This window comes from Leptospira inadai serovar Lyme str. 10 (assembly GCF_000243675.2).
Lineage (GTDB): Bacteria > Spirochaetota > Leptospiria > Leptospirales > Leptospiraceae > Leptospira_B > Leptospira_B inadai.
Map to the genome: position 1 here is coordinate 1 of NZ_AHMM02000006.1, position 457,512 is coordinate 457,512.

Here is a 457,512-nt window from a genome sequence, read left to right on the forward strand (position 1 = left end):
AGACCTCAGTTTATAAAGTTCGCTTACGAAAGAAAATCCAACCGATTCACCTGTCCATCAGGTAGAGAACTTAAATTTAAAGCTGAAAGATTTCTTCGTGGAGACAATCGTTATTTAGATTACAGATCAACGAATTGCAATGGTTGTAAGTTAAAGCACTTCTGCACAAAAGATCGCTCTAAAGCCATTTTGGTGAATTCTAATAATTTAAAAAACAACTATGTTCATTTGAGTCCAAGTAAGAATTACCAACCAAACGAGATGGACAATTTCTACACGATGGAAATGCGTAAAAAGTTAAGACATCCGCAATCGCGGAAAATTTACTCTAAGAGATTCCCCTCGATCGAAGGTGTCTTTGGTGCAATAAAAGGATCTCGTCGCGGATATAGATTTATGACGAAGGGAATAGAAAAAGTATCTTTGGAATGGTCCGAGAGATGCTCCGCTCATAATATAGCAAAACTTTGCGGATTTCGGTATGTTTAAACGATCCGCCAAAAGTTAACTGAAAGCCTTTATAACAATTAAACATAATGATCCCAATTACGAGAAAAATACCGACTAACCTCGCTAACTTTTTCAACAGACTCCCCACCCAAAGCATAACCTTACCCACAAGTCTATTTCTGTGTGAATAATTTATACATGAAGGCCAGATCCAAAAGTCGGGTTAGACCTTTGAATATGGTTAATGGTCCGGGAGGTGTGTCCGACTTCCGGGCTAAGTGACCTCCTAATTTTGCAATCCAATCCAGAACCGTACTTAATTCGGGTTCTTCCTTCGGAGGCTTGGATGTTTCGTAGAGTCTACAATATGCACCTTTCCATTCAAAAGGTTCGAACATAATCGAAGCTTTTAGACCGGGAATATTTCTGCCTAAGAATGTCAGCATCATCACCCTCCAAGCTACGACTGCACTGACTGCAATACAAGCTTTGAATCGATTGCCAAATTTAAACTGAGTAGATTCTATCATGCATCCGGACTTTAGAATTTTGAAATAGACTTCGATGCCCCAACGACTTTTGTAATAGGCGATAATTTTCTTTGCGTCTTCCGAAGTTTGAATCGGAATTGTCGTTAAAAATTTCCATTGAATCGATTCATCGGAAGACCCATTAATCTCCGTTGCGGATACGGCATACATATCTATACTTTCAAATTCCTTAAATTTAGGAGGCTTTATTGATAACTTTTCGAATCGAATTTCGATTTGGGCCTCTCTGCTGGCTTTTCCTTTTTTTCTTGGAACTGAAATCGTGTATGTATCTACAGGCTTCAAAGTTTCAAGATAGGACCAAGAATGTTCGCCACCTTCGATCCTTCTGTCGTAAACCGCACGTATAAGCAGATCCGGTGCATTTTCACCGGCCTTTACATATTCATGAAATAGTTCGAAAACATCCGCTTCTCTATCGCAAATAAATATATATTTCGCATCCGAATCTTCGGCGAATTCGCATGTCGCTCTATATCCTTGAAGCCATTTTATGCTTTCCTTATTTTCTATAGGCGTTTTCTTTCTTACGTCCCGAGATAAGTGCTTTGAACCTAAACTTAAACGAGTCCACATCTTAAAATCCAAGATTCCTAAAGGTATCCCTTCGGTCGTAAATGCTATCGAAGGATGTAAAAGAAGTCCCTGGTCGAATTCGGAATTCATCGGTCCTAAACCTTCGACTCGAACTCTATTTCGATAATAAATTTCTGTTGTGTCGCTTAATACCAAAACCGTTTCTTGATTTTGAAGTCGCTTCTTTGTTGCGATTGAATGCGGAGTAACAATCTTTTCCGCCGATACATTCGGATTGGAAAAAAAACGATAGGCTGCTTTAGTCCCGGCCCAATTCCCGAATATGTCAGGTAAGCTCGAATCAGTTCGTTTAGACATCGCACTTATGATTTTTTTTAAACGCTTATTTAATCGCTTATCTCCAAGATTCAGCGACAAAAACTCCTCTTCGATCCAATCTAAATCGGTTTCAAAAGTACTACTCCAATGTTTAGTCTTCATCTTAGGTCCCATCTAGATCTAAAGACTAAAATTATGAAAAATCTAGTCTTTTTATCCGTCTTGTGGGTAAGGTTATGACCCAAAGGGCGGGGTTTTTTAAGTAAATTCTACTCTCCGGGGTCACAGAGGATAGACGCGTTCACTGATCAGAAGACAGAAGCTGCTAGATGTTGCAAAGGTTACAGAAGTAGAGGAAAAATCCCTTGTAACACAGGAAATCTTTCTATAGAACGTGGAAACCCGGCTCGCCAATGTTCTGTCCTCAGTTTTATTCGTTAAGGATTTCTTTTGCCCGATGCCAATAGGCGCGATTTCCGACTGCGAGCGTCCGCAAGACCTCGTCGGTATTTTTCGGAATCGCTTTAGAGGTATATAAATCCGCCTCTTGAACGACGGCTTCGCCAACCTTTGCAGAAGAGTTATACAAATATAGAACCGTACCTTTCGCGATTCCGTCCACTATTCCGGCGTTGATAATAATCGAATTATCTTTAACTCTATGCACTCTGCCCATGGCGGGTATTAATGATAGAAGTTTGTCTCGACTTCGTAGGGTCGCTTCGGAGAGAGCGTCCCTACCTTTCGCATAGACTCGAAACGTTCCTAGATTTTTTTCTTCTTTATGGTCTCTTAAATTCCATTCCATTCGTAAAACGCCGTTTTTAAACGAAAGTTTTCCGCTCGCTACGAATCTAAGCGAGTCTCCCTTTGCGTTTTTGATTTGAGAAAAGTTCTTCTCGGTTTTTATGATTGCACCGGAATACGGTTCTTGATCCAATCCTTCCTTTTTCCGAAACGAATCCAGGTCCACGGCTCTGATTCGAGGATCCTTGGAAAGGAAAGTTCGAATCGCTTTTCCGGCAATTACGGGTGCGTCCGGATGTTTGGACAAAAAATCCTCCGTCTCAAGATCGAAGATTAAAAGCTCCGGAGGGGTCCGGCCATAGTCCTCTTCGATACCGAATTCTCCGATGGTGATTAAGCCCTCTCGATAACTTAATGATTTTTTAAAATTGTCCAGATTATTTTCGATCGCATAACCGTATTTCTTATTATCAGGGAACTTTTCCCTTAACGTTAAGAGAAGGTTAAAATACTGAGGAAATAAACCTCTTCTCTTGAATTCTTCCAAAACGAGAACGAGAATTTCCGGTCGGTTCGGGAGCAATTCTCGCGCTCGCATCAGATGAACCCAGGCTAGATCGTATAAGAAGCTATTTCGATTCGCGCGAAAACGCTGCAATCTATATTCACCTAAAATTCTACGGGTATTGTTTCCTTCCGGTAGAGTTTCCAAGCACAATGTTTCGGCCCGCTCTCGTATAAAAGGATCCAAATCGTCAAGAGTAAGCAGGCGTTCGAGGTCGGTACGACCTTCTTTCGAGCTAGGGTCTTTTTTGAGACGGGCGAACGATCTCAAATATAAATACTCGGTCGAAGTAGGAAAGAGAGTCAGCAATCGATTCAGAAATTCTTCCGCATCCGCATACCGTCCTGCATAGATTCTCGTTTTAGCGAGTAATCTAAGCGCTTCCTCTTCATCCGGGTAGAGTGCGATCGCCCGTTCCAGCTTTTCCGCCGATTCCTGAATTTTAGAATCCCTTCGATTTCCGGAAAGTTTCTCCGACCAAAGAAGTAAAAACTTTCCGGAATCTAAAAATACGCTCGGATCGTCGGAAGTTTCCGATTCCAACTGATTGCGCAATGCCTGGGCTTTCGAAAAATTACCTCCGAGTGCCGCAACTCTAGCCTCCAGCATCCTGATTTCCCGATTTTTCGGCATTCTAGATAGTGCGGAATTCAATTCGAAGGTCGCTTTTTCAGTGTTACCTTGCGCTAATTGAACTTCCACCATTACCGGAAATAAATCCATATCGTATCGGTCCTCGTCCAGAAACGGGCGAATCACCGATAAAGCTTCCTCATACTGCCCGAGCTTTGATAGTGTTACCGCCTTAGTTTTGACAGCCGTTTTGTTTTTCGGTTCCAATTCTAGGACTTTATTTAGGGAACGTAAGGCTTCCTTTTCTTTATGAAGTCTTAATGCAGCTTCGGAAAGGCCCAGGTGAGATCTGACGGATTGAGGATTTTTCAGGACTGCTTCCCTAAACGCGTCGTAAGCGTCCGTATAGCTTCGGTTTTTTAAGGACGATTCTCCCTGCTTTATCCACTCTATCGTTTCTTTGGCAAAGGTAGGCGAAGTCGACGATGACAGCAGTATCGATAGGATAACAAATATATTAGGAAAAAGAAATTTATATTTTATTAAAATTCTCATGGGCTGAAGAATCCGGTTTCCGCTTTACCGTTCGAGTTTCTGAATACCGCTTCGACGACGACGGGGATATACACGTCGCCGCCGGAGGAGTCGATCCGGCTTTTGAATGAAAGCAAATACCTTCGATCTTTTTTGGATTCCACCCAGCTTCGCAAACTCTTTTCCACTCCTCCTCCGGGGATCATCAAGAATTTTCCGCCGGATTTTTCCGCAACTTCCTTGTATATTTGAACCGATTCTCCTTCTTCTCCTAAACAAAGAAAGAATATAGGAATATCATGAGCTACGGCAAAACGGATAATTTTCGTGGGGGAAAATTGGGTAAATCCCGCTTTCAAATCCTTCCCGGAAACGATCGCTAAGACTGCGCGAGGACCTACGCTGTCCAGCAGATCCGTAATGCCTCTCTGTAACGACTTCCCGATTTGTGATTCTTCCTCAGGAGTAAAGGCTCGGATTGCACGAAAAATATCATACATACTTTTTCCGAAAGAATAAGCGACCTGAGTATCTTTTCCGGATCTCAGGAGCTGAATCTTATCTTCGGATCGGATTTCGGAGAGAAACGGTTTTAACGCTTTTTCGATGAGAGGATACGACTCGGCGATTTGTTTGGAATTTTCCGCGACTATCGAGACCGTTACTCTATTATTATATTTTTGCATATTCGTAAGGCCGATGAGCGGCGAAAGGTTATCCATCTCATAAACCCGGAACGAATTGCGTGGTATGGCTTTTACTGCCGCTCCGTGGCGATCCCGGGCCTGCACGACTAAAGAAATATCCGGGTAGTCGGAGCTGATTACCCTTTCGACTAACAGATCTAAGTTGGAAGCAAGTTGGCCTTTCGGAGAAAAAATATCCAATCTATGTCTATTGAAATCCGTCACAAACATCGTTCCGGTATAATCGAAACCGATTCCGAAGGCTTGGTCGAAATTTCTGACGTTATTTTTCGAATCCCGGAAACTTTCGAAATTGGACCAATTTTTGGAAATCGAATCGTAGATAAATAGACCCGCAGCTTCGTCCGCTACGTAAATTTTATCGTCGCGGATCGTTAGATTGCGGGGTCTTTTTAGAGTAGGATGAGTTATCTCCTTTAGATAATTTCCCTCCTTATCAAAAACGACGATCCTACGGTTACCTTTATCGGCTACAAAGATCTCGCCTTTTGAATTGATCTTGAGCCCGGCAGGTTGTCTTAAGATACCCTTTCCGATTTCCTGAAGAAAGCTTCCATCCTTCGCGACCTTTTGAATTCGATCGTTTCCCATATCCGAAACGAATAGATATCCCTCTCTCGTAAGAAAAATTCCCGAGGGTCCATGAAAATGACCGGGTTGTTTTCCGGTATTGCCGAAACGACTAACGTAGCCGCCTCGGGTATCGAATTCGTAGATCATATCGCCGGCGTAATCGGCAACGAATATCGACTTTCCTCGTACCGCGATTGCCGTCGGCCCTTGAAGATTACGACCTAAGGAACCTTTGAAATTATCGACCGGGTTCCCGTTTGCGTCGAATTTTACTATATTCGCGGTTTCGAAACTCGTAACGTACAAATACCCTTCATCGTCTACCGCCACATCCGTCGGGTTGCGGAATCGAAATCTTCGGAGATCGTCACCATTAATAGATTTATAATATTCTAAAGTGTCTTTTCGACTGCCTCCTCCTAATTGAAATCTGAGAGCATCCAATCTGCTTTTACGAATCAGATTCAATTTGCCCGAAGACTCTAATTGCTCCAATTCGGCCAAACTCTCCTGCCAGTCTCCGCTTAGGTAATATGTTTCCGACAGAAAGAATTTCGCATGCGGGAAATCGGGCTTTAAGGAAAGGGATTTTAGGAAGTTTTCGCGGGCAGCAGAGAACTCTCCTTTATTGTAGTATGCCAGTCCGCGCTTAAAAAAGGTTCGCGCTTCCTTTTCCTTTAAGCTAAAGAAGGGTAAAGACTCGGGTTGAAGCGGGCCTATTGATACGGCAGCCAGCAGGAATAGCAGAAAGATTCTTGGTGATAGTTTTCTCCCCATTCTATTCCTCAGTATTTCCGAGTGAATCAGTTTAGAGACATAATTTCAACCCCTTTTTCAGGCAGAAGATAGACAGGGGAGGTCTCCCCCGCGTTCAGAGGACAGAGGACAGAGGACAGAGGACAGAGGACAGAGGACAGAGGACAGAGGACAGAGGACAGAGGACAGAGGACAGAGGACAGAGGACAGAGGACAGAGGACAGAGGACAGAGGACAGAGGACAGATAATTATTCCTATTACCCTGACAACAATTTTTTTAAAAACGAATTATGTTGGAGCTCCTACGTTTAGAGAGAGATTCTTGCGTTATCTCAGTGGATTTTTCCTCTACTTCCGCTGCCTTTACAATGTCGAGCAGCTTCTGTCAAGTGTGAGCGAAGCGAACGCGTCTGTCTTTCAGAAGACAGAGGACAGAACATTGATGAGCCGAGTTTCCAAGCTCTATGGAAAGATTCCTGCATTACAGTAGATATCTCCTCTACTTCTATAACCTTCACAACATCGAGCAGCTACTGTCATCTGTCTTCCGTCCTCTGTCCTCTGAAAGCGGCAACGATGTGTAGGGTGCGAAGCAGTCGCAGCGCTCGTGGATAACGGTTTATTGATTGAGAAAAGAGTTGCTGAGACCGGAGCGAAAGCGGAGCCCGGAGCAGCGTGACCCGAACGAAGTGAAGGGGGCCGCCCGTGCAGAAGACAGAACAGTGATGAGCGAAGATTCCATGTTCCGGAGAAAGATTCCTGTGTTACAGGGGATCTTTCCCTACTTCCGCAACTTTTCCAACGTCTAGCAGCTTCTGTCTAGCGTGAGCGAAGCGAACGCGTCCGTCCTCTGACCTCTGTCCTCTGAAAGCGAACGCATCTGTCTTCAGTCCTCAGTCTTCTGTTTACGGACACTCTTTCCCTGAGCTGAGAAGATTCTTCCGTTTGATTCAGCCAGACTTTTTTCCAATTACTATGCCATTCGGACCATTCATGGCGGATTGCGCGGTTTTCTTCCAACTCATCCTCCACTTCTCTCAGGATCCGATCTAGTAAAATTACATAGTTTCGAAAACGGATGGCAAGGTCGGATTGCGGGGAGAACTCCTGCATACTCTGAGTATCGGCGAAGTTTGACATAGCTGTGGTACTTTTTTATGCCTTTTAACCGGCTAATACGGCGACATGAGCTTCGACGCTTTCCGCTAATGCCTGGAGATCGTAGCCGCCTTCCAGAAAGGAAATTATCTTCGAACCGGATTGAAATGCCGCTTCCTTAACCGATCGAGTAAATTCGGAAAATGCATTCGTAGATAGGGACATGCCTCCGAGAGGATCTTGTTTATGAGCGTCAAAGCCTGCCGAAATCAGTAGGAATTCCGGCTCGAATTCAAGAATCGAGGGGATTATCTTTTCCTGAAATTCCTTCAGATAATCCGAATTCGAAGAGTGACTCGGCAGAGGAACGTTAAGCGTAAAACCTAGTCCCTGTCCGGAACCGATTTCTCTGGCGGATCCGGAGCCGGGATAGAAGGGATATTGGTGGAGAGAGGCAAAAAAGACCTTATCCGAATCATAAAAAATTTCCTGGGTTCCATTTCCGTGGTGTACGTCCCAATCTAAGATATACACTTTTCGGATGTTCCGATTCAAGAGATAATGCGCGGTGATGGCGATATTATTCAGCAGACAAAAACCCATTGCTCGACCCGTTTCCGCATGATGGCCAGGGGGGCGAACTAAAGCGATTCCGGCATCCAAGTCTTCGGACAGAATTTTTTTAGCTAGTGATACTCCGCTACCTGCGGCTATGAGGGCGGCTTCAAAACTTTTCGGGGAGAAGGGGGTATCACCGTCAAACCCTCCCGTCTTTCCTTGGATGGCCATGAATCGTTCTTGATGCGCCCTATCATGAGCCGGTAGGATCGATTCTTCCGCTAGTTTTTCGGGAGAAATACGCGTTAGGTTTCTAAAGTAAGAAGTTTTAATTAATCGATTCATTATGGCTTCTAATCTTTCCGGTCGTTCGGGGTGATAGTCTCCGGTATCGTGTTGGAGGAAAATATCGTCGTATGCGTATCCGAAATTCATTTGTTTCCTCCTGTTTTTTCCGGATATTCGAATGTTCCGGGAAAGATTGAATCGATTCGGTTCGATATTAAATATAAGACTGGAGTTCCACAGTGCGCAAACCGTTTTCTGTTCTGCTTTTATTCATTTTGATATCCTGTCCGTTATGTGCGGAGTTCACTCTACCGTTTCCCGAAAATCCAAAGACCAAGGAAGGTCCGGTCCGAGTTCTTCGGGAAAAAAGCGCCGAACCTATCCGGTCCCAATATCGGACTATCGAAAAGGAAAAGCCGATCACTCCCAAGGTAGCGAGTAAGGAAACTAAGATCGATTCGACTCTCGCTTCCTCGGAACCTAAGGTTCTGCGAAAACCGAGAGTTCTGAGGCGAAACGGCGAGAACGGCATTCATCCGCCTAAGTTTTATCGAGGAATTTATATTCATAACTCGCTTATCTCGAATAAATCCAATCGAAAGAAATGGGAAACTGTCTTAGCGGAAGCCGCCGAAGCCGGCGTGAATGTACTTGTCATCGACCTTCAATCCGCGACTCCTCCTGCGGAAGAAATTCGACGAATTAAAGAACTCGGATTCTACCCGATCGGTCGCTTAGTAAACTTCGACGGCGGATTAAAAACGGAGTTTCCGACTCAGGCCAGATTAAATTCGATCTTATCTTATGTCGGCAAAGCCTGCGCGGCGGGATTTCCGGAAATTCAACTGGATTATATTCGGTACGCGGACGATCCGGAGATCAAGGTTCCGATCAAAAAGAAATATCAAAATATCGGATCGATTATCGGAAAGATTCGCGGCGAGGCGAATAAATGCGAGGATTTGCCGTATCTTGGCGCGGATATATTCGGTCGAATTCCATTCAATAAAGATGATTTAATCGGCCAGAAGGTGGAAGTCTTTTCCCAGTTAGTGGACGTCTTGTATCCTATGCTGTATCCTTCCCATTTTTACGGACAACCCGAGCGGATTTCCAATCCTTACAAAACCATCTACGACGGATTGACGAATGCAAAAAAAAGAGCCCTGCCCGAAACGAGGGTCGTCGGTTACATACAAGGATTTACGATGAAAATCGCTCATTCTAAAAAAACGTTAAAGGATTACGTTAAAGCTCAAATCGAAGCTAGCGTGGATAGTAAGAGCGACGGATTCGTCGTTTGGAACGCGTGGAGCGATTACAAAGAGACTTTCAAAGCGATTCGAGAATCCGTAAAAGAAGGAAAATTGGACCTCTCCGAATAATATAAGGAAAATATAATTTTTTGCTTTTATGAAATGTCGCAGCGTCGAGGAGGTGACGACATTTCTATCTCCTAAGGAAATTCAAAATCCCCTAAAAATCGGTTTTCTTTTTTCTTCCAGAGATCTGATCGTTTCTCTAAAATCCTTGGAGAGAAAATTACTAGCCTGAGATTCCGCTTCCAAATGCAGGGCAGCGTTTAAGGCTTCCCGATTATACGTGTTTTTTTTCAACTCAGACAAGGCTAAAGGTGCGCTTTCGCTTAATGAAATTGCGATCTCGGTGGCCCGTTTCAGTACTTCGTCTTTAGGAACGGCGTCGTAGGAAATTCCCAATTTTAAACATTCTTCGCCGTTTAAGGTTTCTGCCAGAAAGAGGAGCCGATTGGACAATGAGGTCCCGAATAATTCCCTTACGAGATAGCTAGAGCCCATTCCAGGATGAATTCCCAATTTCACGAAATTGAATTGGTATTTCCCTTCGATAGCAAAGATCCGGATATCGCAGGCAAACGTGATGGAAAGGCCGGCTCCAACCGCATGTCCGTTAGCGGCACAGATTATCGGAACTTGTAGGTCGCGGACGGATAGAAAAAGATTATAAAATTCGAACATTTCTTTCTTGTTCGTTTCAAAATCCTTTTCCGCGAACGACTTCAGTAATTCGAAGTTTCCTCCGGCCGAAAAAATTCCGTTTTTCCCGGTTATCACGACGGATCGGGGCGGACTTTTTTTCAATCTTTCGATATGAGCCTTAAATTCGAGACCCATTTCGCGGGTCATGGAATTCTTCGTTTCCGGATTATTTAGATAAAGGATTTCTATTCTAGAATCGGCGGATAATTCCACCGTTTCCGCTTCGACCAACGCCATTAAACGGCTTCCTGCTTCAATTCGAAACTTTCATACCAGATTCTATCCGATACTGCAAGAGGTTTATCGCCTAATCCCATTTGCTCGAAATAATCCAACAGAATTTCCAAATGGACGTTCTCCTCGTCTTCCAGCGTCCAGAAACTGGAATCAATGGAACGGGATATGATCGCTTGTCCTCGGACCGAATCGGTAAAATAGTCCGGCTTTCCGGAAAAGATTAAATGTGCCGAGATCATATCGAAGCGAATCGTATCGACGATTTTGGAGAAATCCGCGTCGGATTTATCAAAGAATCGGGACGCGACTTCCGTTTGGAAATAATCTCCCCAAGTAAGAATATCCGGTTCCACACCGATTCTATTTTTAATTTCCGCAAGTTTATCTTGCTCGAGGAACGGTGTATAGGCGAATCTATCCACCAATTCTTTTAGGGAAATCAATGCGAGAATTTTCACGGCTGAAAGTTTGCCTTGGCGCATCATATCAAAGAGTTCTGGGTTGAGTTCGGACTTATTCTGTTCCATGCTATTTTTTTCGGCAGGACCTTGAAAAACCCATCGTATAATTTCCTTCCTTTCTTCCTCACACTATGTCCCTTCAGATAGCTCGAAAAAGCGGATTCGGGAAGAGAAAGAGACGTTATCGGCTGGATTCGACTTCCTCAAAAGTCGAAAATGTTAGGAGAGCTTCATTAATTTCGGCGTATTATGGCTGTAGGTAGATCGGATAGTCTTCAAGAATTGATAACAATCCTAGAAACGATGTTTGGTGAAACGATCATCGGTTCGGATATCAATTTGGTTAAGCATCTATTTTATAGTTTGAAGGCCGATCAGCGCGAATTCCCTTTCGATTACGAAGGAGATAAGCTTAGCGCAGTCGTCGAGGAAATCGGAGAGGACACTTTAATTTTTTTAGTCCCGTATGTACAGTCTAAGGGTATTTTACGGGCGAAAATCAGTTTCGAAATTTTGAATATTCTTTATCAATTCGAAGTGGTAATCCTGCAATTTTGGGAAGATCATGTTCGAATTAAAATCCCGTCCGAATTGCAGGCGGCGGCGTTTAGGCAGAATCTTAGGGTCGCCGTCGACGACTTGTTTATGAACTACGTAATCCTCTATCGTTCGTTAACGGGAGGAGAGCGAGAGCTCGGTAAAAATCTTTACGTGGAGCAAAGGTTCTTTCATCTAATGAAAGAAATTAAAAAAGATCATCCGAGCTTGAAACTGATTAATGTGATGGCTACCGATTATATCTTAGGAGTTTCTCGCGACTATGAGATCGAGTTTTACGGCCCCGGTAACGACGGCGGTTTCTTAGGTAGGTTCATCAAGGAATTCAATACGACGGTCTATATACCGGATTGCTCCTTGATTATGAATTATATCGGAGAAGGGAAGGAAGAGGGCCTGGAAAATTTCCGATCAGGATATCTTCAAATGATTCAAGCCGAAGGGCAGGCAAAAGCGGACGCTTTCTTTCGGGACATGCAAAAGGAAGAAGTTCGTAACTTTATGATTTCGTACGTAGTGACGCCAGTGAGACTCTTTAACGACGTCATCGGTCATATTCGAGTCTTTTCGACCGCAATGGATAAGTTCTCCATCGTGCTTCAACAGGCTTTGTACATTCAGGAACTAGGCGAGATTTTGACCTATGCGCTGACAAAGGTGTATATTCGCCAGGAGAATTATAAGACGGCCAGGGCAGCCACGAAGATTCTTGACATCAGCATGAACGGTCTTCTTTTCGAAATCGAAGAGCTTCGAACCTTTAACTATTTAAAAAAACATAATATTATTAAAATGTTCGTTCCTATCGCGGAAAGGGATCTGGTTCTTCGAGGAGAGGTCGTTCGATTTTTGGAAATCTCGGAACATAGATATCAACTTGGTGTGAATTTTTTCGACTCCAACCCTGACGATATGGTCTATCTTCAGGACTATATCTTTAGCAAGAAATTAAAAATCCTTTCAGAATAGTCATCCTTTCCCTCCAATCGCCACCGTTCCAGATGACCCCCGACTCTCGGAGGGAAAGGGATAACTATTCCAACAAGAATTATCACCTTCTCTCGACTCAAGCAACACATCTAAGCCGAATACGCCAGCATTCTTGATGCTTCTTTAATCAGCATAGGTTTGGAAAGTTAGACGAAATATAGATAAAAATAACACAAAAATGTGAATTAATTATGATTGACGTTAGTCTACATTATTAAGTTCATTTGTTTTTTAATTGTCCAAAATAGACACTTGGAATTTCCGGCCTTTCGTATAACTGTTCGTAATATTATGTTCTTATTTATTAACAAAGAGGCGATATTTTTTCCCAATTCGAGCGGAAGCAATAAGATGAAAGGGCGGAGACTAAATGAAAGCTACATTAGGGAAAAATTCGGACTTGACTCGCCTAGATTTCGCCAAAGAGGTTATGGATTTTTTCATGAGGAGTATTGTGTTTCGGTCGATTTTTATGATAAGAACGGGGGGGGGGGGATCCTGATCCGCAAAAAGATCAATGCAACGCTGAAGATATTTTTTGTTTAAAGAATCGAGTAAAAAGTATTTATCTGCCGACCGGGGAAAATTCCTTAGTCGATATAGATTGAATCCTATTATATTTAATAAAGTAAAGCAAAATATGAAATTATAATGTGTTTCGACAGGAATTTGTTAAATTTCTTTAATTGTATAGTCGTATCGTTTATGGAAAAATGCTTACTTACCCGGTTTGAAAAAAATCAATTCTCAAGTTTTTTCATCGTTGCGACTTTCAATGAAAAAACGTTGAGCGGTCCTGTGTCTTCTATTTCAAGTCATAAAATTTCCGTCGTAATAAGCAAGGATATTGTATTACGGCCGGGTTCGAACGAATATATTTACGGAATTTTAAAGGGACCGAATACTCGTAATTCCGCTTTCGCCGGTTCGATTATTAGAGCAAATGCGGTGGATTTTTCCTGTTGCAAAGCTCTTTTATTAGAAATCAGCTTGCGATATCCAAGTTTTTTCGTCGACGAAGAATGGTCCGTGTAATTTTACTTTTCGGACGTCTCGAACCAATCCGGTGATAAAAATCAAATGATACATAACATCAAATTACCGTAATTTTATTATACTCTAATTTATGGGCGCCTTGATCGTATCAGAATTTTTGATTCCAAACTTTTTCTCTTCTTCCTCGAAGTTGGTCTTTAAACGGGAAATCTCCCCTCGGTAGCTCTTCCGGCTTTGAGCGGCTTTCGTCTAGTGTAAGTAATGCGAACGCGTCCGTCCTCCTTCTTCAGTTGCCTGAAGTAAAAAGCATATAACGTTATTCTGGAAAAAGTGCCCTGATTTATCCGAATTGTCTTTCTGAGGCATTTCGTACTCCGGAAACGAGTCATCCGACCATTTTGGAGTTGAATGATACATAACTTCACAATCATATACATTAATTTTATATTAATAATACGTTATCTGTTCTTTAAGTAATATGAAAATTCCTGAAAGTATTCAAAAAGAGCAAAACGACAATATTTTAAAAAAATGGTTGTAAATAATGTTTTTTATTCGTTTGTATCACGATAAGGACATACGTTAGGAGTCGCTTTATGAGAAAAACGGATATTTTCTCGCTTCTTTTATTTCTTCTATTTACCCAGAACGTTAGCTGCCTTGGGCAAGATGCGGCTGCTTTATTGTGCGGAGCAGGTAAAGTGCCCCCCTGCATAAAGAATTCAAGTCCGGACAATCTATGGCCTCTTCTTTTAGGCATGAACTTGGCAGGAAGCGGCGGCGGTGTAGGCATTAGCGGCAGTGGCGGTAGCTCCGCACCAATTACATTCGGCTCAATCACTCCTCTGCTATCCGGAAATCCCTTTAGCGCAACCCCCACGATCAGCGGAATTACCGTCGCGAACTGTACAGTCAGTCCGACTCTGCCTCCAGGGTTGTCCTTAAATCCTATTACCTGTTCGATCTCCGGAACGCCAACGGCGGGCTCACCAAGTACCACATACACTCTTAACGCGTCGGACGGGAATGGCGGAACGGCTACCGGGACTGTTACGTTTCGGGTCGCTTCTACTTCTGCCATACAAGTATTCGGACAAGCCGGGAGCTTTACTACAGGTACCGTGAATAATGGCGGAATTTCACCAGATAGTCTGAATTATCCTTATGGTGGTATAGCTTTCGATTCCTCCGGCGGAATGTATTTAAGCGATCAGAGTAATCATCGAGTGTTATATTATCCGACAAATAGCACCACCGCAACCCGGGTGTACGGCCAAGGCGGGAGTTTTACTACAGGCACCGCAAACAAAGGAGGAATTTCCGCAAACAGTCTAAACGTACCGTATGCATTGGTATTAGATTCCTCTAATGGATTGTATGTAGCTGATACGAATAATAATCGTGTTCTATACTTTCCGTCCGGCACAACGACCGCGACGAGAGTATACGGGCAAGGCGGGAGTTTTACCGCAGGCGCCGCAAATAACGGCGGAACTTCTGCAAGTAGTTTTTGGTCGCCACAGGGTTTGGCATTAGATTCTTCTAATGGACTGTATGTAGCCGACTCTCGAAATAATCGTGTTCTATACTTTCCATCCGGCACAACGACTGCAACGAGAGTATACGGGCAAGGCGGGAGTTTTACCATAAACAACTACTATTTAGGCGGGACTTCTGCAAATACCTTAAGCAACGCATCGGATCTAGACTTGGATTCTTCCAGCGGTTTGTATGTTGTTGATTCTAACGCAAACAGGGTTCTTTACTATCCTCCTGGAAGCACGACTGCAACGAGAGTCTATGGACAAGGGGGAAGTTTCACGACTGCAGTATATAATAACGGCGGAACTTCAGCGAATAGTTTAGCGAGTCCAGAATTCCTTAGGGCCGATCCGTACTCCGGAGGGTTGTATATTTGCGATGGCAATAACCATAGGGTTCTTTACTTTCCGTCGGCAAGCACGACTGCAACGAGAGTCTATGGACAAGCAGGAAGTTTCGCGACTACAGTAAGCAATAACGGCGGAATTTCAGCTAATAGCTTGAGCTGCACCTCCGGGGCAGGCGTAAGCCCTTCCGGAGGCTTGTTCATCCTAGACGGTTGTAATAGCAGGGTTTTGGGGTACTGAAAGTTTTCATGGGCTTGTCCCAAAATCCATATATCTCGTTATTTTATGGATAATAGCGCTACGATCGATAGTTTTAGGAGAGGTCTTAATAAATGATTCTATTACCTTCAGCAAAGTGTTTAAAACGATTCGGATGGACGAAATCTTTAGATACGATTACGAATAAGGAAGATTTAGTTCCTTACCAGTTTTGGGCAATTCGAAACGTAATGATTGGTCGTACGGAGTATCTTCTTCTTTTCGAGTCCACTACACTATACACCATCGTCCTTTCGGGAATTGAGAAAAAAGGAATCGAAGGAAAAATTCTAGAATCGATTCGCGAAGAACTAAAATTATTAAATGTTTCTCCCGACATTATTATTTCCGTATGCGATTCGGTCGAAATCGGAAAATTCAATAGTAAATTTCTCATAGCCTCAATCAACAAAATCGAAGAAAGTATTTATTTTCAGTTTAAAGATACGAAAAGTATAATCGATCTAAAAACTTTGCAATATGCGTGTAATACGTTTTGGGGAAAAAAAGGCGAAAAAGAATATTCAAAACCATTTCTTAGAATGGAGAGTCTATTAGGGCGAAAAATTCCCGAATACCGCGAACATGAAATACTTAGTTACGAGAGATTTAAGTCCGCCACTACGATCGAATCTTCCTACAAGGAGTTTAAGAGTTTATTGCGTGATTATTCCGTTTCCCACAATTCGCTTCGTATTTTTTTTAGAATTTTTCAAGGAATATGGGACGCTCAAACGAACTTTTCCTTAATTTTTCCGGAAATTCTTCGGACACTAAATCCCTCGCTTGAAAAGGGTCGAAAACTTTTACGTATATTGAACGGCATGTATAACAATCTAATCATTACATTAGGTAAAATGGATTCCTATGGGGTCAGAAATGATTGGCAAGGTCTCTACGAATTATTACGGAACTTGGGTGACGGTATATTACGATTAGAGAAAGATTATAAAGTTACGACAGCGATATTAATGGAAGCCGGGAAAAATATTTTAGAATCCGGAGATTATTATCATTCTTTCAAATTTTCGAAAGGCGAAGCGAAAGTCATGACGGAATCGGATTTTGCTTCTTTACCCGAGGAGGCCGTTCCGTTTTACGTTTTAAACCTTATATTAAAGGATCAACATCTAAACAAAAATACGGAAGAAGGAAATTTGACTCGTAAAGATCTATTTTATCAATGTTTTATATGTGCACATTATTTAAACTATAGGAGGATGGTTCGTGAAGAGATCGAGGGTTAAACTTGTTCTTGTTACTATATTTTGCACATTGTCGATTGGGGCCCAACCTGCGCCCTATAAATTAGTGAATCCGGTTCTTATACGTCCCTTCGGGGATTCGATCACCTATGGCATCGGCTTTACCGATGATTGGAAATGTCCGGTCTATCCGATCGGACAATATCTTTGCATGCCTCCGGGGCAAAAGGGCGGCGGATATCGCGGATGGATGACTCTTCTTTCTATTTCAGGAGATGGTATCGTATTTACTACGGAAGGCTATCAAAGCGGCGGGTCTTATGTGCAACAGTGGTTGTCTAATACCCAGACTCATGACGGATATCCCGGCTGGACGATCGAACAACTGACACCGATCGCCAATTATTCCAGCTTTGCCGATATCACTCTAGTACACGCCGGAACGAATGATATGTGGCAAATATTAACGATTAAGAATCCGACGGATGCCCAGATTGACCAGATCGCTTCAACGGCCGGGGCCAATCTTTTTACTTTGATAGATATCTTACTCAAGAAAAATCAAAAGACCCATGTGTTCGCTGCCCAGATCATTAAGGTTGCTCCTCCGAAGGAAGGTTATGATACCGTTAATAAGGTAATCCTTAAGTATAATAATTACATCTCGAATAACTGGTACAACCGACCTCCGGAGAACAGAGCGAGGATGACTCTCATGGACATGCATCATACCTTACAACCGGGTCCCGATTATTCTCCGGACGGCGTACACCCGAGTACGTTAGGTTATATGAAAATGGCATGCTCCTGGATTCGAGCGATCAAAAATATGCAACCCAACCAAGAAGATCCTTGTTCCGGAATAACCACTTCGGATGTGGAAAAAAACTGACTCCTTCTCCGGAGGAAAGCAAGCAGATGATTCCTCCGAAAGACAAATTGGAACTATTATTGAAAGGAAAAACAGGAACGAAATAGGATAACAAAAGTATTTTCTATTAGAATTGGATGGAGAGTAATCGGCCGACGAGTTTGCTGAACGGAATATCATATTACTTTTCGATTAGGACTACTTCTCTAAGTCCGCTATTACATCGGATACGAGTTGGCCTACACTTTCGATTTCTCCACCTCTCCCGTGAGATACTCCTAAGCGAACGATCACTAGCTTCTTTGATGGAATTATGACGATATATTGACCCAGGTGTCCCCGACCGAAAAAAGTATCTTTAGGCGCATGAGGCATACCCCATCGAATGCCAAACTGGGGGATCTTACTGTCTGTGACGTTGAGCCAGAATCCGGCGCCGTAACCAGTATCGAGTGTTTGCATCGTTGAGTATTTCACCCAGCCGTCCGGCAGAATTCGTTTACGGCCTACGAAACCGTCATTTAAGTATAGCATTCCGAGAAGAGCCCAGTCTCGCGCACTAGCAAACATTCCGTTGGAGCCTACGGGAATGTCGGAAGAATCAAAAGTCAAGGTGGCGTTTTTTATTCCAAGGGGGGCGAATAATTCCCGATGAACGAATTCCATAAAAGTCTGAGCATCGCGGCCGGTAGAATCTCGGACTATTCGAGAGAGAATTTGATAACCGGCATTGCTGTAATTCCATTTCGTGCCGGGATCTTGCTCGAGGGAAAAGCTTTGAGCATACGAATCCATATCGGATTCCGTAAACCATAATCGAAAAGACGGTTCGTCGAGGGGCAGTCCGCTCGACATTCTCAGAAGTTGATCCGTCGTAATTTTAGACCGCGGATCTTCGGATTTTTGCCAAGCGGAAATTCTAACCGGACTTTCAACAGAAAGCTTTCCCTGTTTAACTAGAATACCTGCGATTGCATTTATTGTCGATTTTGTTAAGGAATTGCCGGGGAATACGCTACGTATCGAGTAACCCGGAGCATAGCGCTCCGCGATTAACTTTCCGTTATGAATTATTACTACTGCACGAGTCCATCTATGCGGTGTGTCCGAAGATTCTTCGAATGCGCGATCCAAAGCTAGTCCGAGTCCTGCCGTAGCCGGTTCCACTAATTCCGGCCATGCGGTTTCCGATAACGTTGCCGGGGAGTTCGGAAGAGTGATCTTTTTTGCGGAAATATTTTCCGGAATATCGTTTGCGAGAAGACAACCCATTCCTTCACGATATCTAGACCTGCTTTCGGAACCGCCGGCAAAATTTGCCGTAACTTCTTTCCGTATTTGATCGACGCGATATCGAAGAGCCCAATCCACAAGTCCCATTCCGGTCGCCGCCCTTAATGTTTCTTCATATACCCGATCGGGATCTAAGTTAGAAATAAAAACACCGGAACAAACGTATTTACTTGCTGCTCCCGTTGCGATGCGAATCGGATTGTAGGCGGAACAGGATAGATAGATGGAGGTTATAATGAGAAGAGATAGATTCTTTTTAGTGTTTTTCATAAAGTTTCAATAATTTAAATTCCAAGAAAATCATTCAAAAGCAGGGAGTGGTGAATTCCGATAATCTTATTTATTAAACCGCTTTTTATTTACGCACTTTTTAATCTCGTCCTATGCCGAAATGAATATCCGTCTTAGCCATGTAACTTCATTGCAATAAATCAATAGGATAAAATTCGTTCTACGCCGGAATAGAAAGGAATTTTCAATTCAGCGAGGTCTTTGAAATAATTCCTCTCTCGAATTATAAAAATCGCAATTTTTGCGACTTAAGTTTAGACGCTCCTTGTATAAAAATAGAGGTAAATTTTCCAGAGGTTTTTCTTAGGGACCTATATTGCATATCCTCGATTACGCACGAATTCGGTAACTTATTTAAATGCGATGACCAAGGCATATCTTTTCGGAACTCTCGCTAGCTCGCTTTTTACGACAGGAGTAAATTCTGAAAACGTCGTTTTCAATGCAGTCTTGGGCGCTATTTTTGTCGCGGATTCCGGAGCAAATACAGTCATCGTATTGAATGCGATTCGTAACTCATTTTTTTACGGAACTTTAGCCGAGTCGAGCTTAAATACCGATACGAATCCATTTTAAAGTAATATTAAAGAAGCGTAATTCGGAAATTCCGATTTTAAAAATTTACGGCTATGTAATAGTCGATTTTTACTATTCTTTAAAATCGTCCAACAGTTCTATCCTTTTCTCCGCCGGTGTTGCTTCTCCTTGCTCTTACTTAAAACAAACTATGAAACTTTGCTCAGGGCCTAATTCCGGAAACGGAAATCTTCCGTCTCCGAAAAAAGGCGGTGTGTCCTAGTGAATACCGAAAGAATTTTAGGGAAGAAGTTTATTCAACATTTATTTAAAGTCACTTCTGTTCGTCAGTCGGCGCAAAATAGCCGATTTCGGGCGTAAGCCGAATTTTGCTTTTAGCGAAACTTCCGATTCCTCTACCGATTTCCTTACCTCGAGTATCGAATAGATTACTCTCCGCGACGATCAAATTTTGAGAGTTCTGAACTACTTTCCCTTTTGCAATCATCGTCCCTGATCGAATCGGCCTTAAAAAGAAAAGAGTGATGCTTGAAGTCAGGACGAAGTAATCCGGTTCTAAAGAATTTGCCGCAAAAAAGGCCGCATCATCGACGGCCTTAAAATACACGGCTCCATGAGCCGCACCGGCCGCGTGATGAAAGTCATCGCGAATTTCAATCGTTAATTCCGCGAATCCTTTTGAAACTGAAATCCGAGGTTGGAAAAAGCGGTTGATCGGGGCCTGACTGTACATTTGCTCTAAGCTTCGAAAGTGCTTCTCCCAGTCGACCATGTTAGATGCTCTCCACCGTAGAATTCTTTCGAGACTGAAGAAGGATCTTAAAGATTACGAGATGTGATACCACCAATAGCGGCGCATATCCTGTAAAAATATAGAACATAAAACCCATTAGGGGTGAAATATGAAGCGTTAATGCTTGATAACTTGCATAAAGGAGATCTACGAATCCCCAAATATTAAAAAACCAAACGAGCGGAATCGCAACTTTTAATTTCCTTCCTAAAAGCAGATAAGACGAAATTGCCAGAATTGCGGCGATATAATCTCCCCAAGCGGCGGGTATCGAAAAGTCGGTAGGCATACTTGGGGAGGTGATTCCAGGTATGAACATGCTTAAACCGACAAATCTATAGCCGTGAATCAGCAAAAGGGATTGAAGAAGCTTAGTCCTACTTCCACCGGATTTGGTTAGAATTATGTCCCGAATAACTAAAGTGGCCATGATGGCGCCGATAGTGGTTGCGAAAATGAGAAGAAATTTTGGTTCCATTGGAGTAGAATAAAAGCGTACGAACGTTCGTAAAGTAGAATAAAGGTGGCCACGGAATTTTTTATTTCGCCTTTGGATAAAGATTTCAGAGATGTAATTTAGAACTTCTTTCGAAATTTCAGCGAATTATGGAAAAGAATGAAACTCAGCGTGAAATCCTTCAGTTGGCTGCCGATTATGCATCATTGCACGGACTGAATGACCTTACGATCGGGAAGTTGGCGGCAGCCGCTCGGATGAGCAAAGCAGGTCTTCACGGTTCTGTCGGATCAAAATTGGATCTCCAAATGAGTACGATTCAATTTGCTGCCGAGATTTTCACTCGGGAAGTCATCCAGCCTATCGCGAATATCGATTCGGGTTATAAGAGGGTGATCGCCTTTTGCGAAAATTGGTTGAGTTACGTTGATCGAAAGGTTTTTCCGGGAGGATGTTTTTTCGGCCGGGTATCCTTTGAGGGGGCTTCGCTACCCGAGAAAATCGACGCGGAAATCAAACGTTCGATTCGGACGTTCCAACAATTTCTGAAACGTGAATTAAAGAAATCGAAACTTTCGCCGGTCAAGTCGTCCGAGTTATCCGATCAGCTTTTGGCTTTGGTTATAAGTTATAATTGGGCAGTTCATGCACTCGGCCAGCCGTCGGCAGCAAATCATGTAAGGACCTTACTATTTCAAAAACTAGAAGACTTAAAGGATCTAGACAGGATGCCGGGTCGTAAATAGGAAGATCACTCGGTTCTTACCTTTTAAAATGATTCTCCGGGAAGAATATGGCAATTTAGTTCCTTCCGCAAAAATCCTAGTTTAACGACTCTTTCCTCATCTCTAAAGGTAACGCGCAACGCCGTTAGATCGAATCACCGTAAGGCGAATACATCCGTAGCGATAGGGCAAAAACCCTCTAACCGATCCGCCGTATTCCCTACTAAGTTGATGCTTTCTTTTTATACGATTCTTCGATCGCATTCGGGAGTTGGGAAAATCGTTTATGATCCTCTTTGTCTCATCGATGAAGGAAAGAAATCTAGGTTTACCTCTAGGCCAAATCCGTATCTAATTTGAGAAGCATTTTAGTCTAATCATCGTTAGGTTATCCCTGAGGAGAGTTGTTCGGTTTTGCCTGAGCGGCTCGTAAGGCCTTTGTTTCGAGGAGTTTCGTATATTTCTCCCAACGCGCGCCGGCTTGGGCGCTGTTTTTTTCCACATGAAAATAGCAAGTTTCCGCTCCTGCCGGAATCGTGCTCTTGAACATTACGTCCCAATTACCGGTCCTTCCTTGGGTCTTCATGAATTCTATAGCCGCATCTAACATACCTTGCACGAAATATCGCTGCACTCTACAATCCATCGCTCCATAATGATCTTGGTGCGGACACCAATCGATGTGAAAGTTCGCCCGACTTTCATCCTCGATGGCAGGCGATTCCAAGGAAGCATACGCGATACGATTGATAACCGTTGCATAAAAACTGATCCATTCTGAATCGGTCATATCCTTGGGAATCGTCGTGCCTTGCGTAATTTGCCTACCGATATCATAGCCGATTTGATGGAGACTATCGTAGATGACGGACTGGCCTTCCATACCGAATTTCTTTTCCACGTTTTTTAGAATTCCGATGACGGCCATAGCCTGCATCGTTCCCCATTGCCATAACGTTGCCGGATCGAAATTTGTTTTTCCGAGGATTTCTCCTCGGAGCCGTTTCAGTCCCTTTTCATACGGCTGATTGAATTGAAATCGGTCCCAAGCAGGTTCCGATCTCCGCTTCCAGTGCGCTTGCGTCTTATCAAGATGGTCTGTCTTACTAGTCATATCAGAATATTCTCATTAAACAACGGGATTGCAAGCACTTCTGCTTAAATCCGCTGGGGGGTTCGAATTTGTCGATATAACGCGGTTTAAGCCGGAATAGATAACGGCCTAGAAACATTTGCTCTATTAGCATTTGTGAATTTGCCCTTGGTGCTGGGGATCGCGTTTCGAAATGAATCCGGCGATTCGCTCTTCTGAAAGGGATATGCTATCCGAGATAACTAAGACATTCCGCTTATTTCGATGGAATTATGACGCGAAAGTCGGGAATTATTTGCATTCGAATAGAAAGAAAATCCAAGTTATTTTTTAGACAATACTATTGCATGCGATGGAAGCGGTTCTATTTCGTTTCCGAATTCATCGGAAAATTAAACGGGTTCTTTTTTTGTCTTTGACTTCGATAAAAAAGAAATTAGGATAGTTTTCCCTGATTCGATATGAAATTTCTTTTTTATTCCCTTTTACTTTCTTTTACGGCTTCTTGCATGAAGTTCCAAGAAAACTCGCTCGATCCCAGTTCTCCGAGCGGATTCCTGTTTTCCCTTTTAACATCTTCGAAGAGTTTGTACGTTGCGGTCGGGAACAATTGTACTTTATGGACTTCCAAGGACGGAATAAAGTGGACCAGTCAATCAAATACGCTCTTCCCGAATTGTGCGGGTAGTAGCGGTGCTACAATCAATGCCGTCGCCTATGGGAACGGTAAATTTGTAGCAGTAGGAAGTCTTAGCTCTAGCACTGCGGGTTGCGGAATCTGGACCAGTTCGGACGGCTTCAAATGGATTCAAAGTACCTGCGGTGGGGGGATGACTACTCCGTTGTATTCGGTCGCCTTTAACGGTACGAATTTTGTTGCAGGAGCAGCGGATAATTATCCTACATTCGCGACTCATTTCATGCAGCAATCGGATGTAACCGCTTCCACTTGGACCCAGGTTTCCTTCGGTGCAACGGCTATCAACGGTTTTGTTTCCTCGATCATCTCGGTAGGCAGTACATACTATGCTACCGTCTCGACAGTCGATTCATTCGTTTCTACTAATAATGGAGCAAGTTGGTCGCAGTTTTCTTCTCCCCTAATTGCATCGAACGCATTCACTTCGAGTACTAGCTCGCCTGTAAGAATTGCCGCAGGTCCAGGATCCCGGTTGATCGCGTACGGAACCTCGACGGGTCTTGTGCCTGACTGGAGTTATACGGATGATTTAGGAGTCACGTGGACTACGAGAACGTCCACAGCGGGCACGAGTATGGGATTTAATGCGGGAGTTTATAATGCAGTCTCCGGTTTCTTTGTCGCGTTAGGCACAACCTGTCTTTTAGGGATTTCTTCTACAGGTGGTACGAATATGGATTCACCTACGAATATTCAAAGCGGATGTTCGGGTACGACTTGGAATGCTCTTGTAGTTAATCCTATATCGGGGTTATTGGTGGCTGCGGGCACGAACGAGAATTTCGCTTATTCGCCGCTTATCGGAAGTCCTGGAAGCTGGATAATTTCTACGACAGGAAATACGAATTCGGTAAACTCGATCGCGTTCAAGCCCTGAAAGATAGCGAACGCTTCGATTCCCCCGATACTTGTTATGATAATGGTAAGTTATCGCAATCCTGTAAGTTCCGCTTTAAAGTCGGTCATTCATTCGGCTAAAGTTTTCGGCGGAGTGATCTTCGGTTAGACGCGCGATTTTAAGACTCGCTTACCCGTTTTTACTCGGACCCCATGCAATGTCTTTTTATGCAACCGAGGCCGAGCGAGTCACGATCAAACGTGTGAATCCTATTTTGGAAAAAACCGGCGGCCGATCTTACTCTTACTGAGGATAAAGGGAAGTTTGAACTTCATAATTTCTTAATGCAATACGTTTAATGAGGCGGTTTTATCGAGAAAATGCAAAGCTATACCGATTGAATAAAACTCGGCCAGGATCGGAGAAGGGAGGAGTTATTTGGAATGGAAACGAAAGTACCTTAATCGACCATGAATCCCACGGGCAATGCAAGCACGGTCAAATAATCCGGTAAAGCGATTTTGACCGAAAATTTTACACCTACGAGAAGTCTTTCGACCTCGCCCTGTAAAATGAATTCTTTCCTGACGATCGATCCTTCGAAGTGAAATTTTTTTCTTTCGTCCGGGCTTAGTACGAATCCGGAAATAGCGGAACCGGTTAATATTTTATTCACATCCTGTATTTGGGCAGCTATGCCGACTCCTAATTCGGAAATATCGTACACAAACCCATTAACTCCGATCTCGTCGATTTTAGCGCGAATTTTGAATTTGCTGATTTCGTCAGAAAAATATCGATCTGCTTTCCTACGCTCCATTACCCCATCCTCACCGAAAAGTCCCAAAAAATTTCCAAAGCTCTATTCGCAATCTAGCAACAGGATGCACAAGCCTAATTTCGTACTTGTTAGTGTAGACTTAAAAAAAGGGAAAAAAACGATAAATTTAGAATCGTCGGTCGCTCGCAAAGTTCGAAAATTAATCGAATTTCTTGACTTAATAATAACGGAATATGGAGTTTAAGGTCATTTTGAAACTTAAGTTTGTACAAGTTTCATAAAAATAACTCTTTTCGGCCTTGAAGAAACGCGAGATTCGGTAGGCATCGTCGGACTGTCCCGCATTCATCGAAAACGATTCTAAATAAATACGAGTCATTTTCGAGGTTGTCCAAACGAACCATTTTTTAAACGACGGGCTTGACGACCGAAAGCCGGTCTAGGATGGGAATTTAGCCCGGCGGCTGAACCCAAAATCGGTTTGAATAGCAAAAAGCTTTGAGTGGGAAGAAAGTCAAAGCTTTTGCTTTCCTCGAATCAGGCTTTCAGCTCTTCCTTAACATTCAAGGGTTTGCTTTCCGTAATTTTTTTGAATGTCTTCTCATAGTCCGGATGAACCGTTCCAAAAATCGAATCCCAAATCGTAGTATAAAGCCCAAAGTTATATCTAAAATATTGATGATGCATATCATGATTGGTATTTGTGTTGATATGTTTCAAAATTCCGTTCGATATTATCCAGCTTGGAAACATTTCATAACCGCTATGTCCTAAAACATTTCTGATTATTTGAATCGTCATAAAGATTACGAGCGCTAATGTATGGACCGGAAATAAGGACGCTACGATCGGCATAATCATCGCGTGCACTAACGCTTCCCAAGGACTAAACGAATAAGCGGTCCAGGGTGATGGCGTGATGGAATCGTGATGAACTTTATGAAACGTTTTGAAGAACAAACGAGTGTGCATCAGGCGATGAGTCCAATAAAAATAGAAGTCCTGAATCGCTAGGATAAGAACCACGCTAAGAATCAAGTAGCCCCAACCGTAATCTTCCACCCTGTCATAGAATTTAAAATAACCGTATTGTTTAAGAGTGAGGACGATAAAGGTAACCAGCGTATATACTACGACCGAAGAAACGGAATATAGAAATTCTTTTTTAAACTGGGACGATTTGGCGACTCTATCTTGGATTTTTCTATGTTGGAAAGGGTGCTTCCAAACGTACAATACCGCAAAGACGATACTTGCAGATAAGAGGTATCTGAAAAAATCGATCATAAAGATTTCCGGAACGTGCGGGATTATCCCCGATACGACTTGAAAAAAAGGAACGTGCTCGTTCATAGTTCATCCTCTAAAAAACCGGGTTGAATCCCGGGATCTTTACGGACGATTAGAGCCTTTTTTAGGGTCATTTTCTTATTGAATTCTGCAAAAAGTCTATCAAATCCGGATTCGATCGGCTTTTTCCGATTCTTATCCGGTTCTTGAAATTACACGGGTGATTTTATGGTTTCTTTAAAAATTTGATGGAAGGGGCGAATGGCTTGTAGCGGGGACCGTTCCGATTCTTGCAATTTGGATGTTTTGCTTAAGTACCCTTTAAAATTTGGGAGCTCCTTTCATTTTATATAAATTTGAGAGTTCGGGGAGTTCCTATAATCCGGGGGTTGATCGACACGACATCCCCTTGCATATTTTGAATTCTTATTTATCTAATATTCGTTTTTCGGCGCTAAAATCAGTATATTGCCGTCGATATCTTTGAGTATTGCAGATCGACTTCCCCTTCGGCTCATAAGAGTTCCACCCTCGCCGATTATCTTCTTTATTGCGGTGTCCACATTTCGGACTCGAAAGCCGGTCGCAACGATCCCGACTTCGTTTATCGTACGCGGTCCCTTTGAGGACGATTTATTATAAGTGAAAATTTCGAAAGTCGGACCTCCCTCGCTATAACCGGGCAATTCGACATGTCGACCTTGCACCACGGCCCCGTTTACGCCGGTTAGATTTTCAATGAATTCCCCTTTGTAATTCCTTTCGAATCCTGTACTGGAAGTCGCCAATACCTTAGTGTAAAAATCCATCGTCTTAATCCAGTTCGTTGAATTAATATTTACATGAAGAAATCGCACCGCGTCGACTTTCGCAGGCGGTAACTTGAAGTAAATCCGCACTAACGATTTCAGCGAGCGATATATTGTACGCGGAGTTACCGGTGTAGGAAACGGCAAATGAATTTCGAAAACGTTCCCGTCCGGATCAGTCGCGTATGCTACGGGAACTTTCTCCAAATCTTTGAACGAACTGAGTATTTTACCGCCGTTCTTTAGGATTTGTCTGATCAAGCCGGGGACGTCATCGCTCTCAAAGCAAATATGAGCATAACCTAAATCATTCGGCGAAGGCGATGGCGTATTCGATTTATCACTTTTTAAGATGGTTAATAACGGCCCTTGTTTATCATAGCCGGCTGTTCTAAGATATATAACCGAATTGCTTGATCCATTTAAGCTCCATACGGACTCTTCTTCGGATATTTGAACTCCTAAGACGTTCCGATAAAATTCCGAGAGTCGTTCCGGATTTGGGCTGTTTAAAATCAAGGCGGCATAGGAAAAATCAACGTCGTCAATCTTATGATAGTCGCTCTGAGACGCGGTTATAACCCACCAAGCCGAAATAACAGTCATTAAAATACAGATTGCGAGAAATATTTTTTTCATTTTGTTTTCATCTCTGGCTTCGCTTTTTAGACGTTCCTAACAATGCAATTCCTTTGCAACGATCAAGCCTGCAATTTGTATCGTATGATTTTCCCATGCATTTGCTTCAAGAGATCGGACCAAAAATCGACACCGCCTACCTGCGCGATTGAATCGGGAACGGTTTTGAACCGCATTCATGATACCCGAATCGTAGGGAATCCGCTTGAATGATTCCGGCACGAATAAGAAATTTTATGTAGGCGGAGTCGTATCGTTCGAGCCAAACGGATTCGACTATTTTAAAATGTATCATTGAAGAGATGCATACGACTTTAAACACAATGGTAATTTATCTCGTGGAATTCGGTTATTTTAATTAACGAATACTTTATTTGCGGGTTTCAAGAAGATGACCACGGACTTTTTTAAGATCTACCTTGCCTTCGTTACTTCAGCTAATTCTGCTTTGAGGTGATCCACTTCCTCCCGTGGTGCGTCTTTGAAAGGTCCGTCATCTGCGGGACACTACTTCTTCCAATTCCGTAGCGTATTCATCATATACCTAATTCTTGTGATAGCTGAGCTGATGATTTATTTGTCTTCGAACCAAGCTCGACTGCGTTCTTTTGAAATTCTTCATCGTATTGCGGATTTACGGGAAATGTCGACTTTATCCTATTTTTATGCATTTCCGTGTCCTCTAAATCGGGGGAACTCCAACAAATTATTTTACCGTATTCGCTTTCTTGCCGGAAGCAACCGAACGCGATTTCGATGCCGTGGAAATCCATAATAAACTAATGAAACTGTTGCCGGCCTATCCATTCCCTCGCGCAAGAAAAGCCGCTATACTTTACAAACCGCGAAAAAGGACGGAGGGAGATCGTGAAATAAGGACGGCGAGGGCGCTCGGTTACAAAGATGCCGCTCTTACTTTAAATTTTAAAAAGTCTTTGATTCTGAAAACTAACTTTGTAAAAGTTGAATAGATTCAAATTCCCGCCGGACTCACCTAAATGCGTTACCTTGCTTTTTTATTCTCTACATTCTTACTATCTTGTACAAGCATGAATTTAGTCGGTCCGGAACGGATGCCGGTCCGAAAGATGGATACCCGAAAGAAAGTCGCCTTAGTAGGTTTTCATCCGTATTCCACCGCTACCGTCGGGAACAAGTTGGACGGCTGGATTAATACGCCTTGTAAAATTGCGATTTCGGAGAAATACGGAACGAATTTAAAATCCAAATTCTTTAAAGGTCGCAGAAACGTTACTTCCGATGAACGAGCTGCCTATCCTTTGCGGGATCAACTCATTTCCCCTTTGTCCTGGGGGGAACCGATCAATAAGTTTCCTTCCAGCGGGATTCAATCCGATATCGAAGAGGAAAACATACGCCGGTTCCTGGAGTTTTCGTATTCTTTACTCGGGGCCGGTGCGCTTCCGGATCTTTGCGAAATATTGGAATTGGATTCCGGGGCCAAGACGTTTCAGCTAAAGAAGCGGGATGTTGATTATTATGTTGTCGGTATTTTTACTCCCGTTTTTTCGGAGCCTACGATTTTGGGTGCGGTTACGTTTGCGATCTCATTCCCTTTGAGTTTTTTGAGTATCGGAATCATCCCGATGGCGATGGAAAAAAGAACGGAGTCTTTTTTTAGGATCTACGATCCGAAGTTGAATCTTATCAAAGAAATCAAGACTTCGAATTCTTTTTGGACACTGGATGCTATTTGGGCGATGCCCAGCGATCGGAGTAAGGTAGTCGAGAAGTACTCCTATGATTCGCCTGCCTGGGAAAAAGACGTGGAGGAATTGGACAAGGTTTGGAAGCCGGAGTAATTCAGAGGACAGAGGACAGAGGACAGAGGACAGAGGACAGAGGACAGAGGACAGAGGACAGAGGACAGATAATTATTCCTATTACCCTGACAACAATTTTTTTAAAAACGAATTATGCTGGAACTCCTACCCGATAATATCCTAAATTTGGGGATAGCTATGCAGTGGGCAAGTCGTCGATGTCCGGTAACCGGATTTTCCTGGGGGATCGACGACAGGATCAAAGAAAATCTCGTAAAATTAATTTTCCGGAATCCGTTTTCGAACTTCAAGTTGAAAATCTTTTAAATCAAAGTACATTAAAATGTTATTTGAGTCGGGGGGCTGCTCAGGGTAGTCTTCGAATCCTGAGTTTTTATAAAAATTGACGGCTTCTTTTCTAGCATCGACGATCAGAAATCGACACCCGGTTTTATTATTAGTTATGAACCAAGATTTCAATAAGCCTAATACGATTTTTCCGAATCCATTTCCTTGGTATTTTGAATGCGTTGCAAATCGGCCAATCAGGACTGCGGGATACGCTTTGTATTGAGTATTATGCGGTATAATTTGCCGAAATTCCAATACCGTGTTGATCGCGCTGTTACTGAGACAAAATCCGACTAGAGGTTCTTCTATCCCATTACAGTGGAGAAAATAGTTTTTAGAAATTAATTCCGATTCTGAATCCTGAGCGTCGAGTTTAAAGTAAGATTCCAGTTCTGAGTCACACTGGAAAAGTTCCAGGTTCGTTTCAGAAATAGGCTTTAGAAAATAATCCTTATAGGAGGGGAGCTCCATTCGGGCTTGGGATTATTTAAGCGAATTCTTTTGAATTAAAAAGAGGTAGATCTCTTTTTCTAGATCAGAAATTTTAATTTCCTTTCTTCGGCTTGAATCCGCTTTTTCCACGAATTCCGCGGCTTTTATTCCTTTCAGTGTCGGGATAGGCTCTAAGGGAGTTACGGCCATTTACAAAGGATCTCCTGAGTTTCTTTATTTAGGATCGTTTCAAATAGACTATGGAAAGCGAATATTTTTTCCTAATTGCGGCCGAATTGTCCCCTGATTTTTAAGCTAAGTCCAAATTCAAGAAAACAGAAAGCTATATCTCTGCCATATTGTCACATACGGAGGACTGAAGACAGATAAAATTTCCTTGTAAAGTTGAACCGATGCCTGCTCTCCTTTTCTCTTCCGGTCCAATTTGCGTATCCGCTTTTTGTCCGGTGAACTTTTTCCCTGTAGTTTTTGGATTCTGGCTTTGGCTTCCTCGATTGCAGGTTGCAAGCTTGCGGGGGCGATCTTTATGAATTTAGAATAGGATTGAATCGCTTCTTCTTTCTGTTCCGAGTTTTCGTACGATAGGGCGAGATTGTACAGGATTTCCGGTGTGTCATCGGTGGTCAGCTTGAGTGCGGCTTTGTAGTTTTGGATGGCTTCTTTGTGTCGTCCTAGACTTTCTAATATTACACCGCTATTGTAGTACGCCTGCAGGTACTTGGGATCGATTTGGATGGTTTCTCCAAATTTGCGCAATGCATCTTCTTTTTGATCCATCGTCATGTAGGCGATTCCGGCATTGGCTCGGTACTCCGCAAGCTTGGGATTTAGTTGGGATGCTTTTATGAATTTGGACAAGGCTTGCTTCGGGTTGGTCGGGAGTAGATCCGCTCCTTGTTTGTTCAACTCGATGGCTGATTTTACGGGATCTTTGGGAGTGCAAAGAATTAGTGCCATCCCGAGGAAAGTAGCGACGGTAATTTTTCGTATCGTTTCCAAGTGATATCCTATTTGAAGAGCAGAGTTGCGAGTAAGAGAATGATGGCGGGTGAAAGCACGATGGCTGCGGCGCGACCCGTAGGTTGGTCGAACTGTTTCCGAAATCCTTGGATGGAGTACAGAAGGCTTCCGAGATAGGCTCCGAACGTGAGGATCACCCATAGGATCGCGAAAATCATGTAGGCGATTCCGCCCGGTCGGAATACTAGTTTAGCGAAACTGAATACTTCTTGGGCGGCGATCGCTAAAAGGGGCAGCAGGAGTGCGTTGACTGACAAGAGGGAAACGGTCGGCGCTTGCGCATTTTTTTCCTTTCCGTTTAGAATGACGAAGAATAGATACCAACAGCCCGCGAGAAAGAAAGGTAGCAATCCCCAAAGCAGAAACCATCCGAGGATGTTTTGCGGAAAATGAGAAAAGAAATAGACCAGGCTCCCGATTTCTTTTTGCGCGTAGAGGTTTTCGATCATGGAATTCGGGTTAAAGTCCCGGAGGTAGACACCGATCAGTATGTTTGCGGCGTTTAGTAAGCCGGTAACCGCAAAGGTTACTACGTAACGCAGGATTCCGGATCGGAGCAAATCTGGAGACCAGGATTCCAGGGAAATTTTTTCCCGGAGGATGGCTCCGACTTCGGTTATCTGATTTGCGAGTTTTTCTTGGATGGCAACACCGATCTCGATCCGCATAAACGCCCTTGCATGAAGTTTTTCTAAATAAAACCGGAAAAGCGGGTTCCCTGTCGAGTGAAATAACTGTTGGGATCGGAAAGAAGAGCTTGAAAGAAGAACATCGGCGAGCGAAAATCAATGTAATTGACTAAAAATTAAGCCTGCTCCTTTCCTGCTTTTGTGAAGATTTTTACAAACGTAATTCTTTCAATTTTACTATTCGGGAACGGGTTCGATAGGAGAAGACTAGGAACGATGCGATTTCAATACTGCGATTCTTTAGGATCGCCGGCCAATCTCGATTTTATAGGGAACGTTTTAGAATCGCTTTCGTTTTTTATCAGAGCCAGGTTCCTTTTCTTTTGCTTTTTGTCGCTGGCCATCGGATGCGGAGGAGTTTCCAAGGAAACGGTGAATCATTACGCGTCAGGCACGGCGTATTTCCAGGAAAAGAATTTGAGTGCTGCGATTGGGGAATTCCAAAAAGTTTATAGAGAAACGCCCGACTATCTTTCGACTCGTTTGATGCTGGGAAAATGTTATTTCTATTCCAAGGAACTCAAGAAGGCAAAGGAAATTTTCGAAGAGGATTTTGATAGCAATCCGAGTCGTCTGAATTCCGGGATTTGGTGGTATCGGGTTCGGTTCATTTTGGGTGAGGACCCGAAAGAAATTTTACCCGGAGTGATTTCCATTTTGGAAATCGACCCGGAGAAGCTGGAAGGCTGGATTTTGCGGGGGCTATTAGAGGAGAAACTCGGACAGAATTCGGACGCGGTGCGGAGCTATCTTAGGGCTTCCGAAGATTCGGAGCGAATCGCTTTTGTGAATTATCGTTTGTCGAAACTGTTTCGAGCCATCCGGTTTCCGGAAAGAGCGGAAAAGCATGCCGAAAGAGCCAGGGCATTAGGCTTTGAGATCCAAACGAATTCGGAAACCGTAAAATGAACCGAGAGAGATTCAGAACTTTTTTTTCCTCGATTCCCTTTGGCCGCGCTTACGCGTCCGCAAAATCGATTCTTCTTTCCAAGAAAGGAAGGTGGATTGTAGCTTCCGCGTTGGCGGCTTGGATCTCGCTCGTAGTACTCCCTTTCTTTTTATCTTCCGCAAACGGGACGTGCAAGATCGGGAGCTGTTGGATCGGTACCGGCGTCATGATTTATCCGGATGGAAACGAGTACAGGGGCGAATTCCTGTTGCGAAAGGGTCATGGTAACGGGGAATTCCGGAGCCCGAAGGGTGAACGATACTTAGGCGAATGGTCCTGGGGGAAGAAGAACGGATTCGGAGTTTATAGATACGCGAACGGGGACGTGTATGAGGGGCATTTTTCGAATAATACCAAGGAAGGAATGGGAGCCTTTACTTGGAAAGGAGGAGGCGTAAAGTACGTAGGGAACTGGGAGGATGGAGAGCCGTCCGGTCCGGGGAAACTGATCTTAAATCAGGGACAACTGGTCTTGGAGGGAGAGTACAGGAAGGGAATTATTTATAACGGAAAAGGAATGTTCGTTTACGAGAATCGGACTCGTTACATCGGGGAATGGAAGGACGGAAAACGGCATGGATACGGAATCCTTTTGGATTCGGAAGGATCGCCGATTTACTCGGGTCTTTGGGAAAATGACAGGGAATCGAAACCGACTCGGACTCGGGAAAAGCGAGCCTCCTAGTACTTGCGACTCATTTGCCCGAAAACGGGATTGACGAAAAAAGATCCGGCGCACTAACTCACGCTTGTACGGGGAAACCCGGTACTTTAGGAGATTCCAGTTTCATGAACGCGTTTTCCAAATTCCTTTTTATCTCGATTCTTTTAATCACTCTTGTTAACGGATGTAAGAAATCCTCCAGCGACGATCAGTCCTCCCTTTTGGCCCTGGCATTGGCCCAAAACAAGGCGTCTTGCGTGGGCGCTACTGCCATCACCAAAGGTGGGGCAGCCGTCACCGGTGGTGCAACAGCCGGATATTTTTATTATCTTTACACAAGCGCTGCGGGAACGACTGACACAGTGACCTTTAGCTCTACTCCGTCCGGCGGCGCAGGAAATATATTATATATCGGAAAATCAAATATTATAATCAATGCAAGTAATGTCGGCACGTCATCCAATTTCGATGCCTTTTTTACGCTCGCACCTTACACCAATAATTCTGTAACAACTTCCGCTGGAAATTTCAGATGTTTTGTTGTGCAGGTTCAAACGGCGGGTACTTCTTATTCACTAACCATCAATTAAGCTTTCTACCAAGCGCCCCAGTTTCCGAATCAGGCGGGAAAGAATTTCTTTCCCGCTTTCTTATGTTCCTTCCTAATCCTTCCTTTTTGTCCCTTCGGGGATAGTAGACCTCGTCTTCTTTTTGATCTTTAGGGGACATTTCGGTTATCAAATTGTCTTTTTTTGTGGACGATTTGTGTCGAATCCGCACGTTTAGACCTAACCTTTTCTTCCGTTATGGGTGGATCCAATGATCAACAAAGATACGAATCAAGTACGGCAATTTCAAACGAAGGAGAGATTTTCTTCCTTTACTCTTCTGCTTAGTTATCTTTGGGTCCTCCTTGCTCCGGTTTCCGTTCTCTATTCCCAGCCCGCGAATGTCCCGGACTTTATCGCCCCTCAACTTTCGAATCAAACGTTTAATCAGTATGTAAACCAGGCGAACCAAGCTCATTCCTTAGAAGTTTGGAATACGATTGTGAGCCAGGGCTTCGGGGTCTTTAAGGCGTCTTGGGAGAATCTGGCGAGCCAGGAAATCGCGGCCTTAGAGGCGACCGTCCATTCGCAGTATGCGAATGATCCGGCCACTGCGGCGTATATCGATAAAATGATCGAGTCCCAGGCGAGTACTTCGGAACAGGCCTGGCTCACTCAGATCGAGACTCAGGTCGCGGAGGATCAGAATGCATTTCTCCTAAGTTTACAATCTTCTCAAATTCCTGCGCAGACGGATTCCAATTACCAAGCGGTTTTGACGAATGGCCTGCAAAACTTTTCGGATTCCTTAACTTCCCTGCAACAGAATTACCAGAACCAACTTTCTGCGATCAATCAGACCGACAAACAGTACCAGGCCAACCTCCAGCAATTACAAACGTATGAGACTGCGGTTCGAAACAGTATTTCCACCTCCGTTTCCCAATTAGAGTCTTCGCTCCAAAATACGGCGCTTTATTATAATCGGAATGTAGACGGGTCCGTGAATTGGTCCTCTCTCAATCAGTCCGGGACGGAATTGCAGACTCTGATTTCGAATCTGTACCAAGGGCTGCAAAACGGAAGCTCGCTCTCCACTCTCGCGACCGAGATGACGAGTTATCTCCAGACCCAAGAAACCCAGGCTGTGCAGAATGCGAATTACTGGACCCAGCAATCCCAGCCCTATTCGCTTACCAATTCGAATACAGCTTTCGGGTCCGATTATCAATTGAGCGGCTTTCAAGCCTTAGTGGATTATGCGAATTCGGTTCGATCTTCTAATTCCGCCATCAATGCGATCATGACGTACATCGATGGGGGAAGCAATTCTCAGGATTCAACGCTATTGAATTACTTGTACTCTACCTACGGATACGATCCTACGAAAACTCAAATCGTAGGAATTACTAGTGCTGATTTTATGGGAGAAAGTAGCGGTACAAATAATTATAATCCATTTCCCGTTACGTTAGGGCATTCCGGAAATAATTTAAATTATTCTACTTCCGGATTAGGTGCCTTTGATTTTAGCGCCACGGGTCTTTGGGCGTTTGGGATTCTTTTACCTGTTACGGCTGCATTTACAGAAGATACATTCTCTTACACGATCAATTTCCAAGTAAAGGACTTAACTGCCGGGGCGAATGCTCAGACCTGGAATGGGTTTGCCTCTAGCTTAAACTCCGAGTTGGGAACCTGGAATACGCTCGCGCCTTCGATTACGAATTGGGAAGGTCAGGTTGCCGCGTACCAGGCTCAGTATGCGGCCTGGCATGCGCAAGCGGTGGCTTACGAAAACAATTTACAGATTTCTTATTCGAATGGGGTCCAGACTTTAAATACGGAAAAACAGACCTGGCTTGCGGGGATTCAATCCCAAGCTTCCCTAAGCTCTTCCTCCGCTCAGACTTCAAAATTCGAGGATGATTCCAAGTCTCTCGTGAAGCTGGAGGATAGTTCGCCTAAAATTTCCTCCGTTTTCCTGCCGAGTTCCAGCGATGTGCTCGCTCCGGCCTTAGCGCCTAACGTCGATTCCTCGGGACTCAATAACGTACTCTCGATCTTCCAACAATCGTTGATGGGAGCAAGTAACCTAGCGTTAGAAAACCAGCTAAACCAACAGGCAATCTCAGAAAAACAGAATGCAATCAATAAGATCGCGAGTTCCTTGGGAAGCAACGCGGTCGTGGACTCGCACGGAAATATAACATACACGACAGCAATCGAAGACGGACACGCCAAACTAAAAGACGGCGGGGATGCGACGAATGTAAACGATTATATCGCGAGTAAAACCAATGAGACCGTGTATGTGGGAGCTCCCGCAACAATTTCCATAGCAGGGGCAAGCCCTAGCGATCTATTCCAAAGTTGGGACACGAATAGTGTGCTATCCCAATTTCAGACAAACGAGAGTTCGTTTAACCAATCGTATAGTTCCGCGATCAGTACGCTGAATGCACAAATTAACGCCCTAAATACACTGAACGCGAAGAACGATGCGTCTTTCCAAGAAGAGGCGCAGGCGGCAGCGAGCTATGCGACAAACGTACAAAGCCTCGCAAAGACAATGCTGCAAGGCGGGACCTTCCAATCCTGGGTGCAGGGACAGATCCAGGATAAGGTAAACTCTGCGATGGCTCAAGCACTCGCAAACGCGACCGGAATGTCTCCGGACATGGCGGCTCAGTTAGTCAGTTGGTTTGAGAAGAACCAGGCGGAGAAAAAAGCAAAGGCCAAGGCGAGAACGGAAGAGATCACGTCGGGACTCGTGACGGTGGCAAGTATCGCGTTATCATTCGTGGCGGGACCCGAGATGATGGCCGTGGGACAAGCGGTTCTGCAAGCAGCACAAGGATACCAAAACGGAGGAATGGAAGGCGCCCTCGTGGGAGCAGCGAGTGGAGCAGCAACTGCGTATGCAAGAGAGTTCGGAGTAAATGTAGGAGTATCGTATAGCTACTCCGGAGGGTTTGGAGGAACAGTAGGACTTGGATCTTCTAAACTCAATGCGGGAGTTACGTTTTCCCAACACGGAAGCACTTCGTTTAACATGGGAGGGAGCTACGGAAATGTAAGTTATAACCCAACGAGCGGGTTTAGCGGGAGTGTGAACCTTACCCCGGGACAGAATACCGGGGTCATGGTGAATGTTGCTCAGCATAGCGGACCTAGTTTGACAGTCCAGGAATCCAACGAGGCTTCGGGAATTGGAGGTTCCGTAACGATAGATGGTAAGGGAAATACTACAGTAGCGGCAACGTATAGAAATGCTACAGTCGTCTCAGCGACGGGGAATGTACACGATCCGAGTAGTTTTGGAAACCTAACTGCCAATGAGAATTTTAATAGTGATCTAAACCAGAACCTTGCCATGGGTAAGGCAGACGAGAATCTAAAGGCCGGAACTGCAGAGTTAGAAGCCGGTCGTAGTAAGATCGCAGAGACGGGAAATGAAGTTCAGAGAGAAATCTTAAACAATGAGAATGCGAGTGCACAAGACCAGCATGGTGTCTTGGCGACCCTTGCTAATGCCGGTGAATTTTTAACCGATCCTAGTTCCGCATCTACTTGGTTGGGAAGGACCGCGCAGGATGTTGTGGGGAGCTTCCTAGGTAGTACGGGACTGGGTGCGAGTGATAGCAATGGGTTTATTGATAAGGATGGAAATTATCGCCAAAGGACCTGTTTTACCGCTGAGACTCTGATCAGAACAACGGATGGCTTAAAACGAATCGATCAGATCCAGGTCGGAGACTTTGTATTATCGATTAATGAAAATACCGGTAAAGTATCGTACAAGAGAGTCACTCAATTATTCGTTCATGATGTGGGTTTAATCCACAGGGTAACATCGCCAAAGGACCTGTTTACCGCTGAGACTCTGATCAGAACAACGGATGGCTTAAAACGAATCGATCAGATCCAGGTCGGAGACTTTGTATTATCGATTAATGAAAATACCGGTAAAGTATCGTACAAGAGAGTCACTCAATTATTCGTTCATGATGTGGGTTTAATCCACAGGGTAACATACGAGAACGGATCTACCCTGAATACGACCTGGAATCACCCATTTTACTTGAGAAGTACAGGTTGGACGGAAGTGAAGGATATTCGGTTAAACGAAAGATCCGTTACGATTGCAAGTATCCGTAATTCAGAGAAAGCTAAGATTACTTCCAACTCAGGAGTATTACTCGGAGCCTCTCTTGCTTCATTAAATAAGCAAACATCAAATCAAGAGTATTCGAATTCTTGGAAGAATGAATACAAAGGCACTCTTGGAATCACGAAAGTAGAAGAAGTTTATACCAACACTAAGGTTTATAACTTCGAGGTAGAAGATAACCACACGTATTTTGTAGGTAAAGACGGGGTGTTGGTTCATAACTATTTACCAGAGTTTGCTGATCAGATTAATCAACGAGTGACCGAAATTAAAGGTGCGATTAACGATCCAGTTGGAACTGCAAAGGCCGTCGCCGAGAATCAGTTTAGCAAGGAAGGTCTTCAAAGAACTGCTATCGACGCATTGACACTGGGGCAAGGTAGAAATATAGAAAACCTTGTAAATGCTACAGGGGTCAACGGAGAAGAAGCCGCTGCGAGAGCACATGCCAACTTCGTATTTGATGGCGTGTTAGGCATAGCAACCGAAGGAGTTGGAAAAGTTCTTTCCAGCCTGCGTGGTTTAAGTGGAGCCGCCAAGGAAGTGTCTGCGGGTACTAAAGCGGCGGGAGCTGCTGCAGCGGAAGAAGGTGCGATAGCACGGAAAGTAAATGCTACAGGGGTCAACGGAGAAGAAGCCGCTGCGAGAGCACATGCCAACTTCGTATTTGATGGCGTGTTAGGCATAGCAACCGAAGGAGTTGGAAAAGTTCTTTCCAGCCTGCGTGGTTTAAGTGGAGCCGCCAAGGAAGTGTCTGCGGGTACTAAGGCGGCGGGAGCTGCTGCAGCGGAAGAAGGTGCGATAGCACGGAAAGCAGGTTCGGCGGGGGGCTCAACGGAAGGGTTACTTTCCGGTGCAGAAAGGGAAGCAGCGCTAAATAGATCATTTGCTCATGATCCTACAGGCGAAGTAGTATCCGGAATTGAAAATTTAACGAAGAAATTACCATGGGATAAGCCTGTCGTCGTGATTGGTGAAAATATGGAAAGAGTTAATCCGGTTAGGGATGCTTTGATAAACAAGGGATATGATGTAAGAACCTACGATCCTAAAAATTTCAGAAGCGTAAATGGGATAGCAAATCCTAAGGATATTGCAGCAAACCGATCATGGATGAATTATTGGTCGAAAGGGAAAGGTGCGAACATTGTCGATATCGGAACTGATCCAACAAGACCTCGAACAAAAGCAAGCCCGTTTTATGGCATTGAGGTTAAAACTTTGTATGGAAAAAACAAATATCCGAATGTAATGAAGTATGTCTCTGAATAATAATCACAATCGAATGCATTATAAAGGATATGCAAAATTTCTTAACGCTGCGAAAAAGAAATTTTCGTTCTTAACGACTGACTATAATTTTAAATTGAATGAAGAAGGATTGGTTCATCCGGAATACTTTCCTGATGCTGCAGCCAACCTAAGATTTGACTCATCAATTATAGGCATAGAAATTTCATGGTATTTTGCAGGGGCTATGATTGGCATTGCTTTCTATGAGCTCAAAGATGGGAAGGTTCCGAAAGATCAAGGGGTATATACAAGAATATTTGATATATATAATCTAGTCGAGTTTTCGATAAAAGGACCTCCTAATTCACATTTTTTATTGAAAGATGCAGGAGATGTTAACTTTAGCAAAATAAAAAAAAGATCTGAAATCATAAAAAAGGATATGGATAAGGTGCTGGATAATCTCGCGGATCTTTTAAAAAAGTTTGGATCTAGAATTTTCGAAAACGATTTATCTATTTTTTCGGAAATAATGAATTATCAAAAAGAGCAGTCGCAGATGAAACGAGATTCTAAACAAAGCAAATTATGATAGGAAACTTTGTTTTTTGTTCGAAGAATTGTATATTAACTTTACCGGACCCCGCGAGGGATGCGTAGGGCTTTAGTCCAACACGGATAGAACAAATGAAATCGAAGCTAAAAAGACAGAGCGTGTTGGATGAGGGCTGCTGCCCGAACCCGAAGCAGCCCGGCCCGCAGGGCGCGGCCATACTCCTCCTTTTATCTTTCCTTACGTCATCCATCTTCTCGCCTTTACTCTCACTTAACTCACAAAACGGAGGAATGGAAGGCGCTTTAGTCGGAGCAGCGTCGGGGGCAGCAACGGCGTATGCAAGACAGTTTGGAGTGAACGTAGGGGTATCGTATAGCTACTCGGGAGGATTCGGAGGAACAGTAGGATTAGGATCTTCTAAACTCAATGCAGGAGTTACATTTTCCCAACACGGAAGCACTTCGTTTAACGTGGGAGGGAGCTACGGAAACGTAAGCTATAACCCGCAATCAGGCTTTAGCGGGAGTGTAAACCTTACCCCGGGACAGAATACAGGGGTCATGGTGAATGTTGCTCAGCATAGCGGACCTAGTTTGACAGTCCAGGAATCTAATGAGGCTTCGGGAATTGGTGGTTCCGTAACGATAGATGGTAAGGGAAATACTACAGTAGCAGCAACGTATAGAAACGCCACAGTCGTATCGGCCACCGGGAATGTGCACGATCCGAGTAGTTTCGGGAACCTGAAGGGCAATGAGAATTTTAATAGTGATCTGAACCAGAACCTTGCCATGGGTAAGGCGGACGAGAATCTAAAGGCCGGAACTGCAGAGTTAGCAGCCGGTCGTAGTAAGATCGCAGAGACCGGAAATGAAGCTCAGAGAGAAATCTTAAACAATGAGAATGCAAGTGCACAAGACCAGCATGGTGTATTGGCGACCCTTGCTAGTGCAGGTGACTTTTTAACGGATCCTAGTTCTGCGTCCACTTGGTTGGGACGGACCGCGCAGGATGTTGTGGGGAGTTTCCTTGGTAGTACGGGACTAGGTGCGAGTGATAGCAATGGGTTTATAGATAAAGACGGAAATTATCGTCAAAGGACCTGTTTTACCGCTGAGACTTTGATCAGGACCAAGAATGGTTTAAAACGAATCGATCAGATACAGGTCGGAGATTTTGTATTATCGATCAATGAAAACACCGGTAAGGTATCGTATAAGAGAGTCACTCAATTATTCGTTCATGATGTGGGTTTAATCCACAGGGTAACATACGAGAACGGATCTACCCTGAATACAACCTGGAATCACCCATTTTACTTGAGAAGTACAGGTTGGACGGAAGTGAAGGATATTCGGTTAAACGAAAGATCCGTTACGATTGCAAGTATCCGTACTTCAGAGAAAGCTAAAGTTGCTTCCAAGTATGCGACCCTTGCTAGTGCAGGTGACTTTTTAACGGATCCTAGTTCTGCGTCCACTTGGTTGGGACGGACCGCGCAGGATGTTGTGGGGAGTTTCCTTGGTAGTACGGGACTAGGTGCGAGTGATAGCAATGGGTTTATAGATAAAGACGGAAATTATCGTCAAAGGACCTGTTTTACCGCTGAGACTTTGATCAGGACCAAGAATGGTTTAAAACGAATCGATCAGATACAGGTCGGAGATTTTGTATTATCGATCAATGAAAACACCGGTAAGGTATCGTATAAGAGAGTCACTCAATTATTCGTTCATGATGTGGGTTTAATCCACAGGGTAACATACGAGAACGGATCTACCCTGAATACAACCTGGAATCACCCATTTTACTTGAGAAGTACAGGTTGGACGGAAGTGAAGGATATTCGGTTAAACGAAAGATCCGTTACGATTGCAAGTATCCGTACTTCAGAGAAAGCTAAAGTTGCTTCCAACTCAGGAATATTACTCGGAGCCTCTCTTGCTTCATTAAATAGGCAAACATCAAATCAAGAGTATTCCAATTCTTGGAAGAATGAATACAGAGGAACTCTCGGAATCACGAAAGTAGAAGAAGTTTATACCAACACTAAGGTTTATAACTTCGAGGTAGAAGACAATCACACGTATTTTGTAGGTAAAGACGGAGTCTTAGTTCATAACTATTTACCAGAGTTTGCTGATCAGATTAATCAACGAGTGACCGAAATTAAAGGTGCGATTAACGATCCAGTTGGAACTGCAAAGGCCGTCGCCGAGAATCAGTTTAGCAAAGAAGGTCTTCAAAGAACGGCGATCGACGCATTGACACTGGGGCAAGGTAGAAATATAGAAAACCTTGTAAATGCTACAGGGGTCAACGGAGAAGAAGCCGCTGCAAGAGCACATGCCAACTTCGTATTTGATGGTGTGTTAGGCGTAGCAACCGAAGGAGTTGGTAAAGTTCTTTCAAGTATTCGAGGACTTAGAGGTGGGACGCAGGAGGTGTCTGCGGGCAGTAAGGCGGCGGTTGCCGGAGAGAATTCGACTAAATTAGAAAACTCGATTGCGAAAGTTACATCTAAAGAAGGAACGTTTCAATACGATTTGAGCAAAGGGATAGACACCGGACAACCTGTCAAGTTTGGGCAAAAAGGGGTTTCTCCGGATTTTAGTAAAGCTGGTAAGCATGAGGGCGCGAGTATTGATGAAGTCGCAGCTAGATTAAAGTCAGGAGATATTAATCCACGTAATTTTAAAGTGGAATATATTTGGGTAAATGGAGAAAAAGTCGCCGTCAATAATAGATCATTAACTGCGGCAACCAAGGCAGAAGTTTTGGATAAAATAAATATGGTTTAGCAAAGAAGGTCTTCAAAGAACGGCGATCGACGCATTGACACTGGGGCAAGGTAGAAATATAGAAAACCTTGTAAATGCTACAGGGGTCAACGGAGAAGAAGCCGCTGCAAGAGCACATGCCAACTTCGTATTTGATGGTGTGTTAGGCGTAGCAACCGAAGGAGTTGGTAAAGTTCTTTCAAGTATTCGAGGACTTAGAGGTGGGACGCAGGAGGTGTCTGCGGGCAGTAAGGCGGCGGTTGCCGGAGAGAATTCGACTAAATTAGAAAACTCGATTGCGAAAGTTACATCTAAAGAAGGAACGTTTCAATACGATTTGAGCAAAGGGATAGACACCGGACAACCTGTCAAGTTTGGGCAAAAAGGGGTTTCTCCGGATTTTAGTAAAGCTGGTAAGCATGAGGGCGCGAGTATTGATGAAGTCGCAGCTAGATTAAAGTCAGGAGATATTAATCCACGTAATTTTAAAGTGGAATATATTTGGGTAAATGGAGAAAAAGTCGCCGTCAATAATAGATCATTAACTGCGGCAACCAAGGCAGAAGTTTTGGATAAAATAAAATATGAAGATGTAACTGGAATACTGCCTGAGACCGGTCCGGACTCACTTTCAAGTGTTCTAAAGAGATTAAATGAAATGAATGGAAAACCTTCAAGGACTATTCCGATCCGTCAAACTGGTGATTGGAATTCTCCTGCGAAGGAAATTGTTGGGAAGTAATGGAAATTAGAATGGCGTATCTTCCTTATTTCATGAAGCACCTTGATGAATATTATCAGGATAAATTGACGGTAAAGACATTGGAGGATTGGCGATCCTTTAAAAAGAAATGGTATTTTGATGAAGGAGAATGGCCCAGTAAAACGCAGGAAGAAAAAAGCAAAGAGCATAATACGAGAGAAGCTAAGGAGATTAATGGGCGGATTTGGGGAGCCGTTGTATATCCAGATAAAATAGATAAAGTAGCCCAGTACGAATTTATGAAAACTGAAACAGAATTAGGTGAGCCCATAGTCTTTCCAAAAGGAAAACACTCTCCACAAGAATCTGAATATCCAGAACGCTGGTCCCAGGAATGCCCACATTGTGAGATTTCCGCCTATTATAAGGCGGGTGAAGAATACTGTCCAATTTGTGGAAGGAAATTATTGTATAGCTGGGGCGGGGATTGAGCTGAGCGTGAGCCTCGCAAAAACTACAGTAGCAGATGAAAGTGTCAATATAGCGAACTTTGAAAACGTACGGCAAGGATATCTTAAGATGAGAATAGTTTTAACTCCCCGCGAGGGATGCGCAGGGCTTTAGTCCAACACGAGGAGCACAAATGAAATCAAAGCTAAAAAAACGGATCGTGTTGGATGAGGGCCGCTGCCCGAACCCGAAGCAGCCCGGCCCGAAGGGCGCGGCCATACTCCTTCTTTTATCTTTCCTTACGTCATCCATCTTCTCGCCTTTACTCTCACTTAACGCCCTAAATACACTGAACGCGAAAAACGATGCGTCTTTCCAAGCGGAAGCGCAGGCGGCAGCAAGCTATGCGACAAACGTACAAAGCCTCGCAAAGACAATGCTACAAGGCGGGAGCTTCCAATCCTGGGTGCAAGGACAGATCCAGGATAAGGTTAATAGCGCGATGGCTCAAGCGCTCGCAAACGCAACGGGGATGTCTCCGGACATGGCGGCTCAACTCGTAAGCTGGTTTGAAAAAAATCAGGCGGAGAAAAAAGCGAAAGCCAAGGCAAGAACGGAAGAGATCACATCGGGACTCGTGACAGTGGCGAGTATCGCGTTATCCTTCGTGGCGGGACCTGAGATGATGGCCGTGGGACAGGCGGTACTGCAAGCGGCGCAAGGGTATCAAAACGGAGGAATGGAAGGAGCCCTCGTAGGGGCAGCGAGTGGAGCCGCAACGGCTTATGCGAGAGAGTTTGGAGTGAACGTGGGAGTATCGTATAGCTACTCGGGAGGGTTTGGAGGAACACTCGGATTAGGATCTTCTAAACTCAACGCGGGAGTTACATTTTCCCAACACGGAAGCACTTCGTTTAACGTGGGAGGGAGCTACGGAAACGTAAGCTATAACCCTACGAGCGGGTTTAGCGGGTCCGTGAACCTTACGCCTGGAGAGAATGCTGGGGTCATGGTGAATGTTGCTCAGCATAGCGGACCTAGTTTAACAGTCCAGGGATCCGATGAAGCTTCTGGAATTGGAGGTTCCGTAACGATAGATGGTAAGGGAAATACCACAGTAGCGGCGACGTATAGAAATGCCACAGTCGTATCGGCTACCGGGAATGTACACGATCCGAGTAGTTTCGGGAATCTGAAGGGCAATGAGAATTTTAATAGTGATCTGAATCAGAACCTTGCCATGGGTAAGGCGGACGAGAATCTAAAGGCCGGAACTGCAGAGTTAGCAGCCGGTAGAAATAAGATCGCAGAGACCGGAAATGAAGCTCAGAGAGAAATCTTAAACAATGAGAATGCGAGTGCACAGGACCAGCACGGTGTCTTGGCGACCCTTGCTAGTGCCGGCGAATTTTTAACGGATCCTAGTTCTGCGTCTACGTGGTTGGGACGGACTGCACAGGATGTTGTGGGGAGTTTCCTTGGTAGCACGGGACTGGGGGCCAGTGATAGTAATGGGTTTATAGATAAGAATGGAGAGTATGTCCAGAGAAGTTGCTTCACAGCCGGGACACTCATTCGAACCAAAGAGGGCTTAAAGCCGATCGAGAAAATCGAGATTGGGGATTTAGTCTTATCGTTAGATCCGAAGACGGGAGAAGTGTCTTATAAGAAAGTATCTCGACTCTTCTCTAAAGAGACACCACTCATTCATAGAGTCACGTATACTAACGGAAACGTAATCAATACGACTTGGAACCACCCTTTCTTTATTCGAGGAAAAGGATTTACCGAAGCTCGTCACATTCAACCAGAAGAGAGATCAGTCACGGTTACGAGTATACGGAACTCTTATCGTATTGAGAGAAGTTCCGGAATACAAATCGGGGCTTCTTTTGCATCCTTAGGAAGCCAGTCTTCCAATTCTAATTCAGCGACTTGGAAAGACGAAATTCGAGGAACGGTTGGAATTGCTAAGATCGAAGAAATCTATGAGAAGACGAAGGTCTATAACATTGAAGTCGAAGACAATCACACGTATTTTGTGGGGAAAGACGGGGTTCTTGTACATAACGATGCAAGCTGCGGACCTGGATACGTCGCAGGCTTAAAAGAAGCCATAGCCTCTAATGGAGGAGAACTGCTCGGTGGTCAGACCTTAGAAGAGAGGAAAGCTGAGACTGCTTTATTAAGAGAGCAAGCTCCGAACAAAAAAGAATTCGATGCGTTTTATGAGACAGGTAAGACACACGTTGAAGTCGGTAAGGAAGCTGCACTCTGGTATAGCGGTGAGAAGGTACTTCAATATGTAGGGAAGGGTCTTATTAAAGGAACAGAAATGTTCCTTGGGACTGAAGCCGGGATTAATGTCGCAAGCAAAGTCAAAGGTTGGTTTGGTGTTGGAGAGGAAGCGGCTGTCAACAGTGGGCGGAGAGCAGCCGGATCGGCTGAAGTCGGAGTTGGCGAACAAGTTGCCATTGGGCAAAAACCAAAGTACGATCCAGCGACGTTTAGAGATGAAGTGGCGGCTTGGGATAGCACAAAAGCTAATCGATTTAAGAGAGCTGAAAACTTTTATACAAAGGGCGGAGTTGCTCAGGGGCCAGGTCTTGACTCAGAATTAAGAGGTATTAATTTTGACAAACCGATAGCAAATACTACTTTAAAAGAAGGAGAATACGTTTATCAATATGTAAGAGCGGAAAAAGGGAAACCCTTACTTGACAGACAAGGAAATTATTTCGTAAAAGATCCTAGTACGCCAATGGATACAATAGGGATTAATCCAAGTGATGAACGAATGCTTGTTAAATATAAGGTTACCAGTGAAACTAACAGTTTGAAATCATCAGCAGCGGATACAATTTGGGGGGATGGCGGAGAAGTTTTTAAAGGTGGGTCAACTCAATATTATATTCCAAATTCGAGATCCAAAGGGTTAAAATTTGCTGGGATAGTTCAATGAGAATGAGTTCTGTTGAAAAAATCGGGCGTTCTATTGCGGCAGAACCACCATTCAATTTTTTTAAAGGTGTAGTTGAGATCGCAAAGCTTGGTCCTTGGTCATTAGAAAATTTGGAAAAAATCTTTTTTCATACTGAAAAAAAAGTAAATGGAAAATGGACTCATTTATTGAATGAAGGTTCCGGGAACAGCCTAACTGTTTATCAAAACGAATTTCAGCATCAATTGTTGATTACACTTTATGCAAAAAAGTCTGAAAGCCTATCGCTTTATAAAATTAAATCATTCTTAAAGTGTAATTACAATCTTATTCATATTTATAAACCAGAATATCGTGTTCGTTTTAATTTTGAATATCGCAAAGGTGCTATTAAAAGCATTTGCCTCGATTACTATTATGAAAATTCAAATGACTGCATCAACTTTGAAGATGGTCGATTAAAAAAGGGTGATAGGTTAATTGATGAGGATGAAATTACAATTGATAATATAATTATTTTTGTAGGAATGAGAGAGTAAAAATTTATCGCTCACACCCCGCGAGGGATGCGCAGGGCTTTAGTCCAACACGGATAGAACAAATGAAATCAAAGCTAAAAAAACAGAGCGTGTTGGATGAGCGTGACGACGCGAACCCGAAGCAGCCCGGCCCGCAGGGCGCGGCCATACTCCTCCTTTTATCTTTCCTTACGTCATCCATCTTCTCGCCTTTACTCTCACTTAACGCCCTAAATACACTGAACGCGAAGAACGATGCGTCTTTCCAAGAAGAGGCGCAGGTGGCAGCGAGCTACGCAACGAATGTACAAAGCCTCGCAAAGACAATGCTACAAGGCGGGACCTTCCAATCCTGGGTGCAGGGGCAGATCCAGGATAAGGTCAACTCTGCGATGGCTCAAGCACTCGCAAACGCAACGGGAATGTCTCCGGACATGGCGGCTCAGTTAGTCAGTTGGTTTGAAAAAAACCAAGCGGAGAAAAAAGCAAAAGCCAAGGCGAGAACGGAGGAGATCACATCGGGACTCGTGACAGTGGCGAGTATCGCGTTATCATTCGTGGCGGGACCTGAAATGATGGCCGTGGGACAGGCGGTTCTGCAAGCGGCGCAAGGGTATCAAAACGGAGGAATGGAAGGAGCCCTCGTAGGGGCAGCGAGCCCGCGAGGGATGCGCAGGGCTTTAGTCCAACACGGGAGCACAAATGAAATCAAAGCTAAAAAAACAGATCGTGTTGGATGAGGGCGGCGGCGCGAACCCGAAGCAGCCCGGCCCGCAGGGCGCGGCCATACTCCTCCTTTTATCTTTCCTTACGTCATCCATCTTCTCGCCTTTACTCTCACTTAACGCCCTAAATACACTGAACGCGAAGAACGATGCGTCTTTCCAAGAAGAGGCGCAGGTGGCAGCGAGCTATGCAACGAATGTACAAAGCCTCGCAAAGACAATGCTACAAGGCGGGACCTTCCAATCCTGGGTGCAGGGGCAGATCCAGGATAAGGTCAACTGTGCGATGGCTCAAGCACTCGCAAACGCAACGGGAATGTCTCCGGACATGGCGGCTCAGTTAGTCAGTTGGTTTGAAAAAAATCAAGCGGAGAAAAAAGCAAAAGCCAAGGCGAGAACGGAGGAGATCACATCGGGACTCGTGACAGTGGCGAGTATCGCGTTATCATTCGTGGCGGGACCTGAAATGATGGCCGTGGGACAGGCGGTTCTGCAAGCGGCGCAAGGGTATCAAAACGGAGGAATGGAAGGAGCCCTCGTAGGGGCAGCGAGTGGAGCCGCAACGGCTTATGCGAGAGAGTTTGGAGTGAACGTGGGAGTATCGTATAGCTACTCGGGAGGGTTTGGAGGAACACTCGGATTAGGATCTTCTAAACTCAACGCGGGAGTTACATTTTCCCAACACGGAAGCACTTCGTTTAACGTGGGAGGGAGCTACGGAAATGTAAGCTATAACCCGCAATCAGGCTTTAGCGGAAGTGTGAACCTTACGCCTGGAGAGAATACCGGGGTCATGGTGAATGTTGCTCAGCATAGCGGACCTAGTTTAACAGTCCAGGAATCCAATGAGGCTTCGGGAATTGGAGGTTCCGTAACAATAGATGGTAAGGGAAATACCACAGTCGCGGCAACGTATAGAAATGCCACGGTCGTCTCAGCGACGGGGAATGTACACGATCCGAGTAGTTTCGGGAATCTGAAGGGGAATGAGAATTTTAATAGTGATCTGAATCAGAACCTGCTTTCCCAACACGGAAGCACTTCGTTTAACGTGGGAGGGAGCTACGGAAATGTAAGCTATAACCCGCAATCAGGCTTTAGCGGAAGTGTGAACCTTACGCCTGGAGAGAATACCGGGGTCATGGTGAATGTTGCTCAGCATAGCGGACCTAGTTTAACAGTCCAGGAATCCAATGAGGCTTCGGGAATTGGAGGTTCCGTAACAATAGATGGTAAGGGAAATACCACAGTCGCGGCAACGTATAGAAATGCCACGGTCGTCTCAGCGACGGGGAATGTACACGATCCGAGTAGTTTCGGGAATCTGAAGGGGAATGAGAATTTTAATAGTGATCTGAATCAGAACCTTGCCATGGGTAAGGCGGACGAGAATCTAAGGGCTGGGAATGCAGAGTTAGCAGCCGGTCGTAGTAAGATCGCAGAGACCGGCAATGAAGCTCAGAGAGAAATCTTAAACAATGAGAATGCGAGTGCACAGGATCAGCATGGTGTATTGGCTACTCTTGCTAGTGCCGGTGAATTTTTAACGGATCCTAGTTCTGCGTCTACTTGGTTAGGAAGGACCGCGCAGGATGTTGTGGGGAGTTTCCTGGGTAGCACGGGACTGGGAGCGAGTGATAGCAATGGGTTTATTGATAAAGACGGAAATTATCGTCAGAGGACTTGTTTTACCGCTGAGACTCTGATCAGAACAACGGATGGTTTAAAACGAATCGATCAGATACAGGTCGGAGACTTTGTATTATCGATCAATGAAAATACCGGGAAGGTATCGTATAAGAGAGTCACTCAATTATTCGTTCATGATGTGGGTTTAATCCACAAAGTAACATACGAGAACGGATCTACCCTGAATACGACCTGGAATCACCCATTTTACTTGAGAAGTACAGGTTGGACGGAAGTGAAGGATATTCGGTTAAACGAAAGATCCGTTACGATTGCAAGTATCCGTAATTCAGAGAAAGCTAAAGTTAATTCCAACTCAGGAGTATTACTCGGAGCCTCTCTTGCTTCATTAAATAAGCAAACATCAAATCAAGAGTATTCTACTTCTTGGAAGAATGAATACAGGGGCACTCTTGGAATCACGAAAGTAGAAGAAGTTTATACCAACACTAAGGTTTATAACTTCGAGGTAGAAGACAATCACACGTATTTTGTAGGTAAAGACGGAGTCTTAGTTCATAACTATTTACCAGAGTTTGCTGATCAGATTAATCAACGAGTGACCGAAATTAAAGGTGCGATTAACGATCCAGTTGGAACTGCAAAGGCCGTCGCCGAGAATCAATTTAGCAAAGAAGGTCTTCAAAGAACGGCCGTAGACGCATTGACACTGGGACAAGGTAGAAATATAGAAAATCTTGTAAATGCTACAGGTGTCAACGGAGAAGAAGCCGCAGCGAGAGCACATGCCAACTTCGTATTTGATGGTGTGTTAGGCGTAGCAACCGAAGGAGTAGGAAAAGTTCTTTCCAGCCTGCGTGGTTTAAGTGGCGCCGCCAAGGAAGTCTCTGCGGGTAGTAAGGCAACGGGACCTGCTGCAGCGGAAGAAGGTGGAGCGCTGAGGACCATTAAGGCTACTGAAGCGAGTCGGTTTACTGGCGCTGGAGATGCAACAACTAGTCCGTGGTTGAAGGACACTAGACCTGGAGTCGCAGAACACATTGGAAGTTTTCGAGATGGCGGATCGTTCTTAGTCCCGGAAAGTGCATATAAAGGATTTATCGAAGGAAAATCGCAAATAGGTCGATCTTCAGGCCAATTTATAACTACTAAAGCCGAAATGGATAGACTGCTTTTAAATACTGGGGGCGATACAGGGAAAATTAATAAAGCATTAGGTGTTAATTGGAATGAACCTTTATACAGAATAGATGTCCATAATCCATTATTACATAATGCCAGGTTACCAATTGGAATCGAAGGCGGTGCCAATAGTAAGTTTCGTTGGGGAGGTTATACTAGCGGTGGTAAACCTGAAGTCGTAATCGATCCCGTGAAAAAAGGACAATTTACAGCGAATAAAATACAATGAAAAGTGATTTGAAAACTATCTTTCAAGATGATGAACATTGGTATTTCATCAAAGTGGACGCTAATGGCGATTATTATTTGGTAACCTATTCAGGAGGCTTTGCAATGGAAACGGTAGTAATTAAGCTTTCTAACGAACAAGTGAATGATTTTATGAAAGAAAATAGTAGTTTATTGGGATTGGCTCAGGATCTGGCGAGAAACCCAGAAAACTATAATTTAATCAAAATTCCGTGATATTAACCGCGAGGGATGCGCAGGGCTTTAGTCCAACACGGATAGAACAAATGAAATCGAAGCTAAAAAAACGGATCGTGTTGGATGAGGGCGGCTGCCCGAACCCGAAGCAGCCCGGCCCGCAGGGCGCGGCCAAAATCCTTCGGTTATCAAATTGTCTTTTTTTGTGGACGATTTGTGTCGAATCCGCACGTTTAGACCTAACCTTTTCTTCCGTTATGGGTGGATCCAATGATCAACAAAGATACGAATCAAGTACGGCAATTTCAAACGAAGGAGAGATTTTCTTCCTTTACTCTTCTGCTTAGTTATCTTTGGGTCCTCTTTGCTCCGGTTTCCGTTCTCTATTCCCAGCCCGCGAATGTCCCGGATTTTATTGCTCCTCAACTTTCGAATCAAACTTTTAATCAGTACGTAAACCAGGCGAACCAAGCCCATTCCTTAGAAGTTTGGAATACGATCGTGAGCCAGGGCTTCGGGGTCTTTAAGGCGTCTTGGGAGAATCTGGCGAGCCAGGAAATCGCGGCCTTAGAAGCTAGCGTCCATTCGCAGTATGCGAATGATCCGGCGACTGCGGCGTATATCGATAAAATGATCGTGAGCCTCGCAAAAACTACAGTAGCAGATGAAAGTGTCAATATAGCGAACAACTACGGCAAGGATATCTTAAGATGAGAATAGTTTTAACTCCCCCGCGAGGGATGCGTAGGGCTTTAGTCCAACACGAGGAGAACAAATGAAATCAAAGCTAAAAAAACAGATCGTGTTGGATGAGGGCTGCTGCCCGAACCCGAAGCAGCCCGGCCCGCAGGGCGCGGCCATACTCCTCCTTTTATCTTTCCTTACGTCATCATTCTTCTCGCCTTTACTCTCACTTAACTCACAAAACGGAGGAATGGAAGGAGCCCTCGTAGGGGCAGCGAGTGGAGCCGCAACGGCTAACGCAGGATAGTTCGGGGTTCGGCTTTTCTGTTAGACGTTAATTCGAAGATTATTATGCCCAAAACGTGCGAAGAAGATTTGGAATCATAAATGGGCTTTCCTCGCAAAGACATCCTATATCTGTGGAACAGCCGCGTGATATTCGCAACGAATGCGATGCAGACCGATTTTCATGAACATTATGCAGCAACTTTGGCGATTTCGTTGAAATCGAATATCTGTATTGAGACCGACAAAGGAAAGGAAGAATATAGGGCTGCCTTGGTCGCACCGAATACTTATCATCGAACGGTTTCTCCCGGAGTGGAAATGGTATCTTTGCTCATCGATCCTGAAACGTACGAGTACGGAGCCATCTCCGAATTCGTAGGAGCAGGAAAGGTTAAGCGATTGGAAGTTTCCGCGTTTCTTCCTGTCATGGAGAGGTTGTGGGAATTATATTATGGAAATTTAAATGATTCTCAAGCTTGGGAACTCCATCTTGACTTATTGCAATGCGTGTGTCCTTTTCGAAAATTGGAAAAGAACATGGACGAAAGAGTCAAAAAGATCGCGAATAAAATTCGAACGGAATTGCCGGACAGCATCCGGATGAAAGAGATAGGCAAGGACTTTTCGATTTCCGAAGATCGATTGATTCGTCTCTTCAAGGAAAATTTGGGAATTCCTCTCAGAAGATATTTACTATGGGTCCGGGTCATGAGTACGGTGAAACTTTTAAAGGAAGGAAAAAATCTCACCGAAGCCGCGCACTTTGCCGGATTTTCGGACTCTGCACATTTTACCCGCACGTTTAAGGAGAATTTCGGATTCGTGCCCTCTTTTTTTTTCGGTAATTTAAAATCGATCGAAGTCCGATTCTGCGAATCGCCAGGCTTTGGCTCCTAAAAATTTTCTAAAATACCGGAATCGTTCAATTCAAACAACGTAGGTTCTGCTAATCTCTTTTCCAGTCGAACTTAGAGAAGAACATATGCCAGTACGAATAGAAAAAGGATTCTTGTCCAGATTATCCTCCAGGATTTCGCGATACCGCTCCGAATCGATCAAGACTCCGAGTGAAGAAGAGAAGGAAGGTTTTCGAAAAGCCCAAAGGCTTGCCTATCGATGCGTTACCGAGATCGAAAAGGAAATGCAGGAAGGATGGACGGAGATCCAAACCGTAAAACGTATGGATACTTTTTTAAGAGATCATGGAGTAAGGATATTTTTGCACCGGCCTTTTGCCTGGTTCGGAGAGCATGCAAGATTTGACGGTTTTAAACGGTACACTCAGTTCCATCCGAGTAAAAAAAGATTAACCGCAAGCGAGTCCTTTATCTTGGATGTTTCTCCCGTAGCGGACGGATACATCGGAGATATAGGTTATTCGTCCTCTTTGGGCGAACATACGGAATTGAATTCCGGAATGGAATATCTTCTGAAACTTCGAAAAGAAATTCCCGGATACTTCACCTCTTCTCTGAGCGCGTCGGAGATTTGGTGGAAAATCGATCGCGAAGCCAAGCAGAAGGGTTTTGATAACGTGCACTCGTTATATCCGTTCGCGGTTTTAGGACATCGAATCTATAAAGTAAATTTTCCTAATATATCCTTTCCTTTATTGCCGATCAGCTTTGCCAGTTGGTTTAGTCTTCAGGGGTCCTACGAATTTTTGAGCCATAAGGTCTTACCGGAACTTCTAACTCCCGATCATGAAGGGGATAAAACAGGCTTATGGGCAATCGAACCTCACCTCGGGAAAGGCAAGACCGGCTTTAAGTTCGAAGAAATCCTAGTGGTGGAAAAAGAGAGAGCCTACTGGCTGGATGAAGATGTTCCTCATGTAAAGAAAATCAGGAAATTGTAAGAAGTAGAATGAATATAAATCATAATATTATTATATGTATCCTTATTTCGTGCGTAATCGGCTGTAATCCCGAAAAAATCAAAATAGGAGGAGCGTATCGGTTGGGAGATATTCCCGCGAATATCCTAGAAGTAGAGACAAAGCAGGATCCGTTTTTGAACGGCTTGAAAGTGGAAATGACCGATCTTCCCGGTCACGACGATTTGATTTTTGACTCGCAAAAGAAACTAGGGTATGCATCGGGTATGGACGGTTGGATCTGGAAATTGGACTGGGTTGAGAGGAAGTCTTCCCGATGGTTGCGTCTCCCCGTAAATCCCGCCGGCATGCAATATTCCGACAATAGCAAGAACAAGATTTTGGCCTGCGCCTCTAGATTAGGGGGAGAGTCCTACGAAGAAACCGACCGGGTCGGTCTCTATGAGGTTGAGATCGCTACCAAGAAATTAAATCCTTTGGTATTGGATCTCCCGATAACGGAAAAAGAAGAATTCGAAAAAGTTTATGCATCCTCCGAAAGACGGCCTATTTTGTTAAGAGACCTAACTTCCGCCAACTCCAGACCGTTTTCTCTTTGCAATGATCTTGCCGTATCCGCGGATGGAAATCGCATCTATATCACCGAACCGTTCGAAAGAACGGAAGCCTCCATGGGGAGCGGCGCGGTACCGGAAGCGATCGGCCTGTATCCTCACGGGAAACTTTGGATGTACGATCGAAAAGCGGGATCTATCTCACTGGTCTTAAACGGATTCACTTTCGTAGACGGAATCCTTTTGGAGGAAAATCCGTCGGGGATAGAGGAGTCGGTTATTTTTACGGAGACTTCCAAATTTAGAATTCTAAGGGCTTTTATCTCAGGTAAGAACGAAGGAAAATCGGAAGTTCTCTTTGAAAACTTGCCCGGTTTAGCGGATGGACTCGAACGGGATGCGGAAGGACGGATCTGGACAGGAATCATTAAGCGAAGATCCGGTCTTATCAACTTTGTTCATGGTAATCCCTGGATGAAGTCCGTCCTCCTCTCTCTTCCGCAATGGCTTTTGCCGATCTCTAAAAAAACGGGCTTTCTCGTTCTGGACTCGAAAGCAAAGAAGGCTTTATATTACTCTTTGCATGACGGCTCCAAGATTCGGGATATTTCCGTCGCTGTTCCCATCGAAGGAAGAGTCTATTTTCCTTCTTTCGATCGATCCTCAAGAGGATTGTATTCTCTTGCGATCTCCGAGTTGAGACTGAGGGAATGAAACGCCCTTTAAACGAAATTATTTTTCAGAATGATTGATTAGGAAGAATATTAAATTTATTTAATATTATTAAAGTTCTTGCCTGGCATAAGGCCGAGAAATTCCGGCTTTAATGCGAGGAAAGTCGGAAAAATAAGGCGTATTCGAATATTCGGTGTGATTTGCGGGAGAAAGTATTAACCTATGTTAATGACAATCCTAAGAAAGTTCAGGAAGATTATTGAAACCGTTGAAACCACTTTCACATGTGAGAATTAAATGGAGAAAAATATGGAATTAATTGTGCTGTTAGCGCGAATTCTTTTCGGTGCTATTTTTATTGTTGCGGGGCCGGGACATTTCTCTTCGGAAAGGATAGCCCATGCCGCGCAACTAGGAGTCCCGCTCGCTTCTATCATGGTTCCTCTTTCGGGTATGATCGCCTTTCTTGGGGGTTTGAGCATTGTTTCGGGGTTTAAGGCAACCTGGGGTGCCTGGTTAATCGTGTTATTTCTCGTACCAGTCACGGTTATGATGCATCAGTTTTGGAACGCCACGGATCCCACGGTTATCCGTGTTCAACAAGCAATGTTTATGAAGAATCTTGCGATGCTAGGCGGAGCTTTGCTAATTACTCATTTCGGATCGGGACCGTTCAGTTTGAAAGAGTGAGTTTCTGCCCATTCAATAAAGGCGGAATTCGACAGGTTTGAATATTAGAGAGAGTAAAAATAATCTTTCCTAATATTCAAACTTATAATTCTAAAATACGGCGCTGATGCGATGGCTAAATATTAGGGGGTTGTAAATAGTCGCTCGAACTTTAAGGGCACTATCTGCAATTCCAGCTTTAAATATTTTTCTATTCAAAAAGTATAAAACTTAGAAATAGATATGATGAGAGTCCGTACTTATTTTTTTTAAAGATTTAGCGAATTCTTAATCGAAAGCCACAATTCTCGCTTTTAACACTTTGCTAGGGCAGCGGACGGCATCGCCATAATCCTTGATATTTTTTGGTCACAATCTTAATCGGTTAGGAGAGCTTTTCTTTTTATCTTTAAATGTGCGAAATATTCAGAACGTTATCCCTATGCTTTTGCTATTTAATTAGAACTTTTATCTAAAAATGAGACTTGACGATTGAATTATATTGCTATAATCTGAATAAAAATGCAGGTTTTATCGTATGTCTAAAACGATTACTTTGCGTATTGAAGATTCAATTTATGATATATTCAAAAAAGCGGCGGAAGGGGAGAGGCGCACTATTTCAAATTTCGTTGAAAATGCCGCAATCCAATACTTGGCGAATGAGTTTTATGCTTCTGATGAAGAGATGGATGAAATTCTTTCGGATAAACAGCTTATTACATCTTTGAAAAAGGGGCTTAAAGAAGCAACTCAAGGAAAATATAAAGTTGTCCGCTGAATATAGAATTGCGGAAACCGAATTATTTCAAAGTAAGCTTAAAGATCGCCAATTCTCTCATCTTCAAAAAAAATTGACGGATTACGCATACCCCATTCTAAAAAAGAATCCATTTTTTGGGCCGAATATCAAAAAGCTGAAAGGCGAGTTTGACGGTCTCTATAGATACCGTATTGGTAAGTATCGTTTATTCTATTTGATTAAAGATAGCGAACTATTAGTCATCTTCGTCGATATTGATAAGCGAAAAGACGGCTACAGGTAAAAGCGATCGCCTCGCACAACTACGTAGCTTCCGTTCCACTAAGGCTCGTTCGCTCCAAGTTTCGTCACATTCTGCTTTGTAACTCGCCTCGCGTGCGTCGAATTCCGAAGCTACTCTTAATAATGTCCTGAAAGTTTCGCATAATTCTCTTTTTTGACTTGATTTCAACACGTATATTGATTTTATTCTCGTGGCTTAAAGTCGATCTCCGATTTCCATTATCGGTGAGACTTGAGTCATGGAAGAGGCTTCGCGGACATGGAGTCTTTCGTTTATTATTGGTTAGGATAAAATGAGCCGTACGTTAAATGTAATTTTTTCTCCCACAGATTCTCAAGGAAACTCTATCATCTATGTCCCCAACCAATCGGGAGATCTGGTATCCTCTGGCGAAACATTCCAGATTCAGCTCGTGAATACTAGCGGGCAAGCTATCCTGTTAAAAAAGGGAGATCCCGTTGGTGATCAGGCGATCCCCCCTAATTCTTTTTTACTCGGCATATTCCTTCCGGAAGTTTTTACTACCTCCGATTTGGACGCGATTGCGGTTAGCCCTCAGGAGAATTGGAAGATAAAATGCTTTTCGGATGACGGAATCTACTTAATGCTCGCCCCGGTTTCGGATACAAGTATTCCGGCAAATGGAAGTCTTACGCTAAAACTTTCAGGATTCAAAACTTCCTCTCCTCGTCAGATTCCTCAACCCTTGAATCTTAACTTGTATAATTTGGATGCGTCTTTTGTCGGCGATGGAATCTATTCAACGCAAGCCGAAATACTCCAGGTGCCAAAGCAGGGGAACAAGGATTTGATTTTAATCGCAAATGCCGAAAATTCCCCGATCGTCTATTTGACTCCCTCCGATGCGCCGGTAAATAATACAAACTCCGTCAGTTTCTATTTGACCAATCGGGATCCTAATGCGGCTCAAATACCGGCCACGGCGAACGTCTCCTATATTAGGATTTCCTTTGATACCGGACAGGATTTGGGAGATTTGACCGGCGCTGCCGATGCGGAACTCGCAAATATTTCGCTGATACGGGAATACCAGAATTTATTTTCCCTTTCCGTGGAAAGAATTCGGAACATTCCCACCTGGAAATTTACCGCAAGTACGGACGTTTTTCTCAACGGAGGGAGCAATGATCGTTTAGAATTCCAGCTGGATAATCTAGTCAGTCATATCCAACCCGGGATCGCGAATGTTTATTTAGAGTTTTTTAATGTACCAGGATTTAACGACGGTTATGCGACTTTCTCCCTACAAAAAGAACTCCCTGCCGCGGTGATTAGCGCCTTTTTTATCTCGCCGTCGCAGCTTGCTTACGGGGATTCCATCACGCTGCAATGGCAGACACAAGGAGCCGGATATTGTACCTTAAGTACGAATATCGGCAGTCTTTCGGATCAGAACGGCCAAACGATCCAAGCCTATCAGACTTTTCCTGCAATGGAATCGGGCCTGAAAGTCACCCCTGTTTTGCCTCAATTACAAAAATATAATTCACCTATTTTGTTCTCGGTCGAAATTTCCGCGTTTACGCAAGACGGGCGTAGTAATAATAAGCAGGAGGGTGTTTTGATCGAACCTGTGGCCTGCTCGTTGGCGTCTTCCGTGACCGGTCCGATTAAAGTAGGAGATTCGGTTCAGTTAAGTTGGAGTTCTCAATTCGCCCATTCTCTTTCGATCGATCAGGGGATCGGAAATGTAGCCGCGAGCGGTTCAGTTAACGTTTCTCCTTCGCATGACACGACATATACGCTCACTGCTCAGGGATTATACGGTCCGATCACTTCTGCGGTTACCGTGAAGGTGCAATCCGTTAAGATTAACCTTTTTCAGGCGAATGTGTCCAGCGCCAAAATCGGCGATCCGATCGGCTTCTTATGGGATACGGAATTCGCGACCACCCTCGATATTAACGGAATCCAATTGCCGTCCGGTAAAGGAAGCATCGACCTTTTCTTAAGTCGTTCGACCGAAGTCTTCACTTTAACCTGTAACGGGGGAAATGGTCCTGTCTCTCAATCCATTTCCATAACGGCAACGGATGGAGTCGAGATCACTAGCGTCGGAGGTTTATGGGAATCGAATAAATTTTATTTTGAAGAAGCGAAAGCGGTTTTCAATTGGACAACACTTCGCGCCGTTTCTTGCCAAGTCACCGTTAACGGGGGAGTGGTCTCCACTGCGCTTTCGGGAAGCGCTTCCGTAGGCGCAGGGAATGGCGACTCCCCGCAAAGCACTACATTCGTTGTGACAGCGCAAGGGCCGGGAGGTCCCGTTTCCCAAGCTTACACCGTGGTCCCGCCGTACGGCGTTTGAATCGATTTCTCTCTCTCGCTACTTACATTGCGCCCGTGGCCTCAACATCGAAGGACTGCGTTAGCGATGTCCCGTCTTTTCCTTGGCAGACTAAGGTGAAGGTTTGGTAACTGTTTATGGGAAAATCGGCAGATCCCGAATTGGCTACTTTAGATCCGTTCAGAGTTACCGAGATTGCGAAGGCTACGTCCCAACTAATCGTAACGGGTTCCCCGATTCCAACAACGTATGCGCTGGGCCTAAAATAGTTGATCACTAAGACGTCTACGGTTACGACTACGGAAGAAGTTACCGTGCGCAATCCGGTGGCCGTTAAGGTGTATTGAGTCGTATTTTTGGGGGAGACGACAATATCTCCCGAGTCTTTGACGGTACCGATTCCCGGATCGATCGTCAACGTCCTTGCATTTTGGGATGTCCAGCTTAGCGTGACGGAGGTCCCGGGCGGAACCGGATTCAGGTTGGAAGCCGAGAGATTGCAGCCGGGCGGAAGAATTTGGATGCCTAATTCTTTACTGCTACTTCTTCCATCTAAGCTAAACGCATGCAATGAAATGGAAAAGACGATCCCTCCGGAAGCCGGAATCACTGCAGGCGGAACAGGGATGATTTTTATCCCCGACTCGAGAGTCGGAAAGGATTGAAAGGCCGGGATTATCTGGTTATTTTCGTCAAGCAGACTTCCGGTGGCCGCTTCCAAGGTGCAATAAGAAGCTCCTTCCGTTTCCCATTGCAACACGATTTCAGTACCCCCGACAATCGCGTACGACGAAGCGAAAAAGCCGGTAATAATCGCCTCGGGATATTCCTTTGTCAATGTAAAATCGGAATAACCGTCGTTGTATCCAGGAATATTATAATATTCTATATAACATTTCGCGATTCCGGGCGATAGATGAGTGACCAGCTTCTGGATATCGAATTCGATCCTATCGTTACTTCCACCGTTTAGAAAAACATCGGTTGCCGCGGTAAACTTCCAGGTAGGAATTTGACCGATGCGTTCGAAATTTAACGTAAAGCCGTTTTCGTACGCTCGTTGGATATTTACGGTTATTCCTTCCAAATCCGCGGCTTCGGCTATATCCCCCATCCCATTGCCGGTATCGAAGGAAATTCTAATATACGTTTGGTTCGCTTTAGCCGGAATCGCGTTGAGCGAGCGACCCGAATTCAGAATATAAAAATTGATACTATTCTCGCTGTTTGCGGTATTCCCGCCCGGAGTGATAAAGACTATGTTCCCGTCGATCGTTCTCGATTCGATGCTAAGATCCTTATTTCCTTTTTTCGGGACCTGTTGGATGAATATGTCGAAGTCGTATTCTCCGGTACCTACGGCCGAAGCGTCCACGTTCAATACGTTGATCGCAAGTTTTTGCGGAATTTGCCTCGGAGCGGCGACAAAACCGATTAAAGTGAGCGAGATGACTCCTCCGGCCGGGAGCGTCGAATCACTGGCAGGGCAAATTACTAGGTAATTCCCGTCGTCCGTAAACGACTTTAGCTTCCAGTTCGCCGGGGAATTCAATCGGATGGAAGGAAGGGAATCCGCTCCGATGCTCTCCGGTAGATAGACGACGAGCAGGGAAGCCGCTCCCGAAGTTTGTCCGTCGGGTACGGGCTCGCCGCCTTTCAGCGAAATCGGTGCACTTCCGTTATTCGTAATTGTTAAGGTAAAATAATTTTCGGCAGAAACGGACTCACCGTCCGCATTCGGAACGTATAATATTCCGTTCTGATTCGAGTCCACGGGCGATAAGGAAAGCGCTAGGCGGTTAGTTGCAGTGATAGTCATAAAGTTTATTCTCCATTAGAATTTTGTTTCGGGTCGGCAGCTTTTATTTTTAGCCATCCTTCTCTAAATAGCAGGGTACCGGAAAAATTCGTTTCAGTGTGGACTTTCTCGATCGGCGAAAAATTTTGCCAGGAGCCGGATTCCTTTTCCACCCAGGCCCAGTCCGTTCCGGCTATAAGCGGTATAGGGACTTGAAGATGGTCCGATGGAGTCAAAACGGGCGCCGTTTGAAACGTTACGCTCATCTTTTCCAACGCCGGTGCATAATGATATCTCGGGATATCGATTCTTTTTTGAGGAACGATTCCTGTTGTTGCGTGAATCGGTGCCCTCGGGTCGACGAGAAGTAAAACCGTTATAGGATCCTCCGCCGGATCCGGTTTAAGGGTGATCGTCGTTTCCGAAGGGATGGTGATCGTCGAATCGGAGCCGTCGGTATGCGAGGAGTAGAAAACGGAGAAATCCGTTTTGCCGTCTTTTTCAGGATAAAAGCCGAGTAATCCGTCTTGGTATTGTAAGGCGCTTCCTAATCTAAGAGGAAAGGTAACTTGGGTAAAGCTCGCAACGTCGCTTTGGTTCTGATCGCTAATATTATAATGTAGCGAGGCCCAGCTTTGATTTTGAATCGGATTTCCTTTTAATTCCATCTTTAATTTCGCCCGCACGACGGCGATCGGCCGACCGATGAATTGAATTAAGCTCGTAGTCTCGCTATAGTTCTGCGGCTCTATGAATTGCAGGGATTTGTCCAGTGTGCTTATGAACGATTCCAGAAAGGATTCGTCTCTATTTAGAATACTAGATACGAATTCCAGAATATGCGAATTTTTGAATACTTGATTCATCTTTTGCGAAAAATCCGCATCCTGAACTCGTATCGTTGTTATGGGATCCCTGCCCGGGGCGCTTTCGAAAAAAATGCCGCTGCCATCGTAAGCTGCGATCGACCCTAACGGGTTTCCGTCTTGGTCGTATATAACCAGACTTCCATCCAGATAGTTCGGCAGGATCCAGCCATGGATCGGTGAGTTGATACTGTTCATTTCTTCCGAGTCGTCGTACGTCGATAACCAACGAAACAATAATCTCGCGGGCTGAACGAAACGCGGAGGAAGGAAAGCGGGATAAATATCGTTTTGAACGGAAAGGCTGCGGGAGGCTACCGTAGGCGGGGTGTCATAATCCCGGTATTGACCGAAAGCGTCGATCACCCTAAGCTTCTGGATGCGTCCAAGCCCGCATCGGATCGGGTTAAAGTTGATTTCCGGCAGAGGATTGGCATCGTTCGTCCCACCGACAAAGTCCCGTATTTTTTGGTTGAATGTCCTTTCGAGTCCGCGCGCCAGAGGATCATTTATCTGAAATTGCATTTCTTGGGATTGCATACCCAACGCTTCGTTGAATCCGGAAAGCGCCTGCGACAAAACCGGAATATTCACGGCCTGTTCGAGGATCTTCTGAACGATCGGGTTGGAGGAATACTTTTGATAGTCACTAACCCGATCTTTCAAATTCTTAATCGCTTGGGGAGTCAGTATCGTAGCGCCGGTATAGTTTTGTTCCTGCCCCAATCCTTCTCCGCCGTACTTTAAATCCGTTTCTCCGTCGGGAAGTTTACAATTCTTTTGAATGAAATCGGGGATATAGTTGGGCAGCGCGACTCCTTGAGCGACCGTTTCAATCGTCTGATACGGCCGGAATGCAAAATTCCATTGGAGTAGAATCGGATGCCAAGGACGATCCCATGTATTAAATTGTAATGGGGAAGGTACCACGCCTGACGTACTATGATTCTTGTAAAATGAATCCGATCCACTCGAGTCGAATTCGCTTCGTAATTGTTTTAAGATGTCCGAGATGGAAGATGCTTCGCTCGCTTTCAGAACGACTCCCCATTGACTTTTATCCAAATAATACGATTCGGAGAGAACTAGGTTGGGTAAATTTCCTAAAGGAAGATTGGAAATGTCGGAGTACTTGGGCAATTGGCCGGATGCAACCGCATATGATTTTGCCGAAAAGCCGAACTGGAATGTCGTGATCGTTTGCGAGTCGAGTCGGCAGAGCAATTTACCGGTTTCGGAAAACGCACCGTCGAATCCGTACCGACCCGAGGGTTGAAGATCTTTACCGGAAATTAATACTATCGGATCATTGGGTTTGTAAAATCGCGGGGCTTCGATCGCCTTTAGGGAATACTGCTTTCCGATCTCATCCGTAATTTTTTGCGAAAGGGACCGGATTTCGGAAGTAAGCGCGGAGAGATTCCCGTTCAGAACTTGAAACTGCGACTGGTCGCCGGTATTCGCTTCGATGAATTGTCTTATATCATTCGAACTTACCGGAGGCGGGTTCCCGGTTGCAGGATACAAAGACGCAATGAACTTATACCAATCCGCAAATACCTGTTTTTTTATGGAAAGGATCTGTGCGGAATTTTGGTCCGCTTGTATTTGATATCGATTTAATTGATTGAGATCTTTAGAGACTTGCTCCGATAATCCGGTTGCGTCTTCGGTTTTAGGGTCGGCAGGAACGACGGTCCATACTGTTTCCGTCTGTTTAGTTCCGAAAAAGCTTTTATGCAATACTCGTTCCAGTTCCGCCATTGCTCCAACGTCGGTTAATTTATCCAAATATCCGATTTGTAAAGCCTCGATGAAACGTTCCAACTGGCTCCGACTCAACTCCGGTATTTGGATCAGGCCGGAAAGAAGGCTGGCTAATCCTTCCGAGTTCGTATTGGCAAGAGCGACCTGAGTCGCGCTCAAATCCGTTTTGGAACTTATGTAATTCGTCGACGGATTCCATTTTACGTCTCCTAACATTCCGACGCATACCATCCGGGAAATGGAATCGATCTGGGTTTTTTCGGGGAGTTCCCAATGGAAGGCGTCTAACGTTTTAGCAAGATCGCCGGAAGAATGAATAGGATCATTATTTTGATCGCTGTACCATCCAATGACCGCATAACTGATCGAATAACTCTCCGGGTTAAAATTGACCTGATCGGCGAATGTATCCTGAAATCCGAATACGGTTTTACAATTCGGATAGTACGAGGCGAACCTAGGCTCCCCGTATCCGATCGCTGTAAGAGGAGTTAATCTTTCTATATTCGGGTCCGGACTTTCGGACCATTTTTCCAATTCGATCGCTCTTCCCATATATCGAAACGGCGGGTTCGTTTGAGAGAAGGTGAAATTGCCGTCTTTATTGAAAGGAATATTCGTATGATCGTAGTACGTATTTGCGTCCGTCGATAGGAAATCGGATTCTACGATCCAGGATTTTTGCGTCGTTTGCGACCCGTCTCCATCCAGGCTCGTTAGTATTCTCGTGACCATCCATCGATTCGGTACATTCGGAAACTGAATCGATTCGGCGCCCGTGTCCTTATTTTTTATCTGCATTCCCTGCGTGAGTGCATCCGGTAGAGCCCAATGAAGATGAACGCCTATTTTTAACGGCAGGCTTTCGGTTTGAAACGGTTTGTTTACGAACAGATCACTAAGGTTCGGTCCTTGCGGTCCACCCATATACGGTAATGTTACGAAGTTCGCAGTCGCCGGTGCGGTAAGCGAAGCCCGCTGTTCCGAATCTTCCTTCCCTACGCACATCGCATCCAAATCGACCGGGACGAGTAAAAAAGAGGAGGTATTATTTGTCTGGGCCATCGATCGTATCACTCCTGTGTTTTGAGAAAGCTGATCTTATCTACGCCTTCCACCATCTGCATCGCGAATTGAGCGGAAGTAAGCTGATCGGCGGTGACGTTCAATTTTTGCGCTATTTCGTTCGCAAGAAGGTCTATATTTAGAACGCCGTCATGATCCCGGAAAGGAATATTATTTAAAATTAAAGTAGTTTCCAAATCTCCGTTCGGATCCCTGAGTTCCTTGCTGAAGGTCTGATCGAAATCCAATCCGAAATGAACTCCCTCCGAAGGAAGTTGGATATCCACTTGAAGTAATTCTCCCGCAAAAAGGCAAAGTATCACGTCCTTAGAAAGATGATCCATGCGCAGGCAGGTGAGCTGGTCGGTCGCTAGATTGTTTGCATCTTTCTGCGGAGTGGCGTAACCTCTGATTTCGAGATTGGGCCAGCCTGCAACTGCGGACGATCTCAGGAGTACTCCTGCGATTTTTTGAGGAACTAGAGGAGAAGGATTCGTACCGGGGGATGATTTCCTGACGGTCAACGAGGTTTGCGCGGCGGATTGACGAATCGAACTCGCAGTTTTTTGGTCGCTTGCAAGATCTCCCGCAGTAGAGCGGCCGATACTAAATGCTCCGTCGATTAAGGAATCCACCCAATTGGTATCCAGTTCGAAAAAACGAATCGATTCCATCGGAAGCATTCGCTCGTCCGGTACGAGATAGGAAAAGGGGACTCCGATTAATAGGGAGAGTTTTCCCAACCAATCGTTTATGATATCCTGCCAATCGGATCCGCTTGCCGCATCGGAGGCTGCGAAGGATGGATCTCCGAAAAGTCGGCTGATCAAAGCTTTTTCCGCCGCTAAAATATCCTGTCGTTTTTGGGAAAGTTTCCAACGGTAGAGCGCCATAGAAAAGGAACGGCTTTGCAATCCTAAGAGTCGACCTAACTCCCATGCGGCCGAATAGGACAGGGTAAAGACTCCATTATTAGAATCGTATAAAGTCAGTTCGTCGGAAGTGGATGCAGGAAAAGTCATCGTTATAGGAACCGAATAGGGAACAAGCGGCCCTCGATACCAGGACACGGTCTTATCCCCTTGTCGTAAGCGGTGGGGCAGAGGTAGATGGCCCGACTTTACCATGTTTTGAGCGATCATAGAAAGCCCAGGGAGGTCCGGCAAGCGCGGCGTTGAAGGATTTCGATTCAGATTGGATACTAAATGCTTGAACGTAAATTGTTCCGACTCGGCAGAAAAACTCCACTTGCTCAAAAGAACAAGAGTAACATTTCCCGTCGAATCCGGAGCGTAGCGGGAGTTTATTACAGGATCATAATATCCTTCCAAAGAAACGAGATATGCAGTGCTAACCGAACCGGGTTTTCCGATGCGGTTTCCTACTACTACGGCAAATTCTCCGGGCCCGTCCTCCGTCGCAGTGGCCTTATCCGAAGTTTCGACGAGTCGGACGTGCGTGAGTCGGTTTATTTCGCTTTCCAGAGGAATAATCGAATCCAAGATTTTTCTCGAGATGCTGAGAGTTTGACACGAATCCGAAGCGCTGTCTCCCGATTCCAGCGGCCATCCCAGGTTTCCGATCGTCACCGTATCCGTTTTCACTTGTGAGAATTCGGAGGAATCGATTAAGAGTACGGCGAGCCAGGGAGTACCGCTGGTTTCCGTCCCTGCAGTTCTTTCCCAAGGTAAGGTGGACTTGGAAATCACGATATGTGGTAAACAATTGGAAAAGTCTCCGAAACTTCCGTCCGGAGGAAAGCAAGCGACAATCTCTTCGGACGCGATCTTGAATCGTTCTCCTCTAACCGATAGAGTCTTGGTTTCGGAAAACGAGTCCGTGTCTCCGAAGCCCAGATCGACTTGGTGTTGTATTTGGATCGTGTAATCACCAGATTTTAAATCCGGGCGATGATACTGTATAAATTCCGCTGTTCTGTTATCTGACATGAGTTCTCTCGTTAAGAATATATTTTCGGAGGGATCAAGAATGCGTTATCGGAACCCTTCGAAAGGTTCGATAAATCGAAATCTCCCGGTGCAAAGCCGAAGGCGGAAAATAAGGCCGATCTCGCATCTGCGGTTTGAGAGATCGTCGTAATAATCTTTTCTCTTCTTTGTTCCGGATTTAGATTTCCTAGATTCGGTTCCGTCACGGTTTCCCAATCATAGGCGTTTAGGATCGGGTCGTCCGCGAACTCCAATCGGAATACGGGGATACTAGCGGTGACTGCCGGGTTCGGAATCGGTTTAGGAGCGATTTCATAACCCATTAGAATTCCTGAAAGTATCGCTTTTGAATTCAGGTCGGCACTTATCGACTGACCCCAAAGGGAATCCGGCACGTTCTTATAGAGCGGTATTAAAACGAAATCTCCTTCCGCGCTTTCCCCGTCCCTAGTGATGGTAATCGATGCCGCCGAATTTAGAATGTCGGAACTTTTTCGATTCATCGGGGCGATTCCGAACGTAGGATTCTCGCTAGTAAGAGTATCTTTTCCGAAAGAGGTCTTTCTCAATGGAATCGAAGTCGCAAAGGAAAGATGTAATGTGTGCGGGTTGATCACCCACTGCACTTTCGACGAAGTATCCTTGCTTAGATCTTTGACGATTCCCGATGTCGCGGTTATTTCGAAACCACGGGTTTGTCCGTCCTGTTGCGGCAAGAAGGACGTTTTAAATTCCGACCATTTGATCGGATCGGGATGTTGTCCGCTGTCGCCGAAGCTGATCGAGAATGAAACGATCCATAGATGAATTTCCGCGACTCCGCTAAAATCCGGCCCCCAGAAATGTATGTCCGCACCGATATGGACGGTGATCGTGATATGTATCGTATAGAACAGTAGGTCTATCGAGAATCGATAAGAAACTCCGATATCGACTCCGCAATCCGCGTCGTAATGAAAGGGTTTCCAACGAAGTAGAAAATCGACGTAAGCCGAAAACCAAGCGCTTAAATCCCCGCAGCTCCAGACGGCTTCCAGTCCGCCACCCGCCATTAGATATCCGGGAGTGAGAGCAAAATAAGAATATCCTTGAATGCTAATATTCGATCCGATTTGCCAATAAATGCCTAGACGCGGTACGTTCGGATAATGGGACGGAACTTGGAAACTCGGATGGTATCCTCCGAAAGTCACCACGAAATCTCCGGCGTGATCCCCCCCGAGCCAGACGAAGTACGCGAATCCTCCCGTTAAGTGACAATCTTTCGACAATACGTAGGAACTCGGCGTCAATTGCGCGCTGATTCCGAAGAATCCGTTTTGAGGATCGAAAGATGCCTTGAGCGCCATTTGAGCTTCGGCTATGGGATTCGAAACACCTTGCGGAATCGTCAAGGTGGATAATCCGACGAGATCCAATTCGAAATGATCGCCTAACTGGGCAGTGGCGAGTGCGAACGAATCGATCATCTGGAATGTCAGAAATCGTATACCTGCCGCAAACCAATATTCGCCCGACTTCGGAACGGTGATCCGATTTTCATCCAAATACTGAAGCATCGCAACCGGATCGGAATTCGCGGAAGATTCCGAGCCCTCCGCAATCTGCACGAAGGGAAAATTCCGTATTTGATCCACGTCGGGAACATTCAGAGTAAAGTTATAACCGAATCCGCCGGCTAAGCCCATTACATAGAAGTAAGGAGGTCCACCGAGCGGCTGGGAATAATCCAGATACACGAAGAAGGAAACCGTTCCGTTCCGGTTCGAATACGCGCCTAACGCGGAAAGTTCAAATTGCGTGAGGCCTAGGATCGCCTGCCCTTCGTACAATCCTTCTGCAGCTTTCAGGAATCCTCCTCCGATCGTAACGGGCGGATTGGAATAAGTTATGCTTAATCCTTCGAGCATGAAGCTAGGTTGAAAATGATCGAATGGACTCGTAACACCTAATCCGGCTAAGCCGATTTCTATACCGCCCATACTTAGGTACGCATCTAAGAGAAACGTGACTTTCGAGTTTTCAAATCGGACTCCGATTCTTTGCAAGGTGACGGAACCGAGATGAATATTCAGCGCGAACCATTTGGTTTTATCGACCGTACTCCGCTGCGCAGGGGTGATGGGATAATTCGGCGGAAGCGGAGTGGCCGGATCGACCGGAAAATTATTTCCAGCACCTCCTACGGGTGGCCCGTCCAAAGGCAGAGCGAGCGACATTACGGAGCTTCCGAGTTGTACGTGCGTGGAAAAGTTTTTTCCTTTATCGATATCCTTAACAGGAGGGATTAAGGCACCTTGCGGCAATCGATTGACGAGAGTGCCGATCTCATTCTGGGTGAATTTTCTAGAGGCGATCGCGCAAGCGATGGATTGCAATTTCATCGCTTGTATGGAGTTGATTTCCGAGCCGACCAAAGGAAAACTAGCCGCATCAATATTGATCTCCACTTCGAAATCGAGTATATAATCCCAATACGTATTCGGAGGAGATTGATACGTTCCTGAGTTGATGGAAGTTAGATAATCCTGCATACTTCCTAAATACGTATCCGCAGGATCGTTTTTTTCCGCAAAGAAGCTGAACCTTCCTAACAACGTGGTCCCGTCGTAAACGGCTCCGGATGTGATGAAATATTTGTTCGCGTTGCCTACGTTGAATTCGAGATAGAACTGCTGTAAATTCAGATCTCCTACCCACATCGGGAGGTCGACACCGATCCAGCTTCCGAATTTTTCGATAAGCTTCCCGAACGGAATCGGCGTATTCTGTTGTTGTAATTTAAAGTTCCATTCTGTAGACGGTTTTCCGGTTTGCAAAGAGAGGCTCGAATCGTACGTTCCCGAAAGCACAAGACCGACTCCACCCACGTCCAGAGTAATGCTAATACTTGCCGTACTGGAATAAATGCCTTTCGTCGGATCGGTAAGTTTGCGCTGGGCTTGAAACGAATCTATCTTTAAATCCAATCCTGAAAAGAATTCGATCGTATCCGAAGATCCGCCCTGGATGTTAAATTCTTTCGTTTTAGGCGTGATTTTTACGTCCAGATTTTGGATCGTAAAGTCCGGAAGTTCGAGCGGTATATGAATTTCATGTAATAGTTGATCGATCAGCCAAGATACGTTGATCTGCGGAATCTGTACTTCGATGCTGAGGGAAGTCCCCCAGTCGATCTCCACATCCAGATTCCAATTGCCGATTAAAAGAATCCCAACGATCGAGCCGGTACTGCTAGGATCGCCGGATGGATCCCCGTCGGGAGGACCATATTCCCCTTGGATTCCGAGTTGGCTGAGTACGACAGGAAGGTTCCCGCCGAAATCGATTTCCCAATCGGTAGTGCAGTCTATTTCGAATGAAAATGAGGAATCCTTAAAATTCCCATCCAGTTCAAAATCGACTATATCGATGTCGGGAAGTTCTTTCGTGGAAAAGAAACGGTTGATCAGCTCTCCGGCATTAAGGCTTTGGTCCGCCTTCATGGATACGAAAAAACCGCCGGAGGAAGGATCTAGAGATGTGTAAAATTCCGTTCCGCCTAAAATCCAATCTCCCGCGATTGAGAGCGTAGAGGTCGCGGAATCCGAACCTTGCGGATAATATCGGTTCCAAATAAGCGTTGGAGTGATCTGTACTTTATCATGAAATAAGGAAATCGGTTTTTCAGTCGTTATGTGAAACTCAAGAGTATCCAATCGCATCGGAGAAATGGAAATTCCTAGCTCCAGATAGTTCAGAGTAAGCTGACCTAACTCATGCCCCGCCGGCAGCATTGTAGCCAAATCGGAAAGACCTAATAAATTTTCGATTTCGGAAAGAGTAATTCCTTTATCAAAAATTCCTAAAATACGAGCGCTCGTAGAACCGATTCCGGTTTGCACGATCAGATCGAGACCGCTTCCTTCCGAACCCAGATAAACCTCGAAAAAGAATCCAGGAGGAGCTCCACTGATGTTCTCCAATCCGGAGTAAATACAAAGTCTTCTCAGTTCTATCTTTAGTCCGCCGATACTTACGGAAGGATACAGCTTCGTAGTAACGTCTTGAAGGCTATGACCGATGAGTGCGCTCCCGGATCCTTGGTCGTCTACTCCGATGACACCGAAAATGGAAAGCGTGTTCAGATCCGGCCGAATGAGTTTGACCTCGTCCCAAAAATCCCCTTCGGCCTTGATCGTCGAAGAAAAATTGAATCCGGCTCGTAGGAGTTCCAGGCCTAATGTGGGATCCGAGGAGAGAGTCGTAAGAAGTTGCAGTCCGGGCGTTTCTGCCTCTTCGTTTTGCACCCGCCAAAAATCGTAGGAACTAAATCGGGTTTGAATATCTTGGAACGATATTTTTCTAAGGAATGATTCCTGGGCTCCTTCCGCGAGCATATCCGTTTGGTAATTCACATACGGGGGAAGATAAGGATATAAGGAAAGGATGTCCCATTCGGTGGGCAAACCTTGAAAATCGATGACGCATTCTATAACGGTTTCGGTGGGTTTGGTGGAATCCCTAGATGCATAAAATTGAATTTGCGCTCCCAAATTCTGGAGCTGTATTCCCTTGTTTTGGAAGGGGATCAGATCGATTTTACCACTTACCGTAAAATTGCCGGTCGATGTGTCCTGCGCACCTACTTGAATGGAGCCGAGTTTTAAATGGTCCACATTGAACACAGTATTCCAAATCTTCGGAAGGTGGTCCTGTCCGAGGAAGTTTTGGTCGATGAGAAGATCTCCCGCCGTATTTTTTGTACGGTTAAAAAGATCCGTCAGAAGTTTCAGAGCAAAGGTTTGGGTTTCTACAGTAGGCATGGTTAAGACTGAAGTACTTTAATTAATTTGGCAAAGGTCGTTTTGATCGGTTCCGGGATTTGGTTTTGGATCTGATCCCCGAGTATGATTCCGCTTTCGTCGTCGAACTTAAATTTATCGTACACCGGTTTACCCGTACCTGCGGTTACGAAGGTTCGCACCGCGCCCGGATCTTTTTTTTTCTTTTGCTTTGCGTCTTTATAACCGGGCGGAAACGCTTTGAATGGTGCAAAATCCGCCGCGGTGCAATCGATGGGTGGCACGGTCTTCGCACAATCCCGAAATAATCTGTCCAAGAACCTGGATATCAGAGAGGCATTGTATTCGTATTTTGCCAAGGGATCCAAGAGAGAGACCTTCCAATCCACAAACTCTTCTAAAATTAGAAATTCATTATAATCGAAGCTTTGGCTTTGCGCGTCGTACCAATGATCGAACACTTTCTTCCCGCCGTGATAGACCTTATAGCGCATCATGTGTGCGGTCGGTAGCGGAAATTCCTTGAAATTGGCAAGGGGCTTTTTAACGTCCCCTCGATCCGCGGGCGCATCGTCGGAGTCGGCTCCGGTATACCAGACTGTCTGTGCGGGAAGCATGTATGCCGTGATTTTGGCCGTGAGTCCTTCGATTTTCCTTTTTCTCTGACCCGTTTCGATCGCAAGCTGCTCGGTATTACAATGTTTGCTTCCCGATACGAAATTTTGCGGGATATCCGGGCCTCCATCTCCATGACCGTAGAGATGGCACCATTCTTGATCGGTTATGACTCTCAGGGCTTGAGATCCGCCTTTGGGGACGGGCAGATTTTTGAAATAGGGAGTCGCTTCCTGATACTTATCTAAAATTTCAGTCTTTAATACCGTGTCTTTTTGAGCGAGGTAATTGGTTAAATCGGTGGCAGGGAGACTGCTTCCGGAATCGCCGGGATTATTCTGAGTAAAGTATGCATCATAACCCGTCTTGAATGTGTCTCCGGATTGGTCTTTCTTAAATTTTTTATTAAAAAGAAATTTGCCCATGACGGTTCCGGCGTTTTCTCTCTCCATCGATTGTCTGTGGCTTAACTTGACTCCGGACGCGTGCTTAGCGTCTTCGCTCCCTTTCATTTTTTTCCTGGTCAAAAGTTGCTTCCCGATATATTTAAAATTCTTAATAGGTGTTTCGAATACCCTTGGAGGGTCATAGCCGGCTAGAGGTTTGTTCTTTCTTTTTACATCCGCTCCCTTGAATCTCTTGAAATAAAAAATAGGAGGAAATTGATTGGAAGATTTTTTGATAGGCGGAACGGTTTTATTCTTTATAATTCCGTAAAGCATCGCTTCCGCATCCTTGGATAGCCATGCAGCCGGTTCGTATGTCGAAGAAGGTGTATTGGTTTTGAAGACTCGATCGGCTTTGGTGGACACGATCGCAGATTTATCTTTTGCTTCGATCGGCAATCCGATCGCATAAGCAATGAATGAATTTCCGCTCCAAAGAATCACATTTTCATTTACGTTATCCGCTCTTCCCCTTCCTCCGACGCCTCCTCCACCCAGACTCGGGATAAAACGTCCCAGTATCGCGGCGAGTACGCCCGCTTGGTCGACCCAGTAATACGGGGTTTTGTTGGCCAGACTCGCCGGTACGGATTTGGTAAGGGCTCCCACAGTTGTTGCTTTCAACGATAGGGCATCGATCTTTACCGGATCTAAGCCGGAAGACTTTTTGATGGTAAGTGCGGTCGCGAGTAAAGCGTCGTATTCTTTTATCGTCCCGTCCAGCCATCGCAGCAAAAAGAGTCCTTGGGCGACCTCTCCTTGGTTCTTAGGAGTTACCAAATTCTTAATATTATATTTAGCGATTCCCTCATTTCCTGCAATGGGATACCAAGTGCCTTGGTCTATCCCGGAACTGAATAAATTCGTGTATATTTGGTTACCGAAGACTAGATCTTTCGGATTCGTAAAATTGACGTACCCCGCTAATCGTTCCTTAAAATTCACTATTTCCCGATTCGGTAATTGAACCAAAGCATAAGCACTTTCTAAATTCAAGATGGTTAGGTTCCCGAGGATTTGATTGTCCGCAGCACCGTACATGATCGGTTCGTCGTCGGAAGAAAATTCAAAAAGAAAGAAGTTCATTAACCGGTCGGTAAACGAGAATATATACTCCAACTGAGCGGCTTCGAGTTCGCTCAGGTTGGGTCCGACGGAAGCGATCGTAAGTTTGCAAGGGTTTGCCTCCGGGTTAAAGGCGGGTAGATTCAGTTTTGTGGCGTCGTCCGTTGCCGGTAGGTCGTCGATATTTTGGGTATTTTTATAATAGTTTAATGCAATTTGGATAAAGTAGGAAGGAACGAATTTAGCGGCGATTTTTTGGATTAAATTCGTTTTGATGTAGGCGGCACTCATTCCGCCCACTCCGTCCAATTCCGGGAAGGCATTCATGAAATCTCCCGTTATTCTGTCGGCGTCGTCATAAAGATATACGGTGGAATAGTTCGAATCAACGTAATAAGGGTAAACGGAAAAGGGCATATCGTTTTATCCTAGCCGGTCGGTTCTTATTTTCCGATTCGAATCGATAGGAAGACGCCTACGGTTCGGAATCGGAATAAAGTACTTTATAAATATTTTAACTATCATGAATCTTCTTTTTCTTTACGGTTACTGCGACTTTGCTATGATTTGCAAGAAAAGATTTTGCACTATCCGAGGCAGGCTCTTCGTGGCCAATAGAGAGAGTTTCTCGTCGAAAATGAATTGCTCTAGGACCGTTTTCCCCTCTCCTTGTAGAAATAGGACGACGGTATTTTGCCGATCCGTTTTTTTGGATTTTGCGGTTTTATACCCGGAAGGAAAGTCGCAAAACGGCTTCAATGCGGCATCATCGTACGCTATGTCGTTGGTCTTACAGTCTTTGAATAGCCGATCCAAGAACCTGGCGATAAGTGACCCCCTGTATTCTAAAGAGGCTATATCGTCTCCAACCGAAGTCTTTCGGTCTACGAACTCCTCTAATATTAAAAATTCATTATAATCGAAGCTTTGCGCCTGTGCGTCGTACCAATGATCGAATGCTTTGCTTTTTTTGGCGTCATATACCTTATATCGCATTACGTGCGCTAAGGGAAGAATGTCTCTTCCGTACTTAACGTCCGCTTCCGTCCCGGCGTTGAACCAGATATCGCTGGTAGGAAGCAGATAGGCGGTGATTTTGGCGGTAATCCCTTCGATTTTTCTTTTTCGTTGCCCGGTTTCGATGGCGAGTTGTTCGGTATTACAATGCTTGCTCCCCGAAACGAAGTTTTTGGGGATATCGGGACCTCCGTCCCCGTGTCCGAATAAGTGACACCACTCCTGGTCCGTTACGACTTCGTAATACGGATCTTTCTTTAATAAATAAGGGACGTCGGTTGGGAATGTCCGAATGGCGTCGGTCGTTTCCCCGTCTTCACTAGCCGTGTAATTGGTGAAATCGGTTGCAGACAGGCTACTCCCCGGGAAAGGCGCGTGATACTTTTTGGTATAATAGGTGATGTACTTGTCCGAAAACGTATCGTCTCCGTCTACATGCATCCCCTCGGAGAATTTCGTGGAAAATAAATACTTCTTCATTACCGATCCGGCGTTCTCCCGTTCCTGGGATTCGCTATGCTGCAGCGGTAATCCTTTTGTTTCTTTCGTGTCGGAATCAATTTCACCTTTCATTATCTTTTTATGAAGTATCTTTCGGTTTGCGCCCTCTCCTATGGATTTGAAATTTTTTCGAGGAGGCAGATTCATGAAAACCCTGGGCTTTTCATAAACCTTGGGTAAATTTTTTCTCGGGACCACCGTCATTCCCACCATCTTTTGTTTCTTGTAATAGCCAAGTTCTTCCAATATTGGGTAAGCGGCTAGAGCAATGGAAGACGTCGATTTCGATTTTCCCGTCGTAAAAAACTTTTCCATCGGCGTATTCGTAATGAAAAATCCGGATGGATTAATACCGGAGAATCCTAGATAATTCTTTAACGGCAATCCGATCGCGTAGCCGGTAGCAATATTACCGGTCCAGAGGAATTCGTTTTCATCCGGGGAATCCGCTCTTCCCCTTCCTCCGACGCCTCCGAACGTTTCCGGAATATATTCCCCGAGATAAGCGAGTAGGTTTCCCCCAGTATTGTAATAATAAACTCTTCGGTTCGTTAGAAGGCTAGCGTCAACCGAGGTCCTGCTGATCAGAGACGGTATTCTATCCACGTTAAAGTCTTTGGAATTAATGAAATCAATCGTACTTAAAGCGCTTGAATAATCGCCTCCTTGCGAGAAAAAGATCGTAGTCTTTAATTTTGTCTGTCCTTGTTGATTCAGGGCGCCCGATCCTATCCCGATTAAGTTGATTCGATCCAGCACTGTATTGTCGTCTCCGAGGCGTACAGGGTACCAGTCGCTCGGTTTTGCCCGATCTACAAACAGCACGTTCGCGATAGTTTTGGTGATGGTAAACCGGGAGTATTTTGCCTTCTCACCGATGAAGTCGGAGAAATCGATGCACTGCTTCAAACCCTTGGTGAATAGTGTATTCTGCCTCGGAATTTTCCGAGATAGCTCTTGATTGGTCGAAAGGGCATAGGCGCTCAGTAAATTGAAAATGACCAAGTAGTCCAATACCGCATCTTCCGAAGTTCCATAAACCAGATTCTGCCCCTTCGAATCGACGACTTCGAAAGAAAAGAAATTCATGATTTGATCGCTGAGGGTCAATACGTATTGTAGTTGTGCGAGACTTAAAGTTGGATCCGGTAAGCTTGCAGTTATCGTAATAATACACGGATCGCCTGCGGAGAAATCTAATCTCAGTTTGGTTGTCGCGTCTCCGTCGGGAAGATTTTCGTCCCCTTGGATCGATGCATATGCAGTGACCGCTAATTGTAAGAAGGGGAGTGGGGAACTATTTCCCTGCGCTAGCGGGCTTACAAGATTCGCTCGAATTGATTCTTGCCCGATGGTAGCAATTTGCGGAAATTGAGCGATCAGAGCTGCGGTGGCCGCCTGCAGTACGGATGCATCGTTTGTTAAAATCACTTTTTGATCGTTTGCATCAATATAATAGGGACGAAAAAAAGTAGGCATCGGTTTTTCCTTATTGAAAAACGTTTTCCTGTTCGTTTCCGTTTCGTAACGGAGTCAAAGCAGGAATCGGAAGATCGGGGTGTTTTGCGCGAAGCTCGTTCAAAAGGATGATTCCTTCATCGGGCTGTCCAGAATCGATCAGGCATAAGGCTAGATTGAATTTCGTATGTAGGTTCTCTCCGTATCTTTCTAGGGATTCGCGGTAGGCGGATGCCGCTTCCGAGGATTCCCCGATTTTTCCGTACACGGTTCCCAAGGCAAAGGACACGTCCTCTTCGGTATCGAAAAAGTTCTTTTGGCGAATGAAAAAAAGCCCTCGCTTCAACGCTTCGATTTGCGAAACATCCGACGGACCACTATCCAACTGATTTATAATTTTATCATAAAACATTAGGAAAACTTTCGGATCCCAGCTACTGATTTTTAAGCAAGAGATTATTTCTCGTAATGGAACTATCTCGGTCAGTTTTTCCCAGCTTCTTCGAAGATAAACGTAATCGTCCAAAGAAAGTGTGCGATTGATTCTACTATATTCTCGATCGACGTTCGCGAATTTCGATTCGAGTGGGGTATAAATGTTCAATCTCAAATAGTCCCGCTCTTCCGTATCTTCCCAGACCTGCCAATCTTTATTGCGAGCCCATTGTCCTATCGCGTGAAAGTTTACGGGTGTCGAGATACTTCCGTGCTCTACCGGCCCTTGGGCGCGAAAGGGAACTAGATCCTCGATCGTGGAGGTTCCTTTATCACAAATAATAAATATACTCTTCCGGAATCGTTCCGACAAAGTCTCCATGCATCGGAATGCCGTCGTGGGAAAGGAAAGAAAAAGCTCTGCGTCTCCCGTTCGATACGTCCTTAAGATTCGGTTCCAGCTCGCATCCTGATACGGGCCATCGTTCCAAACTCTTTCTTCCAGTCGGATTTGGATTTTGCCGAGGTTGTAGGGATCGGTCTCGATCCAAGACGATTCGGAATGCGAGGTGCAAACCCTGACTTCGTAAAGGCAATCGTTTCTGACTTCGAAGAGATCTTGGGGAACTCCATCGAACACGTAGTTGGCGATGAAAACGTAAAGGCAGTTCGGCTCCTCCAAAAGAGAGGACCCGTTCGATTGCAAACGGATATCCTCGGGCCTTTCCAGGTCATATAATGCGGAATCTATAATTTCTTTTTTGAACCATGACCGGAGAGCCGGATGCTTTGGGTATTCCCGAATATTAGAGAGGGTAAAATCGGTTAAGATGTATAGAAAATCATTCTTCCGGATTCGTTCGGGTCGGATCCTCTCTAAGGCGCAGAGGAATAGATGGGCAAATTTACCGGTGCCCGCCCCTAATTCGATGATTCTTATTTTGGGCTTCGGGTCGGGAAGATCTTCTAGTAGTGAAAGCAGCAATTCCGCCTGAGTACACGCGGCAAAAGAATTCGATGTTCCGTAAAAGGGAACCTCGCCGTCGAACCAGGCTTTTTGGCCTCTTTGTTCGAAGTAGTTTCGCTGGTATTTCCATACTTTCGATTCCGAGAGACGGACGTTTGTTTCGAGAATTGTATATGTCTCTTTCTTCATTCCGGTCGGCATCGTCCAAACAATAGATCGTAGCGGAGTCACCAATGTGCTAAATAAGAATAAATGTAAATATTTTTATTTATTTTATCTAAAATTCCTTCTTTTGTGGCGCTTTCAGAGGACAGAGGTCAGAGGACAGAAGACAGAAGCTGCTCGAGGTTGGAAAAGTTACAGAAGTAGAGGAAAGATCCCCTGTACGCAGGAATCTTTCTCCGGAAGATGGAAATCCTGCTCATCAATATTCTGTCCTCAGCACGGGCGGCCCCCTTCACTTCCGTTCGGGTCACGCTGCTCCGGGCTTCGCATTCGCTACGGTCTCAGCGACTATTTTCTCTTAACATAAACCGTTATCCGCAAGCGCTGCGACTGCTTCGCACCCTACACATCGTTGCCGCTTTCAGAAGACAGAGGTCAGAGGACAGAAGACAGTAGCTGCTAGATGTTGGGAAGGCAGCGGGGTTAGACGAAAAATCTGCTGATAACGGAGGAATCTTCCTGTAGAACATGGAAACTCTGCTCATCAATGAACTGTCGTATTCAGAAGACAGAGGACTGAAGACGGACGCGCTCGCTTTGCTCACGCTAGACAGTAGCTGCTAGATGTTGGAAAAGCTACAGAAGTAGAGGAAAGATCCCCTGTACACAGAAATTTTTCTCCGGAACATGGAAACTCTGCTCATCAATGTTCTGTCGTCAGCCGTCTGTGCGGGAGTTCACATAGAGAGCTTCGAATTTTGGTCATGCGCGATTTAAGGCCCTGCACATCTCCGGTGCGGTACTAGGACGTACTAGTCGATTATTCAGCGGGCCCCCACCCTGATTTTGGGTGGTGGAGGAGGGCTCGTGGGAGAGGGTGCTTGGCTCTATATCATAAATCTCCGAATTTGCCAAGCATTTTTTATAAAAACTTTTTTGTTGGAGCTCCCACGCAGAGGACTGAAGACTGAGGACAGACGCGTTCGCTTTTTCAGAAGACAGAGGTTAGAGGACGGAAGACAGTAGCTGCTAGATGTTGGAAAAGTTACAGAAGTGGAGGAAAGATCCCGTGTACACAGGAATTTTTCTCCGGAAGATGGAAACCCGGCTCATCAATGTTCAGTCCTCTGCCCTTCGCATTAGTTTATCATTCAGAAAGTCTAATATATCTACCGGAAGTTGCTTATGAAACTGTTCCCGATCAAAACCTTCCGGATCTATCGACGGCCGAAAGTTGGGATTTTTCATAGCGGTCGGAAAAGGACTTAGGAAAGAAAAATGTCCCGCATTCTTGATCGTCCGAAGCGTAACATGCGATCTATCGGGGACGCTATTGAGCACGACTTCGGCATTCCATGACGGAGTAATCGGATCGTGTTCCGCCATAAATATAAGGATAGGGACAGTGACAGTACCCAAGGAATTCATAAACCAGCCCGCACCCGGCGCCATTAAAACGATAGCCTTCACTCTTGGGTCGGAAGGGGCTTCGATTTTTTTTCCTTCTTTCGTCCAGGGGACACCGCCCGCTAATGCCAAGGCCGTGTAACCGCCCATTGAATGTCCTAATACGGCGATGCGATTCGAAAGTAAACTCGCGCCGAATCTTTTGCTGGAAAGTATCGCATCAATCGTTAGGCTTACGTGCCTCGGTCGGTAAACGAGATTTTTGGTCGTATTTTCTAATTCATTATTATTACGATTATTTCCGTAATGTTCTAACATTCCCACCACATACCCGTTTTTAGCCAAATGGGTACTGATTGTTCGATAGAGAAGATGAGAGCCGCCGTTACCGTGCGAAATGATGACCAGAGGAAATCGTCCTTCGGTAATACGGGCTTCGCGACTTATATCCATTTTGTATGGCCCGAAGGCCGTTACGGTAGAAGGCTCTAGGGTAGGATACTGAATTAAAACAGGAAAAGAAATGTCTTCGATTTCGTCCTTAACTTGTATCTCTATACTGCCTACAAAATTTTTCGGATGGCTCTCGTTCATTTTTCGCTGAATTTCATTTCTAATTTCGATTTTAAAACTAGGATCGGACTTTTTTCCGTCGTTATGTCGATGTTCGGCTTGGATTTTAATTCTTTGAATCTTTTTTTTTTCGTCAACTTATTTCATTCTCAGGAAATTCCGTATCCACAGTACGGTACGGGATCTTATAGGAATCCTCACCTAGATCAAATCGAGATTCCGCAGACCGTTTGCAATTTACTTTTGATTTGGAAGGAAATGGCCTCGGTGTAATGAACCGTGTCCAGCATCAAAGAGGTGGGGGCCGATTCTCCGGGACCGACTCCGAATAAGGGGAGCGGATCATAATAGCAGGAATTACTTAGAGTTTGCATATACGCGCCGACTTGCGAGTTCGTATAATCTTTATTATTATTGATAGCCGCATTGCGAGTCGGATGAATACCGACAACCGCAATCCGGATCGTTGGCCAACGACCTCGAATTTTAGAAATCAGTCGTTTAACGGTAAAGACTACGTAATCGTTATTTATCCCGTGTAGGAGCCCGTTTGCGTCCGCGGTTGAAATGATAAAATTCCGAGGATTTTGCGTTTTGATCGCATCCAATTGAGTAATCTCATCGCAAGCGGTATTTCCTATAACGGCGACGGACAAGGATTGGCTAGTGTTTAAGAACCCGCCGTACTGCCTGGATATATCCATCGTAGAATCGATTCCGATAATGTTCGCATAATCTCGAGTGTCGGACGAAATTCTTCCGTAGTAATCGGGAAGCGGCCAACTTAGGTTCATCGCTCCGTAAGTACTCATGCATTCGTCCGGAGTCAATTCCATTTGATCGAGGATCAAATCCGCGAGCAAAAGACTATGTACGGGATCCATTGTCGAAATCGCCGACTTGGAATTGGAGTTAATTAGATTATTTTGAAAGCCGATGTTTTGACACGCGAACGAACCGATAAAAATCAAAAGGAAAAGAAAGGGGCTTCGGATAGACTGTCGAGGTTCCATCATTGCACCTCCTCGATCCTGTTTGGGTCGACGAAACTCGCAAAGCTGTAATAATTAGACTGTTTCTTTAATTTATTAATTTGTAAATTTGCGGATTTCATCCGGATTGGATTACTTACTTCGAAAAGAAAAAAATAAGTATTCTTTTGCATCCGATTCTCCACAGTTTTCCGCTTCTTTTTCTTAGACGTTCCTTCGACGGGAAGGTACTATTTTTCGGATAAAACGTCAATGGTAGCCGGGGGGACCTGCAAGACGAGAGGAGAAACTGCGGATTGGCAGGGAATCAATTATCTTCGCAAATGTATTATTAAAAATTTAAATAGAAATTGCGATCAATCGGGCTTTCGACCGGAGTTTATTACGCTATCGAAGTTTGAGTTTAGACTTGAGTCCGCATTTTGAGACGGTTCTTGAAATTGAGCATGTCGGAATTCCTCCGAAAATGATTCCGTAATATTACGAAAGGCCTTGATTTTGAACGAGAGTCTATATGCCTCTCGTTTTTTTTGAAGAATAGATTCGAAAGAATTAGCTTCCGCCTAAATCCTTTTCTAGAGTAAGAATTTCCGTATCACCGACTACGGTCTTGGGTTTGTGTTGCTTATAGGCTTGGATCGCTTCCAGCGCCTTGGTTCGAAGGAAACCCGCTTCGGGGCTGATGGTCGTGGCTTGCAATCCGCCTGAAATTTCAAAAAAACGTTTTGCGTATAACAATCCTGTTAAGCGATGAATTCGATAATCGGTAATATTATCACGACCGGCTTCTTTTAACAGCTTCTCCGAGATTTCCCATGCCTTGTCTTGGCGTTTTCTGAGTTTTGCTGACTCCTCGGTATTTTGCATATTGGGAGGAAGCTTCTTCGGAGAATAAGCTAGATAGAATCGATAGTAAGTTTCGGCGCTCCTGACCAAAAGTTCGTAATCGGATTTGGAGATTTCAAAACCGACCCTCGCAACGTCCTGCGCTCTGTCCAATTCTTCCGGAGTCGTGCTACCTTTTACGAACGTGGGAGATTGTTCGGATTTACAGTTTAAAAAGGAAATATATTCGCGGGCGAATCGGACGGCGTCTTGGTCGGAATCGAATCGTCCTCTCTTCTTCCAGGCCGATGCGAATTCCGCTCCGGCGCTCATCGGTAAAATTCCCGAACAGGATGAGTCTTTAGAGTCGTTAATAGCCTCGCTTAAATAAAGTAACCCGAGACGAAAATGAGCCGTTGGAGAAGAAGGGTCTAATCGGATCGCCTTCCGATATGCCTGAATCGCTTCGGGGATCTCGTTTCTCGTATAATAATAATCTCCCTTTTTGCGTTCCACCAAAGCGGGGCCCGCTTGTTCCGATGATAGAGGGTAGGCTACGGATAATACTTTCTCTTTCGCGATTCCTAGATATCCGATTCCGCGTAATTGTTTCCCGATAAACGCGGTTTGAAAAACGGACTTCACTTCGATCTGTCCGACGATATTCCCGTCCTTAAAGGTCTCATGGTCGAAGTCTTTTTCGATCAAATAGAGAATTTGACCGGGACGGATACCCGGATCATAATGAACCTTCACGGTTACGATATCAGGACGAATATCGTAACCCAATTCTAAATTCTTATACTGACCTTCGTATTCGATCGGCTTTACCTTATCGAACATCATGGTTTCTCCGATCAGTATCATTTTCTCTTTTCTCGGTTTATCGTCTTTTTTAGTACTCTTAGGCATTCCGGGGTCGCGGAAGGCGTATATCACTTCTTTGGCATGAACATTCCGGGGAAAAAAATTATAGGAAATAGTGAGAAGAAGCAGAACGCGTAGGACGGCCATACTACGAATTTCGGCCGAAACCGAGGATCTCCCTAGTCTCGAATTCAGCTAAATTCGGCCAATATGCCGTCAAAGGAAGATAAAATGGGAAAAGAATGTTCTCCCTGAGGATAGTTTCCCGGACGATCTAAAATATAAGGATGCAATCCGGCAGTCTGAGCGGCTTCCGCTTCCTCCTTAATATCGGTGAAAAATACTATGGTAGAAGGTTCGACTTCTAATGTTTCGGCTATGCGGCGATAACTCTCCGCCTCGCGTTTGCCGCCTACGGAGGTATCAAAGTACGCCCGGAAATTCGGAGTCAGGTCTCCGGCTTCGCAGTATCGAAAAATTAAGATTTGCGCTTCGACGCTTCCGGAAGAATACACTGCCGAAGTCTTGCCGGACTTTTCGATGCGCCGTAAAAATTTCGGAACGTCCGGGAAGATCGTACTTTTTAGTTCTCCGGTTTCATATCCTTGTTTCCAAATCCTACCTTGAATTTCTTTTAAGGCTCCCAATTTTCTATCTTTAGAAACGAGAAACGCGCAAAAATCGGCCAATGATTCCGGTCGAGAATCCAAGACTTTTCCGAATTCGGATTCCTGCTTTGAGGCGACGAACAATTCATCCAATAATTTTTTTCCAAGGGGAACGGATTGAAAGAAAGTGAGAAAATTTCGCGTGGAGTAAGGGAATAAAATTTTATGCACGAATTCGATAGGCGTGGTTGTTCCTTCTATATCGAATAAAAACACGTTTGCATCTTCCAAAACCACTAAGCCGTCCTCCGCAATTTTTGCGCTTCTTCGGACAGGATTTTATGCACATTCGCTTCGTCCTGCCGGAAATTCTTTAAAATGATCCACCAAAATAAACCGCAGGGTATCCAAAAAAGAACCGCGATGGTAAAGGCAGTCGATCGCTCTGCGACAAATCCTAGAATAATGGCGGCCATCGCCGGCCCTAATCCTTTTCCTAAGTCATCGGTGAGATTATAAAGCGAAAACATGGCGGCCCTGTTTTTGGGAGTGTTCACGTTTAGGATCAAGGCTCTCACGTTCGGTCCCGTCACCGCTATAATAAATCCGGTAATTACGTTTATCCAAATAAATGCCGGTTGGAGTGCTGCCGAACCCGCGTGAAGAAGATAAACGCTAGGGCCTGTTCCTAATAAGACCATTACCGCGCAAAAGATCGGCATATAAGATTTATTCCTATTATAAAGTTTCTGGCCGATGATTCCGCCAAAGAATGTTCCTATAAAGATTCCGATCGCCGCGAACGTCATAAGACCGGCGGCGCTTGCTTTTGGAATTCCGTAATCGTTCTCGTAATAGTCCGCTAAAAATGTAAAGAATACTCCCCAAGGTACGCATCCCGGAATCCCTTGCAAAAAAATTCCGATATTGGTCTTGTTCGCAAATAATATTCTTAAATCCTTCCATGTTAAACGAACATCCGCTTCGTCGGTCGTCAAATCCGCTATTTCGGTGAATTCCTTCTCGGTTCTACCTCTTGCAGGTTCCGTACAAAAAAGGGCATAGACGATCATAAAAAAGAAGGAAGGGGCCGCCATATAAATGAAACTCATCCGCCATCCGTTTTCTAAATCCGCTTGGCCTATAATTCCTCCGAAGAGTTGACCTACGCCGACTCCTAATCCCATTGCGAGCGAAAGATAACCTGAGGCGATGGATCGGGACTTGTCCGAAAAATAATCCCCTAAGATGGAGAACAATAAAGGAAAGCTTCCTCCTAGCCCGAAGCCTGTTAAAGTTCTAAGCAGTAGGAACTCATTATAAGTCTGCGCAAAACCGGAAAGTAAACAGGGAATTTCGCCTAACAATACGGTTCCCACCACTAAGGCCTTCCTGGAAAATCTTTGGGTCAGGTAACCCATGTTTACGGAGACTAATCCTCCTAAGACGAAGAAGAAAATCGGAATCTCTCCGCCCATTTTCCAATCGATTTCCTTTTGTTCGGTTATTCCAAAAGAGCGAGCTATATTCCGCAGGTTGGGTGCGATAAGATTTTGGTCGGCAAAGAGGAAAAACGCCATCCCTAAAATCATCCAAAAGGCCAGGACTGCGTTGCCTCCGCAGGAAGCGAGTTCGCCTAACCCGATATATCGTAATAAGCTTTTTTTAGAAGATGGCTGGGACATCCGATTTCTCCGATCCTTGATTCTTGAGTTCTACACATTTCCTGATCCGATTGTCTTCGGCTGTTATTCATTCGTAACCGATTCAAAAATCCCGATCCGGAGTGAGGGGACGTTCGCTTGCCGGGGACTCGATAGCGAAGTTTGCAAGCTTGGACTCTATAACATGAAGAATCCGAATCGTCAACGAATACTTTCGACGGGAAGGTTATGCACTCGTTCGATCTTTCGAACGTCGAAATTAGAACTGCTTTCACCCCTTGTCGCTTATCGAAATTGTAGGTGATTCTTTCGGATACTCGATTCGTTCGGCTTTGTTACGCTAGATTCAATAAAGGCTTGACCCTTTGTTAAAGTATCGATAGCTTCGATCGGAATCGCACCCTTCTTCGGAGTCTTAGCATATGGCCTACCAACACAAGGAATTCTATATCCAATCTTCCCGAGACAATACCAAACTCTATTGTCAGGCTTGGATCAAACCCGATGCAAATAGGGTACTTGTGTTTAATCATGGATTCGGCGAGCATAGCGGAAGATACGGTAATTTAATAAATTATTTCAAAGATAGTGACGTAAGCTTTTACGGTTTAGATATGCGCGGTCATGGCAAATCGGACGGAAAGAGGGGGCACGCCGACACCTTCGAGTTATTCGTGGATGATTTGGCCGATTTTGTCCAAGAAGTTCGCCGTAGAGAAAAGAAGGATAAGATTCTGCTTCTGGGTCATTCCATGGGTGGGGTCGTAGTCATTCGATACGCCTTGGAAGGCATTAATCAGGATTATCTGCATGCAGTCGTAGCTAGTTCCCCGGCATTAAAGATTCCGGCGAATACGTTCCAGAAATTTCAAATCGCCGTGGCCGGCTTTTTACGCAAACTATCCCCAGATACGACTTTGGATGCGAATCTGGACGTTAACTTGATTAGTCGCGACCCCGAAGTGGTAAAGGCTTATGTGGAGGATCCCTTAGTTCATGGTAAGATATCCTTCTCGATGGGATACGAGCTTTTTCAACAGGGCGAGATCGCAAATAAGAAGGCGGCTATTTTGAGGACACCGATTTTGATTTTACACGGCCTCTCAGATAGGATTGCGGATCCGGCAGGAAGTCTCGAATTTTATAATCATTTAGTCTATAAGAATAAGAGAATTAAAACGTATCCCGGCTTTTATCATGAGACGATGAACGAGGTTTCCCCGGATAAGGAAACGGTGTTAAAAGACATTAAGGAATTTTTGGATTCATTGGTTCCCGAAAAGACCGGTCAAAAAAAAAATTAAGACCGGCCTAGCTTCGAAAAAAAATCGATCCGAAAACTTCCTATAACGAAAAAGAATAGTAAATGAAGTTCTTTAATCGGCGCGGGAAGTCGGCGGATTTTCCTTTCATAAGGACCGAACTAAATGAGCCGCTCCGACTATCGATACTGATTCTTCCTAAGAAATCCTCTTTGTCTTAAATTTGAAAAACTCTCTTCGCATTCGCGTAAAAAAATCTTTTTAGAGACGGATCCGGTAAGTCCAAAACGGCCGCTTGATTTGCGCATTTATTAAATTCGAGATGGGGAAAATTCGTACCGAATAGAACCTTACTTCTTCCGGATGTTTTCATATAGTCCAGCAACTGCTTCGGATACTGAGAAGGTAAATGCGCGGAAGTGTCGATGTAAACGTTCTGGTGTTTCATGCACAATCCTATCATCTCGTCCGTCCAAGGAAACCCTAGATGGCCGCCTACGATCTTTAACGTAGGGAAAGTTAAGGCGACCTCGTCCAAATAGGGGACGGGCCTTCCCGTTTCCGAGGGCATCAGCGGACCGGTGTGCCCTACTTGGGTGCAAAAGGGAATTCCTAACTCTATACACTCCACGTAGAGGGGATAATACAATTTATGGTTGGGCGGAAGCTGCCAAAGCCAAGGAAGAACGAATAGTCCTTTAAAACCTAGGTCCTTGATCGCTCGCCTCAATTCTTTAACGGCTTCCACCGGTTTTGAGAGATCGACAGTCGCGATTCCGACAAACCGATCCGGATATCGATTCGTGTATTCGTAAATTTGATCGTTCGTGCAGACCCATTGGCCCGGGCGGCACCAAGCCCGTAACAATACTTTCTCGACTCCGGCCTCGTCGAGTAGGTCGACGGTTTCTTCGGGCGAAAGACTTTTTCGGGCATAGCCACCCGAACCGGATCGTTTAAAGAGAGATGCGATCTCCGGCAATTTTTGAACCATCGAAACCAAGGCCGGTTGAGCCCAAGCATCGATGATTTGACCTTTATACTGATTTTCTTCCATGATTGAATCGAACGGATGTTCCCCTCCATTCAGAAATTATAGACGTATTTAGTTTTATGTCAAACTAAATACGGTCCGAAATAATAAAATTATCCAGAGATAGGAACACTTCGGAAAAAATGAACGAATCGGAAAATCCTCGTTCGAGAAACTGCCTGTCGTTTAACAAGGAACTTCAGTAAGATGTCGGGTTTGCGATTCCTTGCAAACCCTCGTGATTCGTTAAATTTAGTTATCTAGGCGAATTTACGATAAACGAATAGGAAGGAAAGAGTGAACAAAAGACCCAATATCGCCACCACACCCAAGACGGTCTTTTCGGCCGAAACGAAAAATTTACCGTTCTCGATACTTCTTTCCTGATCGGCTGAAGAGGTTTCCACCGCTTGACCTCCTTTGACGGAAATCGTTATTTCCTGTTGGGGAGCGGAATAGGAAATCGAATACGCTTTTACGTCCTCGGGTACGTCCGCTTCTAATTTCCTTACGTTCCTCGCGCCACCGAAGGATAGCTCCATATCCTTGGGTTTTGCGAACACGACTCGTTCCCCGTCATTTTTTTCGAATAGAAGCTTATCCTTAAATGTGGCGGGTGCAAGATTGGTAGCGGGAACGGAATAAGAAATATATAATTGAGAGGAGCCGGGGAGAATCGGGCGATCCAATGCTAAGCCCTGCTTTCCCGGTCTTAGCTGTAACGGGATTCCCATGCCGGCTCCTTGCGTAAGTTGTGCGGAAACGTCGGACGCTTCCGCAGGAGTGAAAATTTCTATCGGGTCCGACTCGTTTTGGAAGCTGCGAGGGGGAATCGAATTATTCTGTAGTATAAAAACCTTAAACACGATTAAGGAATCTTTCGATCTGGTGATCTGCAATAACGATTTTGTTTTGATCAAGGACCGATCCTGAGTCTTTTCAAAGACCGTGACTTCCTGCGGTTGCGTTCTCATTACCGGAACGGGTGGAACGATTTTATTATAATTCACTCCCCCATAGGTCACTTGTAAAAGTATGGGCAAACCGTCCGGAGCTTCTACTTTTGGGAGACGGAAACTGCCCTTAACGGGGCCGATATCTCCGATCGAAAGGGGAATCATCTGTCGTTCCAGCGCGAATAGTTTAATTTTCTCCGCGGATCCTACACCGCCTGTCGTGCCGTTTTTCAGTGTGACCTGTAGTTCGACTTCTTCCGCAGACAGTGAAGCGGTAAATAGGCTTAAAACCAGGAAAAAAGATGATATCGTGCGTTTGTACATGAGGTCGGTTCCATTCTCTTGAATCCCCCCAAAAAGGGAAAGCCTTTACGACTACTTACGAGGGTGAAAATCCGATTCGAAAATTGTGGACGAAACCCGCCGAATATTTAGAAAGGATGCCTTACCAAAAGGAATAGGCATCACTTCATGTTGTGCCCCAAGGAGGGATCTTGAAAATCCTGAAAAATACATTATACACGGTGCTCATTGCATTCGCTTTGCTACTGATCGCGGTTTATTTTTCAACATTCCACCCGAATGCAATGGAGGAGGTGGAAGTCCTCTGCGAATCGAATCCGCCTACGGTGCAAAAGGCGAAACAATTAAAAATCCTTTCTTGGAATGTCCAATATTTTGCCGGCAAGGAAAGGGTCTTTTGGTACGACGTGCCCGACGAGTCCGGGCCGGATACCGCGCCGACATCCGAAGAGATCCGATCTACGCTAAAAAAAGTAGCTAACGTCATCTTGGAAAAAAGTCCGGATATTATTTTGCTTCAGGAAGTGGATGACCGAGCGCGGAGAACTCACGGTGAAAATCAATCGGAACGACTTCTTCCCTTGCTTGGAGATCTGTATCCTTGCCGGGCGGAGGCATTTTACTGGAAGGCGGGGTTCGTTCCACATCCTAAAATTCTCGGGTCCGTGGGAATGAAGCTCGTAACTCTGAGTAAATACAAAATCAGCACTGCCATTCGCCATCAATTGCCGCTTGCCGAGCTGGATCCGATTAGCAATCAATTCCAATTAAAGCGGGCGGTCTTACAAGTCGATTTACCGATTACGGAAGGCGGTAAATTCGTAGCATTGAATACCCATTTGGATGCGTTTTCGATGGGAACGGATACCATGCAAAAGCAAGTGAACTTTCTCGCAGGACTATTATCCCGATTGGACGAAGAGAAGGCCGATTGGGTTTTAGGGGGAGATTTTAATCTACTGCCTCCCGGATTCAAGCGATCCTCTTTGCACCCGAACGGAGCTTTCTATTATAGTGATGACGAGGAAATAAAACCTCTTTTTGATAAATGGTCGTCGGGAGCAACGCCGGAAGAATTGAACGGGTCCGATAAGGAAAAATTTTTCACCTATTATCCGAACGATCCGTTGATTGCAAAGCCGGATAGGACGATCGATTATATTTTCTTTTCCAAGGGATTGGTTAAGATTTTCTATTCCGTGATTCGATCGGGAGATGCTGCCGAGGCCAGCGATCATTTTCCGTTGGAAGCCGTATTTCGATTTATCGAATGATCCGATTCCATTCGGAGAAGTTTTGGGGAGTCCTTCGAATTTCGCATTTTATCGGAATTGCAAAATTGATTTTTATCCGAAAGCACGGACTCTTTAAGCGTATCTCAAATGATTTGCCATCCTATTTCTAGCGAAAAAATTAGGAAAAAAAACAGAAAGGTTTATTATGAGACCGTTTAAGATTCTCGGAATCCAGCAAGTTGCCGTCGGCGGGGATAGTAAGGATAAGTTAAAGAACTTTTGGGTGGATATTCTCGGCCTGGAAAGCACCGGAACATATCGTAGCGAAAAAGAAAACGTAAACGAAGATATTCTAAGAATGGGGAAAGGCCCGTATGCCGTCGAAGTGGATATTATGGAACCCGTAGACCCTTCAAAAAGTCCGAAAGTGAATGATCCTAAATTGAATCATATCGGACTGTGGGTGGACGATATTCATAAGGCGGTGGAATGGTTAACTTCAAAGGGAGTTCGTTTTACACCGGGTGGAATTCGAAAAGGCGCGGGAGGTCACGATGTGACTTTTATTCATCCGAAAGGAAACGAAGAATTTCCTCTCTGCGGCGAAGGAGTTCTGATCGAGCTCGTACAAGCTCCGACGGATGTGATCAAAGCATTAGGTTAATTGAATGGATGATTCGGCCTATTTCTTACCTAAAAGGAAATAGGTATGCATCGCGCCTTTTCCCTTCACCTCGATGGTCCCTCTGTCTTCGAAATCGTACTTATCTTTTAGAGTCAGATAGACGGATTCGGAGACATGGATTCTGCCGGTCGATCCGTGGGATTCCATTCTCGAGGCGGTATTCACCGAGTCTCCCCAAAGATCGTACACGAATTTATTTTTACCGATCACGCCGGCGACGACTTCCCCTGTATGAAGTCCGATCCGTACGTTGAATTCGTATTCCAAATCGGGTTTCAGTCTTTCCAGCCGATCCAGCATCTCTAAGGCGGCCTGGGCCGTTTTATCGGCATGGTCTTGGTCCGGCACCGGGATGCCTCCTGCCATCATATAGCAATCACCGATCGTCTTAATTTTTTCGAGCCGGTATTTATCCGCGATTCCGTCGAATTCGGTAAAGATTCGATTCAAAATCTCGACTAATCTCGTAGGTGTCGCGATCTTGGTGGTCAGTTTCGAAAACCCCACGATGTCAGCGAAAAGCACCGTAGAGGAGGAGAAATAATCCGCTATGACTCCTTCCCCTCCTTTCAGACGGTCCGCAATACTGCGAGGCAGAATGTTTAGTAGAAGGTTTTCGGATTTTTGCCGTTCCTCTTCGATACCTTTGTTTAAGACTTCGATCTTTTCCAAAGATTCTTTTAGCTCTCTGTTTCGTTTGGAAAGGGCGCGATAAGCGTCCGCATTATCCACCCCGATTGCCACGTAGTTGGCCAGGGTTCTCAGAATATTCAATTGGTTCGGAGCGAAGGCGTTTTTCTCATAACTATGAACGGTAAGTATTCCTATGAAGCGTTCTTCGACTTTCAACGGAAGATAAACCGCGGATTTGGTATTTTCCCCGAAATGCTTGCGGATTTCGTCGACGTACTGGGGATAATCCTTGTCTATATCCAGCGATATTAATTCGGAACCTTCCTTAAAACAAAAGGAAGAAGGGTTGTCTTCATCTAGGGAATCAACCGAAGGGGCGGGCGTGTATCTTCCGTCGATTACACAAAACTTATACTTGATTGCGTGTTTATCTTCTTCGTAAATTCCGAACGCGAGGATATCCATCGGAACCATCGATTTGGTGTTTTCAAATACGGATTGGATGATGACTTTCGGCTCGAGGGAAGAAGTGATGATTCTGCCGACTTCGGTGACCAACTTTAGGTCCATGTATGCGGATTCCAACATTATGTTGGAATTCGTAAGTGCTTCCTGAGTTTTAAGTAACCTATGTTGAGTGGAATCTCCTATTCTCATAATCTTGGAAGATTGTTTGAGTAGGGATTCGTACGAATCGGAGAGAGCGCGTAATTTATCCTTAGCCTGCTCTTTGCTGGAAGAATTACTTAGAAAAGATTGGGCATCGGACAGGAGTTGGTACTCATGTTCGAAGAAGGTTTTGATTTCCTTTTGCGAATCGTTTTTTTCCATCACCGGATTTTTCCGCCCGGAGACTTTATTTGTAGGACTTCATCCGGAAGGACAGACTAAGATCGGAGGAAAATTCTTCGCCGGTCTCCTGCATATCCTCATCGTCTTCTTTGTAGAGCCATTCTACTTCGACTTTTCCGCCCTTCTCGTGGAATTTTTGAAGGTTATCAAGAATGTCCATGATCACTTTCGACGAGCTGGTATTGAAATAATCCATTTGAAATCTGAATTGGATATGTTTTCCGGCAACCTGCATTGCGTTTAACCATTCGAAAACCGGCTTGTAAAAGGCCATCGCGTTTTCCGGGTAAGACTCGCCTATAATCTCGGCTACGCCTTTCGTTGAATCTAGAATAACTTCAGGTGAAGTTTTAGTTTGTTGTATGTGTAAGGATTCCATTCTTAGTTTTCCTTCGTAAAGAATGCGGAGATAGTAAAGAAAGAGTTTTTGTTGTCCACCGAGTCGAAATGAAAAACAAGGGGTCCGTCTGACTTCCGCGCAATATCTATTAATCCAACCCCGGCTCCCTTACTATCCTCGGGTCTTTCCGACCTGAGCTGTTGCTGGTAAAAGGATTTCAATTCATCCTTGTTCATAGAGTTGATCTTTTGGATCCTTTCCGATAGGAACTCGAGCTTCTCGTTATGGACCAGATTTCCCGATCCAACATGATAGCCAATCGAATTTTCCCTCACTACGAGAATCCCGACACCCGCCTCCTTCATCTCTTCGTTCATTTGGCGCTCCGCCGAATAATGTAACATATTCTGCGCGAGTTCGATAAATACTGCGAAGATTTTTTTAATCTTGGATTCGGAACTCAAGGAGGTCCGAATCATGGAACCAAGTTCCGTGAGGACCTCCTGCGACAGCCTGCCTTTAAACGACACTAGCAGGTTGTACTCACTGGCATCCTTGTAGCTTTTGAATAAATTTATGACTTCATTGTCCATCATTAGCATCTTCCTTTTTCAGAAACTTCTCCTATTGTCCGTCCAGGACTACTCCGATCAGTGTTATGTCGTCCCGCTGCGTCTCATTGTCTTGGTGCGCCAATAGGAAGGACTCCAACCTTTCCTTTTGCTCTTCGCAAGAGAGGTGTTCTATACCTTCGAGAAAATTAACGAATCCTTTTGTTCCGATTTTTTGTCGGTCCGGGTTCGGTTGATCCATAAAACCGTCCGTAGTCAAGTAAACACTGGTACGAACCCCTGATTCCAGGGGAATGGTATGTGTTGTAAATTTTCGCGTTTCTTCTTTTTGCCTGCCGCCGATGGAAGCTCTATCCCCCTTAATTTCGGACAAGTTTCCCGCTTTTCCAATAAAAATAGGCCGTTTTGCACCGGCAAAGTATAAATTGTTTTTATCTATCTTCAGCAGACATATATCCATTCCGTCCCGCGAATTGGTTTGTTCGGTGTCCTGTTTAAGGGCTTGCCGGACGCTTCTATGCAAATATTCTAAAGTCGTTCCCGGATCCGATATACCGGCTTCGTTGACAATTTGGTTTAAAAGAGTGTTGCCGATCATGGACATGAGTGCTCCGGGAACGCCGTGCCCGGTACAATCGACGGCCGCGATGAAGATCGCATCTTCTTGTTTGGAAAACCAATAGAAATCGCCCGAAACGATGTCCTTAGGACGGAAAAGGACGAAATACTCCGGTAGAAATTTGCTCAGAACTTCGGGCGCGGGAAGAATTGCCTGTTGGATATTTAAAGAATACGTAATACTATCGGTAATATGCTGGTTTTTTAAAGCTAAATCGTCGTTCGCTTTTGCCAATTCCTTGGTTCGTTCCGTGACTTTTTCTTCCAAATTGGCATAAAGTAGGGCGTTATCGATGGAAATCGCCGCTTGCGAAGAAAGGATAGAAATCGTTTGTAGCCGATCCGACGTAAAGGCCGCTTCCGAAAGATTATTCTCCAAATATAATATTCCGATTAGTTCTCCCTGTTTAATGATCGGAGAGCATAAGACGGATTTTGTTTTCTGTTCCCTAATATACGGATCCTTATTGAATTTTTCGTCGGCGTGCGCATTTTTTAGAACGAGGTCTTCCTTAGTTCGTTCCACGTAATAAATGACGCTAATCGGAATATTCTTGCTTTCTTGAATCGGTATACCTTGGAGAACTCGAACTTCGTTATCCCAGATGCTTCCTTCGGCTTCGACGTATAGCTTTCCGTCCCTGCGAAGAATCAAAATCCCTTTTTGAGCCCCCACGTTCTCTATGGAGATTTGCATGAGCTTATCCAACAGTGCCTCAAGTTTGATTTCGCCGGAAATGGCGGTGGAACTCTTGAGAATGGATTGGAAATCCAGGGTCTGACCGGTATAAACTTCCGTTGCGGCGGCGGTATGAGTTCCCATCGTACCGATCGTATAGGTCGTGCGAACGGTATCCCGGTTTTTCTCGCGTAGGAATTCCGGATGTTTCGCGCGAAGAAGTTCCTGCTTCTTGATCGCCCCCCATTTTCCGTATCGATGGTAGGCGTCGCTAATGTATTGCGAAGAGATTTTAACGCTACCTTTCGCTAACCAAAATCTTCCGGCAAACTCGCAGGCAAGAGCCTCGTCGTTTGAAAAATCGTTTCTACTCGCCAGTTGGATCGCGAGTTCGTACGTCTTCGCCGCTTTCCAATTCTTATATTCCAAGCGGGAAAGTTCGGCTTCCACCAGTAAATATTTATGTTCGAAGTTTTCGGGCGCGCTTTCGGAGAGAAGTTTTAACTTTGCCAGATTCTTTTTAATTCGTTCCATGAACTTGGCTTTTTGTTCTTGGGAAGAGACCTTATAATTTGCGGCCATCGCTAACGCATGCAGATACGCGTGCTCTTCCACCGAAATTTGTCCGGAAATGTAAGCCAATAATCCTTCCGTTTCGTCGAGTTCCTTCAGTGCGGCGGCGAACTCTCCATACGCCATCAGAAGTTTGGACTTCATGATTTTAAAGAGGCAAACTGGGAACGGGCTTTGATGAGCATTACAAAGTTCTAAAAATTCCTGTTCGCTCATCTCCTCCGTGGAAAATTCCAAATGAGACGCGGTCTTGCCTCTTAAATTGGATACAATTAGCGTGGCGCCCAAAACGGTATCGATGGCTAAGTTGTTTTTTACCTTTCTGGAAAATTTGAGCAACGCATCTATTTTGGTTTTAGCCAATTCTATATTCTTGGATTGTAAAACTACGTTGACCGCGTCGTTCATCGCGCAGTACCCGCCGTGTAAAAACTCCCCGGATTCGAGACTGGATTGGATTCCTTTTTGATTGATCTCTTCCGAAAATTTCAGGTGTCTTACGAAAGGAGTCGTATAATTCGCTAAAATATTCGCCGCTTTGGTAGTTCCACTCGGGTTCTTATGTTTCTCGCTGACTTTTACGGCCAGTTCGGCGAATTCAAAACCTTTCCTGTATTGCTGAAATCCCGAAGATAGAACGATTCCATAGGCGGAATATCCGTACGGATCGGAGAGGTTACCGTATTTTAGAAAAAGGTTAACCATTTTAAGGCAGATGACGGGAAATAAGGCAAGGGCGAAATTATACGCCGTCGGTATTGCGCCAATGAGCAAATTTACGGCCATGATTTGTTCCGGTTGTTGGATGAGCGGAAGTTCCAATAAGGAATCGATCGTTTTTCCTTCCAAAGCCTTGTTCGCGATTTCGATTTCTTCGGTCAGGACCTTGTCAAAGTCCTTTTCGGGAATGTCGACACCGAGCGGTTTGAGAGCCTTGATGATCGTCGGGAGGGCTAGGTCGTATTTTCCCTGTGCGGAATATTGTATTATCAAAAGATTATAGGTTTCCGCTTTTTCGACCGCTGTCTTGCCGTGTTTGAGCAATAGATCGATCGTTTTTTGAGAATCCTCGAAGTTCCCGGTAAGATACTGGGTTTCCGCAAGTTCCTTGTGAATCGAATAACAGAGGTCGTAATAAGTCGCCCAAAGTTTATCATCTCCCTGCGTTCCTTCCGGAAGTGTGAACAGGAGGTCCCTCCCTTTGGCGATATAGACGGATGCCGGTTTGTATGCGGTCGAGTTTTTTGCCTTTTTTCCGGCCAATAAATTCAGTTCCGCCAATCTTTTTTTCTCGGAGGGATCCACGATTAGGGAGGAGCCCGTATTGAGGTGATTTACGATATCGAAGATAGCATCTTCTAGCTGCTTACCCTCGATGCCTTCCAAGAGGAATCTTCCTATTTTAAGGCGGATTTCCTTTTTCTTTTCCTCGTCGATGATTTCGTAAGCGGCCTGTTGTACTCGGTCGTGCTGGAAGCGGAATAATACGGTTTTTGCGGTTTGATCGTTTTTGTCTTTGTTGATCGCCGTTTCCTGAAAGGATTCGGCGACCCGATAATTTTCACCGATCGGGACGATCAACTCTTCGTTTATACATTCCTGTAAAGAGGCTAGAGTTTCCTTAAAGCTTCCCCCTAAAATTCGAGATAATAGAGATAAGTCGAAATTGCTCCCGATACAGGATGCCATTTTAAGAGTTTCTTGAACGACGGGAGATAGCTTCCGGATCCTATTGATCAAGAGCTCGACGACGTTGTCGGAAATTTTCGTATTCTTAATTTTAGGGATGTCCCATTTCCAGCGAGCTTCGCCGACTTTTCCGGATGAAAGGTCGAAATAAACCGCATCTTCCTTGGATAATTGCTTTAAGAGTTCTCCGATGAAGAACGGATTCCCGCCGGTCTTCGCGTGTATTATTTCGGCAAGTTCTTTCGTTTGTTCCCGGGGAGTGCGTAAACTATCCGAGAGCAGTTCGTTCACATCCGAGACAAGGAGCGGATGTAAAACGATCTTGTGCGGTTCCAATCCTTCCTTATCCAACGCGTCGATTAAGGTCTGAAAAGGATGCGAGTCGTCGACTTCGTTGTCTCGATACGCTAACATTAGAAAGAGGTAATTTACCGTTACGTCTTCCATTAGGTTTTTCAATAATTCCAGGGAGGCCGTATCTGCCCATTGCATATCGTCGAGGAAAATCGCGAGCGGATGCTCCGATCCTGCAAAGACTTTGATGAAATTCTGGAATACTACGTAGAAGCGGTTGGCATTTTCCTGGGGTCCTAATTCCGGAATCGGTTCCTGTTTGCCGATGATGATCTCTAATTCGGGAATTACGTCGGTGATTACTTTTCCGTTTGCTCCGAGCGATTTACGAATCTTGGATTTCCAAGATTCGATTTTTTCCGGCGGTTCGGTGAGAATCAATTCGACTAGGCTCGAAAAGACTTGGATGACGGCGGAAAAGGGAAGGTTTCTATTGTACTGATCGAATTTTCCCGAAACGAAATAACCTTTGGATTCGGTTAACGGTTTGTTAATTTCACGGACTAGGGAAGATTTTCCCACGCCCGAATAGCCGCCGATTAGGACCATTCTTGTCCGGCCGTTTGCCGCAACGTCCTTAAATTCATCGAGAAGAGTGCTTATGTATTCTCCTCGTCCGTATAGCTTTTGAGGAATCTTGAATTCCTGGGAATAATCGTTTTGAGCCAGGGGAAAATCGGGTATTTCGGCGTTTTCCTTCCAGAGAGAATACACTTTTTCGAGGTCAGCTTGCAGACCTCTCGCCGTTTGATAACGATCTTCGGCGGTTTTCGCAAGAAGCTTCATTACGATATTGGAAAGTACAACTGGAATTTCGGATCGGGTTTGCTTAGGCGGAACCGGATTTTTGGCCAAATGAGAATGAACTAATTGTAATAGATCCTCTCCTTCGAACGGAAGTTTTCCGGTAAGCATTTCGTAAAAAGAAACGCCCAAGGAATAGAAATCGCTCCTATAATCCATCGAACGATTCATTCTTCCCGTTTGTTCCGGAGAGACGTAATGAATCGAACCTTCCAGAATATTAGGAGAAGACCAGGAAGTTTCCTCCTTATTCAATCGTGTCGAGATCCCGAAATCGATGATCCGGATCTCCTTCGCATCATGATTATAAATGATATTCTCGGGTTTAATATCTTTGTGTATTACTTTCTTGGAATGAATCTCGCCTAATCTTTCGGCGAGCTGAATCGCGATGGGAAAAAATTCGGAAAGAACGAGGGGTTTCTTAATGATGTATTGTTTTAAGGAACCGCCCGGAACATAATCCATGAAAAGCGCATAACCGTCCTGCAGCTTTTCGAATTTTAACGCTTTTACGAATTTGCCCGAATCGAGAAGGCCTAAAATTTCATACTCGTTTCGCAGGTTAACGATGGACGGGTGCAACTCGTCGAGCACCGGGAGAAATTTTATGATGATTGATTTTCCGTCTTCTTTGCGTACCGCCTTGTACACCTCCGAAGCGGATTCTGCGTTAAGTCTTTCCCGTAGTTCGAATCCAGTAACGATCATTTATTCAACTTCACCTTTCTTTTATCTTATCACCAGGGATCCATCCCTTATGATTTGCTTCTTCTCTGGTCCGTTAAAGTCGGAAAAGAAGCCCTCCCCAGTAGAAACCTCCTCCCACCGCGGGAGTTAGAAAAAGGTCCCCTTTTTTGAAGGTACCTTTCTGATAAAATTCCGAAAGAACGACCGGAATGGATGCCGCTGAAGTATTACCGACTCGGTCGAAATTCATAAGAATTTTTTCCCTGGGAAACTTGGTTCTCTTCAGGAGGCTCTGTACCACGACGTCCGTACCTGGATGGGGGACGACCCAGTCGATATCCTCGGGAGTTAAACCGTTTCGCTGCAGGAGATCATCCATTGCGGAAAGGGTCAAGTCCGCAGCCTTCGTGACCAAATCCGGAAAACTTTTCACGTAACTTTGCGGAGGCGGACCCGTAACAATAACGCCTGAAAGATCCCCATCGTCTTTCAAAAAGGAATCAATAATTCCGAATTCTTTTTCTCCCGTAAACTCCAATAACACTCCCGCAGCGCCATCCCCGGCGGTAAATTCTCCGTAACCGCCGATTCTAGTGCGTATCGAAAAACGTTCGCTGCCGATGACTAATGCCGTTTTAAATTTTCCCGTTCCTAAATATGCGGATGCCATTTGAACACCGTGGACGAAACCGGTGCAAGCCGTACTTATATCGAACGATAAAGCATTTTTGGTTCCCGCTAGCTTTGATGCCTGTGGGGCGAGATCGGGGAGAAAATAGCGGTCCGTCCAATTGGCTAAAATAAACAGATCGACGTCGTCCGCCTTTTTACCGGCGTCTTTCAATGCCATTTCGGCAACTTTTGCGGCCATATACATAGCAGTTTCCGTTTCGGACGCTCTATGTCTCTTCGTAACTCCGATATCCCCGATGACCGCTTTCTCTGCAGGATGCATTTCCGGGTACTTGAGCCTGCTTTGAATTTCCTCGTTGGTTACTACTCTTTCCGGTAGGTAATGTCCAAAGCCGGTGATCCGGACGCCGTTGGACGCAGGGATTTTATTAGTAACCATTCTTCTACGTTCTCCCGTGGAATAATAAATTTCCAGTCATAATTCCATTCTTTTGCTACACGGCTGCAAAATTAAGGCAAGCGCGTGTAAACCATAAATTGTTCCGTATAGATTCTTTCCGGATCTAATTCCCGGAGTATCGTAAGTTCTTCCGAATTGATAGGAGGTTCTTCCGAAACCGTAAGATCTTCATCGGGGGGAAGCCATAAGGTATACCGCAGCACCGCCTCCAAGGCTTCCATTTCGTCGTCGGAAGCGGGCGCGATCCAGGATGAAAGTTCGAACGGATGGTCGGAAAAAGCAGGTCGTTTGAAACGACCGAATTGGCATACCGCTTCTACGACTCTTTCTCCGGGAGAAGTGATGTGTTTCACTTTTCTAACGAAGCGGTACCTGTTGGCTTTTGCGACCACGATCGTATCGGCGGAGGAAACGATATCGTTTGCACCGCCCGAACCGACCAAGAATTTACCTTTGCCGTCCATTACGGAATTCACATTTCCGAACCAATCTATTTCGGCAGCTCCGATCACTCCCAAACAATTATCGGGAACGACCGTCCCGAGAATATTGGCCGTGTCGGATAACATCGAGCATTGCTGCGCATGCAATTGGCTAAAAAGAAAAACGTCGCCCTGAAACGGACGCATCCCGTAAAACCCGAGTTCGGCGATGATTCGAATACGAATTCCTTCCTTCTCCAATAACTTCGAAGCCGTCCAAGCGGCCATATGAGCCGCGCCGATTCCGGCTAGAATCGTTTTATAACCCTTATGTTTCACTCTATCTATGATGGCTCTTGCGGCTAGAATGATCGTCTGCTCCGAATCGTTTACGGTTTTGGAATCTTCCGGTTGCGTTAAGTGATGTTCCGGGGGAATCATTTTCAATCTTCGTAATTTGACCTCCCCGATCTCCTCCAGATACTCCTCATGCCCGCCCGGTAAATCGACGAACTGCTTAAACCAACGATCGGCCTTACTCGGAACTCCGGCCGCCTCGTTTGCTTCCCTTTGGAATTCGTAATCGTCCAAATACGTTTCGATTCCTTCGAATGCCGGAACGTCCGGGAGACCGTGAACGCGCAAGGATTGCGGATGCGCGCCGTACCTTGCCATGGCCAAGCCCATAACTTTTCCACCGGGAATACTTACTAATTCCGGAGGAATCATTCCTCTAGGCACGATTTTTTCCACAGTGGCAATGACGCCTTTTGTTGCGGCCAAGGCCCCCCAGGCTCCTTCACCGGCAGGAGGACAGAGGACGATATTTCCGTCTTCGTCCGCGACTACTCCGTGAACGAGAGTGATATCGGGAGTCAAGGGCGTGATGAAAGCCAGGTCTTTTTCGCGGGTCCCCCGGCTTTCGCTTGTTAGGTGGTGCTTTGCGGCCTCGCCAAACGGATTTCCGGGAGTCGGTTTGCCGTAAAGAAACGCTGTCGTTCCCAATTTATCTAGGATCATATCCGATCCGATTAAGGAATTCGTAATGAAGCCGGGAAGATGCATGGCTCCCGCCATAAGTCTTTGCACGATCGTAAGAAGGGACCAGAGCTCTAATTCGAACGGTTTCCCTTCCAGCAAGTCCTTATACAAAGAATTCGGGCTTGGCTTGGGATAATTATCCCCCGCAAATCCCGTTATCATTTTTTTCACGATTCCAGAAAGAGCGAGTGCGTGGGCGCTGGAGTGAATTCCGGCCACGCTGATCGTGAATTCAGGGTTTTTGCCTTTGAAGCTGCGAACTAACGAATATATTAACGCGTTCGGACGCGACATGGTCGTAGCCAGATGCAGATACATTCCAGGTTGAATAAACTCGCGGACAAGACTATCCGGGTCTGGAAGAATTCTAGTTGGTTCTGGATGGTACGACTCTCTAAGCATTGCACTATCGCGTAGAAAGTTTTAGCCGCGGGAGAACACGGCAAACTCCCAACAAATTTTATGTTATTTCGACGGAAAAAAAGAAGATTTCATACGAAACCGCCCGGAAATCCAGTCAAAATCCGGCCCCGTTCGGAATTCTCACTTTTGCAACTAGGCTGAGGAATGTTATTTGATCTCGCCTAACGATCCGGCGGCCGGGATTCCCGTTAGAGTGAATTCTACAAGCTATCGGTGTTTACTAGGTTTCAAGAATCGCAGTTGGAAATCCGATAGATAGAAGGACGCTCCGCACAAAGAGAAACAAAATGTCCCAAATCCCCGTTCCGTCAAACTTCGCCTACTGGACTACAATCCCGGTTCGGAGATCCGATACGCGGAGTGCAACCGTTGTCGGCGGACTTTTCGTTTCCCACCTAACTTACGAGACATTAATTCCCTTAATCAACGAAGCCTTTGACGCGTTTTTGGAGAATTATTCCTGGTCAAAGGCGAATATCGCAGGCTCCAATATCATCATCCCCCGGTTGGAAGCGGATTATAAATCCGAAGCAAAGTCGGGCGATATCTTAAAATTCGAAATTGCCGTTTCCAATCTTGGCAGGAAGTCCTGCGATCTGATTTTTCAAGTGACCAAGAATCCTCAGGGAGAGGAGGTCGCGACGGTTAAAATCTCCTTGGTGTTTTACGATTATGTTTCGCGTAAGACCATGGAAATTCCGGAAGGCTTTCGAAGCAGGTTTAGCGAATGAAATCGGACGGCTCATCGAACGGACCAGAGGCGGAGTTTCCGAAAAAATATTTTTTTTCGACGGAGATTCCGATTCGTAAAATCGATCTGAGCTTGGACATCCACGTATCGTTTGCGAGCGTCTTGGATTTGGTCATGGAGGCCCATCTCCAGTTCTTCCAATTTCTGGGCTACTCCGTAACCGACATTCACGGAAACAGCATCATATTTGCGAATGCCGTGATTCTTTATCAGGGAGAGTTGCTTTATAAGGACCGGGTCGTTATCGACGTTTCTCTGGATAATATCGGGGAAAAGTCCTTTGATTTGTATTTTCGTCTTTCTAAGGATCGCAGAAGACAGAAAGTTTCTCTCGTAAAAATTCGCGTTTTATTCTTCAATTATGAGCAAAGAAAGGTGGTACCGGTTCCGGACGTATTTCGGGAAAAATTCGAAACGGGTAAGGTTCCCGCCCGAGTCAGTCCCGACGTCGGTGAAGGAAACATCGTCGCAAAAGCGGCCGATTCGTACGGAGGAGAAATCGGTTTTCGTAAACTGGAAGTTTGGAAGCTTTCTCACGAGTTCGTATTACGATTATTTAATCTTTGCGATATTTGGAAACCTCAGGCCGAAGCGACTTTGATCGAGCACGTTCGGTCCGTCGCATCTTTATTACCAGTCCGGATTGCGGGCGCATGGGGTGCGAGAATCCGCTCGGAGAAAATTCGCAATATTCTCAGGGCGAAAGTTCATCTCGAGGAACTTAGATATTTATTGGTTCTCGTGTCCGATTTGGGCGTAGCCGATCCGAAGAAAGAGCTTGCAGATCTAGTTAAAATCAATTTGCATTTAAAGAAATACTTAAATAGAGTCCGCACGGGAGAAGCTAGAAAAATCGTATAAAACTCCTCTATTCCGCTTTAGCTTCTTTTAATCGAATTTTCCGGGTTGAATTCGCACTTATGCGATTTCTAAAGTTTTTAGTTGACGCTCCCGAAATCCCATGATATTCAATCAACTCGACGAAATCACCCCCGAAGGCCCATTCAGCCGTAAGGTTGGGCCACTCAATTAATTCGAGTATACATGAAAAATAAAATCGCAATAGTCACCGGCGGAAACGCGGGGATCGGAAAATCTCTTGTTTTGGAATTTTCCGCTCGGGGAGCCAAGGTCTTGTTTTGTGGAAGGCGTGTAGAAGAGGGAAAAAAAGTGGAGGAGGAAGTTCGTCGATCGGGAGGAGAGGCAAGATTTTTCCCTTGCGACGTTTCCGACGATGCTCAAGTAAAAGATTTCATCGATAAGGCCGAAGCCATGTACGGAGGGTTGGATTTTGCGGTAAACAATGCGGGAGTCGGAGGACTTTCCTTACCGCTTCACGATTATCCCGAAAAAGTCTGGGAAAAGGTCGTAAACGTAAACTTAAAAGGAACTTGGCTTTGCATGAAGTATGAGATTCCCTTATTATTGAAGAGAGGAAAGGGTGCGATCGTGAATATATCTTCGATTGCAGGGATTGTGGGTGCGGATTGGAAGGTTGCGCCGTACTCCGCCGCAAAGCACGGCATCATCGGCTTAACCAAATCCGCTGCGCTCGAGTACGCGGAACAAAACATCAGAGTCAACGCGATTTGTCCGGGTTTCATTCGCACCGAAATGTTGGAAGGACTGTTTCGGAGTTCTTCCGATCCTGCCGAGGCAGAACGCAGAATCACTCGTTTACATCCCGCAAATAGACTTCCCGAACCGGAGGAAGTCGCTAAGGCGGCGATCTGGCTCTGTTCCGATGAAGCTTCTTTTATTACCGGTGCGGCACTGCCTGTCGACGGCGGGTATACGGCTAAATAAACCCAACCGGGTCATTTATAACTCAAGGAACGATTTTTCTCGAACATAAAGAATGTTTCTTTTTTCTTGTAGAATCGCTACTCTTAGTCATCTTAACTATAACCGAAGAGCAGTCCCGAAAGGCTATATTCTTATTTTCTAAAAATGAACATTCATTATTACGCAATCACGGACAAGGGAAATTTTCGATCCCATAATGAAGACTCGTTTCTGGCAAACGGAGAGCTTGTATGCGGTCAAATTCATGATGGATTAGTGAATGTTCGAAACGCGAATACCGACGACTCTCCCGCACTATTCGCTTTAGCCGACGGCTTAGGCGGACACGAGGCCGGCGAAGTCGCGAGCCGGACCGCCCTGGAAAAATTGTCCTGGATGGCAAGAGCCATTCAGCCTTTGGAGGAGTTACCTTCTCTGGGGTGGAAGAATCTACTTAGGAAAATCAACACCGAAGTTAATTTTTACGGCCAATCCATCGGAAAACCGAATATGGGTACTACCCTAGTAGGTTGCCTTCTTGGAAAAAAGAAATCCTGGATCTTCAACGTAGGGGACAGTCGACTGTATCACATGAATCAGGAAGGCTTACGCAAGGTAACGGTCGATCATAATATCGGCGAGGAATTGGGAACGGGAATCGGTAGAAATCTTCTAACGAGTTGCATCGGCGCCGGTTCCAAGGATATGCAAGCGGATCTTTTTGATTTTACGGGAAAGCTTTCCGCCGGAGATCATTTATTACTTTGTACCGACGGCCTTACCGAAGTCTTAAATATCGACTCGATCGAAAAAGTAATTAAGGAGCATAATGATTTAAAGGAGATCTGCTCCATTCTATCGGAAGAGGCCAATCTCAGAATGACCCGGGACAATCATACCGTCTTGGTGATACGAGTGGATAGTTTATAAACGTCCCGAAATTTCGGAATACGAAAATCAAACATCTTCTCCCGCTGAAAATTCCTCCTTGTCCGTCAAAAGGAATCTTGCGGTTAACCGAAAGAAAACGCCTCCGTCTTCCCCTTTTTCGAATTGAAAAACGAGAGGGAGATCCGATTTTCGGGCTATTTCATAAAATCCTAATCCTGCTCCTTTGCTGTCCCGGGGTCTTTCTGAGCGAATTTGAATATTATACTTTTCTTTTAATTCTTCCGGCGATAATTGCTTGGTTTCCTCCAGTCGATCCTTTAAATAGGGGACTTTTTCCGGGTGGATGGAGTTTCCACAGTTCAATTCCCAATTACGCGATTTTCTTCTCAGCACTAAAATTCCGATTCCGCTTTTTTCATCCCTTTCCTGGGAGTAATGAGCGACGTTCTGAGCCATCTCGACGAATACTGTGAGAATCCGATTTCGCTTTTTTTCCTCCATAAGCTTTTCCTTTAGCAACTCGTTTAAGGAAGCGATCGTCGTTTCGGAAAAAGGACCTTTATACAGTAGGGCTACACCGGTCTTTCTTAGAATATTATATTGTCTTGACAGTTGCATATTTTTCCTCAAAAATCGGGAGCGGCCAAGCTAACGAAGGACGATTGGCTTCCGATCGCAAATGCCATGGAAATCGCGTACCTTAGCCGTGTTTTGCGGGCGCCTTCGGCAGCATGATCGTGATCGCATTCCGGATCCGGATCCGTCACATTGATGGTCGGACAGACGGTTTGATTTTTTAGCATTAGAGAAGTGGCGGCCACGTTTATGATCCCTGCCGCGCCGAATGTATGTCCGAAAATCGGCTTAATGGATCCGACGGGAGCCCAGTGAAATTTCGGTTTTCCGTCATACAATAATGAGATCGCCCTGCTTTCTGCCAGATCATTATTATAAGTGGCGGTTCCATGACCGCAAAAATAGTCGATATCTCCTAAATGGATATTACTAATTTTCATTAAATGCTTTAATCCGGTTGCCGCTTTTTTACCGGTTAAGTCCATTCTCATCGCGTGATCGGCCTCGTTATAGCTGTAAGTGCCTAGGACTTCCGCGTAGATTTTTGCGCCTCGATTCAAGGCTCGATCCAACCTTTCCAAGACGAGGACTACGGCACCTTCGCCTAAAAGAAAACCGTCCCTGTTTTTATCATAAGGACGAATCCCTCGCTTCGGGTCTTCCTTTTCTAAAGACATAACTCTACTCATCGGGTCGGAATACATCATCATCAAGGGTTTCAAAAGAGGGAATTCATGCCCGCCTGCATACATGATTTCGGCGCGTCCTTTTCGGATCGCCTGATAACATAGGCTGATCGCGTGATGTCCGCCTACGCAGGCCGCCGAGATGGTGGTTACAAAGCCTTGGATATTGGAATTAATGGCAGTTAAATTAGTCGGGTTTGAAGCCATAGAAGTTAATACGGAATATCGGTCAAAAACACTTTGGTCCTTTTCCTCTATATACTTTCGCCAGGCAAAGTCCCACCAAGCCAGGGAAGCCCTGGAAGAAGAGTCGATAAAGCCTACGCGAGACGGATCCAAGGTCCCCTTTTCGATTTTGGCGTCTTTATTCGCCTCTTCCATTGCAGCCATTAAGGCAAAGGTCTCGGTATTATAATTTTTAGCGTAGTTACCGTTTAAGTCCGGAAGGTGGCGCTTCCAATCGAAGGTATTCATTTCCCCCGCTACTTTTACGGGAAAATCATCGACGGGAAATCGCGTAATGAATTGAAGCTGGGATTTTCCTTCGGAAATGTTCGTCCAGAAGTCGGGGACAGTAAACGTATTCGGGAGAATCACGCCGATGCCGGTGACTACGACTCTCGAGTTCTTTCCATTTTTAATCTTTTCCATAGTAAGAGTTGGGACGTAAGAATGGTGGTCCTCCACGAAATTGGAATAAAAAAATTATTCCTGCTGCTTTTCGACGGAAAAAAAGGGAAAAATTCTTTTCTCGCCACCTATAATAAGGAAAATTCCGAATTCTATCGCAAACTAGTCGTTTACCGAACGTCCAACTATTTGTAACTATTTTCATTACAATTATATCTATGTTCGAAGAAAGACAAGCATTCATTTGTAAGTTTCTTTGAAAGGAGAATATCATGTTTCAGGAAGCTAACCTAGAGCAGAAAGAGAAATCGTTGGAAGGATTTCCCGCACTGAACAAATCCGATATCGGTAAGTTTATCGGAGTCTTGCGCAAGGCGGGGGATTGGGACTTGATAAGAATGAATCCGTATCGATTCGCTTCCACGGCCGATTTCAAGCCTGAGGTTGCGTTAGACCTTTTTTTGCACGGAGCGAAAATCGGTTTATTCGATATTGCTTATAATATGATTTGCCCGGCCTGCGGAGGAGTGGCTGCCAGTCATAAATCCCTGGATCAAATCGACGAAGATTACTTTCATTGTTATATTTGTAATATGGATGTTCCGACCACGCTTGACGATCAAGTCGAGGTGACTTTTACGATTCATCCTTCCGTCAGGCGTATCGACGTCATCTCGCTCTCTTTGCAGGATGTAGAATCCTATTACCGGTATCATTTTTCCGCCAACTATCAAAAATCCCCGCAACTACTTCGATTCATACGCTCGAATCTGCACGGTCTGCTTCGATTGGATCCTAACGAATCGACGGTCGTAAACGTAAATGCGGAGAAGCTTAATGCTTATCAGTTTACTTCCGTGGAAAATAATTCGGCCGTGTTTCTTTATTTCGATAAAGAAGGATCGCAAAAATCGAATTCGATCGAACTGAATCTTCTTCCCGGAGGATTTACGCCGGCCGAATTGCACCTCCCGAAGGGGAAATACGATATCAAAGTGACGAATAGTACGATCGGTAAAGCGGGCGGATTACATTTAACTCCGAGTATCAATCGAATTGCGGCGATAGTAAAGGATCATCCGACCAAAATAGAGAAGTTTTTAACGGCTAAGAATTTGCTGAATAACCAAACCTTTAGGGATCTATTTCGAGTTCAGCAATTAAGACAAAACTTAAACTTAAACGTTAAGAGTCTGACCATTATGTTTACCGATTTACGAGGATCGACAGAAATGTACGATAAAGCCGGGGATATGGCCGCTTATCGTTTGGTTAAGGAGCATTTTCGTCTGCTAATGGATGTAGTAAAAAAACATAATGGAGCGATCGTAAAGACCATGGGCGACGCGATCATGGCGGCTTTTTCCTCACCGCTGGAAGGCTTGCTCGCTTCCCTGGACATGATGGCTAAGATCGATCAAATGAACCGAGGATCTCATACGCAGGAATTCGAAATCGGATTGAAAGTCGGTTTAAACGAAGGTCCTTCCCTCGCGGTCATTAACGACGAGCGGCTGGATTATTTCGGGCAGAGCGTGAATATTGCGGCAAGAGTGCAGGGTCTTGCGAAAGCCGGGGAAATTTGGGTGACTAATTCGGTCTTAAACACGCCGGGAGTCGACGAGCTATTGCTCGAAAAAGGGTATAATTGGGAAACGTCCGAGGCTTCCCTAAAAGGCGTCGGGCAGAAAGCGGTCGTTCATAAACTTTTTCCGAAGGTCGCTTAGTGTTCCGTTAAACGGATGTCGATTTCCTCCATTAAAGCGGATATTTGAAAGAAATTTCTTCGCGTTCGCAGGAAAAAGAATTTCCCGGTAAACTCTCCACGTTAGCTTTGTCTGAAATTTATTTACCGGAGATTATTTTGATGAGATTCTTAATCCTATCTCTATTATCCGCATTGTGTATTTCTTTCCTCGGAGATTGCAAGTCCTCGAAATCGCCTGAGGAGAAACTAATGGAGTTAGCCCCAAGATTTCAAAAAGCGATGTGCTCGAAAACGATCGAATGTACCAAGGACGAAATCGCCAAGGTACCGGCTCAATACCGAAATATGATTCCTGCGTTTATGCAATCCGAGGAAGCGTGTGTCGCTCATTTCAAAGAAAGTTTCGAAAAATCCAAAAAGGAACGTCAGGAAAAGAAACAGGAAGTCACTCCCGATATGGTAACGGCGTTCGAAACTTGTGTTGATGCCGTCGAAAAATCGAATTGCGATCTTTATAAGGGAAAGGGAAAGCATACGATTCCCGGCTGTGAAGGTTTGGAAAAATTTTCTAAAAACTGAACGGACGATTTTTAGTATTTTAAGACGGGTTCCGTATGAAGATCTCTTTCATCGGAATCCGTCTCGCAAAATCAGAGACTTTTTTCGCTCTTCAGGTCCCTTCTAAAAGTTTCTTTAATTCGTTTAGGACAAAGTCCCAGTTTTGTTCGGAATGCTTTCGAGCCTCGTCCGAAAGTATATTGTCCTGGGTTATAACTAGCGAAGTTTCGTCATTTTGCTGCGAAAGTTCGTAAGTAATGTTGGCGTAATTTTCGGGGAGATCTTCCAAATTGGAAAACGAGCTGAGGTAATTGTAACGAAACAATCTTTCGGGCTCGACCTGTAAAATCGTTCCCTTATCCAGATATTCCTTTCCTTCCCATACCCCTTTGAAAAGCAACCGGCTCCCCACTTTCCAATCGGAAATCGCTTCCGTTCCGAAGAAATACTTCTTAATTAAATTCGGATCCGTTAATCCTTGCCAAACTTTTGCAGCACTTGCGCGAATCCGAATGCTTGCCGAGGCCGTAAATTGGTTTTTCATAATTGTCTCTTAGAAGATTCGTATACAAGAAATCCTGATAATTGCAAACGAAAACAAATCCGATCTAGCAAAAAGAAATATTGCATAGGGAGGAAGTTGACCGGAGAAAATTTCAGGGGTGACAAAGGTTGTCATATTTCAGAGGACAGAGGGCCGAAGAAAGATCCACTGTTAGCATAAGAATCTTTCTCTAGAGCATGGAAACCCGGCTCGCCAATGTTCTGTCTTCCGTCCTCTGACCTCTGTCCTCTGAAAGCGAACGCGTCTGTCCTCAGTCATCAGTCCTCTGAAAGCGACCAGTAGGAATATAAAATTACCGTTATGATCCCTAACGCCATCATTTGACCGAGATGAACGGTGGTGGCGTATACTAGACCTTCCGAGCTTTCTCTCCCTAACAGCACAAAGCCGGAAGTAATGGATGCATGATATACTCCGGCCCCGGAGGGGGCCGAAGGAACCATGACACCGACGGCGCCGCAAAACATGATGAAAATCGTTTCTAAAGGACTGAGATGAATTCCGACCAAGTATTGCAGGAGAGTGTAGTGAACCCCGTAACCCAATAACCAAGTCGCCGCAGTCAAGGCTCCGTGCTTTCCCGCGTTTTTCAAAGTTAAGAACTCGCCCAGTTCGGTGATGAGCGGAGTGAGTTTATCCCGAAAGAAATTCCGTTTTCCGAATTTATCGGAAACGTCCTCGCCGAATCGAGCAAGCTTCTTGTAAAAAAGTCGTACAAAAATCAGAGTACATACGATGGAAAGAATTCCTAGCAAGGGCAAAATGAACCTTACGAAATCCTGATGGATGCCGAGTAAGAAGAATGCCCCCAGCCCTGCGCTGAAAATAAACGCGAAATCCAGGACCTTCTCCAAAAAAAGTCCGCTTACCAAAGAACCGTAACCGGAATCTCCATCCTTTTTACACAGATAGAGTCGAAATATATCTCCTCCTCTTGCCGGCAGGAATTGATTGGCCCCCACGCCTATATAAGCAGATAGGAGGGAGGTTTTGAAGGAGATTTTTTTTCCTAAAAGTAAATACCATCGCCAGGAAAAAAGAAATAAACCCCAAATGACGGCTATAAAGAAAGGAATCAGATAGAAGGGTTTCCATCTTTCTTGAATATTATAAAAACCTGATAGATCTAGCTTCCAGAAGAGAAAGACAAGGGCGAAGACGCTGATGGTGATTCCGATGAAGAATTTTTTCAAGTCGTATACTCCGAGAATTTCAACCGGGCGGCCAAGTCATGTGTCGTCCACCCAGCAGATGGAAATGTAAGTGAAACACCGTTTGGCCGCCGAGCGGACCTTTATTATTTACGACCCGATACCCGTCCTTTTCCAAGCCTAAAGATCGGGCCACTTCCCGAATTCGGAAAAGAATCTCTCCCGCCAATTTTTTTTCCTCGGATCCGATTTCGTCCAAGGATACGAAATGTTTCTTAGGTATAACCAATACGTGAACCGGAGCTTGGGGAGAAACATCATGAAAAGCTAATATTTCTTCGTCTTCGTAGGCGATTTTTGCGGGAATTTCCTTTCGAATGATTTTACAAAAAAGACAATTCGGCTCGTTCATCGGATCCTTCCTAAGCAAAGACTTGCAGCGCCTAAAGCACCCGTCACCGAGCCTCCTGCGAGAATTCTAGTATAATTTCTGAATACCGGAAAGATGATTTCTCGAACTCGCTTTTCAAGCCGTTTTCCGAAAAGAGAATAGGATTTCACTAGCCCGCCCGAGAGGACGACACATTCCGGATTTAAAATGTGAATCAAATTTCGGATCAATTCGGACAGAATTTCGATCCCTTCCTCTAAAATCAAGGTGGCTTCCTTTTCTCCTTTTTCGACTAAAGAAAAGAACTCCTTAGCATCGCTAAAGTTTCTGCCGGTAAGTTCCCTATATCGAGTCGAGAACCCGCTAGTACTGAAATACGCTTCCGCACATCCACGATGTCCGCAGCCGCAGAGCGTTCCGCCTGGGCGTATCGTATTATGACCGACTTCCATACTATTTCCTTTGTAGCCGTCAAAGAGCGAGCCTTCGTATACCCAGCCGCCTCCGATTCCGGTACCTAAGGTGATAACGATAAGGTTCCGGGAGCCTTTGCCTACGCCGTACCAGTATTCTCCGAGGGCGGCGCAATTTGCATCGTTGTCGTAATAAACCGGTAAACCGAAGGAATCTTGTAAGTAAGAAACGATAGGAACATTCTTTAGCTTCGGAAGGTTTGCGGAAGAGATAAGAATTCCGGCGTCCTTATCGATTGGACCGGGACTTCCCAATCCGATTCCGGAAATCCGAGAATCTCCTTCCTCCATTAATTCTTGAACGATTTTTTTTAAGGAAGAAAGAAACGATTCTGAGTCTATGTCCGAACCTGTGGAGACGGAAGCCTCTGCGAGAATCGTTCCGTGCTCGTCGGTCCTACAGGCCTTGACGCTTTGTGCGCCGATGTCCAATCCTAGAAAGGACTTCATTTTACGACTCGAGTAAAGCTTCCTTCTCTCATTTCATAGATGGTCTTTGCGTCGAATGCAAGATTCATATCGTGAGTGACAAGAAGGACGGTTAGGCCCCTTGAGTTGAAATCCGAAAGTAATTTCCGCACTAATTCGCTATTTTCCGGATCCAAATCTCCGGAAGGTTCGTCCGCCAGCAGAATTTCCGGTTCGTTTATCAAAGCCCTCGCGATTGCGGTCATTTGAATTTGTCCACCGGAGAGTCGGGTCGGTAATTGATCCCGGATCGTATTCAAGTTAAGGCTAGAAATAAGATATTCGCATTTTTCCTTATATTCTTGCTCGCCGAACTTTCCTACCAATAAGGCGGGCAGGAGAATATTTTCCTCGACGCTCAAATGAGAAACTAATTCGGAAAATTGAAAAATCAATCCGATATTGCGAGCTCGGAAATCGGCCAGTTGGCCTTTGCTCATACTCGATAATTTCAGAGTATCAAAATAAATCTCTCCCTCGGTGCTGGTGAGCATTCCGGTAATCATCGAGAGTAGAGTGGTTTTTCCCGAACCGGAAGGACCTACAATAGCGACATAATCGGATTGGTTTACGTCGAACGAAACGGAATTAACTGCTTTCATCGAGCCGTACGTTCGGGAAAGATTGTTGATCCGTAGGATCATTTACCCCTCCGGATCGATTTGTAAGGATCCACAAGAGTGTGAATGAATGCGGTAGTACCGCCTGCCAATCCTAGAATGGCGAGCTCATAAATATAGGCACCGGCATAGTCAAGGAAGGAAACCAATGCGGGATTTCCCGGCGGTTGTAAAATACTCGCTGCACTTGCGACTAGAAAGCCGAAAGAATGAATGATCCAGAGTTCCGTCGTTTCCAACAGGACGCAGCCGAAGCGATTTCCGCCCACGGCCATCATAATTCCCGTATCTCCCGATCGACTCGAGGTACGGACAATCGCCATAAAAATCAAGGCAGCAGTCGAAAGAGCCAAAACCAGGTAGGGAGAATTCCGGAAGAGATCGATACTAGAAACATCGGATGAGAGTTTATCGGTCCGAATGGAAAAAAAACTCAGAACTAGACTGTAAGCGAAAAACAGAGAAAAGAAGATATGAAGCAGACTTGTTGTTGCGTCCCGAAAGAAAAGGGAGAAAGCGAACCGCAGGTAGGTGATTCTTCCCATCGAAAGCACGATACTGAAAAGGTTTGATTTTATCCAACATTTATTTGGTAAATAATAGAAATTCCGAAACATGATCTTTGTAATTCTTATCGCAGCAGGAATCATCCTGATCGTAGCAGCGGGGTCCTTTTTGATCCAGTCCAAGAAGGACTCGTTTGAAAAGGCCCTGGCCCTTGCTGCTATGGGGAATTACGTGGATTCCCGAATTTTAATCCGAGACATTTTGGACGTGAATCCCTCGAACGTGAGGGCTCATTATATTATGGCTAAGATTTACGCGATGGAAGGGGATCATGTCAACGAAGCGAGGCATTTGGAAAAAATTAAGAAAATCGGGACGTACGATAAGGATATTTCGGAAGTTGCGGTTTCGAATCGGATCGCGGATATTTACTATCAGCAAGACCTATTCGAAGAGGCCGTGTTTCATTACGTGGATACCTTATCTTCGGATCCGGAAAACCTGGAGGCGAATATAAGGATTGCCTTTATGGCTTTAGGTCAAAAAGAGTTCGGGATCGCAGATAAATTTCTTTCGCGGGTTCCGGATGATAAGGTGAAAATGACCGCCTTGTTTATCGCGAAAGGGGTCGTCGCCGCAATCTTAAGAAAAGGGGATGCTAAGCATTACTTCAAGCAGGCCTTCGACCAAGAACCGAGTTCGGCGGTCGCGGGATTTCTGTATTCCTTAACTCTTGCTCGCTCGGGTGAGCACGACGAAGCGATAAGAATCGCTAATTCCGTGGTCGATCTAGTTGCGGACGAATACGTTCGATTCACATTATTCCAATTCATAATGTTAGAGTTTTTGCAAAAGGGAGATCTGAACGAGGCTCTCAAGCATTCGCGGCTTTGTATGGAGATCGCCAGAAATAACGGTTGGAAACAGGAGTTGATCGATTCCGATTTCCATTTCGCCTTAATTGCAGTCAAAATGGGCCGTCTGGAAGACGCCAGCGAGTACCTTATCGAGGCCGAGTCGGAGAGGGTCGACGACAACAGAATCATAGAGCTGGCAAACTATAAGTATCAATTGGAAACAAAGCGTCTGGAAGCGGGCAAACCTGCCAAGAGCGGTTACACCCCCGAGGAAGAGATTGGCAGACTCTTCCCCGAACTTTTTCCCGTGGAACGATATTACGAAATCTCGGGATTAAAATCTTCCAAGTCGTTCCATATCAAAGGGATCATTGATGAAGAGGGCGGCAAAATCATCGTCGACATCAATAAGATCGGCGTAAGCGCCTTGGATCATTTCCGCAGTCTCAAGGGAGTGGAATTCAAGAATCTATGCGTTAAAGTAGTACTCGCCTTAAACTATACGATTAGTCGAGAGATCCCGAATAAAGAAGGAGACGGCTTGAATTTTATGGGCTTAAGTAAGTCGGATAAGGAAACCCGGGCCCTGTTCAAATTCCGAAGATGGAAGGACGCAAAAGTGTCGGATATTTTTCTCAGAGATACATTGAGTCAAGTAAAGGATCTAGGCTTGGACAAGGCGTTTATCGTGGGTGATGCGGAATTTACCGATGGCGCGAGACGTTTTTTGGCGGATAATTCGGCACGACTCTCCGTTCTCTACGGAAGAGATCTAGAGGAGCTTCTGAAAAAAGCCTTGAAAACCCCCGTGTAAATCGGAACCACGGCGGCGGAAACCGGTTCTAATCTCTACGCTTTTTTCTATACGATCGTCGCTTGCATTATATTTTCTACATACTTGTTCTCGGTTTCAAAGAAGGTTTCTAAAATCGAAGGAAGGAGAAAGATACTTTGAACACTGATAGATTACTGCGAAGCCTAACCGGTCGGTTCAAACGAGAACCTATTTTTTTTGCGGCAATCCTTGTCGGTCTGGTTTCAATTCTGAACTGTTCGAAAGAAGGGATAGTGCGTAGCTCTGTCGTTGAGAGTAGTCCTTCCGTCGAGAAATCCAAAATTTTCCTAGCCGGCCATACCGGCGAATATTCGAAAGATAGTGATGAAATTTTATCTATTTTGCGAAAACTTATAGCAGGAACCGTTCAACAGGATCTGAGTTTTTTACCGAATTTAGTTTCGGAAGAAGAAGGGATCTATCTGGATATGAAAGGCCATTGGAGTCGAAAGCAGTTGGCCGAGGAACTTTCCTTGGAGGACAATTATTTCCGAACTTATTTTTTTGATCGGGACGCTTTAGAGAAGGCAAAGAAAAACTCGAATGTCAGAACGGTCCGAGATCTTTTACTTTCTTCGAAAGGAATCGAAGCAGACTTTTACTTCGAAACCCCTTATGCATGCGAAGTAAAACTTCGATTTAAGGAAAATCGAAAGTTGGAATCGGAACTCATAAATCCTTACTTTAGCAAGTTGCGCGGAAAATGGTACGTTCATCGGCTATTCTAGCAATCGGCAAAGACAAACCTACTTGCGGGCAACGACAGGAAATGCAGGAATAGTAAATAAGGTCGGAGAATGCGATCCAAGTCATTGTTAATACAACATAAGAATCGCATCTTGAATGCCCGACATAGGGCGATGTCCGTCGCCGGCATCCTACTCGTGCCGACTCTTTTTCTTCTGCCGACTTCGGCGGGGCTTCTCGTGCCGGAAACGATTCCCTTTGAAACTTCTTCGGAGGAAAAAAAAGGAATCTCAATTCCGAAGTTCAATCCCGTCTCCGTTTCGGAAACTCCTGCAGATTTCCAAAGAAATTCCATCCGGCTGATCGATTGGGACATCGATCGATTAACGGAATATGCCGTTTCCAATAATCCTCTTTATCTTTCGGAACGGCAAAATATGGGAATTTCCCGAGGCGCGGTGATTACCGCCTCCTTATACCGGAATCCTATATTACAATTCCAGCAACAATTCATCGGCGGAAACCCGAATACTCAGGGCGGTAGTCCCGAGACTGCACCCGCTCTTTATCAGGATTTGGACGTTTATGGGGTGGTCCCGCTAAGAACTAGAGTCGCTAAGAAATCTTTCGAAGCTTCGATTGCCGATTTTAAGAACTTCGACCGGGTTTTCAGAATGCGTCTCCGGCAAAATTACTGGGCTTTCGTTTTTCTCACTCTTCTCGTCGATACCAACAAAGAATTTTACGAGAATTATAGCGACTTATTGGAGCTCACGAAATTTCGAGTTCAGAAAGGAGATATTTCTCCGTTGGAATTCGAACGGCTAGAATTGGAAAGAATCCAGGTGGAGAAATATTACCGGGATGCGATCGTACGCAGGCAATCGATCGAAAAGGATCTGCGAATTCTGAGCGGACTCTCCGAAAAAGAGGGCGTCTTTGCGTTTAAAGTGGATTCCATGCGGTTTAAATCCCTGGAAGAACTGGGGCTTCATTTGCGGGAGGAATATATCTCGAGCGATCGCCCTGATATCGTCGCTTTGGAACAAAGGCTTCAAGAAAAGAAGATGAATATCGAACTCCAGAGAAAAGAGGCCCTGGGCTGGCTTCAGGTCGGCGGAGAATGGCGGATCAAGGGAGGCGAGAATTACGGAGGAGTGTTCGCTACGATTCCGATCCCTATGAACGACCAAGGTCAGGGGAAAGTATTCGCCGCAAAGGAAGAATATCGCAAGTTCGAACTGGCGCTGGACGCCAAAAAAAGGGAAGTCGACGCCGAGATCGAAGCCGCTAAAAAGGAACTACTCGCTAGGGAAGAATTGCTCACTAAATACGAACGGATTAATTTATTACAAAAAAATAAACAATTAGAGGAGAAATCCAGGATCGCCTATGTGCGAGGCGCATCCGATCAGGTGACGTTCCTTCAGGCGGAAAAAAATTATCTTATCATTCTTCGGGAATATTACGATCTTCTTTATCTTTATTTCAATGCCGTAGAAGCCTTTAAGGCCGCGACCGGAAAAAATTCCGATATTAAATCCAGCGTGCAAAGCAAAGGAGACGAGCGATGAAAGTTATTTTACAACGATATAAACTCCTTATTTTTCTGGTCGTTCTCGTTTCGGGTGCGGCGTACGGTTATAAACAATATTATAAAAAGAAATCGGATAAAAAAATGACGGAAGTATCCCGTAATTTTTTTACCGTGCCTGAGGAAATTTTAAAGCGACATCCTTTAACATTTGTTAGCCTAAAAGAAGTTTCCCAATTCGAGGAACTTGCTTTACCGGGTCGGATCACCTACGATCCCGAAAGTATGGCTAGGGTCGGCTCCACGGTGGAAGCTAAGATCAAGAAGGTGCTCGTCCGCGAAGGGGATCGAGTGAATCAAGGTTCTCCCCTTGCAATTCTTTCCTCCGTACAATTAGGCGAAGTTGAAGCCGCCTACGTGAAAGCGAGAGCCTCGTTGGAAGCCTTAAAACTCCAGGCAGACAGGGCTAAAGAGCTCTTTGAAATGAAAGTCACATCCGCTAAGGAGTACGAGCTTGCCACCATGCAATATAAGACGGCCAAGACCGAAGTGGAAACGACTCGCATTAAATTGGAAAACTACGGGTTGACTTCTTCCGAAATCGAAGGAATCGAGAGAGGAGTGTATGTTTCCTCTAATCTGGTTTTGAGAAGTCCGATTAACGGAGAAGTCACCGAAAGAAAAGCGATTATCGGACAGCAAACTTCGAGGAACGAAGAGCTATTTACCGTGGCGAATTTAAATAACCTTTGGGTCCTTTTGGACGTTTATGAAAAGGATCTTGAAGGAGTGAGAGAGGGCGCTCAGGCCACCATTTATCCGTTCGGAAACGAAGAAAGCACCAAAATACAGGGTCGAGTAGCCTATGTGGGGGCGATTTTGGATAGTGTTAAGCGAACCGCCAAAATTCGAATCATGGTATCGAATCGGGGAGGCAAGTTGAAGCCGGGGCAAACGGTTACCGCTAAAGTGGCCGGATTGGTTGTCAGCAAGGGGGATGGAAAACGAAAAACGTTGCCTTTGGAAGCAGTCCATGAAATCGAAGGTAGGTCGGTCGTATTCGTTTATCATGAGGACGGCAGGTTCGAAGCGATGGACGTTGTCACTGGGGATACGATCGGTGAAGATGTGATTATCCTAAGCGGATTGCAGGATGGAATACAAGTCGTTTCAAAAGGTTCTTTCGTATTAAAAAGCGAGTATCTCAAGTATTGAGAGGACAGAGGACTTTCAGAGGACGGAAGACAGAAGACTGAGGACAGAACATTGATGAGCAGGGTTTCCATCTTCCCGAGAAAGATTCTTGCGTTATAGTGGATCTTCCCCTACTCCAGCTGCCTTCCCAACCTCTAGCAGCTTCTGTCTAGCGCGAGCAAAGCGAGCGCATCTGTCTTCAGTCTTCTGTCCTCTGTACCCCAAAAAAGTACTTGCACAACATCCATTCACTAATAACTTGTTAAGCATGAAGGATTTGACGGAAAAGCAACTCGCAGTACTCCATTTTATCACAAACGTAATCAAAGAACGTGGGTTTCCTCCTACAATCCGGGAAATCGGAGATGAATTTGGTATTACTGCCAAAGGCGCTTACGATCACCTTAAAGCGATTGAAAAGAAGGGATATCTAAAGACTTCGAAGAACCAATCGAGGGCGATCGAATTGATGAGGCAGAGTCCATTCGAAGCTCTTAATGTGCCGACTCCTAGTATTCCCTTAATCGGGAGGGTGGCGGCCGGACTTCCGATTTTAGCCGAAGAAAATATCGAATCGTACATTCCTGTCCCTGAAGAACTCGCGTCCAAAGGAATGACTTTCGCTCTAAAAGTGCAAGGCGATTCCATGGTGGAAGCCGGAATCAGCGACGGGGACATTGCTATTATCCAGAAACGGGATATAGCTCGTAACGGAGAGATCGTGGTCGCCCTAATTGACGATGAGGCGACACTTAAAGTCTATTATAAGGAGGCGGACCACGTTCGCCTCGAAGCCAGGAATGCAAAGTACAAGCCCATTAAAACCAAGAAAGCCGTGATCATCGGCAAACTCATCGGACTTTATCGGGTGTATTGATTTAGGAAAGAATTCCTGGTTGACACTTTCTTCTGACGGGAAAAAAATTCTGAAAGAGTGAATTCCCCGTCAGTGTACCGCAAATTCGCGGTTTCCCTCCTCTTTTTCCTACTCGCATTTTGCGCTTCTCCCAAGAAAGAAATCGGAGATGCAGAATTAAAATTGGTTCTGGATTATCTTGCGGAGGCAAGATTCGGCGAACGATTATCCTCCCTATCCGAAAAGCCCGTACCGAACGATAAACGGATTTTTTTAACGGCATGTGAACGCTATATGCTCGACTCTGACGCCGTTTTAAATATTTTGAAAGTCAAAAACCCGCAGATTTATTCCAGCCTGGTCAAGTCTTATGAAAACTAAAGAAAGGCTGGCTTGGGCCGGCGTCGTACTGGTCTTGCTTTTTGCCTTACTGTTTCGTCCGACTCCGGTGAAGGCGATCTCGGAAACCTCCGAGAAATACCTACAATTATTTCACGAAGTCTTAGGACTGGTACAAAACGGGTATGTAGAACCCGTCGACGAAGAAAAAGTTTTTATAGGGGCGATCAAAGGCCTCATCGCGTCCTTAGGTGATCCACATTCCACCTTCCTAGATGAGGAAGAATATAGACAAATGAAGGAGGAAACTCGAGGAAGCTTTGGCGGTCTCGGAATGGAAGTCGCTTTTGCAGACGGAGCCATCGTGGTTGTTTCTCCCATTGAAGATACCCCGGCTATGCGCGCAGGGATATTACCCCAAGATAGAATCATCGAGATCGACGGAAGAAGCACGGCGAATCTAGGGTATTCCGACGGGATTAAACTTATGAGAGGTAAGCCCGGTTCCTCGGTATCGATCAAGTTAGAACGTAAGAATCAGAAGGAGCCGATTCAGCTTACATTAGTTCGGGAGACGATTCAAATTCGCTACGTTCGATCCCACTTCTTCAACAAGGAAAAAGTGGGATATATCCGCTTAAACCAATTTATGGGTGAGAATACCCAGGACGAATTTAAGAAGCAACTGAAAGCTCTTGCGGATAAGAAAGCGGAAGGACTCGTCGTGGATCTGCGGATGAACCCGGGGGGCCTTTTGCCTCTGGCGTCGGCGCTTTCGGACCTTTTTCTTCCACCCGGTTTGGATATCGTTTCGGTGAAGGGTAGAGGCGGGGAATTAGCGGATACGGCAAAATCATCCAGTTCTCCCGATAAATTCACTAAGATTCCGATGGTAGTTCTGATTAACGAAGGCTCCGCTTCCGCGTCCGAAATTTTTGCGGGGGCCATGCAGGATCATGGGAGGGCGAAAATTTTAGGGACAACTTCTTACGGGAAGGGTTCGGTTCAGTTCGTGTATTCGCTTTCCTACGGTAATGCGGTAAAACTCACCGTCCAAAAATACTATACACCGTCGGGTCGTTCTTTGCATGGAAAAGGAATCCAACCTGATATCGTCGTAAAGGCGATCGAACCTACGGAAGACGATCGGTTTTATCTTCGGAAGATGGGAGAAAAGAAACTTCTAGATCAGTTAATCTTAAAATTTCCGGATTATAGCGAACAAAATTTTCAATCGTTCGAAAAGTCTTTGAAAGAGCATGGAATCAAGCTTTCCTCGGACGTGGCTCGTATTCTTTTTAAGAATCGCACTCAATCCGAAAAGGAAAGGACGAGTACGGATTTAGACCTGGATCCGCAACTTCGTAAAGCGATCGAGATACTTTCGGAAAAAAAATCCTAATCCACGCAAATGATCGGGCTCGGAATAGAAAGCAGTTGCGACGAAACTAGTCTAGGAATCGTCAAGGACGGACGCGAACTTTTGTCCTTAAAAATTTTTAGTCAAATCGATCTGCATAAACCGTTTCGCGGAATCGTTCCCGAAATAGCATCCCGCGCACATCTGGAAAAAATCAATGTTTTGCTTTCGGAAGTTCTGGAAGAATCCGGTCTTGAACTCAAGGATTTGAGTTACGTTGCGGTCACTCGGTCGCCGGGATTAACCGGTTCTCTAATGATCGGCGCCCAATTGGCACGTTGTATTCACGCGGTTTATAATACTCCCATTATCCCTCTTTGTCATTTACAGGCTCATTTCGCCGTTCTTCAATTGGAAGGAATCGAACCGATTTTTCCGAGCCTAGGCTTACTTCTTTCCGGCGGGAATTCCGCAATGTATCGCATTTCCGAGTTTGGCAGAATGGAAACGATCGGTGATACGATGGACGACGCGTTAGGCGAGGCATTTGATAAGGTGGCCGGGTTACTCGGGTTGCCGTATCCTGGAGGGCCGATCATAGAGGAATATGCCTCCTCTTACCGGCCCGAAAAAGGAGAGAAGGATTTACTTCCGCCTTTATTACGAAATTTGGAACATTCTCGGGTCGCTTTTTCGTTTTCGGGTTTGAAAACGGCCGTGGCACATTTGATTGCGAAGCAACCCGATCTAGCGATTTCCAAAGTCTGCTATCATTTTCAAAAGACTGCGTTTGAATTAGTGGAGCGAAATATTAAGCGGGCCGTGGAAATTACGGGAATCAAGAGAGTTCTGGCCGCAGGAGGCGTCTTGGCGAACACGACGCTCAAACTTCGACTGGAGAGCCTGGCTGAAAAAAATTCCCTGGAATTTTTTTCTCCCCGGAAAAAGATCTACTGCACGGATAATGGAGCGATGGTAGCGGCTCTAGGTTATTATTTATTTCAAAAAGGCTATTCTAAAAGTTTAGAGTTCACGGTTAGTCCCGTGAGACAGGAGACGTACGTATGAACCGTAGGCTAAGTTGGATCCCGAACACGATCACTCTCGGAAATTTGACCATGGGATTTGTTTCCATTCTCATTGCGGCGGAAGCCGCTGGGAACGGTCCCCAGGCATATATCTTAAGCGGCTTTTTTATACTTTTAGCCGCCATATGCGACGGCCTCGACGGTATGGTCGCCCGAGCTCTGGATGCCACGAGCGAATTGGGAGCAGATCTGGATAGTTTGGCCGATCTTACCGCCTTCGGTATCGCACCTGGATTCCTTTTTTATAATATGGTTTTAAGCGAATATAAAATCGACGTATTCGGTAAAGAGGATCTCTTCCCCATCGGAATGCTTTTGGCTGCGGTGTTCCCGATCTGTGCGGCTTATCGTCTCGCTAGATTCAATGTCGCCCACGACCCCGGGTCTTTTACCGGATTGCCTTCTCCGGTGGCAGGAGTGACGATCGGATTCCTGCCCATCTTTCTCAATCGAGATAATATCCCCCATTGGATTACGATTCCCTTGTTTTTGCTGATCGCGATATTAATGGTATCCAACGTTCGATACGGCAAGCCACAGGTAGCGATTCGATCCAAGTTAACCCCGGGAAAGGCCGCCTTGATGCTTCTCGCCGCCGCAATTTTGCTCGTATTCGTCGGATTCAATCGTTGGCCCTGGTTGATTTACGGTCTTATTTTCCTCTATATATTTTCCGGTTTAATCACCTTCCTGATACACCTTCTGCAGGATTTTCGCGTAAAATTGGATTAAACTAGATCCGGTCATTGATTTCTATTTTTCTAATAAAGGTAGAAAAATTTGAAATCTCGCGCTAACACTGTCCCCCTTCGCTTCTCCTCCCCGAGAATGCCGAAGGGTAACCGCAAAATACGGATGATGGATCCGTAAAAATAAATAAACGGATTTATCCACGACCCGCAGACCTGTCTCTTCCGGTGTAAGGGATTCTTCCGCAAAGGCGGGAAGTCGATTTCCTTCTTTTGCGAATAAAAGCGAAGACTGAAGTTTCCAGTTCTCGAAGAAGGTTAGATGCATCGTAGCTTCCGCTATACGATCTCCGTTTTTTCTCCATTCCTGACCGATTTCCCATATCCAACCTTTTTTTTGAAAAGCGTAGTACAATCCTCTTCCGCTAGTCCATACATTAGAATTTTCGAATTTATAAGTCCTAATTTGCGCGAGTGCTGCTCCCCAACCGGTTTGGAAAAAAGCGATTCTTCCCCAAATCGCTTTGGAATGCAGGTTACCGATTTCGTTTTCAATCGGAATATCGAATCGTTCGAATTGTACCGCCGCCAGTCGAGTATAAAGTCCCGGTTCCCAGAGAACCCTAAGGAACCGCGCACGATCCCTATACTCCGGTGACGAGGATAAACTGAATAATTGCGAGGATTTCCCTTGGTAACCTCCAACAAGGAATCTCTGATTCGATTCGGCATCCTGCCAATAGAGTGAAAAAATTCCGGATGGATTTTCCTTGGGTCCGAACGCTTCCAGTCGTAACCGGAACGGACTCTTCCGTAGTTCTCTTGACTTGTACGAAGGAATCTCCAGCAAAAGAAAACCCTCTTTAGATTCGGGAGAATAAGCTAGCTCAAGATACTCCTGAAACGGTTTAACGAAGATGCCCGGTCTTTTCGAAGCTCCTCGTTCCGAGTAATATAGGCTAAAGAATGATGGTCCGATATAGGTTCCTGCAAAGGCGGAGCGAAGGGATGGCTGTTCCAAAAACGGGAACGAGGAAAATTCGAACGTATCTCGTAAAAAGAAAAAATGCCGAGAAGGCTTGAATCTGTTTCCGTAGGAAAGATACAAGCGATTCGTTTCGAATGCGACCGAGCTTAATAAACTCTCGTTTCGCTTTTCCAAAAAGATCTTCGAGTTTAGGCAGTTTTCTTTTTCCCGTAGCGAGAAGAGATTTACCGAGCCGCAAAAATCTCCACGAAGCCAGATCGTATCGTGGGAGTTTCTGTAAAAACGGGACTCATAGGTAGAGAAGGAGCCGCCTGAGGAAAGAAGCGGCATTTCATTTTCCTTGGCTTGAATCTCTGCGATTGTAGCCAGGCAGAATACGAGAAATGGACCGACCTTCAATGCCGGTCGTCCAATTTTTGGTTTTTCCGAAAAAGCAAACGAAAGATTTTCTTTTGCTCGGCGGACGCTAACGAGTTTATCTTATTTCGAAACGTCCGTTCATCCAAGCGGGACCATTCGGAAATCCGCAACGCATCGGTTATCGAAAATCCGGCCTTTACGAGTTCATCGACCGTTAGAGGGGAAAGGGAAATGCGTTTCCTTTCGGACGGTTCGATCGGTATCGACGGCTTGTCGGACGCTTCCCGTTTTTTAAAAAATTCCTTCGTAATTCCGAAAGATGCGGCTCCATCGAGTTCACCGCTCGCTTCTCGGAGAAGAATGTCTCCGGTTATTCCTTCCCAATTCCAGGCAAAGCCGATAGTGAATCTTGTTTCGGAAGCCCTTTCTTTCTCCTGAGTTAACTCGATACTCAGACTTAACTGCGTATTGGATGACGACGTACTTCTTAGTATTCCACCGTATCCTCTTTCTTCGGAACTTTTCCTAAGAAAGAAATCCAGACTTCCGGATCTATTAGAAAATCTTAAAACGGAGTGGTAAGTCTCCCGGGAACCGCCGACCTGGAACGTTATTCTGAACGATTCGTAGGCAGGGGATCGATATCCGACGCCGACCGACTCCGACCGAGAAGTATGTACATCCCGGGAATTCAGCCAAATTCCAAGAAGGCGTAACTCGCCTTTCTGTCCGGCCGAGAAGGGCGCCTGCAATAACGCTCCTCCGCTAGCTTTCGTTCCGGATTCCCAGCGGCCTAAAAATGAAATCTCTCCCTCCTGATTCCAAGAACGTGCAATCCATTCTATAGGAAGAGAGGGAGAGGAAAAGGCGCTGATCGGGAAGAGCAGGGTTCCGAAATAGAATAGTCGGCGCATGGGAAAAACGGGTGTGCAATTTCGTTCGGCGCGCGGAAAATTCTAAGGATTGCCTTTTTTTCGAATTTTCTATCGTTCGGAAGCTCCATTTGTCCGGTCTCTTCGTAGAATTAGTTTCATAAGGAAAGAGAGCGGGTCTGGAAAGGCCGCAATGCCTATAGAAAATTTTTAGTAAACGCTTGACGACTACTATAATTTAGTTTAGTATGTATCTATCCGTTTAGTAGATTATAGGTGTGTTTTTCTTAATTTATGTCGTCTAACTAAACAGGGAGAGAAAGTATGATGATTCGATCTCTACAAGATACCGGAACATATGAAAGAAACCGTAAGGGTTTAACGGGCGCCGGGTTCGACTGGAGGGAAAGGAGCCGAGCGATAGAGCCCGGTTCAAAGACCTTCGCGGACTATTTGGAAGAATCCTTCCAAGGTGATCTCGTTCAAGACGGGAACTGGTTTTCGGAAACGCTTTCCGAGCTGAGTAAAAAGAATCTAAGAAAGATCTGACTCTGAACCGGTTTCACGGAACCCTCCCGGATCCTAGGACACGCATCAGGTATGAGGCGGATTCCTTAGATGATTGGGAATTGATTGCAGTCCTTTTGGGAAAAGGGGATCGCAATCGTTCTATAGAGGATCTCAGTCGAGAGATTCTGAGAGTTACGAAAGGATTGAGTGGACTTCTTTCTGTAGATGTTTCCCGCAATCTGCGTGTGAGCGGTCTCGGAACTGCGAAAGCATCCGTATTAATGGCTGCGGTGGAGTTGGCAAGGCGCTTAAAATACAAATCCCTACAGGGCGCCATTTTCGATCCGGTATCCTTGTCCAGATACATGCGAACCTTATTTCTACCCATGAGAAGAGAATGCTTTGTATTGGCCACAATTTCCCCGGCAGGAAATCTACTCCGTGCAGATATTGTTTCCAAAGGAAGCCTAGAGGAAGTCGGAGTTCATCCGCGTGACTTGGTTCGTTTGATTCTTAACGACGAAGCCTCTGAAGCAATTCTCGCACATAATCATCCCGGAATGACCTCCGATCCGAGTCGGGAAGATTGGGAAGTCTACACTCGTCTTGGTTCCATTCTCTCGGAACTCGATGTGAACCTTTTAGATCATTGGATTTTTGGAATTGACGGGATCTTTTCTTGCAAACATTCTACTCGCCTAGACGAAGAATAATCTTTTTCTTTTTTTAGGTATTCGGTGATCCAATCCAAATTTTTTCGAAACATGCGAATTCTGATCGTTCTGGTAAGAAGGGATTATGCTCTTCAATATGCCGGATCGGCTTTAGGATTGACTTGGATGTTTTTGCAAAATCTGAGTTTGATTCTGATTTATACCGTCGTATTTTACTTTATAGGAATTCGTGCAAACGGGGAAGACCCGATCGATTATTTTTCTTACGTGTTGAGCGGTTTGCTTTTTTGGATTCCCTTACAAGAATACCTGATTCGCGGTACCGGAATTTTAACCGACAATCGACACCTGATCAAACGATCTCCCTTGGGTCCGGAAATTTTTCTATGGATTCCTTTTTTTCAGTACGTATTACATTGGCTGATTACGGCCGTGCCGGTGATCGTCTTTCTATTATGGTTCGGGAAAGCAAATTGGTCGGGCTTATTACCCGGATCGTTGACGATCGTCGCGACCGGTTTATTTCTTGCTTGTCTGATCAATTATTTCGCTCGGATCAATATAATTTTAAGGGATATTTCTCCCCTTGTTCGCCTTTGTTCACAATTCCTTTTTTGGGGATTGCCGGTTCTATACCAGTCGTCGGGAGTTTTAGGAAAATTGAATGTGTGGAATCCGTTTTTTTTTCCGTTGGAACTTTTTCGATCCTTCATATTATCTAACTACGAATCCAAGGCGAACTTCACGGATTTTGTACCATTTATAGTTTTGTTTTTCGTAATTTTCTTTTTAAGTCGCGCTAAATTAAATCAGGTCGTGTTGGATCACCTTTGATACGAGTAGGGGGCATTACTAAGGTTTATTCCGGTTACAGTCGCCCCTGGCGTAGACTTTGGAATGCCCTTACGTTCGGGTATTTCGGCTTCGATATCAAATATAAGGCGTTAGACGAAATTTCTTTCGAGGCGAATAAGGGGGAAATTTTAGGGATTATCGGTCGGAACGGCGCCGGCAAATCCACCCTTCTTAAGCTTTTAACCGGTGTTTCGCATCCGGATTCAGGGAGATTGGAAAAAAAAGGAACGGTCCGGTCGATTTTAGAATTGGGCGTAGGGTTTAATCCGGAACTTTCCGGGGAGGAAAATCTCTATTATAATGGTCTCGTTTGGGGTTTGGAGCCGACCGAATTGAAATCGTCGATGGACGAGATTTTTCGTTTTTCCGGACTTAGCGAATTCAAAAAGAATCCCTTAAAGAATTATTCATCTGGAATGACGATGCGATTGGGTTTTGCTTTGGCAACCGCAAAGCGCCCGGACATTCTAATCGTGGACGAAGCGCTGGCGGTCGGGGATGCAAGCTTTCAACAAAAATGCTTGAGTCGGTTCCGAAAATTCTCCGAGGAAGGAACGCTCACGTTGATCGTCAGCCATGATCTTGAACTGTTAAAGTCTATATGTACTAGAATTATAATATTGGAAAAAGGTAAATTAGTTTACGACGGAGATCCTATCCAAGGGTTCAGGGAGTATATGCAGATTATTGCGGCCTTTTCCGCCGAAGAAGGAGCTCAACTCGCTCCTCAGGAGTCGATCCTAGAATCCGTCCAAATTCGCCTTTCGCACGGGAATCGGATCAATCCGAGTTTATTACCTGTCGGCGCGAACGTGGAGTTATTCGTTTCGGCCAAATTCAAAGAGGATTTGAAACGCTTGACGGTGGGATTTCATATCGACGATAGTCGAGGTATTCGTTCCTTCGGCACGAATACATTCCATTTAGGTAGCGAATTATTCGGCGTCGCCGCAGGCGAATGGATTCACGCCAAGTTCACATTCCCTCTGAATTTTTCCGCAGGAAAATATTCCCTAGGCATTGCATTACATTCCGGAGATAGTCATGCGGAAGGATCTTATCTTTGGCAGGACGGCATTTTGGAATTCGAACTAGAACGTTTAGATATATCCAAGTTCGAAGGAGTCGCTTGGATTCCGGTCGGAATAGAGACGAAAAAAGGACCGAATTCCTAGATAAATTCCTTCCCACTTCGACTTTGCTTCCTAACCTGGTCTTCGTATGAAAGTATGCGTTATCGGTAGCGGCTACGTCGGATTAGTGGCGGGAGCTTGCTTTGCGGAATACGGCAACCAAGTCATTTGCGTGGACAAGGATGCCAAAAAGATCGAAGATCTTAAAAACGGCATTATTCCTATTTATGAACCGGGTTTATCCGAGCTCGTTCAAAACAATTGGAGAGAAAAGCGACTAGAATTCTCGACTTCCTTAAGGGAAGGAGTTGAAAAGTCGGATCTGATTTTTATCGCGGTGGGAACTCCAACATCGTCGGACGGGTCCGCCGATCTTTCTGCGGTCTTTGCCGTTGCGGAGGAGATCGGAAAATCGATTAACGGATACAAAGTCATCGTCGATAAATCCACCGTTCCGGTAGGTACGGCTGCTAGGGTAAAAGAGTTTATCGGTAAGCATACTAAATACGAATACGATGTGGTATCCAATCCCGAATTTTTAAAGGAAGGGGCGGCCATCGACGATTTTATGAGACCGGAGCGAGTCGTGATAGGAGCGGATAACGATCGCGCAGGAGATTTGGTTGCGCAGTTGTATGCTCCCTTTGTATTGAACGGCAACCCTATTTTAAGAATGGGGACCGTTTCGGCCGAGTTGACGAAATATGCATGCAACGCGTTTCTTGCCACGAAGATTTCCTTTGCGAATGAGATCGCGAATTTATGCGAGTCGGTCGGGGCCGATTACGAGGATGTGCGAAAAGGAATGGGGAGCGATTCTCGCATCGGACGCCAATTTTTATACGCGGGTATCGGTTACGGGGGTTCCTGTTTCCCGAAAGACGTTAGGGCTTTGATTCGTACCTCCGAACAATTCGGAAAACCGTTAAGAATTATTCAAGAAGTCGAAGCCGTGAACGAAGATCAAAAAATTCGGTTGTATGAAAAGATCGAGGCCTTCTTCGGAAAAGACGAAGTTAAAGGTAAAACGTTCGCAGTTTGGGGGCTTGCATTCAAGCCCGGTACGGACGATATGAGGGAAGCTCCGTCTATTCCTCTCCTTTTAAAGTTACATTCGGAAGGTGCAAAGATCCAAGCATTCGATCCTGTGGCCAAAGAGACTTCGGAATATTATTTCAAGGGAAAGATCGAGTATTCTGAAGATGCCTATTCCGCGCTAAAAGGAGCGGATGCCTTACTCCTTTTGACGGAATGGCGAGAATTTCGCGAGCCCGATTTTCCTCGGATGAAGCAGCTACTAAAACAATCGGTTATCTTTGACGGAAGAAATCAGTATAGACCTGCTCTTCTGAAAAAGGAAGGGTTTCAGTATTTTTCCATCGGGAAGCAACCGATTCAGAGGACAGAGGACAGAGGACAGAGGACAGAGCATTGGTGAGCGGAATTTCCACGTTCTAGGGGAAGATTCTTGTGTTATATTAGATCTTTCCTCACCTCTGCGCGGGAGCTCCTACTAAATTCTTTTTGGAAAAGTTCTTGTCAGGGGAATTGTTTTGTGGTAGAGGAATTTTTCCGCCGCTCCGCTCCGGCCCCCACCCAAAGGGCGGGGTTTTTTAAGTAAATTCTACTCTCCAGTTCACAGAGGACTTTCAGAGGACGGAAGACAGAAGACTGAGGACAGAACATTGATAAACGTAGTTTCCATGTTATAGAAAAAGATTCTTGTGTTATAGTAGATCTTTTCTCCGCCTCTATTACTTTTTCAACGTCGAGCAGCTACTGTCTTCTGAATTTATAATGCTCTAAGAATGCCTTCCAGTTCTTTCTTTTCGCTCGGATCGGAACTAAGTTCCAATGCTTTTGTCAGGTCCTGCTTGGCTTCATCCTTCTTGCCGAGTTCCTTGAAAGCCATTCCTCTATAATAAAAAGCTGATTGGGCATATCCGGTTCCCGGAGGATATTTTTCCAGATATAGAGTGAATGTTTTTACGGTTTTCTCATAATTCTCCATCTCGGAATAGGTAACGCCTAGATTGAATAAGGCTCTATGTCGGTTTTCGGTAATGCCTTTATCATCGGAGGAGAAAGCCTTATAAAAGTAATTCGCGGCCTTCGCATATTCTCTTGCTTCGAAATAATATTCTCCGACTTTTAAAAGTAATTTAGAATCTCCGGAATTCTTTTCTAAAGAGGCCAGGAGGTTTCCTTCCTGATCGCGTTTCGAAAAAGCGCTCTTAAGCGTCTTTACTACCATTTTTGCATCCGGCATGCCGGTAATTTTTTCGGTTATACTCCCGTTTCGATCCAGGAATAGGAGGGTGGGGTATCCGGAGACCTGGTATTTTTTTTTTAAATTCGGGAATCTGTCTCCGTCTAGGGAAAGTAGTACGAAGCGCGACAACTCGGCCTGTACTTCTTTTTTAGGATAGATTTCTTTTTTTAAGGTTTTGCAATATCCGCACCAATCGGCATAGACATCTATGAAGATGGGTTTTCCTTCTCGTTTAGCTCTAGCGAAGGCTTTTTCTACGGAAGATTCCCATTGCACCCCGACTGCGATAATCTCCGTCGAAACTGAAAGTGTCGTGAAGAATAACGAAATAAGAATTAGATTGCGTAGATTCATAAGTCGAACCTTATTATCAGACCTTTTTTCCAAGGTATCGGAATGAGGAATTCGGAAAAAGCCGGTTTTTTAGTTTACCCAAGGAAGGAAGCCCGGAAATTCGAAGTTATCTCAAGGGGGAAAAATGGAATTTCTGCTTCAGCTCGAGGAAATCCTTAAGAAACGAAAGGCGGAACTCCCGGAAAAATCCTATACTGCCGACCTCTTTCGCAGCGGAGTCGATCGGATTCTGAAGAAGGTTGGAGAAGAGGCGGGCGAAGTGATTATCGCAGCCAAAAACGCCGATCAAAAGGAGCTCACGCATGAAGCTGCGGATCTTCTATTTCATTTACAGGTTCTTTTAGTGGAAAGGGGACTCTCGCTTTCCGACATCGTCACGGAACTTAGAAAACGTCATTCTTAAGCGACATCGCTTTCCGAACAAAATTCCGAACGAAGGCCCGATCTACTTATCTAAAGAATTCCTAAATCGGCGCAATATTTGCCGAAGCGATCTAAACCGGCCCTATCGGATTCAGTAATTTCGTAATGTAGTTCTTGCGTCAAATATTTGCGAACAAGGTCTTCCGGGAGACGCGTTTCCTTTGCGATTATATCTTCGATATGAGCTTGGCCGAATTTTAACGAATCCATAAAGAATGAATCGGGTAATTCCAGCGGTTTTTTCGAAGCCCAAAGAGCGAAAATAAAGGAAGTTCCGGTCGTCTCGTACCACCAGCCGGCCAAATCCCGAACTTCGTAAATTTCCGGATTCCACTCCGCAAACAAAGCGTTGTCGCCGAATAGCATATGCGATCCGCGACCGATGGAAATTTCTTCCTTAATAATTCTTGGATCGGTCGGAGAAACTTCGGGAAGATACCCCGTTTCACAGTGAACCAGAACTCTTACCAATGCCATGCTAGTTCTCGAACCGTTGTCGGTTAGGATTCGAAACGGGGGATAGGGTTCTTTTTTATTTTTAAAGAATTTTATGGAGCGAACCTGTTCGGTGGCACAGACTCCGACTTTCATGGAGACCGAAAGAACTTCGGAGTTTCTAAGACATTCGATCGATGAGATGAGTCCCACATCGACTAATCCTCGCAGTAAATAATCCTTTAAAAGCGATGGATTTTCGGGTACTACTTTATATTCCGAATGTTGCTCGAATCCCCAAGTCAGGGGTCTTGCATTCAAATGCTTAACGATGCCGATTTTCACTCTTGATTGCCGAATCTGCTTCTGGAAGGGTTCTAATAGCCAAAAAACCAATTCATGGATTCCCAGCCAGAAAAATTAGCTTTTTCCTTTTCTTTTCAGAGTCGATTCTCGACTGTATTCCGAAATGGGAAAGTCCCGTCGGATATTAGAGATGAGCGAAAAAAATAAAATCGTAATTACCTTAAATTACGAGGTTCTTAATGCGGACCATGAAGATTTGCGCGCTTTCCTAAATTCTCATTTGGAAGGAAGTCCCGCGCACGTAGTGCTTGATCTGAAGGAAGTGCAGGTTTTGACTTCCATTGCATTAGGGGCTCTTGTGGCTTTCGCAAACCGACTCCGTAGCCAGGGCATAAAATTGGAAACGATTCATGTTTCCCAGAAATTACTAGAAATTATCAAACTTGTTTCCCTGGACCAGGCGCTCGGGATTCGCTAATTCATGGAAGATACATTTTCTCATTTAGTCCAGATTTCGGACGAAGAATTCCGATTCGTTAAAGATTTAATGTACCGTGAAACCGGGATTTTTTTAGCGGATCATAAGAAGATTATGGTCCAGTCTAGGCTGAATTCCAGAGCGAGATTCCATAAGATGGCGAGCGTATCCGATTATATCCGATCCCTTCAGGCCGATCGAAGGTTTTTCGAAAGTGAATTAACGGAACTTATTAATCGAATTACGACTAATAAAACCGATTTTTTCCGAGAGAATCATCATTTCGAATTTTTGAAAGACGTATTTTTGCCGTCAGTGGAGGAAAAAGCCTCTAAAACGGGTAAGAAAAGCCTTCGCATATGGTCGAGCGCCTCCTCTACCGGTGAGGAGCCGTATTCGATCGCTATTACCTGTGCCGAATACTTTGCCCTGAAACCGGGATGGGATATTAAAATTTATGCATCCGATATCGATACGAACGTCGTAAAGACCGCTCAAGAAGGCGTTTATAAACCCGATAGGCTCGAACCGGTAAGCGATTCGTTAAAGAAAAGATATTTTTTACGCGTTCGGGATTTGTCGGGAAGAGGCGAGGATTTTTACCAAGTCAAACCCGAACTAAAGTCCATGATCGAATTCAAAAAGATTAATCTTTTGGAAACGCCTTATCCTTTCCCGGAAAAGATGGACTGTATCTTCTGCCGGAACGTTATTATTTACTTCGATAAGCAGACTCAGAGAAAGATTTTCGAAAATTTCGAACAGGTGCTTAAAGACAGGGGACTGATGGTCATCGGGCACTCCGAGACGTTATTCGGGATTTCGGAAGCCTATAAATTTCTGGGGCATACTATTTATCAAAAAAAGCCTAAAATCTGAATATTCACCCGACCTTTCCGGATTCCACCATTAGTTAAACTTGAATTTCTCGGCGATTCTTCGGAGAGTTTCCGCGGTGCTCGATAGTCCTTTCGAGGAAGTGGACATTTGCTCCGCGCCCGAAGCCGTATTCAAAGTGTGCTCGTTGATCTGAATGATGACTTGCGCGATTTCTCTTACTGCCCGCCTTTGCTCGGCAGTCGCTATTTTGACCGACTCCGATTCGGCCCCAACCTGAGCGGCCGTTTCGTTCACGATCCTATTTACTTCCTCCTGCGAGGAAGTGATCGAGTAGAGCTTGTCCATCGCTTCCGAAACGCGATCCACGTTACGAATTATCGCGTGGATAATCTCGGTAGAAGATTGAATTCCTTTTGCGCCTGAATCTAATTCGGTGTTATTCTTGGCGATCATCGAGGAAATGGACTTAATGGAAGAGGCCGTTTTTTCGGAAAGTTTGGAGATTTCCTCCGCGACTACCGCAAATCCTTTTCCGGCTTCTCCCGCACGAGCGGCCTCTATCGCGGCGTTTAGGGCGAGTAATTGAGTTTGATCGGAAATATCATTAATGATTCCTACTATCGCCTTCATTTCTCCGGAAGATTTGAGAATGTTCGCGATCATGTCGGTCATTCCGTTCAGAGATTCTTCCCCTTTCTTGGCTTGAGCGGATATCGATTTAGCGATTCCTAAAGTGCTTTGAATTTCGTCCCCTATTTTTCGAACGCTCTGCGAAAGCTCCGATATTTTGGAATGAAAATCGGAAATATTCCGATACTGATTCTCGGTTGTTCCGGAAATCGTTTCCATTCCTGCCGACATCTCTTCTACGGTCGCGGACATTTCTTCCGTGGACGCGGCAGTGGATTGGGCGGAATTGGAAAAATTCTCCGAATTGGAAGATAAGTTCTCGGCGGATGATGCAAGTTCGGAAGAGACCCGCTGTATCTCCTTCAAGGAATTTTTGAGACTATCTAAGAATGCGTTCGTATCCCGACTTAAGTCTCCGATTTCATCGTCGTGGACGATTTTCAAATCTTTGCTAAGGTCTCCTTGCGACATGGACTTGAAGAGATTTCGCGCCTCTTCCAAAGGTTTCAAACGAACGGTTAATAATCTGGAGAGAAACAAAATAGATACCGCTAGAAATATCCCCGCACAAGCGATGATCTTGTACAGCATCGAGTGAACGACACTCGCTAGTTCTTCCTTAGATACGACCGCGGCAAGTAACATTCCGTATTCTTCGATTCTATACACTGTGGCGATTTTATCTTTCTTAAAGAAATACTCTGTATGCTCGTCCGACTTCAAGGATAACATGCGACGTCCCCATTCGGTCTTTGATAAGTCCAGTTTTAAAATCAAAGACTTGTCGGGATGTCCAACGACTACCCCCGCCGCGTCCACGATTGCGATATAACCGTCGGATCCTATCTTCACGTCTTTGACGACCGCTTCCGTTACCGAGTTCAGAGAGAGTGCGAATCCCAGAATTCCTACTACTTTTGGGCCGTCCATAACCGGAACGGTGAGAAGCGCTACGGGTTCTTTTGTAATCGGGGATTGTCCTACTTTACTTAAAAAAGGTTTTCCTTGCAAGGATGCTTGGATGTTTTCATCGAATCCCTGCTTTCCCCAACGAAAATTAGAGCCCTGTCCCGTCGCATCGGCGAACGTCAGCGGGTTTTCTTCGGGTGTGGAAAAAAATACGTTTTCGTAGACCGCAAATTTCTTACTTACGTCGACTACCAAAGGAATCAAAACGTCGCGATCTTGACCGGCTACGGCTTTAATTACGGTCGGCTGGTTGGCGATGAATTTTGCCAAATTGAATTGGGTATCGAAGAAATCCTTTATCTCCCGGGAACTTACTCGAGAGACTTTTTTCATTTCATCGATGTATGTTTCTTCAATATAACCTTTTGCGGTAAAATACGCGAAGGAGGATAACGCTGCCGTTAAAAGTACAACCGTTGTGCTACTGGAAAATAACAAAATTAGTTTTAAACTGTTGCGTCGCATTGCTTTTCTATGTGGAATTCGTACCGGGAATGAAAATTTACCAGACCTTATTATAGACGAAAAGAAATAGCCGATACATACTTTCTATATCTTTCAAAAAAATAGGATGTGAGATTGATATTTTATATTTTGAATTTATCGGTGATACTCCTTAAAGTTTCCGCAGTCGTTGCAAGATTCTGCGCCGATGCGGACATTTGCTCCGAGCCTGAGGCGGTATTGAGCGTATGCTCGTTTATTTGAGTGATTACCTGCGCTATTTCCCGTACGGCCCGTTTTTGTTCTCCGGTGGCAAGTTTAACCGACTCCGCTTCCGATCCTACCTTATCGGCCTGATCGTCGACGATTCGATTGATTCCTTCCTGAGCGGAGGTTATTTCATAAAGATGATTCATGGCGTCCGCGACCGAATCTACGCTTTGGATGATGCTATGTATGATTTCAACCGATGACCGTATCCCCTTGGCGCCGATATCCAGCTCGGAATTATTTTTGTTGATCATATCTCCGATGGATTTGATGGAAGAGGCCGTTTTGACGGAAAGCTTGGAAATTTCTTCGGCTACTACGGCAAATCCTTTCCCGGCTTCGCCCGCCCTGGCAGCCTCGATGGCGGCATTCAAAGCAAGCAGTTGAGTTTGATCGGAAATATCGTTTATGATTCCGATAATTGCGGTCATTTCACCGGAAGACTTCAGGATGTTTCCGATCATTCCGCTCATTCCGTTAAGCGACTCTTCTCCTTTTCGCGCCTGCGCCGAAATCGATTTTGCCGCTCCGAGAGTCCCTTGAATTTCCGATCCGATCTTTCGTACTCCGGCCGATAACTCTTTGATTTTAGAATGGAATGCAAGAATATTCTTATATTGTGTTTCGGTAATAGATGATATGCTCTCCATGCCCGCCGACATTTCTTCGATCGTTGCCGACATTTCTTCGGAAGAAGCGGCCGTGGATTGGGCTCCGGAAGCGAAAGCTTGGGACGAACCGGTCAATTGTTCCGCAGCGGCACCCAATTCGAGAGCTATACGTTGGATATCGTGAAGAGAGGACCGTAAACTTCCGATAAACGTGTTCATTTCCCTACTCATCGTTCCGATCTCGTCGTTATAGGCTGCTTCGACATTGGTAGTCAAATCCCCTTGCGCCATCGACTGAAAGACCAGGCTGGCGTCTCTTAGTGGACCTAATCTTCTTTTTAATAGAAAATAAAGGATGGAAAGAGCGATAATTGCGGTCAACACGGAGACGGCTAGTATGGTAAGAAGCAATCCTTTGAATGAACTCCAGATTTCATCCTTAGGGAGTATCACGAAGGCGAGAGTATCCCAATTTTTTAGCCTAAAGAGGGTTGCATACCGCTCCTGACCCCTGAATTCGAATTCCATCATTTCACCGGAGGCTAACGCCAATAATTTCTTTCCGTAGGTTGTCTCTTTCGCCACGTCCAAATTTAAGATCATGTCTTTTTTAGGATGGGCGTATAATATTCCGTCGGTGGTGGTCGCCGCCAAATAACCTTGCTGGCCTATTTTATAATTCTTAATTACTTTTTCTGAAAGTGATTCCAGGGATAGTGCAAAGGCCACGATTCCGACGACTTTTCCGGCATCCATCACCGGGACCGTAAGCAACGATACCGGCAATTTCGTGACGGGAGAGCGAAGCGGCTTTCCTAAATGAAATTTTCCCTCTACGGCGGCTTTTATATTCGGAACGTTTTGTTCTCTTACTCCCAGACGTAAGCCGGTACCTTTTCCCAAGGCGTCCGTAATTACCAAGGGGTCTTTTTCCATTGTGGTAACGAATACATTCTCGTATGCGCCGAATTTTTGGAGGACTTCCTTATATAGCGCTTGAGCGATCGGCTTTCCGGTGCGAATGGTTTCCTTGGTTCGAGGATCTTCGGCGAGAATTTCCGCTATTCTTAAATGAGTATCGTAAAAGTTTTCGATTTCCGAAGCGGCGGATTGGCTCACGCTTCTCATTTGGGTAAAGTAAGTCTTTTCGATCTGGTCTTTTCCGACTCCTAACGCCACTCCGGAAATCGTCAGGACTAGAACGGCAATAATCGAAATGCTGTAAGCGAGTAGGATGAATATCAGACTTTGGTGTTTCATATAATAATATTTATTAAGACGACCTGTTTTGAGGATAATTTCGGGCGAGTCAATGATTTGTTCTTTCTTGAATATCTGTACCGTTAATTCTTACGGTTTTACTTACGGTTTAAGGCGCAATTCAAGTGTGCGGTTTCGCTTTACGGTTGCCTGCAAAAGGCGATAACGGGATGCTGGAACGTAAATTGGAACCGGTCCATTATTCTGTCCTATACCGCGAGATTCTTTCCTTCTTTCTAGATGTCTTCGCTCCCGATCAGGAAATCCTTTTTCTAGATGGTACGGCGGGCGAAGGAGGTCATTCGCTTCTTCTTTTAGAAAATTTTCCCCGAGCGAAACTTATCCTTCTCGATCGGGATTCGGTGATGCTTACCAGGGCAAAGGCCCGTTTAGAACAATTTCAAGATCGCACTCATTTTATTGAAGCGAATTTTTCGGAAGTGGATAAGGAATTCCTTCGGAAAGAGGGATTGGATCGGCGACCGGACGGGATTCTCCTGGATTTGGGAATTTCCACATTTCATCTTTTGCACGCCGGGCGAGGCTTTAGTTTTAGGGAAAACGAACCTCTGGATATGAGGCTTTCTTCCAGCGGAGGCATATCTGCGGAGGATGTGATCAATACGTATCCGGAAAAAACTCTCAGTAAAATTTTCTATGAATATGGCGAGGAACGATGGACCAAAAAAATCGTGGAAGCATTGCTGGAACGCCGAAGACACGGTCGTATTTCTTATACGGGTGAATTAGCTCAATTAATCTCTCGAGTGATCCCCCGAAAATTCTGGCCTCCGGGCCGCCATCCGGCAACCAGGGTCTTTCAAGCCTTGCGGATAGAAGTGAATCAGGAATTACTTCATATCGAGTTCGGTTTATCCAAGCTTCTGGATGCGCTTGCTCCAGGTGGACGGTTTCAAGTGATCTCCTTTCATTCCTTGGAAGATCGGATCGTTAAGAATAAGTTTCGAGATTACGCCCGTTTGTCGGGAGCTAAAGTCGTGACAAAAAAGCCCGTTCTCCCGGGGGAAGAAGAGATGCGGGAGAACAATGCCTCTCGATCGGCTAAATTGCGGGTCATCGATAAGCTTTTGCCGTCCGATACTTTAGATATGGAAGAGGAGGACGAAGAAGAATGAGTCGAATCCATGAATTTGTGAATCATCGAATCTGGGGAGACTTGTCTTTTTTGGGGCTGGTATTTTTGAAAGTCGCTCTTCCCTGCCTTTTCCTATTCTTATTCGTATGGCAAAACGTACAAGTGGCCCGACTGAATCGTGAATTAGCCCTGGCTTCCCAATCCAAAGAACTACTTTTAAAGAAAAACGACGATCTTAAAATCGGAATGGCCACTTATACTTCGGCCCGGCGTATCGAAGCATTGTATAGGAAAACCTATCATTACTTGCCGATCACCGTGGGGGATAGAATTATTACCGTAACGCTCCCGCCGGAACGAAACGAGACCGATCTTGAAACTTTCCGCTCTCCTTGAAGCATTTCCCGGGATAAAAGTTTTATCTCCCTCCTTCGACGGTGCCGAAGAAGTAGCATTCGTTCGCACGGATTCCCGTCAACTTTCCTCCCGGGATCTGTTTTGCGTTCCCAATTCCTTAGGGGCAAAAGGAATCGAGTATGCAACCGAATCGATCGGACGCTTTCTTTTGTTTCAAGACGGGACTCGAATACCGGACCTGCCGAGTAAGATAATCTTAACGTCCCCGCAAGATCCCGAAAAATATGCGGGGAAAATCGCCTCTCTTTTGCTCGGGAATCCATCCGCATCCTTGAAAGTGATCGGCATCACCGGAACAAACGGAAAGACGTCTCTTACTTACATACTTGCTTCGTTGGGACAGGCGGTCGGAGCGAACTGCGGCATTATCGGAACCGTGGGCGTGAGGTTTCAGGGTAAGAAGAAAGATACCGGTTACACGACTCCGGATGCATGTTCGCTCCAATTGATTTTAAGGGAAATGTCGGATGCGGGGATCGAATACGTCTTTATGGAAGCCAGTTCTCACGGTCTGAAATTAGACAGAACCGACGGTGTTCGTTTCTTTGCGGGCGTTTTTACCAACCTGACTCAGGATCATCTAGACTTTCATCCGAACATGGAGGATTATCTCCGGAGTAAAAGCCTACTCTTTCAGTCCATGAAGTCGGAACCGAATGCCTTCGGAGTTTTAGATCTGAGTTCACCGGGGGGCTTGGAGATGCATGACTTGATCCGAAAGCTCTGTCCGGAATTAAAACTCTTTGTGATCGAAGACGGTAGTGGAGAACTTAAAATCTCAAACGAGGAATTTTCGCTTCAGGGTACCGAATATGATTTCGAAATTCCTTCCCGATGGGGCGGGAGAGCTCGGATTCATACGAACTTATTAGGCGGGTTTAATATTCGTAATACCGCTTTGGCTCTCACGACCGCTTTCGGTCTAGGCTGGCCTCGAAATTCTTTGCTGGAAGCGCTTCGCTCTATCCCGCAAATTCCCGGAAGGTTCCAACTCTATTACAGTCCGGACCGGTCGCGAATGGCGGTGGTGGATTATGCACATACTCCGGATGCTCTTGAAAACATTCTGAAGAGCGTCCGAGAATCAAAACCCAAGGAATTGATCGTTTTATTCGGATGCGGAGGAGACAGAGATCGCGCTAAACGACCTCAAATGGCTCGAATTGCGGAGAGACTCGCGGATAAGGTCATTTTGACTTCGGATAATCCCAGAACGGAAAACCCGGAGGCAATCTTGGACGAAATTCAATCCGGTTTCTCGCCCGGGTTTGCACCCTTCCTTCGCGAGGCGGATCGGGCTGTCGCGATTCGACGAGGCATCTCGGTTTTAGAAGAGGGAGGCTGTCTTTTGGTCGCGGGAAAAGGACACGAAGATTATCAGATTATCGGAAAGGAAAAACGTCATTTCGACGACGGTGAAGAGATACAAAAAGCTTGGCTGTTTACCGAATCAGGACGATAGGGTTAGGAGACCTTCCGATTCGGACTAAGGGGACTATGTTCTATTACGTATACGAGTATTTTTTTCGGGAATGGGATTCCCTTCGTATTTTCAGCTATGTGACCTTTCGTGCATTAATGGCCGGCTTGACGTCCATGTTCATCACTTTTTGGTTCGGCGGAAGGATGATCCGGTTTTTATACGGATTGAAATTTCGTGAAAGTGTCCGGGATGACGGTCCTAAATCCCATAGTGCGAAATCGGGAACTCCTACTATGGGCGGCTTGATGATCATAGGCGCTTTGCTTTTATCCGTACTACTATGGGGAAATCTTAAAAACTTAAACGTGCTGCTTTTATTAGCCGCTGCCGTACTGTTTTCCGCTCTCGGATTCGGTGACGATTATATGAAATCGGTAAAGAAGATCAAGGGAGGGATGAGAGCTCGAACCAAATTCGTTTTGTCGATTCTTTTATCGGCGGGTTTTTGCGCCGCATATTTCTATTATACTGGCGAGTCTCCGGGAGGAGCTTCTGGCAGAATTCCGTTTCATTTAACGGATTTATTCCTACCTTTCGTGAAAGGGCCCGTTCTTGCATTGGGTATTTTGGCGATTCCGTTTTCGATTTTAGTAATGCTAGGCGCGTGCCACGGAGTGAATCTAACGGACGGCTTGGACGGTCTTGCCGGAGGAACGGCCTGCATCGCGGTGACCACACTCGCGATCATCTCTTACGTGTCGGGAACTCCGGTCGCAGCTAATTATTTAAATATTCCTTATTTACCCGGAGCCCATGAGTATAGCGTTTTCCTTTCCGCGTTAGCCGGAGCTCTCATCGGTTTTTTATGGTTCAATACCCATCCGGCTCAGGTATTTATGGGCGATACGGGATCTCTTTTTTTAGGAGCCACGATCGGGATGACCTGCGTTATGCTCAAAAAAGAAATCCTGCTCGTGATATTAGGCGGGATCTTCGTGGCCGAGTCTCTTTCGGTGATTTTGCAAGTGGGTTCTTTCAAATTAACTAAAAAACGAATATTTAAAATGGCTCCTTTGCATCACCATTTCGAATTGGTCGGAATTTCGGAAACGAAAGTAGTGATTCGTTTTTGGATCGTAGCCGTCATTTTGGCGATTATCTCCCTTTCAAGTCTGAAAATTCAATGAAAGAACTTGGGCGTAGGTGGAGGGAATTCTGGGAGTCACCCGGGGCTCCTTTCGATCTGCCCATGGTAGGAACGATCTTCCTTCTTTTACTCTTCGGAATTTGCGTAATGTATTCCAGCTCTTCCATCACTGCGTGGAGAGATTTTCACGATTCGGAATATTTTTTAAAAAAACAAGCTCTTTGGGCGCTCATAGGGATTCTTGTTTTTTTCTTTTTCGCCAATTTTTCCTACCGCCGCTTGGAGCGATTCGCTTTGGTCGGCATGATAGTAAGCATCCTGCTGCTCATCCTTGTGTTTATTCCCGGTGTAGGAAAATCCGTCGGAACCTATTATGGAAGAAACTTTCATCGTTGGATAGGCATCGGCCCGTACCAACTTCAGCCCTCCGAGATCGCAAAGCTTGCAGTGGTGATTTATCTCTCCGCGATGATTTCTAAATTGAAAGAAAAGGAAAATCGAGAGGCGAAAAAGTTTTTGATTCCCGGAGCCCTGCTTCTTTCGGTTCTGGTTTTAATTCTAGCGGAGCCGGCCTTCGGAACGACCATGGAGATCCTGTTCGTCGTCTTGGCGTTCGTGTTCCTATTCGGGTTTCCGTTCCGCAATTTACTTTTAGTCGGTTTGGTTTCTCTACCGCTTGCTTATTTATTGGTGGATCGTGTCGGTTATAGAAAGAAGCGGGTGGAAGTCTGGTTGGATCCCTATAAGTTTCGTTTCGACGAGGGGCATCAATTGGTGACTTCTTTTAGGGCATTCTTGGACGGAGGATGGTTCGGGAATAAACTCGCGAGCGGATATGCTCACCGGTATTTGACCTATAGTCACACGGACTTTGTGTTGGCTACCTTTGTGGAGGACTTCGGATTCTTGGGCTTTCTTTTCTTTTTCGGTTTGGTTCTATTTCTTCTGTATCGAACATACGTATTATTAAGGAAAGTCAGCGACCCGTTCGGTTTTTATCTTGGAGCCGGCCTTTTGTTTATCCTTGGCACCCAGTTCGTGATTAATAGTTATGTGGTCACGGGCCTATTTCCGATTACGGGGATTAGCCTTCCGTTTATGAGTTACGGGGGGTCCTCGCTACTTGTGGTTCTGGCGGCCTTCGGAATTCTTGTCAATATAACCAGAAGAGAGAACCTAGGCGTATGAGATCCGTCTTAATCGCGGCCGGCGGGACCGGCGGTCATATTTCTCCGGGAGTCGCGCTGGCGGAAACACTGATCGCGGCCAAATCGCCCTTCGATATCGATAAAATTTTTATTCATTCACTGTATCGAAACAAAGATAATCCCGACCTGAAACAGGCGCCTTGCGAAGTGTTATGGCATAATACTCCGAACTTATCCGGGAATTATTTATTCCTACCGTTCCGCTACGTTTATCAATTGTTAAAATCTTGGATACTTTTCTCCCGTCTCGGGGTGGACGCGGTGATTGGTATGGGAGGATACTCCAGTTTTCCCGCTCTTCTCTATGCATTATTATTTCGTAAAAAGATTTTTCTTTGCGAACAAAATTGTATTCCAGGGGCCGTGAACCGAATCTTCTTTCGCTTTGCCGACAAGGTCGCCTTTAGCTTTCCTCCTCGGGACACGAAGCTTTCCTGCCGGTGGGAAATTCTGGGAAACCCGCTTCGGAGCAAAACCGTTCCGAAACTCGCCTTAAAATTCAGCGATAAATGGGATCCTAAAAAGAAGAAGCAGTTCAACGTTTTAGTTATGGGCGGTTCACAAGGAGCTCGTCAAATTAATAATATAGTCGTTAACCTGATGAAGCATGACCTGATCCAGGAAAGATTCCGCTTCCGGATGCTGACGGGAACGGCTTTGTATGACGAGGTTTCCAAGAAAACCAAGACGGCTGATCTAATTTCATATTCCGATAATATGGCCGAACATTACGAATGGGCTAACTTAGTCATCGCTCGTTCCGGTTCCGGAGTGCTTTCCGAATGCGCCGCGTTTGCTCTTCCTATGATTCTAATTCCGTATCCCTTCGCAAAAGACGACCACCAAACCGCCAACGCGAGATACATGGAGGGGAACGGGGCCGCGGTCGTCATCGAGCAACGGGACGAGGACGAAAGCAAACTATTCAAAATTCTTTCCGACCTTACGGACGATCCCAAAAAATTAAACGATATTTCGGTGAAATCTTTGGAGTGTTCTCATGTAGAAGCCGCAGAGGATACGATTCGATTCTTCTTCGGAACGGATTGATGTCCGGATTTAATTTCTCCAAACCGACTTTATCATTTTCTAAACCTTTTTTTCTCGGCATCGGCGGTTCCGGAATGTCGAGTCTTGCGCATATTCTACTCGATATCGGATTGCCTGTCGTCGGTTACGATGGAAAGAAAACTCCTACGACGCAAAAGTTGGAGGAGAAGGGCGCGATAATTTATTCCAAATCCGACGAAATTCCGGATGAATTCGACGCGGCCATTTACTCTTCCGCGATTCGATTGGAGGAACATCCGATCGCGAAAATTCTAAACCGTCGTGGAGTTCCGTTCTTTCATCGCTCCAAAGTTCTACATGATTGCTTTTCTTCTCGGATCGGGATAGCGGTCGCCGGTTCTCACGGCAAGACCACCACCACAGCTATGACGGGATTTCTTTTGGATTCCGTCGGCTTACAACCTTCCCTGATGGTGGGAGGTGAAGTCGCTTTTTTGGACGGAAAAGGCGGAAGATTCGGACAGGGAGAATTTGCGGTCTTTGAATCCGACGAATCGGACGGTACGTTCTTGAACCACGAGGCGGCCATCAGGATCGTAACGAACATTGATGAAGACCATTTGGATTATTATAAGTCGAGACGGAATCTTTTGGACGCTTTTGCAAAGTTCATCGATAAGACCAAGAGGCGCGTTATTCTAAATTTGGACGATCCCGGCATCAAGGAATGTATTTCGTCGGTCCGATCTAGAAAAACGATATTCGGATTTTTTGAAATCGGTTCGGAAAATTGGAATAAGGAAAGAAATGCGTCTTCTATAGAAGGTAAGTTCGGTTTGGAAGTCGATTCGTTAATTCCCTACAAGATCGAAAAAGGTCGTTTAACATTTTACTATAACGGTAAAGAGATTTCTTTCGGTTCCAAGTTTCCGGGATTGCATTACCTGCGAAATTCCTTGGCGGCGATTATGGCAGGTATAGAAGCGGGGATATCCGCCGAAGACGCAGCAAGATCGATCTCCGCTTATTCAGGTGTTAAGCGAAGACTGGAATATTTGGGTTCGAGAGCCGGGGTGGATGTGTATGACGACTACGGTCATCATCCGACGGAAGTGAGAGCGGTTCTTTCTTCGATGGCGGAAATGTCCGATGGAAAAGGAAGAACGGTCGTCCTTTTTCAGCCTCATAGGTTTACTCGAACCCAAAATCTATATAAAGAATTCGCGGAGAGCCTGGAGTCCGGAGAGATCGTTTACCTTCTACCGGTATATCCGGCGGGAGAAAGTCCGATTGCAGGCGTTAGTTCCGAATTGATCGTCGATGTTATGAAACGGAAACCGATTCTTCTTTCCGACGACGTGAAAGAGGGGTGTGCAGAACTGAGGAATTTTCTTCGATCGGGTGATAAGCTAGTGACCTTGGGAGCGGGGAATGTCAGGGATTGGGGGATGGAATTTTTGTCCTAGTTCATTGAGTGATTCTAATAGTAGGCTTGCTCGTTCCGGAATCGTTCGATAGAGTTCGAGCCTTCGGTTTTTGGTATTACGCATTTATAATGAATGGTATTTTTTTCCCGTGCTGTTATGTTATGTGAATTGCAGAAGTCTTGCATCGTTAAAGATGTCCCTTCGAAATAGGCTGAAAACGATCCGAGGTTAGAGAAACGCATTTTCGGGGTTTTCGCCCACGTAGTTCCAGTGGCCCATTTTTCTATCCCGGCGTGGATCGGATTTTCCGTAGAGGTGAAGAGAGTATCGGGCATCGGACATGTATTTTAGCCATTGTTCGGAATCGGGAGCGAAATCCTGCCCTAAGATGTTCTTCATGGAGCTATCGGAGCTCGAAATAAAATCCGGAATCGGTAGACCGACTAACGTTCTTACTTGTAACTCGAATTGGGAAACCGAAGCTGCGTCTTGCGAAAAATGCCCCGAGTTATGGGGCCGGGGAGCGAATTCGTTTAATAAAAATGTTTCGCCTACTATAAAAAACTCCAATCCGAAGACTCCTACATAATCGATTCCTTCCGCCAAGCGGACCGCTGCTGCTGCCATCGCATTTTTGTTTTTTTCGGGGAATTTGCCCGGATGAATCGTTACATCCAGAATATGATTTTTATGTACGTTTTCGGAGGGGGAAAAGCAAAATGATTTTCCGTCCCGCGATCGGGCTAGAATTACGGAGGCCTCTTTATCAAAGGAGGCCCATTCTTCCAAGATAAGATCCAAAGGCTCGCGACCAAGAGAGCCCGCCCAAAATCGAAATTCTTCTTTGCTATTGTATTTTGTCTGTCCCTTACCGTCGTAGCCGAACGTGGAAGTTTTTAAAACCGCAGGGAACTTGCATTTTTCCGCCGCTTCGATCGCGTCCGACTTATTCGTAATCGGATAGAAATCCACGGTCGGTAGACCCAAATTTCGGAACGTCTTTTTTTCCCTGATTCTGTGCTGAGCGATTCGGATGCACTCCGGTCTCGGCGATACCACTAACCCGGTTTCTTTGGAGAAATCCTCTATAATAGTTAATTCGGTATTTGGAATATTCTCAAATTCAAATGTAACCGCATCGACGCTTTCCAAGAATTTTCGCAGGGAGGTTTCATCCTCGTACGGAACGACTACTTCTTCCGCTCCCGCTAATGCCGCAGGAGTGTTCCGTTCGGGGGAATAAACGGAGACTCGATAGCCCATCCGAATCGCTTCTTGAGCGAACATTCGTCCGAGTTGTCCCGAACCCATGACCCCTAATCGAGCGGACGGAAATAAAATTTTACTCATATTAATTGATCGTTTTTAGATAATGCTTCTTCGCGTATTTTATCCCGATATGTTTCCAGCTTTTTGGCAAGGTTCTCGTCATGGAGGGAAAGAATTCTCGCCGCCAATAAGCCCGCGTTTTTGGCTCCGGCGGAACCGATAGCAAGAGTTCCGACGGGAACTCCTCCGGGCATTTGAACGATGGACAAAAGGCTATCGAGTCCCTTTAAATTGGAGGATTTAACGGGAACTCCCAAGACCGGAAGGGTGGTAAGGGAGGCGACCATTCCGGGTAGATGCGCAGCCCCTCCGGCTCCGGCGATAATGATTTCAAAACCTTCGGATTTTGCGTTCTTGGCAAACTCCAGCATAATTTCCGGCGAGCGATGAGCCGAGATGATTTCCTTATGACAAGCGATCCCCAACTCTTGAAGAATCGTAACCGCTTCCTTCATCGTCTCCCAATCGGACCGGCTACCCATAATCACTGCTACTTTCGGTTGCACGCTTGCAGGATCCGTCGGAAACCGCATACGGGCAAGTAGGAAAACGATTTAGTCCATCTTGGAATTCGAATTTAATGCTTCCACAACTCTCTCCAATTTCATACCCCGAGAGGCCTTGGCTAATATATAAGATCCCGGTTGGACGTTCTTTTTCACTTCTTCGAGCAGAGAATGCAGTCCTTCTTCGTCTCCGGAAAAAGAAGCTGCGATTTGTGGAGGTTTTGCTTTGCTTTGGAATCCTTTGAATATGAAATGGGATCCGGAGCCGAAGGTAAAGATCCCTTTACAGTTCGAGAGGGAAGCGGCGAACTTTCCTACTTCCGCATGAAACTTGGAGGAATAAGAACCTACTTCCTTCATATCTCCTAAAATCGCGTAAAACCCTTCCGTTCCGGAAAGTTGCGAACAAGCCTCTAAAGAAGACAGCATCGATTCCCGATTCGCATTATAAGTATCGTTTAGAATTCGATACGTTCCTTCCTGAAGATCGAGTCGTTTATCTTTGGTTTTAAAATTACGAATCCCTTCTAAGATCCAATCTTCGGGTGTTCCGATTTCTTCTAAGGCCGCGATGCATAGGGATAAATTTTCCAGTAATTTAGAACCCGGAAGATTCCAGTTCAAAGCGGTACTGAAGATTTCCAATCGAAAGCCTTCCCGCAAAGTCTCCAGGGTTTTGATCCGAGACGTCAGCGGGACCAAGGTAAATTTAACGCCTGACTTTCGAGCCTTCTTAGACAAGACTCTTTTGTATTCTCCGGTTGCCGGATAAAAGACGATTCCGCTTTTCGGCATTCCGTCCATCACTTCGGCTTTGGCTTTGGCGATTCCTTTTCGGGATCGGAAAAATTCTATATGTGCGGTACCGATGGTGGTAATAATCGACAACTGAGGTTTTGCCATCGAGGACAACCTGGATATCTCATCCTTCGTGTTCATTCCCATTTCGCAGATTACGTATCGGGTCTTCGGTCCGATTCGAAACAAAGTGAACGGCACGCCGATTTCGTTATTATAATTTCTTTCGGTCACGACCAAAGATTCTTCCAAAGGAGAAAGGCAGGAGCCCAGGATTTCTTTCGTAGTCGTTTTACCGCTGGAACCCGTTACCGCGATTACGATGGGCTTAAATCTGGATCGATGAAACGCCGCCAGTTTTCCCAAACCGATCAATGTATCTTTTACGAATATGGCTTTCTCTCTATCGGCTTCGGAAAGTTTTTCCAGGATCGGATGTTCGTACTCGCAAAGAAAATAAGTCGCTCCCTTGGAAAGAGCATCCGGAATGAAATCGTGGCCGTCACGATTCCCGCGAAGAGGAACGAATAAGGAATCGGACTCGCACATTCCCGAGGAAGTGGTGATGGATAGAATCTCGCTTTCCTTTAGAAAGGCAACCTTGGACGGGGAAGAAAGAATTCGTCTGACAGTTTCCGGATCGTATCTGAAATCGGATCGCATAGGCACCAGAATTCAGGAGCCCCATCGTCTGCGGTAGTCGATTTTTGGAAAAAATCGTCTTGCGAAACCGCCGAAAACCGCATTCATTATTTTCAATGCGAAAGACAAAGACATTGATTGTCGGGCTGGGTAGAATCGCCAGTATCTTGGAAAAAGATCCTCTGCGGCAAAAGCCTTGCACTCATGCAGGTGTTCTTCTTTCGGCCTGGGGCAAAAAGAATTTTGAAATTATCGGGGTCTTGGATCCGAATCGGGAAAAGCAGGAACTGTTTTGCAAGCAATGGAAGTTCCCGCGAGATCGCGTCTTTTCCGATTTAGATTCGTTCGCGAAGATTCGAATCCTTCCGGATCTTACCGTAATCGCCACTCCTTCGGAATCGCATTATTTCGATGCTTGTTCGGCAATCCGCTTCGGAATCAAAAACCTAGTCATAGAGAAGCCCGTTTGCGAGACGTTCCTTCAAGCTAAGTCCCTGGAAAAATTGGCTAGGAAAAACGAAACCAGAATCTGGGTAAACCACGAGAGAAGATATCATCCGAAATATTCTTGGGCCAAGTCCGTTTTGGAATCCGGTAAATACGGCAGGATACGAACCATTCGGGCTTCCGTTTTGACATCCGCTGCCTCACCCGGGAGGGCCTTTCATGATAGGACCGGGCCGCTGTTTCACGATGGAACTCATGCGATCGATTTGATTTATTGGTTATTGGGAAAGCCGGATCGGATTCGTTCTAGTTTACGAAAACGCAACGGAGTTTCGGTAGAAGATAAGGCGGTTGCCCTTTTGGAATACGATTCCGGGCCGATCGTATTTTTGGAGGCTGGAGGAAGTCGTAACTATTTTCAGTTTGAAATGGATATTATGACGGATTGCGCTCGAATGATTCTCTCTAACGACGGTTTCAGTCTCTTCGAATCCAGACCTTCCCGTAAATACAAAGGATTTAATAGTTTGACGGAAGTCTCGTTTCCGGAAAAATCTTCCCTCGGACCGAATCCCTTTGAAAATCTCTACGCGGAAATCCGATCCGTCCTTGCGAATCAATCGGACCGTATAACCGGAGACATCCGAGAGAATTTGGGAATTATGGAACTCCTAGATCGGATCAAGACGAAGGCGGATGTCCGGACGGTATCGGAACCTGAATAGGATCTATGTCTAATTCCTCCTCCACTAAGAACGAAAACAATCTTCCAAAATATTCGGCGAGCGGCAGATATTATAGAGGTAGTTGGTTTCTCTGGAAGAAGATTTTCAGTCTTCTTTGGTACTATAAATTTGCCAGGCTTTTTCTACCCTCGTATAGGAACGGAGAAAAAGAGACGGAGTTCTTTCAGAATTTAGGAAGAGAGTGCAGGGAATTCTTTTTAAGAATGGGTGGAGTTTACGTTAAACTCGGTCAGTATCTAGCCAGTCTTTCGCACCTCTTTCCGGAAAGTTTTACCGATCCGCTCCAGGACTTGCAGGATAGAGTTCCTCCTCATCCGTTTTCGGAAATTAAGGAAAGATTCAGAAAGGAATTCGGTAAAGATATCGCGGAGATTTTTCCCGATATCTCCGAGATGCCTCTCGCTTCGGCTTCCATCGCACAAGTACACTCGGCAAGTTTTAAGGGGGAGAAAGTCGCCATTAAGATACTGTACCCGGGTATCGAAGAAATTATCGTTAAGGACCTAAAAGCGATCCGTACTTTCTTAAAGAGAATCAATCGCTTACTCGTTACCTTCGATTATAAAATCGTTCATAAGGAAATAGCAAAATTGGTAGGTCGCGAAACCGACTTACGTTTGGAAGCCGAATCGATGGAGCGTATGGCGCGGTATTTCTCGGAAGAACCGGACTATGTGTTTCCTAAGATTCATAAGGAATGGAGCGGCAAAAGCGTTCTTACCGCCCGCTATATAGACGGAATACGAATCACGCAAGCCGCCGCGTTGAAGAAGGGTCAGGCAAAATCTCGACCGGTCGATCTGCTGATTCGCGCGTACATTCTAATGGTATTCGAATACCGATTTTATCATGCGGATCCTCATCCGGGAAATATGATCTATACTCCGGAAGAAAAACTTTGCTTCATCGATTTCGGAGCCGTGGGTGAAATTCCACCGAGCCAAGCATTAGTGTTGCGCAAGATTTTTTTATGCGCTATGTCGAAAGACTATGGTGGAGTCGTGGAAGGTCTGGACGAGCTGGGTCTAATTTCCCGTAAGGCGGATCGGGATAAAGTGGAGGAAGTCGTTCGGTATTCCTTGGAAAAACTTTCCCGTTTTCTGACGGATACGGATTCCTTTCGCAATATCAAATTCGAACAAATTCATACTCCGGAAGATTTGAAATTTTTAAAGGAGATCAATTCCAGCCTAAGAGAATTGCTCCGAATGGTACAGTTGCCGGTCACGTTGATTCCGTTGGAAAGAGTCCTGGGGTTATTGGTCGGAATTACGGCGACCTTGGATCCGTACAGGACCGTTCTGGATTACGGAGAAAAACCTTTTAAAAGCATGGTTTTACAAGGGGAAAATAACTGGCAAAAGGCCCTCGTGCAGGAAGGAGGAATTTGGGGACAGGCGGTATCCCTCCCGGGTGAATTGTTACAAACGATAAAGAATCTGAATCGCGGGAAGCAAGCCTATCGATTGCCGGACTTGGAACTGCATAGTAGAAAAATGTATTCCCTGGGACACCAGGCAATCGCTATCGCCGTTATTTTATTCGGAATTCATTATGGAACGGAAAGAATGGATAGGGGAGAGGAATTATATGCGACGATCAGCTTCGGCGCTTCGATTTTCTTCGGAATCCTCCTTGCTCTCTCTGTCCTAAAAAATAAATTCAGCTCAAAAAGGAATCGTCAGTGAAATTTTTCGAAAAGAAATTCTTAGATGTATACCCGCCTCTTTTCCTTATATCGGTAGTTCTGGGGACGGTTATAGATCTGGTTACAAAATATATCGCCATTCTTTATCTCCATCCTCACAGTCCGGTCGAAGTGATCGGCAATTTTTTCCGGTTAACTTTGACCTTCAATACCGGCTTCGTAATGGGATTTTTCCAAGGCTTTCCTAGAACTTCGTTGGCAATGACTGCCGTCGCTATCCTGGTCCTAATCGCATATCGTTGGAAAAATCCCGATCTAGGGCATCCGGCAGGTTGGGCGCTCGTTATGTCGGGAGCGTTCGGAAATTTTATCGATAAATTCTTCGTAAAAGTGATTGGTGTAGGCGCTGAATTCGGTTTCGTAGAGAATCAATTTGTCGGAAAATTCATCGGAGTCGTGGACTTCCTGGACTTTGATTGGCCTAATTGGTTGATCTACGATCGATGGCCTGCCTTTAACTTTGCGGATTCCTGCGTCAGCGTAGGCTTGGTTCTCTTGATCCTTACGATGAAACTCGAGGAGGATAAGAAGTAGTTTTGAATCCTCTGCAACTTCCCATCTGGAAGAAGTTATTCAAGAAAAAGGGTACTTCCAACCCGGAGATTATCCGTTTTCTGCGGGAAACATCCGTCTTCGGAAAATTAAAACGACGGACGTTAAACGAAATCGCGCGTTTAGTTCATGTTCGTAAATACGCGGAAGGAGAGGAGATTTTCCGCCAGGGAGAAGCCGGCGCGGGTTTTTACATGATCTTTGACGGCAAAGTGACGATTCGTTCGATTCGAGACGGAATCGAACTGGACCTGGCTCACTTGGACCAACATTCCTTTTTTGGCGAACTCTCCCTTTTTTCGGAAGAACGGAGAACCGCGACTGCCATCGCTTCGGAGCCTTCCACTCTGCTCGGTTTTTTTCAACCCGACTTAAAGGAGATCATCGAAACCAAACCTAAAATCGGTATCGAGATTCTACTCAGTCTAACCGGAGTAATCGTGGAACGTCTTCAGAAAACCAATCAGCTTCTTGAGAAAGCTTATTACAAGGGTAAGCAAAAGAATGTCTGAATCCAGGCCGTTATCTACGTACGTAATTCGCATCATTTTCTTCCTACTTGTAGGAGCGGCGATCACATTCTTTATACTCGGGCTGAAACTATTGATCATCCCGATCGCTTTATCCCTGATTCTATTCTATATTTTTAACGGAAGCATTAATTATTTCGAAAGTCTCGGAGTCCCTCGCATCTTATCCGTCGCAGGATTGATGATTTTAGTCTGTATTCCGATTTATTGGATCGCGACGGAAGTAGCGTCACCCATCGTTTCCACCTTGGAACCCATAATGAAGAATTGGAGACAGGATATGGAAGACGCTAAATTCAAATACTTGGTCGTGGGATTTAAAATCCAATTCAATGATTTTCCGGCAGGGTGGGAAGAAACGATCCGTCCGGAAGAACTTGTTCAGAAAGTCGCGGATATAATACAGGGGGAATTCGCAGCACTAGTTTCCATCATTCCTACTTTGATCGGTTATTTAGTGATTACTCCCTTATTTGCGTTCTTGTTTCTGCTGAACGGAAACGGAGTTTATAAGAATATCGTAAGCCTAGTCCCGAATCGTTACTTCGAGATGACCATCATGATCGCCGCTAATATCAACGAGCAAATTACGAATTACTTACGTAGTTTGGTGATTCAAAGCGCCATCATTACCGTAGTCGCAATGATAGGCTTTTCGGTCATCGGACTTAGATATTTTTATATATTTGCGCTCTTCGTGGGCATCGCAAATTCGATACCGTACTTAGGCCCGATAATCGGTGCGGTTCCTCCTTTGTTTATGACTTTAACGCAAGGCTCGACGATCTTTTATGCCAAAGGGATCACCGAGGGCATGGGCATGTACGAACTGATGGGCGCTATTCTGATTGTCATAGTTATCGCGCAGGCAGTGGATAATTTTTTCGTCCAACCGGTGATTATTTCGGATGCGGTGTCTTTGCATCCGATCGTCGTTGTCGGAGCCGTTACCGTGGGTGGAACTTTATTGGGGATAGCGGGAATGCTAGTGGCGGTCCCGCTTGCCGCAATCCTGAAAGTCACGATTGCGACATTGTATCGGTCGATGAAAGATCATAATTTGCTTTAGACGAAAGCTGGAGGAGGATATCCGGGCGGAGAATCCTCCTCCAGCTTTCGAGGCGTTGTAGTCTTACTTTAAGCTCCCTAAATTCATTCAGCTCCGACTCCGAGATAAACCCTTACTTTTTCGGATTCATATAATCTTTGAGCTCGTTCTTCGGGGAAAAGTTTCGAAAAAACGATCGCGGCCAAAAACGAAAGAGTCATGGAAAAGATCGCCGGATTCTTATACGGAAAAAGCGCCGTCGAAAAACCGAAGATGTCCACCCAGACGGTGGGACTAAGAACGATCAAACCGGTAGCCGAAATGGAGCCGATTAGTATGGAAGCGACTCCACCCGCCGTACTAAAGTTCCGCCATAGAATGGATAGGAAAAGCGCCGGAAAATTACCGCTTGCGGCGATTGCAAAGGCTAGGCCGACCATAAAAGCCACATTTTGATCCTTGAATAAAATCCCGAAAAGGATTCCTAATATACCGAAGGACACCGTGGCTCGTCTCGCAACGCGGACCTGCTCCTGTTCGCTCGCCTTTCCGTCTTTGAAAACGTTGAAATGAAGATCATGTGAAATCGTGGAAGCAGCTGCCAGCGTCAATCCTGCGACCACGGCTAAAATTGTCGCAAACGCTACCGCCGCAATAAAGCCTAAAAAGGGAGTTCCGCCTAATAATTCGGCAAGGAGTGCCGCGGCCATATTACCGCCCTTATCAACGGAGGTTATTCGATCTCTCCCGATCAAAACCGCGGCGGCAAATCCCACGATCGGGATAATAATATAAAAGTAACCTATAAAGGTAGTCGCGTAGGCTACGGACTTTCTAGCTTCTTTTGCGTGAGGGACGGTGTAAAAGCGCATTAGAATATGAGGAAGTCCTAATAATCCGAACATAAGTGCCAAACCGAGCGAAATCGCGTCTAAAGGATTGGAGACTAAGCCCCCCGGTTCCAAAGCGGACCTGCCGTACTGCCGCTCGACTTCCCCGTATAAATTCGAAAGGTCGAAACCGAATTTAGCCATCGCGAGAATCGCCAAAAGCGTGACTCCGAACAAGAGTAGGCCTGCCTTTACGATTTGAACCCAAGTAGTCGCGATCATTCCTCCGAATAAAACGTATAAAAGCATCACTCCGCCTACTAAAACTACGGCGGATTCGTAGGAAATTCCGAACATTAGATTGATCAGCTTCCCCGAACCGACGATTTGGGCGATCGAATAGGTTAGTGTGACTAATATGCTTCCGATCGATGCGGCGATTCGTATAGGCTTTTGGCGCAACCTAAACGCAAGAACGTCCGCGAAGGTATATTTGCCTAGATTACGAAGCGGTTCGGCGATTAAAAACATGAGGGCGGGCCATCCGACCAACCAACCGACCGCATAGATGATCCCGTCATATCCTTTTAGAGCGACCATACCCGAAATTCCTAAAAACGAGGCAGCGGACATGTAATCGCCGGATAACGCCAAGCCGTTTTGGAATCCCGTTATGTTCCTTCCCGCTGCATAGAATTCGCTGGATGTTTTCGTTTTCTTTGCGGCCCAATAAGTAATCGCCAGCGTTAAGAGAACGAATATTACGAAAAATAAAACGGAGATGATATTGGGCTGTCCTAAAGACGATTCCATTAAATTTCGCTTCCCTTTTCTAATTTGCCTTTTAGGTGTTCGGTGTCTTTGTCATAGGAGGTATTTGCCCAATAGACATAAACAATCGTTAAAAGCCAGGAAACCACTATGACTAGGGCGCCGACTATCAATCCGTAGTTGGCAAACTGTCCGAGACGCTCGGTCAACCAATCTTTCTTGAATGCGATCGTCAAAATGAAGCCGTAATAATTTATAAAAAGAACGGAAAGCAGGATAAAACTGACGGTCCAGCGGGCTCTGACTAATTTTTTAAACTCGGGAGATTCGATGAGCTGATGCGGTTTGACTTTCATCCCGTACTCCTATGCATAAATGCAATCGAGGATTTTAGAAAAATTGCCTGGGTTCGCAAGGATAAAAATACGCGTCCGGAAAAAATCCGAAGTGGACGATGATTAATTTTCGCGGGATAATCCGGACCGGATCGTTTTGATTCCTCGATCAACGTAAGCCTTGATTCTGATAAAAGAGAATAAAACGCAAAGATACCAAAAAGGCTCCAATTCGAATCGCATTCGATTCGCTTCAAACGGATCGATAAACGAATACAAAATCGTAAGCGAAACGGTGTGCAGGACGATAATTTGAACTTTGTAGGAAAAGGAGAAAAATCGCAGTAGGAGCAATAATAGAGAGATCGGATATACGATTCTATATAGGTTTTTATCGAAGGAACCCATATCGACTGCGGCAAACCAATCCAATCCCGGATATTTGCGCAGGAATTCCGGGACCGCGGAAAATTGGGGTACCAGAAACGGATAATTCGAAGGGCTACTTAAATAAACCTTAATGCCGAACTTTAACAGCCTCAAGGATTGCCGCACATCCGTGGTTTCCTTAACTTTAGACAGGTACTTACGGGAAACTTCGATAAACCGGATGTTATGATAATCGTCTCCATTCAGACAGATCGTTTCGGAGTAACGCGAGACGAGAGGGTCGTCTTCGGAATAAATTCCGCGATAGAGAATGGTCGGGAGCTGGAATGAGGCTAGATTTTTGCGTTCGTCCGAATCCAGGGTTATCAACCTAGATCTTGCCAGGTTCATTCCTAACCAGGTCGAGGCCGAAAACGAGTCGAAAAGAATCAAATTTTTTAGATATAACCCGAACGGGAATAGGAGTATTAAAAAAGCCGTAATTATCGAGGCGCGCGATAGCTTTTTGCGCTCATTCCAAGCCAACCAGCCGACCCAAAAGATCGCGAGGCCTAAATGCCAGGAAGGTCGGACGGCCGCCGCAAGCGCAATTGTGATCGAAACGGACACTAGTCTCCGGTTTCTATTTTTAATCACCCATAGGGAATATAATAAAACCAACGAAAGAAAGAATAAATAAGTGGAATAAAACGGATAGCGAAAGTAGGCGAATGCAAGCGGGTTAAGAAAAAAGAGTGCGGCCCAAATCGTACGATATCGTATTCTTAATGAGGAGAGAATCGATAGGAAAAGGTAACAACCGATCGCATGCAGCATAGGAAGAATGAACGCATATAAAGGATAAGGATCGTCGTTTCCTAAATGCGTGAAAGCGGAGTGCCAGAGGGCTAACGCCGGACTCGTACCGTTCAGCAGTAGGAGCGCGTGCAGTGGATGGTTGTACCAACAATCTTTGGAAGGTAGCTGCCAGTAACCGTCTATCCTTAATATCGGAAAATCTAGAAACTGTAATATAGCGTGAATGCAGGCGATCGTTATCGGGAGGGAATAGTTTCGCGCGATACTAGGATATCCCATTTTTCCGAACGCGAAGTCGTTTAAAACAGGCCGTTAATTCCGTTAATATTTACGGTTTTTATGATTTCTTTATCCTTTTCGGATTCGGCCACTTTCCAGGTGACTCCCGTGGGCGTGGACAAGAGGCTTCGTCCGATCCGCTTCTTTCCGAAAGGCGCGCCGTGCCCCGAAGAACGAAGTAGGAAAAGATTATATTTTGCGGATAAGTCAGCGTATCTTTTGAGATCGTCCGCGTAATTGATTCCCTCCTCTAGGACGGAGTCTATATGGAATGCGAGATTTATGTTTTCCGATTTTAAACGATCAAATCTGGAAAGATCGTCGATTTCTTTTCCCACAAAAATACCGAATCGGAATCCGCCTAGAATAATCGCTTCGTCCCCGGAACCGGGTTTGGCCGGGGCTTCTTCCGCACCCAGCACTTTCACGTCGTACCAATCGACTAACACGATATTCTGAACGACCGGGACGGAGAGCCGCAATATTCCCTCCTCATCTTTGCGAAACATGCAGCCGCCTAGTATGGCTCCTTTGTAAACTTCGGAAACTGCCAACAGTTCGTCCAAAAAACCCTTCGAGCGAGAGGCGAGAGATTCGGGAGAAGCGACTCCGCCTCCGGGAAAATACATCGGCAGAATCAGGAAATCGGATTTTTCTTTAGATAACTTGGATCTTTGTTCGGGAGAAATAGGCTGAGATAATTCCTTTTGGAATAAAGTGATCTTTACAGAAGCCACGCGTAACCTGCGCTTGTAGATTTAGTCGGATAAAATGGACGGGTCGACGCCGAAATTATCATCGACACCTTTTTCCGCGGAAACGTTCGGATCGATGAGCTCGGCATCCGGCTGAGAATTGTCGGCCTTAATTCCGAATTCCTTTTCCATTTCTTCAGGGGACATTTCAGGAACACCTCCGAACAAATCTCCGCTTTCCAATCGCTCCGAGAGAGCTAAAGAATAGCAGTATGCTTCCATAATGCATTGTTTGATCGGCTTTTTATTCAGTCGCTTTTTAGACTCTATTAGATCGAAGGTCATTAAGTCGTCCATATTCGTAACGACCTCCTTTTTACCCTTCATATCCGCGATGAGTCGGGAAAGTAGATCGGAACCTTTTTGAATGAAGTCCTTTACCGTAACTCGGACGTTTCGGGATTGTTGGCTTTTTTTGGTTTCTAAAGCCGATGTTTTTTTGGATGACTCGATGTAGTTGGCGCCCGGATTCTTTAGATGGGAATCCAATTCCTTGTGATATTGGTCATAGATTCGGAATTGTTCCTGAATGCCTCGAGTCGTTTCGTACAAATCGATTAACTTTTCGCGAAAATCCATTTTTGCGCCCGCGACGATCGTCGGCTTTAAATCGATTTTCTTGGTGGTCATTACGAAGGAATATTCCTCGTCGAATTCTCGAAAAAATAGCCAGGAAAGCAAAGCTTTGTCCGCGGACGGGATCCGTTCGTGTTCTCCTTTCGGGTCGTGCTTCTTCCGAAGTTGCTCCAAAGGCAGCATTCGCATGAGCTTTAGCCCGTACTTTAGCTCTTTGCTTAGGGATTCTTCCGGATCGATCGGCTCTTCCTTTTTCGGTTCTTCGGCTTCTTCCTCTTCCTCGTGGGCTCCGCCGGAGATTTCGTCCAACTCTTGGCCGGGTTGGCGTTGTCCCAATTTTTCTTCAGGGACGATTCCTAGAATGTCTTCCATGTAAGAGCTGATCAGCGGAATATTCTTATCTTCGCTCCGAAGGATGGCCAAATATAACTTATCAAATACCGTTCCGTAGAGTACGTCGAATTCCTGGAGGGCCCGTTTTCGTTTCGTATTATAAACGGTGGCAGGTTTTCCCTCCAGTTTTTCGAGAGCCTGGTATCCTAGCGTGACGGCCTTAACGTACGATCCTTGGAACGGGTAAATATAGTATAATTTCTTAAATAAAGAATATAAGGGTTGTCGCACCCGTGAGATGGAAACGGCCATATCCGGAGCCGCGTTATGCGTTTCGAGTAGCTGATTCAACTCCACGTTATCGTAAACCTTATGCATTCGACCCAGGAGTTCGATATAAAGAGGATTTTGCCCGTCTAACTCTTTCGCGATCTTAGTGGCATAAGCGGGATTTCCGAGTAAATCATTCCCTACAAAGTTCATTTCCAGAATGGCTTTTTTGCCTGCGATATTCAGTTCGGAGAGAAATCCCGGGAGCAGGTCGCTGGATGAAAAAGAAGTTACTCTAGAGATCCAGCATTTGAACCTGACCGCCATTCTGTTGAAGAAATTTCCCATCTCCGCTTCGATCGCTTTTCGATCCCGGAACGCGTTAGGCTTTGCTTGCTGGGTCCTGGACGGAGAGGCCGATCCGCCCCTGCCGGACGGTGATTTTGGATCCCTGCCGCCTGCTTGGCTTCTGGCGCCCTGGCGTATTTGCGGTTGTTCTTTGGGCTTTTTAGGGGCTTCGTCCCGCTTTTTGTCTTTTTCGGAAACGACCTTGCCTCCGGCGGATTGAAACTTATCAAACATCTCTCGTCTGGCCTTGTCGTCCAGATTGTTTACGCCGATGCTTTTTTTGGTTTTATCGAATTCGGACATTGGTTTGGATTCCCCAGAAACCGCTCTAATAGTATCCTGGCGGTCGTTCCGAAATAAATCAACTAAGATACTTATTTCTTGACAGACTTCGAATTCCGATGCGTGTTATTTTCCCATGATTCTCAAGAGTCTCACCCGAGACAATCATCTCGTTCTCTCGGTCCAGGAGGATATCCTGATGGATAATTCCCGCGACTTTTACGTGGAGTTTGAGGAAAGCGTTCGGCCTGGATACCCCGCAATCATTAGTTTTCACCTTGGCCTGGTCAAATTTATAGATTCTTCGGGGATCGGAATCATTATTAAAGTCAGGAATCAAATCCGGGATAAAAACGGTATTGTAAACATCTTCGGCTTAAATAAGTCCCTCCATTCCGTTTTTCGGCTTTCCGGGCTGGATCGAATCGTAAACCTTTACACTATGGAAGAATTCCTGGAAAAATATCCGAACTTTTCGGAATTTCTCCAAGGAGACTGAAACTCTTCTCTTCCGAACCCGTTCTTAAATACAGATGAAACGACCTTTTTTTTCCGACTCGATGCAACAAACGTTTTTTTCAAAAAGCTTCCCTTTCTTTCCGATCCTAGCGCGTTTCTTTCTTGCCTGCATAGTTTTCGGCATTTCAAACTGTTACCCTTACGCCAACCGAGAGATCGTGTTCCGCTCCGAAGGAATCGCTCTTTTCAAAATCGACCCGAAAGATTTACCCGGTTTTTACAAAATAACGAAAACCAATTCGCTCGACCATCCGATCCAGTTGGATCAGAATAAAGTAAAGGACTATCTCGGAAATCTGAGATATTCCAAGAGGACGGCTATCGGATATTTTTCCGATTTCGTTTTTTCCGATCACGAGCTGGATCTTTTGGCGAGGGATTTGCCTTTTGCCCTAAAGGCTCTTCCTAAAGACAAGCTACTGCTACTCGTCACGAAGTATGACGATACCCAATCGGTTATTTCCTATGACGAATTGACTACCTGCATCCTTTGGGCGACGGACGCCAGATTGAATGTCGTTTTCGGCAGAATTAAACGTGAGATCGTTGATAAGGATCAAACTCTCTTGTTCGACCGTTGGACTCGAATCGAAGAGATTCCGTTGGAGCAATCTACGGACGGAACCGAAATCGTGGAAGGGGAAAATTTCGACTTCGGTCTCGCGGGAGGAGTTCCCCAGCGCAAATGGGTCTCCTTTGATTTAAAGAATCCGACCAAGTATAAATTCTTACCTAGAAAACAATACGGCCCCGTTAAACTGACCGACGAAAACGATCGCCCTTGAGTTAGATCGAGACAGCCTCGGCGCAACGAAGGCAAAGTTCTCCTTTCCGTTCTTCCGCAGGGTGTCTCCAACAGCGAGGGCATTCGCCTTCTTTCGGTCTGACGATTCGGACCGCAAATTCTTCGTCGGAATGTTCTGCGAGAATCTCCCGCTCCGTTTGATCGAAGCGGACCTGAGATACGGTAAAAATCAGCTCCAGCGCGGCGTTGGAAAAACGATTCTTGAGTTCGGTACTTCCCTTTCCGGTCAGTTCAACCGCGCCTTCCAGAGACTTTCCTAGTTTTCCCGCTTGTCTCGCGACTTCGAGGGCTTTGTGAACGATCTCTCGGGCGGCTAGGGTTCTTTCAAAGTCCGCTTCCAATTTAGGATCTCGAACCTTGGATAAATCGGGGAAGTCTTCCAAAAAGACCGAGTCTCTCTTATCGTTTTCCTTCCAAACTTCTTCCGCCGTGAAGCTCAGAATCGGAGCCGAATAAATACAAAGAGTATCCAATATGATTTGCAATACCGTGGAAGAGGAGCGTCTCGTTTTCGATCCCCTTCGATCGCAGTACATTCTATCCCTTATCATCTCGAAATAATCCTGGGATAAGGTTACGGTGCAGAAAAGAAGAAGTTTTTGGTAAACTTGATGGAACTGGTAGCTTTCGTAATATGCTTTCAGTTCTTCCGTCAAATGCGCCAATCTGGATAAGTAATAGCGATCCACTTCCTCCAATTCATCGATCGTTAAATTTTGCTCGGGCGTATGACCGGCCAGATTTCCCAACAGGTAGCGGAACGTATTTCTAATTTTTCGATAATTGTCCGCGATCGTTTTAAGGCCTTCTTTCCCGACCCGAACATCGTCGCGAAAATCCTGGGAACTTACCCAGAGTCTTAGAATATCCGCCCCGTAAACGTTGATGATGTCTTTGGTAGGATCGATTCCGTTGCCCAAGGATTTCGACATGGCACGTCCTTGTTCATCCAGGACATAACCGTGAGTCAGTACGGATTTGTAAGGAGGGATTCCCCTTAATGCCATGGACGGCCACAAACTGGATTGAAACCAGCCCCTATGTTGATCCGATCCTTCCAGATAGAGGTCCGCAGGAGGTTCGGGTCCTCGTTCGCTTAATACGGCAAAGTTAGATACACCCGAATCGAACCAAACGTCTAGGATGTCCTTCCCCTTTCTAAAGGAGGACGAACCGCATTTTCCGCATTTCGTGCCCGGTGGAAGCAAGGCATCCGCGGGTTCGGTATACCAAATCTCTATTCCTTTTTGTCTTACGATCTCCGTGAAGAAGCGGACCGAATCGGAATCCAGATGGGTTTCCCCGCAGTCTTCGCAGGTAAAAGCCGGAATCGGGACCCCCCAATTTCTTTGACGAGACAGACACCAATCCGGTCGGGTCTCCACCATCGATCGAATTCGGCTGATTCCCCAGCTAGGAATCCATTGGACTTTATCGATCGCTTCCAGCGATTTTTCCCGAAGGCCTTTGTGATCAATTTGAAAGAACCACTGAGGAGTCGCCCTGAAGATGAGAGGTTTCTTACTCCTCCAACTATGCGGGTAGCTATGTTCGAATTCGGAATAGTGAAGCAATAAACCTTTTTCTTTCAGGAGTTCCACGATTTTAGGATTTGCATCCCAAACTTTGGTCCCTTTCATCATCGGGAATTCATCGGTATATCTACCGTAATCATCCACGGGAGAATAGGGTTCCAGTCCTGCCGCTAATCCCACTTTATAATCGTCTTGTCCGTGACCGGGAGCCGTATGCACCGCGCCGGTTCCTGCATCGAGGGTCACATGTTCGCCGAATAGAGGGATGGAGTCCCGATCCAAAAACGGATGTTGAAATACCATGGATTCAAGATCTTGGTTCGTAACGGTGCCGGACTTCTCTAGAGTGACTCCCGTGGCTTTCTCGACCGCCTCTTTCAATCCATCCGCAAGTAAGAGCGAATCTCCATCCTGAGTTTTATAGAATGAATAGGAGAATCTAGGATTAAAACTGATCGCTAGGTTGGCCGGTAAGGTCCAAGGGGTGGTCGTCCAGATTAAGGAATAGCTTTTGTCCTTCCCCTTTACCGGAAATTTCACGTAAATCGAAGGGGATCTATGCGGGTGGTATTCGATTTCCGCTTCCGCGTGGGCGGTCGCCAATTCGATGCACCAGTATACCGGTTTTTTTCCGCGATATATATAGCCTTTGTCGAAAAGGGCGCCGAAAATCTCCACAATCTTCGCTTCGAAGTCCGGACTCATCGTTTTGTAAATACGGCCTTTTTCCCAAAAACATAAAAAGCGAGAAAGGTCTTGTCCTTGTTTGACCACGAATTCTTCCGCGTAGTCGCGGCAAAGTTTTCGAAGTTCTTCGGGGCCGATCTCTTTGGCTTTCTTTCCCAGATTTTTGAGAACTTGAACTTCTATCGGTAATCCATGACAGTCCCAACCTGGTATCATATCGGTATTAAATCCGGAAAGAGCCTTGGATTTAACGATCATATCCTTTAGGATTTTATTAAGCGAATGGCCCGTGTGGAAATTTCCGTTAGCGTAAGGAGGTCCGTCATGAAGCACGAATCCGGGTTTATCCTTCCTCTTTTCCCGCATTCTGCGAAAAAGATGTCCGTCCTCCCATTCTTTGATTTGCTCCGGTTCCCGGGTCGCCAAGCCGGCTTTCATCGGAAAATCGGTTTGCGGAAGTATGACTGTATTTGAATACGGATTTTTATTCTCTTCTTCTTTCATGGATATTTAAAATTCAATACGGACCTTAGGGAGTAATTTGCGCGCTGCGTTGACGTCGGCGGTTCTAAGTCCGGAGTCTTTTAGAATAAGAACCCGCAACTTCGGATGGTCGGCGAGCAGGTTTAGATTCTTGGGGAAAGCTACTATGTTCCTGTTTTTGGATAAATCCAGAATTTGCAGTTGTTGCAAATTTCCTAATAGATCTATGTCCGATTCGTTCAAAATCAATTTGTTTTGATCCAGATAGATGGCTTTGAGAGAAAGTCCTTTTAATTCGGGAGGAATCCTTTCAAAGTCGTTATTTCCCGCAAAGAGGACATGCAATTTTCCTAATTTTGCACAGGAGGCCGGAAGTCGCTTTAAGTCGTTTCCATAGACGTTTAGGTATTCCAGTTGTTGCAAATCCCCTAGATTTTCGGGAAGCGTTTCGAGTCGGTTCAGTCGAATATCCAACCATTTAAGATTCGGAAACGTAAATAATACCTGGGGGAAGGTGCCTAACTTTTGTAACCCTATATCCAATTTTTCAACTTTCAAAGGAGTTTGAGAAGCGACGGAAAGGATATCTTCGGCGGATCTTTTGCAAGAATTTCCGAAGAGTAGAAGTCCGGATAAAATCGGAAGAACGAGTAATCGAATCATCGGAACACCTCAACTAACCCGCTTTCGTAACGGTTCGAAAGTTCCGAAACGGGAATCTCTATTTTAAAATCGGCGATTCGCAGCTTTGGATCGGAAACCGTCTCTCCCAGTAGAAAGAAATCGAGACGCGTACTTAAAGTCGCTTCCCGAATCGATATTTCGTTTTTCATTTCGAAACCGATTAAAATGCAGGAAGCAGTCTCTCCGAACAGAGTCAAATCGATTCGATCTTGACGGAGTTCCTGTAGATTCGCTTCGATTCCTAAACCGGAGAAGATTGCCGTCTTGGCCAAAGCGATGGCTATTCCTCCCAAGGATAAATCGTGGGCCGAAACCACCCTGGAATCTTTTCCGAGGGAAACGATCAAATCCAGCAAAGACTTTTCGTGGGAGAGATCCAGCTCCGGGATCCGTCCTTGCACCGTCTGCCACCGGATTTTTTGGAATTCGCTCCCGCCTAGCGATGGGCGAAATTTTCCGATGAGGGCCAACTTGATTCCGGCCTTCCTAGGATAATTCCGTATTCCTAGTTTCTTGTTATTCAATATTCCGACCATTCCGATCGTTGGCGTGGGATAAATGGGTCCTTCGGGGGATTCATTATAAAAGGAGACGTTCCCTCCGGTTACCGGTAGTCCGAGGAAGCGACAAGCATCTCCCATCCCCCGAATACATTCGGAAAACATATAGTAGTTTTCCGGAATGTACGGATTGGCGAAATTCAGGTTATTCGTCACTCCGAGAGGATCGGCGCCGGTTACTGCGACGTTGCGCGCAGCTTCGCAGACGGCAAATATCGTTCCATGATAAGGATCCAGATACGTGTATCGGGAGTTGCAATCGGTTGCGGTAGCGAGCGCCCTGTCCGTTTCGGGAATGGCCGAGAGCCCGCCGTCGTATCCCGGGCCGATGAGTTTTACCAGCCCGACTTCGGTGTCATATTGCTCGATAATCGGTCTTCTAGAGGAAATATTCCAGCCTTCCAAAAGTTTCGAGAATATGGAATCGATTTCCTCGGTTTCCCGCAAGTCCGGTAAAGAGTGAAGAGTCCAAGCGGACACCTGATCCAGATATGCCGGGCGTTTTGTTTCACGAACGTAGCGGGGGGCTCCTCCGCCCAATACCAGGGATTCGGCAGGAATCTTGACCTTCAGTTTCCCGTCTTTATGGACTTCCAACATTCCGTCGTTCGTGACTTCTCCGATTTGAACCGCATTTAAATTCCATTTTTTGAATATTGAAACGAGTTCTTCTTCCCTGCCTTTGATCGGGATCACGAGCATTCTCTCTTGGCTCTCCGAAAGCATCGCCTCATAGGCGTTCATTCCGGTTTCCCGAAAAGGAACCAAATCCAAATCGATCCGCATTCCGGTCTTTCCCTTTGCGCTCATTTCGGACGTTGCACAGGAAATTCCTGCGGCTCCCATATCTTGAATTCCCACTAATAGGCCTTTTTGAATGGCTTCGAGAGAGGCTTCCATCAGAAGTTTTTCCATAAACGGGTCCCCGACTTGGACGGCGGACCGCTTCGACTCGGATTCCTTGGTTAGGTCTTTTGATGCAAAGGAAGCCCCATGAATTCCGTCTCTTCCGGTAGTAGAGCCTACGATAAAAACGGCGTTTCCGACTTTGCCTCCGGTAGTCGCGCTAGCCATTTGATCATGACGCACGATTCCGACCGTCATGGCATTTACGAGCGGGTTTTTGGAAAAACATTCATCGATAAAAAGTTCTCCACCGGACACGGCAATCCCGAGAGAATTTCCGTAATCGCCGATTCCCTTAACCGCCCTTGATAACAGATATTTATTTCGAGGTTCGTCAGGATTCCCGAAGCGGAGCGAATTCAAAGAGACGATCGGCCTAGCGCCCATAGTAAAAATGTCTCTCATGATTCCACCCACGCCGGTGGCCGCGCCCTGGTAAGGTTCGACTGCAGTGGGATGATTATGGCTTTCTATCTTGAAAACGACTGCGAGTCCGTCTCCGATATCCATAGCTCCCGCGTTTTCTTCCCCGGCTTGGGCCAGGAGTTTATCCGATTTTGTCGGAAGGGTCTTTAACTGCAGGATGGAATTCTTGTACGAGCAATGCTCCGACCACATAGCGGAGAAGACTCCGAGTTCGGTCGAGTTGGGAATTCTTCCCAATATTTCTTGGATCTTGGCGAATTCTTCCGTCGTGAGCCCGTGATCTAAGGCGTCTTCGAGGGAAACGGCTTCTTTTTCCATTACGGAACCAGTTTTTCCCGCTCTAGGCCCAAGGGAAACCACTTTCACCTAAATACGTTTATCTCGGAGCGGGGACGAAATACTTTCTATTTCCGAAACCGAGGAAATTCTAAGGTTCGGTAATAACCGGATCGGTGCCAGTCCGCCTTCTCTCCGGAATTTTTCCGGCCAGGAGCCTGCCTTGCTTTTCTTTTTAAATTCCGTAGTAAGCCCTGCGATAATAAAGAAGAGGTCGCTTTGAATCGTCCGAAGCGGCAAACAGAACCCGGCCCACTACGATAGTATGATCTCCTCCATCCACTTGCTTTTCCAAATCGCATTCCAAGCGAGATAGGGTCCCTTCCAAGTACGGGACTCCATTATGGCCCAAACTACAGGCTAGGGTTTGGATTAGCTCGTGTTTATCGATTTTTCCCGATGCAAATTGGTTGGATAGATTCTCCTGTTCCGCAGAAAGAATATTCACCGTAAATTTTCCCGATGCCAATAGGGGATCGTGGCTGGAGATATTCTTTTGCAAATTGAATAAGACCAGCGGAGGATCTAACGATAAGGAGCTAAAACTGCTTACGGTAAGTCCGCCCGTTCGAGTCGTATCCGAATACGTGATCACGGTTACGCCTGAGGAAAAATGAGAGAGAGCATTCTTAAAATCGTCGTGACTTAGGGGCATGCGGATATTTGATTCGGGTTCTCTGGATTTGTAAAGTTTTACTTCCCGGAACGCGAATGAATTTCCGGAAAGCAAAACGCATCTTTGACGCCGGCAAATCGCCTTTTTTGGCGACCTTTACTCGGGCCGGCGTCGGGAACCTAGTCGGTATCGATCCCAGAAATAATTTACTCTCTCGTTGCGTCACTCTATCTTGGGAATAAAGTTTGCTTATTTTGGAAACAATTTTCGATGAAAAAGGTCCGAATGTTCGGCAGAAGTTTTTCAGTATCGGAGGTTTTAGTTCCTTCGCTCTATGCGTTTTTTCCGTTTCGGTCTCTCGGGTTTCGATTATGCTTACGATTGACGATGAGCTTTTGAGAGTGAAATTCAATTAGAAAATCATAACATAAGTCAAGGGAAGGATTTTTATTTTTGATAATCCGATCGGGTTATTCGGATCATTGTGTAAAAATTATTGATTGCCTAAATACCGTGGAGAACGAAAATTCATAAATTATTTCCGATATTTTAGAAAAATTCCGAGAAGTCGTTTATCTATAAACTATAATCGAAATTAATAAAATTAATGAAATTAATAATTTACTCAGTAATAAATAAATGTTATATTGCGAAGTCTTTATGGGGAGTCGCGGATGGCTTTTTTTACCGTTAGAATTGAGCTCAAGAATGAGCCGAGACATAATTTGGACAATGACCCTTATCGAGTTCTAGATAAAGAAATGAAAAAAAGAAAATTCAAGACGACGATCTCGGGATTGCCCGGAAAAGTTTTTGAACTTCCAAAGGCGGAGTACATCTATCAGGGCGACGAAGATTTGGACGGTGTTTTTCGCTTAGCGCTCTCTGCCACAAAGAAAACGGACGGAAAATATTCCATTATCGTCGATCAAATCGTCAGAAGTCGATGGACCGGACTCGAAGATGCGTATTTTATAAAACAATTAATGGATTACGAAGAAAGCGTTTGTTAATACGCAAGCGCTCGTCGAATTTTTCGGATGCGAGTTTGAATTAGACTTTAAATAAGCCTAATGTGATGGAGCTACATCGGAAATTTGCCGCAACGATAGATTTTATCCCGGTTTTTTATCGTATTGCCGGTTCAAATAAATTTCGAAGCAGTTTCGAAAGTTGAATTTTTTCGTTAAATCGGGATCAAATAACTCGCTGGGTCGGCTTGTTTTCATTCCGGAGAGAATTTCTGGAAATCGATTTCAGCCGGTTGAACGTAACCTTGTGGAGTTTTTCATTCTGAAGGGACAAATGTTTCCGTTCCTTACGAAATAGCGCAAAAAGAGTAAGATTTACGTTGATACGCCTAAACGTTAATTTCCAAATTAGTAAAGTACCAAAGTAGAATAATTTCTTCAAAATAACGCCTAATTTAGCGCTGCTCCCGGAAACGGAGGCAATCGGTTTTAAAATAGTGAATTCCACCGAAGAAAATCCGCATTGCTTTGATAGCATCGCTAGGGTTTTTTCGGAATAATCATTTATATGATCTTTCGCTTCCAGATAATGATAATCGGGCTTCATTCCGTTGATTAAAACCTTTAACTTTGCTTTATATAGTTGAACCGGAAAGTTGGGGGTTTGAATGAATAGAAACCCGCCCGGTTTTAATAATGTGAGCAGATACGTAATTAAGCCGTGAGGTTTCGGGATGTGTTCGATCACATCCCAAAGTGTGATAATATCGAAATGCGCCTCAGGAAGGCCGCTGGTTTGCACGATACCGGAATGGACGTTTTTTAATCCGTTTTTTTCCTTCGCGAACTTTATCGCTTGGTTTGAGATCTCATAACCGACAGCATCCCAGCCCGGTCGATCATTATTGACCATTTTAATGAAGAAACCGAGCCCACAACCTACATCAAGGATGTTTCCCTTAGGTGAAGATAGAAATTTTTCTATGAAATCCTGGTAAATTTCTCTGTGTGCCAGGTCCCACCAATTTAAATCGTAGGAAGTCTCCTCTTCGCCCCAGTATCCTTCATAATGTTCGTCTTGTTCGTACGTGGAAAATACGTGATCGCAATCTAAACAACGAACTATGGCGATACTGTTTTCGATAAAAACGGTTTCGTTTCTTTGGCTTTTGCAGAGGTAGCATGTCTGATTCAAGTGATTCTTCCTTCGGGGATTTTCATTCTATTTGCAGATGGCTTTCTAAATTGCCTGTTTTACCATCGGATTCGGTTAAAAACTCGCGTTACTACTGAACCCCGGCTATGAAGTTTGAAATCGTCGTTTCTAAAATTCGAAAATGTTGTAAAATGTTTTATATTAGAATTGCTTCCCTTTGTCATCAAAAATTACAAAATTTAGTTCACGATGATCACTCAAGTAATAATATTTAATGAAATAAGTCCCGAACGTACTGTCTTTGAGTAGGGTTTGGCCATAAATTTTACAAAATCATTTATGAGATTTTCTTAAAAGCAGAGGACAGAGGACAGAGGACAGAGGACAGAGGACAGAGGACAGAGGACAGAGGACAGAGGACAGAGGACAGAGGACAGAGAATTATTTCTATTTCCCTGGCAACAATTTTTTCAAAAGCGAATTATGTTGGAGCGAGGTGTTACTGGATTTTCGATGTGGGGGTATCAGGGGGGTGACAGCTCAAGTGTGTAAATGACTTGTTAATAAATTAAAAAACATAGTAGATTCTTCCTCCTACCCCAGCATTTCCAACATCGCGCAGCTTCTGTCTAGCGTGAGCAAAGCGAACGCGTCTGTCTTGCAGAGGACAGAAGACAGAGGACTGAAGACAGAACATTGATGAGCGGAGATTCCACGTTCTAGAGGAAGATTTTTGTGTTATAGTGGATTTTTCCTCTACTTCTCTAACCTTTCCAACATCTAGCAGCTACTGTCCTCAGGTGCGCCAGGCAAAGTCTGGGATTTCCAATGGAGGGAAGGACTCCATCCTGCTCATTGTTCATTCGGCAGGTAGCGAAAAGAGCCTTTGTAACGGTAACGGAACAAAGGAAGCCTCTCGTAGCAAAGAAATGAGCCATAGCGAAAGCGAACCAATGTTGGAAGCCTCGTAACAGAAATAAGTGGTATTAGCCAGTCTCTCTGATAAGATGAAGCTTGGAATCGACAAGGTAGAAATGAACAAATGCACTTGTCGGAATACTCGGGGTAAAGTTGGATAGCGCGTTTCGAAGGAAACACCAGGAACCTGGGAGATCCTTATTTGTGCTTAAATGCAACAAGTGTAGAGAACGAATAATTTACATTTGGCGAATAAGGAAGTCGGAAGAACTCAAAGTAGCGAAGAACTGGGGTAATGCCCAGGGAGCGAAGGGGTTCTTATAGAGAATGCTTAGAAATTAAAGGAGTAAGCCCGCTTGATGGAAACATTCACTACGGAAATAGATAAGAACCCATTGAATCATGATGGATTATCGGAAAAACTAACTCAATTAAAATCCAAGCTCTACCAAAAAGCGAAAGCAATGAGGTACAGTCTCTTAAAAGAGCCGAATGCGGGAAATCTGCACGTTCGGTTCGTTGAGGGGGATGGAAGTCTAACAGACTTCCATCTCTACTCTACTCCTCAGTCCTCTGCTAGCTCGCCCAGGGTTTTGCCTTTTCCAGTTGTGAGGCGAGTCGGATCAGGATATCCTCCCGACCTCGAGCTCCTGTAAACATCATTCCGATCGGCAAGCCGAATCTTGTGCGAGACAAGGGAACGGACATCGAGGGCTGGCCCGTTAAATTTGCGAGCTGAGTAAACGGAGTGCGGGATAGATTTTTTTCCAAAAGTTGATCGACCATGCCCGTAGCCAATAGAAGTTTTCCTAAGCCGGCTCGGCCTATGATTTGCATCGCAATCTCTTCGTAGAACTTCGGAGCTAATTCCCCGATCTTGGCGGGTGGTTCCGCGGTTGCGGGAGTAAGATAAACGTCATACTCTCGATGGAACTCCTCGGTTCGAAAGGCCGCCTGATCCCAATAGCGGATTGCCGAGACGAATTCTCCGGCTCCAACCGAACGACCCAATAAACCCAGGATCCATGTCGTAGATTCTACATCGCCCATCCTGGCTTTTCTTCCGAGCACAGTTTCTAATTTTTGAATTTCTGCGGCCACTTCTCCGAAATACATCATGATGTAGGCTTTCGCCAGTTTTTTTCCGTCGATCTTCGGGGTTGCCTCTTCCACTTTATGACCTAAGGATTTCAATAACTTGGCCGTTTCTAAAACCGCTTCCGAATGATCGGCATTGACTCCGGTGCCGATCGGAGATTGAAATGAATAAGCGATTCGTAATTTTCCGGGAGCTTTCCTGGTCTCGGAGAGAAAGGTTGCTTTAGGTTTTTCTAAATTAAAAGCTTCCGCTTGAGTGATTCCGCAAACTAAATCCAAAATTGCCGCGCTATCCCGTACGGATTTTGTCAGCACATGATCGGCAGAGGCACCCTGCCAAACTCTTCCTAACGGATAGACCGGTACTCGTCCTCTACTCGGTTTTAATCCGAATAATCCGCAATAAGCCGCCGGAATTCGAATCGAACCTCCGCCATCCGAAGCTGTGGCGACGGAAACCATTCCGGAGGCGACGGCTGCGGCCGATCCTCCGCTAGATCCGCCAGGGGTGCGTTCGAGGTCCCAGGGGTTTCGGGTCGGACCGTGAAGTTTCGGTTCGGTAATTCCCATCAAAGCGAATTCCGGAACATTCGTAGTGCCCATGAATATGAATCCGGCCTTTCTAAATCTCGAAACGAATTCCGTGTCCGATTCTGCGATGTATTTACGATACGCTTTGGAGCCGGAGGTGATTCTTTCTCCTTTCACTTCATGTATGATATCCTTCAGCAATATGGGAACCCCGAAAAAAGGTCCCTTGGGGCTTTTGCCGGAAGCGGCGAGGCTTCTTGCTTGTTCGATCGTTTGTTGTACGACTGCGTTTAATTTAGGATTCAGAGTCTCGATTTTCTTAGCCGAAAATTCCACTAATTCTTTCGGGTGGGCTTTTTTTCGACGGATCAGCTCGGAAAGCCCCAATGCATCGTACGCTTCGAAATCCTGCGCCTCTTTCGCCATAATATCCGTCCTATTCATTCTCCGATCATTTCCGAACCCGGTCTAATAATTAGGGGAACGAAATCGCTCGCGATTCTCTCTAAAGAAAAGGAACGCCGGAAGAATCGAGATGGGTCAAGGCAATTCTCGGAGAGTGAGGAATTTTCATTTTCCGAATAGGCAGCCTCTTCAAAATGGGCGCTAGGCACCAACGGGAACTCGAAGAATATGATTCTAACTCTAAAAAGGCACCGGAAATATTCCATCCCGCTCGCGTTATTTCTTTCTTTCTCCGTATCCGCTGCACCGGAACAAGACCGGGACTTTCTTTCTTCGGTGAAGGAAGGTAATCTAAAGAAGGTGGAGGCTCTGCTTTCCCAAGGCGCAAGAATCGACGCAAAGGATGGGGAAGGTCGGACCTCCCTCATGCTCGCTCAGGGCGAAGATGTAGTCGAATTTCTGATCAAGAACGGAGCAAACGTAAACGCCCAAGATCAGGAGGGAAATTCGGTCCTATACTATCGATTTCTTCCTTTATTAAAAGTAAAGGTTCCGGATATGGACGATCTAGCCGAGGCTAAGCGTTTGATCGAGTCCGGAGCCCAGGTCGAATACATGGCCCGAAAAGGGGAGGATCAGCATCCGGTTTCTCTTCTGAATATGGCGATACGGAACAAGAACCTAACGCTGGTAAAATTTCTAGTAGAGAACGGAGCGAACCCGAATCATGATCCCGGTGGCGTAGAGGAATATCCTCTCTTTCTTGCGGTTGGCGGAGCTTCTTCTTCTCCGGATCTTGCGATCACCGAATACTTGTTGGCAAACGGAGCGAAACCCGTTTTTACGAGTCGACTAAAAGAGATGCAAACTCCCGAAGGGTCCAAACAAATCGGAGCTCGAAACGCCTTTCACTACGCAACGGAAACGCTCGGCACCGATCCGAAAATTTTCGATCTTCTCGCAAAAGCGGGCACGAACCTGAATCATCGGGATGCCCGGGGTAAAACTCCTTTGCTAGAGGCAATTTCCCGAAAGAATGTCGGCGCGGCGGAGAAGCTCATAGCTTTAGGCGCAGACATCACTCTTTCGGATATCGAAGGCAAAACTGCATTCGACTTGGCAAAAGAGGTACAACTGGAATCAGTTGCACGTCTTATTGGCGAAAAACTTTCGCCTAAAACTCCTTAGTCGCACTTTTTAAATTTTTTTCGTATGATAACTGTATACTAAGCGTATTCTAAAGATATTTCCGGCAAAAAATCCTCCTTTTTTTTATTTCCCCAATAAGGCTTGTAAGCATCTTCGAATCCGAATTCGTCGTATTAACGCTAAATAGGCGGGCGGCTCGCTAAGCTAAATGTTTATTCAGTCATCTGGCAATACTTCGAAACATAGATTGATTACTTCCTCCAAGGCTTTAGGTCAATTTTTTACACCTCCTCCTTTGGCGAGAATAATGGTCGAATGGACTTCAGGCGCAAAATCGAAGTTCGAAGTTAATTCTCCGTTTCGAGTCTTGGATCCAGCAGCGGGCAAAGGAATTTTTTTTTCCATGACCGATTGTTCCCTTCCGACCGAATTCCACGGTTGGGAGATCGATCCGATTCTCTATCGAGAATGTCAGCAAGTTCTTGACAAAAGTGGAGCGCAAGGCGGCTCAAAGTTTTTCACTTTAGGGGACTTCTTAACCGCGAAAGTGGATTTTCTTTACGATGCCATTCTGTGTAATCCGCCTTACAAGCGACTGAATCATTCGAAACTCGGAAACGATCTGCTCAAGACATTCAAAGATCAGGTAGGCGTTTCGATTCCGGGTACTGCAAACTTATACGTTTTTTTTCTTTTAAGAATTCTTTCCTTATTGAAGGAAGGTGGAAGAGCGGCGGTGCTCCTTCCTTACGAATTCTTAAACGCGGGATATGGAATCCCCGTTAAGCGGGCGCTTCTCGAATCGGATTCTCTTAGAAGAATTCTTTTCTTGGATTCATCCTGGTCTTTGTTTTCGGGAGCCGTAACTTCCTCCTGTATACTGTTTTTGGAAAAATTAAAACCGGAATCATCCGGATTTTTATGGTCGCGCGTTCCTTCGTCGACGCTTAATGGCGAAGGAACATCCATCGAAAGTTTGGAATGGCGAGAGGTAGTATTAAATGCCGGAGACAAATGGACTCGATTACTACGGGAAAATAAGGATATTATTTATAAAATAAAAAGTGATGCGAAAATATCGTCTAACAATAATTATGTGAGTATGGCGAAGAGTTACCAACTTGATAAGGTTTCGATTCTTGAGTTCGGAAAATTTCGCAGGGGAATCGCCACAGGAGATAACGGATTTTTTCTACTTTCCGAAAAAGAAGTTTTGAATTTACAGATACCTCCCGAATTTCTTCGCTCTTCCATTCCAAAAGCCCAATATGCACTTTCTCCTTTTTTTACCGGCGACGACTGGAATGTGCTTCGATCGGGCGGAGCTAAGGTCTGGCTTTTAGACGCTAAGGAAGTTCGAAGTATAGACAATCATAAGGGAATTAAGAAATATCTGGAGGAGGGAATTAAGCGAGGCGTTCCGAATCGTTTTCTCCCTTCCCGAAGAAGACCCTGGCATTCGCAAGAAAGCAGGGAACCTTCCAGGATCTTGGCGACTTCCTTTCATCGGGAGGATATTCGATTCGTCTTGAATTCGAGTCCTGCGGTCAATCTTACCTGTTTTCACGGCTTTACCGCAAAGCCCGGATACCAGGAGTATGAGGATCTTTTGTTCGCGTATTTAATCACACCCCACGCCCATAAAGAATTGGAATCCAGAACCAGGGAATACGCTCAAGGATTGAGAAAAGTGGAACCGGGCGATCTGAATTCTTTAATCGTGCCTGATTTCCGAAAGTTGCATGAAATCGAAAAAGAAAAAATCGGCTCTCTTCTGTCCAAATATAGGGAACTACTTTATCCGTGGACTCCGGGTAGGCGCAGAAAGCCGGAGCAAATAGTCGGAAAGAATCCGGCCGAAAGGCAATTGCTCGTTTCCATCCAGGAATTTTTCTATTTATAACGAAAATCGAAATTCTAAACGGGAATTACGGCTTTCGGGAGTTATTTTAAATTTTTATAAAGTTTGTCCAGCAGCCGGACTAATTCCTTTTTTTCGGGCTCCGAAAATCCCTTGTACAATCCGGAAAGAAGGGATCTTGAAATACCGAGCATAATGGGTCGTATGGAATAGGCTTTTTTCGTCAGCTGGAGATTTACGACTCTCTGATCCTGGTTATCCCGGGCCCGCTCCACATATCCTAGGTCTTCCAACTTGTCCACCAGCGCCGTTAAAGTCGATTTGTCTCTATCGATCATTTTGGCGATTTCCTGCATCGGAACTTTCTTGGACATGGCTAGCGCAAAAAGTATATCGGCGTGAGTGGTGGACAATTGTCCGAGGCCTTTTTCCTTGAGTTCCCAATTTAAGTGTCGATGAAATTCGTCTCGTATACGCGATATTAAGTAAATTATTGTTCGGGGATTCATTTATATCTTTCTATCTTCGAAGTTGCGGGAAGGTAAGGATGCTTTCGCTTAAGCGAATTGGTAGAGATAGATGACCTCTCCGATCGCGGCGGGCTTAGGCGCACCTTCCACTTCGAAGCTGAGTTTCAGAGTCATTCTTGCGGTTCCCCGGAGATCCTTTAATTCGATCAGTTCCGCACGGAGCTTGAGCTTAGAGCCGACTTTTACCGGATCCAGGAACCGTAGTTTTTCCATCCCGTAATTGATTCCCATTTTGATATTTTTCAGTTCTAAAATCTGAGAGAGTAAGTAGGGGGCCATGGAAAGAGTCAGATATCCGTGGGCGATGGTCGTCCCAAAGGGAGATTCTTTGGCAGCGCGAGCCGGGTCCGTGTGGATCCACTGATGGTCCAGGGTCGCTTCGGCAAACTTATTAATCTGCTCCTGCGTAATTTCATGAGGAGCGGAAACTCCGAGTTCCTTTCCTACATATGCTTCGAGTTCCGCAAAACTAGATAAAACGAGTTTGGCCATCGCGACTTCCTCCATCCGCTCTCGCGGGATTTTATTGAAACTGGAGGAAGAGATGGTTTTGTCACCAACTTTTTAGATCAAAAACAGAACGATCGTTACGTCGGTTATACTTTGTTTGCGGGGCTATCTCCGAATTTTCGATGTACTTGGTACATAAGGTAGAGGCAGAGACAGATCAGCCCTTCCATCATCATAATATCCGGACGAAAAATATATTCCATTTTACTAACCTTCTATCGGGCAGAATCGGCCTCTTTCATCTCGCGGATGTGAAGAAGGGAATACAAATCCGTAAAAAAATTATCCCCAGACCGTCGCTTATCGTCTTGGATAGAGAGTGCTTTTTCGGTCCCTCCGGACGGAAGCCGGAGAATAAATCTCATTTGCGTTCTTTTCGCTATTTATGTTTCAAAAGGATTGACAGTTGCCCCCGCGCAGGTTCCGATAGAAGTAGGATAGATATGGGAAGCTCGCCCGAACATTTAGGCCCCCTCCTGATACAATTCCTTCTCGGAGTAGGATTCTCCGCCCTTATCCTCGGCCTCGCGTTTCTCTTAAATCCTAAGAAAAAATCCAAACCTCACGATACCTTCGAATGCGGGGTCCCGTATTACGGTGATGCCAAAGGTTTGTTTAATATTAAGTTTTATTTGGTAGCGGTGCTGTTTATACTCTTCGATATCGAAGCAGTATTTCTTTTTCCGTACGCGGTAAATTTAAAAGCGTTTAAGGAAGCCGGTCTCGGTCCGTTTCTATTGGCGGAGATGTTCGTCTTTATTCTTATTTTAGTCGTCGGTTTATATTATATACGTAGAAAGGGGGCGTTAGAATGGGATTGAACGATCAACTCAATCAGCCCGGTCAGATGTACGGCGATATGATTCAGGTTGCCAGTGCGGATACGATCATTAATTGGGGGAGAAGTTACTCTCTTTGGCCCTATCCGTTTGCGACGGCCTGCTGCGGAATCGAGTATATGAGCACTTCCTGCTCCGACTATGACATCGCTAGATTCGGTGCAGAGCGTCCCTCGTTTTCGCCAAGACAGGCGGATATGATTCTTGTCTTGGGAACGATTACGTATAAAATGGCGCCTGTTCTTCGCGAGATTTACGATCAACTTTCGGAGCCGAAGTTCGTGATCAGTTACGGTGCCTGCGCTTCTTCCGGCGGAATGTTCCACGCGTATTCCGTTTTACAGGGGATCGATAGGATTCTTCCCGTTGATCTGTATGTCCCGGGATGTCCTCCTCGACCGGAAGCGCTTCTGGATGCGGTGGTAAAGCTTCAAGAGAAAGTTAAAACCCAAGGCTTGGAAGCGAGACGTCAGGAAGTGATGAGTAAAATTCGGGAGATCAATGAAAGAAACAAACCTTTGGTTGTCCGATGAAAGAAACGATAGATCGCTTCCTCAGAGACAAGTTTCCGCAATACGTCTATAAGGAGGAAGAGGTTATCTCCAACCTCCCCGTATTCTTCCTGAAAGCCGAAGGAATTGTTCCCGTCTTCACCGCACTTAAAACGGCGCCGGGAATAGAACTGAATTATCTCAACGACCTGACCGCAATCGATTGGCTGGGAAAGAAAGAGCCGAGGTTCGAAGTCTGCTATCTTTTGCGGTCCGGAAGTAAGTCCTCCACTCGAGTCCAGTTCAAGGTTCCTCTTTCGGAAGGAGAGGGAGTTCCTAGTATTGTAACTATTTTTAAGGGCGCGAACTGGCCGGAGCGGGAAGTGTACGATCTTTTCGGTATTCCGTTCCTTAATCATCCTCAGTTGGAACGACTGATCATGCCCGACAATTTCCAAGGACATCCTTTGCGAAAAGATTTTCCGTTGGAGGGATTCGGCCAAGATTATTTGATCGAAGACCTCCTGACGATTCACATCCAGGATGATATGGAGGCAGGATGACGATCATGTATGAAAAGACGGCCGAGCATTTCGGCTCCAAATTCAAGCATCTGCCGGAGGGTCATTTGCTAGTGAACCTCGGGCCCTCGCATCCGGCGACCCATGGGATCCTCCAGAATGTCATTCAACTAGACGGAGAAAGGGTCGTAGACGTGGAATCCGTCATCGGATACGTGCATCGCAGTTTTGAAAAGTTGGGCGAGAAATACACGTATAACCAGTTTCTAGTCTGCACGGATAGGATGAACTACGTCTCCACTCCGTTGAACAATATCGGTTGGATTCTCACCGTAGAAAAGATGATGGGTATTCAAGTTCCGGATAAGGTGGTGTATGTTCGGATGATCGTATCCGAATTGTCCAGGATCATGGATCATATCATCTGCAACGGGATACTGGGCGTGGACTTAGGCGCCTTTTCCGGGATGCTGCATTTGTTTCACCATCGTGAAAATATCTATCAGGTTTTGGAAAAGTTGACCGGAGCCAGGTTGACCACTACCTTCTGTCGAGTCGGAGGACTGGAAAAGGATATTTATCCGGAATTCGCCGACGAAGTTCGAACCATCTGCAAGGGGCTCAAACCGGCAATAGAAGAGTTCCAGAGTTTATTAGTAAATAATAGAATCTTTATGGATCGTACTGCGGGAATCGGAGGCATTTCCTCCGAAGACGCGATTGCGTACGGATATTCGGGTCCGAATTTGAGGGCGGCGGGAGTTCCTTGGGATATTCGTAAAGATGATCCCTATATGTTTTACGATAAGGTCGACTTCGACGTTCCGATCGGAGAGGATGGTTCCGTTTTTCATCGTACTTTGGTTCGAATGGAAGAAATGCGACAATCCATCCGAATCATAGAACAATTGGTGGAAGGAATTCCTGCAGGACCTCATCACGCCGATCTTCCTCATATCTATTTGCCCGAGAAAGATAAAGTATATCATAATATGGAAGAGTTGATCTACCATTTCAAACTCATTATGCACGGTATTAAGGTTCCTCCGGGAGAATATTACCAAGCTACGGAAGCGGCCAACGGAGAATTGGGTTTTTATATCGTCTCGGAAGGGGAAAAATCTCCTTGGCGGGTTCATGTTCGTAGACCTTGCTTTTGGTTTTATCAATCCTTTCCGGAATTGGTGAAGGGAGGTCTACTCGCGGACACCATCGCCACTATGAGTTCGCTTAACGTTATTGCAGGGGAGCTAGATTGTTGATGTCTTACCGGTTTTCCCAGGAATCCGAAAAAAGATTCGGTAAGTTGTCGGAGATGTTTCCGGATAAGCGGAGTTTGATTCTTCCGGGATTGTACCTTCTTCAAAAGGAAAAAGGATATGTGGATCGGGAAGGGATGGAATATCTTGCGGAAAAAATCGGCGCGCCGATCTCTTTAGCTCAAGTGTACGGAGTGGCGACCTTTTATACTCTTTATAATAAAAAACCCGTCGGAAAGTTTCATATTCAAATATGCGGCACGTCCAGCTGCTATATTCGCGGGAATGGCGCGATAGAAAAACATATCTGTTCCAAACTGGGAATCGAATCGGGTCAGACCACTCCGGATAAAAAATTTACGGTGGAAGAGGTGGAATGCCTCGGGGCTTGCGGTTATGCTCCGATGGTGCAGATCAACGAAGCATATTATGAAAATTTAACTCTCGAAAAAGTGGACGAACTTCTTCGGAGTCTCGGGTAAGGGGGATCGATATGGCCGAAATGAGAATTCTCACCAAATACATAGACGATCCTCGGTCCAACGAACTTGAATTTTACGAGTCGGTCCACGGATACGACGGAATGAAGAAGGCCCTGCAACTAAAACCGGAAGAGATCGTGGATATCGTCAAGAAATCCGGTCTTCGCGGAAGAGGTGGAGCAGGCTTCCCCACCGGGATGAAATGGTCGTTTATCCCGAAGGATATTCCGAAACCGAAATATATTATCTGCAATGCCGACGAAGGAGAGCCCGGCACCTTTAAGGACCGGAAGCTGATCGAAAAGCTTCCGCATCAGATCATAGAAGGAATGGTCATAGGCGCGAAAGCCATTAGCGCTAATAAAGGATTCTTTTATATTCGCGGAGAGTTTAATAAAGGCATCGACTCCATGCAGAAGGCCATAGACGAGGCCTATGCGAAGGGCTATCTGGGAAAAAATATTTTAGGTAGCGGATTCGATTTCGATTTGGTTTTGTACGCCGGGGCCGGGGCCTATATTTGCGGAGAGGAAACCGCCCTAATCAATTCGCTCGAAGGTCGTAGGGGACATCCGCGACTGAAGCCTCCTTTTCCCGCCGTTTCGGGATTGTATCGATGCCCGACGGTCGTGAATAACGTGGAAACGTTTTCTACAGTTCCTCATATCATCGATAAGGGTGCCGATTGGTATTCCAAAATCGGAACGGAAAAATCTCCGGGGACCCGACTCTTTTCCGTTTCCGGACATGTCAAGAAACCCGGCGTTTACGAAATCGTATTAGGAACTCCTTTAATGGAATTAATCAACGACCTTTGCGGCGGGATGTTGGATGACAAACCGCTAAAGGCCGTGATTCCGGGCGGTTCATCCGTACCGATCCTGACTGCGGAAGAATGCAAGACTGCGAATATGGATTTTGAATCCATGGCGGCCCATAAAACCATGCTAGGTTCGGGTGCAGTCATCGTAATCGGAGAAGGAACGGATCTCGTCGAAACCACTTATCGATTTGCAAGATTTTACGCGCATGAATCCTGCGGGCAATGTACTCCCTGTCGCGAGGGAACTCATTGGGTTCGGGATCTCTTGGATAAAATTCGAAAAGGAGACGGAACGAGCGAGGACTTGGAATTGATTCTTTCCCTTTCTAAAAACATGGAAGGAGGAACTACTATTTGTCCTCTTTCCGACGCTTGCGTGGGAGCGGTCAGACCCACGATTCAGAAATTCCGTCACGAGTTCGAGGCAAGACTGAAGGAAAAGATTCTTGCTCCTTCTTCCACCGCATCAGGAGTATAAATTAGAATGGATTGGAACCAGATTCTTTTTTGGTTACTGAAAAGTGCGCTCTTTTTCGGAGTCTTTATCACCGCCTGCGCTTACTATACTCTTGCCGAACGGAAAGTCGCCGGGTATATCCAGGATCGAAAAGGCCCGAATCGTGCCGGGCCGTTCGGACTCCTACAACCTCTCGCCGACGGGATTAAATTCCTTACAAAGGAAGAAATTTTTCCGAAGAATGTAAATAAGGTAATGTACCTGATCGCCCCGGCAATCTCGATGACCTGCGCGATAATGGCCTGGGCGGTGATTCCGTTAGGCGGGGTTTTGCCGTTGCCGGGTTGGGTGACGGAAAAGACAGGTTTAAGCGTTTTGGATTTACAAATCGCCAATCCGGATACCGGGATTCTTTTTTTGTTTGCGGTTTCAAGCCTTTCGGTCTACGGGATTATTCTCGCCGGCTGGTCCAGTAATAATAAGTATTCTTTAATCGGCGGGATTCGTTCGACCGCCCAAATGATCAGTTACGAACTTCCGTTAGGCATGTCCGTGGCGGCAATCGTTATTCTGACAGGTTCATTACGATTAACTGATATAAACGACGCACAGATCGGGCAATGGAATATCTTCAAACTGCCCGGTTTCATCGCGTTTTCCATCTTTGTGGTGGCGATGTTCGCCGAAACGAATCGACTCCCTTTCGATTTGGCCGAAGCCGAGTCGGAGTTGGTCGTGGGATTCCATACCGAATACGGGGCTTTTAAGTTCGCGCTCTTCTTTATTGCGGAATATATGAATATGATCACGATGAGTTGCGTAGTGACCCTTCTATTTTTCGGAGGGTATAACGTTCCGTTCGGCATTCTGGAAGGTTCCTCATTTCATGCGTTGTTCGGGCTTGCACTCTTTGCGATAAAGGTACTTTTTTTCGCCTTCCTTTTCATGTGGGTCCGTTGGACTTTGCCCCGGTTCAGATACGATCAACTCATGACGATCGGTTGGAAGACGATGATTCCTTGGGCCGTAGCCAATATCGTAGTCGCCAGCGCTTATATAGGTATGGATGGATTTTGGAAATGGTAGGGCTCTTCGATAATCCTCAATTGCTACTGTTTTTTATTTTCTCCGGAATCATCGTTGCGGGAGCGTTAGGCGTCGTATTTCATCCGAATCCGATCACGTCGGCGATTCTGTTAGTTCTCGCTTTTTTTGCGTTAAGCGGAATTTATGCGGTCCTGGGTTCGGTCTTCGTGGCGACGATGCAGGTGTTTGTCTACGCCGGCGCGATTATGGTATTGGTCGTCTTCGTCCTGATGCTTCTGTCTTTGCACGACGAAAGCGTCTCTAAACTTTGGACTCATCCCTTAAAGAAAGGCGTTCTTTTATTTTTTGTAGCCCTGTTAGGGGTCGTTTTAATCAATTCGGTACGGGAAGGAATTCCGAATACTCAATCTTCCTCCCATGGATATTCTAAAACAGGAAATTATGAATACGATATAACGCAGAATGGAGTCGCAAAAAGCACGAAAGTGGAGGGGAATACCGCAGTGGTCGGAACTTCCATGTTCTTGGACTATCTTCTTCCTTTCGAAGCTCTGTCCATTTTGCTTCTGGCAGCGGTATTGGGTGCCGTTATATTAGGAAAGAAGAATTTAGGGAAAAAACCCGAGGAAGGCGAAAGATGAATCCGGCCGCTCTCAATCCGACAATCTCGGGAATACCCGTGGAATATATCTTAATTTTGGCCTGCATCGTTTTTACGATCGGAGTCGCCGGGGTCCTTTTTAGAAGGAGCGCCGTAGTGATTTTCATGTCCATCGAACTCATTTTAAATTCGGTGAATTTAGTATTCGTAACTTTCTCCAAGTCCTTATATCAGGTTCAAGGAGAAGTGGTCGTATTTTTCGTGATGGCCATCGCGGCTGCCGAGGCCGCGATCGGTTTGGCTCTCGTTGTCGCGATTCAGCGCAAGAAAAAGACCAGCTTTGTCGATGAAATGAACTTAATGAAATGGTGATTAATATGGCCTGGGATATTTGGATACCGGTCCTTGTAATTTTACCGTTAGTCGGGTCCGTAATAAACGCTCTTTTCGGTAGAATGCTGAAAGGAAATTGGCCCGGCATACTAGGAACTATTTTTTCTTTCGCCTCTTTTGGCGTCGGACTTTATGCGTTTCTCGCATTTAAACCCCTGGAACGTCAGGTTCCCGAGATCGTTTCTTTTTTTCATTGGTTGGACGTAGGCGGGTTTAATGTCGAGGTCGCTTATCAAATCGATCAACTTTCTCTGTTTATGGTTTTGATCATAACCGGTATCGGAAGTCTGATTCATCTTTACTCGATCGGTTATATGAAAGGTAATCCGAGTAACGGCCGCTTTTTTTCCTATCTGAACCTATTCGTTTTTTCCATGTTGCATTTGGTCTTGGCCGAAAACCTCGTTGTTTTATTCTTCGGTTGGGAAGGAGTCGGGCTTTGTTCCTACCTTTTGATAGGTTTCGATACGCATAAAGAAACGGCGGCGAATGCAGGGATTAAGGCCTTTATTACGAACCGAATTGCGGATCTTGCGATGGTCGGCGGGATTGCGTTGACGTATTGGTATACGGGAACTCTTTCCTTTACTCAAATCGCATCCGTACTTCCGGAACTTCGCGGCTTCCAATACGTTCTGCCTATCGTAACGACTTGCTATTTCATAGGGGCTATGGGTAAGTCCGCGCAATTTCCGTTTCATGTTTGGTTACCCGATGCGATGGCAGGACCGACTCCCGTATCGGCATTGATACACGCGGCGACAATGGTAACTGCGGGAATCTTTCTGATCGCCAGATTGAATTTTCTCTTCATTCTAACGCCGCAAGTCGGACTTTGGATTACCGTTATCGGCACCTTTACGGCTTTTTTTGCGGCGACGATCGGAATTTTTCAAAACGATATTAAGAAAGTTTTGGCCTATTCTACGGTGTCTCAGCTCGGATATATGTTCGTCGCGATGGGCGTGGGTGCCTACGTTGCCGGGCTGTTTCATTTATTAACCCACGCATTCTTTAAAGCATTATTGTTTCTAGGTTCCGGATCGGTTATCCATTCTTTACACGACGAACAGGATCTTCGAAGAATGGGCGGATTGAAAACCCAGATGAAAGTGACTTGGTTCACTTTTTTAACGGGAACGCTGGCGATTTCCGGGATTCCTCCGTTTAGCGGATTCTTTTCCAAAGATCTGATATTAGAAAAAGCGTATTTTTACCATCCTCTGTTTTTCGGATTGGGCGTCGTAACCGCCTTATTAACGACGTTCTATATGTTTCGCTTAACATTTCTTACGTTTACGGGCTCTTCCAGAATCTCGCCGAGCGTCCATCCTCATGAATCTCCTTGGACGATTACGCTCCCTCTAATCTTATTGGCTTTTGGAGCGGCTTTCAGCGGATTTCTTTTTGTTCCGGAATCGTTAGGCGGTGTCGATCTTTTAGAACGTTATTTCCAGCCGATTTTCGCTTTAGGAAAAGAATATTCTCAATCCGCGATTCGTCATTCGGTAAACGTTCATCATTTAAGTCCCAGTGCCGAATTGACCTTGGCCTTATTGTCTTTAGGAGCCGTCGGGATCGGTTTTGGCCTGGCCTGGTATTTCTATTCTCGTACGGGCCAGATCCCATCATCAGAAGAGGAATACTCCAGTTGGCGGGAATGGATCGCCAAGAAATACTATGTAGACGAGTTCTTTTCGAACGTGGTTGTCGGACCTGTTTTATTTTTTTCGGAATTCTTTTCTTCGATTGTCGAAAAGCGCTTCATAGATAAGATACTAGTCAATACCGGTCGACTCTCTTCGGGTATTTCCCTGGTGCTTAGGCGTTTGCAAACCGGAACCGTCGTTGATTATGCTTTTATGATCATCCTTGGTACTATTCTGATTCTATCTTTGTTCCTTTGGAGGGGATTGTAAGTGCCTCAGTATTATCTCACGATTCTTCTCTTTTTACCCGTATTAGGAATTCCGGTCTTATTTTTTTCCAATCGCGAAGGTTGGATTCGTTCGGTCGCGTCGATCATTACGTTTTCCGTTTTTGGAATGACCGTCCCTCTGTTTTTCGAATTCGTCCAAGGAGATAGCGGGCCGCAATTCGTGCATCGAATTCCTAATTTCCTGGATTTAAGCCCGGGCGGACTCGATTACTATGTCGCGATCGACGGCTTTTCCTTGCTTCTAATCGGGATGTCGACCATCCTATTTTTCTTATCTTCGTTATCGGCAGTTTCCAACGTAAAACACCGAGTCAGGGAATTCTTTATTCTTCTTTTACTCGTCGAGACGGGCGTGCTCGGAGTATTTCTTTCGTTCAATCTGGTTCAATTCTACGTATTCTGGGAATGGATGGTACTGCCGTTTGCATTGATGGTAGGGATTTGGGGGGAATCGGGCAGGATCCGCGCTTCTATGAAATATCTGGTATTTTCATTTACCGGATCGGTGTTTATGTTGGCGAGTATTCTCGTGCTCTACCATTATTCCTCCACGTTCGATCTGGAGGAATTAGCGGTATTACCTTTATCTAATATTCCTTCCGACCTTCGCTTTTGGCTTTTTATCGGATTTAGTTTTGCGTTTGCGATTAAGGTTCCGTTGTTTCCTTTTCACACTTGGATGCCGGACGTGCATGAGGAAGCTCCGACGGTGGGTTCCGTGGATTTGGCCGGAATTTTACTTAAGATAGGGCTGTTCGCGTACATTCGCGTCGTTATTCCGATTTTCCCTCAGGTATTTTTGGAATACAGGGATTTCTTCGCAGGCTTGGCGGTTGCAGGTATCGTTTACGGGGCTGTCGTCGCTTTGACGCAGGCGAATAGTAAGAGACTCGTGGCTTTTTCCTCTCTTTCGCATATGGGATTTTGTATCTTGGGAATTCTGACCTTAACCGAAGAAGGGGTATCGGGCGGAATGTTACAAATGGTGAATCACGGCTTCACTTCGGGGCTTCTGTTCTTTTTATTAGGAATGTTGCATGAACGAACCGGTACGAATCGCTTAACGGACTATTCCGGAATCGCAAAGGTGGCGCCGTTCTTAGCGGCTTTTATAGGATTGGCCGCGTTTGCAAGCGCCGGTCTACCCGGAACGAACGGATTCGTGGGCGAGTTTTTGATCCTTATCGGAACATTCAAATATCATATTCTTTACGGAGTTTTAGCGGGTACGGCCATCATATTCGCGGCGGGATATATGCTGATATTCGCAAAATCGTTGTTATTCGGAGAACCGAATCATATTACGGCGAACCTCGTTGCTCTGAATCTTAGGGAAAAATTTATCCTGACGGTTACCGCGGGATTTATTTTGGTGATGGGTGTTTTCCCGAATCCATTTTTAAAATTCATAACGCCGAGCGCCCGGGTTGTGCTGAATAGCGCAGGCGAAGAAGCGCTAAAAGAGAGGGCTTTTTCGGAAAAAGAAGGATCTTTACGACAAGTGGAACGCAAATATAAGGATTATCGATCGCTCGGCACCGCGGTTTCGAGTTATGAGGAAAGAATCCCCGTTTTAAAAGGGATGGGAATACCGGGATTTCGCCGTTCCGCAAAGGAGAAAGAAGAATGAGTCCGATTCCAGGTGTGAACGACTTACTTTCCATTCTCCCGATATTGATTCTTTCGGGAGGCGGAGTTTTATTATTAATTCTTCAATTTGCATTTCAAGGAGCCGAGTTTAGGGTCGTTCGATTTGCCAGCGGGTTGGTGTTGGTAGGAGCGTTCATCGCCTTGCTCCACACTCAATTCGAATACCCCGGTCCCGGAAAGTATTTCGGAGACCATTACGAAGTGAGCTCTTTGGGTTTCTGGTTCGGCGCGCTTTATTTAGTTATGGCGTTCGGAACGATTTTGGCCTCTCCGAGATCATTACAGCAACATAATATGCAATTTCCGGAATTCTATCCGTTGCTTTTATTTTCGACTGCGGGTATGTTCTTAATGACGGACGGCAGGGACACCGTCACGATCTTTACAGGATTGGAATTGATGAGTCTTGCTCTATACGTTTTGGTAGGCATGGCAAGAAGCGACGAGTATTCGTTGGAGGCGAGCCTAAAGTATTTCCTACTCGGAAGTTTTTCTTCCGGATTCTTCTTAATGGGAATGGCTTTTTTATTCGGCGGTTCCGGAAGCACGAGCCTATCCGAGAGTTTAAAACCTTTGGCAATCAGCGGTTTCGACGCGAATTTCACGAAGATAGGATTGCTTCTCTTATTAACGGGCATTGCATTTAAGATCGCACTTTTTCCGTACCATTCCTGGACTCCTGACGCATACGAAGGCGCGTTGACTCCGGTAACCGGATTTATGGCTACGGCTTCGAAAACCGCGTCGATGGGACTCTTGGTGATCGTTTTTGCGCATATGCCCATACCGGTTTTTTCCAGCGAATGGGCCTGGGTCACCGGAATATTGGCACTTCTTTCCATGACTTACGGAAATTTTCTGGCTCTAAAACAGGAAAACTTAAAACGATTGCTCGCGTATTCCTCCATAGCGCACGCAGGTTATGTCGTCGCCGGAATTAGCCTCGGAGTCCGGGAAGAGGCCATTTTCTATTTAATGGTTTATTCATTCATGAGTTTGGGGGCGTTCGCGATCATTGCGTACTTGGAGCAGGGTCGTCGGCAGGTAACGTTCGCCTCCATCCAATCCCTATCGATTACCCATCCTTGGTCCGCCTTGGTCTTGTTTTTATTTTTTCTTTCTTTAGCGGGAATTCCGCCCTTAGGAGGATTCTGGGCCAAGTTATTCTTGTTCCAAAAAATTGCGGAACAAGGGAATGATCTGGCGAGGCTCTTACTGATCGGAGGGATCGCAAATTCGGCCTTGGCTCTTTATTATTATGCGAAGGTCGGAATTTCCGCGTACATGAGTTCCGAAACGGGAGAGATTTCCAAGGATGAAAAAGTAAGGCCGAGCTACGGAGTCGTCGTCGTTTCGGGTTTGAGTCTCGTCTTTATTCTTGTCGGATGGTATTTTTTACAACCCAAGGACCTGACTAATATAACCCTCGAACACCGATCGGAGTCTATTCAAAAATAAGAATGTCCTTTTTTAGAAAATTTCTCTCGTTATTAAACCGCGAGATACGTAATGCTTCCGACGCCGAGGCTGATGATTCCGCATTCCGCCGTGCGATGATCCAGTACGGGAAAAAGAAGAATCCGAAAAATTTAGCGAAGCTATCCGAAGAACTGACCAGATCCTCTTTTCTCGTCCCGCGCTTAGAAGCGGGAAAACTTCCTCCAGGAAAAAAGACGAAACCTAAATCTAAAAAGAAAGCTCCTGCAAAGAAAAAGAAAAAGCTAGAGCAAGAGGATCAAATCGTTTTACTGTATGTGAGGGATGAGAATGGACGAATCTTCCTGCCGGCATTCTCGCATCCTGAAGAAGTGATTCGGTATTTCGGCAAGGAAACGACTACGATTCGACTTCCGGCTCCGGATCTTTGGCGGACAGGGCTTGGGAATAAGGAAGTCGCCGGGGTTGTGATCGATCCGGCAACGACTCTTTGGATTCTTTCCCGCGAACATTTGGAAGTTCTTCGGGAAGGATAGAAGTTCGGTTTTCCATTTTGCGCGACTCGGAACAAAACTCGGCCGTTTGAAATATTATTCGACTCGAGCATTCGAAATCGGAATTTATAAAGGAAGCGAGTTCCTCGATTCCGTCGATGAAACGTCGGGGTTTGCATTGAAATGATATTTTGAAAAATTAGAATAAACGAATGTTCCCGAATTTTACGTAAGTGACGGTTCTTAGAATCGTTTCCATTGGGCCGACGGAAAAAAAACGGGACCAGATCTTCGATACGAAGACGCAAACGAGCCAGATCGGAAATGCAAGTAACAGTAGTTGGAAGTTGCCTAATTTATCATAAAAACCTAATCCCCAACCGCAAAAGATCCACGAGCAAATGACGGACTGTCCTAGGTAATTCGATAAGGAGAATTTTCCGGCGGATTCGAACCATGATCGATCGGGCAGACTTGCACCGGAATGATAGTAAATGCCTAACCAATACACGTAACAAATCGTTAATGCAGGCGCGCTGAGGGTATCCAGTATAGAAAACCCTAATAGCCAGCTTAAAGAAAGGTCTTCGAAGAATAAATGCCTGGAATGGATCGAATAAATCAAATTACCCGACAGGCCTAACGTTAATAGCCAGGGGATCGATTTCTTTAAGCCGTTTTTGTTCTGCTCCCATCGTTCGAAGAAAGACGTCTTTCCTGCGATTATACCTAACGCAAACATCGAGAGAATGGAAGGCCATTGAAATAAAATCGTGAACGGATAGGAAATAAACGTATCCTTGGCACGTTGTTTTGCTCCCTCCCAGAAGCTTCCCAAATATGCCGATCGAGTTTCGAAAAGAATGCCGGATAAGCTCGAAGCCAATCTGCTTCGATATTCGTCCTGCCCGAATGCAAGAATCATTCTGCAAAGAATCGCGACGAGTAAAAATCCTAGGGAGAATCTAAGCAACCAGACGGTTTTTTTTTCCCGAATCAACCAAGCAGCGCATCCGAGGATCGCGTACGAAAGAAGAATGTCGCCTAAAAATAGAAAGATGCCGTGAAGTAATCCGATCAAAAATAGGCCGATCATTCTTCGAAGATATCGGTTGCGGGATTCGACTCCCTCCCAATCTTTTATTTGAACGGTGATACCGTAGCCGAATAGAAACGAGAATAGAATATAAAACTTAGATTCGAAAAAGAATGCAACGATCCAAGATGCAGCCGAATCGAACAAATTCGTATTTTCTCCGACGGATCCTACTAAATACATAGGTTTTGCAAAATAAGGTAGATTGACGATGAGGATCCCGTACAAGGCACAGCCTCGTAAAAAATCTAGGAAACCGATTCTATTTTTGGGCATACGATTTCTCCAAAGAGCCTTCTTTATTTACGTAAAATGTCTAAATCCAGTTTCGGTAGGAAGGAACAATCGGTCGTTTAACAAAAAGTCCACTCTCGGGACCTCGTTTTCTTTCGTAGATCGGACGGATCCGATGGGAGTGATATCGACGGATTCCCAGCGGGATGGAATCAAATCGGGCGAAAGGAATAATAATTCGAGCTCTTCTCCCGAACTAAGAATTCCATCCAATCCGATCGCGGTTTCGATCCCGTCCAAAACGGGAACTCTGTTTAGCTCGATCTCGATCACTAATTGCGATACTTTTGCCAATTTTCCCAGGTCTTGGATTAGTCCGTCCGTTAGATCCATTCCGGCATGAATCTTATGGGAGGAATATAAAGAACGGCTAATGGACAAACGTGAACGAGGTCGAAGATGCCGATCGATGGAAGTTTCGCGGAGGCTGGTCGGCAGAGAAGGCGTGAATCCGTCCAAAATTTTGTAACCGAGTAGGGATGCTCCGACATGCCCGGTAAGGTAAACCCGGTCACCGGCCCGTCCGCCTTTTCTGCTCACCGGAGATTCGGATTTTCCGAGTAGCGTTAACGTTAAATTCAATTCTTGGGAACGGTACGTATCGCCTCCGCAGAGTTCGATACCGTAATAATATAACGTTTCTTTAAATGTTTGAACGAACGGATTCAGAAATTCCTTTCGATTGCAGGAAGGGGATAGCCCGAAATTGAAGAAGGCTTTTTGAGGAACTCCGTTGGCTGCCGCAATATCGGATACGTTGACTTCGATTAATTTTCGAGCCAAATCGGCGGGACTAGTCCAGTCTAGTCGGAAATGGGTTCCTTCCACGATGGTGTCGGTGGTGATTAAGCAACCGTCGGTACCGAGATAACAATCGCTTTCCTGTTCTTTGCCTGCAGGATACAAGGATGAGATCAATTCTTCTTCGTTCAAATCGCTTTCCTGTTATTTTCGAAAAACCTTGACTTCGATTCTGTCCGGTATCATTATCAATATCATGAAACTCATGATCACGAAATCCGATTTGCTCGCCGGAGGACGTTTCGTTTTCTTCGGACTTATCTTAGCCTCGATCTACCTCGCAGGTTGGCAATCCAAAATGGACGCGGCTCCGAAAGCGGGGGTCTGTAAATATACTCTCGATCCCGAAAAGACAAGCTTAGAATGGAAAGCTTTTAAATTTACGGAAAAAACGGGTGTGGGTGGAAAATTCACTAAGGTAGGAATTACAGGTACCAAAACCGGAAAGTCTCCCGAAGCCGCTTTGAAGGGATTGAAATTTGCGCTGGAGCCGATCGATCTCGATAGCGGCAATCCGGAACGGGACGCAAAAATCAAAGGGGCGTTCTTCGGTGCTCTTAAGAACGGAGGCAAAATTTCGGGTCATTTCGTCTCGGCCAAGTTCGATTCGACGGGATCCGCCGGTACCGGAATTATCAAATTAACCTTAAACGGAATTACGAAAGACCTACCTTTGACCTTTACTTTGGAAAATGGGGAATTGCTCAAGGTAAAAGGAAGCATTCATTTGACGGAATGGAAAGCGGGCTCGGCAATCGCAGCTCTCAACGAAGTATGCAAGGATCTGCATACTGGGAAAGACGGTAAATCCGTACTTTGGCCGGATATAGAGATTTCGATTACGTCTACGCTCAAGACAAAGTGTCCCTAAGTAAGAAACTTGCGATCCGGATAGAGCGTCCGAGGTTTCGTATTCGGATTCGTTTATCAGAATCGTACGAAATCGATTCTCATTAAAGAGACCGACCCGAGAGTTTTAAATACGTTTACGATCGCTTCGAAACGAGAAGAGGTATAAAAGTTTCTATTGTCTGAATTTTGCGATCACTGCCTGAAGGATTTTTAAATCGTCTTCGGGAAGGTAGGTAAGGTCCGTTACTATCTCTCTAAGAAGCATATTATGCCTGACTTCGTCAAGGCGAGCATTCTCTTTTTCTAATAGAGCCAACCTTTCTTCCCAGGAAGCTTTGGGTTCTCCCGAATGGTTAAAAACGAAGTTTTTTGAAACTCCCTTCTTGATTAAAAGTAAATCCATTCTGAATTCCGGAATCGGTTCTTGGTTACTAAGATACCGGTTCATGGATACGAGCGATGTTCCGATCGCCACGGCACCTTCCTCTCTGGAAATTCCCAGAAGTTTAAAGGCCGATTTCAGTCGCTCGCCCGGAGTGTCTAATTTTGGTTCTTTTTTTTCCATTTTAGCTAAATACATGTGCAAATTGAATCAAAATGATCGAATCTGACAGTCGGGATAGATCCCCTTGGAAGAAGGATAAGATCAAAGCAAAATAGGGCAATCTTAAACTAACTCTTTTGATACAAAATGACTAAATGATCATCTTATCGTTTATTTCCGAGAAATTGCCCGAACCGCCTTCCTACTTTGTTCACTGATTATTTTAATCAGATCGAACGAAGAATCAATCCTTTCCTATTTCAAATTTTCGACAGCATACTAGCTACTAACACCGAATCGGATGGGATCGGAATTGCCATTCATAAAGAAGATTAGTTTTATTGCAAGCGGAAGACAGAGGACAGGGGACAGATGCGCTCGCTTTGCTCACGCTAGACTGAGGACTGAGGACTGAGGACTGAGGACTGAGGACTGAGGACTGAGGACTGAGGACTGAGGACTGAGGACTGAGGACTGAGGACTGAGAATTATTCCTGTTACCCTGACAACAATTTTTTTAAAAACGAATTATGTTAGAGTTCCTGTGCAGTAGATCTTTTCCTCTGCCGCTCTGCCTTTACAATGTCGAGCAGCTTCTGTCTAGCGGGCGCGAAGCGAACGCGTCTGTCTTCAGTCTTCTGTCCTCTGCTGAGAAAATACCTTGACCCGTATACTCGGTACGCGAAATTGGCCAATACAGGACGTTTTTTCCCATGCCAATCATATCTAAACAGCATAGAACTCCTTCCTTGAAAAAGGAACAAGCCGAGAAGGCTTGGTACGTCGTGGATGCCGAAGGAAAGACCTTAGGCCGCCTGGCTTCGGAAATCGCCCATAGACTCAGGGGCAAACATAAGCCCACATTCACTCCCCACGTCGATTGTGGAGATAATATCATCGTAGTTAATGCAGCCAAGGTATCCGTTACCGGCAGCAAAGAGAGCCAAAAAGAATATTTTCATCACTCTCGCTATCCGGGCGGTATGACGGTAACCCCTCTTCAGGATATGAGAAAAAAACATCCCGAAAGAATCCTGTATGAAGCAGTGAAGGGTATGCTTCCTAAAAGCAAACTTGGTGCAGAAATGCTTACCCATTTCCGGATTTTCCCGGGAGCGGAACACAATCTTGGCGCTCAAAAGCCGGTGAAACTGGAACTCTAGGAGAATTAAAGAAATGGCAACTGCCAAGGAAATTTGGGCCGTAGGTCGTCGTAAGAACGCAATTGCCCGTGTGAAATTAAAAGAAGGTTCCGGCAAGATTCTTGTAAATGACAAGGATATTAAGGATTATCTTCATAACAGCCGTTCTAATCTAAAAGAGGCGCTTAGCCCTCTTGCTCTTTTGAACTTGAGTGATAAGTTCGATCTAAAACTGAACGTTTCCGGCGGGGGAATCATCGGTCAAGTGGGAGCAATTCGCCACGCATTGGCCCGGGTCATCTGTCGCTATAATCCTGAGTTCAGACCGACAGTTAAGAAAGAAGGTTTATTAACTCGTGACCCGAGAATGGTGGAGCGTAAAAAATACGGTCTACACAAAGCTCGTAGAGGAACCCAGTTCTCTAAACGTTAATTCTTCGTTTTTCGAACCGTTTCTCGAAATGCCTGAAGTTCTTGAACTCAAGACCTCGGGCATTTTTTGTTTGTAGAGGACACATGAAGTATAAGAAAGTTTCCGAAGTTCGTAATACCTTCCTGAATTACTTTAAGCAGAAAGGTCACACAGTCGTTCCTTCCTCTTCTCTCCTTCCCGCTGGAGATCCCACCTTATTATTTACCACCGCCGGCATGGTGCAATTTAAGCCTTTCTTTACGGGTGCAGTCGACCTTCCGTACACTCGCGCCACTTCCGCTCAAAAATGTCTGAGAACCACCGACTTAGAGAATGTCGGGAAAACGGAAAGGCATTGTACTTTCTTTGAAATGCTCGGAAATTTCAGTTTCGGGGATTATTTTAAGGAGGAAGCCATCGAGTTCGCCTTGGATTGCTCCGTGAACCATCTCGGGTTTCCGAAAGATAAAATTTGGATCACGGTATTCGAGAACGACGACGAGGCGGAAAAGATTTGGATCTCTAAGGGAATCCCAGCCGAGAGAATCACTCGGCTCGGTAAAAAAGACAATTTTTGGGGACCGGCGGGCGATAGCGGAGCCTGTGGTCCGTGTTCCGAGTTGTATTTGGATCGGGGACCGGAGAAAGGATTCCCGGACTGCGGAACCAAAAACGAATGTCGTCCCGGTTGCGACTGCGATCGTTTTTTAGAATTTTGGAATATAGTTTTTAATCAATTCAATCAGGATACCGACGGGAATCTTCACCCTCTCAAGCAAACCGGGATCGATACCGGTTCCGGTTTGGAAAGAGTCGCTTTACTTCTGCAAGGAGTCGATTCGGTTTACGATACGGACGAGTTGCGAGGCATTATCTCCGAGGTGGAAAAAGTTTCGGAAAAAAAATACGAAGAAAATACGAAGGTTCCGTTTCGAGTCATCACCGATCATATTCGTTCGGCCTTATTTGCCGTTTCGGACGGGATTTATCCCGATCGTACCGGGCGGGGTTACGTCATTCGTCGCTTGATTCGCCGTGCGGTGCTGTTTGCGCGCAAGCTTGATCTAAAAGAACCGTTTTTGCATAAACTCGTAAAACCGGTGGTTGCTATCTATCGAGAACGTTACCCGGAACTGGAAAAGCATGCTTCGTCGGTGGAGCGAACTCTGCTCGCCGAAGAGGAGCTATTCCTGAAAACTTTGGAGATCGGTTTAGAGAAAATCGGAGTTCTTGTGGCAAAGACCAAAGCGTCGGAATCGACCGTATTCTCGGGAAAAGATAGTTTTCTTCTCTATGGGACCTACGGGTTTCCTGCGGAAATGACCGAGGAGATCGTTGCCGAACAAGGGCTTTCGTTCGATAGGAACGGGTTCGAGGAAGAACTGGAAAAGGATCGCCGATCCTCTAGGGAAACATGGAAGGCGAATCGAACTAGTTTATTTACCGGAATTAAAACCGATAAAACGGAGTTTCTGGGCTATACTCGATTGGATGCTCGTTCCGAAATCGTGCACGCTTTCTTGGACAATAAACCGGTGACTTCGTTAACGGAAGGGCAGTCGGGAGTCTTGACTTTTAAGGCCACACCCTTTTATCCGGAAGGGGGCGGGCAGGTCGGCGATACGGGTTTTATCCGTAAGGATGTTTCGGTATTCAAGGTTTTAGATACGCAGAAAGAGAACGATATCATACTACATTACGGTACCGTATTGAACGGCAGTTTTAACGTAGGCGACGAGGCGGTTTTGGAAGTCGAAAAAGAAAGACGCGAAAAACTGAAATCACACCATTCGGGAACCCACCTTTTGAACGGCGCTTTGAGAAATTTACTGGGCGCTCACGTAATGCAAAAAGGCTCCATTGTTTCCCCCGAATATTTACGATTCGATTTTTCGCATCCGACTGCGTTAAGCGAAGAAGAGATTCGTAAAGTCGAATCCTGGGTAAACGACAGTATCGGTATGTCGATACCGGTAGAGACCAAAATTTTGCCGATCGAAGAAGCCAAAAAGACCGGCGCGGTCGCCGCGTTCGACGAGAAATACGGGGACTCGGTTCGAGTCCTGCAAATGGGCGATCGATCGTTGGAATTCTGCGGAGGAACTCACGTTTTAAATACCGGAGATATCGGGTACTTTTTTATAAGGAAGGAATCCAGTCCCGGGGCCGGGAACCGCAGGATCGAGGCGGTTGCCGGTCCGCTCGTTATCGAAACCTTTCAAACCATCTTTGCGGAATTGACGGGCGCTATACAAACTTTGAATTTAAAAATCAAAGACGAGCTGGGTGAGGAATCCGCTTCTCTTTCCATCAAAGAGAGTCTGCTCCGTCCCGAGGATATCCGTGCGATTTTCGAAAAAAAGGGGGCGGAGGCGGTTTCCGAATTACGGAATCTTTCCGAAAAACTGAGTTCGGAAATCGAAGAGACCCAGTCGAAATTTTTAAAGGAAAAGAAAAATAGGGAATCTCGCGACTTCGAGAACAATCCGCAAATACTTTCTTCCATACTCTCCGCAGCTAAAGTCCTGGGCTCCGTCAAAATCGTTCACGCGATTTTCGATTCCAAGGATGCTAAGGCCTTAAAAGGGCTTTCGGATAATTTGAAAGTTCGGGAAAAGGAGGTCATTGCGGTCCTGGCGAGTCGCAATGAGGAAGACGCAAGTATCGTAGTCACTTGCTCTCCGTCTTTAGCCAGGACACTCGTCCATTGCGGAGATTTGGTAAAAGCCGCCTGCGAAGTATTAGGCGGTAAGGGCGGTGGAAAACCGGATATGGCCCAGGGGGGCGGAAAGAACGTCTCTAAGCTAGAAGAGGCGGTGGAATTGGTAGTGAATCAGGCTTTGGCGGGCTTGAGCGGGAGTAAAGTATGAGCGATCCTTCGTTTGACGTGGTATCCGAGATCGATAGGCCGGAGTTGCAGAACGCGGTCACGCAGGCCATCAGCGAAATAAAAACAAGATTCGACTTCAAGGGTTCCAAGTCGGAGATTAAGTTGGAGGAGGAAAGCCTCATCCTTACTTCGGACAATGAAGCGAAGCTGGAGAGCGTGATCGACGTTTTGATCAATAAGATGGCAAAACGCGGCTTAGGATTGAAATCCTTCGACTTTAAATCAAAGATCGAACCGGCAACAGGAAATACCGTCCGGATGAAAGTAAAAATTCGAAACGGTCTTGAAAAGGAACAGACTAAGGAAATCACCAAGATCGTAAAAGATTCAAAACTGAAAGTGACCGCGACGATCATGGGAACAAGCGTGCGCATTCAGGGGAAGAAAAAGGACGATTTGCAGGAGGTCATGCGTTTACTGAAAGCGGCGGATCTGCCGTTTGATCTTCAATTCCAAAATTATAAAGGATAATCTTGCTTACTCTTTTCGGAGAAAGAAAGAAATTTATCCGGTACGCGATTTGATGACAACAATCCCAAACGGAAATCGGTCTAACACAACATGAAGTTGAATTTATTTGTCTTAGCGCTTATGCTCGGAATTTCTTTCGGGGTAACCGCCGAAGAGGAAAGTCCGGTCAAATTTAAATTGGAGAAAGGAATCGGAGAGACGTATTTTTTGAAGATCGTTCATCCGTCTCATTTCGGAATCCAGAAAGACGCACCTCATAAAATAACCGTCAACGCCGGACCCGGTTTGAAACTGGAGTCGGCGGACTTAAAATTAAAAGGTAAAACGTCCAGTAAGAAAAAAGAATATTTCGAATCGGTGGATCCTATGGCGATTACCCTAAAAGGCGCCGGCGAACTCGAAATTCATGCCAAGATATTTTACTGCGATTACAACCGAAACATTTGTATTCCCGGAAAGATCGTCCAAAAAGAAATCATAAAGTAGAATTCGAAAAGCGGGTTCATACGATCGATTCTTTACGATCGAAAGCCCGCTTTCCAATCCGCGTTACTTTTTCAATTCGACTTTTAGATCGGGTTGGGAGATATGAAAAAGATAATATGTTTTTCCGTTGATCGGCTTCGAAGTTTTGACGATCTTTCCTTTTATCTCCACCAACTCCTTCAGAAATTTCCGATCCGTAGGTCTAAATAAGTCGCCTTTTTCGGCGATAAACAGATTTAAGGCTCTTTTTCGAGCTAGCTCAAGCGCTTCGTGTTCGTTGCTTTCGAGCGAAGAGACGACGACCTGATATGTGGAAGAATTGATAAATCCTTCGGTAGCTTTAACGAATTGATCCTCTTCTGCGGGGGCGGATTCCTGAACTACGGATTTTGTTCCGCCAACGGGCGAGTCTTCTTTTTTCGGAGTTTTACAAACTGCGAGTGAAAGAATGGCAAGGGTAAGTAACGCGATAGTTTTATTTTGCATAGAGGCTCCAGAGTTTACCTTATGGGAATAGGGACGGGGGATTCTAAAATTCGCTCTAACAAATCAGCTTCGACAATTCTGTAAACCAAAGTACAGCGTTTCGGGTCCGCGTAATCCTCCCTATACAGGAAGAATTTATCCAAGAACCACGAAAAAGCCGCACGGTAAGCGAGAAAGTCGGCATTTACATTTTCTTTCTTTTTCTTTTCAATTTCTTTTTGAGTATCGGTTCTATCCGGCGTTGCGGAGGCTCCCGGTTGGGAAGTTGTGGTCGGGGCCTGAGTTTGGTTCGGGGTGATCGATGCCGTCGCCATGCCCGGTGATACGGCGGCCCCAGTCACTCCGACCTGCGGGTGTTGAGCCGGAGGGACATACGGGGGAACTCTCGTCTGTTCGGCAGTTCCTCTTAGATATTTTCGTTCTTCCCGAAGTTGCGTTACTATCACCGGAATCGTAATCTCGTCCCTGCGTCGGAGCGCCCTCGCACGACATTCTTCTCTCAATTCCAGAATCGGTCTCTCTTGATTCGGAATCGGAACCGTGACCACCACCTGAAAATACTCGTGGGAAATAAAACCGGTATCCGATACGTTATCCCAGGCCTTCCGACGAAACTCTGGGTCCGCAGGTTCGCATACAATAGAAGTAAGGCTAATTAAGACCGTTATCCAACGGAGCATAGTTCCCATTTTAGTAAATCCCGTTGGAAAAACCAGCGGGATTTTTTCACGGAACTTCTCGACATGAACGCTTTCGGGGGAAATGCTGTTGGTATGTGGAACTCCTTCCCGAAAACGAAACGAACGGTACTTTTAACTCTCATTTGCATTTCCTCTTTTTCCGGTTTGAATGCCGAAGAAGACTTGTTTTCCCGTATTCGGACGTCCCTGGAAGCTAGAGTCAAAAAAGTCGTTCTGAAGAACGGAATTCGACTGCTCTTAATGAAACGGGAAGGATCTCCTACCGTTGCCGTATATACGAAATTCTTAGTGGGCTCCGTGGATGAAACTCCGGAAATCGCAGGCACGGCGCATTTGCTGGAGCATATGCTCTTTAAGGGAACTAAAAATATAGGAACGAATAATTACGAAAAGGAAAAAATCTATCTGGAGCAAATTCGCGTATGGGGAAAACGATTAGATTCCTATCGCATTAAAGAAAGAGAATATATTCGAAATAAGGAAGCGATTCCGGAAGATTTTATAAAAGAAAAAGCCGTTTTGGAGACCAGGTTCAGGAATCTTTTGGAGTTTCATCGAAGATTCGTCGTCTCGAACGAGGATTCCTATATCTATGATAAGAACGGAGGAACCGGCTTTAACGCTTACACGACGGACGACGTCACGAACTATCAAATTTTACTTCCTTCAAATCGACTGGAAATATGGGCCAAGTTGGAATCGGACAGACTCAAAAATCCTATATTAAGAGAATATTATACGGAAAGGGATGTCGTTCTTGAAGAAAGAAGAATGCGGGTCGATAATCAAGGGCTCGGAATCTTACGGGAGAAGTTTTTAGGAGCGGCGTTTGAAAAGCATCCCTACCGGATGCCGGTGATCGGTTACGAATCGAATCTTCCGTTCTTGGATATAGATAAGACGGAGGATTTTTTCCGGAGAAACTATCGTCCGGGTAATATGGCGATCGCGATCGTAGGCGATCTCGATTTTACATCGGCGGAAGCGTTGGTTCGAAAATACTTCGAGGATATTCCGGACGGAAGTCCTGCGCAGCCGATTCTTCAGAAAGAAACTTACGATCATGACACCCGCAGGGTAAGCGTTCGGCATTCTTCGGGGCCGATGAAAGTAATGGGTTGGTTGACGCCGGCGCCTCCTCATGTCGATCGACCGGTTTTGGATTTGATCGACGCGATATTAACCCAAGGTGAGACCGGCCGATTGTATAAACGACTCGTTCTTCGGGAGAAATTGGCCCAGAAGGTGTCCTGTTGGACGGGGGAACCCGGCGAAAGATACGATAGCCTATTCGCAATTTACGTTACGAATGTCCGCGGAGCGGATCCCGACAAAATCGAAACCTCCATTTTGGAGGAAATTGAAACCTTAAAGAACGAATCCGTAAGCGACGAAGAACTTTTAAAAATAAAAAATCAGATCGTCGGGGATTACATTCGCGGGTTGAATAGCAACGGAAAGCTTGCGGATGTGTTGACGTATTACGAACTTTTGGCCGGGAATTGGGCCGCAATTTTCGACGATTATTCCCAGTTGGACAGGGTTTCGTCAGAGGATATAAGAAGAGTGGCTAAGAAATATTTCGTGCCTCGTAATTTAACGGTCGGTGATTTAATCACCTCCGAGGGGGAACAAAAATGAAATTCTCTCGATCGGCTTTTTTCATTCTTTTAGTCCTTCTCCTTTTGCCCGTCGGAACGAACTCGGCACCGGGTGATTTCGTTAAGAACGTCAAGATTCCTCCTCTTGAATTTCATTTTCCTGAAATAAAAGAGATTCAATTGAATCCGAATACCAGGGTTCTATTTCTGCCGAACGGGGAGTTCCCTCTACGTACATTGGAAATATCCTTTTATGCGGGGCCTTCCTATTATCCCCAGATAAAATACGAATTGTCGGAAGTCCTTCCCGAAGCCTGGAAGAAGGGAGGAACTCAATCCCACCCCGGAGAATCCTTCGCGGAAGTATGGGAATCATACGGTTCTCGATTGCGCGTCGATTCGGACTTGGAGACCGTTACCTTAACATTTTCCTGGCTGACTAGATACGATAAAGAATCGAGGGCTTTAATTTCCGAGTTTTTGAACCAGCCTAAGTTCGGTCAGGAAGCTTTCGAAATCGCTAAACTGCAATTAGGCGAACAGATTAAACGAAGAAACGATAATATTGCCGCTCTCGCCGGTCGAAAGGCATTGGAACTCGCCTACAAAGGAAAAATCCGCGGCACTTCCGTTTCTCAGTCACGTTTGGACGGTTTGACCGAGGAGGCCGTTTCCGACTACTATAAGAATGTCGTTTTAAAGTCCCGTAAATCGGTTTTAGTTACCGGGGAATGGCAGGATTCGGAAGTGCCGGGCTTTTTGGCCGAAGTATTACCCAATTCGGATGAAGTCGCCAAGAAGGACCCCGAGTCGTTGTCGCAAGTGGAACTTGAGAAGAACTTAAAGTCGGTGGGATATAAGAATCTTATCGTCGACAAAGGTAACACGCAAAATGTCGTCCTATTTTTAGGAGTCGGGCCCGCGCATAATCATCCCGATTTTTATGCGATCCAACTCTTGAATTATATCGTAGGCGGAGGCGGTTTCAATTCCTATTTTATGAGTAGGATTCGTTCGGATAAGGGGTTGGCTTATTCGTCGTCTAGTCACCCTATTTTTGAAAAGGACCATTCCCTGATTTTTTTCATGACCCAAACTAAATCGCAAACAACGATGGAAGTTTACGATTTGATGGGAGAAATTTTGAGCGATAAAACCTTCTCGAAAATAACCGAAGAAGAATTAAAAAACGCTAAAGAAGCGATTCTGAATAAATTTATTTTTCTTTTTACGGACTCACTGGAAATTCTCAGAAATGAGGCCCGATTTAGGGAACATCGCATGCCTAAGGATTATCTCCGTATCTATCGGGATAAAATCCAAGCTGTGAGTTTGGAAGATCTGCGAAAAGTCGGAAAAGCGTATTTCCGCCGGGACGGATTGACTGCGATCGTTTCGGGACCGAAAACATCGATTCAACAGGATCTCCCCTCTTTGAAAGTGATCGGTCCGGAGGACCCCGTTCCTTAGGATGCAAAGTCGTTTCGAACATAAGCGGTATTCCTACGAGGGAATTTCGGAAGGGGGAATCCGCACTTCGATTATCATGTCAAACTTAAATCTGATGTTCGATATCGGTCATCAGAATCCCAATAAGATTCATATCGGTAAGTTGTTATTGACTCACGCTCATTTGGATCACTCTGCGGGAATTCCCTATTATGTTTCGCAACGATCCTTGCGCAAACTCACTCCTCCTAAAATTTACGTACCGAAGGAATTGGAAATTCCTTTGCACGAAATTCTAGCTCTTTATTCCAAGATAGAGGATTTTCCCTACCGATACGAATTATTCGGAGTTGCGGAAGGGGAAGAAGTCGAGATAGATCCTTACCATACGTTCAAACCTTGGAGGACGTTCCATCGAGTCGTTTCTCAAGGCTACACGGTTTACGAACGGAAGAAAAAGTTAAAGACGGAATTTCAAGGTCTCAGTGCTGCCGAGCTCGCCGAGAGGAAAAAAGTATCCGGCCCGATCGATGAAATCATATCGAAACCGGTCGTCAGTTTTTCCGGCGATACCAAAATCGAATACGTTCTCACTCACAAGGATGTTGCCGAGTCGGAAGTAGTCTTTCTGGAATGCACATATATCGACGAAGAGCGGGACGTCTCGAAGGCGAGAGAATGGGGGCATATTCACTTGGATGAAATTCTTCATAATTTATCGGCTTTTAAAAACGAAAAAATCGTACTCATTCATTTCTCTAAACGATATCCGATTCCGTATATCAAGAAAGTGATCGCAAAGAAAATTCCCGCTTCGGAAAGGGATCGATTTCATCTTTTTCTACCGGAGTGAGCGACCGTATCATTAAGAAATTTTGAATATGACTGATTCAAAGAAACATCCGGATAAAAAAGGCTTGTCGCTTTACAAAGACGGCCTGGAGGAATGGATCGATCGGGATCTCGTTCGTCGCCCTTATCCTTGGCTTTATCACCTGGAGGAAAATGCATCGAGAGATAAGGTTCCTGTTCTTTCCCCGGCCTCGGGAGGAGTACTCTCCTTTCTCGTCTCATCCTGGGCACCTGCGAGAGTTCTCGAATTAGGGACGGGATACGGGGTTTCTTTGATTTGGATATATTCCGCTCTAAGCGAAACGGCTAAAATCCAAAGTGTAGATCGGGAAATTCAATTTATGGAAATGACTCAATCCTATCTGGATCGATTGGTCGACAGCTCCTCTCGGGTGGAACTCCTGCGCGGAGAATGTGTGGAGGCTTTACGAAGATTTTTATCTTCGACGACGGACGAAAGGGAATTCTTATTCGTGGATTGCGATAAGGTTCGATATCCGGAAATTTTAAAATTGCTTCGAGATTCGGGAAAGGGAAGAAGGCTTAGAGTCGTTTTCGATAATGTACTCTGGCACGGGAGGCCGGCAGATCCCGATCGCCAGGCTCCTTCCGACCGGGCGATCCGTTCCTTCTGGGCGATCCTAAAGGAATCCGGCCTGCCTTATACTCTCTTCCCCGTAGGCGACGGCCTAATCTGCATCGATTTTTACTAGTAAAAAGCTTGTTACACCTCGATGGAATATGCTATATTGCCGCGAGGGAGCGATAGCATGACAAAAAGTTTTTTCCCTATGAAACTCGCGGTATTAGGATTTCTATTGGCCACTTCCTACGGTGTGATCGCACAAAATAAACCGCAAGCCAACGACTCGAAAACGGCGGAACTGGCGAGTGTCGCGGACGATCCGAAATACCAGGGCGATTATTTAGAAGAATTTCATTATGCCAGAACTTTGGATTCCACTCAGACCAGACTGAAACACGATTTAGCCGCATTGCAAATCGTGGTGAAAAATTTCGGTTCTCAGGTACAAGGATCCCAGGAAGAGTTCGATTCCATTTGGAAAAAATATAATGAAGCGTATAAATTCTACCTAATGAGAAAATACGTTGTTTCGGGTCGCAAAACCAAAGAAACCGAACTTGCTACGAATAAATTGTACGGAAAATTTTCCGATCTTTATAATCAGAAAGTGGATCAGCTCCTAGGGGAATGCGCCGACACGATTGTCGGAGTAGAGCAAAAACAGGCTCCGGCCGATGCAGCCAAGGGCAATGCGGGTCGGGATATTTCCCAAAATCATCACAAGCTGCAAATTGCATATTATGAATATATTCAGGCCGAAAGAATGAGAAAAGATTCCCGGTTTAAAGATAGCCTGGTCCATCTTCGCCTTGCGAAAGAATACGGAATTTCTATCTTAAGCCGCTTGAAGCCGGAAGAAGAGAGCAAGACGGTCCGCGAGAAATATAAAGTGGATCTTAGCGATAATCGAAACCTGATTTTTTCCGAATCAAAACTTTAATTCACCCGCTTTTTAACCGGGGAGCTTTTCCCCGGATTTCCCCGGAAGTCGCTTTCAGCTTTTCGCAGAGGAACAAGCTTTACACGAATCCGTTTGGATAAAATCGTTTCCTTAAGTGGACAAAAAATTTCCAAACTTACTATTTATCTTTTTTATTACCGTTTCTTTATCCGCGCAGGAAGTTCCGAAAAAAACGTTTAATATTTTAATCGATCCCGGGCACGGCGGTCTCGATCTCAAACCTAAAGAAGATCACGGGGATAAATACGATCCCGTTACACAAAAGTATTTGGAACCTTACAAAGCCGGAGCGAAGTCCAAGGGGCGAAGAGAAAGCGAGGTCGTCCTAGCGCTCGCCAAAGAAGTGAAGGAAATTTTGGATCTTACGAAGACTTCGGAAGGTTTCGAAACATTTCAAGGATATGCGAAGCGGTTTACGAACGATTCCCTACCTTGGATTCGAATCGATTCGGACCTAACGCGAGAAGAGACGGCGTCCGAAGAAGGGATCGATTTATCTTCCGATCCGAACGCCAATTATCGTCTTTACGATTACCCGGACAAGAAGTCGGGTAAAATTCGATCCGGACGAATCTCCAGAATCAACGCTTTTCGTCCATATCTCGTGCTTTCTTTACATTTGAATCCTAGCTGGAAGGATCATCCCGGCGGTATGGCTGCCGTTCTCGCTCCCTCTTATCGTACGTTCTATGCCTTGCGAAAGATTTCGGAGGGAGCTCCTTCAAAATCCTTCGAGAACGGACCGTGGAAGGAATGGATGCGATTCAAGATGGAATGGTCAACATTACAAAACGCGGTTGCGGATTCGTGGATCTATTTTAACGGTTACTGGCCTAATAAATCCGGAAAGAAATCCGACCTCGCGAACTTCGAAGGCTATCGTCAAAATATGGTAACCTGGAAATATGCGGATTCGCCAGGCTGGATCGAGAGGGCTAAACTAGGAGGTCCCGGACCTTATGCAAAAAAACATTCCGAGTATTCCGCCAAAGGTCCGTTTTGGGATCGAGAACGTTCCCAGGCCGAATTTTGGAGAAGGGAAGACGGGCCGGAAGGATTCGGGGGCGATAATAATTTTGCGGCCGTCGAACTGATGAGATTTGTCCAATACGGACTTCGCTCCATACCGACCGAGGAAGTCGAGCTATCTCATCCGGGGCCGATCAACGATCCTTATATTTCCACTTATAGCTTACCCACTTTCATCAACGCCATTTCCGCGTATCTTGAAATCGGTTATATCGATAAGGAAAAAGACATGAAAATTCTGACTAAGCGAAGAAAGGATGTCGCAATCTCGTTAGCGATCGGAATTTATTCTTTGTTTCAGGGAATAAAGATTAAACCATTAGATTCTCCTTATATACCGAAAGGAAAGAGGATATCATGGTCTAAATACGAAAATTGGCAAGACGGCAATTATTTTAGGATCGTGCGGGAGGAGTAATCCTTTTTCTTATATTCCACGACGGACAACGGAAGAATCCGTTTTATCCTGCAGAAAGTCCCGGGCTCCTCGATGTTGCCGGACTTCTGCGCTGAAAAATCATTCTTCCCCGGACAATTTCTTACCTGAACCGCTTAAAACATAAACAGCTCTACGCTTAAAGACCGCCTCGGAGTCGTTTTCCGTGGATTAAAGCCGACAATGTTAAATATATTAAGAAATCTTGGAGGAGAGATTCGTTACGTATTCATTTTTAGCATTCCGCGGATATTCTAATTCCGAGAATAGTTTCCGTATTCCGTCGGCATATTGGAGGAAAGTCTATCGTTATATTTTTATGCAAATCCGCGTATTTTTCTTTATTGCAAGAAACATAAATATATGAAGAAATGACCGTCTTAGCGACTCCGATTCGAGAGATGCAATTCGCACAAACTTAGAACCTACGAAATTTAAGGTATTATATGAAACGAATATTACAAATTGATGGTGGCGGAATATTAGGTATTATGCCGGCTTTGGTCCTCGTAAAATTAGAGGCCCTTCTTAAAGAAGCGAAGCAGGCTACGTTGTTCGAATCGTTTGACCTCATAACAGGCTCTTCCACCGGGGCGATTATAGGAGGCGCTATCGCTGCAGGAGTTCCGGCACAAGCGATTGCGGATCTGTATATTAAGAAGGGCGCGGACCTATTCTCTCCCCGAACCCGATGGAATCCGGGAAACTGGCTGAGAGGGAAATACGATCGAAATCCGTTTATCGAGCAAATCAAAAGCACAAAAACCTCCGACGGCAAACCCTTGGAGGCCTTATTAATGAAGGATTTGAAGACCCATTTTATGGCCACTTCGTTTAATCTTTGCTCTCAGAGGACTCATTTCTTAAAATCTTGGGATGCATATGACGGTTCACATTCGCTGTATGAAGTAATTTCTTGGTCGGCCCTCTCTGCGGCCTATTATTTTGGAAAAATTAATGTTCCCAATTTCCAGTGGACCGATTATCTTCCCGACGGTTCTAGCAGAAAGGTCGAGGGGGGAGTATTTCAAGACGGCGGACAGGGCATCAACAACAATACGATTCATTATATTCTTACGGAAATTTTAGCGAAGAGTTGGTACCAAGAGGGGACTCTCATTTTATCTCTTGGAACCGGAAATAAAGACCCATTTGTAAGCTATTCTACGGCATCCAAAACCGATTTTCTAGGGCAAATCTTTAAATACCCGTTTCAGGCTCGGGCCGAGTCAACGATCGATCAAGTTCTTGCTGCACAGTACGTAGCTAAGCTAAACGAGAACCTGCGCTTTCATAGATTCGATACCATACTTCATGATAATGAAAACGAGTTGGATAAAGTCGAGTACATCGATCATTTTGTGGAATACGGGCATCGAATGGCGGACTCCGTGGATATCGGTTTTATACAAAAGTATTTTTAAAGACGATCTGTATTAGATTAAATTAGTGAGATTTTCGCGTTCGAAAGACCCGAGCGGATATTTTTAAGCGAATATTCATTTTCTCCGAATGACGAGAAGCGAATAGAGACCTTCTCAAGCTGCTCTTTTTATATTTCAGGATTTCCGAATTCTGAATCGCTTCATTTCCAAATTCAATACGATCTATGATTTCGCTTATCGGTCGAGATGTCTTTCGGACCGGAACATTGCTCCAAAAAGAAAGCACTGGGGAAAATGAATTTCAATCGCTGTACTTAACTGATTCGAGACTCGATGCGAAAAAACTGCATTCGCATCCGAAGAAAACCATTTGGAGTCGTTCGAGCTGAAATGACGCAACGCTTGACGGTATTCGACTTAGTTCCGGTCAAGGGACGATTAATTGCAGGCGGAGAAGTGGATGATAAGCGACATGGCATTCTTAGTGTATGCGATCCGCTGCGATTGACTCTAAATTGCAGCAAATCTGCAAGATTCATTCGTCGCATCACATATATTTGACCGATTTTCGTTCATTTCATTTTTATAATTTTCAGGAAATATTTCGCATTGCTGGAAAGAATTTCGTCTATTGGATTTTAGAAAGGAATTCTCTTTTGAAGCCGGACGAAAAAGCAGGAAAATTTGAGAATGCGAAATTGGTTTTAGGAATAATCGGCTCAATTATTCCGTTAGCCGTCTTTCATTTCTATTCTTTCTCTTCTCCCGATTTCGATAGAGAAGTGGTTTTAGACCCTATTTTCTTCGAAAATCAGAGCGGTCCCAAAACCCGCGAGAATTCCATCTTTTTTGGAAAACAGAGTCTCGTATATTTCGGTTACCTAAATTGTAAATCGGTTTGCCACGGAGCTATCACGAAATTCAAAAAAATCCTGAACGAATCCGAAAGTGAATCTTTGCAAATCGTTTTGATCAGCCTAGATCCGGAAAACGAATCTACGGACGGTTGGCGGAATTACTTTTCTGAAACTCCACCGCATAGGATACGAATTTTAAGGCCGGAAACTTCCGAGAAGTCATTTCGATTAGCAGGATTATTTGGAAATCGCATCATCAAAAATCCGACAACATTCGAAATAGAACATCTCGACGTTATGTTCTGGGTTAACGAAGAAGCGAAGATCAAAATCCTTTTTCCGAATTTTTCGCAAAGTAATATGGTTAGTCCTGAACTTACAAAACTAGCGTCACTAAAATAATCTCATCCGAGGAGAAATATGAAATCATCAGGCAACAGTGACTTTTATTCGATCGCTCGAGATCAATTTAATCGGGAAATCCGGAAAGTCGATCGGTTTTTCTATATATTATTATTATCTCATGTACCTGTGGTATTCCTGTTTTCCATAAAATTCGGATCTTGGAAATTTGTAGCGGTTTCTTCGATAGTCATCAGCGTGTCGGCGACGATCGGCTTTCTATTATTGCGGGGGCATTATTTACTGCGGTTACTCAATTCGGTTCTAATCATGCTTTGGTCGGCGGTTCTAATACAGTCCCAGTATGGAAGCATAGAAATGCATTTTCACATTTTCGGCGCGCTCGCTTTTTTACTACTCTATCGGGATTGGAAGGCGCTTTTGCCCGGGGCTCTGTATATTGCCGTCCATCATGGATTGCTTTCCTACTGCCAGAGCATCAATGCGAAAATCTTCGACATACCGTTAGTAGTCTTCAATTACGGATATGGTTGGGATATAGTCTTTACTCATGCTGTATTCGTAGTATTTGAAACCGGTATCTTAATCTACTATGCGGTTAGGTTCAAAAAGGAATTCTTAAGCCAAGCCGAAAGTCTATTAGCCCTAAGTGATTTAAGAAAGAGTAATCATTCGATTCAAGCCGAGGTCCGGGATCGATCGCAGTCCGTTAACCAAATTCTAGAAAATTTGGTAATTAGTTCCGGTTTCGTAGCTGAAAAAACCACGGATCAAGCGGATAGTTTGGCGGAAATCGATTCCAGTATGACCGAAATTTCGGATTCTATAATGAACATTTCAGCATCTGCTCTCACTCAAATTCAAGCGACTCATGCTCTCGGTTCCTCTTTTCAAAATCTCGAAGAAAGCTTCGATAAAATGAAAGGACAATTACTTTCAACCAAGAATTTATTCGAAACTACCTGGAACCATGCGAGAGAATCCGAAAAAAGTCTGCAGGCGATCGAAAAGTCCATCGAGAGAATCGAAACCAGTTCGTCGGAGACCGCCGCAAAATTAAGTACGATAACCGATATCGCAGATAAAGTAAATTTATTGGCATTAAACGCGTCGATCGAGGCGGCCAGGGCAGGAGAACACGGAAGAGGTTTCGCGGTGGTCGCAGATGAGATTTCAAAGTTAGCGGATCAAACCGGCAGAACGATCAAAGAAATTTTTCGTTTGGTTAAGAACGGAACCGAGGAAATGTCTAAAAACACCGAAATTGTCCAAACCGGAACCAAGACGATTTCCTTAATTTTATCCGATGTCGATTCTGTCCGAGAAAGTTTGAATAAATTCGTCTCCATTTTAGGCATTCAGTCCGAGGCAATAAACACGGTCTCTTCCGCTCATGGAAAAGTGGATCAAATTGCAGAAGTTATTCGTCGCGCAACGGAAGAGGAAAAGAGGGGATTGGAGGAAATAAGATTATTGCTGGATAAAATACAGTCTTCTAATTCCTTTATTTCACAGCAGGCATCCGCGTCCGCCGATCAAACTAAAGAATGCAAAGAGTTAAGTACCTCGCTGCAAAGAAAGGTGGAGGAGTTCCAGGCTTAATCGAAAAACATCGGATAGAAATCGATATCGCTTATTCTCGGTGAAGCTTAATGCGTTTGTCCGGCTTTCGGGTGTATAGTAAAAGATGCGGTCGAAATCGTTGCAGTAAAGATTTTATACTCAGCCGAAGAAACGTTAGGACGATCAATTGTCCGGGTTATACGAACAATATTCCAATATCGCATTTCGAGCTCCTTCGTTTCCTAACTCGACGGCCTTCCTGAAATCTTCACAAGCTTGCTCGGTAATTTGCGGTTGCTTATACGAAGCTCGAATTAATCCCCTATAATAGAAGGCTATCGCATTTTTAGGGTTTATGAATGATATCACTCTATCAAAGTCTTTTAATGCATCATCCGGCCTGTTGAATTTTAGATAAAGCCGTCCTCTTTGGATAAGCGCTTCGTCGGATCTGGCATCTTTACGTAAGCAAGTGTTGATGTCCGCTAATGCTTCCGAATAGTTTTTTCGGGATTCGTAGATCATCGATCTTAAGAAATAAGAATCGAAGTGATTCGGATTGAGTTGGATCGACCTGTTTATGTCCGAGAGGGATTTTTCATATTCCCCCAGAAAATAATAAGCATAACTTCGCTTAAAGAAGGAGTTCCAATTCTTCGAATTGATTTTTATCGCAGACGAAAAATCGATGACAGCTTCCGGAAATTGATTTTTATACACTTTAACCCAGCCTCGCAGATTGTAGGCATTTTCGTCGGTTGGATCTAAAATTATGGCCTTGCTACAGAGTGAAATTGCCTCGTCAGTTTGTTTAAAATTGAATTTTTCTTTACACTGACTTAATAATTCCTGCTCTTCATTGAGTCGTAGCCCATCCGTGATCAATCGGTTCGGAAACATCATCAAAAGGAATAAAACCAACGTTGGAATTACGGCATTATATCTTATAAAACCGTTTTTAGGTGAGTTGCGTCTGATTTGCAAAAATAAATTTCCTTTTTGCGGTTCTAGAGCATCCATAATTTATGATTAAACTAAATGTAAATGATCTCGAAATCGAAAAGAAGCTGAATATTAACTCGCATTCGCTGATATTTCTCAGTGATTATAAGCCTTCAGCTAGGGGGTATCGGAAATAATAAAATGAGCGATCTTGTTACAGAATCGCCCGTAACGGATCTTAACGAAATTTTAACGTCTAAACGGGGTTTACTTACGGGAAACCGCATACACTTTCTCCATCTATTAAAGAATAAATGAACTAATCTGCGTCTATACTTCTAGAGAAACGTAAAACGCGAGAAGGAGCTATGAGGTTCATTTTACTGTTCGCACTTAGCATGACTGCTTATGCAGATTTATACGCCGAGGACGAGGCTGAGACGGAACCCTCGGGCGGGAGCGCTATATTCCGGGAATTTATTCCCCGGACCGAGCTGGAACTTGCAAAAAAATACATGGCCTTGGGTAGCCTTGAACAGAAAATTAAGAATTACGACAGGGCAATCAAACATTACGATCAGGCTCTTGAAATACTTTCTAGAATCGGAGAAAAGCAAACTCGGATTTACGCGCTTTTACTTCATCTCAAATCGATTTCCGAATTTCGATTGGGCAAATTCTGTAATGCGAAAATCGATATCGGTGAAGCGATCGCGATCTATCAGATTCTCGGAGATTTGGACTCTGCTCTTCACGCGGAAGAAAACACATTACCCGAATTTACGGACGCCTGTAATTTTTTAACCCTCAGACTTCTAGATCCTCCGAGGGCTCCTATCCCTCAAGACTGACGGCCGATTCGAGCCGGTCTCGGCCCATCGATTTACATCTTCTTAACTCTATGCGAAAATGCCGGCTTCAGAACTTGGCAACGACTCCTAAAGTGAATCCTATTTGATCACTTCTTCTATGGCCTTGCGCGTCCACAAATTGTTTACCTAAAGACCAGTCCCTTCTGATATCCAGTTTTATTAGGATATTTTCCGTAAAGTTCCAAACCGGTGTAACCGTAAACGTTCTATATTGTCCGTAATTATTCGCGCCGTTATAATGCTTATAATTCGTCGGATCCAATTGAGCCATGACCCAGCTAGCTGCGGAAGTATAACCTTGAGCTCCGATAGCCTGCAATCCGTTAGGGCTGCTGAGGAGTGCATTGAGTCGGGGATTAGCGGAGAGGATGGCATTGGCTACGGCAGTGTCGCTCGCTAACTGATAGCTACTAATATAGTTGTTGATGCCGTTCGTTCCGAAGGCATTTGGAGCGAAGGTATTTAAAGCGCCGTTATTAAGCTTATCATCCAAATACTCGTAGCGAACATTGACTCCCCAAGTTTCATTTATTTTAAATTTGGAGAATATTCCATAAGCATTATAAATACTTTTTACGTTTTCCGAAGTCACATAACCCAAAGCGATATTAGTTGCAGTAATCGTGTTATTCGGATTGTATCTTTGCTGATTGAGGCCTGCATTGGCGTCGATGCCTGCTTTCTGGCTCCATGTGTAATCCAAATCGATTTGGATTCGGTCCGTAGGAGTAATTGAAAGTACGGTGTGGCTCATTGCCCAATAATCTTTACTATACTTTGCACGAGGTGCAGTGGGGGCTATAGGGTTAGGGGTAATATTCGGATCCGCGGGAATGTTGATATTTCCCGTATTCGCATAATTCGCAAGTAGCGTGTTGGTCGCGTCCATTCTTCCATTCGGAAAATCTTGCGAATAGATCGTGTTCCATATAATCGCCAGCTTGTTTTCAATCAATTGACCTTTTATCTGAGTTCCAATCGATTTGTGCTGGGTATAAGCTTCGACGTAAGGACTATGCGTCGTGTCGGTTAGAGTCGTGCCGGTAGGTGCAAGGTAGCCGGTTCCCTGTCCGCTATTATAAAGATATAATGTTCCGGACCAGTTGTCGTTCATTTGCGTCGTTAATCGGGCGCCAGTATGAATGAAGGGAATCGTATTCTGGAAGATTGCCCCGATCGAATAATTCGGATTGTTCATCGATTCCAGAAGTTCGTAGCCTATATGTGTCGCCATTTTTCCCACATCCAAGGTCATCCCTTTTAAAACGGGAAAGAAGAAACTTACGTAAGCTTGTTTCAACATATTCATGTTGTAGATCTGGTTGGATGTCGTGTAAGGCGTTTCTTGAAATGCGTTATTTTGCCCGTTTTGAAAATCGACTCGGAATCCCCATGGAGAGGATTTCTCTGCGGTCTTATGAGTTACCAACGAAACGGCGTTGATTGCAAAGTTTTTATTATTAGTCTCGAAGGCACGGGTCGTGTCGACGGAATTTCCCTGCAATGGGTTGTTATTATACATATAATAAACGTCCACAAATCCGGAAAATTCCACTCTATCATACCATTTGCTCTCTAACGGCCCTGTGTCTTTGATAGCCGGTATTATTGTAGTCGCCTCGGTCGCAGGTTTCTTCTCAGTTTGCGCAAAGACGGAGGAAGATCCCACCAATAAAACGGCACTGAGGAGACGAATCGTCCTCGCGCTCGTATTATGGACGAGGTACTTAATTAATTTCTCGTAAATTAAGATCGTAAGTCGGATACGTTTCCGCATACCTTGCATTAAATATTTTCCAAATGATCTTGATCTTCGGATCGAATTAACTCGAAAAAATGTAAGACTCTGTAAGTCGACTGTCGGGGTCTGAATTTTCACAATACTTTCCTGGTAGCTTGATTTTTGATATTCGCAGGAATATTCATTCGAGATGAACATTAGTATTATTTAATTAATAAGTCAATGTGAGAAGGAATGCGGAAAGTGAAGAATTGCGTTAATTTTATATAAAGATTTCGACTCCGATTAAAAACGTGGACACCTCGATTCTAGAGATTCTTTTTCCGTACGTCGTCTTGAACGGAGAACGTTGACAAAAAACAATCGCAGGGTTTGCAATTCCCGATTGCGGAATCGGTTTACGTTGGTGTAATCGGACAGTGTTTTTTATTTGGATAAGATTCTCGGAATTCGCAAAAAGCCGGTTCTGGAACGAGCCTACGCCGTTGAGGAATCCAGCCATGCGATCGCTAAAACCATTCCTTTCTTCTTATGGAGCAGAAAGCGGTTTGCATTACGAATTGGCCGGAAAGCGCTGCGAATCGAGTCGGGAAAATTCATATTATTTACTATTTTATGTTTTAACAATCTGTTATATAAGGAAGACTCAGTGCGCTACCGAGGAAAAGGTTCGGAATTCGTTAGCTACTTGGAGATATTTGGCCGAGAATTCTTACTCCGATAAGAAATCTATCTTGAATCGGATCCGTTTGCGGAAGGTTAGCTTCCTGCACGCCGTATAGCCTCGTAAATCGACGTGCGGGAAAACGGGTGAATCGTTAACCTATATTACGGCGGCTTTTAGCTCGGATTCGTCTTCGTCGTTGAAGGCTTCGCCATAGGTCATCCAGCAGCCTGTTTTTTCATCCATCAATTTGCATCGGGACGTAGACCGAAAATAATCCTTAAAAATCGATTTTCGTTCCAGTATAAACGAAGAGTAATGAACTTTCATTTCTTGTAATGCATGCCCCAAACGATAGAAAGGAATTTTCATATGGACATGGTGGGGAGAATGAAGAAAGATATTATGCAAAAAGAAATTCAGGAAACCGGGTATATGATAATTTATGGTTCCCATCATCTGCCCGTAAAAGGGAGTCCAATCTTTGGATCCCTTCCAGGGAATCTCCGAATGAATATGGTGAACATAGACGGTGATTCCGATGAAATAGTTCCAAGATAAGAATGGAAGAAGCCAGACTTTTAATAAAAACCAGCCTCCCAGGGAAGAATCGAAATCGTTCGCCGTACTTCCTCCGAAATAAAAGACCGCCGCGGCCGATCCGAAAGCGAAGGTCAGCATGATGATTTTATCGCGAAGTGCTTCTTTTAAAGGCGCAGTAAAAATAACCATCCCTTTGAGCCAAATTTCGATGAGATAATAAATTCCTCCTCCGAATGCCGACCAGGCGATTCTGTGAAAGCCTTTGCGCAGTAAACCGAAACTTTTATATTGTTTAGGACTGACGGGGTGCCAAACGACGTCCCCTTTTAGTTTAATAGTATGCCCGTGATGGATTCTATTATGGCCGTACGCCCATTGGTTATAGGCATGAAGCGACGGTAACATCGCGATTTGCCCGATCCAATAGGAAAGTCTTTCACTTTTGAATAAAGCGCCGTGTGCGGCATCATGACCGATAATAAAGAGGGACGATATCGATAATCCTGCAAGAATCCAGAGAAACGGTAGAATATACCAAGATTCCACGTTCCAAAGTAGAAGGAATGTGAATGCAAAGATTATAATATCTCTTATAAAATAGAGAATACCTTTATAGGTGGGATTATCAAAACTTTTCTTGGAAATAATTTCTCGAACGCTTCCGAGCGTCTCCTTCGGCATGATCGTTTTTTCCATATATGGACTCCTTTTTCGCTTCGGTTTACAAATGGGATCAAACCCATTGTTCTTTCGCTTGGTAAATAAGAGTCGAAACCTCATTCTTTGTTGCAAAAAAGGATTCTATTATGCGGTTTTTATCGTGGGGCCGAACGAAACCGGGGCCCGCAGATCCCGATTTTCTTTAAACTCGACATAAGTATCGACATTCATTCGAAAGTGGATTTTAAAACCTGCTAGCTTAGGGTTTCCGAAAGATCGGCAGCTCCGGCGTCTCTATTTCGTTTAACCATAATCAGCCCGAAAATGAGGGCAGTTAAAAACATTAATAAACTGTAAGTAATCGGAACGATAGTCATGGTAGGAACCATAAGGATAGTTCCCGTTACTAAGAGCGCAGTCGTCCCGTTCTGTATGCCTAATTCGAACGCGATAGTAATCGCCTGAGGTCGGCTCAAACGCAGAAGAATGCCGAGAAGAAATCCAACGCTGATGCATAAACAATTCATCGTTAATGCTGCGGCACCGCTAAGCACAAAGAATCCGATCATATTCTCCCAGTTTTGTCTAACTATGCCCGCTATAATTAGGAACAAAATAATCATAGAAAAATACTTAATCGGTTTTTCGAAACCGAGCGCAAATTTCGGAGCCCAGCGTTTGACCGACATTCCTAACACGACCGGTAATACGGTGATAGCAAACAATTGTAGGATAGTTTTCAAGATAGGTAGATTAATCGCTTTTCCTTCTCCCATAAAATAAACCATCGAATAGTAAGCTAGAAAAGGAAGTGTGAAAGGTTTAATAATACTGATAAGCGCCGTTAAGGTAACCGAAAGCGCAACGTCTCCATGGAACAAGTAAGAATACATATTCGAGGTTGGACCGGACGGACAGCAGGATAAAACCATTAAGCCGACGGCCAATAAAGGTTCCAGATGAAAAATTACCGCCACGCAAAAGCCTAAAATCGGCAAGAGTATCAATTGAGCCAGTAGACCTACCATAACGGCTTTCGGGTATAATGCCACCCTCGCAAAATCCTTACCGGTTAAAGATAAGCCCATTCCAAACATAATTATGAACAAAGAGAACGGCAATACCGTCTCTAACAGAAATCCGCCTTGCATTTTTTTTCTCCTAAATATTTTTAATAATCTTCTATTATTTCACAGTTTAATCCGGTTTTTCTGGCATCCTCCGATGCGAAGGTTAGTTTCAGGATTCGAGATATATTCTATTTTTAGAATGGAAATATCGTCGAAAAGGTGGTTCTTAATTTTCTCGTAAACTTCATTGAGATCTCCTTTCGCCTCTTCGATGCAGCTTAAAAACGTTTCCGGACTTCCGTTAATAATATTGTTCCCATCATCGGAACGTCCCGCTATAAGATCGTCTTTTCCGTCCGAGCCGATAATAAGGCAGTCTCCGGATCGTAGTTGGATTGATTGGATTATGAAGGCTTCGGAAGAATCCTGAGGTATGCCCATCCTGTTAAAAAAGTGCTTCGTATGTAATAGCGAAGCCTTGCCATTTCGATAGAGAATCGGAATAGGGTGTTCGGCATTGACTATATAGGCTTTCCCCGAATCTTCTTCGATGATTCCTATTACCGCCGTAACAAGCATCGTTCCATCGAATATTTCGAATATTTTGGAAAGTTCTAAGAAGGTCGATTTTAGCCATCTCTGCGGCGTGATTTCGTTTACCTTATCTTCGAAAAGTTTTGTCCGATTTAGGATGGAGCCGAAGATGGAACCTAAAACTATAGCTCCTCCGGCTCCCTGAATCGATTTGCCCATCGCGTCCGCATTGATAAATACGCTACAACTCTTGCCTCCGATGGTGAGAGTGTCTGCCATCGAAAGATCCCCGCCGATTTCGTAGTCATGACCTTTAAACGTAAATTGTTTCTTTTGACGTATGAACGATTCGAATGCGATTCTTCCGTTCTCAATTTTTTCGATTCCGAACGGTTTGAGAAGCAGGGAAGTTAAAAAATAATCCCCTTGCTGTTGCTCCAAAAGTTGAGTAAGTTGAAACGTTCTTTCCTTTACCTGGTCTTCTAACGTATTCGCATAAACGGATAAAGCCGTCTGTGCCTCTCGAATCGTTGCCACCATCCCATTAAACGAAATGGATAGGAAGCCGATTTCGTCTTGAATGCGAACAGGTATTTTGGCGGAGAGATCGCCTTTGTTAATCCTTTCAATCGCGGATAAAAGGTTTTTAAGAGGATTCCAGATAGTTCCTTTGAAAAAGAATCTGAATCCAATAAGTATCGTGACGATGGTGACAGCTAATATATATACATGCAAGATGACAATTTCATGCATAGATTCCCTGTATGATTCGTAAGGAAAGCCGAATTCATAAATGGTTGCAGAATCCTTAATATTGAAACGATAGGATACCGACCAGGGATTCTTGGATTCGTCGGAAAGAAAGAAACGATCTACATGTTTAGGAAAGAACGAGTCTACATCTTCTAAAGCCTGCCTTTTGAATTCATTCCCTTTGATCGTCGATATGGGAAGAGAGGCGTCCAGCGAGCGCGCAACCTTGCTTGTTCCGGAAATTTCAATCGCATACAAAATTCCGGCAGGAAAGTTTTTCAGAAAGACCGAACTTTCAGATTCTCTCAATTTAGCTAAATCGAATGTTTCTTCCTGTCTTGCAACGGAAGCTATGCCTAACCAATATTGTATAAGCAGAAATGTTCCCAAGCATATCCCGGTAATTCGATTCAAGAATCTAGTTTTGTCTTCGGTAGTATTAATATATAAAACTAAAATTATAAAGCTTCCGGGAATGATGAAGAATGTATAGATCGTCAGGAATGTCGCTCTGGAGATGATTCCTGCTCGACTCATAGCGTTTGCGACTACGGCCGGAAGAATGAGAAGAATAAAAAATAATAAGAATAGGGAGGTCACATATCCTTTTCCTATTTGTTTGTTTAACCAGGATCTTCGTATCCCGATGAATATCATGATGGAGCAGTAGCTAAGTATCAGAACTCCTAAAAGTTTATTTTCGTTAATTAAGCCGAATGTCCAAATTTGTTCAGTGAAATCGAATACGGGCCTTAAGGATAATGTAGCATTAATATAGTATGCTGAGAAGCCGATCCATATGACGCTCTGCGTCCATAGTAATGCAGAGGCGAATTTATGGTTCGTTAATACTGGATAGTGTAGGAAAAATTGTGTTAGGCATACGAATGCGGGAATGACGAAAAGAATAAGCCAGCGATGGTATGCGGCGGTCGGTGAATTTAAGCTGTATGCGGTTACGAATGCAAATGCGTGAATTGAAAGAAACGCGAAGGCGGTACCCAGATACGTGCTGGATCTGGATCTTCCTGGAATACCTAATAAAAAAGCACTCAGCACTCCGGTAAAAACGCACACGATCAACGAACCGAAAGAAAAGAATGTAAGTTTTAGATCCATAAAGTCTTGCAGATACTTTTGCAGGAAGCGTACCAATACGATTGTTTTAAAAAAGACGGTTCTCATTCGGATATGTTGATAATTCTGGTCTGAATCCTCATTTTAAATCGAACGGATTTTCGAATTCGTATCGATCTGATTGTTTTCAATCGATTCGCAAAAAAACGATCGATCAATTTCAATCGGCAGCGATCGAAAATCTCTCATTAGCCTCATACGGCTCGGTTTTCATCACTCGTATCAATAATTTTCGCATGGCACGGAACCTGCTTAGAGAGGGGTGACTTCTTATGCTTTAACAAGCATTCGAGGCATTCTCAAAAATAGATCGAGGAGAAGTATGATGCGAGAAAAAGTTAAAGAAAATCTAATGCGGATTATAATCATTTTAGGATTATTTACGCTTACCGGATTACCAATTTCGGGGGAAGAATCCAAACCGGTCGCCGACGATAAAGATAAAAAGTGGAGAATTCTTTTGGGAGCAATGGCGGGCCAGTTCGACTTGCAATTACAGACAAAACTTCCTTTTAATTACGTAAACCCGATTAATGGACAGAGGGAAATCCCATCCTTAGGAAGCGCGACCGGCTTAACGCAATCAGGATCATTGGATTTAGGGTTAAACGGTTATGGACCTCAAAAAGGATTTCAATTCATGATACTGAGCGACCAGCTCGTATTTCAAGCAGCCTATGCGAGAGTCGACGTAAATTTCTCACCGTTAAATAAACCGCCTGTCGGAGTCAATATCGCGGAAGGGCATGCGGGCGGAAATATTTACTCAACGAGTTTAGATTACTATTTTAAATTCAGTCAATACGTACAGCCGATGATAGGCGTAGCTTACGGCGCATTTGGAGCATATTATAAAGTACGTAATGTCGTCGGAACGACGGCCGGAAATAGTTTTTACGAATCGTTTCCGGTCGTCGATGCTGATGATGGATACAACTCGGATATCGGTAAAGCCGGGCTCCGGATAAAATTACCCATCCAGAGTTGGAATATTACGCCCTATTTCCAATATGCCGGGAACAATTATCATATTAACGTAAGGACGGCTGCCGGGGCGATACAAGCTCAACAAAACGGATACCCGCAAAACCCAGGAGCTCTGCAGGATGCTTGGTACGGCCAAGGAACCGGTTCTGCAAGTATTGTAGATTCAATGATTCCGATTCAGAGGCAAGGGCGGAGTGTCGGAATGGTATTCTTCTTCGATTATAAGAAATTCCTGAGTCTTACGATCAATGCGAGGAGAAATTTCACTCAAGGAGCTTGGAACGTTTCGGCGACGCTAGCATTCTTCTTTCATCCGAATGCCGGAATTATGGCGACATACCTGTATGCAGAGCCGGAAATATTACTATCTTTCAATAGAGGTTGGGCGATCGGGCCGGTATTCACTGTATCGTTTTAGAAAAATGTTTTTAGGGTCCCTAATTTACAATCCGACGGAGTTAGCGTAACGGCCGCACTCGCCCGTCTTTCAACGCATAGGATTATTCGCTTCTCGAAGCTTTTTATTCGAAAGTTTTAAGATCGAATCGTCGATCGATTGTATCTGCAAATTGAATTCTTTTCTTTGCTCTTCGGAAAGCCCTTCTTTAAACTGTTCGTAAGAATTTTTTAGGACCTCTCGAAGGTCTTTTTTTTTCTTCAATTGAAGGGAAATGAATTCTTCCTCCTCGAATAGGGTTAATCCGACAGCTCTTTCCTTTCCTTCGAGATAATCTAGTTTTTCATGAAAGGATTTTATCTCTTCGATACGAGTTGGGTCCGGATTCGGCTTAAAGATATTATCTTCCAAATTATCCCACATCCCGCTCAATGACGGATGCGCGAATGGAATCTTTACCAAAGTCATTTTAGCTAGTTCGGAAACTTTATCCGAACTAAAAAAATCTCTATTCTCCGCTTTTCTAGATTCCGTTTCGCGGGGAGTTAAAGAGCTAAGTTCAAGTTCTTCCGTTTCTTCTTCGATAGAAAGAGACGATTGAGATTTCTGGGAGAGTAATATCATGGAAAGTATTAGAGGTAAAGCCGGCAGAAGGATTAATGCGAATAAAAGGTTCGTTTTGATAAAGAATTTCATGATTATCCTCGAAAGGCGATTTAAAAGAGCCCGACACGATTGAATGTCGAGCTCTTCAGAAAGGTATTAACGATACTGGTTAAACCAAGCGTAGATTTTATCGGGGGAAGCGGAGAACCAACCGTGTCCGGCAAAATAGTCCGTATACAGACCGGTAGGGATTCCTAGAGATCGGAGTTTTTCGTAATAGAGGTCCATCGTCCACCAAGGAACTACGATATCAAGCCAGCCGTGAAGAAAATACGTTGGTGGATGATTTGCAGGTAAGGTCGGTACTATGCATAAGGGGCCGCTGCAGGTCGCATAAGATCCCGATTGTATCGCTAAGGCCTTAAATTCTCCCGGAAAAGAGACTGCCATTCTGCTAGTATTATATCCTCCGCTAGAGACTCCCGTAGCAAATTTTTTATTGGGATTAATCGGCCCGAAAGTTCCTTTTCGAATTGCCGCAAACAAATTGGTTAAGTATCGATAATCACCCGACAGTTCGTAAGCAATCGAAAATCCCGGAATATTGGTTTCCCAAAACAAATCTGCAGCAGCATCGGGAGCAATGACCGCAAATCCGTTATTGAGCATACGTTCAATCACTTGCAATTCATAATATCCGCCGAACGGTACTCCCTCGGTTCTGGTAAATTCTACCGGAAAGAAAGAACCTTGGTACATCACCACCACCGGCCAACCTCCGGCAGGTGGAGTTCCTTCAGGTACTTGGTATTTAACGTTACGAAAGGTGCCCGGTAACGCCTCGATTAGCGTACTGGAATAAGAACAAGTGGTTGTTTTTAATAAAAAACCAGTCGTTTGGCATCGAGCCGCATCCAGTTCGTTCGTTCCTGCAAAAAAGAAACTGCCTACTAGTATAGGCAATAACAGAGTTATTCTCTTCAACATTTTTTCATCCTCACCAGTCCTACATTTTATACGGCCTGGGTTTACGAGCATTAAAGCAAGTATCATGCCGAACAAAAAATCTATTTAATATAACAATTGTATTAAATACTGATGCGGAATAGTTGACAGGATCGGGTATTTAGATTTTTGACTCGATGCTTGTGTCTCATTTTAATCGATTGAAAACTTCATCTGATCGAAATCAATCAGACTAGATCGATTGGAAATCGTAAAGCGGGTTTAAAGCAAGGTTTCGACGAGCTTGGAATGTCTCGATTATATGGCATACTTATTGCAATTTGCTCCCTATTAAAAGACTTACTCGGAAGCTATAAACTTTCGGTAAAGGGGAACATTCATAGTATGAAAAATACTTTATATTTACAATTGCTGCTGTGCGGCTTGCTTTTAACAGATTGTACTTCCTTATTTTTATATTGGATCAAGCCATCAGGTTCATTCCAAGAAAGTAAAGTTCCTGAAACTCCGGATTATTCTAAGCAGGAATCTTGGGCGGCCCTTCCTTCGATCAAAGACGATTCGGACGAGGTCCCGAATTCCCCCGAGTTTAAAAACTTACAGGATCAAGCTAAGGCAGATGTTTTTTTTGTTCATCCTACTACTTTCATCAAAGGAGAGGGTTGGAATGCGGAGATCGGTGGTAACTTAATCGTCTATGGGATTTCGCCGTTGAAATTGCAAGCTTCCATATTTAACGAATCGGCGCGAATTTATGCGCCCCGATATAGACAGGCGGTACTTTATTCTTTTGTAGATGAGACGGGAAGCGGTGAGCAGGCCTTCTCAATTGCAAGAAGAGACGTGTTAAGCGCATTCGAATATTATTTAAAACACTATAACAAAGGAAGGCCGTTCTTTATTGCGGGCCATAGCCAAGGATCTATGATGTTGATCTCAGTCCTAAAGGAGTATTTGGATAAAGGAAAGGTCTCCAATTTCGTCGCGGCATATCTGCCAGGTTGGTCGATTCGTTCTTCGGATTTCTCGAATTTGAAAATATGCAGGGGCCCCAAAGACATCGGATGTTACGTAAGCTGGAACTCGAAAAAATGGGGCTCGCAACTTAGCGATTTTGCTCTTCCTGCTGAGCGATATGTGGGCGGGATTTGCGTTAATCCGGTGAATTGGACTTTGAATAGCTCCGAAACCTCGAAAGAGTTTCATAAAGGAGGGGTTGGAATCGGATTCTCTCATGTGGATAGAAATTATGTTAGGACCAAATGCCAGGGGGAAATGCTGCAAGTCGATCTGCCTTCGAATCCGGATTACGAGTCTCGTAGAGGAAATAAAAAAAATTATCATATCGCCGACTATGGACTTTTTTATCTGGATGTACGAACGAATATCCGCGAAAGGTTAGAGGCATACTTTTCTAAAAAAACGAAAGATTGAAATATTTACTCTAGAGATTTGGACTTTATAAAATTGCTGCTTGATCTTCTTAGAAAGAATGCTAGTTTGAAAACTCTTTTTTCATGTATCTGCAATTTCTGACTTTATCATTTTTAATAGCAGTGTTGCTTTGTTTGCTTGGCGTGTTATATTGCCTTGAAGTCCGAAATAAAATTTCCGGAATAAAAGAGCTAACGATTTCTTTTGTATGTTTAGCTTTTTTATATTCGGCCTGCGTTTATGCTTCGGTTGAATTAGATCCGAGAGGAGCGCAGCACCGATGGATTTCGGTGACTGCGTCTCTATTCGCAGCCGTTTTTTTTCAGGTTTTCTTTTTCAAATTCCCGTCTAAAATTTTCATAAAGAATTCGAATATTATTTTTCAAGTCGAGCTTCTGATTAGTTTTGCCGTGTCCGCTTGGTTTTATTGGGAAACAAGACAAGAAAGTAAAACGTTTCATTTTAACGGGCATTATTGGGATTTAACGGCCACGTTTCAAGGTCGAATCGTGGCATTCTATTCGTTGCTTCTTTCATTCGGAATCGTTATAGTAGCGGCTGTTCAAATTTTGCGGAACCAAGGCCAGAAAAGAATCGCACTGATCGGGATTCTTTTCGCATTTTTCCTTACCTTCATTGTACCTACCGTGTTTCTCGCACTGTTTCGTTTGGGACGAGTAAACGCCTACGTATTTGTGAATGTATTTGCAATTTCCGTAATCGCCGGCTTTTTCGTGTTTCATGTTTTTTTCGTAAGCTACGGAAACCTTCAGACTTCTTTAGCCGTGAGAATTCTTACTATCGTTCTTGCAATGGCGCTTTCCGTTTCGCAGGTGATGCTTGGGGGATTAAGTCATTCGATTGAAAACGAATATGACAGTCTTCAATCTGCTCGCATAGCGGATTTAAAATCTCTTCCCGGCGCAAAGAATCTGGTTTTCATATCCGATATTTTAGAAAATCCTAGGAATACTATTTCTTCCGACCGGCCCTACGTGCCGCTCGGGTCCAGATCATATTTTATATCCGCAGACGGAAAACCGATCGTCGTTTATCGAAACGAAACTGCAAAAGTCGAAGTCGGTTTCAGCTACGAATCGTATCGTAATTTCATACATCATTATATTCTGGATTGGGCTATTCGATTAATAGCGAGTCTTTTTATTTTAATCGTCGGGTTCCTGATATTTATGAAAATCTCAATCCTTAATCCGCTTTTAGAGCTGTTGCAAGGAGTAGATCGAGTGGAAGGCGGAGAATTATCCGTTCAAGTCGAAGTGCGCAATCGTGATGAAATCGGTCTTCTTACTAAGGCCTTCAACTCGATGGTTAACGCGATGAGAGAAGCTCGCCAAGAATTACAGCAGTACACTTCCAACCTCGAACGGACGATTTTAGAAAGAGATTCGATTTATGATGCGGTTCCGCAGGAAAGAAATCTAGTCAATAAGACGCTTATTTATGCTAGCAGAAGTATGCAGGCAGTCGTGGATCGAGTGGAGCGAATTGCCAACAAAGAGCAGCCCGTCTTGATAACCGGAGAGACGGGTACCGGAAAAGAAATAATCGCTGCGTTTATTCACGAACTGGGAAGAGGGAGCGATCGGCCGTTTGTTCCTATCAATTGTGCAGCAGTGCCTGTGAATCTTTGGGAGAGTCAGATTTTTGGACATTCCAAAGGAGCTTTTACGGATGCGAAATCGGACTATGCGGGCTTAGTCACGGAAGCTAAAGGAGGAACATTATTTTTTGATGAAATAGGAGAAATGCCTATTGAAATTCAGCCGAAAATATTAAGACTTTTGCAGGAACGAAAGTATAAGAACGTCGGAGGTAGAATGGAATTAAACGCGGAATGTCGGATTATTTTTGCAACGCATCGCAATCTAAAGGAAATGGCCTCAAAGGGAACTTTTCGAGAAGATCTGTATTATCGTATTAACGTTTTTGAAATCAACATACCTCCTTTAAGGGAGAGGCGGTCCGATATTCCATTTTTAGTGAATCGATTTTTAGAAAACTATTCTAAACAGATGGAAATTGAAAAGCCTTCAATTAGCGAAGAGGTGATGGATTTATTTTTGCAATTTTCTTGGCCGGGGAATATTCGAGAATTAGAAAATTGTATTATTCGCACACTTGTGCATTTTAAAGGGGATACGATCAACGTGTCGGATCTCCCTCCCGAAATAGTGGAATTGAAGATTTCAAAATCGGAAAATACATCATTAGTTCCCGTTACCAATAGCGCATATATAGCCGGCTTCGAACCGTTAGTTTCCATGTATTCTAGAAGATTAATCGAAGCGGCATTAAGTCAATGTGCTGGAAACAAATCGGAAGCGGCACGTCTTTTGAAAATTTCGAGAGGAAAATTACAATATCAAATGAGACAACTAGGAATGGATTAGGAAAAATTAATTCGAAATCAATGAAGTGAATTAATCGTTAAGGACACTGCATCCCGGATGAAAGGGTCGCCGTATTCGTCACCGTTTTGACTAAACTCGTCATACTGCTCCTTGTCGTACTCAACTGTAGAGTATATGTTCCGCTGGAACCAGCGCTCGATCCCCAATCCCTGCCGACGGCTATTCGATAAACACCTAACGTAGAAATGGAAAGAGAGACGGAATCGCCTACGTTTTGATTCGAATTTGTAGGAGGTGATGGACAGGTTCTGTCTTTGGTACTGCCGTTTATCAAATTCGTTCCACTTAACGCGCTTCCCGGACCGTAAACGGATAGTCGTAGTACGGAAGCTCCGGTAACTGCGGAGACGGTTATCGTTAAAGTATCCGACAATACGAATTGTGTATCGTAGACATTCTGGCAATTTGTTAGTGAAGGGCAGGTCCAGGAATCATTATTGGATTGAGAACTTTGGGTCGCATAGGTCAAACCGGATAATATCTGATCCAATAAAATACCTGTGGCACTGGAAGAGTCTAAGGAGAGCCGGTTCGCTTGATTGCAATCGGAGAGTAGGATTAAAGAAAGTAATAGGGCTGCGTAATTTCTGTACAACTGCGTTTCCTCCATTTATTATCACAACAATTAGGAAGAACATTTTTATCAACGTTAAATAAATTTATTGACAAATTTTCTTACGTTTTCTCCGCAAAGATAAGCTTTTTTTGCGCTCCAAATGGACGCAAGGAGTTTATGTATGCGGGCAGCTGACAGAGGCAGACGTGTTCGCTTTGCTTATTACTTTTCCGATATCGCGCGCCCTCTGTCTTCAGGGCGCCTCCCTGCGTTCGCAGGGACCGGGCTGTTTCGGGTTCGCGTAGTCACGCTCATCCCTTAGCTGCTCTTTGGTTTTCGTTAGCTCTCGTTTTAACCAAGCTCGGGACTGACGCCCTGCACATCCCTGGCGCTAGCGGAGGACAGAGGACAGAGGACAGAGGACAGAGGACAGAGGACAGAGGACAGAGGACAGAGGACAGAGGACAGAGGACAGAGGACAGAGGACAGAGGACAGAGGACAGAGGACAGAGGACAGAGGACAGAGGACAGATAATTATTCCTATTACCCTGACAACAATTTTTTTAAAAACGAATTATGTTGGAGCTCCTGTGCGATAGATCTTTCCTCTACCTTAGCTGCCTTTCCAACATTGAGCAGCTTCTGTCTAGCGTGAGCAAAGCGAACGCGTCTGTCTTCTGACCTCTGTCCTCTGAAAACGAACGCTTTATTTTCTAAGAGCTGGACGTAATTTTGCTTAATGTGTTGGATAATTTGGAAGCCGTCTCCGACTTCGGATTAATTTTGAGGGCTGCAGACAGCAGAATTTTACTTCTTTCGTAATTTTTCAACGTCATATAAACTCTTGAGAGGCTTATTAGATTATTTAAATGTTCCGGATCCCTTAGTCGTAGTCTTTCTCCTAACTCGACGGCTTTATTGAGTTCTCCGACCTTCCTTGCAATCACCGAAGAGATGAAAAGAATTTCGTTATCGATAGGTCGTAATTGAAGATAATCCTCGGCGTAGCGTGCGGCTTGATCGTATTTCCCGTTCTTGAGAAAAAGTTTAATTAGTTTTTTCTTTACTATCGGCACTTTCGGATCGAGAGCTTCGATTTTCTCGAGGATGGCTATCGCTTCCGCTAAGTTTTCCTCGTTTTCGGCCTTTTTGGCTTCGGATAATAATTCCTTTATGCGATTCGAATAATCTCCATCGACGAAATTGTCGAGCAAGAATTCACCCTTGTATGATAAGCGAATCATGGAAAGATCGTCGATCAATTCTCCTTCGCGCAATATCGCCTCGTAAATGTTATTCAGATTTCCTTCACCTTCTTCTACCATTCGCAGGAAAAGTTCCTCATCGTCGTTGATGATTCGATTTCCGTCGGAGGCATTCCCGATCAGAATATCGTCCCGGCCGTCGGAGCCTACGATAATACTATCGCCGGGGGACAATTGGAACGTTTCGATCCTGATCTTTCCTTCTATTCCGGTAGTACCCAGTTTGCGACAATTGAATTTATCTCCGATAAAACTAGCCTTTCCATCCTTATAAAGGACCGCTCGGGGATGTTCCGCATTTAAAAAAAGTAAGGATCCAGTCGTTTCATCGAGTAAGCCCATCATGCAAGAAACGAGCATCGAACCTTCGAAACTTTCGAATACTTTATGAAGTTCTATAAAAGTATCCTTCATCCATCGTTCCGGCGATTTTGAACGAACGGACTCCACGTTTTTGGTCCGCTCGACTATGGATTCCAGAACCGCTCCTAAGACTAACGCTCCTCCCGCTCCTTGCATCGATTTTCCCATGGCGTCTCCGTTTAAGAACACGACGTAGGGCTGCCCGTTTAGTCGGATATTATTCGAAACGTTCAGGTCCCCGCCGATTTCGTCCTCGCGGTTTTTAAACGTGAATTTCTTTTTTTGTTCGAGGAAGAAATCAACCTTTACGTCCTTGCTTTCGGATTTATTAGATCCGAGGGGTTTGATTAAAAGGGAAGTAAGAAAAAAATCTCCGTCCTGTAAGCGCTTTAGCTCCCGCACTTCGTTAAGAGTATTTTCCAGTTCGATCGTGCGCTCTTTTACTTTATGCTCTAATTCCTTTGCATATTTATCGAGACGTTTTCGTCCTGCCTGAATGGATCTCGCCATTCGATTGAAGGATCTCGCGATAAAACCCACTTCGTCCTCCACTCTGGGCTGCAATCTATAATTCAAATCTCCGGCGTTGATCGCCTGCAATCCGTCGACGACTTCGTTTAACGGAATGACTAAGGCCAATCGAAAGAAATATCTGAAACCGATCGAGACGGCAAGAACGACCGCAATGAGCGAATATACGAATATCAGGGAAGGTATATGAATAAAATTTCTCAACATACCGTATCGAAAGCCGATCTCGAAGAAAGAATCGTTATCGGGGCGCTTATACATGTAAGAAACCGTGAAAGTATCGGTTCCGCTTCCCTCAGGATTCGATTTCAGAATCCGATAAATCCTCTTTCCGGGTTCCACCATGGAGGAGATCGGTAGCAAAATTTTCTCGGAAGCTTTCCCGTCCGCCTGAAGGGATTCATTTTCCAGACTTTGCTTCAGAATCGCGAGTCCGGCCGAAATGGAGGGGTTCTTATCCTTCAATAAATTAAGGACGCCGGATTTGTCGGCTTTGTCCGGAAGGTGAAGATATTTACTTCGGATAACACCGAATCGGTCCGAGAGCATATTAAGGAATGAAGCCATTTCCGAATCGGAAACGTTCGATTCGTTTTTCGATGTTAAGAATTCCTTAATTCCCGCTTTGTAGACGAAGAATTCCGGTGGAGCGTCTTCCAAGACGGTTTGCGATTTTTTCCATCGTTCTTTTCCCCTTAAATTTCCGAGATTGCAAAGTAAAATTCGGAGATGAGTAAAACGAATCTGGAATTCCGAGCGGGTATCCAAGGATACGTTCCCTGTTTTATAAGGAAAATTGAATGTATCCGATTTCGGGGAATAGGATGTCAGGTAGACCAGTCCTTCGGGGGTTTCTCCATCGTTAACAACGGCCTTGATTTCCTGGTTCCGAATTTGATCGAAAGAGTCGTCATATCCGCTTAAAACGAAGTATCCTACGAGTTGCAGAGTTAAGAGGCAGGTTGCCATCGTTATGGCGGTGATCCGGCTCAAAATCGTAGTTCTCTCTTCCGTAACGTTTGCGTAAAGGATGACGATTAAGAATAAACCGATTACTAATGACAAATCGGCGGTCTGCTGATACGAGGCTCTTGATACCGAACCGTCCCTGCTTAGGGAGTTCATGATTCCCGGAAGAACGCCGACGATGCAGAATCCTATGAGAAAATAAATAACCGCCCTCCTTTCTTTTCCCTTGGATACGAAAGCCCGCCAAACTCCTGCGATGACGAAAAACAAAGTCAATAATAGTACAAAAAGTGAGAACCATTTATAGAATGCGTGACTTTCGAAGTCCCAATAATGACTTCCTATGTTGTACGCTCTCGGGGCTTTTAAGGAAGAATAAATATAATAAACGCCGAAAAGGGCCGCGATCGCATATAGAACGATCCGAATCACATTCCCGATTTTCACTCCCTTCGGTTCCGGAAAATAAAAGAAAAAGGTTAGGATCTCAATGAAAATGACCATCGATGACGGAATGACAATTAATCTGTGATAGACCGTCCATTCAGCCGACGAGCTGAATCCCATCGCATAACCGAAGTGAAAAATGAAAAAAGAAAAGCTGAATAAACCCAGGTGAAGAGCGGGGCGGGTTCTTTCCTTGAGGGAAAGGAAGAATTGTGAGACGAAAAGTCCGAAGGCGCTCGCTAAAGCGGAGCCAAAGAAATAAAAATTGCATTGAAACAAATCCATACTATCGAAGTTCCATCCGCTTTAATAAACCGAAGAGAGAAAACAATAACGACGAGGAGCAATATTTCAACAATATTTCTCCGTCTCCTACATAATCATCTAAGGGACCTACTTTTCTTTTTCGACGAAGTTAAGGTCAAAATCCCTTCAATTAATCGATGTTCCGTTCCTATCGAAGCGACTATCGGTTGGAAGTTTTTCCTTTCGAACGTACGATATCGATCGGACGTATCTACCGGACGGAAGGATCAATATCGGTTAAATTCCGGTCAATGATTCGTCGATAGATCGAATGCGAGTTCGTTTTGACTTTCGAAAAACGACTGAAGGTCTATGACCATACGTAGCTCTGAAAGTTCTGCTAAAATGAGCGGAGTCGGAAAAGCCCGCAATATGAGCCGCTTCGGTTAAATTCGAACATCTGGGCATATTCTTGGCGGCTACCTTGAGTCTTAAATTTAATAAGTATTTTCTAACGGAAATGAAAAGAGTTTCTTTGAATAAATGTCTGAACCTATCTTCGGATAAATTTACCAGCTTAGCTAGATGTCCGAGTTTGATTTCTTGAGGATGCGGTATATGCGCTAGTGAATGTAAATGATTCACGACCGTCATAACTCGATTATCCAAAGCTTTCGATTCTTTATAAGGTAAAATCGATCCAAAAATCGTATTCACTAAATTCTGCAATATGATAAATGCTTCGGCGTCGGTGGTGTCCTCCGACATCGCTTTCATTACGATTTCCGACAGATTCGGAATTCTGCTAGAATCAAAGACTTGAATCCCCGCATTTAAACTACCTGCGATCCTTTCGAAGAGCAGCGAATCAGGATCTATATTTAAATTTAAAACATGGGTTTGCTTAGCCATTTCACGATACATTCGGTTGGGCGGAATGAAAACGCCCGTGAACTCGATTGCAGGTTCCGACGGAAGAAAAAGGCGAGCGGGTTTTTCCACTGAAATGAGTATGGACGCGGCGTATAGGCTATGCATCGCGCTCGTTTCTTCCCAAGCCGCAAATAAAACATGGCAGTCCCAAATATATAGGGAATTCTTCATTCCAATTCCTCTTAATGCAATCCTTCCAGTCTCTATTTTGAGCGAAAGCAAAAGAATTCGATGAACGAGTAAATGTGAATCTCTAGCCGAAACGTTCAAGTTTATTTATCGATTCGAGCCGATACATTCAAGCTTTCTCGCTACAAGGGAAGTATAGTCCTATTAGTCTTAAGGTAGCGGCCCGGATAGTATGAATATTAATTATAGACGAATATTTTTTGTCATCGTATCGCTATATCCGATTCTGATGAAGTCATCGCGCTTTTGGATCCGATTTGACATTCAAATTGCTAATATTCTAAAAACCGATCCAGAGGTTAAATAAGGTATCGTTAAAGTGATTATCACCCGTGCGGAATTCCGAAGTTTTAGGATCGTCCTTGATTCGAGAATCCGGAATTTCCGTACGGTTCTTCTTTCATTAAACGAATTAGGGATTAACGAATCGAAATATTGATATTGGAGATAATTATGATTAGGTTAGGGGTTGTGGGCGCCGGGCAAATGGGTTCGGGAATTTCGCAAGTGTTGGCACAGAGCGGTTATCATGTACGATTATTCGACATCAACGAGCAGCAGTTGGAAAAATCGATCGGTAGCATAGAACAGAATTTGGGGAGACTAGCTAAGAAAGGATTATTTCCCGAATCGGAGATCAATGCGGCGATTTCCAGAATCGACAAAGTCGACGACCTCGGCGAGTTAGAGGATGCGGATTGTATCATCGAAGCCGTTAGTGAAGACGAAAAGAATAAAATAAGTCTATTTGAACGATTGGATAAGATTGCGAAGAAAGAATCCATCCTCGCGTCGAATACCTCTTCCATTTCGATAACTAGAATCGCCTCGTCGACAAGTCGGCCCGAAAAGGTGATCGGACTGCATTTCATGAATCCGGTTCCTATGATGAAATTAGTGGAAATCATTCGCGGCCATAATACTTCCGACAGCACTTATGAAGCGGCTCGAGCACTTGTGGAGAAGCTAGGAAAGGAATCCTGTGTGTCGGAAGACTATCCCGCGTTCATCGTTAATCGCGTACTAATTCCCATGATTAACGAGGCCATTTTTGCCGTTTATGAGGGAGTCGGAAAACCGGAAGAAATCGATAAAGGGATGAAACTCGGAACGAATCAGCCGATGGGCCCGATTACCTTGGCGGACTTTATCGGGTTAGATACTTGTCTCGCGGTTATGAACGTTTTGTTTAGCGGGTTTAAGGAGCCGAAATATAGGCCTTGTCCCCTGCTCGTAAAAATGGTCGAAGCCGGGCATCTGGGAAGGAAATCCGGGAAGGGATTTTATAGTTACACGAATTAGAATTCATTCATAAAATAAATGAACGGATTTTTAGAATTAATTAAGGAATATAACATTATGAATTTTGAATTTAATGAAGAGCACTTAACATTGAGGGAGAGTGTTCGAGAATTCGTGGAAGAGAAAATCAAGCCCATCGCTTCCAAAATCGACGAAGAACATAAAATACCGGAAGATCTTATATCCCAGGTCGCCGAAATGGGATTTCTCGGGAGTTACTTACCCGAGAAATATCAGGGAGCCGGTCTGGACATTCTTTCTTACGTTATTATAATAGAAGAAGTTTCGAAAGCTTGTGCCTCTACGGGAGTATTGATTTCGGGCCATACTTCCCTTGCGTGTGATCCGATTTATCGATTCGGAACGGATACGCAAAAAGAGAAGTGGCTTCCTGACTTGGCGTTAGGTCGTAAAATCGGCTGTTTCCTGCTTACAGAACCGGATGCCGGCAGCGACGTGGCCAATTTGACTACGACATATCGGAAGGATGGTGATCAGTATATTCTGAATGGAAGTAAGAATTTCATCACTAACGGGGCGCATCTAGGGACAGGCGTCGTATTTGCCACCTCGGATCGAAGCCTGAAGCATAAAGGTGTCAGCGCTTTCATACTAGATTTGAAGTCGGAAGGCGTGGTTATTCTAAAGAACGAAAATAAGCTCGGAATCCGAGGCAGCTATACGACCGCTTTCGCTTTAGACGAAGTGCGAATCCCTATGGAAAATCTTTTGGGAGCGGAGCATCAAGGTTTTAAGATAAGCATGGAAACCTTAAACGGTGGGCGCATCGGTATCGCAGCACAGGCACTAGGGATCGGGGAAGGGGCGTTTGAAAGATCGATATCATACGCGAAGGATCGCAAGCAATTCGGAAAGCCGATCGCGGATCTGCAAGCCATTCAGTTTAAACTAGCGGATATGTTTACCAGACTGGAACAGAGTAAGATGCTTACCTATCGTGCCGCTTGGGCAAAGGAAAATTTGCCCAATTATGCCCTAGAATCGGCGATGTGCAAAGTTTCCGCCTCCGAAGCTGCGACATTCGTTACAAAGGAAGCGATTCAGATTCACGGAGGATACGGATTCATTACGGACTACGAAGTGGAAAGAATGTTTCGCGATGCTAAGATTACCGAAATCTACGAAGGAACCAGCGAGATACAAAGAGTCGTGATTTCCAAGATGCTATTGCAATAAGGTAATATTCTTAGGAAGAAGAGGTTTAGAGGTCCTTTTGGAATCCATGCATATCGTCTCGTTATTTCAATATGGTTTATTTAAGGTATGAGAATATTTATTATAAAATAGAATATATATAACATTTAATAAATTAATATTATGATAAGCCGAATTAGTTTTTCACTATTCGGCTTTTTTTGTCGGATTTGATTCCGGGGGCATATGAGAAAGGTTCTATTTTCTTGAACGAATCGGCTATCGATAGTCGTTTAGCCGGGACGTTCAAAGTTTTTTAATTCAAACTGGTTGACTTGAATTGGGAGCTAATTTAATTCATGGTTAAATGAAAATAAATACCGGTATAATATTATTAATAATTAATATTGTGGAAGTTTTTTAGGGAAGGTGATCGGTGATGAAGACTGCGGAGAATAGAGGGAAACAAGAAACTATGATTATGCGGGAGGCTGCGAGGGATGTAGCTCGAAATTTTTTACCCGAGGATGTGAGAGTCAGCGTATTATTTGCCGGGCAGGGGAATAATCCCCTGCCCGAATTGATGTCACTATTCGAGACGGAGGGAGACGGGGCCGAATTCTTCCAACGACTTTATGCGACTTTAGGAACTTGTATGTCCCGGGTTCAAGGGGAAGGATTAGCCTTCCTATTTCCCCGAGGCTTCGACTTACGCACCTGGCTGCGCGATCCGGACGCCGTTCCCAAGGAGTTAATCCAAAAATCCTCTTTATATAGCGTTCCTCTCGTTTTTGCCGCCCAAGCCGGAAATTTATTCAGATTTCTAAGAAACGAATCGGATTGGAAATTACTTCGCTCGAATACGGCCGGAATTTACGGGCATTCCCAAGGGATATTCGCCGCACTACTATTATCCTCTTCTCCTAATCGGGAAATCTTTCTGGATAATTTTGAAAAAACGTTTTCCGCACTTTTTTTCCTGATACTTCGCGCACAAACCATCTATCCGGAAATGGATATCGATCCTGAAATCCTTAGACGATTCGCAAAAAAAGGAGAGATTCCTTCTCCTATGGCACAAATGAGATTTTCCGAGCAAGTCGATTCATTGGCCGATATATTAAATAATTATAATAAATCCGTCGATTCATCCGAAAAGGTTTTTCTTTGTCTGATAAACGGTCCCAACGATCGGGTTTTCGGAGGGTCTCCAGAGGCATTATTAAAGTTTAGGGATTATCTATCTAGGTCCGGACAGGAAGGTGTGAGGACTTGGAATTTTATCGATGCCTCCATTCCGTTTCATTCTCCCTTCCTCGCCGAAGTGCCCAAAATGGTCGAAGCCGATTTTGTTCGGATCGGATTTTCACCTAAGCCGGAAGATCTGGAAATCTCCCTTTACGATACGCGTAAAGGAGAGGATATGAGAACTTTATCCTCGACGAATCTGGCCAACGATTTGGCTTCGATGGTTTCTAATGATCTATTGGATTGGAATCGGACTCTTTCTTCTCTTATCGAGAGTAAAGGAAAGCAACTTCTCTTATCATTTGGTCCGGGCAATTTTGTAGAAAAGCTTTCCGTACCGTTCCTAAAAGGCCGTTCATTCTTGGTAAAGAACCTTACACAAGAGGAGCGTTTTCGTGCCTTCCTGAAAACCGATTCTTTTTCATTTCCTATAGATTGGAAAGACTATGCGGTGACATTCGGGAAACTCGCCCACGGGCGGGAGTTCCCGCTTAATAGATATTCCAGATGGACAGGACGTCCTCCCGTATTCGGAGGAGGAATGACCCCTTCGACCGTGGAACCCGAGATCGTCATAGCCGCCGCAAAAGAAGGTTATGTGGTCGAGTGGGCCGGAGGAGGACAAGTAACGGAGGAACTTTTTAGAAAGCGATTGGAGATAATCCGCCAAGAGCTTCCACCCGGAAAGGGAATCGTAGTTAATCTTCTTTATCTCGATGCTTATCTTTGGAATCTTCAAGTTCCGCTTGTCAAGAAATGTAAATCGGAAGGAGCTCCTATCGACGGAGTAACGATCTCTGCAGGAATTCCGGAGCCGGAGGAAGCGGTCAGACTTTTGGAGGAATTTTCATCATCAGGCATTTGGTTAAATTCGTTTAAACCCGGTACCATAGATCAAATTCAAAAAGTATTAAGGATTGCTGATAAAGTTCCGCATATCACTTTCATGATGCAGATTGAAGGCGGCGCGGCCGGTGGACATCATAGCTGGGAAGATTTGGAAGACCTGGTCCAAAGCACTTACGGAGAAATTCGAAAAAGATCGAATCTGATTCTCGCTGTAGGCGGAGGAATCGGGTCGCCGGAAGATTCCGCATCGTGGTTGTCCGGCGACTGGGATTCTCGGAATAAAAAGCCTGTGGACGCGGTCTTTCTCGGTACTCGATTGATGGCCGCGAAGGAATGTAAAACCTCGCTTGCGATTAAGAAAGAATTAGTCAAAAAATCCGGTGACATTGACTGGTCAAAAACGAAAGAAGGAAAAGATGTCGGCGGAGTCGTATCCGGAAAATCGGGATTAGGAGCGGACATATATTATGCTTCCAATACTTGGACAAAGCTTTCGGAGTTGGCCGAGAAAATTACGAAAGGTAAGGAGCCGAAAGAAGCTAGGCGTAACGTTTTGGATCATAAGGCGGAATTGGTAGAACTAGTCAACCGGACCGCCAAACCGTACTTTGGCGACATTGATGCCATGAATTATAACGAAGTACTAGAAAGGTTCGTAGAACTGACATGCCCCGGCGAACGACTTCAGTCGAGTGAAGGCGACTGGCCGGATCATCCGTTTATCGATTTTAGTTTTCGTACTCGCTTGCAGGAACTCTTCTTACGTTTTGAAGGAAGGTTATTATTTCCGGGTAAAGAAGTGGAATCCCTGCTTCAGCGAATCGAGGATTTGGACGATCCGAAGGCATTCCTGATTCGTTGGAGAAAAAACTATCCGATCGGAAACGATCTATTCATACTTCCGGAAGATCGTGAATTTTTCTTGGAAGTTTGTAAGCGTCCCGGGAAGCCCGTGAACTTCATTCCGATTTTAGATGAGGATCTAGTTCGTTGGATTCGATCGGATTCCCTTTGGTATTCGCATTGTATCGATATGGATCCGAATGCTTGTCCGTGGATTCCGGGGCCTAAGGCATTAGTAGGTCTGCTACAGGAAAACGAACCTGTCTCCGAGATTCTGAAAAGTTTCGTGGATGGTTTAAAATCGGAAGCGGAAGCTTTTCAAATCGAACTTTGGAAGGAGTTCCTGCCTCGGAAGGATTCGGAACATCTCCAAGGAGTAGAGCTTATTCGATCGGAAAGCAGGACGGAGGCATTCTTACCATCGTCGGAACTCATCCAAAAAGAAACTTGGATCGATTTTCTAAGCCGACAAGGAGAAGGAATGATTTCGGCTCTCTTGACCTGCGCCAGGATTAATGGAAAGGTTTCCGACATCCCGGATTGGTTTTCGCCGACTTTGTATCGAAAGTTTTCCTGGCGGGTAGCGGATTCCGGCGAACTCATTGAGCTATGCGCTTATAAGGAAGGAGACACCTTGCCGTCCGTCACTCTTCGCCTACTGGGGAAAAAATCCGCGGAGCTGACTCTTTTCTTCTCTCACCCGCAGGATCACGATTCTATTCCTTTTACTAGAAGATTTACGGCCGTGGATGAGCCTGACGTTCTCTTTTTGGAAGATGGGGAATTCCGATCCGAATCGATCCGTTCTTTCCATTCAAACGTTTGGAAATTGGGAAAGCATCAGGAATTTTCGTCGTCCATTCAATTTCCATTATATTCAAACGATTCTTATGCGGAGAATGAAAATGAAAGGGCGATCGAACGGAGCGAGATCGTAGACTTCCGAAAGGCGACTAACGATTATTTTCGAAAAGATTTCGAGGAAGGCGGCGGTCTTCTTTCGTCCTTGTCCATGGGAGCCGTTTTCGCTTGGAAAGAAATTATCGGGCCTTTGTTCTCGTTCCCGAAAGCGGATTTATTCCGTCTTTTACATCTTTCCCAGAATTTCACTTGGAAACCGGCAGCTGCCGGCTTGAAAGCAGGCGATGTCATATCATCCTCGGCTCGAATTTCCAGCGTGGAAAAACTTGCCGATGCAGCCGCAGTTTATGTGTCGGGAGAAATTCGGAATCGTGAGGTTAGCGTAGCGAGTTTCGAGACCGGCTTTTTACTGCGCGGATTCCGAGGGGATTTTGCGAGTTTCGATTCTAGACCGAAGGAAGGAGGCATTCTCGTTTCGTCCCTCGCCGAAGCCGACGTTCTTAGGCAAATTCCCTGGATTCGAAAGAGAAGCGATTCAATGGAAATCCAACAAGGCGATATCCTTCGATTCAGGACTCAAAAACGGCTATCGGTTTCGGAGGGAAAGGAAACTCGACATGAAATCGAAGGAATCGTTTATCGGATCGATAAACTAGGAAATAAATCAATATATTCCGATTTTATTATAAACGAAAAAACGATCGGAACCGAAACCTCGTCCTTAGATCGAATTTTTCAGGTCTTTGAATCGGCTGACTCTCCGATTCCCTTGAAGAAAAAATATAAGCTCGTATCCGAAGTATTTCGGGCGCCCAAGGATATGAGTTTATATTCCGCCGCTTCGCAAGATGCAAATCCGATTCATACGGATCCGAATTTTGCCCGTCTCGGCGGTTGGGATGGACCCATCGTTCACGGACTCTGGACCTCCTCCCAGGTGACGAACATACTCGTTAGATTCGCTTGCGGTGGAGATTCGTCCAGACTAGTTTCTTTGAAGGAAACCTTCGAGGCTCCGGTTTATCTAAACGAAGAATTACGTTTGGATGCATTTCACGTGGCGCAATCCTCGGGGAATCAGGTCATAGAAATCTTCCTACAGTCTAAAAACGGCGAGATTAAATTGAAGGCGGAGGCGCTTGTTTCTCCGGCTAAAACCTCCTACGTTTTTACCGGCCAAGGTTCCCAATCGCAGGGAATGGGAATGAAACTTCTGGAGGAGTTCCCCGAAGCTAGGGAAATTTGGGCGCAAGCCGAGCATACCGCAAATTCCGAATTGGGATTCTCTCTGCTGGAGATCGTACGTAATAATCCGACTTCGATTCGGTGCGGCGGGAGAGATTGGGTTCATCCTAAAGGAGTTCTGCATTTAACTCAATTTACTCAAGTGGCCTTGGTCGCAAAATCTCTAGCCGACTGGGCTGTCCTGAAAAAAAGAGGATACTTAGTTCCCGATTCGCCGTTTGCCGGTCATTCCCTTGGAGAATTTTCCGCGCTAGCGGCCAGAGGGTTTATCGGTTCTGAAAACGTATTTAAAATCGTATACAATCGCGGATTTACGATGCAGAGACTGGTTCCTAGAGACGCGGCGGGAAAAAGTAATTATGCGATGAGCGTGGTTCTAGGAAACCGCCACGTAGGCCTGAACGAAGCTAAAATACTGGAATTAGTGGACGAATCCAAGAAAGAAACAGGCCTTCATCTAGAAGTAGTAAATTATAATATTCGAGATAAGCAATATTCAGTTACCGGTCATATCGCAGCATTGGAATTGCTGGAGGCAAAATCCAAAAAATTCGCCAAGGGTAAAAAAACTACGATTCGACTGGAAGGGATAGACGTTCCGTTCCATTCGCGCATATTATTTTCAGGCGTTCCGGATTTCCGCGCAACCTTAGAGAAGAATATTCCCGCCGATTTGCCCTTACGGGATCTGGATGGGAAATACATCCCGAATTTAATCGCGATTCCGTTCAGCGTATCGAAGGAGTTTCTTCAAACGTTGCTGGACGTATCGGGAAGCGAATCTATCTCGGTTCTTTTAAAGAAGAATCCCGAAGAATTGGATTCGAACGAAGTTAGACGAACGATCTTGATCGAGCTACTGGCGTATCAATTCGCCATGCCGGTGCAATGGATTCGGACTCAGGAAGTCTTCTTCGGAGAACTCGGAATCAATCGTTTGATCGATGTCGGAGCAAGGGGGGACCTATCCGGCATGGCAAGGCAAACTCTGAAAGACCGGACGGATTCTTCTAAATTTCAAATTCTACATTTGGAAGAGAACAGGGACGAAGTTTTTTACGAGAAAGAGGATGTCCCCGACGCGGAATGGAGCGTTCAAACCGAGGAGGCCGAATCGATTCCCGAGGAACCGAAATCGTCCATCTCCTTAGAGCATAACGTATCCGTTTTGCCGGACGCTAAGGAAGAAATCATAATCGTTTCCCATCCCGGAGCTTCTTTAGAAATTCCGAATGTAACTCTGGATCGAAAGGATGCACTCTTCTCGCTTCTCTCGCTCAAAGCGGGAGTTCGCGTGGATGAAATCTCCGAATCCGGAACCGTCGACGATCTATTCGGGGGAAATTCCTCTAAACGGAATCAAGCGCTCGCCGATATAGGTTCCGAGTTTAGAACGAACGCTTTAGAAGGAGCTCACGAAAAGCCTTTGAAGGATTTCGTCCAAGTACTCGCGGATCGGATGCCGTACGAGCAACCGGGGCCGTACTTGCGAAGTGCGTTTGAAGAGACCGTAAAGAAATTCTTTCCTCCGGAATTCGGACGAAAAGAAATCTTTCAACACTTGAAAGAAGAACGAATGTTAAGCGAAAGCGGAGTCTTTGCCCTAAGCATGTATCTACCTTTGGCGGTTAGGGACGGAGAATCTCTCGGAAAAGGAGCTTTGAGTCCGATCGGACTCAAAAGCAGGCTTACCGGTACGAAAGAATCCGCGCGATGGTTGGATCAGGCGGTGGATCTTTTCTCTTCCTGGAAAAACGTCCAAATTCCCAAAAGATCGGCTTTTTCCAATAACGGAGGAGGCGGAGCCAAAGTGGACTCGGTCGCTTTAGAGGCTCTGGAAAGGAAATACTTCGGTCTCGATGGAGCCTTTGCCAAATCGATACGAGACTTGAGAAGACGTCTTTTGGAAGACGACCCATATTCGGAATATTTAATCCACGATTTGGGTAAGATCGAAGAAGGTCGCTCCGTTCTCGACAAAAGCGAGGACCGGATTCCAGCCATTTTTTCCGAAAAGAAAATCGTTTCTTTCAAAAATTCGCATCAATGGGCGAAGAAGAGAGTTTTAGCTCTCGCGGCGCAATTTTTAAAAGGTGAAATTCGGGAATTTTCCAAAGAGGACACACTCTATTTCGGGAATCATTCCGACTCTGAAATTCTGGATATTTTAGAATATTGGAATACCGTCTTCGGGAAGAAGGCGCACAAATCCTCTTTATCGGACGAGAGGAAGAGGTTTGAAAATGCGAACCTGCAATTTTCGAGATTAAAAAACCGTCTTTCCGAAAGAATCGACGAATCTCCGGTCTTTGTTTATCCTCGAGTGATCCAGCGGCCGGATTTGAAAGACGGGGAAAACGGTTCATTGGTCTGCGGTGACGAGGAACTAGAATTAAATCCGGCGGTCAGTTATTCGAGATACTCGTTTCTGGAATCCAGCGGCGACTTCGGATCGACTTTCGAACGAAACGAAGCGGAAACTAAAGAATATTCAAAAATTCTAAATGATCTCTGTAAAACGGGAATTTCTTTTTCCGGAACAAAGGTTTTGGTCACAGGAGCGGGTCCCGGTTCCATAGCCTCGGAAATAGTAAAGGCATTTTTACTAGGAGGGGCGGAGGTAGTCCTGACTACAAGTTCCTATTCTTCGGATAGGATCGGATTTTATAAAAAACTGTATCAACGATACGGCGCAAAAAATTCCTCGCTTCAAATCGTTCCTTTTTCGCAAGGATCCTTTGCGGACATTCGTTCTCTTGTCGATTGGCTGGAATCTAAAAATTGGATCCCCGATTTTCTATTTCCATTTGCTGCGATCGGAGAAGAAAATACGGCATCGTCCTTGGACGACACTTCGCTTCTTTCGATCAGGGTTATGCTTGTCGGAGTCGAAAAGTTGATCGGGGAATTGGGTAAGCGAAGGGCGAATTTCGGCGACTCGGAACATAAACTCAACGTTATCCTACCTTTGTCTCCGAATCACGGAATATTCGGTAGGGACGGAATGTATGCCGAGACAAAGCTCGGCTTAGAAACTTTGTTTCGCAAGAAATTTTCGGAATCCGCGGATTGGGGTCGATTCGTGCGGATATTGGGAGGAGTTATCGGATGGGTGCGCGGAACCGGCCTTATGGAAGCCAACGATTTATTGGCTCCTGTCTTAGAAGATCAAACGGGAATGCGAACCTTCTCTCGTTCCGAAATGGGATTTTTACTAATCGGTTTAGCCGGCTGGGGTTTGCGGAACGGCTCGTTGGAGGTCGTGAAGGCGGATCTAACGGGAAATTTACGGGACGTAAAAAATCTAGGGGAACGTCTCGCCAAAATTCGCGCCGATATAATCGCTCGTAACAAACATACGACGGAAATCCAAAACATAAGCTCGGCATTGTATCCGACTCGCCCCATTAGAAAGGTTAAACCTCTTCCGAAACAGGGCCTGGTCTTTCCGGAAGCTCCAAATGAGACGGATTTGGAGGAATTTAAACAAACCGCCAAAACCGATCTCAGTAAATTGGTCTGTGTCGTCGGATACTCCGAACTCGGTCCGGGTGGGAGTTCCCTCACTCGTTGGGACTTGGAAAAGTCCGGAACTCTATCCCTCGAAGCGAGTGTGGAGATGGCTTGGATGATGGGCTATATTCAATATCGGACCGGAGAAAAGGGTAAGGTCTGGACGGATGCGAAAACGGGAGAAGAAATCCAAGAGTGGGAAGTTAAGCAGAAGTATGAAAGCGAAATCCTAAAGCACTCGGGGATTCGAATCGTAGAGATTAAAAGCTCCGGATTTGATCCGTCGGAGATTTCCGTATTCGCCGACGTGGTATTGGAGGAGGACTTTTATATTCCGGTATCGGGTCCTGAAGAGGCGGAAGAATTTCGAAAAGCCGAACCGGAAATTACGGAGATCTACAATAATCAAAAATCGGAAAAATGGTTCATTAAAAGGAAAAAAGGATCCGTATTAAAAATTCGTAAAGCATCGGCGATAAAAAGAAAAATCGCCGGTCAAATCCCCGACGGTTGGGATCCGGAAAAATACGGAATTCCTAAAGATCTCATTCGCCAGGTCGATACGATCACGATATTCAACCTGTACTGCACTTGCGAAGCGTATTTGCGCGCAGGACTGGATCCGTTCGAACTTTTTGAAACCGTTCATCCTAGTCAAGTGGGTACCACTGTAGGATCGGGTATGGGTGGCATGCAGATGCTCAAACGTCTATTCCTGGATTATCGTTTGGGAGAGGAAAGGCAGCATGACGCGCTTCAAGAGGCGCTGATCAACGTCACCGCTGCCTGGGCCGTTACCTCTTATGCCGGAATTTACGGAACGATGCAAACGCCAGTCGCGGCCTGCGCGACCGGCGGGATTTCAATTGAACTTGCTAGAGACGCGATACTTTCGGGAAAGGCGAAATTTATGATCGCAGGAGCATTCGACGATATTGCGGAAGAAAGCATGATCGGTTTCGGAGATATGAATGCCACTGCAAATTCGGAAGAAATGGCCGAACAAGGAATCGAACCTTCTAGTATTTGCAGGCCGAACGATATTCGTAGAAACGGTTTTTTAGAATCCCAGGGAGGAGGAATTATTCTTCTCGCAAGAGGAGATATCGCTCTGCAGATGGGATTGCCGGTTTATGGAATCGTGGGCTTTGCCGCATCTCGTACGGACGGTATTCAATCTTCTATTCCGGCTCCGGGAATCGGACTTCTTTCCTTGGCAGCGGATTCCGAAACCGAGTCTTCTCCTTTAAAGGAGGCATTGCTAGCTTTCGGATTAAGCGCGGACGATATCGCTTTAGTATATAAACATGATACGTCTACGAAAGCGAACGATAAGAACGAGAATAGACTTTTGCATACTCTCATGCGGAAACTGGGAAGAACGCCGGGCAATTCTCTTGCGGTCGTTTCTCAAAAATCTCTGACCGGACATCCGAAGGCCGGCGCGGCGGTTTGGCAAGCAATCGGACTTCTTCAATCCTTAGAGGAGGGAGTGATTTCCGGAAATCGGAATTTGGAGGATGTGGATTCGGACATGAACGTCTACTCTTCGCTTAGCTTCACCGACGAGACGATATCCTTCGGAAAGAATTTCTGGAAAGCCGGAATGTTAAGTACATTAGGTTTCGGTCATATAGGAGCTTTAGTTCTTCTTATGCACCGTAATTTCTTTTGGGCCGCATTGAATGAGGATGAAAAACGGGAATATCTAAAATTACGGAAAAAACGGGAAGGTTATGCCGGCCGTCGCTATAACGAGATACGTTTAGGTACGGGCGTAAATCTTTACGAAAAGAAAACCCATTCCTTTGTGGAATCCGACCGGGAAGAATCCGTTCTTCTGGATGCCTCTTTCAGAGTCGCTTCGCCGTTTATGGAGCATTTCTCGGAAGAATCGAAGAAACCCAAAGAAGCCGGCATGAGAAGTCGAGGATTTTATGAATAGTGAAGAAAAGATAGATATAGGCAATACATTCGATTTTTCTGATATAGAATCCTTTCGCGACTTATTCAGAACTAAGAATAAACGCTTATCGAATACCGTCCGAAACCGCAGAGAACGGGAAGGAAGGCTTCAAAAAGTCCTTATCGCAAACAGAGGGGAGATCGCTAAACGATTCTTTTTGGCTTTGCATGAGGAGGGAATTCGATCCGTTGCGGTGGTTGCGGATCAGGATCGCGGGCAGTCTTGGTTTGAATTTGCGGACGAAGTGATCTATATAGGAGAGGCCAAGAATTACGCGAATATTCCGGCGATTTGCGCTGCCGTTTTGGAAAGCGGTGCAAACGCCGTTTATCCGGGATACGGTTTCCTCTCCGAAAACTATCGATTTGTGGACCGTTTGCGCGAGATTGAAAAATTCTACGGGCATGAAATTATTTTCATGGGTCCTAAAGCATCCGTTATGCGAAGCGTCGGAAACAAACTGGATGCACGAAACCTAGCGATTCAAAATGGAATTCCTCTTTTTCAGGGATCCGGTTCGATATCCGGTTTGGAAGAAGCGGAATCGGAAGCGAAGCGGATCGGTTTTCCGGTAATCTTGAAATTAGATGCCGGGGGAGGCGGAAAAGGAATGATCGTGATGCGTTCGATCGAAGAGCTTCCGCCGGCAATCGAGAGCGCCGTTCGCATCGGTAGGAATTCCTACGGAAATGATACTTTCTATTTAGAAAAATATATCGAGCATCCCGCGCATTTTGAAGTGCAGATATTCAACGGTGTCGCGGTCGGTATAAGGAAATGCGCCGTTCAAAGAAGGAACCAAAAGATCATCGAAGAATCGGGAGAATCTTTTTTACCTCCTAACACTCAATTGCAGCTACTCTCGAGCGCGGAAAAGTTGGCGAGTATCTCCGGTTATTCCGAACGTTGCGGTGCAGGAACCGTGGAGTTCCTATTGGATCGGCAGACGGGACAGTTCGGATTTTTGGAAATGAATACGAGGCTGCAAGTCGAGTATGCGGTCACCGATCAATCCTTGGGAATAGATTTAGCCAAATGGCAGATATTCCTCTTCGACGAGAGGGAACAAAAGATTCCCTATCATAGCGTATTACGAATGAGATTTAGGGAACGGGATCATTCCATCCAATGTAGAATCTATGCCGAGGATCCTTATCAAAATTATTCTCCGTCTCCGGGAAAAATTCGAGAACTAGAACTTCCTACGTTTAACGGAATTCGATGCGATTTCGGGTTCAAGAAGGGAGACGTCATACCCGGCGATTTCGATCCGATGATCGGAAAACTCGTATCATTCGGAAAAGATCGTTCCGAGGCTCTTTTGAGGATGGAGCGAGCGTTAAGCGAATTGTATCTTAGCGGGATTACTTCGAATATCGAACAATTACTTTCCGTCGTTCGACATCATCGTTTTATCGAAGGCGACTACGACAATCGCTTACTCGAGGAATATCCCGAATTAACGGCGACGGATCATTCTTTATTCGAGGAGTCGGTTATCTTTGCATGCATAAGCGAAACCTTGAAAAACGAAGGGGAATCGGTTTCGGACGTTTTTAGGAAAAGGGATTTAACAAAAATATTATATTCCTACGACTCGAAAGAATCTCCCTATCATTACAAGGTTTGGATCGATGAAACTTCTTATCATATATTTCTATTGAGGATCGGTTTAAGGGAATTTCTTATAGGAGGAGATTCGTTGCCTACTCGAAAAATAGAGGTTAGTCGCTCCTCGCCGGATGGAAGGCAATTTTTAGCCGAATCGAAAGGAAGGTCCGTGTCCGTTAGAATCGACGCGAAGCCGAATTTCCATTTAATTCGATTTTCCGATTCGAGCGGTAAATTGCATTATTCCCGACTTAGAATAGCATCCGAGGACCAAAAGGAACGCGGCGATGAGCAGGGAGTCTTGCGATCTCCGTTTCAAGGTACGTTCGTAAAACTCTTCGAAGACCCTAGGACCAAAAAAACTTGGTCCGAGGGTAGTGTCATTAAGCAGGGCGATCCTCTTTTAGTTATTTCCGCTATGAAAATGGAGACGATATTGAAGTCTCCGGCTGACGGCGTTGTCAGTTATTTAATTGAAAATGGGAACCTAAGTAAATTGGTCCGAGGTGCAACCGCGGCAGGACAAGTCCTCGGGAAAAGTTTTTCGGAAGGAGAAGTCCTCGCGAAGATTCGTTCGGAGATTCGTACCGAAGAAATCACATCGGGAAGTTCGACGGGAATCGATCGATCCATTTCGGCGGATCGATCGATTATGGAACAATGGAACAAAATTTCCAAAGCGGCCGAAGATCAGCATTCCTTAATTCATGCGCAGACTCTTGAAACGGGAAAACAAAGGAAGGAACTTTTAAGAATTCTATATTCTCTGATATTAGGATTCTCCAGCGGCTCGGAAACCGAAGCAAAAATCGCAAACCTATTTAGTTCGATGGATGTTTCCAGGATAGGAAAGGAGAGTAAGGAAGCGGAAGAATGGGCGGAGTTGCCGGCTGTTTTATTGAAATATGTAGTTCTACTTCGGCGATTATTCTCTTCCGATTTCGGATCCTCTCATTCTCACTTCGGTGAACTACAGAGATCCTTATTAAATTGGGATACCGAAGGATTTAAGCCTTATAAAGGTACGTCAAGATTGCTCTCGCGTGCCTTTTCTTTTTACGAGGTAAAGCCTTGGGTCTCTTTCCGAAGATTGAAAGAACAAGGAGAGGCGTTCTACTTTATATTAATAGCATATAAGAATTTGATGAATTATTCCAAGTTGTACTCGAATATTTTGGAAAAACTATCTTCCTTCTTGCCGACGTCAAAACTTGTGAATCTGCATTTGCACGAACTTCTTGCCCTGGAGGAAAGGGAAAGGGATCCGATGTTCGAAGCGATCGTAAGGAGAATCCTTTCCGTCCGTAAAACCTCCGATTTTAACGCCCCCGAGGGAGTTCGTACGTTATCAAAACGGAATATATCAAAATATATTCGATTTATGAAAAATCCTTGGACTTTGGTATCCGATTCTTCCGCAAACGAAAGCGGATCGATTCCGTCTTTTAACGATACTCTTCCTCTAATCCCTGAGAATATTTCGGAGAGAATGGGCTCTACGCTCTTGAGCAAGCTGGAATACTGGAAGGGTTTGGGAAAAATTTCCAGATTGGAATCAAGGACAGAAAACAAATTCCTGTATTCTTTCAAGATGAAAAACAAAATGGAATACATTTTGTTTGCATTCTTTCCCGCTAGGGCTTTAACGCGAGAATGGAACGAATTAGACCAAGCATTTCATTTTCCCGAATTGGAAAGCCAAGCGATTTCGGGAGCCGCTTTATTGAGAGCCGCGGATCGGATTAGACGAGCCGCCTCGTTTCGTATGGAGCTAATCGTATCCGAGTCAGAAGCACTTTCGAATGCGAGACGGATCGATCCGTCCGAATATTATGAAACTCTAAATCAGACGGCCTCGTCCATGATGGAATTCTTTCTTCAGGGAACGTTCAGTAGTTTAACCCTCGAAATTAGCGACGTTAATGCTATCCATAATAAGAGATATTCCTTCTTTTTTCGGGATGGAAAGTTGCGGATCGATTCGCTCGGCAGGGATGATTTCCGTTTTCCGTATGCCGAAGTTTGCGACTCAAAGGACAGAAAGCTTTATGAAAAAGGAAAATGGCCTTTGGAAAGATGGGTCGAGGAAACCTTTGATCCGGGTAGTTTTGAGGAAGTGTTGGTCCCCGGCCTTGATTTTGAAGAAAAGGGAGATCCCGATTCAAGCGAACGAATTCCGATCGGTGCAAAGATTTATATCGGAAGTATCGCCGGAAACGAAGCCGTTTTCTTTTTAAAGGATTCTCGAATAGCGGGAGGGGCAACGGGAGATAAAGAAGGAAAAAAATATCTAGCCGGGGCTTATATCGCCTATAGAAAAGACGTACCATTTTACGTCTGGAACGACGGGGCTGGGGCGAACATTAAGGAAGGAATGGTTTCCCTAAACAGAGCTGCGGAAGGATTTTTTATCAACGCTCTTCTGGCTCATAGGTCGAGCGCCGGCGAGTTTCAAGCGGCAATCCGTTCGCATAATGATTTAGAAGTTCGGAAATTATGCGAACGGCTGGAGAAGGCGCAAAATTTAGGATTTAGAGCCTACCAATCGGAAGATCGGCCCAAATTCTGTTTTGTAGTTGCAGTAGGTGTCGGCTCTTCCACCGGATTGGACGTATACGGGTCTTCCCAGGCTTCTTTGCAAGTACTTTTGGATGAAGAACAATCGTATCGGGTTTTAACCGGTGCGGCCGTCATCGAATCGGTAACCGGAGAAACGTTTACGAACTACGAGATCGGCGGAGCCAAGATTATGGGTCGAGGAACCGGAACCGTCGATTTTGTGGCAAACGATAAATTACATTTGATCTCCTATATTCGTAAAATTCAGTCGATCCTGCACGAGGTCGAGGATTGTTCCAAAATATTAAAAATTAAGAATATACGAAAAAATAAAAATTTAAACTTAGCGACGGAGATTCTCTCCGAATCGGAGCTGAGGTCGGTATCGGATTCCGGCGAGTTCCTACCGATCAAAGCGAATTATTCCGGCTCCGAATCGTTAGTCGCCGGAATATTTAGATTCGGAGGGATGCCCATTACCGTCTTGGGACCTCGGACCGAATTCGGTTTTCATTCCTTTGCGGCCTTGGTGAAGGCCAAAGAAACGTTGAGAATCGCGCGAAAAACCGGAACGGGTCTGTTGCTCATATACGGCAAAAAATGGTTTCGAAGCGAATACATTGAAGATTCCGAATCGTTCCGAGTTCGTAAGGATTTTCAAAAATCATTACAGGAATTTGCGGCACCTCTCGTGCATATCGTTAAGGATACTTCGGGAATTTCTTTAACGGAACTTTCTTCCATCGGAGACGTTTGGATTCTTGTGCGCCCAAAGCGACAAAAAAACCGCGGGAACGAGGAGGCCTTTCGCCAAAGTTCCGAAATGGAAAAAGCGGCAACGATCGTAGTAGATACCGACGAAGAAGCGTATTATAAAGCCGCTTCCGTTTTCCGATTGATCCATTACAGAACTATAATGGATTCAGGTTCGGCTCCAAAGAAACCCGCATTACCGGAAGATTCCGCAAAATCGTACGACATGCGCCAGTTTTTGGCGGAATCTATTTTGGATTCGGATTCATTCGTGGAATTCTACGAGTCGGATCCCGGGACTAGTCTTGTAACCGGCCTCGGCAGGATATCTGGAAGGACAGTCGGCATTATAGCGGATCAACCTAAGGATGGGGGAGCTCCCGATGCGTACGGGACGGATAAATTCCGAGTCTTTATGGAGTTTTTGAATAAGTTCGATATTCCTCTCGTTATGCTCTCCGATGCACCCGGCTTTGTGCCCGGAACCAAGCAGGAAAGATTGAGAATCCAACAAATCGGCGGCGAATCTTTGGATGTTAACGTGCTTTCGCAAAATCCGGTGGTTTCGATCGTACTTCGGCAAAATTACGGGGGCCGACAGATACATGCTTTCAGCGGATTTTTAAGGCCGGGGATCTCCTATTACTCTTGGCGTTCGGGAACATTAGCGGTAATGGGGGCATTCTCCGCCTTCGATCTATTTCAAGGAGCCAAGGTGGCCAAATTGAGGGAAGAGGGAAAGACTCTCGAGATAGAGAATCTTCGAAAAGAATTTCTGGACTCTTTTAAGCAAAAAGCCCAAGCCTCCAGCGATGCATTCAAATCCGGTGTTTTAGACGGAGTCTTTGAATCTTTGTCCGAATTAAGAAGCGTAATTCTCGATGGGCTGGATTCTGCGAGGGAGAAGAGAAAGTCCTGGATGGAACAAAAAAACCGCAGGTCGCTAGGAGAAGTGTTTTCCAAATCGGACCTTCGAGTTATCAAGCGAACTTGAATTAATTCTATATACTTGATAGAGGTTACTTCCGTGGTTTTTCGGTTTTTCTCCGACCTGTGCGAGATTAGTATATAATATATACATAATATATTAATAGTGAGATCTATCGGGTCGAATTCTCGCTTTCGAATTTCGGATCATAGCCGATTCGTACAAACATTTACTTCGCTATAGCCGCTCCGTTCAAGCAATCGGAGAGAACCGAAGCTATATTTAGTTCGTTCGAAACGGGCGTTGAATTTGTCCGTTTTAAATATAACGACAATTATGCAAAAAGGTTTAGTTAGATGGAAAACTTGGCTCAATTATTCCAAGAGTCTGCCCTTAAGTTCGGCGAAAAAAGCGCATTTCGATACAAGGATATTCAAAAGAGATCGGCTTCCCTTAGCTATAAAGAACTTTATGAATCCGGGCTAAGTTTAGCCGAAGCGTTGATCGAGATCGGATTGGAAGCGAAGGAGAATGTCGCGATACTTTCGGACAATCGCGTCGAATGGATGATTACGGATTGCGCAACTATTTTATCCGGGGCAGTCAGCGTTCCGCGTGGATCCGATATAACCGATTCTGAAATCGAATATATAATCAATCATAGCCAGAGTAGGATAGTCTTCGTAGAGAATCAAAGAGTATTGGAAAAAGTTATAAAACAAAAAAAGAATATAGATCATGAAATAACGCTAATATTGATGCAATCTCTTCCTGAGCGGAAAGAAGCGCTCGATATGTACGAATTACTAAGTAGAGGCCGAAAATTGCGGGAGCAAGGAAGTCGAAACGTAGAAGAACGGGTCTTGTCCTTAAAATCGGAGGATTTATTCACTATAATTTATACTTCCGGAACCACCGGACAGCCAAAGGGGGTTCAGTTAACCCATTCTAATATGATTTTTCAAGTTAGCTCCGTCTCGCCTATTTTGGAGATAACGGAAAACGATCGAGCCATCTCTATTTTACCTATCTGGCATATCTTTGAACGATTTATGGAATATTGTTTTTTGCACGTCGGCGGAACGACGTATTATTCGAATATTCCGGACTTGAAGCAGAATCTTACGGATTTTAAACCTACGTTTTTCGGTGCGGCACCTAGAGTTTGGGAGATGATCTGCAACGGTATTCTCACTAGAATGACCGATCCTGATCGCACTTCGAGATTGGGCAGAATCTTATTTAAATTGGCTTATACTTATTCCGAAAAGAAAAACGAGGCAAAAGCGTTCTTTCTAGGAAACGAACTGGATTTGAAAGGAAGGAGCTTTTTCGGAACGATTCTAAAAGGGATACGAATGACGTTCGAATATTCGTTTTTCGGTCCTTTTACGCTGTCCTCGATCTCGTTTCTATGCGCTACGTTAATTCCTTTCGAGTATGCGGCAAAAGAGATCAAAATTTTATTATATACGATCGGAGTGATAGGTCTCTTATTCAACAGTTTTACTTTAGATCTGCTCGTACTATCGAAAATACGCAGGGATATAGTCGGAGGATTCTTAAAAACATCCGTTTCAGGCGGAGGAGCATTGCCTAACCGGGTGGATCGAACACTCAATCATTTAGGAATTCGCTTATTGGAAGGATACGGTATGACGGAAACTTCGCCGGTAATATCCCTAAGGAGGATGGACAAATTCGTAATCGGTTCCGTAGGTCATATCCTACCGAAAACTAGACTCCAAATTCGAACCGAAAAGAACGAAGTGTTATCCGAAATAGACGAAAACGGAAGGTTTACGAAAGGAAAACCGGGCCAAAAGGGAATCGTTTTCGCGAGCGGGCCGCATATTATGAAAGGTTATTATAAAAACCCCGACATCACTGCGGATGCTCTGAATGCAGGCTGGATGAATACCGGTGATATTGGAATCGTCAGTTATAATCGCACCTTAACCTTAGCCGGCAGGGCAAAGGAAACGATCGTATTAAGAGGGGGCGAGAATGTGGAGCCGGTTCCGATCGAAGCAAGGTTACAGGTTTCCAAGTATATAAGCCAATGTATGGTAATCGGACAGGATCAGAAAAATCTAGGCGCGATTATAGTTCCCGATTTTGAATCTCTTATCGCTTGGGCTAAGGAGAATTATATTCCCGTCGATTCCGAGCAGGAATTGCTTCGAAGGAAGCAGGTTATAGATTTATATCGCAGCGAAATAAAAGCCCTGAATAACGCGAGAAGCGGCTTCAAATCATTCGAGCAGGTAACTCCATTTTTATTCATAGTTAAACCTTTCGAAGTGGGCGATGAGCTAACGAATCTTCTCAAGATGAAACGTACAACGATAATGGAAAAATACAAGGATCAGATCGAAGAATTATATAAATCGGGGGAAACAATTAGGTTTAAATCCGAAACGGTTCTTTAGAAAGGAACGTTAGAGATTGATTCGTTTATTAGAAATTAGGAGAAGTTTATAAATGGAATTCGGATATTTAAATTTCTATTCTTTCGGTTCCATTTTGGCCGCTCTCTTTTGCTTGTACGTCGCATTCTTCTTTCTAAGAATCAAAGAGCGGAGCCAAGCCGCACTTCATTTAGGAATCGCATCCTGCTTCGCTTTCTTCTTTCATTTCGGATATACGATCGGTTTTTTCACTTTAGAGCGATGGGGGATCTACCATCGATGGATAGTCATCCCGTCGGCGCTGCTTGTATTCGCTCAGTTTTCCCTAGTCTTCTTTTATTTCCCGACACCAAGAAAGGAAAAGATCGGGAAATACATTTATTTCCTCCTAGTCTCAATCGTCGTAGTCGTGGAGATTCTGTTCATTTTGAATTCCCGCAATTCGGTCGGACGCTTCGTAAAAGGAAGCCATTATTGGGACTTCGAAACATATTCTTTTTACATGATATATTCCGTATTGGTTCTTTTTTTTAACCTTCTTTGCATATCGTTGGGAATTTGGAGGGCTGTCTGCGAGAAAGGGAAAGAGAGGAAAGCCGTAATTTATATGCTTTTCGCATTCTGCATTATTCTCGTCATTCCTGCGGTAACCAATGCATTAAATAGAAACGGTTCCATTTCTAGAATCGTTTATCAACAAGCGGTAGACTTATCCTTCGTAATCGGTTTTTTTCTCCTTTTGGTGATCTATCTTAATATCGCCAAGGAAAAAACCACGATCCTAAATCGTATCGTCGGTATTTCGATGGCAACGTTCTTTCTCGTATTTCAGATAGTAGCGTATTTTATATTAATCGAATACGAACTCGCATTCGATCGGATACAATACCAAGAAGCCAAATTATCGGTCGCGACTCAAGAAAAAGGGGAAGGTCTCGAATATATCGTTTCATATGACGTATCTACCCGAAGTTCGAATCAAGTTTTCGGAAAATCCGATCCGATCTCCGAATCGGAAAGAAGGCTCGAAGCTAATTACATTCATCTTTGGAATTCGCTTAACAACTTGGAGGATCTTCCGGCAAACGAGCGATTACTAAAATCGGAGTCTCTACTAATCGATAGCCCTCCGGAATTTTTCGCATATAAAGCCGCGATTCTGGGATTTCTTTCGTTCCGGAAAAATAAAGCGGTATCGAACGCCGAAATGGAAACTTTTTTAGAACGTCTATCGCGGAGGCTGATCGTATTGAATAGCCAATTCGCTCACGTTCAGGATAAGAAGGACTCGGTTCGTATCTCGAAATTATTTTCCTCGAGAGAGCCGGGCGTTACCGAAATGTTAAACGAACTTTCTATCGCCTATAGACGAGCGATGAAGGCGGGTGCGTCCGACGAGGATTTAAGGCGCCTGATATTCGATGCCACGATCCCGATTTATCGAGATGGAGAACGAATGTATAGAGGGATCGATTCTTCGAGTATGGCCCGAGAAAGTAAGCCGTTTAGATACTATGTATCCTATTATCTTGTAAACAAAACGACCGGCCGACTATTCGAAGCCGGATTCGATTACCGCATTTATAGGGAGTATTTACATTACCCTTCTCTAATTTTACTTCTCTGTCTTATTTCGATAATGTTTCTAGTCGTTTTCGGCTTCGAGCTTTTCTTTAAGTATGCTTTAATTATCCCGATGAAGGAGGTCGTATCCGGTTTACAGGAAGTATATTCCGGTAATCTGGAATATAGACTGGTCCCTAAAGTCGAGGATGAGATAGGATTTATTGCGAGGTCCTTTAATCATATGGCGGAAAGCATGTTATCGGCGAGAAATAGTCTAAGGAACTATGCCGAAAATCTAGAGCTAAAAGTCCAGGAAAGAACGAACGAACTTGAAATAACTTTAAAAGAAGTTAAAGTTCTCAAAGAACAACAGGACGGCGACTATTTTCTGATGTCTCTCCTATTGAAATCCTTAGCCGCTAACCGCGCGAACCAAGGGAATGTGAAAGTCGATTTTTTAACGGATCAAAAAAAGAAATTCAAATTTCGCAATCATGACTCGGAGATCGGAGGGGACATCAGCGCTTCCAATCGAATCCAATTGAGAGGGAAAAACTACACCGTCTTTTTGAATGCGGATGCGATGGGAAAATCGATGCAAGGAGCCGGCGGAGCGCTAGTATTCGGAGCCGTTTTCGAAGCCATCATTGAACGAACGAAAATCACCGATTCGATCCGGAATTATTCGCCTGAAAGATGGCTTAAGAGCACTTTCATGGAACTCCATAAAGTTTTCCTAAGCTTTAACGGCTCCATGCTGGTTTCCTCCGTGATAGGATTGGTCGATGAGGATGCAGGCATACTTTATCATTTAAATGCCGAGCATCCGTGGACGGTCTTGTACAGGAACGATCAAGCAGACTTTATCGAGAACGATTTGACATTCAGAAAATTAGGGACCGAAGGAATGAACGGTCGAGTCTACGTGAAAACATTTCAATTGCAACCGGGAGACGTCATTATCGCAGGTTCCGATGGAAGGGATGATATACATATCGGATTGAATGAAGCGGGTGAAAAATTGATTAACGACGATCATACTCGTTTTCTGGAGTTCGTGCAATCCGGCCGAGGGAATTTGGAAAGTATTTTTCATCTTATTTTATCGGAAGGCCGTTTGACCGACGATCTATCGCTTATAAGAATTTCCTTTAAAGAGAAGGAGATGAATGAAACGAACGAAGACGCCAAAGGATTACAAGACGATGAGCTCGTTTTGAACTTAATCGGTAAGGCTAAGAGAAATGCCCAAGAAGAAAATTTCGATGAAGCGATTTCGCTATTTAGGCAAATCGAGACTTTAAACGGAAAAATTCCGGTTACCAAGAAATATTTGGCCTTTCTATTTATGCGGAAGAAATTATTCGGAGAGGCCGCCCATTATGGCGAAGAATATTTAAAACTCCATCCTTTGGACAATGAAATGTTATATTTCACATCTTTTATGTTACGAAAAAACGGGGAAATTGAAAGGGCCGCGGATTTGGGCGAAAGGCTTCGCCTGCGAGAACCGAATCATGTTAAGAATTTACTCAATCTATCCCGCATATATCTGGTGCTGAAAAATTACGATAGCGCATTAGCAATTGCCATGGAGGCCTTCGAATTGGATTCTAAAAACGAGAGAATCGCAAAAATGTTGGATCTACTTAAGAGTTTAGGAAAAGAGCGAACGCAAAGGAATTCTTAGTAATAATTTTAGATCGAACTTCGCAATCGAATTGCCTCTGAATTTACGGCTTTTCCAAGAATTCGATCTTTTGTCATCGAAAGAATGCTTCTATTCCGATGACGATCTGCGTTTTCCCGAACTGAATCGAAATTTCTTCCGCCGATGCTAACGCAAAATCCGGGCGTTCGGACTTCTCTCAAAAAAGATATTTATCAAGTGATACGTTTTTCGCAGCTCGATCGTACTTTTACGACCTGAGAAGCAAGCGTATATTTCAGAAATGTTGCAATTTATTTACACGTAAAAAATCAATTCTTTTGCTCCGAGATTCATTACTCTATTTTATATTAAGATAAAATAGTCGTACGGTTGAGGAGGACAATTTCGTCGGATAATGGATAAATGCAGACTATTATGCGTCGTTGAAATTGTCGAGGGAGTTCAAGTGTCCGCTTTTCCGTCATTAGATTCGATTTACGAGGAGAGAAAGACTCCTCGGGGATTTCTAGTCAAAATCAAGCTAGCTAAGATGAACTATGTGGTCTTTACGGCTAAAGGTCCGGAGATCCCGAAAGGTTCGAAAAATCATTCCATTATCGTACCCGTACCGAAGATCGCATTTTTGGGCGATGGATTCGATTTATCCCACTTTCGGCTGGGAGAATTAAGTTTTGTTAATGTAACTCGCGGAAAATTGGTAATTCCCTTTCAACATGCCAGTACAGGAAGCGAAGTTCGATCGGTTTTTTTAAATAGCGGAAGCGAGTGCGATGTTCTTCCCGTAATTATACTTCATTACAGGAAATGTGAAGATCTACTTCGGGCCCGGGCGGCAGGGATTGAAATCCACCATTTAGTCCTGGACGAGAATTTCCCCCGGGAAGATTTGATATCCCAAAAAATCCGATTCCCTTCGCTTAATATGCTGATTATCAGAAGCAAGGCCGCTCTGTTGGCGGTGACCAAGGATAAAAATCCTGAAAATATGGTCCGATCAAAGAATGAGATCGAGAAAAATTCGAACGTAGTTGACTTCAAGACGGTTCGCGCATCCGACCTTGCCGAGAAGGAAAATTTAAATTTACATTCCGTTAATCCCGTTTTCTTAGCTCAAGTTCACTTACAAAAAAATGAACTCGAAAAAGTTAAACAGCTCCTTTTGGATTTTTCCCTCGATCCCGAAGAAATAACATTCATTCGTATATTTCTTGAACTGATGATTCGAGACGACGGGAATAAAGAAGAAAGAAGAAGCCGGCACAATAAACTGTTAAATTTGAACGAAGGGTTCCGTCTGGCCGGATTGATATTGGGAATGAGAGTAGTCGAGTTCGAAGCCGAACTCGAAAAGGGATTTTCTCTAGAAATTGCAAGTATGGTATTGGCGCTTTTGGAGAAGGGGCAATCGGAATCGAACGAGATCGAGCGGGAAATTATATTATGGGAATGGAAACTTAAAACCAAACGGTTATTCAAAAAGAATGCGTAAAGGAGAAAGATCGCATCCGCCGATTTTTCGATCGATTGACTCCGAATTTTCAACGTTCTTGCAAAATTCTAGAAATTCTCCATATTTATGAATTATAGGATCTTGGATTAAGATAGATCGTTCATTCCTTCTGCTGGAATTGTTCTAAAAGCCCGGTTCGAGCCGATTTGGCATCCCTCAAATTCAATTGACTGGGAAAAGATAGGGTAGTTTTTTTGAAATAGAAATCCTATGGATTTAAATTTCAGTAATATCTACTCAGCGTTGCTAAGCCCGATTCGGATAATATTTCTCCCGTCGGTAAAAATATATTGGTTATATCTTTTAAGTTCCGTTATTATCACCGCATTTTTCATTCTTTGGCAAAAAATCCGCGTTAAAGATTTTAATGTCGGAAATTATTTGAGTAAAATTTTATCCAGGGAGTATTGGCTACACAAATCGGCTTTAATAGATTATAAATATTATTTTTTAAATACGATTTTGTTCAGTTTTTATTACGGCTATTTCGTTCTTTCCGGTGCGACCGTTTCGGCTTTTGTGAATAACGGTTTGGTTCGTTTATTCGGCGTGCTAGCGTATGAGATCCCCTTCGACTCTTCCGTGCTAATCGTATTATATTCCATTCTATTTTGGCTGATGAACGACTTCGGAAGATTTCTTGCGCATTGGCTTTTGCATAAAAACTCTTTTTTTTGGGAGTTCCATAGACTCCATCATTCGGCGGAAGTTTTGAACCCACTAACGGTTTATCGAGTTCATCCTGTGGAGGCGATTCTCGTTAATTCTTTAGGGGCTTTTTTTTCGGGGATTGTTACCGGAGTCGCGATGTTTGCATTTCCGATGACAATTACGATGATTTCTTTTTTTGGCGTGAACGTAGGAATCTTCATTTTCAATCTATACGCAAATTTAAGACATTCGAATATTGCCATTCATTTTCCGAAATGGCTAAGTCATATCTTTTTAAGTCCCGCTCAGCATCAGATTCATCATAGCGTTGATGTTCGACTTCAAAATAAGAATATCGGAGTTACGTTTGCTTTCTGGGATTTGTTTTTAGGGAGTCTATATATTCCCGATCGGCATGAAACGGAGGAAATAACCTTCGGATTGCAGGATGCCAAGCAAGAGGATTTCGAGAATTTCTTCTCCATTTATTTTTTACCTTTTAAAAGGATTTTTGATATTCTTAAAAGATAGATTACGGTTATTTTTTCGAAAGTCGTTCGCTTGCATTGCGATCGGTTTTTTTTGTTCCTCTATTTGTATCTCCCATTGCCGGAAGCCAGCTTATCCATACTTTCGATTTTAGAATGAGGGGAAATCCATTGACCTCTCCTTTGATCCGATTTATCGTAGGCCGAATCAATTTCAATCGAACGATCAGTCCGTCGATTTTCGAACGAAATCTGAAAGGAGTAAGCGGTGATATTCATTTCGATTTTCTTTGCGGGTCATTGGTTACTTTCGGTTTTTGTTCAATCATTCTTTCTGCATAGATATTCCGCACATCGTATGTTCGAGATGAATCGGATTTGGGAAAGATTTTTCTACTTTTTCGCCTTTATCGTCCAAGGATCTTCATACTTAAATCCGCGAGCTTATGCAATCATTCATAGAATGCATCATGCCTATAGCGATTCCGAAAAGGATCCGGTTTCTCCCGTCATTTCAAAGGGCTTTTTCGATATGGTAAATAAGACGGCCATTGCTTTCAACGGGATTGCGAACGGGAGCGCGGAGGTCGAAACGAAATTCAAAGGCAATTATCCGGAGGTACCCCGGCTTGATAAATTCGCGGATTCCTGGCCTGTCAGAATATTTTTCGGAAGTTGTTACACTTTATTTTATTTCGCGTTTGTACCGACCGATGCGACTTGGATGTACGTACTTCTCCCGATACATTATTTTATGGGACCCGTGCAAACTGCGATCGTAAATTGGTGCGGGCATAAGTACGGATATAAAAACCATCCGAAACACGGTGATCATTCCAAAAATACGCTGCCGATCGACGTTATTATCTTAGGTGAATTATACCAAAACAATCATCACGCTCATCCTAATTCGCCGAACTTCGCTTATCGTCGGTTTGAATTCGATCTTACCTATCAGATTATCAAACTGATGCACTTCTTAAAAATCATTGGGATACGCAGAGCAACGTGGACACGACAGGGAAAAAGGATAGTTCCCGGAACTATCCTTTTTCCGTCGAGCGATGCAGTCAAAGTTCGATTGTGAGCGCGGCTTTATCCACTACTTTAGAAAAGTACGAAATCGAATCGGAAGGCTCCGTGATATGCCGACAAGCTCATGCCTTTCATTTTTGCAGACGTAACGTATTATCGTCCGTATGAGTAAACGTTTTGTCGTAGATTTTCAGTACTGTCGACTGCGAATAGGAAAGGAATTCGCCTCGGACCGTCAAAGTAATTTCGTACGAAAGCGTTTGGGCGGTGGAGTGCATAAACGGTGACTGTATGATTCCCCAGTCAGCATCGCCCGCTTTTGCCGATAGTTGAAGTCGGGTCGCACTTGCTTCCTGTTCCGATTTTTGAAATTGCCCGCCCGCGAGCACGCATACGCCGCGGGGAATCACGAAAGTATGAAAGATGTTGCGCGTTTTTTCTTCCCACATCCAATAGCCCGTTTGATCGTGAAAAACCTTACTGTCCGATTTTCTACTTACAAGTTGTCTATAATATAACCCGGCTAGGATTTGCGATTCTGCGTTAGTAGTTAAGCCGATAGGTTCGAATGAGATCGATTCAAAATAAGGATTTACTTCTTGGCCTACAGGAAGTGGAGAAATGTCCAATCCTTTATCTCCCTGCCAATGACCGATCAGTGCGGATAGGGGACCGTATATGGTTTCTGTCATTATTCATCCTTGTTGGAAATTGTATACCGATTATCAATCCTGTCCGCGATCGGTAAACAAGAATACTCCTCAAGGTCGGGATCGGCTCGATCCAACTCTAAAGATCAATAAAGCATTTATAATATTAGAGATTGTCGTTCGGTTAAAAGAGGACCTACAGATCCGTAGGTCCTTACATATTCCGAGTTTTATTTCGTCCGTATTCTTGGAGCTTTGCAACGCAAGCGGAATGGAAAACGGATCGTGAATAGATCCTGAACTTTGACCTCGGATAGAAATTCCGAGAAGTACTTTGTAGTTTAAAGTTTAGGCGTTTTTCCGTCTAGAGTCGTTACTTAAACCCAGGACTTGATAGATCGGGCACCATCCGATCAAGCCCGTTAAAAACGGAATTTGACCGACAATGACCGCAATAATTCCCAAGGAATTATGCGCCCAAAATCCCCAAGCTACCAGCGCTAATCCTAGGATGGTTCTTGCGGATCTATCGAACATTCCTTCATTGATTTTCATTGTCTTCCTCCCCGTACGCGTATTAATTATGGCACTAAAGGAATCATTGTCAAGTTTTACCGATCGTAAGATCCGATAGGAATCCCTGATTCTTATTAACCGGATTGAAAGAATATATTAAAATAGATTTTTGTAATATTTCCGGTAATTTTTACGCCTCGGCTAAAGAGCTAAGTCATATCGACCTCGCCCTGAATCGTTCGGGAATCTTTTGGTCGAACGCCCTCGATTCGAAATCTCGGGCGATTTAGGAGAAATTCCTTTTTAAGGATTAATTCTTAAACGGCATTTCTCCTAAATAATCCTTTTTGCCCACATCGACTCCGTTGTGTCGTAGAATATCGTATGCGGTTGTAACATGAAAATACATATTCGGAATAGCGTGCTGAATAACGTATTCCAATCCGGTTAAATATTTTCCTTCCCAACGAGGTTGCGAGATTCTTCTGCTGTTGGCTTCGCTAAATTCTCCGGCGGAAAAAGTTCCTAGATATTTGACTACTTCGTCGATTCTAGTTTTCAATTCGGGAAGGGTTTTTTCTTGGTCCTCATGGACGGGGGCTTGCTTCCCTGTCAAACGGGCAGATGCGAGTTTCGCAGTGTCGCAGGCAATTTGAATCTGTCTTATAAGATTGAACTGATCCGGGGCTAGTCGGGCATTTAACAGGACTTCGATGTCGATTTTTTTGGTCTCGGCAAAATGGGTCGCTTTATCTAGAATTCGGCTTAGATTTTGCAGCATTTTGGTAAATTGCGGTACGGTGATTTCGTATATCATTGATCCATCCATACGATCCATTGAAGGAGGAAACGAGGAGTCAGCAAGTCTTTTACTCGAACGAGTCGCGCTAGACTTTGGCATATTCCTGAATCATCGATGCGCTTTTCGTGGATCGATCCGTCGATCCGAAACCGTTCCATATATTACAATCAATCTTTTTAGATCGAAATGATCGTCCGTTTCTGCAACACTTTCCGGAAATAGAGCTCAGATAGGGTGAGATTTAGTCTTCTATTCTCGGAATATAAATCGGAAAGGAGTTCCGCATGCCGATTATCTTGAGTTTTTTTATTGGACATTGGTTTCTTTCAACCTTCCTTCAATCTTTTTTTCAGCATCGTTACTCCGCACATCAAATGTTCATACTGAGTCCTTTCTGGCAAAAATTCTTTTATGTTCTAACGTTCCTCGTACAAGGATCCTCGTTTTTAAATCCAAGAACATACGCGATTCTGCATAGAAAGCACCATGCATTCAGCGACACTTTGAAAGACCCCCATTCACCGGTCACTTCCAGGAATTTTATAGATATGCTTTTAAAAACGGCAAACGGATACGATGATATTCGAAATTATAAAACCGACGTAGAAAAGGAATTTAAAGGACATTACCCGGAAATGCCCGCATTAGATAAATATGCGGAGTCGATTTGGGTAAGACTCATATTCGTTTCCTTATATTCGGTTTTCTATATTCATTTTGTACCGGAAAATGCGTCCTGGCTTTATGCTCTTTTACCGATTCATTTCTTTATGGCGAAAATTCAAGGATCCATCGTTAATTGGTGCGGCCACCTTTACGGGTATCGTAACCATTCCAAAAACCCGGACAATTCGCGTAACACTCTGTCGATCGATTTTCTCATTTTAGGTGAGCTCTATCAAAACAATCATCATGCTCATCCTAATTCTCCTAATTTTGCCTTTAAATGGTTCGAGATCGATTTTACTTTCCAAATATTGAAAGTTTTACATTTTCTTAAAATAGTCAGAATTCAAAGAGCGGTTTGGTCGGAACGGGGAAGAACCGTCCTTCCCGGTTCCGCGGTTTAGAGCAAGTCCGAGCGCTTCGAGGATTACGGTAATGGCCTCGCCGGTTTCGAGGCGGTTCGTTAGGAATTGAAATCTCCGGTCGTTTCGAACGCCGGGGATTTTAGCGGAGTAACGTCTATCGTGTGGAATCCGCTCTATGGAGGAATTTACCTTAGCAAAAGTAACGTTCCCTAGCTCGAATCTAATTTTATCCCTTTCGGAATACTCTTGCGAAGTCGGCCACTGCCCGCAATTTCGGGAAAATTCCTTTACGCAAGCCGAGATCGTCTTCCTAGGGTCTTTTCCGCTCCATTATTTCTCTTGTGCGACCGTAAATTTGGAAGATGCTCGGGTTCGAATTTAAAGTCCACCAGACAAAATAGCATTGCAAAAAATATGCGAAAGATTTTAAAAAGGTTAGATTGAATCGGAATGCAAGGCGATTCATGGATTGGTTGCTATAGTAAGGTCCTTCGTTCCCTTAATAATACGAATATTTTATACTGCCTCGCAAAATTCAGCTCCAGGAATGTTCGATACTATGACTCTATGCAAGATATTTTTATGAATTTTACAAAACTCTTCCGACAAGAGGAGAAGCTTTCTAACAAGAATTCAAAAAAAATCAAAAACCTTTTTCACGAAAAATCCCATTTGAAAATTCGATTATGCGGAGGCGACATTGGCCCTATTGACTTTTATCCTACTTTTTTCTTCAGCAGTTATTTTTTATAAATTTTCGAATAAAAATACTCTATCCTATGCGTTCACACTTTTAACTTTGTGCCTGGCATTTTGGGGCTTGTTTCTATTCCTTTGCGATATTCGGTTTCCCGCTCGGATTCGAATTCCAATCATAGATTTTATCACCGTTTTTCCTCTACCGATTCCGATTCTAGTAACCTATATCACTCACAATTACACGCGACCCAATGATCTTTCTTCGCCTCCTTTAATCGCTATTATCGCTCATATTCTGTTATTGGGGTTTTTTATTTGGTTTTCTTGGGAAGGGAAAGTGACTCCCTTTAGGCTGGAAAACGAAGAAGTAGTCTACAGAGGTAGTCTGTACTATTATCTATATTGCGGTTATTTGTACGGCTCCATATTTATCGCCTTAGTTTTAATAATACGGAATATATTCGATGACGAATATTTTGTCCGACTTCATTCGATTTACATGTTTGCCGGAATTGCAATCGGCTTATTTATCTCCACGGTTCTCACGGTTGTCTTACCGTTACTCGGAATATCTTTGAACTCGATATCGGTCATCGGATTACTTATTTTTCTATGGCTAACCTGGATTCCGATCGCTCATTTCAGACTTTTTAATATAGAACTTGTGGATTTTAAGCAGGATTTTCGAAATCCTAGAATTTCTACCGCGATCCTATCAATTAACCGATATCTATTAAATAAGTTAAATCCCGTCAAATATAAGGAAATCTGCGATCAATTTGAAAATATCCGAAGAGAAGAAGTTTACGCTTTGCAAGCGGAAATGCTTTTGGAGACCTCGTACGGTAAAAAGGGAAGCATTTCGGATCAGGTTCGCATGTATGCGAAGAAAATAACCGACCTTTTTATCGGTTCAAAATAATAAATCGCCCGTTTCGTTCCAAGTCGGTTCGAACCATTGATTATTTTGAACGCAATTTGTGATCACCTTCTTTCTTTGCCAGCGACTCGATGAGCAAAAAGACGGCTTCTCGATCGGAATCGGAAAGTTCGGAAAGCAAGAGTAAAACGTAGCGAGAAGCGCTTGTTTTCGAAATTAATCGCAAAAATTCTTCCTGATCTTTCGGGTTCCGGATTTCGTAAGATCGATTCATCAACCCTGTCGGTTTAGTTCCGTCTATCAGCCATTCGGCTCGATATCCCGTCGCTTTTTCGATCTTTAACGCGATTGAATAGGATAGAGGCTGTTTACTTGATTCGATCAAACTTAGCATCGCTTGCGTTATTTCGACGAATTCCGCAAATTCTTTTTGATTGAATTCTTTGTTTAGTCCGTGTAATCGCACGAATTTTATTCGTTCTCCCGCTGTCTTTGACATATAAATTATTTATATAAAAGAATTGTCAAAATTTAACAATTTATACATATATGAAAAAACATATATGGCAATTTCAAGCAAATTAACAATGGAAAATGTTCTAATCCGGTTCTGCGGCTTAAAAACGGATCATTCGCTTAGTTTCAACGGATTAAAGTTTGCCCGTAGAGGACTTTGGTGAGTTGAAATGGAGGCAAGCTTGGTTATTTTTACCTTTATTTTGCTTTCCTTAGCGGCGATCTGCTTTTACAGATGGTCGGAAAGAAATTTACTCAGTTTTTCTTTTTCGTTACTGACGTTCTTACTGGCCGTATGGTGTGCTCTTTTAACCTTGAGTGAAATTCCTTTCCCGAAATCGGTTCAAACATTCCTTGTGAATATAATTCCGATTCCGGTTATCTACATTCCAATATTGTTAACCTATATCATTTTCAATTATACGAGACCGCATTCATTAATATGGCCGCCTTCTTTATTCAATGCATTTCACGTTATTACGATTTTGTTCTTTTCTTGGTTTGCATTTAAAGGGATAGTCGGTCCTTATCAAATGAAGGATGGTTTGAAAGTTTTCCATCCAGGGCCCCTTTATTATGCGGCTTGCGCGTACATTTATATTTCGATCTTTGCCTGTGCGGCTGTACTTGCGCGTAATATTTTTAAGGGAAATTATTTCGTTAGATTGCATTCCATTTATTTATTTACGGGGGTAATGCTTGGCGGAGTCGTATCCGCCGTTTTCGTAATAGTGCTTCCGTTATACGGAATTTCCTTAAGATTCATGGCGGTATTAGGAATACTCGTGTTCCTTTGGTTTGCTTGGATTCCGATCACTAAATACAGGTTATTCGACATCGAATTGGCCGATTTCAAGTGCGATCTTCGCAGTCCCCGGTTATCCTCCGCGATAGTATCCGTCAATCGCTATCTATTGAATACGCTGGATCCGAAGGCCTTCAAGGAACTTTGCGATCAATTCGAAGTTAAGAGACAAAATGAAATCTACGCTTTGCAGGCAGAAATGCTTTTGGAAGTCCACTACGGTAAGGAAGGAGGCGTTTCCGATCATGTTAGCAAGTATGCTAAGAAAGTAAGTAACCTTTTTTTAAGCTAGAATCGGTACAACCCTAAATCTTCGATTCGGATACGATTTTCCATCGGAGATTGAATTCCTGTTTTCGAAAAATTTAAATACCTTTTCCGATCAACCTTGAACCTGTCTTTAGCACCGAATCATTCCGTTTTAAGGTCTATTTTCTCCGGGCGAAAGTTAATTGTGAAACCGTAATTCTTTCCGATCCGCATTGATAACCGTTTCCGTCCTCTAGTTTGAAGCATTGTCTATTCTGGACCTTTATTCCCGGAAATTTTTCGAATACGGATCACGGGCAATTCGACCGAATGATCAAGCTATTATTTTAGCATTTTGATAAAACAATAGCTTGATTAATGTTAAAATGTTTTTAATCGTGTTTATTAAGTAATGTGGGGCTACCGGGAGTGTTATAGACATTTTAATTTCTATAATTCGGAGATATTCGACATTGGAAGAGTAAAGATCAGGATAGTGGATCTAATATAGTAATATTATGTATTTTGCGAAATGGTATAGTGTAGAGTATTTCGAAGAGAGACTGGGAAACGTATCCCAGGTTCAAGCCTTACGGAAAATTCTGACGATTCGGGATAAAACCTTCAGCTCAACGACTGGAAGAAAAACTTCGAGAATCTTAAAGAATCATATATTCATTTTTAGATTACTAATCAAAGCAAGATTGCAAAGCCGACAAATAAATTGGTTGCGTTCTCAAGTGCTGGAACAACTGAAGGAAATCGCCTCCTTAAAGGATGAAATGCGGTCCTTGCGATGGGAAGCGGCGAATTTGAGAAACGAGCTTTCATTAACTCGAAAAGCTCTTTCTTTTTTTAAGAATGTGAAAGGTATTTATGAAAAAGAATCTTAATTCGAAATTTTGGAAGAAGATCGTTTCCTTATTCTTTTCGGAGAGCGTTCCGGCTGCGAACCGGAAACTTGAATCGGCTCTCGAGCTAACGGCGATCAATATTCGAACTCTCCGTGCATTCGAAGATATTTTCGCATCCGATTGGAAATCCTTCCAAGTCGGGGATATACTGAGGCAATATGAGACGATTACCGGCTACGTGATTCCTAAAAATCAAATAGTAATCGTTACTAAAGTTTATGAAACCCCTAAAACGAAGATTGAAAGGCATTCCGGCGTAGTTCGGACCGTTCACGGCTGGATTATTTGTCATGCAATAGACGGAATGATCGAACTTGAAGTCGATTTTCGTTTTTTTAGAAAGAGTTCCGGGTCGATCCATGCTTTCAAAAATGGAAAGGACTTTCCTAACTACGGAATCTATGATTCGTCCGATCGAAGTAATGCTTAAAAGAAGCCGACGGTCGGCTAAAGAAATATTAAATTTCAGTAAATAAATCGAAAAATATATTTAGAACAATTCCAGTTATTCGGAACTTTCGGCAGAGGATGCGCATTGTGCATCCTCTAAGCATGGATCGTACGCTCTATCACTCCACCGATCCAGGCGCAGGGCAAAGTCGTTATCACAAGCGATATCGGATACCAAGCCGGGCCTAGATCGTATTGCGTAATGGTGACTATCGCACCAAGGGAGCTAAAAAAGAGACCGATTCCTCCTAAGATGATCGCGTGTTTCATCGGATTGTCGGGTGCGTACGTGGCGGTGATATAACTTCCCAGAATCGTGTAGACGATTCGATACGAAAGTGCCAGTGCATTTAAACTCGGATCGTGCATCGGTAACCCCCAGGGAGGATATACATCTAGAATATGTAATATTTCATCCGTACCGAGAGAAAGGACGAAGACGACCACGAATCCTAAGAATATCGACCCTCCGTTTTGCAAAATCGATCGGGAAGATGCATTCTTTTTTTCCGATTGACTTGTCATCTGGCTGCCGTCTGTCCCTTCGCGGATTCCAAAATTTCGTCTAGTCTATCATAGCTCGGAGCGAGACCTTTTTCCATCGGGGAATGAATCACGGCGTCACGCGCTTCGGTTGAAATATAGAGCATCGTGGAGGTTAGGATGGTCTTTCCTGAGTTCTCGGTTAATAGGGTAGTTATGACCGATTCCCCGGGATACCAGGCTTCGTCGAATTTTTCGGTATGAATGATTTTATGTGGGGATTGTACTTCACGATAAATTCCCGCCATTCCCATGGATGTTCCGTCTTCGTTTTGCCAAACGTAACGGTATTTGCCGCCTACCTTCAGATCTATTTCACAGATTTCTAAAGTCCATCCCGGAGGGCCGGTGAGCCAACGTTTTACTAGGTCGGGTTTCGTAAACGCACCAAAAACTAAATGGGCTGAGGCGTTGAATTCGCGGGTTATCACGATTTCTAATTCACCCTTTGCCGTTATCTTCAAATTTCCCGTATTCTTCATTTTTATCTCCAGAATCTATTTTAAGTTCCTATTCGTTTTCTTTTTCCGTGCGATATGAGTTTAGCTCTTCCAATAATGTATCGAGTCGATCAAAACTAACCTCCCAAAACTTTCGGTAATTTTCCAGCCATTGACAAGCTTCCGCTAACGGCTGAGCCTGTATCCTCCGAGGTCGTCTCTGAGCGTCTCGACCTCTTGAAATTAAGCCTGCCTGTTCCAAAACTTTTAAATGCTTGGAAATTGCGGGCTGGCTCATTGCGAACGGCTTTGCCAGGTCCATGACCGTAGTATCCCCCGAGGCTAACCGAGTCAGAATGGCTCTTCTGGTAGGATCGGCGAGAGCCGCAAATGTGACATTGAGCCGGTCGGATACGCTTACTGAATTAATCATAGTTTATATAACCATATGGATATATAATGTTTTTTAGCAAGTCTTTTCGGGTCTCGCAGTTTTTTTTCGATAGAAAAAACGAAATGAGGGAGACGGAGAATATGGCATGTTTAGGACTTTTTAGGTTCCGGTATGGAACCTGCGCCGGAAAATCGATGGATTCCCGAAGCCGAAGGGAGATTCGGATCAACGACGGAATCGAACAGTCCAAAGGAAATTCAATTCGAACTTTCTTCCCGCGCCGAAACGATACGTTAGTTCGAGGATATCGAAAATCGATACGCTTCTTTTTTTAAGACAAGAAAATGGAACCTCGCCGAACATTGATTCGGCGTCTAGATTCCTTCGGGATACTGTTCGTTATTATAAATCATATTGCGAACTTCCTCGACCAATTCCCGTCTCAAGTCGGTTTTTATGGCGCTCAGTCTTTCCGTGAATCTAAGTCTTTCATTCAATTGTTTATGCTGAATGTTTCCTAATTCTCTTAATATACTTGAAAGCATCGCGCCTCGGAAGCCGATAAAATAGGCAAATCTCACGTACCAAGGGAAATTTTTCGCGAGGCATGAAAACGCGATGCTGCAAAACGACGACTGAGCATCCGAATCGGATAAAACCGAAAGCAATTTTTTCTTATATTTATTGAGCAATAAGATGAAGCGATAGCTGGTCGGATTTTCGAACGAATAGCGTTCCGATAAAGCTATAATGACTTCTCTGATAGTGGCATCATCCGAGCGACATATGCAGAGTTCCGGAAATTCGTCTCCATAATAAACGTAACTAAGGATACTGTCATCCTCTTCGGCATTCTCGATGAGAGGAGAGTCGTACGGAATATCGGCGCCTAGAGAGAAGGTTAAAAATTTATCCAGCGGTTTCTTCCCGCTCTTTATTAAGGATTTTATTTTGGTAATATTCGCCTTTTCGTTTGCGTCACTTTCGTATTCTTCGTAAGCCAGGGATTTTTTTGTGACGAATGCACCTACTCGGAAGAAATCATTTATAGGAGTGTCTTTCGGAAGCATTCCCTCCAACTTAGGAAATTCTGCGGCGTATATTTTCTTGTATATGGAGGAAAGATTACCGGAACTCAATCTAGTTTCTTCCTGCAATACTTCCTCACGAAAGGAAACTAACTCTAAAGCTACCTGAGGGTTGAGATCGACGATGGTTCTGATAGCTTTGCTGGAATACAGTTCCGCTATTATTTGATAAGCTTCATCGACGTTTTGCTCCGGAATGTATACGTAACCCGCATTCTTTGTGAGAGCTAAAAATCCGTCCTCATAGATTAGATTTCTTATGATGATCTTCGAATCTCTGAGCATCAACGGACTACAAAGCCCCATCTCGTGAACCTTCCGTAAGCAGGAATCCAAAGCGTCTTCGACCTTCCCGCCTTCCGTGGGAGGCTTATTTTCCGCGAAACTTTGGAATAGAATCGGAAGCTTGACCTCCCTTTCGGTTTGCCTGAGAATTTCATAGTTACGAATCGCCCACGCGGATCGTCTCATTATCTCTATAAAGAGAGTTTTGATAGAAAGCGGATCGAAACGACTGGCACGATCAAGAGCGATTATATGAACAGTCTGTCCCAACTCTCTGGAATCCGTATTGAAGCTGATTCTAGGGACCACTGCGATTAAGCGGTCTTTTACTAGATTTAAAATGTTTTCCTTAACTTTCCTATCCAGCCCCTCCGTATTTGCGATATAGGGAATTTTGCCCGCCTTCAATCCTTCGAGATTCGAAAAGTCGCTGGCAACTATCAATAAATGCTCGGCTTCCGGATCGTAGTAGGGTCTATCACCTTTTTTGAAACTGTCTTTCGAAAAAAGGTTTAAATACGGTAAATCAAGACCGACGGTCACGATTTTGAGGAGTTCTGCAGTTGAGCTCATGTCGATAATTCCAAATTCTTTATTAGAAATGCTTTAAAAGCTAGTATTATAGTATAAAGAACTACTAGAATATCGAAAATAAAACATGAATAATGCATAATTCAATAAATTTCGGCCGGTTAAAAGCAGGAATTTTTATGAATTAATGATACTTGAATATTAATTTTATGTTGAATTTTTTGCGGATTCTTTTCGTCAAACAGTAAGCATTATCCGAATTTGGCGGTTTTCTAATGGGCCCTCGAATTTTGCCGATCGATTTGATCCCTAACAATTTAGCATAGCTTTTTCCGCCTCGGAATATTCGCTACGGAGTGGGCTTCTTTAGTTCCGAATCGACGGAAACGGGCGGGTCCGAGACTCGGAGTCGGGCTTCAGGTCGCTTTTGAGGAGTCCATATCGAGTCCGAGTTAAAAATAAATTCGCAGGATAATTTATCACTGGAAGCCTCTTTTTTGTTCGGGAAAAGGCAAAAAGCCCGACGCTAGACCGCTTTTTCGAATTACGGATCATGATGATTTTTTTTAAAATGCCCGTCCTGCATGTTGACAGCGGGAGAAATATTTTCGAATCCGATTCCTTTTTAATCGGTAAATTTGCTTTCTTCTGTCCGATTTTGTGAACTTATTAGTATTCGCTCCGAGATCATCTGTTCGTTCATTTGAAATCGATTCTATGTATTTTAATTCTTTCTGCGAAGGGGTGAGTAATCCGGGCGCTAGTATCGATTTATAGTAAATACATCGTTCCAAGTGTTGATATCCGTGCCCATAAAGAAAATTAAAACGCCCCCAAATTGGTTCGCCTCCGTTTTTCAAGCCAATCCTGAATTATTTCCGGATTGGACAGAGTCGGAATTGCGCGCTTTTGCCTCCGCGTTTGAGATTCTGAAAATTCCTTCCGGAAAAGCGGTCGTAGATCCGCGCAAGAATTCTTTAAAACTATATTTCGTTATCGAAGGAGTGTGCGAGGAATTCTCCTTACGCGACTCTTCTTCTACAAGAGAAATCGGCCCGGGCGCTTATCTCGGGGAAGCGAGCTTTTTCCATTGGGAAGAGGGTGTTTTAGGTGTTCGTACAAAAACCGATTCTATAGTAGCGGCAATAGCGAGACAGGAGTGGAATCGTCTGGAAAAAAAATTTCCTCATCGGCTGGGGCTACTCGCTAGTCGGATAATAAGTCGGCGGTTCTTTCGCTTAGCGATCGTTCGCCCTAGCCAAAAGGAAATTTTGGATTTTCTTTCCAGCCTTGAAATACTATTTCATTTCGATCGTAACAAAGTATCCAAACTGCAATCCCATTTGGAATGGTTGTATGTTCCCGGAGGAGAGAGGCTGATTCGTCAGGGAGATCCGGGAAATTCTTTATATATAATCGTTTCCGGGCGTTTCCGATTTGTGACGGAGGATGGGAACGGTAAAAGAATCAGCGAAGGAGAATTCGGAAAAGGGGATATCATCGGAGAGATGTCGTTGTTGACCGGAGAGCCTAGATCCGCTTCGGTTTATGCTCTCCGCTCCGGACAAGTTATTCGAATATCCCGGGACGGCTTTCGAAAATTCATATCCCGATCTCCGGAAGGTTTATTTCACATAACCGAAACGATTGCGCGACGTCTGAACGAGAAAAATCGAGGAGGGATAAAGGTCGGGCGAAAAGTCCATACGATCGCACTTGTTCCGCTCACTAAAGGTTTTCCTCTCAGGGAATTTTCTAAGGAATTATCCAAAAGTTTAAAACCCTTCGGCAGTTCGCTCACTGTGAGTAAGGATAAATTCGAAAAATTCATTCAGCAACAAAGATCGAAAAAAAATCGCGGAGAAAATTTCGGAATTTCCGAAATCCTTTCGTGGTTTAACGGACTCGAAAGGGAATATGATAAGATCTTTTTCGAAGTCGAACACGAAGATTCGCTTTGGGTAGAAGCCTGTCTTAGGCAAGCGGATCGGATTCTTATCCTGGTCGAACCGGGAAGTCTTTTGGAGGAAGGCCGTCATGCTTGGAAGGTGCTTCAGGGAGGAGGACTTCACGAGACTCTACGCGAAACGGTCTTTTATGTCGAGGACGGTTATTCCAGTTGGCACGTTTTCGAGGACTTATTCAAAAAACTTCCCGGCCAAAGGCATATAGTAAGGAAAAATAAGGCTGGGGAATTTGATCGCGTCGCCAGGCGTATGGAAGGAAAAGCGGTCGGGATTGCGTTGGCCGGCGGCGGTGCGAAAGGTTTTGCACATTTAGGTTTTTTGCATAGTATTCGCGATCAAGGAATTCCGGTGGATCTTATCGGCGGAACGAGCGCCGGTTCGATTATGGCCGGCTTATTTGCCATGGGATACGATTTTCCGGAAATACTTCGTTTAATAAAGGAAGTTTGGATCGATTCCAAGTTAACAAGGGACTATACGATTCCTTTCGTTTCGCTCTTAAATGGTTCGCGTTATTCGAAAGCGATTAAGGATTTTTTCGGCGATAGAAAGATCGAAACGTTATGGATTCCTTTCTTAGCCGTTGCTTGTAATTTAACGAAGTCCGAACCGAAAATCTTCGATCAAGGGGAACTCTGGAAGGCGATACGGGCTAGCACCTCTATTCCGGGTATTTTTCCTCCGTTTTACGACGAGGGATCGCTCTATGTGGATGGAGGTTTATGGGATAATCTCCCCGGACTCTTATTAAGGGAAAAAGGGGCGGATATATTGATATCGGTAGATTTGGGAACGGGTTCTCAGCCTGCAAAAGATCAGGCTTACGGTTCGCTAGTGGAGGGACGTTTTCCGGGTGCAGCTCCTTCCGCCTGGAAACTCATTGTGAACAATTTATTGCCTCGGGAACAAAGGTTGGATTTTCCGCATATTGGAGAGATCTTTATGCGCTCGATGCTGATTTCCAGCCGAAATTCCCTGAAAAAGACCAGGGAATCCTCGGACATCTTCGTTGAACTTCCTGCTCGGGATTTTTCAACTTTCGATTGGAATGAATATTTACGATTGTACGAACTCGGTTACGAGTCTTCCCATTCGAAAGCGAAAGAATGGGCAAAAATCATTCAGGATAAGATCTATTCGAAATAACGACTCGTTCGCGCAATTTCCGATATAACGTTCAAAATGATTATTTATCCTGAAATATCTTTCCGGTCATCCCACTAAATCTAAAGAACTAATAAATGAATCTTTCGTAAAGAAGAAAGGGTATTTTAAAAGTTCATGCTATACTTTCGGGTTAGAAGCGGTATTTTAAGAATAACAATCGTATCCAAGAACGGAAAAGATGCGCGGGAACCTTAGGTTTCGTTTTTTTTCGGTATTTTTTCGTCGTATAATGAAGCCGAAAATGTGAATTGTTAGCCTTGTGGATAGGATGTCCGGTTTAAAGAAGCGGACATGCATAATTGAAGAACGCTGTTTTTTTTCCTCGATTTTGAATTATTCATTATGCGTAATATGTAATATTTTGATAACCTGTTCGGGTTCAACGGAGAGTCGAGAATGATTGAACGAAAAACGTCGAATCCGATAGATATCTTTGTATCATTCGCGTTAACCTCCGATTTGAGTGCGGTCTAAAATATGAGCCTAAGCTTGATGCGTAAATTGATTCTATTAATCGAAAACGAAGAAGCGGGAGTTCCTGCACTTCATGATTTACTGGCTCAATCCGAGCAGGATGAAATTTTTTCAGTTCAAACCGTTTCGACCGAAGCGGCAATAGGACAGATAAAATCCTTAAATTATGATCTTCTTATAGTCGACTATCATTCCATTTTTCCTAACAATCTCAATCTGATAGAGGAACATAAAATATCTAATGCATCAACGCCGTTTATCGTCATTAATAAAGGATTAGATCCCGATGCTAAGTTACGGTCTTTCGAGGCGGACGCTTCCTATTACATCGATAAAACCAATATCAATCCGTCCTTTTTGAACGAATCAATTCGAGCCTGTCTGGAAAAAAAAGAGTTCGGGAATATCTTTGCGGAAGATTCTCTCAAGCTCAAAGAAATTATTCGACTGAACATAGAAATAGCTACGACAGAGTTGGATGCGGAGGAACTGCCGGATTTTATTGCCGAAAAGATCGGGCATTTTGTGGAATGCGACGGCGTTTCGGTAGGTAAAAAGGAAGGGCAGGAGTTCGTTTATAAAGGGAATTACGGTAGGTTAGTTTATCCGAAAGGACTTCGAATTCGGACCGGATGGGGTTTTTCGGGTCAAGCGATCGGCAATAAAAGAATATTGTTTCATGGCAAATTGAGTTCGCATTCCGGCAAAGTCGGAGAGGATTACTCTCTAAACGGTAGAATCGGTAGTGGGGTTGCGATCCCGCTTTTCTTTGCGGACGAACCCGTTGGAATCATCAACGTCTTTTCGGAAAGACGCGATTGGTTTGAAAGAGGAATCGAGAGATCCTTGGAGCTACTTTCCGTGATGCTTGGATCCATCCTTCACAAAAAAAACGTGGAACATGAATTACGCTCCGGCAGAAATATGCTGAAAAGCGCTTTAAAAATCGCTAATCTTGGCAGTTGGGAATGGAACGTAATCGAAAATAAAATCACTTGGTCGGAAGAAGTCTATTCGATATTCGGAATCTCCAAGGATGAAATTCGAATATCTGTGAATGGATTCTTTTCGTTCGTTCATCCGGACGATGAGGCAAGAGTCCGGAAATTCGGGGAGGAATTACTCGAATACGGAACCGTAACGGAAATCGATCATAGAATCGTAAGACCCGACGGAGAAATTCGCTCCGTAGTGGAAAGGGCCGAGTTGATACGTAGTTCAAAGGGAGAACCCACCTTCATAATCGGCACAGTTCAGGATGTTACCGAAAAAAAACGCTCCGAAGAAAACCTAAGATTGCTGCAAATTGCGATTGAAAAGTCCACGGATATCTTTCTAATCACCGAGTCGGAACCGATCGTCGATCCCGGTCCCAAGATCGTGTATGTAAACGAAGCGTTTGAAAAAATTACCGGTTACACTAGGGGAGAGGTAATCGGTAAGACTCCCAAAATATTGCGTGGATCGAAATCCGATCTAAAAATCCAATCAAAGATAGAAGAGTCCATGTCTCAATGGAAACAGATTCGAGAAGAAACATTGAATTATCGAAAAGATGGGACGGAGTTTTGGACCGAACTGGATATGTTTCCGATCAACGACTCTACCGGGCGATATACGCATTGGATTTCCATTCATCGGGACGTGACTGAAAGAAAACAAACCGAAGAGCGGTTGATGCAATCGCAAAAAATGGAAGCCGTCGGACAGCTTGCGGGCGGGCTTGCCCATGATTTTAATAATTTATTAAACGTCATACTTGCGAATCTTGATCTTCTCGAGCTTAAATTAAAAGAGTCGCCGGATTTGTTAAAGCGCGTAACGTCCGCTCAAGATGCCGTACAACGTGGGGTCGAAGTAAACCGAAGGCTATTGTCCTTTTCGAGAAAACAGCCCATCAATCCGGAAATCGCCGACGTGAATCGACTGCTTTGCGATTTTTCGCCGATTCTCGAAAAGATACAGACCGATAAAGTCGGCGTCGAATTGGAAATATCGAACGAGTCTTTGATTTGCGAGATCGAAAAAAGCGGATTGGAAAACGCCCTTTTGAACCTAACGATCAACGCTCGGGATGCCATGCCGGACGGGGGAACGATTCGAATTTCTTCGGGATTATTAAAGAATGCCGCTTCGGAAGGGGTTCGAATATCCGGATTGGAGCAAGCCGATTACTGTTTAGTTACGGTAACGGATTCCGGGATCGGGATGGATGAAACCGTAAAGGCGCGGATATTCGAGCCTTTTTTTTCGACTAAAGGCGCCGGAAAAGGAACCGGATTAGGCTTGTCAATGGTTTACGGTTTTGTAAAACAATCAAAAGGATTTGTTAAAGTGATTTCAGTTCCCGGTCACGGAACGAGTTTTCTTATTTTCTTACCGATACTTAGCCCCGATCATTCGGTTCCAGCTGATGAGGGGGCCATACTTCCATGAATAATCTCAAAGCTAAAAAACTTCTGATCTTAGACGACGAAGAAGAGATAACGAAAATTTTAGGTGAAATCGCGGAAGACTGCGGTTTTACCGTATCGCTTACTTATGATGCTCCGGATTTTCTTACTAAGCTCGACGATTCATTCGATTGTATTATCCTCGATTTGATGATCCCCGGAATGGACGGTGTGGACGTAATTCGGGCTTTGTCCGAAAAAGAAGTGGATCCGGATGTCGTTTTAATTTCGGGGGCCGACCGTCGAACTTTACATAGCGCTCAAACATTGGCGGGTGAATATGGATTGAGAATACATTCGGTTATGGAAAAACCGATTCGCATAGCCGATATGAGATCTTTGCTCCAGGATTTATTCGGAAAATCTGATAAACTTCCGCGCTCGAAAAAATCTATTATAGGAAATTCCAGGTTTTCCTTTAAATCGGAGGAACTCTATCATGCGCTACAGTCCAATCAATTTATACTGCATTATCAACCTAAAATCTACCTAAAGACCGGTAAAGTGGAAGGTTTCGAGTCCCTCGTTCGTTGGAGTCATCCGGAGCTCGGGTTACTTTATCCGGATTCGTTTCTGCCGAACATGGAAAAGGAAGCAAAAATCCTAAACTTAATGACCGACAAGATAATAGATACCGCATTGGCGGAATGCTCCAAATGGAAGTCTATGGGTAAAGAGTTGAGAATGGCGGTTAACGTCTCTCCGGTAACGTTGACGGATTTGGATTTTCCGGAAAGAATTTACGCAAAGGTTAAAGAAAGTGGAATATCACAAAGTAATTTCCAGATGGAAGTGACCGAGACAAGCTTTTTGGAAAACATTCGATTCACGCAGGATATCTTAACTCGCCTTAGGATTCGAGGGATAGGTTTATCCATCGACGACTTCGGAACGGGTTATTCTTCATTAAAACAATTGCATAGATTCCCGTTTACCGAGTTGAAAATCGATAAGTCTTTCGTAATGGATTCACCGCAGGATAGGGAGTCTTTGTTTATTTGCCAAGCTTCGATCGATCTTGGCCATAAACTTGGAATGACCGTAGTGGCAGAAGGGATAGAAACTCCCGAAGTTGAAAAACTGATGAAAGATGCCGGCTGCGATATAGGACAAGGATATTATTATTCCAGACCGATTCCCCCCGAACGAATTCCCGAGCTGTTAAAGAACTTTGGTTGAGCCTCGCTTGGTCGGAATTTTACGGACAGTTTTAGGAAGTCGAATAATCTTCGATTCCTTGGAGCGATTTTCGCCGGTTAAAAACGTTAAATAAAAAAATATCCAGAGAATTTTTGTTCCTGCGCGTACGCTTCCGATCAGAGTCCCGCTGATTTTCGATTTGCCTCCTTTTCTACGTTCGTAGCGTACGGGAACCTCCGCGATTTGAAACCCTTTTCGAACGGCCTTGATTTGCATTTCCAGGTTCCATCCCCATGTCTTGTCTTTCTGTCCCAAAGATAGAAACGAATTCCATCGTAAAACTCTGAACGGACCTAGATCGGTGAATTTCACTCCGTAAAAGACTTTGAGTAGAAAACAGGATAAGGCATTGCCGAATTTTTGCAAAAAAGACAGTGATCCGTCTTCCGCGCCGCCTTGAGTTCTGGTGCCTAATACGAAATCCGTCCAAGGGTCCATTACGAAAGGTTGAAATAGGGAAAATAAATCGCCTAAATCATCCGATCCGTCTCCGTCCACGAAGACCAAAAACTCGGGAGGTTCATTCAAATTTTTCAGGAAGGAAACTCCGGTTAAACAGGCAATTCCGTAACCTTTATTCGGTTCTCTTAATACGATAACTTCTTGTTCAGTTGCCACGCGAGCCGTCCTGTCTATGGAACCGTTGTCGATCACCAGTATGTGGGAAGGTTCGATTCCGAGATTCTTTAGTTCGACCAATACCGCAGGTAGGCTTTCTTCTTCGTTTAATGCGGGAATAATAAAATACGTCTTCTTCCAAAGATGATGTCGGATCTGTTGCTTGCTCACTCTCCTTTTCTCCCTGCGGAAATTTTAAAGAGTTCTTTCTTAGAGAAGATGCGGCTCTTTCCGGTCCTTAGATCCGCTTCTTCCTTATGGATAAGGGTTGAGAAAGGATAAAATTCTTCGATATTACGGATTTTATCGGAGTATTCCTTGGCGGTTTTGTCCGCGGCCGTTCGCATAGGCTCCGCATTAGATTCCTTTAACCTTACATGAAAAATTTCTAAAGTCACTATCCCCGCTTTCTCGGATTGTAAAGTCTCGGACCAAATTCGGGTTTCGCCGGGCCGCATGCGGTTGTCGGATATCAGCATTGCTTTAGGGTACCACTCCCATTCCTGACCGATCCTCGTTTCCTTTCGTTGTGTCTCGATTCCGGAATCATTTTTAACGGAGATTATTAATTTCAAAAATCGTTCAGGGTCTCCGGAAGGAATATAATGAGAAGACAGAGAATTAGAGAATTCTAACATGGTTTCGATCTTATTCTCCCGTACGCTTAACTTTAGGCGACTAAATTTTAACCCGGTTTCGTATCCGTTGGCTACTTGAGAGTCGTATAATTCGAATCGTTTCGGGACTCCTCCGCCTACAAATCCATGCTTGTGCGAAATTCGTTTCGGACTTATTAAATCCGGTTTCACGAATTTTCTCCCGATTTCAGGCATATGACAAGACCCGCAAGTTACCTGACCGTAGGAATTCCCCGGATCTTTGGATTCGTTTCCGGTATTGAATGCGCAGACAAGTTGGTCGTCCAACATATAAGATGCATTATGGCAATCTAGACACCGATCTTTGAGAAGTTCGCTTTCTATACGAACCGGATGAGGCGGTTTTGTTCCCCCGGTAGCGCCGAGTACGTAAGACTTCCCTTGCTCATCCAACCGGACATGACAAGTAGCGCATGTGACGCCCTCCGATTTCATCTTTATATCGAAATTCGGGTTTGCTTCTTCTATCGGACGGCGATAATCACCATTCGATAGAAAATTCACGATAGTTTCCCGTTGATTTGATACCGGAATATGGCAGTTGAGGCAGAGCCAACGCGGGGAAGTCGATTTGGAAAGTTCCGATTGAAATTGTAGGTCGTTGAAAGCGTTTGCGTGAGTGGAAGTCTTCCATTCCCGATATATTTCGGTATGGCACATCCCGCAATTTTCGGCACGGACTTCGCCGACACCTTCCAAAGGCGGAAGATAAGGAATCGGTTTTGTCCAAGGATGATTTCCTAAAGCGACTTCTACCGATACTTTCCGATTCCCGAAGTAGATAATGTATAAGAGAAGTCCGACAAAGACCGTTAAACATAAGAATATTACACTTCCCTTAAATTTCGTCATCGATATCTAATTCGGACCCTTGACCAGGGGGAATTTATTAGGATCTAAAGACGACCATTCCCGCATGGACCCGGCATAGTTCTTAGCTTCGTATCCGAGAGAAACCAACACGGCTACGAGCCAAGCCGATCGAATTCCTCCGGTGCAATAGGATACGACGGTCTTTTCCGATTCGATTCCGACCGAAGAGAACTTCCTTCTGAGTTCGGATTCGGAGAGAAGATATCCGTCCGAGTTTAATAGATTTTTATAATATAATGAGCGAGCTCCCGGTAAATGTCCTCCCCGCGATTCTCCGTACGGGGTGGCGCCCGCAAACTCGCGTTCTTCCCTGGAATCCAGGAATATGAATTTCTTATCCGATAAATGCGATTTTACGAAGCCTGAGTCGACCGCCAAATCGACCGGCGGTCCAGCCGGATTCGCGGTAAAAGTTTCTATTTTCGAATCGCTAAGATGCTTGGACTCGCGGGCTTTTCTAAGAGCCTGAATTCCTCCGTCTATGATATAAGCATGCAAAAAGCCTAAAGTACGAAAGGACCAAACGATTCTTCCTTCCTCTCCCCAACCGGAAGTCGGATCGGCGAATACGAGGATGATATTTCCCTTTCGAAGCCCCTTTCCATTTAGAATTTCGATCGCTTCGGATTCGGTTAATAAATAACCGCGTCGAGGCGGGTCTTTTCTGGAAATTTCCTTCCATACTAAAGGAATGCTTCCGGAATAAGACGTAAATTTAAACCCTTCCCTCGCATCTACGACGATCGCACCCTGCCTTTCCAGGGAAAGAGCGTCCGACGCGCTCAGAAACCAGCTTTTCCCGATTTGCTTCTTTTCTTTCGCGGATGCGGTATGTGCAGGGTAGGTGAGTAATAAGAGTAGCAGTAAGAAGATTTTGATCTTCATCAGAAAAGCCTTTTCGTTTATCAAACTTAGTCAAGGACTAATACGAAGATCCGACCTTGAACTTATTTAAGAGCGGCTTCTCTGCGGCTGAAAATTGACGACAAAGTGGTTCGACGATCTTTCCGTCGAAAAGTCCGAAGGAATGTGCAAACTTCGCTAAAGGTAAATCCCTCGCATTAATTACACCTTCTTTGTCCAAGGATTAATTCCTAAAACTTAAAAAGATTTTCAAAATGCGCGACTGAGTCGATCATTACCCCCAATGGGCTCCCTTTTGAATGACCCCGAATTTCCGAAATTGATTCGAGCGTACAGGTCCTCTCTGCGTCGTCGTTACTCAACGGATAATATTAAGCGATATCCTCGTTTTAGCGGTATTTCTTCCACAAGAGTCGAATTACTTGTTAAGTATTTTTTAGAACTTTTGTACCCTGAGTTGGAGGGAAGAAAACGGTTGGATGGAGCGTTTTCTTCCCTCGCCGGTTTCGTTCATTCTCCGTCCAAAGTTTTCGGAGTATTGGGTTCCTTGGGAACCGCCGTATTTAAATTGGGAAGACATTTAAAGTCGGCCTTCCAGGCCGGTTTTGCGGCTCTTCATACGTACGTAACGGCGCATAAGTTCGAAGATCTGATGTTTGCAAAGGCGAAAGAATTATTGGATCAGGGCGCGGATCTGGAAAAGCCGGAAGTATTCGATCATGTTTTGGCTTCCGTTTCTCCTCACGACGCGGACGCTTTTAGAAACGATATCGTAAAATTGTTCCGCACTCTATCGAATCGCGAACTATTATCGAAAATTAGGGATCTGATGGACGCGGTCGTTCGAACGATGAAAGCCAAACCCAAGCTTTATTCTCAGGAGGAAGTCTCGGGCATTCTTTTAGGCGCAGGGATTCTTGCCAGGGGAGAGGAATTATTTCAAGGAATGTCGCGTGGCGAAATGGATTTAATTTTGGAAGCGATAGAAACGATCGAAAAGGACGGCTTTTACGAAGCTTTGGATAGAATAAAATTCTCCGGAAAATAAGGATTTTTTGCGATCTATCTTGAATAGTAAATTAAGGAAAAATAATATACTTGGCTCCCGAAAAGGCTTTCTGCGTGAGGGCGGCGATAGGTTTTTAAAAGAGTTTAGAAGAGGGGAAAATAACCCTGCCGACGGTCGGAGTCGAACCGACACGAGGTTGCCCTCGCTGGATTTTGAATCCAGTGCGTCTACCAATTCCACCACGTCGGCGGGTCATATGAGTCCTAGAAGATCAGGAATCGAGTTCGATATACTTGCCCTTGCCTCGGGCAACAATCTTGCCGATTTCATTCTCGATTTCGGCCCTGTTTTCGATTACCTTCTTGTTCTTCTTTACAAACCAACCGCGTAGATGCAGAGGTTGATTTATTTGCGCCGGCTGAAGAAAGCGGATCGTTAGTTCGCCGGTCGTCGTTTTAAAATTCATGGCCTCGTTAATCTTGGCCATAATTTCGTCCAATATGGTAGCTATGATTCCGGGATGAATGACATCCGGGGAACCTTGAAACTTTTCTGGGACAGTATAATCGCCGTAAGCGGTTTTAGTGTCCTCATCAAAGGTGATCTTGAGTTGAAGACCATCCGGGTTGTCAGGGCTCGAACCGAAACTCAGGTTTTCCCGAACCGTTGATTTCATAATTGTCAACATATTACTTAACATTCATGGTGTCAATCGTAAAAACTATACGACCTTTGATTAAGAACGAAGCAATTCATTGTCGAAACTAGATAGGAAGAACACTTTCTATGACAACCGCCTTACTTTTACTTCTCGGCTTGCTCTCGGCAGGAGCGGGAGCATACACCCTATTTCGGGATCCGAATAAATCCCGGGCGGGTGGGGGCGGTGCTAGCGGTGGTTCGGGAGGAGTTCCCGCTTCCGGAGGCGGAGGTTCGCAAGGAACTCCTTCGGCGGATCGCGGAAAATTAGTCAATGTAGGGGAACCCGGCGCTCCTCCTCCGACTTCCCCAGGACCTCCTGGGGCTTCTTCACCCGGGGAGCAAGCTCCATCCCAAGGAAAGCAAGAATGGGAAGGGCCGACTCCCGCCGAAGGTGAGCAACCGTCGCATCCGAACTTACGCAAGAGGAAGAAAAAATTAGATATTCCTCATGGCACCGACGATATCATTCGGAACAATTCCCGTTATGCCCACCATCGCAGACCGTTATTGCATTCGGAAGCGCTTATCGATAAGGAGAATTTTCACGGCGCTTTAGAAATTCTAAAGCGGACGAACGCGAGGATTCCGGATCAGGATATTAACGAAAAGATCGGCGAAAATATTCAGGCTATCGAGAATCATATTCAGGCGCCTGAAGAGGAGGAAACGTATACACCCGATGATCCGAACTATAGCGGGCAGCCGATTCCGATGGGAGATCTTGTTCGCGCGATCAAGGAGATCAGTCAAGCATTAGGAAATACTTTATCACAAGGATTTAATCAACCGATTCAGATTCAATCGCCCTCTCCGGGAGAAGCTCCCAAGCTTCCTGCCGAACTGCCTCCCGGACCGGTTTCGTATACGGTTGTTTCCTACGCTCCTTCTTCAGGAGCCGTCCCCCCTCCGCCTCCGGGAGCTCCCGTAAACTATTCTCAAGGGGGCATACCTGGACCTCCCGGGCCGAGTATGCCGACGACAGGCGCTCCCGCACCTCCTCAAGGGCAGCAACCCCAAGCTCCGCCCAAACCTCCACCTCCCGGATCGGACCACCTGGATCCGAACGAATTGGATTTACCGGAGGATACTTTCTTTACCGATGAGTGGGATAAGTTTAAGGACCTCCCTCTTGTAGATCGCAGAACGGGAGAGGATAGACGATCTCTTGCGGAACGCCGGGGAGATAATGCGGCTAGACGAGATCGGAGAGCGGGCGACGACCGCAGGCAGGAAGATCTATTCGCGTTACGTGACGAATATTTAAAGAAGAAGGCGGAGGAAAAGAAACAGGAGCGGGAACGGGCGGAGGAAGAATATGAACCTTCGGCTGAGGAATGGCCTCAACCCCAGGTTCCGCTATCGGACCAACTCCCTCCTTATGCTATGCCTGCGATACCGCAGGTAGAATTGGTTCCGATCCGTCTGCCGGACCCGGAAGATAAAACGATTCATGGGGATATACCGTCTAACGCACCGGTTCAGTTGGAAGCCGCTCCTTCGCCTTCGGGCGAAGCCAGAATCGAGACCGGCCCCGTAGAGCTTCCGAAAATAGATCTCCCGAATCCCGTGGATGAAAGACGGGGAGAGGAGTCTCAGCCCGAAATCCCTTCTTTAGCGCCTGCAGCCGCGCAGCAGAATGAAGAGTCCCCGGAAATAGAAGTCTTAGAAGGCGGATTGGAGCCTTTGGACGAGGACCGTCCGGAATCTGGCGGAGGCGGAGAAGAAGAGCCTAAAATGATCCACGGGATCTTGGAACTCAAGCCGCCCGAAGTGGACGACGCCCCCTTTCTGACTCTAACGTACGATTTCGATAAAATACCTCATTCGTTTAAGCTTTCTAAAAATTACAGTATTATGGAATACTCATATTATAAGTATAAACCCATGCTGATAAAGGCCCAGGAATTCGCCAGAAGAAAGATGCTTAAGAACGCCTTAAACTATTATCGCGTGATAAAGTCCCAGAATATTCCTCCCGAGTTGCGTAAGATGATCAATCGGAACATCAAAGATATTACCGAATTTATGGAAAAATATCTGATGGCAAAAGGCGGGTAGCAGAGGTCAGAGGACTGAAGACAGTAGCTGCGCGGGCGGCCCCCTCCACTTCGTTCCGGGTCACGCTGCTCCGGGCTCCGCTTTCGCTACGGTCTCAGCGACTCTTTTCTCTTAACATAAACCGTTATTCGCAAGCGCTGCGACTGCTTCGCACCCTACACATCGTTGCCGCTTCAGATGACAGAAGACGGAGGACAGAACATTGATAAGCCAAGTTTCCATGTTCTGTAGAAAGATTCTTGCGTTATAGTAGATTCTTCCTCTATTTCCGTTACCTTACCAACTAGTAGCAACTTCTGTCTAGCGTGAGCAAAGCGAACGCGTCCGTCCTCTGTCTTCTGTCTTCTGAGTGGGAGCTCCTACAAGATTGCGCTTGCAAAAAATACTTGAAATTTTTCCGAATCCATGATATCCGCGAAATCGCGAGCCCTCCGCGGGTACCACCGATCCGGCCCCCACCCAAAAAAGCATAACCTTACCCACAAGTCTATTTCTGTGTGAATAATTTATACATGAAGGCCAGATCCAAAAGTCGGGTTAGACCTTTGAATATGGTTAATGGTCCGGGAGGTGTGTCCGACTTCCGGGCTAAGTGACCTCCTAATTTTGCAATCCAATCCAGAACCGTACTTAATTCGGGTTCTTCCTTCGGAGGCTTGGATGTTTCGTAGAGTCTACAATATGCACCTTTCCATTCAAAAGGTTCGAACATAATCGAAGCTTTTAGACCGGGAATATTTCTGCCTAAGAATGTCAGCATCATCATCGTATAACTTCGTATAATGTATGCTATACGAAGTTATTCGGGAAAAAAAACGATAGGCTGCTTTAGTCCCGGCCCAATTCCCGAATATGTCAGGTAAGCTCGAATCAGTTCGTTTAGACATCGCACTTATGATTTTTTTTAAACGCTTATTTAATCGCTTATCTCCAAGATTCAGCGACAAAAACTCCTCTTCGATCCAATCTAAATCGGTTTCAAAAGTACTACTCCAATGTTTAGTCTTCATCTTAGGTCCCATCTAGATCTAAAGACTAAAATTATGAAAAATCTAGTCTTTTTATCCGTCTTGTGGGTAAGGTTATGCAAAAAAGGGCGGGGAATTTACCGACCATTCTGTACAAGACACTGCTGGCATGTATCCGGGGCCGGAGATCAGTCCTCTTCTAACTCCTAAATGCTCTTATGATCGTGCCAATTCGGCAGTTCGGCGTAAGAATCATCGATCTCCAAAAAAATAAAAACTGCTTCACAAAAGACTCGTCTAAATTTAGAATGATTCTAAAATAAAGGAGCGTATTCCAATGCCTCAAGTAACCTCACTTGCACCGGACTTCAAAGCCGAGGCCGTAATTGGCCAACAAATCAAGGAAATCAAACTTTCCGACTACAAAGGAAAATGGGTCGTACTATTTTTCTGGCCCCTGGATTTCACGTTTGTTTGCCCTACCGAAATCATCGAGTACGATGCAAAATTGGACGAGTTCAAGAAGCTCGGCGCCGAAGTTCTAGGCGTTTCCGTGGACAGCGCCTTTACTCACCTTGCTTGGAAAAACACGGCAAGGAAACAGGGCGGACTCGGCGAAATCCGCTATCCATTGGTTGCGGACATCACTAAATCCATTGCCCGTGATTACGGCGTTCTAACTGAAGGGGGAGTCGCACTCCGTGGAACCTTCGTCATCGATCCGAAAGGCGTAATTCGCCAATCCACGATTAACGACCTTCCGGTCGGACGTAATATCGACGAAGCGATTCGTTTGGTAAAAGCTTTCCAATTCGTAGAGAAACATGGGGAAGTTTGTCCTGCAAACTGGGACGAAGGTAAAAAAACCATGAAAGCGGACCCGGAAAAGTCCAAGGAATATTTCTCCTCGGTCAACTGATCGCTTCTCGCTTCTTGCCCGGCTTCTCCAAGCCGGGTTTTCCCGGAATTTATCCTGGTCCGGGTAGAGTTCTCCGTGAATTCTGGTAAAAAGACTCGAATAAAACGCCGATTCGATATAACCTAGATTCGGACGGTTTTTCCTGAGAAGGAAAAGGTCTAAATAGTAAAGGGGGATTTGCAATGGCACAGACGCTGGAAACCCTTGCCCTGGATGAAGAAAGATATTATCGAGCCGATAATTTCCCGAAAGGCCTGACCCGCAAAGTCGTCGAATCCATTTCTCATATAAAAAATGAACCCGGTTGGTTGACGGAGTTTAGGCTCGAAGCCTTCCGGATATACCAAAGCAAACCCATGCCTACCTGGGGTTTTTTCCCGAATTTTCACGTAGATATCGATGAATACGTTCATTATATCGGTGCCAATCATAAGAAAAAAAAATCTTGGGACGAAGTCGATCCGGCGGTCCTGAAGAGTTTCGAGCGTTTAGGAATTCCCGAACACGAACGGAAATACCTGGCCGGAATCGAAGCGATGGAAGATTCCGAAACCGTATATGCGAACGTTAAGAAAGAACTGACCGAACTCGGAATTATTTTTTGCGATATCGATACCGCCATTCGCGAATATCCGGAAATCGTACGTAAATATATCGGAACCGTCGTCTCCATCGGAGATAATAAGTTTTCGGCATTGAACTCCTGCGTTTTCTCAGGAGGGTCTTTTGCTTACATTCCCAAGGGAGTTAAGACCCCGATGCCGCTTCAGGCGTACTTTAAAGTGACTGCGGCTTCTTCCGGTCAATACGAGCGTACTCTTCTCATTGCGGAAGAAGGTGCCGAGCTGGAATATTCGGAAGGTTGTTCTTCGGTACAGGACAAAGGAACGAATTTTCATACCGCAGTAGTGGAGTTGGTAGCTCATAATAAGTCGAAGATATTCTATACCACGATTCAGAATTGGAAAAAGAATATGTACAACTGGACGGTAAAGCGGGGGATCTGTCATGAATCCGCCCATATCACTTGGACGGACGTCAATATCGGAGCCAATACGGTTAAATATCCGGGGATCGTTCTCCAAGGAGATAATTCAACCGGTGATATACTTTCTCTCGCCTTTGCCGGGTCCGGTCAGATTCAGGATACCGGAGCCCGTATCATTCACGTAGGTAAAAATACTCGAAGCAATATTTTGGCAAAAGGAGTCTCTCTGGACGGTGGTACGAACTCTTATCGAGGTCTCGTAAAATTCGCATCAGGTTCTTCTAATGCATATAGCCACGTAAAATGCGACGGTCTAATGATGGATGATCGTTCCCAATCCCATGCCTATCCGTATAACGACGTTAGCGGCCAGAACGGCACATTGAATTACGAGGCGACGGTCTCTCGAATCGACGAAGATCAACTGTTCTATCTACAATCCAGGGGATTGTCGGAGGACGACGCCAAGTTGCTAGTGATCAACGGATTTTGTGAAGGTGTTACTAAACACTTGAACGTGGAGTATTCGGTCGAGATGACTAGGTTGATTCGGATGATTTTAGAGGATGGTAAGGTAATCGCAGAGCATAACGACTCCGCCGTAATCTGAAAAAGGCTGGAAATCTTCCTCCTTTTCTCCATAATTTATTTCCATGATCAATCGCTTTCTAGGATTTTTTCTTCTCATAGGCTTACTTTTGGCGGCCTTTTCCGTTTTTACTTATAACGAGGAGAAAGGAGAAGAGGCCGTAAGTGAGACCTCCTCTGCAGGATCGGCGGAAAAATTTCGATTCTCGGAATTGCTTCAAACTATTTGGGGCGATCTAACCTCAAAAGATTCGAAACCGGTGGATTCTAATTCGACCGATCCGTCCGAAGAACCTACCGAAATTTTCAAAGCCGGACTCGATGCATACGAACGGAAAGATTACGAAACGTCGATTCTGGAATATGATCGCTATCTTGAAAAGATCCCGTCCGATATTTATGCACTCTATAATAGGGGACTGGCAAAATATAACCTAGGTCGATTTTCCGAAGCCAAGATCGACTTTGATACCGCTCTTAAAATCGAGCCCGATAATTTCGATCTACTTTTGTATCGAGGATACTGTAAAAGCGAATTAGAAAAGAGAGAGGAAGCCTTTAAGGACGTCGATCGTGCCATCAAGCTCGGGGCGAAATACGCCGAAGCATACGTGAACCGAGCCATCCTTTATAATCTTTCCGAACAACCGACGGCGGCATTGAAGGATGCGAAGGAAGCCGTTCGAATCGATGCCGGAAGCTCCCGCGCAAATTTCCAAATCGGCTACGCTTATTATAGTCTGAAGAAATATAATGATTCCATTAACGCCTATTCAAAAGCCATCGCTTTGAATCCTAAGGACGGAGGCCAATCGTATTATAATCGAGGTCTAGGTTATCTGGCCGTTCGTAAAAAGACGAACGCTTGCGAGGATTTTAAGCTTTCGCTCGAAGGCGGCTATTCCTCCGCAAACGAGATGATTCGGGAATATTGCAAGAAATGAAAGCTTATACCGAACATTCATCCTCCTCCGAAGTTTTCGTCGACAGCTTGACTCCTTTAAAGGGAAAAACGTTGGAGGAATTGGTCGCTCTTTTCGCTTCCTTAGGTGAAAAACCGTTTCGAGCAAAACAAATTTATAATGGACTTTACGCGAATCGGTACGAGTCCTGGGATGAATTTACGACCTTAGGAAAGGAGTTGCGCGGAAAACTCCAAGAGGTCGCGTCCTTAACGAAACTCAGCGTGGTTAAGCATCTGAAATCCGTAGACGGAACCCAGAAATTTACCTTCGAATCGACGTTAGGCAGCGGCAAAGAATTCGAATCCGTATGGATTCCCTCCGGAGACGGCGGAAGAAAGACGATTTGCATTTCTTCTCAGGTAGGATGTACCCTTAATTGTAAATTTTGTGCCACTGCAAAACTGCCCTACCAGGGAAATTTAAAATCCTCGGAAATCGTAGATCAAATCCTACAAGTGGAACGCATCGTCGGTGATCGGGCAACGAATGTCGTATTTATGGGAATGGGTGAGCCGATGCATAATTACTTTAACGTTATACGTGCGGCGAAAATTCTTCACGATCCCGAAGCCATAGGATTAGGATCCAGAAGGATTACCATTTCGACTTCGGGTGTGGTAAACGGAATTCGTCGGTATATCGAGAATCGAGAGCCTTATAAATTAGCGATCTCTTTGAATCATCCTGATCCCGCCGGCCGGAAGGAGATTATGGACATCGAGGAGAAATTCTCGTTGCCGGAACTACTGGAAGTTGCCCGAGATTATACGAGAATTCTGCGTAGAAGAATTACATTCGAATATGTGATGATACCCGGCGTAAATATGAGTAACGAAGACGCCAAGAAATTGGTTCGGATCGCGAGAAGAATGGACTGCAAAATTAATGTCATCCCGTTGAATACCGAATTTTTCGGTTGGCGAAGGCCTAGTTCGACCGAAGTGGAGGAGTTCCTGCGATTATTGGAACCGGCTGGAGTTCCCATCTTAAATCGTCGTTCGCCCGGAAAGGATATTAACGGCGCCTGCGGCATGCTCGCTTCAAAAAGTTGACCGTCTCTATGCGATCGATAAAGTGGAGAGAATGAAGCCGCTTTTCTATTTGCGAATCTTTCCATCTTTGCTTTTACTGCTTACTTTTTTCTCCTGCAAGAATCCTTATGAGAGAAAATGTCAGGAAATCTGTAAATTTTACCTTTCCTGCGCGGAAGAAGAATTTAGAGGAAAACAAGTCATTACGGATGCGGATCGAAATCTCGTCACGATCGATTGTGAATCGGGTTGTCTTAGAGAACAGGGCTTTGCGGTCCCCTGTTATGAAAGCGAAAAAACCTGCAAAGGGTTTAACCGCTGTATTTTGGAGTCGGGATTAATGGATTGATTTTCCATACCCCTTATACGTTTTTCCCGGAGCTTTATTTACTATGAATTCAACCGTTCAAGACGATTCCCTTTTTTCGAGAAAATTCGTAATTTGGATCCTGCTTGGGTTGGCGATCCTGCCGATTTTATTAACCTTTCCTTTGGACGTCATCGACATAGATTCCTCTCAGTATGCCGAGATTTCTCGGGAGATGGCCGACAGCGGGGATTGGTTTTTTATCAGAGATAACGGAAGACGTTATCTCGATAAACCCATCCTAACTTTTTGGAGTATTTCGAGCTCTTTCGTTTTATTCGGTCAAAATAATTTCGCTTTCCGCTTGCCTGCCATTCTCCTTACCCTTGTCTCGCTCTGGGGAATCTTTACCGTCACAAAATTGCATTCAGGAAGTGTAAAGCAGGGTTGGTTGGCGGTTCTTTTATACGCGCTTTCTCCGGGATTGTATGCGATGGTAGTCGATCCGAAGATCGACGTATATGTGACGCCCTATATCATTCTGGTTTTTGCCTTTTATTATTTGGGAACTAGGAAAAATTCCGCGTACTACTATGCTATGTATCTTGCGATGGGTTTGGGTTTTGTCACCAAGGGGCCGATCGCGGTCGTAATTCCCGGAATCGGGATCGGAGGAGATATTCTTTTCCGGCGAGATTGGAAGCGTTTGTTGGGAATGAAATTATTTCCTGGCGTTATCATTGCCGCTCTTCCCCCGCTTCTATGGTCTATCCCTCTGTATCTCGAGTTCAATACCTACGGACCTTATTTCTTTCTTTGGGTGCAGTCCTTCGGTCGTTTTTACGTCAAGATGTACGATCAGAAATTCAATCCCGGTTTCTTTTATGCGAATTTCGGTTGGGCTTTCGGAGTTTTCATTCTACCTTTTTTGGCGTACATCCTCGGGAAGGCCGTACCGTTTCTTCGTCGGAAAGGGAGCCTGCTATTTTCTTCGATACGCGGTAATCTCTGGAGAGAGGCGGATTTTGTTCCTGCCTTCTGGCTGTTTGTCTTTTTGTTTTTAATCAGCTTTTCAAAATACCAGTTACCTCAGTATATTTATTGGTGTTTGCCTGCGGCGGCGGTCTTGGGTTCGGGATTTCTAATGAACCTCATCTCTAGAGAAGATAACGCCTTAGTCCGCTCGGGACGAATTCTAACCTGGATCACTTGCGCGATATTCGTACTCGCAGGAATTCTTTTGCCGATTCTGTCCGTGACTGTGGACTTTGGATATATCGGGTGGGTGCTATTTTACGTTGTCGTCGGAGTTGCGCTTTGGTTTTTATCCGGAAAAGGAGAAAGGATTCTTACTGCCCTAGTCATTTCCACATCCTTTTTCTTTACGTTAGTGAGTATGTATGCTTATCCGCTTCTGATTTCCTATCAGCCTTCCAAAGAAATCGGGAAGATTATTCAAGAAGTCGAGCCTGGTAAGGATAAACTTTTATTATTCGGAGTTCCTGCATCCAAACGATCCTATGCGTTTTACTCGAAACGATATGCGAGAACCTTGTTCGATCCGGACGTTTTATTCGAAGCTTTAGAAAAAGACGGAGAACGACTGATCGTTATTTCCGAGAAATTTCTGCCTTCTTTCTCCGAGTTTACGCAAGACAAAGTGGATGTGGACATTCTGGCCGAATTCCCGAGTTACAAGGTCGCGACGCCCGAAGGAAAATTTTTCCTGAAATCGAAGCGCGAATCGACTGTTTCCAAGGTCTACTTAGCGAAAATCCGGTTTAAAAACCGAAAATAATAAAGACGATTTTCGGATCTTCCGTCGGTTCTTAAATTTAAGAAAGACGGAATTTTCGCTTGATTACTTACCGATCGGTCGGTAATTTTATAAAAACATTATATAACTCGTTTTGGCGGACCAAAACCTTCTTCCGTCGGTCTTCCGGAGACTTATGAAAAAAGCTGAGACTGCTGCTCATATTTTGCGTGGGGAAGCGACTCGAAAACGGGTGCTTGATCTTGCCGTAAAAGTAGCTACGATCGAAGGTTTAGAAGCCCTGACGATAGGAAGGATTGCCGATGCTGTCCAAATTAGTAAGGCGGGATTGCTTGGACATTTCGGTACGAAAGAAGATTTGCAAATTGCGACGGTTCGGGCGGGCCGTGAAAAGTTTATTAGAAAAGTGATTTATCCGATTCGATCCGTGCCCGAAGGATTGCCTCGTCTCGTAGCATTGATCGATAGTTGGGTGGATTATGTAAGGCAGTCGGAAGGCGGTTGTTTCTTTGCTTCCGTATCGGCGGAGTTTGATTCCAAGCCCGGAGCGGTTCGGGATGCGGTTAGTTCGATGATCAAAGAGTGGCAGTCAGGATTGACAAAGATAATCGAGGAGGCGAAGAATATGGGGCATTTAAAATCGGATGTCGCACCGAAGTCGCTTGCCTTTGCGTTTCAAGGATACGAATTGGCGTTGAATCTCATGTTTCAATTATTGGGGGAAAAAGAGGCGGTTAACGAAGCCAAGGCCGCGATGCGTCGATTAATTTTGAACTCGGTCACTCTTTCCGGAAAACGGGCTTTGGCTAAAGATTCGAATTTCGGGAAAATTTAATTCTGACTCAAAGACAGCGATGACCCTGGAGTCCGACAAAACTTAGTTTTTAATGAATAAAACTTATTCGAAAATCGGATCTTCAGAAAAAAAAGTAAGGGAAAATTCCCAACACCGCCGAATTCTTAAGTAGGCTATTTTGTGAGCCTGGTTTGGTTTTGGTCCCAGGGTTCCCTGGGATCGCTTTTCTTTCAGAAGACAGAGGTCAGAAGACTGAAGACAGAAGCTGCTACTAGTTGGAAAGGCTACGGAAGTAGCGGAAGAATCTACTGTAACACGAGAATCTTTCTCTATAGCTTGGAAACCCGGCTCATCAATGTTCAGTCCTCAGTCTTCTGACCTCTGTCCTCTGATTCCGCCAAACCAGTTCCCCCGAAATTGGGCAGTGATCCGAAAGTTTTAGTTCTTCGGGCGGATTCCCGTCATACTGTCCATCGTCGGTTTTGAATTGAAACTGCCGAAAACTCCCGGGCTTCCAGTCCTGATCGGTGATCAGATAGTCGATAAATCCCTTTTTATGCTGCCAACAATTCGATTTCGCTTTATAGTTGGCCGTTGCTAAGCGACGTTCTCCTTTGAGCATATTCCAAGACGATCTCTTTGATCTTAAGTTTTCGTTAAAATCCCCTAAAAGGACGAATCTTTTCTTTCTCTCTAAAATTTCTCCCAGGACCTGTATCTGCTCTTGGCGTTCGGACTGATCCTCGGCGGATTTACCGGCTTTTAAATGGACGGAGATCACGGTAAGTTTTCCCTGTGGAAAAGAAAATTCGGCCATCAATCCTTTCCGCAACCCCGGTCTGAGCGAAAGTTGGGGCAATTCGCTTAACAATGGATTCGGAAGTGATTTTTTCCAACAAAGGCCTACTTCCTGGGAATATCCGTGAGTTCTCGTAGCGGAGCAATTATAGCTTTCATTGGTAACCATTTTGATCGCGGACTCGTTTTCGATTTCCTGGAATCCTATTATATCCGGAGAATTTTGTAGGACGACAGCTCGAATCGTCGCGAAATCCGCAGGTAGTCTTGGTCGACGATTCGTCGGAAATTTTCCCGTATCCCCTTTTTCATCGTACAGGAACATCGCATTGAAACTGGAAATTATGAGATTGGGAGGAGAGTCGTCCGACAGAATGCGCGAAGTCATTATCAAGACGAAGAGGGTAATCGACGAAAACCGAAAAAATATTCGTCTTCGATCGTCGCATTTTGGAATTTTTTTTGTCCGTCTCATTCGGATATTCGTCCCTCTATTTTAAGTTTTATGCAAGTTGTTAAGAACGATCGTTCTGATCTTTTACGTATATAACGCTTTTCTCGACTCTATACGGGTAGATAAATTAAAAAGTCGCATTTATCGTTCATCTTTTTTATCGGTTTTTATTTGATACTTAGTCTCAAAGAAATTTTGCAAGGATCGCCGAATCCTTCACGTTTTTAGGCGTTTACTTGCAATTTTAACCCGAGCCGAAATCTTTGTTCCAAACCTTATTTTGGACTCCACGGGACTTTTCACGAATGAATAAGAAAGCTTTGAAACTTTCGGTTCCGCTCATTGCTATTGCAGCGGTGGCCTACCTGATCTTTTCTCCCTCCAAATACGTGGGCTATTCGCCAGACCAGCCCATACCCTTTAACCATAAGATACATGCCGGAGACAATAAGGTAGATTGCCGTTATTGTCATACCGGTGTGGAAACGGGAGCTCACGCGACCGTTCCCAACACATCGACGTGTATGAATTGTCACTCTATGGTGGCGACTCAAAAGCCCGACATCAAGTACCTTATCGAAACTTACCAGAAGAAGCAACCTCTTGAGTGGGTTAAGGTCCATGACCTTCCCGATCATGTTCAATTCAACCACTCCCGTCACATTCAGCGCGGTGTAGACTGTTCCCAATGTCACGGCAACGTAGCCGAGATGGTAAAAGTCAAGCAAGTCGCGTCCTTGAATATGGGATACTGCGTGAATTGTCATCGGGAAAACAATGCTCCAACCGATTGTTCCACCTGCCACAGATAACCAGGAGATAGCATAACAGATGGATAATAAGAATTTCCAGAAAGAAAAGAAAGCGCACTGGCTCTCCTTTGAACTTCGCGACAAAGCGGAAGAAACGAAGGAGCTCCAGCGTTCCGAATTCTTCACTTCTCCGGATCCGATTATCGCTAGGATTAAATCCGGTGAATTCGACCGAAAAACTTTCCTTAAATTAATGGGCGCGGGAGTTGCGATGACTTCCCTAAATTGCGTCCGTAAGCCTGTAGAAAAAATCGTTCCCTATGTGGACCTGAGGGTCGGCGAGGAAGGGGAAACATACGATTTCGTTAAGCACGGGCATTCCTACTATTACGCAACCGTACATCGTGGAAACGGGATTCTCGTGAAAGCGAGAGATGGCCGACCTTTGAAGTTGGAAGGGAATCCGGAACATCCGGTTTCTCAGGGGGCTTTGGGTGCGACCACGCAAGCGGCCATTTTCGATTTATATGATCCGGATCGAGCGCAAGACCCCGCGTTGATCGAGGGTGGGAAAGAATCCAAGCTGGAATGGTCCGCCTTGGACGCGAAAGTTCGGGAAGCTCTAAACGCAAACAAGGGCAAAACGGTTATCGTAACTCCTCCGTTGGATTCTCCGGCAACGAAAGGGCTGATCGGCGAATTCTTAAAAGCGATCGGTGGAGGAAAGCATTACGAAGTTTCCTTAACTTCCGCAGAGGAAGCGGTCTCGAAAGGTCAAGCGGCATCTTACGGCAAAGCCTTGGTTCCTAACTATCATTTTGATTTAGCGAATGCGATTCTTTCCATCGATTGCGATTTTATGGGCGGATGGCTTTCGGGTGAAGAACACCAGAAAGATTTTTCCAAGCGTAGAAATCTCAGAAAGGGCGGAAAAGACGTAAACTTCTATGTCGCGGCAGAATCCATTCCTACGATGTCGGGATCCAATGCCGATCTTCGCCTTCCGATTCGTCCCGGGGACCAGACAAAGTTCGCGCTTGCGATCGCAGCTGCTCTAGGAGAACTCGGAGCCAATACTAAGGACGCTCTGAATGGAGTAACACTGGCAGGTTTGGCTACCGAGCTGGGATTGGATGCGGAGAATATTAAGAAAACCGCAAAAGCTCTTTGGCAAAACAGAGGTAAATCTCTAGTAGTCGCCGGAGGACTTTCCGCAGCCACTAAAGATGCCGTCGATCTTCAGATTCTCGTGAACTATTTGAACTCCGCGTTGGACAACGACGGAAAAACCGTAGATCACTCCAATCCGAAAAAAGAAGGATTGGCTGATTATTCCGGAAATCTAAAAGAACTCGGCACACAACTCAAGCAAACTAAGGTCGGAGTTCTTTTCCTATACGATACCAATCTTGTTTACCAAGCAGGGGAGGAGTGGAAAAATCTTCTTCACCAAGCCGCGTTGGTGGTTAGTCTTTCGGACCGGGCAGATGAAACCGCGATTGCGTCCAATTACTTGGCGCCTACCACGCACTTCCTGGAATCTTGGGGTGATGCGGAAGTATCGAAAGGAATTTTCTCCATTCAGCAACCTGCAATCAGACCTCTTTTCCGGACCCGTTCTTTCGAAGACAGCTTGATTCAATTCGCCGGCGGCTCGTTAGGCGGAGAAAGCGTATTTTATGAATATCTAAAGAATTCCTGGGTCAAGAAACTCGGCTCTAAGCAAAAATGGGAAGACCTGCTTCGCGTAGGAACGACCGTAAAAGCTTCCGATAAAAAGACCGCGACCGGTGCATCTCGCGGATTTAATCGCGGTGCACTTAAGAAAATCTCTTCCGCGCCTGCCGGAATTCGATTGGCTCTTTACGAAAAGATCGCGATCGGCGACGGTAGGGGTGCGAACAATTCCCTTTTACAAGAACTTCCGGATCCGGTCACTAAGGTTACTTGGGACAATTACGTATTGATTTCTCCGCAACTTGCAAAGGAGAAGGGGATTCAATCCAACGACGTCGTTCTCGTTAAAACCGCAAATCAGTCCATCGAACTACCGGCACAAATTCAACCCGGTATGCACAAAGATACGATCGGTATCGCTGTAGGCTATGGAAGAACCGCTGCCGGAGTCGTAGGAAACGGAGTGGGTAAGAATGCGTATCCGCTTTCTGAAGTGGGGGTGTTCTCCGGGATTTCGGTGACTTCGATCGAGAAGACCGGAAAGACATACAAGTTGGCTTGCACTCAGCACCACCATATGCTATCACCCGGCTTCGGTTATCCGGATCGGCCTTTAATCCAGTCCACTTCGATCGAGGACTATCGTAACGATCCTGCCTCCGGAAAAGCGGAGTCTGAAATTCCGAAGATCAAAAAAGACGGAAAATTGGTGGATGCTCGGGGCGGAAATCCGGTTTTCGATTATCCCGGCTATCGCTGGGGAATGAGCGTCGATTTAACCGCCTGCACCGGCTGTTCTGCCTGCGTAATCGCTTGCCAAGTCGAGAATAATATTCCTGCAGTGGGAAGAGACGAAGTTCGAGTCGGGCGCGAAATGCATTGGATTCGAATCGATCGTTATTATATCGGTAATCCCGATAAACCGGAAGATATGCAGATCGCGCACCAACCGGTGATGTGCCAGCATTGCGAAAATGCTCCTTGCGAAACGGTGTGTCCGGTTCTTGCGACCGTTCATGGTTCGGAAGGAACCAACGATATGATTTACAATCGTTGCGTAGGGACTCGTTATTGCTCGAACAACTGTCCGTTTAAAGTAAGACGTTATAACTGGGCGCAACATTGGTATAACGAAACGGGAGCCCAGAAAGGTGCAAGACCTCCTCGTTATTTGGGACTCAATCCCGAGGTTACCGTTCGCGGTCGCGGGGTCATGGAAAAATGTACCTTCTGTTCTTCTCGTATTGCCGAGAAAAAGATCCAAGCCAAGAACGAGGGTCGTACTTTGAAAGACGGGGAACTCAAGACTGCCTGCCAGCAAACTTGTGCGGCCGACGCGATTAGCTTTGGAAATGTGAACGATAAAGTTTCCGAAGTCGCTAAACTCAGCGCGGATCCAAGAGCCTACCGCTTGCTAGAATATCTAAACGTCGGTCCCTCGGTCGCTTATCTGACCAGGGTCAGAACCAAGATCTAATCCGGAGTAAAACGAAGCGCTATGTCTATACCTAACGCAATCAAAGAAGCCCTGGATATCCAACCCCTGGTCACCGGCGGGAAATCCGTCCGTGACGTAACGGAGGATATCCTCAAGCCGGTCGAAGCATTTCCTACTTCCTTATGGTGGAAAGCGTTTCTTTTGGCTTTAACGATTACAGTAATCGATTTGGGTATCATCGGATACCTGGTGTACGAAGGTCTTTATATCCTCGGGATTAATAATCCCGTCGGTTGGGGATTCTTTATCGTCAACTTCGTATTCTGGATCGGTATCGGTCACGCTGGTACGTTGATTTCCGCCGTTCTTTACCTTTTCCGTCAGGAATGGAGAACCGGTATTAACCGAGCCGCCGAAGCGATGACGATCTTTGCAGTATTAACGGCAGCGTCGACATTAATCATCCACATCGGACGTCCGTGGATGGGTTATTGGTTATTTCCGTATCCGAACGAAAGGGGGCCTCTGTGGGTAAACTTTCGATCCCCCTTGATCTGGGATACGTTTGCAGTATCGACCTACTTAACGATTTCGTTGGTATTCTGGTACATAGGACTCATCCCTGACATCGCTTCTGTTCGCGATCGGGCGACCGGCAAAGTTCGCAGAATGGTGTATGATATTCTTTCCTTCGGCTGGGTCGGTTCCAATAAGGCTTGGTCGCACTTGGAAACGGTTGCGATGATTCTTGCGGCGCTATCGACACCTCTCGTTCTTTCGGTGCACACGATCGTGTCCTTCGACTTCGCCGTATCGATACTTCCCGGTTGGCATACGACCATCTTCCCTCCCTACTTCGTAGCGGGGGCGATCTTCTCGGGATTCGCCATGGTGGTGACTCTCATGGTGATCGCAAGAGAGGTCTTCAATCTGAAAGATTACATCACTATGAAGCACCTGGAAAATATGAACAAGGTGATCATGGTAACCGGTCTGATCGTGGGACTCGCTTACTCTACGGAGTTCTTCATGGCTTGGTATTCCGGCAACGAGTATGAAGGGTTTGCCTTCGTGAACCGAGCTTTCGGGCCGTACGGATGGGCCTACTTCATTATGTTTAGCTGTAACGTATTCGCTCCCCAGGTATTCTGGTGGAAGAAATTACGGACCAGCATTCCGGTTATGTTCGTTATTTCGATTATCGTGAATATAGGGATGTGGTTCGAGCGTTTCGTCATCGTAATGACCCTGCACAGGGATTTCTTGCCGTCTAGCTGGGATGTTTATATTCCGACGGTTTACGACTTCATGATGCTTTTAGGAACCTTCGGTATCTTCTTCACCCTATTTTTACTCTTCTGCAGATTGCTTCCGGTGATCGCCGTAGCGGAAATAAAAACGGTTATGCCCCATAAAGATGGAGGCCACCACTAATGTATAAACCACTTAAAGAACAATTTCATTCCTTTCAGGAAACCGAATCGGGAGTATTCGGTTTATTCGATACTGCTTCCCAGATCGTAGACGCGGCTCGAAAGACGAAAGAAAAAGGTTATACGGGATTCGATTGCTTTACTCCGTATCCGGTCCACGGACTCGATGATGCGATGGGTCTTGCCCGTTCGGGAATTCCTTGGGTGACTTTCTTTATGGGACTCTTCGGTTGTACCGTAGGCTTCGGAATGCAATACCTGACTCATAAGTATGATTGGTCCATAAACATCTCCGGTAAAAGCCTGAATGCTTGGTTCGCGTATATTCCGATCACATTCGAGTTCACCGTTTTTATGGCGGGGGTTTCGACGGCCGTTGCGTTATTCATTCTTGCCAAGCTTCCAAGAATGAATCGAAAGGTTTTACATCCGGATATTACGAACGATAAATTTGCGCTTTGGATTCCTTCCAACTCCGCAAATTATTCGGAAAGTTCCGTCACCGAGTTCATTAAAAGTCTGGGCGCAAAGTACGTCGAGACGGTGAAATAGGAGAAACGAAATGATTTCCCTGAATAAGTTTTCCATCCTTTCATTCGCGGCTCTCTTACTTTGGAACTGCGAATCGAAGACGCCACCTCTAGAATACATGCCCGACATGGCCGACTCGGTCGCGAGGGAGGCACAGGAAGCGGAACCTTTCTTTGCCAATAATTCGGCGGTTCGGCTCCCACCCAAGGGCGCGGTTCCGGTCGACTACTATCCGTACGAATATAAAGGCCTGGATATTTCAGTAATTCCTAATAAAGGTCTTGCTAATCCTTTTAAAGCGGATCTTGCGAATCTTAAGCGTGGGGAAGATAAATACCAGACCTACTGTAGTCCCTGCCACGGAGTTCGCGGGGCTGGAAACGGTTTCGTAGTAGGACCTGCTCCGAAGTTAAATGCCGGACAGAGTGACGGAAGTCCTATGGCTGCTCTAATATCTGCAAGTGCAAAGGCATATTCGGATGGGCAGATTTATCACGCGATGACGGAAGGGAAGGGACGTATGAACAGCTATGCCTCTCAAATCGCTCCCGAAGATCGTTGGAAAATCGTTCTCTATATCCGGAAGCTTCAGGATCACGACAATAAGACCAACAAGGAAACGGCTAAGAAATAATGGACGTTAAGGTAGAACAAAACCTCATCAACTATAAGCTGGATTCCAAAACCAGGACGGCACTGATCGGAATGATTATTGTCGGTCTCGTCAGCCTCGCGATTGCGGCATTCGGCCTCGGTCATGAAACTCTACGTCATGACGGCGGACATTCCAATCCAGCTTGGTCTGCTTATCTGGTCGGAACCTTTTTCATTCTGGGTATTGCGATAGCCGGAACCTTCTTCACAGCTCTTGGTCATATAACCGGCGCCCATTGGCCCGTAACCTTGCGACGTATTTCCGAAGGATACGGTATGTTCCTTCCTGTTGCAGGCGTATTATTGGTCATTCTGACTTTAGGCGCCCATGATCTATACGAATGGACCCACGACGAAGTCGTCGCGCACGATCACCTTCTTCAGCATAAAAAACCGTTATTGAATATGAGGTTCTTCGCCGGAATTCTCGTTTTCTTGAGCGTGGTATGGTCCGCATTCGGTTATCTGTTCTATAAGAGATCGGTCGCTCAAGATAGCGATAAGGACGTAAAACATACTCAATTCAACGCGAAGCTCTCGGGTGGATTTATCGTTTTCTTCGCTTTATCTTTCTCGCTCGTCTCGTTCGAAGTGATCATGTCGCTTACTCCTCACTGGTTTTCCACCATGTTCGGCGTTTATTGTTTTGCAGCGGCTTACCAAGCGGGTCTTTCCTCGCTCGTCGTCGCGGCTTACTTTCTGAAGAAGAAGGGATATCTGGGAAATCTCGTGAATGAAAATCATATTCACGACTTAGGTAAGTTCATGCTCGGCTTCACCGTTTTCTGGGCTTATGTGGGGTTTTCTCAGTTCATGTTGATTTGGTACGCGAATATTCCCGAGGAAACTTTCTTCTTTGAGCAGCGCTTAACGGGCGGTTGGGAATATCTAACGTTAGCGATTCCGGGAATTAAGTTCGCGATTCCTTTTCTACTTCTATTAAACCGTCCCAATAAACGAGATATTAACTTCTTAATGAAAGTGGCGGTTTGGATTCTATTCACGCAAGCAACGGAAATCTTCTGGCTGGTATACCCTGCGAATTTCGTGGATTTCTCGCTTGGCGGTTATATAACAAGTTTAGGCTCCGTCGTCGGAATGGTCGGTCTTTTTGGACTGGTTCTTCTAAAACGGTTGGAGAAGGCTCCGCTGATTCCGGTCGGCGATCCGAGGCTGGAAGATTGCCTCCATCATCACCAATAGAGGAAGGATCCATGAAGAATAGAATAACGAATTTAGCGATCCTTGGAACGTTAACCCTGGCTCTAGGAGCCTGCTCCAACTCCGCACAAATCGTAGGCAATATGAATTGTCCTACTTTGGAAAAAGGGTTGGAACCTTCGGTCGGAATTCTTTCCGACGAAAAAGACAATCCCGTAATCGTTAGCAGGTTGTCGGTCGGAACCGTGGTTAGAGTGTATGATTACCGAAATCATTCCATTCATCCAAAACCTTTGGTTCGCATAAAAACCGATAAGACCGAAGGTTGGGTGAATCCGACTTGCTTGGTGGTGAATCAAAATCCGGAAAATTCCGTTTTTGCTTGGGGTTATCGTAAGGATTATAAATATTTCTACGAGCCGACGGATTTGGACCATTATTCGAAAGGATACGAATTCGAAGTTTATAAGAATCTTCCGAAGGAAAAAATTCCTTTGGCGGAGTTAGCTCCCGAGCTAAAGGAAAAGAAAAACTAATAGTCGTCTCGAGTTTCGGTCGGATGAATCCCGCCGAAATCTTTTTCCTTGGTCCCAGGCAAGTTCGTTTATCAAAAGCCGTCGCGCGAATCGTTCGACGGTTTTTCCATTTTGGCCGTTTTCTACGATTCATCCCGTTCTTTTTCCATTTTCCCTGTCTTTAATTTACGCGTACGAGAATATTACTATAATGAAATCTATCCCAAAAAATCCTGCAGCTATCTTCGCTGCGGTCTTGTTTCTCCTTTCCTGCAACTCTCATTTTATTCTTAAGGAAGGAAGAACAGATATTCCTTCTTTAACGCTCAAAAAAGGCGTTTCGGTCGCCTTTGTAGGTTTTCTACCGTACAAAGTCACATCGGCGGGTAGAACCTACACCGCGACCGTGAATCCTTCGCAACGGATTCAGCTTTCGGAAAAAATCGGGCAGCTCGCCGGCAAATTGAAAGTAAGAGGGATTCGAAAAGATATACCTCCTGAAAAAGTGAAAGCCTTTGTCGAAACTTACATCAATGCGGTCAAGAATTCCGGGATAGAGGAGATTTTATCCGTTGTCGACGCCGCTAAAGAGGATCCGAATGCGAAAGAGGCTACGATTCGATTAAAGGATTTAGGGGCGGATTATTACGTATTGGGGATTCTTAATCCGCCGTTTCAGAAATCCAATATAGGTTTAGAAATAATACATGCGTTTAGCCACTTGTTTTCCATGATAACCGTCGGATTAATCCCATCTATCTTATGGTCCGACGCGAAAGCGACGGTCCTAGTCTATGATAAAAATCTAAACCGAATCTGGTCAAAAGAATACGACGCGCCTTATTTTGTGTACCGGGCGATTTGGGCAAAGCCCCATCCGAAAGAATGCGAACAGGGAAGAATTTGTGATTTTGAAAATTTCGGCCCGGTTCCGGCATTTGCGTTCAAACCGGTATTGCCGGAGCTTGAATCAGATTTGGTGCAGTTTTTGAATTCAAAGTAGATTTTATCGGACGATATTGATGCACGATTTAAAAGTTACTTAATAAGAAAATCTGCATCAATATACGGATTTCTTTCGGACCGAAAACGATTTTTTACTGGATTTGTTTCCGGATTTCATTTCAAATTCTATTCGCCGGAAATGAAATCTATGCCAAGAACTATCCTACTTACTTTTTCGATCTATGCCTGTATTTGCTCCTGCGCTTCCCGTTATTACACGAAACTACCGCAAGGAACGCCGGAAATTCCGAAGGTGAATCGAAGTTTGCGAATTGCATATATCGGATTTCACACCTTCCGAGCTGCGACGTTTAAGAATCCGGATGGCACGGTCGCCTTTGAAGCTTTAACCGAACCCGATTCCAGAACTCTGAAAAATCCTTCGGTAGGCATCTTCCCATCGACGGTTGACCTCAAATCTGCGGGGATTCGCAAGGATATTCCCCCCGAAAGAGTCGAATCGTTTGTGAAAGCTTATCTTTCCGACACGGGGGCTTCGGGGATTCGAGAATTGGAAAAATTCCTGGATATCAAAAAGGAGAAACAGTCCTATGTGTACTCCTTAAAAATTCTTCCTTTCGATTATTATATTGTGGGAATTCATGCGCCGCCATTGGAGAATTCTTCCCGAATATTTTGGAATTTCGTTACGTTACTCTCCGATTTAGTGAGCATTGCAAGCTTCGGAATCCTGCCTTCGTACGAAACGTTCGAAGCCTCCACTACGGTGATCTTCTATGACGCGAATTTGAATCGATTGAAGGAATTGCATTATAATAACGATTATACCGTCTTGAGAGCTCTATGGGCCGCCGCTAATCCGCCGGAATGTAAAATCGGAAATTTAAGTTGCTTAGGAATGTTTAGCCCGACGATTCGAGCGAATCATCCGATCGTTTTTGAAGGAATGATCCCTAGGATCAACGCGGATATCGCGGAATCGTTGCGCACTCTTAAGTAAGCCTGCGTCGAGAAATTTGCAGGAAAAAATCCGGTAATTTTATTGCTTGGGAGGAGGGAATTCCTCACTCTCGATCTTCGCCATATTGATCTTGCAAATTTACGGATGATATTAGAAATTTAATTATGGGAATACTGCGTCGGCTCTTTTTGATTTTACTGACATTTTCGACTATTGTGCCGATTTCGGCCCAAACCCTTTGGGATAATCTGAATTCGATGGTACCTGAAGGAAGCGGATTCGTGTATAGCTTCGATCCGAATAAGAAAACCGAAGCGTTCGATAAGACGGCGTTTTTTCTTTCCGATTACCTTTATCGGGATCTTTTTTATATTACGGATTTGGATAGGAGAATCGAGGACAATTATAAATTCAAAATCATCTCCGCCGTACTGCATAATTTAACCGAAGACAATCCTCAAGTTCTGATATATAAGAATTATATTGCCGGTAAATCGCTGAACGTGGCTATCCGATTGGTTACGAATAAGGAAAAACCGACCGAAAAAGCGATTCTCTTTATGACGAACCTCATGCAGGGCGGAAAGTTGGCGGAAACTTCCGAGCAGCTAGACGAATCTTTTGGACGAATTTTCGTACTTACTCCTTCCGGTAAGCTGGTTCAATTGAATGATTTTGAAGATAAGAAGAAAGACGAGAAACTGGATCGAAATCAAAGAGCGGATGCGTATCTTTTCGACGAAAAGTTGGAGAATGATCAGAATATTCTCCCGCTCCTGACCGAACACTTAAAGGAAGAAAAGGACCCTTATCGCTTCTTTGTGGGACATGTTACCATGGCCCAGTATTATCTATCCGTAAATAAATTCGAGGATGCGAAGAACTGGATCGGAAAGGCCGAAAAGCTTCGCATGCAGGCGAAAGAAGGCGATATGAGCTGGGATGCGCCTCTTCGGCTTGTAACATTCAATTACAATTATCTAAAGTTATTTGAAAAAGACGGAAATCAGACGCCCGACGGTGATAAGAGCGAGTCGGCCGAAAATTCCAAATCTTCCCAGAAATCAAAAAAGAAAAGTAAAAAAGACAATCAGTAATCGCGTTAGAATAAAGGATGATCGCCTTTTTCTGGAATTCGACGTGATCTGAATTCCACTTAGGATCAATGAGGGAATTACGTAAAGAATCGGAGGCTTGCAATAAGGACGCTTCAAATACCTCTTACTCTCTTGGGAGAGTATGCGAATTTTTCTTAATTCTTTTCGACTTTTTTTGGATTCTCAGAATTAATTGAAACCGTTTCGCTTTGATATTCGGTTAAACTGACTTGCAGAATAAGTAACCTGTGGAAGTTTAGATGGATGAATCGTATTAGACTTCTTTCTATTCTAATCATGTTCTTATCGGTTCCCATTTTTCCTTGGGGATCTCATTATCTAATCATGGATCGTATTCTAGAGCACAAATCGGCTTCTTACGCAAATGAAGAAGTTCCTGTCGAAGAATTGGAAACGTTCGTCTCAACCGAAGCAAAAGGGCTTAAAGGAGTCTTTGACGACTACTTTACTTGGTTGAAGAATCGGGGTTCAAATCGATTTTTGAGTCATGAATTTAATGTAGACGCTGCCCGTAAATTTCCGTTGGCTGAATTCTTGCGTGCAGCAAGATTACGCCCAGCTCATAAATTTTACTCGGTTCGAAGATTGCTTCCGGGCGAGACCGCCAAATATAATTTAGTAAATTCCTTTTTGGTATATCCTTATCTTGAAAAGAGAGAAATGGATCGGTATTCGTTCGAGAATATCAAGGCGCGGAAAGTAAGCATACGATCGATTTTAACTACTTTTGTCGACGAACCGGATTGGGGAATGGATCATGAACTTTGGAATGTTGCCGAATACGGATATGGAAAGCAACCGTTCGGGAAGCCGAAAGGAGAAAGCAGCAAGGCTCCGTTTCATATGTACTTTCAACACGAAAATTTCTTCGTTAGCAAATTCGCACCCGAAATGACCAATGGCAGCATGCTGCCCGACCGCGTGGAATTATTTCAAAGACTTTCCGAATTCGCAGGAAAGACGAATCATCCTTTCTGGAAATATAGGTTCGCTGCCTGGGCTTCCCATTATGTTCAAGATATCGCGCAACCGTATCACTCCAGAGCGGTTCCTTCCGCCGGATATTATTATTATTTAAAATATGCATCGGCTTCGAAGGAAAACAAGGTCAGGATAAAAAAGGAAACGACTCAGATCGTTGCTAATCGTCATTTTATTTACGAGGATTTTGTCGCGTACGGATTATATAAATCTTACACGGATAAGAATCCGATTTTTGAAAATTTGAAGTCGTATTTAACCGAGGGCGATGCATTTCTGAACGGCTTCGATTCGGCCGACAAGTTATTACAGGTAGTGGGAGCCAAGGCATCTAATCATTCGCCTGACATAGATTCAACTATAGTGACCGTATTCGGGAAAACCATTACGATGGATTCGAATTACGATTTGGAGCATGACCCTCATTACGAAATTTCGGCTTTCATCCGCAATATCGATCTCGAAAAAGGAAATGAGCTCGTTAAAGAATCCGGAAAGGACTTTCAGACGACGGCCCAAGCTACTAGGTCCTTATTGAAATTATTAGGAGCTTATGGACCTCGATAGAGGTTTTGCCGATTACTCTTAAAAGGGAAGTCTTCCTTGATCATCGATAAGAGAATCGAAATCGTTAAAGGAAGAGAATTCGGACCAAACTTCCCTAAATGCGTTTACTAAAAGTTTGCGATAGAATTTTTTATCGTAATGGATTTGTTTGTCGGAAAGTTGAAGTTCTTCTTCGGGAGTGTACCTGAGCCCTTTGGATTTCGAGGCTTGGTTCAGGACCAGATATTTGACTTTTTCTCCGGCCTGGACTTCCATTCCCAGTTCACGAAGTTTATGCAGGGATAGCGAAGTTGCGCTATCTACTTCGTATTCTTCCAAATCTTTTGTAGTCGACCTTTTTATTAATAACTCCTTCCAGCCGACTTTTCCGTGTCTTAGCAAGAAATCATATTTAGAATAAATCGATAATATATCATTTTCTGAATGTTTTAAATCCAGGGTTGAGACTTTTGTGCGCATCCATTCCAGCATTTCGGTTTGAGCGGTTCGAATAAATATTGGAAGGTCCTTTCTTCGAGCGCAGATTCCTCTGAATTTCAATTTACCCGATTCGAATCTCCCTATATATCGGTTTGCAACCGGCATGTGGGGATCCTGAGAAGAGGGTGGAAAAGCCAGCCAAGTATAGATTCCGTCTACTTCGATTTTTACACTCGTTCGTTGAAAGATTTCCGAACAAAGATTTTCTAATTCCTCGGAAGTAAAAGGCGACGAATCTTCCTTACGGATAAAGATACTATCGGTAATTGCATGTATGAAAACGTAACCTCTTTCCTCGGTCGCTTCCTTGGCCGCTAACAATTTTTCTCTCGCAAAGGCATTAACGCTTTCGTGGCTTTCCAAACGACCGAACTTGGCATTTCTATAGCCTAGATAACCGAACGAAGTAACCAGCATCCATTTTAAACTGGATTGTTTGGCGTCGTACTCGTCTCTCCTGTCGTCATTTTCGATTACTTTTCGTTTATAATAAGCCCTTCGATCCAAGACGTGTTTTAAGGCTTCGGAAACGATACCGATTCTTTTATTACAAATATGATAACCGATACCGGGAACGATCGGAGTGCTGGGATCCGATTCGCAGCAGGAACAATTTACGCATTCGGGAGAAATATTATGTAATACCATTACGCTTGGATACATTTGCGCGAAGTCGAGTTGTGCAACGTTCTCGGCCGTTTTCCCGAAAGAAATATCGGGTTGAAAAACCAAGCCTCCTTTGTCGGCTTCTAATAATTGGAGCGCTGTTTTCGGAGATTCGACGGCACTTTTTTGCCAAGGAACAAGATATCCTCTTCGTAATGCCACGTCCGTTTCTATATAAGTTAAGGCTTTACCCGTAGAAGCTCTCGCCATTCTTTGAATCGGTAATCTGGATAATCTGGCCAATTCCACGATTCCGGCCAAGTAGGCTTCCTTGTAAACGAAACTGTTGGAGGAATCTATATGCCATCTTCCGAATAAAGGATAGGAAGGTGCTCGAAAAACTATATTGCCATAGGTGAAGTAACTGGTTCCTTTTGTGGTAATATGCCGACGAATGGGGGCCGTCTTGTCCCTATCAAAACAGGGAAGAAAACCGACTTTTTGCGCATAAGAGAATAGCTTAGGAAAAATGACATGGTCTCCGTAAGAGGAAAAAATAATATCGGGATCTTCTTTTTGAAGGATCGAGTCTATCTTGATTAGGAGTTCCCTGGGATTTTCCTCGGCGAGTCTATAGGAATGTTCGTCCGTTTGCAGAATCAGCGGATTATTTTGAAACCCTATCCTATGACTTTTCTCCAATCTCATATAAATGGATTTAAATTCCGGAATTTTATAATCCATATCGGGAACCGAAGAACGGGATTTTATCTTCCTAATTTGCCTTCCGCTATCGGAGAGGATATAGCTCAATTTTACTTCGCATAGCGGGAATAGGCCTTTGCGAAACATATAGCTCGTGGGAACATCTATATCGGAATGGTAGATATCGAATTTTCCATAAAGTGCATATAACTTTTTTGTAATTCTTGATAGAATCGAAGGGCGAGAGATGACTAATTTTAAAACAGGAACGGTCCGATTTTCGTAGAAAAGAGTTCGCTCTTCGTACTGAGGATGATCGCCCAATGCATCCAGTTCATAGAGTCTTCGAACCAACTTTTTAAGTATTCCTTCGTCTCCTCTCGCATAAATGATCGGTTGATAGGAATCGAAGAATAGAAGCGATTCTCCCGTATATGTTTTTATCCAGAGATAGATTTTATCTTCGGTATGATATACGTCGAATAAATAACCTTTCGCGAATTGGGATCGCTTAGGAAGCATCTCCCGCGTTCCCATTCTTCAATTTCTCGATTTCTCTTTTTAAGAGAGACGTTTCCTTTTTTAGATCTATGACCATCGTAAGTAACATGGAATCGATCGGATAAGGAGACGAGGCCATAACACCGGCTTGCACTTGCATTTTGGCGATCCGAATGAGCTCATCAAAAATCGTCTGGTCCGGCCTTCGTAAGCCTCTTCTGAATTCGTTCAAACTGGATTCCACTTGCTGCATTTGCCTGGAGTAGGGGATGACTGTTCTTCCCATATTTATTCCTCTTCATCGTTTTTTAAAGGTGCACTTAGCGTTCTATCCGAATGCAAGAAGCCTTTTCTTGTCTTTAAATAGGAGTGACCGCTTTCTATTTTGAGTTCCCAGAGATCGTCGGCTGTCGCTATAAGTTTAGGAAAAAAACGTTGGAATGTGGGATGGGAATACCCTAAAGATTCGATCACTAGGACGGGTAATTCCTTGTCCCTGAGGAGCTCCAGAACCAAATGCATTTTATCCAATAAGTAACGTCCTTCCTCTTCCTGTACGTCCCCGTCGAAGAATTGTTTACATGGTGCTAAAAGAAAATAAATAGTGTCCTCTCTTCGGTTTCTCACAATCGATAATAATGAATCCAAAATCTGATACGGTGTAAAGGCACGTTGGATTAAAATATTTTGTAGGAGCTCCTCCGGTGGAACTCGATCCCTCCGTGTTTCCGCAGTAATCGTAAACGGGTTGAATCGTATCGCACAGTCCAAGTTAAAGACCTTAAATCCGGAAGCCGCAAATGCATATTCCCAGCGCAATGCTAGGCGATAAATACCTTCCCGGCCCATAAGCATACCGATTCCCTTACGATCCCAACCCAGGATAGGGCGATATAAATCGGTAGCAAAATCTCGGAGAGAATCTATATGCATATATACTATATATATGATATCTATTTAAATGTAAAGTAAAAGATTTGGCATATCAGAGGACAGAGGACAGAGGACAGAGGACAGAGGACAGAGGACAGAGGACAGAGGACAGAGGACAGAGGACAGAGGACAGAGGACAGAGGACAGAGGACAGAGGACAGAGGACAGAGGACAGAGGACAGATAATTATTTCTATTTCCCTGGCAACAATTTTTTCAAAAACGAATTATGTTGGAGTTCCTGTGCAGTAGATCTTTTCCTCTGCCGCTGCTGCCTTTACAATGTCGAGCAGCTTCTGTCTAGCGCGAGCGAAGCGAGCGCGTCTGACCTCTGTCTTCAGTCCTCTGAAAGCGAACGCCTCTGTCTTCCGTCCTCCGTCTTCCGTTTATAGAATTCGATTAGAAATCCGGGTTTTCCCAAAGGTTGGTTTAGGTATTTTCGAGCGCATATACGATATAAGCGCGAAAATCTTCCAAACTGAATTCTTTCCTATTCGTAAGATAATTGATCATATAGCCGATCGTGGAAGAAGATAGATTTTTCACTTCGAATTCGGTATAGTTCGGCTTTAACGCGAGAATTACTTTCTTTGAATTTTCGTAAAAGATCAGATTTACGAGATGAATGTTCCGGCGCTTCAATCTATGTATTTTGGGTTGAAGCATCAGATTCCAATAGAGTCTTAAATATTCTTCGTTTTCCTTTACCAGTTTTATGATCTGTCCGGCAAGGAATTCGATCAATTCTTTTCGATCGTCGGGAGAGGTAAGATTCTCGGGAAGATACTTTTTTAGAATTTTATCATGCGATTGAATGATACCTACTAGAATGGATTCTTTGGATTCGAAATACCGGTACGCTAAGCCTAACGATAATCCGGCGCGTTGCGCGATTTGCCGCATCGTAGTGCCATGATATCCCTGCTCCGAAAAAAGCCTAAGAGATGTTTTTAGGATTAGGTCTCGCGTATCCTTCGCCATTTTTTAGCGGATGGAATAAAGAACCTTGCGAGATCCAATTCTTTCACGGTTTGTTTCCATGCGATTCTTATATGCGAACGCTTTTTCCGGTTTTAAAATCGAAAGAAGATCATAAAGTTCGATTTCGAACTGAAGCATAGCTTCCGCCACTTCTTCGGCCCCTTTCTCTACGGACCGTTTGGCATCCACGCATACGTGTCTGGAGTTTATTTTATCGGGTCCGATTTCTTCGGCAATTTTTCGGAAATTCTGTTTCGTAATCGTTCCGCCGACGGAGGTTTTTTTACCGCGATCCTTGGAAATCGCCACGATCGTTTTGGTGACTTTCATGACTTCCTCGTCATCGGGAATCAGGCCCATGGAAGCGGATAAATCGGATCGAGCCGCGGTCACCTGATCCAGTTCTTCGAAGGATTTTGAATCCACAATTTCCAGGAGATTCTTATACCCGGTAATCGTTTCCAGATTCATGGCTTTGGATACTTTTCGAAACGTAACAGGGGGAAGCATACTTCTGAGAGTGGAGATGAAGTTTTTGAGGGCGTAGGCCGATTCGATCATCGGAGCCGAAATACCTTCGATTTCCTCTTTTACGAGCATTCGGATATCCGTCCTCGCTTCCGGTCCCCCGATTTTGACCGTTACCGGCGCCACGTCTTTGGCAACCAGGTGGAGAATCCTGATTTCCTCGGCGTCCATATCCTCGGTTTCCGTTCCGCCTTTTAAGCCGACGATAGGATAGGTCGTCGTCAAAGAAATAAGGTAGCGGCGAAGTTCGATGATTTTGCGGTCAATCTGCTCTTTCACCTTTCTAGTATCGTCCTTTCTCTGAAAAGCGTAAGGATTTTTGGTGCGTGATTGACGGGAAATCCTAATCTCCTTTCCATAGACCTATGAGCGAGCCCCAGGGCATTCCGTCTAAAAAAAGCCTAATATCAGGATTTGTGGAAGAAGAATCGATATCTTCCACTTTTTCATTCATCGTAATCGTAGTTTTGGTATTGGCATTTAAATCCTCGGTGTTGGATGCTAATAATATCCCTTCCGGATCCATGATCCCGACTTTAAAAATCGGAGACTTTCTTTTCGTGAATAAGATGAGGTATTCCTTTAGAATGCCGTTTACGGAAAAGGAGCTGTTTCGATACGATAATCCTAAAAGAGGGGATATCGTAACATTTATTCCTCCGCAAAGGGCCATGACGGAACCGGGCGATACTCGGGACGGGTTTTTTCCTAAGCGTTATGTAAAACGAGTCATCGGTTTACCGGGGGATACGATTCGAATCACTTTGACGAATATTCGTAGAGACAATCACTATTCCACGTATTCTGCAATCGAGTATAAGGAAAAAGGGAGTTCCGAATTTACCAAGTACAAATATAGGGAAGTCCAACCAGGCACCTTGCTGTATGACCTGGACAATACGCGGGCGCTGAGCGGCTTCTTGTACAAAGAAGAAAAACCCGGTTTCGAGCATTACGTTTTAGAAGGAAGCGATTCCCTTTACTATCACGGGTCCGATTGCTATAAACCTAGCGGCTGTGAAATTCCGGCGGATCATTATATGATGGAAGGAGACAATCGCCCCGATTCATCCGATTCGAGATATTGGGGGTTTGTCCCTAGGGAAGATGTGCTCGGAAAAGCCGCCATGATTTACTTTTCCGTAAATTGGAAAGATTCCGTCTGTCAGTACAAGAGCGGTCAAGAATTAGCCGAAAAAGGCGTCCAGTATGCGGAACAGTACGAAGGCTCCGAACTAAAGAGTAGCTGTGGAGATCCTTCCGCCAATTGGATTCTCCGAACGATTTTATATCGAATTCCTAGAATGGAAATTCGATGGGCCAGAATCGGGACCATCTTGCAGTAGGCAAACGTATGCCCGAGCCCGAATCTAAGAAGCCGAAAGAAGCCTCTCCCTGGGAGCTAGCCGGACTTGGGATGGAGTTTTGCTTTATCCTCGTAGGATCGATCTTTATCGGGAATTATCTGGATTCCAAATTCGGGTTCTCTCCCTTCGGAATTTTAGGCGGCTCCGTGATCGGTTTTACGTACGGGATTTATTACATTCTCTATCGTGTGGCAAAACATGAGAGAGGGGAAAAGTAGCTCTACCTTCGATGCAAGAAGGTCTATTCAATCCTAAAAAATACGGTTTCGGCGCGCTGCTAATAAGCCTTGCATCCCTTACTTTATTTCTGTTCGGACCCGACTTAAATTTCGGTTTTTGGAAGGGTGTTGTCTCATCTCTTCTCCTTTCTTTTTTCTCCTATTCGATCCGATTTTATATCCTTTTGAAGAATCCTATAGACGGCGTGAACGCGCAATTAGGAACGAACGTTCTATTTTTTTTCATTCATACGGCTTGTTTGTTTACGTTTTTATGGATGGGGGAACGTGAAGGATTTGTAATCGGTTTTTTTATTGCCCATTTCGCGAACATATTAATATTGGTATTCGCAAGGTGAAGGGACGAGCGCCGTTTAGAAGTGTTTTCGACCGATCCGAGCTGAACGTTAGAACCCCGGGGTTTTCTTCCCGGAAACCTGTTTCCCACAAAAGGAAACCGCGCATCTTTTAAACGTATGTTGAAACGACTCTTTGCTGCAATCCTACTTCTTTCCGCCCTACCTGCGTTCGCGTCCGAATCCGCCGGAGAGGGATTTGATTTAAACGAAGTTCTGGTTCATCACTTGATGGATCACGCCGAGTTTCCTTTGAACATCGGTGGTCATAAGATCTATGAAGATCAACTAGGGTTCGATCCTTCCAAGGATGCTATTTTCTTCGACCATCACCATAATAAGAGGTTCCATTTTGTGGGAGGTTTCGATCTGCATATCACTCGCAGGGTGACCATGATGTGGATCGTTTCATTTTTATTATTCGTAATTTTTATTCCTGCCGCCAGAATCATTTCCAAAAATCCTCTGAAAGTGCAGGGCCGGTTTGCAAACGTCGTGGAAACTTCCGTCGACTTCCTAAAAAAGGATGTGGTCGATTCCAATATGGACGGCCACGGACACGGTTATTACCATTACATATTCTCTCTGTTCTTTTTTATACTTTTCTGTAATCTCTTAGGTCTGATTCCCCCCGTCGGAGAAATCGTCGAGCTGGGTTCCGAATTTGTACATAGTTACGTGCATGTGGGAGAGGAGGCGGACGAGGCGGTTTCCTCTATTCCGGCTAACGCTCATCACGAACCGATCTGGTTCGCGAAAGTTTGGAACGGAATCACTGTAACAGGCGACGTGTCCGTAACCATGACTTTAGCGCTGATGACCATGGCCTTGATCTATGCTGCCGGGTTTATATACCAAGGACCTAAGTTCGTGATTCATTCCGTTCCCAACGGGGTTCCTTGGCCCCTATATTTCTTAATGTGGCCTTTGGAGTTTATCGTTTCCCCGGCCGCAAAAACGTTCGCGTTAACTGTGCGTCTTTTAGCGAACATGACCGCCGGGCACGTTATTATTTTGGCATTGATGGGCTTTATTTTCCAATTTAGGGCCTGGGGAATTATCCCGGTATCAATGGTAGGAGCGGGAGTGATTTACGTTTTGGAACTATTCGTGGCGTTCCTGCAAGCGTATGTCTTCGCCCTTTTAACTTCGCTCTTCGTGGGCTTGAGTATGCATAGGCATTAATTTTAATCATTGTGAGTTCAAACAGGAGATAGTAGCAATATGGAATTCGGACTAGGATATATCGGAGTAGGAATCGCAGCTGGAATCGCCATCCTCGGTGCAGGTTTAGGAATCGGAAGAATCGGTGGATCCGCTGCAGAAGGCATCAGTCGTCAGCCGGAAGCCGGTGGTAAGATTCAGACTGCGATGATCATTTCTGCAGCTCTTATCGAAGGTGCCGCACTTTTCGCTCTCGTTATCGCATTCCTCGCAGCAGGAACCTTAAACGACGCCGTTAAGTCCAGCGTTGAAAAGGCTAAAACCGCAGTTTCCGCACCAGCCGAAGGTAAATAATCTTGTTTCTCTTAGCAGCTAAGGGGCTAAACGGTCTTCTTGACGTAAATCCGGGTCTGGTTGTTTGGACCCTGATTACATTCGGGATCGTCGTACTCGTCCTAAAGAAATTCGCCTGGGATGTCATTCTCAAAGCGCTCGATGAACGGGCCGAGACCATTCAAAACGATATTCGGAAAGCTGCGGACATTCGTTCGGAGGCGGAAGCACTGCTCAAGGATTACGAAGCTAAGATTTCGGTAGCCCGCGATCAGGCAAACGGAATCGTTTCGGAAGCGAAATCGGATGCGACGAACCTGCGGAATAAGATGTTAGAAGATGCAGCTAAAGACGTGAAGCAATTAAAGGATAGCGCAGTAAGAGATATAGAGATGGCAAAATCCAAAGCTTTAGCGGAACTCCAGGCGCAGATCGTAGGCATGGCCGTCCAAGTCGCAGGCCTAGTGCTGGAGAAGCAGTTGAAAGCGGACGACTATGAGTCATTCATCGAAAACGAGCTAGGCAAGATCAAGAAACTGAGTGCTTAATTGATATGAGCTATTCCGCGATTCCCAAAACCTACGCTACCGCATTTGCGGACGCAAGTGCTTCCCTGGAAGATGCCGAGCAAGAATTGGACTCGGTAATCCAAGTCATAAAATCGGAACATCCGTTTCGCGACTTTTTTGAGATCCCTTCCGTGACGATGGACGAAAAAGAACGCGTCCTAAACAAAACGTTTCAGGGGAAGATCTCGGAAATTACTTTAAATTTTCTGCAAGTGTTATTGCATAGAGGGAGATTTTCCTTTTTATTCGAGATCCATGACGCTTTCAAAGAGGAATTGGATCGGAAAAAAGGACGGATTCGTGCGAAAGTAAGGAGCTATCCCGCTCTCGATGATGCGCAACTGGCGAGATTGCGCGATGTTCTAAAGGATAAATTCAAGTCAGATTTCATTCTGGAAGCCACGGAGGATCCGAGCCTAATCGGCGGTTTTGTGGTCCGCTTCCATGACCTGGCGATCGATTCTTCCATGAAGAACCAGCTAAAGAAGGTAAGGCAAGCCTTGCTGGAAACTAAACTACCGGTCGGAGTTGTGTATGAAAATTAAAACGGACGAAATTGCGTCGGTTCTTAAACAAGAAATTCTAAATTATAAAAAAGACCTAAGTGTGGAAGAAGTCGGAACCGTTCTGGAAGTAGGGGACGGTATTGCGAGAGTCTTCGGACTTAGAAACGTCATGGCCGGAGAGCTCGTTGAATTTCAAAACGGAGTTCGCGGACAGGCGTTCAACTTGGAAGATAATTCCGTAGGTGTGATCATTTACGGGGAATATAAAAATATCCAAGAAGGCCACACCGTAAAACGTACTGATAAAATTCTAGAGGTTCCGGTCGGACCTGAACTTCTAGGCAGAGTCGTAAATCCCTTGGGCGAGCCACTCGACGGAAAAGGCCCGATCAATACCAAGCAAACTCGCCCTGTGGAAAGTCCTGCCCCAGGCATCTCGATGAGACAGCCTGTGGAAGAGCCGATGCAAACCGGTATCAAAAGTATAGACGCCATGATCCCGATCGGCCGTGGCCAACGCGAGTTGATCATCGGCGACCGTGGAACGGGCAAGACGTCCATCGCATTGGATACGATTATCAATCAAAAAGGTTCCGGCGTGATCTGCGTGTATGTGGCGATCGGTCAGAAAGCTTCTACAGTAGCGACTACCGTAGAAAAACTCAAGGCAGTCGGCGCTATGGATTACACGATCGTGGTTTCCGCAACGGCTGCCGATCCGGCTCCTATGCAATACATTGCCCCTTATTCCGGCTGCTCCTTTGCGGAATACTTTATGTATAACGAGAAAAAGGCGACCCTAGTGGTATATGATGACCTTTCCAAGCAAGCGGTTGCCTATCGTCAAATGTCCTTATTACTTCGTCGTCCTCCGGGCCGCGAAGCGTATCCTGGAGACGTTTTCTATCTTCATTCCCGCTTATTAGAGCGTGCGGCGAAACTAGACGAGAAATACGGTGCCGGTTCTTTGACCGCGCTTCCGATCATCGAAACGCAGGAAGGCGAGGTTTCCGCTTATATTCCTACGAACGTGATTTCCATCACCGACGGACAGATCTATCTCCAGTCCAACTTATTCGCTTCGGGCGTAAGACCCGCCGTCGACGTGGGTATTTCGGTATCTCGCGTGGGTTCCGCAGCACAGATCAAGGCAATGAAACAGGTTGCCGGAAAGATGAAGTTGGAATTGGCTCAGTTCCGGGAACTCGAAGCGTTTGCCCAATTGGGAACGGAATTGGATCCGATCACTCAGTCTCAGTTGGATCGCGGTTACAGAATCGTAGAAGTCTTAAAGCAACCCGTATCGAACCCATATCCGGTAGAAGAACAGGTAGTGGAAATTTTTGCGGTAACCCGCGGACATATGGATAAGGTTCCGGTATCGAAGGCGCGCGAATTCGGCGTCCATCTCTTAAACACGATTCGGGAACAATATCCGGAAGTCTTCCAGGCGATTCGCACCGAAAAGAAAATAGCCGACGAAAGCAAACTCGGTGAAGTCGTTTCCAAAATTGCTGGCGACTTCGTCAGGAACCTAAAGTAAGCGGGAGAAGATCTTGGCTACACAAAGGGAAATAAAAAAACGGATCGTATCCGTTAAGAATACCCGAAAGATCACTCGGACGATGGAGATGGTGGCCACCGCTAAATCCAAGAAGTTGAGCGATAGGGTAAACGCTTCCCATCCCTTTTCCAATAAGATTAAGGAGATGGTTGGATCTCTTGCTTCTCTTTCCGAAGTGGTCAAGAGTCCGTATTTGCGGAGACCTCAAACGATTCGCAGCGTGGCGCTTCTGGTAATTACCGCAAACCGAGGGCTTTGCGGCGGCTATAACTCGAACGCCAACCGTTTGGCAAAAAGTCGAATTCTCGAATTAAGAGGAAAAGGCATCGATGTACGGTTATTCGTAGTCGGGAAGAAGGGGACTTCCTTCTTCAAATTTGCCGGTGAGAAAATCGAGAAATCGTACACCCATATCAACGACAAATCGGGATATAAGGAAGCGGAAGAATTTGCCGAATTTTTCCTGGATTTATTCGCGAAGGAAGAGGTAGATTCGGTCGAGATCGTGTCTACGGTTTATCATTCTTCGGCTTCCCAACTTGCGGAAGTAACTAAGATCCTCCCCTTTGAGCCAAAGGGGGATAGCTCTGTCGGGGACAGCGTGGTCTATGAACCGAGTCCCGAAAGTATTTTGGAATCTCTACTCCCCTTGGTAGTTAAGACGGCATTTTTAAAGGCGATTCTGGAAGCGAACTGCTCCGAGCAGATCGCACAGCGCATAGCTATGAAGTCCGCAACCGACGCGGCCTCCGACATGATCAAGGTCTTGACCCGTGGATACAACCGTGTTCGTCAAGCTAAGATCACTCAGGAGATCTCGGAGATAGTTGCAGGGGCGGATTCGCTAAACTAGTTTTTATTGGAATTGGAGTTATTTGGATGAGCAAAGGTAAGATCAAACAAATCATCGGGTCGGTTCTGGATATCGAGTTTGAATCCGGGCACCTACCTGAAATTTTTAACGCACTTGAAATTCAATCCTCTGGCGGAGGAAAGAAGGAAAAAATCGTAGCGGAAGTCCAGCAACACATAGGTGGCGCGACGGTTCGCGCGATCGCCCTTTCTTCCACTGACGGATTGATTCGGGGTCAGGAAGTAATCGATACTGGGACTTCAATTTCCGTTCCTGTGGGCGAAGTAACTCTAGGCCGAATTTTCAACGTATTAGGGGAGGCCATCGACGAGGGGCCGGTCGTTCAAGTCAAAGAACGCAAACCGATTCATCGCGCCGCTCCGGGATACGAAGATCTTTCCTCCCGCACCGAAGTCTTTGAAACCGGGATTAAAGTAATCGATCTTCTTGCTCCTTACATCAAGGGAGGAAAGACCGGACTCTTCGGAGGAGCCGGGGTCGGTAAGACCGTTCTTATCCAAGAATTAATCAATAATATCGCGAAACAACACGGAGGTTTTTCCGTGTTCGCGGGAGTCGGGGAAAGAACCCGGGAAGGAAACGACCTTTGGCGCGAGATGAAGGAATCCGGAGTCATAGACAAGACCGTACTTTGTTACGGCCAGATGAACGAACCTCCCGGTGCGCGTCTGAGAGTTGCACTCTCCGCACTTACAATGGCCGAACATTTCCGCGATTCGATCGGAACGGATGTACTATTATTCGTGGATAATATTTTCCGTTTCTCGCAAGCAGGTTCCGAAGTATCCGCTCTTTTAGGAAGGATGCCGTCCGCAGTGGGTTATCAGCCGACTCTATCCACCGAGATGGGTGCTCTCCAAGAAAGGATTACTTCGACCCGAAAAGGATCCATTACGTCGGTTCAGGCCATCTATGTTCCCGCCGACGACTTGACCGACCCGGCTCCTGCAACGGCATTCGCCCACTTGGATGCGACTACGGTTCTTTCCCGCGCAATTTCCGATAAAGGAATCTATCCTGCCGTGGATCCATTGGATTCAACGTCTCGGGTTATGAACGCGGAAGTTTTAGGACAAGAGCATTACGGTGTGGCTCGAGAAGTTCAACGGATTCTACAGCGTTATAAGGATCTTCAGGATATTATCGCCATTTTGGGTATGGACGAACTTTCCGAGGATGACAAGGTTCTTGTGGCTCGTGCCAGAAAAATCGAAAAATTCCTGTCTCAACCATTCCATGTTGCGGAAGTCTTCACAGGATTCCCAGGAAAATATGTCAAATTGGCAGATACGGTCCGTTCTTTCAAAGAAGTGATTTCCGGAAATTACGATCATCTTCCCGAGCAAGCCTTCTATATGGTCGGGACCATCGAAGATGCGATCGAGAAATCCAAAAACCTGAGGGCATAATGGCTAGTCCTAAGCTTACGGTTTCCGTTATTTCTCCGGAAAAGCTTCTCTATACCGGAGATGCCGATAGTCTGATTGTTCCGGGAAGCGAGGGATTCTTCGGAGTCCTTCCGGGACACACATCACTGGTATCCTTACTTGGAATCGGTGTTCTAGAAATCAGGCAAGGAAACAAAACGAAGATCGCGGTGATCGAAGGCGGTTTCTTTGAAATCCGCAATAATAATGTTACGATCTTAACGGATCACGGTAGCTTGAAAGAAGAGATCGATTTAGAAGCCGCCAAAAAAGCCCTGGAAGACGCGGAAGCTCTTCCGCTTTCTCAGGAGAAAAATCTCCTCCTCCAAAAGGCAAAAACCCGAATTTTAGCGGCTTCTCGCTAACTTTTAGGGTCCCCATATTCCGAAAATCAGTATAAGAACTCTTCTTTCCGAAGGCATCGCGGGAAGAAGAAAGAACTCATACGGACTCTCACTCATGAGATGTCTATGAGATAATTTTCGGATTGTATTTCCCTGGAAATTTAGGGATCTTCCGGTATAAGTGTTATATATTGTAGGAAGCATGGCGGACGATTTTAGGATAAATAAAGGAAAGGATCTTCCGGAAGGAAGCGAGGATGAATTTGATCCGAATGAAATGAGTTTGGATGATATAGATTCTCTTCTTTCTTCGGGTGATGATTCTTCGGCCTTTGACTTCGATTCCGTACCGATCACCGAGACTTCGGATCCAGGCGGTTTCGAGGAGCTACTATCGTCTTCCGGAGAAGAGTTTCCTACGGCATTCGGCGATTTAGATCCTGCCCAGGATTTTACCGATAGTGATCTAAGCATTAATTTAAATGAGCTGGATGAGGAAGTCCATCTTGACGAGGATTTCGACTTCGAGCTGACCGATCCGCTGATCGACGCGGAAATAGATCGTCTCCTAGATATCGAAGAGGAGGATGATTCTAACGCTTCGACCAAAACGACGGCGCCGTCCTGGAAAGATGCTGCTGCTACGACTTCCACTGCCACCGATATCGAACCCGAATCGAGTCTGGAAAACGCGTTTTCCGATTTGGGATCCTTGGATTTGGGCGATTTTTCTCAGCCTGGCGAAGTTCCTTCCTCGGCGTTTCACTCCGACGATGAACCGTTCGGGACGGAGGAACACGAAACGGGCCTTGGAGATCTGGAACTGGAGGACGAAACTCCGATTTCTCTTTCCGATGATGAATTACAAGATATTAATGTAGGCGCAAATCTCGCCGACTTCGATATGGAAGAAGAAGAGGCGGAAGACACGGTCGGGCCGGCCGCTCCGCATGCTATCGAGGACGAGTTTCTTTCGGATGATGAAGGCCCGATCTCTCTTTCCGACAACGAACTAGGTGATCTATTAGGAGAAGCCCCGCCGATCATCGAGTCGCATGGAACGGTTGACGACGCTTTTGCCGATATCGGCGGAGATGAGTTTCCCGCCTTCGACTCGACTTCTTCCACATTAGAAGAACCGCATGAAGAAGGGGATATCGCTCTCTCGATCGACGAACTCGACCATTTACTGACCGACGAAGACACCGCCTCCGAAATCGATTTCGGTCCGGATATAATCGCGCCGGAAGAGCCTCAGTCCACGGCGGGATGGGCGGATTTCGAGCCTTCCTCCGAGGAACCGACACCGGTTATTCCGGAGGATTTTTCCTTTGAAGCACCGAAACAAGATTTGTTATCCGAAGAAGATTCCGACGAACCGATCGCTCTCTCGGACGACGAATTAGGCGATTTACTATCTTCGGGATCGGAAGAACCTTCCGCCTCACTCTCTTTAAACGATTTGGAAATTCCGGAAGAAGAAATGGACCTAGCTATGGGCGAACTTGCGGCTTCCGACTTCGATTTCGGAGCCGACTTGGAGGCACCGACCCTTTCGGACGAAGAGGAATCGATATCTCTACCTGTTAACGAATTCGGTGATTTTGCGATTTCGGAAGATGAAAACGATCCGTTCGCGCCTCGAGTGTTGGATGAGGTAGGGGATGAGGATGTAATTCCTGCATCCGACTTTTTAACGGAGGAGGGGGAATCGGAGGAGCCGATTGCTCTTTCCAACGACGAATTGGGAGATTTACTTTCTTCCGGAGAAGAAGAGGCTGCGGAAGTTGCGGTAGAACCGGACTTCGGAGATTTATCATTTTCCGATATCGATGAGGGCCAAGAAACGGAACATCCCACGAAGGAGATGGATCTTCTTTCCGACGAAGAGGCCGACGAACCGATCGCTCTTTCGGACGACGAATTGGGGGACTTACTTTCTTCCGGAGAAGAAGAAGTTGCGGAAGTTGGGGTAGAACCGGACTTCGGAGATCTATCTTTTTCCGATATCGATGAGGGCCAAGAAACGGAACGTCCGATGAAAGAGATGGATCTTCTTTCCGACGAAGAGGCCGACGAACCGATCGCTCTTTCGGATAATGAATTAGGGGATCTATTATCATCCGCGGATGAGACGATGCCGTCCGCAGCGAACGAACCCGATTTCTTCTCAGAAGCCGACGAACCGATTGCCCTTTCCGAAGACGAATTAGGTAATTTGTTATCCGAAGAAGGAAAAGAGGAATCAGCCTCCGAGTTCATGCCGGAGGAAGAAGACGAAGGCGGGCCGATCGCGTTGCCGATCAATGAGTTGGACGAACTCGGAATGTCTTCGGAACCTAAAACCGATTACGATATAGATTGGGACGGACCGGTTGCGGATTTGAACGAATTGTCGGAGATCGAACCGGTTGCCCCTTCCGACTGGGATCTGGGAGAAGAAGCCGACGAACCGATCACTCTTTCGGACGACGAGCTGGGTAATTTACTGGCCGATGAAGAACCGGTGGGTATGGAAGTTGGAGAATTGGACGCATTGCTTTCCGAGCCTCCTCCTGCTTCCGATTTGGATGCGTTAGGCGCTACCGGGGACGAGGCTCTCATTGCGGATTTGAATTTTTCGGAAAAAGAAGGTCATCTCGACAGTATACCGACGATCGAGGCGTTACCACCGGATCCGGAACTGCTTATCGTACTGGATGAATTCGCCGACGAAGGAGAATTATCTCCTATCGAAGAAATTCGTCAGACTGCGGCTCCTGCCAACGAGGGAACTCCTACTGGCGCGGATGCAAGCGAAGTCCAACCCTCTCAAGAAGAGATGAAAAGAATTCTGCTTTATCTCGACGAATTGTTAGGTAATTTACCGGACGATATGATTCGGGAATTCTCTCGTTCCGACTACTTCGAACTTTATAAGAAATTAATGAAACAAATCGGCGTCTGACGACTATGGGTCTTCTAGACAAAGTCAGTCGTATGATTCGTTCCGAGACGGCTGTTCCGGCCGGAGATTCCGGTTTGCCTTCGAAGTCCGCGGCGGTTTCCGAAAAACCCTCCTTATTAAGAAAGTCCATGGCAGCCAGGGCCAAAGGTCTTTTGGAAAAGGCAAAGGAATTCACCGGTAGAAAAGAACCGGAAGAATTCCACTCGGCGTACGGAGACCCGGCGGAATTCGAACCGGCTCCCCTGTCCGCGTCCGCAGAAGACGAATTTTCCTACGATTCCCCCGACGCCGCATCGGAATTCGCTCCGAATTCGGAATTCGAGCCGATAGATGAGGATCGAGAGCCGGACTCGGAACTTCCCGAAATCGATTTTCCGGATTCTACGTTCGAGGATTTGGAGATCGGTTCGGAAAAAGAAGATCCGCTTTTAAATGACGCAGAGTCGTTCGCGCCAAGTCATACCCCCGATACTTCGTTTAACGATTTGCCTTCCTTCGAGCCCGATGAGACGGAAGCGCCCGCAAAGGTTGAACTTGAATCCCCGATTTCCGAACCGGAATCGTTAGGCGAGGCGGACAAAATCGAGGATCCATTCTCGGATTGGATTAAGGACGCTGAGACGCAGGCGGTTAAGGAAGCGAATCGTCCTCATCGTAAAGAGCAGGAGGAAACCGAAAAAGCCGAGTTCCTTTTTGACGACGACTCCGATTATTCCACGTTGCCCATCGATTTACAGATCGCTTCTCGGAAGAAACTTGAAAATTATCTGTCTGTCTTCGAGATCTCGAAAGAAATTGCCGCGTCCAAGGACTTTACTAGTTTTTTTGAAAACCTATCCTATTCGATTTTAGGCCAAATCGGAGCCGAAGCCGTCGTGATTTTCTCTTCTACCAACGGTGATTTTGACGCACTAAGAGTCGTGGACGCGCAAGGATTGGATGCGGATCCGAGCTGGGTATTGGAATCGGGCGATGAAATTTACCAAGCAGTCCGTCGCGCTCCTTCCGTAATTTATGCGAAAGAGATGCTTACGCTGCTCGTTCCTAGGAAGGAAAAGGAAATTTTGGAAAAAACTTCCGCCGAACTTCTAGTGCCGATTCGGAATCACGAGGAATTTTACGGAATCATTCTTCTTACTAAAACGGTTGCCGGCGAAGATTATACGATAGAGGACCTCGAATTTCTTAAGATCGTAGGCGAGATCTCCGGCTCGGTTTTTCGGCGCATTATGGACTCGGAAGCTGTCCATCAGGAAAACGATCATCTAAAGGAAGTTTTAAAAAGTAACGAAAGAATTTTATCGACTGCTCGTGATTTGGCTCAAGTTCGCGATATGGACGAGGCTTACGATCGATTGATCGAAATCCTGAAGAAAGAACTCGGATTGAGAAGATGGACTTTACTTCTTTTGGATCGGATAAACAGAAAAGAATATAAGATTTTTGGAACGAACCTATTGACTCCGGATACGATCGGAAAATTTAGATTAGGATTAGATTCCAATCTAGTCGGGATCGTCGCGAATGTTCCGGGAGTTTTTAGGATCGCAAATTTTAGAAAAAATCCGGAACTGCTCGCTCAATTGACGAACGACGAATTAGGACTGATGCGCGAGTTCGATATTCTCCCGTTTTTAAATTTGAATTGGCTGGTCGGAATGCTAGTCATTCACGAAACGGAATCTCCTTGGACCGATACCGATCGAGAATCCGCGGTCGGTATTTCCGAAATAACGGCCCCCATCCTTTCCAATTTATTGATGTTGGAAGAACGCGACGCCGTGTTCAGAGATCCGTTCAGCCCGGTAGAATCCAAGATTAACGAAGCGATTGCGCGTGCTTCTAAGATCGGAACCCCGTTTAGCCTTACGGTCTTCAAGGTTCAGAATGCGACTCGAGTGGTTAGAATGAAGGGTGCCGGTTATTTTGCCTATTACTGCGAAGAATTAAGAAACGCAATCCGAGAAAATTTGGGAGAGAGTGATTATTGCTATAGGGTCGGACAAGGCAAATATGTCGTAGTATTGGACGGTAAGGACAGAGAGGAGACTCAGATCGTAGTGCGTAAAATTCGGAATCGAATCGTTGAACTAGATCGTCAAAGCAAAGATTTCCAAACTTCGACCGCCAATCAGACCTTATGTTTCCCGGCTGATACGAAGGAAAAAGAACGATTACTTGAACTGATCGAAGAATCGTAATTTTCTTATGCTATTTCACTCCTTGGGATTCTTACTCTTCTTCGGAGTAGTTTATTTCCTATACAATCGCTTTAATACTCGGGGTCAGAATCTTTTACTACTAGTTTCCGGCTTGGCGTTTTACGTTTCCTGGGGTTGGCAGCCGACCTTGATTTTGGTATTTTCGGTTCTCGGAAATTTTCTCGGAGGACTTTGGCTCTCTAAAGCAATCGATTCGCGCAAAAGTTTGGTCGCTGGAATCCTAATCGGATCGAATCTCGCTCTTCTCGGTGTCTTTAAGTATAGTTCCTTCGGCGCCCAAATATGGAACGATCTAGTTTTTATGTTCGGTGGAGAAGGAATTCGGATACCGAAGCTTTTGTTGCCCTTGGGGATTTCCTTTTATACGTTTCATAATATAAGTTATATCGTCGAAATCAGAATCAATCGAATTCGGGCTTCGACCGATCTCGTACAATTTTGCGTTTATGATTTATTTTTTCCGTTGCTTCTGATCGGTCCGATCGAAAGACCGAATTCCCTGCTTCCTCAAATCGCAAATCCTCGCATGATAGAAAACGAGGAAGTCTGGGCCGGGTTATGGCTGTTTTCTTGGGGGATTTTTAAGAAAGTCTTTGTCGGAGACAATCTGCTCTTCTTTGTGGAAAAAGTTCTGCAACCGGGAGTCGTTTGGCCCGACGGAATCGTGTGGTGGTTGGCTTTCGTGATGAGTTTACAATTATACGCCGATTTTTCCGGTTATACGGATGCAGCGAGAGGATTGGCGAGGATGCTAGGTTTTAAACTCACCAATAATTTTAATTTTCCTTATCTCGCCTCGAATCCCACCGAGTTTTGGAAGCGCTGGCATATTTCCTTATCGAGCTGGCTACGAGATTATATATATATTCCCTTAGGCGGAAATCGTTTAGGCCTCGTTCGGCAGATCCTTAATATCATGTTCGTCTGGCTCTTGGGAGGATTATGGCACGGTGCGGCATATGGATTTTTAGTTTGGGGTTTGTTTTGCGGACTCCAGATTTCCTTCTATATAATCGGTGCAAAGACTTTGGGTCGTGCGGAATGGACTTCGAATATCTGGGTCCAAAAAACGAGTCGATTCGTCGGGACCGTTCTGACATGGACTCTGTTTTCGTTCGGTTTAATTCTTTTTAATATTACAAGTCCGAGCGATTGGCTTCCGTATTTCCATAACGCATTTTCCGGTTATTATTGGTCGCTGGAATTGGCGTTCAAGGTCCTCTTTTTCGGAATTCCGTTAATATTCGTGGATATTCTACAAATCAGGGCCGGAGGTTCGGATGAATTTTTTTCCGGTTGGAGCCGGTCCGAATCATTCTTAAAATATTCGGTCATCGCCTTTTTATTCGCGTTATTGTTTATGAGCGCGGGCGTTTTCGAGAAAAAAGTCTTTTTCTATTTCCAGTTTTGATATGAGAGAATTAAGGAAACATAAAATACTTCTTCGGTTGGGGACGTTTCTTTTTTTGCTGATCGTGGCGTCCAATTTTCTTTTCGAATATTTGTTGCCGTTTCAGGAAAAGAACGCTTTTTTGTATGATCTGTTGCGGAAACGCTTCGAAAGGCGGTTGGCTTACGGTGAGATAAAGAACCAGGAACCCACTTGGCTTTTTCTGGGAGATAGCCAGTTGATGAGCGGTATAAATCCCACGGAATTGCAAAGATCCCTAGGGAAAAGGATCCTTTTTTTACCGCGACCTTCGGAACAACCGGAAGGGATCCTGATTCGGATAAAGGAACTTCTTTCGTCAGGATTAAGACCCGAAAGAGTATTCCTGAATGCGAACTACTTCAATACGGCGGATGTGGACATCGTTCCGGCTCATCGTTCCCTCGTGCTGAATTACGATTCTTTTCGTTGGAGCATGTATTGGAATTCTCAGGAGAGAACTTTTTATTTTCGGAATATAGGAGACGCTTTATTTTTCGCTCTGGCAAGAATATTCCCTTTGATGAAATTGAATTCGGCGATTTCTTCGGAAATTCGCACGATTCCTAAGACGGAGCAATTTCCGGAGACGGACCCTAGACTATCGGAAATTTTATCCATAAATCCGATCGAGCGATGGAAGGCGAACCGGGATAAGAATGAACGACTCGTCGCGGAGTTGGAGCGAAACGACGGATTTTTGGAATGGAATAATTCGGAGACGTACACGGGCAAGTGCGTTCCGAACGATTCTCCTCAGGCCTTGCCGGGCCGGGGCTGGGAATCGAATTATAAAAAAATACGTGCTTCCTCGCTTGCGGCCTGGAGGTCGATTTTTAAAATATTACAAAAAGAAAATATTCCTTTCGAGGTGTTGCTGATTCCTTCCCGCCCCGACTTTGTTGTTGCCATCGGAGGAGATAATGCTCTGTCGCAATTCGAAACCGTTTTAAAGGCGGATGGTATTCCGCTTACAAAGCCGGAAGAACCTTTCGAAATCTCCGTTTTTGGAGACTACACTCACCTGAATGCCTGTGGCGTGGAAAAATTCACTCGCTGGTTCAGAAAGCAGAGGACAGAGGACAGATAATTATTTCTATTACCCTGACAACAATTTTTTTAAAAACGATTTATGTTGGAACTCCTACACCGAGAAAGAAGGGCCGAGGAAAGATCCACTGTTAGCATAAGAATTTTTCTCTATAGCATGGAAACCCGGCTCGCCAATGTTCTGTCTTCCGTCCTCAGTCTTCCGCTATAGTATGCTAGTCAGTTTTAATCCGTTTTTTGTGGAGTCCACTAAGTCATAGAACTTCTTGAACAAATACCTACTATCATTCGGTCCGGGGGCGCTTTCAGGGTGGTACTGTACGGAGAGCAAAGGATAGCCGGATTTTAAAATCCCTTCGACCGTTTCGTCATTCAGATTTACGAAAGATACCGGTTCTTTTTCCGAGGATTTTGCGACCACTGCGAAGCCGTGATTTTGAGAGGTGATTTCCACTCTGCCGGTCGCCATATTCTTGACCGGCTGGTTTCCGCCTCTATGACCGAATTTCATTTTTTCGGTCTTCTTGCCCATGGCTAGACCGATGATTTGATGGCCTAGGCAAATTCCGAAGAGTGGATATCCTTTTTCCAAAATAGCTCTCGTGGATTCGATGGCATAGGTACATGCGGCAGGGTCTCCGGGGCCGTTGGACAAGAAGAATGCATCGACCCCGTCTTTCATAATTTCGTCGGCAGAAGTTTCCGCCGGATAGACGGTGACTGCGAATCCTGCCGCATCTAAAAGCCGAAGAATATTGGTTTTTACCCCGTAATCGTAGACTGCGAGCTTGTATTTCTTCCCTTCTATGGTCCCGAATTCGTATTTATGATTGGTGCTGACTATTTTTGCGAGATCCGAGTTTGCAATTCCCGGAAACCTCTTCACTTTCTCCAAAAAGGAATTCGAATACTCTTCGGCTACGAAGATGCCTCCGTTAGGCGCGCCGTTCGTACGGATAAAGCGAGTTAATTTCCGGGTGTCTATTCCTTGAATCCCGGGAATTTTATATTCTTTCAGAAATTGTGAGAGAGTTTTTTCGGATTTGAAGTTAGAAGGGCGATCCACATACTCTTTCACGATCATCCCGCTTGCTTGGATCTTAGAAGATTCCATGTATTCCGGACTGATGCCGTAATTTCCGATCATGGGGTAGGTGAGCGTTATAATTTGATCGGCGTAAGACGGATCCGTTAAAATTTCTTGGTATCCTGCCAATGACGTATTGAAGACGATTTCCCCGACAGATTGGGTCTCGTAGCCGAAGGACTCGCCTTCGTATACGTCCCCGTTTTCCAAAACCAAGAACGCTTTCATATACGGACAGGGTTGTCCGGCGTAGATAGGGGTCAATCGAGAAATAGAGAATAGGAAGTAGGCTTCGATTCCGATTCGATCTTAGGAGGATAGGGCGAGCGGGATGACCTTATGCGTTCTAAATGGTTGAGGAAAAACCCCGCCTTTGGCGTCATGGAACAAGGGCTGGGTAAAGAACTGTGGAAGTTAGCAATAAGATCGTAAAATTCGTTCTGCCTGACGGCAGCCAGAAAGAGGCCTCAATCGGTTCCACGTATAAGGAATTTATAGAATCGAATCTCCCATTTTTAAAGAATAAGGCCTTGGCAGTTCGTTTAAACGGAACCCGGGTTCTGGATTTAAGCCGTACCATCGATACGGATGCAAGACTGGAAGTACTCACGTTTCAAGATAAGGAAGGTTGGGAAACCTTTCAACATTCCGCCGCTCACTTACTCGGGATGGCAGTGCAAAACCTATATAAGGATGCAAAGCTAACGGTCGGTCCCGTGATCGAAAACGGGCCGGGTTTCTTTTACTATGATATAGATTTCGGAGATTCGGTAATTACTCCGGAAGACTTTCCTAAGATAGAAGTCGAGATGAAAAAAATCGTGGAAAGCGATTACGAAGTATTTCGTAAAGTCTTGGATAAGGAAGAAGCCGTTTCCGTTTTTAAGAAGATGGGCGAAAATTATAAGATCGAGATTATCGGTCAAATTCCCGACGAACAAGTTTCCATCTACGGAATGGGGGAATGGTTCGATCTTTGTCGCGGCCCGCATATCCCTCGTTCCGGTTTTCTAAAGGCGTTTAAGTTGACCGCTCTTTCCGGGGCGTATTGGAAAGCGAATAAAGAAAATCGAATGTTGACCCGTATTTACGGAGTCGCATTTCCTTCCAAAAAGGAATTGGACGAATACCTCTTCCGATTGGAAGAGGCCAAGAAGAGGGATCACCGCAAGCTCGGGAAGGAATTGGATCTCTTCTCGTTTCAACCCGAGGCACCGGGATTTCCGTTTTGGCATCCTAAAGGAACGATCCTCTGGAATTCGCTGGCGGACTATATTCGAAAAGAATGCGCTAAGCGAGGATACCAGGAGATAAAGACCCCCGCCGTTCTATCCTCGGAGCTATGGCGTAAAAGCGGCCACTGGGATAATTTCTACGAAAATATGTATTTCGTATCGATTGATGAAGAGGAATTCGCCATCAAGCCGATGAACTGTCCCGGCTGCAGTCTGATTTACAGGCATCATTTACATTCTTATCGCGAGCTTCCGCTTCGATTCGCGGAACTCGGCAGCGTGCACCGCCATGAACTTCATGGAGTTTTGCACGGACTCTTTAGGGTACGAGCATTTACTCAGGATGACGCTCATATTTACACTCCGCTTGATTTTATGGAATCGGAAGTCGTGGACATCATCGACTTTACGTTTCATGTATATAGAAAATTCGGATTTACTGAATTTAAAACATATATCGCGACCCGCCCCGAGAAATCTCAGGGCAAAGACGAGGATTGGGAATTCTCCACGAATGCTCTCAGGCAGGCTTTGGATAAGAAAGGAATTCCTTTCGAAATTAAAGAAGGCGAGGGCGCCTTTTATGGACCGAAGATCGAATTCAATATTAAGGATTCTATCGGAAGAATGTGGCAATGCGGAACGATCCAAATCGATTTTTCCATGCCTGATCGTTTCGAGTTGGATTATACCGATTCGGACGGATCAAAAAAACGTCCAGTGATGATTCATAGGGCCATTTACGGATCTTTGGAACGATTCATCGGAATTTTAACGGAACACTTCGAAGGGAAATTCCCTCTTTGGGTCTCTCCGAACCAAATTCGAATCCTAACCGTGACCGATACGGTTCAGCCGTACGGACAAGAAGTCTTAAAGAATTTAATAGACCTGGGCTTTAGAGTCGAAGCGGATTTTCGTAACGAAAAAATCGGATCTAAAATTCGGGATTCTATATTAAAAAAAGCTAATTATATACTCGTCTTGGGCGAAAAGGAAAAAGAGTCGGGTACTGTAGCGGTTCGGAAGAGGGGATCGGAGGAGACGATCAGCCTTTCCTTTGCAGAATTTGTAATGCAGTTGGAGTCTGAGATTCAGAGGACAGAGGACAGAGGACAGAGGACAGAACATTGATGAGCGGAGATTCCATGTTCTGGAGAAAGATTCCTGTGGTTACAGGGGATTTTTCCCTACTCCTGTAACTTTTCCGACATCGGGCAGCTACTGTCTAGCGTGAGCAAAGCGAATGCATCTGTCTTTCAGAGGACAGAAGACAGAGGACTGAGGACAGAACATTGGTGATCGGAGATTCCACGTACTATAGAAAGATTTTTATGCTAAGAGTGGATTTTCCTCCTTCCTCTATTACTTTCCTAACATCTAGCAGCTACTGTCTTCAGGTGCGCCAGGCAAAGTCTGGGATTTCCAATGGAGGGAAGGCCTCCATCCTGCTCCTTGTTCATTCGGCAGGTAGCGAAAAGAGCCTTTGTAACGGTAACGGAACAAAGGAAGCCTCTCGTAGCAAAGAAATGAGCCATAGCGAAAGCGAACCAATGCTTGAAGCCTCGTAACAGAAATAAGTGGTATTAGCCAGTCTCTCTGATAAGATGAAGCTTGGAATCGACAAGGTAGAAATGAACAAATGCACTTGTCGGAATACTCGGGGTAAAGTTGGATAGCGCGTTTCGAAGGAAACCCCAGGAACCTGGGAGATCCTTATTTGTGCTTAAATGCAACAAGTGTAGAGAACGAATAATTTACATTTGGCGAATAAGGAAGTCGGAAGAACTCATAGTAGCGAAGAACTGGGGTAATGCTCAGGGAGCGAAGGGGTTCTTATAGAGAATGCTTAGAAATTAAAGGAGTAAGACCGCTTGATGGAAACATCGACTACGGAAATAGATAAGAACCCATTGAATCATGATGGCTTATCGGAAAAACTAACTCAATTAAGATCCAAGCTCTACCAAAAAGCGAAAGCAATGAGGTACAGTCTCTTAAAAGAGCCGAATGCGGGAAATCTGCACGTTCGGTTCGTTGAGGGGGATGGAAGTCTAACAGACTTCCATCTCTACTCTACTCCTCCGGAAAAGAAGGGATGCAAAGCATTCATAATCTTTTAATCTCGGCGAAATGAATCTTGTAGAAGATGTGTTCAAAAGAAATATTCGAATTACTTTAGAGCGTAGAAGGCATTTTGAAGAAGATCATCCCGAGATGTTCGGGCAGGGTGAAAAAATTGCAGAGTGTTTGTCACAGCCGGACCAGGTGAGAATATCCAAGGCAGATTCGAGCGTTGAGCTTTTTTATAAACTTTTCGAGGCAACTCCGGTAGGTAGAAAATATCTTTGTGCGGTAATAAAGAATCACGGAGACGATTTATTTCTTGTCACAGCATACTTTACCGATAAGGTCAAGGAAGGGGCCGTTTTGTATGGATAGAGAGATCAAGATATATTTCGATAAAGACTCGGATTATTTAGAGGTTCTTTTTGAAAAGAAAGAAGGTTATTTCAAAGAAACGGAGAACGATGCAGTAATGGAAAAAGTCGATGCTTCAGGAAATGTCATTGGTTTTTCCATCCTGAAGGTGAGTGCTTTTCAGGCCGAGCCCGTATCGGTCCTGCTTCGAAGTGGAGTTGCGTGATGTTCAGAGGACAGAGGACAGAGGACAGAGGACAGAGGACAGAGGTCAGAGGACAGAACATTGATGAGCGGAGATTCCATGTTCTGGAGAAAGATTCCTGTGTACAGGGGATTTTTCCCTACTCCTGTAACTTTTCCAACATCGAGCAGCTACTGTCTTCTGAAAGCGCCAGGGATGTGCAGGGCTTTAGTCCCGCATGGCTAATATTCGGAATTCTTTATTTCCCAGGATTTCCATGCGGGATGAGGCGAATAGCCGAACCCGAAACAGCCCGGTCCCTGCGAATGCAGGGAGGCGCCCTTAGATTCCTTTGCATATCTCCTAAATTCTACTTGATGAGAGGCCCAGTCTTCCCTTATGCTGGGAGAAAATCGCTTGAATGCAGGCCCAAGAGCCAAAAAATTGGAAAAATAGCCGGAGACTGAATGCAGAGGAAGCCCCAACCTAAACCCACGGATAAACTGTTTAGCCATAGAATTAATGAAAAAATTACTGGGGTTGCCCAAGTAAGATTGGTCACAGATGACGGTGTGATGATCGTCGGCTTTGAAGAAGCCCTCCGGAAGGCGAAGGAAGAAAACCTGGACTTGGTAGAAGTATCCGGGGACCAGGAAATTCACGTTTGCAAGCTGATCGATTACGGTAAATACAAGTTCGAGCTACTTAAAAAAAGCAAAGAAGCGAAGAAGAAGCAACACGTAATCAATGTAAAAGAAGTAAAGATTCGCCCTCGGATCGATCAGCATGATTATGAGATTAAAAAGCGCCACGCAGTCGAATTCCTTCAAAAAGGGGACAAGGTGAAAGTGAGCCTCCGCTTCCGGGGCCGAGAAATGATGCACTCGGAATTAGGGATGAACGTAGTCAATCGAATGGTTGAAGACTTAAAAGGTCATGGTACGCCTGAACGGGAACCGGTGTTAGACGGACGCCAAATCGTCGTCGTGATCACCCCCGCCGTCGCGAAATAGTGAGCAGGAACTTAGGAGTTATTGAGGTAGGAAAATGCCCAAGCTGAAGACAAACAGGGCCGCAGCAAAACGGTTCAAGTTTTCCAAAAATAATAAGATTAAACGGAAGAGCATGAATACCCGTCACATTCTTACCAAAAAAGGACCTAAAAGACGCCGTCGTCTCCGGGGAATGACTTTGGTCGTGGATGCCGATTGGAAATCAATCGTTAGATTAATGCCTTACGGAGTGCGCTAATGCCAAGAGCTACAAACGGAACCATTCATAAGAACCGTCGCAAAAAAATCCTGAAGCAAGCTAAGGGATTTAGAGGCGCTCGTTCTAAGCTTTATAGAACCGCTAAATCTGCCGTAATGAAAGCCGGTCAGTGGGCATACCGCGATCGCCGTGCAAAAAAACGTGATTTCCGCAAATTATGGATTATTCGTATCAATGCTGCAGCGCGGGAAGCAGGACTTTCCTATTCACAATTCATGTATGGCTTGAAAAAAGCTAACATCGATTTAGATAGAAAAGCGTTGGCTGAACTTGCTTTTAGCGATAAAGAGACGTTCAACGCTCTGGTCGAAAAAATCAAAGTCGCCGTTTAATTCAAACCGTCGAATTTTCTCTCTCCTCCGATGGGGAGGGGAAGCGCCGAAAAAACCTTGTTTTTTGGTAAGAAATCAAAAAAGGGCCCGGATTCTCCCGGGCTCTCTTTGTTTTTCTAAAAAAAGGTTTTTCTCTTTTGCCGAAAATAGAAAAATAGGATGGATTTCGCCGATTTAGCGGTCCAAAAAGATTCAGGTCGTTCTTAAGGAATGACCTTTATGCGTCCTATTATAAATCACATACCGGAAGGATGAGGTTCTCATTATGCTAACAATGGAGACTATCGAAGAACTCGAAAGTAAGGTCATTAAGGCTCTCGAACTGATTAGCGATCTTCGGGCCGAAAACGGCCGGTTAGAATCGGAAAACGAAACTCTCCGTGCGGAAAATGACCAGATGAAACTGGCCATGGAGGAAAAGGAGAAAGAGCTGGCTTCTCTCCGCGAGCAACTCCAAAAGACCACGAAAGAACTCGAGGAGATGAAAGAGAGGGAGCGGGCACTCGAAGGGAAAATCAATCAACTTCTCGGGCGTTTGGATGGTCTGCCGGCTTCACCCGTGAGTGCATCAAGTTCTAACGCGTCTTCCCCATCTTCGCCGCCTATGGATAGTTCTTCCGCCCCTTCCGCTAGTTCGGCTCCTGCTACGGCTGCCGCTTTCGCCGGGGGTTCCGCAGTTCCTTCCGCTAGTTCTATTCCGATTCCTTCAGTGGTTGCCGATTCATCCGAAGAGGATTTCAACGAGGACGATGAAATTATCCTTCTGGACGACGAAGACGACGATATCGCGGTAATTTCCGAATCGCCCGAAGATAGTTCGGGAGGGGATGATGAGATCATCATAACCGACGAGCCTATCGACGATTTTAGCCCGGTGTCTGCGGACGATGATGACATCATCATTGAAGATGATGACGATGCGATCAGCGTGTTCGACGCGGATGAAGACGATGATTTTCTCGTCATAGAAGACGAACCGAAAGATCATAAAGATCATAAAGATCACAAAGATACCAAGCCCTAGCTAGCGATGAGCGAAAAGATTACGACACGCATCTTAGGGGACGAGTATACGATCGTCGGGGATGCGGATCCGGAATATATCAAACAATTGGCGGAAGTCGTCGATCGTAAGATCCGGGAACTCAGTTTGGGGATGCCTTCTTCCTCAAAGCTGAAGTTAGCGGTCCTAGCCGCCTTGAATTTTGCGGACGAACTGGAGCAATTAAAAAATGCCCGACCCTCTTCTTCCGGGCCATCTTCCCCCGAGGCCGAAGAAAAAACGCGAAAACTGATTACCCTTTTGGAAGAAGGTCTCATAGGGGACCTTTAATTTGCTATCGAAACGAGAAGCGAGAAGGATCAGTAAGGACTCCGTTCTACGTCTTTCCGATCGCGCTAAAAAAGAGAATCGAATCCGAGAGTGTTTGCGCGAAATGATTCTTCATTCTTTGGAGAAAAGGACTTCCCTTAGGATCATTTCCTATGTCGCCGACGAATACGAAATCGATCCGGTTTCCTTCGCAGAATCACGATTGCTAAGCGAACAGGGCGCCTCTTTCTTTTTTCCCAAGGTCCAAAACCGGGATTTGGTATTTATAAAACCGGAGAGATTCGAAACCGGTGCGTTTAACATTCAGGAGCCCGTTGGGAAAGAAATAATTTCTCCGCAGGAGGCCGATTTGATCCTAGTGCCCGCCCTGGCCTGGTCGTTTGAGGGAGCGCGATTGGGGAGGGGGAAAGGGTTTTATGATCACGCGCTTTCCGGGGTTCCACAAGCGAGTCTGATCGGCCTAACATTCGAATCTCTGTTTCCCTGCGAATTTTTGGCGGAAGAGCACGACATTCGAGCTGGGATCATTCTTACTGATAAAAAAAACCATTGCTTTCCAAAGAAAAACGATGAAAATTCAGTCCGATAAATTGAAAATCTGAGAATTCAGCGCTTCCGAAATCCGATTGTATATGGGGGCCGTTGATTCACCGGGAAGGAGTTTTTACTTTTTTTCGGAAATTTACCTACGTGGAGGACCGGTGAGAGCCATCGAAAAATTGAATCCCGCTGAAGACGTTCAAGCCGGTAAAGAACTAGAAGGGTTGAAGGAATTCCTGACCTTCGAAGTGGATAAGGAACTTTTCGGAATCGATATCCTGCACATTCATGAAATCTTAAAACCGGTTCCTATTACCCGCATTCCGAATGTGGAAGGTTTCATTCTTGGAGTGATTAATTTGCGCGGTGAAATCATTCCGATTATGGATTTAAAGGAGCTGTTCGGTCTTGGATTTTGCGATATCCTGCCTTCCACGAGAATCATCGTAGTCGTTAACGGCGAAAAGCGAGGCGGCTTGTTGGTCGATTCCGTAAAGCAAGTAGTCAAGATTCATCGGGATAAAATCAGCGAGGCCGGCGCGGAATTGAGCGTAAGCTACAGTGAATTGATCGAATCCGTAAGCCAATATGAAGAAACTCTGGTTCTTAATTTGAATCTCTCCAAGCTAATCGACTTTACTGCGGAGGAAAACTAAGTGGCCGGAGTATTAGGAGAATACACCGAACTTTTTCTGGAAGAATCGGAAGACCAGATCGAAGAACTAAATGCCAATTTATTAAAATTGGAAAAAGACCAGTCCGATCCGGCGACGATCAACGACATCTTTCGAGCCGCGCATTCCCTTAAAAGTTCGGCAGCCTTCGTAGGGTTATATAATCTCTCGGACTTGGCTCATAAAATGGAGAACCTTCTCCAAAGTATTCGAGACGGAAAACTCGCCGTAAAACTTTCTCTCGTAAATCTATTATTTCAATGTTTTGATCTTATCAAGAACGTAATCGTCAACGTCTCTCAAGGGAAGAAAGTCGACACGCCTTATACGGATATGATCCGTAGATTGGAAGCGTATGAAAACGATCCCGGAGCGGCCCAAGAAGCCCGAGGGAAGTCGGAATCTCCCGCGAGTACGGCTTCGGAGGAAAAGAATCAACAATCGCATTCCTCGAATTCGTCGCATCTGGAACTGGACGGAGACGATCAGAAAGAATTGGAAGAGATACTTCGGGCAAACGGGGGAAGTTTTTGGATTCTCAAGGTCGGCTTAAAGTCGGACGCTCCGATGAAAAGTCTGCGCTATTCTCTTATTCTTCAGAATTTAAAATCCATCGGAACCATCTACAGAACCAATCCTAACTTGGAGGAATTGGAAAAAGGAACGGAGGCCATAGTCCTGACGATTCTCATCCTGAGTCAGAAAGCTCAGGAAGACTTGACCAAGGCCGCCAATGTGGATATGGTCGAGACCCTTACCATAGAGGAATTTCATCCTAATTCTCAGCTCGGTTATACCGCCGATTCGAATGCGATCACTTCTTTTCAACTGGACGAGGAGGAAAAAGCCGGTGAGGCGAAAATCACATTAAAGAGTATTAAAGTTTCCTCCGATAAACTGGATCAACTCATGAATAACGTCGGGGAATTGGTGATCACCAATTCCGGCTTTCAGAAGATTTATGACGATTTATTACGGACCTTCGGAGAGGATCAACTCTTCAACGAACTAAAAGGGCGAATCGATTTAATCAATCGAATTTCCAAGGAACTGCAATCCGGAATCATGAATATCCGGATGGTTCCTATTTCGACGGTTTTCCGTCGCTTCTCGCGTCTTGTGCGCGACCTCTCACTCGAGACGGGAAAAAAAGTGGACCTGATTCTTAATGGAGAATCCACCGAACTGGACAAGAAAGTGATCGATGCGTTAGGAGAGCCGCTACTGCATCTGATTCGCAATTCGGTCGACCATGGAATCGAATCTCCGGAAGAAAGAAAACGTATCGGAAAACCGGAAATAGGAATCGTAGAGTTGAACGCCTACCAGGGCGGCAGCAATATCATGGTGGAAATTCGAGACGACGGAAAGGGGCTCGACGTGGAACGAATTCGTCGTAAGGCCGTCGAAAAGGGATTGGTTTCGGAGGCGGACGCTGCGGGTCTTTCGGAAAACGACGTTTATCAATTTATCTTTGCCCCGGGATTTTCCACGGCGGATAAGATTACGGACATCTCCGGTCGCGGAGTCGGAATGAATGTCGTAAATAATTTAATTCAGGAATTTAAGGGAAAAATCCTGATCCAATCACAGAAAGGTCACGGAACTTCTTTCGTATTATCCTTTCCGCAGGCTTTGGCGATTATCCCTTCCATTTTAATCATGATGGAAGAGGAAGTTTATGCGTTCCCGTTATCCGAAGTGAACGAAACGATCAAGGTCAGTAACGAACAGATCACCACTTTGGAAGGGAACGAAATCATCAATCTTCGGGGAGAAGTTTTGCCGATCTATCGATTGAATCGGATACTCGGATTACAGGATAAAACGGATAGGGAAGAATCCCCCGTCGTAATAGTTCAATTCAAGGGAAGAAAACTGGGCTTCATGGTGGATGAGTTAGTCGGAAAACATGAAACGGTTATCAAGTCCTTGGAGAAGAACTTCAAAAATATCAAAGGACTCACCGGTGCTTCCATCATGGGAGACGGTACCATTATTATGGTTCTCGATATTCCAGGATTAGTCGAGATAGCTTCTTATCTGGACGAAACCGGCAGGTACATCAACTATCATTTGGAGACGATGAAGAGAATCAGTACGATCCGAACGATTGAAACCGAAGAGGAGATGTACGTTCAAAAAACTTCCAATCCTACGAACGTATACAATCATAAACTGCACGAGATTACGACTCGCGAAAGAGCGAAACGGAAGAAGACCGAAAGCAAAAAGGCAGATGATTCCGGAAAGATCGTCGCCGGGAAAGAGGATCTGCATCGGGAAGGTGCGGGAAAAACCGAAGGCGCGTTCTCCGTCGAACTCAAAGTCAGCGAGGATCGTCTTTTACCCGATGGAAGTAAGACGGCGGAACCTTCCGCCCCGTCCGTTTCGAATACTGCTGTCATGGATAAGACCGCCCCCTCCGCTTCTAAATTCGGAATGGAGGACAAATACAGATCCCATATTTCGGAACTCATCTCGGATTCGGTTACCACCGACGAGGAAAAGAAGAGAGCCGAACATATCATCGAGGGCTTTATAGAACAAAAAAAACAAAGGATGATGTCCGTTTCACATTCCAAGGATTTTACGGGAAATTTAACGAGAGAGCAGATTAAAAAAATCGAAGCAGTCGTAAATACCGGGATGATGAATGCCGGGATGGTCTTATCCCAAATTCTAGATCGAAATGTGGATCTCTTTATTCCAGAAATTCTAATGAACGATAAGGAAGGTTTGGCTTCCGAAATTAGATTTTCCGACGATAAATTCTACGGGATGAAGGTTCGGATGAACGGGGATCTGAACGGAAATCTTTTGATGATGTTTTCCAGAGAGAACGCTAAGAATCTCGCCAAAGAACTTTTGGATACGGTCTCTCCGGGCGATAATCTGGACGACGACACTAAGAGCGTTTTATCCGAAATTTCGAATATCGTCTGTGCCTCCGTTCTAAATTCCATTTCCAATAAGGCTAAAGTAAGCGTTATGCCTGCCGTTCCGGAGTTGGTGGAAGGAACGTTTTTAGAGGTCTTGGATGCGGTTAAACCCGAACGAACGAAATTTTTGAGTATGCTAACCGAATTCAATCATGAAGGAAATAACTTGCTCGGCGTTCTTTTGTTCCTTCCGGATTTCGATGAGCTAATGGCACTCATTCCTAAGTTCTAAACCGAACGGTTTTCGAAGGCTGATAAAGAATGAATTCCAATACACCCATACGAGTCGTGATCATCGACGATTCCCTCCTAGTACGGAATATTATTTCTGATCAGATCCAAAAGGATGAAAAAATCCAAGTGATAGCGACCGGAAAGACCGGCTTGGATTGCATCGAATTAACGGAAAAATTGAAGCCCGATCTCGTAATACTGGATGTCGAAATGCCGGTGTTGGACGGACTGTCTGCCCTCCAAGAATTGCAGAAACGAAAACTCGGAATACCGGTGATGATGCTTTCGGTATTGACCCAGCACGGCGCTGAAGCCACGTTTAAGGCTTTGGAATACGGGGCGATCGATTTTATTCCGAAACCTTCCAGCTCGAGTCAATTCAATCCCGAGGAGTTGGGAGCGGTCTTACGCCATAGAATTCTTTCCTATTTCGAAAGCGTGCGTACGATTCTACCTATCGTCGATCCGCATCGACTTTCGGATTCGTTAAAGGCTAGGTTTTCTAAGGGCGAAACGAAGGCGATTGAGGCGGTTTGTATCGGTACTTCCACCGGCGGGCCAAAAGCTCTGCAAACCGTTTTTTCCGATTTTCCGGAAGGATTTCGCTTACCGATTTTCGTCGTACAACATATGCCCGTTGGATTTACTAAAGCATTCGCTTCACGTTTAAATGATAACTCGAAAATCCGGGTAAAAGAAGCGGAAGACGGCGAACCCGTGGAAGCCGGTGTCGGCTATGTTGCACCGGGCGACGCTCATCTTCGCATTGAAACTAGAGCAGGCCGGAAATGGATTGCATTAGGCAAGGAAGCCCTTGTAAATGGACACAGGCCCTCCGTCGAAGTTCTTTTTGACAGCGCAATCCAAGAATACGGTAGCGCCTTGATCGGTGTGATAATGACCGGTATGGGAAAGGATGGGGCCGCTGCGACTCTTCGAATGAGAGAAACCGGAGCGGCTACGATCGCCCAAGACGAGGCAAGTTCGGTGATTTTCGGAATGAACCGCCAAGCCATTGAAATGGGCGGGGTTCAATTCGTAGAACCGGTTAGCGCAATTACAACTAGGATACTTTCTATTCTTAAAGAAAGGGGAAATTAAAAATATGGCCAGAATTCTCGTAGTGGACGACGCAAAGTTTATGAGGACCATGGTGAAAGATGCCTTGGTAGCGGGAGGCCACGAAATCGTAGGTGAAGCCGAAAACGGTAATATCGCCGTCGATCAGTATAAGGCGATAAAGCCGGATCTCGTAACCATGGATATCACCATGAGAGAAAAGGACGGTATCGAAGCCGCCCAAGAAATTTTTAAAATAGATCCGAAGGCACGAATCATTATGGTTACCGCATTAGGTCAGGAAGAACTTCTTGCCAAAGCGATTAAGATGGGTGTCAAGGATTTCGTCGTTAAGCCCTTCTCTCCGGAGAGGTTGCAACAAGCGGCAGACAAAGCTTTAAATTCATAAAGGTTTTTAGAAATATGGAGAGGGAGGACGGCGGGAAGACCTTTGTGGTCCAATGGAATAATACGGAAGGCGGAATCACCGAGGGGCCGTTAAATCTCCTTTGGTCTCTGATCGAAAGTTATAAAGTCGATATATTCGAAGTTTCTCTTTCGAGAATCACGGAAGACTTTCTCCATTTCCTGAAAATTTCGGAAAATATCCATATAGACTTGGGCGCAGAATACGCATTGATGGCTGCGAACCTAGTGTACTTGAAATCAAAAGCCTTATTGCCCGATCCGGGTTTTGAAGAAGAAGATTACGATCCGCCTCTCCCGCCGGAACTAGTCGAAAAACTCCTGGAACACAAGAAATTCCAACTAACGGCTCAGAAGCTATCCGAAGTCGATAAATCCCAGTCCGGCGTTTTTGTCCGGGAAAGCAACCAAGTCATCGAAGAGCAGGATTCTTGGCTGGATTTAAGCCTGCTCGACCTTATCTCCGCCTTTAACGAGATACTTGAAAAACGGGAGGAAGAAGGGGAGATTCCCGCTTTACTTACCGCGCCCCACCGATATTCTGTCGAGGAAAAGATGGAGTCGATTTCCACGCTCCTCGTCCAGAGGTCCGATATTTCTTTTGAGGAATTGTTTTCGTCGGTCAAACCCGAGAAAGCGGAAGTCGTCGCTGTCTTTTTGGCAATGCTAGAACTCTGCAAGCAGAGAATCCTGGTCATTCGCCAGCATAAAACCTTCGGCGAAATCCGTATTTTCTTGGTGGGAGAACCGTGGAACGCGAAAAATCCGGCTTAAAGGGACTGATAGAAGCCCTCCTTTTCCTTTCCGGGGAACCGCTCAAGCTTGCCAGCATCGCCAAATCGGTGGAGTGCGAGAAGCACGAAGCCAGGGAAATTCTAGACGAACTAATTTTGGATTATCAGGAAAGAGACGGCGGATTCGTTCTACGAGAGATTGCCGGAGCTTATCAATTCGCCACGAACGAACGTTTTTCCGAGATTTTGGGGAAACTTTTTAAAGAGAAAAAAAGGGACCAGCTATCCCGCTCCAGCTTGGATACGTTAGCTATCATCGCATACAAACAACCGATCACCTTATCCGAAATAGACGATATCCGAGGAGTTTCTTCCAGAGCGATGGTGACTTCTTTGATTTCAAAAAAACTCGTAAAACCGGTCGGTAATAAGGAAGTGCCCGGTCGCCCGGCGCTTTACGGAACCACGAAGGAATTCCTCCTGCATTTCGGCCTAAATAAACTTTCGGACTTACCCGCTCCCGTCGAAGTAAAAGAGCTAAAATTCGAAAACCTGGACGACTTAATCGAAAATGGCCAAGAATAACGACAAACTAAAGGAGTTCAGGGAAAAAATAGATTCTCTGGATAAGGAAATCGTCAAGGCCATTTTGGCCAGAGCGGAGATCGCATCCGCAATCGGCGAGATCAAACGCGAAAACAACGATCCGATTTATCGACCCGACCGAGAGAAGGACGTATATGAGAAAATTTTAAATCTCAATGTCGGACCTCTTCCGGATAAAGTATTGATCGCCATTTATCGCGAGATCATGTCCGGGTCCTTTTCGGTGGAAAAAGGACTTTCCGTAGGATATCTGGGGCCGGAAGGATCGTTTTCCCATCAAGCCGTTCGAGCTAGATTCGGAGCTTCCGTGGAAGCGAGCGAGTTCCCGTCCATTCCGGAAGTATTTCGCGCAGTCGAAACGGATAAGGTGGATTACGGAGTCGTTCCTGTGGAAAATTCCTCCGAGGGATTGGTCAACTCCACCCTGGACCAGTTTTTAGTTTCGGATCTGAATATTTATTCGGAGATCTATCTTAAAATTACTCTGAATCTTCTCGGTTTTGAACATGATCTCCATAAGATCGAAACTCTGTACGGAATCAAGATCGCTAATTCGCAATGCAGAAATTGGATCGCGGCGAATCTTCCCCATGTACAAATCTCCGAGACCCCATCCACATCCAGAGCGGCTAGCATCGTCGCGGAGAAAAAAGAAGGATGTGCGGCTATTGCTTCTTCGATCGCCGCCGAAATCTACGGACTGGATGTAATTCGCGAATCCATCGAAGATATGTCCGGCAACTCCACCCGATTTCTGATTATCGGTAAAAACCAATGTCCTCCTACGGGGAATGATAAGACTTCGATCGTGCTTTCCGTTCCGGATAAACCAGGATCCTTATATTCGGTATTGAAACCCTTCTTTGATAAGGGAATCAATCTTTCCAAGGTGGAAACGAGGCCGACCAGAAGAACATCCTGGGAATATAACTTTTTCATCGATTTCCACGGGCACAGAAAGGACCCGGTTATCGAGGAAGTTTTGAGCGTACTTAAGGAAAATACAATATACTTGAGGGTACTGGGTTCTTACCCGGTTTCTCCGCCGAATCCGTGAATTTTCCGTTTCGTAAAATTCTAATATACGGTCTTGGATTGATGGGGGCCTCGCTTTCGCTTGCCCTAAAGAAGAAGCGGTCCGGTGCGGAAGTGACCGGAATCGTATCTTCGCAAGAGAGTAAGCAGAAAGGAATCTCCTTAGGCTCCGCCGATCATTTATTAACGTCCATCGAGTTTCAAAATACTCCGAATTGGAGCTCTTACGATTTAATCGTATTCGGTGTTCCCGTCGACACGACGGTCGAATTGATCCGGACCCTGCCCAAAAATTTTAGCGGATATATGACGGACATGGGATCCACGAAGCGGGATATCATCTCCGCGGTGGATTCGGCGTTACCGTACAGTTTCAAAGAAGAACCGAAATCGAATATGGATACCGCGCTCGAACGCTCGGGCGATTCCGATACTTGGTCCGGAAAAAATGAAGTATCTTTCTCGGGGCATAGATACGTTTCCTCGCATCCGATGTGCGGATCGGAGGAATCGGGTTTAGAATTCGCTAATGCGGATCTGTACGAAAACCGACTCTGTATTCTGACTCGTCCGGCGGGCGCTCTTCCCGAGGCCTTTTCTAAATTGGAATCTTTTTGGAGATTCTTAGGAATGGAAACGATCGAAATCCCGGCTCTTGAACACGACCGGATCTTGTCCTACGTTTCTCATTCGCCCCATTTGATCTCGTCGATCATGGCGAATTGGGTTTGGGAAAACGAATGTGTCCAAAAGTTTACGGAAGGATCTCCTCTTCCGTTGACGGGCGGAGGATTCAGGGACATGACTAGGATCGCGGGTTCGAATCCGAAAATGTGGGCTCCCATTTTTTCTTCCAATCGGGACGAGATCTTTAAGTCTCTGCAAGAATTTAGAAAACATTTGGACGGAATAATTTCGGAATTGGATCCGCAAAAGCCGCTCGACCCCGATCACTGGAAGTCCTTTATGGAAAAAGCCCGGGTCAATCGGGACGGAATATTAAAACACAATAATGGTTCCAAGAAACGCTAATTCTTCCGGCCGGGAAGTAGAAGTCCCCGGCGATAAATCCCTTTCTCATCGCGCCGTACTTTTCTCGGTCCTTTCCCGAGGAACGTCCAGAGTCACCGGGTTTTTAGACGCCGAAGATCCTTTGAACACGATGAATGCCTTCGCCCTGGTCGGCCTTCAGGTGGAAAAGAAATCGTCAGGCACTTATCTATTCACTAGTCCGGGTAAGGCCAATTTACATTCCCCGAAAACGGAACTGGATTTCGGAAATGCCGGAACGGGGATCCGACTTTCTGCCGGACTTCTTTGCGGGGTTCCCGGCATTCATGCGATTCTGAACGGCGACGCTTCCTTGAGGAAACGTCCCATGTCTAGAATCATAAAACCTTTGGTCGCAATGGGAGCTTCGATAGAGGGTGAATCGGATCGGGCGCCTTTGAAAATTATCGGTCGGAAGTTGGAATCGTTTTCTTATTTCAGCCCGATCGCATCCGCCCAGGTCAAATCCTGTTTGATGTTGGCGGCGATGGCCTCCGAGACTCAACTGGAATACGAGGAAGAAATTTTATCGAGGGACCATACGGAGAATATGTTCCGATACTTAGGTAACTCGATCGAGTATTTTAGTCCGACCCATTTTAAGATTTCTCCGCCGTATCGATTTCAACCCGGTGAATTTAAAGTTCCGGGAGATATTTCCTCTGCCGCCTTTTTTTTGGTGTTGGGAGTTCTACTGAAAGAAGGTTCCATCGTCGTTCGCAATGTGGGTTTAAATCCTTCCAGAATAGGGATCTTAAAGGCTCTTCGTGCGATGGGAGCGAAGATATTCGTTCATAACGAGCGGGTAGAATGCGGAGAGCCGGTCGGCGATTTGGAAGCCGCTTCATCTAACTTGCATTATGCGGAGATTCCCGCGCACTGGATGCCTTCCTTGATAGACGAAGTGCCGATTCTCACGATCGCCGGACTTTTTGCCAAGGGAGGATTTAAAATTCGACATGCGGAAGAATTAAGAGCCAAAGAATCGGATCGGATCAAGGCAATGGTGGACAATCTTCGCTCTCTAGGAATCGAAGTCTGGGAATACCAGGACGGCTACGAATTTTCCGAATTAGGAAAAGGGAAACTTTCTTCCGAATCGGATGCTTGGCTTTCCGGAAAAGGTGGAAAAATACTGACTCGAATGGATCATAGAATTGCGATGAGCTTCCTGATTTTAAAAGCTCTCACCGGACTTCCCTTAGAGTTGGATGAAACTTCCTGGATCGAAACCTCTTTTCCCGGTTTCGAGGAAACGCTCAAATCGGTACTGGTATGAATGAAAATGTGATCGCCTTGGATGGCCCCGCAGGTACGGGAAAAAGCACGGTGGCTAGGGAGCTAGCGACTAGGTTAGGATATAAATATTTGGATTCGGGCGCTTTTTATCGTGCCTTAACTCTTTACATTTTTAGAAAGTATAAGAAAGCCCGATCCAAGGAAAGCTTTCAGGAATGGGTCGGAAAAGGTAATCCCGTCGAATTATCCGACGGAGCGATCGTGGAATGCATTTTCTCCGAGTCGGGGGAAAATAAGATTTTTCTAAACGGCGAAGACGTTTCCCTGGAAATTCGAATCCCGGAGATTACGAAGGAAATAAAACACATCGCCAATAAAGAATCGTACCGCGAATTCGTAAATAAACAGCTTCGTAATCTTGCGTTAATCCACAAATTAATTATGGACGGTAGAGACATAGGTACGGCGGTATTTCCGGATGCGCGTTACAAATTCTTCTTAACCGCATCCTCTAGGGTTAGGGCGGAAAGAAGATATTATCAATTAAAAGAGCAAGGAATCGATTCGGATTTGGATGAAATCGAAAAAGAAATCATCGCTCGCGATAAATCGGATACGGACCGTGAAATCGCGCCTCTCAAACAGGCAAAAGACGCAATCCTCATTGACACGGATAGGTTGCCAAAAAATACTGTTATTGGTAAGATTCTTGAGTGCCTCGAACACGGCATTTTAGGCGATCCGCACTAATCCCAAATAAATAACCGAGTATTCCAGCCCCTATGAGTAGCCAACAAGACAAGTCCACTTTTGCAGAAGTTTTCAAACAGTGGGAAGAAAAGAAAAACGATGAAGCCGAAGTCCGTAAGGATCAGGTCGTAGACGGGAAGGTTGTCTCGGTAGATACCGATTTCGTCTATGTTGCCATCGAAGGGCTGAAACAAGAAGGGCGCATCGCTCGGGCTGAATTTGACGAAAAACCCGAATTGGGTAGCATTGTCACTGCGCTGGTTAAGCGAAAAGAATCCACCGATTCCGGCTGTATTCTTTCTAAAAAAGAAGCCGACCAAAGAAAAGGTTGGGAAGTCGTTAAGGACGCATTTAAGAATAATTACCAGGTCACCGGCCGTCTCGTTAACGAGATTAAGGGCAAAGGTTATATCGTAAACGTCGAGGGTTCGGAGCTTTTCTTACCGGCTTCGCAACTTAGCTATAAATTTTCCGACGGCGAAAATTACAAGGGCGTAGAACTCGATTTTAAAATTATCGAAGTCAACGAACGCACTCGTTCCGGAGTCGTTTCCCGGAAAAAACTTTTGGACGAAGTCAATAACGAAAAATGGGATGCACTCGTTCAGAAAATCAACGTAGGCGATAAGGTAAAAGCGGTAGTATCTAAGATCGCTAGCTTCGGCGTGTTCTGCGATTTGGAAGGAGTCGTCGGACTTCTTCGCCAGAAAGATATTTCATATAAAAAATTCGCTCCCTTTAAGCAATATTTCACTATAGGTCAGGAAGTAGAGCTCCAAGTCCTGGAAATGGACAAAGAGAACAACAAACTGGCACTCGGACTGAAACAGCTCTATGAAGATCCTTGGGTTTGGGCTCAACGATCCTTGGAAAAAGATATGGTTGTTCGCGGGACCGTCACTTCGCTTACCAATTTCGGAGCTTTCGTGGAATTGAAGGAAGGCTTGGAAGGTCTCATACATACTTCCGAGCTGACCTGGTCCAAAAAACCGCCGCATCCGAAAGATCTGCTTAAAAAGGGGCAAGAGGTCGAAGCACTCATTCTGGATATCGATTTCGAGAACAGAAGACTTTCTTTGGGATTGAAGCAACTTCAGCCCAACCCTTGGGATACTCTCGGTCCGGAAGTTCGCGTGGGGAATTCCTTAACCGGTAAAATAACCGGGATCACTAAGTACGGCGCCTTTGTAGAAGTCGAAAACGGAATCGAAGGTTTGATTCATATCAGCGATATCACTTGGGACGAAAAACAAAAGAACCCGACCTCCTTATTGAAAAAGGGAGAAGAGGTTAAATACGTAATCCTTGATATCAACTTCGACGCTCAAAGAATTTCCTGCGGACTCAAGCAATTGCAAGAGCACCCGTACGATTCTTTACGCAATCGATACCCGGTCGGATGCGTGGTCGAAGGAAAGATTAAGAGTATCGTCGACTTCGGAATGTTTGTGGAGATCGAACCCGGCTTTGAAGGTCTTGTTCATATTTCCGAAATTCCCGGCGGAAAAGATAGTAATCTTCAAGAAACCTATAAGCCGGGCGATATCGTTAAATGCGCGGTCGTTAAGATCGACTCCAAGAATAAGAAGATTTCCCTTTCTATTAAGGATTTCGACAAGGCATTAGAGCGGGAAGAGATGGCAAAATATCTCAAAACTTCCGATGCGCCTTCCCGCGAAAGTCTCGGTAGCTTTATTAACTCCTCTTTGAAGTGAGGGGAGATTTCGGAAGACTTCCATGAAACGCTTCGAACCAAAGAACGTTAAATCATCCGTGCAGGTGAACGTGGATCCGTATGCCGATTTGAAGGGCGCAGAGAGAGCGTTTACTATTTTCTTCGCGAAAGTGGGTGAATATCGGAAGCAGGTTTTGGTAGGGGTCATCGTTTTGGTTCTCACCACGATCGCAGTAGTAGGTTGGAACGAATACCGCGCCGACCAATTCCGCAAAGGAACTCTGGCGATCGAAGGTTTGGAAAAGAAATTTCTACTGGATCCTACCATCGATCTAGCGGATAAGATTAAGCAATACGAAGAAGTCGCGTCGACGTATCATTCCAAATCTTTAAACATTCGCCTCTCCAAAACTCTCGGCGATTTATATGCGCGCAACGGAGAATTTTCGAAGGCCGCTACCAAATTGGAATGGGCCGGAAAGGAAATCGACGATCTCCCCGAGCTTAAGGCGTACTTTTTCTATATAGCGGGCAATTATCGCGAAAGCGGAAATCAATTTCCCGAGGCGGAAAGCGACTACGATACCGCCGTTTCGCTTTTAAATAATCGCAGGAATGTCGCAGGATTTTATTCCTGGAGTCTCTACCAATCTGCTCGCTTAAAAGCCAAGAACGGTAAAAAGGCGGAAGCAAAAGAGAATCTCCGTAAGGTGCTGGAGCAGGAAATTTCCTCTCCTTCCGATGAATATAAATCCGTTCGCGAACTTTCTACTTATCTTTTAGTAAAATTGAATCAAGGATCTTGATATGCTGACTCTGGCGCTTCCGAAAGGGCGACTCGCAGAGGAGAGTATCGAGCTTATGATTTCTAAGGGTTGGCTGGAAGGCCGCCCCGATCCGGATTCCAAAGAACTGATTTACAAGGATGCAAAGGGGAAGGTGAGAATTCTTCTCGTTCGCTCCCAAGATGTGGCGACGTACGTGGAACAAAACTCGGCGGATGCCGGTATTGTAGGTTGGGACGTGTTGAAAGAGGGTGGATACGACCTTCTTTTACCCTTGGATCTCGGTATCGGAAAATGCAGATTATCCGTGGCCGCTCCTCAAGGTTGGAATCTCAGCTCGGGCGGGCGTAAGGTTCGTGTGGCGACAAAGTATCCGAATATCGCCAGGGATTTTTTCCTATCAAAAGGGATCAGTTGCGAAGTTATTAAACTGTATGGAAGCATAGAACTTGCTCCTTTAGTCGGCTTATCGGATTGCATTGTCGATCTGGTATCCACCGGGAGTACATTACGTGCGAATAATTTGAAAGAAATCGAGACAATTCTAGAATCCACGGCAAGACTGGTATTTAACCGCTCTTCCTTGTATTCCAAGCGGCAGGAAGCCGGCGAATTTCTGGATTCCTTTGTATAGTTTGAAAAACGGTTGTATAAACGCCGTCAAAAAAAATCATAGTCGTAAAACGACCTTATCTAATAGAGAAGAACAATGGCAGTTCCTAAGAGACGAAAATCTAAATCCAAAGTAAGGATGAAACGGGCCCATCATGCGATCGGCAAGCCGAACCTGGTCCCCTGTCCGAACTGCAATTCTTTCCGCCCACCGCATAGAATTTGTCCCGTTTGCGGTTTCTACAAAGACCGCGTAGTTCTGGAGCCTAAAGTTAGGAAGCCTAACGAAGAGACCTAATTTTCCTATGGCGCCTTTTAAAACCGGCGACCGGATAGGAGCCAATCTCCATATAGTTTCTGTTCCCGCATTCCGTGGGAAGTTTTCCAACCGACCGTTCTCAATCCTTGAGAGCGGTCTGCCAACCGGCCTTTAAGGTTTCCTATGTGGGTCGCCGTCGATGCGATGAGCGGCGATTACGGTCCGGATCGGATCGTGGAAGGTGCCGTAGTCGCGGTTAACGAAGACAAGTGTAACGTAGTTCTCGTAGGAAAAGAAGAAGAGATCAGTGAAATTCTTTTGAAGTACGAGTATGATACGGAACGGATTCGTATCATACATGCCGGTGAAATTATCGAAATGCAGGATTCTCCTTCCATAGCAGTCAGGGCGATGCAGGACTCTTCTGTCGTCCAAGCCGCGCAATTGGTCGCGGATAAAAGCTGCGTCGGTATGTTTTCTCCGGGAAATACCGGAGCGACGATGGCTTCGGCTCTTCTTTATTTGGGACGAATTCCCGGAGTTCTGCGCCCACCGATTGCAGCCCCGATTCCAAGAGAGAAAGGACCTCCCACATTACTCGTAGACGCGGGCGCCAACGTCGATTGTAAGCCGGAATACTTGGCGCAGTTTGCAGTCATGGGCGAAATCTATTCTCGTCTTATCTTCAATATTCCTAGACCGAAAGTAGGTCTGCTTTCCAACGGAGAAGAGGACAAGAAAGGAAATTCAGTCACACAGAAGGCGTTTGAGTTATTACGAAAACTGCCGATCGAATTTGTAGGGAATGTAGAAGGCCGAGATCTTTATGGGGGCGGTAGAGAAGTGGACGTAGTCGTTTGCGACGGCTTTGTAGGCAATATCGTCTTGAAAGCAACGGAAGGATTATCCAAATCGATCTTCAATGTCCTGCGCGAGAGCATCGCGCAATCCAGTTTGGCTCAGACCGGGGCGCTCCTCTTAAAACCCACTTTTACGGCGATTAAGAAAAGATTGGATTACGCGGAATACGGGGGAGCCTTATTATTAGGCGTCGACGGAACCTGTCTGATCGGTCATGGCTCGTCCAATGCGCAGGCGGTTAGAAGCGCGATTCGAGTCGTAGTAGAATGCGCAAAACGAGACGTAAATCATAGAATCACCCAAGACATTAAAAAATACAATATTTGATTCTCCTCTTAGAAGACGGGACTTTTCCCGTTTTTCCGTTCCTTCTTTATGATATTTGAATGATGCTTCTCTGCAAAACACCCTTGACCCCTCGGAAGCCGAAAATACGCTAACCGCAGAATCTGGTGAGGAAAGAAACCAATGATTGATCTGAAAGGCAAAAACGCCATTATTACCGGGTCTGCCCGTGGAATTGGGAAAGCAACCGCTCTTAAACTGGCTCAAGCCGGTGCAAATGTTGTAATTGCAGATTTAAACGAAGAAGCGAGCAAGGCTACTGCGGCCGAAATCGCAAAAGCTACTGGCGTAAAAGCGATCGGAATTTCCGTCAATGTTGCCAATGTCGAATCCGCACACGCGGGTGTTCAAGCGACTGTGGACGCATTCGGTTCCGTGGATATTCTCGTAAATAACGCGGGAATTACCAAAGATACCTTGCTTCTTAGAATGAAGCAAGAGCAATGGGATGCCGTGATTGCCGTTAACCTTACGGGAACTTTCAACTGCACACAGGCCGCAATTAAGTTCATGGCAAAGAACCCGAACGGGGGATCGATTATCAATCTCTCCTCGATCGCCGGAGTGAACGGCAATATCGGCCAAACCAATTATTCCGCCTCGAAAGCGGGGGTAATCGGATTTACTAAAGCCGTAGCATTGGAAATGGCCTCCCGTAAAATTCGCTGTAATGCGATCGCTCCGGGCTTCATTCATACGGAAATGACCGACGCGATTCCTGAAAAGCTCCGCCTGGCGATGATTGCTGCCATCCCTTTGAAACGTGCGGGACAACCGGAAGATATCGCGAATACGATCGCTTTTCTTGCATCGGATATTTCTTCCTTTATCACCGGACAGGTGATCGAAGTAAATGGCGGGGGATTTCTACCGGGAGCGCAAGCGTAAGAAAAACGAAGCGTTTTCGACTACGAAATCGTACCCGAAAGCCCGGTTTTTTCCGGGCTTTTTCGTTTTTATACAGAATACACGGCGAACGCCGTTAGAATGTCTCTATCTATGTGCGAGTTTCTCCTAGCGTTCGTTCGAAAGAAGAGTTTCATTGCGAATTTTGAATGAAATCAAGTTCGTATTTTCGATTTTAGTTTGGTTTTCCAAGTTAGAATTCCGGAATAAAATAAGTTTCTCATTTTATTGAAAGAAACTTTGAGTCAATGTGACTTTTCACTTACGAAATTTTTTCCTCGGATTTTTCTTTTCCAACGGGTTTTTTTCGGAATCTAATCCGTTAACGCTTGCCAAAACTTTCCAGATAAAAATGTTTAAAAATCGGTGGATGAATTAATCCCCAGTTCTAAACCTAACTAAAACTTACATACCACTTCGGTGGTACGGAGGAAACAAATGGCAGATTTCGAAAAGATAAAGTCCATCATCGTTGAGCAACTCGGAGTCGACGAATCCGAAGTCACTCCCGAAGCGCACTTCATCGATGACCTTGGAGCAGACTCCCTTGATACCGTTGAGCTAGTAATGGCTCTTGAAGAGGAGTTCGGTGTTGAAATTTCCGACGAGGATGCTGAAAAGATCCAAACCGTCGGAGACGTTATCAAATTCATCGACGCTCTTAAGTCCTAATTTGACTAGATTTCCGGGTTCTTACGGGAACTCGGAATTCTCTTTTTTTCTTTCTTTTATCAAACTCCTTTGATAAAAAAAAATCCACCTTCTAAAACGAAACTTAACAAGCTCGAAAGGCTGAAAGGCCTGACAATATTATGCGATTCCTTGGGAATCCGTTTTAAGAAAACGGAACTGCTAGAACTCGCATTCGTACATAGTTCCTATCAAAACGAAAGTTCGGAATATGAAGAAGATAATGAGCGCCTCGAATTTCTGGGCGATTCCGTATTGGGATTAGTAGTCGCTCGCTTTCTGTACGGAAAGCATCCGAATGCGACCGAAGGAGAACTCTCCAGGCTTAAATCCAAATTAGTTTCCACCGCCGTTCTAAACATAGTCAGCAATCATTTAAAATTATCCGATTACGTCTTATTAGGAAAAGGAGAAGGGCAGGGCTCCAGTCAAAAGAAATTAAGCGCGAACCTCTTCGAGTCCCTTATCGGAGCGATTTATCTGGATCAGGGACTCGAGATTGCGGAAAAAATAATTCTGAATCATTTAATAGCATTTGCGGAAAATCCCGAAAAGATGGAATCTGTAAAGGACTTCAAGACCCTTCTCCAGGAAACGTGCCAAAGGAAGTTTAAACTACTGCCTACCTACAGATTGATTCAAGAATCCGGACCGGATCACGCTAAGACGTTTCTCGTTAGTGTCAGAATTCGGGACAGATACGAGGCAGAGGGAACCGGGCGAAATAAGAAGTTTGCGGAACAAGATGCAGCTCGTAAAATGCTGAAGGTCCTCGGAATAAAGGACTGATACAGAAATTCGGATGGAATTCTTCTTTAAGAAAAAAGGCTTACGAGTACGGGTCGCTGCGTTGATCCGGAATAGACAGGGAGAGATCCTACTTTTACAGCAGAAGAAAAAGGATTCGTACTATTGGTTATTGCCCGGAGGCGGAATCGAATTCGGGGAGAGTGCGGAAGAAGCGTTGATAAGAGAACTGAAGGAAGAGCTTTCGCTAGACGTCACTTCGGCTACTTTTCTATTTCTGAACGAATCCATAGATCCGAAAGGAAATCGTCACCTAATACAATTGGTCTTTTTAACGAAGGTGAAAAAATTGGATCCGGAAATGAATCTAAAGGAAAAGGCGATTACCGGATTCGGATATTTTCCCGTAGCAGCCATTAAGGAAATGGATATTCGACCCGACATTAAATCCTATCTTTCGTCGGCAAAGTTTAAACCGGCACCGCATCTTAAAAGTCAATGGGTGTACGATAAATGAATCCGATCCGGGAAATTAGAATTAAGACTTCCTCGAAGGAATATCCGATTATTTTGAATCGGGATTTCAAAGGTTTAGCCGGATCGATTTTGAATATTAAAGGAATCTCTTCCGTTTTCATAATAACGGAACGAAAGCTTGCCGGTCTCTTTTCCAAATTTTACAATCAAGAGTTGCAGACTATCCATTTGCCCGTGCATGAGATCTACATTAGAGGCGGAGAAAAGAATAAGCATATCGGGCGAACCGCGGAGGTTTATAATCAATTAATCCGTTCGGGAGCGGATCGTAAAAGTTTGATACTCGCTGTCGGCGGTGGAGTCGTCGGGGACTTTGCGGGATTTATCGCATCCACATTCTTACGAGGTGTCCGATTCGCCCAGGTTCCTACTAGTTTATTGGCCTGTGTGGATTCCTCCGTCGGCGGAAAGGTCGCCGTTAACGCCGACCTTGGTAAGAATATGATCGGTTCGTTTTATCAACCCGAATTCGTATTCGCTCCATTCTCGGCTTTATCCACCCTTCCTAGAAAGGAATGGAGATGCGGTATGGCGGAAATCGTAAAGCATTCCCTCTTAGAGGGTGGCGAGTATTTAGAAAAGGTTAAAAATCACGGGTCGGAAATATACGATCACGAATCTCCGGTTCTTCATGACTTCATCGCTGACTCAGTACGGTTTAAAGCCAAGGTAGTCGGACAGGACGAGAGGGAAACAGGATTGCGTAAAACGTTAAATTTAGGTCATACGACGGCTCACGCGATCGAATCTCTAACTAAGTACAGAAAGTACTCGCACGGGGAAGCCGTTTCCATCGGTCTACTCACCGCTATGATCCTATCGACCGAAAAGGAAGGTCTAGATATTTCTTTTATCGATTTCGTTAAGAGTATTTTGCAAAAATATGATTTGCCGTACCGGGATCAAAGTAAATCCAAACTGGTCGCGCTTCATACGCTGCATGATAAAAAGAACGTAGGCAATTCGGTCCGGTTCGTTTTGTTGAAATCTCCTGGCGAGCCGGTTTGGGATATACCTATCGCTCTCGGGGAAATTGCCGAAGCTTTTCGCAAGCAAAAGAAGTTATAAAAAGGCATTCCCGCTCGGACTAGATTAACCTTGATCGAAAGATCCTATATCGGTTAAATTGTCACTCTTGGATTATGGAAGAAATTTTAGAGTTAATTAATCCGTTCCATTTGTTGAAATTAAAGGACCGCTCCATTTCTCAGGAGTTCGTCTTGGTTGTTTATTTCATTCTTTCTCTTATCGTAATATATAAGAGTTTTGTCCTATTATTCGACCGGATAAAGCCGCCCACGGACGCCTCCGCACAATATAACCGGAGAAGATTGACACGGATATCTTTCGTAGTAGTAGGCGCGATTTCCCTCCTTCCCATCATTTTTTCCGGGTTATCCTATCTTCCTACGGTGATGGGACTCGCGGGAGCGGGTATCGTCATCTCCTTAAAAGATATTACTTTGAATTATGTGGGTTGGTTTCTGATTCACGGAAGTAACGGGTTCGAAGTCGGGGATCGAATCGAATTGGACGGAATAAAGGGAGATGTGGTCAATATAGGTCTCAATCGGTTTACTTTAATGGAACTCAGTCCGGATCCGAAGTCCGAGCAATCGACGAACCGACTTGTCCATATTCCGAACCATTCGGTGATTTTGCATAAGGTTTACGTAGTTAAAGAAAAAATGGGATTCGTTTGGGACGAGTTCAAGGTAAAAATCCCTCACGGCGCGAATTGGCAAAATGCGGAAACGATTTTAAACTCTATCATTAAAAACGAATCCATCATCGATCGACATCAGATCGATTATACGGCTCGAGAACTCTCTAAGAACTACCTGGTCCGTTTGGGGATCACTACTCCGATCGTTTATATCTGCGCCGAAGAAGGCGGGGTCTTATTTTCTCTCCGCTATCTGACTCATATTAAGGAAAAGCGAAACCAAAGGGCCAATATCTCCAGGGAAATACTTAAAGAATTCGGAAACGCGCAGATCCCTTTCGTATAAGAGATTTCCCTTTTTTAAAGTCGGATAAAAAATTTCTCCGGGAAATCGGATTCATTTTATCGTATTTTATAAATTTGTAAAAAATCAACCGACTTCGCCTGTCCTCCGGGAGCTCCCGAAAGGATCACGACGATATCTCCCTGCCCGAGCATTCCGTCTTCGGCCAATTTCGTTTCCATGTGACGGATCATATCCTGAAACGTGTCCATGAAAGGCATGACGTAAGGTTGCACACCCCTGTACAACTTCATTTTTCGAGCGGTGGCGAGATATGGAGTGAAGGAAAGAATAGGAACCTTCGGTCTCATCTCGGAAGTGATTAACGCCGAATAACCGCTCCTGGTAAAATTAACGATCGCTTTTGCGCGGATGTCATGGGCGATTTCTCTAGCTGCGGAGCCCAAGGCGGCTCTTTCGACTTCCAACTCGGATTTTTTTAGATTCCAGTGGATCTCGTAAATTCGATCGATATTCTCCGCTTCTCTTAATATTTTTGCCATCATCTCGGCGGATTCAACCGGATATTTTCCGCTCGCGGATTCGCCGGATAGCATAACGGCATCCGTACCGTCCATGACCGCGTTTGCAACGTCGCTCGCTTCCGCTCTGGTGGGTCTCGGATTCTCCACCATCGATTCCAACATTTGGGTCGCGGTTATGACCGGTTTTCCGGCGCGATTGGCTTTAAAGATTAATTCTTTCTGTAGAACGGGAACTCTTTCGGTTTCCACTTCTACTCCGAGATCGCCTCGGGCGATCATGATTCCGTCGGCAGCGTCGATAATTTCGTCGATATTTCGAATCGCTTCCGGTCGTTCTATTTTTGCGATAAGCCCGGTTAGGGTCCCTCTCATCATTTCACGAGCCATCTCTAGGTCGCTAGCGCGACGAACGAAGCTCAATGCGACGTAATCCACTCCGAGGCTAAGAGCGAATTTCAAATCGGATAGATCTTTTTCGGAGAGTGCAGGAGCCGAGATGGGAGTTCCCGGCAAATTGATTCCTTTGTTGCTTTTTAAGACGCCTCCGATTAAAACCTTTAAAACGGCTTCGGAGTCGGTTTTCGAATCCACTTCCAAAACCAATTTCCCGTCGTCGACCAGAAGTTTGTCGCCTACTCTTAGGTCTTCGATTAAAGTGGGAAAGGTTGTGCCGATAGCTTCCGCGTCTCCTAAGTAATCCGGATCTGCGAGTAAGCGAATCGTTTTACCTTTTTCCAATTCGACCTGGGGTGCGCGCAGTTTTCCGGTTCGAATTTTGGGTCCTTGCAGATCCGCCATGATTCCGAGTGGAACTCCCGATTCGGATTCGCATTTTCGAAGTTTTTCGAAGATTTTTTTGTGATCTTCATGTGTGCTATGGGAAAAGTTCATTCTCGCGATGTCCATTCCCGCCCGCAATAGAGAAGTGATGATAGACTCTTCGGAGGAGGAAGGACCGATGGTGCATACGATTTTTGTTTTCTTTTCCGGGCTAAACATGAACAGGAACCTCCGAGATGTTGGACGTATATAAGACCGCGATTTCCTTCTTTACGGGGCGAAACGGAAGGGTAAGCTTGGGAAAAAAAAGGCTATCGCCCTTGCGACAAAAGTTAGAACGGATCGCTCTCATTTACCATCCGGAATATAATATGGACTTGGGCGCCCATGTATTCCCTGCCCGTAAGTACGGAATGATATACAACCTAGTCAAGGAAGATCCGAAACTTTCCGGTTTAGTCGCTTTACAACCGGCCCCCGTGGGAGTCGAGGAACTCAGTTTGGTTCACACTCCGGAATTTCTTTCCGACTTTATGAATCTTCGTTATACCGATCGAACCATGTATTCGGAGTTGCCTTTGAACAAGGAAATCGTTCGCAGTTTTTGCTTGGGTGTGGGAGGAACGATTCTTGCGACGGAGACTACCGAAAATTACAAATATGTGTATCATATCGGCGGAGGATTTCATCACAGCATGCCCGATCGAGCCGAGGGATTTTGTTATCTGAACGACGCAGCAGTCGCAACTAAATTATATCTTCAGAAATATCCGGATAAGAAGGTTCTGTATATAGATCTGGACTTGCATCAAGGAAACGGGAATGCTAAGGTTTTTAAGGACGATCCTGCGGTTTGGACATTTTCGATGCATCAGGAACAACTGTATCCGAAGAAGGAGCGTTCAAGCCTTGATATTCCTTTGGAAAACGGAACGGGCGACAAAACCTATTTAAAGGCCTTGGTAGAGGGACTAGATAAGGTTCGCGCTAATTTTATGCCGGACTTAATTTATTATTTTGCAGGAGCGGACCCGTTCGAAGACGATTCGCTCGGTGATTTAAAATTAACTTTCGAAGGTCTTAAAAAGCGGGATAAGATCGTAAAGGAATTTGCCGATTCTCTAGATGTTCCGGTAGTCGTTCTTCCTGCGGGAGGCTACGCGAGAAATTTTCATGATACCGTCAGGATTCATTTTAATACCATTCGGGTATTCGCCTCTCTGATTTAATAATGAGTATTTTTTCAAATTCTGATAAATCCGGTGCCGGTGAAAATTATATAGATCCGGAAGCACTGGGCTTAATCGACATTAATCGGGAATTTAAAACCCATCTCGGAATAGAGGATACTCTCTTTAACCGTTTTTCAAAAGAGGAAGTCGCCGAACTTTTGGCGGAAAGCGGGATGTTCGAGATGCTAGCGTTTCGAGGATTCGATAAAACGAATCTGGAGATTCAGGGAATTTCCGAAGTAGACAACAGGATTTATATAAAAACGCCGAACAATGCCGTTTTGGTTCACATGCGTCTGAAGTTTTCCGACTTTCTTTTTAAGAAAGTCGGCGAGGCTTTTCCGATGGTCTATATCGATTGGCTATTGAGCCAAAACGTTCGTTTAGGAAAATTAAAGGAAAAGAAACGATTATTCGAAGGCCAAGAATATCCCGGCCTGAATGTGATGAACGAGATCACCATTTTTATTCGTCTACTCGCTAGTAAGATAGGCGCAGCGGGTGCGTTCAATATTCCGGAATATTTTCACGATGCGGTCCTCTTCCATAAAAACTTTCGGTACCTCAATCCGGAAAAAGAAGGGGAATTCAGAGCGTTACTCCGTTCGTTTCGAAAGGAAAATCTTCGTTCTCTTTCCGCCGCGATTCACTCGGGGCAAATAATGGATGATACCACCTCGGATGTTTATAAATGGACATACGGCGAAATGGTATCCTGCATAAATACGTATTTAGAAAAATCCTTGTTTGACGAAGAATATGATTCTACCGTTGCCAAGATTTCCAAGTCCAAGGCGTTTTCCAGGATCAAAAAATGACATCACTTTCCATAAAGCCTGAAATCTTAATCATCGACGACGATCGTGATGTAGGCGAGGCGCTTGAAATTTTGCTTCAAAAGCTAGGATATAACTCGACTTTTTTTGATTCGGTAGATCGAGGAAAGGAATATTTCGAGAAAGAAGCGAACCCGATCGTATTTCTCGATATTCACATGCCTCATACGAGCGGGTTGGACGTCCTACCATATTTCAAAAACCTGAATCCGGCAACGCAGGTGATCATGATGACCGGCGAGAGGGATATTAATAACGTAGTCACTTCTCTCACTCATAAGGCCTCGGATTTTCTTTTAAAACCGTTCTCCCTGCAAACGGTCAGGATTGCCGTTCAGAGAGCTTTAGATTATTATACTTTGCTAAAAGAGCAGCAGGCGAGGGAGGAGAGTATTTTGCGCGACCTTCGTCTCGCCTCTAAGATTCAGCGAAAAATTCTGTCCGTTCCCGACTTTTCTCCTTATAAGGTGTTGGTCGATAATACTCCGGCGTCCTTTGTAAGCGGCGATTTTTACGTTCTCTCTAAATCTAACGGAACCGTTTTGGCTTTGTTAGGCGATATCGAAGATCACGGGGTAACGTCCGGACTGATCGGGCTGTTGATGACGAGCATTGCAAGGGAAGCGTATAAGGAAAAGGATGATCCGTCGCATGTACTCCGCAGAATGAACGAGGAACTTTCGACGGAAATCGGAACTCATAGTTTGACCGCGGCTGTCGTAGTAATAAAGCCGGAGAAGAAGAGACTCCTTTATGCGAGAGGAGGACATCCTTTTCCCGTTTTATATAGGAAGGAAGGAATGCTTCTTTTAAAGGAAAAGTCCGGTCAGTTGTTGGGAATCATGGACCAGCTCGAATTTGAGGCGCACGAGGTTCCCTTTCAGAGTGGTGATATATTATTTTTGTACAGCGACGGGTTATTGAACAATCTTTCCAGTCCGCTTTTTTCGGAACTAGACGAATTACGCAAAAAGGATCGCCCGATCGAAGAGCTTGAGGAAGCCATTCGCGTCTATTCGAAGGCAGCATTGCCGACCCGTGAATTTCGCGACGACTCGAGCTACATGCTGATTCAACTATAGATCCGAATGCTTCGGATTTTTATGGACGATTGTCGGTCTTATCGGACTCCGAATCCGTAGGTGTCGCTTTCGGAGTTTCTTTCGGGGAGACTTTCGGAAAAGAGCCTTTTCTAATATTAAAGAAGGCCAGCTCGGGGAGGGAGAAAAACGCGGATTGAAATCCGCTTTTGAGACGCTTTCCTCCGTCAAAGGGGAGGGTAAAAACGCCGAAGATCCCGTTGCCCAGACCGTATCCGATGTTAGCAATTCCGTAAATCGGCCGGACAAAGAATACGTCATCGGTGAAGAAAAGAAAACTAGAATCTTCCGGGTTGGACTCGTAAATCGTGGAACTTACGGTGTTCGATTCGCGGAGTGACACTAGTAAGGAGGATTCGGTCCGGCTCATGAATTCCAGCCTACGTTTCCTATAGGAGAGAACGGATTCCTCGGATCGGAAATTCCAATCGTTCTTTACGCGATTGTACGCGACGAAAGGAATAAAAGATAAGGAGCGCCTCGGGTTCACTTTTTGTCCCAGCCACTTCGTATATTCCTCCCCGGATAGAATGGTTTCCAGGGAATCGAAAATTTCCGTAGTGCAATTTTTTCGGAGTATATGAAAGCGATATAAATATTTCAAGCTATTATAATATTCTTTTTCCCTTTCTTCGCTTGATCGCAGCGATTTTTTCAGTTCGGCCTCCTCCGGCAAAGGAAATGAGTAGGTTATTTTGGCCGGAAGCGTGGGTAAAAGTTTTTCGAAGGTATTGCGAACGGAGATTTTCCTGGTTAAGCCGGAGCGTAGTTCGAATGCCCGATTTTCCAAATCTTCCCATTTTCGATACTCTTCTTCGCTTAAATCCTGCAAGGAATTTAACGTTTCTCTAAAGTGGGTGGCGGCGGTATATAGCTCTTCGGAGGCTTTTTCGGCCAGTGCGATATTCTCTCGTATGTTTTCCTGGGAGACGGTATCGGCAAAAGGGGGAAAGGTAATTAAAAAATGAAGTTTTCCCGAATTCAAACTTTCTTCGATAGCGAGTATCCTTGCAAGAGATACCAAAGCCGGATAACCCCAATCTAGACTATCCTCGCGGAGAGACGCTAGTAGCGACACTATTAAACTTTCTTTAAGATCTTTCAATTGTTCCCTTTCTCGGTCGTTGATCGTTGCCGAAATCGGAGAAAAAGAAGCTTCCGTGTTCAAGCTTGACCCCGTTTCTACCGCATGCAGGAAAGATAATTTTTCTAATCTCACTAGAAACCAATCGGACGGTCCTCCGCCGTAAAAGGGATAGGTCTTCGGATCGACGGAAGGGTATCGCGGAAAGTCGGAGAATCTGCCTTCCTTCGCCGCTTGAAACAATTCCGATTTTATCTTCGAGCGAACCTTCCCCAGCCAAGAATTTCCTAATTCGGTTCTAAGACGTTCGGATAATTCCTTCGTTAATTCCGAGTCGGGAGTTTCCCGAAAATAACCCGACGCAGGAACGGACACTTTGCGATCCGCGGAGAGAATTTCCTTTAAGAATAAGGTATCCGATCGCATGGACTCCAAATTACTTAAGTGTTTAAATTGCTGAAGACTTAATCTGTCGAATCCGCTTCTTATTTTCTCCCATCCTTCGTTCGGTAGGGAAAATCGGACGATTTTACTGCTACGATTGGAATATACATTATAGGAATAGGAAAAACGTTCGTACGGTTCCCGAATGAGTCGGAAGATTTCGTCGGGATAATACTGAAAATGATAGATAGTATCGTCGATTCTTAGCGCGGAATGGCCGCCGCTCGATTGGCCGGTATTCGCATCTACATAAACGAAATCTAATAGATTCTCCGCCCTGACCGAAGGCGAAACGGATATATATGATAAAAGAAGAATGAAGAGGCGGCCTACAGGAATCGACCGCCTTTTGGAAACGGAAAATATCACCTTTTAGATGGAGGTATATCCTTTACGTAAAGCCTTTGCGACTTCCGGACGAGTGACGGAGAATTCTTCCGCAAAGCTATTGAATCGATCCGTTTCTACCCCCGCTTTTCTCATTCCGCGACCGATCGCTATATAGGTTACTTCGGAAGATCTCCAGTCGTTGATTCCGTTTTTGCGCGCCAGCGAAGCCAGGTCCGCCTCGAATTCCTCCGGTACCAATCCGTTATTTAGATGAATTGCGGTTAAGGTTTCCACATCTCTGCGAAACACTTTCTTTTCGCTTTTATCGTCGGAAGAAGACGAAGAGAATATAGAGGCCGAGATGGATGATACCGATTTGGAAAGACTTTGAACGGAATCGGATGCCTTAGAAACCGATTGCGATACGGACGCGAAAAAATCCAGGATAAAGCAGTTTTGTATCGTAAGCAGGGCCAAGACCATCGCGGCAATTCCTACGCTCTTACTTAATAATCTCATTCGTAATACCTCGTCTTTTCCTCGAGCTATTTCACGAGGAAGAAAGTTTGTGACACGCAGGACCAATCCTAAGTTTTTTTTACCCGACCGTCAACCGAGTTTTCCCGACGAAAGTACCACCGACTCCCAGGCTCCCAACCGAATCTTCAGAATCTTTTTTCGAGGTTCGATTTCCAGGGACTCGACGATTTGTCCCGTCCAATAATCGATCGTGTTTTTCTTCTCCCAAGGAAATGTAAGATTCAATTCTATTTCGCGACTTGTATCGCTCGGATTCCAGATGCCGAGAAACCCGGCCGGGTTATACAGAGCGCTCGGAAAGAATTCGGAACCGATTCCGATGGGGAGGGGAGTCTTATTTCTACATTTACTTTGCAGATATAGGGTCTTTTTTAGAAGGTCTTCCCTTTCCTGAGTCAATAAAGCGATCTCGTCCGAAACGAAAAGCATGCCGCCTGAAACGCCCATTACGCTCGCCATAATCTTAGTTTGGGCGGCAGTCATTTTATTTTTCTTATCCCGAACCAGTAGACAATCCGGGTCATTGAACCAAAGCGTCCTGTGCATGGAAGATCGAGTAATGTCGTTTATCAATGCTCGTTCCGTGCAAAGAGCGTTTCTATCATTCGCAAAAATTCGTTTCTTTTCGCGACCCCAAAAAGGAGCCACGTCGCAGGAAATTCTCATCGCGTCGAAAAGTCCGATGGAGGGAAGGATCGGCGCTCCGCACCCGAGCAAAAATACGTCTTTTCCGGCGGCCTTTCGGATCAGTTTAATCGCCTCGATATAACGTGTGTGAGGCGATTCGCTCCGATCGTAGGTCCAGCCGGGCAGAAGCGCGGAATATAAAAAATCCAATTTTAAATATTCATATCCGTATTCCTTTACGATCGTTCGGATCACGTGGGTTAAGAATTCCTTAGAAGCAGGATGCGAGACGTCCAAAGTATAAGTAAAATCGATACCCCAGAGAGGATTCCAAAGGGCCGGAACAGGGTTCCCATCCCGATCTTTTAGGACCGCTTCCGGGTACTTTTGGAAAAATTTGGATTTCTTTCTAACTAAAAACGGAGCCAGCCAAATTCCGGGAGTGAATTTCTCCGATTTGATCGCGTCCGCAATCAGTTTCATTCCTCCCGGAAACCGTTCGTTCGTTTCCAGCCAGTCCCCGATCTCGGTCTGATATCCGTCGTCGATCTGAAATACTTTTACTCCGAAATTCTTGGTTCTAAGCGCTTTCAGGTTTTTTAATATAATCTTTTCCGAAATTTTCGTGTAATAGTGGTACCAGGAGCACCAGCCGGTCGGAACGGGAATCTGAGGAAGCTTTACCTTGAAATTTCTACCCAATTCGGAGAAATAATTTTTAAGAAATACCGATTCGTCTCCTTTGAATTTTACGACCCGTACCGGCGTCAAAGCGAGTTTATTTCCTTTGAAATCTTCGTATCTGAAAATATCATAGATGGCGATCACCTCGGACTTTAGGCCTTTTCGATCGGAATTCCCCAGTAAGCGTTCCTTTGAGCGAATCCTAAATTTCACCCCTTCCTGTCCTTTGCCGATCACGCCCGCGAAATAGTTCTGCTCCGCTCCTTTGGAAAGGGCTAAAATGAATCCTTCCGAAATCCAATCCTCCGAGATTCCGGAATGGGATGAGTAGATGTTTTCTTGGGAGTATTGCAAGAACGCCAATTTAGGAGATTCGTAGGGCTCTTTCCAATCCTGGCTCGCGGAAAGACTCCAAGACTGGTATCCATGAACGAAAATTCTTCCGTCCTTCAATCCATGTTCCGGAAGTTCGATTTCGAGAGTTAATAGTTCGAGACCGGCCTGAGGACGTCGATCTGCCACCCAGTCTAGTTGAGGAAAATACGTATATTTCTCCGCCGTTTTTTGGAGTTTCAGAGATAAGCGGTACGTTCCACAATCACTGATCGCCTCTTTCGATCCTGAGGAAAATTCGAATCTAGAAATCGATTGCTTCTCGTAAATTCTCGTACGCAAAATGGCGTTCATCTTTGATCCCGGTATCTTATTTTTTATCGCAATATGTAATCCTTCCGTTCCGGATTTCGGTAGCATAGACTCGAAAATTCGGCAAAAGAAAGGACACTCGACGAAAACATGGACGATAGTTTCCTAAATCCGGCTGCAGAAAAGGAAAAAAACGGAGTTCTGCCAGGATCTTTTGCGAACCCGATCCAAGTATCTTCAAACGGAAATTTTCCCGGAAGAGGAGGTTTCTCATGTTGAGAACTTTACTGGCTTTAGGCGGGATACGCCGTAAGTTTGGTTTTATGGCATCTAATCGTTCCCCTATTAAACCGGACCTGTTTCCCGGAGATCTCTCCGAAGAGAGATTGAACGAATATCTGACCGACGACCGTCTCGCGGTGGATTGTGAAATGATGGGACTGAATCCTCGTCGAGACAGATTATGCGTGGTTCAAATATGCGATTCCCGTAATCGAGTCAGCCTCGTGCAGATTCTTCCGGAGCAAAAAGAGGCTCCTCGCCTAAAGCGTTTATTCGAAAATTCGGATATTATAAAGGTGTTTCATTTCGCGAGAATGGATACGTTATTTTTGCGCTATAGACTCGGTATAGAAACGAAAGGTATTTTTTGCACGAAGATCGCGTCCAAGCTAGCGAGAACATACACCGATAGGCACGGACTCAAGGATATCATTCGGGAATTTTTCGACGAAATCTTGGATAAAAAAAATCAATCTTCCGACTGGGGCGCCAAGATCCTGACCAAAGACCAGATCGAATACGCTTCCGGAGACGTGCTCTTTCTCATTTCCTTGGAACAGAAATTAACGCAAATCTTATTGAGAGAAGGTCGCCTGGATCTCGCGCAGGAATGCTTTGCCTGTCTTTCCGTCTTTAACCAATTGGATTGGTTGGAAATGGAGAATTTATTCGAACATTGAAAAAGAAAGCGATAAAACTTTTTCTTTGCCAGTCCTGCGGGCAAGATTACCCGCGATGGGCCGGAAAATGCGATTCTTGCGGAAAATGGAATACGATTATCGAAGAGTCGGGCGGGGATCGTTTTTCTTCTTCTCCGGCTTTTCGAAAGAACGCGGCATACAAACCTCCGATTCCGATAGCCTCCGTTCCTTCGGAGGATACGGAGAGGATTCTCACGGGATTATCCGAATTGGATTTGGTATTGGGCGGCGGACTCGTTCCGGGAAGTTTAGTCTTGATCGGAGGCGAGCCCGGTGTAGGAAAGTCCACTCTGATTTTGGAAATCAGCAGGAAACTCTCCGAACAAGGTCGCAAACTGTTGTATATCTCCGGAGAGGAATCCGCCTCTCAAGTGGGATTAAGAGCCGCAAGAATGTCTGTCCTTTCTCCAAATCTTTTACTTTCTTCCGAAACATACGTGGAAAACGTATCGGCCATGATCGAGGACACGGAACCTGATTTGGTTTTCGTGGATTCCATCCAAACCTTGACTCGCGAGGCGTTGCCGAATCAGGCCGGGACCGTCACCCAATTGCGCGAATGCACGCAGGTATTATTGGAGACTGCTAAGCGAACCGGAATCCCGATCCTAATGACGGGGCATATCACGAAGGACGGCGCGATCGCGGGACCCAAAATTTTGGAACATTTGGTGGATACCGTCCTTTATTTCGAGGGAGACCGTCTGAATTATTTCAGACTTTTACGAGCCGTAAAAAATCGTTTCGGGGCCGTCGGGGATTTGGCAGTGTTCGAAATGCTGGGGACCGGACTTCGGGAGGTGAAGGATCGACACCATGTCTTTATCAGCTCCTTGACCGAAGGAAAAAGCGGGTCCGTGATCAGCGCGGTCCTGGAGGGGAGTCGGGCGTTGAGTGTGGAAGTTCAGGCGCTCGTGAGCCGGACGAATTATTCTCAGGCGAGACGGATGGCGGAAGGCCCGGATACTCGACGCGTCATTCTTTTGGCCGCAGTGATCGAAAAATATCTAGGCCATAAACTTTCGGAATGCGATATCTTCGGAAACCTGGCCGGAGGATTGCAAGTGGACGAACCCGCACTCGATCTCGCTATCTGTGCGTCCATTTTATCCAGCTATACGGAAAGACCGGTAAAATCGAGGGCTGCGGTCCTGGGAGAAGTCGGGCTTTCGGGAGAGGTTCGATCGGTCGGACAAATTTCTCTTCGCTTAAAGGAATTAAAGGGAATCGGAATGGAGATCGTGTACCTTCCCGAAGGAAATCTGGCCGAGATCGAAACGATTCCGGACCTGGTACTAGTCGGTATCAAATCGCTGTCGGAGTTAGAGGGATTGTTCCGGTGAACCTTCGTCTTACCGTGGTGAGTTTCTTCTCGCTCGCGGTTTTTCTAGTTTCTCGGACCGCTACGGCTCAGGACGGAGAAATCGATCCTCTACTCCGACAACCTTGGTTTGCGGATCAGGAAAAAAAAGAGGAACTGCTTTATAACAAATTACAGAGCGCTTTCCGACTCAGCGCGCATTATGTTTGGAAAACCGATTCGAGAGGCAGAAATTATCGATTTTACAAAGACGGGCGGGTAGAGTTCGTTATGGATCGGGATTGGAAGGAGGTTTTTCCTAAAACGGAGGAATTGGATTTGCATTATAGCGAGGCGGAGTCCTTGCGCAGGTACGCGAGCCCTTATGCCGCAATTCGTTTATTAAAGGGGATGGGGGTCTGTTACAACCTTCAGTACGGGAAATTAACTACGGAGAGCGGTAGAAAGGCTTCTTCTCTCCTGGGTCAGTACCTGGATTTTTATTCGCATAAAGAAAAGGAACTATCCCGATTAACCGATCCCTTCGGCTGCCTGCATGCAGGTAGACTTCGATTGCGAAGTACGGATTATGCGTATTCTTTGGATTTGGATCCGAATTTGCAGTATTTGTTTCCGGATGAGGATCGGGAATTTTCCGGAGAAGATTCCGATCTACGATGGCAGGTGCATCGCTTTTATAAAAATCTTCCCACGGAGGCACTTCCAAAAAATTGGGAAGGCGAGTACAGAAAAGGCAGCGAAGGTCTTTTATTTTTTCGTCCTGACCGCATTTTGTTTACGATCGGAACTTCCTTGCATTTTCATCCGATGATATTCGATGCAAAAAATTATTATATGCTTTGGGATGCGCTCCGCGGAATTAACGCGAGAACCATGCACGAATGGAACTATCTTCGAAAGAAAGAAAACGATATTTACAGAACGACTTTTACCGCAACGACTCCCGACGGTAGACGAACCAAGATGGTTATTTTAGAAAAATTCTATCTTCGTGGAAAGCGGGGGCTACTTTTTACCCTATCTTTTCCGGAGCAATATGAGCCGGAAGCCAAGAAAATCTGGGATAGATTTTCTTCCACAGTTGTCGTAGAATAAAATATCCGATTTCTAGGATCCGGGTGATCCGAAGGAACGATATTCGAATGATAGTTGGACTCATCAAAACATGGGACAAAAATCCTAGGCCGAAGCCCGAGCCCCCTTGGCGCTTATTAGGATTGGGCTTATTGTTTGTGAACGGGATGGCTGCCATTTTTTTGCCGATCGGCATTTTCGGATCCATCGTATCCGCGATTGCCCTGCTCGTTTTGCTTTTTCTACCCTTATTTTTTGCGGCATTAAAGCTGACGAAGATCTATGGAAATGCGGTTTTTTTTGCCTTATTTTTAGGATTTCTATCCGGACCTTTATCGACCCTATATTTGAGTCATTCATTCGGATATTTTTTAGGACTGCATTACCATGGCTCGACCGGGCCGGATACTCTGTCTGAATTTCCGGGAGTCAGAATTTATCGATTTTCCAATGCCCGATTTCTATATAAATACCGGACAAAAAAGACTTCCGTACTAGCATCCAAGGCCCCCGGCGCCATTCAAAAACCCCTGTATTTTCATGTAGTTCCCTGGGTATCCTCGGCTTGGAAAGAAGGGGACTCGATCCAAACCTGGGCCGCCTGTCCGGACTTAGCCGATTCGGTTTGCGATTGGGATGTACAAAATACGGGGGTAGGGGAGTCATTGTACGCTTCGGCCCTGTTTCCTTATTACTTGGAAGCGGTTGAAGAGTCTGCTAAGATCCATGGCCTTCGGGTTTCTCCAAAACCTAGAATTCTTTTACCACTCTCGGATCCGGAAGCCGCCTTGGTTCGAACCGGTCTGTACGGTATGTCCGGATTGATCGTACTGAATTATCTTTGGGTGGTCGGCGTGATTATCTGGAAAAGAAGAAACAGGGATTCGAATTCTTGAGTGGAGTCGGCCAATCTAAATTCGGAATTTGCATGGAAAATCGATCGGTTTTATGTAACATTCGACCAAATACGAGGGGGAAGAGAGGAATCTTGCGGATTTTTTAAAGAAAGGCTTAAAAAACTTTTTAGTTGGCTAATTTTGGAACTTAGGCTACCGATATTTATACACAGAGACGGGAAGGAGAATTTTATTTGGACGCCGAAATTCTGACCGAAAAGGTAGCCACTCAGAGCAAAAAGTTTCTGGTGGACCTAAAGCGGAATGAGAACGGATACTATCTAAAAGTTTCCGAGTGGTCCAATAGTAAAAAATCCTCGATTTTCATTCCAGCCGAAGGAATCGGCAGAATGATCGAAGTTCTTCGGAAGTTCCAAAGCCTCATTGAGGACGGAACGCTGGAAGAAATGGATTTCCCTCCGGCTCAGAATTAGTTAGGATTGCACTAAATCTTTTAGGAGAATTTCTCATGGGGAAAAAGATGTACCTTCTCGCCACAGTTCTCTTTTTCTTGGCCCTGACCGGAACTTCCGGACAGCAGACCGGGGGAAACCAGAACCAAGGCCAAAACCAACAGGCGGGAGCTCCGGATCCCCTCGAGAAGATCATTCTCGAAAACTTCGAGGAAGCCGAGGACTGGAGGGCTAGAGCCACTACTCCCCTGGGTGAAACGAAGACCCTAAAAATGGTCCAACGAGGTCTTATCAGAGACGTATTCGACGAGAATACCGTTCCGGATAACGGCGGCGATCAAATAGACAAGAATCATATTTTAGGAATCAAGACCTATTTCAACGACCGCGGATTCGATAGAGTGGAAGTATTTCCACCTCATGAATACGTGATTAAGGGAAAAGCACGCCAGGTTTCCCTCTGGAGCTTGGGACGTAAGTTCAGACATACTCTCTTCGTGAAACTGAGAGATTATAAGGGTAAAACCCATAATATCCGTTTGGGCCGCTTGGATTATTTCGGTTGGAGAAAACTGACCGCTACGGTTCCGGGATTTGTTCCTCAAAGCACCCGCTTTGCGCTTCTGGATAAGAACCTACGGTTTGTGTCCTTATTCGTCACCAGCGATGTTCACGAAGTAGGGGGATCCTTCTACTTTTACGTTGATGATTTGGAAGTTCGTGCCGATAAATCGGATACGAAGTACCCCGGTTCCGAGATCAAAGACAACTGGTAATCTTCCTGTAGGGATTTACTCATGAGAAACTTCAGTAAAACTTTTAAAGCGACCGCAACGATCACGTTCGGAATTTGTGCAGTCCTTCTACTGGGTAGCGTGAGCGCCCAGTTCATCAAGAAAAAGAAGGGGGGAATCGAAACCCCGACCGGGATGGACGTGAGCAGTATGGAACTACGTTCCATCACCGTCGAATCCTGGGACAATCCTGCCAACGGAGTTCCCTACGGTTGGGAAGTCACTACCGACAAGGATACGCAGGTTCCCCAAGGTCAAGCAGCGCAACAATACCAACCGACAGCTTCGAATGCGCAATCGTTACGCGAAGTGAAACTTTTACCCGGAAAACCCGGTGATATCAAGAACGTGGATGCCACCACATCTAAAGTTTTAGGCGTTAAATTCGCGTTTACGTATCCAGGCGATAATACGGTTACGATTCGTCCTCCAAAAACTCCGGAGTACGAGATCGTCCGAAAAATGGCGTATCTGGATGCGAATAATAAACGAAAAGAATTCAAAATCTACGGCGTAGAATTTCCCGGAGTCGCAAAGGCCGTCTCCATTTGGGTTTGCGGTCGTGGAAACGAATACGATCTGGAAGGCTGGTTGGAAGACTGGAAAGGAGATTCTCATATTTTCCAATTCGGTTCCCTGGACTTCATCGGCTGGCGTCCTCTGACTTTCGAGATTCCGGCTGCGGTTCCTCAGGACGTAAATTCGTATCCGCAAGTTAAGACGTTAGTGTTCAAGCAATTCAAGATCCGTTCTCGTCCGGATACCAGCGGTGAAACGGTTTATCTCTTCTTCGACGAACTCAGGGTTCTCTCGGACGTGTTCGAAGTGCATTTCGACGGAGCTTCGATCGATTTTGACGGAGAGGATTGTCGCTCCAAACGCAAACTGGACAAAATGTTGAAAGTGAAAGCCGACAAGGAATGTGAAGGCGGAACTGCGCAGAATAATAAGCAGTAAGATTCAATTCCAACGCAGGCGGGGTTTTTCCCCCAACATACGCGGAATGTCTCGTAAGAGCTTCCGCGTTTTCTTTTTCCTTACCATTTTCCCAAAAAATTTTGTTAAAAAAGGTTGAGTAAATAAGGCATCCTTGGTAATCGAGTTTCCGAAACAAGAGCCGCCGCCGATCTGGAGCCGAATCAGGTGCAAAAGATCGTTCTATTTTTTGGGTCAAAACAGAAAAAAAGACCAAGAAAGGTAGGCAAACCATCTTTCTAAAAAGCTTGGAGTATTCCAGGCTTGGCCTAGCGTGCGCCCATTTCCCGCTAGGGAAATTCTAGTTTACGGATAAGTGTTCTCCGTTATAATTGATCTAGAAAGGGCCAAAAGAGATAAACCCAGCCCATCCATATTATTTTTCGAGCCGACCCCATTCGGTGGAGTATTTCCTATGTCTAACGAAACTGCGACAACCGCGGAAACCAAGCCTGCCAGCGATTTGGACAAGCTTACCTCGCTCTTTAACGAGGAGATTTACGTCCGCTCGGACGCCAACTCCATCCCTGCGTCCAAATTTAAAATCTACGACGATCTCATAGAGTCTTTCGGAGCTTCCGGAGTTACCGACGCTGCAAAGGCGAAGCTAGAAGAGCATCTCGCAGAACATCCTGAAAGCATTTCCGCAAGGTATTTACTGGGAATTTTAGGACTCCAAAAGGGGAGCATTGATGCCGCCTCTTATTTTAAGAATCTTTTAGATGCATTTAAGCAAGCCGGTAAATGGACGATCATCGAGCATATAACGGATAATATTCTAAAATATGGTGAGGATCGTTACGCACTCCGATTCAAAGCGGAAGCGTTGGAAAAACTCAAGAAAAATAAGGAATTAAAGCCGGTTTTAGAGAAGCTCGCCAAACAGGATCGGAAGAATCCGGAAATCGCAAAAAAATACGGATTAGCCATTCTCGAAGAAAATCGGGAACGAGCCATTACCTATTTAAAGCAAGCCATCGAGACCTTTGCAAAGACCAAGGATTACGTTCAATTCGAGGAAATTTGGCCGATTTTCGTATCCAATAACTACGACGATATCCAATTCGTGGAAAAAATCGAAAGAATCCTGCTCGGTCATAGGGAAAAAACCCGTCTGGCAGGATATTTATATCCGTTGGTCGATCCTCATAAAGCGGTAGAAGATTGGGATCGAGTGATCTATCTTTTGAAGAAGATTTTGGATCACGAGCCCGTTTCCAATAAGGCACGTAACGAGTTGATTCGTGTTTATAAACTGAAATATGCCAACCACAGCCTTTTAGAAGACTTCCTCAAGATGTCCGAATTGGGAAATAACAGAAAGCCGGTTAAGGTTTGTATTTCCAATTTCGAAAGAAACATCGTTTTTGATACGGATAATTACGTACTACATAGAAACTGGGGAGTCGGTAAAATCGTTTCGATTTCTCCGAATGGCGATTCGATTTTTGTCGATTTCAAGGACAAAAAGAACCATAAGCTTTCCATTCAAATGGCGATCACCAGCCTTAAACCTCTAAAGGTGGATCATATTTGGGTGAAATTCTACGAGAACAAGGAATCGGTAGTCGAGTTATTCGAAAAAGATATTCCCAGCTTCTTTAAGGAATTATTAACTTCTTTCGACGGTCATATGTTGGTCGCAGAGATCAAAAACGAAGTGGTCGGCAAATTCCTACCCGTGGCGGAATGGTCCAAATGGTGGAACAAGGCCAAGAATATCATCAAGAAGGAACCGAAATTAGGCTTCAATCCTAAGAAAAAGGACGAACTCTGGTATCGTGAAAAGCCGATTACCTTTGCGGAAGAACTCACCGAAAAATTCAGCGCTACTTCCGACCTATCAAAAAAATTGGATATTGCAATCGAGGCTCTTCGAAATAAAGAAGAAGCGGAAGGAGCGATCGATACTTTCGCGCATCATTATTACGAGGAAGAGGAATCCAACGAACCGTTCCGTAGGATCGTCGCGTTTTTATATTTAGAGGAAGTCGCTTCCACGATGGAAGGTGAGGATGGAACTCCTTACGATTTCCAGCGTCATCAGAAGGAAGACCAAGTCGCTCAACTGATTAAAACTCTTACTAGAGAAGAGCTTTTGGAGATTTCTTCCCGAATCACCAACCTAGATATCAAGAAATCTTTCGTGGATCTCGTGAAGAAATTCCATAAGGATTGGGTGAACGTTCTTGTCGGATTGCTTTTCGAGGTCCCGGTTAAGAACAATAAATACGTCGTTTCCGTGCTGGAAGACGATAAAAAATTCGCCGAACTGAACTTATTCATCGAAACGGCAGCGAGCCGCGCGAAAGAAAATCCGGAAGTGTTCCTTTGGGTGGCAAAATCCATTCTGTGGCGGACTTGGGATGAGGAATGGATGAATGTCTCCCGTCAGGATTTGATCTTGAGAGTTCTCCGTCTTCTAAAGCCTCTGAATAAAATCGAGGAAAAAGGAACCAAGCTCAAGAACACCTGTCATGAAATTCTTTTCGGAAACGAATCGGCAGTGATTACCGAAGCGATTCAAAACGGGGACTCGGAATACATCCGTAAAGTATATGCGTTGTATCGGGAGGTTCCGTATATCGAGGAAACCGATAAAGATAAATTGATGAGTTTGATTCAATCTCTGAAACCCGATTTGGTTTGGGAAGAAGAGGAAGAAGACGATGAGGAAGACGACGTTCTTTCCCATATTCCGGAAAATGCGGTGCTTGTCACTCGCTGGGCGTTGAATCAGAAAAAAGCCGATTTTGAACATCTCGTAAACGTGGAAATGTTGGAAAACTCCAGAGATATCGGGGAAGCTCAGGAACGAGGTGACTTGCGCGAGAACGCGGAATACAAGGCCGCTATGGAGCGTCAGGTTCAGCTACAGGCACAAATCAAAAAGTTGGAATCGGAATTGAAAACCGCAGTCGTATTGGATCTTTCCAATGTGAAAACGGATAGAATCAATATCGGAACTACGGTTAAACTTAAGAACGAGTCGACCGGTGAAAACCAAACTTATTCCATCTTAGGAGCTTGGGACGCGGATACCGAAAAGAATATCATTTCTTATCAATCTCCTTTGGCTAAATCCTTATTAGGTAAACGAGTAGGTGATACTGCGGCGCTGAATCTAGGCGGTGCGGAAACGAAATTTAAGGTTTTGGATATCAACCGCTTCTCTCTACAGAATCAAGAAAGCTGAATAGACCCGCTAAGGTCTGAACTTGGAAAAAGGGGCCGTTCATGGTCCCTTTTTTTAGATACTTCGTTTATTCAATTTCAAATCGGATTAGGTCCGTAAACCAATCCGAAACATTGCCCGATCGATCCTTGATTCTGATCTGAACGAGCAGTTTTTTTTTCCAACCGGATAGGGATTTGGGAATTTTCAGGATCAGCATTTTTCGATCGGTATCGAATTCGCTCGGGTACGGTTCTCCCTCTACTAGTACTTCGGCTCCTCCCGCATACCCGGAACCTACGTCGCTTAATACATAGACTCGCTCCTCCCAATCCGGTTCTCTGGCGCTCGCAATTCTTCTATGTCTGGTGATTAGGTAGGGTTGAGTGATTGTGGGCTTGGCGTTGTCTTCCAGTACCGCTAAAATGCCTAGCTTCGAGAGATAGCTCACGGCACCTCTCTGCTTGAGAGCCGACCAGCGCTTAGTGCCCTTGTCATATAGATAGACGCTCTCTTTTCTTCCCAATCGAATCCCTTTCCAATCGAGTTCGGCCTCTCCCACCCAGGAAAGATCGGAGGACTCCAGTTCGTAAGCGCTTCCTTTCAAGATCAGTCCCTCCGGGAGAGGCGCGATTTCCATAGGTGCTTCTAACTTTTCAAAGAAAAGTTTTCCCGCACCGTACGTGGTCTTGACGGGAGTTTTTATTTTGAGATTTCCATCTTTCGATGTGAATTCGGTTTTTGTCCCGGTCGTTTTTTGTTTTGTGGGCGGACTTACCACGATGGGGATCGATACTTGGGATCGATTCCCGGCATGGTCCGCCGCCTTTAACGTGATGAATAAATCGGTTCCGATCGGAAAGGAGTTTAAGGAAATACTAGGGTCCTTGGCTGGAAATAAATTATAGACATAAACGGCAGGATTTAAGGAAGACCGATTGGAATCGAAGATATCCTGGTGGGAACGCGCTTCTTCGTAACTCATTCCCTTAAACGATCGTTCATATAAAGGAATCTGCCCGTTATAAAGCCCGACAAAGAATAAATTATTCTTATTTCGAGAGGTCATCAGGTCGTATGCGCCTAGTCGAAACCGAACGCTTCCGTTCAGGGATAATTTCGTTTCCGGAGAGATTTCGAATATGCCGTTCCCTTTTTTTTGCAAAGGGAATCTAAGCTGCGTTCCGTTGTCCGAATCCACGTACAGCCAAAGCAATTCCGGGGGAGTCGTATCCTTTCCTCTCATGGGGAGAAACGGAAGCGGATTGAGAGTACCTCCCGGAAGATGCAGTTCGAAATGTAAATGACTGACACCCGTTCCGGATTCTCCCAATCTCGCGAATGCGTCTCCCTGGTTCGTTAGGAAACTAGGATTCGAAAACTTTACCTGGAATTCTCCTCCGCTTAAAAGAGCCAGGGCCTCCCTCAAAAGTTCCAGGTCCTTACGAACTCCGCTAAAATCCAATAAATGAGCGAATTTGGCCTTTAACGGAGAAGTGGAAGATTTCAGTACTAGATTGAGCCCGTATCCTTTCGCGGACTGACCGATCGAATCTACGTATCCTGAAAACGGAGCCGAAGCGGAAAGGCCGTTTGCATGAAAGGTTTTAAAATCGCAACCCATGTGAAGATGGTGAACCCTGTATTCCGCGTACGAACCGGAAATCGGAGTTTCGAGTTCCATCGGAAACCGTAAATTGCCTAGATCGGCGAGCGTTTCCGGCGAGAGTTCCTGCCAAATCGGTGGAGTCAGGGCCGGCGCTTTCTTCGGGGCCGGAGTTAACGAGGAAATTTTAGGCGCGGTTTCCACACCGAAAGAAGCGCGCAAGGGTGAGAGCAGCGTTCCCAAAACGAAAAGAAAGAAAACGAGATCCGCGCTTGGAAATAAACGAAAGGTTCTCCCCATGTGCGAATTCAGCGATCGTTCGGCCGAAATGTAAAGCAGGAATCATGGAATTTCCTTGCAGCGGAAAGGGAAACCGTCAGCCTGAAAGATATGCGTCTTCTTTTGCTGGTCCCGATCTTCGGGATCGTTTTGAATGGTTGTGCTTACTTTGCCCGAGAGCCGGGAAACCCTCCGAAAATAAACGGCATTCCGATTCCGGATTCCCAGAGGACGGTTTATGTTCAGAATTTCAGAAACAATTCGTACGGGATCGGATTGCATACGCAACTTTCCGACTTAGTAAAACAGGAAATCAATAATCGCGGACGGTTCATCCAAACGCGGGAAAAATCCCTCGCCGCATACCGAATTTACGGAGAAATTTCCCACTACCAACAAGTTGGCGCCTTGCTGGACCAAGGCGGTCAATTACTCAGCCGCGAAATGTTAATTATTTGCAAGGTAGAACTTCAAAAGGCTGGTGGAGAACGAATCCCTTTGGAGAGGTCCGAAATTCCTGCGAGGGTTATTTATTCCGACCAAGTCGGCTATATCGAAACGGAGGCGCAGGCCCAAACTAGAGCTTTGCGCATTCTCTCCGTCCGAATTTCCGAAGAATTAGAAAGGGCTTGGTACTATTCGATTTCGGGAAAGATTGATGAGTGATTGCTCGGGAATCTTCCGGAAAACCGTTTTCCGAAACTTGCGGAGAGGAAGGTATTTTTCTTTCTTTGTTCAACAATTCGGACGGAAGGCCTGCGCCCTTGATTTTTAGATTGCCCGATATTCGATATCTGATCTAATACGGGTAAGAATCGGGAGTGACTCGCATTTCCGAGCCCAAGAAATGAACTGTTAGATAAACATGATCCGATAAAAGATGAATAAGGATAAGGAAGCCGAAATTCTTAAGACAGTAGACGAATCCGTCCGCATGGAGATGAAAACCTTTTCGGATTATCTCCAAAAGAAAGGATTAAAAATCACCAACCAGCGGATGTTGGTAGCAGAGAGAATTTTCTCTCTACACAACCATTTTACCGCAGAAAGCCTTCTGGAAGAATTCAAGGACCAGAGAGATAAGATTTCGAAGGCGACCATCTATCGGATTTTGTCGATTATGGTGGAAGCGAAGCTTCTCCAAGAGCATAATTTCGGTCAGGATTATAAGTACTACGAACATATCATCGGTCACACTCATCACGATCATATTATTTGCGTAGATTGTGGTCGAATCGTCGAATTTGTGGACGAACGAATCGAACAGCTCCAGGAGCAGGCCGCTCTCGGGAACGGTTTCAAAATCACCGGACACAGCTTGAATATCTACGGAAGCTGCCTAGATCCTAATTGCCCTCGGAAGAAATGATCTTTCGAGAAGAAACTCGAGACCCACATTCCTTCGCTCGCACCGGGACTCTTGCCTTAAACGGAGTAGAGATTCCGACTCCCGTATTCATGCCAGTGGGAACGAGAGGAGCGATTAAATCCCTGGATTCGGACGATATCGACGAATTAGGATTCGAGCTGATCCTCGGAAATACGTACCACTTGTATTTACGGCCGGGGACGGAGGTTCTCCAAAGCTTCGGAGGACTCAAGAATTTCATATCGTATAAGAAAGCCTTACTGACCGATAGTGGGGGCTTTCAAGTTTTTAGTTTAAATTCCCTTTTTAAATTCCAGGCGGACGGAGTCGGCTTTCGTTCCCATATAGACGGTAGTTCCCATTTCTTCACTCCCGAGAAGGTCGTGGATATTCAGCGGATGATAGGTTCCGACATTATGATGGTGTTAGACGATTGCCCTCCCGGAGATGCAAGTGCTGCTCGGATCAAAGAATCCTTGGACCGAACCCATCGTTGGGCGGAAATGGCAGTTCGTTATTGGGAAAAGGATAAAAACGGACAGCATTTGTTCGGAATCGTCCAAGGCGGTACCAACGTGGAGCTCCGCTTGGAAAGTCTGTCCTACGTAAACGGGCTTCCCTTCTCGGGAATCGCACTCGGTGGTCTTTCCGTGGGGGAACCTCGACCCGATTTCATTCGAACTTTGGAAGCAGTCGCTCCCCATTCGGATCGAAATCGACCTCTTTATCTCATGGGAGTCGGTACTGTACCGGATATTTTGGATGGAGTCAGGAACGGAGTCGATATGTTCGATTGTGTTCTCCCCACACGCAATGCGAGAAATGGACAAGTATTCACTTCGAAGGGAAAAATTAACTTGAGAAATGAGAAGTGGAAGTTTTCCGACGAGCCTCTTGATTCGGAATGCGAATGTCGAGTCTGTAAGAGATACAGTGTCGGATATCTTCGACACCTTCACCATGTAAAAGAACTGACCGCTTTCTCCCTGAGTACGTTCCATAATCTGAGTTTTATGAAGAAGTTTATGTTCGAGCTTCGGCGATCCATTAAAGAAGGAAAATTTGATCAGTTTTCCGCTAAATGGAAAAATTTGTATGAAAGACCGGAAATTTCTCGTTGACTATATAGAGTTTGGCCCCCCTATAGTAGGTTGGTTCAAAAAGAGATAATAAGGAGTTGCTGATTTTTTATGGAAATCACCAGAAGGGAAAGCGGTAACATCGTAATTCTGGACATTAATGGCGAAATCGATTTGTATAACGCCCCTGAAATAAAAGATGTCATCGCTAAGCTCATCGAAGAGCAGAAATATTATACAATCATCAACTTGGAAAAAGTCTCCTACATCGACTCATCCGGAATTGGCGCATTGATTTCCAGCCTCTCTAACCTAAAGAAATATCAGGGAGGATTAAAAATCATTAACGTCGCGGGGTCTGTGCGAAAGGTATTTGAGCTCACTAAGCTTACGTCCTTCTTCGAGATTTTTGATAATGAAGCTGACGCTGTCGGTGCTTTTAAATAAGCTACGATAGAGAAAACCGATTCCAGGCTGGTGCAAAACAAATGAAATCCTTTCGAGCTACATCTTTCCGATTCCTACTAATACTAGGAATCCTCGGCGTTTTGGTCGCTTGCGGTGCCGAGCTCCCCGTTAGAGAGCTTGCAGAAGCAAAATCGGCAATCACTAGGGCCAAGGAATCCGGTGCGGAAAAATATGCGCCTGGTGAATACGAGGAGGCCCGCAAAAGCCTTTTTATGGCTCACGAAAAGGCCTCTAACGAGGACTTAGGCGAAACGAAGAAAAGTGCAGTGTATGCCAGAGCGAAGGCGTTAGATGCGCAGGAGAAATCATTTCCATCGTTAACCGAAGAATCCAAAAAGCAAGCTACGGCTGCGATCGACGAGGCTGAGGAAGCTTTCTCGTCGCAACTCGCCGCAGAACCTTACACGAATGCGGTGGAACTTCGTAAAGAAGGCGATACCCTTCGCGATAATGCGGACCGGGCCTTAGAATCCTATCCGAAAGAATCCGGAGACGACGCTAAATTAAAGACTCGTTTAGCCGCGTTCGAGCAGTATGAGCAAAGCAATAAGAAGTATCTGGATTCTAAAAAATCCGCCCAGGATGCGAAAGCATTAGCTCTTTCTCAAAAGCAACAGCTGATCGACTCCCTATCCGATATCGAAAAAAATCTGGACGATGCGGATCGCTATGCCGGTGGCCAAGATCCCGAAGTGGGACAAACCAGACAACGATTGAATGCCACTAAGTCGAAAATCGACGAAGGCAAGATTAAAGAAGGATATTCCGAAGTAGAAGACATTCGTAAAAAGTCGAATGAATTGGTAGCGAGGAATATCCAATCCTATGCCGCCAAGAAAAAGGAAGAAGCCAAGGATAGTATCGCAAAGGCGAAAGATAAACTTGCCGGAATCGATCAAACGAAAGTTACTTCCAGCAAGGATATCCAAACTTCTTACCAAAGAGCCGACGAAAATTTAAAGGCGGCCGATGAATCCTTAGCGGCCGCGGAAGATTTCTTTTCTTCGGAAAAATACGAAGATTCGATCAGCCGTTCCGAGGAAGCGATTCGACTTTCTAGAATCGTCGTGGACCAGTCCGATGATATTGCAGAGCGAATTAAATCCGGCGCTTCCGTTGCCGGACGCACCGGAACCGGGGAAGAAGATAGAAATGCGACAGTCGACGGAACCGAAGGTAAAACGACACATACGAAAACCAAAACGACCGGTACGAGTGGAAGGGCGTCGGTAGGTTCCGGGGAACTTCCGGAAGGATGGAAGAGGTATGTGGTTCGGAAACGAGTTCCTGCAGATTGCCTCTGGAGAATCGCCTCATACAAGCAGCATTATGGTACCGGACGACTCTGGAAAAGAATTTATGATGCAAATAAAGGAAAGATCAAGAATCCGAGCCTGATCTATCCTAAACAAGTGCTTTTGATTCCTCCGAGAAAAGGATCTACGAAATTCGATCCTAAGAAAGCTAAGAAAAAGCATTCCGGTAGTGACGAAGTGGAAGCCGTAACGGATGAAAAGAAAAAGCCCGACGCTAACACGACACCGAAACCGGATGCCGAAGAAGAGCATTCCGAGGAAGACCATTCTCAAAATCCTCAGCCTCAGGCGGAAGAGCAACATTCTCCAGGGCAGCAACAAGCGCCTGCAGAGGATCAGCACGCTCCGGCTCCGGAGCACCAACAGGCACCATCCGAAGAGCAAGCTCCGTCAGAGCAGCATAATCCTCCCGAACAACAAAGTGCTCCTTCGCAGGAAGGGCATCAACCTTCGGCTGGAGAAAGTGCAAATCCATCCAATGCGGAAGGACATACTCCATCTTCTAGCGGTGAAGAAAAGAAGCCTGATACGGGAAAATAGTCCTAGGTTTTAGCAACTCCTATTTCGATTCCTTGGTGGAATAGCCCGGCCAGTTATTGGATCCGGGCTTTTCTTTTTCTAAGGGGAATCCCGAGGAATTCCGCTTGATCCCTTCCGCAAGCGGGTAAGACTTCTATTTAGATGGAGTCTCTGTGAAAAGGGCTTACACAAAGCCTATTTCCGAAGTCGTTTCGGAGGATTACTTTCCTTTGGCCAAAATGGCTTGGGAGGAAGACTGTCCTGACGAAGACATAACCTCGGTTTCCCTTTTTCGGCCGGATCAAAAAGCATTCGCTAATTTGAATGCTCGCGAAGACGGGGTTCTCTGTGGAAGCGGTGTAACCGAAGCTCTCAATCGACTTTCCGGCGAACGTCTGGAATCCAAATTTTTCTTTAAAGACGGAGATCGTTTCCGTAAGGGAGATACGATCGCCGAACTTAACGGAAGTTTGATATTGTTATTGCGAGTGGAACGAATCCTACTGAATTTTTTGCAGTATTTATCGGGAATATCCACCGAAACAAGAAAGGTCGTAGATCGCTATGGATCGAACGGCTTGATGATTTTGGATACTAGAAAGACCTTACCCGGATATCGGAAGCTTGCGAAATACGCCGTTTACTGCGGAGGAGGATCGAATCATAGGCTCGACCTCTCCGAAATGGCGTTGATTAAGGACAATCATCTCGCTTTATTCGAACATGCGTCCGTACCTGTAAAAAGAATTCGAGACAGATTCCCCGGCAGACTCGTGGAGCTGGAAATCGATTCACTCTCTCAATTGCAAGACGCATTGCAGGCAGGGCCTGACGTTCTTATGCTGGATAATTTCAATCCGGAAGATACCAAAACGGCGCTTGAAATTGTAAAAAAAACGAATCCTTCGATGCGGATAGAATGTTCCGGACGGATCACTCCGGAAAAGCTGGAAGCATTATCTAAATTTTCCGGTGTCGGCGTCAGTATGGGATACCTGACTCACACCACGCGATTCCTCGACCTCGGCTTAGATATACGGACGGATCATTGATGGGATTTGTGAAAGCTCCTGCGACCAAAGAAATGCTTTTAGAAGGAGTCCGGGATCGTCTCGGACCGGAGTCTCTGGAACTCGTGGAAAAAGCGTACAAGGTTTCCGAAGAAGCACACCAAGGACAGTTTCGTCTATCCGGAGAGCCGTATATCGTGCATCCGCTACAAGTGGGCTATATTCTTTACGAGTTAGGATTGGACGAAAAGGTGATCTCGGCCGGAATCCTTCATGATGTCATAGAAGATACGAAATACACCCGGGACAATATGGTCTCGGACTTCGGCACCGAAATCACCCAACTTGTGGAAGGCGTTACTAAAATTTCGGAGATCAAGAGCCAATCCCGAGAAACGGAGGCCGCAGAAAATATCCGTAAAATCATCATCGCTACGATTCAAGATATTCGAGTCATACTGATCAAACTTGCGGACAAAACCCATAATATGAGGACTCTTTCGTTTCAGCCGCCCGAAAAGCAACGCAGGATAGCCAACGAAACTCTTTCGCTTTACGCGCCTATCGCAGGAAGATTAGGTATTTATAAAGTAAAATCGGAACTGGAGGATCTCGCGTTTCAGGTCATTTATCCGGAAGAATACCAGGATATCAAGAAAAGAATCAACGTAAAGAAATCCGAACGAGAAGAGTATATAGATAAACTTCAAATTATTCTAAAGCAGCGTTTGGCGGAAATAAACATCAACGCGCAAGTCGACGGAAGAGCGAAGCATTTCTTCTCCATTTATAGAAAAATGAAAACGAAGGAAAAAACCTTCGACGAAATCTTTGATTTGAGGGCGATTCGGATCATTACGGATGAAATCAAGGATTGCTACGGAGTTTTAGGAATCGTGCATACTCTTTGGACTCCGGTTCCGGGAAGGTTTAAGGACTACATAGCGACTCCTAAGACGAATATGTACCAATCCTTGCATACGACCGTGATCGGCCCGGACGGTAAACCTCTCGAGGTTCAAATTCGAACGGCGGAGATGAACGCGATCGCCGAATTCGGAATCGCGGCACATTGGGTGTACAAAGAAGGGAAGACTCACGCGAACGAACGGCATCTTACCGTAAAATGGTTGGAGGTCCTTCAATCCTGGCAGGATTCCGCATTGGATCCCAAGGAATTCCTGGAAGAGCTGAAGTACGACCTTCATGAGGATGAAGTTTTCGTTTTCACTCCGAAAGGCGAGATCATTCAGCTTCCGAAGGGCGCGACCGTACTCGACTTTGCATTTAGAATTCATACTGATGTCGGTCTCCATTGTAAGGGAGCGAAAATAAATAGCAGAATGATTCCCTTACGGACGGAGTTGCGCAGCGGGGATCAGGTGGAGGTCGTAGTCGATAAGCGATCCAAGCCTTCGCCGATTTGGCTTAGAATCGTTAGAACCACTTCCGCCCGTCAAAAACTTCGAGCCTACTTCCGGAAACTTCGCGAGGAAAGTCGCAAAGATTTGGAACATGGGGCCGAATCCGCCGCAGAATTGACCCTAAATGCCGAAGTTCTGGAAGAGCTAAAGAGAAAACCTTCTCACGATAAGAACCATAAGCAGGGTCATTCCGGCGAAGGCCGAGTCCTCGTCGCAGGATTGAGGGATATTCCCGTCCGTCTTTCCGGTTGTTGTTCTCCTCTGCCCGGCGACCAAATCATCGGCTTTGTTACGAGAGGGCGTGGCGTGTCGGTTCACAAGAAAAATTGTAGCGTTGCAATGAAGCAACGGGAAGAAGAACAACTTCGAATCATATCCGTGGATTGGGATTACGGACAAACCGAACCGGTTCCCGTGAGAGTCGAAGTTAAGGCCAGGGATCGTCAGGGGATCTATTTGGAGATGGTTAAGAGCATTTCGGGAACCCAGACGAATATTTTGGAAGCGGGAGCTTCTACCGTTCAGAAAGACACTCTAATGGCAAGATTCATGATCGAAGTCGAGCATCTGGATCAGCTAAAGGAAATTCTCGGAAATCTTAAGCGGATACCGGACGTAGTGTTTGCTCATCGCGTAAAATAAGCGGTTTCAATTCGAAAAATCCTTTTAAAAACCGTATTCAGTTTGCCCGAAATGCCCTCTTTGCGAAAGTTTCTTACGAGCGAGGTGCACATTGAAACGGGAAACGAATTGGGGACAAAAAATTCGGAATTCGATCGTATTCCTAATCGTAGGTTTTTTGATAGGACCGACTTTTTCCTGCGGAGAAAAAGAAGACTCCGATAACGGAACCGTCGTTAAGGATATTTCTTGGCAAGGGGAATATTCGTCCATACCGGAAGCTTTACGAAAAAATAATCCTATCGCTTCCAAGGACGCTAAGAAAGGCGGAACACTCCGAATTTACAGCCATCAATTTCCGAAATCTTTAAATTATTATCTGGAGCAATTCTCCACTACTGCGGAAATATTTCAAACGATGTTCGAGCCTCTATTGGAGTATCATCCGATAACGTTGGAACCGATGCCTCACTTGGCGAGTTCCTGGAAAATCTCCGCAGATAAGAAAAAATTCACGTTTACGATCGATAGGAACGCGAAATGGTCCGACGGCAAACCGGTTACCGCAAAAGACGTACTGTTTACTTACGAAACCTTAATGAATAAAGAGAATAATACGGCAGTATTCAGGATCGGATTAGCTCGATTCGAAAAACCTGTCGTGTTAAACGAATATGAAGTCGAATTTACTCAAAAAGAAATTCATTGGTCGAATTTCGAGACGGTCGCGCATTCCCTATTTATTCTACCCGAGCATCACTTTAAGGAAAAGGATTTTAATAAGGAAAACTTCGAATTCCCCGTAGTTTCGGGACCGTACGAACTTTTGTCCGCTAAAAAAGGAAGGTATGTTCGTTTACGTAGACGCGGAGATTATTGGATGCGCGCTTATCCCTTTTATCAGGGAAGCGATAACTTCGACGTTCTGTTATTTAAAGTGTATACCGAGGAAGCGGTCGCGTTTCAGGCGTTTAAGAAAGGAGATATCGATATATATCCGGTTTACAAGGCCTATACTTGGGTAAAGGAAGCGACGGGAGAACCGTTCGATAAAAATTATATCGTTAAGCAAAAAGTTTATAACGACAAGCCGATCGGTTTTCAAGGCTGGGTGTTTAATATGAGACGTCCGCCTTTCGACGATGTTCGCGTTCGTAAGGCGATCGCTCATTTGGTGGATCGGAAACTTTTAGTAGAGAAACTGGCGTTTAACGAATACGATTTAACGGACGCGTATTATACGGGAGTATGGCCCGGGAATTCCACACCCAACCCTCCGATCGATTATGATCCGGCAAAGGCACGAAAACTTTTATCGGAAGCCGGATGGAAGCCGAATGCAAAAGGGATTCTGGAAAAAAACGGGAAGGAATTTAAATTCGCAATTTTAGATAGAGATAAGGGTACAGAAAAATATTTTACGGTTTTTATCGAACGTGCAAAAGAACTCGGGATCCAAGCCAGTATAGACCTCACCGATTTAGCGGAGTGGAGTTCACGCATCGATAAATACGATTTTGATATGACCTGGGCTGCCTGGGGTGGGGGACTATTTCCCGATCCGGAACCTATGTGGTTTTCAAAATACGCGGACGAAACCGGCCAGAATAATTTGGCAGGCTTTAAAAGTCCCGAAGTCGATAAATTAATCCAAGAACAAAAGACGGAGTTCAACGCGCAAAAACGCGCGGATATACTTCGTAAAATCGATAAGGCCTTAACGAAAGAGGTTCCATACGTTCTATTATGGAATACTAAATCGACTCGACTATTGTATTGGAATCGATTCGGATTCCCGGTAAATCCATTGGGACGGTTTAGCGGAGAAAGCGGTGCTAATCACCTTTGGTGGTTGGATGAGAATAAAGCGGACTTATTAAACTCGAATAAAAAGTCTAAAAGTGCAATGCCTACATATTCTCCCGTGCTTAAGTATTCTCCGCTGCTTTAAAAAAATGGCAAAGAAGGGAAGACTCTCCGAGTTCGGGGATGCGATTCGGAATTTCTGGAACTCTCCGGGAATTCCCAACTTTATCGAGATTCTTGAAAAGGGACTGGATAAAGAGCTTTTCTTTGATCATGAAAAAGCCGAGGAACGGATACCGCTCGAAGATCTTCCGATCGATTTTCGTCTCAGGCAGTCCGGATTCTTTCGGAAATTATACGAGCGGGTTTTTCCGGTTTCGCATGTCTTCAGAATTACTCATCGATACGGTCGTGAATTCTTGGACAGCTTTATGCCTCTGGCGTCCGAGAACTATATCGGACGCGGTTCGTATAAGTTCGTATACGCCTTACCATGGAATCAGGTCGTTAAGATCGGTAAATCAAAGCTTCCTTCCGATCCTATTTTCGGTTCCTTGTACAAGGAAGTGCAAAGGAATTTGGGAAAATACCTGAAGCCGGAAGAAATCCGACTGATGGAATTCCTACAGAACGCTACCTGGAAAGAATCCGCCAAAGACGAGATTCGATTTAAGTTTGCGCGGTTGGGTCTGGAGCGACTTCATTATTGGAAACTCAAAAGTCTAATTCCGGATCTCGTGCTTCCCACTCGATTTTTTATGGGTCTTCGATTTCGTAAAAGTCCGTTCGGAATTCCGATCATCACTCTTACTCCTTGCGATAACCAAAATCTTTTGCCGGGAAAACACTTAAAGGAATTCATTCGCTTAAACGAGAAGATTCGGCAGAACCCGATTCAGGACGCGCTATTTCCCAAATGGAAGTTAAATTTCGATACTCATAGATTCGGAATCATCAACAAGGCTAAACTTAAAAAGATCGCTATGGATTTTCATAGAGTCATCGAAGTGACTCGTTATTTAGCTGACGAGGAAAAATTAATCTTCGATATCCATTCGGAGAACATCATCATCACGATCCCGGATTTCGAATTGAAGATTTTCGACTATCACGTTTTCGACGAGCACTTGTACGAACCTAGCAAGGAGAATCCTTCGCCCGAGGTGGATCATATCAATTTGATCAAAGAGTTTGTGAGGTCTTTCGACTTAGGTTGACGTCTTTCTAAAACGCTTTTTCCCGTTTACGGGAAGCCTACGGTTGAAAATCCTATCATAGAGAGGGAAGACTTTTCCCTAGGAAGTTCCGATGATCGACCGTTATTCTAATCCGGAAATTGCAAGAATCTGGGAACTAGAAAATAAATTCAATATTTGGAAAGAAATCGAAATTCTCGCGTGCGAACTGAGAACCAAGAAGGGAGAAATTCCGGAAGAGGATTTCGAAGAGATTCGGTCCAAGGCTCGTTTTAAGGTCGATGAAATATTGGAAATCGAATCGAAGGTTCATCACGATGTGATCGCGTTCTTGACCAATATGAATTCCTATATCGGCCCGGCAGGACGTCACATTCACCATGGTCTTACTTCCTCGGATATCGGCGATACTGCCTTATGCGTACAGATGGTGCAGGCGATGGAACTCATTCTCCGTAAGACCGATCAACTGATCGAAGCGATCCGGGAAAAAGCGATTCAGTATAGGGACCTTCCTTGTATCGGTCGATCTCACGGAATTCACGCCGAGCCGATGACACTCGGATTGAAATTCGCCCTTTTTTACGAAGAGATGCGAAGAAACCGAAGCCGTCTTCAAACTGCAAAGGAAGAAGTCGCGGTGGGAAAACTTTCCGGTGCCGTGGGAACTTATTCCAATATCGAGCCCGATATAGAGGAGTATGTTTGTGAGCGATTGGGTTTAAAGCCCGATCCGATTGCGACTCAGGTCGTATCTAGGGATAGACATGCGGCTTACATGTCGGCTCTCGGAGTGACTGCCGCTAGCTTAGATCGCTTTGCAACCGAAGTTCGTCTCTTGCAAAAGACGGAAGGCCGTGAAGTGGAGGAGCCGTTTTCCGTTGGACAAAAAGGTTCTTCGGCGATGCCTCATAAACGAAATCCGGTGATATGTGAAAGAATTTCCGGCATCTCGAGAGTCATACGGTCGAACGTGCAAACCGCTCTACAGAACGTTCCTCTTTGGCATGAACGAGATATTTCTCATTCTTCAGCGGAACGCATCGTAATCCCGGATTCGACGATTGCGCTCGAATACATTTTAGATAAGATGCTTTTCGTAGTCAAAAACCTGCACGTTTATCCGGATGCAATCGAGAGAACATTAGGAATTACGCGTGGATTAATATTTTCCCAAAAGGTTCTTCTTCACTTAATCGAAAAAGGTGGAATCACTCGAGAGGATGCATACTCGATAGTTCAGGGACATGCGATGGCGGTTTGGGCGGATCAAACTCAAACCTTGAAAGGCAGACTCGCAGCCGATCCTAAGGTTCAAGCCGTTCTGAAGCCGGGAGATCTAGATGCAATTTTTCGAATAGAACCTTATCTGGCGAAAGTAGGATTGATCTACAAGCGTCTCGGATTAGAATAGTTTAATGGATCCTTTCGCAATTCTCGGATTGGGTTATACCGGATTGCGAGCGGTCCGCGCCCTGGAAACGGATCTTCCGGTTATCGGTTTTTCCGCAAACACTCGGACGGACACTTCCCGAAAAGTCGATTTCTCGCAACCGGAAGCGATCCAAAAATTCAAGTCCGAGTTCGAAAGCTCTCCGTTTGAAGCGTTGATCGTAACGTTTCCGATCCATTCCCTAGCAACCCGCGATTTGCTTTTGGAGGTCTTACCGAAAGTGGCTCGCCGGCGTTGGTTGCTCGGAACGACAAGCATCTATAGGCGCGGAGGCGATATACGCGAGGCGACCCCGAAAAATTCCGATCATGTGCGTTACGAAATAGAAGAGCGATTCTTGGAGAGCGGGGGAAAAATTTTAAGGCTTTGCGGGATTTATGGGCCGAAGCGGAATCCGGGTGATTGGGCGCGTAAAGGGCTGATCAAAAAAAACAAGCGACAACTGAACTTAGTTCATGTGGACGATATTACTCGAGTTTTGGAAAAAATCCTTCTCGACCGCAAGGACACTCTCCCGTCGGAGCTTTTATTATCCGATAACCAATGGCATACCTGGTTCGAGATCTTCCGGTTTTTGGAGGATAACGGAAAAATCGACCCGAGAGAAGAGGAGGAATCGGATCGGGAGGACGCATTTGTCGACAGTAGCCTAATTAGGAAATTTCTTCCTGGTTTACAAACAAAGGACTTTTGGGGAGAATTGGAAAAACTGGAAGAACTCCCTTGATCTCCGAGATCACAAATATCCTTCATTATTTCTGTCTTTCGAATTTAATCTTTCTTATCGGATTATTTGCGTGGAGATATCATTACGATCTCAGAATTCGAATCGCGGCGGGTTTTTCTTTCGGAATTATCTGCTACATTATACTTTCCTTAGATCCGAATATGCTGATTCCGCTTCCGATTCGTGTCGGGTTATTCGGCGGACTTCTTAGTTTGCCGTTTTTTTTCTGGATCTTAAGCTCCGCCATCTTTGTGGATAATTTTCACCCGAAGCTTTGGCATTGGTCCATATTAGTAGGAAAGATTTTGATTTCGGCATTACTCGTTTATCCTGTGCTGGATGAAATCAACATGAGAGGTCCGATCGAATCTGAGACCGTCCTTGCTCATATCATAGTTCCTACTTTACTTTCTCTCGCGTTTGTCCTGGCCGCCATTCTGCAGACATATTCCGGTAGGAAGGACGATCTAATAGAAACCCGACGTCGATTGAGGGAGGTCCACATTCTCGTTACCGGTAGCGTCATCACTTTCTCGATATTCTCCCATTTGATTTTACGCGGAAAAGCGCTTTCGGAAATCCTGGATTTGTTAAACGTAGTTCTCGCTTGGGGATTGATTCTTGCGTTCATGCACTTAGTGCTCGAACTGAAAGACGGTTTGGTCGATCCGGAGCCGGACGGAGAAATCGAAGAAGAGGAACGGGTCATTCAGGCGGATCCGGCGTTAAAGAGAAAATTAGTCCTCGCCTTCGAGGAAGAAAAACTATATCGAAAGGAAGGATTGACGATCGGCCAATTGGCGGAGGATTTGGAAGTTCAGGAATATAAACTAAGGCGTCTGATTAATCAGGCTATGGGTTTCCGAAACTTTCCCGACTTCCTCAATCGGTATAGGATTCAAGAAGCGTGTGAGATCCTACTGGATTCGGGAAAGGACGAGTTCCCCATCATCCGGATTGCTATGGACTTAGGCTACCAATCTTTGGGTCCGTTTAATCGGGCCTTTAAAGAACTTACCGGAGTCACTCCCACGGAATTCCGTAAAAATCGGGAAAGACAACCCCAAGTGTAAAATTTTTCGATAAATCCTTCCCGATTTCGGAATCGGCTAGGTCTTTTCGGGATCGTATAGGATAACGGAGGTCTTATTGTTAAAATGCGTTAATGAAAGCGAAAAAGATAAAAAGATAGCAGGGTGGAATCATGACTGAGTTAGTTCAAAAAATCGGATACGAAGGTTACTACGTATTCTCGCTCGTGACGTTATGGGTAAGATATTTATTCATGGCGGGATTGGCATATTTCTTCGTGTGGTACGTTTTTAAGGATAAACTAAAGCACAGGATTATCCAATCGAGATTGCCTGAAAAAGAAAAAATCTTTTACGAACTTAAATATTCCGCGCTAACTTTATTTATTTTCGCCGCCTCGGGAATCTTGGTCTATTGGATGAAAGAGCAAGGCTGGACCTTGCTGTACGATAAGGTTTCCGATTATGGAGTCGCATACATGGTGTTCAGCATCGTGGCGTTGATATTATTGCATGACACGTACTTTTATTGGACTCACCGGCTAATGCATCACCCGCTTCTTTTCAAAGCAATGCATTTAACTCATCATCGATCCACAAATCCTTCTCCCTGGGCCGCATTTTCTTTCCACCCGTATGAGGCGGTCGTCGAGGCGGGGATTGTTCCTCTTGCTGCCTTGATTTTACCGATGCATTCCATCGCTCTTTTGGTTTTTTTCTTCTATAGCAATTTCCTAAACGTTTTAGGTCATCTTTCCTTCGAACTATTTCCGAAAGGGTTTTTGGATAATAAGTTTCTAAGATGGCATAATACGACGACTCACCATAATATGCATCATCGATATTTTAACTGTAATTACGGATTATATTTTAATATTTGGGATCGCTTAATGGGAACGAATCATCCGAAATATTTGGAAACCTTCCGGGAAGTTACGAACCGCGATCCGGAAGAAGTTTCGATCACCGAGGCAAACACGCAAAGCGCGTGATTAACGGAACGGACTAAAATAGGATCGGGAATCGAACTCGAGTAGTCGTTCCTTGCGAATGAGCCAAATCCAGAACGTTTCCCTTTAATTGTTTGGCTAATAGATCTACGAGTTCTAAACCCATGGACTCGGAAGGTCGATCTTTTCGGTCCTTCCCACTTCCGTTATCGCTCACTTCTAAGTGAACCCAGTTGCCCTCGGTGTAAAAAGCGATTCCGAGCGACTTTACTTCGGCGGAAGGCTTCGAAATAAACGCGTGTTTCAAGGCGTTCGTGACTAACTCGTTTAGTATAAGACCGATAGGAATGAACGCGTTTTGTCTGAGAGGTACCGGTTCGCACTTAAGATCTATCCGGATTTCGTCGGCCTTGTAGCCGAAGGATCGTAACAGACTTTCGACAAGTTTGCTTACGTATTCGGGAAAGAACTCATCGCTGACGGAGTTTTTTCCATATAGCGACTCATGTACGTAAGCCATGGATTGGATTCGGTTTTGACTTTCGAAAAGAACCGATTTGGATTCGGACTCTTCGCTTGAATCCATATGCATCGACAGTAAGCTGGATAATACTTGCAGATAATTCTTTACCCGATGATGGACTTCCTTTAATAAGATCTCCTTCTCTTCAAGGGTTTTTGACATCATCTCTTCGGCCGCTTTTACTTGACTAAAATCGGCGATAAACCCCTCTAACGCCAAAATTTCTCCGCTTTCTCCCTTTACGGCGGAACCCTGTTCCCAAGCCCATCGAAGGCTACCGTTTCGATGCAGGATGCGATAGACTAAACGATAGGATTGATTCGCATTAATGGCGGTTATAACTTCATTATAGACTCTTTCGCTATCATCTTCATGAATGATACTTCCGAACGAAACGGTTCGGTTATCAACGAAATCAGAAGGGGAATAGCCGGTTAGCTCGAAGCACCCGTCGCTAATAAATTCCATGGTCCAGTCGATGTTCACTTTGCATCGATATGCGATTCCGGGGAGATTTTTTATTAAGGTGGAAAGCTGTCGTTCGCGCTCCTTCAGAGCGCCTTCCGCCTTCTTGAACGGCGTGATATCCGTACTCATAGCGATCGAACCGTCATAATTTCCGTGGATATCGAAAATCGGACTGCTGGACATTAATAGCCAAATGGATTCTCCTTTCTTATTCTTAAAATGGAAATCGTGAATTTCGCTTAATCCTAATTTCCTTTCGCCTAATCTCTTTTCGACGATCGTTCTATACTCCGGATCGACGAAGTCGAATAAGGATTTTCCGATAAAGTCCTTTTCGGAAATCTCCAGAAAATCGCACATCTTGTCGTTCACAAAGGAAGTATTCGCATCCTTATCGATCATCCAAATCCCTTCCTGAGTGGTTTCTATTATCTTTTTATAATCATTCTGTGTTTGTTGTAGCGTGTTTTTAGTCTCTTCGAAATAGAATAGAAGAATTGCAATGGCCAAGGAGGTTCTAAAAAAGCCGCCGATTGAAAAGCCGATATACGCAAGTTCGGGTATCGGCCTCAAGATCGGATAATTTAAGACGTGAAAGCCCCATAATATAAGTATCCATCCGACGATTTTTTTACCGATATTGTTTTCCGTTAGTCTTAAAAATGAAACGCCCGTGAATATCTGGGAAAATCCGATCAGAAGATAAACCGGACTCATCAGTAAAAAATCAATAGTATTGACCAGATCCAGATAGACTGCCCAGGCCCCGACGATCACTAAGATTATCTTTGCCGCTCTCGGTGTGGAACGTTTCAGAAAATACATGCATCCTATCAACTGAAACGTCGCGATCAAAAAATCAAAGGTCACATTCGGATAGAATCGATAAATCCCGGTCATTCCCGTCGCTAGGAAAATATTTCCGATATAAAACAGAATATGAAAGAAGCAACATATCGCCCACATTAGTAGGGATTTTTGTTTCTCCCTATAATAAAGATAAGAATAGATCGCGAATAGGAAGATACTCGAAGGTAAGGTTGCTAGAAGGGTGGGCAGTAGCCACGGATTCGACACGAGTTTCTAGAGCCTCCAAAACGAACGGCAGTACCCTTAACGGAAAACTATCTGCGAATTAGACGAAATATCCGCATGCAATACTGTTCTTTCCCTTCGGAATACTCCGCTAACGGGTCGATCGCATATCCGAGACTCTCCGTTCTTATTTTATATTTGTCGGGTAGCTCGCAATTTGGTCCGACATAAATGAGTTTGTCAAATTCTTCCCAGGTTTTCCAGCGATATTTGTTATCGTTTCTGTATTTACCTTTATCCAATGTCTTTAGCCTGAATAAAAGATCGAACTCGGACGCTAGTAGACGTCCAGGCGTTTGAAAATTTTCCTCTTCATGGAATGCGTTAAACGCTATGTATTTTCCCTCGGAGTCAATCTTAGAGGCAAAATCACGCGCAGGTTGAAATACTTGCTCCTCGAATCCTTTCAGACAGAATGCATGTGACTGATAATAGGATACGTTTAGGAGTCCTCCGGGTCTGAAAAATAAGGAGATCCCCCAGCTAAATATGATTCCCGAAAGCAAAGATATTGCGACTTGGCTTTGCCATTTCTTAGAATCCTTGATCGCTCGGAAAAACCATAAACTCAAAATCCAAAGCAAGGCAGGTAGCGGATAAAAGACGTGTCTTAATTGTTTGTTGCCTGTGGTAACGTCGATCACTATATACTGTAAGAACACGACTGCAGAAATCGCGAATAAAGGATCTCTTAGTGCGGCGGGCCAAGATAGACCTTCCAACCTTGCAAGTAAGGAATCCAATTTTCCTTCGGGAGATTGCAGAAGACTTGGGGTATACGCCGACTTTGCATCGGCATTTTTGTCTCTCGATCTTAGATAGAACCAGACCGCGATGAGTATGATCGAACCGGCAAAAAAAATACGAAAAATCCAAGGATCGTCGAACACATGACTCGCGGGGATTCTATCGCTCGGAGATTCGAAAAGACTCAGTATGAAACTTCTGACGAATTTGTTTACGATCATCTGCGCATTCACGAGGCTCATGACCCTGTCTAAGTTGGCGAATAGCCAGACGAAACTCGGAAGTATCGCGTAGATATAGAGCACTCGAAGGGACGGCGGCGTGATTTTTTTAGCTTCGTTCCTGTACTTAAATAAGAAATAATTAAAGTCTAAAAACAGGATGACGGTCAGAAAGTATAAGACTTTCTTAAATGATCTTTGATCTAAATTCCAATCCGTGACGACTCGCAGGATCGGAAGGGAAAATACGAGTCCGACGACCGATACCAAAAAAATCAAGCGTAGATTTTTGTAATGAACCCGAATTGCAAACCTAAGGAATCCGATTAATTCCGGAAGCCTGGCGATTCCTTCGTACAGAAATAAGGAAATAAAAAGCAAAAGTCCGTACGGATATTTCGTAAAAAACAAAGAGAGCAGTGCGACGGAAACGAGTGAGGATACCCTATTTCCTTTTTCCAATTCGGCACCCGGCCCTAATTTTTGTACCGAATCATAGAGTTTATATAACGCGAAATATACCCATAGCAATACGAACATTCCTTGGGTTTCCAGCATGGACGATAAACTGTAAGCGGGAGTTTCAGTCGTATGAAGAGACATCGCCAGAATCAATAGAGAAACGGCGCCGGAGAAAATGAAGGAGCCCGTGATTCGAAAGCTTGTATAAATTAATGTGGGGAAACAAAGCGCGTAAAATATCAATCCAAGAAAGGAATCTTTCCAAGTGATGGGCCATTCCCCGGGACCCCAAAGCATAAAGAGGGAAAAAATCGACCTAAGAGGAGGCCAGGTAGAGGCCTCTAAGAATGGAAAGAATCCGCGCCAATACCTTCCTTCCCGAAAGTCCTGGTATTGGTCGAGTAATTGATTGAGACGAATATTTTCATCCCAGGTAAGCAGATCTTTTATCGGGCAAATGTTTAGGAATGCAGACCAATTCTTCCAGACCATGATTCCGGTCAGAAACAATGCGACCGAAATCAAAAAAAAGCCTAGAATTCTATCCGTAAGACGATTCATTGTTCCCCCAAACATGCTTAGAGTTTTCTCGATCAGGTTATAGGATGCGTTTTGGGGGGAAAGGATTTTTCCTAAGCGGATTGGGCGGGCGGAACCGGACCCGCAGCCGACCTTCCATTTTGCTAAGTGAAGGAAGTTATCGGGAGTTCATTCTCGAAAGAAGAATCGTTAGCTCTTGGTCGATCTCTTTTTTTCTTTTTGTTTGGGGGCGGTATCGGTGGAATAAATCTTTTCGATCACATACAGCGGACGATTCTTGGATTGGTCGTTGACTCTACTTAAATATTCCCCGATCATTCCGAGCGCCAGTAACTGGATTCCTCCCAGTATCAAAACCACGATCATCACCGAGGTCCAGCCCTGGATGGTATTATTCGTAAACAACTTCAGATACAGAATATAAATCGTGTATAAGGCTCCTGCAAATGCCGCGGAAAAACCGAGATAAGAGGAGAGCTTTAAAGGTGCGGAAGAAAAGGAGGTGATTCCGTCTAATGCGAATTTAAGCATTTTCCCGACGGAAAATTTGGTCTCACCGTCGAAACGTTCATCCCGATCGTATTCCAGTCCCGTTTGACGAAATCCGATCCAAGCGATTAGGCCTCGGATGTACCGATGTTGTTCCCTCATGGAAACTAATACATCGGTAACCCTACGACTCATAATGCGAAAATCCCCCGTATCGATGGGGATATCGAATCTGGTTAATTTTTTCAAGGTTCTATAAAAGAGGTGGGCCGTTAGAAGTTTGAAAATCGACTCGCCTTCGCGGGTTCTTCTTCGCGCATAAACGACATCGAATCCGTCTTTCATTTTTTCGAATAAATCGGCGACGAATTCGGGAGGGTCCTGCAAGTCCCCGTCCATAACGGCCACCGTTTCGCCTCGAGCCACATCGATTCCGGCGGTAATTGCGAGCTGGTGTCCGTAGTTTCTGGACAGATTCACAAGGAAAAAACCGGGTGTGGACTCGCAGAACTCTTTTAGAATTTCCGCGCTCTCATCCCGAGAACCGTCGTTTACAAATAAGATTTCCGAATCGGCGGGACCGAAGCCGAACTTGGTTTTTAGGATTTTTAAGAGGGCATTCAGTCGCTTAACAAGCTCCGGAATTGTTTTTTCCTCGTTGTAAATGGGAATGACGACGGATAGGAGGGGCGGTTTGGGAGCCATCTTTGACGATGGTACGTTGTTTCATTCCGGCCAAAATGTCGATCATTATTCCGCATAATTCTACCGGCCGAAACGGATAGGCGCCCTTTCCTGTAAAGCAGGACCGGATTTGGGAATGATCTCGTAAAAAAGGACTTTACAAGACGACTAGAATGCCGATCCTATATATGCACAAAAATCCAAGAAAGGGTTATGAAAATCAAAGTCACCACGAAAAACGACGTCCACATTATCAAGATCGAAGGACCCATCAAGGCTGGAAACGAATTCGAACTTGGACAAAAAATCGAGGAGTATATCTCGAAGGGTGACGTCCCGAAGTTTATTATCGACCTTAAAAAAGTGCCCTTCATCAACTCCGCCGGACTGGGGATGTTCCTGAACATCTACAAACACATCGACGGACTCAAAGGAAGAATGGTTTTTACCAACCTAAATTCCGACATTGAGAACCTGATGGAGATTACCAAACTCGCTAGCATTTTTGAGATCTACAAAACCTTGGAAGAGGCTATCGAGTCTTTCGAATATTAATTTTACCCGATATTCAGGTGGCCTCCTCGGTCTTTCAGATCCTCCAAAAGCGAAAAATTTCCTTAGCCATACTAGTCGGGCTATTTCTTCTTTATCACAGTCTCTTTAACTCCTTTACCGGACAGATTCTCTTTGACAGGGTTTTTGTGCCGCTTGTCCGGGGGGAGGTAAAAGGGGATGTGCGGAAGTTTTCTCTGCTGTACGGCATCCGAATTCAAGATATAACCGTTCACGCTCCGTCCGAATGGGGAACCGAGCCGCTTCTCACCCTGAAACGGTTCGAATTTTCCTATAATCTTCCCTATCTTTTTTTTGGAAGGCTGAAACTATCCAGGATAGCTCTCGAGGATCTCGAGTTGAATTTGGTCCAAAAAGGGAAAGTTTGGAATGCAACAACCTTATTCCCCGCATCAAAGGCTGCGCCTGAGCCTCCTCTCGCAGAACCGTCCGAGCCGTTGACGCAGATTCGTACCTATTTTCCCGTAAGCGCCTTTTTACGATTCGAACTCAAAAATATAAACGTACGGATTCTATCGAACAACGGAACAAAATCGTACTCAGCCGGATTGGAAGGATTGGACTTCGCATTGGAATTGGATACGAAACGATTTACTAAAATTCCTTTCGATCCGACGGCTTTGCGCTTGATCGACGATTTCCAATTCAGACTGAATTCGGAAAAAAAAATCAGGGTCCGATTCGAAGATTCGTCCAGAAGTTTGGATCATACGCTTCGATTTACTTGGATTTGGGATAGGGGGAACGCCGGAGAAGCCTTTCGTTCTAAACTGGATCTAGGGTCCGAACAGATTCCTTTACGACTTAAGAATCGGCCGGTTATACCCTTCGGATTTTCTTTTAAATACGATTTAGAATACTCTCCCGATTCGAAGGAACTCGTACTCGGAAATCTACAATTTAAGGTAAATGAAGACGTCTGGTTGGAAGGCGGCGGAAAAATTTCCGGAGTCGGAGAAGAATCTCAACTCGTAAATATAGCATTACAAAAATCGAAAATTCGTTTGGCTCCCGTTTCGGACTTTCTCCGTAGCCTAGGGTTTGCGGGAATTTCCATGCAGGGCCAAGCTTCTTTAGCGCCGGTGCTGTTCGAAGGAACGTCAGAGGATCTTCGGGTGATCGGCGAAATCAAAGCTAGCGGATTGGATTTAAGATTCGCGGGTGGAACTCATCGCGTTCCGGAACTGTATCTGGACTGGGACGCGAGATTGTATCCTTCTACGACCCAAGCGGTTACCGGATCGAATCCGCTTCCCTGGATCGGAATCTTGGATTTAAAAAAACTGAAAGTTTTGTACAATGATGCGACCTTATTCGGAACGTTGTTCTATTCCGGAGATCCGAAGATTCGGGAGAAGGCTCTAAGTCTCGATTTGAAATTGGATCGGTTTTCCCTAACCCCGTATTCGCCCGGATTAGCCGGACTCGTATCCGCGGATTTGGGAGTGCGAGGGGTCGATTTTTCTTCGCTGGATCTGAATCTAAAAATGAAAGCAAAGGGATTTCGTTTCGCGTACGGTAGAGGAAACTCCGGAAATATTCTTTTGGACGGTAAGCTAAAAGGAACTTTAAGATTTCCTGATAAACCCTGGGAATTGAGAGAGGTTCATATCTCTCCTCTTTCGATAGGAATAGCTTCGCCGGAGGGAACCGAGGCCTTTAGCCTGGAAAGCCGGGGTAAAGTCCGGTTGGGAGAATTCTTAAGCGCCGATCTAAATAACGCTAAGTTAAGGGCAAATCTAGACGAGCTGCTTCCCCTTTTACCCCTGGTACTTAGGGAATCCCTGATACCTATCCGCTCGCAATTAGGCCCCGTCGTCGGACTTTCCGGAGATCTCGGCTACTCTAAGATGGCATCGATCCAGGAAATCAAGGGAGGATTCGGATTGCTAGTACCGGCCTTGGAGATTAAGGACGGAAAGCTGAAGATCTCGGTTATGATCGACGGTTCTCCCGCGAATAAAATCCACTTAAAGCAGATGGATCTTTCCGCATTTGCGGGAAAACTTTCCTTCCGGTCTTCCGGCACCTTATCGCGTCCAAAGCAGGAGGATGTTCCGCCTTCCATGGGTCCTTTTTCGCCGGATCTTAACGGATCCTTCCGGTTGTCGTCGAAGGAAGACGCGTATCTGATCAAAGGATTGACGTTTCGTGGAGACCTAAGTCTCGGCTTTCGATGGGTCGGGCCTATGATTTCCGGTAATTTTTCCTCCAAAGAATCCGGCCTTTACGTAAGTAATCGTCTTTGCCCGAGTCCCGAATGCAAGCTGTACAGGATAGATGGGCTGAACGCCTCGGTTCCGTTCCAACACGATATTTCGATGAAAGAAACCAGAAATCTGATCGAAGGCGATAAAAGAAAATTCGTGATGAATTATGGCAGATTACCCGAGCCGAATTTTACGATTCGAGAAATAGTGGGAACTCATCCTTCCCTAAAAGGACTGCCATTCGAATACGTAAAGCCGAAAGGAGCTTCACCCGGGCTTTCCGCAAACATAAATTATTCGGAAAATTATTTACGAATGGATTTCCTCAAAGTATACACGTTGGACGGGGAAATTCTCGGAAAGGACGTAATCGTTAACGTCGGGGCGGGAGCTCCCGAAAAAATGGAATATTCGTTGGAGCTACGGGTAAAGGATATAGATCTTAAACAATTGCTTCCGAGTCGGAGTAGGGGTAAGATCGACGACGGTAAAATCAAGGCGGATGTGAATCTATGGGGAAGGAATCTCGGGGATCCGATCCCGAATCTAAATCTGTTTTTTAGCGTTTATCAAATCGGTCGCGACTTCGGTAAAAGCGCGATAAATATTTTCGCGCCCTCCAACTTGTTGACGGATTTCATATATACAAGCTATGCGGTGGATAAAATCGAATTAGAATTGTCTAAAGGGTTGGTCTATGCTGTGATTTTATTCAAGAGATCCGTCCTGGGGACGTTCGTAAACTTGGAGAATAATCAGGTTTCTCAGCAAAGAATGCCCTTGGCGAATTTCTTAAAACGCGCCCAGAGCGAAATCGAAACGTATAATAAGTGATAAAAACCGTGAGAAAATTAAATTTCTTTAAAATTCCTTTAGCTCTAGTTCTTTTTTGCACTTTCTGTACGATTAAGGCTCCCTTGATTACGTTCACTCAGACCCAAACCGCATCCGAAAAACAAATGTTGGGAGAGGATCGAAATCTCGAAAAAGACGGATGGCTGATCGCTTCCATAAAAACGTCTTCGTCCGGATCGGAAATTTGGGAGAGAGATTTGGTCCGGGAAGAATTTTCGGATCCGGACGATCGCACTCTTTATATCGCGTTGCGGACCTTAGCCTACTTGGCTAGGGAAACGAAGGAATATTCCGCCTCGGGGTTACTTGCGGAAGGCTTGGACGGTAAGATTCGAATCAATCCGAAAGCAAGGGAAGCCGGTGCGGAGAAAGCGCTGTCCAAGCCCGAACTGAAAAGTCGCCTCGATGAGTTGCTTAAAATAACGAACGAGAGTAGGGATTTGATCGTTCAAGGCAAGCTGCGGAAGGAGACATCCTTGCCCGGGAAGCCGATGACGGAAAAAGAAAAAGCCGAGTTGAAGCGATCTTTGCTATTATCGTGGTACCGCTCGGTGGGCCAAGGAGAATACTACGAATCATCCTCCGGTATATGGAAGAAAAAGGGATAAGCTTTCATGAGTTATTCCAAATTCTTAATTTCTCTTTTTGCGATATTTCTTTTCGGCGATTGCACTCTCCTTAGTGTCGTCGAAAAAATAAAGCCGATCGAATTCGATTACGGCCCCATTTCTCGAAATTATTTTCGTCCCGATAACGAAAAGCCGTTTCCTCTGACCGTGCAAAGAGGGAATAACCTCTACCATTCCATGACTAGGGACGGTAGGTATCTATTTTATACGACCGGTCAAAAAGGAAACTTCGACATTTGGTTTCGTGATTTGAAAAGCTCGATCGTGGTTCCGGTTACGCAACATCCGTCCTCCGAATATAAACCAGCTATCAGCCCCGACGGTTCTAAGTTGGTTTTCGTTTCCGAGCAATACGATTCGGCCGGTGATATCGTGCTTTTGACAATGAATCCGGCCGAGTGGGCCGCCAAAATACTGGACGGAAAGCGGTTTCTTAGCGAAGATTTCATATTTTTAACAAATTCTGAATATACTAATTCTCTAAAGTCCGATCGCTTTGTGGATACGGATCCTATTTGGGCGCCCGATAACCGACATATCGTATTCTCCTCGGATCGGCTCAGTCCGGGTACTCCGAATTTAATCCTTTGGGATACTAAAGGGATAACTCAGGCGAAATTGCTGACGAAAACGGGGGCTGCGAGCCCTTTTTGGTCGGAGGACGGAAAGAGAATCGTTTACGTTTCTTATTCGGAATCGTCGAGAGGCGAATTGTATTCGCTTGAAGTGGCGACCGGGACGATTAAAAGAATTACGAGAGACGATTATCTGGATTTTTCCCCCAGCTTTTCGCCGGATTCAAAATTCATCTATTATACTTCGATTCGAAAAGATTCGGATAATAACGGAAAAATCGACGAACGAGATAATAGCATAATCGTTCGACTCGATCTTTCCAACGGCAGGGAAGCGTTACTAACTTCCGGAAATTTTTCGTTATTCGATACTAGATATTCCAGGTTTAACGGCGGGAGTATTCTGTTTACCGCATCGTTTTACGAAACGATGAATATTTACTTTTTGCCCGAAAACGGTTCCATTCCTAAGGCAAAGAGTATCGGGGCTCAATTCGATCTTGCGCTTCAATATAAACAAAAACAAGGTTTCGAGGATTTTATATTGGCGATCGATTCCTTGGATTCGTATTTTGCGGACGATCCCTTATTTCCGATATTCAAATCGAAAGGACTATTAGAGAAATATAAAGAATCTAAGAGAAAAGGGAAATTGCAGGTTCTTGAGGAAGTGCGGAAAGAGATGACCTCCGGCAAATTGCACCCCGATGCGGGATTGTCGTTCGCGTTCCTATTGGAAGCGGATGGCGCCACACCTAAGACGCTTAAGGATTATTCCGCCGCCTGGGAGAAAGTCCCCGAAATAAATCGAAATGCGCTGGCTGCCCTGGAAGAAGAAATCGGAGACGCCTACGTTAATCGGAACGATCGGGCTTCGGCCCTCATAGTATTCGAATCCTTGAGAGATAGGTTTCCCGATTATTACCATGATAGGGATGTGCTGCGAAAAATCGGGGCCTTGCGATTAGGAGTTTCGGAAAGTTCGGGCTGGGTTCTTCCGAATTCATTGCTGTTAGTCGCGAACGATCCAAGGTCCGGTACGGAAGATTTGCGGTATATGTACGAATTGCTCGAGTCCGAGACGGTATCGGACCGTTCCGATGCGGAGAAAATATCGATCGCGGACACGGCCGACAATGCGAATTCTCTCCGAACAAAATCGCCGGTACTGCACCGTTTTTTCTCCTATGTGAAGGCCTTGGGTTTAAAAGGACAGGGCGATTTTAAACGGAGCAATTCCATTCTTGACGGGTTCCTCGAACAGTTAAGGCCGGAGGATCCTTTATTCCTAAAATCGCATATTCTAAAATCGGAAAATTTTAGAGGCATGGGTGACACCAGAAATTCTCTTACCGAATTGAGAATATTCCTTGAAAATTACGATGCGACTTCCGGAGTCGCAATCGATGAAAAAGAGATGGAGCGTTCCTTCTTATATTTCGAAAATTTGGCCAGAAATTACGAGAATAGGTCCGATTTTTTACAAGCATCATTCCACTATTTTTTTAACGCAGAAAACATGTTTCTCGCAAAAAGCAAGAATCTATTTTTGGATACGCTGTATAAGGATTATGCGATATACTATCAAAGATTGATGGTCGATACGTCCTTTAAATTGGCCAAATCGATCAGCGATAAAAACGCGCAAGGACTGCTGGGGACTTTGAATCCGGTCGAATTCGATCCGCTGGATAAGAAGGAGGGATTGTCCTACGTAACTCAATATTATGAAAAAGAGAAAATTCTTCCCCGCGCCAGAACCTTTCTCGATTTAGCGACTCTTTACGGATACGCATATTATCTGATAAATCGGTCCGTTATTCGGGAGACTTATTTTTATGCCGCCGGAACGATGGATGCCGCAAAGAAGGAGGCGGTATTACGAGATTTTAAACAAGCCGAATACGAGCTGAGATGGATTATATTCTCCGATCCCACCTATCACGACGCCTATCAACTGTTAGGTTGGCTATACCAGTACGTCGATATTATGAAATCCAGAAGACCGCCCGACGGTGAGCTATCGGACGAGGATCAATACGCGGCCATATATCGGAAATATTTCCCGGAGAAGAATTTCGAAGAAAACGTGGAGCTTTACAGCCAAATTTTGGAGCTTTTAGGGGAGAATTTTCCGAATAAGAAGGCTTTGTCCGACTTGCGCTTAAATCTCGGAAACAATTACTTTCTTCTTAAGAACTATCCGAAAGCGGATGAACAATACTCTTTGGTGGAGTCCTATTCGAAGTTTATTCTTTCCAAGGCGCAATTCGAAGATTATCGTCAAAAAGCCGTATTCCTATTCAATTCGGCGAGATCATCCATTTATATGTCAAGATACGCGGATGCCATTCGCAAATTGAATGCGGCTTCCGATCTATATTCCAAAAACGAATTTTCCAAATTATATTCCCAGTTGGATCCGCGCCTGGCTATCGAAAGTTATCATGAAAAATTAGCCTTAATCTATACCCTTACGGGATTGTCTCATATGGAGTCGGGTGAATACAGCTCGGCGATTCCTTTTTACAAAGACGCACTTAAATTGAACGACTCTTCTCGTTTAGTGGATCCCGTTAACTTACATAATGCTCTTGCGCTCTGTTTTCAAAAAATAGGATCGTTAAGCGAATCGGAGGAAAATTTAAAGAAAGCGGAACAGCTCGTGAAAGAGAAGGGAGTTAATTGGATTCCGCGTAAAGTTAAGATCACTTTTTGGGATTATTTTTGGGATCTAATCTTCGATACCGTCCTACCCGACTCGACTCGAATTTCGGGATCCGGTCGATTTCCCGAAGCGATTCCCGCATCCTATCAGCCCTTATTATCTTCCGGCATACGAATTAATAACCTATTACTGGAACAAAATTACGAACTTGCCGGAGAAGAAACCGATAAACGCCTCGCATATGTGAACGGAAAAGGTTTGAACGGAAGCTTTCCGGGAAAACTGATTAAATCTCAATCCTGGAACGATTTAGGATTCGTTAGATATAAAAGGAATGAATTCGAGAAGGCCAAGGCTGCATTTCGCTCCGGAAAGAATTATGAAGCTTCGACGAGCGAGATCTCGTTTAGGTCGCAAAGTACGTTCCGGCGTTATTTATATTCGCTCTTTGCCGAAATCGAGGCCGAGGATAAAAGTTTAGGGTTTCATCCGGAGGTCGAGCTGGAGGAAGCCTATCGATTCCTTTATGCGATGAAAATGAATTATATCGATTCGTGCCTGTCCATATCGGACGATCAGGATAGAGTTTCTCTTAGAAAGCGATGCGAGGAGACCTTCTATAAAGAAAACTACGATTATGATATTCTAATATCCAACCTTTTCTACTATTTAGGCGAGGAAGAGATCAAACGAAAGGATTGGATTTCCGGGTTTGAAAAACTCGGTTTGGCGGTTTCACTGCTCGAAAATCCTTCCGGATTACCGAAGGAAATCGTCGGATTAGCCCAGGATCCTTTTTCTAAGAAGGAAAGAGTCATTCATTCGCTGAGTCGAGCTAGCATCTATTTTCGTCTCGGCGATTCGGAGCGCGCTTATCTCTGCTTGAATTTTGCGGAAGAGATGGCTAACGAATTTTTTTATGCTAACGAACTCATCCAAGCTTGGGTTTTACAAGCCAGGCTGGATATGATATCCGGAAAATCTTTTCGTGCAAAAGAACGTTTACTCAAAGCCGAGAACCTTGTTCAAAAGCAAGCTCATCTTATCCGCGAAGTGAAAGGGTTTTTGCTACGCGACTTATATGAGACCAGGATTCGTAACGAGATGGAATCGGGTAATCAAGCGGCGGCTTTTAAAACCTGGGACAGATATCGATCCGTTTTATTATTTAGAAATTTTGAAAAAGGAACTTGGGAATTCGAAGGAAATCCGAAGGAATATCTTCAATTCGAAGCATCGTGGAAGTACTTTCGAACCGCATATTTAAAGTACCAGGCAGCATTGGAAAGACGGGTCGAAATAAAAGAAGCGGAGTCGGAATTGAACACCGTATCAGCTTCGGCGATGCAATCATTGGAACAGTTGAGAAAGGTTTTTCCGAGCCGTGTCGCCTTTCTTAGCCCGTTCCGAGAGTCGACAGACCAACGTTTAGGTCCGCAAGAAAGCGAATTTAGAATCATCAAAGTAATGGGAAAGAATTTCGTAAAGATTCGGAAAGCGGAGTCGGTGAGATTCGTGACCGTTTTAGGCGATGAAGAAGAAGTGTTCGCCGCATTATCCCGCGAAGCCGAGTGGACGATGCCTAAGAAAATATTCGATCCGGGGAATACGAATTATGCGGATCTCTTCGTTCGCCGAGTCGAGGGATTGATTCTAAAAGCCGACTTAGATTTACCTCCGGAACGCGATGGAACATCGCCGAGGACGATCACTTCCTATCTGGACCTTTCTTCTAAATTAAAAGTTCGTAATATAAAGGCCGGTTATTTGGGGCATTTATTGGATGATTCCGATATAATCGTATCTTCTTTGCCGGAAGTCGAAAGCGATTTTCTCTTCGGCGAAAGGGTTCGGGATCGACTGGACCTAAAGGAAATTTTTTCCAAGAGCCATAAGGTTTCTTTCATTATTTTCGTAACTCCAAAGCAAGTATCTTGGAAGAAAATCTCAAAAGTCGCTTCTGCAAGCATCGGTTCGGGAGTCGACAAAGTATTTTTCTGCGACGACTCGAAAGGTTGTATAGCGAATGTACTTGCGGAGATCGATGGACAAAAAATCGCCGCAGGGGTTTATAGGTTCGGTCGGATTTCATCAAGAAGAAAAGCGAATAAGTTTCGGGGTGAATCTCTTTTTGCGGAATCCAGATCGTTTGAAATAGCCGGGAATTATCAGGCCGCCTATGATAAAATTTACGAGGCCAAAGACTTTGCGCAAACGGGATCCGATCGTTCCCGGAGAATCGAAGAAAATTTACTTAGACTTTTAAGGCGAAATCATCCGAAGCTCTCTCTACAGGAAATACTTTCGTTGTCGTACGAGACGCGTGACGATTCTCAATTAGAAAAATTGAATTTTTCGCTTTGCCTTGCCGCTCTGTTGGATCATGACGAGCCGGATTGTTCCGGTATGAAACTCCCGGCCGATAAGAATAATTTAATTTCCGCCGTTTCCGCTTTAAAGCAGGGTTCGGATCCGAAAACTAATTTTGACGAATTGATCGATATCGGGATTTACGAACCATTTTTACTCCGAATTCGAATTGCGGAACTCGCTTTGGAAAGTTATTTTCCGACCATCGTAAAAGAACAATTGATGAAGGCGGCCAAGATCGCCGGAGGGCCGGAGGCTCTAGCGCTTGTTTCGAAACTGTCCGACGATCTGTCTCAGCAAACCGCATTATTGGAAGAAATTTCCGAACCGAAGCGAGTAACGGGAATTGATTCTAGTTCGGAGAATCGGCAAGGAGAGAATTTGAGATACAAGAGGCGACTGCTCGATCTTGCCGACAGAAAATCTTTCGGCGGGAGAATTTCACCGATCGCCCTCTATTCCGAAGTGTTCGGTGCATCTCGTGAATTATTCTCCTCGCTTACCTCTTCCGAGAGAGCGGTTATCGCCGATTTATTAAGATACTCGATAGGAGATGAGATTGCCGGAGAAATGTCCGATTTTCTTTTATCCTATATAGAATTCGAGAGAGGGAAGCGAAATCTACCTCGGATCGTGAGATTCATGATCGAAGTTTCTCGCGCCTATTATTCCAAAGGAGATTATGAAAATGCGCGAAACTGGATAGGTAAGGCGGAGAACGAACCGGGGCATTTTCAGGATTCGGAAATCGAATATCTGAAATATAAAATAAACGTGATGAACGGTAAGTCTCAACCAATCGTTTCCGATTCTCCCTTTTACCAATTTACAAAATTTTATCAGGAATCTCTTTCTTCAGCTCCGAAGAATTTTCTTGATATAGCGAACCGATGGGTCGGTTCCCGTAAGCGAACTTCTTTAACGCCGAGAGAGAGAAGGGAACTGAACGATTTTCTGACATTTCTGCAAACTCTCGCTTTTAAAAAGAATGATTCGGAAGTTTTCTTCGATCTTTGCGTGGCTAAAGACAAGGTTTCCGTGGCTAGAAAAACGATTCTCGGTAAGGAACCGCTTTTCTCCGATATCCCGAAGTTCCAACCCGTCTCGCTTAAATTGGAGGAAAAACTTCCGATCGGTCAGGAATTTCTTGCAGTGGCGGATCTAGGGCTTACGACTTTCTACATCAAATTTACGAGAGGAAAATCCAACGGAGATATCGCGTACAAGGACAATCGAAAATTAAAAGCGACTATTAAACGATATCATGAGGAAGCGGAAAAAGGCGGTTCCGAAATTTTATTAAGAGAATCCTTGGAAACCGAATATCGTCAGAATATTAGAATTTCAAAGAATAAAACGACTTATCTCTATCTTTCGAATTACCATTTTCTCGTCCCTTTAGTTCCTCGCTCGGAGGAAGAAATTTATTACGTGACGGACCCGGTCGCTTTTTTGGAAAATCCTATCCACCAAGAAAAGGACGAATTCTTGCCGGGCTTCGCTATCGTCGCAAGAGAACCTAACTCAGCCCCCGATTGGTATAAGAGATTATTAAAGTTAGACGCGTTGGAGCTAGGAACTAAAATCGTTCGCTCGGGAGTCTCTTCTTTTTTTATAATACAGGAACCGCTCGAACTCGATTTCAATCGCGGAATTTTATTCGGTAGAAAATCGTTGCCCGAAATCTCGGATACTAAACAAAAAGGTCCTTGGATGCTTTCGTCCTCGTTTCTGAAAGAATTTGATTTCGGTTCCGAGAACTTTCGCGACTCTCTTTATTTTTTGCAGAAATCTATCCGAGGTTCCGGAATAGTGAATTTAGGTTTTCAGACGGATACGCATAATTCGCGGTTCTTGAAAGAGTTAACGAGACGGGAGGATTCCAGGATCTCTCTGAGAAATCGATTTTTGAAAGCGATTGAAATCATGCGAGACGTATATCCGTTCGATAAATATTGGAACGGATACCGCCTGTTTACGACGTCGATCATAGCAGAAGACTAGGACAGAGGACAGATAATTATTTCTATTTCCCTGGCAACAATTTTTTTAAAAACGAATTATGTTGGAGCGCCGACACAGAGAACGGAGGGCCGAAGAAAGATCCACTGTTGCATAAGAATCTTTCTCTAGAGCATGGAAACCCGGCTGGCCAATGTTCTGTCTTCCGTCCTCAGTCTTCTGTCCTCTGTAAAAGGATCTTTCTCTCCGCCGAAGAGAGTGAAATGAGTTTGCGCATTTCTTCCTGAAATTTCCCGAAATCTCGGCCTACTTCCTCGAGCTTTCTTTCAAAAAAAGCGGAACCGGAATGATACCTAAGCATTCCGACGAAATCCTCGTTGTTCCAATCCCGTTCGGAGAGTTTTTTTCCGTCTATGGTCCTCCAATTCCTCCGGCCGAGTTCCTTCTTAAAGGAGGAAAGAATTTGATTTTTCTCTTTACGTACTTGTTCGTCGGAGCCGCCCTTTGAATAAATATTTTTCAGAGATTCTGCCGTTTCTCGTAAGAGCGTTTTATAGTGTTCCCGTTCCCGTTCGGAGGATTCGCGGGCTTCAACAAGTTGTTGACCGCCGATCGAAAATAAATAAGCTTTCGTTCCGGCCTCTTCCACAAAGCTCGCATAACTTTCGTTAAAGACGCTATCTCCCGGAAAGTACACGGTCGCGTGAGCCATTTCATGTAAAACTAATGCGGAGAGATCCGCTCGATCATCATACAACTGCGGTGAAAATAACGGGTCTTCGAACCAACCTAGGGTGGAATAACCGGCGGTGATTCTCACTCGAGTCTCCCAGCCTTCTTCCTTCAGTCGCGTTTCTTCTTCCTTCGCTTTTTCCAGAGAAAAATAACCTTTATAAGGAACGGAACCGACGATCGGAAACCACCATGTGTAGGATTCGAATCTCAAAGGATGACAGGCGCTTACATGCCAGCCGACTGCATTACGATCCAATGAAACGAAACTTTTGAAACCGCCTTTCGAGGACAGGGCCAGGGACCGTATTCCAAAATCCCTGATTCGTTCCACTTCCTTTAATTTCTCCTTCGTTTTTTCGGAGACGGAAGGATCCGAAAGAACCTCCTCGAACGGTCGCTTCTGCATGACGAATTTTGCCTGCTCCTTACCGATATGAAGGAGATAGGGAATGCAGCCTTGAGAAGAAATCCAGAATAAGAAAAGGATTGGAACCGGTAGACGCTCCCCGGAGAATCCGAGTCGACGATTTGCCAACCTGGCTATAGGATGGGCCAAGGTAGTTTTCATGCGATTCTCTCTTCCTCCAGTTGTGGTTGTGAACGCCGGGCTGGCGGTTCTTTTGATTCTTATCCTAATTCTTCCCGGAGAAGGAGGCTTGTCTTCCTTTTTCCGCGGAGATAAACCTCTCGACTATGGAGAGCAGAAGGCCGGGATCGAACTCCAAAACGCATTCCGTAACGTTTACAGACTGGCAAAAGATTCCGTCGTATCGATTCGTACGAAAAAATCGGATCTTATCGTAAGTCCGTATCATTATTTCGATTATAGAAACGAGAGGCTTGCCTCTTTCGGAAGCGGTTTTTTAATTCATGAAAAAGGATATATCGCTACGAATTTTCACGTGATCGAAGGAGCGGAAAGCATAGAAGTCATTACTTCGGACGGGAGCGTCTTTCCGGCAAAGTTCGTCGGGAGCCACGAGCGAGCCGATATTTCCCTTTTAAAAATTCGCGAAGGTTCCGGGTTAAAGCCTGTGCGCTTCGGAAATTCGGATGATATCGAAGTCGGTGATTGGGCGATTGCGATCGGCTCCCCGTTCGGTCTAGAACGATCTTTTTCCGTCGGTGTCGTTTCCGCAAAATACAGGGAAGATTTGGATGAAACGGGGCAAACGCATATCCAGATCGATAGCATGATCAATCCAGGTTCCAGTGGCGGCCCTCTCTTAAATATTTATGGAGAAGTGATCGGTATTAACCGACTCATCCGAAGTGATACTGGACGGAACACAGGAATCGGTTTCGCGATTCCGATGAATTATGCGAAGAAAATCATTCAATTGATTCAGGAAAATAAGGGGAGAATTATTCGCCCCGCCACTCTTGGCGTTATGGCGACCGTTCCTCTCGCAGACCACCGAAAGGCATTGGGCATTCCGGACGACTGGACCGGCGTTCTCGTTTACGATATAGAGGCCGGCTCTTCCGCAGAATCTTCGGGACTCAAACGGTATGACTTCCTACTAGAGGCGAACGGACTGCCCGTAAAAAATATTAATGATCTTCGGGAGCAGGTCGGAATAGTAGGATTAGGGGGGAGGCTTAAGCTCAGAATTTATAGAGAAAAAAGTCTCCAAGAACTCGTGGTCCGATTAGTGCAAAAATAAAAACGGACCTACCAGGCGGGATATGAGAAGAAATATCGTTCATAGCGGTGCGGATGCTCTCATTTATGAGATCCGTCAGATCGTTGCAGTCGCTAAAAAGCTGGAAGCTTTAGGCGTTCCAATCACTTACGAAAATATCGGCGACCCGATTCAAAAAGGAGAGAAGGTCGCGCCTTGGATGAAGAAGATCGTCGCAGATCTTATTCTGGAGGATCTATCCTGGGCGTACACTGCAACCCAAGGATACGAAAAAACCCGCAAATTTCTGGCCGAAAAGGTAAACGAAAGAGGCGGGGCTCAGATCACGTCCGACGATCTTTTATTTTTCAACGGTCTCGGCGACGCCGTCGCAAAAATATTCGGTTTCATGAGACGGGAGGCACGGGTTCTCGGCCCCAGTCCGGCGTATTCCACCCTTTCCTCGGCGGAAGCGGCGCATTCCGGCTATGAGCACATGACGTACAATCTTCTTCCCGAAAGGGGCTGGATGCCGGATTTGGAAGATATCGAAAATAAAGTACGATACAACGATTCGATCGCGGGAATTCTGCTGATCAATCCGGACAATCCGACGGGCGCAGTATATGGAAAAGACGTAATGCGTCAGATCGTTTCCATCGCGGAAAAATACGACGTTATGATCGTTTGCGACGAAACGTATGCCCATGTAAATTATTCGGAAACGGGCACGATTCATCTCTCCGAAGTGATCGGAGATAAGGTATGCGGTCTGGCATTACGTTCCATTTCCAAAGAGTTTCCTTGGCCTGGCGGACGCTGCGGTTGGATTGAAATTTTCAATAAGGATAAGGATCCGGTCTTTGCACGCTATGTGAAATCTCTCCTAGATGCGAAGATGCTGGAAGTCTGCTCGACGACTCTGCCGCAAATGGCGATTCCTCAAGTTTATTCGCATCCCGAATTTATCCCGCATCTAAAGTCGAGAAACGAAAAATTCAAAAAAAGGGCGAAACTCGCGACCCAATATTTTGACGGTCTTAAAGGAGTCCGGGTCGTGGAACCGAAAGGTGCATTTTATCTTACCGTCGCCTTTGACGAGGGTGTTCTGAACGAGAAGATGTCTCTGCCGATTGAAAACCTTCAAGCTGCGGAATTCATTCAACCTCTATTGGAGAAATGCGCGAACGATCGTAGGTTCGTATACTTTCTACTGGCTTCGGCGGGAATCTGCGTGGTTCCTTTATCTTCCTTTTGTACCAACCGCCATGGATTTAGAGTCACTCTCTTGGAAGAAAACGAAGATAAGTTTCGTTGGATTTATTCCACACTTCGAAGCAGCATAGAGGAATACATTCGTTCGGCGTAAGGCTGTAATGGAAAACGAGGACGCGATTCCAATTAAAATCGGAGTCATGGATTCCGGGATGGGCGGCCTTTCGGTCCTGCGAACGCTCCTTTCTCTTCCGTACCGCGCGCATTACGTTTATTACGGTGATCTAGGGAATGCGCCTTACGGGGAGCGAAGTACCGAGGAAGTGCTAGCGCTCACTAAAAACGTATGCTCGGAGTTGCTTTCTCAGAAAGTAAACGCCATACTTCTGGCTTGTAATACCGCCACTTCCGCCGCGGCGTCCGAACTGCGAGCCGAACTTCCCGTACCCGTATTCGGAATGGAACCCGCAATTAAACCGGCGCTATCGGCTCACCCTAATGAAAGAATCGCATTGCTCGCAACGTCCGTGACTCATAGAGAAGAGAAATTACGAAATTTGAAACTATCACTTTCGGCCGAAGAAAGAATCGTTCATTTGAATTGCGACGGTCTCGCCACTCTCGTGGACTTGGGTAGATTCAAGGAAGCGGAAATTCTCTTGCGGAAGATTCTAAGGCCTGTCCAGTCGGAAGGCATTCGCGGGCTTGTTTTAGGCTGCACGCATTATGTTTTTTTAAAAAGATTACTTTTATCCGTTTATCCGGAGGCGATTTTGCACGACGGGAATGAAGGAACTACCAAGCATTTGATCCGTTCCTTACAATTAGAGCGATTTCCGGGAACTCCCGGCTTCGAACTTTTCTTTTCCGGAAGGGAAAAAGGGAGTGATGCTTACTTATTGGGCAAACGATTACTCCACGAAAATGAGTGATACGCGCAAAACTTTCGGTAAGAATTTTTTTCCAATCCCCCTTTTTTTTAGTTCCCTCCGTCTCCATAACAATCTAAGTTACGGTACTCTATGAACCGGCTCGCAAAAATTCTAAGTATAACGCTTACTCTTTTCGCCGTAATTTACGGCTGTAAACCGAAATCGGAAGGAACATCCCAGGGAATCGTCACGTTTCTAACGGGAAAGGTAACGGTCGGGAAATCGGGTAAAGATCTGAAATTGGATGATGCCGTCTCCGAACACGACACGATCGTGACTGCAAAAGACGGACTCGTGGATTTGACAACTCCGCTAGGTACGATTCGCCTCTTGGGCAGTACGGAAGCTTCCGTCGCTGCTTTAAAGGCCGACCAGGCGTACCTAAAGGTGAACGAAGGCAATATCCTGGTAAAAGTAGTTAAACTTTCCAAAAACCAGTCCATTTCGGTGGATACTCCGGCCGTGGTTGCGGCGGTTCGAGGAACCCAGTTTTGGGGACAGGTGAATCGATCCGCCGAAACCGGAACATTTGCCGTTCGGGAAGGAAGCGTTTTGATTACTCGAAAAACGGACGAGGCCCGAGTTTTAGTGAAGGCCGGAGAAGCAGTCGACCTAAAACCGGGATTATCCCCTTTGGTGACCAGGACTGCGGCCGAGGCCGAGCTTTCAGCCATGCAGCAAATCGATCAAATGAAATGACGGCTTGTCCTGTCGTTCCGAATCGAAGATTCGCCACTTTTTGAATCTCCTTTTTTTTCTGTCCAGAAGACTCGACTCGGGAATCCTGTTCCCGAGCGGGTAGATGGAAAGCAAGATCACTTATAAAAGCGCCGGAGTCGATACCGAGGCCGGTCAGAACTTCGTTAGAAGAATCAAGGAAAACGTGGAATCCACGCATGGTCTCCGTGTAGTGGGCGGTTTGGGCGGTTTTTCCGGCGGCTTTGACGTCAGCTTCCTAAAGAATTATAAGAATCCGATCTTACTTTCCGGTACGGATGGAGTCGGGACTAAATTAGAATTAGCTCGCCTATTCGGAATTCATGATACGGTCGGAATCGATTTAGTCGCGATGTGTGTGAATGATATTCTTGTCTCCGGCGGCGAACCGCTATTTTTTCTGGATTATATCGCCTGTGGAAAATTGGACCCGGCTCGAATGGAACGAATCGTTTCCGGAATCGTGAAAGGATGTCGCTTATCAGGTGCGGCTCTTCTTGGCGGGGAAACTGCGGAGCATCCGAGCACGATGGAAGAAGACGAATACGATTTAGCCGGCTTCGTAGTAGGGGCCGTGGAAAAAGAGGATATGATCGACGGTTCGAAAATTCGTCCCGGAGACGTGGTTCTCGGTTTGGAATCTTCCGGTCCTCATAGTAACGGTTTTTCCCTCATTCGAAAGTTGTATTTACCGGAAGGCAGAAAGCTTCCCTCAGATCCTTCGACCGTGGATTTCTTACGAGAATTCGCCCTTAGGCCGACTCGAATTTATGTACAAAGCATTCTGAATCTGGTTAAGAAAGTGGAAGTAAAAGGAATGGTTCACATCACCGGCGGAGGATTCTACGAAAATATCCCGCGCGTTCTTCCGAACGACTGCGGAATTTCGATCGAACGGGAGAGTTTGCCTTCCAACCCTTTCTTTGAAAAATTGAGAAAGGACTTCCCACAGATCGAAGAAAAAGAACTCTATTCCACATTCAATATGGGCGTCGGGTACATCGTTATTGTTTCCCCCGATTCGGAAGCGGCTGCGCGGACGAATTTGGAAGAAAAGGGCGAAAGTGTTAGAAGAATCGGCACTATTATTTCTCGTAAAGATACGTCCGTAATTTTCGTCTAACCAACGTTATGGACAAAGTCCGTTCCTTTTTTAGAAATCCGATCTTCGTAATTTCCAAAAAGAACCCCTTTATGCTTTCGAGGTGGAGTATTCTTTACGTACTCCTCGGGATTTTCGCCGGTTTATTTTCCGCGCTCTTCTGGAAATGTTTAGAATATCTGACCCTATTTTTAGGAAAAGTCGAAGGCCCTTGGGTCATAGCCTTAATGACCGGCTCCGGTTTGTTGATAGGTCTTTTGATCTATTGGTTAGGCGAACCCGGAGAAATTTCATTAGTAATCGATAATATACGATTTCGGGGAGGAAAATTAGATCCTAAGAATAATCCTTCGATGACCGTTTCATCCCTTCTTAGTATTTCCTCGGGAGGAAGCGCCGGCCCCGAAGCCCCCTTGGTTCAGATCACCGGATCCATCGGCAGTTGGTTCGCCGAGAGACTGGGGTTGGAAGGAGAGGAGGTTCGCTCGATGACGATTGCCGGAATGGCTGCCGGTTTTACCTCTCTATTCGGCTCTCCGTTAGGAGGCGCCTTATTCGCGCTCGAAATACTCCAACACCGGCATGTAGTAGAGTATTATGAGGCGCTATTGCCCGCCTTCCTTTCCAGCTGTTCCGCCTACTTCGTGTTTCTTTGGATGACGGATATGGGCATCGGGCCCACCTGGCAATTCCCTCAATATGTTCCGGGCGGAATCGAAGACTTTGAAAATGCACTCGCCTTCGGAGTCGCGGGAGCGGGAATCGGTTGGATTTTTTACGGAGTATTTCGCACTACTGAATTCTCCTTTTCCAGAATTCCGGGTCCGATCTTCGTTAAGACGGCGTTAGGGGGATTGATTCTAGGATGCATAGCATTCCACCAACCTCTGACGCGATATTTCGGTCACGACCAGTTGAATCAAATCGTAGTTACGAAAGGGGATTGGGTATTTTTCGGAAGTTTGGTCCTTTTGAAAATTCTGGCAATCAATACGACCGTATCGAGCGGCTGGCGAGGAGGGATCATTATCCCACTCTTCTTTATCGGAGCGGCCTCCGGAAGGTTTTTTATGGATTTCTTTCCGACCGAGAATGAATCTTTTTTGTTGATCTGTTTAATGGCCTCGGTCAATGCATCCGTCACTAAAACTCCGATCAGCACTACGATCCTATTGGTCGATTTAACGGGAGTCTCGAGTTTCACACCGGTTTTGTTCGCATCGCTAAGCGGATATTTCTTATCTCCAAAGGCTCCGTTTATTAAATCGCAGGCCGATTCCCAGTAGTCTTTTTCGTACGTTTTCTCCGGGAAATCGTAGACGTTTTCCCGTTCCTATCGGAATCTTCAACCTAACTCGAATGGGAACAAATTTACGTATCAGACTCTTTCCGTTTCTCATTCTATTTTTATTCCTTTACTGTCGTCCTTTTCCTAAAGGAGCAATTCTTGAAAACGGAATCTTAGACTGGGACAAAACAAAGTCGGCGGGTAGAGGCGATTGCTTCCGGCTGACGGGCGAGTGGAAATTCGCCTGGTTGGGCGAGGCTCCTAGTACAGAGCTTCCGGAAAATCCTCCGGTATTTTCCACTCAAATCAGTCCAGGAAGTTGGGCCGGAGAAACCTGGCAGGGGAATATTCTTCCAAAATACGGGAAGGCACTGTACCGCTTGGAGCTAATCTCCGGAGGAAGCGTAGGCAACCTTCGGTTGGTCAGTTTCGATCAAGGAACGAATTACCGAATCATTTTTAACGGAAGAATTATTTCGGAAGTCGGTAGAGTAGGAGATCCTTCGCCGGAGGCTCTCGCATTATTAACACGTTATGTGATTCTTCCTCCCTGGGAAAAAAAAGCGAACCTGGATTTTGAAATTTCCAACTATAATTATAGGAAAGGAGGCCTATGGAAACCTCCGATTTTCGGCGAGCCGGAATGCGTCAATCGATACTATCAGGATCGGAGAGATCTTGAATCGCTTTTGGCCGGAGGCCTTCTTTTTTTAGGCCTATTTCATATTTTCGTATCCGTTTTCTATAAAAAGGATCCTTCGGCATTCGTTTTAGGCTTATTCTCTCTGACGGTTTTCCTGAGATTGTATTCCACCGGCGTAAGGTTACTTCCGGAGCACTTCGATGTCGGGCCGGAAATTTATTTACGGACGGAGTTTATTTCCTGGTTTATCGGAATGCCTCTGGCTCTGCATTTTTTGTATTCGGTTTTTCCCATCGATGCCGGAAGACTGCTTTTAAAGGTCGGATATTCGACGGCGGCAATCTTTATTATAATAACTTTATTTACGGGTCCGAATATCTATTCGTATCTAATCGGACCTTCTTATATGGCGTTCGTCTGTATGGGGGCGAGTTCGTTATTCGTTTTGGCCAAAGCGATCCGAAATAAACGACCGGGTGCCATTCTCTATCTGGTCGGCTTTCTGTTCCTGCTTTTTTTTCTAGCCAGCGAAGTGCTTTATCACTCCGAAATAATGGATTCCTGGGAGTTGAGCGGAGTAGGCGTGGGAATATTCGTTCTGTCCAATGCATTGTCTCTGTCCAATAAGCTTTTAAGCGGTTTTAGAGAAAGGGAGGAAGTTCAGGAAATTCTGAATTTGGATTTGGAAGAACTCGTAAAGAAAAGAACAAGAGAGTTGGAATGGGCCAGAGACGAAGCGGAGGCCGCCAATCGGGCTAAGAGCGAATTTTTAATCAATGTGGATCATGAGGTCCGAACTCCCATGAACGGAATTATGGGAATAACGGAGATGCTATTGGATAGCGACATGAGGCCCGAGCAGAAGGAGATGGTCGAGTTATTGAAACGAAGCGGAGACGCTATGATGTTGATTTTGGGAACGATGTTGGATGCTTCCAGTTTGGAAAAAGGAACTCTCGTCCTAGTCAATCGTCCGTTTCACTTACGAGCCGCCGTATACGAGGCTGCGATGCGCTTGGAAGATGCTATTAAGCGAAAAGGTATCGCTTTTTCCGTGCTAATATCCGATGACCTACCCGATTTAGTCGTCGGAGACGAAGTTCGCTTTAAGAGAATGATTATAGGACTTCTGGAGAATGCCGAAAAATTCACGAAAGCCGGATTCATCCGCTTTTCGGGCATATTACTCGGTGCGACTCAATTTACCTATCGATTCCGCTTCGAGGTGGAAGATAGCGGTATCGGAATTTCTCAAGATCTTTGGGAGGCCATTTTTACCCCGTTTCAACAGGTCGATTCGGGAGTGACTAAACCTTTCCAAGGCGCAGGCCTTGGACTTTCTCTCAGCCGTGCGCTCGCGAGGAAAATGGACGGGGACATTCAAGTGCAAAGCGTTCCCGGGAAGGGTTCCATTTTTATCCTCGAGTTAGGTCTTTCCAAACCTGAAATCCACCCTTGACAGGTCGATAGCGGCCGTGGATTCTGGGTCCAAGCCTATGGCTCGGATACAGGAACTTAGTCCGGATCTAATCAACCAAATTGCGGCAGGCGAAGTTATCGAATCTTCTCATTCCGTTTTGAAGGAATTGATGGAAAACTCGGTCGATGCCGGAGCGACCTACATCGAAGTCGAGACGAGAGACGGAGGATTGACTTCCCTTTTAATCTCGGACGACGGTTCCGGAATAGAGGAAGAAGATATCGAGCTCGCGCTAAAGCGGCATGCAACCAGCAAAATCAAGAGCTTACGGGATTTGGAGCTCGTCTTATCCTACGGTTTCCGAGGAGAGGCCCTGGCTTCCATAGCGTCCGTATCCAAACTCACCCTCGAAACCGGAACCGGAGGTCAAACCGCCTGGAAGGTTCGAACGGAAAAGGGGAAAGTTATTTCCAAAGAAGCGATTCCGGGATTTCGAGGCACTCGGATTTTAATCGAAGACCTGTTTTACAATACGCCTGTCCGTAGGAAATTCTTGAAGTCGGTTCGTTCGGAAGATAAACGGATTCGGGATCGATTTACCGTTCAGGCATTGGCGCGGGAGGAAATCAGATTTCGACTGGTTCAGGACGGAAAGGAAGTCCATAGACTCGCCGCAAAAGAGAAGAAAGAACGAATCGTGGATTTATTTGGAGAGAATTTTCGGGATCATTTGTTAAGCGTAGATCTCGAAAAGAGAGGCTGGAAGGCATGGGGATATATAAGCGATCCGGACTTTTATAAATCCAATCGAACCGGACAGTTTACGTTCGTGAATAATCGTCCGGTGGAGATAAAATATTCCTCTCATCTATTAAAAAAATGTTATGATGAACTCCTTCCGCCGAATGCTCACCCGTATTGCTTTTTATTTTTCGAAGTCGATCCGGAGTCGATCGACGTTAACGTTCATCCCGCAAAGAAAGAGATTCGATTTTTAGACGAGGAATCCTTTAATACGTTCTTTCTACAGTTGATACAAAAGGAACTCCGCTCCAGTACGCCGGTCAGTTTTCTGGAACTAAGAAATCGGCTTCTTCGCCCGGAGCGCCCCAAAACGGGAGGCTCGTTGCAGGTATATTCTTCGACCGGCTCAGGCGATCAGCAATTGTTAGGCGAAGAATTATACTCGGAAGTAAGACATTCTCCGTCCTTTCCGGTAGAAACGGTCGGTCCGGGTTCGAGGCTGGAGGATTTGACGGACCAGCCCCGTAAACATGCCGAATTCATTCCTAAGAAGCATTTCGGTTTACTCTTCGAGACGTTCATTCTAGCCGAGGGAGAGGACGGGTTTTATATTATCGACCAGCATACCGCGCACGAGAGGATTCGTTACGAAGAGGTCCTGAAAAAACTAAAACGGAAGAATTACGGCATCCAACCTCTGCTCACCCCGATTCGGATTCCGGTTTCCAAGCAGGAGGCCGAGGATATCAAGGAGCGGGGCTCCGAATACGAGGAAGTCGGACTGAAGTTGGACGCTCTCGGCCAAGACAGCCTAGTTCTTAGGGAAGTTCCGGGATACTTTTTGCCGGGACATGAAAAGGAAATTATATTAGATTTTTTGAATAGAACCGGAGGAAAGGAAGTCCCGGAGCCGGAACTTTACGATCTGATGGCAAAATGCGTGGCCTGTCGATCCGCCGTTAAAAAAGGGGACCAGTTATCGGACCATCTGATCGCCGAATTATTAAACCGTTTGAGTTATTGCGAAAATCCCGCCCGGTGCCCTCACGGTAGGCCGACGTTGGTCAAGCTGACACGGGAAGATTTGGAACGGATGTTTCATCGTAGGTGATATCGTTTGACTAGAAAAACAACCGAAACGCACGGTTCGAGCGAAAAAGTATTAGGCCGCCTGCTGAGGCAAACGCTGATTGCAAGCGTCGTTTTATTCGTTGGAGTCATCATACTCGCCAGATTCTTTCACGAACCGGTATTACAGGTTTCTAAAGCGTTTATCGATTTTACCGGTCCATTCGGTGTGGGCATCGCCATTCTTATCGCTGATTCCGTGCATATATTCTTTCCACCGGATACGTTCCTGATTATCGCCGTTGCCGCGGGACTTCCCGACGTATGGGTGATTTCGTCCGCTTCGATCGGCTCCCTGATCGCCGGATGCTGTTCCTATGCTCAGGGAAAATATCTGCTTCCTAAATTGGATTCTTTTACCCGTTTTCTTAGAACGCACGAGGAAAAGTTGGAAGTTTATGTGAAACGCTTCGGCTTTTGGGCCGTAGTATTGGGTGCTTTGACTCCGCTACCGTATTCATGGACTAGCGTCGCGGCCGGAGCGATGGGAATGAAATTTAGAATCTTTTTGCTTGCAGCTTTATTTAGAATTCCTAGATTTTATATTTATTATTACCTCATTAAAGGAGGATGGATAGCGGTCTAAAGATAACACGACACTTTCGAAAAAAGAATCGTAAAATCCTATCAATTTTATGGAAGAAACTCCTTCACTGTTTCCGAAAACCAAACGAGACCTGATCCTGGAAAATTTGGATTGGTTCGGTCTACCTGTCCGGGTCGGTGAATTAGTGGAAAACGTTTTGGATGGAAAAATTCGAGAACAGTCCCTGGTTTGCTGCCATAGCGCCTGCGACGTTTGTAATTCTACGATACGTTCCTGCGTTCGCAAAGTTCAACGGGAATTGGAAGGACTTGGATAGTTTCTTCGACCGTCCTCCGCTTCCGCATAGAATCAGACCGTCCGTATTTTCGGAAGTAATCGGGCAGGAAAAAGCGAAGACTCAGCTTCAAAAATTCAGAGAACCCGTAAGTATGATCCTTTATGGTCCGCCAGGTACGGGTAAAACCACGATCGCGAGGATTCTCGGAAAGACTTGGAAACTTCCTTTCGCGGAATATAACGCGGTGACGACCGGAGTCGCCGATATTAAAAAACTCTTAGAGAAAGCCGAATCGGGAGGAAGTATTCTTCTATTCTTGGACGAGATTCATCGCTTCAGCTCTTCGCAGCAAGACAGTCTCCTAAAAGGCGTCGAGACCGGCAGCCTAGTGTTGATCGGGGCTACGACGGAAAGTCCTTCGTTTAGAATTACCAGACCCTTGCTCTCTCGTTGTCAGGTCCTGAAGTTGGAAGCATTAGGAATTCCTGAAATGAAAAAGATCCTAGAAAGGGGAATCGGAAATTTACAACCTTCTCCCCTTTTAGAGGAGGCCGCTAAGGAAACTTTAATACGATATTCGGGCGGTGACGCGCGACGTTTACTTTCCTTATTGGAAGCCCTAGCTCTTTCTATGGATCCGGGCTTATTGATTACCGAGGCCGAAGTAAACTCCTTCCTCGAAAGTCGAGTGATCGAATACGATCAGGTCGGAGAAAGTCATTACGACGTAATTTCCGCGTTTATAAAATCGGTAAGAGGTAGCGATCCGGATGCCGCACTCTTTTATCTGGCCTTAATGCTCGAAGGAGGGGAGGATCCGATCTTTATCGCGAGGCGACTGATCGTTCTCGCTTCGGAAGATATAGGAAACGCTTCCGTTCACGGCCTACCTCTTGCCGTGTCCGGCCTTCAAGCGTTGGAAGCGATCGGAATGCCGGAGGGGAGAATCATACTGGCACAAGTTACGACCTTCCTCGCGTCCTGTCCTAAGTCGAACGCTTCTTATAAAGGGATTTCCTCCGCTTCTTCGTTCGTAAAAGAAAGAGGAACTAGTTTGAATATCCCGAATCGTTTGAAAAATGCACCGACATTCCTGCATAAGAAGGAAGGCGCCGGGCAAGGGTATAAATATCCGCATGATTTCGGAGGCTTTACGGAATTCGAATATTTCCCTGATGACCTCAAGAATAATCCGCCTCAATTCTATCTGCCGACCAGAAACGGAATGGAAGCTAAAATTCGAGAGCATCTGGCATCAGTTTGGAAAAAGTTTAAAGGGAAGAGCTACGATTGAAAATTTGATATAGCATTTTATTCCGCCCCTTTTGTCTTTTCCGTAGTATCAATGTTTTCTCTATTTGAATTCCGACTAGGGAGAAATTCCTCCAAAAATCAGTTCAACACACCGGAAATTTTATTTTTTTTCCCCTTAAACGTAATTTGTCCGTATTAAAACTGTTTTATATTGATAGGGTGTACCTTAGGACGGTAATTTTTTGACATAATTAGTGTCATGAATCCGACTCTTTTTGACGAAACTAATAAGGAAGATCGAGGGTCCTAAGAATCTAAACGAAAAAGGGAGGTTTCGAATGTTCGAATCTGAAAGAATCAAAAAAGAAGAAACGAAACCCGTTAAAAAATTAGAAACAGTTCGTAAGGAATACAGTCTGAATCAGCCTTTATATTCCAATATATCTAGGACTTCCGACGTAAAAGTCGTGCGTCTACGTCCGGATCTTTACGATAAATAAGAAAAAAACACGAATACCGACGTTCGGGAGACGTGTTTTTTCCGTTTCGAAGCCCTTAGCAGAGACTTGAAAATTAGTTAAACTTAAAGCAGCGCATTTAGACGATTCAGCAATATACGGTTTTGGTCGGGTCGTCCGATCGTAATTCGAATCGCGTTTAATCCGTAACTTTTAAGATTTCTTAAAATGATTCCTTCCCGCAGCAACGTTTCGAAAAGTTCCCTGGAAGAAAGTTTCGCATCATCCAACCGAATCGTAATGAAATTCGTATACGATCGAAAGTAGGGAAGTCCCTTGGAGTCTGCAAAAGATTCGTAATTCGGTAACTCGTTCAAATTGGATTTTAAGTACGAATCCACAAAGTCCTTATCCTTTAATGCTTCGATTGCCGCTAATTGTGAAAGCTGAGATACGTTAAACGGCGGACGAAGTTTATAAAAGGCCCGAATGATTTCCTCGTTTGCGATCCCGTATCCGATCCGCATTCCTCCCAAACCGTGAATTTTCGAAAATGTACCGGTGTAAACTACATTCGGATATTTTGATATTATTTCGGCGGGCGGAATATCGGTCTCCCGATCTCTGGTTTTCCCGAAATCCATATAGGCTCCGTCGAGAACGACCAATGTTTCATCGGAAATTTGATCCAGGAAAGAATAGACGTCGTCCTTTTTGAGAGCGTCACCGATGGGATTGCAGGGCGTGCAAATGAATATCAGTTTAGGCCGGTATCGTTTGTATAGATCCGACAATTGATTCAGATCGTGTTCGATCGAATCGGTGGAAGCTACTTTTGCGCCGCATTGTTCCGAATATATCGAATACATGGAGAATGTTTTGCCGTTCTGCAGCATGTAGTCCCCGTGTCCGAGAACGGATCGAGTGGCGAAATCGAAAATTTGATCGCTTCCATTTCCCTGAATGACGTTCGAAGGTTTTACTCCGTAGCATTCGGATAAAGCGCTTTTCAATTCTTGATACGTATCATCCGGATACAAAGGCATTTTATCCAGAGACCGAGCGATCTTTTCTTTGACTTTCGGCGAGACTCCGAAGGGATTTTCGTTGGAGGCCAGTTTGATAACTTTATCCGGAGAAATTCCGTATTCTCGTACGACCAACTCGATCGGTTTTCCGGCCTCATATACGGGGAGAGTATCTAAAACGGATTGGAAGCGCATCTATCCTCCAGATAAAAAACGACTCGGCTTTCTTCCAATCGTTTTATGCTTTACTCACCAAAATCGATTCAACGTTCGGGGGAAGCTAAAGAGTCAAGAAATCTCCGAAACTTTCCTGCCTTGCACGAGTTTTACGAAAGCTTGTTCGAAGGCCGAAAAGAAGTCATCTTCCTTTAAGGCGAATTCGGTCACGATCCTCTTCGTTTCCTCGGAACTCAATAGAGCTCGATCCGGCGCGGTCATTTTCGCCCCACCGTCATATAGCAGATCCTTAAAATAATTATTATCGAATACGTTCGGTGTATCGGTATAAAATCCTCTTTCGTGTCTTCCGATCGTTTTTGCTCCGAATAGGGCGACCATTTCTTTCGTATCGAATTTCATCCTTGCGTAATACCGGATGCTGTCCGATAGATCGGGATTATCCGGCGGATATTCCAGTCGCCCGATCGGATATTCCGAATCCGGTCTCGCGGTAAAATCGGCGATTTTAGGTCCTCCGGATTTTTGAACGGCAAGAGCACCGGCAAATGCGATCAAATCGGATAAGGAAGGGATTCGGCTTTCTTGCAAACCTTCCGATTCTCTTTTTAGTTCCTCATGAATTCGGATCAACGTATTCAAAAGGGTCCGAATCCGAGAGTTAAGCTCGTCGTTTAACAAACTTGGAAAACGAATCGAAGCGTCCAGCCCTAGCCAGGAGCCGTCCGATCCGAAAATAAACGAGGCATGAAAGGCCAGTGTCAGCCAGTCCCCGGTTGCCGATAGATCTATGGAGTCCCAAATTCTATATTTGGCTTCCTGGGCGATTTCCTCCCGGCAGTCTCGCGTGATTCCTAGAATTTCATGTACTTTATATTTTCCCGTTTTTCCCTTTAAGGTCGTCTCAAAGGTTCTTCCTTTTTTGACCCTATCTTTAACGAGCGTAAAAACGCTTTCCGAAATCAGCAATCTTGCACCCGCCTTTTTAGTAGTGGATTCGATTCGGCTAGCCTGATTCACCGAATCCCCGATCGCAGTGGATGACATCCGTAAAGGATGCCCTAGTTGTCCCAATATTGCGGTTCCATAATGTATTCCGACTCCGATTTCGAATCGGGCATTAAAGTGTTTCCTTAAATAGGAATTCAGGTCGTCGAGCTCGGTTTGCATTTCGAGTGCGCTGCGAATTGCGGATAAATTCGTCTTGAGGGGGTCGGATTCTTCCAATCCAAAAACGGCCATTAAACCGTCGCCGATATACTTATCGATTGTCCCGCCATACTTTAGGATTTTATCGCTCATTCGGTAGAAATACCGGTTTAGTATATGTATCACGTCGTACGGTAAATGGGATTCGGAAAAGGTCGTAAATCCTCGAATGTCGCTAAAAAGAATCGTGATCGCTTTTTCTTTTCCTGAAACGCTGTTCGAAACCGTTGAGGCCAAAGTTTGATCGGCATCGTCGATGATTAGCCTTCTAACTTTAATATCTCCTAAAACTCTTGATTGGCAGGCGAGCCGTACGTTTTCCGGAAAGCCTTTTCTTTCCGCTAAAGCGGATTCCTTTTCATTGCGCGCGGATAAGTTGTCGGCTCCTTCCAATACCAACACTCGGCAAGTAGAACATCTTGCGTTTCCTCCACAGGCATGAACGTGTGGAATTCCTTCCGCCAATGAAATTTGTAATAAAGAGTGAAGTCCGTCGGAATTTTCGATTTTGATCTCTTTGTCATTTTCAAAGAATATACGCATTATGCCCCCTTTTTCCCGAAATACTCCGCTTACTTGGTAAAAAATAACTCAATCGTAGGTGAGGATATCCTTTTTTAAGTCTAATTGCATGCCCGTATCGGCGCTTCCTTACTATGGAAAATGATGTAAGTTTAATCCCCGATACTCCAGAGGTGCCCAAGTCGATAATTTTATGCGTCGATGATGAATTGATCATTCTCCGGGGATTGAAGGAACAATTGAAACTCGCGTTTGGCAAGGAATACCAAGTCGAAGCCGCCGATACGGCGGAATTGGCCTTAAGTATCATTGAAGAAGCCAATAATGCCGGCATACATGTTCCGGTCGTCATCAGCGATCAGGTGATGCCGGGAATTCGGGGTGATGAATTTTTAATCCATATTCAAAAATCCAATCCTAATACCCGCAAAATCATGTTAACAGGGCAGGCAACCGCCGATTCGGTCGGGAACGCTTTGAACCATGCAAAATTATATCGCTATCTTTCGAAACCTTGGGACTCCAGGGATTTGATTCTGACCGTAAAGGAGGCGATCCGGTCCTTCGAAGCGGGGCTTTCCCTCCTGGAATTGAATAGAAAGTTGGAGCACGCATTACTTTATAATCGGGATTCAGGATTACCGAATTTGGAATATCTTCGAAGAAGATTGGAAGAGAAGGAAAGCCATCCGGAAGAATCGATTCTAGCCTTAGTGCGTATAGAGTCCACATCTTTGACGACGAAGCATTTCGGTGTTTCTTTATATAAGAATCTTTTAAAGAAGTTTCTGGATTCTATGAATTCGATTTTAGGAAATTACGGCGAAATATTCCACGTTTACGAAGACGAGGTTGCGATTCTATCCAAAGTTTCGGAGGAACGATTTCTTCCGCATTTGATCGCGTTTAAAATTTTACTTCGTTCGGATTATTTGACTACCGAAGGAATCGCTTTTCGGATCAATGCCACCATTGCGACGGCTAAGGGTTTTAGGGATCTTTATTATAAAGCAAGACTTGCCTTGGTTAGAGCCAGTCAAGATTCGGAGGAAACTCTAGGCGCAGGAATATTACAATATTCCGAAAAAATGGACGACCAGGACCTTTATCAAATCAATATAAATTTGGGAAAGAGACTCAATAATGCGATCCGAACCGGAAATATCGTGCCCTATTTCCAAGGCGTTTTGAATAACAGTACCGGGAATATCGAGAAATTCGAATGTCTTGCGAGAATCGTGGAAGATGGAAAGGTATATACGCCCGCTTCCTTTATCTATTTGGCAAAGTCGACCGGGCTTCTCAGAATGATTACTCCCATCTTATTCGAAAAAGCCTTGAAAACTTTCGTAGGTTCCGAGTTTTCCTTTTCCATTAATCTTTCCGAAACGGAACTCGAAAGCGGGAGTTTTCCGAAGTGGGTTGCGAGTCGTTTAGATCATTATAAAATTCACCCTTCTCGAATCGCTTTCGAAATCTTAGAAACTGCGAGCTTGAAAGGAAATCCGAATCACTTTAAGGTAATCACCGGGCTAAAGGAAATCGGTTGCTCGATTGCGATCGATGATTTCGGTGTCGAACATTCTAATTTCTCGCGGTTGCTGGAAATTCAACCTGATTACATCAAAATCGACGGAAAATTTATCCAGTCGCTTGAGAGAAATCACACCGCCTATATTTTAACGTCTGCGATTACGGAACTTGCCCATAGAATCGGAGCCGAAGTGATTGCTGAATTTGTAGGCACGCGGGAAGAATTCGAGGCCGTCAAATCTCTAGGTATCGAATATTCTCAAGGATACTTTATTATGGAGCCCAGTCCGGAGCTCCCGCAGATTACAACAAAATTTATTGACTAGTTCGATCGATACGCTTATCATCCAATACCTCAATTTATAGAATAGAGAGGAAATGCCGTCGCTGCCGATACGAACCTCATGTACCGCGGTCGTCCTGTCTCATCCTCGCTCGGATGGTTGATATTTTCTTGAAAATGAGTTGCAAGGTGGGGGGAAAATCATAGGATCTCTTTTCTCGACTCGGTTTTTTTTCCCGGGTGGAGACGTTTTTTTATTCGTCTAATTAATAAGGTTTATTTCGGGGGAACGGTGGAGAAAGCGATACTCTTCGTCGACGACGAGGCACTCATTCTAATGAGCATGAAATCTCAGGTGAAAAGACACTTGGGAGATACCTACCGTTACGAAACCGCTTTGGACGCTTCCGAGGCAATGCAAATTATCGAAGAGCTAGTGACCGAAGGCGTGAAAATATTGATAGTTATTTCGGATTGGTTGATGCCGAATATAAAAGGAGACGAATTTCTACGCAACGTTCATCAAAGATATCCCGAGATACAGAAGATTATCATAACCGGACATGCCGACATCGCCTCGGTAGAAGCTCTTAAGAAGGAAATCAACCTCTATAGTTACCTAAAAAAACCTTGGGACGAAAAAGAACTCGTCACAACGATTACCTCTGCGTTGAAATAACAAACCGAACCCGAATCAAGAATCTTTCCAACTGCGATCCGTTTTCTAATTCACGGGTTTATTCCGCCGGTAAAAGCGGAAGAAACACTCTAAACGTAGTGGATCCGGGAACGCTCTCTACCTCGATTCTTCCGCTATGCTTGGTAATGATTTTATGGACGATATCCAGTCCAAGCCCGCTACCTTCTCCGGGAGGCTTGGTGGTAAAGAAGGGTTGAAAGATTTTTTCCCGTATATTTTCGGGAATCCCAGGACCGCTGTCGTTTATTTCCACCGCCACTTCTTCGTTCTGAGTGTACGTTCGAATGCGTATTCTTCCTCTGAAATCCATGGCTTGCAGAGAATTATAAATTAAGTTCGTCCAAACGTGCAATAAGTCGTCCGGATAACATAAAATCTTCGGAATATCATCGTATTCCTTCGTAACTTGGATGCCTTTCTTTAATTGATTTTGGTATATCGTAAGTACGGTTTCGATACTTTCCTGCAGTGAGGCGGGTATTTTCGTGGAACCCGTGTCGAAATGGGAAAAATTCTTTAAAGCGTAGAGAATTTTGGACACCCGATCCACCGCGATTTGAATCGTATTCGTATTCGTAAAAAAGAAGGATTCTATGGAAGAATATTCCAATAAAGTGGTCGCTCTCTCGCTTTTAAGGAAGGGAACCGCCTCTTTGGGAATCGTTCGAAATCCCATATCGGCCAAACTGTCGGCAAACATATACGGAGATTGAAAACCGAGCGCTTCGAATTCCTGGATTAATTCCTTTTTTACGCGACGCTCTTCGATTCCTGCCAAGTGTTCCCGTATTTGTCTCACTTGATTCAAGAAATTGCGGAATGATTCCATTTCCTCATAAGGCATCCGGCTGATAATAGACTGTACTTCGGGAAGCAAGGTTTGAAAACGCACTAGGCATTCCTGTAGATTTTGATTGGATGCCTGAATTGCCCCGATCGGATTATTGATTTCATGCGCAATGCCGGCGATTAGTTGCCCTAAGGCAGCCATTTTTTCGGATTGGATCAGTTGCGCTTGCGTTCGTTTCAAATCCTCTATCGTTTCCTCCAATTCATTTTTTTGCATTTCTATCAATTTATTTCTGACGGAAATCTCGTTATTGATCATTTTTAGCTCTTCGACTTCCTGGATTGCGGAAGTGTCCAGCAGGCTGACCGCAGCTATATAAGAATCCTTTTCATTATAAAAATGGATACTTCCGATTGCAGGGAAGATCGTTCCGTCAACTCGAACGGTTCTTAACTCCAGATTATCCGCGCTTTCGAAGGATCGTAAGCGAGTATGCACGGTGGCCCAAGATTCGACTGTAAACAGCGATTTTGCCGGAACGCCCTGTACTTCCTTCTCGCTTGCGAATCCGAAAATATTCAAAAAAGCGGGATTGGTATCCAGGATTCTCTCGGTACGAGGATTCAAAAATAAGATCGCTTCGTTCGCGAACCGATAGAACGCTTGGAATCTAAGTTGACTCGCCTTCAATTCGTTTTCGGCATTTTTGCGATCCGTAATATCGGTGAATGTTCCGGCCATTCGAATCGGATCTCCGTCGATTTCCCTGTACACTCTTCCTTTCCCTTCCATCCAATGGACCGTTCCGTCCCTATGAAAGATTCTATGTTCGATATGGAAATCGTCGTTCTTGCCGGAAAGGGATAGTTCAACCGTGGCGCGGACTTTTTCCAGATCGTCGGGATGTATTAAATCGAAAAAATGCTCCGACTTTCCGCCGAACTCATCTAGGGAAATGCCGAACAGATGCCCTGTATTCGCGGACCAATGAATGGAATCCTCTTTTAAGTTCCAACTCCATGTTCCCATATTGGCTGCATTAAGGGCGAGTCGGAGTCGTTCTTCGCTTTCTTTCAAGGCGCGTTCGGCTAAAAGGGAATCGGTAATGTCCGTGACTAAAAAGACAAGGCTGGTTACTTCCCCTAAATCATTTTTTATCGGAGAACCGTTGATGGAAAGATATTTCCTAACTCCTTTGCCGTCCTCGATGGCGTGACGCACGTCGAAGACCGGTTCTCCAGAATTGATTACGCGAAGGAAGGGTTGGTCCTCCGGTTGCCAGGGACCTCCATCGATGGAAGTCGATTTCCACTCGACGGAATTATAAGTTCTTTCTTTTAAATTTTCCGCGCTAAGGCCTAGAATCCTTTCCGCCGAAGAGTTTGCGTACGAAATTCGTCCATCGGGAGTTAGAACCGTGATCGCAGCGACGGACGTATCCATGATTCCCGCAAGAAGGTCTCGTTCCGCATGAAGCTCTTCCTCCTTTTTCTTTCTTTCTAATGCGTTTGAAATCACCTCTCCGATCGTTCGCAAATGGAAAATCTCGAACTCTTCGAATTTATGTCGTACTTCGTTTCTGTGTCGTTCGGCGTTCAATCCGATCGCGCCCACGACCCTACCCGCAAGAGTGAGAGGGATTCCGACTAAAAATTTGATTCCTACCGTATTCAATAGCGTCTTTAAATCGACGGAACTATCCGGAATTTCCCGTATGTCCAACGTTATGATTTTGTTTAATAAAAGATTTTTAGTTAAAAAACTATCCGGGTTGATATCGGAAATCTCCGGCCAAGAAGGGGATTTGTTTTTCGCTTTCGGATTTATATATTCGTGTAACAAGGTTCTTTTTAGTCGTTCCCGGTCGTACAAAACCAAATTCGCCCTATCCATCTGAAAGAATTTGCAAATCTTATCGATGGTATTATGGATCGCTTCGCCGATTTCGTGACTGGGTAGATTAATCAGTTCCGTAGAAATGGACGTGGTCAGAGCTTCCAAATTTCTTTTTATCCGATCGGATTCTTCCGCTTTTTTTTGTTTGGAAATATCCGCGTGAAAACCCAGCATCTTTGTGGCTTGGCCGGTCTCCGCCCTTTCGATTACCTTTCCTCTCGTTAAAATCCATTTATAAGTTCCGTCTTTTCCTCTCATTCTATAGTCCGCGTCGAAAAGGTCTTTCTTTCCGCCCAATGTCTGCTGCAAAAGAGTCAGGGTCCGGCGAGCATCTTTCGGATGTATTAGTGCCTTCCAGAATTCGAGATTTCTAATTAACTCTTTCCGAGAATATCCCAGTATATCGTCGAGTTCCTCTCCGGGAAGAATCGGATTCGAGGCTATATCCCAAACCCAGAGGTCTTCCGATAGGTCCTTAATCAGTAGGTCGAATCTTTCGTGAGTTCCGCTAAGGAGAGAGTCGATCGCTTTTCGTTTGCGAAGGTCTTCTATTTGGACGCTGAGCAGCGATTCAGAATTTTTTAATTTAGAAAATCGGACTTTGCACGGAAAAGAGAAATTGTTCGAGTTTAAATACTCCCAGCAAAAGGATACCTCTCCGTTTTGTCGGCAGACTTCAAGTTTAGAACTAAGTAATTCACGCGATTTTTGCCCGTCCGGCTGCAGTTCCGGAGAAAGGTTTATCATCTTTCTTTTCAACAATTCGTTTCTGGAATGCCCGAATAGCGGAAGGATCGCCGCGTTTACTTCCCTGAATTTTCCGGACGAGAAATCTAAAATTGCGGTAGGAGTGGGCGAACAATCTAGAAGCTCTTCGAAGAAGAATCCGTTTCCGGTGCGATTCTTTAATTGTGCCTCCAGGGCTTTAATGCGTCGCTTCGCTTTGCGTAGCTCACCGGACATGTCTTCGGCTTTTTCTTTTTTGGGTGAACGATTCACAGATTTTCACTAACTAAACCGGACAAAGATAACCTTGAAAATCAAAAAAACCGTTTGAAACCGGAAAGATGCTAGGAAGGCGGGGGCTGCAGGCAGCCGTCTTGGATCGTTGGCGAAAGTGCCGGGAGGGGCTTGAAATCCGGAATGAATATACGATTTACCCGAATGCCGCAAACCGTTTCGCGCACTGGAATCGGCCGATTTCAAACGATGAGTGTCCGAGAGAATCGTTACTTTTTGTAATACTTCTAAAAAAATTCCGAAAATCGAAACGTTTATAGATTCGCCCCCCGGTTGGAACGCCTTCCAATAATAATATTCTTAAATTGCCCAATGAATCGGATCGACTCGGGAGTCGAGATTGCCCGTTCGGTGTTTTACAAGGAATCGATTCTGATCTATGCCCGACAAACTTAGGTCGGTTAGGAGAACCCTCTCTTCGGTTATTAAATATGCGAAATATTTAGGACGTTATCAAAATCAAGTTGGATTTGGATGTCCTACATCCCATGCGTTACGGTGCCTTCCAAAAGAGTCGCTGCGCAGTTAGTCGCTCGTCTCCCCTTCACTGTCTAAGTTTAAATATTGTTCAGGAGAAACAATTTTCAGAGATTTCAAATTATATAAGACAAGTAAATCTTGATCGCCCGTTATCAAATAATCGACTTTCGCAGCAAGAGCGCTTTCCAGTATATGATAATCGTCTCTATCTCTAAGTCCTGAGTAATCCGATAATGAAATGTTTGCCGTCTTTTTAGTAATTAATTCAATCTCGGATAAGATAATTGAAATAAATTCTTCATTTAATTTGAATTTTGGTTTCTTCAAAGTCAATTCTATCTCTTTCAGTATAGAGTTAGAAATATAGCCAATTACTTTGCCGGAGATAAGTTCTTCTAATATTATTCTAGGCTTTCCACCGAATAATATTGCCGATATATAAACATTGGTATCTAATAAAACCTTTTGCATTAGGAAGTTTTCTTTTGCTTCCTGATACGTTTTATTTCATCTATCAGAGAACTTTCCGTTATATTCGATGTTTTAGAAATAGCTGAACCAATCTCGAAAATTTTCTCCCACTTAGATTTCTTTTCAATATATGCGCGTGCAGCCTCTCTTATTAATTCGGATCGAGACCTATGTTCTCTTTTGGCTATTTTATCTATTTCCTTTAAGAGGCCCTGTTCGAATGAAATATTGACAGTCTGGTTCATGATTTAATCATATACAATCTTTGTATACTGGTCAAATCAAATATTCTTTTAAAGTCCGATTTTAGGGCGCCATGCGACTAAGGAAGAGGGCTTGCCGAAATCCCGGGCGGGTGGCAAGCCAAGCCCTGCGATAATGACACTGTCCGAGTTACAAAGCGGAATTTGGAAAAGCCAAAGCAAGGTTCGCGTGGCGATCCCGAAGCGCCTCGACAATTTTTAGTTATACGCCTTGCTTAATTAACTAGCTTGAGTTCTTGAAATTTTTTGATCGTTTTTAATTCGTTTTTGAGCTCATATTGTTTAACTTCTAAATCATAATGAGCTTGTATTGATAGCCAGAACTCGGGCGAATTTCCAAAAAACCGAGAAAACCTTAACGCAGTATCAGCAGTAATAGAACGACGACCGTGAATTATTTCACTTATACGTTTTTGATCGATATGAGTAGCTTGAGCTAATTTATAAGCCGTAATTTCCATCGGCTTTAGAAAATCTTCTATTAAGATTTCACCAGGGTGAATATTCATTAATTCTTTATTCATAATTACCGCCGTCTAATGATAATCGACAATCTCAACATTTGTTACGTTACCATTTTCCCAAATAAAGCAGATCCTATACTGCATATTAATGGAAATACTATGTTGTCCTCGCCTATCTCCAGATAGAGCATGCAATCTGTTACCGGGAGGAATTTTTAAATCTTCTAAAGTCTTCGCGCTATCTAAATGTATAAGCTTCCGTCTAACTGTTCTTTGTATATCCTTCGGAAATTTCTTCGAAAACTTACCCAGCCATATGGTTTCGCATTCTTTATCAGAAAAAGAAAGGATCACAACTCATAATGGCGCCATTCACCATTGGTGTCAAGCACCATTAATAATGGTTTGAAGCAAATTTTGTAGTTTTTCATATTTAAAATAAGTTTTAAGCATGGCGCATTACTGCCGATCTCCGAGCCACGGGAGAAGTATCGGCCCCTGAAATTTTGATATTATTATTTTATAATTAGTTGTGCACAATTACTTAGAGTGAGGCTTGCTTTGCAAGACAAGTGACAAAGCGGAATGCTCTATAATGCATTTTCCCGGCTTTCCAGAAAAAACTCGCGAGAAACCTAATCGTGTTTCTTGGGCGCCTCCTCACTTTGTGAGGACCGGGCTGCTCCGGGTTCGCGTAGTCACGCTCATCCAACACCTCTAGTTTTGTTAATGCAGCCCGCGTTTTAATCGGGTGTTGGACGAAAGCCCTACGCATCCCTGGCGCTAACAGAGGACAGAGGACAGAGGACAGAGGACAGAGGACAGAGGACAGAGGACAGAGGACAGAGGACAGAGGACAGAGGACAGAGGACAGAGGACAGAGGACAGAGGACAGAGGACAGAGGACAGAGGACAGAGGACAGAAAATTATTCCTATTACCCTGACAACAATTTTTTTAAAAACGAATTATGTTGGAGCGAAGTGTCACTGGATTTTCGATGTGTAAGCGGAGTTTCCGTGTTCTATAGAAAGATTCCTATGTTGCAATAGATCTTTCCTCTGCCTCTATTACTTTTCCAACATCTAGGCAGCTACTGTCTTCAGTCCTCAGTCTTCTGTCCTCTGCATTAAGGATCGGCGCGGTTAATAATCGTCTCGATCATTCTTCTTTGTTTTTCCAGAGATTCTTTTTCGATTCCATTCTTTGTTTGATAGATCGGTTTTCCTTTCTCATATATGATTAGTTGCCAGGGGCGTTTTTGCATAATTACGTGAACGTAAGAAACGAACGATTCCGCAAAGAAGTCGTCCGCGTTCGTCGCCGAATATAAGGTTGGAAAAGGAGTTTTTTCTAAAATAGGATAGATGTTATTCCAGTTTTCTTGCAATGCAAGAGACGAGGAGTAGAATTTTATCCGGGATCTGAACTTAAACTGCGAATCGTCGTAAACGGATTTCTTTTCGGATTTCCAAATCCCATGGTAGAACGGAAGGCTCTCGAATTTCCTCGTTTTTCCCCTAAGATCCGGGCCGATTCCCGTGGCGACGGAAAGTATATGTCCGAATTCGTGGAGAAGTATGTATCTCAATGCGTTGACTTTGGTATTCGAATTTTCCTCTTCGATTTTGATTTTGATCGCGGTATTGCCCGGCTTAAAAGCGGAGTTTTCCTTATAGCTGATCCAGTCATTGGCGTTTTTATTTAAAATCTGCGAATCCAAGATCACGAACCCTCCGATTGCGTGCCCATTCCGATAAACGAAACCGCTAACGGCACTGCCTCCTAAATTTTCGCAAACGTATATTCTAAATAAAAATTCGGTTAACAACTTGTTAATCGAATTCGGGAGTTCTTTTTTTAGCGACTTGACTTCCTCGGCAATGATTCGCCAGGATCCCGAAGAGGAAGGAACTTCTTCGAATCCGTCGATTCGATTTAAGGCCGTGACGAAATTCTTGGCTTCGACGTCCAATGGAAAGACTCTAAATTCCCAGGACGGAGCCCGATCCTTATAAAATCCGCTCTCGGTCAGGGGGCTAGTATTAAAGAGATCCATGTACGGGTTGGTCTCTTCCGATTCTTGTCTGCAAGCGGAGCCGAAAACTACCGAGACAAGCAAGACTAAGAATCGACACACTTCTACCGCATGTTTTATCGAACTCATCGTAATGCCGAATCTCGGATTATGGAAACTTTAGTTAGATAGGAAAGTATTTTTCTTTGCATTGCAAAAAATGAAGGGCATCTTTCTCGGGTTTAAGGTTTGCAATCAATCGACCGAATGCGAGATTTGTGCCTATTCGTTATGAAGTTCGGAGCCGTTTCGTATTCTTCTAGAATCTTTGTCGATCGCCGGTCATGGTCAGGGGCATTCTTGTTAGCCGGTCTATTAGTTTCGAACACTTCGCAATTTGCGGAGGTTACGAATCCTTGGAATCTTCCGATTACGGAGAGGATCTTAAATCGCAAACATATTTTACATATCATTCTCGAAACAAGACCGGGAGAATATAGGGTCACACTTTTGATAAACGAAAGGTTTCCTTATAACTATAAGTCCAAATCCGCTCCCTTTTTTGTCCGGGTCAGGGATGCTAAGGCCGGTTTAGAATTGGCCGAGAAATTGGATAAATATTTGGATCGAGGTTATAACCTTCGAGTTCTTTTGAACGGCTCCGAGATCATTGAATACGAACTTGATGAATCTATTAAATAGTAAAGCCGGCGGCATTTTAAATCCTTGGAGTTTCCTAGAACGGGAGTTCGATTATAAAGAAATCGGTGCTTGGCGAGATCTAATACGGATCGATCAATCGTTTATCCGGATCGCTTTCCTGCTCCATTTTCTCGTATATTTTCTATTGCTTATTCCGGACGTTCGTCAATCCGAGAGAGGGACCGTCTATTTCGGAATCATATTAAGTTTAAACCTGCTTAGTTTCGTTCTCTCGTTTCAGAGACGTTATTTATCGGCGATCATCCACGGAACGAATTTTTCGATCGTTTTCCTCGTGATGCTGATTTTAAACGAGTCGTTTTATATTTTTCACGATCTACACAGCCTTCAATTATATAATAATTATTTTCTATTGGTTGGGTTTCTTGTCCTATTTCAGATGTTTAGACTTAGGGCGGAAGGTTGTTTGGTTACCGGAGCATATTCGATCGTCCTTCATCTCGGTTTCGTATACGTGAAAGTTAAAGGGATGAATTTGAGTCTTGCGCCTTTGGTGCTGCTGATCCCCGACGTCGTTTATATCATCCTTAGCATCATCGGAACCGCAATCGTGATTATCGTAAGGAGGCTTGTGAGAATATCTTCGGAATTGGATTCGGATTATCGGTTTCTGCAACACGAACTTCAGATCGCGAGGAAAGTACAGGAAACGTTATTTCCCGAAGAAATCAGTGTTAAAGGATTTAGATACGAAGTGTACCGATCCATGCCCAATGAAATCGGCGGGGATTTCTACGATTTTGTGCAATTAAGGGAGGGAAATACCGGCGTTTTTTTGACAGATATCGCGGGTCACGGAATCGCATCGGCACTCGTGGCTTCGTTTATCAAGATTATGGTCGCAACGATGCCGTATCGATTGAAGCTTCACCCGGTCCGCCTTTTGGAATACATAGACGATACGTTACTAAGGCAGTTCAAGTCTCATCACGCATCGGGCGTTTACATTTTCTTCGATTTTATCTCGAAAGAGATCCATTTCGCAAACGGAGGACATCCCTATCTAATCCATTCCCAAAACGGCAGCGAATTTAGGGAAATCGAGACGACAGGAAGTATTTTAGGCTTCGGAATCAAGCGACCGATCGCGGAACTCGTAACTTTACCGATTCGTTCGGGAGAACGCCTTTTTCTGTACACCGACGGGTTGATCGAGAATCGAAATGAGGAAGGAAAACAGCTTGGTACGGAAGGGCTTTTGGAAATATTGAATAGCAATAGGATCGCCGAGAATCTAAAAGCATTTAAGGAAGCGATCCAATCGGATCTCGCTAAGTTTTTCGGCGATGTCGAATTCGAAGACGATACTCTTTTTTTGATAATAGAAATGGAATAGGAATCAAATACTATGAGCGAAATTTTGATCAATATAACGAAAGAAGGCGGGATTGCGGTTTTAGAAATAAATCGACCTTCTGCGTTAAACGCCTTGAATGAAGAATTGCTAATTCAGATTAAAGAGTCGTTTCAGTCTCTGGAAAAGGACGGAGCTACTAGGGTTGCAATTATTACCGGCCAAGGGAAAGCCTTCGTAGCGGGAGCGGACATCGCAAAAATGCGGGAACTTGAGGCAAAAGAAGCGGAAAGTTTTTCAAGAATCGGACAGGAAGCATTCGACGCGATTCAGAACAGCGAAATCGTTTCCGTCGCCGCAGTGAACGGTTTTGCGTTGGGTGGCGGATTGGAATTGGCTCTGGCCTGCGATATCCGTGTAGGAGCGGAGAAAGCCAAGTTGGGTCTTCCCGAAGTTTCCCTGGGTTTGATTCCCGGATTCGGAGGAACGCAAAGACTTGCGCGATTGATCGGTTATGGTAGAGCCATCGAACTCGTCCTTACCGGGGATATGATTTCGGCCGAAGAAGCGTATAGGATCGGATTACTTAATAAATTTGTAAAGGACGGCGAGGACCTGATGTCGGTTGCAAAGCAAATCGCTCAGTCTCTTTTGAAAAAAGGTCCTCTTGCGGTCAAGACGGCCAAAAAAATCGTTCGGGAAGGATTGGACGGCCCTCAATCCAAAGGCATGGAAGCGGAATGCAAAGCCTTCGGGGGCCTGTTTGCAGGAAAAGAATCTAAGGAAGGAATGGGCGCGTTTTTGGAGAAACGACAACCTAACTTTTAAGACTTGGACGTAAGATGAAGCCGAGCGTATTCGCAGTTATTTTCTTTCTACTTCTTTTTCCCGCCGCGGGTCGGGGAGAATACCAATCTCCCATTTATCTGGAAAAGGCCGTTATTTACGTAAACGAACACCCCTTGGTGGTCGAGATCGCGAATACGGAGCCTTCGAGACAAAGAGGTCTGATGTTCAGAAAGAAGTTGCCCGAAAATGAAGGAATGCTATTCATTTTTCCTTCCGAAGATTATCTGACCTTTTGGATGAAGAATACCTTGATTCCGTTAAGTATCGCTTACTTTAATAAGGATAAAAGAATGGTGGATACGTACGAGATGGAGCCGAATCAAACGAAGACTCTATACCATTCCTCCGAGAAAGTACTGTATGCGTTGGAGGCGAACAAGGGATGGTTTGCAAAGAAAGGACTGGGGCGATTTGCGGTCCTAAAGATGGAATCCCGCTTTATCGGTAAGTAAGTTCGCTGAAATTTGCCGAAAAAATTCGAACGAAAAAGGATTCTCGAACGAGAATCCTTTTTTTAAGCGAAGTCGGAATTAAAGCGCTTCGACGACCTGGGACTGTAAATCGGCCAAGGTCTTGGCTTCGATTACTTTAGAGGATTTTAACTTTCCTTGCTCCACTAGTTTCAGGATTACCTGAGATCCAACCGTTTCGGAAGTTACCTCCACTTCTACTAGTTTATTTCCTTCCGACTTAAAGAATTTGCCCGGTTGATTTCGTAACGCCGTCAAAGTTTCGAACTTACCGTCCTTTTCCACACTGAGATCCAATCGAGAGCCGAATCTCGTAAATGTGAGAGTAATTTGTGTCCCGTCCTGCAGGAATGTTTTTGCAAATTTACCTTCTTTATCGAATTCGTTTAAGCCGACCGGATTGCTGCCGCTCCAGAATTCGATTAGATTAAACAATACAACGTCTACGAAAATTCCTATACCGTACAAAATTGCGAAGGGAAAATACAATAGTAAGGTTTTTACGAACTTATTAAAGAATCCGCTCCCTATATTGATTCCGTCATGCGCGCTGAAGAATTTATGAGTTACCGCGAACCTGCCGAAACAATTTGCAAGGGAACCAAGCGAGACCATCGCAACTACGAGTAGCAGGAGGGTTTTTTTTAAGATTTTTTTTACCATATCGAATTGGACTCCGTTTCTTGGGATTTATTAGCAGAGTTCTCTTTGAAAGTAAAAATCTTGCAAGATAATTCCAATCGTATATAGGATCTACGTCGAAATTTATTCCGTTTTGTTTTTTCCTGCATTCGAATCGGTACTCGAGGAGGTGCGAGAATCCCTTGACCGTCTTACGGCTTCGGTATTTCTGGATCTACGGTTGGTCTTACCGGCCAGTAGGAAGCTCGATTTGAGATCGGGTTTTTGACTCAAAGGGAGCACGGATTTTGCTTTTTCCCACGCTCGAATTTTTCCTCTTTTTTTCCTTCGTATTCCTAGTTCACTGGTATGTTCTCCCGCTCCTATTTCCGAATCACCATATTCGAAAATTCTTCGTCCATGTATTTCTTTTAATCACAAGCTATGCCTTCTATATGAGCTGGGATTGGAGATTCGGCGGACTGATCCTGCTTTCCACCGTGATCGATTTCGTCCTCGCGGATAAGATTCATGAATCGAAGGACCCCGCCTTCCGCAAATCGATGATCACTCTGAGTTTAGTGTTGAACTTGGTGTTCATTCTAGGCTTCTTTAAATACTACAATTTTTTATGCGGAAGTTTGAATGACCTGCTATCAGTTCTCGGCCTTCCCGGTATCTTCCCGATTCTAAAAATCGTTCTGCCTGTCGGTGTTTCGTTTTATACATTCCAATCCCTGAGTTATACGATCGATGTTTATCGAGGCACAATCCCGTCCGAAAAAAGCTTTTTAAGATTTGCCTTATTCGTATCCTTTTTCCCTCAGTTGGTGGCCGGACCGATCGTTACGGCTAAAACCTTCCTGCCTCAGCTGGAGACGGAAAAAAAGTTAGAGTCTATTCCGTTTAGAAAGGCCATACGCTATTTCTTTTTGGGATATTTTAAAAAGGTAATTCTTTCGGACAATGTGTCTCCGATCGGTGATCTAATCTTTAAGAATCCGGAGTCGTATTCCACGGAAGCGCTTTGGCTAGCGGCCTTCCTCTTTTGGGTTCAGGTTTATTGCGATTTCAGCGGCTATACGGATATGGCTTACAGCTGTGCTCTATTGCTCGGATATGAATTGCCGGAAAACTTTCGAATGCCCTACCTCTCTCGGAGTGTGACCGAACATTGGAGGAGATGGCATATCACCTTATCCAGCTGGCTCCGAGATTACGTATACATTTCTCTAGGCGGAAGCAGGACGGGGGCTTTTCGTCATCGATTTAATATTTGGTTTACGATGTTTGTTGCCGGATTTTGGCACGGGGCCAACTGGACTTTTGTCCTTTGGGGTTCCATCCAAGGCGGTTTCTTACTGATCGAGTCGTTATTAAAGGATTTGAAATCCCGCCTATTTCCGAATTTATCGCTTCATCCTACTTGGGATAACGCCTTGGTTCCGATCCGAATCGTTTATACGAGCCTCGTCGCCGTAACATTCGGGGTCATCTTCCGTTCGGAAACTCTGAGCAAGGCGTTTATTATGATATCGGGAATGTATTCCTATCGGACCGGCGAACTTCGGCCGTATATGTTCAAGTTCGGAATACCCGCCATCTTATGCGTGATTGTCGGACATTATCTAGGTTGGCTAATATTCGAAAAAGGGAAAAAAGTTCAAATTCCGGTATGGCTTGAATTTTCGCTCTATCCTTTCGGGGCCGTGCTCTTTGCCTTGCTCAGCCCGGACGCGGAAGTGCCCTTTATCTACTTCCAGTTTTAAGCGAGTAAAACGCTGGACAGATGCTTGCTTTGGTCGTATTTTGATTTCCTAATTCATGAATGACCCGGGTCAAAAGCCGAGAAGTCCGCGATTTTATCCGAAAGATTTTAATGAATACATTGTTCATGTGGAATCCGGGTTGATCACCCTAGAGGGCAAGCTGGGAAATATTTCCGAATCCGGAATATGCATTCTTATGCCCGGTGAAGATTTGCCGACAACCGTCGCCATCGAAGGCTCAGTGATCGAAAGGAAGACCGGGAAGCGACTCGAGTTTTTAGGCGACGTAGTTTGGTGTATCAGCAAACGGATCGGGACGAGGGAGAAATTCTTATACGGAATTCGATTCCGATTTCCTATGGAACTTACCGAATCTCTAATCTTAATCAACCTCTCCTTGGAAGGCTAAAAAATCCCGTTCCATTCTTGCCTTTCGCTTCGATTTACCTCTGTTCCTTTCCAGGTTATTTTTATTGCAAGACCTGAGGGAAAAGGTTTCGATGTCGGGAAAGGATTCTCATGGTCGAAAAGGAAACGCCCCATCGCAAGCTCACCGTCCGAGAAAAAGAAATCCAACTCCTAAAACTCATTCGGGAAGGCGACGACAAGGCCTACATCGAGCTGACCGGACCGTATCGAGAACGTCTATACCGAAAGGCGGTTTCGATGGTCAAAGACGGGGACGATGCGGAGGACATAGTTCAAGATGCCTTAATTTCAGGATATCGTTCCATAAAGAATTTTCGGGCCGAATCCGGCGTTTACACTTGGCTGTATCGTATCGTCGTAAATAAGTCCAAGGACCTGCTCGCAAAAAGAAAAAGAGCTCGAGAAAACTCGATGGACGATTCCGAGTTTCAAGTTACCGACAACCGATTGGGCTTCGAAAAAAAAATAGAACTTTCGGATGAGTCTAACTATCTAATTAAAAAGATAAACGAGCTCGAAGATATATACAAAGAAGTAATCGAGCTCCGGTATTTCGAGGAAATGTCCTATTCGCAAATTGCGGAGGTCCTCGGCTGTAATATCGGAACGGTTAAGAGTCGTCTATTTAAGGCAAAAGAATTCCTTAAACACCTGATCCAGCAAGATGGAAAGGGTGAGGGTTATTTCAGGTAGAAGGGTATGGAAAAAGAAGTTCAAGGTATACGCGTAAGGACGCGTTCCGCGCGCATATTGTCCGGTATTTTTGGAAACGAAGATGAGGAACTGATTCGCTTAGAAAATTCCCTGGTAAGGGCGATCTCCGAACTCAGGGATAAGGAATTGAACCAAATTCGGTTGCCGGATCATTTTGAGGTTCGTCTCCAGAATATGCTCAAGGACGTAAAAGTCGACGAAGAGAGCCTTTGGGATAAAATCACCCGCAATCTGATTTGGAATCGTTCGTTCCAGTACTCTTTAACTGCCAGTTTAGCCGTATTGGTCCTTGCCGTTGCAGTGGGCCGATTCTCTTCCCCTTCCAATACTCTTTCCGCAGAAAGATCGGGAACCCTCTCCTTGGGTAACGATCGAGAATTTATAGATTTACCTTCCTCGGCAAAAATAGGCCAAAATGAGAATTCTGAACGCTTATTAGAAGTCGCTAAAAATCCGGAGAGTCGTAAGATTCTAGAGTCCCTGCATCTGTATTTTATCGAAAAAGGCGATTCCCGGACTGCGGAAGAAATTCGGGCGATTATGGAATTCACCGCCGCAAAATAATAGATGCAAGTTTCTCTTTGAAGAAGGTGCGAACCACGAAAGGCCTGAGGAAACTCGGGCTTTTTTATTGTAGATTCGGAGACTTTACCTGGTTCTTCCAAGGCGCTTCTGGTAAAAATTAGGATCCAGAGAGTCCAGAATTCGTTTCGCTTCCTGAGCGGTCTCGGCATAGTAAACCGAGGCGCGAGAGTCCAGCAGGGCGCAGCATAGCTGGATCATTCTACATTTAATTTTTAGTTCGTAGCTTCCCTTTCGAAGTGCGAGGGAATCCTTGAGTCGATTCAATTCAGAACGATATTGTTCGATCTCCTTTTCTCCCAGCTTGCGGATTTCCCTAAAAATTCCGGTTTCCAGACAGAAAACGGGTATAGCTTCCTTTAGGTCGTTTTTATCCGAAAAATCGTCGTTCAAGGTTTCGATGGCTCTCCGGATAGGCTCGGCTTTTACGCAATCCAATCGGACCGCGCTGGGATCTTTTAAAAAAGCTTCCCTATACAAAAGTAAGCCCAAAGATTCGTTTCCGGATAAGTAAGTACATTCGGCGCGAAAGAAAAGTAGCTCGGGGGAAAATCGTTCCAGTCCGGAGGAGTCGCGTAAAACCTCCGAAGCGAGTTCCGTTTCTCCCGCTAATAATAAACGATAGGCTAATTCCGAGATGGTGGATGCGGGTAAAGATTGGATTCCTTCTTTGCGCAGCGCGATTCTCAACTGGTCCGTCGATTCTTTTAGAACGGAATCTTTGGCGGAAAGGTAGGCCAGGGATTTTGGGAGAGCTTTTTTTGCGTATATGAGTTCGAATTCTTTCAGGAATTCTAATAGAAGGCCGGCACGGTCCCGGCCTTCCCGAGAATGATGGATACGATCGATTCGGTGATCCCAGTACGATGATACGTAAAATCCTGCCGCGAAATCGGGATTTTCCGGATCCGATTCTAGGAGAAGATCAAACGCCTTTCTGGCGTGATCGAATTCCCCCTCTGATAAATGTCTGATTGCTTCTTCGTATTTCCTGTCGGAATCCATCAATGAGCGGCTTTTTTGTCGTGGTGCTTGCTTGCCTGTTTTACGATTTTATCTTCCAGTCCGTCGATGCAAGCGTATATATCCTTGTCTTCTTTATGGGCATTGAATTTATTTCCGTCCGCAGCCAGGTTCAAATTGGCATTTATAACGCCGTGGATTTGTTCGAACGATATTTCTAAGGAGACGACTTTCTGGACATACTTTCCGATTCGCTCCAGCTTCTTGCTTGCATAGTCCTCTGCCGCTGCCGAACGATCTAAATTCTTCCAAGTAAAAACGATTTTCATACTAGTATTCCTCCGTGGTCTTGCAAACTTCCAAACGCATGCAAAGATCCGCCAAGTCGGGATTCGTTTGGGAGTGGGTTTATCTGGACGGGAAAACGGGGAGGATTTGCCTCACCCGGAAAACTCGGAGTAAAAGTACGGGACAAAAGCCCGTCGTCAAATCAAAAAAAGCGCCCGCCCCGGAAGGGGCGGACCAGGGAAGTTAGAACTAGAGATGGGATGATTTAATCTTTGGAAGCAGCTAGTTCCTTGTTCAACGTTAGGCTTGGCTGTTTAAAAGCCAGGCTACACGCCTCCTGGTATTTTTTAAGGCCCTCTTCTTCTGCTTGGAGGGCGGAATCTAGGTCTCCCATTTTCTGGTAGATTTGGATTACTTCTTTAATATTCTCCAAGGCTTGGCAAGAACGGCCTAAGCGAAATTCTGAGATCGACTTCAGATAGAGAACTAGGGCAAATCCTTGGCTTTCGGTGTCCCCGATTTTTGTCCGAACAGCTAAAGATTGGTTGTAAAATGCGATTGCGGATTCATAGTCTCGAGTCTTCTGTCTCAGGCTCCCCAGGGCAGTTAGCTTGTTTGCAAGCTGAATATCTGACTCAGGAGTATAGTTTTTGAGCGAAGCCTCGACTGTTGAGGTCTCGGGATCTGCATAAAGAGCAGTGGAGATGCTTAAAACCAGGGCAATTTTAATAATTTTGTTCATCTTTTTATCTCCTTTTCCGAGGGTTCGCTACTATTAATGCAATTCCTGTGCCATTAATTTTGAAGGATTGGGAAAAAAATAAGTTTCTCCTAAGAATCCCGGTAATCTCGGTCGCTCGGCTATCGATTTCGCTTTCGTAAGAGAATTGAGTAGGTTTCATAACTGAAGGAAAGCGTAGCACGTCCGTTAAATTGCGCAATTGGCAGGGCCGTTAGGGATTCAGGGTGGCCAGTTAAGAAAGCGTTAAAAATCGGGGAATTCGCCGAAACCGAGCGGGAAACGGTTCGCTGTCTCAAGGGCGTCCTGGAGAATCGATTTTAAGGGGCCCTGCCGGATGATCGCGCTTCTCTAACTCTATGGAATGGCTATTTGCCTTCCCAGGGTAGAGTGTGAGGAAAGTCCGGACACCATGGAATCGCGGGACCGGGTAATCCCCGGAATTCTTCTCTTTCAAAAGAAGGGAAGGGTATGGAAAGTGCAGCAGAAAATAAACCGCCTCGAATTCGTTCGAGGTAAGGGTGAAACGGCGGGGTAAGAGCCCACCGCCATTCTTGTGAAAGAATGGGCAAGGTAAACCCTCCCCGGTGCAATCCCGAATAGGCGACCGTCAGTTGCGGATTCCGCAAGGTCGTGGGTAGGGAGCAAAGAGTTCGATCGGTAACTTTCGAACCAAGATAAATGATCATCGTCGGAAAGCTTCGAGAGAGGCCTTCCGATACAGAATCCGGCTTACAGGCAGGCCCCTTTTTTATTTTTCTTATAGTGAACGCGTATCAAAGATTTAAATAATACTAAAATACGTTCGCAATCATTCCCTTCCGACACGATGGAATGATTTTGATTTCAAACCGATGTAACTCTTCTAATTCGGGAATTATTCACTTTTCCCTAAAGTGGAATCTAAGTTTTCTGGTCTTATATGCCTAAACCCGAAAAATATCCGTATAGCTTATTTCAAAAAGTGGCCTGGGGGGATATGGATGCCTTCGGACATGTAAATAACGTGGTTTATGCGAAGTATTTCGAGACTGCGCGGGCCTCTTTTTTCGAAGAAAGGAAGCTCTGGGAATCTCCTCAGAAACCGAACGAGGGAGGGCCGGTGATTACTCATATCGAGATGGATTATCGCAAGCAGGTTCGTTTTCCCGAAACGATTGAAATCACTATAAAAGTGGAATCCGCAGGGAATCGATCCTTTTCCATGCTCTGTACTATGTGGAATGCCGAAGGGGAATGCGTCTTGACGGGGCATGCGGATTTTCTATGGTTTAACTTCTTAACCGGAAGGCCTACAGCGATTCCAGATGTCTACAAGGAGCATTTTTTTCAACAAGCGGGAGGATGAACTCGCGTTAAGCGGTTTAAAGGGATTTCTATATCAAGAATCTCTTTCTAGATTTCGTTTCGCACTTTCTTTATTCGCTTTTTTTGCGGGGTTCGGATTGCTGTTCGGCGATCCGTCGCAGAACGGATTGCAGGACCCTCGCTGGATTAGAATCCTTCATGTTTCACTGATCGGACTTTCCTTTTTTTGCAGCTACTGGATGCGTACGTTTCGAAATATCAGCGAATATATTTTGCTCTTTCATTTCGGATTGATGAGTATCCATTCCTACTACCTTTTATATTCGAACGGTCTCTATTTAGGTTATCTATTCGGAATGATTTTAGTGAGCCTAAGCGCCGGGGTTTCGTTTAATAACAGAAAGTTACTCATACCGTATCTATTGGTTTTTCTTTCCGTCGCCATTTTTGTGGGGATCAACTGCGTGAATCCCCGGATCGAAGTCGGAATGTATTATTTCGGAATCGTCTCTTCTTCCATATTGGCCGTTCTTATATTGGGATTTCGCCTCAAGACGTTCGATACACTGGTGCAAGCCGATGCGCAATTGGAGAAATTCCAAGCGAATATAGAGGAGGAACTCCAGCTCGCACAATCGACTCAGAAGAGTTTGGTGGATCTGGAATTTCCCGAAACGGGCGCCTTTAGAATTCATTCGTATTTTCGGCCTTTGGTGAGCGTGGGCGGTGACTTGATAAAATTGGAAGCGGGTTCGGACGGAAAATTGAATTTCTTCTTTGCGGACGCGGCAGGGCACGGAATTTCCGCGGCGATGGTTTCGGCTATGGCGGTCATGGCCTTCAAGATGACCGCTCCCCGAACGGATTCGCCGGCACGGGCCCTATCCTTAATTCACGAATCTCTAATGACCATGATCGGCGGTTTCTTTATCACTGCAGTGTATCTGAGATTGGATCCGAAAACGAAAGAGTTAGTTTACGCGTATGCGGGGCATCATCCTGCAGTGTTGATCGAAGATGACGGAAACGTCTCCCAACTGGAAGGTCGGGGAACGGTTCTGCTCGCCTTACCTCAACTTCGAAATCAAGATTATCGTAAAATCTTAAAGTCGGGGGATCGTATTCTCCTTTTTTCGGACGGTTTATTCGAATTCTTCGGAGAAGAACGGGAATTTTTCGGATACGACGCGTTCGTCTCCTTGGTCGAACAGAATTCCTCATTACGAGGGAAGCAATTATTGGACGTGTTAGGCGAGAATATCGCTTCCCTTCATCGGTCCGCCATGCTGGACGATATGACCATGCTTCTGATCGAAGTGGTTTAGAACGATCATCATCGGGGACTTAGAATTAAAAACCGCTTGCCCTAACCCCGATACCGAGTAAGATTCCGGCCTATGTGTGATACATTCGTTGCCACTCCGGATAGTACGGCTTCAGGGAAAATGATTTTTGGAAAGAATTCGGACAGGGAACCGAACGAGGCGCAATGCCTGGTTCGCTATCCCTCGGGAAAGCATTCTTCACCTACGACCAGAGTCACATATCGTGATATTCCCCAAGTTAAAGAGACCCATGAAATCCTGGTTTCCAAACCGTTTCATATGTGGGGCGCCGAAATGGGTGCGAATTCGAAAGGAGTCGTCATCGGCAACGAAGCCGTTTTTACGAAAATCCGCATAGAAGGAAAAAATAACGGTCTTACCGGAATGGATATGATTCGGGTCGCGCTTGAGCGATCCCGGAATTCCATAGAAGCCCTCGAATTAATCGTCGATCTTGTCGAAAAGTTCGGCCAAGACGCAGGCGGAGGATACTTAAATAAGAAATTCTTTTATCATAATAGTTTTATAGTCGCCGATGCCAAAGATGCGTACGTTCTGGAAACGGCGGGTCGTTTTTGGGCCTGGAAAAAAATAAGAGGGTTCTATTCCATTTCCAACGGATTAACGTTGGAATCCGATTACGATGATCTGCATCCTGACGCCATCGATTATGCGCGCAGTCAAGGTTGGCTTGCAAAAGGTGCGACGTTTTCTTTTAGGGAATCCTTTTCCGATTCCTTTTACACTACATTCAGTAAATGTAAAGTACGAAGAGACGTGACGATGCGGGTAGGGAATTCCGCCGGCGAAAAAATGAACGTTCGCAAAGCGATGGAAATTCTGCGATTGGAGGGTCAGGGTGGACCAAAATCGAAGGTAGGAGGAGGACCCGGCGGTTTTCCCCCCAGGGATTCCGGATTTTCCCCAGCAGGCTCGGGAATGGGTTCGGTGTGCCTGCACGCGACGGGGTTTACGGCTCCAAATCAAACGAACGGATCGTTTGTCGCGGAAATCGACACGGACGCAAAGCGTTCTCAGTTTTGGGCGACCGGCGCTTCCATTCCGGCGATTTCCATTTTTCTCCCTTTCTCCCTTCCCGGAACCGCCGCATCCGAAGGTACGATCGTTCAGCCTGGGGCTAGTCCGGATACCTCGCTTTGGTGGAGTCACGAAACCCTGTACAGGCTTTGCCTCAGAAATTACTCGGACGCTATTTCGGTTTTTAGTGCGGAATTAAAAGACGTGCAGGAATCGCTTTTGAAAAAAAGCCAGAGCATTCTCTTAAAAAAAGGGAAGAGCGTCGTAACGTTGGATACTTTATCGGAAGAAGCGATAGCCGAAGCCGTACGATCCTATCAAAAATGGAGGATGCAGGTCGCGGAATTAGCGGTTAAGGGAAGGCTCTTCACCCGCCCTTGGCTCGCTCCTCTTTACAGAGCTAGTTGGTTTATATGGAACAGAAAGGCTAGAATTACGGATTCCGTACTGACAGGAAAGGATCTACCTTTCGAGCCCGCATATTTATGAATTCCACCGAAAGCGAGAGGGATCTTGCGAAATAGAGATTGCCCTTGGGAAAAGAAACGGAAGTCCGTCGGCGACTAACATGACTGCTATAATTATCGGAAATGATACTACGAAAATTTTCATAGTAGGATGATTGTTTATAAAATCGTCGACCGATCCCGATAAGACCGACAGGATCACGAATGAAAGTATTACTTCGATTTCCATTCTATAAAAATCGCAGGATAGACCGACTGCTTTGATAATGGAGTCGACCAAAACGATGGTATCTAGTTCAATCATTCCTAGTACAGCACCGCGCAGGCAAAAGATTTTTTTTTCGTTTCAGACAGGGAACTTTTTTCTCCCGGTTCGATCTTATGGTGGATCTCGCTTGCGCGTTTGGCGTTTCAGAAAAGGCCTCCGGATAACATGATTGATTCTCTTCCGGAAACGTTAAAATCGCAGATGGCTATCGATTCATTCATACGATTTGTCGACCAACTAACCGCGAATCATAGAACGATTCTTAAACCGAGCGCGGCCATTCATCCGATGATCCGCCTCTGCGGAATCGATTTTGGGAGGGTTGCCGACCATGATGAATCAGGAGTGGAGATTGTCGATTCCGAGGACGAACTTCCGGAGCGGCGAGAGAAAACCGGGTCAAGAGAGAGTCTAATATTTGTGATTCCATTTCGAGCGGAAAATTTGTATAGAAATCTAGAAGGGCAATCGATTTCCGGCGGAGCGGAAAGAACCGATTTTGGGCGTGCAAAATGAAATTCCTGCCGAAAGAGTTTTTATCTCATCCTGTAGAAGGTAGGCGGTTGATCGGGAGCGCGCTGGGAGAAATTCTTCCGGCAAAACCCAGCTTATTAATCTTTCTACGACATCTAGGCTGTATTTTTTGTAGGGAAACCGTCGCGGATCTGAGATTAATGGCGGAATCGATTCCCGCTTTTCCACCCGTGCTATTCATATATCCCGACACGGTTCGGGATGGGGAGGAATTTTTTCAGAGATTTTGGCCCGAAGCGAGCGCGATCGGAGATCCGAAAACGATCCTTTTTCGATTGGCCGATCTTCAAGATGGCGGATTTCTGGAGCTAGCCGGACCCGAAGTTTGGGTGAGTGCGTTGCGCGCGGTTACGAAAGGAAATTTTTACGGAGTCCAGGGCCCTCACCTGCTGCAAATGCCCGGCGCCTTTTTGGTTTTAAAAGATCGGATTCTTTGGAAACATACATATCGTCATATAGGAGATCATCCTGATTGGACGAAATTGCCCGGTTGCACTCCGATTCCTTCGGAAGATTTTGATCCGGGAATTCTTCCCGCATAAGATTTTTTCCTAAATCAACCGATTCCGGATCGGATTTACTTCTTCAGAGTCCGTTTTCTCCAAGAAAAAAATCGAAAATTACGCCATATCTGAGGAATGAGCGGATAACGTGTATGCCCTTCGTACCGGAATTGCTGGATAAAAATCTTCGGTTCTATCGAATGAACTCATGCTGAATCGAGATCAAAAATTAAACGTATCAGTTCAAGAGTATTTTAAAACCGGCAGAAAGGAAGCGTTTCTGAGGGAAGCCTGGGTATGGGTTCGAGAAATCTGCATAGGCCGATTTCAATTGGACGAGGATGCAAGTTCGGAAGTGACTTTACATCTGATCCAAAATGCGGATCGATGTTTGGAGATTTTCCGAACAAGAAATTACAGTAACTTTCCGGCGTATCTAACGGTTTTTATTAAGAACTTAATTTTAAATCAAAGGAAAAAGGAAATTTCAAAAGGAAGGAGGGAAAAATTGATCCTCCTATCGGAAGAACGCGGGTATGATGAAAGCGCTAGCTTCGAGAGAAAGATCGTTTTAGAGGAAGAAAGCGTAAGCGTTTTGGTCCGGAAAACTTTGTCCGAACTCTCTCCGTTGGCCTGCCTGATCGTGAAAATGAAGCATCAGATTCGATTGGACCTGCGGGATATCCGGTTATTGCGGTCCAGGCTGAAATTGATCGACATGAGATTTAGGACTTATCTTACCGAGGACGAAGAGGAAGTCAGAACTCATAGACTGAGAAGGAAAGCGATTTCGGACCAATTATTGGTATTCTTCGGGCGAATTCACACCGCCGATCGGGCTGCAGTAAATAAATGGAGACAAAGAAAGCGCGATTGGCTCCGTAAAATGGACCGTATCAATGAAGAAAAGAGTTTTCGTCGAATTAGCGCCTATTTAAGTTTTAGCGAACATAGCGTTCGCAGAATTTATTACGATGCGATTCGAACGATTCGGGACCGTAGCTATTGGAAGGAGATCGGAATGTCCAAGGTCGCTTAACGACCGGTTATGGATCCGGTTTGACGGTCGGTATCCAAAGTTTCCGGAAAATTTTGGATTTATTTCGCAAGGACGAAAGTTCGGCGAGCAGATTCGTAACGGCACGATGACCGGCCTCCATACCTCGGGTAACGGACCGATTTAATAATCTCGCACTCGTACTTACCATACTTAACTCGGAAATCTTGGGAGATATGACTCGAATCTTGATTCCTTTAGGCGGCGATTGCATGATTTTTACCGCGCGATTGTACATCGTGTGATGAACTTTCGTAATCATATGATAGAGTTTTTTATCCGATGGATAGGACAACCATCCCTGGATATTCGGAATCGGGTCCGAAAGATCTTCCTTCGGAGAGTTCAATACGACGGTGATATCCTTGTAGCCGGCCTCGATTACTTTTTCCAACGGAATCGGATCGGAAATCCCTCCGTCCCCAAAGTATTCCTCCTCCAATTTCCATTTTCCCCGAGTGGCGATGGGTAAAGAGGTGGCTGCTTTCAATAAATGGAATACGTTCGACGCCGTTGCACGGACGTATTCGGCCCTGATTTTGGCTAAATTAGTTACGACGACATAGAAAGGAGCCGTTTCTTTTTTTTCCAGATATTCCGAAGGGAGACGATACTTGGCACCGAATAAATAATCGATCAGATACTCCTGGTCTAGAATCGTTTTTCCTTTAAACGGGTTTAGCAGGTTGATAAGCTTATTCCCTACTAATTCTTTCCTCCAAATGTCCAGAATTCGAAGACTTTCTTCTTGGTTGACCTCGTAGCCGGTCGTATAATATGCCGCGGCGCAGGATCCGGACGAAACTCCTACGATTAAATCAAAGAATGTAGAAGGCACATATTGATTTAGGGCGTATAAAGCTCCTCCTGCGAAGGATCCTTTCATACCTCCTCCTGCTACGACCAAGGCTCTCGATTGTTTTTTTGCGTGGGGAAGGGAGTTTGAACTCGGGGATTTATCAAATTCTCCCGGAGAAAAATAAGAACTCATTAGATTCTAGGATTTGTAGAACGGGAGGTTTCGCAAGCAGGATGCAAGTGCTCAGTTTAAAAACTCGGTTCGATTTTTCGGCGATTTTCCCCCTTTTTTGCAACCTAAAATTACCAATTTTCTTGCCCATAAGTGATACAAATGGCATAATTTATGCGCAAAAAGTGAGAATTTACTCGTTAAAGAATTGACTTAGGAATTCTTCCTATCAATCGTCTAAGAAGCACATGCAATTTGCCGTCGTAAATACTAGGGAGAGAATCGGGAAAAGATTCAAAATTTTCCAAGGCGCGATTTTGAGCGTCCTTCTCTACTCCCTCGCGATGGACGCCGTAATCGATACCATCGATATCTGGAACGGCGATTGGTCCGGTATTAGCCGGGAGTTTTTGATCCTCAAAAACCCCAGGTATAATATTCACGAACGAGAAGGCTTGTATACCGGGTCCTATTTTGAGTCCCAGACCAAGGAAGAATCGGGTGATGAGCCTCTTCCTCTACTCGGTTTTCAATTAATCGAGCCCAATTCCGACAGCTTTTTTATGGATATCTCGGGAGGACTAACGGTCTTCCCTCTACTACTCTATTTTTTCCTCTCTCTGCCGCCTCCTACAATATTCTAATGTTAGAGATCATTTTAGAATTTGGGAAAAACTATGACCCGGGTTCTACGGATGGAAGGGTGGGGGTCGCTTTAGGCCGCTTCGCCTCCTTGTTAGAAAAAGAGGAAATATTATTTTTATGTCAATTATTCACACGAAAGATCTGGTAAAGCCAGTTGAAAACGGTACAATGGAATTACAAAAGGAGCTCGGGTACGAATTTTACGGAAGGCATTTGATGACCGATTTTGTCGGATGCCAAATCGATTTAGACGACGCCGAGCAAATTGCGAAGGATATGGAAGAAGCGATCGTTTCGATCGGAGCTACGATCCTGAATAAGGTAGAACATCGATTTGATCCGCACGGAGTCACGATTCTATTCTTGCTTTCGGAGTCGCATGCAAGCATTCACACGTATCCCGAGTTTAATTCCTGCTTTTTGGACATATTTACTTGCGGTAAAACGATCGATGTTATCCCTTTCGGTGCTTACCTGCAAAATTTATGGAAACCTACTAGGGTAATCAATCGTTATGAGGAGCGATCTGCCTAAGACACAGACGCTAAAGGAAAGTAAAATGGATCCGACTACAAAGTCGTGGTTTACCGAGCAGGTAGACTATCGCGAGATGCACCAGTTCTTAAAAGAGAAGAACTCAACTAGCTTCCGGACAGAATTCCAGCAAGTCGAGTTGCACAATCTTACAGCTTTTGGAAGAACGATGGTGCTAGATGGCGCTGTGCAATCTGCCGAGGCTGACGAGCATTTGTTTCACGAATGCTTGGTTCAGCCGGCGATGCTAGCCCATCCTGAACCTAAGAAAGTTTTGATTCTGGGAGGCGGAGAAGGCGCGACCCTGCGAGAAGTTCTGAAGCACCCGAGTGTAGAATTGGCCGTGATGGTGGATATCGACGGGCAATTCGTGGATTTTTGCAAAGATAAATTGCCGGATTGGAATTCGGAGGCGTTTTCCGATTCCCGTACAAAATTACTGCATATGGACGGGCGAAAGTATCTGGAAGATACGAACGAAACCTTCGATGTCATCATCACGGACATTACGGACATTCTTTTGGATGGGCCGGCGATCCGTTTGTACACTCAGGAATTTTACGCCCTCTGCGCCCGGAAATTAAATAAGGACGGGTATCTGGCTCTCCAAGCGCTGGAACTATCTCCGTCAGTTTGGGAACAGCACGCGACGCTGAGGAGAACGATTCGCAAATCTTTCGCATCGGTGGAAAGTTATAGCATTTTTGTTCCCTCGTTCACTTCGACTTGGGGATTTATCATCGCTTCTAATTCGGGAAGTCCGATTCTTTCCACCGAAGTTCTCGCGGAGAAATTGGAAAAAAGAAATTTATCCTCCAAACTCTTTGCGTTCGACGAAATTACGTATAAGGGAATTTTTTCCTTACCAAAGGATCTCCGCAAATATCTGACCTTGGACGGCTCGATCTTGGAAGACGGGCAGCCGTTAAAATTCTTTCCGAGAGACAAAGAATTTAGAAGAGGGGGTAAAAAGTGACCCAGAGCCAAATGCTCTTTAGGGTGTATTTCTTATCTCAAAGCAAAACCGAATCTGGGCTACCTGCCGGAATCGGTTCCATTTCATCTCCAACAAAACGGGCATGGACTCTAGGCTTTCCTTTTGATTGCATCGTCATCGAAGGGAGTGGCTCGGGCGAGGAAGGCGATCCTCTTTTTATCGAGGATTGGCTTAAAAAGAACGGATACGGATATTCGATAGCCGAGACGTCTCGTTCGATTCGATTGGATAAAGAAAAAGGAAATTCACGACAAAAGGAAGCGCCTTCTCTCTTTGCAGCAAGGGCGGCGCTGATCGCTTTTTTTGAAACTGCGGGTTCTTTCTTGGAGCAATCCAAAGAATGGGTGGTTCGAAGCTATTCGAAATACTCTAAAGTGACCACGTTACAATTACTAACTGCGGATGAAGTTCGGGAAAAACATGACCGTAGTCTAATGTTACGAGTTCGATTAGAATCAACTTGTTCTTTACTCGCGGACCCATTCAACACAAACTGGAAAGAGTTACGAGAATTTGGAGCAGGTAAGCAAGGACCGACTTTAGAGCAGTTGGAATCCTTGATGAGCTCTTGGGAATCCATTCAGGAAGCGTTAGAGCTTCTTATGGAAAGAGTTTCCGAAAAGAAGTTTTTATTTTGGGAAATGCTCGCCGAATATATGATCGTAGTTCTCATCCTTCTGGAACTAGTGATAGGGATAATGGACTACATACATACTTAAATAAGGTATCGAATGCAACTCTGTTCATATAAGTCAAGGGCAAGCGTTGCATTCGTATTTCTTTTTTTTTGTGGAACTTCCGCCTTATATGTGCTGACCGCACAAAATTCCTCCTCTCCTTTCGGCCCCAAAAATCAAAAAAAATCGAAACAGGAAAAACCGGGCCTCGTTAAAAAGGTTCAAGATGGAAATGAGAACGCTAGTTCGAATGGAAAAGACGTAAAGAAGCAGACGAAGCTTGGCGTACAAGATGCGGAAGACGATAACGATAAGGATGAAGAAGAAGAAAATCATCCTCCTCTCCTTGCGAAAACACCGGAAAAGGAAGAAGACGACGAAGAAGAGGATAAAATCGAAGTCAATGTCGAGTTCGCGACGGACTTTATATTTAGAGGGAATTCCTTCGGGAGTGAAACGATCAGCCAAAGGGATAATATCGCCTACAAATCGTTCCTCCCGGCTTATACGTTTCAGCCTTCGATCGAAATTCCCGTAACGGACCGTCTCACTGTGGAATTTTGGTTTAACTTGTTTATGAGTCATCTCGGAAATCGCGATTCGGATCAACGATTTTTACAAAACGGTCCCGGAGGACCTGAGCTGTTAGGCTATTATCAACCTGCGCTAATGCAAGGGCAGCTTCCTTTTGATCCTAGATATGTTCACCCTTATAAGGAAGATAACGGATTAAAATGGGACAACGGGGGAGAAATAGAGGTCACTTACGAACTAAGCAGATCGAAATTCGGAAACGTGAATGTGGGCTTTTTTTCCTACAATACGTTTCTTGCAAAAGATCGATTTTCCTGGACTCAATTCTTCGTTAATTGGGAAATTCCGGCCGCTAAATTTTTAAATCCGAAACTTTCCTTTTACAAGACGACCGATCCCGATAATCTTTCGGCGACGACAGGAATTAACAAAGGTTGGGGGTATATTCCCTTCGAAATAAGTCATGAATTTAAGCTTCGCGAATCGATGAAGCTTTCCCTTTCGACATCGATCGGATATATCATCAGAAATAATCCCGCCGATAATCGATCCGGATTTTCGGATATAACCACAACGGCCAAATATTCGATCGGATCATTCTTCCTATCCGCAAACGTCGCCTACCGGCCCGATATGGAGATTTACGATAATAGTTACTACTTCGACAATATCAGGGGCCGGTATCAAAATGAGGACGGGCTCACTGTGGATCCTTCAAAGCAGTATGGAATTTACAATAACGCCTTTAAGCAAGCCGTCGTTAATAACGTTCCTGATCCGATCGTCCAGAAGGCGATCATCGATTCCTACCAAAGCCAGGCCATCGTTAGAGCAATCTATTATTTCTCGATCGGCTACACTAAGTATCTATAGTTTCCGTGCAGAGGACGGAAGACGGAGGACTGAAGACAGAACATTGATGAGCCAGGTTTCTATGTTCTACAGGAAGATTCCTCAGTTATCAGTGGATTTTTCGTCTAACCCCGCTGCCTTTCCAACATCTAGCAGCTACTGTCTTCCGTCCTCTGACCTCTGTCTTCTGAAAAAGCGAACACGTCTGTCCTCAGTCCCCTGAAGGGCTCTCGTAAATAGGTGTCAGGTATTAAATATTGCTTCGCTTTAGGCCTGTAGGCAAGGCCATGAGAAGAGGCCGGTGATACATTATTATTTTATATTATTCTAATTCTTTCGGACGCTCCGGGGTTCGAGAAGCTCCGAAGGGTGCGCTCATGGAAAAGGAGGTTTTATCGGGAGTTTAATTTGGCGGGATAATTACTATTGGGACTAAACGGAAAAGGATGGGGGAATTCGGTTAAAAAATACAAAAAGGTATTGACGGGTGTGGAGACGTAATTATTGTGGATAACGCACCTGAGAGAGTTTTCCAGTAGTGGAGAGATCTTGAGGGAAGTAGAAGTTCTTTGAAAACGAATAGAGTAGCGTGACCCGCGATTGATCTTGAGAGAGATTGA

The 457,512-nt window shown here is 45.0% G+C and carries 376 protein-coding genes, 1 tRNA gene, 1 other RNA gene and 2 pseudogenes; 253 read left to right on the top strand and 127 right to left on the bottom strand.

The window, feature by feature from the left end; all coding sequences use genetic code 11:
* Positions 1-489: transposase (locus tag LEP1GSC047_RS00795; protein ID WP_020988150.1), on the top strand; the 489-nt coding region annotated here is incomplete at its 5' end.
* Between the two features lie 134 nt (positions 490-623).
* On the opposite strand, the gene LEP1GSC047_RS00800 is transcribed toward LEP1GSC047_RS00795, so the two are convergent.
* The 4 genes from LEP1GSC047_RS00800 to LEP1GSC047_RS00820 form a co-directional block, all read right to left on the bottom strand.
* Complete coding sequence (locus tag LEP1GSC047_RS00800) at positions 624-2,018, bottom strand: IS4 family transposase (protein ID WP_010418924.1); 1,395 nt, start codon at positions 2,016-2,018, stop codon at positions 624-626.
* 268 nt (positions 2,019-2,286) lie between these two features.
* The gene (locus LEP1GSC047_RS00805) at positions 2,287-4,296 is read right to left on the bottom strand and encodes a tetratricopeptide repeat protein (protein ID WP_010412971.1); all 2,010 of its coding nucleotides are present in this window, start codon (positions 4,294-4,296) and stop codon (positions 2,287-2,289) included.
* Positions 4,293-6,332 (bottom strand): hypothetical protein, encoded by a 2,040-nt coding sequence (locus LEP1GSC047_RS00810; RefSeq protein WP_010412969.1) that lies wholly within the window; start codon positions 6,330-6,332, stop codon positions 4,293-4,295. Before LEP1GSC047_RS00810 ends, LEP1GSC047_RS00805 begins: the two co-directional genes overlap by 4 nt.
* Positions 6,333-7,476: 1,144 nt before the next feature.
* Positions 7,477-8,403 carry a histone deacetylase family protein gene (locus tag LEP1GSC047_RS00820; protein WP_010412965.1) on the bottom strand — a complete coding sequence of 309 codons (927 nt, stop codon included), beginning with the start codon at positions 8,401-8,403 and terminating at the stop codon, positions 7,477-7,479.
* Positions 8,404-8,495: 92 nt separating this feature from the next.
* Between LEP1GSC047_RS00820 and LEP1GSC047_RS00825 the strand changes: the two genes are divergently transcribed.
* On the top strand, positions 8,496-9,641 hold the full coding sequence (locus LEP1GSC047_RS00825) for a putative glycoside hydrolase (protein WP_010412963.1): 1,146 nt from the start codon (positions 8,496-8,498) through the stop codon (positions 9,639-9,641).
* A gap of 81 nt (positions 9,642-9,722) precedes the next feature.
* On the opposite strand, the gene LEP1GSC047_RS00830 is transcribed toward LEP1GSC047_RS00825, so the two are convergent.
* Positions 9,723-10,511 carry an enoyl-CoA hydratase/isomerase family protein gene (locus LEP1GSC047_RS00830; protein WP_010412961.1) on the bottom strand — a complete coding sequence of 263 codons (789 nt, stop codon included), beginning with the start codon at positions 10,509-10,511 and terminating at the stop codon, positions 9,723-9,725.
* Positions 10,511-11,038 carry a hypothetical protein gene (locus LEP1GSC047_RS00835; RefSeq protein WP_010412959.1) on the bottom strand — a complete coding sequence of 176 codons (528 nt, stop codon included), beginning with the start codon at positions 11,036-11,038 and terminating at the stop codon, positions 10,511-10,513. Before LEP1GSC047_RS00835 ends, LEP1GSC047_RS00830 begins: the two co-directional genes overlap by 1 nt.
* A 183-nt stretch (positions 11,039-11,221) precedes the next feature.
* Here LEP1GSC047_RS00835 and LEP1GSC047_RS00840 point away from each other — a divergent pair, with 183 nt between their 5' ends.
* The 4 genes from LEP1GSC047_RS00840 to LEP1GSC047_RS00870 all read left to right on the top strand — a co-directional run bounded on the left by LEP1GSC047_RS00840 (position 11,222) and on the right by LEP1GSC047_RS00870 (position 17,760).
* Positions 11,222-12,499, top strand: a complete 1,278-nt coding sequence (locus LEP1GSC047_RS00840) for a PilZ domain-containing protein (RefSeq protein WP_010412957.1) — start codon at positions 11,222-11,224, stop codon at positions 12,497-12,499.
* Between the two features lie 1,613 nt (positions 12,500-14,112).
* Positions 14,113-15,645: a putative Ig domain-containing protein gene (locus LEP1GSC047_RS00860; RefSeq protein WP_081654327.1), complete on the top strand. Its 1,533-nt coding sequence runs from the start codon at positions 14,113-14,115 to the stop codon at positions 15,643-15,645.
* A gap of 92 nt (positions 15,646-15,737) precedes the next feature.
* Entirely contained in the window at positions 15,738-16,910 is a 1,173-nt protein-coding gene (locus LEP1GSC047_RS00865) for a DUF6933 domain-containing protein (protein WP_010412945.1), read from the top strand.
* Positions 16,891-17,760, top strand: coding sequence for a GDSL-type esterase/lipase family protein (locus LEP1GSC047_RS00870; RefSeq protein ID WP_010412943.1), 870 nt, complete (start codon positions 16,891-16,893; stop codon positions 17,758-17,760). The genes LEP1GSC047_RS00865 and LEP1GSC047_RS00870 overlap by 20 nt, the downstream gene beginning before the upstream one ends.
* 177 nt (positions 17,761-17,937) lie before the next feature.
* Here LEP1GSC047_RS00870 and LEP1GSC047_RS00875 read toward each other — a convergent pair whose 3' ends face one another.
* A complete protein-coding gene (locus tag LEP1GSC047_RS00875; RefSeq protein WP_010412941.1) occupies positions 17,938-19,302 on the bottom strand; it encodes a serine hydrolase domain-containing protein in 1,365 nt (454 codons plus the stop codon).
* A gap of 384 nt (positions 19,303-19,686) precedes the next feature.
* On the opposite strand from LEP1GSC047_RS00875, the gene LEP1GSC047_RS00880 reads away from it, so the two are divergent.
* A complete protein-coding gene (locus LEP1GSC047_RS00880; RefSeq protein ID WP_010412939.1) occupies positions 19,687-19,899 on the top strand; it encodes a hypothetical protein in 213 nt (70 codons plus the stop codon).
* Between the two features lie 274 nt (positions 19,900-20,173).
* On the opposite strand, the gene LEP1GSC047_RS00885 is transcribed toward LEP1GSC047_RS00880, so the two are convergent.
* Both LEP1GSC047_RS00885 and LEP1GSC047_RS00890 read right to left on the bottom strand, forming a co-directional pair.
* Positions 20,174-20,632 carry a PaaI family thioesterase gene (locus LEP1GSC047_RS00885; protein ID WP_010412937.1) on the bottom strand — a complete coding sequence of 153 codons (459 nt, stop codon included), beginning with the start codon at positions 20,630-20,632 and terminating at the stop codon, positions 20,174-20,176.
* 1 nt (position 20,633) lies between these two features.
* A complete protein-coding gene (locus LEP1GSC047_RS00890; protein ID WP_238325497.1) occupies positions 20,634-21,083 on the bottom strand; it encodes a hypothetical protein in 450 nt (149 codons plus the stop codon).
* A 176-nt stretch (positions 21,084-21,259) separates the two neighbouring features.
* Here LEP1GSC047_RS00890 and LEP1GSC047_RS00895 point away from each other — a divergent pair, with 176 nt between their 5' ends.
* Positions 21,260-21,856: a TetR/AcrR family transcriptional regulator gene (locus LEP1GSC047_RS00895; protein ID WP_010412931.1), complete on the top strand. Its 597-nt coding sequence runs from the start codon at positions 21,260-21,262 to the stop codon at positions 21,854-21,856.
* 367 nt (positions 21,857-22,223) lie between these two features.
* On the opposite strand, the gene LEP1GSC047_RS00900 is transcribed toward LEP1GSC047_RS00895, so the two are convergent.
* Positions 22,224-22,949 carry a hypothetical protein gene (locus tag LEP1GSC047_RS00900; protein WP_010412928.1) on the bottom strand — a complete coding sequence of 242 codons (726 nt, stop codon included), beginning with the start codon at positions 22,947-22,949 and terminating at the stop codon, positions 22,224-22,226.
* Between the two features lie 488 nt (positions 22,950-23,437).
* Here LEP1GSC047_RS00900 and LEP1GSC047_RS00905 point away from each other — a divergent pair, with 488 nt between their 5' ends.
* Positions 23,438-24,505 carry a hypothetical protein gene (locus tag LEP1GSC047_RS00905; protein WP_039933858.1) on the top strand — a complete coding sequence of 356 codons (1,068 nt, stop codon included), beginning with the start codon at positions 23,438-23,440 and terminating at the stop codon, positions 24,503-24,505.
* Positions 24,506-24,926: 421 nt separating this feature from the next.
* Here the strand turns inward: LEP1GSC047_RS00905 and LEP1GSC047_RS00910 are convergent, their stop codons facing one another.
* From LEP1GSC047_RS00910 to LEP1GSC047_RS00920, 3 genes are all read right to left on the bottom strand, one after another.
* Positions 24,927-25,286, bottom strand: a complete 360-nt coding sequence (locus LEP1GSC047_RS00910) for a PilZ domain-containing protein (RefSeq protein WP_020988097.1) — start codon at positions 25,284-25,286, stop codon at positions 24,927-24,929.
* Between the two features lie 498 nt (positions 25,287-25,784).
* Positions 25,785-26,600: a sterol desaturase family protein gene (locus LEP1GSC047_RS00915; RefSeq protein ID WP_010412922.1), complete on the bottom strand. Its 816-nt coding sequence runs from the start codon at positions 26,598-26,600 to the stop codon at positions 25,785-25,787.
* Between the two features lie 371 nt (positions 26,601-26,971).
* On the bottom strand, positions 26,972-27,985 hold the full coding sequence (locus LEP1GSC047_RS00920) for a VOC family protein (RefSeq protein ID WP_010412919.1): 1,014 nt from the start codon (positions 27,983-27,985) through the stop codon (positions 26,972-26,974).
* A gap of 998 nt (positions 27,986-28,983) precedes the next feature.
* Here LEP1GSC047_RS00920 and LEP1GSC047_RS00940 point away from each other — a divergent pair.
* A complete protein-coding gene (locus LEP1GSC047_RS00940; protein WP_020988116.1) occupies positions 28,984-29,808 on the top strand; it encodes an Lp29 family lipoprotein in 825 nt (274 codons plus the stop codon).
* Between the two features lie 240 nt (positions 29,809-30,048).
* Here LEP1GSC047_RS00940 and LEP1GSC047_RS00945 read toward each other — a convergent pair whose 3' ends face one another.
* The 4 genes from LEP1GSC047_RS00945 to LEP1GSC047_RS00955 form a co-directional block, all read right to left on the bottom strand.
* On the bottom strand, positions 30,049-30,591 hold the full coding sequence (locus LEP1GSC047_RS00945; protein WP_010412904.1) for a GNAT family N-acetyltransferase: 543 nt from the start codon (positions 30,589-30,591) through the stop codon (positions 30,049-30,051).
* 12 nt (positions 30,592-30,603) lie between these two features.
* A complete protein-coding gene (locus LEP1GSC047_RS21530; RefSeq protein ID WP_020988145.1) occupies positions 30,604-30,762 on the bottom strand; it encodes a hypothetical protein in 159 nt (52 codons plus the stop codon).
* A gap of 117 nt (positions 30,763-30,879) precedes the next feature.
* Positions 30,880-31,572, bottom strand: a complete 693-nt coding sequence (locus tag LEP1GSC047_RS00950) for a tetratricopeptide repeat protein (RefSeq protein WP_010412900.1) — start codon at positions 31,570-31,572, stop codon at positions 30,880-30,882.
* 8 nt (positions 31,573-31,580) lie between these two features.
* Positions 31,581-32,261, bottom strand: a complete 681-nt coding sequence (locus LEP1GSC047_RS00955) for a hypothetical protein (RefSeq protein WP_010412897.1) — start codon at positions 32,259-32,261, stop codon at positions 31,581-31,583.
* Positions 32,262-32,498: 237 nt separating this feature from the next.
* Here LEP1GSC047_RS00955 and LEP1GSC047_RS00960 point away from each other — a divergent pair, with 237 nt between their 5' ends.
* The 22 genes and pseudogenes from LEP1GSC047_RS00960 to LEP1GSC047_RS01070 all read left to right on the top strand — a co-directional run bounded on the left by LEP1GSC047_RS00960 (position 32,499) and on the right by LEP1GSC047_RS01070 (position 59,863).
* Positions 32,499-33,191: a tetratricopeptide repeat protein gene (locus LEP1GSC047_RS00960; protein ID WP_010412894.1), complete on the top strand. Its 693-nt coding sequence runs from the start codon at positions 32,499-32,501 to the stop codon at positions 33,189-33,191.
* Positions 33,188-33,916 (top strand): MORN repeat-containing protein, encoded by a 729-nt coding sequence (locus tag LEP1GSC047_RS00965; RefSeq protein ID WP_010412891.1) that lies wholly within the window; start codon positions 33,188-33,190, stop codon positions 33,914-33,916. Before LEP1GSC047_RS00960 ends, LEP1GSC047_RS00965 begins: the two co-directional genes overlap by 4 nt.
* A 104-nt stretch (positions 33,917-34,020) precedes the next feature.
* Positions 34,021-34,485, top strand: coding sequence for a hypothetical protein (locus tag LEP1GSC047_RS00970; RefSeq protein WP_020988091.1), 465 nt, complete (start codon positions 34,021-34,023; stop codon positions 34,483-34,485).
* Between the two features lie 229 nt (positions 34,486-34,714).
* Positions 34,715-39,889, top strand: coding sequence for a TIGR04388 family protein (locus LEP1GSC047_RS00980; RefSeq protein ID WP_020988119.1), 5,175 nt, complete (start codon positions 34,715-34,717; stop codon positions 39,887-39,889).
* Positions 39,876-40,442, top strand: coding sequence for a hypothetical protein (locus LEP1GSC047_RS00985; RefSeq protein ID WP_010412879.1), 567 nt, complete (start codon positions 39,876-39,878; stop codon positions 40,440-40,442). The genes LEP1GSC047_RS00980 and LEP1GSC047_RS00985 overlap by 14 nt, the downstream gene beginning before the upstream one ends.
* A 95-nt stretch (positions 40,443-40,537) precedes the next feature.
* Positions 40,538-43,207 (top strand): TIGR04388 family protein, encoded by a 2,670-nt coding sequence (locus LEP1GSC047_RS21845; RefSeq protein ID WP_020988092.1) that lies wholly within the window; start codon positions 40,538-40,540, stop codon positions 43,205-43,207.
* A 34-nt stretch (positions 43,208-43,241) separates the two neighbouring features.
* Positions 43,242-43,928 carry a hypothetical protein gene (locus LEP1GSC047_RS00995; protein ID WP_020988058.1) on the top strand — a complete coding sequence of 229 codons (687 nt, stop codon included), beginning with the start codon at positions 43,242-43,244 and terminating at the stop codon, positions 43,926-43,928.
* An 11-nt stretch (positions 43,929-43,939) separates the two neighbouring features.
* A complete protein-coding gene (locus tag LEP1GSC047_RS01000; RefSeq protein ID WP_155825638.1) occupies positions 43,940-44,380 on the top strand; it encodes a hypothetical protein in 441 nt (146 codons plus the stop codon).
* Positions 44,381-44,532: 152 nt separating this feature from the next.
* The gene (locus LEP1GSC047_RS01005) at positions 44,533-47,301 is read left to right on the top strand and encodes a TIGR04388 family protein (RefSeq protein WP_010412865.1); all 2,769 of its coding nucleotides are present in this window, start codon (positions 44,533-44,535) and stop codon (positions 47,299-47,301) included.
* A 2-nt stretch (positions 47,302-47,303) separates the two neighbouring features.
* Complete coding sequence (locus LEP1GSC047_RS01010) at positions 47,304-47,819, top strand: hypothetical protein (protein WP_146036937.1); 516 nt, start codon at positions 47,304-47,306, stop codon at positions 47,817-47,819.
* 62 nt (positions 47,820-47,881) lie between these two features.
* A pseudogene (locus LEP1GSC047_RS01015) lies at positions 47,882-48,457 on the top strand (TIGR04388 family protein); the annotation flags it as partial.
* 43 nt (positions 48,458-48,500) lie between these two features.
* The gene (locus tag LEP1GSC047_RS20955) at positions 48,501-51,584 is read left to right on the top strand and encodes a TIGR04388 family protein (protein ID WP_020988164.1); all 3,084 of its coding nucleotides are present in this window, start codon (positions 48,501-48,503) and stop codon (positions 51,582-51,584) included.
* Entirely contained in the window at positions 51,581-51,820 is a 240-nt protein-coding gene (locus tag LEP1GSC047_RS01025; RefSeq protein WP_010412856.1) for a hypothetical protein, read from the top strand. The genes LEP1GSC047_RS20955 and LEP1GSC047_RS01025 overlap by 4 nt, the downstream gene beginning before the upstream one ends.
* 231 nt (positions 51,821-52,051) lie before the next feature.
* Positions 52,052-52,495 carry a TIGR04388 family protein gene (locus LEP1GSC047_RS01030; protein WP_010412852.1) on the top strand — a complete coding sequence of 148 codons (444 nt, stop codon included), beginning with the start codon at positions 52,052-52,054 and terminating at the stop codon, positions 52,493-52,495.
* A 61-nt stretch (positions 52,496-52,556) separates the two neighbouring features.
* On the top strand, positions 52,557-52,772 hold the full coding sequence (locus LEP1GSC047_RS01035; RefSeq protein WP_010412850.1) for a hypothetical protein: 216 nt from the start codon (positions 52,557-52,559) through the stop codon (positions 52,770-52,772).
* 80 nt (positions 52,773-52,852) lie between these two features.
* Positions 52,853-53,650 carry a helix-turn-helix transcriptional regulator gene (locus tag LEP1GSC047_RS01040; RefSeq protein WP_180993222.1) on the top strand — a complete coding sequence of 266 codons (798 nt, stop codon included), beginning with the start codon at positions 52,853-52,855 and terminating at the stop codon, positions 53,648-53,650.
* An 85-nt stretch (positions 53,651-53,735) separates the two neighbouring features.
* On the top strand, positions 53,736-54,611 hold the full coding sequence (locus tag LEP1GSC047_RS01045) for a M24 family metallopeptidase (RefSeq protein ID WP_010412844.1): 876 nt from the start codon (positions 53,736-53,738) through the stop codon (positions 54,609-54,611).
* An 8-nt stretch (positions 54,612-54,619) separates the two neighbouring features.
* The gene (locus LEP1GSC047_RS01050; RefSeq protein WP_010412839.1) at positions 54,620-55,858 is read left to right on the top strand and encodes an SMP-30/gluconolactonase/LRE family protein; all 1,239 of its coding nucleotides are present in this window, start codon (positions 54,620-54,622) and stop codon (positions 55,856-55,858) included.
* A 270-nt stretch (positions 55,859-56,128) separates the two neighbouring features.
* The gene (locus LEP1GSC047_RS01055) at positions 56,129-56,509 is read left to right on the top strand and encodes a DoxX family protein (protein WP_010412837.1); all 381 of its coding nucleotides are present in this window, start codon (positions 56,129-56,131) and stop codon (positions 56,507-56,509) included.
* A gap of 517 nt (positions 56,510-57,026) precedes the next feature.
* A complete protein-coding gene (locus LEP1GSC047_RS01060) occupies positions 57,027-57,269 on the top strand; it encodes a hypothetical protein (RefSeq protein WP_010412834.1) in 243 nt (80 codons plus the stop codon).
* Complete coding sequence (locus LEP1GSC047_RS01065; protein ID WP_010412830.1) at positions 57,259-57,534, top strand: type II toxin-antitoxin system RelE family toxin; 276 nt, start codon at positions 57,259-57,261, stop codon at positions 57,532-57,534. The genes LEP1GSC047_RS01060 and LEP1GSC047_RS01065 overlap by 11 nt, the downstream gene beginning before the upstream one ends.
* 292 nt (positions 57,535-57,826) lie before the next feature.
* Positions 57,827-59,863, top strand: a complete 2,037-nt coding sequence (locus LEP1GSC047_RS01070) for a hypothetical protein (protein ID WP_010412826.1) — start codon at positions 57,827-57,829, stop codon at positions 59,861-59,863.
* Between the two features lie 22 nt (positions 59,864-59,885).
* Here the strand turns inward: LEP1GSC047_RS01070 and LEP1GSC047_RS01075 are convergent, their stop codons facing one another.
* From LEP1GSC047_RS01075 to LEP1GSC047_RS01130, 12 genes are all read right to left on the bottom strand, one after another.
* Positions 59,886-61,661 carry a hypothetical protein gene (locus LEP1GSC047_RS01075; protein ID WP_020988152.1) on the bottom strand — a complete coding sequence of 592 codons (1,776 nt, stop codon included), beginning with the start codon at positions 61,659-61,661 and terminating at the stop codon, positions 59,886-59,888.
* A 5-nt stretch (positions 61,662-61,666) separates the two neighbouring features.
* Entirely contained in the window at positions 61,667-65,338 is a 3,672-nt protein-coding gene (locus LEP1GSC047_RS01080) for a hypothetical protein (RefSeq protein ID WP_010412821.1), read from the bottom strand.
* A gap of 8 nt (positions 65,339-65,346) precedes the next feature.
* Positions 65,347-67,287 carry a hypothetical protein gene (locus tag LEP1GSC047_RS01085; RefSeq protein WP_010412818.1) on the bottom strand — a complete coding sequence of 647 codons (1,941 nt, stop codon included), beginning with the start codon at positions 67,285-67,287 and terminating at the stop codon, positions 65,347-65,349.
* 11 nt (positions 67,288-67,298) lie between these two features.
* Positions 67,299-72,092, bottom strand: coding sequence for a DUF6603 domain-containing protein (locus tag LEP1GSC047_RS01090; RefSeq protein ID WP_010412815.1), 4,794 nt, complete (start codon positions 72,090-72,092; stop codon positions 67,299-67,301).
* Between the two features lie 2 nt (positions 72,093-72,094).
* Positions 72,095-74,614, bottom strand: coding sequence for a hypothetical protein (locus LEP1GSC047_RS01095; protein WP_020988075.1), 2,520 nt, complete (start codon positions 74,612-74,614; stop codon positions 72,095-72,097).
* A gap of 129 nt (positions 74,615-74,743) precedes the next feature.
* Positions 74,744-77,194, bottom strand: coding sequence for a hypothetical protein (locus tag LEP1GSC047_RS01100; protein ID WP_010412813.1), 2,451 nt, complete (start codon positions 77,192-77,194; stop codon positions 74,744-74,746).
* Between the two features lie 10 nt (positions 77,195-77,204).
* Positions 77,205-78,764, bottom strand: coding sequence for an SAM-dependent methyltransferase (locus LEP1GSC047_RS01105; RefSeq protein ID WP_039933873.1), 1,560 nt, complete (start codon positions 78,762-78,764; stop codon positions 77,205-77,207).
* A gap of 1,095 nt (positions 78,765-79,859) precedes the next feature.
* Positions 79,860-80,741, bottom strand: coding sequence for an alpha/beta hydrolase family protein (locus LEP1GSC047_RS01110; protein ID WP_010412807.1), 882 nt, complete (start codon positions 80,739-80,741; stop codon positions 79,860-79,862).
* Positions 80,742-80,926: 185 nt separating this feature from the next.
* Entirely contained in the window at positions 80,927-81,736 is an 810-nt protein-coding gene (locus tag LEP1GSC047_RS01115) for an SGNH/GDSL hydrolase family protein (protein ID WP_020988069.1), read from the bottom strand.
* 528 nt (positions 81,737-82,264) lie between these two features.
* Positions 82,265-83,551 (bottom strand): tetratricopeptide repeat protein, encoded by a 1,287-nt coding sequence (locus tag LEP1GSC047_RS01120; RefSeq protein WP_010412798.1) that lies wholly within the window; start codon positions 83,549-83,551, stop codon positions 82,265-82,267.
* A 44-nt stretch (positions 83,552-83,595) separates the two neighbouring features.
* Complete coding sequence (mtnC, locus tag LEP1GSC047_RS01125) at positions 83,596-84,309, bottom strand: acireductone synthase (protein ID WP_010412794.1); 714 nt, start codon at positions 84,307-84,309, stop codon at positions 83,596-83,598.
* Positions 84,309-85,697 (bottom strand): MFS transporter, encoded by a 1,389-nt coding sequence (locus LEP1GSC047_RS01130; RefSeq protein ID WP_010412791.1) that lies wholly within the window; start codon positions 85,695-85,697, stop codon positions 84,309-84,311. The genes mtnC and LEP1GSC047_RS01130 overlap by 1 nt, the downstream gene beginning before the upstream one ends.
* Positions 85,698-86,098: 401 nt before the next feature.
* Here LEP1GSC047_RS01130 and LEP1GSC047_RS01140 point away from each other — a divergent pair, with 401 nt between their 5' ends.
* The gene (locus tag LEP1GSC047_RS01140) at positions 86,099-86,980 is read left to right on the top strand and encodes an alpha/beta hydrolase (RefSeq protein WP_020988076.1); all 882 of its coding nucleotides are present in this window, start codon (positions 86,099-86,101) and stop codon (positions 86,978-86,980) included.
* A 175-nt stretch (positions 86,981-87,155) separates the two neighbouring features.
* Here the strand turns inward: LEP1GSC047_RS01140 and LEP1GSC047_RS01145 are convergent, their stop codons facing one another.
* Positions 87,156-87,995 carry an amidohydrolase family protein gene (locus LEP1GSC047_RS01145; RefSeq protein WP_010412785.1) on the bottom strand — a complete coding sequence of 280 codons (840 nt, stop codon included), beginning with the start codon at positions 87,993-87,995 and terminating at the stop codon, positions 87,156-87,158.
* Positions 87,996-88,231: 236 nt separating this feature from the next.
* Complete coding sequence (locus LEP1GSC047_RS01150; RefSeq protein WP_010412782.1) at positions 88,232-89,251, bottom strand: hypothetical protein; 1,020 nt, start codon at positions 89,249-89,251, stop codon at positions 88,232-88,234.
* A gap of 170 nt (positions 89,252-89,421) precedes the next feature.
* Between LEP1GSC047_RS01150 and LEP1GSC047_RS01155 the strand changes: the two genes are divergently transcribed.
* Both LEP1GSC047_RS01155 and LEP1GSC047_RS01160 read left to right on the top strand, forming a co-directional pair.
* Entirely contained in the window at positions 89,422-90,504 is a 1,083-nt protein-coding gene (locus tag LEP1GSC047_RS01155; RefSeq protein WP_020988112.1) for an endonuclease/exonuclease/phosphatase family protein, read from the top strand.
* Positions 90,505-90,670: 166 nt separating this feature from the next.
* On the top strand, positions 90,671-91,129 hold the full coding sequence (locus tag LEP1GSC047_RS01160; RefSeq protein ID WP_010412776.1) for a VOC family protein: 459 nt from the start codon (positions 90,671-90,673) through the stop codon (positions 91,127-91,129).
* Between the two features lie 18 nt (positions 91,130-91,147).
* Here LEP1GSC047_RS01160 and LEP1GSC047_RS01165 read toward each other — a convergent pair whose 3' ends face one another.
* The 6 genes from LEP1GSC047_RS01165 to LEP1GSC047_RS01190 all read right to left on the bottom strand — a co-directional run bounded on the left by LEP1GSC047_RS01165 (position 91,148) and on the right by LEP1GSC047_RS01190 (position 101,912).
* On the bottom strand, positions 91,148-92,614 hold the full coding sequence (locus tag LEP1GSC047_RS01165) for an adenylate/guanylate cyclase domain-containing protein (protein ID WP_010412773.1): 1,467 nt from the start codon (positions 92,612-92,614) through the stop codon (positions 91,148-91,150).
* 25 nt (positions 92,615-92,639) lie between these two features.
* Positions 92,640-93,014 (bottom strand): DUF1987 domain-containing protein, encoded by a 375-nt coding sequence (locus LEP1GSC047_RS01170; RefSeq protein ID WP_010412771.1) that lies wholly within the window; start codon positions 93,012-93,014, stop codon positions 92,640-92,642.
* A gap of 2 nt (positions 93,015-93,016) precedes the next feature.
* On the bottom strand, positions 93,017-93,571 hold the full coding sequence (locus LEP1GSC047_RS01175) for a SiaB family protein kinase (RefSeq protein ID WP_010412768.1): 555 nt from the start codon (positions 93,569-93,571) through the stop codon (positions 93,017-93,019).
* A gap of 28 nt (positions 93,572-93,599) precedes the next feature.
* Complete coding sequence (locus tag LEP1GSC047_RS01180; protein WP_010412765.1) at positions 93,600-98,975, bottom strand: AAA family ATPase; 5,376 nt, start codon at positions 98,973-98,975, stop codon at positions 93,600-93,602.
* Positions 98,976-99,048: 73 nt separating this feature from the next.
* Positions 99,049-100,026 carry a ketoacyl-ACP synthase III gene (locus tag LEP1GSC047_RS01185; RefSeq protein ID WP_010412762.1) on the bottom strand — a complete coding sequence of 326 codons (978 nt, stop codon included), beginning with the start codon at positions 100,024-100,026 and terminating at the stop codon, positions 99,049-99,051.
* A gap of 71 nt (positions 100,027-100,097) precedes the next feature.
* Positions 100,098-101,912 (bottom strand): CoA-transferase, encoded by a 1,815-nt coding sequence (locus LEP1GSC047_RS01190; protein ID WP_039933775.1) that lies wholly within the window; start codon positions 101,910-101,912, stop codon positions 100,098-100,100.
* Positions 101,913-102,220: 308 nt separating this feature from the next.
* Here LEP1GSC047_RS01190 and LEP1GSC047_RS01195 point away from each other — a divergent pair, with 308 nt between their 5' ends.
* From LEP1GSC047_RS01195 to LEP1GSC047_RS01210, 4 genes are all read left to right on the top strand, one after another.
* Positions 102,221-102,664 carry an acyl-CoA thioesterase gene (locus tag LEP1GSC047_RS01195; protein ID WP_010412756.1) on the top strand — a complete coding sequence of 148 codons (444 nt, stop codon included), beginning with the start codon at positions 102,221-102,223 and terminating at the stop codon, positions 102,662-102,664.
* On the top strand, positions 102,661-103,545 hold the full coding sequence (locus LEP1GSC047_RS01200) for a four helix bundle protein (RefSeq protein ID WP_020988117.1): 885 nt from the start codon (positions 102,661-102,663) through the stop codon (positions 103,543-103,545). The genes LEP1GSC047_RS01195 and LEP1GSC047_RS01200 overlap by 4 nt, the downstream gene beginning before the upstream one ends.
* Positions 103,546-103,728: 183 nt before the next feature.
* Positions 103,729-104,490, top strand: a complete 762-nt coding sequence (locus LEP1GSC047_RS01205; protein ID WP_010412748.1) for a glucose 1-dehydrogenase — start codon at positions 103,729-103,731, stop codon at positions 104,488-104,490.
* A gap of 144 nt (positions 104,491-104,634) precedes the next feature.
* Entirely contained in the window at positions 104,635-105,399 is a 765-nt protein-coding gene (locus tag LEP1GSC047_RS01210; RefSeq protein WP_010412745.1) for a PP2C family protein-serine/threonine phosphatase, read from the top strand.
* A gap of 27 nt (positions 105,400-105,426) precedes the next feature.
* Here the strand turns inward: LEP1GSC047_RS01210 and LEP1GSC047_RS01215 are convergent, their stop codons facing one another.
* Both LEP1GSC047_RS01215 and LEP1GSC047_RS01220 read right to left on the bottom strand, forming a co-directional pair.
* Entirely contained in the window at positions 105,427-105,978 is a 552-nt protein-coding gene (locus tag LEP1GSC047_RS01215) for a SiaB family protein kinase (protein WP_010412742.1), read from the bottom strand.
* An 8-nt stretch (positions 105,979-105,986) separates the two neighbouring features.
* Positions 105,987-107,273 (bottom strand): beta-ketoacyl-[acyl-carrier-protein] synthase family protein, encoded by a 1,287-nt coding sequence (locus tag LEP1GSC047_RS01220; RefSeq protein ID WP_020988123.1) that lies wholly within the window; start codon positions 107,271-107,273, stop codon positions 105,987-105,989.
* A gap of 251 nt (positions 107,274-107,524) precedes the next feature.
* Here LEP1GSC047_RS01220 and LEP1GSC047_RS01225 point away from each other — a divergent pair, with 251 nt between their 5' ends.
* On the top strand, positions 107,525-108,979 hold the full coding sequence (locus LEP1GSC047_RS01225) for an adenylate/guanylate cyclase domain-containing protein (RefSeq protein WP_010412732.1): 1,455 nt from the start codon (positions 107,525-107,527) through the stop codon (positions 108,977-108,979).
* A gap of 140 nt (positions 108,980-109,119) precedes the next feature.
* Complete coding sequence (locus LEP1GSC047_RS21990) at positions 109,120-109,539, top strand: LA_2478/LA_2722/LA_4182 family protein (protein WP_039933876.1); 420 nt, start codon at positions 109,120-109,122, stop codon at positions 109,537-109,539.
* Between the two features lie 91 nt (positions 109,540-109,630).
* Here LEP1GSC047_RS21990 and LEP1GSC047_RS01235 read toward each other — a convergent pair whose 3' ends face one another.
* From LEP1GSC047_RS01235 to LEP1GSC047_RS01260, 6 genes are all read right to left on the bottom strand, one after another.
* Positions 109,631-110,062, bottom strand: a complete 432-nt coding sequence (locus tag LEP1GSC047_RS01235; RefSeq protein WP_010412726.1) for an SRPBCC family protein — start codon at positions 110,060-110,062, stop codon at positions 109,631-109,633.
* A 278-nt stretch (positions 110,063-110,340) separates the two neighbouring features.
* Positions 110,341-111,276, bottom strand: coding sequence for a lysylphosphatidylglycerol synthase transmembrane domain-containing protein (locus LEP1GSC047_RS01240; RefSeq protein WP_010412723.1), 936 nt, complete (start codon positions 111,274-111,276; stop codon positions 110,341-110,343).
* Positions 111,277-111,295: 19 nt separating this feature from the next.
* Positions 111,296-111,646, bottom strand: coding sequence for a histidine triad nucleotide-binding protein (locus tag LEP1GSC047_RS01245; RefSeq protein ID WP_010412719.1), 351 nt, complete (start codon positions 111,644-111,646; stop codon positions 111,296-111,298).
* Positions 111,643-112,548 carry an ROK family protein gene (locus LEP1GSC047_RS01250; protein WP_010412717.1) on the bottom strand — a complete coding sequence of 302 codons (906 nt, stop codon included), beginning with the start codon at positions 112,546-112,548 and terminating at the stop codon, positions 111,643-111,645. The genes LEP1GSC047_RS01245 and LEP1GSC047_RS01250 overlap by 4 nt, the downstream gene beginning before the upstream one ends.
* Positions 112,545-113,210: an ABC transporter ATP-binding protein gene (locus tag LEP1GSC047_RS01255; protein ID WP_010412714.1), complete on the bottom strand. Its 666-nt coding sequence runs from the start codon at positions 113,208-113,210 to the stop codon at positions 112,545-112,547. The genes LEP1GSC047_RS01250 and LEP1GSC047_RS01255 overlap by 4 nt, the downstream gene beginning before the upstream one ends.
* The gene (locus LEP1GSC047_RS01260; RefSeq protein WP_039933878.1) at positions 113,207-113,731 is read right to left on the bottom strand and encodes a hypothetical protein; all 525 of its coding nucleotides are present in this window, start codon (positions 113,729-113,731) and stop codon (positions 113,207-113,209) included. The genes LEP1GSC047_RS01255 and LEP1GSC047_RS01260 overlap by 4 nt, the downstream gene beginning before the upstream one ends.
* A gap of 70 nt (positions 113,732-113,801) precedes the next feature.
* Here LEP1GSC047_RS01260 and LEP1GSC047_RS01265 point away from each other — a divergent pair, with 70 nt between their 5' ends.
* The 9 genes from LEP1GSC047_RS01265 (at position 113,802) to pssA (ending at position 123,175) form a co-directional block, all read left to right on the top strand.
* Positions 113,802-115,364: a tetratricopeptide repeat protein gene (locus tag LEP1GSC047_RS01265; RefSeq protein WP_010412708.1), complete on the top strand. Its 1,563-nt coding sequence runs from the start codon at positions 113,802-113,804 to the stop codon at positions 115,362-115,364.
* Between the two features lie 137 nt (positions 115,365-115,501).
* A complete protein-coding gene (locus LEP1GSC047_RS01270; protein ID WP_010412704.1) occupies positions 115,502-116,113 on the top strand; it encodes a hypothetical protein in 612 nt (203 codons plus the stop codon).
* A gap of 132 nt (positions 116,114-116,245) precedes the next feature.
* On the top strand, positions 116,246-117,646 hold the full coding sequence (locus LEP1GSC047_RS01275; protein WP_020988050.1) for a TolC family protein: 1,401 nt from the start codon (positions 116,246-116,248) through the stop codon (positions 117,644-117,646).
* Positions 117,643-118,821 (top strand): efflux RND transporter periplasmic adaptor subunit, encoded by a 1,179-nt coding sequence (locus tag LEP1GSC047_RS01280; RefSeq protein ID WP_010412695.1) that lies wholly within the window; start codon positions 117,643-117,645, stop codon positions 118,819-118,821. Before LEP1GSC047_RS01275 ends, LEP1GSC047_RS01280 begins: the two co-directional genes overlap by 4 nt.
* A gap of 247 nt (positions 118,822-119,068) precedes the next feature.
* Positions 119,069-119,677 (top strand): transcriptional repressor LexA, encoded by a 609-nt coding sequence (gene lexA / locus LEP1GSC047_RS01285; RefSeq protein ID WP_010412693.1) that lies wholly within the window; start codon positions 119,069-119,071, stop codon positions 119,675-119,677.
* A 57-nt stretch (positions 119,678-119,734) separates the two neighbouring features.
* Positions 119,735-120,037, top strand: coding sequence for an LA_1448 family UV-C exposure upregulated protein (locus LEP1GSC047_RS01290; RefSeq protein WP_010412691.1), 303 nt, complete (start codon positions 119,735-119,737; stop codon positions 120,035-120,037).
* A complete protein-coding gene (locus LEP1GSC047_RS01295) occupies positions 120,027-121,397 on the top strand; it encodes a S41 family peptidase (RefSeq protein ID WP_020988100.1) in 1,371 nt (456 codons plus the stop codon). Before LEP1GSC047_RS01290 ends, LEP1GSC047_RS01295 begins: the two co-directional genes overlap by 11 nt.
* Positions 121,398-121,406: 9 nt before the next feature.
* Entirely contained in the window at positions 121,407-122,423 is a 1,017-nt protein-coding gene (gene tsaD / locus LEP1GSC047_RS01300) for a tRNA (adenosine(37)-N6)-threonylcarbamoyltransferase complex transferase subunit TsaD (protein WP_010412687.1), read from the top strand.
* On the top strand, positions 122,420-123,175 hold the full coding sequence (gene pssA / locus LEP1GSC047_RS01305; RefSeq protein WP_010412684.1) for a CDP-diacylglycerol--serine O-phosphatidyltransferase: 756 nt from the start codon (positions 122,420-122,422) through the stop codon (positions 123,173-123,175). Before tsaD ends, pssA begins: the two co-directional genes overlap by 4 nt.
* Before the next feature lie 21 nt (positions 123,176-123,196).
* Here the strand turns inward: pssA and LEP1GSC047_RS01310 are convergent, their stop codons facing one another.
* Positions 123,197-124,450, bottom strand: coding sequence for a hypothetical protein (locus LEP1GSC047_RS01310; RefSeq protein WP_020988080.1), 1,254 nt, complete (start codon positions 124,448-124,450; stop codon positions 123,197-123,199).
* Positions 124,451-124,515: 65 nt separating this feature from the next.
* Positions 124,516-125,394, bottom strand: coding sequence for a hypothetical protein (locus LEP1GSC047_RS01315; RefSeq protein WP_010412676.1), 879 nt, complete (start codon positions 125,392-125,394; stop codon positions 124,516-124,518).
* Positions 125,395-125,676: 282 nt separating this feature from the next.
* On the opposite strand from LEP1GSC047_RS01315, the gene LEP1GSC047_RS01320 reads away from it, so the two are divergent.
* Genes LEP1GSC047_RS01320 through LEP1GSC047_RS01340 form a run of 5 tightly spaced genes read left to right on the top strand, consistent with a single transcriptional unit; the run spans position 125,677 to position 129,962 of the window.
* Complete coding sequence (locus LEP1GSC047_RS01320; RefSeq protein ID WP_010412674.1) at positions 125,677-125,901, top strand: LIC12298 family protein; 225 nt, start codon at positions 125,677-125,679, stop codon at positions 125,899-125,901.
* Positions 125,898-126,575 (top strand): JAB domain-containing protein, encoded by a 678-nt coding sequence (locus LEP1GSC047_RS01325; RefSeq protein WP_039933785.1) that lies wholly within the window; start codon positions 125,898-125,900, stop codon positions 126,573-126,575. The genes LEP1GSC047_RS01320 and LEP1GSC047_RS01325 overlap by 4 nt, the downstream gene beginning before the upstream one ends.
* Positions 126,576-126,626: 51 nt before the next feature.
* Positions 126,627-127,370: an ABC transporter permease gene (locus LEP1GSC047_RS01330; protein ID WP_039933886.1), complete on the top strand. Its 744-nt coding sequence runs from the start codon at positions 126,627-126,629 to the stop codon at positions 127,368-127,370.
* Positions 127,367-128,566 (top strand): ABC transporter ATP-binding protein, encoded by a 1,200-nt coding sequence (locus LEP1GSC047_RS01335; RefSeq protein WP_010412665.1) that lies wholly within the window; start codon positions 127,367-127,369, stop codon positions 128,564-128,566. The genes LEP1GSC047_RS01330 and LEP1GSC047_RS01335 overlap by 4 nt, the downstream gene beginning before the upstream one ends.
* Positions 128,567-128,612: 46 nt before the next feature.
* Positions 128,613-129,962 (top strand): UDP-glucose dehydrogenase family protein, encoded by a 1,350-nt coding sequence (locus LEP1GSC047_RS01340; protein WP_010412662.1) that lies wholly within the window; start codon positions 128,613-128,615, stop codon positions 129,960-129,962.
* Between the two features lie 354 nt (positions 129,963-130,316).
* On the opposite strand, the gene LEP1GSC047_RS01345 is transcribed toward LEP1GSC047_RS01340, so the two are convergent.
* The gene (locus tag LEP1GSC047_RS01345) at positions 130,317-131,150 is read right to left on the bottom strand and encodes a thioredoxin family protein (protein ID WP_020988044.1); all 834 of its coding nucleotides are present in this window, start codon (positions 131,148-131,150) and stop codon (positions 130,317-130,319) included.
* 124 nt (positions 131,151-131,274) lie between these two features.
* Between LEP1GSC047_RS01345 and hisE the strand changes: the two genes are divergently transcribed.
* Positions 131,275-131,553 (top strand): phosphoribosyl-ATP diphosphatase, encoded by a 279-nt coding sequence (hisE, locus tag LEP1GSC047_RS01350; RefSeq protein ID WP_010412656.1) that lies wholly within the window; start codon positions 131,275-131,277, stop codon positions 131,551-131,553.
* A gap of 50 nt (positions 131,554-131,603) precedes the next feature.
* Here the strand turns inward: hisE and LEP1GSC047_RS01355 are convergent, their stop codons facing one another.
* The gene (locus tag LEP1GSC047_RS01355) at positions 131,604-132,353 is read right to left on the bottom strand and encodes a menaquinone biosynthetic enzyme MqnA/MqnD family protein (protein ID WP_039933889.1); all 750 of its coding nucleotides are present in this window, start codon (positions 132,351-132,353) and stop codon (positions 131,604-131,606) included.
* Positions 132,354-132,504: 151 nt separating this feature from the next.
* Here LEP1GSC047_RS01355 and LEP1GSC047_RS01360 point away from each other — a divergent pair, with 151 nt between their 5' ends.
* Both LEP1GSC047_RS01360 and LEP1GSC047_RS01365 read left to right on the top strand, forming a co-directional pair.
* Complete coding sequence (locus LEP1GSC047_RS01360) at positions 132,505-132,792, top strand: STAS domain-containing protein (RefSeq protein ID WP_010412651.1); 288 nt, start codon at positions 132,505-132,507, stop codon at positions 132,790-132,792.
* Between the two features lie 3 nt (positions 132,793-132,795).
* Entirely contained in the window at positions 132,796-133,671 is an 876-nt protein-coding gene (locus LEP1GSC047_RS01365) for a CheR family methyltransferase (RefSeq protein WP_010412647.1), read from the top strand.
* Between the two features lie 30 nt (positions 133,672-133,701).
* On the opposite strand, the gene LEP1GSC047_RS01370 is transcribed toward LEP1GSC047_RS01365, so the two are convergent.
* Positions 133,702-135,696, bottom strand: coding sequence for a methyl-accepting chemotaxis protein (locus LEP1GSC047_RS01370; protein ID WP_010412644.1), 1,995 nt, complete (start codon positions 135,694-135,696; stop codon positions 133,702-133,704).
* A 122-nt stretch (positions 135,697-135,818) separates the two neighbouring features.
* The gene (locus LEP1GSC047_RS01375; RefSeq protein ID WP_010412641.1) at positions 135,819-137,816 is read right to left on the bottom strand and encodes a methyl-accepting chemotaxis protein; all 1,998 of its coding nucleotides are present in this window, start codon (positions 137,814-137,816) and stop codon (positions 135,819-135,821) included.
* Between the two features lie 170 nt (positions 137,817-137,986).
* On the opposite strand from LEP1GSC047_RS01375, the gene rsmH reads away from it, so the two are divergent.
* The 7 genes from rsmH to murC are packed head-to-tail and all read left to right on the top strand — an operon-like array spanning position 137,987 to position 145,584.
* The gene (rsmH, locus tag LEP1GSC047_RS01380) at positions 137,987-138,952 is read left to right on the top strand and encodes a 16S rRNA (cytosine(1402)-N(4))-methyltransferase RsmH (protein WP_010412639.1); all 966 of its coding nucleotides are present in this window, start codon (positions 137,987-137,989) and stop codon (positions 138,950-138,952) included.
* Positions 138,949-139,308, top strand: a complete 360-nt coding sequence (locus LEP1GSC047_RS01385; protein ID WP_010412635.1) for a hypothetical protein — start codon at positions 138,949-138,951, stop codon at positions 139,306-139,308. Before rsmH ends, LEP1GSC047_RS01385 begins: the two co-directional genes overlap by 4 nt.
* On the top strand, positions 139,286-140,791 hold the full coding sequence (locus LEP1GSC047_RS01390) for a UDP-N-acetylmuramoyl-L-alanyl-D-glutamate--2,6-diaminopimelate ligase (RefSeq protein WP_010412632.1): 1,506 nt from the start codon (positions 139,286-139,288) through the stop codon (positions 140,789-140,791). The genes LEP1GSC047_RS01385 and LEP1GSC047_RS01390 overlap by 23 nt, the downstream gene beginning before the upstream one ends.
* Positions 140,792-140,826: 35 nt before the next feature.
* The gene (gene mraY, locus LEP1GSC047_RS01395; RefSeq protein WP_010412630.1) at positions 140,827-141,939 is read left to right on the top strand and encodes a phospho-N-acetylmuramoyl-pentapeptide-transferase; all 1,113 of its coding nucleotides are present in this window, start codon (positions 140,827-140,829) and stop codon (positions 141,937-141,939) included.
* A complete protein-coding gene (locus LEP1GSC047_RS01400) occupies positions 141,936-143,087 on the top strand; it encodes an FtsW/RodA/SpoVE family cell cycle protein (protein ID WP_039933789.1) in 1,152 nt (383 codons plus the stop codon). Before mraY ends, LEP1GSC047_RS01400 begins: the two co-directional genes overlap by 4 nt.
* Positions 143,084-144,157, top strand: a complete 1,074-nt coding sequence (locus tag LEP1GSC047_RS01405) for a UDP-N-acetylglucosamine--N-acetylmuramyl-(pentapeptide) pyrophosphoryl-undecaprenol N-acetylglucosamine transferase (protein WP_010412627.1) — start codon at positions 143,084-143,086, stop codon at positions 144,155-144,157. Before LEP1GSC047_RS01400 ends, LEP1GSC047_RS01405 begins: the two co-directional genes overlap by 4 nt.
* On the top strand, positions 144,157-145,584 hold the full coding sequence (gene murC, locus LEP1GSC047_RS01410) for a UDP-N-acetylmuramate--L-alanine ligase (protein ID WP_010412625.1): 1,428 nt from the start codon (positions 144,157-144,159) through the stop codon (positions 145,582-145,584). Before LEP1GSC047_RS01405 ends, murC begins: the two co-directional genes overlap by 1 nt.
* Before the next feature lie 189 nt (positions 145,585-145,773).
* Here murC and LEP1GSC047_RS01415 read toward each other — a convergent pair whose 3' ends face one another.
* The 3 genes from LEP1GSC047_RS01415 to LEP1GSC047_RS01425 are packed head-to-tail and all read right to left on the bottom strand — an operon-like array spanning position 145,774 to position 148,841.
* On the bottom strand, positions 145,774-146,895 hold the full coding sequence (locus LEP1GSC047_RS01415) for a 5-(carboxyamino)imidazole ribonucleotide synthase (protein ID WP_010412622.1): 1,122 nt from the start codon (positions 146,893-146,895) through the stop codon (positions 145,774-145,776).
* Positions 146,892-147,380: a 5-(carboxyamino)imidazole ribonucleotide mutase gene (gene purE / locus LEP1GSC047_RS01420; protein WP_010412618.1), complete on the bottom strand. Its 489-nt coding sequence runs from the start codon at positions 147,378-147,380 to the stop codon at positions 146,892-146,894. The genes LEP1GSC047_RS01415 and purE overlap by 4 nt, the downstream gene beginning before the upstream one ends.
* 48 nt (positions 147,381-147,428) lie before the next feature.
* Positions 147,429-148,841 (bottom strand): UDP-N-acetylmuramoyl-tripeptide--D-alanyl-D-alanine ligase, encoded by a 1,413-nt coding sequence (locus LEP1GSC047_RS01425; protein WP_010412615.1) that lies wholly within the window; start codon positions 148,839-148,841, stop codon positions 147,429-147,431.
* Positions 148,842-148,936: 95 nt separating this feature from the next.
* Between LEP1GSC047_RS01425 and LEP1GSC047_RS01430 the strand changes: the two genes are divergently transcribed.
* From LEP1GSC047_RS01430 to LEP1GSC047_RS01450, 5 genes are read left to right on the top strand one after another with little or no spacing between them, the layout of a single operon-like run.
* Positions 148,937-149,992 carry a Gfo/Idh/MocA family protein gene (locus LEP1GSC047_RS01430; protein ID WP_010412612.1) on the top strand — a complete coding sequence of 352 codons (1,056 nt, stop codon included), beginning with the start codon at positions 148,937-148,939 and terminating at the stop codon, positions 149,990-149,992.
* A gap of 5 nt (positions 149,993-149,997) precedes the next feature.
* Positions 149,998-151,701, top strand: coding sequence for an ABC1 kinase family protein (locus tag LEP1GSC047_RS01435; RefSeq protein ID WP_010412609.1), 1,704 nt, complete (start codon positions 149,998-150,000; stop codon positions 151,699-151,701).
* A complete protein-coding gene (locus LEP1GSC047_RS01440) occupies positions 151,698-152,255 on the top strand; it encodes a lipoprotein signal peptidase (protein ID WP_010412608.1) in 558 nt (185 codons plus the stop codon). The genes LEP1GSC047_RS01435 and LEP1GSC047_RS01440 overlap by 4 nt, the downstream gene beginning before the upstream one ends.
* Positions 152,256-152,257: 2 nt before the next feature.
* Positions 152,258-152,785 carry a cyclic nucleotide-binding domain-containing protein gene (locus LEP1GSC047_RS01445; protein WP_010412605.1) on the top strand — a complete coding sequence of 176 codons (528 nt, stop codon included), beginning with the start codon at positions 152,258-152,260 and terminating at the stop codon, positions 152,783-152,785.
* Positions 152,778-153,872, top strand: coding sequence for an AI-2E family transporter (locus LEP1GSC047_RS01450; RefSeq protein WP_010412602.1), 1,095 nt, complete (start codon positions 152,778-152,780; stop codon positions 153,870-153,872). The genes LEP1GSC047_RS01445 and LEP1GSC047_RS01450 overlap by 8 nt, the downstream gene beginning before the upstream one ends.
* Positions 153,873-153,955: 83 nt before the next feature.
* Here the strand turns inward: LEP1GSC047_RS01450 and LEP1GSC047_RS01455 are convergent, their stop codons facing one another.
* The 5 genes from LEP1GSC047_RS01455 to LEP1GSC047_RS01475 all read right to left on the bottom strand — a co-directional run bounded on the left by LEP1GSC047_RS01455 (position 153,956) and on the right by LEP1GSC047_RS01475 (position 159,839).
* On the bottom strand, positions 153,956-155,494 hold the full coding sequence (locus tag LEP1GSC047_RS01455) for a sodium:solute symporter family transporter (RefSeq protein ID WP_010412600.1): 1,539 nt from the start codon (positions 155,492-155,494) through the stop codon (positions 153,956-153,958).
* The gene (locus LEP1GSC047_RS01460) at positions 155,494-155,808 is read right to left on the bottom strand and encodes a DUF485 domain-containing protein (RefSeq protein WP_010412598.1); all 315 of its coding nucleotides are present in this window, start codon (positions 155,806-155,808) and stop codon (positions 155,494-155,496) included. The genes LEP1GSC047_RS01455 and LEP1GSC047_RS01460 overlap by 1 nt, the downstream gene beginning before the upstream one ends.
* A 102-nt stretch (positions 155,809-155,910) precedes the next feature.
* A complete protein-coding gene (locus tag LEP1GSC047_RS01465; protein ID WP_010412596.1) occupies positions 155,911-157,254 on the bottom strand; it encodes a hypothetical protein in 1,344 nt (447 codons plus the stop codon).
* Between the two features lie 20 nt (positions 157,255-157,274).
* Positions 157,275-157,991 carry a hypothetical protein gene (locus tag LEP1GSC047_RS01470; protein WP_010412594.1) on the bottom strand — a complete coding sequence of 239 codons (717 nt, stop codon included), beginning with the start codon at positions 157,989-157,991 and terminating at the stop codon, positions 157,275-157,277.
* 21 nt (positions 157,992-158,012) lie between these two features.
* Positions 158,013-159,839: a hypothetical protein gene (locus LEP1GSC047_RS01475; RefSeq protein ID WP_010412591.1), complete on the bottom strand. Its 1,827-nt coding sequence runs from the start codon at positions 159,837-159,839 to the stop codon at positions 158,013-158,015.
* A 115-nt stretch (positions 159,840-159,954) separates the two neighbouring features.
* Between LEP1GSC047_RS01475 and LEP1GSC047_RS01480 the strand changes: the two genes are divergently transcribed.
* Positions 159,955-160,317, top strand: a complete 363-nt coding sequence (locus LEP1GSC047_RS01480) for an STAS domain-containing protein (RefSeq protein ID WP_010412588.1) — start codon at positions 159,955-159,957, stop codon at positions 160,315-160,317.
* A gap of 61 nt (positions 160,318-160,378) precedes the next feature.
* Positions 160,379-161,122 carry an LA_1326/LA_4305 family lipoprotein gene (locus tag LEP1GSC047_RS01485; RefSeq protein ID WP_039933897.1) on the top strand — a complete coding sequence of 248 codons (744 nt, stop codon included), beginning with the start codon at positions 160,379-160,381 and terminating at the stop codon, positions 161,120-161,122.
* A 1-nt stretch (position 161,123) separates the two neighbouring features.
* Here the strand turns inward: LEP1GSC047_RS01485 and ileS are convergent, their stop codons facing one another.
* The 4 genes from ileS to LEP1GSC047_RS01505 form a co-directional block, all read right to left on the bottom strand.
* Complete coding sequence (gene ileS / locus LEP1GSC047_RS01490; protein WP_010412582.1) at positions 161,124-163,868, bottom strand: isoleucine--tRNA ligase; 2,745 nt, start codon at positions 163,866-163,868, stop codon at positions 161,124-161,126.
* A gap of 6 nt (positions 163,869-163,874) precedes the next feature.
* On the bottom strand, positions 163,875-164,510 hold the full coding sequence (locus tag LEP1GSC047_RS01495) for a leucine-rich repeat domain-containing protein (protein ID WP_010412578.1): 636 nt from the start codon (positions 164,508-164,510) through the stop codon (positions 163,875-163,877).
* The gene (gene purL / locus LEP1GSC047_RS01500) at positions 164,507-166,741 is read right to left on the bottom strand and encodes a phosphoribosylformylglycinamidine synthase subunit PurL (RefSeq protein WP_010412577.1); all 2,235 of its coding nucleotides are present in this window, start codon (positions 166,739-166,741) and stop codon (positions 164,507-164,509) included. The genes LEP1GSC047_RS01495 and purL overlap by 4 nt, the downstream gene beginning before the upstream one ends.
* Before the next feature lie 193 nt (positions 166,742-166,934).
* Positions 166,935-167,414: a flavin reductase family protein gene (locus LEP1GSC047_RS01505; RefSeq protein ID WP_010412574.1), complete on the bottom strand. Its 480-nt coding sequence runs from the start codon at positions 167,412-167,414 to the stop codon at positions 166,935-166,937.
* A gap of 56 nt (positions 167,415-167,470) precedes the next feature.
* Between LEP1GSC047_RS01505 and LEP1GSC047_RS21540 the strand changes: the two genes are divergently transcribed.
* Positions 167,471-167,617 carry a hypothetical protein gene (locus tag LEP1GSC047_RS21540; protein ID WP_020988138.1) on the top strand — a complete coding sequence of 49 codons (147 nt, stop codon included), beginning with the start codon at positions 167,471-167,473 and terminating at the stop codon, positions 167,615-167,617.
* 519 nt (positions 167,618-168,136) lie between these two features.
* Positions 168,137-168,388 carry a hypothetical protein gene (locus tag LEP1GSC047_RS01510; RefSeq protein ID WP_238325500.1) on the top strand — a complete coding sequence of 84 codons (252 nt, stop codon included), beginning with the start codon at positions 168,137-168,139 and terminating at the stop codon, positions 168,386-168,388.
* 184 nt (positions 168,389-168,572) lie between these two features.
* Here LEP1GSC047_RS01510 and LEP1GSC047_RS01515 read toward each other — a convergent pair whose 3' ends face one another.
* The gene (locus LEP1GSC047_RS01515; RefSeq protein WP_010412565.1) at positions 168,573-169,541 is read right to left on the bottom strand and encodes a class I SAM-dependent methyltransferase; all 969 of its coding nucleotides are present in this window, start codon (positions 169,539-169,541) and stop codon (positions 168,573-168,575) included.
* Between the two features lie 1,455 nt (positions 169,542-170,996).
* Entirely contained in the window at positions 170,997-172,475 is a 1,479-nt protein-coding gene (locus tag LEP1GSC047_RS01520; protein ID WP_020988063.1) for an amidase, read from the bottom strand.
* A gap of 207 nt (positions 172,476-172,682) precedes the next feature.
* Between LEP1GSC047_RS01520 and LEP1GSC047_RS01525 the strand changes: the two genes are divergently transcribed.
* Complete coding sequence (locus tag LEP1GSC047_RS01525; protein WP_010412555.1) at positions 172,683-173,642, top strand: ankyrin repeat domain-containing protein; 960 nt, start codon at positions 172,683-172,685, stop codon at positions 173,640-173,642.
* A 208-nt stretch (positions 173,643-173,850) separates the two neighbouring features.
* A complete protein-coding gene (locus tag LEP1GSC047_RS01530) occupies positions 173,851-175,506 on the top strand; it encodes an HsdM family class I SAM-dependent methyltransferase (RefSeq protein ID WP_238325501.1) in 1,656 nt (551 codons plus the stop codon).
* Positions 175,507-175,547: 41 nt separating this feature from the next.
* Here the strand turns inward: LEP1GSC047_RS01530 and LEP1GSC047_RS01535 are convergent, their stop codons facing one another.
* Together LEP1GSC047_RS01535 and LEP1GSC047_RS01540 are read right to left on the bottom strand one after the other, a co-directional pair.
* Positions 175,548-175,973 carry a MarR family winged helix-turn-helix transcriptional regulator gene (locus LEP1GSC047_RS01535; RefSeq protein ID WP_020988083.1) on the bottom strand — a complete coding sequence of 142 codons (426 nt, stop codon included), beginning with the start codon at positions 175,971-175,973 and terminating at the stop codon, positions 175,548-175,550.
* 48 nt (positions 175,974-176,021) lie between these two features.
* Entirely contained in the window at positions 176,022-176,486 is a 465-nt protein-coding gene (locus LEP1GSC047_RS01540) for a MaoC family dehydratase (RefSeq protein ID WP_010568903.1), read from the bottom strand.
* Positions 176,487-176,947: 461 nt separating this feature from the next.
* Between LEP1GSC047_RS01540 and LEP1GSC047_RS01545 the strand changes: the two genes are divergently transcribed.
* Genes LEP1GSC047_RS01545 through LEP1GSC047_RS01605 form a run of 13 tightly spaced genes read left to right on the top strand, consistent with a single transcriptional unit; the run spans position 176,948 to position 188,979 of the window.
* Positions 176,948-177,325, top strand: coding sequence for an NADH-quinone oxidoreductase subunit A (locus tag LEP1GSC047_RS01545; protein ID WP_020988162.1), 378 nt, complete (start codon positions 176,948-176,950; stop codon positions 177,323-177,325).
* On the top strand, positions 177,316-177,876 hold the full coding sequence (locus LEP1GSC047_RS01550) for an NADH-quinone oxidoreductase subunit B (RefSeq protein WP_010412544.1): 561 nt from the start codon (positions 177,316-177,318) through the stop codon (positions 177,874-177,876). The genes LEP1GSC047_RS01545 and LEP1GSC047_RS01550 overlap by 10 nt, the downstream gene beginning before the upstream one ends.
* Positions 177,873-178,397 carry an NADH-quinone oxidoreductase subunit C gene (locus LEP1GSC047_RS01555; RefSeq protein ID WP_010412542.1) on the top strand — a complete coding sequence of 175 codons (525 nt, stop codon included), beginning with the start codon at positions 177,873-177,875 and terminating at the stop codon, positions 178,395-178,397. Before LEP1GSC047_RS01550 ends, LEP1GSC047_RS01555 begins: the two co-directional genes overlap by 4 nt.
* 5 nt (positions 178,398-178,402) lie before the next feature.
* The gene (locus tag LEP1GSC047_RS01560; RefSeq protein WP_020988105.1) at positions 178,403-179,617 is read left to right on the top strand and encodes an NADH-quinone oxidoreductase subunit D; all 1,215 of its coding nucleotides are present in this window, start codon (positions 178,403-178,405) and stop codon (positions 179,615-179,617) included.
* Entirely contained in the window at positions 179,617-180,096 is a 480-nt protein-coding gene (locus LEP1GSC047_RS01565; protein ID WP_010412537.1) for an NADH-quinone oxidoreductase subunit NuoE family protein, read from the top strand. Before LEP1GSC047_RS01560 ends, LEP1GSC047_RS01565 begins: the two co-directional genes overlap by 1 nt.
* Before the next feature lie 11 nt (positions 180,097-180,107).
* Complete coding sequence (gene nuoF, locus LEP1GSC047_RS01570; protein WP_010412536.1) at positions 180,108-181,397, top strand: NADH-quinone oxidoreductase subunit NuoF; 1,290 nt, start codon at positions 180,108-180,110, stop codon at positions 181,395-181,397.
* A gap of 6 nt (positions 181,398-181,403) precedes the next feature.
* Positions 181,404-182,462 carry an NADH-quinone oxidoreductase subunit NuoH gene (gene nuoH / locus LEP1GSC047_RS01575; RefSeq protein WP_010412534.1) on the top strand — a complete coding sequence of 353 codons (1,059 nt, stop codon included), beginning with the start codon at positions 181,404-181,406 and terminating at the stop codon, positions 182,460-182,462.
* A complete protein-coding gene (locus tag LEP1GSC047_RS01580) occupies positions 182,456-183,064 on the top strand; it encodes an NADH-quinone oxidoreductase subunit J (RefSeq protein ID WP_010412532.1) in 609 nt (202 codons plus the stop codon). The genes nuoH and LEP1GSC047_RS01580 overlap by 7 nt, the downstream gene beginning before the upstream one ends.
* Positions 183,061-183,396 (top strand): NADH-quinone oxidoreductase subunit NuoK, encoded by a 336-nt coding sequence (nuoK, locus tag LEP1GSC047_RS01585; protein ID WP_010412531.1) that lies wholly within the window; start codon positions 183,061-183,063, stop codon positions 183,394-183,396. The genes LEP1GSC047_RS01580 and nuoK overlap by 4 nt, the downstream gene beginning before the upstream one ends.
* A 5-nt stretch (positions 183,397-183,401) precedes the next feature.
* Positions 183,402-185,336 (top strand): NADH-quinone oxidoreductase subunit L, encoded by a 1,935-nt coding sequence (gene nuoL, locus LEP1GSC047_RS01590; protein ID WP_020988132.1) that lies wholly within the window; start codon positions 183,402-183,404, stop codon positions 185,334-185,336.
* Positions 185,337-186,986 (top strand): complex I subunit 4 family protein, encoded by a 1,650-nt coding sequence (locus LEP1GSC047_RS01595; RefSeq protein WP_010412527.1) that lies wholly within the window; start codon positions 185,337-185,339, stop codon positions 186,984-186,986.
* A complete protein-coding gene (locus tag LEP1GSC047_RS01600) occupies positions 186,983-188,464 on the top strand; it encodes an NADH-quinone oxidoreductase subunit N (protein ID WP_010412525.1) in 1,482 nt (493 codons plus the stop codon). Before LEP1GSC047_RS01595 ends, LEP1GSC047_RS01600 begins: the two co-directional genes overlap by 4 nt.
* Positions 188,465-188,466: 2 nt before the next feature.
* Entirely contained in the window at positions 188,467-188,979 is a 513-nt protein-coding gene (locus LEP1GSC047_RS01605) for an SseB family protein (protein WP_010412523.1), read from the top strand.
* Between the two features lie 157 nt (positions 188,980-189,136).
* Here LEP1GSC047_RS01605 and LEP1GSC047_RS01610 read toward each other — a convergent pair whose 3' ends face one another.
* Positions 189,137-190,309 carry a DUF418 domain-containing protein gene (locus tag LEP1GSC047_RS01610; protein ID WP_020988155.1) on the bottom strand — a complete coding sequence of 391 codons (1,173 nt, stop codon included), beginning with the start codon at positions 190,307-190,309 and terminating at the stop codon, positions 189,137-189,139.
* Between the two features lie 27 nt (positions 190,310-190,336).
* On the bottom strand, positions 190,337-191,260 hold the full coding sequence (locus LEP1GSC047_RS01615; RefSeq protein WP_010412516.1) for a thiamine-phosphate kinase: 924 nt from the start codon (positions 191,258-191,260) through the stop codon (positions 190,337-190,339).
* Between the two features lie 64 nt (positions 191,261-191,324).
* Between LEP1GSC047_RS01615 and LEP1GSC047_RS01620 the strand changes: the two genes are divergently transcribed.
* A complete protein-coding gene (locus tag LEP1GSC047_RS01620; RefSeq protein WP_052580607.1) occupies positions 191,325-191,999 on the top strand; it encodes a YceI family protein in 675 nt (224 codons plus the stop codon).
* 153 nt (positions 192,000-192,152) lie between these two features.
* Here LEP1GSC047_RS01620 and LEP1GSC047_RS01625 read toward each other — a convergent pair whose 3' ends face one another.
* Positions 192,153-192,545: a hypothetical protein gene (locus tag LEP1GSC047_RS01625; RefSeq protein WP_039933902.1), complete on the bottom strand. Its 393-nt coding sequence runs from the start codon at positions 192,543-192,545 to the stop codon at positions 192,153-192,155.
* A gap of 692 nt (positions 192,546-193,237) precedes the next feature.
* Between LEP1GSC047_RS01625 and rplM the strand changes: the two genes are divergently transcribed.
* The 5 genes from rplM (at position 193,238) to mpl17 (ending at position 197,925) form a co-directional block, all read left to right on the top strand.
* Complete coding sequence (gene rplM, locus LEP1GSC047_RS01630; RefSeq protein ID WP_010412508.1) at positions 193,238-193,687, top strand: 50S ribosomal protein L13; 450 nt, start codon at positions 193,238-193,240, stop codon at positions 193,685-193,687.
* A 13-nt stretch (positions 193,688-193,700) separates the two neighbouring features.
* Positions 193,701-194,099 (top strand): 30S ribosomal protein S9, encoded by a 399-nt coding sequence (gene rpsI / locus LEP1GSC047_RS01635; RefSeq protein ID WP_010412505.1) that lies wholly within the window; start codon positions 193,701-193,703, stop codon positions 194,097-194,099.
* An 83-nt stretch (positions 194,100-194,182) separates the two neighbouring features.
* A complete protein-coding gene (gene alaS, locus LEP1GSC047_RS01640) occupies positions 194,183-196,948 on the top strand; it encodes an alanine--tRNA ligase (RefSeq protein WP_010412502.1) in 2,766 nt (921 codons plus the stop codon).
* Positions 196,945-197,439 (top strand): YajQ family cyclic di-GMP-binding protein, encoded by a 495-nt coding sequence (locus LEP1GSC047_RS01645; RefSeq protein ID WP_010412497.1) that lies wholly within the window; start codon positions 196,945-196,947, stop codon positions 197,437-197,439. The genes alaS and LEP1GSC047_RS01645 overlap by 4 nt, the downstream gene beginning before the upstream one ends.
* A 90-nt stretch (positions 197,440-197,529) precedes the next feature.
* Positions 197,530-197,925 (top strand): cell surface protein MPL17, encoded by a 396-nt coding sequence (gene mpl17 / locus LEP1GSC047_RS01650; protein WP_010412494.1) that lies wholly within the window; start codon positions 197,530-197,532, stop codon positions 197,923-197,925.
* Between the two features lie 63 nt (positions 197,926-197,988).
* Here mpl17 and LEP1GSC047_RS01655 read toward each other — a convergent pair whose 3' ends face one another.
* Together LEP1GSC047_RS01655 and LEP1GSC047_RS01660 are read right to left on the bottom strand one after the other, a co-directional pair.
* Entirely contained in the window at positions 197,989-198,411 is a 423-nt protein-coding gene (locus LEP1GSC047_RS01655; RefSeq protein WP_010412491.1) for a lipoprotein, read from the bottom strand.
* A gap of 14 nt (positions 198,412-198,425) precedes the next feature.
* Positions 198,426-199,100 (bottom strand): hypothetical protein, encoded by a 675-nt coding sequence (locus tag LEP1GSC047_RS01660; protein ID WP_010412489.1) that lies wholly within the window; start codon positions 199,098-199,100, stop codon positions 198,426-198,428.
* An 84-nt stretch (positions 199,101-199,184) separates the two neighbouring features.
* Between LEP1GSC047_RS01660 and LEP1GSC047_RS01665 the strand changes: the two genes are divergently transcribed.
* The 9 genes from LEP1GSC047_RS01665 to LEP1GSC047_RS01710 all read left to right on the top strand — a co-directional run bounded on the left by LEP1GSC047_RS01665 (position 199,185) and on the right by LEP1GSC047_RS01710 (position 210,233).
* On the top strand, positions 199,185-200,753 hold the full coding sequence (locus LEP1GSC047_RS01665) for a M16 family metallopeptidase (RefSeq protein ID WP_010412487.1): 1,569 nt from the start codon (positions 199,185-199,187) through the stop codon (positions 200,751-200,753).
* Positions 200,750-202,183: a M16 family metallopeptidase gene (locus LEP1GSC047_RS01670; protein ID WP_010412483.1), complete on the top strand. Its 1,434-nt coding sequence runs from the start codon at positions 200,750-200,752 to the stop codon at positions 202,181-202,183. The genes LEP1GSC047_RS01665 and LEP1GSC047_RS01670 overlap by 4 nt, the downstream gene beginning before the upstream one ends.
* A 1-nt stretch (position 202,184) precedes the next feature.
* Positions 202,185-203,015: an MBL fold metallo-hydrolase gene (locus LEP1GSC047_RS01675; protein ID WP_010412480.1), complete on the top strand. Its 831-nt coding sequence runs from the start codon at positions 202,185-202,187 to the stop codon at positions 203,013-203,015.
* Positions 203,016-203,043: 28 nt separating this feature from the next.
* On the top strand, positions 203,044-203,727 hold the full coding sequence (locus LEP1GSC047_RS01680) for an O-methyltransferase (protein ID WP_010412479.1): 684 nt from the start codon (positions 203,044-203,046) through the stop codon (positions 203,725-203,727).
* Positions 203,728-203,784: 57 nt separating this feature from the next.
* Complete coding sequence (locus tag LEP1GSC047_RS01685; RefSeq protein WP_010412474.1) at positions 203,785-204,540, top strand: hypothetical protein; 756 nt, start codon at positions 203,785-203,787, stop codon at positions 204,538-204,540.
* Between the two features lie 145 nt (positions 204,541-204,685).
* The gene (locus tag LEP1GSC047_RS01690) at positions 204,686-206,008 is read left to right on the top strand and encodes an N-acetylmuramoyl-L-alanine amidase CwlD (protein ID WP_039933909.1); all 1,323 of its coding nucleotides are present in this window, start codon (positions 204,686-204,688) and stop codon (positions 206,006-206,008) included.
* Between the two features lie 464 nt (positions 206,009-206,472).
* Positions 206,473-207,450 (top strand): patatin-like phospholipase family protein, encoded by a 978-nt coding sequence (locus tag LEP1GSC047_RS01695; protein ID WP_081654331.1) that lies wholly within the window; start codon positions 206,473-206,475, stop codon positions 207,448-207,450.
* Positions 207,451-208,067: 617 nt separating this feature from the next.
* Positions 208,068-208,670, top strand: a complete 603-nt coding sequence (locus LEP1GSC047_RS01705) for an SCO family protein (RefSeq protein WP_238325502.1) — start codon at positions 208,068-208,070, stop codon at positions 208,668-208,670.
* Between the two features lie 18 nt (positions 208,671-208,688).
* Complete coding sequence (locus LEP1GSC047_RS01710; protein WP_010412459.1) at positions 208,689-210,233, top strand: methyl-accepting chemotaxis protein; 1,545 nt, start codon at positions 208,689-208,691, stop codon at positions 210,231-210,233.
* Positions 210,234-210,377: 144 nt separating this feature from the next.
* On the opposite strand, the gene LEP1GSC047_RS01715 is transcribed toward LEP1GSC047_RS01710, so the two are convergent.
* Positions 210,378-211,178: a tetratricopeptide repeat protein gene (locus LEP1GSC047_RS01715; protein ID WP_103186278.1), complete on the bottom strand. Its 801-nt coding sequence runs from the start codon at positions 211,176-211,178 to the stop codon at positions 210,378-210,380.
* A gap of 326 nt (positions 211,179-211,504) precedes the next feature.
* On the opposite strand from LEP1GSC047_RS01715, the gene LEP1GSC047_RS01720 reads away from it, so the two are divergent.
* Positions 211,505-211,987: a tetratricopeptide repeat protein gene (locus LEP1GSC047_RS01720; protein WP_010412454.1), complete on the top strand. Its 483-nt coding sequence runs from the start codon at positions 211,505-211,507 to the stop codon at positions 211,985-211,987.
* A 67-nt stretch (positions 211,988-212,054) separates the two neighbouring features.
* Here the strand turns inward: LEP1GSC047_RS01720 and LEP1GSC047_RS01725 are convergent, their stop codons facing one another.
* From LEP1GSC047_RS01725 to LEP1GSC047_RS01755, 4 genes are all read right to left on the bottom strand, one after another.
* Positions 212,055-213,887, bottom strand: coding sequence for an outer membrane beta-barrel protein (locus LEP1GSC047_RS01725; RefSeq protein ID WP_010412452.1), 1,833 nt, complete (start codon positions 213,885-213,887; stop codon positions 212,055-212,057).
* A 685-nt stretch (positions 213,888-214,572) separates the two neighbouring features.
* Positions 214,573-215,652 carry a fatty acid desaturase gene (locus LEP1GSC047_RS01740; RefSeq protein ID WP_010412443.1) on the bottom strand — a complete coding sequence of 360 codons (1,080 nt, stop codon included), beginning with the start codon at positions 215,650-215,652 and terminating at the stop codon, positions 214,573-214,575.
* 218 nt (positions 215,653-215,870) lie between these two features.
* Complete coding sequence (locus tag LEP1GSC047_RS01750; protein ID WP_010412440.1) at positions 215,871-216,767, bottom strand: bile acid:sodium symporter family protein; 897 nt, start codon at positions 216,765-216,767, stop codon at positions 215,871-215,873.
* A 39-nt stretch (positions 216,768-216,806) separates the two neighbouring features.
* The gene (locus tag LEP1GSC047_RS01755; protein ID WP_010412436.1) at positions 216,807-219,158 is read right to left on the bottom strand and encodes a SpoIIE family protein phosphatase; all 2,352 of its coding nucleotides are present in this window, start codon (positions 219,156-219,158) and stop codon (positions 216,807-216,809) included.
* A 274-nt stretch (positions 219,159-219,432) separates the two neighbouring features.
* Between LEP1GSC047_RS01755 and LEP1GSC047_RS01760 the strand changes: the two genes are divergently transcribed.
* The gene (locus tag LEP1GSC047_RS01760) at positions 219,433-220,515 is read left to right on the top strand and encodes a hypothetical protein (protein ID WP_238325503.1); all 1,083 of its coding nucleotides are present in this window, start codon (positions 219,433-219,435) and stop codon (positions 220,513-220,515) included.
* Between the two features lie 69 nt (positions 220,516-220,584).
* Here LEP1GSC047_RS01760 and LEP1GSC047_RS01765 read toward each other — a convergent pair whose 3' ends face one another.
* On the bottom strand, positions 220,585-221,190 hold the full coding sequence (locus LEP1GSC047_RS01765; RefSeq protein ID WP_020988149.1) for a hypothetical protein: 606 nt from the start codon (positions 221,188-221,190) through the stop codon (positions 220,585-220,587).
* 66 nt (positions 221,191-221,256) lie between these two features.
* The gene (locus LEP1GSC047_RS01770; RefSeq protein WP_010412429.1) at positions 221,257-222,087 is read right to left on the bottom strand and encodes an extracellular medium-chain-length polyhydroxyalkanoate depolymerase; all 831 of its coding nucleotides are present in this window, start codon (positions 222,085-222,087) and stop codon (positions 221,257-221,259) included.
* A gap of 267 nt (positions 222,088-222,354) precedes the next feature.
* On the opposite strand from LEP1GSC047_RS01770, the gene LEP1GSC047_RS01775 reads away from it, so the two are divergent.
* Together LEP1GSC047_RS01775 and LEP1GSC047_RS01780 are read left to right on the top strand one after the other, a co-directional pair.
* On the top strand, positions 222,355-223,500 hold the full coding sequence (locus tag LEP1GSC047_RS01775) for a DUF3089 domain-containing protein (protein WP_010412426.1): 1,146 nt from the start codon (positions 222,355-222,357) through the stop codon (positions 223,498-223,500).
* A gap of 83 nt (positions 223,501-223,583) precedes the next feature.
* Positions 223,584-225,911: a sigma-54-dependent transcriptional regulator gene (locus tag LEP1GSC047_RS01780; protein ID WP_010412423.1), complete on the top strand. Its 2,328-nt coding sequence runs from the start codon at positions 223,584-223,586 to the stop codon at positions 225,909-225,911.
* Between the two features lie 37 nt (positions 225,912-225,948).
* On the opposite strand, the gene LEP1GSC047_RS01785 is transcribed toward LEP1GSC047_RS01780, so the two are convergent.
* The 3 genes from LEP1GSC047_RS01785 to LEP1GSC047_RS01795 all read right to left on the bottom strand — a co-directional run bounded on the left by LEP1GSC047_RS01785 (position 225,949) and on the right by LEP1GSC047_RS01795 (position 231,414).
* Positions 225,949-226,527 carry a hypothetical protein gene (locus LEP1GSC047_RS01785; RefSeq protein WP_010412419.1) on the bottom strand — a complete coding sequence of 193 codons (579 nt, stop codon included), beginning with the start codon at positions 226,525-226,527 and terminating at the stop codon, positions 225,949-225,951.
* Between the two features lie 675 nt (positions 226,528-227,202).
* The gene (locus tag LEP1GSC047_RS01790; protein ID WP_010412387.1) at positions 227,203-230,349 is read right to left on the bottom strand and encodes a SpoIIE family protein phosphatase; all 3,147 of its coding nucleotides are present in this window, start codon (positions 230,347-230,349) and stop codon (positions 227,203-227,205) included.
* A 258-nt stretch (positions 230,350-230,607) separates the two neighbouring features.
* Entirely contained in the window at positions 230,608-231,414 is an 807-nt protein-coding gene (locus LEP1GSC047_RS01795; protein WP_039933922.1) for a helix-turn-helix domain-containing protein, read from the bottom strand.
* A 471-nt stretch (positions 231,415-231,885) separates the two neighbouring features.
* On the opposite strand from LEP1GSC047_RS01795, the gene LEP1GSC047_RS01800 reads away from it, so the two are divergent.
* The 9 genes from LEP1GSC047_RS01800 (at position 231,886) to LEP1GSC047_RS01840 (ending at position 259,650) form a co-directional block, all read left to right on the top strand.
* On the top strand, positions 231,886-232,734 hold the full coding sequence (locus LEP1GSC047_RS01800) for a 3-hydroxyacyl-CoA dehydrogenase NAD-binding domain-containing protein (protein ID WP_010412381.1): 849 nt from the start codon (positions 231,886-231,888) through the stop codon (positions 232,732-232,734).
* Between the two features lie 57 nt (positions 232,735-232,791).
* The gene (locus tag LEP1GSC047_RS01805; RefSeq protein ID WP_010412378.1) at positions 232,792-233,931 is read left to right on the top strand and encodes an acyl-CoA dehydrogenase family protein; all 1,140 of its coding nucleotides are present in this window, start codon (positions 232,792-232,794) and stop codon (positions 233,929-233,931) included.
* Positions 233,932-234,328: 397 nt separating this feature from the next.
* The gene (locus LEP1GSC047_RS01810) at positions 234,329-244,393 is read left to right on the top strand and encodes a type I polyketide synthase (protein WP_010412375.1); all 10,065 of its coding nucleotides are present in this window, start codon (positions 234,329-234,331) and stop codon (positions 244,391-244,393) included.
* Positions 244,386-250,331: a carboxyl transferase domain-containing protein gene (locus tag LEP1GSC047_RS01815; protein WP_010412372.1), complete on the top strand. Its 5,946-nt coding sequence runs from the start codon at positions 244,386-244,388 to the stop codon at positions 250,329-250,331. Before LEP1GSC047_RS01810 ends, LEP1GSC047_RS01815 begins: the two co-directional genes overlap by 8 nt.
* Positions 250,332-250,621: 290 nt before the next feature.
* Complete coding sequence (locus LEP1GSC047_RS01820) at positions 250,622-252,697, top strand: AMP-dependent synthetase/ligase (RefSeq protein ID WP_020988135.1); 2,076 nt, start codon at positions 250,622-250,624, stop codon at positions 252,695-252,697.
* Positions 252,698-252,749: 52 nt separating this feature from the next.
* The gene (locus tag LEP1GSC047_RS01825) at positions 252,750-255,932 is read left to right on the top strand and encodes a SpoIIE family protein phosphatase (protein ID WP_010412362.1); all 3,183 of its coding nucleotides are present in this window, start codon (positions 252,750-252,752) and stop codon (positions 255,930-255,932) included.
* Between the two features lie 376 nt (positions 255,933-256,308).
* Complete coding sequence (locus LEP1GSC047_RS01830) at positions 256,309-257,403, top strand: hypothetical protein (RefSeq protein WP_010412359.1); 1,095 nt, start codon at positions 256,309-256,311, stop codon at positions 257,401-257,403.
* 231 nt (positions 257,404-257,634) lie between these two features.
* Complete coding sequence (locus LEP1GSC047_RS01835) at positions 257,635-258,606, top strand: sterol desaturase family protein (RefSeq protein ID WP_010412356.1); 972 nt, start codon at positions 257,635-257,637, stop codon at positions 258,604-258,606.
* Between the two features lie 225 nt (positions 258,607-258,831).
* The gene (locus tag LEP1GSC047_RS01840; RefSeq protein WP_010412353.1) at positions 258,832-259,650 is read left to right on the top strand and encodes an acyl-CoA desaturase; all 819 of its coding nucleotides are present in this window, start codon (positions 258,832-258,834) and stop codon (positions 259,648-259,650) included.
* A gap of 79 nt (positions 259,651-259,729) precedes the next feature.
* On the opposite strand, the gene LEP1GSC047_RS01845 is transcribed toward LEP1GSC047_RS01840, so the two are convergent.
* Positions 259,730-260,290 carry a heme-binding beta-barrel domain-containing protein gene (locus LEP1GSC047_RS01845; RefSeq protein WP_020988107.1) on the bottom strand — a complete coding sequence of 187 codons (561 nt, stop codon included), beginning with the start codon at positions 260,288-260,290 and terminating at the stop codon, positions 259,730-259,732.
* Between LEP1GSC047_RS01845 and LEP1GSC047_RS01850 the strand changes: the two genes are divergently transcribed.
* Positions 260,277-260,537 (top strand): hypothetical protein, encoded by a 261-nt coding sequence (locus LEP1GSC047_RS01850; RefSeq protein ID WP_010412347.1) that lies wholly within the window; start codon positions 260,277-260,279, stop codon positions 260,535-260,537. The two genes, LEP1GSC047_RS01845 and LEP1GSC047_RS01850, sit on opposite strands and share 14 nt — an antisense overlap.
* Before the next feature lie 59 nt (positions 260,538-260,596).
* Here the strand turns inward: LEP1GSC047_RS01850 and LEP1GSC047_RS01855 are convergent, their stop codons facing one another.
* Positions 260,597-260,803, bottom strand: a complete 207-nt coding sequence (locus tag LEP1GSC047_RS01855) for a YgaP family membrane protein (RefSeq protein ID WP_010412344.1) — start codon at positions 260,801-260,803, stop codon at positions 260,597-260,599.
* 271 nt (positions 260,804-261,074) lie between these two features.
* Entirely contained in the window at positions 261,075-261,581 is a 507-nt protein-coding gene (locus LEP1GSC047_RS01860; protein ID WP_010412341.1) for a DUF1993 domain-containing protein, read from the bottom strand.
* A gap of 269 nt (positions 261,582-261,850) precedes the next feature.
* On the opposite strand from LEP1GSC047_RS01860, the gene LEP1GSC047_RS01865 reads away from it, so the two are divergent.
* Positions 261,851-262,636 carry an acyl-CoA desaturase gene (locus tag LEP1GSC047_RS01865; protein ID WP_010412338.1) on the top strand — a complete coding sequence of 262 codons (786 nt, stop codon included), beginning with the start codon at positions 261,851-261,853 and terminating at the stop codon, positions 262,634-262,636.
* Between the two features lie 661 nt (positions 262,637-263,297).
* Positions 263,298-264,218 (top strand): histidine kinase N-terminal 7TM domain-containing protein, encoded by a 921-nt coding sequence (locus LEP1GSC047_RS01875; RefSeq protein WP_039933812.1) that lies wholly within the window; start codon positions 263,298-263,300, stop codon positions 264,216-264,218.
* A gap of 40 nt (positions 264,219-264,258) precedes the next feature.
* Here the strand turns inward: LEP1GSC047_RS01875 and LEP1GSC047_RS01880 are convergent, their stop codons facing one another.
* Positions 264,259-264,642: a helix-turn-helix domain-containing protein gene (locus tag LEP1GSC047_RS01880; RefSeq protein ID WP_238325505.1), complete on the bottom strand. Its 384-nt coding sequence runs from the start codon at positions 264,640-264,642 to the stop codon at positions 264,259-264,261.
* Positions 264,643-264,862: 220 nt separating this feature from the next.
* Between LEP1GSC047_RS01880 and LEP1GSC047_RS01885 the strand changes: the two genes are divergently transcribed.
* The 3 genes from LEP1GSC047_RS01885 to LEP1GSC047_RS01895 all read left to right on the top strand — a co-directional run bounded on the left by LEP1GSC047_RS01885 (position 264,863) and on the right by LEP1GSC047_RS01895 (position 267,090).
* Positions 264,863-265,789, top strand: coding sequence for a histidine kinase N-terminal 7TM domain-containing protein (locus LEP1GSC047_RS01885; RefSeq protein ID WP_010412326.1), 927 nt, complete (start codon positions 264,863-264,865; stop codon positions 265,787-265,789).
* A gap of 475 nt (positions 265,790-266,264) precedes the next feature.
* Complete coding sequence (locus tag LEP1GSC047_RS01890; RefSeq protein ID WP_010412322.1) at positions 266,265-266,639, top strand: hypothetical protein; 375 nt, start codon at positions 266,265-266,267, stop codon at positions 266,637-266,639.
* Positions 266,623-267,090, top strand: a complete 468-nt coding sequence (locus LEP1GSC047_RS01895) for a hypothetical protein (protein ID WP_010412319.1) — start codon at positions 266,623-266,625, stop codon at positions 267,088-267,090. The genes LEP1GSC047_RS01890 and LEP1GSC047_RS01895 overlap by 17 nt, the downstream gene beginning before the upstream one ends.
* A gap of 116 nt (positions 267,091-267,206) precedes the next feature.
* Here the strand turns inward: LEP1GSC047_RS01895 and LEP1GSC047_RS01900 are convergent, their stop codons facing one another.
* From LEP1GSC047_RS01900 to LEP1GSC047_RS01920, 4 genes are all read right to left on the bottom strand, one after another.
* Positions 267,207-267,635 (bottom strand): hypothetical protein, encoded by a 429-nt coding sequence (locus LEP1GSC047_RS01900; protein ID WP_010412316.1) that lies wholly within the window; start codon positions 267,633-267,635, stop codon positions 267,207-267,209.
* Positions 267,632-268,135: an SRPBCC family protein gene (locus tag LEP1GSC047_RS01905; protein ID WP_010412312.1), complete on the bottom strand. Its 504-nt coding sequence runs from the start codon at positions 268,133-268,135 to the stop codon at positions 267,632-267,634. The genes LEP1GSC047_RS01900 and LEP1GSC047_RS01905 overlap by 4 nt, the downstream gene beginning before the upstream one ends.
* Positions 268,136-268,163: 28 nt before the next feature.
* Positions 268,164-268,526 carry an ArsR/SmtB family transcription factor gene (locus LEP1GSC047_RS01910; protein ID WP_010412310.1) on the bottom strand — a complete coding sequence of 121 codons (363 nt, stop codon included), beginning with the start codon at positions 268,524-268,526 and terminating at the stop codon, positions 268,164-268,166.
* Positions 268,527-268,861: 335 nt separating this feature from the next.
* The gene (locus LEP1GSC047_RS01920; protein WP_010412304.1) at positions 268,862-270,433 is read right to left on the bottom strand and encodes an exonuclease; all 1,572 of its coding nucleotides are present in this window, start codon (positions 270,431-270,433) and stop codon (positions 268,862-268,864) included.
* Between the two features lie 764 nt (positions 270,434-271,197).
* Here LEP1GSC047_RS01920 and LEP1GSC047_RS01930 point away from each other — a divergent pair.
* The 3 genes from LEP1GSC047_RS01930 (at position 271,198) to LEP1GSC047_RS01940 (ending at position 277,631) form a co-directional block, all read left to right on the top strand.
* Positions 271,198-273,504: a patatin-like phospholipase family protein gene (locus tag LEP1GSC047_RS01930; RefSeq protein ID WP_020988113.1), complete on the top strand. Its 2,307-nt coding sequence runs from the start codon at positions 271,198-271,200 to the stop codon at positions 273,502-273,504.
* 498 nt (positions 273,505-274,002) lie between these two features.
* On the top strand, positions 274,003-276,435 hold the full coding sequence (locus LEP1GSC047_RS21995; RefSeq protein WP_020988146.1) for a PAS domain S-box protein: 2,433 nt from the start codon (positions 274,003-274,005) through the stop codon (positions 276,433-276,435).
* Complete coding sequence (locus tag LEP1GSC047_RS01940) at positions 276,432-277,631, top strand: EAL domain-containing response regulator (protein WP_010412285.1); 1,200 nt, start codon at positions 276,432-276,434, stop codon at positions 277,629-277,631. Before LEP1GSC047_RS21995 ends, LEP1GSC047_RS01940 begins: the two co-directional genes overlap by 4 nt.
* Here the strand turns inward: LEP1GSC047_RS01940 and LEP1GSC047_RS01945 are convergent.
* Genes LEP1GSC047_RS01945 through LEP1GSC047_RS01955 form a run of 3 tightly spaced genes read right to left on the bottom strand, consistent with a single transcriptional unit; the run spans position 277,614 to position 280,687 of the window.
* On the bottom strand, positions 277,614-278,441 hold the full coding sequence (locus LEP1GSC047_RS01945; RefSeq protein ID WP_010412282.1) for a glycosyltransferase family 2 protein: 828 nt from the start codon (positions 278,439-278,441) through the stop codon (positions 277,614-277,616). The genes LEP1GSC047_RS01940 and LEP1GSC047_RS01945 overlap by 18 nt on opposite strands.
* Positions 278,438-279,781 carry a multiheme c-type cytochrome gene (locus LEP1GSC047_RS01950; protein WP_010412279.1) on the bottom strand — a complete coding sequence of 448 codons (1,344 nt, stop codon included), beginning with the start codon at positions 279,779-279,781 and terminating at the stop codon, positions 278,438-278,440. The genes LEP1GSC047_RS01945 and LEP1GSC047_RS01950 overlap by 4 nt, the downstream gene beginning before the upstream one ends.
* A gap of 6 nt (positions 279,782-279,787) precedes the next feature.
* Positions 279,788-280,687 carry a sulfurtransferase gene (locus tag LEP1GSC047_RS01955; protein ID WP_010412276.1) on the bottom strand — a complete coding sequence of 300 codons (900 nt, stop codon included), beginning with the start codon at positions 280,685-280,687 and terminating at the stop codon, positions 279,788-279,790.
* Between the two features lie 262 nt (positions 280,688-280,949).
* Between LEP1GSC047_RS01955 and LEP1GSC047_RS01960 the strand changes: the two genes are divergently transcribed.
* Positions 280,950-281,714, top strand: a complete 765-nt coding sequence (locus LEP1GSC047_RS01960; RefSeq protein WP_010412273.1) for a hypothetical protein — start codon at positions 280,950-280,952, stop codon at positions 281,712-281,714.
* Positions 281,715-281,840: 126 nt separating this feature from the next.
* On the opposite strand, the gene LEP1GSC047_RS01965 is transcribed toward LEP1GSC047_RS01960, so the two are convergent.
* Together LEP1GSC047_RS01965 and LEP1GSC047_RS01970 are read right to left on the bottom strand one after the other, a co-directional pair.
* Positions 281,841-281,924 (bottom strand) — tRNA-Leu (locus LEP1GSC047_RS01965).
* A gap of 22 nt (positions 281,925-281,946) precedes the next feature.
* Positions 281,947-282,351 carry a PaaI family thioesterase gene (locus LEP1GSC047_RS01970; protein ID WP_010412271.1) on the bottom strand — a complete coding sequence of 135 codons (405 nt, stop codon included), beginning with the start codon at positions 282,349-282,351 and terminating at the stop codon, positions 281,947-281,949.
* Between the two features lie 110 nt (positions 282,352-282,461).
* Here LEP1GSC047_RS01970 and LEP1GSC047_RS01975 point away from each other — a divergent pair, with 110 nt between their 5' ends.
* Positions 282,462-284,435: a hypothetical protein gene (locus LEP1GSC047_RS01975; protein ID WP_010412267.1), complete on the top strand. Its 1,974-nt coding sequence runs from the start codon at positions 282,462-282,464 to the stop codon at positions 284,433-284,435.
* Between the two features lie 487 nt (positions 284,436-284,922).
* Here the strand turns inward: LEP1GSC047_RS01975 and LEP1GSC047_RS22000 are convergent.
* Together LEP1GSC047_RS22000 and LEP1GSC047_RS22005 are read right to left on the bottom strand one after the other, a co-directional pair.
* Positions 284,923-285,201, bottom strand: a pseudogene (locus LEP1GSC047_RS22000) (IS4 family transposase); the annotation flags it as partial.
* A complete protein-coding gene (locus tag LEP1GSC047_RS22005; protein WP_020988095.1) occupies positions 285,131-285,457 on the bottom strand; it encodes an IS4/Tn5 family transposase DNA-binding protein in 327 nt (108 codons plus the stop codon). The pseudogene LEP1GSC047_RS22000 and the gene LEP1GSC047_RS22005, both read right to left, overlap by 71 nt.
* A gap of 283 nt (positions 285,458-285,740) precedes the next feature.
* Here LEP1GSC047_RS22005 and LEP1GSC047_RS01985 point away from each other — a divergent pair, with 283 nt between their 5' ends.
* The 7 genes from LEP1GSC047_RS01985 (at position 285,741) to LEP1GSC047_RS02015 (ending at position 292,813) form a co-directional block, all read left to right on the top strand.
* Positions 285,741-286,322: a peroxiredoxin gene (locus LEP1GSC047_RS01985; RefSeq protein WP_010412259.1), complete on the top strand. Its 582-nt coding sequence runs from the start codon at positions 285,741-285,743 to the stop codon at positions 286,320-286,322.
* Between the two features lie 182 nt (positions 286,323-286,504).
* A complete protein-coding gene (gene sufB, locus LEP1GSC047_RS01990) occupies positions 286,505-287,920 on the top strand; it encodes a Fe-S cluster assembly protein SufB (RefSeq protein ID WP_020988134.1) in 1,416 nt (471 codons plus the stop codon).
* A gap of 43 nt (positions 287,921-287,963) precedes the next feature.
* Positions 287,964-288,842, top strand: coding sequence for a tetratricopeptide repeat protein (locus LEP1GSC047_RS01995; protein ID WP_010412256.1), 879 nt, complete (start codon positions 287,964-287,966; stop codon positions 288,840-288,842).
* The gene (gene rlmN / locus LEP1GSC047_RS02000) at positions 288,839-289,915 is read left to right on the top strand and encodes a dual-specificity RNA methyltransferase RlmN (protein WP_010412253.1); all 1,077 of its coding nucleotides are present in this window, start codon (positions 288,839-288,841) and stop codon (positions 289,913-289,915) included. The genes LEP1GSC047_RS01995 and rlmN overlap by 4 nt, the downstream gene beginning before the upstream one ends.
* 31 nt (positions 289,916-289,946) lie before the next feature.
* Positions 289,947-290,243: a Cys-rich protein gene (locus LEP1GSC047_RS02005; RefSeq protein ID WP_010412250.1), complete on the top strand. Its 297-nt coding sequence runs from the start codon at positions 289,947-289,949 to the stop codon at positions 290,241-290,243.
* 43 nt (positions 290,244-290,286) lie between these two features.
* Positions 290,287-291,999: an ArnT family glycosyltransferase gene (locus tag LEP1GSC047_RS02010; protein WP_010412247.1), complete on the top strand. Its 1,713-nt coding sequence runs from the start codon at positions 290,287-290,289 to the stop codon at positions 291,997-291,999.
* A 154-nt stretch (positions 292,000-292,153) separates the two neighbouring features.
* On the top strand, positions 292,154-292,813 hold the full coding sequence (locus LEP1GSC047_RS02015; RefSeq protein ID WP_010412244.1) for a TetR/AcrR family transcriptional regulator: 660 nt from the start codon (positions 292,154-292,156) through the stop codon (positions 292,811-292,813).
* A gap of 313 nt (positions 292,814-293,126) precedes the next feature.
* Here the strand turns inward: LEP1GSC047_RS02015 and LEP1GSC047_RS02020 are convergent, their stop codons facing one another.
* Entirely contained in the window at positions 293,127-294,047 is a 921-nt protein-coding gene (locus tag LEP1GSC047_RS02020) for an endonuclease/exonuclease/phosphatase family protein (protein ID WP_010412241.1), read from the bottom strand.
* 284 nt (positions 294,048-294,331) lie between these two features.
* Here LEP1GSC047_RS02020 and LEP1GSC047_RS20995 point away from each other — a divergent pair, with 284 nt between their 5' ends.
* From LEP1GSC047_RS20995 to LEP1GSC047_RS02075, 11 genes are all read left to right on the top strand, one after another.
* A complete protein-coding gene (locus LEP1GSC047_RS20995; RefSeq protein ID WP_010412238.1) occupies positions 294,332-294,838 on the top strand; it encodes a cytochrome c3 family protein in 507 nt (168 codons plus the stop codon).
* A 19-nt stretch (positions 294,839-294,857) separates the two neighbouring features.
* Entirely contained in the window at positions 294,858-297,932 is a 3,075-nt protein-coding gene (locus LEP1GSC047_RS02030; RefSeq protein ID WP_010412236.1) for a TAT-variant-translocated molybdopterin oxidoreductase, read from the top strand.
* Positions 297,933-297,959: 27 nt separating this feature from the next.
* Positions 297,960-299,327 (top strand): NrfD/PsrC family molybdoenzyme membrane anchor subunit, encoded by a 1,368-nt coding sequence (gene nrfD / locus LEP1GSC047_RS02035; RefSeq protein WP_103186275.1) that lies wholly within the window; start codon positions 297,960-297,962, stop codon positions 299,325-299,327.
* A complete protein-coding gene (locus LEP1GSC047_RS02040) occupies positions 299,327-299,878 on the top strand; it encodes a DUF3341 domain-containing protein (RefSeq protein ID WP_010412229.1) in 552 nt (183 codons plus the stop codon). The genes nrfD and LEP1GSC047_RS02040 overlap by 1 nt, the downstream gene beginning before the upstream one ends.
* A 13-nt stretch (positions 299,879-299,891) precedes the next feature.
* Complete coding sequence (locus LEP1GSC047_RS02045; protein ID WP_373364548.1) at positions 299,892-300,491, top strand: c-type cytochrome; 600 nt, start codon at positions 299,892-299,894, stop codon at positions 300,489-300,491.
* A complete protein-coding gene (locus LEP1GSC047_RS02050) occupies positions 300,491-301,714 on the top strand; it encodes a membrane protein (RefSeq protein ID WP_010412223.1) in 1,224 nt (407 codons plus the stop codon). Before LEP1GSC047_RS02045 ends, LEP1GSC047_RS02050 begins: the two co-directional genes overlap by 1 nt.
* An 11-nt stretch (positions 301,715-301,725) precedes the next feature.
* Complete coding sequence (locus tag LEP1GSC047_RS02055; RefSeq protein ID WP_010412220.1) at positions 301,726-302,208, top strand: Lsa16 family lipoprotein adhesin; 483 nt, start codon at positions 301,726-301,728, stop codon at positions 302,206-302,208.
* Positions 302,209-302,398: 190 nt separating this feature from the next.
* Positions 302,399-303,190: an Lp29 family lipoprotein gene (locus LEP1GSC047_RS02060; protein WP_010412215.1), complete on the top strand. Its 792-nt coding sequence runs from the start codon at positions 302,399-302,401 to the stop codon at positions 303,188-303,190.
* Positions 303,191-303,340: 150 nt separating this feature from the next.
* Positions 303,341-304,153, top strand: a complete 813-nt coding sequence (locus LEP1GSC047_RS02065; protein ID WP_010412213.1) for an Lp29 family lipoprotein — start codon at positions 303,341-303,343, stop codon at positions 304,151-304,153.
* Positions 304,154-304,278: 125 nt separating this feature from the next.
* Positions 304,279-305,211, top strand: a complete 933-nt coding sequence (locus LEP1GSC047_RS02070; RefSeq protein ID WP_010412210.1) for a hypothetical protein — start codon at positions 304,279-304,281, stop codon at positions 305,209-305,211.
* Positions 305,212-305,475: 264 nt separating this feature from the next.
* On the top strand, positions 305,476-306,780 hold the full coding sequence (locus LEP1GSC047_RS02075; protein WP_010412207.1) for a hypothetical protein: 1,305 nt from the start codon (positions 305,476-305,478) through the stop codon (positions 306,778-306,780).
* Between the two features lie 18 nt (positions 306,781-306,798).
* Here LEP1GSC047_RS02075 and LEP1GSC047_RS02080 read toward each other — a convergent pair whose 3' ends face one another.
* The 5 genes from LEP1GSC047_RS02080 to LEP1GSC047_RS02100 all read right to left on the bottom strand — a co-directional run bounded on the left by LEP1GSC047_RS02080 (position 306,799) and on the right by LEP1GSC047_RS02100 (position 311,792).
* Positions 306,799-309,093, bottom strand: coding sequence for a DNA polymerase domain-containing protein (locus LEP1GSC047_RS02080; RefSeq protein ID WP_010412205.1), 2,295 nt, complete (start codon positions 309,091-309,093; stop codon positions 306,799-306,801).
* On the bottom strand, positions 309,083-309,358 hold the full coding sequence (locus LEP1GSC047_RS02085) for a DUF8156 family protein (protein WP_010412202.1): 276 nt from the start codon (positions 309,356-309,358) through the stop codon (positions 309,083-309,085). The genes LEP1GSC047_RS02080 and LEP1GSC047_RS02085 overlap by 11 nt, the downstream gene beginning before the upstream one ends.
* Before the next feature lie 2 nt (positions 309,359-309,360).
* Complete coding sequence (locus LEP1GSC047_RS02090; protein ID WP_010412199.1) at positions 309,361-310,005, bottom strand: hypothetical protein; 645 nt, start codon at positions 310,003-310,005, stop codon at positions 309,361-309,363.
* Positions 310,006-310,433: 428 nt separating this feature from the next.
* Positions 310,434-310,985 (bottom strand): TetR/AcrR family transcriptional regulator, encoded by a 552-nt coding sequence (locus LEP1GSC047_RS02095; protein WP_010412197.1) that lies wholly within the window; start codon positions 310,983-310,985, stop codon positions 310,434-310,436.
* Between the two features lie 3 nt (positions 310,986-310,988).
* Complete coding sequence (locus LEP1GSC047_RS02100) at positions 310,989-311,792, bottom strand: aldolase/citrate lyase family protein (RefSeq protein WP_010412194.1); 804 nt, start codon at positions 311,790-311,792, stop codon at positions 310,989-310,991.
* 86 nt (positions 311,793-311,878) lie between these two features.
* Here LEP1GSC047_RS02100 and lepB point away from each other — a divergent pair, with 86 nt between their 5' ends.
* The 15 genes from lepB to LEP1GSC047_RS02185 all read left to right on the top strand — a co-directional run bounded on the left by lepB (position 311,879) and on the right by LEP1GSC047_RS02185 (position 327,923).
* A complete protein-coding gene (lepB, locus tag LEP1GSC047_RS02110) occupies positions 311,879-312,859 on the top strand; it encodes a signal peptidase I (RefSeq protein ID WP_020988082.1) in 981 nt (326 codons plus the stop codon).
* A gap of 8 nt (positions 312,860-312,867) precedes the next feature.
* Positions 312,868-313,098, top strand: coding sequence for an AtpZ/AtpI family protein (locus LEP1GSC047_RS02115; protein ID WP_010412186.1), 231 nt, complete (start codon positions 312,868-312,870; stop codon positions 313,096-313,098).
* Between the two features lie 11 nt (positions 313,099-313,109).
* Complete coding sequence (locus tag LEP1GSC047_RS02120) at positions 313,110-313,457, top strand: hypothetical protein (protein WP_010412184.1); 348 nt, start codon at positions 313,110-313,112, stop codon at positions 313,455-313,457.
* Between the two features lie 117 nt (positions 313,458-313,574).
* Positions 313,575-314,639 carry a F0F1 ATP synthase subunit A gene (atpB, locus tag LEP1GSC047_RS02125; RefSeq protein WP_010412181.1) on the top strand — a complete coding sequence of 355 codons (1,065 nt, stop codon included), beginning with the start codon at positions 313,575-313,577 and terminating at the stop codon, positions 314,637-314,639.
* A 39-nt stretch (positions 314,640-314,678) separates the two neighbouring features.
* The gene (locus LEP1GSC047_RS02130) at positions 314,679-314,972 is read left to right on the top strand and encodes an ATP synthase F0 subunit C (RefSeq protein WP_010412179.1); all 294 of its coding nucleotides are present in this window, start codon (positions 314,679-314,681) and stop codon (positions 314,970-314,972) included.
* 2 nt (positions 314,973-314,974) lie between these two features.
* On the top strand, positions 314,975-315,499 hold the full coding sequence (locus tag LEP1GSC047_RS02135; protein WP_010412175.1) for a F0F1 ATP synthase subunit B: 525 nt from the start codon (positions 314,975-314,977) through the stop codon (positions 315,497-315,499).
* A gap of 5 nt (positions 315,500-315,504) precedes the next feature.
* The gene (atpH, locus tag LEP1GSC047_RS02140; RefSeq protein WP_010412171.1) at positions 315,505-316,065 is read left to right on the top strand and encodes an ATP synthase F1 subunit delta; all 561 of its coding nucleotides are present in this window, start codon (positions 315,505-315,507) and stop codon (positions 316,063-316,065) included.
* On the top strand, positions 316,055-317,569 hold the full coding sequence (gene atpA / locus LEP1GSC047_RS02145) for a F0F1 ATP synthase subunit alpha (RefSeq protein WP_010412167.1): 1,515 nt from the start codon (positions 316,055-316,057) through the stop codon (positions 317,567-317,569). The genes atpH and atpA overlap by 11 nt, the downstream gene beginning before the upstream one ends.
* A gap of 13 nt (positions 317,570-317,582) precedes the next feature.
* The gene (atpG, locus tag LEP1GSC047_RS02150; RefSeq protein ID WP_010412164.1) at positions 317,583-318,443 is read left to right on the top strand and encodes an ATP synthase F1 subunit gamma; all 861 of its coding nucleotides are present in this window, start codon (positions 317,583-317,585) and stop codon (positions 318,441-318,443) included.
* 26 nt (positions 318,444-318,469) lie between these two features.
* The gene (atpD, locus tag LEP1GSC047_RS02155) at positions 318,470-319,873 is read left to right on the top strand and encodes a F0F1 ATP synthase subunit beta (protein WP_010412161.1); all 1,404 of its coding nucleotides are present in this window, start codon (positions 318,470-318,472) and stop codon (positions 319,871-319,873) included.
* Positions 319,873-320,256, top strand: coding sequence for an ATP synthase F1 subunit epsilon (gene atpC / locus LEP1GSC047_RS02160; RefSeq protein ID WP_010412158.1), 384 nt, complete (start codon positions 319,873-319,875; stop codon positions 320,254-320,256). Before atpD ends, atpC begins: the two co-directional genes overlap by 1 nt.
* A 181-nt stretch (positions 320,257-320,437) precedes the next feature.
* Positions 320,438-323,182: a hypothetical protein gene (locus tag LEP1GSC047_RS02170; protein WP_010412154.1), complete on the top strand. Its 2,745-nt coding sequence runs from the start codon at positions 320,438-320,440 to the stop codon at positions 323,180-323,182.
* 5 nt (positions 323,183-323,187) lie between these two features.
* On the top strand, positions 323,188-325,383 hold the full coding sequence (locus tag LEP1GSC047_RS02175; RefSeq protein ID WP_020988114.1) for a GAF domain protein: 2,196 nt from the start codon (positions 323,188-323,190) through the stop codon (positions 325,381-325,383).
* 7 nt (positions 325,384-325,390) lie between these two features.
* Positions 325,391-326,815, top strand: coding sequence for an MBOAT family O-acyltransferase (locus LEP1GSC047_RS02180; protein WP_010412146.1), 1,425 nt, complete (start codon positions 325,391-325,393; stop codon positions 326,813-326,815).
* Between the two features lies 1 nt (position 326,816).
* Entirely contained in the window at positions 326,817-327,923 is a 1,107-nt protein-coding gene (locus LEP1GSC047_RS02185) for a hypothetical protein (RefSeq protein WP_020988059.1), read from the top strand.
* 165 nt (positions 327,924-328,088) lie between these two features.
* On the opposite strand, the gene carA is transcribed toward LEP1GSC047_RS02185, so the two are convergent.
* The gene (gene carA / locus LEP1GSC047_RS02190) at positions 328,089-329,198 is read right to left on the bottom strand and encodes a glutamine-hydrolyzing carbamoyl-phosphate synthase small subunit (protein ID WP_010412140.1); all 1,110 of its coding nucleotides are present in this window, start codon (positions 329,196-329,198) and stop codon (positions 328,089-328,091) included.
* A 179-nt stretch (positions 329,199-329,377) separates the two neighbouring features.
* Here carA and thrS point away from each other — a divergent pair, with 179 nt between their 5' ends.
* The 30 genes from thrS to LEP1GSC047_RS02350 all read left to right on the top strand — a co-directional run bounded on the left by thrS (position 329,378) and on the right by LEP1GSC047_RS02350 (position 356,465).
* On the top strand, positions 329,378-331,339 hold the full coding sequence (gene thrS / locus LEP1GSC047_RS02195) for a threonine--tRNA ligase (RefSeq protein ID WP_010412136.1): 1,962 nt from the start codon (positions 329,378-329,380) through the stop codon (positions 331,337-331,339).
* Between the two features lie 999 nt (positions 331,340-332,338).
* Positions 332,339-332,647, top strand: a complete 309-nt coding sequence (locus LEP1GSC047_RS02210) for a hypothetical protein (RefSeq protein WP_010412127.1) — start codon at positions 332,339-332,341, stop codon at positions 332,645-332,647.
* Positions 332,640-332,852 carry a DUF2283 domain-containing protein gene (locus LEP1GSC047_RS02215; protein WP_010412124.1) on the top strand — a complete coding sequence of 71 codons (213 nt, stop codon included), beginning with the start codon at positions 332,640-332,642 and terminating at the stop codon, positions 332,850-332,852. Before LEP1GSC047_RS02210 ends, LEP1GSC047_RS02215 begins: the two co-directional genes overlap by 8 nt.
* A gap of 425 nt (positions 332,853-333,277) precedes the next feature.
* Positions 333,278-333,823, top strand: coding sequence for a translation initiation factor IF-3 (gene infC, locus LEP1GSC047_RS02225; protein WP_010412119.1), 546 nt, complete (start codon positions 333,278-333,280; stop codon positions 333,821-333,823).
* Between the two features lie 34 nt (positions 333,824-333,857).
* Positions 333,858-334,061, top strand: a complete 204-nt coding sequence (rpmI, locus tag LEP1GSC047_RS02230) for a 50S ribosomal protein L35 (RefSeq protein ID WP_010412116.1) — start codon at positions 333,858-333,860, stop codon at positions 334,059-334,061.
* Positions 334,061-334,414, top strand: a complete 354-nt coding sequence (rplT, locus tag LEP1GSC047_RS02235) for a 50S ribosomal protein L20 (RefSeq protein ID WP_010412114.1) — start codon at positions 334,061-334,063, stop codon at positions 334,412-334,414. The genes rpmI and rplT overlap by 1 nt, the downstream gene beginning before the upstream one ends.
* 265 nt (positions 334,415-334,679) lie before the next feature.
* Positions 334,680-335,438, top strand: a complete 759-nt coding sequence (locus LEP1GSC047_RS02240) for a hypothetical protein (RefSeq protein ID WP_010412111.1) — start codon at positions 334,680-334,682, stop codon at positions 335,436-335,438.
* A 6-nt stretch (positions 335,439-335,444) separates the two neighbouring features.
* Positions 335,445-335,747, top strand: coding sequence for a cell division protein ZapA (locus tag LEP1GSC047_RS02245; RefSeq protein ID WP_010412106.1), 303 nt, complete (start codon positions 335,445-335,447; stop codon positions 335,745-335,747).
* Position 335,748: 1 nt separating this feature from the next.
* On the top strand, positions 335,749-336,336 hold the full coding sequence (locus LEP1GSC047_RS02250; RefSeq protein ID WP_020988103.1) for a 5-formyltetrahydrofolate cyclo-ligase: 588 nt from the start codon (positions 335,749-335,751) through the stop codon (positions 336,334-336,336).
* 112 nt (positions 336,337-336,448) lie between these two features.
* The gene (locus LEP1GSC047_RS02255; protein WP_039933936.1) at positions 336,449-336,943 is read left to right on the top strand and encodes a chemotaxis protein CheW; all 495 of its coding nucleotides are present in this window, start codon (positions 336,449-336,451) and stop codon (positions 336,941-336,943) included.
* A complete protein-coding gene (locus LEP1GSC047_RS02260) occupies positions 336,944-340,135 on the top strand; it encodes a chemotaxis protein CheW (RefSeq protein ID WP_010412098.1) in 3,192 nt (1,063 codons plus the stop codon).
* Between the two features lie 29 nt (positions 340,136-340,164).
* Positions 340,165-341,238, top strand: coding sequence for a protein-glutamate methylesterase/protein-glutamine glutaminase (locus LEP1GSC047_RS02265; protein WP_010412094.1), 1,074 nt, complete (start codon positions 340,165-340,167; stop codon positions 341,236-341,238).
* A 4-nt stretch (positions 341,239-341,242) separates the two neighbouring features.
* Positions 341,243-341,605 carry a response regulator gene (locus LEP1GSC047_RS02270; protein WP_010412092.1) on the top strand — a complete coding sequence of 121 codons (363 nt, stop codon included), beginning with the start codon at positions 341,243-341,245 and terminating at the stop codon, positions 341,603-341,605.
* Positions 341,606-341,619: 14 nt separating this feature from the next.
* Positions 341,620-342,396 (top strand): segregation and condensation protein A, encoded by a 777-nt coding sequence (locus LEP1GSC047_RS02275; protein WP_010412089.1) that lies wholly within the window; start codon positions 341,620-341,622, stop codon positions 342,394-342,396.
* Positions 342,372-342,941 (top strand): SMC-Scp complex subunit ScpB, encoded by a 570-nt coding sequence (gene scpB / locus LEP1GSC047_RS02280; RefSeq protein ID WP_010412087.1) that lies wholly within the window; start codon positions 342,372-342,374, stop codon positions 342,939-342,941. The genes LEP1GSC047_RS02275 and scpB overlap by 25 nt, the downstream gene beginning before the upstream one ends.
* Positions 342,928-344,019, top strand: a complete 1,092-nt coding sequence (gene pheA, locus LEP1GSC047_RS02285) for a prephenate dehydratase (RefSeq protein WP_010412085.1) — start codon at positions 342,928-342,930, stop codon at positions 344,017-344,019. Before scpB ends, pheA begins: the two co-directional genes overlap by 14 nt.
* On the top strand, positions 344,016-345,029 hold the full coding sequence (locus tag LEP1GSC047_RS02290) for a prephenate dehydrogenase (RefSeq protein ID WP_010412081.1): 1,014 nt from the start codon (positions 344,016-344,018) through the stop codon (positions 345,027-345,029). Before pheA ends, LEP1GSC047_RS02290 begins: the two co-directional genes overlap by 4 nt.
* Positions 345,010-346,326, top strand: coding sequence for a 3-phosphoshikimate 1-carboxyvinyltransferase (gene aroA, locus LEP1GSC047_RS02295; RefSeq protein ID WP_010412078.1), 1,317 nt, complete (start codon positions 345,010-345,012; stop codon positions 346,324-346,326). The genes LEP1GSC047_RS02290 and aroA overlap by 20 nt, the downstream gene beginning before the upstream one ends.
* The gene (cmk, locus tag LEP1GSC047_RS02300) at positions 346,323-347,036 is read left to right on the top strand and encodes a (d)CMP kinase (protein WP_010412075.1); all 714 of its coding nucleotides are present in this window, start codon (positions 346,323-346,325) and stop codon (positions 347,034-347,036) included. The genes aroA and cmk overlap by 4 nt, the downstream gene beginning before the upstream one ends.
* Before the next feature lie 32 nt (positions 347,037-347,068).
* On the top strand, positions 347,069-348,751 hold the full coding sequence (locus LEP1GSC047_RS02305; RefSeq protein WP_010412073.1) for a 30S ribosomal protein S1: 1,683 nt from the start codon (positions 347,069-347,071) through the stop codon (positions 348,749-348,751).
* A 22-nt stretch (positions 348,752-348,773) separates the two neighbouring features.
* Positions 348,774-349,517: a tetratricopeptide repeat protein gene (locus LEP1GSC047_RS02310; RefSeq protein WP_010412067.1), complete on the top strand. Its 744-nt coding sequence runs from the start codon at positions 348,774-348,776 to the stop codon at positions 349,515-349,517.
* Position 349,518: 1 nt separating this feature from the next.
* Positions 349,519-350,130 carry an ATP phosphoribosyltransferase gene (gene hisG, locus LEP1GSC047_RS02315; protein WP_010412066.1) on the top strand — a complete coding sequence of 204 codons (612 nt, stop codon included), beginning with the start codon at positions 349,519-349,521 and terminating at the stop codon, positions 350,128-350,130.
* A gap of 75 nt (positions 350,131-350,205) precedes the next feature.
* Positions 350,206-350,406, top strand: coding sequence for a 50S ribosomal protein L32 (gene rpmF / locus LEP1GSC047_RS21005; RefSeq protein ID WP_010412061.1), 201 nt, complete (start codon positions 350,206-350,208; stop codon positions 350,404-350,406).
* A gap of 144 nt (positions 350,407-350,550) precedes the next feature.
* Positions 350,551-351,555: a phosphate acyltransferase PlsX gene (gene plsX, locus LEP1GSC047_RS02320; protein ID WP_010412059.1), complete on the top strand. Its 1,005-nt coding sequence runs from the start codon at positions 350,551-350,553 to the stop codon at positions 351,553-351,555.
* Between the two features lie 141 nt (positions 351,556-351,696).
* Complete coding sequence (fabG, locus tag LEP1GSC047_RS02325; protein WP_010412055.1) at positions 351,697-352,461, top strand: 3-oxoacyl-[acyl-carrier-protein] reductase; 765 nt, start codon at positions 351,697-351,699, stop codon at positions 352,459-352,461.
* 456 nt (positions 352,462-352,917) lie between these two features.
* On the top strand, positions 352,918-353,151 hold the full coding sequence (acpP, locus tag LEP1GSC047_RS02330; RefSeq protein WP_010412054.1) for an acyl carrier protein: 234 nt from the start codon (positions 352,918-352,920) through the stop codon (positions 353,149-353,151).
* A 69-nt stretch (positions 353,152-353,220) separates the two neighbouring features.
* Entirely contained in the window at positions 353,221-353,958 is a 738-nt protein-coding gene (gene rnc / locus LEP1GSC047_RS02335; protein ID WP_020988096.1) for a ribonuclease III, read from the top strand.
* Between the two features lie 13 nt (positions 353,959-353,971).
* Complete coding sequence (locus tag LEP1GSC047_RS02340) at positions 353,972-354,433, top strand: NUDIX domain-containing protein (protein ID WP_010412047.1); 462 nt, start codon at positions 353,972-353,974, stop codon at positions 354,431-354,433.
* Positions 354,430-355,521, top strand: a complete 1,092-nt coding sequence (gene aroB, locus LEP1GSC047_RS02345; protein ID WP_010412044.1) for a 3-dehydroquinate synthase — start codon at positions 354,430-354,432, stop codon at positions 355,519-355,521. The genes LEP1GSC047_RS02340 and aroB overlap by 4 nt, the downstream gene beginning before the upstream one ends.
* Before the next feature lie 74 nt (positions 355,522-355,595).
* On the top strand, positions 355,596-356,465 hold the full coding sequence (locus LEP1GSC047_RS02350; protein WP_010412042.1) for a mechanosensitive ion channel family protein: 870 nt from the start codon (positions 355,596-355,598) through the stop codon (positions 356,463-356,465).
* 56 nt (positions 356,466-356,521) lie between these two features.
* On the opposite strand, the gene pyk is transcribed toward LEP1GSC047_RS02350, so the two are convergent.
* A complete protein-coding gene (gene pyk, locus LEP1GSC047_RS02355) occupies positions 356,522-357,946 on the bottom strand; it encodes a pyruvate kinase (protein WP_010412039.1) in 1,425 nt (474 codons plus the stop codon).
* A 101-nt stretch (positions 357,947-358,047) separates the two neighbouring features.
* Between pyk and LEP1GSC047_RS02360 the strand changes: the two genes are divergently transcribed.
* Genes LEP1GSC047_RS02360 through LEP1GSC047_RS02370 form a run of 3 tightly spaced genes read left to right on the top strand, consistent with a single transcriptional unit; the run spans position 358,048 to position 360,877 of the window.
* A complete protein-coding gene (locus LEP1GSC047_RS02360) occupies positions 358,048-358,956 on the top strand; it encodes a histone deacetylase family protein (protein WP_180993193.1) in 909 nt (302 codons plus the stop codon).
* A gap of 2 nt (positions 358,957-358,958) precedes the next feature.
* Positions 358,959-359,777 carry a hypothetical protein gene (locus LEP1GSC047_RS02365; protein WP_010412033.1) on the top strand — a complete coding sequence of 273 codons (819 nt, stop codon included), beginning with the start codon at positions 358,959-358,961 and terminating at the stop codon, positions 359,775-359,777.
* Complete coding sequence (locus tag LEP1GSC047_RS02370; RefSeq protein ID WP_010412031.1) at positions 359,774-360,877, top strand: SpoIIE family protein phosphatase; 1,104 nt, start codon at positions 359,774-359,776, stop codon at positions 360,875-360,877. Before LEP1GSC047_RS02365 ends, LEP1GSC047_RS02370 begins: the two co-directional genes overlap by 4 nt.
* Before the next feature lie 19 nt (positions 360,878-360,896).
* Here LEP1GSC047_RS02370 and LEP1GSC047_RS02375 read toward each other — a convergent pair whose 3' ends face one another.
* The 3 genes from LEP1GSC047_RS02375 to LEP1GSC047_RS02385 form a co-directional block, all read right to left on the bottom strand.
* Positions 360,897-362,792, bottom strand: coding sequence for a hypothetical protein (locus LEP1GSC047_RS02375; protein ID WP_010412026.1), 1,896 nt, complete (start codon positions 362,790-362,792; stop codon positions 360,897-360,899).
* Positions 362,793-362,795: 3 nt separating this feature from the next.
* Positions 362,796-363,272, bottom strand: coding sequence for a putative lipoprotein (locus LEP1GSC047_RS02380; protein WP_010412023.1), 477 nt, complete (start codon positions 363,270-363,272; stop codon positions 362,796-362,798).
* Positions 363,273-363,362: 90 nt separating this feature from the next.
* Entirely contained in the window at positions 363,363-365,291 is a 1,929-nt protein-coding gene (locus LEP1GSC047_RS02385) for a glycoside hydrolase family 36 protein (protein WP_039933940.1), read from the bottom strand.
* A 281-nt stretch (positions 365,292-365,572) separates the two neighbouring features.
* Between LEP1GSC047_RS02385 and LEP1GSC047_RS02390 the strand changes: the two genes are divergently transcribed.
* The 8 genes from LEP1GSC047_RS02390 (at position 365,573) to greA (ending at position 374,901) form a co-directional block, all read left to right on the top strand.
* Positions 365,573-366,211 (top strand): ribonuclease D, encoded by a 639-nt coding sequence (locus LEP1GSC047_RS02390; protein ID WP_010412017.1) that lies wholly within the window; start codon positions 365,573-365,575, stop codon positions 366,209-366,211.
* Complete coding sequence (radA, locus tag LEP1GSC047_RS02395; RefSeq protein ID WP_010412014.1) at positions 366,208-367,575, top strand: DNA repair protein RadA; 1,368 nt, start codon at positions 366,208-366,210, stop codon at positions 367,573-367,575. The genes LEP1GSC047_RS02390 and radA overlap by 4 nt, the downstream gene beginning before the upstream one ends.
* The gene (locus LEP1GSC047_RS02400; protein WP_010412011.1) at positions 367,572-368,648 is read left to right on the top strand and encodes an LIC10775 family protein; all 1,077 of its coding nucleotides are present in this window, start codon (positions 367,572-367,574) and stop codon (positions 368,646-368,648) included. The genes radA and LEP1GSC047_RS02400 overlap by 4 nt, the downstream gene beginning before the upstream one ends.
* A gap of 47 nt (positions 368,649-368,695) precedes the next feature.
* On the top strand, positions 368,696-369,523 hold the full coding sequence (locus tag LEP1GSC047_RS02405) for a hypothetical protein (protein WP_039933835.1): 828 nt from the start codon (positions 368,696-368,698) through the stop codon (positions 369,521-369,523).
* Between the two features lie 194 nt (positions 369,524-369,717).
* Positions 369,718-369,957 carry a DNA-binding protein gene (locus tag LEP1GSC047_RS02415; RefSeq protein WP_010412007.1) on the top strand — a complete coding sequence of 80 codons (240 nt, stop codon included), beginning with the start codon at positions 369,718-369,720 and terminating at the stop codon, positions 369,955-369,957.
* A gap of 35 nt (positions 369,958-369,992) precedes the next feature.
* The gene (flaA2, locus tag LEP1GSC047_RS02420; RefSeq protein ID WP_010412004.1) at positions 369,993-370,712 is read left to right on the top strand and encodes a flagellar filament outer layer protein FlaA2; all 720 of its coding nucleotides are present in this window, start codon (positions 369,993-369,995) and stop codon (positions 370,710-370,712) included.
* Between the two features lie 21 nt (positions 370,713-370,733).
* Positions 370,734-371,687: a flagellar filament outer layer protein FlaA1 gene (flaA1, locus tag LEP1GSC047_RS02425; protein WP_010412001.1), complete on the top strand. Its 954-nt coding sequence runs from the start codon at positions 370,734-370,736 to the stop codon at positions 371,685-371,687.
* 433 nt (positions 371,688-372,120) lie between these two features.
* A complete protein-coding gene (gene greA / locus LEP1GSC047_RS02435) occupies positions 372,121-374,901 on the top strand; it encodes a transcription elongation factor GreA (RefSeq protein WP_010411995.1) in 2,781 nt (926 codons plus the stop codon).
* A gap of 67 nt (positions 374,902-374,968) precedes the next feature.
* Here greA and LEP1GSC047_RS02440 read toward each other — a convergent pair whose 3' ends face one another.
* Positions 374,969-376,786, bottom strand: coding sequence for a M23 family metallopeptidase (locus LEP1GSC047_RS02440; protein ID WP_039933837.1), 1,818 nt, complete (start codon positions 376,784-376,786; stop codon positions 374,969-374,971).
* A 90-nt stretch (positions 376,787-376,876) separates the two neighbouring features.
* Between LEP1GSC047_RS02440 and lptE the strand changes: the two genes are divergently transcribed.
* From lptE to LEP1GSC047_RS02505, 13 genes are all read left to right on the top strand, one after another.
* Positions 376,877-377,431, top strand: a complete 555-nt coding sequence (gene lptE / locus LEP1GSC047_RS02445; protein ID WP_039933942.1) for an LPS assembly lipoprotein LptE — start codon at positions 376,877-376,879, stop codon at positions 377,429-377,431.
* Positions 377,432-377,645: 214 nt separating this feature from the next.
* Complete coding sequence (locus LEP1GSC047_RS02450) at positions 377,646-378,134, top strand: Fur family transcriptional regulator (RefSeq protein ID WP_010411990.1); 489 nt, start codon at positions 377,646-377,648, stop codon at positions 378,132-378,134.
* Positions 378,131-379,255: a tRNA guanosine(34) transglycosylase Tgt gene (tgt, locus tag LEP1GSC047_RS02455; protein WP_010411988.1), complete on the top strand. Its 1,125-nt coding sequence runs from the start codon at positions 378,131-378,133 to the stop codon at positions 379,253-379,255. Before LEP1GSC047_RS02450 ends, tgt begins: the two co-directional genes overlap by 4 nt.
* Before the next feature lie 69 nt (positions 379,256-379,324).
* Positions 379,325-379,660 (top strand): STAS domain-containing protein, encoded by a 336-nt coding sequence (locus LEP1GSC047_RS02460; protein ID WP_010411985.1) that lies wholly within the window; start codon positions 379,325-379,327, stop codon positions 379,658-379,660.
* Positions 379,661-379,701: 41 nt separating this feature from the next.
* Positions 379,702-381,537 (top strand): lipoprotein LipL71, encoded by a 1,836-nt coding sequence (locus tag LEP1GSC047_RS02465; RefSeq protein ID WP_010411983.1) that lies wholly within the window; start codon positions 379,702-379,704, stop codon positions 381,535-381,537.
* Positions 381,538-381,689: 152 nt separating this feature from the next.
* Positions 381,690-382,568 carry a carboxylating nicotinate-nucleotide diphosphorylase gene (gene nadC, locus LEP1GSC047_RS02470; protein WP_010411980.1) on the top strand — a complete coding sequence of 293 codons (879 nt, stop codon included), beginning with the start codon at positions 381,690-381,692 and terminating at the stop codon, positions 382,566-382,568.
* Complete coding sequence (locus LEP1GSC047_RS02475; RefSeq protein WP_010411976.1) at positions 382,568-384,592, top strand: RelA/SpoT family protein; 2,025 nt, start codon at positions 382,568-382,570, stop codon at positions 384,590-384,592. Before nadC ends, LEP1GSC047_RS02475 begins: the two co-directional genes overlap by 1 nt.
* Positions 384,593-384,713: 121 nt before the next feature.
* Complete coding sequence (locus LEP1GSC047_RS02480) at positions 384,714-386,522, top strand: extracellular solute-binding protein (protein WP_052580613.1); 1,809 nt, start codon at positions 384,714-384,716, stop codon at positions 386,520-386,522.
* A 4-nt stretch (positions 386,523-386,526) separates the two neighbouring features.
* The gene (locus tag LEP1GSC047_RS02485; protein WP_010411971.1) at positions 386,527-387,594 is read left to right on the top strand and encodes a hypothetical protein; all 1,068 of its coding nucleotides are present in this window, start codon (positions 386,527-386,529) and stop codon (positions 387,592-387,594) included.
* A gap of 91 nt (positions 387,595-387,685) precedes the next feature.
* Positions 387,686-388,987, top strand: coding sequence for an adenylosuccinate lyase (gene purB / locus LEP1GSC047_RS02490; RefSeq protein WP_010411969.1), 1,302 nt, complete (start codon positions 387,686-387,688; stop codon positions 388,985-388,987).
* Between the two features lie 4 nt (positions 388,988-388,991).
* Positions 388,992-389,753, top strand: coding sequence for a Rossmann-fold NAD(P)-binding domain-containing protein (locus LEP1GSC047_RS02495; protein WP_020988089.1), 762 nt, complete (start codon positions 388,992-388,994; stop codon positions 389,751-389,753).
* Complete coding sequence (locus LEP1GSC047_RS02500; RefSeq protein WP_010411966.1) at positions 389,750-390,826, top strand: helix-turn-helix transcriptional regulator; 1,077 nt, start codon at positions 389,750-389,752, stop codon at positions 390,824-390,826. Before LEP1GSC047_RS02495 ends, LEP1GSC047_RS02500 begins: the two co-directional genes overlap by 4 nt.
* A 131-nt stretch (positions 390,827-390,957) precedes the next feature.
* The gene (locus tag LEP1GSC047_RS02505; RefSeq protein ID WP_010411962.1) at positions 390,958-391,776 is read left to right on the top strand and encodes a sterol desaturase family protein; all 819 of its coding nucleotides are present in this window, start codon (positions 390,958-390,960) and stop codon (positions 391,774-391,776) included.
* A 13-nt stretch (positions 391,777-391,789) separates the two neighbouring features.
* Here the strand turns inward: LEP1GSC047_RS02505 and LEP1GSC047_RS02510 are convergent, their stop codons facing one another.
* From LEP1GSC047_RS02510 to LEP1GSC047_RS02520, 3 genes are all read right to left on the bottom strand, one after another.
* Positions 391,790-393,802 carry a PAS domain S-box protein gene (locus tag LEP1GSC047_RS02510; RefSeq protein WP_020988084.1) on the bottom strand — a complete coding sequence of 671 codons (2,013 nt, stop codon included), beginning with the start codon at positions 393,800-393,802 and terminating at the stop codon, positions 391,790-391,792.
* Positions 393,803-393,849: 47 nt separating this feature from the next.
* Positions 393,850-395,826 (bottom strand): hypothetical protein, encoded by a 1,977-nt coding sequence (locus LEP1GSC047_RS02515; protein ID WP_010411956.1) that lies wholly within the window; start codon positions 395,824-395,826, stop codon positions 393,850-393,852.
* Between the two features lie 153 nt (positions 395,827-395,979).
* Positions 395,980-396,984 carry a glycosyltransferase family 2 protein gene (locus LEP1GSC047_RS02520; protein ID WP_010411953.1) on the bottom strand — a complete coding sequence of 335 codons (1,005 nt, stop codon included), beginning with the start codon at positions 396,982-396,984 and terminating at the stop codon, positions 395,980-395,982.
* A gap of 192 nt (positions 396,985-397,176) precedes the next feature.
* Here LEP1GSC047_RS02520 and LEP1GSC047_RS02525 point away from each other — a divergent pair, with 192 nt between their 5' ends.
* From LEP1GSC047_RS02525 to LEP1GSC047_RS02540, 4 genes are read left to right on the top strand one after another with little or no spacing between them, the layout of a single operon-like run.
* A complete protein-coding gene (locus tag LEP1GSC047_RS02525; protein WP_010411951.1) occupies positions 397,177-397,518 on the top strand; it encodes an STAS domain-containing protein in 342 nt (113 codons plus the stop codon).
* 17 nt (positions 397,519-397,535) lie between these two features.
* Entirely contained in the window at positions 397,536-400,580 is a 3,045-nt protein-coding gene (locus tag LEP1GSC047_RS02530; protein WP_020988163.1) for an LIC_11026 family protein, read from the top strand.
* Positions 400,581-400,588: 8 nt separating this feature from the next.
* Positions 400,589-401,209, top strand: a complete 621-nt coding sequence (locus LEP1GSC047_RS02535) for a DUF1318 domain-containing protein (protein WP_103186203.1) — start codon at positions 400,589-400,591, stop codon at positions 401,207-401,209.
* A 6-nt stretch (positions 401,210-401,215) separates the two neighbouring features.
* Positions 401,216-408,847 carry a PD40 domain-containing protein gene (locus tag LEP1GSC047_RS02540; protein WP_010411946.1) on the top strand — a complete coding sequence of 2,544 codons (7,632 nt, stop codon included), beginning with the start codon at positions 401,216-401,218 and terminating at the stop codon, positions 408,845-408,847.
* A gap of 169 nt (positions 408,848-409,016) precedes the next feature.
* On the opposite strand, the gene LEP1GSC047_RS02545 is transcribed toward LEP1GSC047_RS02540, so the two are convergent.
* The gene (locus LEP1GSC047_RS02545) at positions 409,017-410,108 is read right to left on the bottom strand and encodes an aminopeptidase (protein ID WP_010411942.1); all 1,092 of its coding nucleotides are present in this window, start codon (positions 410,106-410,108) and stop codon (positions 409,017-409,019) included.
* Here LEP1GSC047_RS02545 and LEP1GSC047_RS02550 point away from each other — a divergent pair.
* From LEP1GSC047_RS02550 to LEP1GSC047_RS21545, 12 genes are all read left to right on the top strand, one after another.
* Positions 410,107-411,207 (top strand): S1C family serine protease, encoded by a 1,101-nt coding sequence (locus tag LEP1GSC047_RS02550; RefSeq protein ID WP_010411939.1) that lies wholly within the window; start codon positions 410,107-410,109, stop codon positions 411,205-411,207. The two genes, LEP1GSC047_RS02545 and LEP1GSC047_RS02550, sit on opposite strands and share 2 nt — an antisense overlap.
* A 22-nt stretch (positions 411,208-411,229) precedes the next feature.
* Positions 411,230-412,534 carry a pyridoxal phosphate-dependent aminotransferase gene (locus LEP1GSC047_RS02555; RefSeq protein ID WP_010411937.1) on the top strand — a complete coding sequence of 435 codons (1,305 nt, stop codon included), beginning with the start codon at positions 411,230-411,232 and terminating at the stop codon, positions 412,532-412,534.
* A 7-nt stretch (positions 412,535-412,541) separates the two neighbouring features.
* Positions 412,542-413,312 (top strand): glutamate racemase, encoded by a 771-nt coding sequence (gene murI / locus LEP1GSC047_RS02560; protein WP_010411934.1) that lies wholly within the window; start codon positions 412,542-412,544, stop codon positions 413,310-413,312.
* Positions 413,313-413,402: 90 nt separating this feature from the next.
* Positions 413,403-414,011, top strand: coding sequence for an adhesin Lsa19 (gene lsa19 / locus LEP1GSC047_RS02565; RefSeq protein ID WP_010411932.1), 609 nt, complete (start codon positions 413,403-413,405; stop codon positions 414,009-414,011).
* 103 nt (positions 414,012-414,114) lie between these two features.
* Positions 414,115-415,152, top strand: coding sequence for a phosphoribosylformylglycinamidine cyclo-ligase (purM, locus tag LEP1GSC047_RS02570; protein ID WP_010411929.1), 1,038 nt, complete (start codon positions 414,115-414,117; stop codon positions 415,150-415,152).
* A gap of 8 nt (positions 415,153-415,160) precedes the next feature.
* Positions 415,161-416,417 (top strand): chloride channel protein, encoded by a 1,257-nt coding sequence (locus tag LEP1GSC047_RS02575; RefSeq protein WP_010411926.1) that lies wholly within the window; start codon positions 415,161-415,163, stop codon positions 416,415-416,417.
* 73 nt (positions 416,418-416,490) lie between these two features.
* Entirely contained in the window at positions 416,491-418,521 is a 2,031-nt protein-coding gene (locus LEP1GSC047_RS02580; protein ID WP_010411921.1) for a sensor histidine kinase, read from the top strand.
* 37 nt (positions 418,522-418,558) lie between these two features.
* Complete coding sequence (mutL, locus tag LEP1GSC047_RS02585; RefSeq protein ID WP_010411918.1) at positions 418,559-420,337, top strand: DNA mismatch repair endonuclease MutL; 1,779 nt, start codon at positions 418,559-418,561, stop codon at positions 420,335-420,337.
* A 6-nt stretch (positions 420,338-420,343) separates the two neighbouring features.
* The gene (locus LEP1GSC047_RS02590) at positions 420,344-420,940 is read left to right on the top strand and encodes a YqaA family protein (RefSeq protein ID WP_010411915.1); all 597 of its coding nucleotides are present in this window, start codon (positions 420,344-420,346) and stop codon (positions 420,938-420,940) included.
* A 49-nt stretch (positions 420,941-420,989) separates the two neighbouring features.
* A complete protein-coding gene (locus LEP1GSC047_RS02595; protein WP_010411912.1) occupies positions 420,990-421,217 on the top strand; it encodes a hypothetical protein in 228 nt (75 codons plus the stop codon).
* A complete protein-coding gene (locus LEP1GSC047_RS02600) occupies positions 421,210-422,472 on the top strand; it encodes a replication-associated recombination protein A (protein WP_010411910.1) in 1,263 nt (420 codons plus the stop codon). Before LEP1GSC047_RS02595 ends, LEP1GSC047_RS02600 begins: the two co-directional genes overlap by 8 nt.
* A 298-nt stretch (positions 422,473-422,770) precedes the next feature.
* Entirely contained in the window at positions 422,771-422,932 is a 162-nt protein-coding gene (locus LEP1GSC047_RS21545; RefSeq protein WP_155825642.1) for a hypothetical protein, read from the top strand.
* Between the two features lie 83 nt (positions 422,933-423,015).
* Here LEP1GSC047_RS21545 and hisC read toward each other — a convergent pair whose 3' ends face one another.
* A complete protein-coding gene (gene hisC, locus LEP1GSC047_RS02605) occupies positions 423,016-424,113 on the bottom strand; it encodes a histidinol-phosphate transaminase (RefSeq protein WP_010411906.1) in 1,098 nt (365 codons plus the stop codon).
* A 93-nt stretch (positions 424,114-424,206) separates the two neighbouring features.
* Entirely contained in the window at positions 424,207-425,847 is a 1,641-nt protein-coding gene (locus LEP1GSC047_RS02610) for a peroxidase family protein (RefSeq protein ID WP_020988042.1), read from the bottom strand.
* Positions 425,848-425,960: 113 nt separating this feature from the next.
* Between LEP1GSC047_RS02610 and LEP1GSC047_RS02615 the strand changes: the two genes are divergently transcribed.
* Complete coding sequence (locus tag LEP1GSC047_RS02615; RefSeq protein WP_010411903.1) at positions 425,961-427,685, top strand: EAL domain-containing protein; 1,725 nt, start codon at positions 425,961-425,963, stop codon at positions 427,683-427,685.
* A gap of 249 nt (positions 427,686-427,934) precedes the next feature.
* Positions 427,935-428,321 carry a response regulator gene (locus LEP1GSC047_RS02620; RefSeq protein ID WP_010411900.1) on the top strand — a complete coding sequence of 129 codons (387 nt, stop codon included), beginning with the start codon at positions 427,935-427,937 and terminating at the stop codon, positions 428,319-428,321.
* Between the two features lie 58 nt (positions 428,322-428,379).
* On the opposite strand, the gene LEP1GSC047_RS20750 is transcribed toward LEP1GSC047_RS02620, so the two are convergent.
* The 6 genes from LEP1GSC047_RS20750 to LEP1GSC047_RS02650 all read right to left on the bottom strand — a co-directional run bounded on the left by LEP1GSC047_RS20750 (position 428,380) and on the right by LEP1GSC047_RS02650 (position 435,892).
* Positions 428,380-432,027, bottom strand: a complete 3,648-nt coding sequence (locus LEP1GSC047_RS20750; protein ID WP_020988081.1) for a PAS domain S-box protein — start codon at positions 432,025-432,027, stop codon at positions 428,380-428,382.
* Between the two features lie 546 nt (positions 432,028-432,573).
* A complete protein-coding gene (locus tag LEP1GSC047_RS02635; protein WP_010411889.1) occupies positions 432,574-432,999 on the bottom strand; it encodes a putative toxin-antitoxin system toxin component, PIN family in 426 nt (141 codons plus the stop codon).
* The gene (locus LEP1GSC047_RS02640; RefSeq protein WP_010411886.1) at positions 432,999-433,244 is read right to left on the bottom strand and encodes a CopG family ribbon-helix-helix protein; all 246 of its coding nucleotides are present in this window, start codon (positions 433,242-433,244) and stop codon (positions 432,999-433,001) included. The genes LEP1GSC047_RS02635 and LEP1GSC047_RS02640 overlap by 1 nt, the downstream gene beginning before the upstream one ends.
* Positions 433,245-433,477: 233 nt before the next feature.
* Positions 433,478-433,786 (bottom strand): HigA family addiction module antitoxin, encoded by a 309-nt coding sequence (locus LEP1GSC047_RS02645; protein ID WP_010411883.1) that lies wholly within the window; start codon positions 433,784-433,786, stop codon positions 433,478-433,480.
* A gap of 12 nt (positions 433,787-433,798) precedes the next feature.
* A complete protein-coding gene (locus LEP1GSC047_RS21010) occupies positions 433,799-434,080 on the bottom strand; it encodes a type II toxin-antitoxin system RelE/ParE family toxin (protein ID WP_010411881.1) in 282 nt (93 codons plus the stop codon).
* A gap of 774 nt (positions 434,081-434,854) precedes the next feature.
* Positions 434,855-435,892 carry a hypothetical protein gene (locus LEP1GSC047_RS02650; RefSeq protein ID WP_020988124.1) on the bottom strand — a complete coding sequence of 346 codons (1,038 nt, stop codon included), beginning with the start codon at positions 435,890-435,892 and terminating at the stop codon, positions 434,855-434,857.
* Between the two features lie 141 nt (positions 435,893-436,033).
* Here LEP1GSC047_RS02650 and LEP1GSC047_RS02655 point away from each other — a divergent pair, with 141 nt between their 5' ends.
* Genes LEP1GSC047_RS02655 through LEP1GSC047_RS02670 form a run of 4 tightly spaced genes read left to right on the top strand, consistent with a single transcriptional unit; the run spans position 436,034 to position 439,060 of the window.
* Complete coding sequence (locus LEP1GSC047_RS02655; protein ID WP_010411873.1) at positions 436,034-436,444, top strand: hypothetical protein; 411 nt, start codon at positions 436,034-436,036, stop codon at positions 436,442-436,444.
* Positions 436,428-437,801 carry a PP2C family protein-serine/threonine phosphatase gene (locus LEP1GSC047_RS02660; protein ID WP_010411870.1) on the top strand — a complete coding sequence of 458 codons (1,374 nt, stop codon included), beginning with the start codon at positions 436,428-436,430 and terminating at the stop codon, positions 437,799-437,801. The genes LEP1GSC047_RS02655 and LEP1GSC047_RS02660 overlap by 17 nt, the downstream gene beginning before the upstream one ends.
* Before the next feature lie 12 nt (positions 437,802-437,813).
* Positions 437,814-438,587, top strand: coding sequence for an enoyl-CoA hydratase/isomerase family protein (locus LEP1GSC047_RS02665; RefSeq protein ID WP_010411867.1), 774 nt, complete (start codon positions 437,814-437,816; stop codon positions 438,585-438,587).
* 14 nt (positions 438,588-438,601) lie between these two features.
* On the top strand, positions 438,602-439,060 hold the full coding sequence (locus tag LEP1GSC047_RS02670) for a DUF192 domain-containing protein (protein ID WP_010411863.1): 459 nt from the start codon (positions 438,602-438,604) through the stop codon (positions 439,058-439,060).
* A 78-nt stretch (positions 439,061-439,138) separates the two neighbouring features.
* Here the strand turns inward: LEP1GSC047_RS02670 and LEP1GSC047_RS02675 are convergent, their stop codons facing one another.
* On the bottom strand, positions 439,139-439,741 hold the full coding sequence (locus LEP1GSC047_RS02675; protein WP_010411859.1) for a DUF3332 family protein: 603 nt from the start codon (positions 439,739-439,741) through the stop codon (positions 439,139-439,141).
* A 266-nt stretch (positions 439,742-440,007) separates the two neighbouring features.
* On the opposite strand from LEP1GSC047_RS02675, the gene LEP1GSC047_RS02680 reads away from it, so the two are divergent.
* From LEP1GSC047_RS02680 to LEP1GSC047_RS02695, 4 genes are all read left to right on the top strand, one after another.
* Positions 440,008-441,468, top strand: coding sequence for an MBOAT family O-acyltransferase (locus LEP1GSC047_RS02680; protein WP_010411857.1), 1,461 nt, complete (start codon positions 440,008-440,010; stop codon positions 441,466-441,468).
* 55 nt (positions 441,469-441,523) lie between these two features.
* Positions 441,524-441,877 (top strand): PilZ domain-containing protein, encoded by a 354-nt coding sequence (locus LEP1GSC047_RS02685; RefSeq protein WP_010411855.1) that lies wholly within the window; start codon positions 441,524-441,526, stop codon positions 441,875-441,877.
* 110 nt (positions 441,878-441,987) lie between these two features.
* A complete protein-coding gene (locus LEP1GSC047_RS02690; RefSeq protein ID WP_020988065.1) occupies positions 441,988-442,590 on the top strand; it encodes an RNA polymerase sigma factor in 603 nt (200 codons plus the stop codon).
* Between the two features lie 6 nt (positions 442,591-442,596).
* Positions 442,597-443,175, top strand: coding sequence for an LIMLP_12425 family protein (locus LEP1GSC047_RS02695; protein ID WP_010411852.1), 579 nt, complete (start codon positions 442,597-442,599; stop codon positions 443,173-443,175).
* Between the two features lie 84 nt (positions 443,176-443,259).
* On the opposite strand, the gene LEP1GSC047_RS02700 is transcribed toward LEP1GSC047_RS02695, so the two are convergent.
* The 3 genes from LEP1GSC047_RS02700 to LEP1GSC047_RS02710 all read right to left on the bottom strand — a co-directional run bounded on the left by LEP1GSC047_RS02700 (position 443,260) and on the right by LEP1GSC047_RS02710 (position 445,186).
* Positions 443,260-444,198: a hypothetical protein gene (locus LEP1GSC047_RS02700; protein ID WP_010411849.1), complete on the bottom strand. Its 939-nt coding sequence runs from the start codon at positions 444,196-444,198 to the stop codon at positions 443,260-443,262.
* Positions 444,198-444,485, bottom strand: coding sequence for a ribosome hibernation-promoting factor, HPF/YfiA family (gene hpf / locus LEP1GSC047_RS02705; protein WP_010411846.1), 288 nt, complete (start codon positions 444,483-444,485; stop codon positions 444,198-444,200). Before hpf ends, LEP1GSC047_RS02700 begins: the two co-directional genes overlap by 1 nt.
* 224 nt (positions 444,486-444,709) lie before the next feature.
* Positions 444,710-445,186, bottom strand: a complete 477-nt coding sequence (locus tag LEP1GSC047_RS02710; protein WP_010411843.1) for a tetratricopeptide repeat protein — start codon at positions 445,184-445,186, stop codon at positions 444,710-444,712.
* 322 nt (positions 445,187-445,508) lie between these two features.
* Here LEP1GSC047_RS02710 and rnpB point away from each other — a divergent pair.
* The 4 genes from rnpB to LEP1GSC047_RS02730 all read left to right on the top strand — a co-directional run bounded on the left by rnpB (position 445,509) and on the right by LEP1GSC047_RS02730 (position 449,343).
* Positions 445,509-445,934, top strand: an RNA gene (gene rnpB, locus LEP1GSC047_RS20765) — RNase P RNA component class A.
* A 171-nt stretch (positions 445,935-446,105) separates the two neighbouring features.
* A complete protein-coding gene (locus LEP1GSC047_RS02720; RefSeq protein ID WP_010411838.1) occupies positions 446,106-446,531 on the top strand; it encodes an acyl-CoA thioesterase in 426 nt (141 codons plus the stop codon).
* Complete coding sequence (locus LEP1GSC047_RS02725) at positions 446,491-447,816, top strand: PP2C family protein-serine/threonine phosphatase (protein WP_010411835.1); 1,326 nt, start codon at positions 446,491-446,493, stop codon at positions 447,814-447,816. Before LEP1GSC047_RS02720 ends, LEP1GSC047_RS02725 begins: the two co-directional genes overlap by 41 nt.
* A 72-nt stretch (positions 447,817-447,888) precedes the next feature.
* Positions 447,889-449,343: a carcinine hydrolase/isopenicillin-N N-acyltransferase family protein gene (locus LEP1GSC047_RS02730; protein ID WP_020988072.1), complete on the top strand. Its 1,455-nt coding sequence runs from the start codon at positions 447,889-447,891 to the stop codon at positions 449,341-449,343.
* Here LEP1GSC047_RS02730 and LEP1GSC047_RS22010 read toward each other — a convergent pair.
* Positions 449,338-449,625, bottom strand: coding sequence for a TerC family protein (locus LEP1GSC047_RS22010; RefSeq protein WP_010411830.1), 288 nt, complete (start codon positions 449,623-449,625; stop codon positions 449,338-449,340). The two genes, LEP1GSC047_RS02730 and LEP1GSC047_RS22010, sit on opposite strands and share 6 nt — an antisense overlap.
* A 129-nt stretch (positions 449,626-449,754) precedes the next feature.
* Between LEP1GSC047_RS22010 and LEP1GSC047_RS22015 the strand changes: the two genes are divergently transcribed.
* From LEP1GSC047_RS22015 to LEP1GSC047_RS02745, 3 genes are all read left to right on the top strand, one after another.
* Positions 449,755-450,105 (top strand): hypothetical protein, encoded by a 351-nt coding sequence (locus LEP1GSC047_RS22015; RefSeq protein ID WP_010411828.1) that lies wholly within the window; start codon positions 449,755-449,757, stop codon positions 450,103-450,105.
* Entirely contained in the window at positions 450,102-450,665 is a 564-nt protein-coding gene (locus LEP1GSC047_RS02740; protein WP_010411825.1) for a SelL-related redox protein, read from the top strand. The genes LEP1GSC047_RS22015 and LEP1GSC047_RS02740 overlap by 4 nt, the downstream gene beginning before the upstream one ends.
* A gap of 169 nt (positions 450,666-450,834) precedes the next feature.
* Positions 450,835-451,665 (top strand): hypothetical protein, encoded by an 831-nt coding sequence (locus LEP1GSC047_RS02745; RefSeq protein WP_010411822.1) that lies wholly within the window; start codon positions 450,835-450,837, stop codon positions 451,663-451,665.
* A gap of 7 nt (positions 451,666-451,672) precedes the next feature.
* On the opposite strand, the gene LEP1GSC047_RS02750 is transcribed toward LEP1GSC047_RS02745, so the two are convergent.
* Positions 451,673-452,674: a patatin-like phospholipase family protein gene (locus tag LEP1GSC047_RS02750; RefSeq protein WP_010411819.1), complete on the bottom strand. Its 1,002-nt coding sequence runs from the start codon at positions 452,672-452,674 to the stop codon at positions 451,673-451,675.
* A 227-nt stretch (positions 452,675-452,901) separates the two neighbouring features.
* Here LEP1GSC047_RS02750 and LEP1GSC047_RS02755 point away from each other — a divergent pair, with 227 nt between their 5' ends.
* The 5 genes from LEP1GSC047_RS02755 to LEP1GSC047_RS02775 all read left to right on the top strand — a co-directional run bounded on the left by LEP1GSC047_RS02755 (position 452,902) and on the right by LEP1GSC047_RS02775 (position 456,913).
* Positions 452,902-453,297 (top strand): hypothetical protein, encoded by a 396-nt coding sequence (locus tag LEP1GSC047_RS02755; protein WP_010411816.1) that lies wholly within the window; start codon positions 452,902-452,904, stop codon positions 453,295-453,297.
* A 118-nt stretch (positions 453,298-453,415) separates the two neighbouring features.
* Positions 453,416-453,832 (top strand): adenosylmethionine decarboxylase, encoded by a 417-nt coding sequence (gene speD / locus LEP1GSC047_RS02760; RefSeq protein WP_010411814.1) that lies wholly within the window; start codon positions 453,416-453,418, stop codon positions 453,830-453,832.
* Between the two features lie 25 nt (positions 453,833-453,857).
* The gene (locus LEP1GSC047_RS02765; RefSeq protein ID WP_010411813.1) at positions 453,858-454,808 is read left to right on the top strand and encodes a fused MFS/spermidine synthase; all 951 of its coding nucleotides are present in this window, start codon (positions 453,858-453,860) and stop codon (positions 454,806-454,808) included.
* The gene (locus tag LEP1GSC047_RS02770; RefSeq protein ID WP_238325509.1) at positions 454,805-455,548 is read left to right on the top strand and encodes a hypothetical protein; all 744 of its coding nucleotides are present in this window, start codon (positions 454,805-454,807) and stop codon (positions 455,546-455,548) included. The genes LEP1GSC047_RS02765 and LEP1GSC047_RS02770 overlap by 4 nt, the downstream gene beginning before the upstream one ends.
* 12 nt (positions 455,549-455,560) lie before the next feature.
* A complete protein-coding gene (locus LEP1GSC047_RS02775) occupies positions 455,561-456,913 on the top strand; it encodes a hypothetical protein (RefSeq protein WP_020988094.1) in 1,353 nt (450 codons plus the stop codon).
* Positions 456,914-457,512: the final 599 nt, after the last annotated feature.

Coding starts and splice junctions, on each gene's coding strand:
- LEP1GSC047_RS00800 (WP_010418924.1), bottom strand. CDS start 2,018: ATGAAGACTAAACATTGGAGTAGTACTTTTGAAACCGATTTAGATTGG.
- LEP1GSC047_RS00805 (WP_010412971.1), bottom strand. CDS start 4,296: ATGAGAATTTTAATAAAATATAAATTTCTTTTTCCTAATATATTTGTT.
- LEP1GSC047_RS00810 (WP_010412969.1), bottom strand. CDS start 6,332: ATGGGGAGAAAACTATCACCAAGAATCTTTCTGCTATTCCTGCTGGCT.
- LEP1GSC047_RS00820 (WP_010412965.1), bottom strand. CDS start 8,403: ATGAATTTCGGATACGCATACGACGATATTTTCCTCCAACACGATACC.
- LEP1GSC047_RS00830 (WP_010412961.1), bottom strand. CDS start 10,511: ATGGCGTTGGTCGAAGCGGAAACGGTGGAATTATCCGCCGATTCTAGA.
- LEP1GSC047_RS00835 (WP_010412959.1), bottom strand. CDS start 11,038: ATGGAACAGAATAAGTCCGAACTCAACCCAGAACTCTTTGATATGATG.
- LEP1GSC047_RS00840 (WP_010412957.1), top strand. CDS start 11,222: ATGGCTGTAGGTAGATCGGATAGTCTTCAAGAATTGATAACAATCCTA.
- LEP1GSC047_RS00860 (WP_081654327.1), top strand. CDS start 14,113: ATGAGAAAAACGGATATTTTCTCGCTTCTTTTATTTCTTCTATTTACC.
- LEP1GSC047_RS00865 (WP_010412945.1), top strand. CDS start 15,738: ATGATTCTATTACCTTCAGCAAAGTGTTTAAAACGATTCGGATGGACG.
- LEP1GSC047_RS00875 (WP_010412941.1), bottom strand. CDS start 19,302: ATGAAAAACACTAAAAAGAATCTATCTCTTCTCATTATAACCTCCATC.
- LEP1GSC047_RS00880 (WP_010412939.1), top strand. CDS start 19,687: ATGACCAAGGCATATCTTTTCGGAACTCTCGCTAGCTCGCTTTTTACG.
- LEP1GSC047_RS00885 (WP_010412937.1), bottom strand. CDS start 20,632: ATGGTCGACTGGGAGAAGCACTTTCGAAGCTTAGAGCAAATGTACAGT.
- LEP1GSC047_RS00890 (WP_238325497.1), bottom strand. CDS start 21,083: ATGGCCACTTTAGTTATTCGGGACATAATTCTAACCAAATCCGGTGGA.
- LEP1GSC047_RS00895 (WP_010412931.1), top strand. CDS start 21,260: ATGGAAAAGAATGAAACTCAGCGTGAAATCCTTCAGTTGGCTGCCGAT.
- LEP1GSC047_RS00900 (WP_010412928.1), bottom strand. CDS start 22,949: ATGACTAGTAAGACAGACCATCTTGATAAGACGCAAGCGCACTGGAAG.
- LEP1GSC047_RS00905 (WP_039933858.1), top strand. CDS start 23,438: ATGAAGTTCCAAGAAAACTCGCTCGATCCCAGTTCTCCGAGCGGATTC.
- LEP1GSC047_RS00910 (WP_020988097.1), bottom strand. CDS start 25,286: ATGGAGCGTAGGAAAGCAGATCGATATTTTTCTGACGAAATCAGCAAA.
- LEP1GSC047_RS00915 (WP_010412922.1), bottom strand. CDS start 26,600: ATGAACGAGCACGTTCCTTTTTTTCAAGTCGTATCGGGGATAATCCCG.
- LEP1GSC047_RS00920 (WP_010412919.1), bottom strand. CDS start 27,985: ATGAAAAAAATATTTCTCGCAATCTGTATTTTAATGACTGTTATTTCG.
- LEP1GSC047_RS00940 (WP_020988116.1), top strand. CDS start 28,984: ATGCGTTACCTTGCTTTTTTATTCTCTACATTCTTACTATCTTGTACA.
- LEP1GSC047_RS00945 (WP_010412904.1), bottom strand. CDS start 30,591: ATGGAGCTCCCCTCCTATAAGGATTATTTTCTAAAGCCTATTTCTGAA.
- LEP1GSC047_RS21530 (WP_020988145.1), bottom strand. CDS start 30,762: ATGGCCGTAACTCCCTTAGAGCCTATCCCGACACTGAAAGGAATAAAA.
- LEP1GSC047_RS00955 (WP_010412897.1), bottom strand. CDS start 32,261: ATGCGGATCGAGATCGGTGTTGCCATCCAAGAAAAACTCGCAAATCAG.
- LEP1GSC047_RS00960 (WP_010412894.1), top strand. CDS start 32,499: ATGCGATTTCAATACTGCGATTCTTTAGGATCGCCGGCCAATCTCGAT.
- LEP1GSC047_RS00965 (WP_010412891.1), top strand. CDS start 33,188: ATGAACCGAGAGAGATTCAGAACTTTTTTTTCCTCGATTCCCTTTGGC.
- LEP1GSC047_RS00970 (WP_020988091.1), top strand. CDS start 34,021: ATGAACGCGTTTTCCAAATTCCTTTTTATCTCGATTCTTTTAATCACT.
- LEP1GSC047_RS00980 (WP_020988119.1), top strand. CDS start 34,715: ATGATCAACAAAGATACGAATCAAGTACGGCAATTTCAAACGAAGGAG.
- LEP1GSC047_RS00985 (WP_010412879.1), top strand. CDS start 39,876: ATGTCTCTGAATAATAATCACAATCGAATGCATTATAAAGGATATGCA.
- LEP1GSC047_RS21845 (WP_020988092.1), top strand. CDS start 40,538: ATGAAATCGAAGCTAAAAAGACAGAGCGTGTTGGATGAGGGCTGCTGC.
- LEP1GSC047_RS01000 (WP_155825638.1), top strand. CDS start 43,940: ATGGCGTATCTTCCTTATTTCATGAAGCACCTTGATGAATATTATCAG.
- LEP1GSC047_RS01005 (WP_010412865.1), top strand. CDS start 44,533: ATGAAATCAAAGCTAAAAAAACGGATCGTGTTGGATGAGGGCCGCTGC.
- LEP1GSC047_RS01010 (WP_146036937.1), top strand. CDS start 47,304: ATGAGTTCTGTTGAAAAAATCGGGCGTTCTATTGCGGCAGAACCACCA.
- LEP1GSC047_RS20955 (WP_020988164.1), top strand. CDS start 48,501: ATGAAATCAAAGCTAAAAAAACAGATCGTGTTGGATGAGGGCGGCGGC.
- LEP1GSC047_RS01025 (WP_010412856.1), top strand. CDS start 51,581: ATGAAAAGTGATTTGAAAACTATCTTTCAAGATGATGAACATTGGTAT.
- LEP1GSC047_RS01030 (WP_010412852.1), top strand. CDS start 52,052: ATGATCAACAAAGATACGAATCAAGTACGGCAATTTCAAACGAAGGAG.
- LEP1GSC047_RS01035 (WP_010412850.1), top strand. CDS start 52,557: ATGAAATCAAAGCTAAAAAAACAGATCGTGTTGGATGAGGGCTGCTGC.
- LEP1GSC047_RS01040 (WP_180993222.1), top strand. CDS start 52,853: ATGGGCTTTCCTCGCAAAGACATCCTATATCTGTGGAACAGCCGCGTG.
- LEP1GSC047_RS01045 (WP_010412844.1), top strand. CDS start 53,736: ATGCCAGTACGAATAGAAAAAGGATTCTTGTCCAGATTATCCTCCAGG.
- LEP1GSC047_RS01050 (WP_010412839.1), top strand. CDS start 54,620: ATGAATATAAATCATAATATTATTATATGTATCCTTATTTCGTGCGTA.
- LEP1GSC047_RS01055 (WP_010412837.1), top strand. CDS start 56,129: ATGGAATTAATTGTGCTGTTAGCGCGAATTCTTTTCGGTGCTATTTTT.
- LEP1GSC047_RS01060 (WP_010412834.1), top strand. CDS start 57,027: ATGTCTAAAACGATTACTTTGCGTATTGAAGATTCAATTTATGATATA.
- LEP1GSC047_RS01070 (WP_010412826.1), top strand. CDS start 57,827: ATGAGCCGTACGTTAAATGTAATTTTTTCTCCCACAGATTCTCAAGGA.
- LEP1GSC047_RS01075 (WP_020988152.1), bottom strand. CDS start 61,661: ATGACTATCACTGCAACTAACCGCCTAGCGCTTTCCTTATCGCCCGTG.
- LEP1GSC047_RS01080 (WP_010412821.1), bottom strand. CDS start 65,338: ATGGCCCAGACAAATAATACCTCCTCTTTTTTACTCGTCCCGGTCGAT.
- LEP1GSC047_RS01085 (WP_010412818.1), bottom strand. CDS start 67,287: ATGTCAGATAACAGAACAGCGGAATTTATACAGTATCATCGCCCGGAT.
- LEP1GSC047_RS01090 (WP_010412815.1), bottom strand. CDS start 72,092: ATGCCTACTGTAGAAACCCAAACCTTTGCTCTGAAACTTCTGACGGAT.
- LEP1GSC047_RS01095 (WP_020988075.1), bottom strand. CDS start 74,614: ATGCCCTTTTCCGTTTACCCTTATTACGTTGATTCGAACTATTCCACC.
- LEP1GSC047_RS01100 (WP_010412813.1), bottom strand. CDS start 77,194: ATGCCTACTTTTTTTCGTCCCTATTATATTGATGCAAACGATCAAAAA.
- LEP1GSC047_RS01105 (WP_039933873.1), bottom strand. CDS start 78,764: ATGAAGAAAGAGACATATACAATTCTCGAAACAAACGTCCGTCTCTCG.
- LEP1GSC047_RS01110 (WP_010412807.1), bottom strand. CDS start 80,741: ATGAACGAGAGCCATCCGAAAAATTTTGTAGGCAGTATAGAGATACAA.
- LEP1GSC047_RS01115 (WP_020988069.1), bottom strand. CDS start 81,736: ATGATGGAACCTCGACAGTCTATCCGAAGCCCCTTTCTTTTCCTTTTG.
- LEP1GSC047_RS01120 (WP_010412798.1), bottom strand. CDS start 83,551: ATGGCCGTCCTACGCGTTCTGCTTCTTCTCACTATTTCCTATAATTTT.
- LEP1GSC047_RS01130 (WP_010412791.1), bottom strand. CDS start 85,697: ATGTCCCAGCCATCTTCTAAAAAAAGCTTATTACGATATATCGGGTTA.
- LEP1GSC047_RS01140 (WP_020988076.1), top strand. CDS start 86,099: ATGGCCTACCAACACAAGGAATTCTATATCCAATCTTCCCGAGACAAT.
- LEP1GSC047_RS01145 (WP_010412785.1), bottom strand. CDS start 87,995: ATGGAAGAAAATCAGTATAAAGGTCAAATCATCGATGCTTGGGCTCAA.
- LEP1GSC047_RS01150 (WP_010412782.1), bottom strand. CDS start 89,251: ATGTACAAACGCACGATATCATCTTTTTTCCTGGTTTTAAGCCTATTT.
- LEP1GSC047_RS01160 (WP_010412776.1), top strand. CDS start 90,671: ATGAGACCGTTTAAGATTCTCGGAATCCAGCAAGTTGCCGTCGGCGGG.
- LEP1GSC047_RS01165 (WP_010412773.1), bottom strand. CDS start 92,614: ATGGAAAAAAACGATTCGCAAAAGGAAATCAAAACCTTCTTCGAACAT.
- LEP1GSC047_RS01170 (WP_010412771.1), bottom strand. CDS start 93,014: ATGGAATCCTTACACATACAACAAACTAAAACTTCACCTGAAGTTATT.
- LEP1GSC047_RS01175 (WP_010412768.1), bottom strand. CDS start 93,571: ATGATGGACAATGAAGTCATAAATTTATTCAAAAGCTACAAGGATGCC.
- LEP1GSC047_RS01180 (WP_010412765.1), bottom strand. CDS start 98,975: ATGATCGTTACTGGATTCGAACTACGGGAAAGACTTAACGCAGAATCC.
- LEP1GSC047_RS01185 (WP_010412762.1), bottom strand. CDS start 100,026: ATGGTTACTAATAAAATCCCTGCGTCCAACGGCGTCCGGATCACCGGC.
- LEP1GSC047_RS01190 (WP_039933775.1), bottom strand. CDS start 101,912: ATGCTTAGAGAGTCGTACCATCCAGAACCAACTAGAATTCTTCCAGAC.
- LEP1GSC047_RS01195 (WP_010412756.1), top strand. CDS start 102,221: ATGTCCCAAATCCCCGTTCCGTCAAACTTCGCCTACTGGACTACAATC.
- LEP1GSC047_RS01200 (WP_020988117.1), top strand. CDS start 102,661: ATGAAATCGGACGGCTCATCGAACGGACCAGAGGCGGAGTTTCCGAAA.
- LEP1GSC047_RS01205 (WP_010412748.1), top strand. CDS start 103,729: ATGAAAAATAAAATCGCAATAGTCACCGGCGGAAACGCGGGGATCGGA.
- LEP1GSC047_RS01210 (WP_010412745.1), top strand. CDS start 104,635: ATGAACATTCATTATTACGCAATCACGGACAAGGGAAATTTTCGATCC.
- LEP1GSC047_RS01215 (WP_010412742.1), bottom strand. CDS start 105,978: ATGCAACTGTCAAGACAATATAATATTCTAAGAAAGACCGGTGTAGCC.
- LEP1GSC047_RS01220 (WP_020988123.1), bottom strand. CDS start 107,273: ATGGAAAAGATTAAAAATGGAAAGAACTCGAGAGTCGTAGTCACCGGC.
- LEP1GSC047_RS01225 (WP_010412732.1), top strand. CDS start 107,525: ATGTTTCAGGAAGCTAACCTAGAGCAGAAAGAGAAATCGTTGGAAGGA.
- LEP1GSC047_RS21990 (WP_039933876.1), top strand. CDS start 109,120: ATGAGATTCTTAATCCTATCTCTATTATCCGCATTGTGTATTTCTTTC.
- LEP1GSC047_RS01235 (WP_010412726.1), bottom strand. CDS start 110,062: ATGAAAAACCAATTTACGGCCTCGGCAAGCATTCGGATTCGCGCAAGT.
- LEP1GSC047_RS01245 (WP_010412719.1), bottom strand. CDS start 111,646: ATGAACGAGCCGAATTGTCTTTTTTGTAAAATCATTCGAAAGGAAATT.
- LEP1GSC047_RS01250 (WP_010412717.1), bottom strand. CDS start 112,548: ATGAAGTCCTTTCTAGGATTGGACATCGGCGCACAAAGCGTCAAGGCC.
- LEP1GSC047_RS01255 (WP_010412714.1), bottom strand. CDS start 113,210: ATGATCCTACGGATCAACAATCTTTCCCGAACGTACGGCTCGATGAAA.
- LEP1GSC047_RS01260 (WP_039933878.1), bottom strand. CDS start 113,731: ATGGGAAGAATCACCTACCTGCGGTTCGCTTTCTCCCTTTTCTTTCGG.
- LEP1GSC047_RS01265 (WP_010412708.1), top strand. CDS start 113,802: ATGATCTTTGTAATTCTTATCGCAGCAGGAATCATCCTGATCGTAGCA.
- LEP1GSC047_RS01275 (WP_020988050.1), top strand. CDS start 116,246: ATGTCCGTCGCCGGCATCCTACTCGTGCCGACTCTTTTTCTTCTGCCG.
- LEP1GSC047_RS01280 (WP_010412695.1), top strand. CDS start 117,643: ATGAAAGTTATTTTACAACGATATAAACTCCTTATTTTTCTGGTCGTT.
- lexA (WP_010412693.1), top strand. CDS start 119,069: ATGAAGGATTTGACGGAAAAGCAACTCGCAGTACTCCATTTTATCACA.
- LEP1GSC047_RS01295 (WP_020988100.1), top strand. CDS start 120,027: ATGAAAACTAAAGAAAGGCTGGCTTGGGCCGGCGTCGTACTGGTCTTG.
- tsaD (WP_010412687.1), top strand. CDS start 121,407: ATGATCGGGCTCGGAATAGAAAGCAGTTGCGACGAAACTAGTCTAGGA.
- pssA (WP_010412684.1), top strand. CDS start 122,420: ATGAACCGTAGGCTAAGTTGGATCCCGAACACGATCACTCTCGGAAAT.
- LEP1GSC047_RS01310 (WP_020988080.1), bottom strand. CDS start 124,450: ATGCCGCTTCTTTCCTCAGGCGGCTCCTTCTCTACCTATGAGTCCCGT.
- LEP1GSC047_RS01315 (WP_010412676.1), bottom strand. CDS start 125,394: ATGCGCCGACTATTCTATTTCGGAACCCTGCTCTTCCCGATCAGCGCC.
- LEP1GSC047_RS01320 (WP_010412674.1), top strand. CDS start 125,677: ATGATGATTCGATCTCTACAAGATACCGGAACATATGAAAGAAACCGT.
- LEP1GSC047_RS01330 (WP_039933886.1), top strand. CDS start 126,627: ATGCGAATTCTGATCGTTCTGGTAAGAAGGGATTATGCTCTTCAATAT.
- LEP1GSC047_RS01340 (WP_010412662.1), top strand. CDS start 128,613: ATGAAAGTATGCGTTATCGGTAGCGGCTACGTCGGATTAGTGGCGGGA.
- LEP1GSC047_RS01345 (WP_020988044.1), bottom strand. CDS start 131,150: ATGAATCTACGCAATCTAATTCTTATTTCGTTATTCTTCACGACACTT.
- hisE (WP_010412656.1), top strand. CDS start 131,275: ATGGAATTTCTGCTTCAGCTCGAGGAAATCCTTAAGAAACGAAAGGCG.
- LEP1GSC047_RS01360 (WP_010412651.1), top strand. CDS start 132,505: ATGAGCGAAAAAAATAAAATCGTAATTACCTTAAATTACGAGGTTCTT.
- LEP1GSC047_RS01365 (WP_010412647.1), top strand. CDS start 132,796: ATGGAAGATACATTTTCTCATTTAGTCCAGATTTCGGACGAAGAATTC.
- LEP1GSC047_RS01370 (WP_010412644.1), bottom strand. CDS start 135,696: ATGCGACGCAACAGTTTAAAACTAATTTTGTTATTTTCCAGTAGCACA.
- LEP1GSC047_RS01375 (WP_010412641.1), bottom strand. CDS start 137,816: ATGAAACACCAAAGTCTGATATTCATCCTACTCGCTTACAGCATTTCG.
- rsmH (WP_010412639.1), top strand. CDS start 137,987: ATGCTGGAACGTAAATTGGAACCGGTCCATTATTCTGTCCTATACCGC.
- LEP1GSC047_RS01385 (WP_010412635.1), top strand. CDS start 138,949: ATGAGTCGAATCCATGAATTTGTGAATCATCGAATCTGGGGAGACTTG.
- mraY (WP_010412630.1), top strand. CDS start 140,827: ATGTTCTATTACGTATACGAGTATTTTTTTCGGGAATGGGATTCCCTT.
- LEP1GSC047_RS01400 (WP_039933789.1), top strand. CDS start 141,936: ATGAAAGAACTTGGGCGTAGGTGGAGGGAATTCTGGGAGTCACCCGGG.
- LEP1GSC047_RS01405 (WP_010412627.1), top strand. CDS start 143,084: ATGAGATCCGTCTTAATCGCGGCCGGCGGGACCGGCGGTCATATTTCT.
- murC (WP_010412625.1), top strand. CDS start 144,157: ATGTCCGGATTTAATTTCTCCAAACCGACTTTATCATTTTCTAAACCT.
- LEP1GSC047_RS01415 (WP_010412622.1), bottom strand. CDS start 146,895: ATGAGTAAAATTTTATTTCCGTCCGCTCGATTAGGGGTCATGGGTTCG.
- LEP1GSC047_RS01425 (WP_010412615.1), bottom strand. CDS start 148,841: ATGCGATCCGATTTCAGATACGATCCGGAAACTGTCAGACGAATTCTT.
- LEP1GSC047_RS01430 (WP_010412612.1), top strand. CDS start 148,937: ATGCGAAAGACAAAGACATTGATTGTCGGGCTGGGTAGAATCGCCAGT.
- LEP1GSC047_RS01435 (WP_010412609.1), top strand. CDS start 149,998: ATGTCTAATTCCTCCTCCACTAAGAACGAAAACAATCTTCCAAAATAT.
- LEP1GSC047_RS01450 (WP_010412602.1), top strand. CDS start 152,778: ATGTCTGAATCCAGGCCGTTATCTACGTACGTAATTCGCATCATTTTC.
- LEP1GSC047_RS01455 (WP_010412600.1), bottom strand. CDS start 155,494: ATGGAATCGTCTTTAGGACAGCCCAATATCATCTCCGTTTTATTTTTC.
- LEP1GSC047_RS01460 (WP_010412598.1), bottom strand. CDS start 155,808: ATGAAAGTCAAACCGCATCAGCTCATCGAATCTCCCGAGTTTAAAAAA.
- LEP1GSC047_RS01465 (WP_010412596.1), bottom strand. CDS start 157,254: ATGGGATATCCTAGTATCGCGCGAAACTATTCCCTCCCGATAACGATC.
- LEP1GSC047_RS01475 (WP_010412591.1), bottom strand. CDS start 159,839: ATGTCCGAATTCGATAAAACCAAAAAAAGCATCGGCGTAAACAATCTG.
- LEP1GSC047_RS01480 (WP_010412588.1), top strand. CDS start 159,955: ATGATTCTCAAGAGTCTCACCCGAGACAATCATCTCGTTCTCTCGGTC.
- LEP1GSC047_RS01485 (WP_039933897.1), top strand. CDS start 160,379: ATGCAACAAACGTTTTTTTCAAAAAGCTTCCCTTTCTTTCCGATCCTA.
- ileS (WP_010412582.1), bottom strand. CDS start 163,868: ATGAAAGAAGAAGAGAATAAAAATCCGTATTCAAATACAGTCATACTT.
- LEP1GSC047_RS01495 (WP_010412578.1), bottom strand. CDS start 164,510: ATGATTCGATTACTCGTTCTTCCGATTTTATCCGGACTTCTACTCTTC.
- purL (WP_010412577.1), bottom strand. CDS start 166,741: ATGGAAAAAGAAGCCGTTTCCCTCGAAGACGCCTTAGATCACGGGCTC.
- LEP1GSC047_RS01505 (WP_010412574.1), bottom strand. CDS start 167,414: ATGCCCCTAAGTCACGACGATTTTAAGAATGCTCTCTCTCATTTTTCC.
- LEP1GSC047_RS21540 (WP_020988138.1), top strand. CDS start 167,471: ATGAATTTCCGGAAAGCAAAACGCATCTTTGACGCCGGCAAATCGCCT.
- LEP1GSC047_RS01510 (WP_238325500.1), top strand. CDS start 168,137: ATGAAAAAAAGAAAATTCAAGACGACGATCTCGGGATTGCCCGGAAAA.
- LEP1GSC047_RS01520 (WP_020988063.1), bottom strand. CDS start 172,475: ATGGCGAAAGAGGCGCAGGATTTCGAAGCGTACGATGCATTGGGGCTT.
- LEP1GSC047_RS01525 (WP_010412555.1), top strand. CDS start 172,683: ATGATTCTAACTCTAAAAAGGCACCGGAAATATTCCATCCCGCTCGCG.
- LEP1GSC047_RS01535 (WP_020988083.1), bottom strand. CDS start 175,973: ATGAATCCCCGAACAATAATTTACTTAATATCGCGTATACGAGACGAA.
- LEP1GSC047_RS01540 (WP_010568903.1), bottom strand. CDS start 176,486: ATGGCCAAACTCGTTTTATCTAGTTTTGCGGAACTCGAAGCATATGTA.
- LEP1GSC047_RS01545 (WP_020988162.1), top strand. CDS start 176,948: ATGGGAAGCTCGCCCGAACATTTAGGCCCCCTCCTGATACAATTCCTT.
- LEP1GSC047_RS01550 (WP_010412544.1), top strand. CDS start 177,316: ATGGGATTGAACGATCAACTCAATCAGCCCGGTCAGATGTACGGCGAT.
- LEP1GSC047_RS01555 (WP_010412542.1), top strand. CDS start 177,873: ATGAAAGAAACGATAGATCGCTTCCTCAGAGACAAGTTTCCGCAATAC.
- LEP1GSC047_RS01560 (WP_020988105.1), top strand. CDS start 178,403: ATGTATGAAAAGACGGCCGAGCATTTCGGCTCCAAATTCAAGCATCTG.
- LEP1GSC047_RS01565 (WP_010412537.1), top strand. CDS start 179,617: ATGTCTTACCGGTTTTCCCAGGAATCCGAAAAAAGATTCGGTAAGTTG.
- nuoF (WP_010412536.1), top strand. CDS start 180,108: ATGGCCGAAATGAGAATTCTCACCAAATACATAGACGATCCTCGGTCC.
- nuoH (WP_010412534.1), top strand. CDS start 181,404: ATGGATTGGAACCAGATTCTTTTTTGGTTACTGAAAAGTGCGCTCTTT.
- LEP1GSC047_RS01580 (WP_010412532.1), top strand. CDS start 182,456: ATGGTAGGGCTCTTCGATAATCCTCAATTGCTACTGTTTTTTATTTTC.
- nuoK (WP_010412531.1), top strand. CDS start 183,061: ATGAATCCGGCCGCTCTCAATCCGACAATCTCGGGAATACCCGTGGAA.
- nuoL (WP_020988132.1), top strand. CDS start 183,402: ATGGCCTGGGATATTTGGATACCGGTCCTTGTAATTTTACCGTTAGTC.
- LEP1GSC047_RS01600 (WP_010412525.1), top strand. CDS start 186,983: ATGAGTCCGATTCCAGGTGTGAACGACTTACTTTCCATTCTCCCGATA.
- LEP1GSC047_RS01605 (WP_010412523.1), top strand. CDS start 188,467: ATGTCCTTTTTTAGAAAATTTCTCTCGTTATTAAACCGCGAGATACGT.
- LEP1GSC047_RS01610 (WP_020988155.1), bottom strand. CDS start 190,309: ATGCCCAAAAATAGAATCGGTTTCCTAGATTTTTTACGAGGCTGTGCC.
- LEP1GSC047_RS01620 (WP_052580607.1), top strand. CDS start 191,325: ATGAAACTCATGATCACGAAATCCGATTTGCTCGCCGGAGGACGTTTC.
- LEP1GSC047_RS01625 (WP_039933902.1), bottom strand. CDS start 192,545: ATGGAAAAAAAAGAACCAAAATTAGACACTCCGGGCGAGCGACTGAAA.
- rplM (WP_010412508.1), top strand. CDS start 193,238: ATGCCAATCATATCTAAACAGCATAGAACTCCTTCCTTGAAAAAGGAA.
- rpsI (WP_010412505.1), top strand. CDS start 193,701: ATGGCAACTGCCAAGGAAATTTGGGCCGTAGGTCGTCGTAAGAACGCA.
- alaS (WP_010412502.1), top strand. CDS start 194,183: ATGAAGTATAAGAAAGTTTCCGAAGTTCGTAATACCTTCCTGAATTAC.
- LEP1GSC047_RS01645 (WP_010412497.1), top strand. CDS start 196,945: ATGAGCGATCCTTCGTTTGACGTGGTATCCGAGATCGATAGGCCGGAG.
- mpl17 (WP_010412494.1), top strand. CDS start 197,530: ATGAAGTTGAATTTATTTGTCTTAGCGCTTATGCTCGGAATTTCTTTC.
- LEP1GSC047_RS01655 (WP_010412491.1), bottom strand. CDS start 198,411: ATGCAAAATAAAACTATCGCGTTACTTACCCTTGCCATTCTTTCACTC.
- LEP1GSC047_RS01660 (WP_010412489.1), bottom strand. CDS start 199,100: ATGGGAACTATGCTCCGTTGGATAACGGTCTTAATTAGCCTTACTTCT.
- LEP1GSC047_RS01665 (WP_010412487.1), top strand. CDS start 199,185: ATGTGGAACTCCTTCCCGAAAACGAAACGAACGGTACTTTTAACTCTC.
- LEP1GSC047_RS01670 (WP_010412483.1), top strand. CDS start 200,750: ATGAAATTCTCTCGATCGGCTTTTTTCATTCTTTTAGTCCTTCTCCTT.
- LEP1GSC047_RS01675 (WP_010412480.1), top strand. CDS start 202,185: ATGCAAAGTCGTTTCGAACATAAGCGGTATTCCTACGAGGGAATTTCG.
- LEP1GSC047_RS01680 (WP_010412479.1), top strand. CDS start 203,044: ATGACTGATTCAAAGAAACATCCGGATAAAAAAGGCTTGTCGCTTTAC.
- LEP1GSC047_RS01685 (WP_010412474.1), top strand. CDS start 203,785: ATGACAAAAAGTTTTTTCCCTATGAAACTCGCGGTATTAGGATTTCTA.
- LEP1GSC047_RS01695 (WP_081654331.1), top strand. CDS start 206,473: ATGAAACGAATATTACAAATTGATGGTGGCGGAATATTAGGTATTATG.
- LEP1GSC047_RS01710 (WP_010412459.1), top strand. CDS start 208,689: ATGAAATCATCAGGCAACAGTGACTTTTATTCGATCGCTCGAGATCAA.
- LEP1GSC047_RS01720 (WP_010412454.1), top strand. CDS start 211,505: ATGAGGTTCATTTTACTGTTCGCACTTAGCATGACTGCTTATGCAGAT.
- LEP1GSC047_RS01740 (WP_010412443.1), bottom strand. CDS start 215,652: ATGGAAAAAACGATCATGCCGAAGGAGACGCTCGGAAGCGTTCGAGAA.
- LEP1GSC047_RS01750 (WP_010412440.1), bottom strand. CDS start 216,767: ATGCAAGGCGGATTTCTGTTAGAGACGGTATTGCCGTTCTCTTTGTTC.
- LEP1GSC047_RS01755 (WP_010412436.1), bottom strand. CDS start 219,158: ATGAGAACCGTCTTTTTTAAAACAATCGTATTGGTACGCTTCCTGCAA.
- LEP1GSC047_RS01760 (WP_238325503.1), top strand. CDS start 219,433: ATGATGCGAGAAAAAGTTAAAGAAAATCTAATGCGGATTATAATCATT.
- LEP1GSC047_RS01765 (WP_020988149.1), bottom strand. CDS start 221,190: ATGAAATTCTTTATCAAAACGAACCTTTTATTCGCATTAATCCTTCTG.
- LEP1GSC047_RS01770 (WP_010412429.1), bottom strand. CDS start 222,087: ATGTTGAAGAGAATAACTCTGTTATTGCCTATACTAGTAGGCAGTTTC.
- LEP1GSC047_RS01775 (WP_010412426.1), top strand. CDS start 222,355: ATGTCTCGATTATATGGCATACTTATTGCAATTTGCTCCCTATTAAAA.
- LEP1GSC047_RS01780 (WP_010412423.1), top strand. CDS start 223,584: ATGTATCTGCAATTTCTGACTTTATCATTTTTAATAGCAGTGTTGCTT.
- LEP1GSC047_RS01790 (WP_010412387.1), bottom strand. CDS start 230,349: ATGGATTTGTTTCAATGCAATTTTTATTTCTTTGGCTCCGCTTTAGCG.
- LEP1GSC047_RS01795 (WP_039933922.1), bottom strand. CDS start 231,414: ATGAAGAATTCCCTATATATTTGGGACTGCCATGTTTTATTTGCGGCT.
- LEP1GSC047_RS01800 (WP_010412381.1), top strand. CDS start 231,886: ATGATTAGGTTAGGGGTTGTGGGCGCCGGGCAAATGGGTTCGGGAATT.
- LEP1GSC047_RS01805 (WP_010412378.1), top strand. CDS start 232,792: ATGAATTTTGAATTTAATGAAGAGCACTTAACATTGAGGGAGAGTGTT.
- LEP1GSC047_RS01810 (WP_010412375.1), top strand. CDS start 234,329: ATGAAGACTGCGGAGAATAGAGGGAAACAAGAAACTATGATTATGCGG.
- LEP1GSC047_RS01815 (WP_010412372.1), top strand. CDS start 244,386: ATGAATAGTGAAGAAAAGATAGATATAGGCAATACATTCGATTTTTCT.
- LEP1GSC047_RS01820 (WP_020988135.1), top strand. CDS start 250,622: ATGGAAAACTTGGCTCAATTATTCCAAGAGTCTGCCCTTAAGTTCGGC.
- LEP1GSC047_RS01825 (WP_010412362.1), top strand. CDS start 252,750: ATGGAATTCGGATATTTAAATTTCTATTCTTTCGGTTCCATTTTGGCC.
- LEP1GSC047_RS01830 (WP_010412359.1), top strand. CDS start 256,309: ATGGATAAATGCAGACTATTATGCGTCGTTGAAATTGTCGAGGGAGTT.
- LEP1GSC047_RS01835 (WP_010412356.1), top strand. CDS start 257,635: ATGGATTTAAATTTCAGTAATATCTACTCAGCGTTGCTAAGCCCGATT.
- LEP1GSC047_RS01850 (WP_010412347.1), top strand. CDS start 260,277: ATGGTTTCTGTCATTATTCATCCTTGTTGGAAATTGTATACCGATTAT.
- LEP1GSC047_RS01845 (WP_020988107.1), bottom strand. CDS start 260,290: ATGACAGAAACCATATACGGTCCCCTATCCGCACTGATCGGTCATTGG.
- LEP1GSC047_RS01855 (WP_010412344.1), bottom strand. CDS start 260,803: ATGAAAATCAATGAAGGAATGTTCGATAGATCCGCAAGAACCATCCTA.
- LEP1GSC047_RS01860 (WP_010412341.1), bottom strand. CDS start 261,581: ATGATATACGAAATCACCGTACCGCAATTTACCAAAATGCTGCAAAAT.
- LEP1GSC047_RS01865 (WP_010412338.1), top strand. CDS start 261,851: ATGCCGATTATCTTGAGTTTTTTTATTGGACATTGGTTTCTTTCAACC.
- LEP1GSC047_RS01885 (WP_010412326.1), top strand. CDS start 264,863: ATGGAGGCAAGCTTGGTTATTTTTACCTTTATTTTGCTTTCCTTAGCG.
- LEP1GSC047_RS01890 (WP_010412322.1), top strand. CDS start 266,265: ATGTATTTTGCGAAATGGTATAGTGTAGAGTATTTCGAAGAGAGACTG.
- LEP1GSC047_RS01895 (WP_010412319.1), top strand. CDS start 266,623: ATGAAAAAGAATCTTAATTCGAAATTTTGGAAGAAGATCGTTTCCTTA.
- LEP1GSC047_RS01900 (WP_010412316.1), bottom strand. CDS start 267,635: ATGACAAGTCAATCGGAAAAAAAGAATGCATCTTCCCGATCGATTTTG.
- LEP1GSC047_RS01905 (WP_010412312.1), bottom strand. CDS start 268,135: ATGAAGAATACGGGAAATTTGAAGATAACGGCAAAGGGTGAATTAGAA.
- LEP1GSC047_RS01910 (WP_010412310.1), bottom strand. CDS start 268,526: ATGATTAATTCAGTAAGCGTATCCGACCGGCTCAATGTCACATTTGCG.
- LEP1GSC047_RS01920 (WP_010412304.1), bottom strand. CDS start 270,433: ATGAGCTCAACTGCAGAACTCCTCAAAATCGTGACCGTCGGTCTTGAT.
- LEP1GSC047_RS21995 (WP_020988146.1), top strand. CDS start 274,003: ATGAGCCTAAGCTTGATGCGTAAATTGATTCTATTAATCGAAAACGAA.
- LEP1GSC047_RS01940 (WP_010412285.1), top strand. CDS start 276,432: ATGAATAATCTCAAAGCTAAAAAACTTCTGATCTTAGACGACGAAGAA.
- LEP1GSC047_RS01950 (WP_010412279.1), bottom strand. CDS start 279,781: ATGACGAAATTTAAGGGAAGTGTAATATTCTTATGTTTAACGGTCTTT.
- LEP1GSC047_RS01955 (WP_010412276.1), bottom strand. CDS start 280,687: ATGAAGATCAAAATCTTCTTACTGCTACTCTTATTACTCACCTACCCT.
- LEP1GSC047_RS01960 (WP_010412273.1), top strand. CDS start 280,950: ATGGGCTCCCTTTTGAATGACCCCGAATTTCCGAAATTGATTCGAGCG.
- LEP1GSC047_RS01970 (WP_010412271.1), bottom strand. CDS start 282,351: ATGAAATCAACGGTTCGGGAAAACCTGAGTTTCGGTTCGAGCCCTGAC.
- LEP1GSC047_RS01975 (WP_010412267.1), top strand. CDS start 282,462: ATGACAACCGCCTTACTTTTACTTCTCGGCTTGCTCTCGGCAGGAGCG.
- LEP1GSC047_RS22005 (WP_020988095.1), bottom strand. CDS start 285,457: ATGGGACCTAAGATGAAGACTAAACATTGGAGTAGTACTTTTGAAACC.
- LEP1GSC047_RS01985 (WP_010412259.1), top strand. CDS start 285,741: ATGCCTCAAGTAACCTCACTTGCACCGGACTTCAAAGCCGAGGCCGTA.
- sufB (WP_020988134.1), top strand. CDS start 286,505: ATGGCACAGACGCTGGAAACCCTTGCCCTGGATGAAGAAAGATATTAT.
- LEP1GSC047_RS01995 (WP_010412256.1), top strand. CDS start 287,964: ATGATCAATCGCTTTCTAGGATTTTTTCTTCTCATAGGCTTACTTTTG.
- rlmN (WP_010412253.1), top strand. CDS start 288,839: ATGAAAGCTTATACCGAACATTCATCCTCCTCCGAAGTTTTCGTCGAC.
- LEP1GSC047_RS02005 (WP_010412250.1), top strand. CDS start 289,947: ATGAAGCCGCTTTTCTATTTGCGAATCTTTCCATCTTTGCTTTTACTG.
- LEP1GSC047_RS02010 (WP_010412247.1), top strand. CDS start 290,287: ATGAATTCAACCGTTCAAGACGATTCCCTTTTTTCGAGAAAATTCGTA.
- LEP1GSC047_RS02015 (WP_010412244.1), top strand. CDS start 292,154: ATGAAAAAAGCTGAGACTGCTGCTCATATTTTGCGTGGGGAAGCGACT.
- LEP1GSC047_RS02020 (WP_010412241.1), bottom strand. CDS start 294,047: ATGAGACGGACAAAAAAAATTCCAAAATGCGACGATCGAAGACGAATA.
- LEP1GSC047_RS20995 (WP_010412238.1), top strand. CDS start 294,332: ATGAATAAGAAAGCTTTGAAACTTTCGGTTCCGCTCATTGCTATTGCA.
- LEP1GSC047_RS02030 (WP_010412236.1), top strand. CDS start 294,858: ATGGATAATAAGAATTTCCAGAAAGAAAAGAAAGCGCACTGGCTCTCC.
- LEP1GSC047_RS02040 (WP_010412229.1), top strand. CDS start 299,327: ATGTATAAACCACTTAAAGAACAATTTCATTCCTTTCAGGAAACCGAA.
- LEP1GSC047_RS02050 (WP_010412223.1), top strand. CDS start 300,491: ATGGACGTTAAGGTAGAACAAAACCTCATCAACTATAAGCTGGATTCC.
- LEP1GSC047_RS02055 (WP_010412220.1), top strand. CDS start 301,726: ATGAAGAATAGAATAACGAATTTAGCGATCCTTGGAACGTTAACCCTG.
- LEP1GSC047_RS02060 (WP_010412215.1), top strand. CDS start 302,399: ATGAAATCTATCCCAAAAAATCCTGCAGCTATCTTCGCTGCGGTCTTG.
- LEP1GSC047_RS02065 (WP_010412213.1), top strand. CDS start 303,341: ATGCCAAGAACTATCCTACTTACTTTTTCGATCTATGCCTGTATTTGC.
- LEP1GSC047_RS02070 (WP_010412210.1), top strand. CDS start 304,279: ATGGGAATACTGCGTCGGCTCTTTTTGATTTTACTGACATTTTCGACT.
- LEP1GSC047_RS02075 (WP_010412207.1), top strand. CDS start 305,476: ATGAATCGTATTAGACTTCTTTCTATTCTAATCATGTTCTTATCGGTT.
- LEP1GSC047_RS02080 (WP_010412205.1), bottom strand. CDS start 309,093: ATGCTTCCTAAGCGATCCCAATTCGCGAAAGGTTATTTATTCGACGTA.
- LEP1GSC047_RS02085 (WP_010412202.1), bottom strand. CDS start 309,358: ATGGGAAGAACAGTCATCCCCTACTCCAGGCAAATGCAGCAAGTGGAA.
- LEP1GSC047_RS02090 (WP_010412199.1), bottom strand. CDS start 310,005: ATGCATATAGATTCTCTCCGAGATTTTGCTACCGATTTATATCGCCCT.
- LEP1GSC047_RS02095 (WP_010412197.1), bottom strand. CDS start 310,985: ATGGCGAAGGATACGCGAGACCTAATCCTAAAAACATCTCTTAGGCTT.
- lepB (WP_020988082.1), top strand. CDS start 311,879: ATGAGCGAGCCCCAGGGCATTCCGTCTAAAAAAAGCCTAATATCAGGA.
- LEP1GSC047_RS02115 (WP_010412186.1), top strand. CDS start 312,868: ATGCCCGAGCCCGAATCTAAGAAGCCGAAAGAAGCCTCTCCCTGGGAG.
- LEP1GSC047_RS02120 (WP_010412184.1), top strand. CDS start 313,110: ATGCAAGAAGGTCTATTCAATCCTAAAAAATACGGTTTCGGCGCGCTG.
- atpB (WP_010412181.1), top strand. CDS start 313,575: ATGTTGAAACGACTCTTTGCTGCAATCCTACTTCTTTCCGCCCTACCT.
- LEP1GSC047_RS02130 (WP_010412179.1), top strand. CDS start 314,679: ATGGAATTCGGACTAGGATATATCGGAGTAGGAATCGCAGCTGGAATC.
- atpH (WP_010412171.1), top strand. CDS start 315,505: ATGAGCTATTCCGCGATTCCCAAAACCTACGCTACCGCATTTGCGGAC.
- atpA (WP_010412167.1), top strand. CDS start 316,055: ATGAAAATTAAAACGGACGAAATTGCGTCGGTTCTTAAACAAGAAATT.
- atpD (WP_010412161.1), top strand. CDS start 318,470: ATGAGCAAAGGTAAGATCAAACAAATCATCGGGTCGGTTCTGGATATC.
- atpC (WP_010412158.1), top strand. CDS start 319,873: ATGGCTAGTCCTAAGCTTACGGTTTCCGTTATTTCTCCGGAAAAGCTT.
- LEP1GSC047_RS02170 (WP_010412154.1), top strand. CDS start 320,438: ATGGCGGACGATTTTAGGATAAATAAAGGAAAGGATCTTCCGGAAGGA.
- LEP1GSC047_RS02175 (WP_020988114.1), top strand. CDS start 323,188: ATGGGTCTTCTAGACAAAGTCAGTCGTATGATTCGTTCCGAGACGGCT.
- LEP1GSC047_RS02180 (WP_010412146.1), top strand. CDS start 325,391: ATGCTATTTCACTCCTTGGGATTCTTACTCTTCTTCGGAGTAGTTTAT.
- LEP1GSC047_RS02185 (WP_020988059.1), top strand. CDS start 326,817: ATGAGAGAATTAAGGAAACATAAAATACTTCTTCGGTTGGGGACGTTT.
- carA (WP_010412140.1), bottom strand. CDS start 329,198: ATGAAAGCGTTCTTGGTTTTGGAAAACGGGGACGTATACGAAGGCGAG.
- LEP1GSC047_RS02210 (WP_010412127.1), top strand. CDS start 332,339: ATGAATCTTGTAGAAGATGTGTTCAAAAGAAATATTCGAATTACTTTA.
- LEP1GSC047_RS02215 (WP_010412124.1), top strand. CDS start 332,640: ATGGATAGAGAGATCAAGATATATTTCGATAAAGACTCGGATTATTTA.
- infC (WP_010412119.1), top strand. CDS start 333,278: ATGCAGAGGAAGCCCCAACCTAAACCCACGGATAAACTGTTTAGCCAT.
- rpmI (WP_010412116.1), top strand. CDS start 333,858: ATGCCCAAGCTGAAGACAAACAGGGCCGCAGCAAAACGGTTCAAGTTT.
- rplT (WP_010412114.1), top strand. CDS start 334,061: ATGCCAAGAGCTACAAACGGAACCATTCATAAGAACCGTCGCAAAAAA.
- LEP1GSC047_RS02240 (WP_010412111.1), top strand. CDS start 334,680: ATGCTAACAATGGAGACTATCGAAGAACTCGAAAGTAAGGTCATTAAG.
- LEP1GSC047_RS02245 (WP_010412106.1), top strand. CDS start 335,445: ATGAGCGAAAAGATTACGACACGCATCTTAGGGGACGAGTATACGATC.
- LEP1GSC047_RS02265 (WP_010412094.1), top strand. CDS start 340,165: ATGAATTCCAATACACCCATACGAGTCGTGATCATCGACGATTCCCTC.
- LEP1GSC047_RS02270 (WP_010412092.1), top strand. CDS start 341,243: ATGGCCAGAATTCTCGTAGTGGACGACGCAAAGTTTATGAGGACCATG.
- LEP1GSC047_RS02275 (WP_010412089.1), top strand. CDS start 341,620: ATGGAGAGGGAGGACGGCGGGAAGACCTTTGTGGTCCAATGGAATAAT.
- pheA (WP_010412085.1), top strand. CDS start 342,928: ATGGCCAAGAATAACGACAAACTAAAGGAGTTCAGGGAAAAAATAGAT.
- aroA (WP_010412078.1), top strand. CDS start 345,010: ATGGTTCCAAGAAACGCTAATTCTTCCGGCCGGGAAGTAGAAGTCCCC.
- cmk (WP_010412075.1), top strand. CDS start 346,323: ATGAATGAAAATGTGATCGCCTTGGATGGCCCCGCAGGTACGGGAAAA.
- LEP1GSC047_RS02305 (WP_010412073.1), top strand. CDS start 347,069: ATGAGTAGCCAACAAGACAAGTCCACTTTTGCAGAAGTTTTCAAACAG.
- LEP1GSC047_RS02310 (WP_010412067.1), top strand. CDS start 348,774: ATGAAACGCTTCGAACCAAAGAACGTTAAATCATCCGTGCAGGTGAAC.
- hisG (WP_010412066.1), top strand. CDS start 349,519: ATGCTGACTCTGGCGCTTCCGAAAGGGCGACTCGCAGAGGAGAGTATC.
- rpmF (WP_010412061.1), top strand. CDS start 350,206: ATGGCAGTTCCTAAGAGACGAAAATCTAAATCCAAAGTAAGGATGAAA.
- plsX (WP_010412059.1), top strand. CDS start 350,551: ATGTGGGTCGCCGTCGATGCGATGAGCGGCGATTACGGTCCGGATCGG.
- fabG (WP_010412055.1), top strand. CDS start 351,697: ATGATTGATCTGAAAGGCAAAAACGCCATTATTACCGGGTCTGCCCGT.
- acpP (WP_010412054.1), top strand. CDS start 352,918: ATGGCAGATTTCGAAAAGATAAAGTCCATCATCGTTGAGCAACTCGGA.
- LEP1GSC047_RS02340 (WP_010412047.1), top strand. CDS start 353,972: ATGGAATTCTTCTTTAAGAAAAAAGGCTTACGAGTACGGGTCGCTGCG.
- aroB (WP_010412044.1), top strand. CDS start 354,430: ATGAATCCGATCCGGGAAATTAGAATTAAGACTTCCTCGAAGGAATAT.
- LEP1GSC047_RS02350 (WP_010412042.1), top strand. CDS start 355,596: ATGGAAGAAATTTTAGAGTTAATTAATCCGTTCCATTTGTTGAAATTA.
- pyk (WP_010412039.1), bottom strand. CDS start 357,946: ATGTTTAGCCCGGAAAAGAAAACAAAAATCGTATGCACCATCGGTCCT.
- LEP1GSC047_RS02365 (WP_010412033.1), top strand. CDS start 358,959: ATGAGTATTTTTTCAAATTCTGATAAATCCGGTGCCGGTGAAAATTAT.
- LEP1GSC047_RS02370 (WP_010412031.1), top strand. CDS start 359,774: ATGACATCACTTTCCATAAAGCCTGAAATCTTAATCATCGACGACGAT.
- LEP1GSC047_RS02380 (WP_010412023.1), bottom strand. CDS start 363,272: ATGAGATTATTAAGTAAGAGCGTAGGAATTGCCGCGATGGTCTTGGCC.
- LEP1GSC047_RS02385 (WP_039933940.1), bottom strand. CDS start 365,291: ATGAACGCCATTTTGCGTACGAGAATTTACGAGAAGCAATCGATTTCT.
- LEP1GSC047_RS02390 (WP_010412017.1), top strand. CDS start 365,573: ATGGCATCTAATCGTTCCCCTATTAAACCGGACCTGTTTCCCGGAGAT.
- LEP1GSC047_RS02405 (WP_039933835.1), top strand. CDS start 368,696: ATGATAGTTGGACTCATCAAAACATGGGACAAAAATCCTAGGCCGAAG.
- flaA2 (WP_010412004.1), top strand. CDS start 369,993: ATGGGGAAAAAGATGTACCTTCTCGCCACAGTTCTCTTTTTCTTGGCC.
- flaA1 (WP_010412001.1), top strand. CDS start 370,734: ATGAGAAACTTCAGTAAAACTTTTAAAGCGACCGCAACGATCACGTTC.
- greA (WP_010411995.1), top strand. CDS start 372,121: ATGTCTAACGAAACTGCGACAACCGCGGAAACCAAGCCTGCCAGCGAT.
- LEP1GSC047_RS02440 (WP_039933837.1), bottom strand. CDS start 376,786: ATGGGGAGAACCTTTCGTTTATTTCCAAGCGCGGATCTCGTTTTCTTT.
- lptE (WP_039933942.1), top strand. CDS start 376,877: ATGCGTCTTCTTTTGCTGGTCCCGATCTTCGGGATCGTTTTGAATGGT.
- LEP1GSC047_RS02450 (WP_010411990.1), top strand. CDS start 377,646: ATGAATAAGGATAAGGAAGCCGAAATTCTTAAGACAGTAGACGAATCC.
- tgt (WP_010411988.1), top strand. CDS start 378,131: ATGATCTTTCGAGAAGAAACTCGAGACCCACATTCCTTCGCTCGCACC.
- LEP1GSC047_RS02460 (WP_010411985.1), top strand. CDS start 379,325: ATGGAAATCACCAGAAGGGAAAGCGGTAACATCGTAATTCTGGACATT.
- LEP1GSC047_RS02465 (WP_010411983.1), top strand. CDS start 379,702: ATGAAATCCTTTCGAGCTACATCTTTCCGATTCCTACTAATACTAGGA.
- LEP1GSC047_RS02475 (WP_010411976.1), top strand. CDS start 382,568: ATGGGATTTGTGAAAGCTCCTGCGACCAAAGAAATGCTTTTAGAAGGA.
- LEP1GSC047_RS02485 (WP_010411971.1), top strand. CDS start 386,527: ATGGCAAAGAAGGGAAGACTCTCCGAGTTCGGGGATGCGATTCGGAAT.
- purB (WP_010411969.1), top strand. CDS start 387,686: ATGATCGACCGTTATTCTAATCCGGAAATTGCAAGAATCTGGGAACTA.
- LEP1GSC047_RS02495 (WP_020988089.1), top strand. CDS start 388,992: ATGGATCCTTTCGCAATTCTCGGATTGGGTTATACCGGATTGCGAGCG.
- LEP1GSC047_RS02505 (WP_010411962.1), top strand. CDS start 390,958: ATGACTGAGTTAGTTCAAAAAATCGGATACGAAGGTTACTACGTATTC.
- LEP1GSC047_RS02515 (WP_010411956.1), bottom strand. CDS start 395,826: ATGTTTGGGGGAACAATGAATCGTCTTACGGATAGAATTCTAGGCTTT.
- LEP1GSC047_RS02520 (WP_010411953.1), bottom strand. CDS start 396,984: ATGGCTCCCAAACCGCCCCTCCTATCCGTCGTCATTCCCATTTACAAC.
- LEP1GSC047_RS02525 (WP_010411951.1), top strand. CDS start 397,177: ATGAAAATCAAAGTCACCACGAAAAACGACGTCCACATTATCAAGATC.
- LEP1GSC047_RS02540 (WP_010411946.1), top strand. CDS start 401,216: ATGAGTTATTCCAAATTCTTAATTTCTCTTTTTGCGATATTTCTTTTC.
- LEP1GSC047_RS02550 (WP_010411939.1), top strand. CDS start 410,107: ATGCGATTCTCTCTTCCTCCAGTTGTGGTTGTGAACGCCGGGCTGGCG.
- LEP1GSC047_RS02545 (WP_010411942.1), bottom strand. CDS start 410,108: ATGAAAACTACCTTGGCCCATCCTATAGCCAGGTTGGCAAATCGTCGA.
- LEP1GSC047_RS02555 (WP_010411937.1), top strand. CDS start 411,230: ATGAGAAGAAATATCGTTCATAGCGGTGCGGATGCTCTCATTTATGAG.
- murI (WP_010411934.1), top strand. CDS start 412,542: ATGGAAAACGAGGACGCGATTCCAATTAAAATCGGAGTCATGGATTCC.
- lsa19 (WP_010411932.1), top strand. CDS start 413,403: ATGAACCGGCTCGCAAAAATTCTAAGTATAACGCTTACTCTTTTCGCC.
- purM (WP_010411929.1), top strand. CDS start 414,115: ATGGAAAGCAAGATCACTTATAAAAGCGCCGGAGTCGATACCGAGGCC.
- LEP1GSC047_RS02575 (WP_010411926.1), top strand. CDS start 415,161: ATGGACAAAGTCCGTTCCTTTTTTAGAAATCCGATCTTCGTAATTTCC.
- LEP1GSC047_RS02580 (WP_010411921.1), top strand. CDS start 416,491: ATGGGAACAAATTTACGTATCAGACTCTTTCCGTTTCTCATTCTATTT.
- mutL (WP_010411918.1), top strand. CDS start 418,559: ATGGCTCGGATACAGGAACTTAGTCCGGATCTAATCAACCAAATTGCG.
- LEP1GSC047_RS02595 (WP_010411912.1), top strand. CDS start 420,990: ATGGAAGAAACTCCTTCACTGTTTCCGAAAACCAAACGAGACCTGATC.
- LEP1GSC047_RS21545 (WP_155825642.1), top strand. CDS start 422,771: ATGTTCGAATCTGAAAGAATCAAAAAAGAAGAAACGAAACCCGTTAAA.
- hisC (WP_010411906.1), bottom strand. CDS start 424,113: ATGCGCTTCCAATCCGTTTTAGATACTCTCCCCGTATATGAGGCCGGA.
- LEP1GSC047_RS02610 (WP_020988042.1), bottom strand. CDS start 425,847: ATGCGTATATTCTTTGAAAATGACAAAGAGATCAAAATCGAAAATTCC.
- LEP1GSC047_RS02615 (WP_010411903.1), top strand. CDS start 425,961: ATGGAAAATGATGTAAGTTTAATCCCCGATACTCCAGAGGTGCCCAAG.
- LEP1GSC047_RS02635 (WP_010411889.1), bottom strand. CDS start 432,999: ATGCAAAAGGTTTTATTAGATACCAATGTTTATATATCGGCAATATTA.
- LEP1GSC047_RS02640 (WP_010411886.1), bottom strand. CDS start 433,244: ATGAACCAGACTGTCAATATTTCATTCGAACAGGGCCTCTTAAAGGAA.
- LEP1GSC047_RS02645 (WP_010411883.1), bottom strand. CDS start 433,786: ATGAATAAAGAATTAATGAATATTCACCCTGGTGAAATCTTAATAGAA.
- LEP1GSC047_RS02650 (WP_020988124.1), bottom strand. CDS start 435,892: ATGAGTTCGATAAAACATGCGGTAGAAGTGTGTCGATTCTTAGTCTTG.
- LEP1GSC047_RS02655 (WP_010411873.1), top strand. CDS start 436,034: ATGAAGTTCGGAGCCGTTTCGTATTCTTCTAGAATCTTTGTCGATCGC.
- LEP1GSC047_RS02660 (WP_010411870.1), top strand. CDS start 436,428: ATGAATCTATTAAATAGTAAAGCCGGCGGCATTTTAAATCCTTGGAGT.
- LEP1GSC047_RS02665 (WP_010411867.1), top strand. CDS start 437,814: ATGAGCGAAATTTTGATCAATATAACGAAAGAAGGCGGGATTGCGGTT.
- LEP1GSC047_RS02670 (WP_010411863.1), top strand. CDS start 438,602: ATGAAGCCGAGCGTATTCGCAGTTATTTTCTTTCTACTTCTTTTTCCC.
- LEP1GSC047_RS02675 (WP_010411859.1), bottom strand. CDS start 439,741: ATGGTAAAAAAAATCTTAAAAAAAACCCTCCTGCTACTCGTAGTTGCG.
- LEP1GSC047_RS02685 (WP_010411855.1), top strand. CDS start 441,524: ATGAATGACCCGGGTCAAAAGCCGAGAAGTCCGCGATTTTATCCGAAA.
- LEP1GSC047_RS02690 (WP_020988065.1), top strand. CDS start 441,988: ATGGTCGAAAAGGAAACGCCCCATCGCAAGCTCACCGTCCGAGAAAAA.
- LEP1GSC047_RS02695 (WP_010411852.1), top strand. CDS start 442,597: ATGGAAAAAGAAGTTCAAGGTATACGCGTAAGGACGCGTTCCGCGCGC.
- LEP1GSC047_RS02700 (WP_010411849.1), bottom strand. CDS start 444,198: ATGGATTCCGACAGGAAATACGAAGAAGCAATCAGACATTTATCAGAG.
- hpf (WP_010411846.1), bottom strand. CDS start 444,485: ATGAAAATCGTTTTTACTTGGAAGAATTTAGATCGTTCGGCAGCGGCA.
- LEP1GSC047_RS02710 (WP_010411843.1), bottom strand. CDS start 445,186: ATGAACAAAATTATTAAAATTGCCCTGGTTTTAAGCATCTCCACTGCT.
- LEP1GSC047_RS02720 (WP_010411838.1), top strand. CDS start 446,106: ATGCCTAAACCCGAAAAATATCCGTATAGCTTATTTCAAAAAGTGGCC.
- LEP1GSC047_RS02725 (WP_010411835.1), top strand. CDS start 446,491: ATGTCTACAAGGAGCATTTTTTTCAACAAGCGGGAGGATGAACTCGCG.
- LEP1GSC047_RS02730 (WP_020988072.1), top strand. CDS start 447,889: ATGTGTGATACATTCGTTGCCACTCCGGATAGTACGGCTTCAGGGAAA.
- LEP1GSC047_RS22010 (WP_010411830.1), bottom strand. CDS start 449,625: ATGATTGAACTAGATACCATCGTTTTGGTCGACTCCATTATCAAAGCA.
- LEP1GSC047_RS22015 (WP_010411828.1), top strand. CDS start 449,755: ATGATTGATTCTCTTCCGGAAACGTTAAAATCGCAGATGGCTATCGAT.
- LEP1GSC047_RS02740 (WP_010411825.1), top strand. CDS start 450,102: ATGAAATTCCTGCCGAAAGAGTTTTTATCTCATCCTGTAGAAGGTAGG.
- LEP1GSC047_RS02745 (WP_010411822.1), top strand. CDS start 450,835: ATGCTGAATCGAGATCAAAAATTAAACGTATCAGTTCAAGAGTATTTT.
- LEP1GSC047_RS02750 (WP_010411819.1), bottom strand. CDS start 452,674: ATGAGTTCTTATTTTTCTCCGGGAGAATTTGATAAATCCCCGAGTTCA.
- LEP1GSC047_RS02755 (WP_010411816.1), top strand. CDS start 452,902: ATGCAATTTGCCGTCGTAAATACTAGGGAGAGAATCGGGAAAAGATTC.
- speD (WP_010411814.1), top strand. CDS start 453,416: ATGTCAATTATTCACACGAAAGATCTGGTAAAGCCAGTTGAAAACGGT.
- LEP1GSC047_RS02765 (WP_010411813.1), top strand. CDS start 453,858: ATGGATCCGACTACAAAGTCGTGGTTTACCGAGCAGGTAGACTATCGC.
- LEP1GSC047_RS02775 (WP_020988094.1), top strand. CDS start 455,561: ATGCAACTCTGTTCATATAAGTCAAGGGCAAGCGTTGCATTCGTATTT.